This window comes from Lysobacter rhizosphaerae (assembly GCF_054779795.1).
Genome location: NZ_BAAGXO010000001.1, coordinates 341,157 through 793,165, shown reverse-complemented (window position 1 = coordinate 793,165; position 452,009 = coordinate 341,157). Strand labels below are relative to the sequence as shown.

Here is a 452,009-nt window from a genome sequence, read left to right as displayed (position 1 = left end):
TCTGGTAGAAGTCGTCGCCGTAGTAGCCCTGCTCCTGCGGCACGACGCCTTCGACGTTCACGACCTGCAGGCTTTCGCGCTCGATCTGCAGCAGCGAACTGGCGCGATAGATCGGCGTGGCCAGCAGGGTCAGGACCACGACCACGGCGACCACGGCGGCCATCACGCCCGCTACCAGCCAGCGGTTGTCGCGCAGGATGTTCCAGTACTGGAGGAGGTCGATTTCGTCGGCGTCGCGCTCGTTTTGCGGCGCGGCGGGCAGGCTCATGCCCGAATGGGTCTGGATGTTCATCAATTGTTGTTGGTGTAGAAGACCCACGCCGTCAGGATCGGCGCGATCTGGATGAAACGCTTGAGCCAGACTTCGCCTTCCGATTCGTCGACGACGACAATGTCGTCACCGAGGATCTCGGGGTCCGGGCTGCGGCCTTCGCGGATCGCCTCGAGGTCGAAACGCGCGACCATTTGCTTGTCGCCGGCACGACGGAAGACGACCACGTTGTTCTCATTGGCGGTGTCGGAGAGACCTTCGGAGAGCGAGACGGCCTGCAGCAGCGACAGGCGCGAGGTCATCGGGAAGATGCCGGTCTTCTTGACCGCACCATTGATGGTCACGCGCTGGCTGGCGAATTCCTTGACGAAGACGTTGACCTGCGGGTCCTGCAGGTAGTGCGCGCGATAGCCGCTTGCGATGTCCTGTTCGAGCTCGCCCACGGTGCGGCCGGCGGCCTTGATCGCGCCCACCAGCGGCAGGGAGATCTGGCCCGCGTTGTTGACGCGCACTTCGCGATCCAGATCCTTGATCTGGAACACGGTGATGGTGAGGAGATCGCGCGAGCCGATGTGGTACTCGCTGGCGTCGACTGCGACTGCGTTGTCGACCTGCGGGAACGACGAAGGGAGAACACTACCCTTGCTCGCGCATCCGGACAGGAACAACAGCAGGCAAGCGACTACCGCCGCTCGGACAAAATTCAACAAAACGGAATCCCCAGAAACCCTTGATTCGAAACGCATTATGCAGATGCTGCGGCCCCGGCACAAAGACTAAAGAAGGCTCAGCGTCCACGCAGAGTGCGCAGCAGCCGCGTCAGGATCTGCCCTTCTGCGGCCCTTTTGGGCGGAGCGAAGCCAACTGTGGCGTGGAGGGCCAATGGCAGCTGTTCAGGTGGCTGGTTTTCCACGACTCCCTGCGGGCGGGTATGCACCATGTGCCCGGATTCCTCGCGTCCCACCAGGGCGGCGGCGGCTTCGCGTGCCTCCGCCAGCAGCGGCGGACGGCGCTCCGGGTGGTGGGCGTCGGTGGCGAGCACCATGCAATGCCCGTCACCGACGAAACGCTCGCCCCAGTAACGCACCCGCCGGCCAAACCGCCCCGTCAGTGCGCCCGCGGTGACCTGCATCCAGGCGCCGCGCTGGCTGAGCCGTGTGAACAGGTCGTAGTGCGTCTCCACCCAGGTCAGCCGTTCAGGATGGGTGATCACCGGCACGTAGCCCGCGGTCATCACCTCGAAAACGAGGTCCTCGAAGCGCGGCGGCGCGACATGGTGCGGCGGTTCCAGCAGCAGATAGCGCGAACCGGCAAGCGTCGGAATGCGGCCGTTGCGGATCCCCGCGACCAGGTCGGGATCGACGTGGACGTCGGCCCCCTCCAGCAGGCGCAGGGCGATGCCGCGCTGGTCCAGTTCGGCCTGGAAGGCCGCAATGGCGTTCCTGATCGCGGTGGCATTGTTGTCGTAGACGCCCGGATAGATGTGCGGCGTGCACGCGATCGTGGTGATGCCGTCCGCGGCCGCGATGCGCGCCATCTGCAGGGCCATGTCCAGGTCGACCGCGCCGTCGTCGATACCGGGCAGGATGTGGCAGTGCAGGTCGAGCATGGCGATTCCGGGATTTGGCCGCCGCGAGTGTAACCACCCGCATGGCTGGCATCCGCCATTGGAGTTGCTGTATAGTGCGCGGCCCCGGCAGGGCTATAGCAACTGCATGGGCACTGTATTCGGGCGGTTAGCTCAGCGGTAGAGCATTGCCTTCACACGGCAAGGGTCGCAGGTTCGAACCCTGCACCGCCCACCACATTGGTACTGCCAGGCCTCGCCTGCAGGTACGCGGAAGGCCGGCGCAAGCCGGCTTTTTTGTTTCCGGAGCCCGCAATGGACGACACCCGCCTGTACCACAACCCGCGTTGTTCCAAGTCGCGCGGCGCGCTGGACCTGATACATGAACGCGGCATCGAGCCGCGCGTGATCGCTTACCTGGATACGCCGCCGACCCGCGACGAGCTGCGCGAATTGCTGCGGCTGCTTGCCCTGCCCGCGCGCGCCCTGCTGCGTACCGGCGAAGACGAATATGCGGCGCTCGGACTCGCCGATGCTTCGCTACCGGATGACGCACTGATCGACGCGATGGTGGCGCACCCACGCCTGATCGAACGGCCGATCTTCGTGCACGCTGGCCGCGCCGTGATCGGGCGTCCGCCGGAACAGGTGCTGACGCTGCTCTGAGGATTCCTGTCCTGCCGGCTCCAAGACTGACTGTCCAGACCGTCTACCAGGCCTTGCTGTCGCGCATGCGCCGCACGCGATCAGGCGGGGCGAACGAATCGCTGCGCGCCTCTGCCCAGAAGTCCCGGAATACCGCGTGGTCCGGCAGCTTGCGCAACAGGTCGCCGGGTTCGAGGAACCGGTAGATCGCCGCCAGCGACCGCACTTCGATCTGCGATAGGCGCCGCAGGATGTGCTCGGGCCCGACTTGGCCCGGATGCTCCAGCCCCGCGGCCGCCAGCAGGTCGCGCAGCGCCTTCAATGTGTTCTGGTGGAAGTGGGCCACCCGCGTCGCCTTGTCCGGTACGTCCAGGTGGCGCCAGCGCGACGGATCCTGCGTGGCCACGCCGGTGGGACAGCGATCGGTGTGGCAACTCTGCGACTGGATGCAGCCCAGCGCGAACATGAAGCCGCGCGCGGCGTTGCACCAGTCCGCGCCCATCGCCATGGTGCGGGCGATGTCGAAGGCGCTGGTGATGCGGCCCGCGGCGCCGACGCGCAGACTGCCGCGCAGGTCCAGGCCGACCAGCGTGTTGTGCACGAGCATCAACGCTTCATGCATCGGCACGCCGACGTGGTCGACGAACTCCGCCGGTGCGGCGCCCGTGCCGCCTTCGGCACCGTCGACGACGATGAAGTCCGGGAGAATCCCGGTCTCGTGCATCGCCTTGGCGATCCCGAACCATTCCCACGGATGCCCGATCGCCAGCTTGAATCCGGTCGGCTTGCCGCCGCTGGCGTCGCGCAGCCGCGCCACGAACTGGAGCAGCTCGATCGGCGTGCGGAATGCGCTGTGCTGCGCGGGCGACACGCAATCGACGCCCATCGGCACGCCGCGCGTGGCCGAGATCTCCGCGCTCACCTTCGCTGCCGGCAGCACGCCGCCGTGGCCTGGCTTGGCGCCCTGCGACAGCTTGATCTCGATCATCTTGACCTGCGGGTCACGTGCGTTGGCGATGAATTTCTCGAGGTCGAATCCGGCCTTCTCGTCGCGGCAACCGAAATAGCCCGAGCCGATCTCCCACACCAGGTCGCCGCCGTTCTCGCGGTGGTAGGGCGAGATCGAACCCTCGCCCGTGTCGTGGTAGAAGCCGCCCAGCTTCGCGCCCTGGTTCAATGCGCGGATCGCGTTGGCCGACAACGCACCGAAACTCATGGCGGAGATGTTGAACACGCTGGCCGAATACGGCTGCGCGCTGTTCTCGCCGATCATGAGGCGGAAGTTGTGCGACTCCGGATGCGCGGGTACCAGCGAATGGTTGATCCATTCGTAGTCGGGGCCGTACACATCCTGCAACGTGCCGAACGGGCGCGTGTCGTTGATCGCCTTCGAGCGCTGGTAGACCAGTGCGCGCTGGTCCCGCGAGAACGGTGTCTCCGCGGTATCGGACTCGATGAAGTACTGGCGCATCTCCGGCCCGATGGACTCCAGCCCGAAACGAAAATGCGCGAGGATCGGATAGTTGCGGCGTAGGGTGCTGCGCTTCTGCATCACGTCCGAAGTGCCCAGGGCGGAAAGCAGGCCGAACGCCACCACCGCCACCCACCAACCACCGCCCAGCCAGGCAGCCAGGCCCAGCGCGACGGCGAAGAGCAGCAGGCAGGCGTAATAGGTGGCGTGGCGCATGGCTCCTCCCGGTTGGTACCCGGCCGCCGCGGCCGGTCGCTAGAGCCTGGCGTCGACGCTGTCGCGCGGATACAGGCTCTTGATGTCGTACAGCAGCGCGTTGCTGCGCCCGTATAGACGTACGCCCTGGGCACCGAGTTCCCGGTACTGGTCGTGCGCCACGGCGAGGATGATCGCGTCGTAGCTGCCGGCCTGCGGGTCGGTAGACAACACGTCCACGCCGTATTCGTCCTTGGCGATGGCAGCATCCACCCACGGATCGTGGATGTCCACATTCGCCCGGTATTCGCGGAAGCGCTGGACCAGCTCGACCACGCGCGTATTGCGCAGGTCGGCGCAGTTCTCCTTGAACGCCAGGCCCAGGATCAGGATGCGCGATCCGGCTACCGGGATATCGCGCTGGATCATCAGCTTGATGACTTCATTGGCGACGTGCTCGCCCATCGCATCATTGATGCGGCGGCAGGCGAGCAGGATGTCGGGGTAGTAGCCCGCCGTCTGCGCCTTCTGGATCAGGTAGTACGGATCGACGCCGATGCAGTGCCCGCCCACGAGCCCCGGGCGGAACGGCAGGAAATTCCACTTCGTGCCCGCCGCTTCCAGCACTTCGGTGGTGTCGATGCCCAGCCGCTGGAAGATCAGCGCGAATTCGTTGACCAGGGCGATATTGGCGTCGCGCTGGGTGTTCTCGATGACCTTCGCGGCTTCGGCCACGCGCAGGCTCGAGGCCTTGTGGGTGCCGGCCGTGATGATGCTGCGGTAGAGCGCATCGACGAAATCGGCGGCCTCCGGCGTCGAGCCAGAGGTCACCTTGGGGATGTCGACCAGGCGGCGGCGACGATCACCGGGATTGATGCGCTCCGGGCTGTAGCCCACGAAGAAGCCCACATTGAGGCGCAGCCCGGACGCGGCTTCGAGCGCGGGCACGCAGATCTCCTCCGTGGCGCCCGGATATACGGTGGACTCGTAGATCACGGTGTCGCCGTGCGACAGCACCGCGCCGATGGCGCGGCTGGCCGCGATGAGCGGCGCGAAGTCCGGGCGCTTGTGGACGTCCACCGGCGTGGGAACGGTGACGACGTAGACGTTGCATGCAGGCAGGTCGGCCGGATCGGCACTGAAGCGCAGCCTCGACGCCGAGGCAATCTCCCCGGCGCTGCTTTCGTGGTTGTCGTCCCTGCCCTCGCTCAGGCTGGCGACACGCTGCGCGTCGATGTCGTAACCCAGGGTGTCGTACTGCATGCCGAATTCGATGGCGAGTGGAAGGCCGACATAACCCAAGCCGACCACGGCGATGCGCGCGTTGCGGGGATCCAGCATTCGTCCTGTCCTTGCTCGACCGTCGTGCGGCCATGAACGCTATGGTGCCTGGGGCGGGACTCGAACCCGCATGGGGTTGCCCCCGGCGGATTTTAAGTCCGCTGCGTATACCGGTTTCGCCACCCAGGCATGGAGCAAGCTTACCTGCACAAAAAAGCCTGGCATACGCCAGGCTTCGTTGGCTCGAGCCAGCCGGCTCGCGAATCGGTGGCCTACAAAGGACGCCATCCCGGTTGCCACCCGATCTGCTGCACGGTTTATACCCGAACTTGCACTCCCACGGAAAGCCAGCAGCAGGCCTCACATCTGCACGTCGTAGAACACCATCACGCGCAGGTCGCTCAGGTCGGTGTTGTTGTCCTGGTCCACCTTGGCATAGCGCAGGCGCAGCATCAGGCCCTTGAGCACGCCTTCGGGCGGCGACCATTGCACGTTGAAGTCGGTTTCGTCGCGCGAGAACTGCCCCGGGTCATCGGGGTCGCTGCCGGAGACATACAAGGCGTACATGCTCAGCCCCGGGACCATCTTGGGCGTATAGCCCACGCGTGCCATCCATGCATCCTCGCCGTCCCGGTTGAAATCCTCGACCTGCACGCTGGTGTAACCCGGGTAGCCGCTCCACGGCGCCTGCATGTTCGCGTCGCCACCGGCGCTGGTATAGGCCGCCGTAATCAACGCCCCGCCGAAGGCCAGCTCCGTCTTCGCGCCCCACTGATGGGCCGAGAAGCCGGTTGCCTGGAGCAGTTCGTCACCCACGCTCTGCTGGTCGGTGTACTGGAACGCCATGCGCAGCTTCAGGCTCTCACCGATCGGGAATCCGTACTTCGCTTCCGTGTAGAAGATGTTGATGATGTCGTTGCTGTAGTAATCGATGGCACCGACCGAAAGCTCGCCGAGCTTGTAGTTGGCGCCCACCGCGTAGACGCCGCGGTCGACGTCGTCGGGCGCGCCGGCATCGTCCGACATCGAGACGAACTTGTCGGAATTGCGTTCCTTGATCTTGTCGACGTAGCCGGCGCCCCAGCGCCATTGCGACTCGTCGGTCCCATTGCCGTGCTGACCCTGCACGAGCGCGGCGAGGAACGTATTGGGTGTCATCCGGCTGTCGTTGCGGTTGATGTACGGCGTGTCCATTCCCCGCGCACCCACCGTCGCGCGGATGTCATCGGTAAGCTTGAACTCACCGTACAGCTCACCGAGTACCGTGTAGCCGTCCTGGCCGGGCTGCAGCAACAGCGTCCCGTCCTTGTCGTCGGGGCCATGCAGCTTCTGCGAGGTGTACAGCGTCGCGCCCAGGGAGAATATCTCGCGGAAGTAACCGGTCTTGAAACCGGCGGATCCGCCGATCGCCCAGGCCTCGCTCTGCGAATCGTCGTACTTGTCGCGATCCAGGTAGTACGTGCGCAACTGGATGTTCCAGTCGGTATCCGCCCATGCCTTGCGGCGGGTTTCGCGCACCCATTCGTCGTGCGAGCGCGGACCGAAGCTTTCGTCCAGGTGCGTCTGGCCCTGCTCGGTCGAGGTCTGCTCCTCTTCCACCGGTGCTGAGCTCGCGGGCCCGGGCTGCGCGGCCTGGGCAGTCGGGGTCGCTTGGGCGACCTGCATGGCCTGCTGCGGACTCTGCGCCGTCTGTGCGGTACGGACCGCCTGCGGAGTATTTCCGGTTTGCGCGGGCTGCGCCGCCCATGTGGCCTGCGGAGCCGGTGCCGCAGGCGCGGCCGTCGCAAGCGCTGGCCACGCCGTTGCATCGTCCGGTGCCGGCTTGGACGCGGGTTGCTGCGCCCGCGCCGGCATCGAAGCAAGGTACGCGAGGCAGGCCAGCGTCAATGCCAGCGGGATACCAACCCTGCGTCGCGAATCGTTGAGCATGGGAACGTCCATGGAAACTCCTCGCAATGAAGGAACTACTGCGACAACACCATCGCGAAGTAGCCGAACACTGTGTAGAGCACGCCGGATACCGCGTAACCGACCGGGAATCCCACCCAAGGCACACTGCTGTCGATCTCCTTGGAGGCCTCGCGGGCCGGGCCGGAATGCGAGCGGGAGCCTGCCACGCCGCCCATCAGCACCGCCGGGTTGATCTTGAAGATGTGCAGGCCGATGGCCCAGGTGACGAAGGGCGGGATCGTGCTGGCGACGAAACCGGCGACGAAAATCTTCACCGCGACGTCGCCGGTCAGCTGCTCGAGCAGCGTGGCACCTGCATTGATGCCGACGATCGCGATGAACGTGACCAGGCCAAGGTCCTCGAGGATGTTGCGCGCGGCGTTCGGCGTGCTGCCGAAGAAGCGCAGGCGCGACACCACCGACGACACCAGGATGCCCGACAGCAGCAGGCCACCGGCATTGCCCAGGCCCACGGAGAAGTCGCCCACGGGCACGTTGATCTTGCCGATCAGCAGGCCGATCACCATGCCCGCCGACAGCGTCAACAGGTCGGTCGAGGTACTCGGTCGGGCGATCTTGCCCAGCACTTCGCCGGCCTTGTCGACCGCGCCGCGCAGACCGGTTACGTACAGCACGTCGAAGCGCTTGAGCGTGACTTCGGTGCCCAGTGGCAGCGGTTCGCCGGAACGTTCGATGCGACTCAGGCCGATCTGCCCACCGACGTCGGTAGCGCCCAGTGCCTTCAGTGGCTTTTCCTCGAAATCCTTGTTGGTCAGCAGGATCTCGGCCTGGTCGAGTGGAATGTTCAGCACCTTCGCATTCGCCACTTCCTCGCCGATCAGGCCGAGGTTCGCGGTCAGGTCCTCGAGGCGCCCCCCCAGGGCAACAAAGTCACCCTGCTTCAGCACCAGATCGGGCGACGCGCCCAGCGCTTCGTCCCCGCGCACTACATTGGCGATGCGGTACTGCGGATGCGCCTGTCGGAACTGCGCGATGCTCTTGCCTGCAGTCGTCGGGTTATCGATGCGATACGAACGCAGGCCACCCGCGCGGTAGCCGGTCAGCGCCGTGTCGTCGACGTTCTGCACGCCGTGCGCCGCTTCGTATTCCTTCGCAGCCTTGCGCGCATCGATGCCCCACCAGCGTGGCAGGTACTTGCAGATCAGGATGATGCCGACCGTGCCCCAGATATAGGTCACGCCATAACCGAGCGCGATCATGCCCGACACCTGTTCGGCGGTGGTTCCGACCGGAAGCTTGTACGCGCCCTGCTCCACGGCCATTTCCGCGGTCCCGATCGCTGCCGACATCGTCTGCGACCCTGCGAGGATGCCGCCGGCCGCGCCCGCCGGGAGCGAGAACACTTTCGACATGATCACGACAAGGGCCAGGCCCAGGACCGCGCATACCACCGCGAGGATGGTGAACTTGATGCCGTCCTTCTTCAGGCTGTTGAAGAACGCGGGCCCCACCCGCAGCCCGACGCCATACATGAACAGGTAGTAGAAGAGCGACTTGGCAAAGTTGTCCAGCTGCAGCTTGACGCCGTAGGTCGATGCCCAAGTGGCCAATGCGGCGCCGACAACGACTGCCGCCGCCACCATGCCCAATCCATACCCCTTGACCGCGAACTTGCCGACCCAGACCGCCATGCCGACCGTGAAGAACAACAGGATGTAGGGGTTTTCCTGCAGGAACTGAAAGAACGCTTGCATGGCAGCCTCCGTATGGCGACGGTGCGTGTTCGGTTCAGTGGGTCGACGATGCCTTGCTCTCGGCCAGGGTCGATGGCTTGAGGCACTTGATGCCGTGCGCCGAGTGGTAGCCGTGGATTTCCTTGACGTCGAGCTTGCGCATGTACGTGATGGTGTCCGCGGTGATCACCTGGCCGGGCACCATGATCGGGAAGCCCGGCGGGTACGGGATCACGAAGTTGGCCGACACCATTTCCGGTCCGTCGGTGAGGCGCTTGTCTACCTCCGCGCTGTGGAGCTTGACGAACTCGCAGTTGTTCTCGTCGTAGGCCATGAAGAACGCCGGGCGCATGTGGCCCTCGTTGCTGCCCGACTTCGGATTGTCGCGGAAGGAGTCGTTGAAGCGGCTGAAGTTCGGCAGGTCCGGCACGTCGGTCATCAGCGACTTGACCCGCGCATCGAAGACGGCCTTGCCGTTGGCATCCTCTTGCGACAGCCGCGATTCGATTTCGCGGGACAGGTCGGCGAGCGCCTTGATCAGCAGGGCTGCATCGCTGTGCGTGTTGTTGATATTGGTCTGCACCAGAATGCTGTTGCGCGATGTCTTGTTGATCTGGATGTCGAAGCGTTCGGCCAGAATTCCCTTGAACTGCGTGCCGTCGAAGCCCGCCGCGCCACACACCAGGGTGAGACGCGTGGGATCCAGCGCGAACTCGTCGTTGTTCCAGGCCTCGACGATCTCGTCCCAGTTCCCCTCGCTGCCGCCGTAGTCCTTGATGCCGGACTCGCGGAATTCCGCCGGGATCATGTCCTCCGGCGTGGCGACGTGGAAGTACTTGGAGATCAGCGGATGCGTGTTGATCGCCCGGCGGATGCGGAGCGCCAGATCGGTCATCTGCAACGTCAATTCATAGCCCTCGAGTTCCATCTGGCGGCGCGCCAGGTCGAGGGATGCGATGAGCTGCAGGTTCGGCGAGGTCGAGGTATGCGCGAAGAACGCTTCCTCGAACGGGCCTTCGACGTGGTGGAAGTCCTCGTCCCACACCAGCATCATCGAACCCTGGCGGAACGCAGACATCGACTTGTGGGTCGAATTGGTCTGGTAGACGCGGATGCGCACCTTGTCGGGATCGGGCATCAGGCGCTTGTCGAGCAGCGAGGCGTCCTTGCCGTCGAGCTTTCCGTCGTTGTTCTCGGCCTTCCACTTGGCGTATTCCTCGCGATATTTCTTGCTGCGGTAGCGGCGCGTGAGTGCCGCCGCGGCGCCCATGGCCGTGCGGCGCCGATGCAGGGCGCTGAACCGTGCAAAGCCGAACCACGCCTCGTCCCACAGGAACACCAGGTCGGGCTTGATGGCGAGGCATTCCTCCATCACCCGGCGCGGGTTGTACATGTGCCCGTCGAAGGTGCAGTTGGTCATGTCGATCACCTTGACGCGATCGAGCTTGCCCTCGGCCTGGCACTGCAGGAGCGCGTGCTTGATCGTGCGCAGCGGCACCGCGCCATACATCGAGTACTGGGTCAGCGGAAACGCTTCCACGTAGTACGGCTGGGCGCCACTCAGAACGAATCCATAATGGTGCGATTTGTGGCAGTTGCGGTCGACGATCACGATGTCGCCCGGCTTGCACACTGCCTGCACGACGATCTTGTTGGAGGTGGACGTGCCGTTGGTGCCGAAGTACGCACGCTTGGCGCCGAACGCCCGCGCCGCGGCTTCCTGCGCACGTTTGATGGTACCGGTCGGCTCCAGCAGGCTGTCGAGCCCGCCGGTCGTCGCCGACGATTCCGCGAACAGGATATTGGTGCCGTAGAACTGCCCCATGTCGCGGATCCAGTTCGACGAGAACACCGACTTGCCGCGGGCGATCGGCAGCGCGTGGAAGGTACCGATGGGGCGCAGCGCGTATTTCTTCAGGTTGTCGAAGTACGGGGTTTCGTAGCGGTCCTTGACGCCGTCCAGCAGCGACAGGTGGATCTCCATCGGCTCTTCGACGTGGTGGAACAGGCGGCGGATCGGCGCCGCCTCTTCACTGCCGGCGAGCTTCTCGGGCGCGCGGTCGGAAAGCAGGTAGATGTCGAGTTCGGGCCGCACGTCCTTGAGGGCGCTGGCGAGCGTCGTGGCGAGCTTGCCCGGCTCGACACTGTTGCGGTCGACATCGATGTGGCGGTCGAGGAAGGCCTCCAGATCGGGAATGTCATGCGCCGTCTCGTAGCCGAAGCCGTCGATGATCACCACCGCCTGCAGCGTGGTGTTGAGCATGGCGGCCAGCGCGGCGTCCTCGAAGCTGGCGACGTGCACGGGCGAATACACGAACTGGTCGTCACTGCGGCGCATGCGCCGCATGTCGTCGGTGGATCGCTGCCAACCCGAAGGATCGCCGGGCGTGACGAAAAGGACTTCGAAATAGGGGCGGGCCAGCGGACCGCCGTCGGTGTCGGGTGGCAATACGTCGAGCAGGCTCGCCTCGGTGTCCGCGCCCGCCTGCCAGGCCGATTCATGCTGCCGGTAATCGCCCGACAACAGGGCGCCCGAGACCTTCTGCACCAGGCGGGAAAACGTGGCGGCATCCCCGCCCTCATGCGCGGCGCGGATCGCATCGAGCAGGCGCTGCCCCGGGTAGGCCCAGCAGTACTCGAAACGGCTGATCGCGCGAAGCAGGCGGCCGGTCTTTCCATGCAGTTCCGACGACCGCGACCCGGCGCCGGCAGCACCGGCCCATGCGCGTGCCATGGCATTCAGATGGCGCCAGAGCCCGGCGCGTGCCGACGCAGCGGCGAAGACGGAGGACAGTTCCATCCCCTTGGATTCAGTGGCGTCGTTCATGGTGCTCCTCGCTGTCGGTTGCACGGTCGTGTTGAGAGGGTGTCGCCGTCCCTCGCCCTGCAAGCCATGTGCCCAAGTGGCGGTGGCACTGGCAGGACGGGCGCAGCCCGCCTCGTGTCGTCCACGACGACGACTTCCGGCGATAGCGCGGCATCCGTTGGACGCTAATCCCGTCCCTATGGCCCGACAATTGGCCCTTAGCCCTACGCACGCACTGGATGAACGCGCGCCACCGTGCACAGGCGTCGTCTTCGACGCCGCGTGGCTTCAATAATTTTCCGGACCTCCCAGGGGGCCGCGGAACTCAAGCCCGGGAGAGACATGTCCTCCCGCATCAAGGTCACGACAAGGAACGCCACGACCACGCTGACCATCAACGGCCGGGAGGCGAACTTGCAGGACCTGGGCAGGCCTCGCAGCTCCTACTTTCTTTCGACAAACGGTGGCCAAGCATCAAATCCAGGACAACTATCTGGGATGTGTGCGATGGCAATCGGCCCTCAGGTCGTTCGCGGCATGAACCTTCGCTCCGTGCGCGCGCTCCCCTTCGCCTTCGCATGCGCCGTGGCCTTGACGCCCATCCCGTCCCTCGCAGGCGGTCCACTGCTGATCGACCACATGGTCGAGTTCGACGACTCGGGCATCTGGAATCGCAATATCCAGAAGGCAGTCGCGACAGGGGCGGCGCTGACCGTGTTGGGCGGCGCCCTGTTTGTCGATAGCGACTCGCGACTGGGGCACACGTTCGACCAGGCCATGGATTCGATGGTGCTCACCGCGGGCACGACCACCGTCATGAAATATGTGTTCTCGCGCGAGCGGCCCCGGGAGAATTCCGACCCCAGCGACTTCTTCGATGGCCCCCCGCACCAGAGCTTCCCAAGCGGCGAAGTCGCCGAACTCAGCGCCGTCGTCACCCCCTTCATCGCCGAGTACCACCAGGACCACCCGAGCGTGTACCTGTTGTCTGTCTTGCCGGTCTACGACGCGATAGCGCGGGTGAAGGTCCACGGCCATTGGCAGAGTGACGTCGTCGTTGGCGCGGCCGTGGGTGCGGCCTTCGGCGTGTACGCTCACGGCAGGAAGACGCCACTGATAATGGGCGTCCTGCCAGACCGGGGCTTCATGATCGGATACAGCAAGCAGTTTTGATGCCGGGCTCCATCGCCCCCTGCCGGACAACAAAAAGACGCGCGTGAAACGCCCCCTGGCGGGGCGGATGCCGTGACGGCCGCTGCGGTACGCCCGCCCGCTATGCGCATCGACGCCCCAAAAAAAGAACCCGCCGAGCGGCGGGTTCTCACCGGTTACACATCGCGCCGCCCTCACGGGGACGACGCGACGTATGCCGGGTTTCTCAGGGCATGTAGACGGCCGCCCAGGTGTCGGCCACGGCCTGCTGCTGCACCGAGCCGGCACCGTACAGGTCGGCGGCGGCGTTGAGGGTGGCGACGCGCGCACCGGCATAGTCGGTGTTCGAGGTCATGTACACCGTCAGGGCGCGGTACCAGATCTGCTGGGCGGCGTCGCGGCCGATGCCGGCGAGCGTGGTGTTGCCGTTGCAGACCAGGCTGGCCCGGAGTCAGGTTGGCCGGGGTGCCCGCGCCGTAGCCGGCCGGCACCACTGCGCCTTCGGCGAGCAGGTAGAAGAAGTGGTTCGCCACGCCCGAGGAGTAGTGCACGTCCATGGCCTTGAAGTTGCCCAAGGTGATTCCGTTCGACGGGGTGGTGGCGCTCGGGTAGCAGTCCGGCGAGGTGCCATCCAGGTTCGGCTTGAACATCGTGCGGATGAACTTGTTCCAGGCCGGCGTGGCGAAGATCTGTTCGCCGATCACGTAGTTCGGCGGCTGGTTCGCATTGTTGGCGTAGTACTCGATCATCGTGCCGAAGATGTCCGAGTTGGCTTCGTTCAGGCCGCCCGACTCGCTGTTGTAGATCAGCTTGGCGGTGGCCGCGGTCACGCCATGGCTCACTTCGTGGCCGACGATGTCGATCGCCACCAGCGGACGCACGGTGGTGCCGTTGCCGTCGCCGAAGGACATGCAGAAGCAGTCGTCGCTCCAGAACGCGTTGACGTAGTTCAGCGAGTAGTGGACCGCGCCGTACGCGCCGACGCCGTCACCGCGGATGCCGTTGCGGCCGAAGTTGTCCTTGTAGTAATCCCAGGTCTTGGCGAAGCCGTAGGCCGCATCGACGCCGGTGCTGACGCGATCGCTGAGGGCGGCGTTGCCCCACTTGTTGTCGGCATCGACCATCAACGTGCCAGCGCCGCGGTAGCCGTTGCCCATGTCGGTGATGTGGGTGTCGCCGCGGGTCGAGTCCTTCAATTCATAGATGCGACGGGTCGCGTTCCACTGCGTATTCAGCGGAACCGTGCCCGCGAACAGCGAATAGCCCGGACCGGTAGCCGGCGTGACGACCGGCGGCGTCGACGGCGTGCCGGTCTGTGAGCCGGTGCCGGGCAGGATGCCGGTCTTCACGGCGTCTTCCTTGGCCAGGATCGCGCCGTCGAGGGCGTCGACGTAGTAGTGCATGCGCTGCGGCGTGCCGTCGTTCGCGGTGCCGGTGTACAGCACGTCATAGGCCAGCTTCGGCGTGGCGCGTCCGGCGAAGACCACCAGGCTGGCGCTCGGCACGGCCTCGAAACGGGTGCCGAACTGCACGCCTGCGGCGGTGATGGCGGCGTCGGCCGACAGGGCCGGGGTGACGCCAACGTTGATCGGCGCAGCCAGCGTCACGCTGGTGCCCTGCACCACGCCGGCGCGGGAGTGCACGACCATGTCGCCGCCGATCACGGGCAGGCCACGGTAGGTGCGGTCCATGCGCACGTGCTCGGTGCCGTTGGCGTCGACGATCACGCTGCGCGCGGTGAAGCCGTCGGCAGCGGACAGGCGGGTCGCCGTCGGGTTCATGCGGATGGCGGTCAGGGCGCGGTCGACCGCGGCCCCGTTGATGGCCGCGACCGACTGGCCGGCGGTACCCATGAGAACGGCCACTGACAGGGCCTTTGCGAGAGAAGACATGATTTTCTTTCCTGATATGTGTTGGATGATGTAGATGACGCGCGGGCCGGGGCCTTAAAGATCGATACCGAAGCCGGCGCCGATCGACTGGTCGTCGCTGCTGAAGGCGCCGCCCAGGCTGAACGACGCACGCTCGCCGATCTGCTTGGAGTAGCCCACCGACAACGCGCTCTCGCCGTTCTGCCAGCCAGCGCCGACGCCGATGCGGCCGCGCGGACTACGGCTGTTGGCCGTGTTGATCGCCATGTTCATCATTGCCGCGCTCATCGCACCTTCGCGGTCGATGCGCTGGTCCTGCTTGTCCAGGCGCGAACCGATCTGGGTGAACTGGTCGTTCATCAACTGCAGCTTGGTGTCGGTGTAGCTGTTGGCGCGGGTCAGCGTCTGCGTGGCGGTGGTGTCGGTGTAGGCATGGGCCGACGCCAGCGTTGCAGCATCACCGGCCTGCATCTGGCCGACGTTGGCGGCATCCGTTGCGGCAGTGCCGGCGGCGACGTTGGTCACGCGACGCTGCTGCGTGGCGCTGCCCATCGACACGGTGTTGGCCTGGTCGGCCACCGAGCCCTGGCCGATCGCCACGGAACCCGCGGCGCTGACCGTGGCACCCTGGCCAATGGCGGTACCGCTGGCGGCGCTGACGTGGGTGTCGGCACCAATCGCGACCGCATTGGTCGCGGCAGCGTCGATCACGCTGTTGCTGCCGAGCGCGGTGCTGCCGTCGGCGTGCACGGAAGCGCCGGTGCCGTAGGCGGTGTCACGGACGTCTTCCGCGTGGCTGCCGCTACCGATGGCCAGGCCATTGCCGTCGCCCATCGGCAGACCGTAGCCCGGGCTGCTCTCCATCCAGCTCATGCGCGTGCTCAGGCTGCTCAACGACGAGTCGAACGCAGCGAAGGCGTCGCCGACGCTGTAGTAGCTGCCGCCCTGGATGCTGTAGGTGGGCGAAGCGAGCAGGCCGTTGCCGTTGATCGCGGCGCCGCCACCGAGCGCGGCAGCGACGCTGTCGAGCTGGGCGAACGTGTCCGCGCCGATCGTGGCCAGCCTGGTGTTGAGCTGGCCGAGGTTGATCGCGTCGGTGTCTTCCGTACCGGCAGCGACGTTGGTGATCTGGCGTTCGGCACCAGCGGCGCCGACCGAGACCGTGTTGGCGCGATCGTTGTACGAACCGGCGCCGAGTGCGACGGCATTGTCGACGCCGAAGTCGACCTTCGCGCCCGAACCGATCGCGGTGCTGGCCACGCCACGTGCCTTGGCATTGGCGCCGAGCGAGGTCGCATCGTCCGCCGAGGCCGAGGCCGAGAAGCCGACCGCCGTGCCGTTCAGGATCTCGACGATGTTGCCCGGGCGGCCACCCGCGCCGGTCCAGTCGAAGTCGCCGCCTGCGAACGCCCAGGTGCCCAGCGCCGTCGTGCCTTGGCCGAAGGCCAGCGCCGAACCGAACGCCGCGCTGTAGGAGCCACGCGCTTCAGCAAGGGCGCCGACTGCGGTGCTCTCGTAACCGTAGGCATAGGCGCCGCCGCCAAGGGCGGTGGCGAAACCGTTGGTCGCCTGCGCGCCGGTGCCGACAGCCGACGACCAGAAACCGGTCGCCTGCGATTCCGCGCCCGATGCGATCGAACGGCCGCCGGTGGCGTAGGCGGCATCGCTGCCGTCGAGGGTGCCTTCGGCAACGAAGTATTCGCTGACGCCGGCCATGGACGCTGCGAGCGAGTCGAGCTGCGACTTGTTCACCGCGTCGGTCGATTCGGTACCGGCGGCGACGTTGGTGATCTGGCGTTCGGCGCCGGCCGAGCCGACAGAGATCGTGTTGTCGCGGTCGGCGACCGAGAACGAACCCAGCGCGACGCTGTCCCTGCCGATGGCATTGCTGTTCATGCCGATCGCCGAGGCGCCTTCGCCCGAGGCGGTGGCGTAGTAGCCGGTCGCATTGCTGCCCAGGCCGGTCGCCATGCTGTACGCACCGAGTGCGGTGCTGTAGTCGCCGACCGAGGCCGACGTGTCGCCGAGTGCGACGCTGGAGACACCACCCGCGGTCGCCAGCGAGCCGACGGCCGTGCTGAAGTCACCGACAGCGAGGCTGTAGGAGCCCGTCGCGACGCTGTTGTGGCCACGCGCCTGCGCATATGCACCTTCGGCGGTGCTCATCGTGCCGAGGGCCGTGGCATAGGCGCCGGTGGCGCTGGCGAAATCGCCCGCCGTCCACGCATAGGCACCGGTGGCGTTGCTGAAGGCGCCGAACGCGTTGGAGTAGGTGCCGATCGCGGTGCTGGCGAAGCTGTAGGCGTTGGCAAACGCGCCGACGCCGGTGCTCCAGTCGGCTGCGGCGGTCGACATCTCGCCGATCGCAACGCCATGCTTGCCGCTGCCCCAGGCATTGGTGCCCATGGCGATGGCTTCTTCGCCGATGCCGGCCGCGTAGGCACCGATCGCGATCGCGTCGAAGCCGTTGGCGAACGACTCATTGCCGAACGAGATCGACCAGGCGCCGGTGGCGTACGCACCGGTGCCCATGGCGATTGCGTAGTTGTTCAGCGCGCGGGCATACGAACCCACGGCGAGGGCGTTCTGTGCCATCGCGTGCGAATCCAAGCCCATGGCGATCGCGTACAGGCCCGTGGCTTCCGTGACCGTGCCGATGGCCTGGCTCAGCATCCCCGTCGCTTTTGCCTGGGCACCGATGGCGGTGCTGTAGCCGCCGCTGGCGTTCGTCGACTTGCCGACGGCCGTGCTCCAGAGGCCGGCCGCTGAGGCGCGGGCACCGAGGGCCGTGGAGTAGGCACCGGCGGCATTGGCGCGGTCACCGACGGCAGTGGCGTTGGCGGCGGTCGCCTTCGAGGATCGGCCGAGGGCGGTGGTGGCGGTGGCGCTGGCAGTGGCGAAGTTGCCGAAGGCCGAGCTGCTGTTGCCGGTGGCGTTGGTGTAAGCGCCGAACGCGTTGCTGTAGGCGCCCTGGGCATTCGCCAGATAGCCCACCGCGTTGGAGTTCACGCCGATGCCCTTGGCGCCGTTGCCGAAGGCCGAGCTGTTGTTGCCGCTGGCGACGGCGTTGTTGCCGACCGCGGTGGCGTTCGTACCGCTCGCATTGGCGTTGTTGCCGAACGCGGAAGTGTTGGTGTTGGTGGCCTTGGCATTGACGCCGACAGCGGAGCTGTTGGCGCCGCTGGCGTTGGCGAGGTTGCCGATGGCGGTAGCGAACGCGCCGGTCGCGGTGGCGCCGGTGCACTGGGTCTGGCCCGGTGTGACGGTGTCGCAATCAGTTGCCATTGCGATCGACGGCGCCAGGCCCATGGCCAGCAGCAAGGAAGCGGTAAGGGTCGCGCGGACCGGAGTTTTGTTGCGAGCGTGACGACAAGCGGTATTCACGAAAAAAATCCCCAAGGAACTAGATGAATCGGCGACGGCCGAACCTGCGTTGGGGCCAATGCTCCAACGGGGGCCGACATTGCAAGCAACCCGGGTGCCTGACACTCCCCGAACAGGGGGGTGCCTCGCGAGGCGGAACGCGCGCCAATGACGCCCCCCACTAACGGGTACACGCACGTGCGTACCTTGCTTCTCGCTTCTTCCCTCGCCCTGGCCGCCGCCTTCGCTGGCGCTGCGTCCGCGAAGTCACCCACGCACTCGGTGCCGACTCCAGCCACGGTCGCGCAGGCCGACAGTGCACAGCGCTCGCCCGCCGCCAACGACGCGGTGCAGGTCGTCGACGCCTTCATGGCCGCGCTGGTCGATGGACGGATCGAGGCCGCGCGTCAAATGGTGACGCCCGATGCCGTGGTGCTGGCGAATGGTCACGTGCTCGGTGACCGCGACGGTTACATCAACGGCGCTTGGAAGGTCACGCACATTCATTGGTCGGGGCGACACGCCGGCTGAGACAGGTTCACGGCTTCGCGTCGACGATGGGCGGCGCGAAGTGGAGCGCCGCCCGTCATGCCAACCGCATTCGAGTGAAACCGCCATGTCGTTCCAGATCAATCGTGGCCGCAAAGCGCCACCTCACCAAGCGCCGGATCGCCCCCTTGGCGGCCCGCCGCGTCGGGCGAAGTCGGTGCTCGGGCGTTCGGGTAAGCTTCAAGTCCGTGGTGTCGACCGCACCCGAGGAGCCGTCATGTCCGTCTCCGAGATCACCCTCAAGATCACGCCGCCGCGGCTTCAGCGCACCGCGATCGAGCGCGCGCGGTTGATGGGGTTCTGGGACGACGTGCACGAGCGCACCGCCATCCAGCTCTTCGCGCCCGCGGGATTCGGCAAGACCACGGTGATGCTGCAATGGCGGCGTCGCTGGCTGGAAAGCGGCGCCATCGTGGCTTGGGTGACCTGCGACAACGCGGACGATCCATCCCGCTTCGTCGCGGCCCTGGTGCATTCGGTGTACAACGCGAGCGGTCGGATCTGTGCCCTCTCCTCGCAAAGCGACCTCGATGCGCTGACCGACCTGCTGGCGGAAATCGCCCAGCGCGGCGCGCGGACGGTCATCGTCATCGACGAGGCCCGGCACCTGCCCAAGGCCACGGTGCGCACCTGCATCCAATACCTGCTGTCGAACGCGCCGGCCAACCTCAGCGTGGTGATCGGCTCGCGCGTCACGCTGCCGCTGCATGTCGCCGACCTGGCGGCAAGGGGCAACTTCGCGATGCTGACCGCCGACGACTTGCGGCTGCGCTTAGATGAGTCGATCGAGATCCTCGAGAAAAGCCTCGGTTCCAAGTTGACGCTGGACGAGCGCGCGCTGGTGCACGAAGCCACCGAAGGTTGGCCCGTCGCCCTGCAGCTTTCGATCGCAACGGCCGAGCGCGACGACGACCCAGGCTCTGCCGTGCGTTCGCTGTCCGCGCGGCGCGGCCACTTGCGGGAATACTTCCACGAGTCGTTGTTGTCGCGGATGCCAGTGCAGACGGTCGCGCTGTTGACGCGCATGGCGATCCTCGACCAGTTCTCCGAGGAACTTTGCGAATTGGTGAGCGGCCAGCCCGACGGCGCCGCGCAACTGCAGATCATCAGCCAGACGCCGATGGTGATCGTCGGCGAAGACACCGGCTGGATCAGCCTGCACCCGATGGCGCGCGACTTCCTGCTCGGCCGCTTCGAGCAGTTGCCAAAGCGCGAACAATCAGAACTGCACACCCGTGTGTCGCACTGGTATGCCCAGCGCGAGCGATACCATGAAGCTGCACGGCACGCGCTGGCGGCAGGCAACTGCGCAGACCTATGCCGCGCGATCGCTGTGGATGCTGGGCGCGCAGGGCCAGACCGCCGAGGCGCGGGACTGGCTGGAGCGGATTCCCCCGGCCATGCTCGCGCGCGATTCCGAATTGAAACTGGCGGCCGCGTTCGTACTCGCGGCGACCGACCGCAACACCGAAGCCCTGACGATCGCACGCGAGGTCATCGACGATCCGGCCACGTCGCCGGAGTCCCGTGTCGTGGCCGCGCGGGTGGAGGCTGTCACCACCATCTATGCCGACCATCTCGGCCTGCTCCCGGAGTTGCTGACGCGGTGGCTGCCGATACTGCCCGATCACGACGAGCCTCTCTACGCCGTTTCAAGCCTTAACACGCGTGCGCTCGTGGCCCTGCATGCCGGCGACACCGGCACGTTGCGCGAACTAGTGGACCAGGCTGCACGTCACGGCGGAACGGGCTCGTTACGGCTGGCGGCTGGACTCGGGACCGCGCTGCGCGGAATCAGTCACCTGTGGGACGGCGAACCCGAGCAGGCAGCCGCCACTTTGCGCCGTGTCGTCGCGCAATCGGAACAGGAGAGCGGACGTCGCAGCTTGATCGCATCGCTGCAGGCCTCCGTGCTGGCTGCCGCGCTGTTGCGCGTCGGGCACCCGGGCGAGGCGCTGTCGCTGCTCGCGAACCGGCTCGACGTGATCGAGCTGTCGGGCGCACCCGACAACATCCTGCTGGCCTACCAGACGCTTGCGCGCATCGCGCTCGGCGAAGGCGACGAACGGCGCGCGCTGCAGGTTCTGGGAGGGATGGAAGCGCTGGCCAAGCGTCGGCAACTGCCGCGCATCCGCGTCCACAGCCTCGCAGACCGCATCCGCATCCATGCGCTGCACAACAACCGGCAAACCATCGCCACGCTGACCAAGGCGCTCGACCAAGCGGTGGCCGAGATGCAGTGCGACGAACTTCGTCCGCTGCTGCCTGAATGCCAGCTCGTCGCCGCGATCGCCAAGGCCGATGCCGCGCTGGCGCGTCACGACGTGGACGAGGCGGAAATCCATCTGGATGCCGGCGACGCGCTGGCGAACTCGCTGGGTCGCCACGGCGACGCGCGCTCGATCATGGTGCTGCGCTCAGTCGCCGCATGGAAATGCGGCAAAGAATCCGCCGAGCCGCTGCTGAAGGAAGCCATCCACCTCGCCACCCTGGCCGGCGATGCCTGGCTGCTCGCTCACGCACACCCGCTGGCGCTGGACATGGCCAAGGCCTGGAAAGCGGACACCGCCGAAAGCAAGCGAGCGCGCACGCCGAAGCCCGCGATGCCGCCGCAGCCCGGCGTGGAGCGACCGCTGCTGGTGCGCAATGGCGTGCTGACGTCGAAGGAATCCGAGGTGCTCGGCTTGCTGGCGAGGGGGATGTCGAACAGGGAGATCGCGAGCGTCCTCGATGTCGGCGGCGAGACCGTGAAATGGCACCTCAAGAACCTGTTCCAGAAGCTCTCCGCCGAGACCCGCAAGCACGCGGTGGATCGGGCGCGCCTGCTGGGACTGCTGCAGGAGCGATAGGCGCCAGGCCAGACGACGCTTAAGCCGGACAATTGCCGGACAACAAAAAGACGCGCCATGAAACGAAAACGCCCCGCGAGAAGGATTCTTCAAGCGGGGCGCACGTTTGCATCTGGAGGCCGAGGTCGGAATTGAACCGGCGTACGCGGATTTGCAGTCCGCTGCATAACCACTCTGCCACCCGGCCGGATGACTGGAAACACGCTGCGGATTCTGTCACACCGCAGGTGTTTCGCAAAACCGGGATCCTGGAATCCGCGATGTTGCCGAAGCGAAAAAAACGAAGCCCCGCGAACGGGGCTTCGTAACAAACTGGAGCGGGAAACGAGACTCGAACTCGCGACCCCGACCTTGGCAAGGTCGTGCTCTACCAACTGAGCTATTCCCGCAGAGGAACCGACATTTTAGGCATGGGAACGAAAGTGTCAACACCTGAATGCACATTTGTCATGCATCCGTTCGGCCGGACGGGAATCCTTCAGCCTGAGCCGGCGTCTTCCCGCAGGATCGGCCACGCCGCGCGCAGGTAGGCCAGCCCGGACCACAGGGTCAGCAGCGCCGCAACGGCCAGCATCCAGTCGCCGATGACGAAGGGAATGCTCGGCGGGTCGCCCAGCTTGTCGGGCACGAAATACAGCAGGATGGCGAGCGCGACCATCTGCACGATGGTCTTGATCTTGCCGATCGAGGCGACTTTCACCTTGGCGCGCTGGCCAAGCTCCGCCATCCATTCGCGCAGCGCGGATACCGCGATTTCGCGGCCGATGATGACCGCCGCCCACAGCGCCATCCATGGGGTTGGATGCTTCTGCACGATCAGCAACAGCGCGACGGCGACCATCAATTTGTCGGCCACCGGGTCGAGGAAGGCGCCAAACGCGGAGGACTGGTTGTACGCCCGCGCGATCCAGCCATCCAGCCAATCGGTCACCGAGGCCAGCACGAACACGAAAGCCGCGGCGAAATTGGTCCACTTGTAGGGAAGGTAGAACACCAGGACCAGCACCGGAATCAATACGATCCGCAGCAGGGTCAGCATGGTGGGTACGGTCAACTTCATTCGCCCTTCGTCTCCGCGGTCTCTAGTCCGTGCAGGGAAGCATAAATGCGCGCGGCCAGGGCCGCATTCACCCCCTCCACCCGCGCGATTTCCTCGACTCCCGCGGCCTTGAGACCGCCCAGGCCGCCAAAATGCTTGAGCAGCGAGGAGCGGCGGCGCGGGCCGATGCCCGGAATGTCCTCGAGCCGGCTGGTGCTGCGCGCCTTCTGGCGGCGGCCACGGTGGCCAGTGATGGCGAAACGGTGCGCTTCGTCACGAACCTGCTGGACCAGCTGCAGCGCCGGCGATTCCGCGCCCGGATGCATGATGCGCCCGTCCGGCAGCAGCAGTTCCTCGTCCCCCGGCCGCCGGGCGGGCCCCTTGGCCACGCCCACCAGCGCCACGCCCTCGACGCCGAGGTCGTCCAGGGCGGCCCGCGCCTGCGCCACCTGCCCCGCCCCGCCGTCGATCAGCAGCACATCAGGCATCACGCCCTGCTCTTCCACCGCGCGGCGGAAACGGCGATCGATCGCCTGGTGCATGGCGGCGTAGTCGTCGCCAGGCTCGATGCCGGCGATGTTGTAACGCCGGTACTGGCCGCGGACCGGGCCTTCGCTGTCGAAGACGACGCACGAGGCCACCGTCGCCTCGCCCATCGTGTGGCTGATGTCGAAGCATTCGATCCGCGCGGCAAGTGCGGGCAGGCCGAGCAGGTCACGCAGCGCTTCTGCACGTATGCGCTGGGCGGCATGGCTCGTACGTTCGCTCGCCAGCGACAACTCGGCATTGCGCCGCGCCAGGTCGACATAGCCCGCGCGCTCACCGCGCACGCTGGTCTTGATCTGCACCTTGCGGTCGCCGGTGAGGGTGAGCGCCTGCTCGATCAACTCGCGATCGGGAATGTCGCGGTCGAGCACGATCTCGCGCGGCGGCGCCTGCTCGGCGTAGTACTGCGAAACGAAAGCGGCGAGCACTTCGGCCGCATCGGTGCTGCCGCCCGTCTTGGGGTAGAAGGCGCGCGTGCCGAGGTTGCGACCGTCGCGGAAGGCAAGCAGCAGTACGCAGGCAGCGGCGTCCTGCATCGCCACGGCGAGCACGTCGAGTTCGGCCGCGCGGCCATCGACGTACTGACGGGCCTGGAGGCTGCGGATCGACTGCATCAGGTCGCGCAGGCGCGCGGCTTCCTCGAAATCGAGGCGTCCACTGGCCGCTTCCATCGCCTTGCCGAGCTCGTCGCTCAGTTCATCGCTGCGGCCGTCGAGGAACAGGCAGGCGCGCCGCACGCTTTCGGCGTAGTCGTCGGCGGGCACCAGCCCCACGCAGGGCGCGCTGCAGCGTCCGATCTGGTGCTGCAGGCAGGGACGCGAACGATTGCGGAAAACGCTGTCCTCGCAGCTGCGCAGGCGGAACAGCTTGTGCATCAGGTTGAGCGTCTCGCGCACGGCGCCGACGCTGGCATACGGACCGAAATAGCGACCCGGCACGGCGCGCGGACCGCGATGCAGGGCGATGCGCGGCCAGCTTTCATTGGTCAGCAGGACGTACGGATAACTCTTGTCGTCGCGCAGCTGCACGTTGTAGCGCGGCTTTAGCGACTTGATCAGCTGGTTTTCCAGCAGCAGCGCTTCGGTCTCCGTGCGCGTGACGGTGACCTCCATGCGCGCGACCTGCGCCAGCATGGTGGCGATGCGTGGCGACTTCGGCGTTGCGTTGAAGTAGCTGGCGACGCGATTCTTCAACGCGCTCGCCTTGCCGACGTACAGGACCGCGTCGTCGGCGGCGATCATGCGGTAAACGCCCGGTGCGGTGTTCAGGCCCTTGACGAAGGCCTTGCCGTCAAAGGCTGGCGCATTGGAGGTCATCGAATCTGCATGCATCGGCTGCTCTAACTGGGGCCGATTATGCGGGAGTGCAAGCGCCGGCTACGCAATGCGGTGGCCAAGGCGGGCGAGGACGCCCCGTGCGGCATGGTCGAGCAATCCCCAGACCGCCTCGAACTCGGCCGCGCCTCCGTAATAGGGATCGGGCACGTCGGTTTCCGTGGCCACGCCGGCCCAGTCGAGCAACAGTGCACAGCGTGAATGGGCGTCCATCGGGCCGAGGGCGCGGACGTCGCGCAGGTTGCTCCGGTCCGCGCACAGCAGCCAGTCGTGGCGCGCGAAGTCGTCGCGGCAGATCTGGCGGGCCCGCAGGCCGGAAATATCGACGCCGTGCCGCGCGGCCGTCGAAATCGCGCGTGGATCCGGGGGCTGGCCGACCAGCCAGTCGCCCGTCCCTACCGAGTCGACGATCACCCGCCCCGCCAGCGTCGACGCTGCGATGCGTGCACGCAGCACGCCTTCCGCCATCGGCGAGCGGCAGATGTTGCCCAGGCACACGACCAGCAGACGCACCGGGGCCAGCGACTCAGGCATGGCCGGCGATGCGCGCTTCGGCGCGGGCAAGGTCGTCGGGCGTGTCGACGCCCGGGGGAAACGGTGCCGGTGTCGTTGCCACGGCGATGCGATACCCCGCTTCGAGCACTCGCAGTTGTTCCAGCGATTCGACCTGCTCCAGGCGGCCCGGCGGCATCGCGGCAAAGCGCTGCAGGAAGCCGGCGCGATAGGCGTAGATGCCAATGTGGCGCAGCCAATGGCCACCTTCCGGCAGCCGGGTGCGATCACGCGCGAAGGCATCGCGCGGCCACGGCAAGGGCGCGCGACTGAAATACAGCGCGTCGCCGTTGGCGGCCTGCACGAGTTTCACGGCATTGGGATCGAACAGCGTCTCCGCATCGGTCACCGGCGCGGCCAGCGTGGCCATTTCGGCGCCGCTGTCGCGCAGCAGGTCGGCAACGGCGCGAATGCCCTCCGCGGGAGCGAAGGGTTCGTCGCCCTGCAGGTTCACGACGATGGTGTCGTCGCTCCAGCCGGCGATGCGCGCGCACTCGGCAAGACGGTCCGTTCCCGACGGATGCGCAGTCGACGTCATCGCGACGCGTACGCCGCTCACGTTCAAGGCATCGGCGATGCGCTGGTCATCTGCGGCAACCCAGACTTCGCGTGCGCCTGCCGCCAGCGCACGGCGCGCGACATGCAGCACCAGCGGCTCGCCGGCGAGCAGGCGCAAGGGCTTGCCCGGCAGGCGCGTGGCCGCGTGGCGGGCCGGAATGGCGACAACGAAGTCGGATGCTGCATTCATCTGGGTTACTCGCCCTGTCGTGGTCGCTCCGCAAGGCGGTGCGATGGCAAACACTACCCTTTCGTCGCCCGCACCTTGTCGAGCAACGCGACCCAGAACGCCTCGGGCAACTCGGCGCGCACGGGTACGCTGAAATAGTCGTCGCGGGCCAGGTCCGCGCATTTCACCGCGTCTTTCTCGGTCATCAGCACCGGCAGGCGGCTGCCGAACTCGAAATCCGCCGTGCTGTAGCGATGGTGGTCGGCGAATGCGTGCGGGACCACCGCGATGCCGAAGCCGCGCAGCATGGTGAAGAAACGCTCCGGGTCGCCGATGCCCGCCACCGCGTGCACGCGCTGCCCAGCGAACGACGTCAGCGGACGCGAACGACCACCGGTCAATGGCACGGCCTGCTCGGCCAGCAACCGCATCGGCCATTCGCCGAATCCGGCGCCGACTTTGCCGTTGACCTGGCCGGCGTTGCCGCCCAGGTTCACCACGCGGAAGTCGCACCGTTCCGCCCGCTCCACCGGTTCGCGCAGCGGGCCCGCGGGCAGCCGCTGTGCGTTGCCATAGCGGAGGCGGCCATCGATGACCTCGATCTCGATGTCGCGCGCCAGGCGGTAATGCTGGAGGCCGTCGTCGCAGACCACGACGTCGCATCCGGCTTTCGCCAGCGTCGAGGCCGCGGCCACGCGATCGCGGTCGACGCGGAGCTTCGCGCCGGTGTGATGCGCGATGAGCGCGGGCTCGTCGCCGACCTTGGCGGGGCTGCTTTCACGATCGACCCAGCGCGGCTGCGACGGCTCTTCGCGGCCGTAACCGCGGCTGGCCACGCCCGGCTTGAAGCCTTCCGCCTGCAGGCGCTGTACGAGGGCGATGGTCAGCGGTGTCTTGCCGGTACCTCCAACGCTGATGTTGCCGACGACGATCACCGGCACGTCGCTGCGACGACTGCGCAGGAAGCCCTTCTCGTAAAGGCGGCGGCGCAGGCCGGTGACGCCGGCATACACGGCCGACAAGAAGCGCGAGCCCCACGGAACGCGCGCTTCGCCATACCAGTAGCCGGGCCGCTGGCCGCTGCGCATGCTATTCGCCCTCGCGGAACTGCATGCGATGCAGGTGCGCGTACAGGCCGCCCTGCGCCAGCAACTCCGCGTGCGTACCGCGTTCGACGATGTGGCCCTGGTCCATCACCAGCACCTGGTCGGCGTGTTCGATGGTCGACAGGCGGTGCGCGATCACCAGCGTGGTGCGGTTGGGCATCAGGTGGTTGAGCGCGTCCTGGACGAGGCGTTCGGATTCGGTGTCGAGCGCGGCCGTGGCTTCGTCGAGGATCAGGATCGGCGCGTCCTTCAGCATCGCGCGCGCGATCGCCACGCGCTGGCGCTGGCCACCGGAGAGCTTGTTGCCCTTGGCGCCGATGTGGGTCGCCAGCCCCTCCGGCAACTGCTCGACGAATTCCATCGCATTGGCGCCGCGCACCGCGCGGTCGAGATCGTCGCCACTGGCATCCTGCAGTTCGCCGTAAGCGACGTTCTCCGCGACCGTGCCGCCGAACAGCATGACCTGCTGTCCGACCATCGCGATCTGCCGGCGCAGGTCGGCCAGGCGATAGTCGTGCAACGGCTGGCCGTCGAGCAGGATGCGGCCCGACTCGGGTTCGTAGAACCGCGGAATCAGCTTGATCAGCGACGACTTGCCGCTGCCCGAACGCCCCACGATCGCCGTGACCGTACCCGGCGCCGCAGTGAAGCTGACGCCCGCGAGCGCCGGGCGCGACTGGCCGGGATAGCGCGCCTGGACATCGCGGAATTCGAGCAGGCCGTTGGCGCGCTCGATGGGCCGCGAGCCGGCGTCGGGTTCGTCTGGAGCATCCAGGACGGAGAACAACCGCTCCGCCGAGGCGATGCCACGCTGGAGCAATCCCTGGACGTTGGTGAGCTGTTTCAGCGCAGGAATGATCGCCAGCATCGAGATCATCAGCTGGACGAAGCCGCCCGCGCTCAGGCGTCCGGCCGCAGCCTCGCGCCCGGCGAAGAACAACAGCAGCGCAAGCCCGACCGCGCCGGTCAGCTGCACGACCGCGGAGGAAATGCTGCGCGTGGCTTCGATCTTCAGGCTGAGCTTGAGGTGGTGGTTGGCCTGGTCCGAATAGCGCTTCAGCTCGGCCTGCTGCGCGCCGTAAACCTTCACTTCCTGCTGGTTGGAAAGCGCCTGGTCCGCGGACAGCAGCAGTTGCGCGCCGCTTTCCTGGACCCGGTGGCCAAAGCGGCGATAACGCCGCCCGACCTTGTCCATCATCCAGGCGATCACCGGCGCCAGCACCAGCACGGCCAGGGTCACACGCCAGCTGGCATACAGCATCACGGCGAGCATGTAGATGACCTGCAGCGACTGCTGCAACATCACCTTGGCGGAGTCGATGGCGGCCTGCGCGACTTGGTCGCTGTCGGAGCCAAGGCGCATCAGCATCGAAGGCACCGGCTCGGTGTCGAAGCGCAGGCCCGGAAGCCGCAGGTATTTGCCCAGCGCATTGATGCGCATGTCGCGCGAAATGCCGCGGCCCGCCTTCGCCATGTACAGATCGGTGACGTAGCCGGCAATGCCTCGGACGACGAAGATGCCGACGATCGCCAGCGGCAGCAGCAGGCTGAATTCCTGGTTCTTGGCGACGAACGTCTCGTCCACCATCGGCTTGGTCAGCAGGCCGAAGGCACCCGCCGCCGCGCCCTCGAGCATCAGGCCGATGAACGCGATGAGCAGAACCGCCCTGTATGGACGGGCCAGTCCCAGCAATCGCCGATAGATCGCCCACGGCGAGGTGGAGCTGGTCACTGCTTCTTCCCTGGTGCGCGCGTTTCGGGTGCGGTGGCGATCATGACCTGGCGGAAGCCGAGCTGGCCCAGCGCGTCATAGGCGGTGACGACGGCCTGGTGCGGCGTGCGTGCGTCGGCGCGCAACAACACCTTGCGCTCGCGGTCGGTTCCGGCGACTTCGGCCAGGGTGGCCTTCAGTGATTCGACGTCGTCGCGCAGAACTTCGCGGTCGTCGACGAAGTAGCGGCCGTCGGCGTTCACCAGCACGCTCAACGCGCGCGTGGTGTCGGTCGCGGCTTCACCGCTCGCCTTGGGCAGCTGCAGCTTGAGCACCGAGCGTGCGTCGAAGGTAGTGGTGACGACGAAGAAGATGATCAGGGTCAGGATGACGTCGATCAGCGGGATCAGGTTGATCTCCGGTTCGTCGTCCTTGCGGTGGTCGCGGATTCTCATTGGGGTAGTCGGCGGCAGCTCAGGGCGTGCTCACCGGCGGCGTGATCCCGTGCGCGCCAGGCGCCACGCGCGCGGAGGCCGGACGCAGGTCGATGGTGTCGAGCAGCTGGATCGCCTCGTGTTCCATGTCGACGATGTATTCGGCGATACGGCCACGGAACCAGCGGTGCGCGATCAAGGCGGGAATCGCCACGATCATGCCGGTCGCGGTGCATACCAGCGCTTTGCCGATGCCGCCGGCGAGCTGGTTCACGTCACCGATGCCGTGGTCGAGGATGCCCAGGAACATCTGGATCATGCCGATCACCGTGCCGAACAGGCCCAGCAGCGGACCCGCGGCGGAAATCGTGCCCAGCGTGTTGAGGTAGCGCTCCATGCGATGCACGAGGTGGCGGCCGACGTCTTCGATCCGTTCGCGGATCTGGTCGCGGGGCCGGTTGCGGACGTCCAGCGCGGCCGCCAGCAATGCACCCAGCGGCGAGGTCGCCCGCAGCGATTCGATATGGGCCGGATCGAGCTTGCCGCCTGCCGCCCAGGTCCGCACTTCCTTGCCCAGTCCCGGCGGCAGCACCGCGCGGCGCCGCAGCGTCCACGCGCGCTCGACGACGATCGTCAGCGCCAGCACCGACAACAGAATCAGCGGAATCATCGGCCAACCGCCGGCCTTGACCAGTTCCAGCACTCGCAAACCCCCGGCCCATGGCCGTTTCATGTCAGTCCGGCCGATAGCATACGGAGCGGATCGGGCGGTGGCGATATTTCGGGGCGAAACCCGGGCAATCAAGGCATCGGCCGCATTCGTCAAGGCCGTCGGGCGGAATCCCACCATCGCGGCTGTGCGCCGCGTCGCGTTTCCACGTGAAGGTCCCGGGCGCGCAACCGCACGCGCAGGGCCCCGCCCGCGGAGGTATCGAAGGTCTGCGCGCCCCCTTGCTGCCAGCGCCGCAGCACTTCGGGACGGGGATGGCCGAAGCGATTGCCGTGACCCGACGAAACCAGGGCGAAGCGCGGGTGCGTGGCCGCGACAAAGGCCGGATCGGAGGACCCGGCGCTGCCATGGTGGGCGACCAGCACCACATCCGACTGCAAGTCGCCTGCATCCAGGCGGACGAGATCGCGCTCGATCACCTCGCCGATGTCGCCGGTGAGCAATGCGCTGCCCTGGGCGCTTTCGATGCGCAGCACGCAACTGGATTCGTTGTCCAGGTAGGGAAAGTCCGGCGGCGGATGCAGGAAGCGGAATTCGACGCCATCCCATTTCCAATGCTGCTCGGCAACGCAGGCCGCGGTGGCGAACGGCAAGGGGACGCCTTCCGGCGCGGATACGTCGGTTACGGGGAATTCGTCGCGCACGGCCTGGAAGCCACCGGCGTGATCGTTGTCGCCGTGGCTGATGACAGCGCGATCGAGATGCCGCACTCCCAGTGCATGCAATGCCGGAACGACCGCGCGATCGCCCGCATCGAAGCCGTCGCGTACGGCCGGACCCATGTCGTACAGCAAGGCATGCCGATGGGTGCGCACCAATACCGAGAGCCCCTGCCCCACGTCGATCACGATCAGCTCGGCCTCACCGGGCACGGGAATGTCGCGCTCCGGCCACAGCAGCGGTAGCCACAGCAACAACGCCAGCCACTTGCCGGGTGTGCCGCGGGGCAGCAACAGCCAGAACGCGCCCGCAAGGGCCAGGGGCAGCGCGAACCAGCGCGCTTCGGGCAACCACCACAACGACAGGCCGCAATGCGCCAGCCATTCGAATACCGGCCAGCTGAGGTCGAAGCACCACGCAGCAGCACGCCATGCCCACCCACCCGCTCCCGGATGCAGGGTTTCCAGAAACAGACCGATCAAGGACAGCGGCACGACCACCAGGCTCCACCACGGCACCGCGATCAGGTTGGCGAATGGCGCGGCCAGCGATGCCTGCCCAAACAGCACCGCACTCGGCGGCAACAGTCCCAGCGTCGCCACGCCCTGGGCGGAGAGGAATTCCCGGACCAGGTTGTCGCCACCGTGCGGCAGGCACCACAACAGCCATGCCACGCCCAGGAAGCTGAGCCAGAAGCCCGCACCGAGCACCGCGAGCGGATCGACCAACACCATCGCGATCGCCGCGAGCGCCAGCGCTTGCGGCGCGCGCGACGGCCGCCGCCATCCCCGCGCTGCCGCAACGACAACGATCATCAGCACGGTGCGCAGCGTTGGCAGCGCAAACCCGGCTACGGCGGCGTAGACCGTCGCTCCCGCTACCGCAGCCAGTGCCGCCATGACCGGGGCGGGCCAGCGCCGTGCCAGTGCGGGCCAGAGCCACCACGCACCCCGTGCGATCAGCGCGAAGAAGCCCGCCACCAGTCCGACATGGAAACCGGAAATCGCGATCAGGTGGGTCAGGCCATTGGCGCGCAACGCCTCCCAATCCCCATCGTCCAATGCGCGCGTGTCGCCGAGGGCCAGCGCCTGCACGAAACGCGAGCTTGGCGTGCGCACCTGCAGTGCGATGCGCGCCGACATCGATTCGCGCCATGCGTCCAGGCCGCGCGCCGCCGACAGCCGCCGTGCCATTTCCGGCGCGTACACATAGCCCGTGGCGGTGAGGCGTTGCGCCATCGCGTACTTTTCGGCATCGGCGCCGCCCGGATTGCGCAGGCCGCGCGGTGCGCGTACCCGCACCGGCAGCGACCATCGCTGACCCGCCTTCAGCTGGAAGCGCGGGTGCGGCGCGTCATGCCGATGCTCGTCGTCGTACCACGCCAGGCGCAGGGTGCGGCCACGCAGTTCGGACAGGACGGTGTCATCCGCATCGACTTCGAAGAGAAAACGCGTGCGCCTGGGTTCATGCTGCGGCAGGTCGAGGATGCGGCCATGCACGATCGTTTCATGCTTTTCCAGCGTCGCCGGCAGCTGCACATCCAGCGCATGGGCGGCATGCAGGCCCGTCAACGCGAAGCCGCAGAGGAACGCACCAAGGGCGCGACGCCTGCTGGCGTTTACACAACGCTCCACGCCATGCCATGGAAACCGGAATCGCGGCCAGCCGATCCAGCCTGACGACCCGGCAATCAAGAGGACCAGCGACAGTCCCCAGGGCGCCAACCAGGGCAGCCATAGGCAGGTCATCACCCCGGCCAGCAAAGCCAGGGCGACGGGGACTCCCAGAAGGGGGATTCCCAGGAGCGGGGTGGTGGGTGGCGTCCTTGCCACGATGGCCATGTAGCTAGATCTCTTCGCGTCGCAATTCGCGGAGCTTGCCTTCGTGCAGTTCCAGCACGCGGTCCATGCGCCGCGCCAGTGCCCGCGCGTGCGTCACCAGCACGAGGCTGGTGTGGTGCTCGCGGTTGAGTGCCAGCATCAATTCGAACACGGTGGCAGCCGTCTTTTCATCGAGGTTGCCGGTGGGTTCGTCACCGAGTACGCAGGCCGGACGGTTGACCAGGGCACGCGCCACGGCGGCGCGCTGGCGTTCGCCGCCAGAAAGCTCCCCGGGCTTGTGCTCCAGGCGGTGGCCCAGGCCGACGGACTCCAGCAATGCGCGGGCGCGCTGCGAAGCGTCCTGTACACCGGTCCCGTTGAGCAGCACCGGCAACATCACGTTTTCCAGCGCGGTGAATTCAGGCAGCAGGTGGTGGAACTGATAGACGAAGCCAAGCGCCCTGTTGCGGAGTGCACCGCGGGCCGCATCGGACAATGCGCTCATCTTCTGGCCACCGACATAGACCTCGCCGGCGGTGGGCGTGTCGAGCCCGCCCAGCAGGTGCAGCAGCGTGCTCTTGCCTGCGCCGGAGGCGCCCAGGATCGCAACGGTCTCGCCCTTCGCCACCGACAGCGACAGGCCATCGAACACCGGCGTGCGCAGCTTGCCTTCCGCATAGGTCTTGCCGAGTTGCTCGGCGTGGATCACCGCGTCATTCATAGCGCAGCGCCTCCGCCGGGGCCGTACGTGCCGCCCGCCAGGCCGGGTACACCGTTGCCAGGAAAGCCATGGTCAACGCCGCAACCGCCGTCAGCACGACATCGCTGACCTGCAGGTCGGTGGGAAGCCCGGTGATGTAGTAGACGTCTTCGGGCATGAGTTGCACGCCGAACACCTGTTCGATACCGCGCAGGATATGTTCGAGGTTGAGCGTCAGCAGGATGCCGCCGATCACGCCGATGGTTGTTCCGATCACGCCGATCAGCGTGCCCTGCACCATGAATACCTTCATGACCCCGCGCGGCGTCAGGCCAAGGGTGCGCAGGATGGCGATGTCGGCCTGCTTGTCGGTCACCAGCATCACCTGCGAATTGACCAGGTTGAACGCGCCCATGCCGATGATGAAAGCCAGGAGGATGGCCATGATGGTCTTTTCCATCTTCAGGGCACGGAACAGGTTGGCGTTCTCGCTGCTCCAGTCGCTCACGCTGTACGGACCACCCAGTTCCAGCGCCAGGTCGCGCGCGACGTCGAAGGCCTTGTCCATGTCGTGCAATTTGAGGCGCACGCCGGTGACGCCTTCGCCCATGCGCAGCACGCGCTGCAGGTCCTTCATGCTGACAACGGCAAGCCCTTTGTCGAACTCGTTGTAGCCCGCCTCGAAGATGCCGCTGACGATGAAGCGTTTCTGGGTGGCGATCGCCCCCATCGGCGTGCTGCGGAAATCCGACGTGGTGACGATCACGTTGTCGCCCACGCCCACGCCCAGCCACAACGCAAGCTCACGGCCCAGCACGATGTTGAATGAGCCGGGCACCAGCTGGTCGAGCTTGCCTTCGACCATCTTGTCGGCCAGCACCGATACCTTGCCCTCTTCCGCCGGCAGGATGCCGCGGATCAGCGCGGGCTGGTTGCGCGCGCCGGAGATCAGCGCTTCCTTCTCGACATAGGGCGCGGCGCCCGCCACGCGCTTGTCGACCATGGCGACCTTCACCGCGCGCGGCCAATCCTGCACGGGCTCGCCATAGCCAACGACCGTAGCGTGCGCGGTCATCTGCAGCATCCGGTCGCGGATCTCGCGCTGGAATCCACCCATCACCGCCATCGTGGTGATGAGGATGGCGACACCCAGCGCGATGCCGACGATCGATGCGAAGGATATGAAGGAGATGAAACCATTGCGGCGTTTGGCGCGCAGGTAGCGCAGGCCGATGGCGACGGGAACGGGTTTGAACATGCCGGATTGAATCGAGGCCGTGGCGCGAAGCGGCTATGGTGCCACCGAACGCGGTGAACGCGCCGGCACCCGGTCGGCCATGGCCAGCCGCAGTTCACGCCGCGCGGCGGCATTAAGGTTGTCCGGCCAACCCTGCAACCGGTGGCGCCCGCCAGCGGCACCGCGCCAGCGCAGGAAGGCCAATGGACCGCGCCACTGCACCTGCAGGTCGATCATCGCCTCGCCATCGAGCGTCGCGTCGGCCTCGCCCGGGAGAATCACCAGGTTGGCGGCAGGCCGGAGCAGTTCGCGCATCGCCAGCCGGGCGCCATGCACGATCGATGCAATGGCCAACGGAAGGGAAACCGGCCAGGGCAGCTCCGAGGCGATCGCGGCTACCGTGGCGAGGATGCCCAGCGCAAGGCACGCGGCGGCGAAGGCGCGCGAGGGGTGCCACTCAAGGCGGCAAGGCGCGGATGCGTTCGACCAGGGTCTGGATGTCGACATCGTCGGCGGTCTCGTGGCCCATGAACCAATGCCACAACCTATCGTCTTCGGTTTCCAGCAGCCGTAGGAAAACACCGCGCTCGGCCGCGGGACTTTGCCGCCATTCGCGGTCTAGGTACCGGCCCAGCAGCTGGTCGAGCTCGCGCATGCCGCGTCGGCAACGCCAGCGCAGGCGACGCAATTCGGCTTCGTCGGCGTCGCTCATGCGCGCAGCAACCCGTAACCCAGCACGCCCCACAGCGTCCACATGACCATGCCGCCCGTGACGTAGACGTAGAAGCGGTGCATGACCTTGTTGTAGGTGCACTGGATCCAGCTGTGCACCACGCGCAGGGCGACGAACAGCCAGGCCAGTACCAGCACCGCCGTGGTCGAGAGCTGTGCCTGCGCCGCAACCACCAGCGCGAGGTAGAACAGTACGGGCAACTCGAACAGGTTGCGGAAGTTGTCGGCGGCGCGGCTGTCGGTCAGTTTCGCCGCCGCCTGCGCGGACGTGGCCACCGCCTGCGGGTGGATGCGTTCGCGCTTCATCTGCGCAATGCGGGTGGCATACATGCGCCACCAGACGACAAAGGTCAGCACCGCCATCGCCACGGCCGGCAGGAAGATCGCGTTGTCGCCCATCCGACTCTCCTCAAGCAAAAGGCGTGCATCGCACGCCTTCTGATCTGCTGTGCGGAATTCGCTCAGACTCGCCGAGCGAGCATCAGCTTCTTGATCTCGGCGATCGCCAACGCCGGATTCAGGCCCTTCGGGCAGGTCCGCGCGCAGTTCATGATCGTGTGGCAGCGATACAGCTTGAACGGATCTTCGAGATCGTCCAGGCGCGCACCGGTGTCCTCGTCACGCGAATCGACGATCCAGCGGTATGCCTGGAGGAGGATCGCAGGGCCGAGGTAGCGTTCGCCGTTCCACCAGTAGCTGGGGCACGACGTGGAGCAGCATGCGCACAGGATGCATTCGTACAGACCGTCGAGCTTCTTGCGGTCGGCCGGAGACTGCAGGCGCTCGCGGTCCGACGGCGTGGGGCTCTGGGTGCGCAGCCACGGCTTGATCGACGCGTATTGCGCGTAGAAGTGCGTCATGTCCGGGACGAGATCCTTCACCACCGGCATGTGCGGCAGCGGATAGATCGGCACGTCGCCCTTGCTGCTGCAGTCGGCGATCGCCTTGGTGCAGGCCAAGGTGTTGGTGCCATCGATGTTCATCGCGCACGAACCGCAGATGCCTTCGCGGCAGGAGCGGCGGAAGGTCAGCGTCGGATCGATCTCGTTCTTGATCTTGATCAGTGCGTCGAGAACCATCGGACCGCACGTCGCCATGTCCACCTCGTAGGTGTCCACGCGCGGATTCATGCCATCGTCCGGATTCCAGCGATAGACCTTGAACGTGCGCGGCTGCTTGGCGCCGGGCGACGCCCAGTGGCGACCGTTCTGGATCTGCGAGTTCTTGGGTAGGGAAAATTCAGCCACGGTGCTCGCTCCGGATCAGTAGACGCGCTTCTTCGGCGGCACCACGGCGACGTCATCGGTCAGCGTGTACATGTGCACCGGGCGGTAGTCGATCTTGGTGTTGCCGGCTTCGTCGACCGAGCACAGGGTGTGCTTCTGCCAGTTGGCATCGTCGCGGTCTGGGAAGTCCTCGCGAGCGTGCGCGCCGCGGGATTCCTTGCGGTTCTCCGCGGACACGATCGTCACCAGTGCCTGGTCGAGCAGGTTCGACAGTTCGAACGTCTCGATCAGATCCGAGTTCCAGATCAGGGAACGGTCGCTGATCTTGACGTCGGCGAAGGACGCATGGATCTCGCGCATCTTCCGCACGCCATCGGCCAGCGTTTCGCCGGTGCGGAACACGGCCGCATCGGCCTGCATCGTGCGCTGCATCTTGTCGCGGATGACCGACGTCGGCGTGTCGCCGGTGGCGTTGCGCAGCTTGTCCAGGCGCGCGAGCGAGGCATCGCAGGCGTCAGCGGCGAGCTTGGCCTGGTCGCCGTTGGGCTTGATCGTCTCGGCGGCGCGGTTGGCGACTGCGCGGCCGAAAACGACCAGGTCGAGCAGCGAGTTCGACCCCAGGCGGTTGGCGCCATGCACCGACACGCAGGCGGCTTCGCCGATCGCGTACAGGCCCGGCACCACGGCGTCGGGATTGCCATCGCGCAGTTGCACCACTTCGCCGTGGTAATTGGTCGGAATGCCGCCCATGTTGTAGTGCACGGTCGGCAGCACCGGAATCGGCTGCTTCTCCACGTCGACACCGGCGAAGATGCGCGCCGATTCGGCGATGCCCGGCAGCTTTTCGTGGATGACTTCCGGGCCAAGGTGGGTCAGGTCGAGCAGGATGTGGTCCTTGTGCTCGCCGACGCCGCGGCCTTCGCGGATCTCGATGGTCATCGCGCGACTGACCATGTCGCGTGGGGCGAGGTCCTTCACGCTCGGTGCGTAGCGCTCCATGAAGCGCTCACCGTTGCTGTTGCGCAGGATGCCGCCTTCGCCACGCACGCCCTCGGTGATCAGGCAGCCTGCGCCGTAGATACCGGTCGGATGGAACTGCACGAATTCCATGTCCTGCATGCCCAGGCCGGCACGCAGCGCCATGCCGCCGCCGTCGCCGGTGCAGGTGTGCGCGGAAGTCGCGCTGAAGTAGGCGCGGCCGTAGCCGCCGGTGGCCAGCACCGTGCCCTGCGCGCGGAACAGGTGCAGCATGCCTTCGGCCATGTCCAGGGCGAGCACGCCGCGACAGGCGCCGTGCTGGTCCATGATCAGGTCGAGGGCGAAGTATTCGATGAAGAACTGCGCGTCGTGCGCGAGCGACTGCTGGTACAGCGTGTGCAGGATCGCGTGGCCGGTGCGGTCCGCCGCCGCGCAGGTGCGCTGCGCCGGCGGGCCTTCGCCGAAGCGCGTGGTCATGCCGCCGAACGGACGCTGGTAGATCTTGCCGTCGTCGGTACGCGAGAACGGCACGCCGTAGTGCTCGAGCTCGATGATGGCCGGAATCGCTTCCTTGCACATGTATTCGATCGCGTCCTGGTCGCCCAGCCAGTCCGAACCCTTCACGGTGTCGAAGAAGTGGTAGCGCCAGTCGTCCTCGCCCATGTTGGCGAGCGCCGCGGCCACGCCGCCCTGCGCCGCCACGGTGTGCGAGCGGGTGGGAAAGACCTTGGTGATGCACGCGGTCTTCAGGCCCTTCTGGGCGAGGCCGAAGGTGGCGCGCAGGCCCGCGCCACCGGCGCCGACCACGACCATGTCGAATTTGTGTTCCTGGATGTTGTACGCAGCCACGACTTACGCTCCCAGCGCGATGCGGATGACGGCGAGCACGCTGGCGAGTGCCGCGAGGACGCAGATGAAGATGTTGGCGAGGTGCAGGACGGTCGCCGACCACGGCGTATGCACGTAGTCCTCGATGATCACCTGCAGGCCGAGCTTGGCGTGCCAGAACGTGGCAATCAGGAAGGCGATCAGCAATACGGCGTTGCAGGGCCTGGCTACCGCGGCATGCACCGTGGCGTAGTCGTCGCCGACCAGCGAGATGATCAGGCCGACCACGTACAGCGACAGGAACACGAGCGCGACCGCGGTGATGCGCTGGAGCACGAAGTGATGCGTGCCGTCCTTCGCGGAACCCAGGCCGCGCGCATTCTTCAGCGGCGTGCGCAGGCGCTTGTTGGAGGCACTCATGCGCCACCCCGCTGCATCATCGCCAGCACCCAGATCAGCGCGGTCAGCAGCAGGCTGCCGAACACCGAGATCCAGCTGTTGCGCACGAACGTTGCAATCGCATAGCCGTAGCCCGCGTCCTGCACCAGATGGCGTATGCCATTGATCAGGTGGTAGGCCAGCGACCAGCTCCAGCCGAACAGGATCAGGAATCCCAACGGCGAACGCGCGAAGGCGCTGAAGTGGGCCCACTGCTCCGGACCCGCGGCGAGCGAGAGGAACGCGCAGACCATGAGCAGGCTGCCAAGGGCGAGGACCACACCGGTTGCACGGTGCAGGATGGAAGTCACCATCTGCACCTGCCAGCTGTAAACCTGGAGGTGGGGCGACAAGGGACGTTCGCGAACGCGTCGGTGTTCGGCCATGAGCGTGCGGTGTCTCTCGGCTGGGCGGCGGGGCCGCGGGGGAAGTGGAGTGAAGAGTCTGGAACTAGAAATCGATGCAGCGGCCGTTCTTTTCCCAATCGCCGTAGCGCGTCGGTTCGAGCCCCTCGCGTCCGCCCCATTCCCTTGGGGCCTGTTTCACTGTCGACTCGTCCGCTGCGGGCGTGGATCCTGCGTCGGCAGGTAGGTCCGTGACGTCCTCGGGCGGAGCTTCCTGGGGGGATTGGCCTATCATCTCAGCGTAAAAGCTTAATTCCCGCCCCCATGCATGACAACCCGCAGGCTGCCGCCAGCCTGGCCTTTGCCCTTCCCGACCACCGTGTGATCGCGCTTTCCGGGCGCGATGCAGCCGTGTTTGCGCAGGCGCAATTCATGAACGACCTCAAGACCCTGGCGCCCGGCCGCTGGCACTGGAGCGGCTGGCTGACGCCGAAAGGGCGCGTGATTGCGCTGTTTGCGCTGCTCAAGCTCGACGAGGAAACCCTCTGGCTGCTGCTGCCCGACGCCGATCCGGTGACGCTCGCGGCTGCGCTGCAGCGCTTCGTGTTCCGCAGCAAGGTAGGGATCGCGGTGCGTGACGACCTGCGCGTGGAAGGGGCATTCGCTCCGCCTGCGCAGGCGCGTGGCGACGAGATCGCGGGCGACGCCGGCGCGGGCGTGGAACTCGATTTCGGCGCCGATGCCGGTGCCCGGACCTTGCGCATCCTGTCGGTTTCAACGGCCTTGCAAGATCCGGCGCTTGGCGGACGCTGGGCCGCCTTCGACCTCAAGCACGGCCTGCCGCGCCTGCCCGCATCGCAGACGGACCATTGGACGCCGCAACAACTTTCACTGGACCGCATCAATGCCTTCAGCGTGAAGAAGGGATGCTATCCGGGCCAGGAGATCGTGGCGCGCACGCATTTCCTCGGCAAGGTGAAGCGCGGCCTGGCATTGCTCGAGGCGGACTCGGCGCTGCACGCAGGCGAAGACCTGCGGGCCGCGGGCGCGCCGCTCGGCCATGTGGTCGCGTGCGCGGACGATGGCAAGCGCCATCTCGCCCTGGCGGTGGCGCCGCTGGAGCGCGCAGCCGCGCCGTTGCAGGTGGGCGAAACCGACGTATGGGAGTCGCCGCTGGGCGAAGGCCTGGCGCGCTGATCACGGGGCGGCTGTTCGACCACCGCGCCGCGACCGCCCCTCTTGCCCATCACCCAGCGGGGGGAGCCCCGCCCTACCCGGTCAGAGCCTGTCGGCAGCGGCGACGATATCGTCGTCGCCCGGGATCACCAGGAAGGCGGCACCGGCCAATGGCGTGTAGGTGTCCTTGCCCACGACGCGCTGGAACGGACGCGCGCCATAGCCCCCTTCGGCGATGGCGGTGATCACGCCCTCGCCGACGCTGGCGCTATGGCGTCCCTCGTCGACGATGACGATCCGCTTGGCGTTCTTCGCCTGCTCGACGATGTAGGCCTCGTTGAGCGGCACCAGCCAGCGCAGGTCGACGATACGCACCTTCCAGCCATGCTTTGCCTCGATCGTGCGCGCGGCGCGCAGGCTCATCGGCACGCCGTTGCCGTAGCTGAAGATGACGAGGTCGTCATTGCCTTCACCGTAGACGCGGCCCTCGCCCAGCGGCATCGCTTCGTCCGGCTTGGGATAGGTGGTCAGCCACTGGCCATCGCCGGCTTCGTACAGATCCTTGGCCATGTAGAGCGCGATCGGTTCGAGGAACACGCTGACGCGGCCGTCGACCTTGGCCAACGCAGTCAGGGTGCGCAGCATGGTCGCCGCATCGTCGCCGCGCGACGGGCAACCGACCACGAGGCCCGGGATGTCGCGCAGCGCCGTGATCGAATTGTCGTTGTGGAAGTGCCCACCGAAGCCCCGCTGGTAACCCAGGCCGGCGATGCGCACCACCATCGGGTTGGCGTACTGGTTGTTCGAGAAGAACTGCAGCGATGCCGCTTCGCCGCGGATCTGGTCGCAGGCGTTGTGGAAGTACGCGAGGTACTGGATTTCCGGGATCGGCAGCAGGCCGACGTTGGCGAAACCCTGCGCCATGCCCAGGATCATCGTTTCGTCGAGCAGCGTGTTGAATACGCGGCGCGGGCCGAACGCCTTCTGCAGCCCCTTGGTCACGGTGTACACGCCGCCCTTCTGCGCCACGTCCTCGCCGAACAGCAGCGTTTCCGGGTACTTGGCGAAGATGTCGTGCAATGCGTTGTTGATCTGGATGGCGAGGTGGCGCGGCGCCTGGTTCTCCGGCAGCTTGGCTTCGCTGCCGAACACTTCGAGGCGACGCTGCGCGTAATCGGCGCGCGTGGCTTCCTTCTGCACGGCCGCCGGGGTGTACGGCGCGAGCGGTGCGATCACGTCTTCCAGCTTGTCGAGCTTGGGGCGGCGGTCGGCTTCTTCCGCGGCCGCGAAGCACTTCCTGCGCGTGGCTTCGTACAGGGCCAGCACTTCGTCCTTCGACATCAGGCCGGACTGCAACGCGATTTCGGCCGAACGCAGCAGCGGATCGCCTGCCTCGACGGCGCACAGCTCTTCGATCGAACGCCATTCGATCTCGAAGTCGGTGCCGGCGTGGCCCATGATCCGGTTGGTCTTGAGGTGCAGGAAGGTCGGCCGGCGCGTGCGGCGGCAATGCTCGACGGCCTTCTGCACGTCGCCGTAACCTGTTGCGAGATCGAGGCCATCGGCGAAGAAGTAATCGAGGCCATCCATCTGCTGGAAACGGTTGGCGATCCAGCCCGACGGCGTCTTCACCGAAATGCCGATGCCGTTGTCCTCGCAAACGAACAGCACGGGAGCCGGCAGCTTCTGGTAGGCGGTCCAGGCGGCGGCGTTGAACGCGGTCTGCGCGGTGGCGTGGTTGGCCGAAGCGTCGCCAAACGAGCAGATGGCGATGCTGTCGTCCGGAATCGGCAACGAGTGGCCAAGGCGCCTGCCGGCCTCGATGGCGACCGCGGTGCCCAGCGCCTTGGGCAGGTGCGAGGCGATGGTCGAAGTCTGCGGCAGGACCCACAACGGCTTGCTGCCCCACACCTTGTGGCGGCCGCCCGAAGCCGGATCGTCCTTGCTCGCCGCGAACGACAGCGCCGAATCCATGATCGGATCCAGGCCCGGCAGCTTGCGGAAGCGCTCGGCCATGAAGCCGCCGGAACGGTAGTGCAGGAATGCCGGATCGGTGTGGCGGGTCAGCCGCGCGACCATCGCATTGCCTTCGTGGCCACTGGAACCGATGGTGTAGAAGACCTTGTTCTGCACGCGCAGCACACGTGCCATCAGGTCGAGGTGGCGGCTGATCAGCTGCGACTCGAACAGCTCGCGGAAGCCCTGCGCGTCCAGGGCGCTGCCATCGAGGATCGCCTCGTGCGCCGCCGGCCTGGCGTCGCTGGTGCCGCTCCAGCCGTTCACGAACTCGCTGAAATTGACGTCGCAGATCTCGGCCCGGTTGAGGCCTTTCATGCGAGCAGGAATCGGATTGGGAATGGCGGTGAACATGGACATCAAAGGCTCCGCTTCTCGCGCGCGAGAAGGCTCAAGGGGGAATCAGTTGGACTGCGCGATCAGCGCCGCGGCGGCGGCGTCGGGCCCGGGCATGGGCACGAAGCCGGGCGTCTGCGCGATGCGCGCCAGCCAGTCGCGGATCGCGGGATAGTTTTCGAGGCTCACGCCGCCATGGTCGGCAACGCAGGTGTAGGCGAAGAGTGCGATATCCGCGATGCCGTAATCGTCGCCGGTGAACCACGCATGCGCCGACAGGTGGCGTTCCATGACCGCAAGTGCCTGGTGGCTGCGCTCACGCAGGCGCGGCAGGTCGGCGCGGCGCGGCGAATCGATCGGCGTCCAGCCACAGATGAAACGGGCGACGGCGATGTAGGGCTCGTGGCTGTACTGTTCGAAGAACATCCAGCTCAGCGCCTGCGCCTTCTGCCACGGGTCCACCGGCAGGAACGAAGTGCCCTCGGCGATCCAGTGCAGGATGGCATTGGACTCGGTCAGCACGCGCCCGTCGTCGAGTTCGATGAAGGGCACCTTGCCGTTGGGGTTCTTCGCCAGCATTTCAGGCGTGCGCGTGGAACCGTCGTCGCTGCGCTTCTCGACCCAGCGGTAATCGCGACCTGCCTGCTCCAGCAGCAGCCGGACCTTGTGGCAATTGCCCGACGGCGCGAAACCGTAGACGGTGATCATGCGGCGGTCTCCTTGCGGCGCGCGGCCCATTCCTCGCGGGTCTGGCCCCAGATGTCGATGGCATGCGCATCCAGCGGCGCCGGCAGCTTGCCCGGTCCGCGATTCCGCGAGCCCAATCGTTGTGCGACGGCCTGCGACGCGGTGTTGGTCGGAGCGATGGAATGGATTACGTCGCTCCAGCCGAGCACATCGAACGCCCAGTCCATGGCGGCCACGCAGGCTTCGGTCGCATAGCCCCTGCCGCGCGCGTCGGGATGGAAGGAATAGCCGACTTCGGTTCCGGGCCAGCCATCCGGTTGCCATGGACCCGCCTGGCCCATCCAGCGGCCGCTCGCCTTTTCGATCACCGAGAACATGGCGAAGCCCTGCAGCATCCACGCCCCCGGCATCTGCAGGAAGCGGCGCCAGGCGTCGTGGCGCAGCAGCGGGCCGCCGATGTGGTGCGAGCTTTCGTCCCCCAGCATCTCGGCGTATCGCTCGAAGTCGTCGATCCTCGGCACGCGCAGGACCAGGCGTGGGGTTTCAAGCTGGACATCGGGAGCAGCCAAACCGGATCCTCCGTGCATCTTGGAAACTGCTTCACCGTCCCTGCCCAGGCAGGGACGGGTTCGCGGGATATCAGAACGCGTTGATGCCGGTCAGCTCGCGGCCGATCACCAGCTGGTGCACGGTCTCGGTGCCTTCATAGGTGATGACCGATTCCAGGTTCAGCGCATGGCGGATCGCCGCGTGCTCGGTGGTGATGCCTGCGCCGCCCAACAGGTCGCGGCATTCGCGCGCGATGTCGATGGCCATGCGGCAGTTGTTCCACTTCGCCAGCGACACCTGTGCAGGCTGCATCTTGCCGGCATCCTTGAGGCGACCCAGCTGCACGACGAGCAGCTGCGCCAGGGTGATGCGGCGGGCCATCTCGGCCATCTTGATCTGCGCGCTCTGCGTCGCCGCCACCGGTCGATCGAACAGGATGCGTTCCTTCGTGTAGGCCAGCACTTCCTCCAGGCACGCGATGGCGGCGCCGATCGGGCCCCAGGTAATGCCGTAGCGCGCCTGCGTGAGGCAACCCAGCGGACCCTTCAGTCCCTTCACGTTCGGCAGGCGATTGGCTTCCGGAACGCGCACGTTGTCGAAATACAGCGCGCTGGTGACCGAGGCGCGCAGGCTCATCTTGTGCTTGATTTCCTGGGCGGCGAAGCCGGCCATTCCCTTCTCGACCACGAAGCCCTGGATGCCCTCGTCGGTCTGCGCCCAGACGATGGCGATATCGGCGACGTTGCCGTTGGTGATCCACATCTTCGAGCCGTTGAGGATCCAGTCGCCGCCGTCCTTGCGGGCATTGGTCTTCATGTTGGCCGGGTCGGAACCACCATGCGGTTCGGTCAGGCCGAAGCAGCCGATGGTCTCGCCCCGCGCCATCGACGGCAGCCAGCGCATGCGCTGCTCTTCGCTGCCGTAGGCGTAGATCGGGTACATGCACAGCGACGACTGCACGCTGACGAAGCTGCGGATGCCGCTGTCGCCGCGTTCCAGTTCCTGGCAGATCAGGCCGTAGCTGACGGCGTTGAGGCCGGCGCAGCCGTACTTCTCGGGCAACGAGGAACCCAGCAGGCCCAGCTCGGCGATTTCCGGAATCAGTTCCCGCGGAAAGCGGCCCTGGTCGAAGGCGTCGCCGATGATCGGCAGCACGCGCTCGTTGGTGAATCGGGCAACGGTGTCCTGGACGGCCTGCTCTTCTTCGCTCAGGAGGGAACGGACGTCGTACAGATCGTTGGAAGGCAGGGCCATCGGGTGCTCGGGCGCGGGGGAAAGACGCCCATTGTATCGACCCATGTTGCGGCGCGGCACCCCAACGCCACGGATTCGGCAACGTCCCAAAACAGACGGGGCCGGATGTCCGGCCCCGTCGGGGTATTGCATGCGGCTGGTTTCAGCCTGGATGTTTCAACCCCGGCTGCTTCAGCCCTGGGTGTATCAGCCCTGGGTCTTGTCCGCGGTAGCGGCGGCGGTCTGGGTGACCACTTCGCCATTGACCACCGGCAGCTTGTCGCCGGGCTTCTCATCCATGCGGATGGTCTGCTCCGCGCCGTTGTAGCGGTAGGTCACGTCGTAGCCGACCACTTCGTTTTCGCTGCCCAGGCGGATCTGGCTACCCGGCTTGCTCTCGGTACGCATCGTGCCCTTGGTGCCGTCCGGGTTGCGGTAGGTCACGTTGTAGGCAACGGTCTTGCTCGAGGTGCTGGTGCTGGAAACCGTGTGGCACTGGTGCTCGGTGCGGCTGGTGACCTTGCCGCCCACGTGGTTCTTGTCGACGCGGTTGCCGATGTAACCGCCGGCGGCGGCGCCGGCCACGGTCGCGGCCTTGCGGCCGTTGCCGCTGCCCACCTGGTTGCCGACGAGGCCACCGATGATCGCGCCGGCCACGGTGCCGCCGACATTGCCATCACGTTCCGGGGCGCGTTCCTGCACGACCACGTCCTCGCAGACTTCGCGCGGGGTCGAAGTGGTGCTGGTCTCCTTGACCGGTTCGGTGCCGAGCACGGTCGCGTAGAGCGGCTTCTTCTCCGTCAGTTCCTTGACGTTGACGACATCCGCGTATTCAAGCTTGCTGCCTTCGATCGCACCGTTGGCCGCCAGGTCACCTTCGGTGCCGGCAGTCGCCTGCGGGTTGGCCGTGGCGAAATCGCTGGCCGCGGCATCGCCGTGGCCACGGAAACTGTTGTACGCCGCCACCGCGACGCCACCCACGAGCAGCGAAGCCAGTGCTACGGCGAGCATGTTCTTGTTCATTTGGAGCCTCCTGCTGCGGGAGTCAACCCGCGTGTGTTGTTGGACGGCTGCATTGCATCACCGGGAACCTGAACGAGCGCCCAGCCGGAGCAACGAAAACCTAACGAAAATGAACCAGTTGTTCACAGCGTGATAGCGTGCACACATCCTTCCCGGGTCGTTTCCCATGGCCAATCCCCTGCTTGCCCCGCTCCTCGGTTTCCTTGGCCGCCTGAGCTATCCGCGGCTGTTCGTGGTCACGGCCGTCCTGTTCGTGATCGACCTGGTCATTCCCGATTTCATACCGTTTGCGGACGAGATCCTGCTTGGCCTCGGCACCCTGTTGCTGGCGAATTTCAAGAATCGCAAGGCACCGGAATCTCCCGGCAAGAACGCCAAGAGCGTGATCGAAGGCGAATCACGCCGCTGATCGATGGTGCTGGTCGACAGCCACTGCCACCTGGATGCCGCGGAATTCGACGCGGATCGCCATGCGGTGATTGCCCGCGCCCAGGCCTCCGGAGTGACGCGGCAGATCGTTCCCGCGGTCGCTGCGGCCCACTGGCCGAAGCTGCGCGATGTCTGTTCGCGCAGCACCGGACTGTTCCCGGCTTACGGCCTGCATCCGATGTACCTGGACGTGCACCGGCCGGAGCACCTGGCGCAGTTGCGCGAATGGATCGAGCGCGAGCGGCCCGTCGCCGTCGGCGAATGTGGGCTGGATTACTTCGTCGAAGGACTCGACCGCGACACCCAGTCGCTTTACTTCGATGGCCAGCTGCGCCTCGCGCGCGATTTCGATCTTCCGGTCGTCGTGCATGCGCGCCGGGCAGTGGATGCGGTCATCGCCGCGATCCGCAAGACGGGCAAGCTGCGCGGGGTCGTGCACAGCTATTCCGGGAGCGTCGAACAGGCGCGGCAACTGTGGGATCTCGGCTTCCTGATCGGGCTTGGAGGTCCGGTCACCTACGACCGCGCCAATCGCCTGCGCCAACTTGCGCGCACCATGCCGCTGGAATTCCTGCTGCTCGAGACCGATGCGCCCGACCAGCCGGATGCCGGCATCCGTGGGCAACGCAACGAACCTGCGCGGTTGGCGAACGTGCTGGCGGTGATCGCGCAGTTGCGGCAACAGAGCCAAGCGGACATCGCCGCGATTACGACGGCCAACGCGGAGCGCCTGTTCGGGATCGGGCAGAACGCCTGATCAGCTGCTGGCGGTGTCGCGGCGCGGTTTCAGCAGGAGCTCGAGCGCCCGGCCGACGGCGGCGAATGCAAACGTGCCAGTGATGTGCGTCGCCGCACCCAGCCCCGCGCCGCAGTCCAGCTTCAAGGCCGCCTCGCCACTGACCTGCGGCCGCACGCCGCACACGCTGCCATCGGGTTGCGGGTATTGGACGTTCTCCAGCGAATAAATCGCGGAGACGCCGAAGTAGCGGTCGCGATTCTTCGGGAAGTTGAACTCGCTGCGCAACTTCTTGCGGATCAGCGCGAGCATCGCGTCGTGTTCGGTGCGTGACAGGTCGCGCACGCGCACGAGCGTGGGGTCGGTGCGACCACCCGCGGAGCCGCACACGATCAGGGGCAGCTTGCGCCGGCGGCACCATGCGATCAGCTCGACCTTGCTGCGGAAGCTGTCGCAGGCATCCAGTACCAGGTCGAAGCCGCGATCGAGCAGCGTCTCGATGTTGCTGGCCGTGAGGAAGTTGGGGATGGCTTCCACCTCGATGCCCGGGTTGATGGCGCGGCAACGCTCGGCCATCGCTTCGACCTTGTTGCGGCCGTACTGGCCCTGCAGCGCGGGCAACTGGCGGTTGGTGTTGGACACGCACAGGTCGTCGGCGTCGATCAGGCACAGGTGGCCGATACCGCTACGCGCCAGCGCTTCCACGGCCCACGACCCGACGCCGCCCATGCCGATCACGGCAATGCGGGCATGGGCGAAACGCCGCAGGGCGCCCCTGCCGTAGAGACGGTCGATGCCGCCGAAACGTTCTTGCCAGCGGGGATCCAGTGCTTGCGTGGTCATGCGCATAGTGTAAGCGGCGGCCGGTGGCGAATCCGGGTGTTGCCTTGTTATGGTGCGCGGCAAGTCGCCGCGGCACGCGGCACAACGAAGGAGTCACGCATGAGCGATCCCAACCCCGGTACGGCAGTCCGCAAGGGCCATGGCTCGAAGTACCTCTTCCTGTTCCTGCTCGGCCTGGTCGTGGGCGCCATCGGCGTGGTGATGGCGCTGCGCGCGTGGGATGCCCGCAAGGACCACTTCCCGGAAAGCCTCATGCATGTGCAGGACTGGCACATGGACCGGCTGGTCAAGGCGACGGAACAGAACCGCTGCGCCGCCACGGACACGCTGCCCCATCTCAAGGCACTGCGCATGACGGCCGACGACATTGAACTTGCGTTCCCCGGACTGGCCGACGACCAGCGCTTCACCGACGCGGCGAGCAAGTTGCGCGGCACGCTCGACGGTGCGCTCACTGCGCCACCGATGAACTGTGAAGGCGTGGCGAAACTGGCCAAGGACATCGGCGCCAACTGCAAGGCCTGCCACCAGGATTTCCGCTGACCCGGAAACCACCTCTCCCGCTGGGGGCTGAACGCACCAGCGGGCAGGGTCCAAAGTTGATGGCCGGTTCACGCGGCCCCGCCTAGGTTGGGGACACGTGGTCCTGGCGCATGCATCGCATGACATGAAGCAATGCGCCGCCACGGTATCCCCACCAAGGAGCGTCGCATGAATATCCGCAATCCCCTTCTGATCTGCGTTGCCGCGGCCTCGATGGCACTGGCCGGCTGCGCCACGTCACCTGGGTACAGCACGTCACCCGGGTACAGCAGCGGCGGCTACGGTGGTTCGAGCGCATCCTGCTATGACTGCGGCACCGTCACCCATATCGAACAGATCGGCCAACCCAGCAGCGGCGTGACCGGCGCGGTGCTCGGCGGCGTCGTCGGAGCTGCCGCGGGTCGCGAGATCGCCAACGACAAGAGCAAGGGCCAGCAGAATACGGCTACAGCGGCTGGCGCGGTCGTGGGTGCAGTCGCTGGCAGCGCAATCGAACGCAACGTCCACGGTGCGCACTACAACGTCTATGTCCGCATGGACGACGGCCGCACCGTGACGGTCACGCAGAACGACCTCAACGGCGTCCATGAGGGCTCGTATGTCCATGTCTACAACGGACACGCCACATTGCGTTGACACGTTGCTTTGATACGCAGCTCGCAAAGAAAAGGCCCGCAATCGCGGGCCTTTTACTGTGCATGTGCACAAAAGAAACCCGGCCGGGGCCGGGTTTCAAAAATCCTGTTACGCGGTCAGACCGCGCCGGGACAATTACATCGGTTCGACAGCGTCAGCCTGCAGGCCCTTCTGGCCCTGGACGACGGTGAACGTGACCTTCTGGCCTTCCTTCAGGCTCTTGAAGCCCTGGGACTGGATCGCGCGGAAGTGCACGAACACATCTTCGCCGTTTTCACGGCTGATGAAGCCAAAGCCCTTGGCATCGTTGAACCACTTGACGGTACCGGTTTCACGGTTCGACATTTTTACTTGCTCCCTGGAACGTTTGCTGGTTGTGACACGACTTGCGTCGTGTGCTGGTTCGCAAGGAGGAAGCGAGGTGCAACGATGTAGCGGATCGATGGATCAACCGCATCGGGCCACGGTTCACGGTGACCCTGGCAAACACAGCGCCCGCACCGTACCCCGGGATCGGTGAAAATGCAACGGCGCGCGCGGACCGGCAAGCACCCAAAAGACGACCAGATATCGGGGACAGGACGGGATGGAATTTCAGACTATTTATTACGTGCTTGCGGTGGTGATGATGCTGGTGGGCATCGCTGGCACCGTGCTTCCTGCCCTGCCCGGCCTGCCCCTGGTCTTCGCCGGAATGCTGCTCGCCGCCTGGGCGGGCGGGTTCGAGCAGGTCGGTGGCTGGACCATGGCGATACTGGCGGTGTTGACACTGTTCTCGCTGGGCATCGACTTCATGGCCACGGCCCTTGGCGCCAAGCGGGTCGGCGCCAGCAGGCCGGCCCTGGTCGGTGCGGTCCTGGGTACCTTCGCCGGCTTGCTCTTCGGAGTCGTGGGCGTCTTCATTGGCCCCTTCGTCGGGGCCCTGCTCGGTGAGCTGGTCTGGCTGCGCGGCGTGGGTGGCCGCGAACTCGGCCAGGCGACCAAGGTAGGCCTGGGGACATGGCTAGGAATCGTCGTCGGCACGGTGCTCAAGCTGGGCCTGGCCTTCGTGATGGTCGGACTGTTCGCCATCGCGTGGTTCGTATGAGCTTTGGGCAGCCGGGTGCCCCCGTCAAAGCTACCGCCCTGTTCCTGCTCTGCTCCACGTTTCCCGCATTCGCCCAGCAGGCACAACCGCCGACACCCAACCCGGAAGCCTGCGTCGCCATCGCGGCCGACCCCGACCGCCTGGCCTGCTATGACGCCGCGATGAAACGCCGCGCGTCCGACACCAGCGCGGCCGACCAGGCCGCCGTCGATGCCAAGGCGACGCGGCAGGTCATCGAGCAGTACGAACGCCTCGAACGCGAAAACCTGCCGGCGAAGGAACGCACGCGCCGCGTGGTCAGCGACCTGTTCCGCAAGGAGCACGACTCCGTCTTCGAGGAACGCATCGCCAACGCCGGCAAGGGCTCGCTGCTCGACACCCGCTGGGAGCTGGCCAAGGACTCGAAGCTGGGCGTCTTCAACTTCCGCGCCTACAAGCCGGTCTACCTGTTGCCCGCGTTCTGGACCAGCGACACCAACGAATTGCCTACTTCCTCCAACCCGTCCAAGGTGCCGCCGCAGCGGCAATCGCTGGATCCGGTCGAAGCCAAGTTCCAGCTCAGCTTCAAGACCAAGGTCGTGGAGAACCTGTTCGGGGACAACGGCGACCTGTGGGCGGCCTACACCCAGAGCTCGCGTTGGCAGGTCTACAACGCCGACGAATCGCGCCCGTTCCGCGAAACCGACTACGAACCCGAGGTGATGCTGGTGTTCCGCAACAGCTGGTCGCTCGGCGGCTGGCACGGGCGCCTGCTCGGTTTCGGCGTCAACCACCAGTCGAATGGCCGCGCCGACCCGATCTCGCGCAGCTGGAACCGCATCGTGGCCAACATCGGCCTGGATCGCGACAACTGGGCGGTGATGGTGCGCCCGTGGTGGCGCATCCCCGACGGCCGCAACGCCGACGAGAACCCCGGCATCGAGGATTACATCGGCCGCGGCGACGTCACCCTGGTGCATCGCTGGAACGACCACGAATTTGCGCTGATGGCGCGCCACTCCCTGCGCACCGGCGACAACGCACGCGGTGCGGCGCAATTCGACTGGGGCTTCCCGATCAACCGCACCCTGCGCGGCCATGTACAGGTGTTCGATGGCTATGGCGAAAGCCTGATCGACTACGACCACAAGGCCTTGTCCCTCGGCCTGGGCATTTCGCTGCTGGAGTGGTACTGAGCCCGGGGCCGCGTGCGCCGTTACGCCCGGGTTTCACACCGCATTGCGCAACGGCTCTCCAGAGTGCGCGAATGCCCTGGACTCGCAAGCGCATGCTCTGGACGATCGCAATCACAGCCCTGGCGACCTTGTTAGTGGTCGTGTTGTCGCTCAACTTCGTGGCCCCCGAGAAGAAGCTCGAGCGCAAGATCGAACACCGCTACGCCATCTCCGACCCGCAGTTCCGGCGCGAGATGGGCGTGTTGCTCGGCCCGGCGATCCTGCCGGGCAACCGCGTCACCGACCTTGAAAACGGCGACGAGATCTTCCCCGCGATGCTGGCCGCAATCCGCGGCGCGCAGAAGACGATCACGTTCGAGACCTACATCTACTGGGAGGGCCGCGTCGGCAAGGAATTCGCCGATGCCCTGTCCGAACGTGCACGCGCCGGCGTGGCGGTGAACGTCACCATCGACTGGGCCGGCAGCATCACCATGGACCAGAAACAGCTGCAGCAGATGCAGGACGCGGGCGTGCACGTCGAACGCTACCGCCCGCTGCACTGGTACAACCTGGGGCGCCTCAACAACCGCACCCATCGCAAACTGCTGGTGGTCGACGGCCGTGTGGGCTTCACCGGCGGCGTCGGCATCGGCGACCCGTGGCAGGGCAATGCCCAGGATGCCGATCACTGGCGCGATGTGCACTTCCGCATCGAAGGACCAGTGGTCGCGCAGTTCCAGTCCGCCTTCAACGACAACTGGATCAAGACCACCGGCCAGGTGCTCAACGGCGCCGGCTACTTCCCGCCCCTGGAAGCAGCCAATGGGGTCGATGCGCACATGTTCATCAGTTCGCCGGCGGGCGGCAGCGAGAGCATGCACCTGATGTACCTGATGGCGATCGCGGCGGCCGAGCACACGATCGACCTGGAGGCCGCCTATTTCATCCCGGACGAACTCATCACCAAGGCACTGATAGCCGCACGCCACCGCGGCGTGCGCATCCGCGTGCTGGTGCCGGGGAAGAACACCGACTCCGATGCTGCCCGCGTCGCGTCGAAGGAAGGCTGGGGACCGCTGCTGCTGGCCGGCATCGGGATCTGGGAATACGAGCCGACGATGTTCCACAACAAGATGCTGATCGTGGACGGCGAACTGGTGTCGGTGGGCTCCACCAACTTCGACCTGCGCTCGTTCCGGCTGAACGACGAAGCCAGCCTCAATGTCTACGACCGCGCCTTCGCGGCGCGGATGACCGAAGTATTCGAGAGCGACCTGAAGCCGACGCGGCGCTACACCTACCAGACCTGGCAGAAGCGGCCGCTCAAGGAAAAGCTCTTCGAGAAGTTCATCCTGCCGCTCAAGTCGCAGTTGTAGTGCCGGGTCACCCCGGCACTCTGCCGGCAGCTCAGGCCACGACCACCGGAATCTTGCCGATCTTCGCCTGCCATTCGCGCGGGCCGGTCTGATGCACCGACGTACCCTGCGAATCCACGGCCACGGTCACGGGCATGTCCTGCACTTCGAATTCGTAGATCGCCTCCATGCCCAGGTCGGCGAAACCGACGACCCTGGCCGCCTTGATCGCCTTCGACACCAGGTAGGCGGCGCCACCCACGGCCATCAGATAGGCCGACTGATGCTTCTTGATCGCCTCGATCGCGGCCGGGCCGCGCTCGGCCTTGCCGACCATGCCCATCAGTCCCGTCTGCGCCAGCACCTGTTCGGTGAACTTGTCCATGCGCGTGGCGGTGGTGGGACCGGCGGGGCCGACGACTTCGTCGCGCACCGGATCGACCGGGCCGACGTAGTAGATGAAGCGGCCCTTGAGATCGACCGGCAGCGGCTCGCCCTTGTTGAGCATGTCGACCATGCGCTTGTGCGCGGCGTCGCGGCCCGTGAGCAGCTTGCCGTTGAGCAGCAGTACCTCGCCCGGCTTCCAACTGGCGACGTCTTCCCTGGTCAGCGTGTCGAGGTCGACGCGACGGCCCTTCGACGCGTCGTAGGTGAGTTCCGGCCAGTCGGCGAGCGACGGCGGATCCAGCATCACCGGGCCGCTGCCGTCGAGGGTGAAGTGGGCATGGCGCGTGGCAGCGCAGTTCGGGATCAGCGCGACCGGCAGGTTCGCCGCATGCGTCGGGTAATCCTTGACCTTGATGTCGAGCACCGTGGTCAGGCCGCCCAGGCCCTGGGCACCGATGCCGAGCGCGTTGACCTTTTCGTACAGCTCCAGCCGCAGCTCTTCGGCGCGGTTGGATGCACCACGCTGCTGCAGGTCGGTGATGTCGATCGGCTCCATCAGCGCTTCCTTGGCCAGCAGCATCGCCTTCTCGGCGGTGCCGCCGATGCCGATGCCGAGCATGCCCGGCGGGCACCAGCCGGCGCCCATGGTCGGCACGGTCTTGAGCACCCAGTCGACGATGGAGTCGGACGGGTTGAGCATGGCGAACTTCGACTTCGCCTCGGAGCCGCCGCCCTTCGCAGCGACGATCACGTCGACGGTGTTGCCCGGCACGACCTTCACGTTCACCACGCCCGGCGTGTTGTCCTTCGTATTGGTGCGCTTGCCGGCGGGGTCGGCCAGCACCGAGGCGCGCAGCTTGTTGTCCGGGTGGTTGTACGCCCGGCGCACGCCTTCGTGGACCATGTCCTCGACGCCCATGGTGGCGTCGTCCCAGCGCACGTTCATGCCGATCTCGAGGAACACGGTGACGATGCCGGTGTCCTGGCAGATCGGGCGATGGCCCTCGGCGCACATGCGCGAGTTGATCAGGATCTGGGCGATCGCGTCCTTGGCGGCCGGCGATTCCTCGCGTTCATAGGCGGCGGCGAGGTTCCGGATGTAGTCGACCGGGTGGTAGTACGAGATGTACTGCAGGGCGTCGGCGATCGACTGGATCAGGTCCTCCTGCCGGATCGCGACGGGGGTGGAAGCGGACACGGACGAAGCGGAAATACGGCTCACGGCGGATGACGGGCTGGCTGCAGGGGGACGCAATTGTACCCACCCCGACCCCGTTGGCCGCCCCGGGGTTAGGAAACCGTTCTCCCGAGCAGGCAAGGAGCCAGTCCGGGATTCCTGAACGCCCTTGCCCCACGTCCTCCTGGAGATGCCCATGTCTTTCACGGCACGCCCCCTCGCCTGCATGGCCACCGCGGCCCTGGCGCTCGCCATCCCTGCGCAGGCCTTTGCGGTGGAACCGCTCGACACGTTCAGCGTCCGCCTCAGCGGCTACGTCACCACGTTCGACACTTCGATCCGGGCCGACGGCGAGACCGAGCGCGGCACCCCCGTCGACCTGCACCGCGACCTCGGGCTGGACAAGGACAACATCATCGCCAACATCGGCCTGACCTGGCGTCCGTGGGAGCACCACGAGTTCGGCCTGGGCTACTACACCCAGAGTGCCGACAAGACCCGCGTGACCCAGCGGGATATCGAGTTCAACGGCACCCTCTACCAGGCCCAGAGCACGGTTCGCGCCGAAAGCGACATCGACGCCTACGAGGCCTATTACGTGTGGTGGGCCGCTTCGCACGAGCGCTGGGCCTTGGGTCCGCGTTTCGGCCTGGTCTGGTACCGGCTGAAACTGGGCCTGTCGCTGGAAGTTGACGCCAATGGCAACCAGACCGGCGGGTCTATCCGCAACGACGTGTCCGCCGACCTGCCGGCGCCCACGATCGGCGGCAGCTGGCGCTGGGCGTTCCACGACGACTGGCGCATGTCGGCCGATGCCGGCTATTTCTCCGTGAACGTCAACGATGTCGACGGCGACGTCTACTTCGGGCGCCTCGGCATCGAATGGTTCCCATGGGAGCGCTCCGGCTTCCTGCTGGACTACACCATCAGCAAGATCAAGGTCGATGCCAGCAAGTCGGACTTCAACGGCAATGTCGACTTCAAGGACAGCGGCCTGCGCCTGGGCTACGTCTACCGCTTCTGACGTCCTATCGGTCCGTCGTTGGCAAGCAACGGCGGCCCTTGCCGCTTCCCCGGTGCTCCGTCGCAACGACGGCGCACGAGCGCGAGCACGCTTATGGGGCTCCGCGCCGGGTGCTGCCCGCGTTGAGCCCGGGCATCCTGACGAAACCATCACCTCGCACAAGCGCAGTCCCGACTACAAAGAACGCCCACTTCAGGCGAGGCGCGTGCCATGGCAAGCAATCCCGTCGGCTGGTTCGAAATCTATGTGCAGGACATGGCCAGGGCCAAGGCCTTCTATGAAGCCGTCTTCACCGCCCACCTGGAACGACTCGACTCCCCCGGCATCGAGATGTGGTCCTTCCCGATGCATTCCGGGCAGCCTGGCGCCGCGGGTTCGCTGGTGAAGATGGAGGGCTATCCATCCGGCGGCAACAACACCATCGTCTACTTCACCTGCACGGACTGCTCGGTGGAAGCGAAGCGCGCGTCGGCAAGCGGCGGCAAGATATTCAAGGACAAATTCTCCATCGGCCAGTACGGCTTCATCGCCCTGGTAACCGATACGGAAGGCAACATGATTGGTCTGCATTCCATGCAGTGAATGCGAATCCACTGGCGCGCAGGCGGCTGCGGCCGCAGTTGCGAAAGGGAGACTCCCATGTCGACAAGAGTGAATCTCGGGAAGGCGGCCCCCGAGTTGTACCAGGCCGTCGCCGGACTCGAAAAACTGGTTACGAAAGCCATCGCCTCGGCGGGGCTGGCGGAGGGATTCGCCCACCTCCTGCGTCTCCGCGCGTCCCAACTCAATCAATGCGCCTACTGCGTCCGGATGCATACCCGCGATGCCCTGGCCAACGGCGAATCCAGCGACCGGATCAGCCTTCTCCCGGCATGGCGGGAAAGTGCGTATTTCGACGCCAAGGAATCCGCGGCGCTGGAACTGATGGAGGCAATCACGATGATTGCGGACGGACAGGTGCGGGATTCCACGTACGAACTCGCCGCAGCCAGTCTTTCAAGCGAAGAGATCGCGGCTGTCGAGTGGCTTGGGGTTGTGATCAATGCCTGGAATCGAATCGCGATTTCCAGCCGGTATCCGGTCGCGCCTTAAAGGAGACGCGATGGCCTTGCGTGGTTGAGGCTCCGCTCGAAGCCATGCGCACCCGTCGCCTCCAGCGGATCGTCCTCACCAGTTTCGTGGTGACATTCGTGTGCGCGCGGATCGTGGTGTTCCTCATCATGACCCGCGACCTCCCGGACCTTTACCTCCACGTCGGCGGAACCCACGTACACCACCTGAACTTCGGCATCTTCCTGCTCTCCATCGTGGGCGCGGTGCTGCTGTTTTCCCCTCCCGACGGGAAATGGCGCGATGTCCTCGCGGCGACCTACGGCGTGGGATTGGCCCTCACCTTCGACGAGTTCGGCATGTGGTTGCACATGGGCGGCAGCTACTGGCAACGCGGCAGCTTCGATGCGATCACCGTCATCGCCGCGCTGCTCGCTCTCGCCGCCTACATGCCTCCGCCCAGGCGATGGAGCCGCCGCCGGCTGGCCTGGACAGTGTTGCTGCTCTGCCTGGTAGGCCTGTTCTTCTGGCGCCTGTCGGTCACGCTATCCCCGCTTGAGGGGCGCGCGCTGCCGAGGCTCGAACAGATCGAACGCCAAGCCCCGCGTTGAGGCTGCGTGCTTTCACCCGTTCGCCGCAACGCGCGGGCACAATCGGGCAATGGCCTCACCTGACTCGATTCCAGCGGGCGCGGGCGCTCCCCGCCCCGGGCAGCCCAGCCTGCGCGACCGCTTCAAAGCACTGCGCAACCTGCCACCGTTCCTCAGGCAGATCTGGGCGACCAGTCCGGGGCTGACGCTGGCAACGCTCGGACTGCGCGTGCTCCGCGCTTTCCTGCCCATCGCCACGCTGTACGTCGGCAAGCTGATCATCGATGAAGCGGTGCGCCTGGTGGCCGCGGGAGCCTCGTTCGAATCGTTCGCTGCCGCATGGCACGGCGGGCAACTGGATCACCTGCTGTGGTTGCTGGTCGTGGAGTTCGCCCTTGCGATCGCCTCCGACCTGCTGGGGCGGTTGATCAGTTACGGCGACGCCCTGCTGTCGGAGCTGTTCACCAACGCCACCAGCGTGCGCCTGATGGAACACGCGGCGACGCTGGACCTCGAGGACTTCGAGGATCCCGACCTGCAGGACAAGCTCGATCGCGCCCGCCGCCAGACCATGGGGCGCATGAACCTGATGAGCCAGCTGTTCGGCCAGGTACAGGACATGATCACCGTGGTCACCTTCGCCGCCGGGCTGCTGGTGTACGCGCCGTGGCTGATCGTGCTGCTGGCGGTGGCACTGGTGCCCGCGTTCGTCGGCGAGGCGCACTTCAATGCACTGGGTTACTCGCTGAACTTCGCGTGGACCCCGGAGCGGCGCCAGCTGGAATACATCCGCCAGATGGGCGCGAGCGTGGAGACGGCGAAGGAGGTGAAGATCTTCAACCTCAATCGCTTCTTCATCACCCGCTTCCGCGAGCTGTCCGACAAGTTCTTCCTCGCCAACCGCAAGCTCGCGCGGCGGCGCGCGTTCTGGGGCACGCTGCTGGCGGCGCTGGGCACGCTGGGCTACTACGCCGCGTATGCCTACATCGCATGGCGCACGGTGAAGGGGGATTTCAGCATCGGCGACCTCACCTTCCTGGCCGGCAGCTTCCGCCGCCTGCGACAGTTGCTGGAAGGCCTGCTGGTGGGGTTTTCACAAGTCGCGGGGCAGGCGCTCTACCTCGACGACCTGTTCTCGTTCTTCGAGATCAAGGCGGAGATCCATTCGCCGCGAAATCCGTTGCCCGTGCCGCAGCCGATCAGCCGGGGCTTCGTGTTCGAGAACGTCGGCTTCCGTTATCCCGACGCCGAACGCTGGGCGCTGCGTGCGCTGGATTTCGAGCTGCGCGCGGGCGAGGTACTGGCGCTGGTTGGCGAGAACGGCGCCGGCAAGACGACGCTGGTCAAGCTGCTGGCGCGCCTGTACGACCCCGACGAGGGCCGCATCCTGCTCGACGGCCGCGACCTGCGCGACTACGACCTCGACGGCCTGCGCGCGAACATCGGCGTGATCTTCCAGGACTTCGTGCGTTACCACCTCACCGCCGGCGAAAACATCGGCGTCGGCCAGATCGATGCGATGTACGACCGGGAGCGGATCCGCGAAGCCGCCCGGCGCGCGATGGCGGACCAGGTGATCGAACCCCTGCCCTACGGCTACGACCAGCTCGTCGGTCGCCGCTTCAAGACCGGCGTGGACCTGTCCGGGGGACAGTGGCAGAAGATCGCGATCGCACGCGCGTACATGCGCGACGCGCAGGTGATGATCCTCGACGAGCCGACCGCCGCGCTCGACGCACGCAGCGAATTCGAGGTGTTCCAGCGCTTCAAGGAACTGTCGAACGACCGCACCGCGATACTGATCTCGCATCGCTTCAGCAGCGTGCGCATGGCGGACCGGATCCTGGTACTCAACGAAGGCCGGCTGGAGGCCAGCGGCACGCATCCCGAACTGATCGCGCAAGGTGGACGTTATGCAGAGCTCTTTGAATTGCAGGCCGCGGGCTATCGCTAGCCATCCGCCGGGAAAGCTGCACTTGCGGGTGCTCGGCATCGCCCTCCCCGTCCTGCTCCTGCCGATGCTCGGCTGCCAGGCGCCCAACGCTTCGGCCGGTGCGGCCGAGATCACGAAGCCGTCCACGCAGGTCGTATCGAGCCGGCTGGGGGAAGTGCGCGTCACCACCATCGCCAGCGGTCTCGTGCATCCGTGGTCGGTGGCGCTGCTGCCGCAGGGCGGATTCCTGGTGACCGAACGTCCGGGCCGCATGCGACGCATCGGCGCCGATGGAGCCGTGTCCACGCCACTGGCGGGCGTGCCAGCCGTATTCGCAACAGGCCAGGGCGGCCTGCTCGATGTCGCGCTGGCACCCGATTTCGCCGCCAGCCGGCGCATTTATTTCACCTATGCCGAGCCCGGCGCGGGCGACACCGCCGGCACTGCAGCCGCGGTCGCCACGTTGGGCGCGCGTTCGCTCGAAGGCGTCAAGGTGATCTATCGGCAGGTGCCGAAGGTCGAAGGCTCCAACCATTTCGGGTCGCGCCTCGCCTTCGACATCACCCCTGCAGGAAGCAGCGGCGGCCACGTCTTCATCAGCCAGGGCGAGCGCCAACAGCGGATGCTCGCGCAACAACTCGGCGTGCTGCAGGGCAAGCTGGTGCGGCTGAACCTCGATGGCAGCGTGCCAAAGGACAACCCCTTCGTCGGACGCAAGGACGCGCGGCCGGAAATCTGGAGCTATGGCCACCGCAACATGCAAGGCCTGGCGATCGATCCGCGCACGGGAACGCTATGGGAAAGCGAGCACGGGCCGCGGGGCGGCGACGAGATCAATCTCCCGCGGGCCGGCAGGAACTATGGCTGGCCGATCATCACCAACGGCATCGACTACTCGGGATTTCCGATTTCCGAGGCGGTGGGCACGTCGGCACCGGGCATGGAACAGCCCTACCACGTGTGGGCGAAATCGCCGGCGCTGTCGGGCATGGCATTCCTGGTGAATCAACCCCGGTCGAAGTGGAACAACAGCCTGTTCCTCGGCGCATTGGCGGACGCCAGCCTGATCCGGCTCACGCTCGATGGCGACCGCGTGGTGGGCGAGGAACGCCTGCTCAAGGAGATGGGTGCACGCATCCGCGACGTGCGGGTGGGCCCGGATGGCGCCGTATATGTCCTGACCGACGAAGACGACGGGAAGCTGCTGCGCCTCGACCCGCCCAGGTGAACCCGTCTTTACATCCGGCCCGCTAGGCTGGTGCCGGTTCTGGGAGTCGATGCCCATGAGCGATACGTCGAGCGGGCTCGCGCGTACGGCGCGGATCCTGCGCTTCCTGCTCAAATACCGCGGCGCCGGTGTCTTCACCGGGCTCGACCTCGACTTCGTGCACGACGGCGACGCGCCGGAAATCACGGGCAAGCCGGAGGAATTCGTCGCCGACCTCGTAGCGCTCGGCCCGACCTTCATCAAGTTCGGCCAGGCCCTGTCGACGCGCCCCGACCTGGTGCCGCCGGCGTATCTCGCCGCACTGGAACGCACCCAGGACAACGTCGCGCCGGTGCAGATCGAACAGATCCGTGCGGTGCTCGAAGCCGAACTGGGGGTGCGTCCCAGCCATCTCTTCGAGACGTTCGACGACGTGCCGCTCGGCAGCGCCTCGCTCGCGCAGGTGCATCGCGCGACGCTGCGGGATGGCCGCGACGTCGCGGTCAAGGTGCAGCGGCCCGGCATCAGGAGGCTGATCCACACCGACCTCGATGCGCTGGCGACCATTGCGAGCCGCGCCGACCTGGCGACCAGCGTCGGACGCCGCGTGCACTTCGCCGACTGGGTACACGAGTTCCGCAAGGCGCTGCTTTCCGAACTGGATTACCACTCCGAGGCCGAGAATCTCAGCCGTTTCCGCCAGCACTTCCGCGACTACCCGGAACTGTTCGTGCCCGCGCCGTTGTGGGATTTCAGCACCCGGCACGTACTGACGATGGAACTGGTGACCGGATACAAGGTCACCGAGCTGAGTGGTCTGTTCCGTACCGAACATGACGTCGGCGACCTCGCCGAAGCGCTCTTGCGCGGCTACCTAGACCAGGTGCTGGTGCACGGCGACATCCACGCCGATCCGCACCCGGGCAACCTGCTGGTGATGGAAGACGGGCGGCTCGCCCTGTTCGACCTCGGCATGGTCGTGCACGTGCCGCCGCGGCAGCGCGACCGGCTGTTCCGCCTGCTGTTCGCGGCCGTCGACGGACGCGGCGAGGAAGTCGCACGCGAGGCGGTCGGGATGGGCATACGGCTGGAGGATTTCGAGGAGGACCGTTACCAGCGCGAAGTCGGCCAACTGGTGGCGCGCTACGCCGCGCACCCCAGCGCATCGGCCAGCGAGAGCCGGTTGCTGTTCGACATCGTGCGCATCAGCACCGCCTGCGGACTGCGCTCGCCGTCGGAACTCAGCCTGCTCGGCAAGACGCTGGCGCACCTGGAAACGGTTTGCCGCGCGCTGGATCCGCGCATGGACATGAAAGACGTGGTCGACGGCCATCTCGACCGCGTGATGGGCGAGCGCCTGCGCCGCTCGCTTGCGCCGCATCGCGTGGCCAGCGAGCTGATGGATCTGCAGACGCTCACGCGCGAGGCGCCGCGCAAGCTTTCGGACATGCTCTCGCTGCTCGCCGACAACCGCTTCCAGATCCGCGTCACCGGGCTGGAGGAGTCGCGGTTGATGGAGAACATGCAGAAGATCGCCAACCGCATCACCACCGGGCTCATCGTCGCGGCGTTGATCATCGCGGCCGCGATGATCATGCGGATCGAGACGGCGTACCGGCTCTTCGGCTACCCGGCGCTGGCCCTGGTGCTGTTCGTGGTGGCGGCGGCGCTGGGGATCAGCATCGTGGTGAGCGCCCTGCTTCGCGACCGCAGGGCCAGGCCGCGGGAGGAATCGGGGCCGCGTTGAGGAGCGAGTCATTGGCTCCTCCAGGGCATGGGGCGGCACCCGATTTCTGGTAATGCGGCGGGCCAGCTAAAATGCCCTCCCCCGCGTCGTACTTCCCCCCTCCATGTCCTCCGCTTTCGGCACCGAGACCGTGCTGGATGTCCGTCACTGGACGGACTCCTACTTCAGCTTCACCACCACCCGCGACGACGGCTTCCGTTTCGACAACGGCCAGTTCGTCATGATCGGGCTGCAGGTGCCGGCGGGAGACGGGCAGGACGGCGCCAGCAAGCCGCTGCTGCGCGCGTACTCGATCGCCAGCGCGAACTGGGAAGAGCAACTGGAGTTCTTCAGCATCAAGGTGCCCAACGGGCCGCTGACCTCGCGCCTGAAGGACATCCAGCCCGGCGACAACGTGCTGATCGGCCGCAAGCCCACCGGCACCCTGCTGATCTCCGACCTGCATCCGGGGCGCAACCTGTACCTGCTCGGCACGGGCACCGGATTCGCACCATGGCTGGCGGTGATCAAGGACCCGGAAACCTACGACCGGTTCGACAAGGTCATCCTCTGCCACGGCGTGCGCAACGTGCAGGACCTGGCGTACCGCGATTACATCGTCAACGAACTGCCGCGGCACGAGTTCCTCGGCGAGCAGATCAACGCCAAGCTGAAGTACTACCCGGCCGTGTCGCGCGAAGACTTCGCCTTCAATGGCCACGACCAGCGCGGGCGCCTCACCGACCTCATGGCCAGCGGCAGGATGATGGACCAGCTCGGCATCGAGCCGCTCGACGCGGAACACGACCGCGCCATGATCTGCGGCAGCCCGCAGATGCTCGCGGATTTCCGCGCGCTGCTGGATGGACGCGGTTTCACCGCCGCGCCGCGCATCGGCACGGCGGGGCAATACGTGTTCGAGCGTGCGTTCGTCGAGAAGTGAAGGCCTTCAGCTGCTGCGCAGCCAACGCTCGGCGGCGTCTTCGCTGTTGAACACCCGGGCGTCGTAGCCCGCGTCGCGCGCGTAGAGCTCGCAGAACTCGATTTCGTGCATGCCCATGGGTTTGACGTGGGCGATGCGGAAGCGCTTCAGGCCGGTGTCGGCCATCATCAGGACCAGCTCCAGCCAATGGGCTTCCGATAACGGTTCGCCTTGCAGTTCATCGACCACCAGCAAGCCCGCCCCTGTTGCGGCGCCAAGGTGGGCATGGATGGAACGCCAGCAGGCCACCGTATTGGCGAAGGTTTCCTCGCCGCGCACATGCACGCGCAGGCCCAGCGGGTGCGGTACCACCTCGACCTGCAGCGGTGCTGGCACTGGCATGGAGGTGCATCCCCGTGATCACGGCGCGTGACCGAGCTTACTCCCGCCCGATGCGCATGGGCATGGGACCTTAGGCCGCGGTCCCGATGCGCAGCGCGTCGCGGTAAGTCCGGCTGCAGGGGACGGCCGTGCCATCGCGCATGCCCACCCGCGCATCGCCGGTATCCAGTGGTTCGATCTCACCCACGCAGTCGAGGTTGACGATGTAGCTGCGGTGCACGCGCACGAAACGCCTGGGATCGAGTTGGGCCTCGATCGCGGCCATCGTCGTGCGCAACGGGTAGTCGCGTCCGCGCAGGTGCAGGTTCACGTAATTGCCCGAGGCCTGCAGCCACTCGACGTCGGCCGCGGCGATCAGGAATTCCTTGCCCAGCTTGCGCACCAGGAAACGCTCGGGGCGCTCGGGCTGCTCCACCAGCGGCGTGTCGTCGGGCGCGGTCAGCACGCTCGCTTCGCCCTGCAGGCGGCGCACCAGCAGGCGGTAGAGCTCGATCAGCACGACCAGGCCGGCGAAGTGGCGCACGTCCTTGAGGTATTCGTAGAAGAACTCGGTCAACCACGGACCGAAGTCGTAGTGGCCACCCTGCATCGCATAGACCAGCTTGCGCAGGCCGACCATGCCCGCCACGTGCAGGGCCGACCACGCCACGCTGCCCACCAGCATCCATGGCAGGTTGCGGCGCCAGGTGTCGAAATGCAGCGGAAAGCGGCGGGTGAACCACAACACCGCCGGGACCAGGGCCAGGGAGACGAGGTGGCTGGTCCATTCCCACACGGCCGGTTCCCAGCTGGCGAAGCCGAGGTGCAGGCGACGGATGTCCATCAGCACGGTCACGCTGTTGGCCAGAGCGCCCACCAGGTAACTGACGATCCAGAAGCCCCACTCCACCGGACGCCGCCAGGGCTGGTAGCGGTCCCACAGGGTGTCGGCGGAATGGGCGCTGGAAACAGGAGGCGGCGCGGGGGAATTCATGCCGCGCATTCTCGCCCAGCCCGGCGCGTAAGCGGTCCCGGTTCGTCCCATGGGTCCACGGTTCGTCCCCGCGGCCGTGCAATCAATCACTTGCGCGTGGCCAGGATGCCCACGCGGTCCCATGGTGATGGCCATTCCAGCCACGGACTGCCGCCATGCAACAGCGCCGCCACGACATCGATGCCCTGCGCGCCCTCGCGTTCGCCCTGCTCATCCTCTACCACTGGTGCATGTTGTACGTCGGCGGCGAGGACTGGGACTGGCACCTCAAGAGCACCTACCTCGGCGAATGGCTGCAGGTCCCGATGCTCTTCGTGAACCGCTGGCGGATGGACCTGATCTTCCTGATCTCCGGCCTGTCCGTGCATTTCCTGCTGCGCGACACGCGCCCCGGCCGTTTCCTCGCCCAGCGCAGCTGGCGGCTGCTGCTTCCTCTGACCTTCGGGTGCCTGGTGGTGGTGCCCGTGCAGCCGTATGTGCAGGGCATCGCCCACGGGGCAGTCCAACCCGGCTACCTGCACTTCCTCGCCGATTACTTCGGCGGGCGACAGTGGCCGCAGGACGCCTTCGACGGCTGGGAGCATGGCTTCACCTGGAACCACCTGTGGTACCTGATCTACCTGTGGTGCTACACGATGGTGTTCGCCGCCCTGCGCCCGATCCTGCGTCGCCTGCCCAACCCCTTCGCGCGCCTGCGCGGCGCCTGGCTGCTGGTGCTGCCCGCGCTGCCGCTCCTGTTGTGGACGCTGACCCTGCAACCGCTGTTCGATGAAACCGGCGACCTGATCCACGACTGGTACCGCCACGCCATCTATTTCACCGTCTTCCTGTACGGCTGGTGGCTCGGCGCGGACAACGGCGTCTGGGACGAACTGGTGCGCCTGCGCAGGCACGCGCTGGCCAGCGCGCTGGTCCTGGTGTCGGCCTACATGGCCATGGTGTTCGGCCTGCCCGACGACTTGCCGGAATGGGTCCTGGTGGTCGGACGCACCCTGCGCAACCTCTACATCTGGATGGCGCTGTGCGCGATCCTCGGTTGGGGCAAGGCGTATCTGAATCGCCCGTTCCGCTGGCTGCCTTGGGCGAACGAAGCCGTGTATCCCTGGTACGTGCTGCACCAGAGCCTGATCCTGCTGCTCGCCTACTGGTTGCTGCCCCTGCACCTCGGCCCGGTGCTGGAACCGCTGCTGGTGCTTGCCGGTACCGTCGCCGGCTGCGCGCTGCTGCACGAATTCGTGATCCGCCGCGTGCGCTGGCTGCGGCCTTGCTTCGGATTGAAGCCGGTAGTGCGGGCGGAGCCCGAGCGTGGCGCCGCTGGCCTGCTGGTATCGGGCCGGAACGCCTAGCTGGCCAGATGCGAACAGAGGGGATAGGCCTTCGCGCTATCCAGTGCGCCCCGCTCGTCAGTGCGCCCCGCTCGCCTGCTCCTGCAGATCGAACAGCCACCGTACCGCGCGCGGAAACTCGGCGCGCCATGCGGCTTCGTTGTGCTCGGCCTCGGGTGCGACGTGCACGGCCACCGCCACGGTTTCCGGTTGCGCACGCAGGAGGGTCGCCATTTTCTCCAGCATGGACACCGACTCCTCGCCTTCGCGGCCGCCGATGTACAGGTAGATGCGCGAACCAGCCGGGAGCGGCGTGCGCGACGCGATCGCGAAGGGCTCGTCGGAGGCCCAATACGACGGCGAGAACACGCCCGCCTTGGCGAACACCTGCGAGTAGCGATGCAGGGTGTAGTCCGCCGACAGCCCACCCAGCGAGCTGCCCAGGATCGCGGTGTGCTCACGGTCCGGCAGGGTGCGGTAGTTGGCGTCGATGAAGGGCTTGACCACATTGACGACATCGGCGACGAAGGCGCTGCCGAGATTGGGCAGGAAGCGCACGTTCGGGTACGGGATCAGCTCGTTGAAACGCAGTTCGCCGCCGTGGTCGATGCCGACGACGATCGCGGGGAAGTCATCATCCCGCGCCAGCTTGTCCATGGTTTCGTCGACGCCCCACTCGCCCGCGTAGCTGGTGGCGTCGTCGAACAGGTTCTGCCCGTCGAACATGTACAGCACCGGATAGCGCCGCGTGCCTTGCGCGTAGTCCGGCGGCAGGTACACGCGCAGCCGGCGGGCGTATCCGAGTTGCGGCATGCGCAGCGGCGGGACGAATACGCGCACGGTCGGGCCGGCGGTATGCGGGCGCGCGGGTTCGTCCGCGGCCGCGGGCAGGCACGCGAGCAGGAAGGCGAAGGCGAGTACGCGCGCCAGCATGGGCTTCTCCTGGTTGCACGACACCTTGCCGGATGAGGGCGCGCGCCGGCCTGTCCCATCCGTCATGGCTGCTTCCTTGGCGGCGGCTTCGTTGTAGCGCAGGGGCCTTGCTTTAGCTGGCCTGGCTGGCGCGCGCGTTCCACTCCTGTGCCGGGCGCGCACGCGAGAACAGGAAGCCCTGGCCCTGCTCGCAGCCGATCTCCAGCAGGCAATCGCGCTGGGAATCGGTTTCGATGCCTTCGGCGATGACTTCCATGCCAAGGGTATTAGCCAGTGCCAGCACCGCGCGCACCACCGCGGAACTGCCACCGCGATCGCCGGGGCGCAGCGCGCTGACGAAGGAGCGGTCGATCTTGAGCGCATGCAGCGGGAAACGGTGCAGGTAACTCAGCGACGAATAACCGGTTCCGAAATCGTCCAGGGCCGCGAGCACGCCGCCATTGCGAAGCGTGTCGAGCGTGGCGGACACCTGGTCCGGGTTTTCCAGCAGCGCGCCTTCGGTGACTTCCACCCGCAGGCGTTCGGGCGGTACGTTGTACGCCGACAACAGGTCGAGCAGTTCCTGCGCCAGTGCGGGTGAGCGGAAGTGCCGCGGCGCCACGTTGATGGTCACGTAGCCGCCCTTGCCGACCAGCGACACCACCTCGCGGCAGGTGCGTTCGAACATCCGCCAGTCGATCTGCTCCACGCTGCCGCTGTCCTCCGCGACGCGCAGGAAATCACCCGGGAGCAGCAGGTCGCGCCCGTGGCGGCGCCAGCGCAACAGCGCTTCATAGCCGAGTACCTGGCCGCCGCGCAGGTCCACGATGGGCTGGAAGTGCGGCTCGAATTCGTCGCGCAGGATCGCGCGGCGCAGGTCGACCTCCAGGTCGAGCAGCTGCAGCGCTTCCTGGTGCAGGCGCTCGTCGAAGATCTCGAAACGGTGCCGCCCGTGCGCCTTGGCGCGATACATGGCCACGTCGGCGTCGCGCAGGAGTTCCTCGGCCTTGCCATAGCGCGCATTGCCCAGGGTGATGCCGATGCTGGCCGAAGTGAACAACTCCTTGCCGTCGATATGCATCGGTTCGCCCAACGACTGTATGACGCGCTGCGCGGTATGGCAGGCATCCTCGGGCAGTTGCACGTCTTCGATCAGCAGGGCGAATTCGTCGCCACCGAGGCGCGCGACGACATCGGAATCGCGCACGCAGTCGGCCAAGCGCTTGCCGGCCTCCTTGAGCATCAGGTCGCCGGAGAGATGACCGACGCTGTCGTTGATGACCTTGAAGCGGTCGAGGTCGAGGAACAGCACGGCGAAACGATGGTCGGGATCGCGTTGCTGCCGCGACAGGGCACGCTCGAGCGCGCCGTACAGGAAGGTCCGGTTCGGCAATCCGGTCAGCGAATCGTGCAGGGTCTCGTGCACCAGTTGCTCTTCGGCACGCTCGCGTACCGCGATCTGCTCGCGCAACTCGCTGACGGCCGCGGCAAGCTGGCGCGTACGATCCTCGACCCGGCGCTCGAGCTCCCCCTGCACGCGCTTGCGCTCCAGCGCCGTCAGGATGTGCTGCGCCACGTAGCCCAGCAGCGCGCTGTCTTCCTCCGTGTATCGCAACGCCTGGTCATAGGTCTGCACGACGACCGCGCCGCGCACCTCGCCTTCCGCGATCATGGATACGCCGAGGAAGTCCTCCGCCGGCGTGCCCAGGCCGATGCCGCCGGGCACGTGCAGCATGGAGGCGACTTCACGCGCCGGCCCCATCGCCGTGCAACCCAGGCGGATCAGCCCCAGGGTCAGGCTGTTGCTCATCTTTTCCGCCGGAATCTCCTCATCCGGCCGGACCAGGCCGGGATCCTTCTCGTCGGCGTGATAGATGAACTGCAGGGTGTCGCGTTCGGCGTTGTAGAGCGCGATGTAGAAATTCTTGGCGTACATCAGTTCGCCGACCACGTCGTGGATGCGTGGCAGCATCTCGCTCATGTCCAGCTCGCTGCTGGCCAGGTCGGCGATGCTGTAGAGCGCCGCCTGCAACTTCTCGCCACGCTGGCGTTCGCGCACTTCCTCGGTCAGCTCGCGGGTGCGTTCCTCCACACGCCGTTCCAGTTCCTCATGGGCCTGCTTGCGCATCAGCGCCGTGAGGATGTGCTGGGCGACGAAGGCAAGGAGAGCACGATCCTCTTCGGTGTAGCGCGACGACTCGTCGTAGCTCTGCACCACGATCGCGCCCCGCACGGTGCCGTCCGCGATCATCGGGACGCCGAGCCAGTCGGCGCTGTCGGGGCCGTAGCGGTCGGAGTCCGGATAGTCCAGCTCGAACTCCGTCAGCAACAGGCGCGATGGCCCCATCGCCGGGCGGGCGTGGCGGATGATCGCGAGCGTGAGGCTGCTGCGCATCTCGGAGGCGGGAACCTCCTCCGTCGGATCGACCACCATGAAATCGTGTTCGTCGGCGAAGTAGATGAAGCGCATGCTGTCGCGCGCCGCATCGTAGAGCGTGATGAAGAAGTTCTCCGCGTACATCAGCTCGCCGACGACGCCATGCACGCGCGCGAGCATCTCGGGCATTTCCAGTTCGCTGCTCGCCAGGTCGGCGATGGCGAACAACGCGGTCTGCAGCTTCGCCGTCTTCTCGAGCCGCTCCGCGGCGAGGCGTTGTTCGGCCAGTTCCATGGCCGTGGCGAGGCGGGCAGCGAGGACGCCGCGGAACGCGCTCCAGTCCGACGATTCAAGCGGGACGTCCGCGGCCGGCCAGTCGGCCGTCAGCACTGCGTGCCTGTTGGCGTCGGCGATGCCCAGGTCCACGACGATCCGACGCCAGCCCGGCCGTGGTTCGGCTTTCTCGATATCTGTCGGGAGGCGATGACGGGAGGGCTCCGGCCTCGAGGCCCAGCCGCCGCCCGGCGCACCCGATTCAGTTGCCGCCCGCGGAACCCAGCTCAGGCAGGCATTGCAGGCTCCGAACACCGCTTCGACCTGGCGTTCGGCCACAGCCGCGATTTCCTCGAGGCTGGACACCGCGAACAAAGCGGACACGAAATCGGCCGCTGGTGCTCTCCCTGCCCCCCTGCTGCCAATCTCCCCGCCCGGTTCGAAATCCTGGGGGCGCGTGGACATAGGCGACGGAGTGTACGCCCGCCATCCGGGCGCGTCTTGCCGGCCGAGGTCGCGATCGGGCCGCTCAGGCAGATGAATAGGCCGGAGCGCGGCCCGGGCAAAGTTACGGCACCGCCGCCGGAAGGGGCGCGGTCAGGTTTCGCCGTAGCGCGGCCTTAGTCCAGCGGCACGCTCGAATCACGCCAGGGCTTTTTCGATGTCCTTGGCGATCGCTTTGGGCTCTTCGTTGGGTGCGTAGCGCTTGACCACTTCGCCATCCCGGCCGATCAGGAACTTGCTGAAATTCCACTTGATCGCATCGATGCCGAGAAAGCCGCTCTTCTCGTCCTTCAGCCATTTCCACAGCGGATGCGCAGCGTCGCCGTTCACGTCGATCTTTGAGAACAGCGGGAAGGTGACGTCGTAGTTGAGGGAGCAGAAATTCCTGATCTCGGCCTCGTCGCCCGGCTCCTGGTGGCCGAACTGGTCGCAGGGGAAACCCAGGACCACCAGCCCCTTGGGGCCGTAGTCACGCCACAGCTGCTCCAGGCCGGTGTACTGCGGCGTGAAGCCGCACTGCGAGGCGACGTTGACGATCAGCAGCGCCTTCCCGCGGTAATCCGCAAGCGGCTTGGGCTGGCCGTCGATATCGGTGGCTGAGAAGTCGTAGGCGGTGGTCATGACGGCGTCCCTGGATGTGTTGGCGCGAGCATAGCGCGCCACGGCGCCAGGCGATGACCAAAAGAAAACGCCGGGGTTGGGCCCCGGCGTCTTCGTTGCATCGCGTGCGTATCGATCAGAACGTGGCTTTGAACTCCGCGCCGATGACGCGCGGCTCGTTGATGAAGCCGGTCAGATTGTTGAAGTCGATGCCGCCGACGACCTGGACCTCGTCGGTGATGTTGCGTCCGTACACGGCGACGTCATACCTGCCGCTGTCCCAGGTGTAGCCCAGGCGCAGGCCGCCTTCGACCAGCGACTGGCCGGTGAACTCGACAGAGTCGTACAGGAAGAAATTCACTTCGCTGCGGTAGGTCCAGTCGGTGAAGACATAGAACTCGCCGCCGTTGTCCATCGGCAGGCCCCAGCGCAGGGTGAGGTTGTGCGACCACTTCGGCGCCTGCGGCAGCGAATTGCCGTCGATCAGGGCTTTACCGTCGGCGTCGAGCGGATCGGTGACGGTGCACGCAGCGCACACGGAGACCGCCAGATCGTTGTCCTTGATCTCGGTGTCGTTGTAGCTGCTGCCGAGGGTGAACAGCAGGGTATCGGTGAGATAGGCCTGGAAGTCCATCTCGAAGCCCTGTCCGACGGTCTTGTCCGCGTTGAGCAGGATGTTGGCATTGGACGAACCACCCACCGCGGTGAGCTGCTGGTCCTTGACCTCGTAGTAGAAGACGTCGGCGTTGAGGCGCGCGCGCTTGTCCCAGAAATCAGCCTTCACACCGGCCTCGAACGAGGTGGAGCTTTCGGGCTCGGCCACCGACTTGAAGTTGAAGGCGCTGGCGGCCTGGATGCTGCTGCCGCGGTAGCCGGTGGCGACGCGCGCATAGACGTTGACGTCGTCGTTGATCTCGTAGGTAGCCGACACGTCCCAGCTGAACTTCTGGTCGTCCGTCGAGGCCGACAGATCGCCATCGGGCTCGGCCGCGGCCAGGTCGGCGAGCGTGCAGCGCACCGGCGGCGGCAGGATGCCGAGCAACGGCCCGATGCACGGCGCGAAGCCGGTATTGAAGTAGTCCTCGACCTTCAGGTCCTTCTGGTCCCAGGTGTAGCGCATGCCGGCGCGCAGTTCGAGCTTGTCGGTGGCCTGCCAGGTCGCGGCACCGAACACGGCCCACGAGTCGTTGGTCTGGTTGATGCGCTCGTAGCCATCCTGCGCACCGCCGTTGAGCGAGTCGTAGCTGAAGCTTTCGACGTCGTAGTCTTCATTGAAGTAGAACAGGCCGGCCTGCCAGTTCCAGGCGGTACCGGTCTCGGACTCGATGCGGAACTCCTGCGTCCACTGCGAGTGGTCGGGGATGCCGTCGGCGGTTTCCGAGGCGAACGGGATGAAGCCTGGGCCGGAGTTGCCCGGACCCAGGAACGACGCGCCGAAGCCGCCGTCGATGTCGCCGCGGCTGTAGGTATCCAGCGTCTCGTAGCCGGTGATCGAGTAGAGCGTGTAGCCACCACCCAGCTTCCAGCTCAGGCGGGCATTGGCGCCGGAACTGTCGAGCTCGGAGTGGTTGTAGCCGTCCAGCGAGACCTTGTCTTCGTCGAAACCATCGACCAGGTCGTTGGTGCCCGGCTTGATGATGTTGGCGCGGAACAGCCGCGCCGTGCCGTTGAGGTGGCGCGCGTGCAGGTTGAGCAATGCCTCGAAGCTCTCGCCCTCGTACAGTGCCTGCAGGCGGGCGGCGGATTCGTCATAGCCCTCGAAACCATCGTTCGGGCCCGGGAAGGTGTTGTCCACCCAGTCGTCGCGGCGCTGGAACAGCACCGACGCGCGCCCCGACCACTGGTCGGTCAGGCCGCCGCCGACGGCGCCTTCGAGGTTCCACATGTTGTCGCTGCCGACGCCGACCTTGCCGTAGCCGCCGAAGTCCTGCGAGGGGCGGGTCGAATCGAACTTCACCACGCCGGCCGGGCTGTTGCGGCCGAACAGCGAACCCTGCGGGCCGCGCAGCACTTCGACCTGGTCGACGTCGAACACCGGGAAGCCCTTGAGGATCGGGTTCTCCTGGACGACATCGTCATAGACCAGCGAAACAGGCTGCGAAGTGTTGAGGCGGAAGTCGGTGTTGCCGTAACCGCGGATGTAGAAGCGCGGGAAGGCGCGGCCGAACGAGGACTCGATGTTGAGGCTGGGCACGCGGCCGGACAGGAAGCGCACGTCGGTGCCGCCCGAGACCAATGCGTCCAGCTTCTCGCCACTCACGGTGCTGACCGAGACCGGCACGTCCTGGATGTTCTCGACCTTGCGCTGTGCGGTGACCTGTATGGCGTCGAGGGTAGTGGCGGTCTTTTGCGCCGGAGGGGTGGCGTCCTGGGCGAGTGCGGCGTGCGCCGGAAGCAGCAGGGCGATGGCGGCAGCCAGGGCGTGGCGGGACAGCGGACGAGCGTGAAGCTTCGTAGGCATGGTCGATCTCGCGGCAGGACGGCACAGGGCCGCCGGGGTCGGGAAAAGCCAGATTTTTTGCACGATCTGGCGCTTGGGACAGCGGTCATCCCCTGATGACCGGCGCGGGCAAGCCCGCCACGACGCGTCGATTGGTGGACAAATGTTACAACAGGGTTAAGCCCCCCGTACGCCATGGGATGTGACGCCCGGAAACCCGGGCGTCACCCCAGGGTTCAAGGTGCGGCGGCCTTCACCGGCTGGGCGAACGGCCTGATGCCCATCGCATCGAAGATCTCGCTCGGGTAGTAGGCGGTATCCCCCTTCAGGACCAGCGCCACCTTGCGGATGTCGGAAATGTTCCGGGTGGGGTCGCCGTCGACCAGCACCAGGTCCGACAACTTGCCGGGCGTGATCGAACCGCGGTCGTTGAGGGTCCGCGAATACTTGGCGCCGTTCCAGGTCGCGATCTGCAGCACCTGCGCCGGGGTCATGCCGGCCCGCACGTACCACTCCAGTTCGCTCTGCACGGTGAAGCCGGGGATGCTGTCGGTGCCGGCCACGATCGGCACGCCCGCCTTGTACATGCGGCCGACGAACTCGACCATCTTCAGGTACGACTTGTTGTAGCGCGCCGCCGTGGCCTCGTCCGGGATCTTCATCTCGGCGACCTTCAGGCCGCGCTGGATGTCCGGCGGCATGTGGTCGGCGACCGGCGCATAGCTTTCCGCCACCTCGCCCGCACGCTGGCGGATGAACTCGAATGTCGACAGGGTCGGGTCGATCGCGATCTGCTTCTTCGCGAGCGTCGCGATGAAGTCCTGCACCGGCTTGCTGTCGAAATCCAGGTCGGCGACCTTCTCGGCCGGCAGGTAGAAGCGCTGCAGCGTGCGCGTATCGGTCTTGTCGTCGACGAGGAAGTTCAGCATCACCTGGTTAATGTGCTGGATTTCGTCGTAGCCCTGGTCCACCGCATCCTGGGCGCGCAGGAACGCGGGAATGTGCCCGCTGACGCGCATGCCCTTGCTGTGCGCGTACGCCGCGGTCTCGCGCAGGATGTCCTTCGGGAAGGAGTTGTAGATCTTGATCTGCGGGTAGCCGTGCGCGGCGTACCAGTCGACGGCCTTCTTGGCCTCGTCGAGGTTCTTGATCACGAAGCCGTTGCGCGCCGACATCCCGCTCTCGCCTTCGATGAAGCCGGCCGGGACGATGTGCGTGAACAGCAGGGTTCCGGCCTTCTCCTCGGCGATGATCTGCTGCAGCGTGGCGTTGTCGTTGCCCATGTCGCGCACGGTGGTGACGCCGGTGGCGATGTTCAGGCCGCCGTCCCAGCGGCCCAGGTGGCCATGCATGTCGAACATGCCAGGCAGCAGCACGCGCCCGCCCGCATCGATGACGTTGTCGGCCTTGCCCTTGCCCGCCTTGCCGACGGAAACGATGCGGCCGTCGCGTACCAGCACGTCGGAAGCGGCACCGAGCGTGGCGTGTTCGCTGTCGAAGACGCGCGCGTTGCGGATGAGCGTCGTGCCCTTGAGCGGATGCGCCAGGCGCTGCTGGAAGGCCAGCAGCGTTTCGGCTTCCGCCTGTTTCTGCCGGGTCTCGAGCGCGGCGGCGTTCGCCGCCCAGCCGTCCTCGATCAGCTGCACGAAACCGGGGAAGATGAAGGCGAACAGGCGCGGCGGCTCTCCTTGTGAGCCCTGGGTCGCCCAGGCAAAGGTCGGCGTCAGGCCGACGCCGGTGATGGCCAGCAGGTCCACCTTGCGCGTCTGGCTGCCGTTGGTGACTTCGGCTTCGGCGACCTTGCGCGTGCTCAGCGTGCCGCTGGGAATCAGCGGCAGCTTGCCATCGGGACGCTTGGCCAGTGCGGCGAAGGCCACCGAGAACCCGGCCGGCGTCCCGCCCAGCGGCGAATACAACGCGGTGCCGGCGACGTCCTGCTCGCCCTTGTCGGAGGTCGACTTCCACCACGTCTTGTTGCCGTCGCGTCCGAACGATTCATCCACCGGCGCGCCGAACGTGGTGGTGCCGGTCACGTGGTAGCGGGTGAACGTGCCATCCGCCGCGAGCTGGTATTCCTCCTTCAGCTCGGGACCGCGGCCGTTGTCCTTGAAAATGTAATCGACGTGGGTCACGCCATCGTCGCCGGTGGTCACGACCTGGTGGCCGGCTTCCTTGCCGTTGTCGACGAGGGCGACGTAGCGCAGCGTTTCGGCGGCATATGCGGGACTGGCGAGTATCATCGCCAGGGACAGGGCCAGTGCACGTTTCATTCCCGGTATTCCTTGTCAGGGTCGAGTGGAGCCCGCAGCATCGCCGCAAAACGGCACGCATGCCCAGGCCATAAGTTGGGACGCGACACAGCTTCACGCCATGTCGGCTGACGAACCATGGAAATCCCCCGGTCACCCTGCCTGGCGTGTCACGCCACGCCAGGCTGCAACCTGCGCCCCGCGTCGGATCGTACCCGGCATTACTTCCGATGAAACGCCGGGCGACTCACACTTAGACGGCTTGCGTGGCGCGTCCCGCGCGAACGCCATCCGCGGGCCCCACTTCTCGAGGGCGGGCCATGGCCCGCCCTCGCCGACACTTCAATGCCGCATCGGTGCCGATACTTCCCTCACCACTTCCGCCGTGGCCTTCGGTTTGCCGGCAAGGGCCAGGTCGGCGATCGCGACGATGCCGACCAGCTTCCCGCTGGCGTCGACCACCGGCACGCGGCGGATCTGGTCGGCTTCCATCAGATGGACACAATCGGCAAGACTGGTCTCGGTGCTGACTGTACGCACCGGCATGGTCATCGCGTCGGCGGCGGTGGCGCCGTTGCTGTCGCGTCCCTCGGCGACCACGCGCATGGCGATGTCGCGATCGGTGACCACGCCGATGGGCCGCTGTGACGCGTCCACCACGGGGATCTGGCCACAATCGTGGTCGCGCATCATCCGGGCCACGTCACGCAGCGGCGTGGTGGCCGTGCAGCAGGCCGGATTGGGTGTCATCACGGACACGACGGTCATGGCATATCTCCTCGGGCGCGGGACGCCAGCATGGAAGCGGCCCGGTTTTCACGGCGTGACAGGGCCATGAACAGCCCGTCGCCCCTGCCTTTTGTCATGGGCATCGCCGATGCCCCATCGGTTACCCTCCGGCTCCCGCTCCAATCCACTGAGACCCACCCGATGAAGCACCGTCTCGCGCTGGCCGTCGCCATCGCCCTGGCCTCGGCAGCCGCCCCGGCCCTTGCCCACAACACCAATCCAGCACCCAGCGCCGTGAACGAACAGGCCAATCCCTTCTTCAGCGAAAGCACGCTGCCGCTGCACTACCCGCAGTTCGACAAGATCAAGGACAGCGACTTCGCGCCGGCCTTCGATCGCGGCATGGCCGACCAGAAGAAGGAAATCGATGCGATCGCCAACAACAAGGCGAAGCCGACCTTCGACAACACGATCATCGCGATGGAGAAGTCGGGCCGCATCCTGACCCGCGCGGCGACCGTGTTCGGCAACCTCGTCGGCGCCGACACCAACGACACGCGCGACAAGCTCGATGCCGACTACTCGCCGAAGTTCGCCGCGCACCGCGACGCGATCTACCTCAACCCGAAGCTGTTCGCACGCGTCAAGGCGCTGTACGACACCCGCGCGACGCTCGGCCTCGACGCCGAAGGCGTGCGCCTGGTCGAGAAGTACTACACCGACTTCGTCCGCGCCGGCGCCAACCTCACCGCCGAGCAGCAGGCACGCCTGAAGCAGATCAACGGCGAGCTCGCCTCGCTGGGCACGCAGTTCGGCCAGAACGTGCTGAACGAAAAGAACGACCTCGCCGTGGTGGTCGACAACAAGGCAGACCTCGCTGGCCTGCCCGACGACCAGATCGCCGCTGCGGTCGAAGCCGCCAAGGCCCGCAAGCTCGAAGGCAAGTACGTGCTGCCGCTGATGAACTTCAGCCAGCAGCCGCAGGAAACCTACCTGCAGAACCGTGCCCTGCGCCAGAAGCTGCAGGAAGCCTCGCTCATCCGCAACGAACGCGGCAACAAGTACGACAACCGCGAGATCGTGTCGAAGGTCGTGAAGCTGCGCACCGAGCGCGCGCAGATGCTGGGTTATCCGACCTACGCCGCCTACGCGCTGGAAAACGAAACGGCTAAGAACCCGGAAGCGGTCAATGCCATGCTCGGCAAGCTCGCCCCGGCCGCCGTCGCCAACGCGCGCAAGGAAGCGGCCGACATGCAGGCCATCATCGACAAGGAAGGCGGCAAGTTCCAGCTGCAGTCGTGGGACTGGGCCTACTACGCCGAGAAGGTGCGCCAGGCCAAGTTCAACTTCGACGAATCGCAGCTCAAGCCCTACCTCGAACTCGACCGCGTGCAGCAGGACGGCGTGTTCTACGCCGCGGGCAAGCTGTACGGCCTGACCTTCAAGGAGCGCAAGGACCTGCCGGTCTACCACGACGACGTGCGCGTGTTCGACGTCTTCGACAAGGACGGCAAGCAGCTGGCGATCTTCATCTCCGACATGTACGCCCGTCCGTCCAAGCAGGGCGGCGCGTGGATGAACTCGTACGTCGACCAGTCCGCGATGACCGGCTTCCTGCCGGTGGTCGCCAACCACCTCAACATCCCCAAGCCGCCGGCCGGCCAGCCGACCCTGCTGACGTGGGATGAAGTGACCACGATGTTCCATGAGTTCGGCCATGCGCTGCACGGCATGTTCTCGAACGTGAAGTACCCGTACTTCTCGGGCACCAGCGTTCCGCGCGACTTCGTCGAATACCCGTCGCAGGTCAACGAGATGTGGGCCGACTGGCCGGAAGTGCTGGCCAACTACGCCAAGCACTACCAGACCGGCGCCCCGATGCCGAAGGAACTGCTGGACAAGGTGCTGGCGAGCGCCAAGTTCAACCAGGGCTTCACCACGACCGAGTACCTCGGCGCGGCGATGCTCGACCAGCGCTGGCACCAGGTGAAGTCGGCCAACGAGGTTCCCGCCGCCGACGGCGTGATGGGCTTCGAAGCCGAGGCCCTGAAGAAGGACGGCCTCGATTTCGGCCCGGTGCCCCCGCGTTACCGCACGCCGTACTTCAGCCACATCATGGGCGGCTACGCAGCCGGCTACTACGCCTACATCTGGTCGGAAGTGCTCGACGCCGACAGCGTGGAATGGATGAAGCAGAACGGCGGCCTGACCCGCGCCAACGGCGACCACTTCCGCGACACCCTGCTCTCGCGTGGCGGCAGCAAGGACGCGCTGGCGCTGTTCCATGACTTCACCGGCCGCGATCCGTACATCGAGCCGCTGCTGGTGCGCCGTGGCCTGGACGCCACGCCGGCGGCCGACGACACCCAGCCGGCGACGAAGGCCGGCAAGGCCGACAAGGGCAGCAAGGGTTCGAAGAAGTAATCCCTGCCAGTGGAAAATCGACAGGACGCCCGGAGAAATCCGGGCGTTCTGCGTTTCCGGGCAGCGCGGTACCAGTCGCCGGGGTACGGCCACGCCCGGTTCTCTGCGATAATTCCGCGCCTTACGGCCCCGTAGCTCAGCTGGATAGAGCGGTCCCCTCCTAAGGGACAGGTCGCACGTTCGAATCGTGTCGGGGCCGCCATTCATGGATCGCACATCCGTGTGCGCAACCCCGCACACGTGCGGACTCCCAAATGCTTTGGTTTCCCCCTCCTGGAGCTGCATCAATGACCCACCCCGTCCTGACCGCCCTCGGCCTGACCGACAACGAATCCGGCACCTACCTCGGCAGCGGCCAGTGGTCGGCCACGAAGGACGCGGGCGTCATCGAACCGGTCAACCCGACCACGGGCGAGGTGCTTGGCCGCGTGCAGGCCTCCTCCAGGGCCGACTACGACACGATCGTCGAGCGCGCCCAGGCCGTTTACAAAGTCTGGCGCACCACCCCGGCCCCGCGCCGCGGCGAAGCCATCCGCCTGTGCGCCGACGCGCTGCGCACGCACAAGGACGCGCTGGGCTCGCTGGTCGCGCTGGAGATGGGCAAGTCGAAGCCGGAAGGCGACGGCGAAGTGCAGGAAATGATCGACATCGGCGAATTCGCCGTCGGCCTGTCGCGCCAGCTGTACGGCCTGACCATGCACTCCGAGCGCCCGGGCCACCGCATGTACGAGCAGTGGCACCCGATCGGCATCGTCGGCGTGATCTCCGCCTTCAACTTCCCGGTCGCGGTGTGGGCATGGAACTCGTTCGTCGCCGCCATCTGCGGTGACATCACCGTGTGGAAGCCCTCGCCGAAGACCCCGCTCTCGGCCATCGCGGCGATGAAGATCTGCAACGAGGCGCTGAAGAAGGGCGGCTTCCCCGACATCTTCTTCCTGTTCAACGATGCCGGCAGCGACCTCGCGCAGCAGTTCGTCGACGACCGCCGCATCCCGCTGATCAGCTTCACCGGTTCGACCAAGGTCGGCCGCATGGTCGGCGAGCGCGTCGCCCAGCGCATGGGCCGTTCGCTGCTGGAACTTGGCGGCAACAACGCGATCATCGTCGACCAGAGCGCCGACCTGAAGCTGGCGATTCCGGCCATCGCGTTCGGCGCGGTCGGCACCGCCGGCCAGCGCTGCACCACCACGCGCCGCCTGTTCGTGCACGAGTCGATCCATGACGACGTGCTCGCCAAACTGGTCGCCGCCTACAAGCAGGTAGAGAAGAAGATCGGCGACCCGACCGACCCGGCCAACCTGATGGGCCCGCTCAACAGCAAGGATGGCGTCGACGCCTACCTCGACGCGATCGAGAAGGCCAAGGCCGCGGGCGGCAAGATCGAAACCGGCGGCGCCGCGATCGAGGGCAAGGGCAACTTCGTCCTGCCGACGATCGTCACCGGCCTCACCAACGACGCCCAGATCGTCCAGCACGAGACCTTTGCGCCGATCCTCTACGTGATGAAGTTCAAGACGATCGACGAGGCCATCGACATGCAGAACGCCGTGCCGCAGGGCCTGTCGTCGTCGATCTTCACCCAGAACCTCAAGGCCGCCGAAGCTTTCCTGGCCGCGTCGGGTTCGGATTGCGGCATCGCCAACGTCAACATCGGCACCAGCGGTGCGGAAATCGGCGGCGCCTTCGGCGGCGAGAAGGAAACCGGCGGTGGCCGGGAATCCGGCTCGGATGCGTGGAAGGCCTATATGCGTCGCCAGACCAACACGATCAACTACTCCGATGCGCTGCCGCTGGCGCAGGGCATCAAGTTCGATCTGTAACCCATGTACGGACTCGCGCGCCCCTTCCTGTTCGGTCTTGATGCCGAGACCGCACATGGCCTTGGCCTGTCGGCCATGGAAGCTGCCTACCGCAGCGGGCTCAACCCGCTGCTGGCGCGCAAGCCCGAACCGTTGCCGACCAAGGCCTTCGGCCTGACCTTCCCGAATCCGGTCGGCCTGGCCGCCGGCCTCGACAAGAACGGCGCGCACATCGATGCGCTGATGTCGCTGGGTTTCGGCTTCGTCGAGATCGGCACGGTCACGCCCAAGCCGCAGGCGGGCAATCCCAAGCCGCGCATGTTCCGCCTGCCGGGACATCGCGCGGTGATCAACCGCCTCGGCTTCAACAACGACGGCATCGAAGCGCTGGTGCGCAACGTCGAACGCGCCGAATGCCGCGGCCTGCTCGGCATCAACATCGGCAAGAACAAGGACACCCCCAACGAGGCGGCCGCGGGCGACTACATGTACTGCCTGTCGCGGGTGTTTCCACTGGCCGACTACGTCACCATCAACATCTCCTCGCCCAACACCGCCGGCCTGCGTGAGTTGCAGGAAGAACAGGCGCTGCGGCGCCTGATCGGCACGCTGCGCGAGGAACAGGAACGCCTGCAGGCCAAGCACGGCAAATGCGTGCCGATGCTGGTGAAGGTCGCGCCCGACCTGAGCGAAAGCGACGTCGACGCCGCAGCGCGCGTGCTCACCGACCTTGAAGTCGACGGTGTGATCGCCACCAACACCACCGTCCAGCGCCTCCTGGTCGAGGGCGCGCAGCACGCGGATGAAACCGGCGGTCTTTCCGGGCAGCCGCTGATGGGCCCGGCCACCACCGTGCTGCGCATGATGCGCACGCGCCTGCCCGAGTCGATCGACCTGATCGGCGTGGGCGGCATCATGAGCGGTGCCGATGCCGCGACCAAGCAGGCCGCGGGGGCGTCGCTGGTACAGCTGTACACGGGCCTGGTCTACCAGGGCCCGAAACTCGTGTACGAATGCGTCGAAGCGATGCGTCGCCGCAAGGAAGCGCCCAGCCGCGGCAACCTGCCGCCAGAAGTCTGAGAGCAACCGCACACTCCATGACCGACTACATCCGCATCGCCCGCGACGCGCCGCTGCAATCCCGCAATACCTTCGGCGTCGTAGCGACCGCGCCGGTGCTGGTGGAAGTCGCCGATTCGGCTGCCCTGCCCGCCCTGCTCGCCGACCGCGAATTCGGCGAACGCTTGTCGCTGGTGCTCGGTGGCGGCAGCAACCTGTTGTTCGCGGGCAATCCGGAAGGCGTGGTGCTGGCCCTGACCGGCAAGCGCGTGACCCATGTCGACGATGTCCCGACCGAAGCGGGCGTGCGCACCATCGTGCGCGCCGATGCCGGCGTGGAATGGCACGACTTCGTGATGCGCACGTTGCGCCACGGTTTTGCCGGACTGGAAAACCTCGCGCTGATTCCCGGCACTGTCGGCGCCGCCCCGATCCAGAACATCGGCGCCTACGGCGCGGAAGTGCGCGAGTTCATCCACGCGGTGGAAGCCTTCGAGCCGGCAACGGGCCAGGTGCAGCGCTTCGATGCGCCCGGATGCCGTTTTTCCTATCGCGACAGCCTGTTCAAGCAGCAGCCCGATCGCTACATCGTCACCGCGGTCGAATTCGCCCTGTCGCGGGTACCCGCGCTGAAACTCGACTACGCGGGGATCCGCGAGGAACTCGACAGCATGGGCGTCGCTTCCCCGCTGCCCAGGCATGTCGCGGACGCGGTCATCGCGATCCGCCGCCGCAAGCTGCCCGACCCCGCCGTGATCGGCAACGCGGGCAGCTTCTTCAAGAATCCGATCGTGGCCGTGGCGCAGGCCGACGTGCTCAAGTCCGAGCACGACGCGCTGCCGGTGTTCCGCGGCAACGACGACAGCACCCGCAAGCTGTCCGCCGCATGGCTGATCGACCAGTGCGGTTGGAAGGGGCATCGCGACGGCGATGCGGGGGTGGCCGCCACCCACGCCCTGGTCCTGGTCAACCATGGCCAGGCGACCGGCGCGCAATTGCTGACGCTTGCACGGCGCATTGCCGATTCGGTGCGCAGGCGCTTTGGCGTGGTCCTGGAGCCGGAACCGCGCGTCATCGGCGCGACCTGGTGACGGCGCGGTGGTGACTGCAACGGCAACGCCGCAACATCGTTTCCTCCGCGCCGCGGGCCTGATGCTCGTCAGCACCCTGTTCTTCGGCCTGATGGCGATCACCATACGCTTCGCCTCGCGCACGGTGTCGACCTACGAGATCGCGTTCTTCCGCAATGCCTTCGGGCTGCTGGCGCTGCTGCCGGTACTGCTGCACGGCGGTGCTTCGCTGCGTACGCGGCAACTGCCGCGTTACCTGCTGCGCAGCTCGATCGGGATCGGCTCGATGCTGTGCGCCTTCTGGGCCATCGGCCACCTGCCCCTGTCGCAGGCGATCGCGCTGTCGTATTCGACGCCGCTGTTCGTCACCATCGCGGCGGTGATCTGGTTGGGCGAGACCGTGCGCAAGCGGCGCTGGGCGGCGGTGATCATCGGCTTCATCGGTGTGCTCGTGATCGTGCGTCCGGGCACCAGCGGCTTCTCGCACGGCTCGCTGATCGCGGTGCTCGCCGCGGTACTCAGCGCGATCGTCGCGATCCAGATCAAGCAGCTTTCGCGCGTGGACCCCGCCGACACCATCGTCTTCTATACGTACGTGTTCTGGGTGCCGCTGTCGCTGATCCCTGCCGTGTTCGCATGGACCTGGCCGCATGGCATCGAGTGGGCCTGGCTGGCACTGATCGGGGTGTTCGGCACCGGCGGCCAGCTGCTGTGGACGCGGGCATTGCGCCTGGGCGATGTCTCCGCGCTGACGCCGATCAGTTTCATGCAGCTACCCGTGGTGGCGTTCGCGGGCTACCTGTTCTTCGACGAAGGCATCGATCACTGGACGATAGCGGGCGCGGCGATCATCTTCTGTGCGAACGCCTACATCGCCCATCGCGAGGCGAAACTGTCGCGGCAGCACGCGACCACGGCGCCGGTGGAAGCCGCAAAACCGGCGGAATGAGCGCTTGATTACTGGGCGGCCCTAACCCGGGCCGGCTGGCGCATCCCACGGATGGCGGGCGTGCTGGAACACGACCAGGAAGCAGGACACCGCCCATACCGAAGCCGCTGCCCAGCCGGCGAGGATGTCCGAGGGGTAATGCACGCCGAGATAGATGCGCGAGAACCCCACCAGCAGCGTGAAACCCATTGCCAGCGCCGTGACCGGCAAGCGCCATGGAGTGCGCCACACCAGCAGGACGCAGACCCACGCCAGGGTCATCGAGCCCATCGCATGGCCACTGGGAAAACTGTAGGTGCCCTCGGGCGCGATCGACTCCCACAGCGACGGCCGTTCCCGCGCGAACAACTGCTTCGTCGCCAGGTTCAACAGGGCCGAGCCGCCGAGCGCGAGTCCGGCAAACAGGCCTTCGCGTGCCCGTCCCCTGATCGCGAGGACCAGCACCAGCGCCACATCCGCGGGCACCACGCCCCATTGGTAACCCAGCGCGGAAGACAGCAGGAACACCCGATCCAGGCCGGCGTTGGCCATGCCGTGGGCGAAATGCAGGATGGGAGCGTCGAAGAAGAAGGCCTCGCCTTCGTGCAGTTCCTCGACCAGCCCGGCGAACCCCAACAACGGCACTAGTACGCCGATGAACAGCAACAGCAGGCGCAGCCAGTAACGTCGCAGGAACGCCACGCCGAAGCGCGCGTCCTGCTTGATTGTTCGTGCCGCGGGCTCAGCCGGGGCCGGCGGAACCATAGCGCCGTTCCACGTACCGGTCGATCAGTCCCACGAAGTCCTGGGCGATGTTCTCGCCGCGCAGCGTCACCGTCTTCTCGCCGTCTTCGAACACCGGCGCCGACGGCGCCTCGCCCGTGCCCGGCAGGGAAATGCCGATGTTGGCGTGGCGCGATTCACCCGGGCCGTTCACGACACAGCCCATTACCGCAAGGGTGAGGTTTTCCGCGCCGGGATGGGTGATCTTCCACTCCGGCATCTTCGCGCGCACATGCTCCTGCACCCGCTGCGCCAGTTCCTGGAAGAAGGTGCTGGTGGTACGGCCGCAACCGGGGCACGCGGTAACCATCGGCGTGAACGCGCGCAGGCCCATCGTCTGCAGCAGTTCCTGCGCCACGATCACTTCGGTGGTACGCGACTGGCCGGGTTCGGGCGTCAGCGAGATGCGGATGGTGTCGCCGATGCCTTCCTGCAGCAGGACGCCCAGTGCCGCGCTCGAGGCGACGATGCCCTTGCTGCCGATGCCGGCCTCGGTCAGGCCCAGGTGCAGGGCGAAATCGCTGCGGCGCGCGAGTTCGCGATAGACCGCGATCAGTTCCTGCACGCCACTGACTTTCGCGCTGAGCACGATGCGTTCGGCCGGCAGGCCCAGCTCCACTGCGCGCGCCGCTGAATCCAGCGCCGAGCGGATCAGCGCTTCGCGCAGCACTTCGGCGGCATCCAGCGGTTCGGCGAGCTTGTGGTTCTCGTCCATCAGCTGCGTGGCCAGGGCCTGGTCGAGCGAGCCCCAGTTGGCGCCGATGCGTACCGGCTTGCCGTATCTGATCGCGAACTCGATCAGCGTGGCGAACTGCGTGTCCTTCTTCTTGCCGAAGCCGACGTTGCCGGGATTGATGCGGTACTTGGCCAGCGCCTCGGCGCAGGCCGGCTCGCCGGTCAGCAGCTGGTGACCGTTGTAGTGGAAGTCGCCGATGATCGGGACGCTCAACCCCATCATCGCCAGCTTGTCGACGATGCGCGGCACGGCGGCGGCGGCTTCGGGCGTGTTGACGGTGATGCGCACGAGCTCGGAGCCCGCGCGCCACAGCTCGGCGACCTGCCTCGTGGTCGAGGCGACGTCGGCGGTGTCGGTGTTGGTCATCGACTGCACCACGACCGGCGCGTTGCCGCCCACCTGGACGCCACCGACGGTGACGGCGCGGGTATTGCGGCGCGGCTGGGGGCCGAAACTCATGCCCGCGCAGGGCGGCGTGGCTGGGGCGAGGTCGAAGGCGGAATTCATGCCGCCATTGTAGCGTCGGCGTGACCCGGCGCCCGGGCTGCGGTACGGTGGGCGGCCCGCTTTTCGGCCGTTTGTTGACCTGATTCATGAACCTCGACGACGCCAGCAACGTCCTCACCCCGTCCCAGCTCAACACCCTGGCGCGCGACCTGCTGGAAGGCAGCTTCCCGCTGATCTGGGTAGAGGGCGAGCTCGGCAACGTCTCGCGGCCCTCTTCCGGCCACCTGTATTTCGTGCTGAAGGATGAACGCGCGCAGGTCCGCTGCGCGATGTTCAAGCCGAAGAGCTCGTGGCTGAAGTTCGTTCCGCGCGAGGGCGTGCACGTCCTCGCGCGCGGCCGGCTGACGCTGTACGAGGCCCGCGGCGAGTACCAGTTGGTGCTCGACCACATGGAGGAAGCCGGCGAAGGCGCGCTGCGCCGTGCGTTCGAGGAGATGAAGGCGAAGCTGGCCGCCGAAGGCCTCTTCGACAGCGATCGCAAACGCCCCCTGCCCCATTTCGCACGCCGCATCGGCGTGATCACGTCGCCGAGCGGTGCCGCCGTGCGCGACGTGCTCAGCGTGCTGGCGCGGCGATTTCCACTGGTGGAAGCCGAGGTGCTGCCGGTACAGGTGCAAGGCGCCGCCGCTGCCGCCCAGCTCGTCTCGATGCTGCAGCGCGCCGCGGCCTCGGGCCGCTACGACGTGCTGCTGCTCACGCGCGGGGGTGGCTCGCTCGAGGATCTGTGGTCGTTCAACGACGAGCGACTGGCGCGTGCCATTGCCGCGGCCCCCGTACCCGTCGTCTCGGCGGTCGGCCACGAGACCGACTTCAGCCTCTCCGACTTCGCCGCGGACCTGCGCGCGCCGACGCCATCGGTGGCGGCGGAGCTGCTGGTACCCAGCCGCGACGACCTTGCCCGCCGCCTGCGCGCGCTCGACGCCCGCCTCCACAACCTGCAGGCGCAGCGATTGCGCGCCGCGATGCAGCGCGCGGACCGCGCCGCCCTGCGCCTCAATGCCTTGCGACCGCGGGCGCGCCTCGACGCGCTCTGCCGGCGCCAGGAGGAAGCACTGCGCCGTCTCGCGACCGCGTGGCAGCGCCGACTCGAACGCGAGCGCGCCCGCGTGCGCCACGCGGATGCCGTACTGCGTGCCGCGCATCCGCAGCGGCGCATCGTGCGCTTGCGCGAACGACTGGCGGCGGTGTCGTCGCGACCGCAGGCCGTAATCGTGCGTCGCCTTGGCAACGAGATGCTGCGGCTTCGCGGACTCGCCCGCTCGCTGGAAGCCGTGAGTCCGCTGGCCACCGTGGCGCGCGGCTACACGATCCTCCGCCATCCCGACGGCCGCGTCGTGCGCAGCGTGCTCGATGCCGCGCCGGGCGATCGCCTCGATGCGCGCCTGGCCGATGGCACGCTGCCGCTGCAGGTAGTGAAAACAACGTAGCGTCGTCCACGCCAACGCGCGCATAACGAGCCGCCCCGGGGACATGGTTTAGGCTTCGCCGGACTGGTTCGCGGACAGGAGGTTCCCATGCTCGCCAAGCACTATCCCAACTATCTCGCCAACCAGCCGGTGACTGCCAAGCAGGAGCTGGACGTCCTCGACAAATACACCGGCAAGCGCGCCACGCGCGTGGCCCTCGCGGATGCGGCGACCGTGCGCAAGGCGATAGTCGCTGCGTACAAGGCACGCGAAGCGATGGCGGCGTTCCCTCCGGATGCCCGCCGCGACGTGCTGGAGCACTGCGTCCGCCGTTTCAACGAACGCTTCGAGGAGCTGGCGCAGGCGCTGTGCATCGAAGCCGGCAAACCGATCCGGGACGCGCGTGGCGAGGTCACCCGCCTGATCGACACCTTCCGCATAGCCGCCAACGAAGCCACGCGCAGCCATGGCGAGCTGCTGGAACTGCAGATCTCGCCACGCGCACGCGGCTATCGCGGCATGGTGAAGCGGGTGCCGATCGGCGTGTGCAGCTTCATCACGCCGTTCAACTTCCCGCTCAACCTGGTCGCGCACAAGGTCGCGCCGGCGATCGCGGCCGGCTGCCCCTTCGTGCTCAAGCCCGCGGACAAGACCCCGGTCGGCGCGCTGATCATCGGTGAGATCCTCGCCGAGACCCACCTGCCCAAAGGGGCCTTCTCGATCGTCGTCTGCACCACGGACAACGCCGCGGCCCTGGTCGAGGACGAACGCATCGCCCTGCTGAGCTTCACCGGTGGCCTGGTCGGCTGGGACCTCAGGGCGCGTGCTGGCCGCAAGAAGGTCACGCTCGAACTGGGTGGCAATGCGGCCTGCATCATCGACGCCGATCCGGGCGCGCCACTCGATCAGGTGGTCGAACGCCTGGTCTTCGGCGCTTACTACCAGTCCGGGCAGAGCTGTATCAGCGTGCAGCGGATCTACGCGCATGCGGCCATCTACGAGAAGCTGCGGCGCAAGCTGAAGGCGGCCGTCACCCGGCTGCCCATGGGCGACCCCCACGACGAGAAAACGTTCATCGGCCCGATGGTCAACGACGAGGCGGCGCAGCGCGTGGAAAGCTGGATCGCCGCCGCGCGCAAGGGTGGCGCCAAGGTCCTCGCCGGTGGCCCGCGCAAGCGCAACATGCTGCCGGCCGCACTGCTGGAAAAAGTCCCGCACGACAGCGAGCTGTATCGCAAGGAGGCCTTCGGTCCGGTCGCGATGATCGAGCCCTTCGATGATTTCGACGACGCGCTGGATCGCGTCAACGACAGCGACTTCGGCCTGCAGGCCGGCGTGTTCACCGGCAACCTGGCGCATGCGATGCGGGCCTGGGATCGCCTGGAAGTCGGCGGCGTCATCGTCGGCGACGTGCCGAGCTTCCGCGTCGACAACATGCCCTATGGCGGCGTGAAGCATTCGGGCCTCGGCCGCGAAGGCGTGCGCTATGCGATCGAGGACATGACCGAGCAGCGCCTGCTGGTGATCCGCTGAACCCTCCCGACGATTTTTTTCTTCGGGGGCTAACCCCGTCCACGAAAGCCATGCGTTTCCATCGGCAACCCAGCCGTGGAGATGCACCATGCAACGTTCGCCCCAGCCGCACCGCTTGACCCTGGCCCTTGGCTTCGCCCTGGCCCTGGGCGCATGCAGCACCACCCGCCCCAGCCTGGGCAATGCCGAGGAGGCCGACGCCGCGGCAGCGGCGGAACCGGCGGCAATCGCCGCAGACGCCGCTGCAGAAGCAGCAGATGGCGCGGCGCAGTACCGCCGCGAACGCAGCGCCCGCGAGGCCGAACGCAAGGTCGCCATGGCGCCGCCCCCTGCGCCACCGCCGCCCGCAGCGAAATCGCTGGATCGCATCAGCGTCACGGGTTCGCGGGTGCAGGCAAACCAGGTGGCACCCGCCGCCGTCATGGCGCTGCAGCCGATGGCGTCGCCAATGCAGCCGGCCAACACCGAGAAGTACGCACACAACGCCGACAACCCGGTGCACCGCACGTCCGAGGAACCCGTTTCCACCTTCTCCATCGACGTCGACACGGGCAGCTACAGCAACGTGCGCCGCATGCTGACCGAAGGCGTCCGCCCGCCCACCGATTCGGTGCGCGCGGAGGAGTTCGTCAACTACTTCGACTACAACCACCCGGCGCCTGCCTCGCGTGAAGTTCCGTTCCGGGTCACCACCGAACTCGCACCGGCCCCATGGAACAGCAAGCGCCAGCTGCTGATGATCGGCATCAAGGGCTACGACGTGCCGAAGGCGGAGATACCGCCGGCCAACCTGGTGTTCCTCATCGATACCTCGGGCTCGATGCAGGATGCCGACAAGCTGCCGCTGGTGAAGGACGCGTTGCGCCAGCTGGTGAAGCAATTGCGGCCGCAGGACCGCGTGTCGATGGTCGTGTACGCCGGATCGGCGGGCCTCGTGCTGCCTCCGACCTCGGGCGCACACCGCGACGACATCCTCGGGGCCCTGGATCGGCTCGAAGCCGGCGGCAGCACCAACGGTGGCGACGGCATCCGCCTTGCGTATTCCATGGCGAAACAGGCCTACATCAAGGACGGCGTCAATCGCGTCATCCTCGCCACCGACGGCGACTTCAACGTCGGCACGGTCGACGACAACGCGCTGGAGACCCTGGTCGCGGATCAGCGCAAGAGCGGCATCGCCCTGACCACGCTCGGCTTCGGCCAGGGCAACTACAACGATGAACTCGCCGAGAAACTGGCCGATGTCGGCGACGGCAACCACGCCTACATCGACACGCCGATGGAAGCGCGCAAGGTACTGGTGCAGGAAATGGGTTCCACCCTGCTGACGATCGCCAAGGACGTGAAGATCCAGATCGAGTTCAATCCGGCGGTGGCGGCCGAGTACCGGTTGATCGGTTACGAGAACCGCGTCCTCAACCGCGAGGACTTCGCCAACGACAAGGTCGATGCCGGCGACATCGGCGCCGGGCATGAAGTGACGGCGCTGTACGAGATCACGCCGGCAGGTTCCGGCGCGGACCGCCTGCCGCCGCTGCGCTACGGCCAGGGGGACAAGTCCGCCAACGCCGGCGATGCGAAGGAACTCGCCCACCTGCGGCTCCGCTACAAGCGCCCTGGCGAGGACACCAGCCGCCTGATCCAGACCCCGATCCTGCGTTCACAGCTGGCGGCCACGCCAAGCGAGTCGCTGCGCTTCGCCACCGCGGTTGCCGCCTTCGCCGATGCGCTGCGTGGCGGCAAGCAGATAGGACAATGGAGCTGGAATGACATCGCCGCGATGGCGAAGCGTTCGCTCGGAAGCGACCCCTGGGGTCAGCGCAAGGAATTCGTCGAACTGGTCGAACAGGCGGGCAAGCTGACGTCTGCGGACGGAGTCGCCGTGCAGGTAAGCGAATAGCCCTCCCCCGAAACGAGACGGCTCCGTCATGTGACGGAGCCGTTTTCGCCTCGATGCCGCTTCGTGTTTCCGGTCAGCGCAACGACGCCATCGGCAACAACTGCTCGGTCGGATGGCCGAACAGGTAGCCCTGTCCATGCTGGCAGCCGAGTTCACGCAGGATGATGCGCTGCGCTTCGCTTTCCACGCCTTCGGCGATGGTATGGATGCCGAGCGAACCGGCGAGCGCCTGGATGGCGCGCACCACGGCCATGCTTTCAGGCCGCGTGTCGCCCACGAGGCCGGCGACGAAACTGCGGTCGATCTTCAGGCACTCCAGCGGGAAGCGGTGCAGGTACGACAACGCCGAGAAGCCGGTGCCGAAGTCGTCCAGCTGCACCAGCACGCCATTGCTGCGCAGCGTGCGCAGCATGCGCAGCGCCCTCGCCGTGTCATCCAGCAGCGCGCCCTCGGTGATCTCGATGCGCAGGCGGTGCGGGTTGGCGCCGGCTTCGTCGAGCAGGCGCAGCAGGCGGTCGGCGAAGTCCGGCGACAGGAAATGCCGCGGTGACACATTGACCGAGATATAGCCGAAATCCTCGCGCGCGAGCCGCTTGGCCACCTGCGCATACATCAGCCAGTCGACCTCCTCGATCAGGCCGCTGTCCTCGCCGAGTCCGATGAACTCGCCCGGCGCCAGCAGGCCGCGCCGCTCGTGGCGCCAGCGCAGCAGGGCTTCGTGGCCGATCACGCGACGGTCGCTCAGGCGCACGATCGGCTGGTAATAGGCGACGAAGTCGTCGCTGTTGATCGCCCGGCGCAGGTCGGCCTCGAGGTCGAGGATGCGCATGGCTTCCTCGCGCATGACCTCGTCGAACACCGCACAGCTGTTGCGGCCATTGGCCTTGGCCCGGTACATGGCGGCGTCGGCGTCGCGCAGCAGTTCGGCGCCGTTCTGGTAACGCGCATGCCAGGCGGCAATGCCGACGCTGGCCGAGGGGAACACCTCTCGCCCGGCCACCCAGCACGGTTCGCCCAGCGCGACCAGCACGCGGCGGGCGAGGTCCTCCGCTACCTGCAGGTGATCGATATCGTTGATGAGGATGGCGAATTCATCGCCACCCAGGCGCGCGACGGTATCGCCGCCGCGTACCGTCGCGACGATGCGGCGGCCAGCTTCGATCAGCAGCTCGTCACCCGCGGAATGGCCGACGCTGTCATTGACCAGCTTGAAGCGGTCGAGATCGAGGAACAGCACCGCGAAGTGCCGTGCCGGGGAATGTCCCTGCGCCGACTCCGCCTGCGCACGCGCGATCGCGGCGGCCAGGCGCTCCAGCAACTGGCTGCGATTGGGCAGCCCGGTCAGTGCGTCGTGGCGCGCCTGGTAGGTGAGCTGCTGTTCGGCGCGCAGGCGTTCGCCGATCTGCGAAAGGAGTTCGGTGTTGGCCTCGGCCAGCTCGCGGGTGCGCGAGGTGACGCGCTGCTCGAGCTCGCCGTGGGCGACCATCAGCCGGTCCTGCGCCTGCTTGCGCATGAGGCCGATGCCGATATGGTGCGCGACGAAGGTCAGCAGTTCCTGGTCGCGGTTGGTGAAGCTGATCGCCGGCGAATAGCTCTGCACCGCGATCACGCCCACCACGACGTCGTCGCGGAACAAAGGCACGCCCAGCCAGCAATGCGACAGCGTGCCCAGCGTGCGCACCTTGCCCGCGCGTTGCAGCTCCTCGATCAGCGGACGATCGGCGAGCAGCGCATGGCCTTCGCGAATGACGTATTCAGTCAGGCCGGCGGCGAACTGGCGCGTCTGGCGCACGGCGTCGCGCTCGTCGATCGAATACGGGAACTCGATCAGTTCGCCGCCTTCGGCAACCAGCGCGATGTAGAAATTGCGCGCATACAGCAGCTCGCCGACCACGTCGTGGACCTGCGCATAGAAGCGTTCCAGCGTTTCCGAGGTGATCGACAGCTCCGCGATGCGGAACAGCGCGCGCTGCAGGCGCTCGCCGCGCTGGCGCTCGACGATCTCCGCCTGCAGGTCGCGATTGCTGTGCTGCAGAGCGCGCGTGCGATCCTCGACGCGCCGCTCCAGGTCGTCACGGGCCTGGCGCCGGTCCAGCGCAGTGAGGATGTGTTGCGCGACGTAGCTCAGCAGTGCGCGCTCTTCGTCCTTGTAGAGATCGGGACGGTCGTAGCTCTGCACCACGATCGCACCGCTGACGCGATCGGCGCGACGCATCGGAACGCCGAGCCAGTCGTCCGCATCGGGGCCATGGACGGCGTCGCGGGCAACACCCAACTGCTCGCGCAGCACATCGGAGGGACCGCGCAACGCTTCGCCATGCCGCAACAGCGCCAGGGTCAGGCTGTTGGGCATGTCGATGGCGGGGATTTCGAGCGACGGATCGGCGACGTAGGGATCCTGCCGGTCGGCGAAATAGAGGAAGCGAAGCGAATCGCGGGCATCGTCGTACAGCACGATGTAGAAATTTTCCGCGTACATCAGGCCGGCGACGATCGCGTGGACCCGGCGCAGCATGTCCGCCATCTCGAGATCCGAACCGGCCAGGTCGGCGATTTCGTACAGCGCCTGCTGCAGGCGTTCGGATTTCTCCAGCAGTTCGGCGCGCGCCTGCGCCTCGGTGGCGGATAGCTGCGCGGCGACCAGCATCGTCGCCATCGCCAGCCATCCGCGCCGGACAGGCTGCGGCGTGGTCTCGGGAACGTGAGCCACGATGGCCGCGCGCAGGGAGCCCTCACCCTCCCACGACTGGGCGAGGGTCTGGGCATCCTCATGGGTGTGGCCCGTGGCCATCAGCTGGTCGGCGGCATCGTGCAATCGCGCCGGCACGTCCCCGGACACGGAAAGGCCCAGGGCGCCTGCGCCGTCGCGCCAGCGCACCAGCACCTGCGAACCCGCGGGCAGCCCCTGCTGGAGCACGCCCGCCAACGCCTGTGCGTCGCCGCACTCGGCTGGTTCCGCCGGCTTGACCTTCGTCGCCCGCAATCGCTGCACTAGCCCCCCGGCCATCCCCTGACAACGTACGCAGCATAACCCCAGCAGGCACCACTGGAAGTGCAACCCCGGCCATCGGTCCCGGGCGTTATTCCTGACATGGAGCTTGCCCTCGCACCGCCGCTGATCCCTTCAACCCCGAATCCCCCGGCAAATACCCCCGCCCTTGGCCCCTCGCCCCGGCCGGCGACGACGGCCACCCGCTTCACGCCATTCGCGCCAGCCCGTAACCTGACCGCGATGAATCCCGGCGCGGACGCCAATGACGACCTGTTGATGCTGGCCTGGGTGGGCGGCGACGCGGCGGCGTTCGAGATCCTGTATGCGCGCCATCGCGGCCCGCTCTACCGCTTCCTGCTGCGCCAGGTGCGCAACCAGGCGCTGGCGGACGAGTTCTTCCAGGACGTGTGGCAGCGCGTGATCGCCGCGCGGGCCGGCTGGAAGCCGGATGCCGCGTTCGCCACCTGGCTGTTCAGGATCGCCCACAACAGACTCAACGATCATTGGCGGGCGGCCAAGCACAGGCCTCCGGCACCGGAAGACTCCGACGAGCGCGCTGCTCGGGTGCCCGACCCGACCACGCCCGAGCGCGAACTGTCCGAATTCGAACAGCGCCGCCGCCTGCAGCTGGCGATGGAGGAACTGCCGGACGAGCAGCGCGAGGTCCTGGTCCTGCGGCTCGAACAGGAATTGAGCCTGGACGAAATCGGCGCCATCACCGGCGTCGGCAGGGAAACCGTGAAGTCGCGGCTTCGCTACGCCATGGACAAGCTGCGCCAGAGATTGAACGAATGACCACCGCCCACGACCACCACGAACCGCTGGACGCCGAGGAAAGAGACCTCGCCGCGCGGCTCGCGCGCACCGGTCCGCTCGATGGGCCGCCGCCTGCGCTGGACGCGAAGATCCTCGCGGCCGCGCACGCCGCCGCGGCCACGCGTACGCGCGGTCGCCGCCATCTGGCGTGGCTCGGCGTGCCGCCGGCGCTGGTTACCGGCATGGGCGTGGCCGCCGCAGCGGTGCTGGCGCTCGGCCTGGTCTGGCAGCTGCGACCGCAGTACAGCGGCGTCACCGCACATGGCGATGCTGGCGAAGAGGAAGTGATCCTGGTTGCCGAACCCGCCGCCACCGCGCCGGCCGCAAGCACCAAGGCGCCGCCCGCCGAGAAATCGCTTGCGGGCGCCGCCCCGCAACGGTCACGGCGCGCGGCACCGGCAACACTGGAATCCGTCCCGCAGCCCCGCGAAGACACCGCCAAAGCCGTCGCGGCGTCCGCTGCAGCGGCTGATGCTGCAGCGGCTGAAGAAGCGGCCGCCCAGGCCATGGCATTCGCCGAGGAAAGGCGCGAAGCCGACAGCGCTGCCCGCGCTGCCGCCGAGTCCGGTTTCGTCGCGGAACCGCCTGCAGCCCCTGCGCCCGCTGCGGCCGCGCCCGCGGTTGAGCGGAAGACTCGCGCCACTTATACGACCGCCGAGCGGCGCGAACAGGCAGCAAACGCCGCCCCCGCCGCTGCGGCTGCGGCACCACCGCCACCCGCACCAGTCGCCGCCGCCGCGGATGCCGAACCCCAGACACTGGACCGCATCGAAGTCACCGGATCGCGCATCAAGCAGAACGGGGACATCGATTGGGCCGGGATTCCCGTCAGCGACGACTCCCGCCTTGCCGCGCCGGAATGGCTCGAACGCATCCGCGCGCGCCGCGATGACGGCGACACCGACAATGCGCGCGCCAGCCTGCGCCTGTTCCAGCGCAAACATCCCCGTGTCCACCTGCCCGACGATCTGCGCGCGCTGCTGGCCGAAACCCGGCGATGAGCGACACGCTCGCGGCACGGGCGATGCACACGCTGGAGGTGAAGCACAGCCGCTTCATCGTCCACGCCGCGCCGGTGGCCGCCCCGGATGTCGCACTGGCCTTCCTCGCCGAAGTCGCCGATCCGGCCGCGACGCACAACTGCTGGGCCTACCGGATCGGCGCGCAGTACCGCTTCAGCGATGACGGCGAACCGGCGGGAACCGCGGGAAGGCCGATCCTCGCCGCGATCGAGGGCCAGGGTTACGACCAGGTCATGGCGGTCGTGACGCGCTGGTACGGCGGCATCAAGCTGGGCGCGGGCGGACTGGTCCGCGCCTATGGCGGCTCGGCGGCCGAATGCCTGCGGCTCGCATCGCGACAGGCGCTGATTGCCTATTGCGAGCTGGTGATTACCTACCCCTTCGAGGTGACGGGCGCGGTGCACGCGGCGCTGGGGCAATTCGGTGCCGAAAAACTGGCTGAGGATTTCCTTGCCGAAGGCGCCAGCTTGCGCCTGCGCCTTCCGGCCGATCGCATCGACGCCTTGAAAATCCAGTTGCGGGACGCCACCCGTGACCGGGTGCGATTCGGTTCCGCCTGAAGTTTCGCTCCTGACCACCCTTGCCAGCACACTGACGCCTCGGGCCTTGCCCTGACGTTGTGCGCAGCGCCCATCCGCCCCGAGCAGATACCTCCATGCCCGATCCCGTGATCAAAGCCCCTGTTGGCAGCCTGCGCGGCCTGTGGCCGTTCGTGCGGCGCCACTCCGGACTGTTCGTGGCATGGCTGGTTGCGCTGGCCTGCTCCAGCGCCGCCACCCTGGCCTTGCCCGCCGCGTCCCGGGTGATGATCGACCAGGGTTTCGCCAGCGGTGGCGGTGCGGCGATCGATCGCGCCTTCCTGCTGCTGTTCTCGGTCGCGCTCGTGCTGGCCTTTGCGACGGCCGCGCGCTTTTTCTTCGTCTCGTTACTGGGCGAACGTGTCGTCGCCGACCTGCGCGCGAGCCTGTATTCCCACCTGCTGTCGCTGGATGCCGGATTCCACGACCGCAACCGCAGTGGTGAACTGGTCTCACGCCTCACCGCCGACGCCGAGCTGCTGCGCAGCACCGTGGGTTCGACCATGTCGGTGGCACTGCGCAGCGTCGTCACGGTGATCGGTTCCATCGTGATGCTGTTCGTGACCAGCCCACTACTGGCGGCATGGGCCCTGATAGGCATCCCGCTGACGGTCCTGCCGATCGTGGTCGGCGGTCGCCGCCTGCGCAAGATTTCCCGCGCGAGCCAGGACCGCATCGCCGACGCCAATGCGCTCGCCTCGGAAACCCTCGGTGCGGTGCGCACCGTGCAGGCGCATGCGCGCGAGCCGTACGAACGCGGCCGCTTCAGCACCGCCCTCAAGACCGCGGTCAACACCGCACGCAAGCGCATCGGCGCCCAGGCCATCGTCACGGCAGTAGCCATCACGCTGGTGTTCGGCGCGATCACATTCGTCCTGTGGCTGGGTGCGCATGACGTCGTGGCCGGCCGCATGAAGGCCGGCGTGCTGCTGCAATTCGTGTTCTATGCCGTGATCGGTGGCGGCTCGATCGGTGCGCTGGCGGAAGTCTGGAACGAGATGCAGCGCGCCGCGGCCGGCATGGGACGCATCAGCGAACTGCTGCAGGAAGTCCCCGCGATCACCGCGCCCCAATCGCCGAACATCCTGCCATCGCCGGTGCACGGCGAGCTCACCTTCGACCACGTCACCTTCCACTATCCGCAGCGGCCCGAACACGCCGCGCTCACCGCTTTCAACCTGCGCGTGCGGCCGGGCGAAACCGTCGCCCTGGTGGGGCCGTCGGGAGCAGGCAAGAGCACGGTGTTCTCGTTGCTGCTGCGCTTCCACGATCCGGATTCGGGCACGGTGCGGGTCGACGACACCGACATCCGCACCCTCGATCCTGCCGTCCTGCGCGAAGCCATCGCGCTGGTGCCGCAGCAGCCGACCATCTTCGCCACCACCGCGCGCGACAACATCCGCTACGGCCGCCTCGAAGCCGACGCCGCGCAGATCGACACGGCCGTCCAAAATGCGCACGCCAGCGACTTCATCAATGCACTGCCAGAGGGGCTCGACACCGAACTGGGCGAGCGCGGGGCGCGCCTGTCCGGTGGCCAGCAACAGCGCATCGCGATCGCGCGGGCCCTGCTGAAGGACGCACCGATCCTGCTGCTGGACGAGGCCACCAGCGCACTCGATGCGCAGAGCGAGCGCGCCGTGCAGCAGGCGCTGGAAGCCCTGATGCAGGGCCGCACCACCATCGTGATCGCGCACCGCCTCGCCACCGTGCTCAAGGCCGATCGCATCGTCGTGATGGACCACGGCCGCGTCGTCGCCGAAGGCACCCACGAGCAGTTGCTCGCGCAAGGCGGCCTGTACGCGGAACTGGCGAAGCTGCAGTTTCTCGACTGATCGCGGGCCGAAGCACTCCCGGTGCTTCGATGCCGTCGTCAGTCGGGCAATGCACGCGCCATCAGTGAAGTGAATCCGGCATCGCCCGGCAGCGTGCCCAACACCAGACCATGATTTCCGGCCAGCCGGCTGCGGCAGAAGGCGTCGGCCACGGGGCTGCCCGCGCGCAGCAATACGGACGCCTGCAATGACAATGCCAGGCGCTCGACGAGGAAGCGTGCACCGGCTTCGGCATCGGCGAGATCGGACAGGGCGTGGCGCAGGGACGCAATCTGCGCGTCGAGCGCCGCGTGCATGCCGCTGGCGGCTTCGAGTTCATCCATGAGGGCCGTGCGCGTTTCGGGCTCCCGCGAGCATGCCCGCAGCACGTCCAGGCATTGGATGTTGCCGCTGCCTTCCCAGATCGAGTTGAGCGGAGCCTGCCGATACAGCCGTGGCAGCAGCGACTCCTCGACGTATCCCGCGCCGCCAAGGCATTCCTGGGCCTCGTTGACGAACGCGGGCGTGCGCTTGCAGATCCAGAACTTGCCGATCGCGGTCGCGATGCGGGCGAAGGCGGCTTCGCCCGTGTCCGTGGGCGCACGGTCCACCGCGCGCGCGACGCGTAACGATAGCGCCAGCGCCGCTTCGGCTTCGATCGCCAGGTCGGCCAGCACGTTCTGCATCAGTGCATGCTCGGCCAGGCGCTTGCCGAAGGCACGGCGATGCCGTGCGTGGTGCAGGGCCTGGGCCAGCGCCATGCGCATCAGCGCGGACGAACCCAGCATGCAGTCCAGCCGGGTCAGCATCACCATCTCGATGATGGTCGCGATGCCTCGTCCCTCGTCGCCGACGCGATGCGCCCATGCGCCGTCGAATTCGACCTCGGACGAAGCGTTGGACCAGTCACCGAGCTTGTCCTTCAAGCGCATCAGCCGGAAAGCATTCCTGGCGCCATCCGGCCGCCAGCGCGGCATCAGGAAACAGGTGAGCCCGCCCGGCGCCTGCGCCAGGACGAGGAAGCCGTCCGACATCGGCGCGGAGAAAAACCACTTGTGCCCCACCAGCGTGTATTCGTCCGTCCCTGGCAGCGGAACGGCGCGCGTCGTGTTGGTGCGCACATCGCTGCCGCCCTGTTTCTCGGTCATGCCCATGCCGAGCGTGACGCCCTGCTTGTTGGCGATGGGTACGTCGCGCGGATCGTAGTGCGGCGCGCAGGCCTTGTCGGCCCACTCCTTCAATGCCGCCTCGCGCCGCAGCACGGGCACGGCCGCATGGGTCATCGTCAGCGGGCAACTGGAACCGGGTTCCACTTGCCCGTGCAGGTAGCTCAGGGCGGCGCGCGCAACGTGGCGGCCCGGTTGCACGCGCTGCCACGACAGGCCGGCGACACCGTGCTCGATCGCCGCCGCCATGACAGCGTGGTAGTTGGGGTGGAATTCAACGACGTCGAGGCGATGTCCGAAACGGTCGTGGGTACGCAGGCGCGGGCGGTCGCGGTGCGCGTCGAAGCTCAGCCGCAGCAGTTCGCCACCGGCCAACTGGCCGTACGCACGCAGGCGGTCCGCGAACGCCGCGGCGCCCTCGCGTTCGACGCCTTCGCGCAGGGCGGCGTCATCGGCCCACAGGTCGCGGGCGGCGAATTCCGGTGGCTGGTTGTCGACGTCGTGTGTGTCGAAGGGCGATGCGGTCACAAGCCTCTCCTCCGGCGGAGGTCTGGAATGTAGCGCAGCACGGGGGCCCGGCGCCGCAACCTTCGGCGCAAAGAAAAGGCCCCGCCGAAGCGGGGCCTGGAAAGTCGTGTTCCCGGCCCTACTGGACCCGGACACCGGTCCTGGTCAGACCGGTGCGACTTCGGACGCCTGCGCGCCCTTCGGGCCCTGGGTCAGCTGGTAGCTGACGCGCTGGCCTTCCTGCAGGCTGCGGAAGCCCTTGGCATTGATGGCGGAAAAATGCACGAAAACATCGGCGCTGCCGTCTTCGGGTGAGATGAAGCCAAATCCCTTGGCGTCGTTGAACCACTTCACGGTACCGTACTGCATGTCCTTGTTGACCTCTGCTGGATGCGATGACGAGCGCCGGCCCTGGCGGCGCACAGCGAGTATGCCAACTTGCTGAACGAAGGCAACCGGGTCCGCATGCGGGCGATGCCGCCTGCGGGTGGCGCGATCAGGTGGCCAGCATGGCGCGAAGCAGCGCGGGAAGGCCCGCCGACGCGGCAGCAACGTTGTCGAGCACGTCCTGCAGCGTGATCACTTCGTCCGGGTCCGGCCCCGCACCCGCCGCCCAGTTGGCGACGATGGCGAGGCAGGCATAGTCCAGGCCCATCTCGCGTGCCAGCCCGGCTTCCGGCATCCCGGTCATGCCGACCAGGTCGCAACCATCGCGACGCATGCGCGCGATCTCGGCGCGAGTCTCCAGGCGCGGCCCCTGCGTCGCGCCGTAGCAGCCGCCGTCGGCGAGCGCTACGTTCGCTCCGGCCGCGGCCGCAAGCACCGCATGTCGCAGCGAACGCGTGTACGGTTCGCCGAAATCGACATGCAGCACTTCGGTGCCGGGTTCCTCGCAGATCGTGGAGATCCGCCCCCACGTGTAATCGATCAGCTGGTCCGGACAGGCCAGCACGCGCGGGCCGAAGCGCTCGGTGATGCCGCCGACCGTGTTGAGCGCCAGCACGCGTTGCGCGCCCAGCGCCTTCAATGCCGCGAGGTTGGCGCGGTAGTTGATCTTGTGCGGCGGCAGCGAATGGCCTTCGCCATGGCGCGCGAGGAAGGCGACGCGATGGCCGTCCAGCATGCCCACGCGAACCGGTCCGGACAGCGCGCCGTAGTGCGTGACCGGCTGGTGCGCTTCCGCATCCTGGAGTTCGGCGAGCTTGTACAGCCCGGTGCCGCCGATGATGGCCAGCTCGATGGCGTCCATGATCACTCCTTCAACGCATAGATGGCGGGCAAACCGCGGCCCTGCTCGTGGTAATCCATGCCGTAGCCGTAGACGTAGCGGTCCGGCACTTCCACGCCCACATAGTCCGCGGACAACCCCGGTACGCAGCGATCGTGCTTCTTGACTGCCAGTGCGGCGATGCGCACCTCGGCCGCACCCTGCTGGTTGCACCAGTCGCGGATCGCGGCCAGCGTGTGGCCTTCGTCGACGATGTCATCGACCAGCAGCACGCGGCGGCCCTGCAACGGCGTCGCCGGGCGATGCTTCCAGGTGAGCTCGCCGCCCGAGGTCGTACCGCGATAGCGCGTGGCGTGCAGATATTCGAATTCGACATCCTGGCCGCAGGCGCCCAGCTCCAATACGAGTTGCCCCGCGAACGGCAAGCCGCCGTGCATCACGGTGACGTACACCGGCACGCTACCGGCGTAGTCGTGGTGGATGCGTGCGGCCATGTCTGCGATCGCCCGCTCCAGCGTCGCGCGGTCGTGGACCAGGTCGCTGTTGGCGAGCGCGGTCTGGAGATCGGCCATTACGCCAGTCCTTCCTGGCGGTTGCGTGCTTCACCGTAGCGCGCGTCTGCGATCAGCCCGTCCCAGCCCATCGCGCCGCGCCCGATCAGGCCGATGAGCGCCATGGTGTTGAGCTTGCGGTCCTGGATGGCGTCGAGCGATTCCTCGACCAGTTCGGGGTGGCAGACGAGGACCACGTCGCAACCGGCATCCAGGTGCAGGTCCACGCGTTGCTTGACGCCGCCGGCGGAGAACGCCGCGGCCATGCCGATGTCGTCGCTGAAGACGACGCCATGGAAACCGAGCCCCCCGGACGCACGATCCTTGCGCAGGATGTCCTCGATCCAGCGCTTCGAGTAACCCGCCGGCTCCGGCGCCACCGCCGGATACACGACGTGGGCCATCATGACCGCATCGGCCTTGGCCTCGATGCCGGCGATGAAGGGAACGAGGTCGAGCGCGCGGATTTCCTCGAACGTACGCGGATCGACGGCGGCGTCGAAATGCGTGTCTTCCAGCACCGAACCGTGGCCGGGGAAATGCTTTAGCGTCGCGCCCATGCCGGCGGCGTGCATGCCACGCACGTAGGCGCGGGTGAACTCGGCGACGATGGCCGGGTCCTCCGAGAACGCGCGGTTGCCGATCGCGCGGTTACCACGGCCGAGGTCGACGACCGGGGCGAAGCTGAGGTCGACGCCGGTCGCGCGCACTTCGCTGGCCATCAACCAGGCGTGCTCCTCGGCGAGCTTCAACGCGGCCTGCGGATCCTGCGCGTAATGCTTGCCGAAGCCTTCCAGCGGTGGCAGCACGCTGTAGCCCTCGCGGAAACGCTGCACACGACCGCCTTCCTGGTCGACGCAGACCAGCTGGGGACGTGGTGCCGCCTCGCGGATGGCCTGGGAGAGCTCCGCCACTTGTGCCTTCGACGCGAAGTTGCGACTGAACAGGATCACGCCGGCGCAGGCATCGTGCTGCAGCCAGTCGCGCTCCTGCGCGGTGAGTTCCTTGCCGGCAACGCCAATAATCAACATGTCAAAATCCAGTGAAAACTAAAGATGCGATGGTGACGAGCGAAGGGGTTCCTGCACGGCACAAACTCCTCCTCTCCGCTTGCGGAAGAGGCCCGGGTGAGGGTGGCTCAGCCCGCGGGAATCAGTCCACCGTGCCCGCGCGCTCCGCCTCGCTCCATTGCGAATACGGCCGCGAGGCCAGGGCCAGATTGTAGTAGCGCTTGCTGTCGGTCACTTCACGCCCGATCCAGGCGGGCTTTTCGAAGCTTTCCTCGGCGGAGGCGAGTTCGATCTCCGCGACCACCAGGCCGGCGTTGTCGCCCAGGAACTCGTCGACCTCCCACAGGTGCCCGCCGAAATCGACGTAATGGCGGCGCTTGTCGACCAGTCCGCCGACGCTCAGCGCGAGCAGGCCGCGGGCGTCCTCGACCGGAATCGCGTAATCGAACTCCTGGCGGGTGTGGCCAAGCTCGCGCGACTTCAGGTTGAGGTAGGCCTCGTCGCCCTGGATGCGCACGCGCACCGAGGCCTTCATCGCGCCGGTGTCCATGGCCGCGATGTCGTTGAGGTAGCCCTGCGCCATCGGCACGACCTTGTGCGCGGCCGTGCGCCAGGCGTCGCCGGTGACGAGGAATTTGCGTTCGATTTCGATGGCCATGGTTTCGTCACGTCTTAAAGGCAATCCCATTGCCTGAATTTGACACGCGCTGCGGCGCGCTTGAATAGAACCACACGCCCATTAACCCGCGGCGCGTTCGAACATCGCGATCGATTCGACATGAGCCGTATGCGGGAACATGTCCATCACCCCCGCCGCGCGCAGTTTCCAGCCCTTCTCGTTGACGAGGTAACCGGCATCGCGTGCCAGCGAACCCGGATGGCAGCTCACGTACACGATGCGCTTGAACTGCTTGAGCTTCAGCTGGGTCAGGACGAAGTCGGCGCCCGAGCGCGGCGGATCCAGCAGCAACCGGTCGAAGCCGTCGCGCATCCAGGTGTGGTCGCTGAGGTCCTTGCCGAGGTCGGCCGCGTGGAAATCGGCGTTCGCGATGGCGTTGTGCGCGGCGTTTTCACGCGCGCGGCGAACGAGTCCGGCTTCGCCTTCCACGCCCACGACCTCGCGCACGCGCCGCGCCAGTGGCAGGGTGAAGTTGCCGAGGCCACAGAACAGGTCGAGCACCCGGTCTTCCGGTTGCGGATCGAGCAGGTCGATCGCGGACTGGATCATCTTGCCATTGAGGCCCGCGTTGACCTGGATGAAGTCGAGCGGGCGAAACACGAACTCGATGTTCCACTGCGGCAGCATGAAGGCGAGCTTCGGCTCCGCCGGCCACAGCGGATGCACGCTGTCGACACCGCCGGGCTGCAGGAAGATCGCGAAACCATGCGCTTGGCCGAATGCAACCAGCGCGGCCTGGTCGGATTCCGACAACGGCGCCAGGTGGCGGATGGTGAGCGCGATGCCGCTGAAATCATCGGCCGGATCGCCGGCGATGAATTCGATCTGCGGGATGTCGCGACGCGCCTGCAGGCCATCGACCAGCGCCGAGAGCGCCGACACCTTGCTGCCGATCTCGGGAATGACGGTATGGCATTCGGACAGGTCGGCGACGAAGCGCGGATCCTGTTCGCGAAAGCCGACCAGGGTCTTGTCTTTCTTCTCCACGCGCCGCACCGAGAAGCGACCCTTGCGGCGATAGCCCCACGCCGCGTCGGTCAGCGGCGGCAGGACACGCTCCGGCGTGACGTGGCCGATGCGTTCCAGGTTCTCCAGCAGCACGCGCTGCTTGGCCAGGATCTGTTTGTCCTCGTCGAGGTGTTGCAGCGCGCAACCGCCACAGGTGCCGAAATGCGGGCAGCGTGGCTGCACCCGGTCCTGCGAGGCGCGGAGCACTTCCAGCGTCGTGGCCTCGTCGAAATGGCGCGAACGAGAAGTCTGCTTCGCCACCACCCGCTCACCCGGCAGTGCCCCGGCGATGAAGGTCACCTTGCCCCCCTCCCCCTCGCGGCGGGCCACGCCGCGGCCATCGTGGCTCATGCCGGTGATGTCAACTTCAAAGGGGGTCTGGTCGATGCGGGCCACGGGGGAATTCGATACTGCAGGGCCGCGTATTGTCGCAGAGGCGGCCGGCCCGCGACGGCCCCAAAGCGCCCTTCGAATGATGCCGCGCCGGCGGCTGGGAAAAATGCCGCGCTGCGCTTTAGACACACAGAAACGCAGAAAAGCCCGCCAAAGCGGGCTTTTCCTGGCATTACGGTAGCGCCGGACAGGACGTCACTTCTGCTTCCACGCCCCCCCACTCTGGTACCACCAGCCCGCGCGTGCACTGGAAATCCATTGCTTGGCGAAGACGTCGCGGATCTGCGCTTCCCACTCGGGATGGCCATTGGCGACGGCGACTTCGCGGTACACCGCCTTGCGGTCGCGATTGTCGTCGGCGACGGCCTGGTTCACCGCGACGCGATCCTTGAGTGCCAGCTTGGCGGCGTCGCGCACGACGATGGAGCCGTCTTCGGCGAAGCCCAGGGCCCCGGCATCGAAGCCCCCGCGCAACTGCGAGTCGAAGCGTTCGGCCATGCGTGTCTGGATCGCCTGGATCGCGGGGGTCTTGATGGTGATGTCCGGTTGCGACTGCGCATGGGCGCTGCCAATGCCGACCAGGCTCCACGGGTCGATGCGCGCGAACAGGCTGCGTTGCGCCGCCGGCGCCTGGAACGCCATGCCACCGCCGTCCGACGGCTTGGGCGGCACGTTCTTGGCTTCGTCCCCGATCACTTTCTCGACGAATTCCTTCGCCGCTTCCTTGGCCTCGGCGGCCGGGAAGTACACGTTGATCGTGACGCAGGCCGTAAGCAGCACGGCGGCGGCCGGAATTCCCATCAGACGACGCATGTCGTTTCTCCAGTGATGAATCAAAGTTTTGCGTTCGTTCGCCAGCAACAGGTTATTCGACCACCGGCTTCACGTCGCCCTTGCCAATGGCGCCCAGGCGCTCGACCAGCGTCGGCCAGTCGACCCGGCGATTGAATCCGACCACGGTCAGCCGCGGCAGTCCGGAGCCTTGGACGATAATAAATCCCTGCCCGGCTGAACCCAGTCCGTCCATGCCGCAGACGTCGTCCGCGAGCCGGCACGAGATCCCGATGCGCGAATAGCCGAAGTCGTCGAACAAGCCGATCAGCTGCGACTGCAGGCTGGTGGCGAAGGACGCATCGCCCACGCTCGACAGGTCCTGCACCGCCCGCTGGCTGATGCGCTGCTTCACGCCCGGTTTGCGCTGCGTGCGCAGCGTCGCATCGAAGGCCACGGGTTGCCAGTCGACCATGCGCAGCGCATTGAGGCTGCCGTCGAGGCGGCCGGTGATGCTGCCGAAACCGAAGACGCCGGTCAGTGCTTCCAGGTCGAGGTCATCCAGCGCAATGTCGGCCGACAGCGTCGGCGCGACGCCGAAGGGCCGTTCCATCGACAGCGACGACACGGCGACGTCGCCGTCGAACACCTGCATGCGCAGGCCACCGTCGAAATCGAGCCGTTCCGCAGCGTAATGCGCCTGCGGGATTTCGCCGCTGAGTTCGCCGGCGAATGCCGGCCAGTCCAGTGCCTTCGCCAGCTGCCCGACATCCAGTTCCCGCAGGGTGAGGCCAAAACGGATGTCGAGTCCCTGCCCGTCCGCGGGCGGTCGCAGGGTGAAATGATCGAAGCGCAGCTGGCCGCCCAGCATCGGCACCGCGACAGCTTCCTGGACGCGCAGTTTGCCGTCATCGCTCACGAACGGCAGGCGTGCCGCACCGAAGGCGAGTCCATAGAGCTGCCCGCCCTGCCACTGCAAAGCCGATTGCACGGGCGCGCCTGACGAAAACGCAAGATCGCCTTCCAGGCGGGTGAAGCCGAAGCGCTGCGCGGGGTCGATGACCGTCGTGTCATGGAGCGTGAGAGTGAAATCGCGCACCGCTCCCGCAGCGAGGTGCAGGCTCGCATCCGTCGCGCCGCTGAACTGCAGTTGCGACAGGCCGGCCATGCCGAGCCAACCGCTGAGATAGGCGTCGCGCAGGGGGGCGAGGTCGGCGCTGTGCAGTTGCAGGTCGAGGGCATCGAGGTCGCCCGCGGGCGTGAATGCCGCGCTGCCTTGCGCCTCGAGGATGCCGCGATCACCCCAGGAAAACGCAGGCAAACGCCAGCCCTGCCCGTCCTGCTTCGCTGCATCCATGCGCAGGTCGACGGCATGCTGATCCAGGGAAACGTAGGCGTTGCCGAAGAGCAGTTCGCCGCCGTGCAGTCGCCCCGCGACGACGGCGCGATCGCGATCGCCGAAGGACAGTTCCAGCGCCAGCTCCGCGCCGAGGTTTTCGGCGGCGATGGTTCCATCGGGCGTGTCGAAGGCCGCGCCCGCCACTTTCAGGGGACCTGTGACCCGGACCGGCTGGCTGGGCGGCGACGCGATGGCAAGCTGGCCGTCGAGAGTGCCTCCCGTGATGCGGCCTTCGGCCCACGCACTCGCCAGCAGGGCCTGCGCCCAGGCCAATGGAACACGGACCAGGTCGATATCGGTCCGATCGGGCGACGCCACGTCACGATGCAGCGACAACATCCCGGCGCCGCGCGACAGCCGCGCATCGGTACTGGCGGCGCCGAGATTCAATGACAGGTGCACGGGTGCGCCATCGCCGTGCAAGGTCCCGTCGCAGCGCCAGCCCCCTTGCCCGTCGCGCTGCAATGGGCATTGCCAGTCGAGATCGCGAAAGTGATAGCCGAGGTCGGGGGCGTCCACGCGCGCGGCCCGAAGCCGAAGCGCGCCCTGTGGTGCGGAAGCCGGCCAGTCGAGGCGGACCCGTACGTCCTGCAGCATCGCCACGGGCGTCGTCACCTTCGATATGCGCGCGCCCAGCGATCGTGCATGCGCCGGTGTCGCCGCGAGTGCGGCGATCCAGAGGCAACACACCAGGCGTACCATCCGACACGACATTCGGGAAGGATACCGACAGCAGTGCAAAACGCATGACAGCCAGCCTGCCCCGCATCCTGCTAGTCGAGGACGACCCCGTCAGTCGCGCCTTCCTTGGCGCAGCCGCCCACGCGCTGCCGGCCGTGGTCGATGCCGCCGACAGCATGGCGGCCGCGATGGCGCTGGCCGCTGCCAGCCGATACGACCTGTGGCTGATCGATGCCAACCTGCCGGATGGCCATGGTGCGGAACTGCTTTCGCGATTGCGTGCCCGCGAGGCACGGACACCGGCGGTCGCCCACACCGCCGCCCACGACGCCGAGGTGGCAACTGGATTGCTGGAAGCCGGCTTCCAGCGCGTGTTCGTGAAACCGCTACCGGCGAAGTCGGTGCAGAAAGGCCTTCGGGAAGTGCTCGGACTCGAGGCGGAGCCTCAGCCAGCGGGCGAAATACCCGGCATGACACCCGGCATGGACGCATTGCCGCTTTGGGATGACGAAACCGCGGCGCGCGCACTGAATGGGAGCCGCGAACATATCGCGACACTACGCATGCTCTTCATCGCGGAATTACCGGGCGTTACCGAACGTGTGCGAAATGCATTCCACAACGAGGATATCCGGGGGCTCCACGACGAACTGCATCGGCTCCGCGCCAGTTGTGGTTTCGTCGGAGCGACGCGGCTCCGGCAAGCAGTGCAGACCCTCGGGAGCGACGACCGCTCGCAGGCTGGGCTGCAGGCATTCACGACGGCGGCGCAGGCGCTGATGGATGCGCCGCCCGGTGACAGTGCGGATTGAAAGGGCACGTCTGAAACGGCACGTCTGAAACGGCAGGTCGCCGCCGGCTTCCGGTCAATCTCCCGCCGACATGCGGGCGAGCTCGCCCAGCATCTCCCACGACTTCAGGCCGCGTGGCCCCAAGTGGAAAGCGAGCACCTCGCGCATCGGCCGGCGCAGGCTCGCGAGGTCTTCATCGGAGGGCAACACGTCTTCGGCCAGCGCAAGCAGCGCACGTCCGGTTGCGGCGTTGCGTCGATCACCGTGGCCACGGTCGGCCAGCAGGCGACGCGGGCCGAACTCCGGATCCAGCCGGTAGCGCGCGGCAGGATCGATCGGCACGCCCTCGCCATCCAGGCCCCAGTCGAAGCCGAAGCCAATGGCATCGAGCAGGTCGCGTTCGTAGCGGCGCAGTGTCCACGCAAGGGGATCGGACTCACCCAGGCGCTGACGCGTTGCCGCATAGGCAATGAACAGGTCCGGCTGCGGATCTCCTCGCGAAGCCAGGCGCATGGTGAGTTCGTTGAGATAGAAGCCGGCAAGCATCGCATCGCCGAGCAGCCGCGGTGCCGCATCCAGCGCTTCGGCGGCAGAGAGCGTAGCCAGTTCACCACGTTGTACCGCATCGAAACGGATGTACTGCAGCGGCTGCAGCGCGGCCCGCAACACCTGGCGCTTGGCTCCTTGCACGCCGCGCGCGACCAGTCCGAGCCGCCCATGTTCGGCGCTCAGGACTTCGACCAGCAGGCTGCTCTCACGCCACGGGCGCGTATGCAGGACGAAAGCAGGTTCGGCGGTGAGCCGCATCGATCCGGGTGAACCGGTCAGTCGTGGTAGCCGAACGCGCGCAAAGCCGCCTCATCGTCGGACCAGCCTTCGCGGACGCGCACCCAGGTTTCGAGGAACACCTTGGAGCCGAACAGGCGTTCCATCTGCAGGCGCGACTTCATGCCGATCTCGCGCAGGCGTTCGCCGCCCTTGCCGATCACGATCAGCTTCTGGCCGTCGCGTTCGACCCAGATCACGGCACCGATGCGCAGCAGCACGCCCTTGGGCGAGGGCTCCTCGACGAAGCGCTCGATTTCCACCGTGGTGGCGTAGGGCAATTCCTCGCCGAGCTGGCGCATCAGTTGCTCGCGCACCAGTTCTCCGGCGAGGAAGCGCTGGCTCTTGTCGGTTATTTCGTCTTCGGCGTAGAGCGGCGGCTGCTCGGGCAACTGGGAAAGCACAGTCTTCGTCAAAGCTTCCAGGCCGCTGCGCTTGAGCGCGGACACCGGATGCACGCCGGCGAAGTCGCGACCGTCGCTGACCTTGGCCAGGTAAGGCAGCAATTTGGTCTTGTCGGTGATGCGATCGACCTGGTTCACGACCAGGATCACCGGGAGGCCGGCGTTCTTGAGGGCATCGTAGGCGAGCGTGTCCTCGTCATCCCACTGCCCGGCCCGGACTACCAGGAGCGCGACATCCACGCCCTCCAGCGCACCGCGCGCCGCGCGGTTCATCAGGCGGTTCATGGCCCGCTTCTGCTCGCGATGGATGCCTGGGGTGTCGACGAGCAGCAACTGGCCCTCGGGGAAGGTGGCGATGCCGAGCAGGCGGTGGCGGGTGGTCTGCGGGCGCGGCGAGACGATGCTGACCTTGGCGCCCACCAGGGCGTTGACCAGGGTGGATTTGCCGACGTTGGGACGGCCGATGACGGCCACGTGGCCGGCGCGATGCGTGGGGGAATTCATGCGGGGATTGTCCGCTCCGGTGCGCTGGAGGGCAAACCGCGGCGTCAAAGCCAGGCAGGCGTGGGGGAAATCAGGACGCGCCCAAGGCCTGCAATGCGGCTTCTGCGGCCATCTGCTCGGCGGCCCGGCGTGAGCCACCCTCGCCTTCGGTGACCAGGACCGGCTGCTGCAGCGTGCAGGTGATGCGGAAAGTCTTGGCGTGGTCGTCGCCGCTTTCCGAGAGCAAGGCATAGACCGGCAACGGCTTCTGCTTGCCCTGCAGCCATTCCTGCAGGCGCGTCTTCGCGTCCTTGCCGACCTTGTGCGGCGGTGGCAGGGCTTCCATCGCCGACTGGAACCATGGCAACACGACGGCGCGGCAGGTTTCAAATCCGGCGTCGAGATAGATCGCGGCGACCAGGGCTTCCAAAGCGTCCGCGAGGATCGAGTCACGGCGATGCCCGCCCGACTTCATCTCCCCGGGACCGAGGATCAGCTTGGCGCCGAGATCCAATTGCCTGGCAATCGGCGCCAGCGCGGATTCGCGGACCAGCTCGGCGCGTGCGCGCGTCAATGCCCCTTCATCGGCCTGCGGCCAGTGCTGGTAGAGGGATTCGGCGACGATCAGGTTGACCAGGGCGTCGCCGAGGAACTCGAGGCGCTCGTTGTGGGGAGCGCCTGCACTTCTGTGGGTCAGGGCCTGGGTGAGCAGGTTGCCCGCTAGGAAGCTATAGCCGATTTGCAGGCTCAATCAGTCGCCCACAACCTTGCGACTGAGTTCCTTTTCAGCATGGAACTTGCCAACTACATCCAAGTTGGCGATCACGGGCCGACGAACTTCGTAATCAACAACCATTAGCCAACCGGCTTCCTTGCGAGTCAGCGTGACATCGCTCGTCTTCACGTTCTCGGCGTAATTGATGTACATGCGCCGATAGAAAAGGTCCTTGATTGCCGGCGCGTCCATCTGGGTGATACCGGGCTCATTGGCCAAACTGGCCATGGCCTTCTTCACGCCATAGAACTCCGTGTACATCGGGATCAGTTTCATTCCCACATATGCAAATAGGCCGACGACAGCCAGCACTATGATGAACCCGATCAGGGTAATGCCGCTCTGTGTACGTTTCATCCGCGTTCTCCCCAGTTATTCGAAAGCGTCACTATTCGAAAGCCTCAACGGATGCTGGTACCAATCCGCTGGTACTCGAGACCGCCGTCCCAGCTCATCCAGATCAGGAATGCCTTGCCGCGAAGCTGACCTTCCGGCAGGACGCCCCAGTATCGGCTGTCGTCGCTGTTCTTGCGGTTGTCCCCCATCACGAAATAATGCCCCTGCGGCACTTCCCAATCGCCCTCCCCTGGATCCATGAACGGCGAAGCCGTGGATTCCAGGACGGAGTGCGGCCGCCCGGGAAGATTCTCACGCAATTCGAGGGAGCCCGTCATCTCGGCGCCCCGCCCCCTGCCGGTGTAGGTCCCGATCTCCGTGTAGGGGATCGGATGGCCATTCACCAGGACCTGGTTGTCGTGGTATCCGATGCGGTCCCCCGGCAGGCCGATCACGCGCTTGATGAAGTCGACGCCCTTGTTGGGATCGTCCGGCGAGCGCCCCGGGAAGTGGAACACGACGACGTCGCCGCGCTGGGGCTCGCCCACGTCGAGGAATTTCTTGTTGGTGATGGGCAGGCGCAGCCCATACGCGAACTTGTTGACCAGGATGAAGTCACCGGTCAGCAGCGTCGGCATCATCGAATTCGACGGGATGCGAAAGGGCTCGGCCACGAAACTGCGCAGTATCAGCACGATCGCCAGTACCGGGAAGAACGCCTTGGAGTAGTCGATGACTACCGGCTCCTCCCCTTCGTCCAGCAGTCCGGCGCCTGCGATGCGGCGCCTGGCCAGGAACAGCTTGTCCACCAGCCACACCACGCCGGTGAACGTCGTCAGGATGACCAGAATGATCTCAAACCACTTCATGCTTGCTCCTCGGAGCCGAAATCTTCGATTTGGAACGCCGGAACCGGGAACGCCCTGACAACCCAAACCGCCACGGCATGCCCGTCCAGAATGACCGCCTTGGGCACCTGAGGTTCCCCGACCCGCCTTTCGACCTTACTTGTTGTCCACCTGCAAAACCGCCAGGAAGGCTTCCTGCGGAATCTCCACGCGGCCTACCTGCTTCATTCGCTTCTTGCCCTCTTTCTGCTTCTCGAGGAGCTTCTTCTTGCGGCTGATGTCGCCACCGTAGCATTTCGCCAGCACGTTCTTGCGCATGGCCTTGACGGTGCTGCGGGCGATGATCTGCGAGCCGACCGCGGCCTGGATCGCGACGTCGAACATTTGCCGCGGGATCAGCTCGCGCATCTTCTCGGAGATCTCGCGGCCGCGGCGGTCGGCGTGGGCGCGGTGGGTGATGATGCTCAGCGCATCGACCTTGTCGCCGTTGATGAGCGTGTCCACGCGCACGAACGGGCCGGCCTGGAAGCGCAGGAAGTGGTAGTCCAGCGAGGCGTAGCCGCGCGACACTGACTTCAGGCGGTCGAAGAAGTCCAGCACGACCTCGGCCATCGGCAGCTCGTAGCTGATCTGGACCTGGTTGCCCATGTAGGTGATGCCGATCTGGCTGCCGCGCTTTTCCTCGCACAGGGTGATCACGTTGCCGACATAGTCCGGCGGCGTGAGGATGTTGGCGCGGATGATCGGCTCGCGGATCTCCTCGATCAGGTTGACCTGGGGCAGCTTGGCCGGGTTGTCCAGCGGCATCACCGCACCGTCGGTCTTGAGCACTTCGTAGATCACCGTCGGCGCGGTGCTGATGAGATTGAGGTCGTATTCGCGCTCCAGGCGCTCCTGCACGATCTCCATGTGCAGCATGCCGAGGAAGCCGCAACGGAAGCCGAAGCCCATGGCCTCGGAGCTTTCCGGCTCGAAGCGCAGCGCGGCGTCGTTGAGGCGCAGCTTTTCCAGCGCCTCGCGCAGCGCCGGGTAATCCTCGGCATCGACCGGAAACAGGCCGGCGAACACGCGCGGCTGCATTTCCTGGAAGCCCGGCAGCGGCTTCGATGCCGGATCGCTGGCCAGGGTCAGTGTGTCTCCGACCGGAGCGCCGTGCACGTCCTTGATCGAGGCGTTGATCCAGCCCACCTCGCCGGCGCCGAGCTTGGTCAGCACCTTGCGCTTGGGGGTGAACACGCCGACCTGGTCGACCTGGTGCGTGCGTCCGGTCGACATCACCAGGATCTTGCTGCCCGGGGTGATCTCGCCCTGCATGACGCGGACCAGCGACACCACGCCGAGGTAGTTGTCGAACCAGGAGTCGATGATCAGCGCCTGCAGCTTGTCCGTATCGCGCGGCTTCGGCGGCGGGATGCGCTTGACGATGGCTTCGAGCACGTCCTGCACGTTGAGGCCGGTCTTCGCGCTGATCGCCACCGCGTCCTCGGCGTCTATGCCGATGACGGCTTCGATTTCGGCCTTGGCACGGTCGACGTCGGCGGTGGGCAGGTCGATCTTGTTCAGGACCGGAACCACTTCCAGGCCCTGCTCGACCGCGGTGTAGCAGTTGGCGACGGACTGGGCTTCCACGCCCTGTGCCGCGTCCACCACCAGCAGCGCGCCCTCGCAGGCGGCGAGCGAACGGCTGACCTCGTAGCTGAAGTCGACGTGGCCGGGGGTGTCAATGAAGTTGAGCTGGTAGGTCTTGCCGTCCTTCGCCTTGTACGGCAGCGACACGGACTGGGCCTTGATGGTGATGCCGCGCTCGCGCTCGATCGGATTGGAGTCGAGCACCTGCGCTTCCATCTCGCGGGCTTCGAGGCCGCCGCAGAGTTGGATGATGCGGTCGGCCAGCGTCGACTTGCCGTGGTCGACGTGGGCGATGATGGAGAAATTGCGGATCAGTTGCATGCGGGCGGCTTGAAGCCGTCTCGAGAAAATTAACGCGCGATTATCGCATACGCGGCTGCGCCCGCCTTCTGGGCGGGCGGAGCCTGCGGTCGCGATTGGGCATTCAGCCCGCCGCTTCGCCCTCGCCCGCGGTCACGGCGATGAACTGGGTCGCGTTGCCGCGGCGAACCAGCAGCATCACCGTCTGGCCGTCCCTCACGCCCGAGAGGGCGCGATCGAGCGATGCTGAGGTGCCCACGCTGGTACGGCCGACCGACAGGATCACATCGCCTGGTTGCAGGCCGGCTTCGGCGGCGGCATCGCCCACGCGGGACAAACGCACGCCTTCGTTCGATTGCAGCCCCAACTGTTGCCGTTCCGCATTGCTCAGGTCCTTGCCCACCAGCCCCAGGGCATTCTTCCCGCCAGGCGTGGCGGGCGCAGGAGTGCCGCCCTCCGGACCCGACTCGTCGACGGAACCGTCCGCCAGGGCCTCGTTCAGCGCATCCAGCGTCACGCTGATCTCGCGAGGCTTGCCATCCCGAAGGATGCTCAGCCGCACCTTCGAGCCGGGCGACAAACCGCCGATCAGCGGCGGCAGGTCGCTGGAGACGCTCACCGGCCGACCATTCACCGCCCGGATGACGTCCATCCGTTCGATGCCGGCGCGGCTGGCGGCGCTGCCCGGCAGGACCACCGACACCAGCGCCCCGCCGGCATCCGGCAGGCCCAGGCCACGCGCCTCATCGGCCGAGATTGCCTGCACCTGCACGCCGAGCTGGCCGCGGCTGACCTTGCCGGTCTTCTTGATCTGGTCCGCGGCGCTCATCGCCACGTCGATCGGGATCGCGAAACTCACGCCCATGTAGCCGCCGGAATTGCTGAAGATCTGCGAGTTGATACCCACCACCTCACCGGAGGTATTCAGCAGCGGACCACCGGAATTGCCGCGGTTGATAGCCACGTCGGTCTGGATGAAGGGCACATAGCGCTGGTCGGCGTACGGATTGGCGCGGCCTACGGCGCTGACGATGCCCGCGGTAACGGACTGGTCGAGCCCGAACGGCGAGCCGATCGCCACCACCCACTGCCCCGGCTTGAGATGCGCAGAATCGCCGATCCGCAGTGCCGGCAGGCTTTTCGCATCGATCTTCAGCAGCGCCACATCCGACTGCTGGTCGCTGCCGACGACCCTGGCCTTGAATTCGCGGCGGTCGGAGAGCGTCACCGTCACCGTATCCGCGCCATCGACCACATGGTGGTTGGTCAGCACATAACCGTCGTTGGAGATGAGAAACCCGGTGCCCATCGAAACGCCGTGGGGCCCCTGCGGCATCTGCGGGCCGTCCGGGCCTTCGAACATGCCCGGCGGCAGCATGCGGCGGAAGAATTCGGGAATCTGCTCTTCGTCCGGCGTCTGCTGGGTGCGGGCGACCCGGCGCGATCCGGCTTCCGCGCTGACATTCACCACTGCCGGTCCGACTTGCTGGACCAGGTTGGTGAAGTCCGGCAAGCCGGTGACGATCGGGGCCGCGGGCACGAGCTGTGCGGTGGTCGCCCCCTGCAGGGAGGCGCCGGAGGGTTGCGCGGTACAGGCGGTCGGCAGGGTGGCGGCGATGACGCCGAGCACGGCCAGGGAGCGGAGCGGTCGGTTCATGGGCATGTGCTTGGGGAAGTTATTGGATATCGGCGATAGGGCCGGAGGTTGGTCCGGGTTGGTGAAATCGCTGGTGAAGTCGCGTTCCGGGGCGGCATCGGGCGGTCAGCGTTGCGGCTCGGCTACAGTTTCGGGCGCGGTCGCCTCAGGAGGCAGGCGTGGCTCGAACGGGTAGAGAGACGGCGTAGCCGCACTGGTACCGAAGCCAACCGTAACCGCGCCTGCAGTGTTGTCAGCAGGCAACACCGCGCGTGGCCACGGTCGCGTGACGATGTCATCGACCGGCGGATGGAAGGGCCGCGCCGTTTCCGACGTCGTCGCCACGGCCGCGGCGCGCGCGTCGGAAGGAGACTTCAACGGTGCAACCGTGGTTGGGGGCGTCGATCGCGCAGTCTCCGAACGGACCGGACGGCGCGGCGTCGATCGCGGCACGTCGGCCACGGCAACCGTGGCGGCAGGAGCCGGCGATGTCGTTACTGCCGCGGTGACCAGCTTCGACTCAACTGCTCCCGACTCGACTGCCCTCGACTCGACCGACTGCGCCACTGGCGCCTGATTGGGCGGCGAAACCACACCAGCCGCGACCTGCCGGTCGCCTGCCGGCGATGGGGACCGCGAGAACGGTCCGACCACCAACACCGCCGCCACCGCCATCGATGCCGCCAATGCGGCACTTCCGCCGATCCAGCGGCGGCGTGAAGCGGCGGAAGATGCGGCTTCCATCGCATGCGCCGACGCGGGGGACGAGGCCACACCGACCGCCCCTTCCGCGGCCAGCATGCGCATCACGCCGGAAGCAAAATCAGGTGGGGCCACGGACGTCGCTTCGCCACGCAGGGCATCGCCAATCAATTGCCAGCGGCCGCAGGCCTCGCGCCAGCCGGCGTCATGATCGAGACGTCGCAGTGCAAACCGGATCGCATCGCCTGGCAGCTCGCCGTCGAACAGCGCGCTTAGCGCCTCGCGGTCTTCGCGCGGGTGCAGGGGATGGTGGTTGGAGTTGGAATGAGAGTTGGAACCGGTAGTCATCGGTGCGCACGCTCCCGCAGGTTGGCGTCGTGGTCCAGCAAGGGTCTCAATTGATTGTCGATCGCCTCACGCGCGCGGAAGATCCGCGAACGCACGGTGCCGATCGGGCAATCCATCCTGGCCGCAATCTCCTCGTAGCTCAGTCCATCGACTTCGCGCAGGTTGATGGCCATGCGCAATTCCTCGGGCAAGGCTTCGACCGCACGCATCACCGTAAGTTCGATTTCCTGGCGCAGGAGTTCGTGCTCCGGCGTAGCGGTCTCGCGCAGGCGCGTGCCACTGTCGTATTGCTCGGCATCCGCCGCGTCGACGTCGTCCGTGGGCGGCCTGCGGTTCTGCGCGACGAGATGGTTCTTGGCAGTGTTCACGGCGATCCGGTGCAGCCACGTATAGAACTGGGAGTCGCCCCGGAAATTGGGCAGCGCGCGATATGCGCGGATGAAGGCTTCCTGCGCCACGTCCTGGCATTCGCTCCAGTCGGCGATGTAGCGCCCGATCAGGGCCACGATCCGATGCTGGTATTTGCGCACCAAGGCATCGAACGCGGTGCTGTCACCACGCTGCACGCGCCGGACCAGCTCCTGGTCCAGGTCGGATTCCGGGGTCAATTGTTCGGCCATCACCGCGCCGGCACTCCTGTCAGCTCGGCGGGGCCGAACCGTGGGACAGCCCTTCCGGGCAAAAGTTCATTCATTCGCTCATTTATTGGGGCGCGGACCATACGCCGCAAGCGCCATCTGTCATGGTCCGACCATACGGTTTGACGCCGTCGAAACAAGCTCTGGATCATAGGACCATGAACCGGCCGCGACGGCCGACACCCGGTGCGGACGCACCCCCCACTATTTGGAAGGATGGTCCCGCATGATCGCTGGCCTCGACGGTCTTCGCTTGCAGCACTGGAAACTGGAACAGCGCGACGACGGCGTCATGGTGCTGTCATTCGACCGCGCCGGCAGCTCGGTCAACACCTTCGCGCAGGCAGTGCTGATCGAGCTCGACAGCGTGCTCGAGCGCCTCGCGCTGGATCCCCCGAAAGGCATGGTGATCCGCTCGGCCAAGGCCAGTGGCTTCATCGCCGGCGCCGACATCAAGGAATTCGCGGAATTCGACGCAAAAGGCAACGTCAACGACGCCATCCGCCGCGGCCAGCAGGTTTTCCAGCGCATCGCCGAACTCCCCTTCCCCACCGTGGCGGCGATCCACGGCTTCTGCATGGGCGGCGGCACTGAAATGTCGCTGGCCTGCCGCTATCGCGTCGCCAGCAGCGACGCCTCCACCCGCATCGGCCTGCCGGAAGTGAAGCTGGGCATCTTCCCCGGCTGGGGCGGCAGCGTCCGACTGCCGCGGCTGGTCGGCGCGCCGGCGGCGTTCGACATGATGCTGACGGGCCGCTCGCTGTCCGCGTCGGCGGCGCGCGCGATTGGCCTCGTCGACAAGGTCGTCGATCCGGCCTCGCTGGTGGAGGAAGCCGCAAGGCTCGCGCTTCGCGGTACCCAGCGTCCGTTCAAGCAGCGCTTCATGGCATGGGCCACGAACACGTGGCCGGCGCGCCAGGTGCTCGCTCCGATGCTGGCCAGACAGGTCGCGCGCAAGGCACGCAAGGAGCATTACCCGGCGCCCTACGCATTGATCAGCAGCTGGCAGCGCGCTGGCGGCGGCGTGCAATCGCTGCTGTCGGCCGAACGCAAGGCCGTGGTGAAACTGTCCTCGACACCCACCGCGCGCAACCTGATCCGCGTCTTCTTCCTGCAGGAACGCCTCAAGTCCAGCGGCGGCAAGGATCATGGGATCAAGCATGTGCACGTAGTGGGCGCCGGCGTGATGGGCGGCGATATCGCGGCGTGGTCGGCCTATCGTGGCTTCGACGTAACGCTGAGCGATCGCGAGCAACGCTTCATCGATGGCGCGCTCACTCGTTCCGCCGAGCTGTTCGCGAAGAAGGTGAAGGACGAAGGCAAGCGCGCCGCCGTATCCGCGCGCCTCAAGGGCGACCTCGCCGGCGATGGCGTGGCGCAAGCCGACCTGGTCATCGAAGCGATCATCGAAAAGCCCGAAGCCAAGCGTGATCTCTACGCCGCCGTGGAGCCGCGCATGAAAGCCGGTGCCCTGCTCACCACCAACACCTCTTCGATTCCGTTGACTGAACTGCGCGGACACATCGCGCGGCCGGCGCAGTTCGCCGGCCTGCATTACTTCAACCCGGTCGCGCTGATGCCGCTGGTCGAGATCATCCATCACGACGCGATGGCGCCCGAAACCGGGCAGCGCCTCGCCGCATTCTGCAAGGCGATCGACAAGCTGCCGGTACCGGTTGCGGGCACTCCGGGGTTCCTCGTCAATCGCGTGCTGTTCCCATACATGCTGGAAGCAGCGACGGCATTCGCCGAGGGCATTCCAGGCGCGGCGATCGACAAGGCCGCGACCAGGTTCGGCATGCCGATGGGGCCGATCGAACTGATCGACACCGTGGGCCTCGACGTCGCCGCCGGCGTGGGCGCGGAGCTCGCACCCTTCCTCGGCCTGCCGATTCCCGTCGCGCTATCCGCGCCGCCGGAAGCCGGCAAGCGTGGCAAGAAGGATGGCCAGGGCCTCTACAAATGGGTCGATGGCAAGGCGCAGAAGCCGGAACTGCCGAAGGACTACAAGGCGCCGGAAGACCTCGAAGACCGCCTGATCCTGCCCCTGCTCAACGAAGCCGTGGCCTGCCTGCACGACGGCGTCGTCACCGATGCCGACCTGCTCGACGCGGGCGTGATCTTCGGTACCGGTTTTGCCCCGTTCCGTGGTGGCCCGATCCAGTACATCCGCCAAACCGGACCGACCGTGCTGCTACGGAAGCTCAACGCACTGCAGGCGACCTACGGGGAACGCTTCGCTCCTCGTGAGGGCTGGTCGAATCCGGCGCTGGCGGAGCGCGCCTGATGCCCGTGCGGCCCGTGGGGCTCAACACCCCATGGGCACGCTGAATTCGATCGTGGTCAGCAGGCTCCACTCATTGCCGTCGCGCCGTTCGATCCGAACGCGCACCATGCTGATGGCGACGTAAGACGGGAACTCGCCCACCCGCGGAGCCTGCTCCACCAGACCCAGCCATTGCTGGTTCCTTTCCTGGCCGAAGTCGTATGGGCCAAGCGCATCCCGCACGGCTTGGCGCAATTCCTCGCGCGTGGCGTGCGGGAAGCAGGTGTCGTCGCCATCGTGCGGAACGGGCAGTCGAAAGCCGTCGGTTCCTACCGGCTGGGCCGGACGCCATTCCGACCGGCAGTGCTTCCAGTCGAGCAGGTCGATGTGCGGACCTTCGCCATCGATGCCCATGCTGGTTTCGAATTGAACGCTGACGCGGTAACGGCTCGCGTCGCCATCGGCTTGAAGCACGCGCAGGATGCGGCCACCGGTTTCCTCGCCCAATTCCAGCGTTGCGTCAATGCGCTTGGGGATGGGCCCGGATTTCGGCACCCAGACCTCCAGCAATTCGCCTGCAGGTACGCCAGGATCCAGGACGATTGCCTGCAATGGCATCGCGCCACCCGAAACCGCACTGCCTGCCAGCATGCATAGCGGCAACCAGAGAAAGTGGCGCGTTTTCATGGTCGCATCCTGCGAGCGATGGGCTACATCGTGTGCGTCGGCCGCTCCGCCGTAAGCGTGCCAGCCAGCAGGGCCTCTATCTTGCCCTTCACGGCTTCGCCTTCGGCGCTTTCCGCGAACTGCACGCCGATGCCTGCAGGCCGGTTGCCCTGTGCGCCCGGTGGCGTGACCCAGACCACCTTGCCCGCGACGGGCAGGCGCTCGTTGGATTCCGGCAGGGTCAGCAGAAGAAAGACTTCATCGCCGAGGAAGTAGCGCTTGATCGTGGTGACGAAAATCCCGCCATGCTTCAGGAATGGCATGTAGGCGCTATAGAGCGCCGCCTTGTCCTTGATCGCGTGCGACAGGATGCCTTGGCGTGCGCCACCTGCTGTCATTCCACTCATTTCCGGTTTCCTCCCGTACCCTCGCCGGCCGCGCCGCCATCGCGCCAGGCGAGCAACAATTCGACCACGGCCAGATCGGCGCGGACCGTCGTTCGCAGCAGGTCGCGAACGCGATTGGCGCGGTCAAACCACAGGGCCAGCCTGCTCGCTCGGGCCGGATCGGTCAAGCGGCCGGCGTCGGCCAGGACCAGGTCCGCGGCATGGCGCAGGCGCAATTCGAGATCGCCATCGGCCGCCCAGCGCTGCGCCGTGTCGGCGACGGCAGCTTCGCCGCGCGCCAGCTTGGCCAGGTCGGTGGCGACTTCGCGCCGGACGGCAAGCCCATTGCCCTGCAGCCATTCGTGCGCGAGCCCGGGGTGGCCACGGGCAGCATCAAGCGCTTCGCGCGCAGTCGCCTCCGCATGGCCGCGGGTGCGCAACCACGCGAGCGACTCCTCCTGCGGCGGCAGGCGGAATTCCAGCTTCTGGCAACGGCTGCGGATCGTCGCCGACAGGCGCGCCGGGTGCGCGGTGACAAGCCACAGATAGCGACCCGGAACGGGCTCCTCCAACGTCTTCAACAAGGCATTGCTGGCGGAATGATTGATGGCCTCGGCCGGATCGATGATCACGACCTGTGCGCCACCGTACTGCGGCGTGAGCGAGAGGCGTTCGGACAGTTCGCGGATCTGTTCGATGACGATTTCGGTGCGAAGCCGCGTGCCTTCCTTGTTCGGGATGAAGGAAATCAGCTGGTAATCCGGATGGGTGCCGGCCTCGAGCAGATGACAGCCGCGGCACTGGCCACAGGGCTCGCCATCCCCACCAGGCTGGTTGCACAACAGGCGACTCGCCATCCGCTGCGCCACGTCGCGCTTGCCCAGTTGCGCGGGCCCGGCGAACAGCAGGGCATGTCCAAGGCGCCCGGCTGCGAGCGATGCCGACGCCTGTGCGTATATGCGCTGCTGCCAGGGCGCGAACGCATTTGGCGAAGAAGATTTCGGCGAAGACGCGCTCATGTTTCCGCCAGCTCGCGCAGGCACGCGACGGCCTGGCCGGCCACCACGTCGACCGGCCGGGTAGCATCGATTACGCGGAAGCGTTGCGGCTCGGCCCGTGCACGCGCGAGGAACCCTTCGCGCACGTGCTCGAAGAACTGATCCTGTTCGCGTTCGATGCGGTCCGGACCACTGCCGCCCGGAGCAAGGTCGCGTCCGCGCGTGCGTTCGCGCCCATGCGCGACTCCGATGTCCAGCAACAGCGTCATCGCGGGTGCGATGCCGACCACGCGGCGTTCCAGTTCGGCGATGAATCCCGCGTCCAGCCCCCGTCCGGCGCCCTGGTAGGCGTAACTCGAATCGGTGAAGCGGTCGCTGATCACCCAGGCACCGCGCTGCAGCGCGGGCAGGATCACCTCGCGCACATGTTGCGCGCGCGCAGCGAACATCAACAGCAGCTCCGTCTCCACCGCCGGGGGCTCGTGATGCGTATCCAGCAGCAGGCCGCGGATCTGCTCGGCGAGCGGCGTGCCACCAGGCTCGCGCGTGGAAACCACTTCGTATCCGCGCGCCAGCAGGAATTCGCGCAAGGCGGCCAGCACGGTCGACTTGCCTGCACCTTCGCCGCCTTCAAGCGTGACGAAGCGGGCGTGGGTCTGCAGTGTCATTGCTTCTCCGCCGCGGATGGGGAACCTTGCTGCGCACGATAGTTTTTCAGGTAGCGGCCGACATTCGCTTCGTGTTCCGCCAGCGTGCGTGCGAAGAGGTGGCGGCCGCTGCCGTCGCCGATGGCCACGAAGAACAGGGCATCCCCGCTTGCAGGATTCGCGACCGCCTGGAGCGCATCGATGCCCGGCATCGCAATCGGCGTGGGCGGCAACCCGGCGCGGGTGTAGGTGTTGTACGGAGTATCGGTCAGCAGGTCGGCCTTGCGGATATTGCCGTTGTAGCGCGAGCCCATGCCATAGATCACGGTCGGGTCGGTCTGCAGGCGCATGCCGATCCTGAGGCGGCGCGCGAACAACCCGGCGATCTGCGGGCGTTCGGACGCGATGCCTGTTTCCTTCTCAACGATCGAGGCCAGCGTGAGCATCTCGTCCGGCGTCTTCAGGACGGTGTCTTCGCCCCGCTGTTCCCACGCGGACGCCAGGGCCTTGTCCATCGCATCGTGAGCACGGCGCAGTACCTCGAGGTCGCTGTCGCCGGTCGTATAGAGATAGGTTTCCGGCAGGAAGCGGCCTTCCGGATGCTGGCCCGGATGGCCCAGCCGCGTCATCAACGCAACGTCGTCGAGTTGCGTCGTTTCGTGTCGCAAGGGCTCGGCACGGGAAAGCGCTGCGCGCAGTTCGCGCATGTTCCAGCCCTCGACGATCGTGAAGCGGCGCTGGGCCACCTTGCCATCGCGCATGGCGATCAGCAGTTCACGCGGCGTGGTCGTCGGGTCCAGCGGATACTCGCCGACCTGCAATTTGCCTGCGGCCTGCAACTGGCGCGCGAGTACGCGCCATTCGATCGATTCGCCGGTTTCGATACCGGCTGCGCGCAGCTTGCGCAGCACGAGGGCCAGCGAATCCCCGGGTTCGACGACCACGGAGGCGCCCGCCTCGATGCCCGCCATGGGGCGATACGCGAAGCTGGTGTAACGCTGCCAGGCCCAGAAACAGGTACCGGCGGCGACCAACATGATGAGGAACAAAAATCCGCCGAAACGGCGCTTGGGCTTGCGACTCACATCGTCTCCGGGTCATTCACAGGAGTTTTCTCACGCAGCAAAGCCCGGATGGGCCGCGGCGAGCCGGTCCCGGAGCGCGACGACCTGCGGATGCAGGGGCCACGCGCGCCCTCCCAACTTCGCCACCGGCAGGATACCGCGCACTGCATTGCACAGGAAAACAGCGTCCGCCGTTTCGACCTCGGTCACATCGAGGCGGCATTCCGTAGCGCCGGTCGCGCCCATTGCCCAGGCACGGCAGATGCCGGCGACGCCGCACCGGTCGACGGGCGGGGTCAGCCAGCGGCCGTCACGCAGGACGAAGAGATTGGCCGCCGTGGCGCTGACGACGTCGCCTTCGGCGCTCCGCATCAGGCCTTCGACGGCGTAGGGCTCGATGGTGGCGGGATTGTTCCATTCCGCTCGCGCCAGAACCTGCTCGAGGCGATTGCAATGCTTGATGCCGGCAAGTCTCGGCTGCAGGGACAGCCGCGTTTCGCACCAGCGGACGGCGATGCCCGAGTCGGGCGAATCCGGCGGCAGGGAATGCTTGGAAACAATCCAGGTCGCAGGCGCATCGATGTCCGGTGCATAGCCACGCCCTCCACTGCCGCGGGTGACGATCAGCTTGAGAATCGCATCTTCGCCAGCCAGCAGATCGACGGCCTCCCTCAGGACCATGCTCGCCTGTGGCAACACGATCTGCAGGCGTTCGGCACCGCTCCGCAGTCGCGCCCAGTGCGCGTCCCACCAGGGCACGTCCCCCCGGTGCGCGCGCATCGTCTCGAACAAACCATCACCGTAGGCAACACCGCGGTCATTGGCCGCGATCGCATCGAAGCGCGTATCGCCCACGAAGATGCGTGCGTTCACCCCGTGGCTCCCAGCGCGCGCAACATGCCGCGTGCCTTGGCGCGTGTCTCTTCCAGCTCGCGCTGCGGATCGGAGTCGGCCACGATGCCTGCCCCGGTACGGAACCGCACCGTCGCCCCTTCCACTTCCGCGCTACGAATGAGGATGTTGAGGTCCAGGTCGCCGTCGCGATTCAACCAGCCCATCGCTCCGGTGTAGGCACCCCGGCCCTCGCCCTCCAGCTCGGCGATGACCTGCATGCAGCGCACTTTCGGGCAGCCCGTGATCGTTCCACCCGGAAACACGGCGCGGATCACTTCACCGGGCGAGGTCCCGCTGCGAAGACGCCCACGCACGTTGCTCACGATATGGTGCACGTGCGCGTAGCTCTCGACCGTCATCAGCTCGTCGACCTCGACACTGCCCGCCACGCAGACGCGGCCCAGGTCGTTGCGTTCCAGGTCTATCAGCATCACGTGTTCCGCGCGCTCCTTCGGATGACCGACCAGCTCGCGAATGCGTTCGGCATCGTCGTCGCCGGCAAAGCGCGCGCGCGTCCCCGCGATCGGACGGGTTTCCACCAGGTCTCCACGCACGGAGACAAGCCGCTCCGGCGACGAACTCACCACCGCCCACTCCCCCTGCGTAAAAACACCGGCGAATGGCGCGGGATTGTTTTCGCGGAGGCGTTGGAACAAGGCCGACGGGTCCAGCGGCCGATCGAAGCACGCTCGCCAGCCACGCGAGAGATTGGCCTGGAATACATCGCCAGCCGCAAGGTACTCCAACACCCTCTGCACGCCATCGACGTATCGCCGCGGCTCGTCTTCCTCGATCGTGCCCGGGACTTCCCACGCAGGCAGCGCCGCCACCGAGTGCGTGGCGCCGACGTCGGCCGCGATGGCATCGAGCATGGCTGCATGCGCGGGTTCGGCCACCACGACGCATTCGCCAGTCGCATGGTCACGCAATACCGCGGCAGGGCATCGCAGGGCCAATGCGACCGGCAATGTCCCGGGCGCGGGTGGCAGGCGCAGGACCGGCTCCACCTGCGCGGCCAGTTCGTAACTCAACAGCAGGGCCCAACCGCCGCGGAACGGCCAGCGCGGTTCGTCGCGCGGAATGCGTTGCGATTGCCACGCGGCATCCAGTGCCGCAAGGAAGTCGCCGGCCACTGCGCGATCGTCCCCGTCGCGGGTCACGCCATCACGGTCCAGGCGCAGGGACTCGCCACTGGTGGCCAGCAGCAGGTCCCAACGCCCCTGCGCGGTACCGTGTGCACTGGATTCGAGCAGCAACGGATAACGCGAGGGCGCGAGGCGATGCAGCGCCAGCAGGTCGAGCGAGGACGGCAGGGATCGGGTCAACAGCATGGGTGTATTAGACCGCGTTTCGTTCCACGGGACCCGGAAAAAACAATCCCCGCCGAAGCGGGGATCGTCGAGGCGCATGGCGGCCAGGCAGGCATCAGAGGCGCTTGAACACCAGCGAACCGTTGGTGCCGCCGAAGCCGAAACCGTTCGACACCGCGACATCGACCTTGGCCTGGCGCGCCGTATGCGGCACGTAGTCCAGGTCGCAGCCTTCGCCCGGATTGTCGAGGTTGATCGTCGGCGGAATGATGCCGGCGTGCAGCGCCATCACGGTAAAGATGGCCTCGACACCACCGGCGGCACCGAGCAGGTGGCCGGTCATCGACTTGGTCGAGGACACCATCGTCTTGTAGGCGTAGTCGCCCATCGCACGCTTGATCGACAGCGTTTCGGCCAGGTCGCCGAGCGGTGTCGAGGTGCCGTGCGCATTGACGTAACCGATCTGCTCGGCCGTCACCCCGGCGTCCTTCATCGCCGCGACCATGCAGCGCGCGGGACCTTCTCCGTTCTCGCTGGGCGCGGTCATGTGGAAGGCGTCGGACGACGCGCCGAAGCCGGCAAGCTCGCAGTAGATGCGCGCGCCGCGGGCCTTGGCATATTCGTATTCCTCGAGGATCAGGATGCCGGCGCCGTCGCCGAGCACGAAGCCGTCGCGGTCCCTGTCCCACGGACGCGAGGCCCGGGTCGGGTCGTCGTTGCGGGTGGACATCGCCTTCATCGAGCAGAAACCGCCGACCGAAGTCGGCGAGGAGCCGCGCTCGGCACCACCGGCGATCATCACGTCGGCGTCGCCGTACTGGATCATGCGCATCGCCATGCCGATCGAATGGTTCGACGTGGCGCAGGCGGAGACAGCGGAGAAATTGGGGCCCTTGGCACCGGTGATCAGCGACACCTGGCCGGGCAGCATGTTGATGATGGTGCTGGGAACGTAGAACGGCGAAATCTTGCGGACACCGCCTTCGTGGTACTTGATCGTCTGCTCCTCGATACCGAGCAGGCCGCCGATGCCGGAACCGATCAGCGCACCGGTGCGCTCGGCGTTGGAATCGTCGATCTTGAAACCCGCATCATCCAGCGCCATCAGCGAAGCGGCGACGCCGTAATGGATGAATTCATCCATCTTCCTGGCGTCCTTCGGATTGACCCACTTGGTGACGTCGAAGTCCTTCACCAGGCCGCCGATGCGGGTGGTGAACGACGAGGGATCGAAGTGGGTGATCGGGCCGATGCCGGAACGGCCGTTGACGATGCCGTCCCACGTCGTCGCCAGGTCGTTGCCCAGCGGCGAAACGGTGCCCATACCGGTGATTACTACACGCCTCTTCATGTAACGCTCCGAACGCTGCGCCGGGTCGGGCCGGCAGGATTGCGGATTACTGGCAATGGATCGCGAAACCCGTTGCGCAAAAACGCGGGGCCGCAGAACGCGGCCCCGGTTGGTTTTCATGGTTCGCCGTACCGACAAACCATCGGAGCCGGCCTGGCCGGACTCCGCGACACATCAGGCCTTGACGTGCGCCTTGATGTAGTCGATGGCCTGCTGCACCGAGGTGATCTTTTCGGCTTCCTCGTCCGGGATCTCGCACTCGAACTCTTCTTCGAGGGCCATCACCAGCTCGACGGTGTCGAGCGAGTCCGCGCCGAGGTCGTCGACGAACGAAGCGTTGTTGGTGACTTCTTCTTCCTTCACGCCGAGTTGTTCGACGACGATCTTCTTGACGCGCTCTTCGATGCTGCTCATTGGGTCTCACTCCTCCCGGGATCGGGAAATTCGATGGAATAGTCTAAATGAATCACGGGCGTTCGCGAAGCACGCGAAAACCCTTTTACTTCAATCGGTTACGGTTATATGGGCAACCGGTCGAAGCCAGCCGTTAAGGCATGTACATGCCGCCGTTCACGTGCAGGGTCTCGCCCGTGATGTAGGCGGCCGCGGGACCTGCAAGGAAGGCGACCGCGCGGGCGATGTCGGCCGGCTCGCCGAGGCGCCCCAGCGCGATCTGGTTCATCAGCGCCTGCTTGGCGTCTTCGGGCAGGTCCTTGGTCATGTCGGTGGCGATGTAGCCGGGGGCCACGACATTCACGGTGACGCCGCGCGAGCCGATTTCCTTCGCCAGCGACTTGCTGAAGGCGATGATGCCGGCCTTCGCCGCGGCGTAGTTGGTCTGCCCGGCGTTGCCGGTGACACCGACGACCGAGGCGATGTTGATGATCCGGCCCTTGCGCGCCTTCATCATCGAGCGCATCACCGCCTTCGAGGTGCGGTAGACGCTGGTGAGGTTGGTATCGAGGATGGCTTGCCAGTCCTCGTCCTTCATCCGCATCAGCAGGTTGTCGCGGGTGATGCCAGCGTTGTTGACGAGAATCGAGATCGCGCCGATGTCCTTGGCCACGCCCTCGATCAATGCATCGACGGATCCGGCATTGGCGACGTCGAGCACGCGGCCGTGGCCGCCGCTCGCGGCGAGGCGGCCGGCGATGGCCTGGGCGCCGGACTCCGAGGTCGCGGTGCCGATGACGGTCGCGCCCTGCGCGGCAAGCTCATCGGCAATCGCGGCGCCAATGCCCCGGCTCGCGCCCGTCACCAGTGCCACTTCGCCACTCAGCGGTAGATTGCTCATGCCTTCCACTCCGTCAATGCGGATTCGAATTCCGCGTTCGTGCCGATGGCACGTGCGTCCAATGATTTATCGATGCGCTTGATGAGGCCGGCAAGCACCTTGCCGGGGCCGCATTCGGCGACGCGCACAATGCCGCGCGCGGACAGCGCCTGCACGCAACCGGTCCACTGCACCGGCAGGTACAACTGGCGCACGAGTGCGCCGCGGATCGACTCGACCCCATCGTGCACTTCGGCATCGACGTTCTGCACCACCGGCAGCCTGGGAGCGTGCCAATGGAGATCGTTCATCGCCTCGGCGAGGCGGTTGGCGGCTTCGCGCATCAGCGGCGTATGCGACGGCACGCTCACGGCGAGCTTCACGGCCTTGCGCACACCGCGTTCACCGAGCATGGCCAGGGCCTTGTCGACCGCGGCGGCGTGGCCACCGATCACGATCTGGCCCGGTGAATTGAAGTTTGCGGGGACGACGATTTCTTCGCCGGAGGCGGCCTTGCACACCTCAAGCACGAGTTCATCCTCGGCGCCGAGCACGGCGGCCATCGCGCCGGTTCCGGCCGGTGCGGCGTCCTGCATCAACTGGCCGCGCAGGCGCACCAGGCGCGCGCCTTCGCGCAGCGACAGCGTCCCGGCGGCGACCAGCGCGGTGTACTCACCCAGGCTGTGGCCCGCAAGCACAGACGGCTGCGCGCCGCCCTGCTTCTGCCATGCGCGCCAGGCGGCTACGCCGGCAGCGAGCAACGCGGGCTGGGTGAACTCGGTACGGTTCAGCTGCTCGTCGGGACCGTCCTGCGACAGCGTCCACAGGTCGACGCCGGCCCCTTCGCTGGCTTCAGCGAAGGCCTCACGAACGACGGCATGGGTGGCAGCGAGTTCGCCGAGCATGCCCAGCGACTGCGAGCCCTGCCCGGGGAACACGAATGCGAGTTGCGAAGGCTCCGTCACGGCGGTTCCCTTCAAAAAAGAGGCGGCATCATACGGGCGAACCCGTCCATCCGTCTGTACCAGTGCGTATGCGGCAGCGGTCGCGGAAGTCTACTCCGCGACGCAGTGCTCAGTAGCGCAGCAGTGCCGAGCCCCAGGTGAAGCCGCCGCCGAAGGCTTCCAGCAGCAGCAGTTGGCCGCGCTGGACCTTGCCCGAGCGTACCGCTTCGTCCAGCGCCAGCGGCACAGAGCCGGAGGAGGTGTTGCCATGCTTGTCGACGGTGACGACCACGCGCTCCATCGGCATGTCCAGGCGCTTGGCCGTGGCTTCGATGATGCGCAGATTGGCCTGGTGCGGAATCAGCCAGTCAATGTCGTGGCGATCGAGGCCGTTGGCTTCCAGCGTTTCCTCGACCACGGAATCCAGCGCCTTCACGGCGTGCTTGAACACGTCGTTGCCGCTCATGTGGATGCGGACGCCGGCGTTGTCCTCGCCCGGCTTGAAGCCGACCGAAACGCCGACCGGATTCCACAGCAGTTCCTTCTTGCCGCCATCGGCGTGCATGTGGGTGCTGAGGATGCCGGTTTCGGTGTCGGCCTTGAGCACGACCGCGCCCGCGCCGTCGCCGAACAACACGCAGGTAGTGCGATCGCTCCAGTCGACCATGCGGGTCAGGGTTTCCGCACCGATCACCAGCGCGGTCTTTGCCGCGCCGGAACGGATGAACTTGTCGGCCACCGTCAGCGCATAGACGAACCCCGAGCAGGCGGCATTGACGTCGAACGCCGGGCAGCCGTCCGCGCCGATGCGATGCTGGATCAGGCAGGCGGTGGACGGGAAGATCAGGTCCGGCGTGGTGGTGCCGACGACAATGAGGTCCAGTTCCTTCGCATCGACGCCGGCGGCTGCCAGTGCGCGCATAGCGGCGTGGTAACCCAGGTCGCTGGTGGTTTCGCCTTCGGCGGCAATGTGGCGTTCACGGATGCCGGTACGCGCCGCGATCCATTCGTCGGTGGTATCGACGAACTTCGCCAGGTCGTCATTGGTGAGCACCTTTTCCGGCAGGTAGCTGCCGGTACCGGCGATGCGCGCGAACACTTGCTGGGTCATGCCTTTCTCAATTCGTGGGGCTGCGGGGGTGCTCGTCGCGCGGACCGCTGGAACCCAGCGACGTCCGGCAGGACGTGAACTGCAAATGCTACTCCGCCTGCGCAGGCGCCGTGCAAATCACGCAAACGCGAACGGGCGCCTAAGCGCCCGCTTCGCCCCGCGGCGTTGTACGGCCAAAAAACCGTTCTAACGGCGGGAATTACTCCGGCGCGAAGACGCCGGAACAATCACTCTTCGTCCGCAACCTTCGACTTGGTGTCGATGACCTTCTTGCCGCGGTAGTAACCGTCGGCGGTCACGTGGTGGCGCAGGTGGGTTTCGCCCGTGGTCGGGTCGGTAGCCAGCTGCTTGGCCGAAAGCGCATCGTGCGCACGACGCATGCCACGCTTGGACGGGGTGACGCGGGATTTCTGAACTGCCATGGTCTTGCTCCAGAAAAAAGCTGTGAAAACTTGCCTTGAATAATCACTTGTCCGGCTTCTTCAGCGCGGAGAGTGCTGCGAACGGGTTTGCGCGTTCCTGTTCAACCTGCGTGGCTGGCCAGTCGCGCTCCACCGCCTCGCTGCCGGGCTTCACCGGCACCACCGGCACGGCGAGGATCAATTCGTCCTCGACCAGCTCGGCTGTCCGCAGCTCGCCGTCGTCGGGCACCAGCAGCGGTTCGTAACCCTCGGGCAGCGCAGCCTCGTCCGCTTCATCGCGAATGAGTCCGAGCCGTTGCACGATCCTCACCGGCAGGAGGAACCGATCCATGCTGCGCTGGCAGACCAGCGGCAACTCGGCGTCGATTCGCAACTCGACGTAAGGCACCTGCAGCGAATCGCGGTCGAATTCGAGCGCGAAACGCACCTCGCCTTTGGTATCGAGCAGGCTGTCCTCCAGCCGTGTCAGCGCCGACAGCGGCAGGCGTCCTTCGACCCCGCGCCGCGCCGCCACCATCCTCCAGGCGTCCAGAATTTCGGGGACCCGATCCGATGGCGTGCCAGCTGACATAAGACGCGGGAGTTTAGAGATCGCGACGCCCTCGTGTCAAACCGCAAGTCCTTGTGGCGCCGGGGTTTTGCGACCTGGCGCCGGCTTCGTTGTCTAAACGGGGGCCGGCGGTTCAGACTGCGGGTCCTTCTTCCAGCCGCCGACACCGTGACCCCATCCGCCCTGATCTGGATCCTGCTCGCAGCAGGCATCGCGACCTTGTTGGCGGTCCTGTTCCGCCAGCGGGCCCCACAGCGCCGGGCCCGCGCGGTCCAGGAATTGCTGGATGCGGCCGATGCGCTGGAATCCCGGCTCCGCATGGCGCGGGCCGAAATCGCGGCCGTAGCGGGTGAACAGGGCCCGGACCCGGTCGGCGACGCCATGCGCGAGATGCTCCGCCAGCGCCTGTGGCTGCGCGACCATGGCCGCGATGCCAGCCTTGCCCAGCTCGCCGATGTCCGGGCCTCGATAGACCTGGCCCGCGACCGCATCGATACCCAACTGGCCAAGATCGCCCGGGCCCGCGCGCCTCAGGCCTGACCGTGGCGCGCCTGGTCCTGGCCTCCACGTCGCCCTATCGGCGGGAACTGCTTTCGCGGTTGCGGCTGCCCTTCGAGACCGTCCGTCCCGAAGTGGATGAATCCCCGCTCCACGGCGAGACTCCGCTGGCCCTCGCCGAGCGCCTGGCGCGGGCCAAGGCCGCCGTGATCGCCCGCCGCGAGCCGGGGGCATTCGTGATCGGTTCGGACCAGGTCGCCGAGCTTGAAGGACAGCCGCTGGGCAAAGCCGGCGACCGCACCGGGGCGATCGCGCAACTCGGCGCGATGTCAGGCCGCGAAGTCCTGTTCCGCACCGCGGTCTGCATCCAGCGCGAAGGCGATCCGCCGAGGATGGCGACAGACACGACCACGGTGCGCTTCCGCCCGCTCTCGTTCGCCGAAATCGAACGCTATGTCGATGCGGAAGCAGCGTTCGATTGCGCCGGCAGCTTCAAGGCCGAGGGCCTGGGCATCACGCTGTTCGACGCCATCGATTCGTCCGATCCAACCGCCCTGATCGGACTGCCTCTCATCATCACGGCGCGGCTGTTGCGCGAATCGGGATTTGTCCTTCCCTAGGCCACGACCTGCGCGGCGCCGTCAGCGTGCGATGTCCACCGGTTGCTCGGACCAGTCCTCGACGCTGCCGTCGCGGCCATGCAGGCGCAGTCCCAGCCAATGGCGCCCGGGCTTCACGCCCGTCGCACTGCGCAGGTCGACCTGAGCGCTGAAGCCGACATCCGGATGCCGCGGATCGTTGGTTTCCGGCCATGACGTCGACAGCCCCTCGTACGGCTCTCCGTACTTGGCAACTGCAACCGGCCGTCCATCGAGCAGCACCTCGACCTTTTCCAGGCCCACGCCGTCCTTGAATGCCCATCCCCTCATGTCGAACCGGAGCCCCACCGAAGCGCCCCCTACCGGCGCATCGATCCACGCCATGGCGGGCGTCGTGCACTCGCCGCCGCGCTTGGCATCCAGCGCGAACAACGCAAAACGCTGGCGGCCGTGATCGATGTTGAGCACCTGCGGCGGCGGCAAGGGACCGACCATGCCGCACAAGGCGTGGTAGCGATGGAGCAGGTCCTTGTAGGACACCTCGGTGATGCCCACGACCAGCAGGATCGGCCCCTTCGACCAGTCGACGGCCGATTCATTCTCAAGACCCCACAGGCGCAGTTGCGGCGCACGACCGTGGTTGTGGTTGCTTGGATGATCGAGCACCGGGATATCCGGCTCGCCGAGCGCAAAGCCGAGCTCGGCCCCCACCTTGAAGCTGTCGGCGACGACGCGCGTGCCGGGAGGCAACTGCTCGAGGCGGCGGCGCGTGACGTCTGCCAGCTCGTCCCAACCCGCGAAATTCGCCTGGTAGAACTTCTCGGCTGCACTGCGTGCACGCACCTGTGGCATCGACAGTGCCGCGTAGAACGCCAGCATCGCGACCAGCCCGAGACCGGCCAGCAGCCATGTCGCGATCCGCAGCCACCTCGGCCAGCGCGCCAGGAGCGCGGGCAGCAGCGGCAGCAATGCCAGATAGCCCGGCAGCGGCCAATGGAAACTCACGCGCTCGGTGTCCGCGAAGAAACCCAGGATGAAAAACCCGAGCACGACCAGCCCGCCCAGATAGGCGAAATAACGTGTCGACGGCAGGCTGCCGAAGCGTCCGCGCCAGCCGGCCAGCAGCAGCGCCGCGAAGAGCAACGGTGTCACCAGCAGGGCCTGGATGCCGATGAACTGGATCCCGTCCGCATGAAAGGCCCAGGGATGGCGATCGACCAGCTGGAAGCGCAGGCCTGCATCGGCGTTGTCGATATTCCACGCCAGCAACGGTATCCATGCCGATGCTCCCAGGGCGACCGCGGTCCACACCCGCACGTCGCGCAGCGCACGGCGCCCCTCGGGAAGCAACAACAGGGCGACGAAGCCGACCCCGATCACGGCGATGAAGCGGTAGTGGCTCAATGCACCCAGGGTGAGACCGAGCGCAAGCTCCAACGCTGCGGCCGCACCGACTTCGCGCAGCAACTTCGCGCCGGCATCGACGCACAACAAGGTAGCCAGCGCCATCATCGCGTCGGGCAACGCCAGCAGACCCAGCGTGCCGGCCAGTGGCAACAGCAGCGCGAAGCAACCCGCCTGCCAGCCGTAGCGCTCGCCGAATTCGCGTGTCGTGAGCCGCACCATCAGCAGCGGAACCAGCGCGGCCAGGAACAGGAACGGGGCACGCAAGGCGAAGGCATGCTCGCCTCCCAGCACCACGCCGAGCCGCGTGAGCCAGGCCGTCAATCCGGGCAGGTCGGAATAGGCCGCAGCAAGGTGCTGCCCCTCCTGCCAGTAGAAGGCCTCGTCGACGAACAACGGCAGCCGTGCGGCCACGGCCAGCTTGAGCAGCAGGACGGCGGACCACAACAGCCAGAAACCGAGTCGTACCGGGCCGGAGTCCTGCCCGGCATGCATCCCTTCGTCGCGCATGGATGGAGAACAACCCCGCTACACTGCCAAGACTGGTGAGGAGGACGAAATGGCGGCATCCCCGACCGCAGCGACCATGCTACCCGATGCGTTGCGCATGACCCTTGAACGCGCGCAGGCCCAGGTCAATGCGCTGGTGCTTGGCAAGGCACATGAAGTCCGCCTTGCCTTCGTGGCACTCCTGGCCGGCGGCCATCTGCTGATCGAGGACCTGCCTGGCCTGGGCAAGACCACGCTCGCTCGTGCGATGGCCACGACACTGGGGCTCGACTTCCAGCGCGTGCAGTTCACCTCGGACCTGTTGCCGGCCGATGTCGTAGGTGTTTCGGTATTCGACCCGCAAGCGCGCAGCTTCCAGTTCCACTCGGGACCTGTGTTCGCGCAGGTACTGCTGGCGGATGAAATCAACCGGGCGCCGCCGCGGACGCAGAGCGCCCTGCTGGAAGCGATGGCGGAGCACCAGGTGACGGTGGACGGCACCACGCACTCGTTGCCGGACCCCTTCTTCGTCATCGCCACGCAGAACCCGGTCGACCTGGCCGGCACCTATCCGCTGCCCGATTCCCAACTGGATCGCTTCCTGCTTCGGCTGACCCTGGGATATCCGGGCGAAGCGGCCGAACGGGACCTGCTCGCCGGCGTGGATCGCCGCGACCTGATTGCACAGACGATGCCCCTGCTGGACACCGCGGACGTACGGGCGGCCCGGCGGGCCGTACTGGGAGTGCATGCGAGCGATGCCCTGATCAACTACGTACAGGCCCTGCTCGCGCGCAGCCGCAAGCACCCGGGCGTGCGTGTCGGCCTTTCGCCCCGCGCCGGACTGGCGCTGCTGCGTGCCGCGCGCGCGTACGCGCTGTTGCTGGGGCGTTCGCATGTGCTGCCCGAAGACGTGCAGGCGTTGTTTGGTGCGGTTGCAGCGCATCGCCTGGTAGCGGACGCGCAGGCCGGCAGCGATGCGTCGCTGGCCAAGGCGATCCTGCATGCGGTGCCCGTGGACTGAGGCGCGCGTGCCGTGATGCTCCCCGCTGTCGGCTGACACGATGCCTGCGATTGCCGCCAACCCTGAAGCCCTGGCCACGCTCTGGCGGCGCGTTCGCACCATCGCCCTGAGCCTGACCCGGCCGCGCGCACCGGAAACACTGCCCGTCACCATCGACCGGCGTCGTGTCTATGTGCTTCCCACGCGCTTCGGGCTGTTCTACAGCACGTTGCTCCTGGGCATGGCGGCAGGCGCGCTGAACTACAACAACAATCCCGCCCTGATGCTGTGCCTGTTGCTTGGCGGCGCCGCCCTGGCCAGCCTGATCGCCGCGCAGTTGCAGCTCACCGGACTGAACATCACCACGATCGATGGCGAACCGGTGGCGGCGGGACAAACGCTGCTGCTGCGCGTGCATGTGCAGGCCGATCCGTCGCGCATGCGCCGTGGCTTGCGCGTCGACGATGACGACCTGCTCGATACCTCTGTCCTGAACCTCGACCAGGGGCATGGCGAAGCCGAAGTCGCGCTGCCTACCGAGCAGCGCGGCTGGCTCGATGTTCCCCGCCTCCGCGTGTTCACCACGCGTCCGCTGGGATTGGCGCGGGCGTGGACGTACGTCTGGAGCGACGCGCCCCTGCTCGTATACGCCGCGCCCGAGCCCAACGGCCCGCCCCTGCCGAGCGGGTCCGGCCAGCAGGCACAGACCCGCCTGCATCCCGCCGGGGACGATGTGCACCACCTGCGCAATTACCGGCCCGGCGATGCGCGCCGCACCATCGCGTGGAAGCCTTCCGCGCGCCGCGACACCCTGCTGGTGCGCGAGTACGAGCAGCCGTTGGGCGCGGACGTCGTGCTCGACTGGCGCCAACTGGCCAATCTCGATTTCGAAGCGCGCATCTCGCGCCTGGCACGGTGGGTCGATGAGGCCGAACGCGATGGCCGTCGCTACCGCCTGTGCCTGCCCGGCCAGCCCGACATCGGCCCCGATCACGGCATCGTGCATCGCCATGCCTGTCAGCGCGCGCTCGCCCTCCTCCCCCTGGGCGGAGGGTACGGGCGATGAGCGCGACGATGGGCCACGCACTGGTGCTCGATCGCACCAGCCGCCATTGGGCCCTGCTCGCGGCGGTCGCCTGTGTGGTCCCGCTGTTGCTGCAGCTTCCCGCCAACCTTGCATGGCCCATTGCCGCAGCCGGTGTCGCGACGACCGCACTGGCCTGGTGGAAGCCGCTGCCGGCTGGATTGCGCCTGTTGCTGACCCTGCTCGTGGTTGGCGCCGTGCTGGGGGTTGCCGGCCTGCGCTTCGGCCGCGACACCGGCTGCGCCCTGCTTGCCGCGATGCTCGCGATCAAGCCCTCGGAAACCGCGAAGCTGCGTGATGCGCGCAGCCTGATCGGGTTTGCGCTGTTCGCGCCGTTCGCCACCTTCCTGCTCGACGAGGGGCCGTTGTCGCTCGCCCTGGCCCTCGCTGCCACCGTGGGGGCCCTGGCGGCGCTGCAACGCCTGGCCGACGTCGAATCCGGCGATGCACGTTTCAACGTGCCGCTGCGAACCCGGCTGCGCAGCGTCCTGCAGTTGCTGTTGATCGGCCTGCCGCTGGCGCTGGCCACGTTCTGGTTGTTCCCGCGCCTGGCTTCACCGATGTGGGGCGTGCCGGGTCGCGCGATGGCCAAGCCGGGTTTGTCCGACTCGATGCGGCCCAACGACAACGACTGGCTGGACCTGATGTCCGACGACACGCCCGTCCTGCGCGCGCGCTTCTTCGGTGCGACACCCCGCCAGGACCAGATGTATTGGCGCGGACCCACGTTGTGGCGTTTCGACGGGGAGGAGTGGACACAGCCTGCGTGGACACGCGGGCTGCACGCACCGCGCGTGCAGGCCTCGCCCCGGCAATGGGACTACGAACTGGAAGTCGAGCCCACCGACCGCCGGCAGCTGGTAGCACTCGATCTGCCCCTGGCGGCACCGGGGGGCAGCGCGCTGATTGGCGACTATTCGCTGCGCACGGAACGTCCCCTGAGCTCGCTCACGCGCTGGCGCATGCAATCGGCCGCCCCCCTGTGGAACGAGTCGCAGCTGAAACCAGCGCTACGGCAGGCCGCACTGGAACTCCCCTCCGGATTCAACCCGCGCACCCTCGCCCTCGCCCGCCAATGGCGCCGGGACGCCGGCAGCGATGACGCTGCGATCGTGCGGCGTGCCCTGGCGTGGATCCATGACGAATTCGCCTACACGCTGGACACGCCGCCCTGGGGTCATGACGCCATCGACCAATTCCTGTTCGACGGCAAGGCGGGTTACTGCCAGCACTTCAGCTCGGCCTTCGTGGTGCTGATGCGCGGCGCCGGCATTCCGGCGCGCGTGGTGACGGGGTATGCGGGCGGCTATCGCAACCCGATCGGCGGCTACTGGATCGTGCGGCGTTCAGATGCCCATGCCTGGACCGAGGTATGGATGCCCGAACGTGGCTGGGTCCGGATCGATCCGACAGCCGCAGTTGCCCCCGAGCGGGTTTACGACACACTCGCCGATCGCGCACCCGGTACCGACAGTGTGCTCGGCGACTTCGGGGGATCGCTGTGGAACGCCCGCGACTGGCTGCGGCGCGGCTGGAACGATCTGGTCCTCGGTTTCGACGCCAATCGCCAGTCGCGGATGTTCGCGCCACTCGGACTGGACCGGATCAACGGGCGGCAGCTCGCCATGGTGTTTGGGGCCGTTGCCACCCTGGCCCTGATGTGGATGGTCTGGCTCAGCGCCCGAGGCCAGCGCGAGCCCGACCCGGTGCTGCGTGCCTGGCATCGGTTGGGCCAACGTTACGGGCGGTTCGGGCTGGCGCGCGAATCGCACGAAACCGCCGCCCACTGGGTGGATCGCGTCGCCCGTGCGCACCCCGGGCTCGCGAGCGGACTGCACGAAATCAGCCACCGTTTCGCCATTTGGCGCTACGCTGAGCCCCAGCCCGGGACGCACGACCCCCGTGCCGCCAAGGACCTGGTCCGAGCGCTGCGCAGCCATCGGCCCAAGCATTCGAATCCCTGACCCGTCCAACGGAGAAAGGCTATGAAGGCAAGCGTCGTCCTCACCATGCTCGGTACGGCATTACTCGCCGCTTGCGCCTCGCAGCCAGCGCCGCTGCAGGGCAGCTTCAACGAGATCACTCCGCAGCAGGCCGCTGCCACGGATTCGACGGGCGCGGTGGTCCGGTGGGGCGGCCGCATCGTCGGTGTCGAACCGCAACCCAACCGCACCTGCTTCGAGATGATGTCCACGCGACTGTCGTCCAACGGTCGGCCGTACTGGGCTGCCGATGACGTCGGCGGCCGCTTCATCGCCTGCCGCATCGGCTTCTACGACCCTGCGCTGTTCGAGAAGAACCGCGAAGTGACCTTCACCGGCCGCATCGGCGGCTACGACACCCGCCGCATCCTGGGTTATGACTACCGCTTCCCGCGCGTGGATGCCGAGGTGATCTACCTGTGGCCGGCGCGTGAGTATGTCGACCTGGTCAACACGCGCCCGCCGCCGTGGCCGTGGTGGGGTTACTGGTGAAGCAACATCGCTCGGACATGGGCGCCCGGCCTCGAACCGGGCGTCATGTTTCGGGAGCAGGCAACGCCCGGCCATTGCCGGGCGTTGTCATCTCGGCGTGCCGAAGCGGCCCAGCGGCGCGCCCGCCAGCAGGTGCAGATGGACCTGGAACACGGTCTGCCCGCCATGGCCGTTGCAGTTGATGACCACGCGGTAGCCGTCATCGGCGAAGCCCTGCTGCTTGGCGTAATTCGCCGCGGCCACGTGCAGGCGCCCTATCACTTCCGCCTGCGAGGCCTGCACGTCATTCAACGTGGCGATATCGACCTTGGGCACGAACAGCACGTGTACAGGAGCTTGCGGCGCGATGTCGCGGAACGCGATCTGGTGCTCGTCTTCGTAAACGATGTCTGCCGGGATCTCGCGCCGGATGATCTTGTGGAAGAGAGTGTCTGCCATCGCTTCTTCTCCTGAAATCAGGGCATTTCGCTGCGACTGCCGAACGCGTGCGACAGCGTGCCACGGTCCACGTATTCCAGTTCGCCGCCAAGCGGCACGCCGTGCGCGAGCCGGCTCGGTCGAACCTTGTGCTGGCGTGCCAGTTGCGCCAGGTAATGTGCGGTGGCCTCGCCTTCCACGGTGGGATTGGTGGCGATGATCAACTCCTGCACCTCACCCTCGGCCAGGCGCGAGGCAAGGCGGTCGAGGCCGAGTTCACGCGGACCAATCCCGTCCAGCGGCGACAACCGCCCCTGCAGGACGAAATACAGGCCTCGATAGCCCGTTGCCTGCTCGATGGCAAGCCGGTCGGCCGGCGATTCGACCGCACACAACAGATAGGCATCCCGCGAAGCGCTGGTGCAGGTGGCGCACACTTCGGTCTCGCTGAAGTCGCGGCAGCGGGCACAGTGGCCGACCTTCTCGACGGCCGCGGACAGCGCCTGCGCCAGCCGCGCGCCGCCGTCCCGGTCGCGCTCGAGCACGTGGTAGGCCATGCGTTGGGCCGACTTCGGCCCGACACCAGGCAGCACGCGCAGGGCTTCGATCAGTTGTTCGAGCAACACACTCACGAAGTCACGCTCACGGAAACACGCTCATGAAGTCACGGCACCGCGTCAGAACGGAAGCTTCATTCCCGGCGGCAACTGCATGCCGGCGGTGGCAGCCGACATCTTCGCCTGCGATTCCTCGTCGATCTTGTTCGAGGCATCGTTGAACGCCGCGGCGATCAGATCCTCGACCATTTCCTGGTCCGACAGCACGCTCGGATCGATGCGCACCTTGCGGCACTCCTTGCGGCCGGTGAGCGTCACCGTGACCATGCCGCCGCCGGCCGAACCAGTGACCTCGATCTTTGCGATCTCTTCCTGCGCACGCTGCAGGTTTTCCTGCATGCGCTGGGCCTGCTGCATCATTTGGGCGATGTTGCCACGCATAGTCTTGTTCTCTTGATTGGTGCGCCGCGTCGTGCGACGTCGGCATGGGGAAGGAAATTAATTCTCGTCGAAAGGACGGATCGAGTCCGGCACCAGCTTCGCGCCGTGCTGGGATATCAACCGCTGGACGTCCTGATCGTTCATGAAAGCGGCTTCTGCCGCCGTCTGGCGCTCATCGCGCGCGCGCTCGTTGCGTTCCCGCAACGACTCTCCCTGCGCGGGAGCATTCTCGAAGCGGATTTCCGGCGCGGCACCCAGTACCGGCGCCAATGCATTGGCCACCATCGCAGTCAATGCACTGGACTTGAGGTGCTCGTCCGAAGCCGGCAAGGCCAGGCGCAGCAGGGTGCCGTTGTAGCCGATGAAGACCGAATGCTCGGCGAGCAGACGGGCAGGACCGCGCAGGCCGCTGTTGGCGACCAGGGCGTGCCAGGCATCCGCATCCGCCAAGGCGGCGCCGGATGCGGCGGACTCTGACGCTGGCACAGCCATGCGTGGCGCCGGCACGTCGACGGGTGCCGGCGCCGGCGCCGGCGTTGGCGCGGGCACCGGTTCCGGCATGGCAGCCGGCGCGGCGACGGGTTCGCGCGGCGCAGGCGCGTGCGCTGCGATGTCGCGAGCCAATGCCTCGCGTGCGGCATTCGCCGCCGAGCGGCTCGTATCGGGTGCAGCCATCGCGGGCGCGCGCGGCGGCGCGGTTTCGCCACGGGTCGGTGTAGTCACGGACGGACCACGTGCGCCCTCGCCTTCCGCGGGACGGAACGCGAGCATGCGCAGCACGCTCATCTCGAAACCGGCGCGCGGGCTCGGAGCCAACGGCAGGTCACGACGGCCGTTGAGGGCCATCTGGTACCAGAGCTGCACGACCTCGGGACGCAACGCGGCAGCCAGCGCATCGATATCGACGCCCTCGCCGTCCACCGGGGCCTCCGGCACGAGCTGGCGCACCTGCACGCGATGCAGTGCATCGGCGAGCGCATCCAGCACCCCGCTCCAGTCGGGCGAGAATTCGGCCAGCACGCCCACTTCCGCCAACAAGGCGGGGCCATCGCCGCGGGCGAGCGCCGCCAGCAGCGCACCGACGCGCATGCGATCGACGGTGCCCAGCATCGTCGCCACCGCCGCGTCGTCGAGCTTGCCGCCCGTGTAGGCAATCGCCTGGTCCAGCAGCGAAAGGCCATCGCGCAGACTACCGTCCGCCGCCTTGGCGAGCTGGCGGATCGCAGCAGCGTCGGCCGGAATGCCTTCGGCCTCAAGGATGCGCGTGATCTGCCCGGTGATCTGCTGTTCGTCCAGGCGCTTCAGGTTGAATTGCAGGCAGCGCGACAACACCGTGACCAGCAATTTCTCGGGATCGGTCGTCGCGAACAGGAACTTCACGTGCTCCGGCGGCTCTTCCAGCGTCTTCAGCAGCGCGTTGAACGCCGCCTTCGACAGCATGTGCACTTCGTCGATCAGGTAGACCTTGTAGCGACCGCGCGATGGCAGGTACTGCGCGTTCTCGATCAGCTCGCGGACGTTGTCGACACCGGTATTGCTCGCCGCGTCGATTTCCAGCAGGTCGATGTAGCGGCCGGCATCGATGGCCCGGCAGGTCTCGCATTCGCCGCAGGGATCGGCCGAGGTGCCGCGTTCGCAGTTCAATGACTTGGCGAAGATGCGCGCAATCGTGGTCTTGCCCACGCCGCGCGTGCCTGTGAACAGGAAGGCATGGTGGACACGGCCCGAATCCAGCGCATTGGTGAGCGCGCGGACCACGTGCTCCTGCCCGACCAGTTCGGCAAAACGCTTGGGGCGCCACTTCCGGGCGAGGACGAGATAGGACATGTCGCCATTCTGCCGCGCCGCGAAGAACTTTGCCCGCTCCGCTGCCGCCCGCGAGAAACCCGCGCCGCGAAAAACTCTGTCCGTCTGGAGGTTGGAACGCGCCGCGGCGCGCGGGGGACCGCGCCGCGAAAAACTCTGCCCCGCCTGGAGGCTGGAACGCGCCGCAGCGCGCGGGGGACTGTGACCGCAGGCTTTTTATGGAACGCGCCGCAAAAAACCTTGCCCGCTCGGACACCGAAATGCGCCGCACCGCGCAAGGAGACTGCCCGCAGGCAGTCCCGTGGCTTGTTCGAAACCCGCCCGAAAGCTAGAATCTCGGACCCTGACGTCGGCCGGATGCCGTATTCAGGGCAGCGGTGCCAGGTGCGGAGAGGTGTCCGAGTGGTTGAAGGAGCACGCCTGGAAAGTGTGTAAGCGTCTAAACCGCGCTTCGGGGGTTCGAATCCCCCTCTCTCCGCCAGCCGCATCACAACAAGGTCGCGTGCAATGCGTGGCTTTGATCAAGCAATCCCAGCAAGTCTCTATGGTGGCCCCGTCGGCCCCTCGCGACGCTAGGTCGAAAACCCCGCCAGGGCCGGAAGGCAGCAACGGTATCGATCGACGCGGGTGCCGAGGCCAGCCGGCGGGGTCATCGCCCGTTTTGGGCTCCGCCCGAAAACGGCCCAGGATTCGCTTCGCAAATCCCGGGTCCCGCTATGTGCTTCCAATCCCCGCGGCTTCGCCGCGCCCCCTTACCAAGGGGGCTGTCCACCAGAACGATTTCCGCTCTGGGCTGGTCGCGGCTCGGACGCTGCGCGTGGAAATCCTAGGATTGCTTTGTAAATCCGGGTCCCGCTATGTGCTTCCGATCCCCGCGGCTTCGCCGCGCCCCCTTACCAAGGGGGCTGTCCACCAGAGCGATTTCCACTCTGGGCTTGTCGCGGCTCGGACGCTGCGCACGGAAATCCAAGATTCGCTTCGCAAATCCCGGTTCCTTATCAAGGGGGCTCTTCAACAGCGGGATTTTCGCCTCGGTCGTTACGGCTCGGGGTGCAGCCAGCCGGCGTCGCCTTCGCGGTAGCGTTCGTGCTTCCAGATCGGCACGCGCGCCTTCACCTCGTCGATGACGTAGCGACACGCGGCGAATGCCGCATCGCGGTGCGCGGCGCTCACGCCAACCCAGACGGCCAGTTCGCCGATCGCCAGGTCGCCCACGCGGTGCACGCAACGGGCGTCGATGATGTCGAATTTCTCCAGGGCCTCGCCCAGCACCTTCTCGCCTTCGCTTTCGGCGAGCGCGGCATAGGCTTCGTAGCGAAGGCCGTGCACGATGCGGTCCGCATTGTGATTGCGCACCCAGCCCTCGAAGCTGGCGTAGCCGCCGACGCGCTCATCCAGCAGGTTGGCGCGCAGGGTGGTGGTATCGAACGGCGTATCGGCAAGGGTGAAGCGTTTCATTTGCGGGCTCTGATTCGGAACATAGACCAAGCGCACTTCCTCACCCACCGCTCACCGGCGGAATGAAAGCGACTTCAGTGCCATCGCGTGGCGCCTCGTCCCATGCCGCAAAGTCGCCATCGACCGCCACGCGCAACTGGCGCGCCGGAAACGGCAAGGCGTGCCGCGCCTGCAGCTCGTTGTAGAGCGCACGCAGGTCGGGCGCTGCACTATCCACGACCTCGCAGGCGACACCCGACGCGTCGCGCAGTGCAGCGAAGTACAGGATCGTCATCCTGGCCATCACGCCTTCCCGAAATCGTGGCGGCCGCCGCTCTTGCGCAGCAGTTTCGCCGGCCCGACGAGGATGCGATGCGATAGCGCCTTGCACATGTCGTAGACCGTCAACGCGGCGATGCTTGCACCGGTCAGCGCTTCCATTTCGACGCCCGTGCGGTGGGTCGTGCGGACCACGCATTCGATGTTCAGGTCGCGCTCGCCGCTCCATTCCACGCTGATACGGCAGCCATCGATCGGCAGGGGATGACAGAACGGTATCAATTCGTGTGTGCGCTTCACGGCCATGGTCCCGGCAATGATCGCCGTCTCGACGACGCTGCCCTTGGCGCTTTTCATGCCGCTGCCACGCAGCAGTACCGCGACATCACCCGGGAAGCGTACCCGGCACGTGGCCGCAGCCTCGCGCGCCGTCAGCGGCTTGGCGGAGACATCCACCATCGCGGGGCGACCAGCGGGATCGACATGGGTAAGAACGCGGGCGGTTTTTTTCACCCGGTCATTCTGCGCTGATCGCGTGGCGGGCGGTAGCCGAGCTCAGCCGCCAACCAGGTACATCTCGACATGCTTGCGCGGTGCTTTTGCCTGACCCCGCAGTTCGCTGTACCGGTCCCTGCGCCGCGACCACTGCCCTTCCAGATGGCGGGCCAGCGCGTCGGCCCCTTGGGGAAGTACTGCTCGCAGATCGTGTCCGGTTCCCGCGAACAGGCAGGTGTACAGCTGTCCGTCGGCGGAAACGCGCGCCCGATGGCAGTCCCCGCAGAACGGCTCGCTGACGGAACTGACGAAACCCACCTCGCCCACGCCATCGGCGAAGCCGTATCGGGAAGCGACTTCGCCACGGTACTGCGCATCCAGCGGCCGCAGCGGCCATTGCGCGTGGATGCGGTCGCGCAGCTCGGCCGACGGCACCACGCGCTCGCGCCGCCAGCCGTTGCAGGTGCCCACGTCCATGTATTCGATGAAGCGGATGATGTGGCCATGCGCGCGCGCGAACGCCACCAGCGGCAGCACTTCACTCTCGTTGATGTCGCGCTGCACCACGCAGTTGAGCTTTACGGGCGCAAATCCGGCCGCCGTTGCGGCGTCGATGCCCCTGAGCACGTCCGCGACTTCACCGCGGCCACCCGACAGGTTGCGGAATAGCATCGGGTCCAGCGCGTCGAGGCTGACCGTTACGCGGTGCAATCCGGCCTCGCGCAGCGCACGTGCCTGCGGCGCCAGCAGCGAGCCGTTGGTGGTCAGTGCGATGTCGGTGAGTCCATCGATGGCGGCCAGCCGTGCAACCAGTTCGGGCAGGCGCTTGCGCAGCAATGGCTCGCCCCCGGTGAGGCGCAGTTTGCTCACCCCGGCCTGGACGAAGCCACGCACCAGTGTTTCGATCTCGTCGAACGACAGCCGCGACGCCGCATCGAAGCCGTAGTCCTCCGGCACCCGCTCCGCCGGCATGCAATACGGACAACGGAAATTGCAGGCTTCGATCACGGACAGGCGCAGATCGCGCAGCGGACGACCCAGCGCGTCGTGGACGCCGGTCGGGACGACGATGGCGGCTTCCCCTTTCACGGCTGCGCCCTGGGCGCGCTCGGATCGGCCAGGCCGATCACGTCGTCCGCTTTCGCCACGCGATGGCCGCGCGCGGCCAGGACTTCGCCTTCCTCGCGGCTGGCGTAGTGATAGAGCACGCAGCGCGAAAGCAACTCGGCAGGGTATTCGCGTTCGAGATCGTCGATGCCGCTGTGCGAGGGATTGCCATGCAGCGCGCAGTCGTGGGCGACCAGTTCGCCAGCGTTGGCGTACTTGGCCAGCTGCTCGGGAATCGGCCGCGTATCGCCCGTCCACACGACGCTGCCCTGGAGGCGCAGGCCGAAGGAAGTCTCGGGCCAGTGATGGCGCGTGGCGAACACCTCCAGCCGCACGCCGTCGTGCCAGAACGAAGCCCCGACCGGGATCACCTGGAAGGCGTCCCAGAAGTTCGCCCCGCCTTCGGCAAGAGGGTTGGGATAGTCGCCCACGCGCTGGTGCAGCAGGGGCACGAGTGCGGCGGGGACATAGAGGCGCACCCTGCCGCGCCTGGTTTCATCGAAGTAGCTGGAAACGAACAGGCGCTCGAAACCGGCAATGTGATCGAGGTGGGTGTGGGTGATGAACAACGCGCGCGGCGCTTCGCCGTACTGCGCGAGGTAGTGGCTCAGGCCTTCGTTGCCGCAATCGATCGTGAGCCACGGCGCGCCGTCGCGCTCGATCGTGGCCATCGCCGATCCCAACTGAACCGCTGACGCGTTGCCGACTCCCTGCAGTCGCAGACTCCAGCCCATCAAGTGCCTCGTGCCCAGACGCGGTCGTAGGCCGCGCGCAAACGGGCGAAATCCCGCTCTACTTCCTCGATGGGGCGCGCGCCGCGCAGTTTCAACAGCGAACGCTTCAGGCGCGCCAGGTTGCCTTCGCGCCAGCCGGTGGCGGGAATGCGCTGCTCGCCACGGTCGAGATCGATCACCCAACCGCGGCCGGTCGGGTCGAACAGCAGGTTGTGGGCGTTGAGGTCGGCGTGGTCCAGGCCGGCGCGATGGATACGGGCGATCAAGCGGCCGGCCTCTTCCCATGGCGCGCCGTCGCCAGCGACGACGGCACGGTCAGCCAGCGTGCGCACATCATCGATGCGCTCGATCAGGATGGCCGCACTGTAGAAATGGCCCTCGCGCCGGTAATACGCGGCGATCGGCCTCGGCACCGGCACGCCTTTGGCGGCCATCGCCCGGGTAAGGCGGAATTCGGCGAAGCTGCGGGTGCGGTTGGCACCTTGCCACCAGTAACGGTCACGGCTGAAATTGGCAGCCAGCCCGCCGCGCAGGTAGCAACGCAGGACACTCGAACCGAACGGCGCATCCACGAACCACGCGCCGCCACGGCCACCACTCGCAACCGGTCGGGCCTGTTCGCCCCAGAATGCCGGCAGGAACCATTCCGGCTTGGCTTGTCGCACGCGCGTGTTGTCGAACAGAATCGCGCCGTAGCCGCGCTCGTCGCGGAACGGCATCAATCCTTCGGCAGCGTCATAACCCGTCATCCCACCGAGTCTAGCAAGACCCATGCCGCAAGCACCCCTGTCGATCTGCCTGCTGCGCTTGTCCGCACTGGGCGATGTCACCCACGTCGTGCCGCTGGTGCGCACCCTGCAGGCTGCGTGGCCGCAGATCGCATTGACCTGGGTCATCGGCAAGGGCGAGCACCGGCTGCTGGAGGGACTGCCCGGTGTCGACTTCGTCGAGTACGACAAGAAGACCGGCTTCGCGGGCATGCGCGCCCTGCGCAGCCGGCTGCGCGAACGCACGGGCGGCCGCGGTTACGAGGTGCTGCTGCAGATGCAGGTGGCAGCGCGCGCCAACCTGCTGTCGGCCTTCGTTCCAGCCGAGCTCCGCGTTGGATATGACCGTTCCCGTTCCAAGGACCTCCACGGCCTCTTCATCAACGAGCGCATTCCCGACCGCCCCGGTCTCCATGTCCTGGATGCTATCGGCAGCTTCTGCGAACCGCTTGGACTCAAGCAGACGCAGGTGCGCTGGGACCTGCCGGTACCGGATGCCGCGCGCGAATGGGCGCATGCCCAGTGGATCGAGGACGGCTCACAGACGCTGCTGATCTCGCCCTGCTCCAGCCACAAACTGCGCAACTGGCAAGCAGACCGCTACGCCGCCGTCGCCGATCACGCCGCCGCGCGCGGCTGGCGCATCGTGCTTTGCGGTGGCCGCAGCCAGCTGGAGCGCGAAACCACAGATGCGATCCTTGCCGCCATGAAGGCCCCCGCCCTGGACCTGGTCGGCAAGGACACGCTCAAGCAGCTCCCTGCCCTGCTTGAACGGGCCGACCTGGTGATGACGCCGGATTCGGGCCCGATGCACATCGCCAACGCGATGGGGGCAAAAGTGCTGGGGCTGCATGCAGCGAGCAATCCCGCACGCAGCGGGCCCTATTCCGATCGTCGCTATTGCGTGGACCGCTACGACGACGCGGCCCGCAAGTACCTCGGCCGACCAGCATCGGAACTGAAGTGGGGCACCAAGATCGAGCACGACGGCGTCATGGAACTGGCGACCGTCAATGATGCGATCGCCGCATTCGAACGCTATGTCACGGACTACACGGACTGAAGGAGATCCAATGAACCTGGAAACGCTGATCGACAAGGACGCCATAGGCGACGTGATCCACGCGCTGTTCATCGGCACCGACAACCGCGACTGGGCGACGGTGCGCGCGGCACTGGCGCCGCGACTGCATGTCGACATGACCTCGCTGGTCGGCGGCGAGCCGTTCGAAGTCACCGGCCCTGAAATGGCAGCGACGTGGGAAACCGGCTTGCAGCCGATCCAGGCCGTGCATCACCAGGTCGGCAACCTGCGCATCTCGGTGGACGGCGATGCCGCGGAAGCCTACTGCTACGGCACGGCCACCCACTACCGGCCGACAGCCAGCGGCCGCAACCTGCGCACGTTCATCGGCAGCTATGACTTCCGCCTGGCGCGGATGGACGGCACATGGCGGATCACGCTGTTCCGTTTCAATCTGCGGGTGCTCGATGGCAACCTGCAGCTGGAAACGGACAGCTGAAAAGGCTTACGGCGCGGCGCCCGTCCTGTAGTCCTGGTAGGACTTCTCCTCGACATAGGCCGAGCCCAGTGCGAGGTTGATGTCCTTCTTGATGCGCGCGCGTTCGTCGTTCTCGAAGTAGACGCTGCGGGCGAGGCGGATGAATTCGGCATCGAATTCCTGCGCCTTTTCCTTGATGCGGATGTCGTCCTCGATCACCCACAGGCGCTCGTTCACGGCCTTGAGCGCTGCGCGCAGTTCCACGATGTCCTTGCCCGCGGCCGGGTGCCCCATCCAGGTCTGTTCCAGCGCCGAGAGCTCGTTGCGCACGTTGGCCAGCTTGGCCTCGTCGCTCATGCGCTCGGACTTGATCTGCAGGATGGCGATCTTGTCGAGCAGCTCACCAAAGGACACCGGAACCAGGATTTCGGACATGGGGGGAACCGTTTTGGGCCGGGCGCTTGCCGCGGCGGGAGGAGGAAGGGCGAGCAGACGACCCGACCTGCGAAGCGGACAGTTTAACTTCCCCGCCCGGAAACTTGCCGGGACTGGGCCCGGCACGTATCATTCGCGGCCCACTTCCGGAGAGGTGGCAGAGTGGTTGAATGTACCTGACTCGAAATCAGGCGTACGTTTATAGCGTACCGAGGGTTCGAATCCCTCCCTCTCCGCCAGATCGAGCAAAACGCCCCTTTCGAGGGGCGTTTTGCTTTTCGGCCGGGCGCGGCCGGCGCTTGCCTTTACGGCCGCTCCACCACGATTATCGCGTTCACCCTTCCGAAAGCCCTCCTCGCCCCGGTTTCCCAATGATCGAATTCGGACACCTGACGCATGTCGGCCTGCGTCGGGAACTCAACGAGGACACCTATTACGGGGACAGTGAACTGGGCCTGTGGCTGGTCGCTGACGGAATGGGTGGGCACGAATATGGCGAGGTCGCCAGCGCATTGGCCCGCGAGACCATCGTTCGTGAGATCCGCGATGGCACGCCGCTTGCCACCGCGATCCGCATCGCCGACGAGGAAATCATCCGCATCTCCCGGCGTCGCCACGACGCATTGCCCATGGGCACCACCGTCGTGGCCGCCCGCGTCAGCGGCGGCCGCTTCGAAGTGGCCTGGGTGGGCGACAGCCGCGTCTACCTGTGGCGCGACAACCAGCTGGTGCAGCTCTCCCAGGACCACAGCTACGTACAGGAGCTGATCGCCAACGGGGCGATCACCCATGAGCAGGCACGCAGCCACCCTCACCGCAACGTGGTGACGCAGGCGCTGGGCGTGACCGACCCGCGCAGCCTGAACGTCGAGACCATGACCGGCGAACTGCGCCCCGGCATGCAGCTGCTGCTATGCAGCGATGGCCTGACCGAGGAAGTGGAAGACCGCAACATCGCCAAGGTGCTCTCGCACAGCGATTGCAGCGCACAGGAATGCGTGGATGAACTGGTCGCGGCGGCGCTCGACGGCGGTGGCTCGGACAACGTGACCGTGGTGCTGGTCCGCAATCACTGAGCAGAGCTTCAGGCGGGAATGGCGGCCAGCTCGTCCAGGGCCGCCGCAGCCGATTGAGCCTCGTCGGCCCACGTATCCCACAACACCTTCCCCGCCTTCTTGCGCAACTGCGCGAGCCGGGCCTCGTGCGCCGCGGCGTCCGCCGTGTCCACGACGACGCGCGGACGCGGGACACGCAGGTCGACTTCGAACGCGACGGCCGCAGCGCCGGCCGCGGCCTCCGCCCCGGCTTCGAAACCGATTTCGCCCTGGCCGGACGTCAGCCCGATGAAGACCTCCGCCAGCAACTGCGCATCGAGCAGCGCGCCGTGCAGCTGGCGATGGGTATTGTCGACGTCGAACCGCTTGCACAGTGCATCCAGCGAGTTGCGCTGGCCGGGGAAGCGCTGGCGCGCGAGCAGCAGCGTGTCCTCGATGGTACAGCGGTCGGCGAGCGCACCGTACTGCGGGCCCAGCAGGCGCAGTTCGTTGTCGAGGAAGCCGACGTCGAAGGCCGCGTTGTGGATCACCAGTTCGGCGCCTTCGATAAAGGCGAGGAATTCATCGGCGACGGCGGCGAACAACGGCTTGTCGGCAAGGAACTCCAGCGTCAAACCGGTGACTTCCTGCGCGCCGGCTTCGAACTCGCGCTCGGGATTGAGGTAACAGTGGAAGGTGCGGCCAGTCGGGCGGCGCTCCACCATCTCGACGCAGCCGATTTCCACGACGCGGTTGCCGCTGGCCCAGCTCAGGCCGGTGGTTTCTGTGTCGAGGATGATCTGGCGCATCGGGCACTCTTGGCAGTTGCAGGTCGGAAGCTTAAGGCCTGGCGGCCAGCTGGAACGACGGGGTACAAAACGACGGGTTACAAATTCACAATCGCCTAAACGGCGACACCCTGCTTGAAACGCAGGGCTTGGTTGCGCGCCAGGACATCGACGCGCTCGTTGTCGGGATCGCCCGAGTGCCCCTTCACCCACTTCCATTCGATGCGGTGGCGGCCGGTGGCAGCGTGCAGGCGCTCCCATAGTTCCCGGTTCTTCACTGGGTCCCCGCCCGCGGTCTTCCAGCCGCGCCGCACCCAGCCCGGCATCCATTCCGTGATGCCCTGGCGCACGTACTGCGAATCCGTAAACAGGGTGACTTCGCAACCTTCGGACAGCGCTTCGAGCCCCGAAATCGCGGCCATCAATTCCATCCGGTTGTTGGTGGTCGCCGCTTCGCCGCCGACGACCTCGCGCTCGTGGCGGCCATAGCGCAGCAGCGCAGCCCAGCCGCCGGGTCCGGGGTTGCCGAGGCAGGCGCCATCGGTATGGACCTCGACCGACTTTCGTTGTGTTTGTGTCATTTACGGATTATCGCTGCCTGACGTCGCAGTTGTTCGGATCGCAGTTCTTCAAAACGCCATGACACGCGAGAGTGCGCGGCACCCTGCAGGCGGAAGCTGTGCTTGGGCGCCAGCGGCGTCAACGCATGGACGCGCTTGTTCACGCTCAGGGCGATGCCGGCGCGCAGCCAGTCGTTCATGCCGACGCCAACGTCGCCCCGATCCATGCGCCAACGAGGGCCCAGCCACTGCAGGTTCACCGAATCCAGTGCGAAACCGGCCCGTCGCAGCGAAGCCTGCCAACTACCGGTCACGCGGGCGTGCAGCCCGGTACGGCCCCAGCGTGCGCGGTACGGGCTCCAGGCGTTGAGCGTCGCCAGCCACAACGTGCCACCGGGAGCGAGGATGCGCTCGCATTCGCCCAGTAACTCATCGATGTCGAAGCCGTCGTCCACCGTGTGCTGCAGCAGGACGGCACCGAAACTCTCGTTGGCCAGTGGCAGCGGCAGGCTGCAGCGGAGTGCTCCCGTGAAGCGGAAGTCATCGAAATGCTCGCCATCCCGCCGCAGCAGCACGCCACGCCCGCCCGGCGCGTCCGGCGGCACGGCGCCCGGGACGCCCAGCCAGCACCAGGGCAGCGCGGGAATGCCGGCCAGCACCCGCGCCATGGCCGCGGCCTCGACCGCCAGCAGCCCCTGCCCGGCAGCACTGCCGAACCAGGCCAGCGGGCCTTCGGATTGACGGGTTGCGGCGAGCGGAGGCATGGTCGGATTGTGAGGGATCGCCGCACGGGATGGGTGCTCAACGGAGCCAAGCATGCAACTGCGTCCGCTGCCCGCGTTTGCCGACAACTACATCTGGACCCTGGCGGACGAGGCCGGACGGGCGCTGATCGTCGACCCCGGCGAGGCCGGACCGGTGCTGGCGGCCGCCGGGGAGGGTTTGCAGCCCATCGCCATACTGCTCACCCACCACCATCCGGACCACATCGGCGGCACGGGCGATCTCCTGCAAAAGTGGCCCGATCTGGCGGTCATTGCCCCGGATGACCCGCGCATCGGCCATGCCACCCGCCGCGTCGGCGAAGGCCATGGCGTCGAAATCGAGGGCTGGCGGTTCACGGTCATGGAAATCCCCGGCCATACCCTCAGCCATATCGCCTTCCATGGCGAAGGACTCGTGTTCTGTGGCGACACCTTGTTCAGTCTGGGCTGCGGCCGCCTGTTCGAGGGGACCCCCGCGCAAATGCTGGCCTCGCTCACAAAACTGGCAAATCTTCCCGGGGAGACCCTGGTCTGTTGCGGGCATGAGTACACGGTTAACAACGGCCGCTTCGCCAGCGTGGTAGAACCCGGCAACCTGGCGCTGCGGCGTCGTACCGAGGAAGCCCGGACCATGCGGGACCGTGGACTGCCTACCCTGCCCAGCACGCTGGCCAATGAACTGGCCACCAATCCGTTCCTGCGGATCGACGCCCCCGAAGTACGCCGCACCATCGAGGCGCGGCTTGGCCGTGGCCCGGCCGGCAGCGTCGAAGCCTTCGCCGAACTGCGGCGCTGGAAGGACGGGTTCACGTCATGACGGCCCGCGCCGCGGGACTAGCGCTGGCCCTGCTGCTGGCGGTGCCGGCATGCGCAAGCGCTGCCGACGCCGTCCTCACCGAGGCCGGGACCCGCAACGGCCGCGAGATCTACCAGCGCTTCCGGGAGGGCCTGGCCGACCCGGAGTGCAAGGACGAAGCCAGTGCACGCTGGCAGGCTCACTTCGCCCGTGCCCCCGGGCAACTGGCCGCGGGCAACGATGACGTGCTGCCACTGTTCGGCTACGTGGTGGATTCCGTCCGGGCGTCGCACCTGCCGACCGAATTCGCGCTGATTCCCTTTGTCGAAAGTGGCTACAAGCCAGGCGCACGCAGCCCGCAAGGGCCGGCGGGGCTGTGGCAGATGATCGCGGTGACAGCGCGCGACCATAAGGTGTCGATCCGGGCCGGTTACGACGGCCGATTGTCGCCGGTGGACTCCACCACGGCTGCGGTGCGCTACCTGAAAACCTTGTACGGAATGTTCGCCGGCGACTGGCGGCTGGCAGTGATGGCATACAACGCCGGCGAATATCGGGTGATGGGCGCCCTCAAGCGCGGCGGCCAGGTCGCACGCAACGCCACGCCGGAAACGCTCCCCGGCCTGTCGCCCATCACTCACGCGTATGTCCGCAAGCTGCACGCGCTGTCCTGCCTGCTCGAGCAGGCCGACGATCGCGAGGAATGGCTGCAGGCGCTCGATCGGCCCGTGCCGCGCCTGCAGTCCGTGACGGTGGCGGAGGGCGTCACCGACATCGCTGGCTGGGCCCGGCGCAGCGGGCAGGATGCCGCGCAACTGCAACGGCTCAATCCCGCCTTTACCGGCGGGCGGATCACTCGGGCCAACGGCAAGCCCGCGCACCTGCTGGCCGTGGCCGCTGCCGGGCCGGAGTCTTCCGCTTCGGGCGCGCTCGACGTCACCGCTTCCACGCCCATGGCAATGGCGGCTTCCGAGCCGCCTGCGCCCGGCACTGCTCTCGCGGACGTCGCCGTCCCCATAGCAGCGGCGGATAGCCCGCCATCCCAGGCCATGCCGACCGATACTCCCGCCCCTCCCGGGCCGCAGAGCACCGCGCGCCGCCACACCGTCCTGCGCGGCGAGAACGCCTCGAAGATCGCGGCGCGCTACGGACTGCGGACGGGCGTCCTGCTCGAGCGCAACGGGCTCGACGCCAGCAGCGTCCTGCGCCCCGGAACGGTGTTGCTGATCGATGCCGGCGCCACTGCCGGCGATGTGCCGAAGACGGCCGCCGCCACGCCCTGAAAACGCTGCCCTGAAACCGGTTGGGCCATGCCCAGCCTGAAACTCCGCGCCACCCGACTCCAGGGCTCCCTCCCGCCCGGCAGCAACAACCGGCTTCCACCCCTCCGCTACACTAGAGCCTTTGCTCAGCCGCCCCACGCGGCCAAACACGAGGACGAGTCATGGGTTTCCTGCAAGGCAAGCGCGCACTGATCACCGGCATCGCCAGCGAACGTTCCATCGCCAGCGGCATTGCCGAAGCCATGCATCGCGAAGGCGCGCAGCTGGCTTTCACGTATCAGACCGACAAGCTCAAATCCCGCGTCGAGAAGGCGGCCGAGGAGTACGGCAGCAACATCGTGATTCCGCTGGACGTAACCAGCGACCAGCAGATCGCCGACTGCTTCGCCGAACTGGGCAAGCACTGGACCGATGGCTTCGACATCCTCGTCCACGCCATCGCCTATGCGCCGCGTGAAGCGATCGCCGGGCAGTTCCTGGATGGCCTGACCCGCGAAAACTTCGCGATCGCCCATGACATCTCCGCCTACTCGCTCGCCGCGATCGCCAAGGCCGCGCGCCCGCAGATGCAGGGTCGCAATGGCTCGATCCTGACCCTCAGCTACCTCGGCGCGGAACGCGCGCTGGCCGGTTACAACGTGATGGGCGTGGCGAAGGCCAGCCTGGAAGCGACCGTGCGCTACCTTGCCTACAACCTCGGCCCGGAAGGCACGCGCGTCAACGCGATTTCGGCCGGCCCGATCAAGACGCTGGCGGCGGCAGGCATTGCCGGTTTCCGCAAGATCCTCGGCCATGTCGAGGAAAATGCGCCACTGCGCCGTACCGTCACCATCGAACAGGTCGGCAACGTCGCCGCATTCCTGTGTTCGGACCTGGCCGCAGGCGTGACCGGCGAAGTCACCTATGTCGACTCCGGTTACAACATCCTCGGCATGACCGGCCTCGACGTCGAGTAACGTCGCAATGACACGGAGCATGCGCCATGGGGCGCATGCTCTTTCGATGAACGCTCCCGGCTTCCTCGCCAGATCGATGATCGTGGCAATTGCATGCATGGCCGGTGCATGCAACCGCCCCACGCCAGACGTCGTCATGACGCAAGCCACCTTTGGCCTGTATCGAACCGAACAAGCCGGCCAGGCCATGTTCGAACCGACACGGGTGGTGCCGCTCACCGCCGGCCAGCAATATGGCTGGCTCATCCGTCTCCGGACGGACAGGTCCCGCATCCGATGGCGTGAGGAACTCACGCTTCCCTCTCCCCCGCGGACCTGGGGCAAGGAGAAGATCGGTACCCGCGTGCTTGCCGCGAGCAACCGATCCATCGTCACCGAGCGGGAAGTCCGCGCCGACAGCGGCTACATCTTCAACGCATGGAAGGTCGAACCGGGCGATCCCCCAGGGCACTACTCGATCACGGTATCCATCGAGGATGGTCCGTCGCGCAAGTTCGTGTTCGAGCTGAAGTAACCGATCGATCGGCACGGAAGCCGGTCCATGGACCGGCTTGTCACGCGACCTGCGATCCCGTCAGGGCAGCAGCGTTCCCTGATCCGCGATCGAGAGCCACTTATTGCCGTCATGGGTATAGGTGACGCTCGTGAGCGCATGTTGGCGGAAGCCGATGCGGGGAATGGCGTACACGGTGTCGTACAGGATGACCGCCGAGTGGCAGCCATCAACGACGCGATACAACTCGGTCCAGCTCCAGACCGCTTCGCGGTTGGCGAAATGCGAAGCCAGGGCCTGCTCGATGGCATCGATTCCGATGCGCTTGGCACCGCTGGCGAATACGGTGACGGCACGTTCATCGTGGCCGGCCAGCCACGTTTCCAGGTCGTAATCCCGGAACGACTCCATATCCACGCGTTGGGCAAGTTCGAACTGGCGGGCACAACCGGCCGCGTCCTGCGCGAAAGCCGGCGAAATGCTGATCGGTGCCGCAACCATCACGGCCAGCATCGCCAACACGCGACTACCACGGAATGACTTTGTCTTCATGGTGTTCTCCTTCGGGACGATTCCCGTCGCGACCATAAAGTGCGAGCGACCGCGGGTTAGAGGCCACTCCCGTGGGAATTCATTGGGCCAATTTGGCCGCCCGCGTCCGCGATGTGCAGGAGCTGCGAAAAAAGAAAAAGCCCGGCAAGGCCGGGCTTTTTCGTTCCGCGAAGGCTGCGTCGCGGTTACGTCGATCAGAGGTTCTGCTCGACGATCTTCACTTTCATGCCCTTGCGCAGCGACAGCACTAGCGCCTGCAGTTCCTCTTCGGCGGCTACGCGCGCCAGCTGGTCGCGCGTGCGGTCGCGTTGGGCCGGCGGCATGGCAGCGATGTCGCCAGGCTTGACGCGGTCGACGGTGAACAACACCACATTCCCGCCCTGCAACGTCATCTTGCCCGGCGTGACCTTGCCTTCTGCCGGGACGGCCGCGGCGAAGATGGCCTCGGACACTGCGGGATCCGGCACGGGCATGCCACGTTGTACGCCCGGGATCACGTTCGGCGGCGGCAGATTCTTCGACGCGGCGACCTGCGCCAGCGCCTCGCCACCGCGCAGGCGGGCCAACAGGGCGCCGGCTTCCTGTTCCGCTGCCTTGCGCGAGCGATCGGCATGCACGGCCGCGATCACCGCATCGCGAACCTGTGCGAGCGGCTGGGCGCGTTCGGGCGTATGCGCGGTGACACGCAGCAGCACGCTGTGGTTGGGACCGATCTCGATCGGATCGCTGACGGTGCCGTCCTGGATGCGCGTTTCGTCGAACGCCTGGCGCTTTACCGCCGTGGTGGCAAGGATTCCCTCATTGGAGTTGCGGGCGACCGGTCCCAGCGTGCGCACGGGCAGCTTCAGCTCGCTCGCGGCCGGGCCCAGCGACGACGGGTTCTTCAGGACCAGGTCGACGAGCTTGCCGCTGACGTCGTTGAACGCACGCTCGCGCGCGGCCTCGCTTTCCGTGCGCAGCAACTGTTCGCGCACCACTTCGAAGTCCTGCTGCTGCGCGCTCTTGACCTCGCGCAGCTGGATGATGTGCCAACCGAAGCTGGTTTTTACCGGCTCGCTGATCTCACCCGGCTTGAGCGCGAACATGACCTTGTCGAATTCCGGGACCATCACGCCCTTGGCGTTCCAACCCAGGTCGCCACCGCTGTCCTTCGAGCCCGGGTCGTCGCTGTTGGCGCGTGCAAGCGCTGCGAAATCCGCGCCTGGAGCCTTGGCCTGCGCGTAGATCTGCTTCGCCTTGGCTTCAGCGGCCTTCTGGGCCGCGGCGTCGGCCTTCTCATCGACCTGGATCAGGATATGCGAGGCCAGTCGCTGCTCCTGTTCGACAAACTGCTTCTTTTCCTGCTCGAAGCGCGCGCGCAAGGCCGCATCATCAGGCGCAGCCACCGGCAGCTCTGCTGCATTGACCTCGACATACTCCAGCGACACCGTTTCCGGCGCACGGTACGCGGCAGCATGCGTGTCGTACCACGTCTTGATCTCCGCATCGCTCACCGGGGCGGTATCCGCGGCGGGAGGCGGCAACAGCAGCACGCTGGCGTCGCGGGTTTCGTACATCAACTGGAGCAGCCTGTCCGTTTCCGCCGGGGTATAGAAGCTGCTCTTGTCGATCGCGACATTCACGAGCGACTGCTCAAGGCCCTCGCGCACCAGGCGCTCGAACTGCTTTTCGGTCTGCGGCGGAATCTGGGAGGACAGTGCCAGGCGGTAGCGGTCGTAGTTGAACTTGCCATCGACCTGGAACGCCGGGATGCCCATTACTTCCTTCTGCACCATCGCGTCGCTGACGGTGACGCCGGCCGAGCGCGCAGCGAGCTTCTGCACACTCAGGTTGATCATCTGGTCGAGGATCCGGCGCTTGTTTTCAGCGCTCTCGAACTCCCTGGCATCGAATGCCTCGCCCTGTTGCGCACGCAGCTGCTGGCGCGCGCGCTCGAACTGGCTGCGGAATTCTTCGCGGGTGACGTCCTCATGGTCCCACAGTGCCGACGCGGGCCACCAGGACGGCGCCGACGCCCACCACGACGGCGGCGCTTCGACGCGCGCGGCAAAGTCTTCGTTGCGCTGGACCTGGTACTGGCTGATGCCGAAGGGAACCAGCAACAGGGCAATGAACCCGAGGATCACGGTGGCGATCCAGCCCGAGGTTTTTTCGCGAATGGCTTGCAACATGGGATAACCAACAAGGGCGATAACGTAGCCGCGCAGTGTAGAGCCGGTCTTGACCCGCCGTCGAGCGCCATGGATTTCGCCCAGGCAATCCGTCCCTGCGGTGGCGAATGCATGAGGAACCGCCCCGCCAGGCGCCATCCCGCATTTGCGGGACGCAAAAAGCAGAACGCCCGCATTTCTGCGGGCGTTCCGGGATAAATGGCGGAGTGGACGGGACTCGAACCCGCGACCTCCGGCGTGACAGGCCAGCATTCTAACCGACTGAACTACCACTCCGCGCTGAGCCGAAAATAATACAGATCAGAACCGAACTGCGCAACACCCGATCTGAAATTCTCGAACCTGGTGGGTGCTGAGGGTTTCGAACCCCCGACCCTCTCCGTGTAAAGGAGACGCTCTACCGCTGAGCTAAGCACCCGGGCCGCGAATCATAGCGCAGCGCGGGCGATGCGACGATCACGGCCGACAAGGCGAGCATGGGAAGCGGGATTGCCGCCAACAAAAAGCCCGGCGAGTGCCGGGCTTCGTGCAGGCAACGCCGAGGCGTTGATCAGTTGACCGCGTCCTTCAGTGCCTTGCCGGCCTTGAACGACGGGTTCTTCGACTTCGCGATCTTGATCGTTTCGCCAGTCTTCGGATTGCGGCCTTCGCGTGCGGCGCGCTCGCGCACCTGGAAGGTGCCGAAGCCGACGAGGGTGACCGCGTCGCCCTTCTTCAGCGCCTTGGTGATGACACTGATGGCGGCGTCGACAGCCTTGGCGGCATCGGCCTTGGAAAGTTCGGCAGCGTCAGCGACGGCGCTAACAAATTCGCCCTTATTCATTCGTATGGACTCCCTGTGCGGCAGATCGCCGCGATGTACTGATAACCGGACAGCCGATTGTGTAAATCGGCTACCGATCGAGTGGGCCGCATGATTGCGCTGGCTCAGCAGCAACGCGGCTGGCGTCGTTATACCAGCGCGGTTGCGGGGGCCGCAAGCTGAGAGCAAGCAATGGTGCGGGCTTCAGGGCGATTGGGATGCGGGGCCAGGCGTCGACATCAATGCTTGACGTCCACCTGCGCCGCCGACTGCACGCCATCCGGCACCGGCAGTTCGCCCGGCGGAATCGCGGGCGTCGGGGTCACCGGCCGCTCCAGCGCGACATCGAGCACTTCGTCGATCCACTTCGCGGTGACGATCTTCATGCCCTGCGTCACGGCCTTGGGCAGGTCGGCCAGATCCTTCTTGTTCTCGTCCGGAATGATCACCGTGCGAATGCCGCCGCGCAGGGCCGCCAGCAGCTTTTCCTTCAAGCCACCGATCGCGAGCACCTTGCCACGCAGGGTAATTTCGCCGGTCATCGCGACATCTGCCTTGACCGGGTTCTTCGTCAGCATGGACACGAGGGCCGTGGCCATCGCGATGCCCGCACTCGGCCCGTCCTTCGGCGTCGCGCCTTCGGGAACATGGACATGAATGTCATGCTTCTGCAGGAAGTCCAGGTCGATGCCCAGGCGATCGGTCCGCGCGCGCACGACCGACAAGGCGGCCGAAGCGGACTCCTTCATCACTTCGCCGAGCTGGCCGGTGAGCAGCAGTTGCCCCTTGCCGGGCACCAGGGTCGACTCGACCTGCAGCAGATCGCCGCCCACTTCGGTCCACGCCAGGCCTGTTACCAGGCCGATTTCGCTCTGTTCCTCGATGCGGCCGAAGTCGAAGCGGCGCACGCCCAGGTACTTGTCGAGGTTCTTCGAGGTCACGGTGACGGGCTTGGCCTTGGCGCCCGCCTTCTTTGCCTTGGCGGGGCCGGCAAGCGCGATCTCCTTCACCGTCTTGCGGCAGATCTTGGAGATCTCGCGTTCCAGATTACGCACGCCGGATTCGCGCGTGTAATAGCGCACGATGTCCTGCACGGCGTCTTCCGCGATCTTGATTTCTTCCGGCTTCAGGCCGTTCGCCTTGATCTGCTTGGGCAGCAGGTAGCGCATGGCGATGTTGAGCTTCTCCTCCTCGGTGTAACCCGGGATGCGGATCACTTCCATGCGGTCGAGCAACGGACCTGGAATGTTCAGCGAATTGGACGTCGCCACGAACATCACTTCGGACAGGTCGAGGTCGACTTCGAGGTAATGGTCGTTGAAGGCGGTGTTCTGCTCGGGATCGAGCACTTCCAGCAATGCCGAGGACGGATCGCCGCGGAAGTCCATCGACATCTTGTCGATCTCGTCCAGCACGAACAGCGGATTCTTGCTGCCGATCTTGTTGAGGTTCTGCACGATGCGGCCCGGCATCGAGCCTACGTAGGTGCGGCGGTGGCCGCGGATTTCAGCTTCATCGCGCACGCCGCCCAGCGACATGCGCACGAACTTGCGGTTGGTCGCCTTTGCGATCGACTGGCCCAGCGAGGTCTTGCCCACGCCCGGCGGGCCGACGAGGCACAGGATCGCGCCCTTCATCTTCGCCACGCGCGACTGCACGGCAAGGTATTCGAGGATGCGTTCCTTGACCTTTTCCAGGCCGAAGTGGTCGGCATCGAGCACATCCTGCGCGGCCTTGAGGTCCTTGCGGATCTTGGTGCGCTTTTTCCACGGCACGCCGAGCAGCCATTCCAGGTAGTTGCGCACGACGGCCGCCTCCGCGGACATCGGCGACATCTGCTTGAGCTTGTTGAGTTCGTTGCGCGCCTTGGCTTCGACCGGCTTGGGCATCCCGGCTTCGGCGATCTTGCGGGTCAGTTCGTCGATGTCATTGGGCGCGTCGTCGATCTCGCCGAGCTCCTTCTGGATCGCCTTCATCTGCTCGTTGAGGTAGTACTCGCGCTGGCTCTTTTCCATCTGCGACTTCACGCGGCCGCGGATGCGCTTCTCCAGCTGCTGCACGTCGATTTCACCGTCGACGAGGCCGACGAGTTGTTCCAGGCGCGCACCGACGGAGTGGCTTTCCAGGAGCTTCTGCTTGTCGCTGAGCCGAACGCCCAGGTGCGCGGCGATCGTGTCGGCAAGGCGACCCGGCTCGTCGATGCCCGCCAGCGTCTGCATGAGTTCCGGCGGCAGCTTGCGGTTGGTCTTCACGTACTGCTCGAACAGCCCCATCAACGAACGGGTAATCGCATCGAGTTCGCGCTCGTCCCGGTCCATCACGGGATCAACGACCTGCGCATTGCCGGCGAGCGCGCCATTGCTCTCGCCGACCTGGTCGACGATTACGCGCGATACGCCCTCCACCAGCACCTTGATCGTGCCGTCCGGGAGCTTGAGCAGTTGCAGCACCTGGGCCAGCGTGCCGGTTTCGTACAGGTCCTTGCCCGACGGGTCGTCGGTCTCGGCGGAGCGCTGGGCCACCAGCAGGATCCGCTTGTCGGACTCCATCGCCAGGTCGAGCGCGCGGATCGACTTGTCGCGGCCGACGAAGAGCGGAATCACCATGTGCGGAAAGACCACGACGTCCCGCAGCGGCAGCACCGGCAAGTTCATCGTTTCGCGGTCGGAAGAGACAGTCATGGCAACTCCAAGGAGATCAGGCGGACGCATTGGGTGCGACCCGGGAGGCCAGGCCGCAGCGCTTCGCACGGTTATGGGGCTGACGGCCAAAGGATGCAAGCGACCGTGTTCACTGATTGTCTTTTTGCCTGACAACCCACGAAAAATCAGCAGCTTGGCGCGCCTACCCGGCACCTCCTGCACGGGCGGCCGCGGCCCGTATTCATGCAGAACGGCCCCCGATTGCGTGCCTTGCGCAGGGCCCTCGCCCGCAGGCAGCCGGCCGGTTCTTCACTTGCGTGATGGCTGCGGTGGCTTGGGCCAGGTTCCCATGGGGATTGTCCCAATCCCGCTACGTCGGGGGACACCCATGGACGGGCCACCGCGTGCAATCTGGAAGGCGGAAAAGAACAAGGGCGGCCTCGGCCGCCCTTGTGATCACTACTCAGCCGATGCGAGCTTTGGCGCTGCCGGCGGTGTCTGATAGATCAGATAAGGGTCGGACTTGTGTTCGACCACCGACTCATCGACGACCACCTTGCTGACATTCTCCAGCGACGGCAGGTCGTACATCGTGTCGAGCAGGACGCTCTCGACGATCGTGCGCAGGCCGCGGGCGCCGGTCTTGCGCTTGAGCGCCTTCTTGGCGATCGCAGTGAGCGCGTCCGGGCGGAACTCAAGTTCCACGCCTTCCATGTCGAACAGCTTCTTGAACTGTTTGGTGATGGCGTTCTTCGGCTCCGTCAGGATCGTCACCAGCGCGGCTTCGTCCAGCTCCTCCAGCGTCGCCACAACCGGCAGGCGGCCGACGAATTCGGGAATCAGGCCGAACTTGATCAGGTCTTCCGGCTCGACATCCGCCAGCACCTTGCTGGCATCGGTCTTGCGCGTGGTGCTCTTGACCTTGGCGCCGAAGCCGATGCCGCCTGCTTCGGTCGAACGCTGCTGGATGATCTTGTCCAGACCGGCGAACGCACCGCCGACGACGAACAGGATGTTGCGGGTGTCGACCTGCAGGAATTCCTGCTGCGGATGCTTGCGCCCGCCCTGCGGCGGCACGCTCGCGACAGTGCCTTCGATCAGCTTCAGCAGTGCCTGCTGCACGCCTTCGCCCGACACGTCGCGCGTGATCGAGGGGTTGTCGCTCTTGCGCGAGATCTTGTCGATCTCATCGATGTAAACGATGCCCTGCTGCGCTTTCTCGACGTCGTAGTCGCACTTCTGCAGGAGCTTCTGGATGATGTTCTCCACGTCCTCGCCGACATAGCCGGCTTCGGTCAACGTGGTGGCATCGGCCATCGTGAACGGGACGTTGAGCAGGCGCGCCAGCGTCTCGGCCAGCAGCGTCTTGCCCGAACCGGTCGGGCCGACCAGCAGGATGTTCGACTTCGCCAACTCGACGTCGTCGTTCTTCTGCCGGCTCTCGATCCGCTTGTAGTGGTTGTAGACAGCGACCGCGAGCGTCTTCTTCGCGCGCGACTGTCCGATCACGTACTGGTCGAGGACCTCGAGGATCTCGCGGGGCTTGGGCAGGTGGCTGCGGGCCGACTGCGCCTTTTCCTCGAGCTCCTCGCGGATGATGTCATTGCACAGCTCTACGCACTCGTCGCAGATGAAGACGCTGGGGCCTGCGATCAGCTTGCGTACTTCGTGCTGGCTCTTACCGCAGAAGGAGCAATAAAGGATCTTGTTGCTGTCTCCACGGCCTTGTCTTTCGTCGCTCATGCCCCTGCCTTGCGTGTTGCTGGCTGCCGGTCGACCGGCCACCCGAGAATACCACAGCGATCCGGGCCGCCTGCAGCCCGGATTTCATGCTGATTTGTGAGTGAAATCAATAATTTGCCGATTGAGGCGCCAGCGGAAGGTCCCGCCGGCTCAACCCGCCTGGATCGAGTCTTCAGGACGGCGCTCGAGCACCTGGTCAACCAGACCGTACTCGCGGGCGGCCTCGGCACTCTTGAAGTTGTCGCGCTCGGTGTCGCGGGCGATCGTTTCCAGCGCCTGGCCGGTGTGCTTGGAGAGCACTTCGTTCAGCCTCTGGCGCAGGGTCAGGATCTCGCGGGCATGGATGTCGATGTCCGACGCCTGTCCCTGGAAGCCACCCAGCGGCTGGTGGATCATCACGCGTGAATTCGGCAGCGCATAGCGCTTGCCCTTGGCGCCCGAGGCCAGCAGCAGCGCGCCCATCGAGGCGGCCTGGCCAACGCAGATCGTGCTCACGTCCGGCTTGATGTACTGCATGGTGTCGTAGATCGCCATGCCGGCCGTGACGATGCCACCCGGCGAGTTGATGTAGAGGCTGATGTCCTTTTCAGGGTTTTCGGCCTCGAGGAACAGCATCTGGGCCACGATCACGTTGGCAACGTGGTCGTCGATCCCGCCGACCAGGAAGATCACCCGCTCCTTCAACAGGCGCGAATAGATGTCGTACGCGCGCTCGCCCCGGCTGGTCTGTTCGACCACCATCGGAACGAGGTTCAGGGCTCGGGTTCTGTTGTCCATCTGGGGCGGTACCTGGTGGTCTGCGATGTCAGCAAGTTGGGGCCTGCGCGGCTCCAGCGCAAGTGGGTCCGGCCGGCATGATTCATGACCGCGGCGGAAGCAGGGTCGCATTCCGGACCCCGAAAACGACGCGGGCGCGACCGGAGCCGCGCCCGACACCGGACCGCCGCTTGGGCGGTCTTCCTTGCGATTTATTGGCGGATGGCGTCGCTGAAGGACATCGCCTGCTCGGTGTGCTGGGCGCGCTCGGCGATCCAGTCGATCACCTGCTCCTCCATCACACGGGCCTGCAGGCCGGACATCAGCTGGGCATCGTTGCGGTACAGCTCGATCACCTGCTGCGGCTCCTCGTAGGTCGAAGCGATCAGCTTGAGGGTCTCGGTCACGCGGCGCGGGTCGAGGCGCAGGTCATTGCGACGCGCGATTTCGCCCACGAGCAGGCCAACGAGGACGCGCTTGCGGGCCGGATCCATGAAGCCGAGGTAGGCGTCCGCCGGCACTTCCGGGATGTACTGGCCCTGGCGGCGGGCCTGCTCGACGGCCTGGAAGGCCATGTTGCGGGCCTCGGCTTCCACCAGGCGCGGCGGCATTTCGACGTGCGCATAGGCGGCGATCAGCTGTTCGCCGACCTCGCGACGCAGGCGGTTCATCAGCGCGCCCTTCAGTTCGCGCTCGAGGTTGCTGCGGATGTCGGCGCGGAACTGGTCCGGATCGCCGCTCTTGATGCCGAAGCTCTTGATGAAGCCGGCGTCGACCTCCGGCTGCACGGGTTCGGAAACCTTGGTCGCCGTCAGGTGCACCTTGACGTTGCGGCCGGCGAACTGCGGAACCCGCCAGTCGGCCGGGAAGTCGACGTCGACGGTCTTCTCTTCACCCACCTTCATGCCGGCCAGCGCGGATTCGATCGCAGCAAACATGTTGCCCGACCCGAGCACGGCTGCGCCGCGCTCAATGCCTTCCGCCGGAACGCGCTCATCGCCCACCTGCGACCAGGTTTCGATCTCGACCGCGTCGCCTTCCTGTGCGGCGCGCTCGACCGGATTCCAGGTGCGACGCTGCAGGCGCAGGTTTTCGATCATCGCCTCGAGGTCGGTCTCGGCGACTTCGGCGGTGTGGCGGGTCACATTGAGCTTGGCGACATCGATGTCGCCGAAATCCGGCACCACCTCGAACGTGGCGACGTAGGCGAGCTCGTCGCCTTCCTTCGGCTCGATGCGGGGGTTGCCGGCGATCTGCAGCGCGTGCTCGCGCACGGCATTGCCAAACCCTTCACGCAGCAGTGCATCCAGGGCCTCGGCACGGACCTGCTGGCCGAAGCGCTGTTGGATCACCTTCGCAGGCACCTTGCCCGGGCGGAAGCCCTTGATCTTGGCGCCCCGCGCGATCTCGCGCAGGCGGCCGTCGACCACGGTCTCCAGGCGGTCTGCCGGAAGACTGAAGGTGACACGGCGTTCGAGATTGCCCAGGGTTTCGACCGAAGCTTGCATTGCTGACGACTCCTGCTGCCACGCGGTCGCTTCCGCGGGCGGCGTTTTGAAGGCTGGATTGGCGGTTTGGCTGTCGGCACGACGCGAAATCGGCCAGCCAGCGGAACTTGCTAGTTTCGCCGATTATCGGGCTGGGTGCCAGTTGCGCGGGGGCGCCGCGACAGACGTGCCGCAGGGCCCAGAAACTGGAGCGCGCCGCGGCGCGTGGGAAAACAAGGCGCCGGCGGGCTTCCAGACCGCCGGCTGGCAGACCAAGCGCCGGCGATTCACTTTCGTCACTCGCGACGGCTCGATCACCTTGCCTGGGCCGCCTTCTGCTGAGGCGGCGTGGTGCGAAAGGCGGGACTCGAACCCGCACGCCTTGCGGCACTGGAACCTAAATCCAGGGCGTCTACCAATTCCGCCACTTTCGCGTGGATCGCATTCTAGGCCGAGCGACTGCCGGCAAAGCAAAACGCCCGGTTTTTGGCCGGGCGTTTCGTGTTTGGTGGGCCGTCAAGGATTCGAACCTTGGACCGCGCCGCCTGAAACACGCCCAGCGACACCACTGACCGCGCCGCCGCGCGCCATGCCACGGGGCTACGACAAAAACAAAAACGCCCGGTTTTACCCGGGCGTTTCGTGTTTGGTGGGCCGTCAAGGATTCGAACCTTGGACCGCGCCGCCTGAAACACGCCCAGCGACACCACCGACCACGCCGCCGCGCGCCATGCCACGGGGCTACGACAAAAACAAAAACGCCCGGTTTTACCCGGGCGTTTCGTGTTTGGTGGGCCGTCAAGGATTCGAACCTTGGACCTATTGATTAAGAGTCAACTGCTCTACCAACTGAGCTAACGGCCCCGAACAACGGGAGCGAAATTGTAAGCAAACAACTTCAACTTCGCAAACTGGGGTGGCTGAGGGGACTCGAACCCCCGACAACTGGAATCACAATCCAGTACTCTAACCAACTGAGCTACAGCCACCATAAAGCTTGTTTTTACGGCATTTTTGGCGCGCCCGGCGGGACTCGAACCCACAACCACCGGCTTAGAAGGCCGGTGCTCTATCCGGTTGAGCTACGGGCGCCAGATTCGCATCTTAGCTGACCCGCGATTTCGAACCTTATGGATTCGAACCTCATGGAGACGGATGGTCGGGGCAGAGGGATTCGAACCCACGACATCCAGCTCCCAAAGCTGGCGCTCTACCAGGCTGAGCTATACCCCGAAGCCGGTACTTTCGTGCGCACCAACGCCGCGAAAGGCCCAACATTCTGGTGGCAGGCGCCCTGAGTGTCAATGAGACATCCAACCTGCTCGCCAGCTGGTGTGCGGGCGTTCGTCCGTGAGTTGGGGGACGGCCGCCCCCTCCTCCGGGTATCGAAACGCCGCACGGGGCCGGCGGAAGTCAGATACGACTGGCGATCGCCTTGGCAAAGCTCGTGGTGGAACCGTCGCCACCCAGGTCAGGGGTGAGCGAGTCCTTGGCTTCCAGCGTGGCAATGATCGCGGCACGCAACCGTTCGGCTTTGTCGGTCATGCCCAGATGGTCGAGCATCTGCGCCGCCCCCAGCAAAAGCGCGCAGGGATTCGCGATGCCTTTGCCGGCGATGTCAGGCGCGGAGCCGTGCACGGCCTCGAAGATCGCCGCGTCGGTGCCGATGTTCGCCCCCGGCGCGAGTCCCAGGCCGCCGACCAGGCCCGCACACAGGTCGGAAATGATGTCGCCGAACAGATTGGTGGTGACGATGATGTCGAACTGCTCGGGCTTCATCACCAGCTGCATGCAGGTGTTGTCGACGATCATCTCGTTGCACTGGATGTCGGGATATTCCGCCGCCACCACGCGCGCGGTGCGGAGGAACAGCCCTGACGTCGACTTCAGGATATTGGCCTTGTGCACCACGGTGACCTTCTTGCGGCCGGTCTTGCGCGCGAGTTCGAAGGCGTAGCGCACGATGCGCTCGGAGCCGCGACGGGTGACTTTCTGCGTCAGCACGGCGGTTTCGCCGTCTTCGGACAATGCCTGTCCTTCACCGATATAGGCGCCTTCGGTGTTCTCGCGCACGGTGACCAGGTCCACGCCAGAGGGAAAGCGCGACTTCGTGTTCGGGAACGACTTGGCCGGGCGCACGTTGGCGTAGAGGTCGAAACGCTTGCGGAGCTCGACGTTGATCGAGGAAAAGCCCTCACCCACCGGCGTGGTCAGCGGCGACTTCAGCGCAATGCGGTTCTTGCGGATCGAATCCATGGTGGCGGCCGGCAGCAGCTCGCCGTGCTTCTCCAGCGCAACCAGGCCGGCGTCTGCGAATTCGTACTGCAGGCCGACGTTCATCGCGTCGAGCACGCCCAGGGTGGCGTCCATGATTTCCGGGCCGATGCCGTCGCCGCGGATGACAGTGATCGTCGTCATTTTTCAATATTCCAGACAGGCCGACGCCACGCGCACAGGCGTGGCGCCAGGAAGGGCTTTAGAACTGGAAATTATGCCGCGCCGTGGGGGCCTTTGACAGTCCCACGGGGCCTAACGCGCCGCAGCGCGCCGGGAAAAGCGGCTATCGGGCCGGGATTTTGCGCCATCTGGCAACCCGGCCCGCTGGCTTCAGCCGTGATCGTGCGCAGCGGGCGCGCCGGTGTTTCCGCCTTCGAGTTGGTCGAGGAAATCGACCGCACGACGCAGGTGGGGAATGACGATCGAACCGCCGACCACCAGCCCGACCGAGAACGTTTCGAACATCTCGTCGCGGGAGACTCCGGCCTCCTTGCACTGCGCGACGTGATAACTGATGCAGTCATCGCAGCGCAGGACCAGCGACGCCACCAGCCCCAGGAGCTCCTTCGTTTTCACATCCAGCGCACCGGCCTGGTACGTCTGGGTGTCCAGGGCGAAGAAGCGCCGGACGACCTGGTTGGGCTCGGCGAGGATGCGTTCGTTCATCCGCTTGCGGAACGCGGTGAATTCGGCGACGCGCCCCTCTCCGGACCCATCGTTCCCGCTGCCTGCGCCGGTCATGCCGCACCTGCCAGCAGGGGTTCCAGACCGCCGGCACGATGCAGCGCGATCATGTCGTCGTACCCGCCCACGTGGGTCTCGCCGACGAATATCTGTGGCACGCTGGTACGCCGCGTCGTCGCGATCATCTTTTCGCGCTCCGCGGGATCGGTATCGACACGGATTTCAGTCCACGCGCGGCCCTTGCTCTTGAGGAAATTCTTCGCAGCTACGCAATAGGGGCATACCGCCGTGGTGTAGATCAGAATACTGGGGGCGTCACTCAAGACCGTCTCCTGGAAACTTACGTATGGATAGATGGTCGAAATATGGGCCTGGAGCCCCACGTTTTCCACCCTGTGAACGGAACAGAGTGACGTGCGTACCAAAGGTCCCGGACGGGCCTATTAACTGACGATTCACACCGCCACCCCGACCTGCCCGCATCCTGCCCCGACCGGTCGCCCCGAGGATTCCCGCTTGCGACGTACTACCCTGCTCTCCGCTGCCGTGGTTTTCGCGCTCGCCAGCGCGTTCGCCAGCGCGCAGGAATCGCGCCTGCCCGACATTGGATCTTCCGCCGGCGAGTTGCTGACGCCGCACAGGCAGCGCGAGTACGGGAGCATGATGCTGGCGCAGCTCCGTCACTACGACTACACGCTGGAAGACCCGTTGATCGCCAGCTGGCTGGACACCCTGGGCTCGCGGCTCGCGGCCAACAGCGACAGGCCGCAACAACCCTTCACGTTTTTCATGCTGCGCGAGCGCCAGATCAACGCCTTCGCGACGCTGGGCGGCTATGTCGGGGTGAATTCCGGACTGGTGCTGGCGGCCGAACGCGAAGATGAAGTCGCCGCCGTGCTGTCGCATGAAATCGCGCATGTCACCCAACAGCACGTGCTACGTGCGGTCGAGCGCGCCCAGCGCGACCAGCTGCCGATCCTGCTGGCAATGCTCGGCGCTGTGGTTGCGGCGCAGGCCGCGGGAGGGACTTCGGCCGATAATGCCGTGCAGGCCGCGGTCGTCTCCGGCCTGGGCCTGATGCAGCAACGACAGATCGACTACACGCGTTCCAACGAATCGGAAGCCGACCGCATCGGCATCCAGACCCTTGCCCGCAGCCATTACGACACCGGTGCAATGGCGGGCTTTTTCGGAACACTCAACTCGCGTTCGCGCGCCAACCGCGCCGGCTACTACGGCGAGACCCCGAGCTATCTGATGAGCCACCCGGTCACCACGACGCGCATCAGCGAGGCCAAGGCGCTGGCAGAACAGATCGCCCGTGCACCGGCGCATTTCGAAGCCGATATCGCCAGCGACAACCCGCTGTTGCCAAGCGGGCTGAAGATCGGCTCCTCAACGGCCGGTGGTGGCACCGGCCAGTTCGACTATGCGCGCGAACGCCTGCGTGTCCTGAGCGCCGACAGCCCCAGCGATGCGATCCGCGAATACGACCGCCTCGCCAAGGGCAAGCCACTGAACGATGCCCAGCGTTATGGCCTGGCCGTGGCCAAGCTGCGCGCCAACCAGGGTGCCGGCGCGGCCGCCATGCTGGCCGAACTGCTGGAAAAGCATCCCGGCGATCTCTGGTTGTCGCTGGCGCTGGGCGAAGCCGAGGCCCGTTCGGGCAAGGCGGACGCCGCCGACGCCCGCTTCGAGGCCATCCTGAAGTCGATGCCTCAGAACCGGCCTGCGGCGCTCACCTATGCGCGCACGCTGGCCGAACGCAACTCGCCGGCGGCAGGCAAGCGCGCACAAGCGATCCTGCGCCCGCTGCTGGGGCAGTCTGGCGAGGATCCCGAATTCCAGCAGGTGTTCGCCCGGGCCAGCGAAATCGCCGGCGACCCCGTCCGGGCCGGCGAGGCCTACGCGGAATCGGCCTATCTGAATGGCCGCGCCGAACAGGCCCTCGTCCAGCTCAACACGCTCCGGCGTCGCCAGGACCTGGACTATTACGCCCGCGCCCGCATCGACGCCCGCATCGCCGCGATCACACCGACGGTGCTGGAATTGAAGCGCCAGGGCATCCGCGATGAGGATCTGCAACGGCACTAGCTTGTGCCGGCGGCGCAAGGCCTGACGGTGTCACGGAGTCGTCACAAAACGGTAGTGTACTGGCGCGGCTTCAGCTTCCCCGCCCTTCCCCCGACCGGTGCCCCGTGCAGAAGCGCATTCTTATCGTTGAAGACGAACCCGCCATCCGCGACATGGTGTCCTTCGCCCTGCGCAAGGGCGAATACGACCCTGTCCACGCCGGCGACGCCCGCGAGGCGCAGGCGGCCATCGCCGACCGCGTCCCCGACCTGATCCTGCTGGACTGGATGCTGCCCGGCACCAGCGGCCTCGAGCTCGCCCGCCGCTGGCGCAAGGAACAGCTGACCCGCGAGATACCGATCATCATGCTCACCGCGCGCGGCGAGGAGAACGACCGCGTCGGCGGCCTGGAGGCCGGCGTCGACGACTACGTGGTCAAGCCCTTCTCTGCCCGCGAACTGCTCGCTCGCATCCGCGCCGTGCTGCGCCGCTCGCGCGAGGACGACGAAGACGGCAGCGTGGGAGTCGGCCCCCTGCGCATCGACGGCGCCGCGCACCGTGTATTCGCCCATACCGATGGCAGCGAACAAGCGGTGCAGATCGGCCCCACCGAATACCGCCTGTTGCACTTCTTCATGACCCACCCCGAGCGGGTCTACTCGCGCACCCAGTTGCTCGACCATGTATGGGGCGGCAGCGTGTACGTGGAAGAACGCACCGTCGACGTGCACATCCGGCGCCTGCGCAAGACGCTCGAGCCGCACCTGCTCGACGGCATGGTGCAGACCGTGCGCGGAGCGGGCTATCGCTTTTCCGCCGCGGTGGAGGCGTAGCCGGGGAACCCATCGCCGCAAGCCCGCCCTGCCTCGGCCCGGCGCATATCGCGTGCCGCCCTCGCGATGTGCCGCCCACGCGATCAGGCGCAAAATGCGATAGGCGCGCCACATGCATGCGCGCCTTTACCCGACAATCGCCCTAACCCTGCCCGGAATCCGCCAGAACATGCCACCCCGCATCCGCTCCGCCTGGTTCCGCACCCTGGGTCAGCTCGCCCTGATCCTGGCGGCGGCAACGCTGGTGGGCGTGCTGATCCGGCACCCGTGGCAGGTGCTCACCGTAGCCGCGCTCGGCGTGGTGGCGTGGCACTACTGGCGACTGCGCAAGCTCCTCATCCGGCTCACTGCCCGCCAGCGCTACACACCGCCGCTGGGCGAGGGCACATGGAACGAGCTCGACCGCCTGCTCCATCGTGGCCAGCAGGAAATGCGCGGCCGCAAGCGGCGCCTGATCGAAATGCTTCGTGCATACCGGGCCGCGGCCGCCGCGTTGCCCGACGCCATCGTCGTAGTCGAACGCAACAGCCAGCGCATCCAGTGGTTCAACGAAGCCGCCCACGGCCTGCTCCACCTGCAGCACCCCCAGGACATCAATACCCCCGTGGCCCATCGCCTGCAGCCGTTGCAGATATCGCGCTGGCTCGCCTCGGGGCGCAACGCCGAGCCACTGGAAGTCGCTTCGCCATGGAATCCCACGATCACGCTCAGCCTGCGCCTGATCCCGTATTCCGAAAACCTGTGGCTGCTGGTGGCGCGCGACGTCACCCGGCTGTTGCAGCTGGAGCAGATGCGCCGCGACTTCGTCGCCAACGTCTCGCATGAGCTGCGCACGCCGCTTACGGTGGTGCATGGCTACCTGGACATGCTCGATCCTGCCGAGCATCCCGACTGGGCGCCGATGCTCGCCGAAATGCAGCGCCAGTCGCAGCGGATGACCCAACTGGTGGAAGACCTGCTCACGCTGTCGCGCCTGGAGTCCGCCGACCACCTTCCCGCCGAGGAACCGGTCGCGATGTCCACCATGCTCAGTACGCTGCGGCGTGAAGCGATGGCCCTGAGCCAGGGCCGGCACGAGGTCAGCGTGGAAGACAGCGCCGGCGTCGACCTGTTTGGTTCCGGCAAGGAACTGCACAGCGCATTCTCCAATCTCGTCGGCAACGCGATCCGGTACACCCCCGCCGGCGGACACATCACCATCCGCTTCCGCAAGGATCGGCCCGAGCGGCTCAACAGTGGTGCAATGGCCAGGGACACGGGGGTCGTGCTGGAGGTGGTGGATACCGGCTACGGCATTCCCGCGCCGCACCTGCCGCGCATCACCGAACGCTTCTATCGGGTTTCGACCAGCCGCTCGCGCGAGAGCGGCGGAACCGGCCTGGGCCTGTCGATCGTCAAGCACGTGCTCAACCTGCACCAGGCGCGACTGGAGATCACCAGCGAAGTCGGTCTTGGCAGTACCTTCTCATGTCATTTCGGCGCCGAGCGCGTGCGCCCCCGCGAACCCCTGGATATAGCCTTGCCATGAAACACGCCACCGAGCTTCTGAACAACGCGGCCAACGCCAGCGCCTACGAAGCCGGCCACGAAACCGATCGCCTGCGTGACCCCGCGCTGTACTTCAACCGCGAACTGTCGCAGCTCGACTTCAACTTCCGGGTGCTCGCACAGGCGCAGGACGCGAACTTCCCGCTGCTCGAACGCCTGCGCTACCTGTGCATCTCATGCACCAACCTCGACGAATTCTTCGAGATCCGGGCAGGCACCCTGCGCCACGCACACGATCTCGGCCTGGCGCCGGGCGCCGACGGCCTCGCACCGGCGGCCGTGCTCGCGCGCATCCACGATCGCGCCGCCGACCTCGTCGCCGCGCAATACGAATGCTGGAACCAGGTGCTGCGCCCGGCGCTGTCGGAAGCCGGCGTGCGCGTGCTGCACCGCGACGCCTGGACCGAAACGCAGACCCAATGGCTGCGTACCCATTTCCGCGAAGAGATCATGCCAGTGCTGTCGCCACTCGGCCTCGATCCCGCGCACCCGTTTCCGAAGATCCTCAACAAGTCGCTGAACATCGTCGTCGTGCTCAAGGGCCGCGATGCGTTCGGCCGCGCCGGACATCTCGCGATCGTGCGTGCGCCGCGGTCGCTGCCGCGCATCATCCAGTTGCCCGAGGAGGTTTCCGGCGGACCGCATGATTTCGTCTTCCTGTCCGCCGTGCTGTCGGCCTTCGTCGATGAGCTTTTCCCCGGCATGAAGGTCGAAGGCGCCTACCAGTTCCGCGTTACCCGCAATTCCGAACTGGTGGTCGACGAGGAAGAAGTCGACAACATCGCGCTGGCGCTGCGCGACGAACTCGCCGGCCGTGGCTACCTGCGCGCGGTCCGCCTGGAGATCGCCGAGCAGTGCCCCAAGCCGATCGTGCGCACGCTGCTGGAGAATTTCGACCTGCCCGAGAATGCCGTGTACCGCATCAACGGCCCGGTCAACCTCAACCGCGTGATCCAGGTGTACGACCTGGTGCAGCGGCCGGAACTGAAGTTCCCGCCGTTCCAGCCGCGGGTACTGGGCGGGCTGGACTCGATGTTCGACATCGTCGGCGAGCGCGACGTATTGCTGCACCATCCTTTCGATTCGTTCGCACCGGTCCTCGAGCTGATCAAGCAGGCGGCCGAAGACCCGAACGTGCTCGCGATCAAGCAGACGCTGTACCGCACCGGCAAGGATTCGCCGATCGTCGACCATCTCGTGCAGGCTGCGCGCAACGGCAAGGACGTCACGGTTGTCGTCGAGCTGCGCGCGCGCTTCGACGAGGAGGCCAACCTCGGCCTCGCTGACCGCTTGCAGGATGCCGGCGTGCAGGTCGTTTACGGCGTGGTCGGCTACAAGACACACGCGAAGATGCTGCTGATCGTGCGCCGCGAGGGTCGCAAGCTGCGCCGCTACGTGCACATGGGCACCGGCAATTACCACAGCGGCACCGCGCGTGTGTACACGGACTTCGGCCTGCTCACCGCCGACCCGGACATCGGCAGCGACGTACACCAGATCTTCCAGCAGATCTCCGGCCTCGCGCCCGCGGTCAAGCTCAAGCGCCTGCTGCAATCCCCCTTCACCCTGCACGCGGGCGTGCTCAAGCGCATTGATCGCGAGACCCGGCACGCGAAAGCGGGCAGCCCTGCCCGCATCGTCGCCAAGATGAATGCCTTGAACGAACCGCAGGTCGTACGCGCGCTCTACCAGGCCTCGCAGGCCGGTGTGCAGATCGACCTCATCGTACGCGGCGCGTGCACCTTGCGACCCGGCGTGCCGGGCGTGTCCGACAATATCCGGGTGCGTTCGATCGTTGGGCGCTTCCTGGAGCACCACCGCGTCTACTGGTTCGCCAACGACGGCACCCCGGACCTGTTCTGCTCCAGTGCCGACTGGCTCGAACGCAACCTGCTGCGTCGCGTCGAAACCGCTTTCCCGCTGCTCGATCCCGAGCTGCGCCAGCGTGTTTTCGACGAGGCGCTGGCCAACTACCTTGCCGACAACGTCAACGCATGGCAGCTGCATGCCGACGGCAGCTACGAGCGTCTGCAACCGGACGGCAAGCCGCCGCATTCGGCGCAGGCGGTATTGCTGGACAAAATCAGCGGCTGACGGCAGCCTGCGCACCAGTCCAGCTCCCCTCGCCGGTCACTGCTGGCGGCCGCTCTCGTTCCGGGGTCTTACATGAACATGGGATCATGTACGCATGAATGACCTCTATCCGAGTGCGCGGCTTCCCCTCGAAGACGGCGACTTGCTTGCGGCCGTCGACCTTGGTTCCAACAGCTTCCACATGGTGGTCGCGCGCTATCTGCTCGGACAGCTGCGCACCGTCGATCGCCTGCGGGAAACCGTGCGCCTCGCGGAGGGCCTCGATGGCAAGGGCGGCCTCAGCACCGCGGTGCGGCAGCGGGCAATCGACTGCCTCGCACGTTTCGGACAGCGCGTGCAGGACATCCCGCCGCAGCGGATCCGCGCCATCGCCACCAACACGGTGCGCAGCCTCGCGCAACCGCAGACCTTCCTCGTGCCGGCGGAAGCCGCCCTGGGCCACGCGATCGAAGTCGTGTCCGGCCGCGAAGAGGCGCGACTGGTGTACCTGGGTGTCGCCCATGCGCAGCCGTCGAAGCCGGGCGAGTTGCGGCTGGTCATCGACATCGGCGGTGGCTCGACCGAATGCATCATCGGCGCCGGCTTCGAGGCCATCGAACGCGAAAGCCTGCAGCTGGGCTGCGTCGCCAGCACGCGCCGCTTCTTCCCCGGCGGCAAGCTCTCCAAGAAGAAATGGCGCGAGGCGCTGACCGAAGCGACCGCGCAGTTCCAGCAGTTCACCGGGACGTATCGCGCCCTCGGCTGGCATGAGGTCACCGGCTCCTCGGGCACCAACAAGGCCATCGGCGAGATCTGCGCGGCGATGAAGCTCACCAAGGGCGCCGTCACCGCCGAGGCCCTGCCGCAGGTGCGTGACCGCCTGCTGCAGGCCGACCACATCGACAAGATCGACTTGCCCGGCCTCTCATCCGAACGTCGCCCGGTGATCGCCGGCGGCGTGCTGGTGCTGGAAGCCGCGTTCGCGGCGCTGGACCTGCAGCGCATGCAGGTCAGCAAGGCGGCGATGCGCGAAGGCATCCTGTACGACATGATCGGACGTGGCGGCGAACACGATCCGCGCGACTCCTCGGTCGATGCCTTGATGGTGCGTTACGCGATCGACAAGAAGCAGGCCAAGCGCGTCGAGGATTCGCTGATGCTCTTGTTCGACCAGGTGGCGAAGGCCTGGTCGCTGGATGCCGATGACCGGCTCATGCTCGGGCGCGCCGCGCGCCTGCACGAGCTCGGCCTGGTGATCGCGCACAGCCAGTACCACGTGCATGGTGCCTATGTCGTCGAAAACTCGGACATCGCGGGCTTCTCGCAGCAGCAGCAGCGCTTCCTCGCCGCGCTGATCCGCACGCATCGCCGCAACATCCCCAAGTCCGCATTCGACGCCGTACCCGACCGCCTGCTGACCACTGCCCGGCGCAGCGCCGCGCTGTTGCGGCTTGCCGTGTTGCTGCATCGTTCGCACGAGAACGGCGAGATCCCGCGCCTCGACCTCAAGGCCGACGGCGCCCAGCTGATGCTTACCGTATCGAAGCGGTGGCTGGATGCACGGCCGCTGGTGAAGGCCGATCTGGACGGCGAGCCGGAGGACATGGCCGGGCTGGGCATCCAACTGCAGATCCAGGCGCTTTGACGAAGCCTCTCACTCGGTAGGCGGCGCCTCGGCATCCGGGGCCTCTACGACATAGCCCTTGGCTTGCAGCGCCGGTACAGACCCGTCGCTCTCAAGCAACTCCGCCATCGGCAACACGGCGAAACTCACGGGGTTGTCGGCGATCGCCGACTCCGCGGCCGACAGCCAGGCCCGGCGGGCCTGGCCTTCGGCATCGACGATCCCGCGCTTCTGCGCCGCGGGCGCCTGCATGAGCGCGTTCTGGCAAGTCTGGTACTGATCGCCGAGCGGCAGGGTGCGTAGCGCGTCGATATCGCCCACGGCCCAGGCGTTCGCCCGCTGCGCCATTCGCGCGACGTCGGTTTCCAGGTTCGCCAGCATCTTGTCGAAGCAGGCCTGGTCGCTGATGGACTCGGAGCGGAATTCCTTCAACGCCGCCTTTGGATCGGAGATCATCACCTTCACCTTCGGTTTGGTGAGCTTGATGTGGTTCGCCTTGATCGAATGCTCCACCACGGGCCAGACGATGCCACCGCCTAACCCCGCATCCTTGATGGCCGCCTGGTACAACTCGCTCGCGGCGAAGATCGGGCGCATCTTCTCGACGCTTCCATCGCGGCCGAGGTAGCGCTGCTTGAGCACCCGCCAGCGCGCATACGATTCGGCCGAGACCACTTCCTGCAGCTTCTTGTCGCCGGGGTTTTTGCGCACGCCGACCAGCGAAGGGAGCAGCGCCAGCTTGCCGAAGAAGCCGACATCGGTGTCCACCTGATAGCTCGGACCGGTTACAACCTCGCGCGCTTGCGCCAACACCTGCTCGACGTCGCGGGAAATCCATTCCATGCCCTTGGGCAACGGCGACACCGTGCCCAGCACATACATCACGTGCCCGTTGCGCGACACCTTCCACATGCCCGGACCGGGCAACTTGCCCGACACCATGACCGGTGCTTCATCGCGGATCGGCGGCGCGGCTTGCGACGCACCTTCCTGTGTCGCCAAGGCCGGAGTGACCCACAACGACGTCAACAACAGGCAAGCCAAGGCAGTAGAACGCATCCATTGCACTCCGTGATGGCCTTCGGGATCGAGGCGGTGAACTTAAAGACACCCGAACGCGGTGCGAGTTCGCCCCACCCTGTCCATGGTGGCCAAACGACAACGCCCGGCGCGGGCCGGGCGTTACGGTAAACGAATTGGTCGGGGTAGCCGGATTCGAACCGACGACCCTCTGCCCCCCAGGCAGATGCGCTACCAGGCTGCGCTATACCCCGAAAAGTCTTGCTGTTGCCGCGTTTGAGCGGGCGAAGAGTATAGCCGCTACGCCCTCGCCCGCGAAACCTTGAATTACAACCGCGCCGCGATGACCCTGCCGCGGCAGGACGCCCAAACGAGCCGCAGCGAGCGGGAAGCCATGAGCGCCGGCTAATAACTACCTGCGCAGCAGCTGCAGAACTTCTTCCAGCTCCATCCGCACCTGCCGGATGATCTGCGAGCTCAGTGCCGATTCTTCCTTCGCACCCTCGCCCTCGAGGCGCAGGCGTGCGCCGCCGATGGTATAGCCCTGTTCGTATAGCAGGCCGCGGATCTGGCGCACCATCAGCACTTCATGGCGCTGGTAGTAACGGCGGTTGCCGCGGCGCTTGACCGGGCTGAGCATCGGGAATTCGGTTTCCCAGTAACGCAGCACGTGCGGCTTCACTTCGCACAGCTCGCTGACCTCACCGATAGTGAAGTAGCGCTTGGCCGGGATCGGCGGGAGTTCGCGGTTGCTGCCGGGGTCAAGCATGCTCGGCTCCCGTGTAGGCCTCGACGCGTTCCTTCAACTTCTGGCCGGTACGGAAAGTGACCACCGTGCGGGCGGAAATCGGGATTTCCTCACCGGTCTTCGGATTCCGGCCGGGGCGCTGGTTCTTGCGGCGCAGGTCGAAGTTGCCGAAGCCGGACAGCTTGACCTGGCGACCCTGTTCCAGGGCCTCGCGCAGCGCGTCAAAGAACGCGTCGACGAATTCCTTGGCCTCGCGCTTGTTCAGCCCGACTTCGTCGAACAGACGTTCGGCCATCTCAGCCTTGGTCAATGCCATCGGTCACAACCCTCAACTACTGCCTGAACAACTGCGTTCAACTGCGTATCGCGGCTCCATGCGTCTGCTGCAGCGCGGCGATCACCGCCGCCACCACCGCGTCCACGTCGTGCTCAGTGAGGGTGCGCGATTCTTCCTGCAGAATCAAGCCCATAGCCAGACTCTTGAATCCGGTTTCCACGCCCTTGCCGGCATAGCGGTCGAACAGCACCAGATCCCGCAGGGATGGCCCCGCGGCCTGTCTCACGGTCGCCGAGACGGCCGCCCATGGCGTGGCTTCGGCGACGACAAACGCCAGGTCGCGGCGGACGGACGGGTAACGCGACAGGGCGCGGGCCTTGGGAATTGCGCGATCCAGCAATCCCGCCAGGTCCAGCTCAAAGGCGACCACGTCGGCGTCCAGGTCCAGCGTCCGTTGCAGGCGGGGATGCAACTGGCCTATCCAGCCCAGCCGGGTGCCATCCCGATAGACGTCAGCGGACCGGCCGGAATGGGCCCAGCCTGGCTGCGAGGGACGGTACTCGAGCTGCGCCCCCGCCATCGCGGCAAGACTGTCGAGATCGCCCTTGAGGTCATGGAAGCCGATCGGGTGCGATTTCGCGGCCCACTGCTCGCCGTCCACGGCGCCACAGACCGCCGCGGCGATGCGCTGGGTCTCGACCGGTGCATTCGCGCCATTGGCGGTGAAGACGTTGCCGAGCTCGAACAGGCGTACGCGTGATTGTTGGCGGGCGGCGTTGCGCGCCACGGCGGCGACCAGTCCCGGCAACAACGCGGTGCGCATGACACCGAGTTCGGCGCTGAGCGGATTCGCCAACGGCACGGCGCCGTCGGTGGCATTCCACTTCGCCAACAGATCGGCGTCGACGAAGGCGTAGTTCACCGCTTCCAAGTAATCGCGTGCGGCCAACTGCCGGCGCGCGGTACCTTCATCCACGCGGCTCTCAGACGGCGCGACGAGGCGCGAGGACCCGGCGGGCAGCGTCGTCGGGATCGCGTCGTAGCCGTGGATGCGCGCGATCTCTTCGATCAGGTCTTCTTCGATCGCGAGGTCGAAACGTCGGGTCGGGGTGGTGATGCTCCAGCCATCGGCCGTCGCCGCAACCGAGAGACCGAGGGCGCGCAGGATGCGCTCGACTTCCGCATCCGCGACTTCCAGGCCCAGCACGCGTGCGAGCCGGGCACGGCGCAGGGTGATCGTCTGCGGCTGCGGCAGGTGCTGCGGCAATGCCGCCTCGACCACCGGGCCCGGCATGCCGCCGGCCACGTCGAGAATGAGCTTCGTCGCGTACTCGATGGCAATGCGCGGCAATTCCGGATCGACGCCGCGTTCGAAGCGGTGGCCGGCATCGGTGTGCAGGCCCAGTTTGCGGCCGCGACCGATGATGGCATCGGGTGCGAAGTGCGCGGCTTCGAGGAAGACGTTCCTGGTGATGTCGGTGACGCGCGTGTCGAAGCCGCCCATTACACCGGCCAGCGCGACCACGCGGTCAGCGTCGGTGATGGCCAGGAATTCCGGATCGAGCACGGCATCCCGGCCGTCGAGCAGTTTCGCGCTCTCGCCCGCGCGCGCACGCCGGACGCCGACCGGGCCCTTGAGCAGGTCGCGGTCGAACGCGTGCATCGGCTGACCGAGCTCCAGCATCACGTACTGGGTCACGTCGACCAGCAGCGAGATCGGGCGGATCCCGCTGCGGCGCAGGCGTTCGGCCATCCACGCGGGCGTCGGTGCCGCCGCATTGAGGCCTTCGATCACACGGCCAACGTAGCGCGGCGCGTCGGCGCCCGCGTTGAGTTCCACTGCCATGGTCGCTTCGCCCTGCGCGGCCACCGGCCGGGCTTCGAACGGCGCCACTTCGCTGCCCTTCGCCGCGGCCACGTCGAAGGCGATGCCGCGCACGCTGAAGCAGTCGGCACGGTTCGGGGTCAGCTTGAGCTCGATCGTGGCATCGGGCAGGCCCAGGTAGTCGGCGAGCTTCGCGCCGACCGTTGCATCGGCCGGCAGTTCGAGCAGGCCGGAGGCATCCGGATCGACGCCGAGTTCCTTGGCCGAGCACAGCATGCCGAACGACTCGACGCCGCGCAGCTTCGCGGCCTTTATCGCCATGCCGCCCGGCAGGTTCGCGCCGACGGTGGCCAACGGTGCCTTCAGGCCGGCACGTGCGTTCGGCGCGCCGCAGACGATCTGCACGATGCCGTTGCCGGTATCGACCTGGCAGACCTGCAGGCGGTCGGCTTCCGGGTGCTTCTCGGCACTGACGATCTGCGCGACCACGACGCCATCGAGCGACTCGCCCAGCACCGTCATGTCTTCGACTTCCAGACCGATCGCGGTCAGTGTCGCGGCCAGCTCCTCGCGCGTGGCGGTGGTCGGTACGTGTTGGCGCAGCCAGTTCTCGGAAAACTTCATGTGTTCGTTACCCGTTGGATGGGCCTTGGCCCACCGTCATCGCTCGTGGAATGGCGGGCTCCCGCCTTACGAATGCTGGTTCAGGCGAATTGCTTGAGGAAGCGCACGTCGTTCTCGAAGAAGCTGCGCAGATCGTCGACGCCGTAACGCAGCATCGCGAAGCGCTCCACGCCCATGCCGAAGGCATAGCCGGTGTACTTCTCCGGATCGATGCCGACGTTGCGAAGCACGTTCGGATGGACCATGCCGCAGCCCAGCACTTCCAGCCAGCGCGTGGATCCGTCCGGCTGCTGCCAGGCGATGTCGACCTCGGCCGAGGGCTCGGTGAAGGGGAAATAGCTGGGACGGAAGCGCATTTCGAAATCGCGCTCGAAGAACGCACGCACGAATTCGGCCAGCGTGCCCTTGAGGTCGGCGAAGCTCGCGTGCTCGTCGACGAGCAGGCCTTCGCACTGGTGGAACATCGGCGTGTGGGTCTGGTCGCTGTCGCTCCGGTAGACCTTGCCGAGCGCGATCATGCGCAGCGGCGGTTTGTTGCCGAGCATGTAGCGCACCTGCACGCCGGAGGTGTGCGTGCGCAGCAGGCGGCCGTCGCCAAAGTAGAAGGTGTCGTGCATCGCGCGCGCCGGATGGTGCGGCGGGAAGTTCAGCGCCTCGAAGTTGTGCCAGTCATCCTCGATTTCCGGGCCATCGCTGAGCTCGAAACCGAGGCGGCCGAAGATGTCGGCGATGCGCTCGATCGTGCGGCTGACCGGATGCAGGCCGCCGCGGCCGGCGTCGAGGCCGGGCAGCGTGACGTCGATGGTTTCCGAGGCGAGGCGTGCATCGAGCACGGCATCTTCCAGCTTGACCTTGCGCTCGCCCAATGCCGCGGTGAGCACGTCGCGCGCCTGGTTGATCGCCTCACCGGCGGTCTTGCGTTGTTCCGGCGGCAGCGCGCCGAGCTGCTTGAGCTGGGCGGTCACGCTGCCGCTCTTGCCCAGCAGGGCGACACGCAGGGCCTCGATCGCATCGGGCGTTTCCGCCGTGGCGATGTCGCTCAGTGCTTGCTGTGTCAGCGATTCGATTCCACTCATTCGAACCTCGAACTTGAAGTCGTCATCCCGGCGAACGCCGGGATCCAGCTGTTGCTCTACCTCACCGCGATCCGGCCCTTCGCGAGCAGCTCAAAGCAAAAGCGAAAGCTGGATCCCGGCGTTCGCCGGGATGACGGCAAAAACAACAGTTCCAAAACGAAACATGGGGAAGGACTTGCGCCCTTCCCCATGCGTGTATTGCGTTGTGCGATTCCCACTGCCACGACGGGCTGCGGGATCGATCAACTTACGCTGCGAGTGCGCTCTTCGCCTTCTCTGCCAGCGCCGCAAAACCCTTCGCGTCGTGCACGGCGATGTCCGCCAGCACCTTGCGGTCCAGGGTGATGCCGGCCTTCAGCAGGCCGTTGATGAAACGGCTGTAGCTCATGCCGTTGATGCGGGCAGCCGCATTGATGCGGGTGATCCACAGCGAACGGAAATTGCGCTTCTTCTGCTTACGACCGATGTAGGCGTACTGCAGGGCCTTCGTCACCGCCTGCTTGGCGACGCGGAAGACCTTGCGGCGGGCGTTGTAGTAGCCCTTGGCCTGCTTCAGGATTTTCTTGTGACGGGCTCGTGCCGTTACACCACGCTTAACTCGTGCCATTTCTCATCTCCTCACAAATACGGAAGCATGCGGTCCAGACGGCCCGCGTCCTCGGCACGAACATGGTTCGTCTGCCGCAGGTTGCGCTTCCGCTTGGTCGCCTTCTTGGTGAGGATGTGGCTCTTGTTGGCGTGGCCAGCCTTGTACTTGCCGGAAGCGGTCTTCCGGAAACGCTTGGCCGCCGCCCGATTGGTCTTGATCTTGGGCATTGCGATGTCCTTTCGGATGTCTGTGACTGGCCTGGGCGGTGGCTGGCGCCACTCTTTCCTTCCTGCCCGTGCCGGCTTGTAAGTCGTTGATCCACAAAGGGATCACGACAGGTTCCGTAATACAACTGACTGCAAACCCGGCGAACCGGGCCGCGCATTATGCCGGGAGATGGTTTCCCTTGCAATTCCGGGGGTTACGGCGCCTCCGGTCGGATGCCCCGAAGGAAGCACCCTCGGTGAGGGGCTTTGCTCCCGCCTAAAAGCGAAGGGCGCCTCGCGGCGCCCCCCTCACCCTGCCCTCTCCCCGCAGGCGGGGAGAGGAGAAACCTCACCCTGCCCTCTCCCCGCAGGCGGGGAGAGGAGAAACCTCATCTGCCCTCTCCCCGCAGGCGGGGAGAGGAGAAAGGCTGGTGTCGGCCTGCGGCCGGTTATTTCTTCTTGGGGGCGATCATCATGACCATCTGCCGGCCTTCCAGGCGCGGGCGCGATTCGATCACGATCTCGTCGCCCAGGTCCGACTCGATGCGCGCGGCCATCTCGCGACCCAGTTCCTGGTGGCTCATTTCGCGGCCACGGAAGCGGATGTTGATCTTGACCTTGTCGCCTTCCTCGAGGAAGCGGCGGATGTTGCGCATCTTGATCTGGTAGTCACCTTCGTCGGTGACCGGCCGGAACTTGAGTTCCTTGATCTCGACCTGCTTGGTCTTCTTCTTGGCCTCGTTCGCCTTCTTCTGCATCTCGAACTTGAACTTGCCGAAATCCATGATCTTGCAGACCGGCGGATCAGCGTTGGGCTGGATCTCCACCAGGTCGAGGCCTTCATCCTCGGCCATGCGCAGGGCTTCGTCGCGCGTGAGCACGCCGATCATTTCGCCATCGCTACCGATCACGCGCACGCGCGGTACGCGGATTTCGCTGTTCTTTCGATTCGGCTTTTCGGGGGTACTGATGTTGCGATCTCCAAGAAGTCGCCCGTCGCTAGAGGGGCGGATGCCGGCCGTCCGAGCGACCGGGGTTCAAAACACTACTGGGCGCTCTCACTGCGCAAACGCGAAGCGAAATCAGCTACGGACATCGTGCCGAGATCTTCCCCTCCCCGCGTACGCACCGCGACCATGCCGTTTTCCTTTTCGCGGTCTCCGACCACCAGCAGGTACGGCACGCGCTGCAGCGTGTGCTCGCGGATCTTATAGCCGATCTTCTCGTTCCGCAAATCGGACTGGACCCGGAAGCCTTGATTTGCAAGGGTTTTCCGGACCTCTTCGACCCAGTCAGCCTGGGCGTCGGTGATATTCATGGCCACCGCCTGGATCGGCGCCAGCCAGGCCGGGAAATGGCCGGCGTGGTGCTCGATCAGGATGCCGATGAACCGCTCCATGGAGCCGACGATGGCCCGGTGCAGCATCACCGGATGCCGTTTCTGGCTGTGTTCGTCCACGTATTCGGCGCCCAGGCGGCCCGGCATCATGAAATCGACCTGCATGGTGCCCAGCTGCCAGGTCCGGCCGATGGCGTCCTTGAGGTGGTATTCGATCTTCGGGCCGTAGAAGGCGCCCTCGCCCGGCAACTCCTGCCATTCCACGCCGGCGGCCCTCAAGGCCGAGCGCAGGGCATTCTCGGCCTTGTCCCAGGTGGCGTCGTCGCCCAGGCGCGGGTCCGGGCGCAGGGCGATCTTGAGCTGGACGTCGCTGAAGCCGAAGTCCGCGTAGACCTGCATCGCCTGCTGGTGGAAGGCGGTCACCTCGGCCTCGATCTGGTCCTCGGTACAGAAGATGTGTCCGTCGTCCTGGGTGAAGCCGCGCACGCGCAGGATCCCGTGCAGCGCGCCCGAGGGCTCATTGCGATGGCAGGCGCCGAACTCGCCGTAGCGGATCGGCAGGTCGCGGTAGCTGTGCAGCCCCTGCTTGAACACCTGCACGTGGCCCGGGCAGTTCATCGGCTTGAGCGCGTAGGTGCGCTTCTCCGACTCGGTGAAGAACATGTTGTCCTTGTAGTTGTCCCAATGGCCCGAGGACTTCCACAGCGACACGTCGAGGATCTGCGGGCAGCGCACCTCGCCATAACCGGTCTCGCGATAGACGCGGCGCATGTGCTGCTCCACGACCTGCCACACCGACCAGCCCTTCGGGTGCCAGAAGATCAGGCCCGGCGCTTCTTCCTGCAGGTGGAACAGGTCCTGCTGCTTGGCGATCTTGCGGTGGTCGCGCTTCTCGGCTTCCTCCAGCTGGTGCAGGTACGCCTTGAGGTCCTTGTCGTTCAACCAGGCCGTGCCGTAGATGCGGCTGAGCATCTGGTTGTTGGAATCGCCGCGCCAGTAGGCGCCGGCGACCTTCATCAGCTTGAAGGCGCGCAGCTTGTCCGTGCCCGGCACGTGCGGGCCGCGGCACAGGTCGGTGAACTCGCCCTGGGAATACAGCGACAGGTCTTCGTTGGCCGGAATCGACTCGATGATCTCGGCCTTGTAGGCCTCGCCCATGCCCTTGAAGAAGGCGACGGCGTCGTCGCGCGACTTCACGCTGCGCGATACCGGCAGGGATTCCTTGACGATCTTCTGCATCTCCGCCTCGATCGCCGGCAGGTCTTCCGGCGTGAACGGGCGCTCGTAGGCGAAGTCGTAATAGAAGCCGTTGTCGATCACCGGGCCGATGGTGACCTGCGCGCCGGGGAACAGGCGCTGCACGGCCTGCGCCAGCAGGTGCGCGGTGGAATGGCGCAGCACTTCGAGCGCGTCGGGATGCTTGTCGGTGACGATCTCGAGGGAGGCGTCGTTGTCGATGCGGAAGCTGGTGTCGACCAGCCTGCCATCGACCTTGCCGGCCAGCGCGGCCTTGGCCAGGCCGGCACCGATCGAAGCGGCGACGTCGCCGACCGTCACGGGATTGTCGAATTCACGGCGGCTGCCGTCGGGGAGGGTAATGGCGATCATGGAGTTGCGTTGGACCTTTGCTGCCTTCTCCATACGGGGGAAGGCTGGGGTGGAGGCACTCGCGCAGGGCGCGGAAACGAAAACGGCGCCGCGAGGGCGCCGTGCGACGGGACCTCGGGGCGTTTCAGCGATGGGCGGTGGTAGTGCTCATGTCACACGCTAGACCGGCGGATTGCCGCGGGCCACCTGATCCTGTCTCGGGTCGGGCGCGGCAGGCGCCGCGCAGGTGGCAATGGTTGGGGACGGGGGTTGGCAAGTCAACCCGCGCGGTGCCTGCGGCCCCGCGCGCCCTCACACCCCAAGGGTGCTTCCTTCGGGGCGTCCGCCCTGCCCCCAGCAGCCTGTCGGCTGCTTCGACCTTCTCCCCGCGAGCGGGGAGAAGGGTCGGCTTTCACTCCGCGCGCGATGCCAGCTTCTTGCGCTCCGGCATCCGTTCCGGCCAGCCACCGGCCAACGCCTTGTACAGGGCCACCGCGCTGGTGACGCTGCGGGTACGGCCGTCGGCGAACGCATCCTGCGCCTGCAGTTGCGTGCGCTCGGCATCCAGCGCCTCGAACAGGTCGGTGGCGCCGGCTTCGTACCGCACGCGAGCCAGCTTGGCCGCCTTGGCGCTGTCCAGCGCGGCCTGCTCCAGGTGCTGGTCCTCGATCCGGGCACGCGCATGGCGCACCAGTGCGTCCTCGGTGTCTTCCAGCGCCAGCAGCACGGCCTGTTCGTAGCGCGCGAGATCGCCTTCGGCATCCGCGTCGGCGGCCTTGATGCGCGCACGCACGCGGCCGATGTCGAGGAAGGACCAGTCGATGCCGAGCGCGACCAGGCGCGTCTCGCTACCGCGTTCGAACAGCGCGCTGCTGTCGATGGCCTGCGAACCGATCAAGCCGCCGAGCGTGAAGCGCGGGAACAGGTCGGCGGTCGCCACGCCGATCCGTGCCGTCGCGGCGTGCAGGCGCTGTTCGGCGGCCGCGACATCGGGACGGTGGCGCAACAGCTCGCCCGGAGTACCCGGATCGAGCGCGCCGGGCAACGCCGGCAATGGCTGTTGCGTTTCCAGTTCGGCGATCAGCGCGTCGGGCGTGCGCCCGGTCAGCACCGCCAGACGATGCATGTTGACTGCGACCTGGGCTTCCAGCGCCGGTACGCGGGCCAGTGTCGACTCCAGCTGGGCCCGTGCGCGCGAAGTGTCGAACTCGGTGCCCCGCCCCGCGTTGAAGCGGGCCTCGACCAGGCGCAGGGTTTCCTGCTGGTTGTCGGCGTTCTCGCGCGCGACGCGCAGGCGTTCCTGCAGGCCCCGCAGTTCGACGTAGCTGCGCGCGACCTCGCCCACGATCGCGACCTGCATCGCCTGCAGGTCGGCGGCCGAGGCCTCGGCACCGGCACGCTGCGCCTCCACGCCCCGGCGCACGCGACCAAACAGATCCAGCTCCCACGACGCCTGGGCGTTGACGCTGTAACTCTCCACGTCACGATCCGCGCGTGCCACGCCCGGTGCCTGGTCGGCACTGGCACGGCCATCCGCGGCTTCCGCATGCGCGGTGACGGTCGGGAAGAAATCGAACTTCGCCCCGCGCAGCAACGCGTTCGCACGGTCGTAGTTGGCCAGCGCGATGCGCAGGTCGTGGTTGGCCGCCAGCGAGTCCTCGACCAGCCGCGTCAGCAGCGGGTCGTTGAAGTCGCGCCAGAATTCCGCATCGGCCACCAGCGGGAAACTGGCGGTGTCGGCCGGTGCGGCTGCCGTGGCCGCAGTGCCGTTGCCAGGGCCGGCCACGGATGTGGCCGCCTCGGCCTGCACGAAGTGCTCGGGCGTCGGCACGTCCGGCCGCACGTAATCGGGCCCGACCGCGCACGCCGCCAGCAGCGCCGCGGCGATGCCGAGCGTCAGTGCGCGGACGCTGGGGAGGGGGCTCACCATGGCAGCGTGTCCTCGAAGTAGACGAAGCCGCCGCTCTGGCCGGCATCGTCGAGCAGCGCCATGCGCACGCTGGTCCTGGCGCCATCGGCGACTTCCAGTTCGCCGCCGGCATTCATGTCGGTCTTGACCGAACCGGGGTGCACTGCGTTGACCTTGATCGCGGTGTCCTTCAGTTCGTGCGCCAGTTGCACGGTCCACGCGTTCACCGCGCTCTTGGAGACGTTGTAGGCCGGCACCTTGAAGTTGTAGATCGGCGAGGCGGGATCGGCATTGGCCGCGACCGAACCCAGGATGCTCGACACGTTGACGATGCGCGCGGACGGCGCGAGCTTGAGCAGTGGCAGGAACGCCTGCGTGGTGGCGACAACGCCGAACACATTGGTGTCGAAGGTCTCACGCCAGGTGTCGAGCGTCTGCTCAGACGGCTTGCGCTGCATGTCGTCGCGAAACACGCCGGCATTGTTGACGAGGATGTCGAGCTTGCCGTGCTTGCTCGCCACTTCCTCGGCGGCAACGGCAATACTGCTGGCAAGCGTGACATCGAGCGTGATCGCTTCGACCGACAGGCCTTCGGACTGGAGCTTCAGCGAGGCCTCGACCGCCTTGTTGCGATTGCGACCGGCCAGCAGCACGTGCACGCCCTTGCTCGCGAGCTGGCGGGCGGTTTCGAAGCCGATGCCACGGGTGGCGCCGGTGACCAGTGCGACCTTGGAAATATTCTTGGCAGACATGGGGATTCCTCGATGGATAGGGCGGGCCTTGGCCCGCCGTGGGGGTATTTCAGGAGGGTTCGAGCCCGGCCTACAGCACCGACGACGCAGTCACCGACTGGACGGCAAGCGACGGCGAATGGTCGTGGCGCACCAGCGGCCGGCCGGCGAGCTTGCGCAGCGCGACATAGAACACCGGGGTCAGGAACAGACCGAACAGCGTCACGCCCAACATGCCGGCAAACACGGTGATACCGGTGACCGAGCGGACTTCCGCACCGGCGCCATGCGAGAACACCAGCGGGATCGTGCCGGCGATGAACGCGATGGAGGTCATCACGATCGGACGCAGGCGCAGGCGGCAGGCTTCCAGCGCGGCTTCGACAATGCCCTTGCCCTGCAGCTCCAGTTCGCGGGCGAACTCGACGATCAGGATCGCGTTCTTGCACGCCAGGCCCATCAGCACCACCAGGCCGACTTGGACGAACACGTTGTTGTCGCCACCGGTGAGCTTCACGCCCAACAGCGCGGACAGCAGCGTCATCGGCACGATCAGGATCACTGCCAGCGGCAGGGTCCAGCTCTCGTACAACGCGGCCAGCACCAGGAACGCCAGCAGGATCGCGAGCGGGAACACGACCAGCGACGCGTTGCCCTGCGTGGCCTGCTGGTAGCTCAGGTCGCTCCAGTCGAAGCCCATGCCGTTCGGCAGCACCTTGCCGGCGATCTCGGTGACCTTCTCCATGGCTTCGCCGGAGGACATCAGGCGCGGGTCGTAGCCGCCGAGCAGGTCGGCCGCCGGATAACCGTTGAAGCGCAGCACCGGGTCGGGGCCGTAGGTCTGCTTGATGGTGACCATCGAACCGATCGGCACCATCTCGCCGTTGACGTTGCGCGTGCGCAGCTTGGTGATGTCCTCGACACGGCCGCGGTACTGGCCGTCGGCCTGCGCGATGACCTGCCAGGTACGGCCGAACATGTTGAAGTCGTTGACGTAGGCCGAACCCAGGTAAGTCTGCAGGGTGTCGAACAGTTCCGTCAGCGGCACGCCCTGCGCCTTTGCCTTCACGCGATCGACCTCGGCGTCGAGCTGCGGCACGTTGGCCTGGTAGCTCGAAATCGGAAAGCCCATGCCCGGCGTCTGCGCGGCGGTGCCCTGCACGGCCTGCACCGCACTCTGCAGCGCACCGTAGCCGAGGTTGGCCCGATCTTCGACGAACAGCGAGTAACCCTGGCCGTTGCCCAGGCCGAGGATCGGCGGCGGCATCAGTGAGAAGGCGAAGCCTTCCTGGATGCCGGCGAGCTTCGCATTGAGCTCGTCGTTGATCTGCTTGGCGGACTTGTGGCGCTCGCCAAAGGGCTTGAGCGGGAAGAACGCGACGCCGCTGTTCGGTGTGTTGGTGAACTGCAGCGGATTCAGGCCCGGGAAAGCGACTTCGTGGGCGACGCCGTCGATGCTCATCGCCGCCGCGGCAACCTTCTTCAGCGCGGCGTCGGTGCGTTCGATGGACGCGCCTTCCGGCAGGCGTACGCCGGCGATCAGGTACAGCTTGTCCTGGGTCGGGATGAACCCGGCCGGCACCCACTGGAAGACCGCGGCAGCGGCGAGCAGCAGCACGGCGTAAACGCCGAACACGCGCCCACGATGGCCGAGGATGCGGCCCACGCCGGTGCCGTACTGCGACGACTTGCGGTTGAAGAAGCGGTTGAACGGACGGAACACCCAACCGAACAGGCGTTCAATGAGGCGCGAGAGTGCGTCCTTCGGCGCATCGTGGCCGCGCAGCAGCATGGCCGCGAGCGCGGGCGAGAGCGTCAGCGAGTTGACCGCCGAGATCACCGTGGAGATCGCGATGGTCACCGCGAACTGCTTGTAGAACTGGCCGGTGACGCCCGAGAGGAACGCCATCGGCACGAACACCGCGCACAGCACCAGCGCGATCGCGATGATCGGACCGGACACTTCCTTCATCGCCAGGTGCGCGGCCTCGAGCGGCGTGGCGCCGTGTTCGATGTGGCGCTCGACGTTTTCCACCACCACGATCGCGTCGTCGACCACGATGCCGATCGCGAGCACGAGTCCGAACAGGGACAGCGTATTGATCGAGAAGCCAAGCAGGTAAAGGGCGGCAAACGTACCGACCACGGAAACCGGCACCGCGATCAGCGGAATGATCGAAGCGCGCCATGTCTGCAGGAACAGGATCACGACCAGCACGACCAGCAGCGTGGCTTCGAGCAGCGTGCTCACCACGGCCTTGATCGAGTCGCGTACGAAGATCGTGGTGTCGTAGACCGTGCGGTACTCCACGCCCGGCGGGAAGCTCTTCTGCAGTTCGTCCATCTTGGCGACGACCGAGTCGCGGATCTGCAGCGCGTTCGCGCCCGGCGACTGGAAGACGCCCATCGCCGCGGCGTTCTGGCCGTCGAGGCGTGCACGCAGGGTGTAATCGCCTGCGGCGAGTTCGACGCGCGCCACGTCGCCCAGGCGCACGACTTCGCCGTTCGCGCCGCTCTTCAGCACCACGTCGCGGAATTCCTCGACCGAGCGCAGGCGGCCCTGCGCGTTGATCGGCGTGAGGAAGTCGCTGCCATTGGGCATCGGTTCGGCGCCGAGCTGGCCGGCGGAGACCTGGATGTTCTGCTCGCGCACGGCGCGCAGGACGTCGCTGGCGGTCATGCCCTGCGACGCGATGCGGTCGGGATCGAGCCAGATGCGCATGGCGTAGTCGCCGCCGCCGAACTGGTGCGCTTCGCCGACGCCCGGGATTTTCGCGATTTCGTCCTTGACGTGCAGGCGCATGTAGTTGCGGAGGTACAGCGTGTCGTACTTGCCGTTCGTGGAGACAAGGTGCACGACCATCAGGAACACGGGCGACTGCTTCTGCGTCGTCACGCCCTGGCGCCGCACGTCCTCGGGCAGGCGGGCAAGCGCCTGCGCCACGCGGTTCTGCACGCGTACCGCGGCATCGTCGGCATCGGTACCCGGCTTGAACGTGACCGTCAGCTGCAGCACGCCGTCGGAACCGGCGACCGACTTCATGTACATCAGGTGCTCGACGCCGTTTATCGCTTCTTCAAGCGGTGTGGCGACTGTTTCGGCGATCACCTTCGGGTTGGCGCCCGGATACACGGTGCGCACCACGACCGAAGGCGGCACGACTTCCGGGTATTCGCTGATGGGCAGCAACGGGATGGCGATCAGCCCCGCGGCGAAGATGATGATCGACAGCACCGCGGCGAAGATCGGCCGGTCGATGAAGAATTTGGAGAAGTCCATGGTTTCGTCCTGGCCCCTTCCCCCGCCTGCGGGGGAAGGTTGGGATGGGGGCTCCCGCGCACGTGGGAGTCATCGAAAAAAGGCCTGCCGACCCTCCCCGCGCAGGGGGGAGGGGAGATCTTTGGCAAGATCCGCGGGGAGGATCGGCGGCCTGCAACGTTTGCCGGGGTTTTATCCGGCGGATTGGCGACAACTACATGGGCTACTTCGAACCGGCGGCTGCGCTCGCGACCAGCGACGGCGGCGGCGCACCCATCGCGATCTGCTTCGGCGACACCGGCATTCCGGGGAAGAACACCTTCTGCACGCCGTGCACGATCACCTTGTCCGCCGGGGTCAGCCCGGACTCGACGACGCGCAGCCCATCGATGCTGCGACCGAGCGTGACGTCCTTGCGCGTTGCCGCGTTCTTCGGCCCGAGCACGTAGACGTACTTGCGGTCCTGGTCGGTGAGCACGGCCTTGTCGTCGATGAGCAGCGCCTTGAACTCACCCGTGCCCTGGAGCTGCACGCGGGCAAACAGGCCCGGCGTGAACAGCCGGTCCGGGTTCTTCAGCACCGCGCGCGCGCGGATCGTGCCGGTGTGCGGATCGACCTGGTTGTCGACGAAGTCGACGGTGCCGGTGTGCGGATAGCCGGTTTCGCTGGCCAGGCCCACGCGGACCGGGTTCTGCGTGTCGCTGCGCTCACCCTTGCGTGCCAGTTCGGCGTAACGCAGGAAGCTCTGCTCGTCGCTTTCGAAGTAGACGTACACCGGATCCTGCGACACCACCGTGGTCAGCAGCGTGCCGTCGGCCTGGGCGAGGTTGCCCTCGGTCACCAGCGCGCGGCCGGCGCGGCCTTCGATCGGCGAACGCACCTGGGTGAACTGCAGGTCGAGCTGCGCGGAGGCAACGGCGGCTTCGGCGGCGCGCACGGCGGCATTGGTGCCGGACGTGGTGGCCTTGCGCGTCTCGAATTCCTCGCGGGAGATCGCCTGGGCTTCGATCAGGGTCTGCGCACGCGCGTCCTGCGCCTGCGCCAGGCGCGCCTCACTGCGGGCGCGTTCGAGATTCGCCTGGGCACGATCGAGCGCGGCGCGGTACGGGCGCGGGTCGATCACGAACAGCAGATCGCCCTTGTGGACCTCCTGCCCTTCCGCATACGCGACCTGCTGCACGTAACCGCTGACGCGCGGACGCAGCTCGACGGATTCCACCGCGGCAACGCGGCCGGTGAATTCGTCCCACTGGTGTACGGACTTCGACAGCACGTTGGCGACGCTGACTTCGGGCGGCGGCGGCATGCCGGCATTCGGCGCGGCCTCGCTGCTGCAACCGGCGATGGTCAGCGCAATGGTGACGCTGGCCGCCAGCGCCAGCCATGCCCAACCGGCCTTGGGACGCAATAGTCCTGACCGGGAAAGTGTCCTGCGGCTCATTTCATACGCTCCTGATTTTTTTTCACGGTGACTTTGGGGGAGGTGATCGTGTCGAGCAGATTGCGCACGTCCTGCAGACAGCGTGCTGGCAGCAGGGATGCGTCGCTATCCATTTCTTGCGGTGTTGCCTTCGGGCTCGAATTCCTTTGCGACGACTCATCCAACCCGCGGGTCGCGCCGTCGCCGGACTCTTCCCTTGCTGAGCTCGACGATCGGGGGACTTCGTTTTCGACAGGCAGCGTCTCGACAGGCAGCGCATCGCCGCTGATGCAGGCATCGCTGCGGTAATCGACGACGGCGTCCATGCAGCGCGTATCGTTGCGATGGCGCAGGAGCTCCAGGGCCTTGCGGCCGATGTGTTCCACGCACGGCCATTGCTCGCAGGCATGCTTTTCGTTGTCGTCGGTGCGCACCGGCGACTCGACTTCGAGCAGCTGCAGGCGCACCGAGAACTGCCGCGCCTCGCCATGCAGCACCCGCGCGAGCATGCGCACGGCAGCGGCGGCGATCGAACGGTGGCCGTAGCCGGCCCAGGGATAGCGACCGCCCGGCCCGCCGATCACGACGTAGCCGCAGTTGCGGCCGGACGCACCGAGCCAAGGCAGCAGGTGGCGCGCCGCGACCAGGTGCGGCAGCACGACGTCGTCGAAGGCGTGGCGAAGCTGGTCCGAAGATTGATCGAGCAGACGGCCACGCTCACCACCCGCTCCCAGGGCGGCGATCACGCCGGCGAAGGGACGGTCGAGGCGCTGCAGCTCCGCCACCAGCTCGGCGGCCCCTGCATCGTCGGAAACGGAGCCGGGCAGGATCTGCAGCGCGGCGCGCGGATGACGGCGGCGCAGCGCTTCCAGCGCCTGCGCGTCGCGGGCCACGGCGACTACGGGCCAGCCCGCATCGACGGCGGCCTTGACCGCGCCGCGACCGATCGTGCCGGTCGCGCCCAGGATCAGAACAGCTGGCTTCACTGTCCCGCTCCCGGGACATTTTGTACCGCATTCGGGACGATGGCATGTGCACGGGCGCGTTGCTGCAACCAGCTCGCGACCGGCAGCAGGACCATGGCCAGGGGCAGTCCAACCACCACGGCCAGCACGCCCCCCATCATCCAGGCCTCGGGCGCACCCGCGAAAATAGCCTGTTTCATCGCGATAACGGCCAGCCCGAGCACGCCCGCGAAGGCGGCCAGCATGGTCAGGACATAGGCGAATCGGGCACGGGGGGTGGTCAACATGACGGCGGTACCGGGGGAACTGGTGCGCAGATTAGTCCCGTAAATGGCACTTGATTAGCCGTCGATTAAGGGAATAATTGTCCCGGAATCGGTCCAATTGGTCCGCCCCTTACCGGAGTCGCCCCCCCATGACCCGCGATCTCAACGACACCCTGATCTTCGTCAAGGTCGTCGAACACGGCAGCTTCATCTCCGCGGCGCGTTCGCTGCGGCTTCCCAAGACCACCGTCAGCCGCAAGGTGCAGGAGCTGGAAACGCGCCTGGGCGCGCAGTTGCTGCACCGGACCACGCGCAAGCTCGGGCTCACCGAGGCCGGCAATATCTACTTCGAACATTGCCAGCGCATTGCACGCGAGCTGGACGAAGCCGAAAGCGCCGTCGGCCAGTTGCAGAGTGGTCCGCGCGGCTGGCTGCGCTTCACCGCGCCCTACTCGCTCGGCATCGACAAGATCGCGCCACTGCTGGGCGAATTCCACGCGCGCCACCCCGAGGTGCGCGTGGAGATGCTACTGAGCAACGAGCCCCTCGATCTGATCGACAAGGAAATCGACGTCGCCCTGCGCGTGGGCAACCTGCCCGATTCGAACCTCGTCGCACGCCGGCTCGCCGTATTCCGCACACAGGTGTTCGCCAGCGCGGAATACATCAAGCGCCACGGCGAGCCCTTGCACCCCGATGACCTGCAACACCATGCGACCCTGGCCATGAACAAGGCGCGGCGCCAAGGCAACGGCTTTGTGTGGACACTGGACGACGGCGAGCGAGCCGGCGATTACCGCATCGACCCCATCTTCGTCGCCAACGACTACGGCGCACTCAAGGGCGCCCTGCTCTGCGGGGAAGGCCTGATGCTGGCCGCGGACGTGATGATGAAGCCGCTGGCCGAACACGGCTTCGTGCAGCGCGTGCTTGCCGGCTGGACCGGCCCGGAATACGAGTTCAACGCGGTATTCCCGCGCGGCATGGTGCAGTCGCCGAAGGTGCGTGCGTTCGTCGACTTCCTGGTCGAACGCCTGAACTTCGACGCGAACTACATGGAAGAGCTCTGCCCCATCCTCCAGCGCCAGCAGGAACAGGCCCGGGCCACCGCCGAGGGCTCTGTGAGCAAGAAGAAGCGCGTCCCCACGCCAATCCCCGCAAGCAGCGAGGAAGGTTCGGAAGAAGATCTCGCCGTGGTGTGATCGCCGCGGCGACCGCCAACAGCAAGGCGGCGCGATCCCAAGGGTCGCGCCGTTGCGAGCGCGGATCGGCGACGGCTTCGATCCAAAAATTCCGCCCGTAGCGGTCTGCAGGCGTCGATCAGATCTGTTCGAAGTCAGGCAACGGCCAGGACCGGTCGAAGTAGGCCTCGGTCGGCTGGTAGAAGCGGAAATACGCGAACCAGTTCTTGCCGGGGACCGTGGGGATCCAGTTCTTCTCGAAGCCGGCCGGCGCCTTCGGCCCGACATAGATGTCCACAGAGCCGTCGTCGTTCTTGCGCAGGTCCATGCGCGAGGAGCGGTCGGCGATCTTCTGCTCGTTCAGGATGAGTGCGCGCGTATCGATGTCGTACACCGTGACCGACCAGAACAGCTTGATCGGTGCATTGGGCGGCACCCGCAGCCGGTACGACGTGCCGCCGTCCAGCCACTTGCCCGCCTTGTCCTTGTACGCGCTGAGGTATGCCGATGACGGACCGGGGCGCTTGGGCGCCATCGACGGGCCGGCGCCGACGGCTTCGTAGAACCAGGAGGCGCGTTCGTCGAGCAGGTTCCAGAATGCGGCGGGATCGTCGGCATCGAGCTGCAGTGCGAAGTCCCAGTTCGCATCGGGTCTGTATTTCACGCCCGCGAAGCGGCGGTCCGCCGTGTTGGCTTTTGCCATGGCCTCGCCGACCAGCGCGGCGTCGGTCAGGATCTTCGTCTGCCGCGCGTCCGGCTTGAAAGGCTTGCCCCTTTCCAGGCCAAGCGGCCGCAACATCGCGTGGAAGAAGATGTCGCGCGGCTCCAGCGGTTCACGCTGGATCACTTCGTCCAGCTGTTGCCAGTATTCCATCCCGCGTGGCGGCAGGCCGCTCCACGCCTGCGTGCCCGAGTCCAGGATCTCCACCTTCGGCGGATTGGCGCGTTGCGCATAGGGATATACCTGCAACTGCGACAAGGCCTGCTTCGCGCGCTCCGGATCGGTGTCGGTCAGCCGCACGCCGATAAAGATATTGAACGTCGGCGAATGACGCACGGCGTAGCCGGAAACGTCGTCCGGCACCTTCTGGCCCGGCCCCAGCAGGAGATACCTGGCGGGCGCTTCCGAATCCGGAACGTTGTTCTGCCAGGCGTCGGAAATGCCGCCCTGCACGCCGCTGGCGGGCATCTGCATCACCAACGGCCCGGAGGAAAGATCGGCGAACCCCAGGTAATACGGCGTCGTGGCGTTCGCGGTCAGGATGCCGCGCCTGGCCTCGTAGGAGAGGATCGAGACGATCTGTCCGTTCCTGGCGCCGAGCCCCTTCGTGATGCCGCGCTGCCACGACGCAAACGAGACCGCCGGAAGGGACCACAGGTAGGCCTGACAGGCGCGTTGGAAATCGCGCTCGTCGTAGAGCTTCGCGACGGTGGCGTCGGTCGGATAGCCATTGGCGAAGTCGTGGGTGAACTCGAGCTTTCCGATCCGCGTCTCGATCGCTTGCGGTCCGCTCGCTTGTGCGGCGACTGACTGGCTTGGCGCGGACGGCTGCGCAGTTTCCTGCCGTTGGCAAGCCACGGTAGCCAGTGCGAATACCAGCACGAAGGAAGAGGCTGCGATCAGCTTCATGACTCGCTCCCGTTGCCGTCAATGCATCCCGTGATGCGTCCTTACAAGCTCACCCGCAGTGGACATCGGATCCAGCGCAAGCTGAGCCGATATGCGCGCGCCAGAGTTACCTCGCCGTGAATGGCAGCCGCAGGCTAACGGGCGGTCAGATCTCTTCGATGTCCGGCAGTTTCCAGGTCTTGTCATACAGCGGCTTCTGAGGGCCATACAACCGGAACAGCACCTCGAAGCTTCCACCCGCCTTCGTCGGCACCCAGTTCCCTTCGCCTTCGGCCGGCACGTTTGGGCTGAAATACACATTCGCCGACCCATCCCCATTCTTCTTCAGGCCCGGCGTCTGGGACGAACGACTGGACCAGCGGAGGTCGCGGATCAGCGCATGCGTCGCCCGGTCGTAGACGGTGGCCGACCAGTACTGGGTGACCGGTGCGTTCGCGGGAACGGTCAACCGATAGGTCTTGCTTCCGTCGAAGAACCGCCCCTGCTTGTCCTTGAGGGTCATCAGGTAGAACTGGCCGGCGCCGAAATGCTTCGCGCTGAAGAAGGCATAGGAATACGTGACGCCGCGGGCGTCGATCGGATAGCTGTCCGGATCAGCGAAGTTGCTCTGCAGCCCCTTGGCCAGTTCCGGCTGCATGGGAACGGCCCATTGCGCGCCGTCGTAGTATGGCGGCGAAAACAAGGTCACGTAGTGGGATTCCATCCAGGATCTCGCCTCCTGTGCCGCTTCATCCAATGTCGCCAGCACCTGCGCGTCGGGTTTGTACGGCTTTCCCTTCTCGATGCCGACCGACCGCGCCAGGTCGATCATCGCCCTGTCCCGGGCCAGCCATGGCTCGGCTTGCACCATGCGATTGAGCGATTCGAAGAATCGCCTGTCATACGGAATCGTGGCATCGAACACGGAGCCGATGGCATCGACGAATGTCGTGCTCGGCGGATTCGCCGCCTGCGATAGCGGATACAGCTTGATGCGCCTCGCATAGGCCACGGCCTTGGCGACGTCCTCCTTGCTTCCGCTTTTCAGGATCGAGCGCAGCAGCGCGTAGCCCTGGTAGTTGCCCGAAGGCAGCGCGATGTAGCCGGCTGGAACCGGGTCTTTGTGGTCCGGCGGCAGGATCAGGTACTTGCCGCCCTTACCCTTGTCGACACCGGCTGGCCCCACGTCTTCCAGTGCCGTTTGCCAGCAATCCATGATCGATCCGGTGATCGACCCCTCATCCGCGGGTGGAATCTCGAGCACGACCGGTCCCACGTCCTTCGTGTTGAAGAAGGGCATGAGATAGATCGAATCAGGATTGGGCGTCAGCGTCTGGTTCTTCCAGTCGGGAAGGCCGGACCAGTACACGATCTGGTTGTCGTGCCCACCCAGCTTGGCCATCGCCTGGTACATGAGATCGAAATTGACCGCCGGCATCCCCCAGCTGACCACCTCGACAGCGCGACGCTGCACCGTGCGTTGCGTGATCTGTTGCGGGGTCAGAGCCGCAGTGGCCTTCGCATCGGATTGCGTAGTTGCAGCAGGCTTGTCGGACGTGGACGGCTGTGCTTCCTGCCGTTGGCAGGCCGCAGGCGCCAGTGCGAGGACCAGCGCGACTGAGGAGGTTGCGATCAGCTTCATGACTCGCTCCGTTGCTGTCAGTGCGTTCCCTATGCGACCCCGTCCAGGTCGCCGCCTCGAGATCGGGCAGCCGCCACTGCTTTTCCATGAACGCCTTCGTCGCGGCAAGCACTCAGATTCAACATGGCCGGCAACGCGGCGGCGACGATCGTTCGCAGTGCGGACATGACTTTTTCCCAGCAAGCGGGAGGCATCCTGATGCGCCACGACAGGTTCAGGAGGCGTGAAGATACGGCCCGCCTGAGCGGGCCGTAACAGGATGGTCGCGGAAACAGGAGTCACGAGCCGGATGCACCATCCTTCATCTTCTCGAGCACCTGGTCGAGGCTGAAGCTGGACGCCTTCTGCCGTGGCGGGAACTCCTTGAAGGTCCCGAGGAACTCCGCAACGAGTGCTTGCGCGGGCACGAGCATGTAGGCGCGACGGAACATGAAGTCCCAGTACGTGTTCGAAGTGATTTCCGCGCGTTCGTACGGATCCAACCGCAAGTTGAAGATATAGGGAATTCGCAGGGGGACGAAGGGGGTTTGCCAGACCCTCAGGGTGCCGGGGGTTGTCTGCTCCAGAAACAGCATCTTCCAGTTGTCGTAACGCAGCGCGGCGACGTCACCTTCGTCGGTGAAGTAGATGAAGCCCGGACGCGGGCTCTTCTTTTCCTTGCCCGTCAGGTACGGCAGCAGGTTGTAACCGTCGAGGTGGACCTTGTAGGTCTTGTTGCCCACCTTGTGGCCCTTCTTGAGCTTCTCCTTGATGTCCGTGTCGCCGGCAATCGCAAGGAGCGTGGGGAACCAGTCGAGGTGGCTGACGATTTCGTTCGACACGGATCCCGGCTTGATCTTGCCGGGGTAGCGCACCATGCAGGGAACGCGGTACGCGCCCTCCCAGCTCGAGTTCTTCTCGTTGCGGAAAGGCGTGTAGCCCCCATCCGGCCAGGTGTTCATGTGCGGCCCGTTGTCCGTGCTGTACTGCACGAACGTGTCGTCGGCGATACCGAGCTCGTCCAGCAAGGCAAGCATCTTGCCGATGCAATCGTCGTGGTACAGCATCGTGTCGTGGTACTCGGACTGCCAACGACCGGACTTTCCCTTCCAATCCGGATGCACGTGCGTGAATGCGTGCATGTGCGAGGTGTTGAACCAGACGAAGAACGGCTCGCCCGCCTTGTGCGCGGCCTTGATGAACTTCATTGCCGCTTCCATGAACTCGGTGTCGCAGGTCTCCATCCGCTTCTTCCTAAGCGGGCCGGTGTTCTCGATCTTCTGCCCGCCCTTGCCATCGGCCCAGCAGTGCAGCACGCCGCGCGGCCCGTACTTCTTCTTGAATTCGGGGAAGTCCTTCTCGCTCGGGTAGTCCTCGTGCTCGGGCTCTTCCTCGGCATTCAAATGGTAGAGGTTGCCGAAGAACTCATCGAAGCCATGCATGGTCGGCAGGTGCTCATCCAAGTCGCCCAGATGGTTCTTGCCGAACTGGCCGGTCCGGTAGCCGACCCCTTTGAGCGCCTCGGCGACGGTAATGTCTTCGGCCTGCAGGCCCAGCTTCGCACCCGGCAGTCCGACCTTGGTCATACCCGTCCGCAGGCCGCACTGGCCGGTGAGGAACGATGCGCGCCCCGCGGTGCAGCTCTGCTCGGCGTAGTAATCAGTGAAGATCATGCCTTCATTGGCGATCCGGTCGATGTTGGGCGTTTGATAGCCCATCATTCCTTTCGTGAAGCAACTCAGGTTTGCCTGGCCGATGTCGTCGCCCCACATCACGAGGATGTTCGGCTGCTTGGATTTACTTGCCATGCGTGCATCTCCTCTTCTCGAAAAAGTGGTTTCTGAATCGGCAGCGGCATGGGCAACTCGGCGCTGCGGCGGGAATGGGGCCATTGCTGGCCAGATTCTTGCTAGCTCGCGGTCGCCGACAGCACAGGTCCGCGGAGCGGAATTTTCAGGGGTGATGAAGCCCACTGTTACGTGAAATCGGCAATATTCACTGCATCGCGTTCGTCTCTTTTCCAGTGCGATTTTCGACACTGATGCCCGCGCGGCACAACCGCATTTCTATGGAGATTGCCTAAGTATTTGTACGGTGGTCGGCGCCGCTTTCGGTGCTGACCGGGCGTGCTAGCCTTTCGATGTCGCCAGGGTGCGAGTCATCCAATGAAAGACGACAGCTATTCGTTGCTTCGTGGCGGTCCGGCCTACCGCATGAGCCGCGCCGCGGGACTGCATCGCAAGGGCGTGCCGACAGCGGCAGTGATCGCCATGGGGCTGTTGCTGATCGTGCTGGCACCGATGGTCGCCGCTACCGCAGTCGATGGCACGCTGTTCGGCAATCGCGTGCGGATTCCCCTGCTGCTCGACTACACCATCGGCGCCCGCTTCCTTATTGCCATGCCGTTGCTGGTATTGGCGGCGCCTGCCGCCGACGCGCGCCTGTGGGGGGTGGTGAAACATTTGAGGAAGCTGGTACCGCACGAGCAACAAGAACGGTTCGAGGCAATATTGGACCGCGTCCGCCATTGGCGCGATGCCACGTGGCCGGAGTTGCTGCTGTTCGCGTTGGCAATCGCCGGAGCGCTGTTCACCACGCCGGTCCTCGACACCCATGAAGGAATTTCCAACTGGCGCTCGACCACGGCAGGCCTGAGCACGGCCGGCCTGTGGCAGACGTGGGTGGCGATTCCCGTGGTCCGCTTCATCGGCCTGTTGTGGCTGTGGCGACTGGTGCTCTGGGTTTACCTGTTGGCGCGACTTGCACGGATGCCACTGGACCTGCATGCCGCGCATCCCGACGGCTGTGGCGGCCTCGGGTTCCTTGGCTATGGACAGCAGGCCTTCGCGCCTTTGGCCTTTGTCGGCGGCGTACTTTTAGCGGGCAGCTTCGCCGATCAACTGCTGTATTTCGGCCAGACCTTGCCTGGACTGAAGTACCTGATGGGGGGTTACGTCGTGTTCGCGGTGGTGTTGCTGACCTCCCCCCTTTTTTTGATGTCGCCCCGCCTGCTCAGGCTGAAACACGGCAGCTTGTTGGCCTACAGCGTGCTCGGCACGGATTGCGCCGAGAATTTCGAGAAGAAGTGGCTCGGACGCGCGCCCGGCGGTGGCGCGCCGATACTCGAAGCCGGTGACCCGTCGGCCCTGGCCGATCTCACCGCAGTGCATGCCACGGCCAGCAGGATGTCCGCGGTGCCGTTCTCGCGCGATACGCCGATTGCATTCGCGATCGCCGCGGCGGCGCCCATGTTGCCGGTGGTACTGATCACGATGTCAGTCGATGACTTCCTGGGCAAGCTGTTTTCGATCATTGCCTGAGGTGGCCGGCAGAAGTTCGCGCGGCGGGAACAATGCTGGCGCTACATGACGTGCAGTCCGCGCAACCCGTCGAAGATCAGTTGCAGCGCCAACGCCACCTGCAGCACCGCCAGAACGGCCCCAAGAATGCCCAACGGAAGCGCCACCCTTCGCATGATCCAGTGGGCCGACAGCATTCCCAGCAGGTTGAGCAACATCATCGCCAGCACGACCCCCAGGATCAGCAAAGTGCGCTCAGAGTCCTTGCTCAGCGCCACCAGCACGATCACCGCGGCAATGCCGTAGGGCGTCAGCAGCATCGGGAACACGATATGCATCACCGACGGGGGCGCGTTTGGCGCGGTCGTGGACACCGGCGCCGGGGCTTCGTATTGCTGCATGACCAGCTGCAACGCGACCAGGAATAGGACCAGCCCGATGGTGATTTCGAGAATGAACGAATCGATCTTCCACTTGTCCATGAGCGAAGCGCCGATGAAGCCGCCAAGGACAACCGACACGGTGGCGATCAAGGTCGCCTTCACGGCAAGCGCGCGCATCTGCGCGGCGGGCATCCTGGCAGTCGCCTGGGCAAACGCGCCCAGCAGCTTGAGCGGCCCAAGCATGACGAACAGAAACGTGAATACCTCCGCCGTGCCAAATACGTAATGCGGCCGCGTGACGGGGCTTTCCACCGCGATGGCGGCCTGCATGAGGAGCAGCAATGACGTTTGCATGGGCCTACTCCGATGATCGACGGGAACAGGTCAGGTCTTGGCCGCGAACAGCCACAAGGCGGTGGTGGTTCCCAGCAGGATCAGCAGGAACGTGAACGCCATGACAGCCTTGTCGCGCGGCACGAACTGCGCGCGCTTGATGTCCTGGTTGACGCGCCAGTAGCGGTACAGCGCCCACAGGATCAACACCAGGCCGAGCACGACCATGCCCGAGCCCGCATTCTGCGCATCGCGCAGCATCGGGCCGGTCTGGTCAGAGGCCAGCGCGTGGTTCTGCCGTAGGTAGATGCTGAAGCGATTCAGGGTGATGCCGAAGCCGATCATCGAGATGGCCGTGCGCAGGTACGACAGGTGCGTTCGTTCGTTGGACAGATGCGAGCGCAGGTCCGACAAGCCGGTCCGATGTTCCGACAGGTCGGTGCGATGCTCCGACAACTGCGTGCGGTGGGTGGATAGCAAGGTAGACGCGGTGCCGCTGTCCTTGCCTTCGATGGATTTGACCAGGTCTTCAGGCAGTGGTTCGACCCGGCCCCTGCCAAACTTGTTGGTACTCATGGCGCCTCCGCTGGATTTTCGACGGCGGCACTGGTTTCCATCGCCGCCTCGAGGTCACGTTCCAGGAAATAGTTGAGGAAGGTGCGGATCACCGCGATCGCGGCGAGTTGGCCGATGTCGTCCCAACTGGGGGCGATCGCGGTGCGTACGATGTCCGCTGCCAGCATGAATTCCAGACCCAGCACCAGCCAGCGCGCCAGGGTCAGCCACGCCGCGCGCCGCGCTCCCTGCGTGGCGGTGTGCCTGAGCATCGGCACTAGGATCTGGTACAGCGATTCGATGCCGCCGAGCGCGATCATCAGCACCGACAGCGCTTCCAGCGCTAGCGCGACGTAGCTGGCCAGTTCGCGGAAATACACTTCCATGGTTCACTCCTGCGCGCCATTGCGGACGATGCAGCGGAAGCCAAGATGCGAGGTCGACGTGTCTACCGGCTGCGCCATCCGTGCCGCCGGGCGGTAGCGGCGACAGTAGTTCGGCGCGCACAGGTGCGAGCCGCCCTTCATCACCTTGCGTGCGATGCGCAGTGGTTGCTGCGGATCAAGGCTGCCTTCTTCCGTCGCACCACGCGGGTTACCGGGAATGCAGCAGGCCTTGGCTTTTTCGTCCGGATGCCGCGGGCTGTAGAAGTCGCCGGTCCATTCCCAGACGTTGCCGATCATGTCGACCAGCCCGTAGCAGTTGGGTGGATACGTCCCGACGGGCGAGGTGCCGACGTGGCCGTCTTCGGCGAGGTTCTGCCACGGAAATTCGCCTTGCCAGGTATTCGCCCGATGCACGCCATCCGGCGCCAGCTCCGCGCCCCAGGCGTATTCGCTGTCACCGCAATCGCCGCGCGCGGCGAACTCCCACTCCGCCTCCGTCGGCAGGGACTTTCCGGCCCAGCCCGCGTAGGCCTCGACATCGGCGTAGGCGACGTGCACGACCGGGTGGTCGTCGCGGCCGTCCAATGAACTTTCCGGACCCTGCGGATGCCGCCAGTCGGCGCCGGGAACGAACTGCCACCACTGGTAATGGTCGCGCAGATCGACGCGTTGCGGCGGCGGTACGAACACCACCGATGCGGCGCGCAGCATCTCCGGCAACGCGCCGGGGTATTGCGCCGGATCCGGCGGGACCTCGCAGAACGTCACGTAGCCGGTGGCTTCGACGAAGCGCCGGAACTGCGCATTGGTGACCGGCGCGACGTCCATCCAGAAGCCATCGACATGGACCCGGTGCGCCGGCGCTTCCTCCGGGTAGTGGTGGTCCGAGCCCATGCGATAGGTGCCATCCGGAATCCAGACCATGTCGGGATAGGGCGCTTCCAACGAAGGCGTGTCGACTTCGACGCTGGCATTCATGGCGAGGCCTCGGGAGGATGGATGATCTTCCAGTCGCGCTTCATGTCCACGACGACCCAATGCTTCGCCTGTGCCTCGACGAGTGCCTTGTCCAGGCGGCCGAAGTGGGAGTCGCGATCGTACGCCCACTCGCGTTCGGCGTCGGTGTGGTGGACCAGGAGCGCGAAGCGCGGCCCGTCGCCAGCCGTCGTCCACTCGAGCATCTGCAGGTCGCCGTCGGAGTTGCCGAACGCGGCGATCGGGCGGCGGCCGATGTGGGTCTGGATGCCGACCGGCTTGCCCGCCCCGTCGTCGACCAGGTTGATCTCCGGCAGCTTCACCAGCACCGGCTTGCCGTCGCGCAGTTCGAACTTGAGCTTGCCGCTGCTGCCGACGACCTGCTCGGGCGGAACTCCGTAGACACGCTCCGCCCACGGACGCATGAACTCGATGCCGCCGCCGGAGACGATGAAGGTCTTGAAGCCATTCGCGCGCAGGTAGGCCAACAGTTCGAGCATGGGTTGATAGACCATGCCGGTGTAAAGCCGGCCCGTCTTCGGGTGCTTCGCGCTGGCGATCCAGTCGCTCGCGGTCTCGTTGAACTCCTCGATGGTCATGCCGGTGTGCGTGGTGGCGATGAGGGCCATGAGCGACTTTTCGCCGCCGGCCATGAATGCCTTCATGTCGCCCGCGAGCAGGTGCTTGAACGGTTCCTGCTGCTTCCACTCCGGATGTTGCGGGGCGAGTGCCTTGACCCGGTCGAGCGCGAACTGGAGCTGGACGTACATCGGTTGTTCGCTCCACAGCGTGCCGTCGTTGTCGAACACGGCGATCCGCTCGGGCGGCGCGACGTAATCCGGGCCACCTTCCCGCGTCACCCTGGTGACGAAGTCGACGATGGCCTGCTTGCTCGCGCCGTCATTCCAACTCGGAAGTACCGCGGTCATGGGGTTCTCCGTGGCTGGTTTCGTGGCCCGCGCGCCCTCTCCCGCCGCGTCCGTGGCACCTTGCCGGGACGTGCAGGCGGCCACAGCGCCCAATATCAGCATCAGCAACAGGACGTAGCGCTGCGTGAAATGGCGTATGGACGGCATGGCGGGCAGTTGCATGGGGGCGGCTCCATCGACAGGACGTGCTCAATGGGGATAGAGCAGCGTGAGCGTGAAGCGCACGCCCCAGTCCGGACCGTCGCCCGGGGTTTCGAAGTAGTAGCGCACGCCACCCGCGAGGCTCAGGAGCTGGCTGCCAGCCTTCACCACCTTGGAGTAGCTGATATTCATCGGCACGTTCCAGGTATCGCCCTTCCAGTCGTAGCTCGATTCGAAGTTGAACGAGAGCGTGCGTCCACCCGGGAAACCCTTGGCCAGGAACGGCTGCAGGAACGTGCTGCTGACATCCGCGCGATCGCCCTCACCGGCCACCGACCAGATGTGGTTGGCCAGGACGCCATAGGTCCAGCCGGCCTTGGTCTGCTTCAGCACGAGCGCGCTGGGGCCGATGCCCCATTTTTCGGCGCCGAGCAGATCATCGGTAGCGGTCGGCAACAGGAACACCGGGCCCACGGCCCAGATCCAGCCACCTGCGGTTGGCTTCTTCGGCGAGAAGAAGAAGGTCGGAGTGATGTCGCCGAGACCAGACTGGCTGCCGGAATTGCCGAGCACATCGTCCTGGTAGATCACCGGCGCGATCACGCGCGTGATCAGGTTCCAGTCCTCCGAGATCGAAGTCGGAATGACCGGCTGGACGTTGAGGAAGTGCCTGGTGCCGTCCTCGGAGCCGATATTGAAGTCGACGTTGTACTGCAACGGCACGCTGATGAGCGAAGCGACCGGGTTGGACAGCTGCTTGGCGAGCTCGTCGGCATCCTGGGACCGGGCCACGGGCGCGGCCAGCATGAGTAGCGTCATCAGAAAGATGCGCTTCATGGCGCGGCTCCAGTGCGGTCCTTATGGCTTGCGGCCATGCGGTCACCTCTCGGCTCAGAACTGGATGCTGGCCGACAGCAGGAAGGGATCGCCCTGGAAGCGGTTCTTTACATCGAACTCGTGCAGCCAGCGCGCCGAGAACTCGACCTGCCCGCCCTGCCACTTCTTGGCATAGGTCACGATCGGCCCGAGGGCGAGCGAATGGCCCTTGAAGCCGTCGAGGCGGTCGGCGATCGCGGCATCGTCGTCCTGGAGCTGCTCGATCCAGCCGCCGGCCGCGCCAACGCCCCAACCGTTCGAAAAGCGCTTGACCAGCAGGGAATCGAGACGGAACACCGCACCGTTCTGGTAATCGGTGGCATCGTTCTTTGTGTAGAAATCGACGGCCGCCAGCGCACTGAATTCGAGCGAGTCCTTCTGGAACAACTGCGTGTAACCCACGGTCGGCGAATAGGTCCAGTTGTTGAGGCTGAGCTCGGCCAGCCGGCCTTCCTCATAGGAGCCGGTTGGCGCAAATATGTAGAGAGCGAGCGACAGGTGCTGGGTGGCGCTGAAATGACGGCTGGCGATCACCGGCACGAACGCCATGTCAAACAGGCCGGTGTCACTGTCGCTGACGCTGCCGCTGGTCGAACCGACGCGCAAATCCGCCTCGGCATCCATTTTCGCGAACGGCACGACGGCGACCGACGCGAAGTTCCACTTGCCCTCGCCTGTATTCCAGATGTAGATCCCGGTGATGGAAAAGAGCTGGGCGGTTACTTCGAGGCCGAGCGCACTGCCGCCGCCAGGGAGCGGCGACTCGCGCTGGGCGCCGACCGATCCCGAGTAGTAGGCGTAGGAAAGCCCCATGCTCCAGCCCGGGGTCGGAGGCACCACGCCTGCAAACGAGGTTCCCTGCAGACCGGTGATGGGACGCCCGATCGCACCCTCCGAGGCCAGGGCCGGGGCCACTGGCAGCGCACAGAGCGCCAGGGTCATGAGTGCACGTTTCATCATGGTGGCGATCCTCGGTTGGCGGCGGCGCAAGCGGCTGCCGCGTGCGACGGCATGCACTCCCGCTGGCACCGTGGCGAAGCGCGGATTCGCATCGCCACGGCGCTTTCCAATCACCCTCCCCCCGCCGCCTTGTGGATCTCGTGCACTGCGTTGTCGACGGTGAAGCTCGCCGCCTTCTGCCGCGGCGGGAAGTCCTTGAACGTCGCCATGAAGTCGGCTGCGAGTTTCTGCGCGGCCATCATCAGGTAGGCCTTGCTCATGTACCAGTCCCAGTAGGTGTTCGAAGTGATGTCCGCGCGTTCGTACGGATCGGTGCGCAGGTTGTAGAACTTGGGCGTGCGCAACCGGACGAACGGTTCGGCCCAGACCTGCAGCGTGCCGGGGCAGCGCTGTTCCAGGAACACGACCTTCCAGTTATCGAACCGCAACGCGATCATGTCGCCGTCGTCGCTGAAGTACATGAATCCCTTGCGCGGGCTCTTGTCGACTTCGCCCGTCAGGTAGGGCAGCAGGTTGTAGCCGTCGATGTGCACCTTGAACGACTTGTCGCCGGCCTTGTGGCCCTTCTTGAGCTTCTCGACGATGTCGGGCTCGCCCGCGGCGGCGAGGAACGTCGGCAGCCAGTCGTGGTGGTGGATGATCTCGTTGGACACCACGCCTGCCGGGATCTTGCCGGTCCAGCGGATCACTTCCGGGATGCGGAACGCGCCTTCCCAGTTGGTGTTCTTCTCGCTGCGGAATGGGGTCATGCCGCCGTCGGGCCAGGTGTTCATGTGCGGCCCGTTGTCGGTGCTGTAGATGACGATGGTGTCTTCGGCGAGGCCGAGTTCGTCGAGCGCGTCGATGATCGTGCCGACGTTCTTGTCGTGGTCGATCATGGTGTCGTGGTACGGCGACTGCCACCGGCCCGCCTGCCCGAGGCTCGAGGGCTTGGTGTGCGTGCGCAGGTGCATGTGGGTGAAGTTGACCCAGCAGAAGAACGGCTTGCCCGCCTTGTGCTGGCGCTTGATGAAATCCACCGCCGCGGCGGCGAAGTCGTCGTCGCAGGTTTCCATGCGCTTGCGCGTGAGTGGACCGGTGTCCTCGATCTTCTGCTTGCCGACGCGGCCCCAGCGCGGTTCCTCGGTCGGGTCGTCCTTGTCGGTGGCGAAGCTGCGCATCACGCCACGCGGCCCGAAGGTCTTCTTGAACTCAGGGAAATCCTTGACGTTCGGATAATCCGGATCCTCGGGATCCTCTTCCGCATTGAGGTGGTAGAGGTTGCCGAAGAACTCGTCGAAGCCATGCGCCGTGGGCAGGAACTTGTTGAGGTCGCCCAGGTGGTTCTTGCCGAACTGGCCGGTGGCGTAGCCCAGCGGTTTCAGCAACTCGGCGATCGTCGGATCCTCCGCCGCCAGACCGACCGGCGACCCCGGGATGCCGACCTTCGTCAGCCCGGTGCGATAACCGCTCTGGCCGGTGATGAACGAGGCGCGCCCCGCGGTGCAGGACTGCTCGCTGTAGGAATCGGTGAAGCGCATGCCTTCGCTGGCCAGGCGGTCGATGTTGGGCGTGCGATAGCCCATCAGCCCATCGCTGTAGCAGCTCAGGTTGCTGATCCCGATGTCGTCGCCCCAGATCACCAGGATATTGGGTTGCTTGGAAGTCGCGCCCCCCTGTTTTGCCGGGGCTTTCTTTGTTGCGGCTTGCGGGCTCATCTCGGACTCCTGTGCGGGGGAACGTACGGATTCGCGGAACCTTTGTTGCAGTCCACCTAGGCTACGGCGTGCCCCATCGCCTGCCATCGACAAAAGCGCGTAACACGCCTCGGTAAAGCTACGTAGGCAGATGAAAGGATTGGCGTGGCGTGGCCGCTCCTCCATTCATGCGGGCGTTGTGGCATCTGTCTTGCTTACGGCATCCGTTTGCGTGCGAATACGCCATTCAAACCTTGTCGCCGAGCACCCTGCGCTCGGACATCTCCGCGCAGCTGCGCGTCAGCTCGTCGAGCACGGCCGCCGGCCCCAGTTCAGCCGACAGGAACGTGCCGCCCTGCAGCGCCGTGCTGATCGCAGGCAACAACTCTTCGCCGGCGGAACTCTTGAGCACGTAGCCGCTGCATCCCGCCAGCATGCTTTCCCTCACCAGGTCGAGGTCGTTGTGGACCGTCAGCAGGATCACGCGGCTCCGCGGATTCGCGCGCAGGAGCATCCGTGCTGCGTCGATGCCGTCCATCTTCGGCATCGAGATGTCGGTCACCACTACGTCGGGCGAGAACTTGCGGACGGCATCCACCAGGGCCTGCCCATCCGCGACCACCGCCCTGACTTCGAAATCGTGCGCGAGCAGCTGGCGCAGTTGCTCAGCCACCGCCGGATGGTCTTCAGCCACTACCACGCTGCAACGACCCATTGGCCAGCCCGCCGCCGATTCCCGGACAGCTAGACCATATGGCTCGCGGGGCCGTGGCGACACCGAAAAGTTGCGCAGCGCGGGCTAAGGAAATCTACGCAGGCTCGATGAGCCCATTGCGCTCCGCGGCCCGGACCAGCTCGACTCCGTTGTGGACGCCGAAGGCCTGCATCATGGCGTACTTGTGCGTTTCGACCGTCCGCGTGGCGATCCCGAGTTCTGCCGCGATCTGCTTGGACCGGTAGCCCTTGGCCAGGCCATTGAGCACGTCGAGCTGCCGCCGCGTCAGGCGCGTGCTCTTGACGAGCCGGTTGCTCAGCAATCCATGCGAAAGCGATGTCGAGACATAGGTGGCACCCGAGGCAACCTCGCGTATCGCCCGCACCAGCTCCTCCCCCGCCGCGTGCTTGGGCACGTAACCGTTGGCACCGCAATGCAATGCCTCTTCCACGAAACCGATGGCATCGTGCATGGTCAGGATCAGGAATGGCGTCATGTTGCCAGCCGAGCGCAGGCTCCTGAGAGCCTCTAACCCACTTACCCCCGGCATGCTGATGTCTGCAACGATGACATCCGGGGACGATGCCTGCACTGAATCGAGCAGCTGTTGGCCTTCGCCGACGACGTCCACCGACGCGAAACATTCGAGCAGCAGGCGTTCCAGCCCCTCGGCCACGACGCGGTGGTCCTCGGCGAGCAATATCTTCAGCCCGCTGTATTCGTTTGGCATGGCAGCGGCACCTTTGCGAAAACCGTGGTCCCCTCACCGGGGCTGGAAATCAACCGGAACGTACCGCCGACCAGCCGGACCCGTTCCTCCATGCTGATCAGGCCGAGGTGGCGCTTGGCGGTAGGCGAATCGGGATCGAAGCCGAGCCCATCGTCGGCAATCGTCAATTCGGCCGAATCACCGCTGCGATGCAAGGTGAGTCGCATCGACCGGTGGTTCGCGTACTTCGATGCGTTGTGCAGTGCTTCCTGCGCCACCCGGTACAGGCACAGGCTGGCCTGGCCGGGGATCTGCAGCGTTTCATCCATGTCCAGCTCAAGACTCCTGCCGTTCGCCGAATGCTGCTCCAGGCACAGGGACCTGAGCGCACAGACCACTCCGGCATGCCGGATCACATCCGGGTGCAGGTCGTGGGACAGGCGCCGCACATCGCCGGACAGGCATGCGAGCTGATCCTTGAGCTTGCCGACGCCGGCGCGCATCTCACCCTCGCTCATCCGCTTGAGAGCGCTGGTGGCGATGCAGAGTGACGCCAGCTTCTGGCTGATGTCGTCATGGAGCTCGCGCGATATCCGGGCGCGCTCTGCTTCCTGTACGTCGATCAGTCGCCCCGCCAAGTCGAGTGCCTGCTCGTGCCCCGCCTCGCCTGCCCTCGACAGACGCTTGCGCTCGTCGGCGAAGGCGCCAATCACGTACGTAGCCGACACCACCAGCGACAGCCAGACCTGCAGGCTGAAAACGTCCGCCAGCGAACGCGCGATTGCGATGGGTGCGAAGAGACCGAGGATCACGAGTGCGAGCGAGGTGGCCAGGATGGACGCACAGGCTCCGGGCATGCCGAAACGGGCCGCCATCCAGAACAGGAAAGCCATGGGCACGACGGAAATGGGCAGGCGCAATTCGTACCAGCGGGAGAGCATCGACCAGAGAAACCACGACAGCAATGCGACTCCCAGCAGGGCCACTAGCCCCGCCAGCACTCGACGTCCCCCAGGCCGCCCCGGCGATGCATTCCCGGCAAGGACCATGATCGGCGGCGCCATCACCAGATACCCCAGCGCAATGGCGAAAGCCGCGACTATCCATGCCTCTGCGAAGTCCTGGTAGTGCCCATTCCAGCGAACCAGCGCCGCCGGCGTGGCGACGACCGCCGCGATGATCCATGCATGCCAGGCGAATCTCCGGAGATCAGCGAAGTCCAGGCCCGATGTTTCCCTGGTGCGTGTCCTCCACTGGTTTGCAAAATGCGCGGTTAGCAGGAAGGCGGCCAGCATTGCGAGGGCGGCGGCGGGCGCATTCCAACCATCCGGTAGTCCAACGCAGGCGATGGCAATCGATGCCAGAACCAGGCATTGGCCTTGCATGGATCTGGGAAGCACGACCAGTGCGCCGAATACCAGGCCACCGGGCAGCCACAACGGCGTCACATCGGGTCCGCGCCAGAAGGCGAGCGATGCATATTGGGTGAGGTAACACCCCACTCCCAGCAGCAGGAGCAGCGTCACATTCCAAAGCGAGGCGCCAGGGGAATGCGGTTGGGAATCCGCCTTCTCGAAATCAAGCATGTGCCTGCTCATGGCGTCCTTGTTTTATGGCGATGGGCCGCCGTCCTCCAGAGCGTTTGTGCGAGGTGCGCACAAGCCTGGATTCTTCTTTTCGTCACGTATTCATTACGTCCTGTTCACGCGCGCAGGTACAAAAAAACGGCATAAAGTCGCTTTGGAAGGGATGGGGACCGTGCCCGAACTCGTCTGTGCGACTTTCGACGAATTCGAAGCCCACCTCATCGGCTTCGATGGCCGCTATCACCTGACCGGACCCGAGCGCGGCGAATGGCGCTCGCAGGCGTTCCGCGTCGAACGCATCCTCGTGCAGCTCGTATCCGAAGGCGCCGCGTGCGCCTATGAGGGCGCGGTACCGCACGGATGGGCGACGCTGTTCGTGCCCCGCTCGCCTCCGCAATGGTACCGGATGCTGGCTCGTCAGATGGATGACCGGAGCGTGATCCATTTTGCCCCCGGACAGGAGTTCCGGGCGGCGGTGAGCGACGCCAATCAATGGCTGTCGCTCTCCGTTCCAGCCGAGTTGTTGCAGTCCGGGTTCGACAGCGACGCGTCGGTCAACAGGTGCCTCGATCTCGAGCCCGCGACGATTGCGGCCCTCATTGAACTGCTGGATCGGCTCGCCGCACTGGAGGCTGCAGATACGCTTCCAACGCCGCCGCTCTCCGGGATCCTGGAGGATCAGTTGCTGGCGATCTGGCGGTACGCGCTGGGTCGCGGGGCGCTCCCTGTCTCCGGCAAGGGGCGGCCTGCGGTTTCCCGCGAGGCGGTCTTCAGCAAGGCGGTATCGCTGATGAACCGGCGGGCGAGCCGCGAAGTACGAATCGACGACCTGTGCAGGGCCGCGGGTGTCTGCGAGCGCACCTTGCGTGCCGCCTTCAACGACCTGGTCGGCATGGGCCCGCATCAATATCTGCAGATCCACCGTTTGCACCGGATTCGCAGGGCCTTGACTGCCGCAAGTCCGGACAGGCACACGGTTGCGGGTATCGGCGCCCGGCACGGTTACTGGAACGGCAGCCGCCTCGCCCACGACTATCGCTCGCTGTTTGGTGAGCTTCCGTCGGAGACCCTGTTGCGTCGGATTCCGCAGTCGACGTAGCGGAACGGCGCGATCCCCCGATCGCGCCGTTGCTCAAGCTGGCCCGTCAATGCGTGCCGCGTTCACTCCTTGGGCAGCGGCGTGAACAGCAGGTCCTGGAAGTCCCAGCTGAAGTCGGCGATAGGCGAGATCGCCTTCATCGTGATGCGCTCGACCTTGCCTTCCGGATCGAGGCCGAAGTTGACGTAGGCCTGTTCGTATTCCGGGTTGTCCCACACCGTGCGGAAGGTGTCGAAGCGTTCGTGCTCGAGGCGACCGGTCAAGCCCGGGGACTGCAGGAAGTTCACCCGCAGCACGCCCTTCTCGTTGGTGATCGCGATCGGGCCGTACCACGGATCGGCGTAACGGCCGGCGTAATTCGCCAACGGCAACGTGGGCTTGCCCTGCGCGGCTGGCGCGGACTTCGCGCTGGTGGCGAGCGCCGTGATGCCGCCCTGCATGCGCTGTTCCAGGAACGTGTCGAACGCGGCGACCCAGTCGGTGTCCGGCGCGCCGAGTTCATGGTCGATCACCTCGAGCGCGATCCCACGCATCACCGAAACGTCTTCGGAGTTCATCTGGAAGGCAACGCCGAAGTTGCGGTCCGGGAACAGCGCGATGTACGTGTACACGCCGAAGATCGCGCCGCCATGCTCGATCACCTTTTCGCCGCGGTAGTCGCGTACGCTCCAGCCCAGCGCGTAGGACGAGAACTTCGGCGCGGCCTCGGCGAGCTTGCCCGGCCACTTGGGCGTCGGCGTGGGCACCACGGGCGTCCACATCTGCGCCGAGGATTCCTCGCTGAACACCTTTACCTGCTTGCCAGTCGATGCGTCTGTCCACGTGCCGTGGCCGAGCTGCACCTGCATCCAGTGGGCAAGGTCGTTCGCGCTGGACGACAGGCCGCCCGCGGGCGCGCCGTTGTCGCCGAGCGTCTTGCGCTCGTCGAGCACCTTCTGCTCGCCCATGCCGCGCACGCGGCCACCGGTGCGGGCGTGCGGCCACGCGCGGTTGGGGTTGGCGAAGCGCGCCGACTGCTCGGTCACCGAGCTGGTCATGCCCGCGGGCTTGAGCACGCGCTCGCGCACGAACGTCTCCCAGGTCTGGCCGGTCACTTCCTCGATCAGCTGGCCGGCGACCGAATACAGCACATTGTCGTACGCATAGCCGCTGCGGAAGCTGGTGGCCGGCTTGATGTAGCGCAGCGCGCGCACGGTGTCAGCGCGGCTGCGCGAGGAGGACGGCACGAACATCAGGTCGCCCGCGCCCAGGCCGAGGCCGCTGCGGTGCACGAGCAGGTCGCGCACCGTCATCTCGCTGGTTACCCACGGGTCGTACATGCGGAACCACGGAATGTGGTCGATGACCTTGTCGTCCCACTTGATCTTGCCGTCGTCGACGAGCACGGCGAGCGCGGCGGCGGTGATCGCCTTGCCGGTCGATCCGGTCGGGAAGATCGTGTCCGCGTCCACACGGTCGGGCGATCCGAGCTTGCGCACGCCATAGCCTTTCGTCATCGCGACTTTGCCGTCCTCGACGATGGCGATCGTCAGGCCCGGAACGCCGTGTGCGCGCATGGCGGCATCCACGCGCGTATCCAGGTCCGCGGGCGGCGCCGCGAACGCGGCACCCGCCAACAGCGTCGAGGCCAGAAGTACGAAGCGCGGCGCGAAGCGGCGTCCGGTCATGTTCATTCTCCTTGCAAGGAATGGGATTGCGCGGCCAGGGTCGCTTGCGGCGAACGGCGCCACAGCCACCACACACCGACCGTCAGCAACGGCAGCACGTAGACCACCAGGAACAGGTAGGCCAGGCCGCGGTAGCCCTTGGCGATCAGCGCTACCAGGCCGAAGTGGTCGGCGATGAAGATCGAGCCGACCAGCAGCGTCGCGGCGATCGCGAAGCGCCCGGCGCTCGACAGTTCGCGCGAACGGTGCGTGCGCCACGCGGCGGCGATGCGCTCGTTGGCGGCATGCACCGCGGCGGCGCCGCTCTCCAGCAGCGCACTGAAGATCATCGCCTGGAACAGCAGGTGGAAGACCGGCATGTCCAGCTTGCGCAGGATGTAGTCCGACGGCAACGCCTCGTTACCGATCTGCGGATACCACGCGATCATGCAGATGAAGAACAGCAGACCCGGCACCATCGCCAGCGGCCCGGCGAGCACGCCCGCCACCACGGCGTCGCGGCGCGAAGTGAAGTGCCGCGCCAGCGGCAGGATGATCACCGCACCGACAATGTTGTAGCCGGCATACGTGAGGCCGCCCGACAACCAGCCGTCGGTAGGCACCGGCGTGCGGAAGATCTCGGCGGCGCGGTCGCCGAAGCCGAGGAGCACGAACATCACGAACAGCACGTACACGCCGTACAGGAAGAACGACACCCACTTGAACAGCTGTTCAACCGAGTGGTTGCCGTAGGCGGTGAACGCGCCGATGCCCAGCATCAGCAGCAGCGTGCCGACGAGCGTGGGCCAGCCGAACATCGCCTGGCAGATCGCGCCCGCGGCCGCACCGAACACGGCGAGGATCAGCACCATGAACACCAGGTACGCGAGTTCGAAGACCACCGCGAACGGCCCCAACAGCGTGCCGAAGAAGCTGCGGTAGTCGAAGCACCGCGTCGCCTGGGCCAGCGCGAAGGTCAGCGCGCAGATCACGCTCCAGGACACCATCGCCACGAGGATCGCCAGGATGCCGCCCTGGGGGCCGCTGGGGATGAAGTATTCCGCCAGTTCGCGGCCGGTGGCGTAGCCGCCGCCGATCACCGCGGCCTTGAACGCCAGTCCCGGCAGGATCAGGCGCTGGAACCAGGTCGACGTCGTGCTCATGACATTCTCCGACTTACGCAAGGCACGCGTCGACCAGTTGGTCGAACGCCGCGCCGCCGCGCATCGGGTCGGCGACTGGAAGCCCGAGGCGCTCGCTTTCCGCGGCAATCAGGCGGTGCGCCGCGGCTCCGTCCAGCTTCGCGGTGTTGAGACTGACACCGGCGCAGCGGATGTTGGGCCGCGTGCGCGATCCCAGGCGCAATGCAAGCTCGATGGTTTCCTCGATGCCGGGCACTGCATAGGCGGGATGGCCGAGCACGCGTTCGCGTCCGGGCTCGTGGCACGCCACGATCACGTCGGGCTGGCTGCCATGCAGCAGCGCCAGCGAGACGCCGGCATAGGCCGGATGGAACAACGACCCCTGCCCTTCGATGACGTCCCAGTGGTCGGCGTCCGCATCGGGCGTGAGCATTTCGGCGGCACCAGCGGCGAAATCGGCGACGACCGCATCCATCGGGATGCCGCCGCCGGCGATGAGGATGCCGGTCTGGCCGGTCGCGCGGAACGTCGCATCCTTGCCGCGCGCGGTGAACGCACGCGCCAGCGCGAGCGCCGTGTATTTCTTGCCCAGTGCGCAGTCGGTGCCGAGCGTCAGCAGGCGCTTCCCCTGGCGCGGCCGACCCGATGCGACCGGGATTCCCATGGGCGGTTGTCGCACATCGATCAGGCGGCGCCCGAGACGATCGGCGGCCTCGCGCAACACATCGAAGTCACGCAGCCGCGCGTGCATGCCGCTGATGATGTCCAGGCCGGCTTCCATCGCCTCGACCAGGGCCGCCAGCCACGACGGCGGAATGAAGCCGCCCGCGTTTGCCACGCCGATCACCAGCGCGTTGGCGCCCGCGGCGCGCGCCTCGGCAGGAGTCAGGAATGGCAGGCCGGTACTGACCGTGGCGCCGCAGGCGTACTCGCCCACGCAGCGCTCGCCGGCCCAGTCGCGCAGGCCGAACGCGGTCTTTGCATAGCCGGGTTCGGTGGTGTCACCGAGGAACAACAGGTAAGGCTGCGGAAGCGATACGTCGTGGATCAAGCAATTCACCGGAGGTGGGCCGCGGTCCGGATGCCGCGGGCGGTGGGTCCGCCCGCGGTGCGCAACCGCGTGAGTACGGCAATGGAACGGATCGGTCAGAACGGGCCGGTCAGAACCGGTAGTCGACTTCGATGCCGAACGTGCGCGGCTGGATCGGTGCGGCGACGAGCTTGTTGACCTGCTTGGTCAGGGCATCGGCGATATCGCCGATGCTCTGGTAGCCGCGTTCGTCGGTGACATTCTTGACGTAGCCGCGCAGGGTCCAGTTCTCATTGCTGAAGTCGGCGTTCAGATCCAGCGACCAGTAGTCCTCGACCCGCAGCGGCTCGGTCCTCGTCGACAGCAGCAGGGTCGTCCTTGCGGCGTTGAAGATGTTCTGGACTTCGGTCGTGCCGTTTTCGCGCTCGTCGACGAAGCGCACGGCGCCGCCGAAGTGTGCGTTCCAGCCTCCGTCGAGCGGCAGGGTGTAGTCGGCGGTACCGGCCCAGCTCCACTCCGGCACATACGGCAGCGAGTCGCCCTTCAGGCCACTGGTTTGTTCCACCAGGAGCGCGCCCGACGGCACCGAGATCACCGGGAAGTTTTCGTCGAGCTGGGCATTGGTGTAGGCACCGTTGAAGCCCAGGTCGAGGCGATCGCTGGCATGCAGCAGCATGGACCACTCGACGCCCGCGGTGCTGGCCTTGCCGGCGTTGACCAGGCCGGAGATGTTGTTGACGACCGATGCGACCTGGATGTCCGACCAGTCGATGTAGAAGCCGGTCAGATCGAACACCACGTTGTCGAACAGCTGCGACTTCAGGCCGAGCTCATAGCTGGTCAGCGTCGACGAATCCACCTGCGAGGGCAGGCCCGGGACCAGCACGTTGGGGCCGCCCGGCTGGTAGCCGGTCGCCACGCGCGCATAGAGCATCGCGTCTTCGCTGAGCTTGAGCTGCGGGCTCACGCTCCAGGTGAACACGTCTTCGGACGAGCTGTTGGACGCGCTGCCGATCGGCGCCAGGATGCCCTCGGTGACGGTCTGCGAGAACTTCTGGTCGTTCTCCGCATAGCGGATGCCGGCATCGATCTTGAAGACATCATTGAACCGGTAGGAACCGTTGGCGAAGACCGCCGTTTCCTTGTAGTCGCTCGGAATCAGGATCGACGCCAGAACGAGGTTGCCGAACGGCGCCGGCAACGGCGAGCCGTCGCGCTGGTAGAGCTGGGCGAACTGGGTCTGGGTGGCGTCTTCCTTGGTGTAGAACACGCCGGCCATCCACTCGAACGCACCGTCGGCATGGGACACCAGGCGGAATTCCTGGGTGAACTTGTCCATGTCCAGGTTGATGTCGAAGTTGGAAGCGCCCGGTGCAGGCAGATGGAGCAGCAGGTTGGCGACCTGGCCGAACTGCACGGTCGCGTCCTGGCGGAACAGGCTGCTCGACTCGGAGTAGCCCGTGGCGGAGACGAAATCGGCCCAGCCCAGGTTCCAGTTCAAAGTCGCCGAGTAGAAGTCGACGTCCTTGGTGAACGGCTCGTCGACCCACACGCTGTTGGTGAGGTCGCCGAACTGCGGCTTCTGGCTCACCGGATCCAGCGCGACCTGGGCGTTGTTGTCGCTGTCGATGGTCTGGCGCATCGCGACCAGGTCCAGGCTGAAGCTGTCTTCCTGCCAGCGCAGCGCGGCGCGTGCGCTGGTCTGCTTGGCATCGTTGATGTCATCGCGGCCGTCGACGCTGTTGTCGATGTAGCCCGGCAGCTCGTTGACGGCATAGCTCATGCGCAGGCCGACGCGGTCGGTGACCAGCGGAATGTTGGCGCCGAAGCGTGCATCCCAGCCGAGATCGCCCGCCCCCTCGACGCTGGACAGACCTCCGCCCACGCGGAACTCGGTGCTGGACAGATCCGGTGCGACGGTGACGTACTTGATCAGGCCGCCCATCGTGCTGGCGCCATACAGCGTGCCCTGCGGTCCGCGCAGCACTTCGATGCGCTGGATGTCGTAGGGCAGCAGGTCGAGTGCGAAGAAGTTGGCGGCCTGGTACACGCCGCTCGAGCCCAGCGGGGTTTCGTCGAGGTAGGTGCCGACGGTGGCGCTGGACGACAAGGGCGACACACCGCGCAGCGACACCGTGGTCCGTCCCGGGCTGCCGTTGCTGTTGATGGCCAGGCCGGGCACCGAGGCCTGGAAGTCGCTGAGCTGGGTGGCGTGGGAATTCTCGATCTTCTCTTCGTTGATCACGCTGATCGACGAAGCTACTTCGCGGATGTTCTCGACGCGCTTGTTGGCGGTGACCACGACCTCATCCAGCGTCACGGCATTCGCCGCGGCCGCATCCCCCGCCTCGGCCGGGGCCTGTTGCGCAAGCGTCGGCCCGGCCATGCCCAGCGCCAAGGTCAACGAGATCGCGGTGGTCAACGAACGGCGCATCGGTGCGCGTTCGCGCGTGTGGTGCTTGTGCATTCCCCTCTCCCCAAAGGTTCGCCGTTGGACCGGCGTGTGTCAGCCAAGAACATCACCGGGCAGGTGCGGGAGTTGCCTCCCATGACTAGCCCGATGCGGTATCGGAATAACCGCGGTGGATCAGCGCCGCGGTCAGTGCATGAATCTCTATGGAGACGAGAACGTTGCCGTATCAGGCTCCATAAATCCTTATCAGGATATAAACATCCTGTTTGGAAAATTGTCAATCAGTGTGTGGCGAGTTCAGCCTGCCGTTGGTCGGAGCCGTGACCGTTGGCCGCTTCGGCACGGACAACGGCCGGATCGAGCAGGCGCAGCAGGCAACCGGCGAGCACCGCGACACCCGCCATCACGCCGAAGAACGCCGCATGCCCCATCGCGCTCCACAAGGTGCCGAGCGCACCGGCCAGCAGATTTCCGCCGAACGACGCGAAGTACCAGGCGGCGATCGTGGTCGCGGCGTGCCCTGCCGGCGCCAGCCGTGCGAACAGGCCGAGGCCGATCGGCAGGATGAAAAGCTCGCCGACCGTGAACAGAAGGAAGAAACCCGCGAGCCAGCTCCAGTGCGCATGCCCGGCCGCGCTCGCATCGACGCAGGCGAGCATCGCGAACGCCAACGCGACCACGAATGCGCCCGTCGCCATCTTCTTCGCAGGCGACGGTTCGCGGCCGCTGCCCGCCTGCTTCGTCCACCGCATGACGAGCAGTGGCGTGAGGAAGATCACCAGCAGCGGATTGAGCGCCTGGAACCACGTCATCGGAATCGTGAAGGCACCCGCCGCGCGATCCAGGCCGACGTCCGCCCACAGCGCGATCGTGTTGCCCGACTGTTCGTACGCGCCGCGGAACACCATGACGCACAGGCCGATCCCGAGCAGCGCGAGGACGCGCCTGCGCATGGCATCACGCGGCATGCGCTCGGATGGCGCGACGTCTTTCGGCTTGGGTCGTTCCGGCGGCAACCAGCGCGAACCAAACGTGTAGATCAGAAGGCCCAGCAACATGCCGACGCCCGCCGCACCGAAGCCCCAGTGCCAGCCGTACAGCTCACCGAGCGTGCCGCACACCAGCGGCGCGAGCAGGCCGCCGACGTTGATGCCCACGTAATAGAAGTTGTAAGCCGAGCCGCGACGCGGATCGTCCTTGGCGTACAGGTCGTCGATCTGGCTCGGCAGGCTGGGCAGGAACAAACCGTTGCCCAACGCGATCGCCGCGAGCGCGAAATAGAGCAGCGCTTCGGACGCCATCAGGAAATGCCCGATGGACATGATCGCAGCGCCGATGATGACCGCGCGCCTGCGTCCGAGCCATCGATCGGAGATGACGCCCCCGACGATCGGCGTGAAGTAGAACGTCGCCACGTACACGCCGTAGACCAGCGACGCATGCTGCTGGCCGAACAACAACTGCTTCGTCATGTAATAGACGAGCAGCGTGCGCATCCCGTAGTAGGAGAAGATCTCCCACATCTGCGTGAGGAACAGGATCGCCAGCCCCGGCGGCTGGTTGAACCAGTGCGAACGGGCGATGGCGCGCGGTGGCGAGAGCACGCTCACAGCACCGCGTCCGGGGCACCCCACACATTGTCCGGACAATCGACATGGCCGTCGGCGTAGACCACGCCGGGCGTGCGATCGCGCTCCAGGAACAGCGGGCCGTCGAGGTCGACGATGTCGCAGTGCTGGCCGAGGATGAAGGCCGGTGCCATCGCCAGGCTCGTGCCGACCATGTTGCCCACCATCACGCGCTTGCCCATTTCGCGCGCGCGCTTGGCCATCATCAGGCCTTCGGTGAGACCACCGCACTTGTCGAGCTTGATGTTGATCACGTCGAACCGGTGTGCGCGCTCCTCGAGTTCGGCGAGATCGAGGATGCTTTCGTCCGCGGCGATCGGCACGACGTGGTCGATGCCGTCGAGGTCTGCTTCGTGGTCGCGGCGGCAGGGTTGTTCGAGCAGCGACACGCCCTCGTCGACCAGCACGGGCAACAGCTGCGACAAGGTCTTCGGCACGTAGCCCTGGTTGGCGTCCACCCCGATCCAGGCCTCCGGACGCGCCTTGCGGACCGCACGGAGCCGGGCAATGTCGAGGTCGACTTCGCCGGTGAGCTTGAGCTTGATCGCGCGCGCATGCGTGTAGGCCAGCGCGCGCGTCGCCATCTTGTCCGGATCGTCGGCACCCACGGTGAACGTCGTCAGCAGCGGCCTCGGTCCCGCGATGCCAGCGAGTTGCCAGGCGGGCACGCCGGCCAGGCGCGCTTCGAGTTCCCACAGCGCGCAGTCGACGGCATTGCGCGCGCCGCCGGACGGCAGCAGGCCGCGCAATGCCTCGCGCGTCATGCCCGCCTCGAGGCGATCGCGCTGCTTTTCCAGCGTGCGCGCCATGTCCGACGGCTCGTCGTGCATGTAGTACACGCCAGCCGCTTCGCCGCGGCCGATGTAATGGCCCTGGCGCAGGGTGACGACGGTGACGGGCGAGGCCTCGAAGACATGGCCGGAGATGCGGAACGGAGCGGACAGGCGCAGCAGTTCGTTGCGCACCATGAGCGCAACGCGGTCGGTCTGGATCACGATGTTGTTTCCCGGAGATGTGCGCGGCGGCACGAGGGCCGCCGCGCATTGGACAGGTCAGTAGTTCGCGCTGAAGCCGAGCACGTGGCAGGCAACGCCGATCCACAGCAGCGCGAGGCAGGACGCGGCGAGCACGATGCTCCACAGCTTCGCCCACAGCGAGCGCTTGCTGCGCAGCACCGTCCACGCGTTCCACAGCGCGATGGCGGCGCCGATCGGCAGGAGGAGCGTCGTCAGGCTGCGCACCGCGATGACCATGGCGTCGGCCTTCGGCGACATCATCGCGAGGTCCGACATCATCGCGAAGATCATCGCGATCATCCCGCCCATCGACACGAGCACGGCAAGCGAGGCGATGCGGCTCCAGCGGTGCGCGCGCGCATCCTGGCCCGCCAGCGGATAACGCACGCCGTAGTGGCGGCGCACCAGCGCCGACACCGGCCAGGCGAGCACGGTCAGCAGCAGCACGGCGAGGCTGCCGAACAGCATCGGCAGGAACACGCCCGGGGTCTGCCACCACGCGGCGCGCTGGAACACCATGATCGCTGAGAACGGTTCGGCGGTGAAGCGCGTCACGTGTCCATCGATGACGTCGGCGGCGAGGCGGTCGCCGCTGTTGGTGTCCTGCCACACGAACGGGCTGATTTCGCGCCACTTCTTCGGCGCGCCGCTGTAACCGGCCAGCATGGGGCTGCTGATCGTGCCGTCGTCGTTTGCGGTGACCTTGGTCTGGCCGAGCATGTACACGAGGTTCATGAAGTTCGAATCCGCGCGGCGGCTGCTGTTGTAGCTGCCTGCGATCAGCTGGGCGTGCTGCTTCGCGGTGGCGGCATCGACGCCGCCGTCCTTGCGTTCCGGGCCAGGCAGGTAGCGGTTGACGAAGCCGGTGACCAGGCCGTCGCGGATCAGGCGTGCGCTGCCGTCCTTGCCGGAGCTGTTGGTCGAGACGTAGATGCCGATGCCGTCGTCGAGGAACAACTGCAGGTCGCTATGGAACCACTGCGTGTCGCCGCCGTGCGCGATCGCGCGGTGGCCGTTGGCGGTGGTTTCGTAGAAGCCGAGCATCATCTTGTTGAGCGGGCCGACCGAGGCCTGCGCGGTGCCGTGCATCTCGCGCGCGGTCTCTTCGCGCAGGATGCGCTGGTCGCCGAACGCGCCGTTCTGCAGGTGCGCGATCATGAAGTTGGCCATGTCGGCGCCGGTCGACGCCAGGCTGCCCGCGGGCGCGAGGTTGATGTACTCGTACGGCTGCTCCTTGCCGTCGGAGGCCGTCTTGTAGCCCTTCGACGTCATCGCCAGCAGGTTCTTCTGGATCGGCTGGCTGAAGGTGGAGTGCTGCATGCCCAGCGGCGCGAAGATGTGCTGCGCGATGTACTGGTCGAACGGCTGGCCCGACACGCGCTGGACGATGTAGCCCGCGAGCGCCGTGGCGTAGTTGGAGTACGCGGGCGTGGTGCCCGGCGCGTACACGCGTTCGGGGATCCAGTGCTTGAGGGTCGCGTCGAGCGGCAAGATCTCCTTCTCGTCGTTGGCGATGAGGCCGCGGATCACCTCTTCCATGCCCGTGGTGTGGGTCATGATGTTGCGCAAGGTGACCGGCTTGCCCTGGTACGCCGGGATCTTGAAGTCGATGTACTGGTTGACGTCCGCGTCGAGATTCAACTTGCCCTGTTCGACCAGCTGCATCACGGCGGTCCAGGTGAACAGCTTGGACGTCGAGCCCGGGCGGAACAGCGTGCGAGCCGGATCGACCGGCGTGCGCTTGGCCAGGTCGGAGAAGCCGTAACCCTTCTCCAGCAGGACCTTGCCGTCCTTCACCACGACGACGACCGAACCGGCGACGTCGGTCTGTTCCAGCGCGTACGGCATGAAGCCGTCCAGCCAGGCTTCGAGGTCCGGGGCGGTCAGGCGGTCGGTCGGACCGGGCATGGCGTCTGCCGGCGGCGGCGCGGCGGATGTCGCGGGCGCCTGCATGACCGGCGGCACGTTGGTGGCCGGCTCCTGCGCGGCGGCGGTGGCAGCCACGAGCCCCAGCGCAAGCAGCGCGGTGAACAGCTGACCTCGTTTGAACAGTTGCATCTTTTCCCTCTCCCCTCGGCGATGGCGATGGTCATCCGGCGCTAGTCGCGCCATGACCGTAGTAGAGAATAAAGATCCTGATCGGAAAATTGTCAACCCACTTTGGTCATGATGATCTAAAATTGCGACCAGGCTGTACCTTGAGACACCCCCAAGATGGGGGGGGGAACCACCGGGAACCCGCCCCTCCCCTGCAGGAGCAACGAATCCGCATGACCCAGCAGCACCCCACCATCGGCAGCCTGTTGCGCGCGCTGCGCGCCCGCAACGACTGGACCCTCAAGGAAATGAGCACGCGTTGCGGCATTCCGCTGTCGACGCTGTCCAAGGTCGAGCACGACCGCCTCAGCCTCACCTACGACAAGCTGCTGCAGATCAGCCAGCGACTGAACATCCGCATGTCGGAGCTCTTCGCCGAGGAGGACAGTTCACTCGAACCGGCGGTGACGGCGCGCCGCAGCATTGGCCGCGTGGCGGATTCGATCCGGGTCACCACGCCCAACTACGACTACTTCTACCTGTGCCCGGAATTGCGCCGGAAGCGGATGATCCCGGTGATCACGCGGGTGCGCGCCAAGAGCATCGGGGAATTCGGCGAACTCGTGCGCCACCCGGGCGAGGAATACATCCACGTGCTCGAGGGCCGCGCCGAAGTGCACACCGAGTTCTACGATCCGATCGTGCTCGAGGCCGGCGAATCGGTCTACATCGACTCCAACATGGGGCATGCGTACATCGCCGCCGAGGGCTGCGAAGAAGTCGTGCTGCTCGGGGTCTGCTCGAGTGCGGACGAACACCTGATGGAGTCGCTGCTCACGATCCATGGCGAGACTGGCAAGCCGGAAAAGGCGACCAGCGCCGGAAGGAAATAGCAGTCGTTCCCGCCTGGCGGGCCTCCAGGCAACGAAAAAGGCCACCTGCAGGAGGTGGCCTTGGAAGTCTTCGATCCATCCGACCAGCATTCATGCCGGATCAGATGGTGGGCGGTACAGGGTTCGAACCTGTGACCCCTACCATGTCAAGGTAGTGCTCTACCGCTGAGCTAACCGCCCTTTGCAGCTGAAACCCCGCTGCGAGGGGCGCGCAGTGTATCCCGGCGATGGCCTTCGCGGCAAGAGTTTCCGTTTTCACCCGCCTGCAGCTGCGGTGGTTTCCACGGTTGCGCGCCGCGACCCGCGGCCCGCCGGGGAATCACGCGGCAAAGCCCGCTTCGCGCAGGCGCCGCAGCTGGTCGCGAATGCCCGCGGCTTCCTCGAACTCGAGGTCGCGGGCGTGCTTGTACATCTGCTGTTCCAGCGTCTTGATTCGCGCTGCAAACTGGGCCGGGCTGAGCGCGGCGTATTCAGCGGCCTCCTCGGCCACCCTGCGCGCCCTGCCCCGGGCTTTGAGCGAGTCCGGATCGACGCGCGCGCCTTCCATCACATCCATCACCGCGCGCACGATGCTTTGCGGCGTGATCCCATGCGCGGCGTTGTATTCCACCTGCTTCTGGCGACGTCGATCGGTTTCCTCGATCGCCTTCTGCATCGAATTGGTGACGCGATCCGCATACAGGATGGCCTTGCCACGCAGGTTGCGCGCAGCGCGGCCGATGGTCTGGATCAGCGAGCCGGCCGAACGCAGGAAGCCCTCCTTGTCCGCGTCCAGGATCGCCACCAGCGAAACCTCGGGCATGTCGAGGCCCTCACGCAGGAGGTTGATGCCGACCAGCACATCGAACTTGCCCAGGCGCAGGTCGCGGATGATCTCCACCCGCTCCACGGTATCGATGTCGGAGTGCAGGTAGCGCACGCGCACGCCGTGTTCGCCGAGGTATTCGGTCAGGTTCTCGGCCATGCGCTTGGTGAGTGTGGTGATCAGCACGCGGTCGCCCATCGCCACGCGCTCGGTGATCTCGCCGAGCACATCGTCGACCTGGGTAGCGACCGGCCGGATCTCGACCTGTGGATCGATGAGGCCGGTCGGTCGGACCACCAGTTCGGTGATCTGTCCTTCGGAATGCTTCAATTCGTAAGGTCCGGGCGTTGCGGACACGAAGATCGCGCGCGGCGAACGCCCCTCCCACTCCTCGAACTTCAGCGGCCTGTTGTCGAGCGCAGAGGGCATGCGGAAGCCGAATTCGACTAGCGTTTCCTTGCGCGAGCGGTCGCCCTTGTACATCGCCCCGACCTGCGGAACGGTGACGTGCGATTCATCGACGACCAGCAGCGCATCCGGCGGCAGGTAGTCGAACAGGCACGGCGGCGGCTCGCCCGGCATGTGGCCGGTGAGGTGGCGGCTGTAGTTCTCGATGCCGTTGCAGTAGCCGACCTCGGCCAGCATCTCCAGGTCGAACTGGGTGCGCTGCGCAAGGCGCTGCGCTTCCACCAGCTTGTTCTGTGCGTAGAGCTGCTCGAGACGTTCGCGCAACTCGTCCTTGATGGCCGTGATCGCGTCCAGAACGGTGCGGCGCGAGGTCACGTAATGCGAACCCGGATAGATCGTGTAGCGCGGCAACTTGCGCAGGGTCTCGCCGGTCAGCGGATCGAACATGGTGAGGTTTTCGATCTCCCCGTCGAACAACTCGATGCGCAAGGCTTCCGAGTCGCTTTCCGCCGGGTGCACGTCGATCACTTCGCCGCGCACGCGGTAGGTCGCGCGCCGCAGTTCGGTGTCGTTGCGGGTGTACTGCATTTCGGTAAGGCGGCGGATGAGCTCGCGCTGCTCGATGCGCTCGCCGCGCACCATGTGCAGCACCATCTTGAAGTATTCGTTGGGGTCGCCCAAGCCGTAGATCGCGGACACCGTGCAGACGATCAGGGCGTCCTTGCGTTCCAGCAGCGCCTTGGTGGCGGACAGGCGCATCTGCTCGATGTGCTCGTTCACCGAACTGTCCTTCTCGATGTAGGTATCGGAGGACGGGACGTAGGCTTCCGGCTGGTAATAGTCGTAGTAGCTGACGAAGTACTCGACGGCGTTGTGCGGGAAAAACGACTTGAATTCACCGTACAACTGCGCGGCGAGCGTCTTGTTCGGAGCCATCACGATCGTCGGCTTCTGTATCTGCTGCACGACGTTGGCGATGGTGAAGGTCTTGCCCGAGCCGGTGACGCCCAGCAGGGTCTGGTGGGCCAGGCCGTTCTCGAACCCGGCCACCAGTTTGGTGATCGCCTGCGGCTGGTCGCCGGCGGGCTGGTAGGGCGTAACGAGCTGGAAGCCTGAGGGATGGATCAGTTCGTTCATGGGCCTGCGGGGAATAGGCAATCGCTGAGTGTAGCCAGTCCCGGTTATGAGGGCGGGTGCGGACTTTTCCTACCCTGAAGCCGGGCCTGCGCCGACAGCGCGGCATGAACGGCTCAGTCAGCATTGTGGGCATCTGTGACGGGAGTCCAGTAGATGCCGAGCGTGAAAGGATTCACCCTGATCGAGGCGCTGGTCGCCATGGCCGTCATCGCGATCCTGGTGGCGGTGGCGGTTCCCGCGTGGTCGCACGCGAAGGCGGCCGCCGATTCCGGCGCCGTGCGCGCGGGACTCGCGGCCAGCCTGCTGGATGCCGTTCGCCATTCCGCAATCTCCGGAAGCGAAGTCGTGATCTGCCCCACCCTGGCGGCGGGCCAATGCAGCAAGTCGACCAATTGGGACCACGGCTGGCTGGTCTTTGCCGACATCAATGGCAACCGGATTCCGGACCCGAACGAAACGCGCCTGGCAGAGGGCCGGCCGCTGCCTGACGAGGTGCACCTTCGCTCGACGGCGGGTCGTACCCGCCTGGTTTTTCAACCGAACGGAGGCAACGCGGGCTCCAACGTCACGTTCACGTTGTGCGACTCGCGCGGCCCCAAATTCGCGACAACGCTGGTCCTGTCGAATTCCGGCAATCTCCGGACGGGCCAACCCAGCGCCAGTGCGGCCTGGGATTGCGCATATGGTGGGTAAAATGGCGGTTCCGGGCTTGACCCTCGCCCACCCCACACCTAACATACGCGTCCCCGCCCGAATAGCTCAGCCGGTTAGAGCACTTGACTGTTAATCAGGGGGTCGTTGGTTCGAGTCCAACTTCGGGCGCCAGATTCAAAAGAAAGGCCTGCAGAGATGCAGGCCTTTTCTTTTTTGGTTCCCTGGCTGCAAGAAAGGCCTGCACTTCTGCAGGCCTTTCATGCTCAAGCCGCGTCAGGGACAGGCGGCAGCGAGGACCGTGAAGGTGTAGGTCGCGTTGTTGCCATTACCCTGCTGCTTGAACTTGCAGGTGAACGAATACGTATCCGTCTCCGCGCCGAAGAGGATCGTGCGGCTGTCACCATTCGTGACCGACGGGAAGGTGACCTGGGTCTTCTCTGCCTGCAGGCCAGGCGACGTTATCGTTCCGATCGTGTAAGCCGGGTCATTCAGCACCTGGTAGTTCTTGCAGATGCGGATGGGATCCGAGCTCGTGAGCGTGTAGGACCGGGTGTCCGGGTTGTTGTTCTTGTCTTCCGTGCAGGTGATCGAGCGCTGGGCAACCGGCATATCCGTGCCTACGCCGGCCTGGTACCCGTTGTAGCCGGACACGGTCACCGTCGCCGATGATCCAGCGGCTCCGAACCCACCGGACTTGAGGCAACGATATGGGTTCGTTGCAGTCGCCGAATTCACCGGGCACGTGGTTGCCTCGCCCGACAACTGGACACCCGGATCGTTAGCCGGAGCGCCGTCGTTCATCGTGACAAAGGCTGGCGACAGATTCACGAGCAAGGTCTCGCCCGTAGTCGGTGCGCCATTGGTCAAGGTGTACGTCTGCTTGCCCGGCGTCCAGGTAACCGCGGGCGGCGGCGGAACGGGGAACACATTCGCATCCTGCGGATCGATCGGCAGGATGCCCGCGAGGCCGGTATTGGAGATCTTGACGGTGGCATCCGCGGTCACCGTATTGGTGCCCGCAGGGGCAGTGGTCAAGCCCGTAACCCGCCCCTGGACGATGGTGCTGTCGTTGAAATTGGCGCCGCCATCGAGCACGGAAATGACCTGGGAATTGCTGGGCAGGTAGTGGCTCAGTTCCGTAAGGTTGATGGTGGTGAACGGAATGTGCGGCAGGACGCAATCCGCCTTGTCGGTCCTGGTGCAGTTGGTGACCTGCGCGCTGATCTTGGCTTGCGCCTCGGGCTCGATGTTGTCCAGCAGGATCGCATGCGTGTGCTGGTAACGTTGAGCGTTAGCCGTGATCGCAATCGATGCCGGATTTTTGGCGGGCGCCTGCGCATATCGCGCGTCCGCGGAAAGCCCATCGTCGGGTCCGACGAAGCGGTTGCGTAGGTAGTCCACCACAAACGTCTCGTAGTAGCCCGAATAGGTCGGATCCGGGCCTTGGTCGGTGACCGCAGGGCCCGTGCCGATATAGTCGAAATGCACGATGCGCGCGTCCGTGGCAACCCGCCAGAAGCCATCGACGCGAATTACGCGGCACGACTCGTCGTACTCGCCGCCGCTGGCAGGCTGGACCGCCGCACTCAGGTTGTTATTGCGATAGTGGTCGTGCGCGCCGGTACGGAACGGGTCGAACTTGACCGTGTCCCCGCTGACGTCATGATGGTCACGGCAACAATCCGTGCAGAGATCGCTCTGCGGGTTGCTGCTATCGGTGGAGCCACTGCCGACTGGGCCCGAAATCGGACGCAGGGAAGTGTTGGTCCGATCGACCATTTGCGGCGTCTTGTACTTGGTGCCGTCCCAATAAGTCGGGCGGAAGTTCTGCGTAAAGACCCCGCTCAATTGCCCTTGGTTGCCGTACTTGCAACGGCAACCCACAACGGTGGTCTCCACCCGCTGCTGCACCTGCGCTGTGCCACCGGCGAGCTGGTACGTCAGCACATTGAACTTGGTCTCGATCAGGCTGTTGTTCCGGCCGACGATGATGGGCTTGGGATTGGTGGCTGCGGTCTCACTGCCATTGCCGATGGCGATCGGAATCATGCCCGTCTCGGTCGGATCATCCTCGCGCACGACTGGGCGGACATTGCTTGAACTGCTCGGATCGGGCGGCGGAACCAGGGTGCTGCGCAGCGCAAGCGCACTGATATCCGAAGACATCGACACGGTGTGCGCGACGTTGGACGCGTCGTTCCACGTCGCCGTCAACTGCACGCGCTTGAACTGCGGATCGATTGCCGGGTCAGTAGGAGCCACGGCGGCGAAATTCGCACCGTCTACTGCCCCAGACCAGACGGTTACGCCCTGGTTCACCGAAAGCTGACTCAGTGAAGCTTCCTTGCCGGCGGCACACAGCCAGGGGCGCGTTGAGGCGGCGCAGTTCTCCGCGGTAGTAGTTGTAGCCGCGTCCGCCGCGACAGCGTCATAACCCATGCTTCGCAGTTGGTCCATGCGTGCCGACAGCATGGCCGTAACACGGCCACGGACCTTTGCCTCGGCTGAGTTCCTGGCAAGGCTGCCTTGCAGGGCAGCCAGCGCCATGAGACCCGTGGCAAGGACGACCACCGCGATCATTACCTCGATCAGCGAGAAGCCACGAACTTTCTTTGTAAGGTAAGAGCGGGACATTGTGCCGTCTCCTGTCAGTAAGAACGCAGGTCTGTCCACGCGCCCGGCAGCGTCGCGTAGCGACTTCCCGACGGGTCGGTCGCAAGACGGTTGAGGATGTCGCCGTTATAGACAACCGCAGAGGTACCGTTCGCCTTGTCCACTTGTCCCTGGACGACCACTGCACCGTAGACAGTCGCACCAGCATTCATGTCAAGGGTGGCCGTACCACCTGTAGCGGGATTGAGGGGGCCTGCCGTGTCGGTGCGCAGGAACACCATTCCATACACCCTCCCCTGGATGCGCGCGGACCCATCGATCACAAGGATCACCGGATGATCGGGAGACCCGACGATGGAACCCGTACCTATGTTGCAACCGGTCTGACACCACACCAGGCCGGACGCGTTTGAGTCGAGATAGCTCGCAGCGACGTTCTTATTGGATCCCGACATGATGCGCGTTGCCTGCGCGTCATTCGTGTCCATGATGATGTGCGCCGCGTTCGCGTACAGATAGGCCTCGTCGGGATAGAGCGATTCCTGCAGCGACGGATTCCAGTCGGGCGTATACGAAATGCGTGGCCGACGCGTTTCGCAGAAATAGTCGTTGTCGGTGTCCTGCCACGTCTTCACCGCAAAGACATAGTCGAACAGGTCGCAGGGAAATTCATTCATGTTCAGGCGGATGTCGCGGTTTGCCTGGTTGGGGTTACCGCCAGCCGTATTGCCGTCGACATCCAGGATATCGATCCCTTCGTCGATCTGATTTCCTGACTTGTCGTAAGACAACGATTTGTCGCCCTCACACTGGCAGGTGTCACAGACCAGAGTACGAACAGTCGTGCCTACCCATTGGGCATCGCCGTGCTTGTCCCCGTAGCGGAAGAACTCGTCGGCATAGCAGGTATTGGGGGTGCCATGCTTGACCACATCGCGACGGGTCCAGATGGATACCGGAACGCCAGGCCCCGCACTATTGGGGTTTGTCACGATCTGCAAAGTGCCCGTAATGTCTACTGATCCTGACGCCAGGATCGGTGGCACTTCGGCTCCGTTCTGGAGGATGGCGTAACGACCAATGGTCTGCGTCAGCGTGGTGCGTGCCGATTCACCCGGAATCGCGCCCACTGCCACGAACGTCGCGATCCGCTGTTTGGTCGCATTAGTGACATCCGTAGCGCATCGCACTGGCGTATTTGCAGGCTCGGTGGGCGCCGGGCGCGCAACCCGGCAAAGGACCGGCGCAACACCGTAGTTGACATTGAACCCACCAACGCTGGTCATCGTGTTGGTGAGCGGAAGCATATGGGCATCGATGGCATTGCCGAAGGCGGCGCCCGTCCCACCTATATACCGGTACATCGTCGCACGTCGAGGAGTGGTGCCATCGGGCTCGAACTGGGGCACGGCACCGCAGGGAAACTTCGTGTCGGTCCCGACGCACAACTCCCAGCGGGTTGGGTCGTCCAACCAGTCGCCATGTTGCCGCATCAGAAACTCAAAGCCCTCCGAGAGTCCCGCTTCGGCGACTTCATTGACCATTTTCGCACGCATGTCGTTGGCGGTGCTTCGCGTCTCGAACAGGCCGACCTTCAAGGCAAACATCGTCGCAATGCTGGCCAACAGCAGTACCACGATCGCAACAATCAGGACGGTGCCACGCTGGTTGCCGGGCGCGCGAATTTGCTTAACAGAGCTCATGTCAGGACTCCTACGCCGTCAACTGCCAACGGAACGAATGAACACGGTTTGAGAAAGACTTCTGCTGATTGACGTCACCTGCAAGTCACCCACCGACAGAGAGCCAGTCAGCGTGATGGTGACTTGGCGTCCGTTGATGGTGAAGCGCAGGTTGCTGATGTTGACCTGTGAAGAATTCAACGACTGCCCCGCAAGACCGCAGGTTGCAGCCGCCGCTGTAGCGGACTCCGCCAGCGAAACCTTCCCGTTGTCGAGGCGGATCACATGGAAACCGCCGCCCGAAGCATTGGCATATCCGTAGCTGATGCATTGACCCACCGTTCCATCGGCCGGGTTGGCAACGCCATCGAGGTAGAGCACCGCATACGGGTTCCCTTGCTTTGCGGCTGCCAAGGGATCCTGCACGCCCCGTGCACGCTTCAGGTCAGAGGCAATCACCGCTGCCGTGGCACGCAACTCCTGGGTGAGCCTCGTGGCTTGGACCGTCTGATTGTTGGAACGAATGATCGAAATGATCAGGGTAAGCACGGAGGCCATCACGATCAGGCCAAGTGCTACCGCTACCATCAGCTCAATAAGCGTGAAACCGCGCATGCGAGCACGGCGACCCTCATGTCGAGTCAGGGGCATGGAGACACTCCTACGATCGCCGGCTTGCCAGAAGGAACGCATACGCCCGCTTGACCTAGTGCATTGACGTTGAGCCGCAGGTCGTACTTGCCACTCGGCGACGTGAATGTCGCATTTGCACTGCCGAGCGGAGAAATGACCCCCAGCTTGCTGCTGAAGACAAACGATGTAGCGAGGCTGGCTGCTGTCACCGTCACGCGGCTATGGGTACCTTGTGCCACGGCCAGCGACTGACCACCGACCTGGCACGAAGCCACAGTTCTGCAATCACAGGGAATTGCTCCTTGCGCTGATTCCCCCCCCGTCGGTTCCAGCGCCGCATTGGCCCCTACGCACCAGTCTGCTGTTGTGCCGCCGAAAGCGATGCTTACATCCCGATCATTCTTTACCGCCTCGGCCCGCGCATTCGAGACGAGGCTGACAGCATCGTCGACCGCGCCGCGCAGGCGATATCTGTCGATGAAGTCTGCGAACGACGGGGCCGCCATGACAGCCAGAATCGCCAGCACGGCTATGGTTACCATCAATTCAATCAACGTGAAGCCGGACGCCTCGTTGTGTTTGTTCCCAGCCACGGGCGCCCCCTGGATTGACCAAGCTGGACTTTAGGAAGCCGGCGTCAGCCCCTGCAAGCTGCGACGGACGAGCGGCCGGTTTGGAGGGACAGGCGCCATCCAGCAGAGGCTCACCGCGGAAGCCGAGTGCTACTATTTTCCCGAACGAAGGGGGCACGCATGCGTAACGCGAAGGGTTTCACGCTTATCGAACTCATGATCGTGGTCGCAGTTATTGCGATCCTGGCCACTTTTGCGCTGCCGTCCTATCAGGAGTACGTCCGCAAAGGGCGGCGCGCGGAGGCGGTGCGCGCCATAGGTGTAGTACAGCTAGGCCTTGAGCGCTGGCGCGCGGAAAATCCCTCTTACGCAGGTTGCGGGGCAACCTGCACATCCACTACTCCCTACTACACGATTACCCCTTCCGCGCTCGGCCCGGGGGACTATACCCTCACCGCTGTTCCCGCGGGCGCGCAGCAAGGGGATCGCTGCGGAAATCTCGTGGCGATCCGCGCCACCAACAATGGCAAGCCGACGTGGAGCACGGCCTCCTGCAACTAGGCGTCGGTCACGCCACCACCCGGTAGCAGGGCCGGTACTCTCCGGCAATCTTCATCCGGCGCTGCTCGACGAACGCGCGCAGCAGCGCATCCAGCGACTGCATGATCTCGGTATCGCCGTGGATCTCGAAGGGGCCACGCTCCTCGATGCGTCGCATGCCGTCCTCCTTGACGTTGCCGGCAACGATTCCGGAGAACGCGCGGCGCAGGTCGGCAGCCAGCTCATGGGGTTTGCGCCCGTGGTGCAGATCGAGGGCGGCCATCGCCTCGTGCGTCGGAACGAAGGGGCGCTGGAACTCCTCCGGAATGGCGATCGACCAGTTGAAGAAGAACGAGTCCTTCTGGGCGATGCGGTGTTCCCGGACCTTGCGGACGCCCGCAGCCATGCGCTTGGCGACTTCGGCACTGTCGCCGGTGATGATCTGGTAGCGGCGCGTGGCTTCCTCGCCCAGGGTCAGGCGGATGAAGCGATCGATCTGCTCGAAGTAAGGCGCTGAGGCCGTCGGTCCGGTGAAGATCAGCGGCAATGGCAGGCTGGCGTTTTCTTCGCGCAGCAGGATGCCGAGCAGGTACAGGATTTCCTCCGCCGTCCCCACCCCGCCCGGGAAAACGATGATGCCGTGCCCCAGGCGCACGAATGCCTCGAGGCGCTTCTCGATGTCCGGCATGATCACCAGGTGGTTGACGATCGGGTTCGGCGATTCGGCGGCGATGATGCCGGGCTCGGTGATGCCGATGTAACGGGTGTTGCGCTTGCGCTGCTTGGCGTGCGCGATGGTCGCGCCCTTCATCGGGCCCTTCATCGCACCGGGGCCGCAGCCCGTGCAGATGTCGAGCCCGCGCAGGCCCAACTCGTATCCCACCTGCTTGGTGTAGACGTATTCCTCGCGCGAAATAGAATGGCCGCCCCAGCAGACCACGAGATTGGGATCCGCCGGACGCAACAGGCGCGCATTGCGCAGCAGGCCAAAAACGGAGTCGGTGATCCCGTCGCTGCTGTGCAGGTCGCGACCGCCCTCCTCCCCCAGTTCAATGGAGATGTAGGCGAGGTCGCGGACGGCCGCGAACAGCAGTTCGGCGACGCCGTGGATGATCTCGCCATCGACAAAGGCCATCGCGGGCGCATGGCGCAGGTCGATGCGGACGCCCCGGTCCTGTTGTTGCACCTCGATGTCGAAATCGGGGTAGAGCTCGCGCGCGGCGCGCGGATCGTCGGAGGCGCTGCCGCTGGTCAGCACGGCCAACGCGCACCGGCGCAGCAGGTCGTGCATGCCGCCGGCGGAGGCATCCCTGAGGCGGGCGACCTCGGAGCGCGAGAGCACGTCCAGCCCCCCGCGCGGATAGATGTGCGTGTTCACCGTCGGCAGGCTGGTGTCGATGGCTTCGAGGGTGGTCTTCATTTCTGGCTTCTTCGTGTCGTATTGCGGGGACTCTAGCGCAGCGGCGCCCACAAAAAAACGGCCGGGTTTCCCCGGCCGTTTTCGCTACTGCGTTTGCGATGCTCAGAACTTGTAACGCAGGGTCATCAACACCGACCAACGCTGCGACGGGGTGATGCTCTCGTTCGGCTGGAGCACGGCCGGCGAGTAGGAGCCGTCGGCACCGCGGTACGGGATGAGGTCGTAGACGTACTTGCCGTTCACGACACCAGCTTCGTTGGCCAGAACGCGTTCAAGCGGGAAGCTGGCGCGCTTCTCCACGCCCCAATCCTTGTTGAGCATGTTGAGGAAGTTGAAGATGTCGAAGCGGATTTCGCCCTTGTGGCCCTTCATGAAGCCGGGCACTTCCTGCGAGAAGGTCAGGTCCAGCTGGTTGACCCAAGGAGCACGGGCATCGTTGCGCGGGAAGATCTCGCCACCGTGACGCGCCAGTTCCGGATTCGACTTCAGGTATTCGAAGAACGAATTGACCAGGCCCGGCGAAGCGAGGGTGGCGGCGGTGAACTGCACATCACCCGGGCCGGCGGGGATATACGCCAGGTCGCGGAAGTACGAATCGCCGTTGACATCGTTACCGAAGATCCAGCTGTACGGCGCGCCGTTGTGGCCGTCGTAAAGCGCGCTGATGCTGGTCGCATACTCGCCGAAGAAAGCGTGCTGCCAGGTAGCCTGCGCAAGGATGCGGTTCGGGATCTCGTAGTTCGAGGTCGCGGTGTACTCGTCGTTCGGATTGATCCAGTCGCGGTTCTGGAAGCTGCTGTTGGCAACGCTCGAGGTACCCGGATTGACGTCCGTCGCGCGCGTGTGGGTGTAGGCCACCATTGCGCTCCAGTCGTTGGCGAACGGCTTGCGCAGCGACATGGTGAAGCTGTCGGACTTACCCTTGTTGGTGTTGGTCAGCAGGATCACCTGCTGGCCGAACGACGGGTTGGCGTTCCAGCGGTTGGTGTTGGCACCGCCCGGGGCATTGTTCGGGAACCTGGCGTAGCTCAGGCGGCCATCCGGCAGGACGCCGGTGGGCGCGCCCAGGTTGAGGTTCTGGTACATGATGCCGTTGTAGGTGTCGAGGTGCAGGTACTCGGCACTGGCGACCAGGCCACCCAACACCGGGAACTTGTGGTCAAGGCCCAACGACCACTTGGTGACGCTCGGCAGGTCGAAGTCCGGATCCACGACGCTGACGTTCATCTGCGACGTACCCAGGCCCGGCAGCGTGCGCACGCCGCCCGGGACATTCTGGTTGAACGGATCAGAGCTGAATGCCGGGTCGGTCGGGAGGCGGCGACGGTTCACGTCATAACCCGCAACCGACACGCCGTTGTTCGAGTACGGGTTGGCGACCCACACCGCCGGGGTGTTCGAGATGAACAGGCCCGCGCCACCACGCAGCTGGGTGTCGTCCTCCAGTGCATAGTTGAACGAGAAGCGCGGCTGCAGCTGCGAATTGCCGTCGATGGTGCCCGTGTTGGCATAGCCGAAGCCGCCCGTTGCCGCTGCGGTGTTCGAACCCACAGCGGTGTTCGCACGCAGGCCGCACACCGCCGGGTTGCCTTGCTGGCCCAGCGTGCCCGGATCGGCGGCGAAGCAGGGGTTGAGGGTCGGATCGGGGCTGACGTCCGGCACGTCATAGCGCAGGCCGTACTGCAGCGAGAGCTTGTCGTTGGCCTGCCAGGTGTCCTGCAGGAAGAAGCCGTACTGCTTCAGCTCGAACTCGGCCGCCACGTTGCCCAGCGTGTAGCCCGGGGCCGGGATGTTGAGGCGATAGCGGCGGTAGGTGCCGGAGATGAAATCGGCCACCGAGTTGAACTCGTAGGAGCCGTAGTAGTTCTGCAGGAACAGGTTGTAGTAATCGTCGCTCTGGTAGTCCAGGCCGCCCTTCAGGACGTGGTCGCCCACATACCAGGTGCCGGCGAAGTAACCATTCCACGTCTTGACCGCCAGGCGGTTCGCCTGCGTCGAGAACTCGGTACCGAAGGTCACGCCCGGGCCCGCATCCAGGCCGTTGGTGCGCACGGTCACTTCCGGCTGCGCGCCACCCACGAGCGGATCGCGGTTCTGGGTGAACTCGTTGTAGCCGACGGAGAACTCGGTCGAGAAGTTCGAGGTCCAGTCGTCGTACAGGCTCAGGGCGTAGCTGGTGTTCTTCTTGTCCAGCACGTACCAGTTGCTCGACAGCGGCAGCTTCGGGTTGGCACCCGTGGTCACGGCCGCCGTGATGATCGGCTCGACTTCCTTGGTCTCGCTGAGGCGCAGGCTGGCGCGGTGCGACTCGTTGATGTTCCAGTCGAACTTCAAAAGGCCGCGCTTGGCCTCGGTGTCGACGTTGGAAGCGGTGGTGTCGCCGGGATTCATGCCCTTCGCCTCGGCGGCGGCAATGATGGCGTCGACCTGCGCCTGCGTTACGCCCGGAACCTTGAGCGTAGCGTCCGAGTCGGACGTGCCGAACGGCGCGCCGGGGCTCTTCTTGGTGCTTTCTTCATAGCTTGCGAAGAAGAACAACGTGTCCTGGACGATCGGGCCACCCAGCGTGCCGCCGATGGTCGTGTCCTTGGTGAAGCCCGTCCACTTCGCGCCCGAAGCGTTCTCGCCGATCATGTCGTCGGCGTTCTGGTAGACGTAATAGACCGAGCCGTGGAAGTCGTTGGTACCGCTCTTGGTGACCGCATTGACCCATGCGCCCACGCCGCGGCGGGTAGCCACGTCGTAGTTGGCGGTGGAGATGTTGTAGCTCTCGATCGCGTCCTGCGAAATCGGCGTGCCCTTGGTCGGCAGACCGTTGTCGTTCAGGCCGAAGGGGTCGCCTGCCTGGATGGTGTCGACCGTGATGCTGTTGTAGCGGAAGTTCTGGCCGGCGGCGGAGAACGCGCCGCGATCGCGGTCGGTGACGACGACACGAGGATCGGCACGCACGACGTTCTGGATCGAACGGTCCGGAGCCGGCATGCGATCGAGGTCCTTGCGCGACAGGCTGGTCTCGTTGCCCTTCACGTCAGCGCCAAAGAAACCCGCGGTCGATGCACCCATGACGGTGACGGCGCCGAGGGTCGTGGCGGCTTCGTTCGTGAGCTGCAAGTCGACATCGGCCACCTGGTCGAGACCGAGGTAGACGCCGTCCTGGACGCTGCTGCCTTCGCCACCCTTATTGATGGTGACGGTGTACGGACCACCCACGCGCAGGCCGCGCGCGTTGTAGCGGCCGTCCGCATCGGTGATGGCATGGCTGACGGTGCCGGATTCGGTGTGCGTGATGGTGACTTCGGCGCCAGCGACGGGCCTGCCATCGGCGCCGATAACGCGGCCGCCCACACCAGCGGAGGTGCTCTGTGCGAATGCAGGAGCGGTTGCAAGAACGGCAAGCAGGCCGAGCGTGAGCTTCGACATGCGGACGCGATTCGAATGAGTCATTGTTTTGGATGCCTCGGAGATTCGGATATGAAAGAAGGTGGCAAACGGCAACGCGCCCGCATCCAGCCGGCACGCTGCAAACTGATTTAATGGAGCCCCTGACCCCGCCGGAACCGGTTGGGTTAACGCCAGTTTAACCCATACTGCGGCGGATACATGTCAAGTCCGTGACGCCGTCACGGAATCTCGCGCTCCGCTGAGCCGGGCTCAGGCGCCCGGCGCGATCTTCAGGTAGGTGCCCAGGCCGTCCAGGAACATCTGGACCGAGATGGCTACCAGCAGCATGCCCATGAGCCGCTCCACGGCCATCAGCACGCGGGTGCCCAACCACTTGTAGAGATAGGTGGCACTGAAAAGGATTGCCGCGGTCGCAGTCCACGCCAGCAAGAGCGCAAGGCTCCAATCGGCCAGGCGGCCCGGGTCATTGCTGCCCATCAGCATCACCGCGGCCATGCCGGAGGGACCGGCAACCAGGGGGATGGCCATGGGCACGATGAAGGGTTCGCCTCCGGGCAGTTCGCCCATCAACCCTTCCGGCGGCGGGAAGATCATGCGGATGCCGATCAGGAACAGCACGATGCCACCGGCGATCGACACTGACTCCTGGCGCAGGTGCATCAATTCCAGGGCGTACTTGCCGCCCCACAGGAACACCATCAGCACGCCCAGCGCGATCAGCAGTTCCCGCGCCAGTACGATCCGCTGGCGCCGCGCCGGCAGCCCGCGCAGCAGGCTGAGGAAGACGGGGATGTTGCCCAGCGGATCCAGGATCAGGAACAGCAGCAGGGCGGCTGAGGCGATCGTCATCGGAGTGCGGTCACGAGTCGGGCGTCCAGATCCGGCCGCGGTGACTGGCGCCTTCCGGCGACAGCAGGGTAACGCAGGCCTGCGCGTAGGCTTCCGGATCGCGACCGACGCGATCGGTCTCCTCGAGGTACGCCTTGGCCCGAAGCGGCGTGCGCATGGGGCCCGGCTGCAAGCCGGAAACCCGGATCCTTGAACTCTCCACTTCCGACTGCAGCATGCCGATCAGCCCGGCCATCGCATGCTGGGCCAGCCCATAACCACCCCAGAAGGCATTGCCGACCCGCGCGAGGTCATCCAGCACGAACACCACCGCCGCGTCGCCGGCCTTGGCCAGCAATGGCATGCAGGCCTGCGTCAGCCACCAGCGCGCGGTCAGGTTGACGTGGATGGCGCGTGCGAATGCAGCCGGGTCCGTCTGCTGGAGCGGAGTGAGCCCAGCAAAATTTGCCGCGCAGTGCAGGACACCATCGAGGCGGCCGAGTTCGCTTTCGATCTGTTGCGCCATGTGCGCGTAGTCGTCGGCCGAAGCGCCTTCCAGGTCCAGCGGATACAGCAAAGGCTCGGGCCCGACGGCGGCGACGGCGTCATACACGCGATTCAACTTGGGCACCTTGCGCCCCAGCAGCACTACCGTCGCACCCGCGCGCGCGCAAGCGACGCTGGCGACGCTGCCCAATCCGCCATGCGCGCCGGCGACCAGCACGACGCGGTCCTTCAATGCCGGTTCCGAAGCCGGCGCGGCGGCGGCACTCACTGTTGCTGGGCTTCGCTGATCATGCGGGCCAGCTCGCCCGACTCGAACAGCTCGAGGGTGATGTCGCAACCGCCGATCAGCTCGCCGTTGATGAAAAGCTGCGGGAAGGTCGGCCAGTTGGAATAGCGCGGCAGGTTGGCGCGCACTTCCGGGTCTTCGAGCACGTTGATGGTATGCAGCTGGCCGGCGCCGGCGGCCTTCAGCGCCTGCACGGTGCGGCTGGAGAACCCGCACATCGGGAACTGCGCGGTGCCCTTCATGAAGAGGACGATCGGATGGCCCTCTACTTCGGACTGGATCCGTTCGATGACAGACATGGACTACTCCTGGGATAAGGCGCTGCGCAGAAGCGGAAGGCGCGTCTCCGGCTCGTGAGGACCGGGCAGCTGAACGTGGGGATACAATGCGTATTGTAAAAGCTTTCGCCCCGCCGCCGCCCATCCGACGCGGCCGGCGCCCCCTTCCAGCCAGCAAGGAGCCAGCCATGGCCATCGAACTGCCCGCCCTTCCCTACGACCGCACCGCGCTCGAACCGCACATCTCGGCCGAGACGATCGACTACCACTACGGCAAGCACCACCAGGCCTATGTGACCAACCTCAACAACATGATCGCGGGCACCGAATTCGCCGACATGCCGTTGGAGGACATCATCCGCAAGTCGCAGGGCGGCATGTTCAACAACGCCGCGCAGGTGTGGAACCACACGTTCTACTGGAACTGCCTCAAGCCCAATGGTGGTGGCGAGCCCGCCGGCAAGCTGGCCGACGCCATCAGCAAGGCCTTCGGCGATTTCGCCAAGTTCAAGGAAGAGTTCACCAAGGTATCGGTCGGCACCTTCGGTTCGGGCTGGGGCTGGCTGGTGCAGCGCCCGGACGGTTCGCTGGCACTGGTCAGCACGTCCAACGCCGCCACGCCGCTGACCGGCGATGACACGCCGCTGTTGACCTGCGACGTGTGGGAGCACGCGTACTACATCGACTACCGCAATGCGCGCCCGAAGTACGTCGAGTCGTTCTGGAACCTGGTCAACTGGGACTTCGTGGCTTCGAACCTGCGTTGATCCGGGCGCCACGCATCGGGCATCGAACGGCCGGGCAATCCGGCCGTTCCTGTTTCTGACCTATATCGCCTGGCCTATATCGCCGCAGAATCTGACCTTTGGCACCTAGCCGGACCGGCGCGAACCAATAAGCTGCCGTGAACTGAACAAGGATCCGTCATGGCCGCACCCGCGCTTCCTGCCCTGCTTCCCTACGCCCTCACCGCCGGCATCGGCTGGATGTACTACGGGCGCATTCGCCGCCAGTTCGGCAGGCAACGGTGGCAGCCCCGCCGCACGCTGGCGCGGATCGCCCTGCTTGCGCTGGTGCTGGTGTCGCTGGTCCTTGCAGGCATCTTCGTTCCGCACGCGGGCTGGGCGGTCGCGACGGGGCTCGCATCGGGGCTGGCGCTGGGTTTCTACGGGGTGACGCTGACGCGGATCGAAGCGGCGGAGGGCATGCGCAGCTACGTGCCCAATCCATGGATCGGCGGTGCGTTGTCGGCGCTGCTGCTCGGTCGGCTCGCATGGCGCGTCCTGCATGGCGGCTTCATGACGCAGGCAGGCACGGGAGCCAGTCCGCTCACTCTCGCCTTCGCCGCGGCGCTGATCGGCTACTACCTCACCTACTCGATCGCACTGACCTTGCGGATGCAGCGACTGGCGTCGCCAGCCGGCTGATCGTGAGCCGATCCCGAGGGATCAGCCGTTGCGCAGCGCCGCGACCACCGGCGCCACCTGCGCTTCGCGTCCCAATGCCGCTCCGGTGCGCTGCAGCGTCACCGCCAGGTCGCTTGCGGAATCCGCGCGCAATGTCGCGTGGCCGACCTTGCGGCCCGCGCGCGGTTCCTTGCCGTAGTCATGCCAGTGGCCGCCGGCTTCGCGCAGCACGACACCGGCGTCGGGCATGGACCCGATCCAGTTGAGCATGCAGGCCAGGCCCACCATGCGTGTGTCGCCCAGCGGCAGGCCGAGCACGGCGCGCAGGTGGTTCTGGAACTGCGAGGTCTCGCTACCCTCGATCGTCCAGTGTCCGGAGTTGTGCACGCGCGGCGCGAGTTCGTTGGCGAGCAGTTCGCCATCGCGGCAGAACAGTTCCAATGCGAAGACACCGACGTAATCGAGGGCTTCGGCAAGCTTCTTCGCATGGTCGAAAGCGGTTTGCGCCATCGCCGCGTCGACTTTTGCCGGCGCCAGGCTGGCTGACAGCACGCCGTCGACGTGCCAGTTCTCGGTCAACGGCCAAGTGCGGAACTCGCCATCGCGGCCGCGCACGGCGACCACGCTCAGCTCGCGCTCGAAGGCGATGAAGCCTTCGAGGATCAGGCCGACCGTCGTCGCCTGCGCGCCAAGCGCGTCCCACGCAGCCACGGCATCGGCGGGTGTCTTGATGCGGAACTGCCCCTTGCCGTCGTAACCGAGGCGGCGCGTCTTGAGGATGCAGGGCGTACCCAGCTGCGCGATCGCGCGGTCGAGATCCTCGCGCGAGGCAATCGCGGCGAACTCCGGAACCGGGATGCCGAGTTCGCGGAACAACGTCTTCTCGGCAAGGCGGTCCTGCGCCACGGCGAGCGCGCGCGGTTGCGGGAATACCGGCACGCGCTCGGCCAGCCACTGCGCGGATTCGGCCGGTACGTTTTCGAAGTCGAACGTGGTGACGTCGACCCGGGACGCGAACTCGCCCAGCGCCTTCTCGTCGCGCCAGTCGCCGACGATCAACGGCGCGAATTGGCCGGCGCAGGCGTCGGCGACCGTGTCCATCACCAGGAAGCGCAGGCCCAGTGGCGCACCGGACAACGCCATCATGCGGGCAAGCTGACCGCCGCCCAGGATTCCTACCGTTGTCATCGTGTGCCGGTCACTTGCGCGGATCGTCGTTGGCGATCACGTCGTCGGTCTGCTTCGCGCGAAAAGCTTCGAGCGCGGAACCGATCTCGGGGAATTCCTTCGCCAGCATCGCCGCCGCGAACAAGCCCGCATTCGCGGCGCCCGCGTTGCCGATGGCGAACGTCGCCACCGGGATGCCGGCCGGCATCTGCACGATAGACAGCAGCGAGTCCATGCCGTTCAGCGCCTTGCTCTGGACCGGCACGCCCAGCACCGGCACCGCGGTCTTGGAGGCGAGCATGCCCGGCAAGTGCGCGGCGCCACCCGCTCCGGCGATGATCGCGCGCAGGCCGCGCTGCGCGGCGGTTTCGGCGTACGAGAAAAGCACATCCGGGGTCCGGTGCGCGGAGACCACGCGGATCTCGTGCGGAACTCCGAGTGCTTCGAGCCGGGCGGCTGCGTGCTGCATCGTCTCCCAATCGGAGCGCGAGCCCATGACGATGCCGACGAGCGGGGCTTCCCCAGTTGCTGCCATGACGGATCCAAGCCTCAAAAAGGTATTCTACCGGCCTTCCGCCGCGCCTTCATCGCCATGGATCGCAAACTGCTGGACCTGCTCGTCTGCCCTACCACCCGCCAGCCGCTGGCCCTGCTCGACGGCCGTGGCCTCCAGGCCGTGAATGCGGCTATCGCCGCGGGCGGTGTGTTCCGCGGCGATGGCAGTGCCCAGGCCGAGACGCTGCACGAAGCCCTGGTGACCCGCGATCGCAAGACGGTGTACCGCCTGGATGACGGCATCCCGGTACTGCTGGCCGAAGAGGCCATCGCCACTGCGCAGATCGAAGGCTTTCCGCAGGCATGAGCGGCGCCGCCGTGAAGGGTGATTTCCTGCCGCCGCCGGCCGAAGTCATCGAGGCCGATGTCGCGCGGGCCCTGGCCGAAGACCTGGGCAACGGGGACGTCACCGCGACCCTGCTGCCGGACGTTGCCGACAGCGCCTATCTGCTGTGCAAGGAAGACAGCATCGTCTGCGGTCGTCCCTGGTTCGATGCCTGCCATCGCGCGCTCGATCCCGACGTACGCATCGACTGGCGCGTAAGCGAGGGGGACCGGGCCGGCAAGGGCATGGTGCTGGCGACATTGCAGGGCCGTGCACGCTCCCTGGTCAGCGCCGAACGGGCATCGCTCAATTTCCTGCAGACGCTTTCGGGCACGGCCACCGTCACCGCCCACTACGTCGAGGCCGTGCACGGCACCGGCGCTCTCATCCTCGACACCCGCAAGACCATTCCTGGCCTGCGCCTGGCCCAGAAGTACGCGGTGCGCGTGGGCGGCGGCGCCAACCACCGCATGGGCCTGTACGACGCGGTGATGCTGAAGGAGAACCACGTGCGCGCGGCCGGCTCGATCACCGCGGCGATCCATGCCGCGCGTGCCATGCATCCGTCCTTGCCGTTGATCGTCGAAGTCGAATCGCTGGCGCAACTCGAGGAAGCACTGCGGGAAGGCTGCACGCGCATCCTGGTGGATGACTTCGACGCCGCGATGCGCCGCGAGGCCGTACGCATGGCCCACTCCGCGCCGTTCAACGGCGCCATTCCGCTCGAAGTCTCAGGCGGCGTGGACCTGCAGACACTGCGCGCCATCGCGGAAGATGGCGTGGATTGCATTTCCATCGGCGGGCTCACCAAGCATGTCCATGCGATCGACCTGTCGCTGAAGCTGGGGCCGCCCCCGGCGGGTTGACTCGCCGCCGGAGCGGGACATGCCGGCACGCATACGAAAAAGGGCAGGCCCGCGTGGACCTGCCCTTTTTTCATTCGTATGTGCGGCGCTCTAGCCGTTGCTCACCACGATGGTGATCACCGCCGCGGCGACCGCGATTACCAGCCCGATCCAGAGCCAGCTGCTTCCGCGCGGCGCGCCGTGCACCTTCGTCGCCTCGACGTGCACCGGTTCGTGGCCAGCCGCGCCGACCAGGCGGAAGCGCAGCTTGTCGAAGCCGATCTCGTCGCCCATGCGCGCCCTTTCCCTGATCACCCGGCGATCGTTGAGGGACGTGCCGTTGGTGGAGTTCAGATCCTCGATCGTCACGCCGTCCTCGCCCGGGATCAGCCGTGCATGCACGCGCGAGAGCCCCAGATCATTGATGTGGATATCGCACTCCGGCGAACGGCCGATCGTCACGGGCCCCTGCAATGGATAGCTGCGACCGAATGCACCACCGGTGACGCCACGCAGCACATACATGGGCACCACGTGCCGCACCGCAGTGACGCCCGGGTCGTCGTTGGCCGCGTGCGGATAGCCGCCGTCGCCACCACGCGGTGCGACGGCGTCGATCGGAGCCAGGCGCGCCAGGACATGGTCGAAGGTGACGCTGTCGCCGGGACGCAGGGCGATCAGGCCATCGACATGTCGCCCGTTCACGCTGACGGTGGTGCCCGAAGGCACCTCCAGCATCACGCCGGTCGCACTGACGTGCAGTTGGCAGTGCTGGGGCAATACGCCAGGCGTGTCCAGAACGATGTTCGATCCAGGATCGGAACCGATGCGGTTGACCCCGGGACCGAGCAGAACCTGCGGGTGTTCACCACCCGGAAAAACAAGCTTCATCGGTGCGCCGCCCTCCCGGCGAACGTAGACTTGTGGCGAGCATTCTGAGCCACTACCTTTGATTCATGCCGACTCTAATCCTCCTGATGATCGTGTCTGCGACCGTGTTCGCGTTCTGGAACGCGAGCCGCGCTGCTGCTGAACGCGCCGAAGCGCTGGGGCGTGACGCGTGTCGCATCGCTGGCGTGCAATGGCTGGACCACAGCGTCCATGCCATCGGCCTGCGCGTGTGCCGGCAGGAAAGCGGCTGGCTCGGTTTCGAGCGCACGTTCCGGTTCGACTACTCGCACACTGGCGAGGATCGGCACATCGGTCGCCTGGTGCTGCGCGGCGACCGGCTCGTTTCATTCAGCGGGCCGGTAATGCCGTCGGTGGCGCAGTTCCACTGAAACAGTTCCACTGAAGCTGCGCGGAAGGCGGATCGACCGGTTACTTGACGATGCGCAGATGCCCACTGCGGCGCGGCGTGGGCGTCGGCGGGTTGTCGTCGCCATCGTCCGGGGCACCCTCGTCATGCACGATGCTCAGTGGCGCGTGGGAGACTTCGTCCGCGTCGGTTTCCAACACGACATCGGTCTCGTCCGCCGCATCGGCCAGCGAGTCCTCCGGCAGGGCCATGCCCTGCCCGGTTTCACGCGCATAGATGGCCAGCACGGCCGACACCGGGACGGATACCGAGTGGCTCACGCCGCCGAACCGTGCGCTGAAACGGATCACGTCATTGCTCATCTGCAGCCCGGCGACGGCGCGCTCGGCGACATTCAGGACGATGCGGCCGTCCTTGACCGCATGCACGGGCACCTGCACGTGCGGGCGGGTGGCATCGACCAGGAGGTGGGGCGTCATGCCGTTGTCGGCGATCCACTCGTACAGCGCCCGCAGCAGGTACGGGCGGTGGCTGGTCATGATGGTGCTGTCTTCGGTCATGCGGGAAGTGTAGCGCCGCGTCAGCCTTCCAGAAATGCGAAAAGGCCCGGAGTTCCGGGCCTTGTCACAGTGCATCCGGTGGACCGCCGGCCTAGGCCGGCATCTCGCGCAGCTTGCGCTCGGCGTCGGTGAGACTCCGGGTAAAACCGGGATTGCGGAAGATCCGGTTGCCGTAGTCCTCGATCACCTTGCCGTCCTTCGGCAGCGGCACGCCCAGCGCCGGCAGGCGCCAGATGATCGGTGCCATCGCACAGTCGGCCAGGCTCATCTCGGGATTGAGGAAGAACTTGCTGGCCTTGAACAGCGGCACCGAGGCGGTGAGCAGTTCCTTGAGGCGCTTGCGTCCGGCTTCGGCCTGGACCTTGTTGCCGAGCTGGATCGCCTGCACCTGCGGGACCCAGTCGTGTTCCAGGCGCAGCATGGCCAGGCGCAGGCGCGCACGGGACAGCGGGTCCACGGGCATCAACGGCGGATGCGGGTAGCGCTCGTCGAGGTATTCGCTCACCACGCTGGCGGCGTACAGGACCAGGTCGCGTTCGACCAGGGTCGGCACCGAGTGGTACGGGTTGAGGTCGACCAGGTCTTCCGGCGGATTCTGCGGATCGACCGGAATCAGATCGTAGGTGACGCCCTTGGCTGCCAGTACCAATCGCACGCGATGGCACAGCACGCAGTCGGTGGAAGAAAACAGAGTCAAGGCATTACGCATACGTGGACTTGCCGCCATCATCGATTGCTCCTGCGTTCGGTCTGGCCCGGCCATCCGCCGGTCTCAGGTCGCCGCCCACCCCCTGCGTGCGGTCGCCTAGGCTCCCGAGACTAGCGTTACTGCCTGAAAAAGTCGCCCCCCGGGACCCCAGATGCAAAACGCCCGGCTTGAAGCCGGGCGTCTTGGGAAGCGGTCAGTGCACGTCCTTCCAGTATTCGTGCTTCAGCAGGTAGGCCAGGAGGGTAAAGGCGGCCAGGAACAGCACCACCCACACGCCGAGCTTCTCCCGCTTGAGGACGGCCGGCTCACCGGCGTACTCGAGGAAGGTCGTGATATCGCGGACCGACTGGTCGAACTGCTCCGGGGTCTGCGTACCCGCCGTGGCGACCTTGAGGCCGTGGACCGGGCGCTCGCCCGTGGCCTTGTCCGGCTCGCCGTACTCGGCGTGCTGCAGGCCCTGCATCTGCCACAGCGGATTCGGCATCGACGCGTTGGGGAACAGCTTGTTGTTCCAACCCAGCGGGCGGGTCTCGTCGAGGTAGAAGGACTTCAGGTAGGTATAGATCCAGTCGCTGCCGCGGACGCGCGCGATCAGGCTGAGGTCCGGCGGCATCTTGCCGAACCACTGCTGGGCGTCGGCCTCGGTCAGGGTGACCTGGACCTGGTCGCCGATCTTGCCGCCGCTGAGGTTGAGGTTCTGCATCACCTGTTCTTCGCTCAGCCCGAGGTCCTCGCCGAGGCGCGAGTAACGCAGGTACTTGAGCGAATGGCAGCCCGAGCAGTAGTTCATGTACAGCTGGGCGCCACGCTGCAGCGACGCGCGGTCGCCGAGGTCGGTACCCGAGTGCAGCAGGTTGCCGCCCTCGTTGGCGAAGGCCGAGACCGAAACCAGCAGGCCTGCCGCGAGGCCGGCCAGGGTGCGGACGAGATTCATCTTAGTCATGCGTCGTCACCCGTTCCGGCACCGGCTTGGTCTTGTCGAGTTTGGTCCACACCGGCATGGTGATGAAGAAGGCGTAGTACAGGAAGGTCAGCACGCGGCCGATGATGGTTTCGACCGGGTCGGTACCCGGACCGGCGCCGATCTTCATCAGCCACAGGAAGCAGATGGCAAAGCCCAGCAGCATCGCCCACGACAGCTTGCCGCGATAGCGGAACGAGGTGACCCGGCTGCGATCCAGCCACGGCACCAGGAACAGCAGCACGATGGCACCGAACATCACCAGCACGCCCCACAGCTTGATGCCGAAGAACGACGGCACCACGCGCAACATCGCGTAGTACGGGGTGAAGTACCACACCGGCTTGATGTGCTCCGGCGTCACCAGCGGATTGGCCGCGGTGAAGTTGTCGTGCTCGAGGAACCAGCCGCCGAAGGTCGGGGCGAAGAAGATGATGAAGGCCGCCAGGATCAGGAAGAAGGCGACGCCGAAGGTGTCCTTCACCGTGTAGTACGGGTGGAAGGGAATCCCGTCGGCCGGCTTGTTGGCGTCCCAGCGGTTGCCCTTCGGGCCCTTCTTGATGTCGACGCCGTCCGGGTTGTTGGAACCGACTTCGTGCAGCGCGCCCAGGTGCAGCACGACGAGCAGCAGCAGCACCAGCGGCAGCGCGATGACGTGCAGCGCGAAGAAGCGGTTGAGCGTCGCGTCGGACGGGATGTAGTCACCCATGATCCATTCGGTCAGGCCCGTGCCGATCTTCGGGATCGCGCCGAACAGCGAAATGATCACCTTGGCCCCCCAGAACGACATCTGGCCCCACGGCAGCACGTAGCCCATGAAGGCCTCGGCCATCAGCACGAGGTAGATCACCATGCCGAGGATCCAGACCATTTCGCGCGGCTTCCTGTACGAGCCGTACATCAGGCCGCGGAACATGTGCAGGTAGACGACGATGAAGAACAACGAGGCGCCGGTACTGTGCATGTAGCGGATCAGCCAGCCCCACGACACGTCGCGCATGATGTACTCGACCGAAGCGAACGCTTCCGCGGCGCTGGGCTTGAAGTGCATCGTGAGGAAGATGCCGGTGACGATCTGGTTGACCAGCACCAGCAGTGCGAGCGAACCGAAGTAGTACCAGATGTTGAAGTTCTTCGGCGCGTAGTACTCGGTCATGTGCTTGCGGTACATCGGCATGAGAGCCGGCGCCCGGTCGTTGACCCAGTTCGCGACGTTGTTGACGGTGCGCGTAATGATGCTCATGGCTTACGCAGCTCCTGCGGTGCTTTTGCCAGCGGGATCCACGCCGATCACGATCGTGTTGTCGTTTTCGAAGTGGTACGGCGGAACCGGAAGGTTCGCCGGCGCCGGCATGCCCTTGAAGACGCGGCCCGCGGAGTCGTAGCGCGACTTGTGGCACGGGCAGAAGTAACCACCCTTCCATTCGGGATCGAACGGCTCCGGCTTGATCTCCGGCTTGAACTCGGGAGCGCAGCCCAGGTGGGTGCACACACCGATCAACACCATCAGGTCAGGACGGATCGAACGCGTCGCGTTCTTCGCATAGGCGGGCTGCTGGTCGGTGTTGTCCGACTTCGGGTCGAGCAGCAGGCCATCGAGCGACGGCAGCACATCGAGCATCTTCTTGGAGCGGCGCGCCACGTAGACGGGCTGGCCGCGCCAGGCGAGCGTCAGCTGCTGGCCTTCCTGCAACGCAGTGATGTCCTGGGTCACAGGAGCGCCGGCCTGCTTGGCACGCTCGCTGGGACTCCATGACTTGATGAACGGTACCGCCGCAAATCCGACCCCAACCGCGCCGACCACCGCAGTAGTCGTGGTCAGGAAACGGCGGCGGCCCTGGTTGACGGGGTGGTCCCCTTGGTTGGCCATCCGGCACTCCGCAAAGCTTGTGAACGAGTCACCGCAGGCCCTCGCCAATGGCGACGGCTTACGGCGTAAAAAGACGGCGAAGTGTAACGGAACGGTGAATGGCCCGACAATCCGGCGAAACCGGAGCCGTCGCGGGATCTGGAATGCCGGGCAGGTTTTCCGCCCGGCGGCTGCTTCAGCGCGAACCGGCGCCCGCGCCCGTGGCGGCCACGGTGGTCTTGCCACCGGCGCCGCGGTAGCGATCGGCGAGCACCGCCACGCGCTGCACATAGCGCTGGGTCTCGGCATAGGGCGGAACGCCCTTGTACTTGTCGACCGCCCCTTCGCCGGCGTTGTAACCGGCGGCGGCGAGCTTCACGTCGCCGTTGAAGCGCTTGAGCAGCCAACCGAGGTACTGGACGCCACCGCGGATGTTCTGCGCCGGGTCGAAGGCATTGCTGACGCCGAAGCGGCGGGCCGTCGCCGGCATGAGCTGCATCAGCCCTTGAGCCCCCACCCTGGAAAGCGCGCCGGGGTTATAGGACGACTCGGCGTGGATGATGGCCCGCACGATGGCCTCCTCCACCCCGAACTGCGCCGCCGAGCTGGCGATTTCGGCGTTGTACGCCGTGGTGTTGAGCCGGATATTGCCGAAATTGACGCCTGGCAGCGCACCGCAGGCGTAGCAGTTCTCGATCTGGAAGATCGGGAAGTCGACCCGGGTCACCTTGACGTTGGCCACCCCTTTCGGCCGGCGGTTGCTGTAGTTGCGCACGCCGTTGGCGTCGATATACGAGTAGGTCAGGGACGAGCCCATGCGCACGAAACGCGCCTTCATGCTCGCGTCACCGACAGGCTTGGGGGTGACGGTCGCCGGCGAGCCAGTCACGGTCATGGCGGGAGTCGCCGTCCCTACTCCGGCCCCTGCGCCGGTCGCAACTGCCGGCGCGGTAGCCGCCGCGCGACTGTGCTTTTCCGGCTGGTAGCTGATGACGGTGCACTTGGCGCCGGCCACGCGTTTGCTGGCGTAGGCACGGGTGCCGTCCGGGCTGTCGCAGCGATAAAGGTTGCCCGCCCACGCAGGCGTCGACGCCAGCGCAGCCACTGCCACCAGAATTCCCCGGAGCCCCCTCATGCGGCGGACTATCCCCTCGTTGAAAGGTCTTTACAAGCCGTTGATTTATATGAACGCGACGCCTATCGCGTTTCGGCCAGCGGGGGCGTGGACCCGCACATCGGTGGCTGTCCTACAATGCGCGCCCGGCGCGGAGTAACCGCCGCCCTCCCGGATTCAACTCTAATGACCGATCGCACCGCCACCGCCGAGGCCGTTCCGGCCTCCTCGCCCCTGCCGCCGAAGGGCAAGCTCTTCATCGAGACCCACGGCTGCCAGATGAACGAGTACGACTCGGCCAAGATGGCCGACGTCCTTGCCGCCAGCGACGGCCTCGAACTGACGACCAATGTCGAGGAAGCCGACGTCATCCTGATCAACACCTGCTCGATCCGCGAGAAGGCCCAGGAAAAGGTGTTCAGCCAGCTCGGCCGCTGGAAGTCGCTCAAACAGGGTGGCAAAGCGGTGGTGATCGGGGTCGGCGGCTGTGTGGCCTCGCAGGAAGGCGACGCCATCATCAAGCGTGCCCCCTACGTCGACCTGGTCTTCGGCCCGCAGACCCTGCACCGCCTGCCCGAGCTCATCCAGGCCAGGCGCGACACCGGCCGGCCGCAGGTCGACATCAGCTTCCCCGAGATCGAGAAGTTCGATCGCCTGCCCGAGCCGCGCGCTGAGGGCCCGAGCGCCTTCGTCTCGATCATGGAAGGCTGCAGCAAGTACTGCTCGTTCTGCGTGGTCCCCTATACCCGCGGCGAGGAGATCAGCCGTCCGTTCGAGGACGTGCTGGTCGAAGTCGCCGACCTTGCCGCGCAGGGCGTGCGCGAGATCAACCTGCTCGGCCAGAACGTCAACGCCTACCGCGGCCCCTACGGGGACGGCGAGATCGCGGACCTCGCCCTGCTGATCCGTGCCATTGCCGAGATCGACGGCATCGGCCGCATCCGCTTCACTACCTCGCACCCGCTGGAATTCTCGGATTCGCTGGTCGAGGCTTATCGCGATGTGCCCAAGCTCGCGAATTACCTGCACCTGCCGGTGCAGGCCGGCAGCGACCGCGTCCTCGCGGCGATGAAGCGCGGCTACACCGCGCTGGAGTTCAAGCAGAAGATCCGCAAGCTGCGCGCGGTGCGACCGGACATCTCGGTCTCGTCCGACTTCATCGTCGGCTTCCCCGGCGAGAGCGACGCCGACTTCGAGAAGACCATGAAGCTGATCGAGGATGTCGGTTTCGACCAGTCGTTCTCGTTCATCTACTCGCGCCGCCCCGGCACGCCCGCCGCCGATCTCGAAGACACCGTCGGCAGCGAGGAAAAGCACGCCCGCCTCTCGCGCCTGCAGGCCACGATCAATGCGAAGGCGCGTGAGATCAGCGACGCCATGGTCGGCAGCGTGCAGAGCGTGCTGGTCGAAGGCCCGTCGAAAAAGGATCCGAACGAACTCACCGGCAAGACCGAGAACATGCGTTCGGTGAACTTCCCGGGCAATCCGCGCCTGGTCGGGCAGTTCGTCGACGTGGTGATCACCGGAGCGATGAGCAATTCGTTGCGCGGGCGCCTCGCGACCGCAGATTGATTGCCCCAGGCCGCTGGCTTGCCGCCACCGGCCTTGCACTCTGATTTCCTCAGTCGAGGCGCTTGGTGAAGCGCAGGATGGACGTGGTCATCATCACGGTGATGAACGCAATCAGCGCCAGCACCTCCGGCCAGAGTTCGAAGATGCTCGCCCCGCGCAGCATCACGCCGCGGATCAGCCGCAGGAAGTGGGTCAGCGGCAACACTTCGGCCAGGTACTGGATGATCTTCGGCATGCCCGAAAACGGAAACATGAAACCCGACAGCAGGATCGACGGCAGGAAGACGAAGAACGTCATCTGCATCGCCTGGAACTGGGACTGCGCCTTCGTCGAGATCATCAGGCCCAGCGAGAGATTGGCCAGGATCAGCAGGATCGTGGCGGCGTAGACGTCGAGCACACTGCCCCGCACCGGGACGTCGAACAGCCAGGCACCGAGCAGCAGCACCAGCGTCGTCTGGATCAGGCCGATACCCGCGAACGGCAACACCTTGCCGATCATCAGTTCGCTGCTGCTGACGGGCGTCGCGATCAGCAACTCCATGTTGCCGCGTTCGCGCTCGCGCACGATGGCGACCGCGGTGAACAGCACCATTGTCATCGTCAGGATGATGCCGATCAGTCCGGGCACGATGTTGATCGCCGAGCGCCGCTCCGGGTTGTAGAAGCCGACGACGCTGATCTGCGAAGGCTTCGGCTTCACGTACGCCGCGCTGTCCAGCGGCGTCTGCGCCAGCTGCACGGCCGCGGCCTGCACCGCGGTGTCGCTGCCATCGACCAGCACCTGCACGGCTTCACGCCCATCGATGCGGCGGCGCTCGAAATCCGGCGGAACCACCACACCGACGCTGATCTCGCCCCGCCGCAGCATCGTCATGAGTTCCTGCGGGCTGCTCGCGTCGCGTACCGGGTTGATGACTCCGGTGTTCTGCATGTCCATGACGAGCGCGCGCGACCCCGCGGTGGCGGCCTGGTCGGAAATCGCGGTATCCAGGTCGCGCAGGGTGAAGTTGATGGCGTAGCCGAACAGCACCAGCTGCATCACCGGAATGCCGACGATCATCGCCAGCGTGATCCGGTCGCGGCGCATCTGCCGCAGTTCCTTCAGCATGATCGCGAAGAGGCGGCGGGGGCTCATGCGGCCTCCTTTGTCTTGGCGGAGCCGCGGGTGGCGGCGACGAAGACGTCTTCGAGATTAGGCTCGGAAGGTTCGACCGTGGCGACCACACCGGCCCCACGCAGCACCTCGGCGATGCGCCCGGCGGCATCGCCGTTCTCGCCCGTGAGCACCCGCAGCGTGTTGCCGATCTGCGCCGCGCTGATGACACCGGGCGTCGCGATCAGCGCCCGCTGCGCGCTACGCGGATGGTCCGCGAGCACTGCCAGCGTGCGGCCTGCAATGGCGCTGGTGAGCTCGGCGGGCGAGCCGTCCGCGACCAGCACGCCGCGGTCGAGGATCGCCAGGCGGTGACAGCGTTCGGCTTCGTCCATGTAATGCGTGGAGACGAGGATCGTCGTGCCGGCGTCGGCGAGCTCGAAGAGTTTCTCCCAGAAGTCGCGGCGCGATTCGGGGTCGACGGCGCTGGTGGGCTCGTCGAGGAACAGCAGTTCCGGCTTGTGGATCACCGCGCCCGCGAGCGCGAGGCGCTGCTTCTGGCCGCCGCTCATTGTGCCGGCGAGTTGCTTCTGGCGATCCTGGAAGTGATAGAGCTCGACCAGCTCATCGATGCGTTGCCTGGCTTTCGCTCGTGGAATGTCCTGCACGGCGGCAAGGAATTCCAGGTTCTCGCGCACGCTGAGGTCGTCGAACAGCGAGAACTTCTGCGTCATGTAGCCGATGCGGAGCCGCAATGCTTCCGCCTGTTTCGGCAAGTGCAGTCCGAGCACCTCGATGTCGCCCTCGGTCGGTGTCATCAGGCCGCAGAGCATGCGGATGGTGGTGGTCTTGCCGGAGCCGTTGGGGCCGAGGAAACCGTAGACGTTCGCCTTGGGTACGCTCAGGTCGACGTGGTCGACCGCCACTAGATCCTTGAAGCGCTTGGTCAGGCCGCGCGCGCGGATGACAAGGTCATCGGCCGGCTGCGCGTTCATTTGCCGAACTCCACGCGCACCGGCAGGCCCGGTGGGAGTGCGGCCTCCTTCGCATTGATCGCAACTTCCGCGACATAACTCAGGCGCGCGGCGTCCCTACCTATCAATGCGTAGTACGGCGTGAACGTCGGCTCGGTGCGGATCAGGCGCACGGTGCCGGCAAGCCCGTCCTTGTGCCCGTTGACGAACACGCGTGCCGCGTCGCCCACCTGGACGTGGGTGCGGATGGGTTCGGGCACGTACACGCGTGCATAGGGCGCGCCGACGAGCAGGATCGCGAGCGGCTGGCCCACGGCGGCCTGGTCGCCAAGCTTGAACGGCAGGCTGTCGACCAGCGCGTCGCGCGGCGCGACGAGGGAGAGCTTGTCGAGCGTCACCTGTTGCGCCGTGGCCTCCGCTTCGGATGCGGCGAGCGCCGCCTGGCCACGCGCGATCTGCTCGCGCCGCGTACCCTTTTCAAGTTCGAGGAGCGAAGCCTGCATCGCGCGTACGGATGCGGCCGTGTTTTCGGCACTGGCGCGCGCCCTGTCGACTTCGGCGGCGGCGATCAGCTGCTGGCGTCCAAGCGGGCGCACGCGTGCATAGAAATCGCTCGCCTCGCGCGCCTGCGCCTGTGCGGCCGCGAGCTGGGCACGCGCCTGCGCGATCGTCTCCGAACGCGGGCCCGCCTCGAGCTCTTCCAGCGATGCACGCTGCGCCGCGGCCTGCGCACGCGACGCTTCGGTCGCAGAGCGCGTGCGGTCGAGTTCGAGGCGCAGGATCGGCTGGCCAGCCTTCACGCGCTGCCCTTCGCGCACGTCGATTGCCGCGATGCGTTCGGCGGCGGGCGCGGGGAGCGTGATGCGGTCGTACTCGAGGGTGCCCAGGGCCTGGGGCGTGTCGTCTCGACAGGCCGACAAGAGCGCGGCGGCGGTGAAGACGACCAACAGCTGCGTGCGGGGGGAACGCATGGCATGGGTTCTCGTGGGAATCGTGCGGGCGTGCATTGCGCTCATGGGATCGCGCTTATTGGAATCAGGAGGCGCCGATGCCGTGGTCCAGCAACGCAATCGCGTGATCGCGCATGGTCGAGGCATCGATGTCGTCGGCGGCGAACAACCGGCGCCAGATCGGCGCGCCGGCGGCGGGGAACAGGGTCAGGCCGATCAGCGAGGTGACGAGCAATCGCGGATCCAGGTCCGGACTGAGCTCGCCGGCTTCCTGCGCGGCGGCGAAGCGCGCGGCGAGCAGTTGCGGCATCTGCGGCGCGACGGTGGTGAAGAGCACTTCGCGCAGCGCGCCGCCCTCGCACAGCACCTCGCGCACCCATAACGGCGGCAGCCAGGGATGGCGCTCGACGGTCGCGCACATGCCGCGGACGAAGCCTGCGATCAGCCCGGAGATGTCGTCGCCCGCCTGCATCGTGGACTCGCGGACTTCGTCGAACGCCGGCATCACGCGTTCGGCGATGACGGCCTGTTGCAGCTGCGTCTTGTCGCCGAAGTAGTAGTGCAGCAGCGCGGGGGTTACCGCGCCTTCGCTGGCGATCGCACGCAGCGAGGTGCCGGCGATGCCTTCACGGGCGAAACAGGCGACCGCTGCGTCGAGCAGCCGGGCCCGCAGGTCGGGGCCGTCGCCCATCGGGCGACCCGGGGTGCGCTTGGGTTTTCCAGGCCCCCGGGTGGCCCGGGCCCTGCTGGAAACCTTGGTTTTATTGGGGTGCGCCTCAGTCATGGTCCAAATAATTAATTCAATGATCAATTATTTGCAAGAGTGGTCCGACGGACGGCCCCTGCCCCGACCGGGACATGCCTCACGGGGCGGAATCGCCCCCTGCCCATTCGCTCTTACGGCGCGCGGCCCCGCTTATTTCCCGCCAGCGCGATAGACCGGCCGGCCATCGACATAGGTGGCCTGCACGGTCAGGTTGCGCAGTTGCGCAGGCTCGATCGCCAGCGGGTCCTCGGCCACGATCACGAAGTCGGCGCGCTTGCCGACTTCGAGGCTGCCGACGTCGTCCTCCGCGAATCCCGCGTACGCGGCATCCAGGGTGAAGCCGCGCAGCGCCTCGTACGCCGTCAGTTTTTCCTCGGGGCGCCAGCCGCCGGCTGGCTTGCCATCGCCATCGGCCCGCGTGGTGGCGGCATACAGGCCAAGGCGCGGATCCACCGACTCGATCGGGAAGTCGGAACCCAGCGCCAGGCGGGTTCCGCTGTCGCGCAGCAACCGCCACGCGTAGGCCCCGACGATGCGCTGCGGACCAATGCGCTGCTCGGCCCATGGCATGTCGCTGGTGGCATGCGTGGGCTGCATCGAAGCGATCACGTGCAACTGGGCGAGGCGCGGAAGGTCGTCGAGGGCAAGCACCTGGGCGTGTTCGATGCGCCAGCGATGGTCGCTCGTCGTGGCCTCGTCGCCGAGCACGCGTGCATAGGCATCGAGCACCTCGCGATTGCCGCGGTCGCCGATGGCATGCGTAGCCACCTGCACGCCGCAACGCTTCGCCTTTTCCGCGATCTTCGCCAACGCATCGGGCGGGGTAAGCAACAGGCCGCGGTTGCCGTGGTCGTCGCTGTAGTCCTGGAGCAAGGCCGCGCCGCGACTGCCCAGCGCGCCGTCCATGTAGAGCTTGACTGTGCGCATCTTCAATCGCCCGGCGGGATGCGCGTACAGGCCATCGCTGCAGAGCCTGGCCAGTGCCGCACCGTCGGCATCGGCCATCGCGGTGATGCGAAGCGGCAGCCTTCCGGCATCCGCGAGCCGGGTGTAGCGCTGCAATTGGGCTAACGGAATCCCGGCGTCGTGCACCCCGGTCAGCCCGTGCGAGACCGCTTCCTGCATGCCCAGTTCGAGCGCGCGCGTTGCGGTGGCCTCGTCCAGCGGCGGCATTGCGGTATCGACCAGATCCTGCGCGTTGTCGATGAAGACGCCGGTGGCGCGTCCTTGCGCATCGCGCACGATGCGGCCGCCGTCCGGCTGCCACTCGCCGGCGAGGTCCCGCTTCAGCAGGCGCATCGCGGCGCTGTTGGCCCAGGCGGCGTGGCCATCGATGCGGCGCAACCACACCGGCCGGTCCGGGAAGGCCGCGTCGAGCTCGACGGCCGTCGGGAACTCCTTTTCCGGCCAGTCGTTCTGGTCCCAGCCGCGGCCCAGCAGCCAGGCCTGCGGCGGCAGCTCGCGCGCGAAAGCGCGCAGCCGCTGCAGGATGTCCTGCTTGTCCCGGGTACCCCGGAGGTCTACCTGCAGCTTCGTCAGCCCGAGCCCCTCCACGTGGCCATGGGCATCGATCAGGCCCGGGATCACGGTCGCATTGCCGGCCTCGATGCGCTTGGCACCGGGATAGCGCGCCAGCAATTCCGCCGTGCCGCCCAATGCCAGGATGCGACCATCACCGTCGTAGGCCATCGCCTGAGCGTGAGGCTGCTCGTGATCCATCGTGTGGATTCGCGCGGCGCTCACCACGGTGACCTGTAGCGTGCCCGCAACGGCAACATGCGACGCGAACAACAGCGCCAGCAAGATTCGGATATCACGCATCGACCAGCCCCCTTTCCACCCCAGGCGTCGACTTTGCGAAAAAGCCCCCACAGGCGCAAGCTTTCGCTGCTGCCTCCGAGAGTGCCTTTCGAAGACCCCCAGATGCCTTCCCGCACCGTTTCCGAATTCGCCCTCGAGCCCGCCGAGACCGAGCGCCTGGCCAACCTCAGCGGCCCATTCGACAGCCACCTGCGCATGATCGAGCTGCGCCTCGGCGTGGAGATCGCCAACCGCGGAAACGTGTTCCGCGTCGACGGCTCCGAAACGGCTGTCAACAAGACGGAACGGTTGCTGCGCCAGCTGTGGAACGAGGCCGCCGACACCACGCTCACCGAGCCCGACATCCACCTGCAGCTCACCGAATACGAGGCGGACGATATCGCCGCCAGCGACATCGAGCCGCAGGAAGTCACCATCCGCGTAAAGCGCGGCACCCTGCGCGCCCGCGGCGCCAACCAGGCGAAATACCTGCACGCGATCGCCACGCACGACATCAACTTCGGTATCGGTCCGGCCGGCACCGGCAAGACGTTCCTGGCCGTGGCAATGGCGGTGGAGGCACTGAACGAGGCCCGCGTGCAACGCCTGGTGCTGGTGCGCCCGGCGGTGGAGGCCGGCGAGAAGCTGGGCTTCCTGCCGGGCGACCTGACCCAGAAGGTCGACCCTTACCTGCGCCCGCTCTACGATGCCCTGTACGAGATGCTTGGCGTGGAAAAAGTGGTCAAGCTGCTGGAAAGGAACGTCATCGAGATTGCTCCGCTCGCCTACATGCGCGGACGCACGCTTAACGACGCGTATGTGATCCTCGACGAAGCGCAGAACACCACGATCGAGCAGATGAAGATGTTCCTGACCCGCATCGGCTTCGGCAGCACGGCCGTGGTGACCGGCGACATGACCCAGATCGACCTGCCCAAGCACCAGAAGTCCGGGCTGAAGGATGCGCTGGAAGTGTTGCGCAACGTCAACGGGATCAGCTTCACCTTCTTCGAGTCGCGCGATGTCGTGCGCCACCCCCTGGTGGCGCGCATCGTCAATGCCTACGACGCCCGCGATTCGGCGGACGCACAGACCGGGCCGGCTCCCTGAGCATGGTCTTCTTCAGCATGGTCTTCTCCCATCACCATCGACAGGACTACAACGCATGACCGTCGGCCCGGTTCGTCTTGATGTCAGTGTCAGCTATGCGGTTCCGCGCGTCGGCGTCCCCTCGGCGGTGAGCTTCCGGAAATGGGTGGCCGCGGCGCTCGAGAACCGCATCCGCGAAGCGGACCTCGCCATACGCATCGTCGGCGCCAAGGAAGCGCGTGCCCTCAACCGGCATTACCGCGGCAAGGATTACGCGACCAACGTCCTGAGCTTCCCCGCCGAACTGCCGGATGGACTGCCCAAGGGCGTGAAGCTGCCGCTGCTCGGCGACCTCGTGATCTGCGCCCCCGTGGTGGCGCGCGAGGCCAAGGAACAGAAGAAACACCTGGTCGAGCACTACGCGCACTTGACCGTGCACGGTGCCCTGCACCTGCTCGGCTGGGACCATGAGAACGAAGCCGACGCGATCTGCATGGAACAGCTGGAACGGGAGATCCTGGCGGGAATGGGGATCGAGGACCCCTACGTCCTCGCCTGACACGCCGCCGTCATAGCCGGGCGTCGCAGGACCGCCGCGCTCAGGTGTGCGCCCTCGCCCCGTTGTGCTTGCGTCCTGCCCCGTCGTGCCGTGCGCGGGTGCGCGCCGCTTTCCGCGCCGCTTGCGAACGGCCTTCCGCACCCTTGGTGCGTACCTCCTTCTTCGCCGCCACCGAGCGCTCGCTGGCCGTGCGCTTGCGCGCCGCCTTCTTCGCCTGCCGTGACAACGCCAACGTGCTCGCCGCCGCGTGCCCTTCGCGCTTGAGCGCCTGGGTCGTCGCGCGCGAGCGGGTCTTCGACGGGGCTGCGGCGGCCCTTGTCGCGGCCTTTGTCGCGGCCTTTGTCGCGGCCTTTGTCGCGGCCTTTGTCGCGGCCTTTGTCGCGGACTTTGTGGCGGCCTTTCGCGCGGTCGTCTTGCGGGCGCCGGTCTTCGCGGCGGCCTTCTTCACGGTGGCTTTCCTGGCCACTGTCCGGCCCGTGGCGGTCTTGCTCACGGTCTTGCGCGCGGCCTTCCGGGTGGTCGCCTTGCGCGCGCGAGGCGCCCCCGCCTCGGCATCCTGTCGCACCTTGCGCAGGGTTCCTTCGGAGGCCGCGCCCTTCTTCGGCGCTGGCAGTTCCACGCCAGCGCGACGCGCCTTCGACAGGCCGATCGCGATCGCCTGTTTGGCCGAACGCGCACCGTGCTTGCCCTCGCGGATGTGGTCGATTTCCTCGCGGACGAATTCGCCGGCCTGCGTGCTCGCCGCCTTGCCTTCGCGCTTGTCCTTGCTGGCGCGTTTCAGGGTGCGTTTCCCAGGCATTTCGCAGTCCTCCGCGGGGGCCCGCGGCGATTATCCGTTCGGCCCCGGGATGCCATGGTGAAACCCTTGTCCCCCTTCCGCGCTAGACTTCCACGGTCCGCCCACCCCCCGGGCGTTGCCGAAACACCATGTCCGAGGACGACAGTAGTACCCCGCAGGAGCACCCCGAGCGCCGGCGCGGCTGGCTGGAACGCATCAGCACGATGCTCTCCGGCGAGCCCAGCACGCGCGAAGGCCTGGTAGAGCTTCTCCGCGATGCCCAGGCCGATGGCCTGATAGCCGCCGACACCCTGCGCATGATGGAAGGCGCGATCGCCGTATCCGACCTGACCGTCGGCGACGTGATGATCCCGCGCGCGCAGATGGTCGCCCTGCCCGCGGATGAGCCGCTGCTCGAACTCATGAAGCGCGTGGTCGAGTCCGGCCACTCGCGTTTCCCCGTCCACGGCGATGAGAAGGACGAGATTCTCGGCATCCTGCTGGCCAAGGACCTGCTGCGCGGGGTCGTCGCCGACAACGGCCCGGGCAGCATCCACTCCCTGCTGCGTCCGGCCGTGCTGATTCCCGAATCCAAGCGCCTCAACGTGCTGCTGCGCGAGTTCCGCCAGTCGCGCAACCACATGGCGATCGTGATCGACGAGCACGGCGGCGTCGCCGGACTGGTCACCATCGAGGACGTACTCGAGCAGATCGTCGGCGACATCGACGACGAGCACGACGAAGCCGAGGACCCGCAGGCGCTGATGCGCGCCCAGGCCGATGGCCTGTTCGTGGTCGACGCACTGACGCCGATCGCGGACTTCAACGAGCGCTTCGACGCCGACTTCGACGACGACGAGTACGACACCATCGGTGGCCTGATCACGGCGGCCATTGGGCATCTGCCGGAAGCCGGCGAGGAACTCTCGATGGGCCGCTTCGTGTTCCGGGTCGCCACGGCAGACGCGCGCCGCGTGCATGCGTTCCACGTGGACGTGCTCGGCAATGCGTGACGCACATGGGTCCCTTCCCGTCGCGAGGGGAAGGGCGGGTTCCCTGAAGCGCTGGCTGCTGCCGGGCCTGCTCTGGCTGGTGTCGCTGGGCGCGTTCGCGCAGGGAGCTCCGGCGCCCTCCCCCATGGAAGCAGCGCCCCCGGCAACGGCGGAGGCCGCGCCACGCATCGGCATCATGGTCATGCAGCCGGGGGAGATCTTCTGGGAGCGTTTCGGTCACGATTCGGTGCTGGTGGCCGATCCGCGGACCGGCGAAGCGATCTCGTACAACTTCGGCTTCTTCGATCCGACCGAACCCGACTTCATCTCCCGCTTCGTCCGCGGCGACATGCGCTACCGCCTCGCGGCCGTGCCCTACACGGATGACCTGATCCTGTATCGCGAGGAAGGCCGCGGCGTCAGCGTGCAATGGCTCGACCTCGATGACGCGCAGGCGCGCGAGATAACCACTGCGCTCGCCGAGAACGCGAAGCCGGAAAACGCGTTCTATCGCTACGACTACTTCAAGGACAACTGCTCCACGCGCGTGCGCGATGCCGTCGACCACGCACTGGCCGGCGGCTTGCTCAAGCAGGTCCAGGGCCGCTCGCAGGGCCTGACCTGGCGCGACGAGGCGCTGCGCCTGGCCTCCCCGGCACCGTGGATGTGGCTGGGATTCGACGTCGGCCTCGGGCCCGCCGCGGACCAGCCGATGACGTTGTGGGAACAGGCGTTCGTGCCGCGCCGGCTGTCCGACATCCTGCTGGACGCCAGGAACAATTCGGGCCAGCCACTGGTGCGCGACCGCCAGGACATCCTCCCCCATCGCATCGCCCCCGAACCCGTGGCCCGCGCGACGCGCTGGTGGTTGTGGGGCCTGTGGGGCCTCGCGATCGGCGTCGTCGTCGCATGGGCGGGAAAGCGTGGTTCGCGCGCGTTGGGCGCGGCGCTGCTGACCTTCTGGCTGGTTTCGGGTGCGATCGGCGCGCTGATGTTGTTCCTGTGGTTCGGCACCGCGCATGTCATGGGATGGGCCAACCACAATCTCTTCCTGCTCAATCCGCTGGCCTGGCTCGCATTGCCGGGCGCCTGGGGACTGGTGCGCGGGCGCATGCCGGGTCGCTGGACGGCGGGCATCACCCTGCTGATGGCGCTGTCCGCCGTGGCCGGCCTGCTCTTGCATTGGGTGAGCGCGCAACCACAAGCCAACCTGCATTGGATCGCCCTGCTGCTGCCGCTGCATGCCGCGACTGCCTGGACGTTCTCCCTTCGCAACCCCCGGTGAACCTGGCGCGCGCGCGTGTTGCGCCTGGTCGGGCGAAGGGGGCACGATGCCGCGCATGAAGGACCCCACGCTCCCCCAGTGCGTCATCAACTGCGTCGCCTACGACCGTGACGGCCAGCGCCGCGACGTCAGCCTCGACGCGATCAGCGACGTGCTGGCGGTCGACGACGGCAGCTTCGTCTGGGTCGGCCTCTACGAGCCGGACGAGAGCGTCCTCGACAAGCTGCAGGAGGAATTCGGCCTGCATGACCTCGCGGTGGAGGATGCGCACAACGCGCACCAGCGCCCGAAGATCGAGGCCTACGGCAATTCGCTGTTCATTGCGATCCATACCGCGCAGAAGGTGGACAGCCACATCCGCTTCGGCGAAACGCACCTCTTCGTCGGGCCGCGCTACCTGGTGACCGTACGGCACGGCGCGTCGAGCAGCTACGCGCCCGCACGCGCACGCATGGAACGCGAGCCGGAGATGATGAAGCATGGCCCCGGAGCCGCGTTGTATGCAGTCCTGGACATGGTAGTCGACAACTACACGCCGATCATCGACGAGTTCAACCAGGAACTGAACGAACTCGAGCAGGACGTTTTCGCCGATGCTTTCCGCAAGGATACGGTGCACAAGCTGTACGACCTCAAGCGCGAACTCACCCGCCTGCGGTTGGCGGCTTCGCCGCTGCAGGACATCCTGGGCCAGCTGATGCGTGCACGCACCACGCTGATCGACGAGGAGATCCAGCTCTATTTCCGCGACGTGCACGACCACACCGTGCGCCTCAACGAAAGCACCGACACGCTGCGCGAAATGCTCACCGCGGCGATGACGGTGAACCTGTCGCTGGTCACCGTGCAGCAGGGCGAAACCGTCAAGCGCCTGGGCGCCTGGGCGGCGCTGCTGGCCGCGCCGACCCTGATCGCAAGCTGGTACGGCATGAACTTCACCCACATGCCGGAGCTGGCCGGGCGCCACAGCTACTGGATCCTGATCGGCGTGAACGTGGTGATCTGCGCGGTGCTGTACGGGATGTTCAAGCGCGCGAAGTGGCTGTAACCACGCGCTGATCCGGGCAGCCGTGCCGGCCGCGCCGCGGAAATCCCACCGCCATCATTGATTTCCCCCGGAACTCGGGCGACGCTTCGGGCTTCCCCGGAGGGTCGTCAATGCAACGCTTTTCCTGGCTCATCTGGGCCGCGCTTACCGTCGTGGCCGTTGCCAGCGTGGGCACGCTGGCCCTGCACCGCGGCGAAACCATCAGCGCCATGTGGCTGGTGGCCGCGGCCATGTCCGTGTTTGCCATCGCCTATCGCTTCTATGGCCGCTACATCGCGAACGTCGCACTGGGCGTCGACGCGACGCGTGCAACGCCCGCTTGGCGGCGCAACGATGGCCTGGACTATGTCCCCACCGAACGCAGCGTGCTGTTCGGCCACCACTTTGCCGCCATCGCCGGCGCGGGCCCCCTGGTGGGCCCGGTACTGGCGGCACAGATGGGCTACCTGCCGGGCACGCTGTGGATCCTCGCCGGCGTGGTCTTTGCCGGTGCGGTGCAGGACATGCTGGTCCTGTTTTTCTCCACGCGCCGCGATGGCCGCTCGCTCGGCGAGATGATCCGCGCGGAGATGGGCGGCGCCGCGGGCGTCACCGCGATGATCGGCATCCTCTTCATCATGGTGATCCTGCTCGCCGTGCTCGCGCTGGTCGTGGTGAAGGCGCTGGCGCAGAGCCCGTGGGGCACGTTCACGGTGGCGATGACTATCCCGATCGCGGTGCTGATGGGCGTGTACCTGCGCTACTTCCGGCCCGGCCGCATCCTCGAAGTGTCGGTGATCGGCCTGGCGCTGCTGCTGCTGGCGATCTGGATCGGTGGCCTGGTCGCGGCCGATCCACAATGGTCGGCGGTATTCCGCCTGGAGGCGACCACGCTGGCCTGGCTGCTGATCGGCTACGGTTTCATCGCCGCCGTGCTGCCGGTATGGCTGCTGCTCGCGCCACGCGACTACCTCAGCACTTTCCTCAAGATCGGCACCATCGGCCTGCTGGCAATCGCGATCTTCATCGCCACGCCCGACCTGCAGATGCCGGCGCTCTCGCGTTTCATCGACGGCACCGGCCCGGTCTTCAGCGGAAAGCTCTTTCCGTTTCTCTTCATCACCATCGCCTGCGGCGCGGTATCCGGCTTCCACTCGCTGATCAGTTCCGGCACGACGCCCAAGATGCTCGCCAGCGAATCGCACATCCTGCCGATCGGTTACGGCGGCATGCTGATGGAGGCCTTCGTCGCGGTGATGGCGCTCGTCGCGGCCTGCGTGCTGCAGCCGGGCGTCTATTTCGCGATGAATGCGCCGGCGTCGCTGATTGGTTCGACCGTCGACTCCGCCGCAGCAGCGATTTCCAACTGGGGCTTCGTCATCACGCCCGACGTGCTCGCGGCCACCGCGAAGGAAATCGGCGAGGAAACCCTGCTCTCGCGCACCGGCGGCGCCCCGACGCTGGCGGTCGGCATGGCGCAGATCCTCCACGGCATCTCTGGCGGCACCGGGATGATGGCGTTCTGGTACCACTACGCGATCCTGTTCGAGGCCTTGTTCATCCTGACCACCCTCGATGCCGGTACGCGCGTCGCGCGCTTCATGCTCCAGGACATGCTGGGCATGGCGCACCCATCGCTGGCGCGCACCGAGAACTGGGGGGCGAACGTCCTGTGCACGGGGATCGCGGTCGCGGGCTGGGGCTGGTTCCTGTACCAGGGCGTCGTCGATCCACTCGGGGGCATCAACACACTGTGGCCGTTGTTCGGCATCGCCAACCAGATGCTGGCAGGGATCGCGCTGGTGTTCTGCTGCGTGATCATGGTGAAGATGAAGCGCGGGAAGTACCTGTGGATCCCGCTGTTGCCGACCGCATGGCTGCTGCTGTGCACGCTCACCGCCAGCTGGCAGAAGATCTTCCACGATGATCCCAAGATCGGGTTCCTGGCCAGTGCGCGCAGGTTCACCGACGCGATTGCGCGTGGCGAAGTAGTGGCTCCGGCGAAGTCGATCGAAGAGATGCGGCGCCTGGTGTTCAACTACCAGGTCGATGTGGTGCTGTGCGCCGTGTTCATCGTGGTCGTGCTGTCGACCGTGTTCTTCGGCGCACGGGCCGCGCTGGCGGCGCGACGGGCCCACGCGCCCACCACGCGCGAAAGCGACTACGTGGCGCTCGACAGCGTGCTGGCCAAGCCGACGGCATGATCACCGTCCTGCGAACGCTGCTGCGGGACATCTGGTCGAACGCCGCGCGAACGGCGCGGCTCGCGATCGGCATTCCGGACTACGGGGCGTATATCGAGCACATGCGCAGCCATCATCCGCAGCTCGCACCGATGGGGCGCGACGCGTTCTTCCGGGAGCGCATGGCGGCGCGGTACGGCAAGGGGCGGTCGCGCTGCTGCTGAGTCGCGGTTAGCGGACGGTGTCCCAGCCGGTGCGCTTGCGCCGGTCCTTGCCGCTGCGGCGATCGTCCTTGGTCGGTTCGAACCGGATCATTTCGCGCCGGTCCTCGCCCTGCCTGCGATCGCCACCCTTGCGGCGTTCCGGCCCCCGGTACGGCTCCGGCGGCTTGCGGAAATCGTCGGTCATTTCTGTCCCCTGCGACTGTCCCCGGCAGCGAGCATACGCCCAATCCGGACAGCCAGAACAACGGGCTGGCCCCCGGAATCCGGCCATCCGACGCATCACCGATGCAGCCCATCCCGCCAACGGAATGGCCACTGAAGTGCGGGGCGGTCTGGATGGAAACACGGCAGGCCGGGCCGCAACACGTCGTCACGATGCCGTCACCAGCTCGCGCAATCGCTCAGTCTCCTGCCCAGCCAAAAAGAAAGGGCGGAGCCGCAGCTCCGCCCTTCTTCATCCAGGCCAATGCAAGCGCTTACTGACCGATGTGCTGCTTCAACCAGCCATTGACCGTGTCATGCCATTGAATGGAGTTCTGCGGCTTCAGCACCCAATGGTTCTCATCGGGGAAGTAGAGGAACTTCGACTCCACGCCCTTGCGCTGCAGCGCCGTGAACAGCGCGATGCCCTGCTCTGCCGGGATGCGGAAATCCTGCTGGCCATGGATGACCAGCATCGGCACGCGGAAGTCGGCGACGTGGTTGGCCGGGTTGAACTTCTGGTAACCCTGCGGATTCTCGAACGGTGTGCCGCCGTTTTCCCATTCGCTGAACCACAGCTCCTCGGTCGCGTAGCCCATGGCGTTGTTCTCGAACACACCGTCGTGGCTCACCAGGCACTTCCACGGCTGGTTCCAGTTGCCCGCGATCCAGTTGACCATGAAGCCGCCGTAGCTCGCGCCCAGCGCACAGGCCTTGTCGCCATCGAGGAAGGCGAACTGCTGCTGCGCCGCGGCCCAACCCTTCTGGAGGTCTTCCAGCGGGCGATCGCCCCAGTGCTGGCTGATCGCATCGGTGAAGGCCTGGCCGTAGCCGGTGGAGCCGTGGAAGTCGATCATCACCACCGCGTAGCCCTGGCCCGCGTAGGTCTGCGGATTCCAGCGGTAGCTCCAGCCGTTACCGAAGCTGCCCTGCGGACCGCCATGGATGAGGAAGGCGACCGGATACTTCTTGCCCTTCTTGTAGTTCCACGGCTTGACCACGTAACCGTGCACCGTCTCGTTGTTCCAGCCCGCGAACTTGAACTGCTCGTAGTCGCCGAAGCGGACATCCGGCAGCATCTGGCCGGCGCTCTGCGTGATCGGGCGCTGCGGCGCGTGGCCATCCGCGCTGGTGGTGAAGATCTGGTCGCCACTCTTCAGCGACGAACGCGTGAACGCGAGCGTCGGGCCAGCCAGTGCGAACGAGGTGACGGAGCCATCGGCGCCGAACACGCTGCTCACTTCGCCATTGGCGATCGACACGGCGAACAGCGGCTCCTGTCCGAGTTCCTGCGCGGTCGTGTAGATGCTCTTGCCATCCGTCGACAAGGTGATGCCATTGGCCGATGCGTCCCAACGCGGCGCGATCTCGCGCGTCGAGCCGGAGGCCAGGTCCATCGCCATCAACGCGAAGCGATCCGCTTCGAAGCCGGGGCGCTTCATGGCGCGGTAGTACAGCGTCTTGCCATCCGCGCTGAACACCGGCGTGGTGTCCCAGGCCGGATTGGCGGCCGTGAGGTTTTTCGCCGCGCCACCGCCGTCGGCATTGACCAGGTACAGGTCGAAGTTGGTCGAATGGGGCTCGTCCTGGTCGGACTTGCGCGCGCTCAGCACGAGCTGCTTGCCGTCGGGCGACCACTCGTATTCGCTCTGGTCGCCGAAAGGCCTGGACGGCACATCGCCGATCACGTCGGCGCCCACCAGCGTTCCCGTGTTCGCCATCGTCGTGCCATCGCCGAGGCCGGTGACGAAGAGGCGGTTGAGGCGCCCGTCATTCCATGCATCCCAATGGCGGATGAAGATGCGGTCGAACAGGACGCCCGAATTCTTCTGCTTGCCACGCTCCTCCATGCGCTTGGGGCTGCACGCGAGGTCACTGCCGCAGTCCGCGAACGCCTCGACGCTGAAGGCCAGGCGCTTGCCATCCGGCGAGAGCTTGTAGCTGCCGATGTCGCTGGGGAAATCGGTGAGGCGGACCGGCTCGCCGCCGCGCGTGGGGATCGCGTACAGCTGCATGGATCCCGACTTCGCGCTGAGGAAATATACGGTGCTGCCGTCGCTCGAGAACGACGCCGAGTTCACGTTCCAGCCATCCGGCGTCAGGCGCTTGGGCGGCGCGGCATCGCGCGCGAACAGGTCTTCGATCCACAGCGCCGTCGACGACTTGTTGGCGGACACGTCCACCACGCGCTTGGCGAACACCAGCGTGCGGCCATTGGGCGACAGCGTGGGAGCGGATACGCGGTCGAGCGCGGCGAGGTCACGGACCTCGAAACCGCGCGCGGCGGCGGCATCGAACGAAGGCAGGGCCGCCGCAAGGAGCAGGGGCAGGACGGCATGACGCAGATTCATCGGAACTCCGGGCGGGACAACGAAGGTCCCGATGTTAGGCGGCCGGCCCCTGTCGTCGCAAAGGCCGGCCGTCACATGCCCGGGAACTGCAAACTCCGGTCAGGCGTTCGCCGTGCGACGCGCCACGCCTTCGATCCAGCGGTACAGGACCAGCATCGCCACGACGAACGCGATACCGCCGATCCATACGGCAGCGTTCGCGAACTCCGGACCCACCAGCGCCAGCGGCGCATCCATGCCCGAGAACGCCACGATCGCCGCGATCACCACGCCGATCAGGCCTTCGCCGACGATCATGCCCGAGGCCAGCAGCACGCCGAGTTGCTTTGCCGATTCCGGCTTGGCCGTGCGTTCGGCACGCTTGTCGTAGAACGCACCGGCCAGCGCACCCACCACCACCATCAGCGTCGCCGAGGTCGGCAGATAGATGCCCAGGCCCACGGCCAGGGGCGACAGGTGCGCGGACTTGGTCGTGCGCCGCAGCACCTCGTCCAGCACGATCAGCACCACGCCGATTCCGGCGCCGATTTCGATCAGGCTCCAGTCGATGTTGTTCTGGATCACGCCCTGCGCCAGCGCGGAGATCAGACCGGCCTGCGGCGCGGCCAGCGCCTTGGAGGGATCGGCGCCCGGCGTACCGGCGAAACCGTAGGCATGGTTCAGCAGGTCGAGGATCGGCGGAATGATCGCGGCGCCCGCGATCACGCCGACCACCAGGGCCCACTGCTGCTTGGACGGCGTCGCGTCCACCAATTGGCCGGTCTTGAGGTCCTGCAGGTTGTTGTTGGCGATCGCGGCGACGGTGAACACCACCGACGTCACCAGCAGGGCGAATGCGACCAGTCCCTTTTCATTGCCCGGCGCCATCAGCGGCTTGATGCCGAACACCAGCAGCAGCGCCGCGCCGATGACCACCAGGATGCCGATGCCCGACAGCGGGCTGTTCGACGATCCGATCAGGCCCGCCATGTAGCCGCACACCGCGGACACCAGGAAGCCCATCACCACGCAGTAGATAAGGCCGCCGACGATCAGCGTCCACATGTGCGCGCCCAGGCCGCTCTGGATGCTCAGGTGACCGAGCAGCCATGCGATCGGCAGGAAGCAGGCGACCATGATGATGCCGACCAGACCGATCGGAATGTCGTGCTCGGTGCGTGGCAGCGAGTCGAGCTGACCGGCCTTGCGCACGCGCGAAGCCGCCATCGCGGAGCTCAGGCCACTGGCGACAGGCTTCACCAGCTTGGCCAGCGTCCAGATGGCCGCAACACCTATCGTGCCGGCACCGACGAAGCGCACCTGATGGCTCCACGTCGCCTGCGCCACGTCCGCCGCCGCACCCGCCGCGGCCGCGAGGGCCGAGTAATGCGGCACGCCCCATGCCCACGCGATGACCGCGCCCAGCAGCATCGCGACGCCGACCCACAGCCCCACCAGGTGGCCCACGGCGAACAGCGCCATCGAGAGGTTGAAGTCGAAGCCCGTCACCGACCCCTTCTCGCCACCGAAGCGGAAGTACTGCGCGACGTCGCTGGCAAACACGCGGGTCGCGACGATGACGGCAAAGGTCGCCGCCACGATCGAACCCCAGATCACCGCCATCAGGCCGACACGGCTTTCCTCGATGCCCGCGGCGGTCGCGTCTTCACCCGGACTGCCGACCTTCAGCACTTCGGCGCAGGCGACGCCCTCGGGATACGGCAGCTCCGAGTTCGTCACCAGCGCGCGCCGCAGCGGGATGGAATACATCACGCCGAGGATGCCGCCCAGTGCGCAGATCAGGAAGGAAATCCAGTAGGGAAACCCCGTCCACCAGCCAATCATCACCAGGCCCGGCAGGACGAAGATGATCGAGGACAGCGTGCCCGCCGCGGAAGCGACGGTCTGCACGATGTTGTTTTCCTGGATGGTGGAATCGCGGAAGTTGCGCAGCAACGCCATCGAGATGACGGCGGCAGGAATCGAGGTGGCGAAGGTCAGGCCGGCTTTCAGGCCGAAGAACACGTTCGCCGCGGTGAACGCCACGGTGATGATCACGCCCAGGACCAGGGCGCGGATGGTCAGTTCGGTACGCGGCTCGGCCATGGATTTGGCTGGGCTGTTCAAGGACGGTCTCCCCCTTCGTATAGACGCCCCAGTATCGCAGACCACTCGACCGGCGGGGACGGCCGGCGTTGGCGGGCTGGCTATACTCGGCCCACTTTGCGCATGGAGGCGCGTTGCAATCGGGGTTCTTCTTGTCCGCACTCTCTGCTCCCGCCGCCCTGCCGCTCGCGACGGACGCCAGCGATGACTTCCTCGGTCATCCCAAGGGCGTCTACGTCTGCTTCTTCACCGAGATGTGGGAGCGCTTCTCCTTCTACGGAATGAAGGCGCTGCTGCTGCTGTACCTGCTGCAGCACCACAAGTTCGGCGACCGCGCGGGGCTGGACGTCCTGGGCGCGTACGGCGGCCTGGTGTATTGCGTGCCGGTCATAGGCGGCCTGCTGGCAGACCGCTTCCTGGGCATGCGCAAGGCCGTGATCTTCGGCGGCCTGTTGCTGGTGGCCGGGCATGCCGGCATGGCGATCGAGGGCCACGCGGCAACGGTGGTCAACGGCGTGGTGACGCGCGACGACGCCGCACTGCGGATGTTCTACCTGTCGCTGTCGCTGATCATCATGGGCGTCGGCTTCCTCAAGCCCAATGTCTCGACGATAGTTGGGCGCCTGTACGAAGAGAACGATCCACGCCGCGACTCCGGCTTCTCGCTGTTCGTGGCCGGCATCAACCTCGGCGCGTTGTTCGCATCGATCGTATGCGGTTACCTCGGCCAGCAATACGGGTGGAAGTACGGTTTCGGCGCAGCGGGCATCGGCATGCTGCTCGGACTCGGCCAGTTCCTGTGGGGCCGCAAGTACCTGCGTGGCGTGGCGGAACCGCCGAAGCCGCTGAGCCGCGGACGTGAGCTGACCATCTACGCCTGCGCCCTCCTCGGCCTGCTGCCCGTCGCATGGCTGATGCATGCGGTCACCGCGATCCAGCTGGGCCCCTCGACCATCCGCTGGACGTACTACATCGTCGTCATGGCATTGGCCGGCATCCTCTGGACCATGTGGCATGGCTGGCGCAGGACCGACGGGGCCAACTTGCCGCTGACGCGATATGCGCCGTCGCTGCTGGGCTTCTCGCTGCTCGGCCTCGCCGTGATCTGGCTGTCGCAACGCTTTGGCGTGCTCGATTTCTTCATCGAGGAAGCCACGCTGGCACTGGTGCTGATGTCGGTCGTGTTCCTGGTCGTCGGCTTCTGGTACGTCGGCTTCGTGACGCGCGGCTGCTCGAAGGTCGAGGCCCAGCGCATGGGCGCGATGATGGTGCTGATCTTCGCCGCGCTGGTCTTCTACACCCTGTACGAGCAGACCTACGGCTCGTGGGTGACCTTCAATGACCGCCTGATGGGCAAGGACCTCATCCCCTCGATGGTGGTGCGTGAAGGCGCGCCGTGGCCCTGGTCGATCGTCGCGCTGGTGCTGGCGCCGTTGTCGTTCATGGTGGCGTCGACGATTTCCGAACGGAACCCCGGGTCGGCCACTCCGAAAGTGGCCTTCCTCCTCGCCGTCGCCGCGATGCTCGTGACCTTGCTGCACGATGCCCTGGTGCTGCCGCAGAACGCGGGCTCGCTCACCTACCTGGGCTCGTTGTTCATCGTGCTGCTGGCGCCGTTGTTCGCGGTGATCTGGGCATGGCTGGACAAGCGCGGCCTCGACCCCACCAAGCCCACGAAATCGGCGTTGGGATTGTTGTTCGGTGGCCTCAGCTTCCTGCCGCTGGTCTGGGCCGCGCAGCAGGCCGGCGCGACCGGCGAAATGGCCAGCGTGTGGTGGCTGGTGCTCGCCTACCTGCTGCTGGAACTGGGTGAGATGTGCCTCTACCCGGTCGGCCTGTCGGCGGTGACGCAGCTGTCGGTGCCGCGCGTGGTGAGCCTGATGATGGGCACCTGGTTCCTGGCCACCGCATTCTCGGAAACGCTCGCCGCGTTGTTCGGCAAGCTGGCGGCGATCGAAGTGCCCGAAGGCGAAACCATGAACATCGCGCAGGCCGCGGCGAAGTATGCCGACCTCTTCACCCTGCTGATGTGGCTGGGCATCGGCTGCGCCGCTGTAGCGTTGCTGGCGTCGCCGCTGCTGCGGCGGATGATGCACGGGGTCAAGTGAGCCCTGCATGCGTGATACGAACGGCGCCATTGGGCGCCGTTTTCGTTTTCTCTCAAGCTCGTCCCTTGAGCAACGCCGGAGCGCTGGATATCCGCCGTCAACTAGATAGCCCTGAAACGACGACGGCGCCCGAGGGCGCCGTCGTGAATTGCTGAGGCCGTATTACTTGGCGCTGTCCGTTCCCGGGCCAGTCGTCATTGCGAGGCCGCCGCCCAGATGGCGCGACAGGAACGCGAGCAGGCGCGTGTAGAACTCCTTCTGGTGCTCCGGCTTGTAGAAGCCGTGGCCCTCGGTGTCGTAGTAGAGCGTCTCCACCGGAACACCGGCCTTGCGCAGCGCCGCTTCCATCATTTTCGAGTGTTCGATCGGAACATTCTCATCTTCACCACCGGCCGCGAGGAACACCGGCACCTTGATGCGGTCGGCCATGCGGTTGGGTGACAGCGAGGCCAGCTGCTCGTTCTTTCCCATCCAGTCCGATGCCCAGTTGCCCGCGCGTGCGCTACGACCATGCAGATCGTTCTTGCGCTTGGGCAGGTCGTAAACACCGACGTAGCCAGCGGCACACTTGTACAGGCCCTGCTCCTTGGCGACACCCATGAGGGCGGCGTAACCACCGTAACTGGCGCCGTACAGGCAGATGCGGTTCTTGTCGGCGATGCCTTGTTCGATCGCCCATTTGGTGGCGTCGGTAAGGTCGTCCTGCATCGCCCCGCCCCATTCGCGGGCACCCGCATGCAGGAAGGCTCGCCCGTAACCGCTGGAACCTCGATAGTTGAGTTGGAGCACCGCGTAACCGGCCGCCGACAGCATCTGCGCCTCGTCGTTGAATTCCCATTCGTCGTTGACGCCGAAGGGACCCCCGTGCGGCATCACCACCAGGGGAAGTCCTTTGCCGGAGCTGCCCTTGGGTGTGGTCAGGTAACCGTGCAGCGTCAGCCCGTCGCGCGCCGCCAGCTTGACCGGCTGCATCTGCGCCTGCTGCTCCGGGTCGAGCCACTCCCGCCGAGCCACGACATGCGCGGCCTTCTTGGCCACGGTGTCGAACAGGTAGAAGTCACCCGGATTGCGATCGTTGGAAACACTCACCAGGGCAAGACTGCCATCGGCGGTCTGCGACGTGATTACGACGTCATCGCCCGGAAAGGCGGCTTCCAGGCCACGTTGCAGGCGAGCCTCGGGCGATTTGTCGTCCAGGAACGCCGTGCGTGGCTTGCCATCCATGAAGTAGAGGCCAACCGGAGTGCGCGTTCCGTTGCGGTAAATCACCCCATTCGGATCGACGTCGTCATCGCGCAGGACTTCGGTGCGCTTTCGCGTTTCCACGTCCATGGCCACCAGCGCATCCGGACCGTCTGCCTGCTCCACGAGCAGGTAAGCGGTCTTGTCGTCGGCAGAAAATCCGACCGGATACTCGGCCCCTTTCGTATCCGACTCGTAGCTCAGCATCTCCCATTCCGCGCCATCTCCGGTGCGGTAGTAGAGGCGGCTGACGTTGTCCGAACTGGAGCCGTTGACGAAGCGGATCACGCCTTTGTTATCGGTCTGGAACCGCGCGTCCTGCACCGGAGTCTTCGCCACAACCGTCAGGCGCCCCGTATACACGTCCAGGCGCTGTGCGCTGGACCATGGATCCGCCGACCCGTACGGTTGGGTCGAGACCAGGACCGACTTGTCGTCGGCCGGGAGGCTGTCCACCAGATAGCCCCAGATACTCTGGTTGTCCTTCTTCGGCTTGATCGAGGTGCCCAGTCCACCATCGTTGACGCGATAGCCGATCAGCATTTCCGGCTTGCTGCCGTTGGCCCCGATCGCGAACAGTTCGCCGGTCAATTGCGGGCTGTCGAGAAGGCCGAATTTCTTGGCCACGCTGATGACCAGGCGGTCTTTGTTGACCCAGCGGAAGTCCGCGACGTAATTGTCGACGGGCAACTTGAAGCTACCGGTCACCTTGAGGGTCGCGCGATCGATCACGACCAGGATCGAGCGATCTTCCTGCGGAACCGTGGCCGCGTAGTACTCGCCGCCTGGCGAGATCTTGAGCTGGTCGAACGTATCCCTTTTTACGTAAGCGCCCACGTCTACCGCCGCCATCGCCGGCATGACGGCGCCCCCGGCCATCAAGGCCAGGCCAAGTACCAATCGCTTCATTTCACCCTCCCTTTGCGTCCATTCTCGCGTCCGCGCATGTCACCGCGGACCCCCATTTGAAGCCTAGCATCGCCTTGAACTAACAGTCATCCGCGGAGAGCGTCCGCGCAAGCGCGACACGCCACGCCGGCAAGGAAAGACCGTATTCGCGACGCAACAGTGAGGCATCCATCACGGAATACGCCGGGCGGCGCGCACGGGTCGGATATTCGGCAGTCGTGATCGGCACGACGTTCGGCACACGGCCGATCAATCCGCGTGCATGCGCCTCCGCGAAGATCGCTTCGGCAAAGCCGTGCCAGGTGGTTTCGCCATCGGCGACCAGATGGCGGACGCCGGATTGTCGGATGCCCTGTCGCAGGACCTCGGCGGTCGCATCGGCGATCAGCCATGCGGGCGTGGGGCAGCCATGCTGGTCGGCGACCACGCGCAGTTCCTCGCGCTCCGCGCCGACGCGCAGCATGGTGCGCAGGAAGTTGCCACCGCGGGTCGCGTAGACCCAGGCAGTACGCAATATCAGGTGCTGCGCACCGCTGGCCTGCACGCCCTGCTCGCCCGCGAGCTTGCTTGCGCCGTACACGCCCAGGGGCGCGGTCGGGTGGTCCTCGCGGTAGGGCGCGTGGCCGCTCCCGTCGAAAACATAATCCGTCGAGTAGTGGACGAAGGCCGCGCCGCGCTCGGCGCACAGGCGCGCCAGCTCCGTCGGAGCTTCAGCGTTGGCTCGGTACGCGAGCGCGGGTTCGTCCTCCGCGCGATCCACCGCCGTATGCGCGGTCGCGTTGACAATCAGGTCCGGTGCGACGCGGTCGACAAGCGGCGCGAAGGTTTCGAGCGCCTGGATGTCCAGCGCCTCGCACCGTCCGCCGTCGGGCAACTCCCCGCTCCGGGTCGTCACCGTGACCTCGCCCAGCGGCGAGAGGCTGCGCTGCAGTTCGTACCCAACCTGGCCATTGCCGCCAAGCAGCAGGATTTTCACGCCGCTCAGCCCGTATAGACCGGCAATCGCTCTGCCGCCACGTCCGCGAGCAAGGGCGCGCGCAAATCCTTGTCCGACAGTTGCGGGTCGCTCACCGGCCAGTCGATGGCCAGCGCCGGATCGTCCCAGCGGATTCCCGCATCGGCCTTGGCGTCATAGGTAGCGGTACACAGGTAGGTGAACACCGCACGCTCGCTCAGGACCACGAACCCATGGGCAAAGCCTTCCGGAATCCAGAAATGGCGCTTGTTCTCGGCATTGAGCACGACGGCCGCCCACTTCCCGAACGTCGGTGAGCCGCGGCGGATGTCAACGGCGACATCCCACACTTCGCCCTCGCTGACCGACACATATTTGCCCTGCGGGTTCGGCCACTGGTAGTGCAGGCCCCGCAACACGCCCTGGCTGGAAGACGAGACGTTGACCTGCACGACCTTCAATTCCAGGCCGTGCGCCGCCAGCTTGTCGCTGTTGAACGACTCGAAGAAATAGCCGCGCGCATCGCCGAATACCTGCGGCTCGACCACCACGCAGCCCGGCAGGTCGGTTTCGATGACCTTCAAGCGACCGGCCCGTGTTCGAGCATGCTCAGCAGATACTGGCCGTAGCCGTTCTTGGCCAGCGGCCTGGCGAGCTCGCGCAGCTGCGCGCCGTCGATCCACTCGTTGAAGTAGGCGATTTCCTCCGGGCAGCACACGCGCAGCCCCTGCCGCTTCTCGATCGTCTCGATGTAGCTCGAAGCCTCGACCAGGGATTCATGCGTGCCGGTGTCGAGCCAGGCAAAGCCGCGCCCCATGCGCTCCAGTTGCAGCGAGCCGTCCTCGAGGTAGCAACGGTTGAGATCGGTGATTTCCAGCTCGCCACGCGCGGACGGCTTGAGACCGGCGGCAAAATCCGCGGCACGGCCGTCATAGAAGTACAGGCCGGTGACCGCATAACTGGACTTGGGCTGTGCCGGCTTTTCCTCGAGGCCCACGACCCTACCCGACGCGTCGAATTCGGCCACGCCATAGCGTTCCGGGTCTTTTACCCAGTATCCGAACACGGTCGCGCCATGGTCGCGCGCCGTCGCGCTCTTCAACAGCTGGGTCAGCCCATGTCCGTAGAAGATGTTGTCCCCGAGAACGAGGCAACTCGGTTGCCCGGCGACGAAGTCGCGACCGATCAGGTACGCCTGCGCCAGGCCATCGGGACTGGGCTGCACGGCGTACTCGATCTTCATGCCCCACTGGGAGCCATCGCCGAGCAGGTGCTTGAACAATGCCTGTTCGTGCGGCGTGTTGATGATCAGCACTTCGCGGATGCCCGCCAGCATGAGCACGCTGAGCGGGTAGTAGATCATTGGCTTGTCGAAGACTGGCAGCAGCTGCTTGCTGATGGCCTGGGTGATCGGATAGAGACGCGTGCCGGAACCTCCGGCGAGGATGATGCCTTTGCGTTGGGTCATGAAATCCACTTCAGTCAATGCACTTCGTTGTGCCGGCATCGCGACGGTCAGGCCGCCGCACCGATGCGTTCCAGGCGATAGCTTCCGTCCAGCACGCGCTGCACCCAGGGCTGGTTGTCCAGGTACCACTCGACCGTGCGGGCCATGCCCTGCTCGAAGGTCACCGTCGGAGCCCAACCGAGTTCGTCCTGCAGTTTGGACGCATCGATGGCATAGCGGCGGTCGTGGCCCGGACGATCCTTGACGTAGGTGATCAGCGATTCCCGTGCGCGGCCGTCGGCCAGGGGACGGGACTGGTCGAGCAGCGCGCAGATCGTTTTCACCACCACGATGTTCTGGCGCTCGGCGTCGCCGCCGACGTTGTAGGTTTCACCCACGCGCCCGGCTTCGAGTACGCGCCGGATGGCGGCGCAGTGGTCGCCCACGTAGAGCCAGTCGCGCACGTTGAGGCCGTCGCCGTAGACCGGCAGCGGTTCGCCAGCGAGCGCCTTGGCGATCACCAGCGGGATGAGCTTCTCCGGGAACTGATAGGGACCGTAGTTGTTGGAACAGTTGGTCGTCAGGACCGGCAGGCCGTAGGTATGGTGGAAGGCGCGCACCAGGTGGTCGGACGCGGCCTTCGATGCGGAATACGGGGAATTCGGCGCATACGGCGTGGTTTCCGTGAACTTGCCGGTGTCGCCCAGCGAACCGTAGACCTCGTCGGTGGAGACATGCAGGAAGCGGAAGGCATCGCGTGCCGGCGCATCGAGCGATTTCCAGTAATCGCGGGTTTTTTCCAGCAGGGACAGCGTGCCCAGGACGTTGGTCTGCACGAAAGCGGCAGGTCCGTCGATGGAGCGATCGACGTGGCTTTCGGCCGCGAAGTTGATCACGGCGTCGGGACGATGCTCACGCAGCAGGCGTTCGACCAGTGCCGCATCGCCGATGTCTCCCTTGACGAAAACGTGGCCCGGGTGGTCGTCTAGCGATGAAAGCGTGTCCAGGTTGCCGGCATACGTCAGTACGTCGAGGTTGATGATGCGAACCCCGCGTTGCACCGCTTCCAGGACGAAATTACCACCAATGAAACCGGCGCCGCCGGTCACAAGCCATGTTGCCACTCGAAACTCCCTTTGTTTGGAACAATCCGCCTATCTGTGCTGCGTCCGCATGACGGCGGACGCCTCGCCCGCATCAGAACGGAATGTCGTCATCCGCGAAATCCGTACCAAAATCATTCGACTTGGCAGGCGCCGCCTCGCGGCGCGGCGCGCCACCCTGCGGCTGGGCCGGACGCGACTGGCGGGATTCGCCACCGCCACCGAACTCACGCTTCGGTGCGCCGCCTTCGGCACGGCCACCGAGCATCTGCATCTCGTCGGCAATGATGTCGGTGGTGTACTTCTCGACGCCATCCTGGCCGGTGTATTTGTCGTATCGGATCGACCCTTCCACGTAGACCTGGCTGCCCTTGCGAAGATACTCGGCGGCGATCTCGCCGAGCTTGCCGAAGAAGGTCACCCGGTGCCATTCGGTGCGTTCCTGGGTATTGCCCTCGCGATCCTTGCGGACGCTGGTGGTGGCCAGGCTGGCCTTGGTGACCGCCATGCCGCCCTGCGTGTACTTGGTCTCCGGATCGTTGCCCAGATTGCCGACCAGGATGACCTTGTTGATGCCACGTGCCATGGGGTTGCGGTCCTTTCAGAAGGAGATTCCGCCAGGAATCCCGGGTAGAGGAGATGAATGTCCCGTCGCGGCGGCCCGGGGACCCCGGGCGGCAGCGGACAAGTGCAATGACAGTATATCCGGCGCCCTGAGGTCGTCAGGACATGCCGCACGTCTCGGTCGGAAACCCCTGATTTTGCTGGAACCCGATGGCCGGACCCGCCGGCGGCGGCGATCAGCGCGCATGCAGGCGGGGCCGGCGTACTACGCCAGCCCCACCCATGGTTCCGCGTCGGCCCCTGACTTAGTAGCCGGCGGAGGCCGCGACGGGCTCGTCCGGATCGCCGGCCAGAGCGGCGACGGCGGCCAGTTGCTGGCGTGACCGCCAGGTGGAAGCGGTTTCCCCGTGCCAGGCCTTGAACTGGCGGGCGAAACTGCAGGGGTCGTGGAAGCCGCAGGCTTCGGCCAACTCGGTGATCGAGAGCTGGCTGTTGAGCAGCAGGTCGCGGGCGCGCTGCATGCGAAGGCGCATCGATGCCTTCTGCAGCGTCTCCTGGTAGACCGCGTGGAAGGTCTTGGACAGCCACCAGCTGGAGAAGCGGGTCAGTTCCATCAGGTCCTCGATCCGCAGCATCCGCTGGGGATTGCCCTCGAGATACAGGCGGGCCTTCTGGATGCGGGAGAAGATCCGCGTCTTGCGATGGAACGACCGGCCCGGGCAGCGCTCGATCATGTCCGCGAAGTGGTCCTGGGCCCCCTGCCAGTGCTTGAGCAGCGGCTTCAGGCCGCGCATCACCGCCGCGGCGCCGGCGTCGTTCGGCAGCGAGGCGCACTGGCGCCACAGGCGCAAGGCCACGCGCCGCTCATGCAGCGGGACCTCGCCACGGCCGGCGAGCAAGCCGCGATCGGTGGAATCCAGCGCCCCATGCATCACGTCGGGCGTGAGCATCAGCGCGATCGTCAAACCGCGTTCGTCGGACTGGACTTCGGGCATGGAACCGCGCTCCAGCGCGATCCACTGGCCCGCCCGCAGGACGAAGCTGCCTTCCGCAGCGGTGACCTGCGCAGTGCCACGCAGCTGCAGCCAGAAGGAGAACATCGGCGCTGGTGCGCGCGCCCGCTCTGAACGGGCGACGGTGGCGAGCCGGAGCGGCATCGCCGCGATTACCGCCCTGTAGGGGGCCGGTATTCGCGCGTCGTGCGCGGTCACGAAGGTGTCAGGCATGTCAGGCTCCTGATGATCGCTGGCGATACGCATGGATGGAACTGGCGATGTTTGTTGTAGCGCGACATCCACTGAGATGCGCGAGGTATTCGTTGAGTTGCCCGTGGAGCGCGACCAGCGCCGTGAAAATCGACGAAACCGCCTTTTGTGGCGACGAAATTGCCGTCGAGCCCGTCTGGGCGGCCTCATCGGATCGGGCTGGATCGCGGTGCCGGCCACCGCTTCCGGCGACCGGGCCAGACACCCCCGCTTTGACTCCGTGGGCGCGGCGCGCGCAGGCTTGTATCGCGGGTCCATGCCGGGTACACCACCCGGCCTGCGCGACCGCGTGGAAACGATCGTATCCAAGGGCACACGGGCGGCAATGACCAATTCACGCAATTTCCTGCAGACCATGCCCGTTCTGCGCAGGCTCGACCCGCTCGACCGCACGGTTTTTGCGCTCACGCTGGCGGTGTGGGCGATGCATTACGTCATGCGCACCATGCTCGCCCTGATGCCCGGCGACATGATGGTGGAAACCGGCAGCCTGATGGCGCGTACCGTCGCCAGTTCCATCGGCATCGCCCTGTGCCTCGCGATCCATGTCCTGCTCAGGAAAGTCGACAGCGAACGGCCCTGGCGGCTGCTGGGCTACGCCCTTGCCCTGAGTTTTCCCGCTTGCCTGGTGCTCACCGGGGTGGGCGAGTACGTCTTCCGATACTTCACCGACTACTACACGATGTATCCGGATCGCTGGATGAACCGCTGGGAGTTGAGCGAGACCTACAAGGCCTACCAGTGGAACTTCTTCGCGTGGTGCGCGCTGTATGCGGCCGCGCGCAACGTCGCCGAGGTGCGCCGCCGCGACCAGCAACTGGCCGACGCCCACAGCGCCGCGCAGCAGGCGCAACTGCTCGCGCTGCGCCTGCAGATCAACCCGCATTTCCTCTTCAACACCCTGAACACCCTGGCCGGGCTGATCGTGCTCGGGCGCAATGCCGAGTCGGAGAAGATGGTGCTGAGCCTGTCGCGCTTCCTGCGCTACACGCTCGCGCGTACGCCCTCGCAGCTCACCACGCTGGCGGACGAGATCGGCATGCTCCGGCAATACCTCGAAATCGAGGCCGCGCGTTTTTCCGATCGCCTGAAAGTGACCTGGGACATCCCCGCGGATTGCACCCGCGCGATGGTGCCCAGCCTGGTCCTGCTGCCGCTGGTGGAGAACGCGCTCAAGTACGGCCTGGGCGGCTCCGAGCGGCCGGTCGAGATCCTCATCCGCGCGCGCCGCGAGGATGGCCATCTGGTCCTTGGCGTCGAAGACGATGGCGGCAGCACCCATGGCAATGCCGGCGGTGGCCTCGGCATCGGCCTGTCCAATGCCCGCCAGCGGCTCGCGGCCCTCTACGGCGATGACGCGCACCTGGATAGCGGTCCGCTCGAACACGGCTGGCGCAGCGTGATCCGCGTTCCCTGGCAGGCGGACCAGGTGCTGGAAAGCGCTGCGTGATCCGCATCCTCCTTGCCGACGACGAACCCATAGCGCTCGATCGCCTCGAGCTGGCCGTCGCCGGCATTCCCGATGCGGAGCTCGTCGCGAAGGCGCGCAACGGCAAGGAAGCGCTGACCCTCATCCGCGAACTCAAGCCCGACATCGCGGTGCTCGACATCCAGATGCCGGTGAAGGATGGCTTCGCTGCCATCGCCGAGCTCAAGCCGGGCGAGCACCTGCCCGAGATCATCTTCGTCACCGCGTACCAGGAACATGCCGTGCGCGCGTTCGAAGTGCACGCCGTCGACTACCTGCTCAAGCCGGTCTCCTTCGAGCGCTTCCGTGAAGCCGTGCGCCTGGCGCGGGCACGGCTGGAGGCGCGCGCTGCCGAAGTGCGCTTCGACGAACTGCAACACCTGATCGCCAGCCTGCAAGCCGCGGGCAACCCGGAAAACGCGTCTAACTTTGAGCGCGAATTCTGGGTGCGCACGCGCGACGGCATCGTCCGCGTTCCCGTGGAAACAATCGACGCGATCACGGCCGAAGGCGATTACGTGCTGCTGCATGCCGGTGGCCGGTCGCACCTGCTGAAGGACACGATCAGTTCGCTGGCCACGCGCCTCGATCCGGCCATCCACCTGCGCGTGCATCGCTCGACGATCGTCAACCTCAAGCAGGTCACCAGCCTGCACCGGCGTGGGCCCAAGGGCATGTCGCTGACACTGGCCTCCGGGGCCGATCACGCGATCGGGCCGAATTACGTCGAAACCGTCCTCAAGGTCGTCAACGCACGCCGCTGGCGCTGACCGCGCAAGTCCGGGCGCGGGCTGCCCGCATGCGTGCCCGTATAAATACGTGCCCGTATAATCGCGGCCCATGTCTGCCGATTCCTCCCTGCACCCCGCGACGTCGTCGCTGCCCGACCTGGCCACCATCCAGGCCCTCGCCCGCGACGACATGGCTGCGGTCGATGCCCTGATCCGCCATCGCCTTGCGTCCGACGTCGTGCTGATCAACCAGGTCGCCGAGTACATCGTCGGTGCCGGCGGCAAGCGCCTGCGCCCGATGCTGCTGCTGCTCGCCGCGGGCGCCCTCGGACACCGCGGCCCGGACGCGCACCAGCTCGCCGCGGTGGTCGAGTTCATCCACACGGCCACCCTGCTGCACGACGACGTCGTCGACGAATCCGACCTGCGCCGCGGCCGCAAGACTGCCAACGCGGTGTGGGGCAACGCCGCCAGCGTGCTGGTCGGCGACTTCCTGTACTCGCGCAGCTTCCAGCTGATGGTCGAACTCGACCGCATGGAAGTCATGCGCATCCTCGCCGACACCACCAACCGGATTGCCGAGGGCGAGGTGTTGCAACTGCTGCACGTGCGCAACCCCGACACGGACGAAACCGCCTACCTGCGCGTGATCGAACGCAAGACCGCGGTGCTGTTCGCCGCGGCGACCCGTCTGGGCGCGCTGCTGTCGGGCGCGGATGCGGCGACCTGCGATGCGCTGCACGACTACGGCCTCAACCTGGGCTACGCCTTCCAGATCGCCGACGACGTGCTCGATTACGCCTCCGACGCGGAGACGCTGGGCAAGAACCTGGGCGACGACCTCGCCGAGGGCAAGGCCACGCTGCCACTGATTCACGCCATGCTGCACAGCGAAGCCGCGACGCGCGAACGCCTGCGCCACGCCGTCGAACACGGCGATACCGGGGCCTTGCCGGAAGTGCTGCAGGCGATCCACGCGACCGGCGGCCTCGATTACAGCCGCCAGCGCGCCTTCGAATACGCAGGTGCCGCCGAACGCGCGCTCGACGGCTTCGCTGACAACGACTACACCGCCGCCCTGCGCGGACTGGCCCGCTACGCGGTCAACCGCGATTACTGATCGCGGCAGCGTTACTTCGCGGAAAAGCGCTCGCGGAAGAAGGCGTGGAGCATCTCGAACGCGCGCCGTGACGAGCGTTCGTCGTAGCGGCAGTTGTCCGCCGGGTCCGTCGGCTGGTCTTCCGGCTGCGTGAAGCAGTGGCGCGCACCGCTGAAGTTCACGAACTGCCAATCGGCGCCGGCCGCATCCATTTCCTTCTCGAAGGCGGCGATCTGGGTGTCCGGCACCGACGCGTCGTCGGCGCCGTTGAGCACCAGCACGGACGCCTTGATGTCACCTTTCTTCGCCGGCCGGTAGCTGTCCACGTCGCCATGGATGCTGACCACGCCGGCGATGTCGGCGCCGCTGCGCGCGAGCTCCAGTGCCACCGAACCGCCGAAGCAGAAGCCGAAGGCACCGATCCGCGACGGGTCCAGCGGGGCCTTGCCCGCCTGCGCCTTCAACGCCGCCACGGCCGCGGCCGCGCGCCTGCGCAGAGTCACTCCACCATCGGCGACGGCTTTCATCACCTGCGCTTTCGCCTCCGTCTTGTCCCACGGCAGCACGCCCTTGCCGTAGACATCGGCCACCAGCACGACGTAATCGCGGCCGGCGACTCCCGCGGCGCGGGCTATGTTTGCCTGCGACATGCCCATCCAGTTCGGCACCATCACCAGTCCGGGCCGTGTGGTCGTGCTGGCATCGTCGTAAACCAGCATGCCGCTGAAACTGTCGTTGCCTACCGTCCATTCGACGGGGCGTGTCTGCATCGCGGCGAATGCCGGGGCGAATACCGGGGCAATTCCCATGACAAGGGCAAGGGTGGCCATCAGCTTGCGCATCGCGTCATCTCCTGGGGTCCGTCGCAGGTAGCGGATGGCGCAGCCTGTGCTGCGGGCCGGCACCACCGTGTAGCCCGGCAATCTTGCCATCGTGGCGCGGGTGGGCACCCCGCGCATGTTGGCCGTTCGGACGTGCGACGCGGCTGCTGCGTCAGCCGATGCCCAATCCCGGAATCGCGCTGATACCGTCGGGATCGAAACCCGCGAGTTCGGCGAAATGGCGGCCGCGTGCGACATAGTCGCGGTAGGCACCGAAGCTGGGCGCACCCGGCGACAGCAGCACCACCCCGTCACCCGCGAGCGCGGCCCTGGCCTGGTGCATGGCATCGGCGAGATCGGCAGCGGCGCTCAGCGCGAAGCCGCCTTCGCCTGCGACTGCTGCAAGCAGGTCATGGATGCGCGGGCCGTTCTGGCCCATCGTGATGATGGCCAGCGGCGCGGAATGGCGCATCGCCGCGGCGAACTCTTCCCAGGGCAGGCCGCGGTCGTGGCCGCCCACGAGCAGCGCCACGCGCCGGCCGCGGAATACGTCCAGGGCCGCCAGGCTGGCGTGCGGCGTGGTGCTGATCGAGTCGTTGACGTAGGTGATCCCATCCCGCGTACCGATGGTCTGCAGGCGATGCGGCAGCGGCTTGAAGCTGGCGGCGTGCGGGGCGAGCGCGACGGCGTCCAGTCCCAGCGCTTCGATCGCGGTCAATACCGCACACAGATTGCCGCGGTTGTGGCGGCCGGGCAGCGGCAGCGCGAGGGTGTCCATCACGAACTCGTCGCCGCGATACAGCGCGTCTTCACGCAGGTGCCAGCCATCGCCGCGGCCGAACCAGCGGATCGCGCTGTCGGGCAGCTGCAGGGCCGAAAGGATCGGATCGCTGGCGTTGAGCACCGCGATGCGCGGCTTCGCCTCGGTCAACAGGCGCAGCTTGTCGGCGATGTAGCGCTCGTGCGAGCCGTGCCAGTCGAGGTGCTCGGGAAAGATGTTGAGCGCAATGGCGACACCGGGCCGCACGCCGCTCGCGGCGACGTCGCCGGTCTGGTAGCTCGACAGTTCGATCGCCCAGTAATCGGGCGCGGCTTCCGGCTCGATCACCTCCAGCAGCGGCAGGCCGATATTGCCGGCCAGCGCGGTCGCATGGCCGCCGGCGCGTAGCAGGTGCGCCAGCAGCGAGGTCGTCGTGCTCTTGCCCTTGGTCCCGGTCACGCACACCGCGTTGTCGGCGAAGCCGGCGGCGTCTGCATGCTCGCCGAACCAGAGCGCCGTGCCGCCGAGGAAACGCGTGCCCTGCCCCGCCGCCGCGACGGCTTCGGGCCGGTAGGGGCTGATGCCGGGCGACTTCACCACGACATCGAACGCACCCAGCGCATCCGCGTCGGTTTCGACGGACAGGAACGCATCGCCCAGGGCGCGCGCATCCGTCGCCTCGTCGGCATTGCAGACCAGCGTCAACGGCAGTTGCGGAAGCCGCGAACGGATCGCGCGATAGGCGGCGCGGCCTTCACGGCCCCAGCCCCACAACGCGACCTTGCGTCCCTCAAGCTGCGAGATGCGCACGCAGGCGGTTCCACAGCGCGGCGGGAATACGCTGCTCTTCGTCGATCACCAGCAGCGGCTCGATGCGCAGTTCCGCGTCATCGAGTTGCGGGCGGATTTCGCGCGCGAAACGCTCGACCAGCGCATCTTCGCGCCATTCGGGCCGCACGCTCAGCGCGGCCATCGCAGCGCGCGATTCGCGGCCCTCGCCGACGCATTCGAACGGCTTGTGGTCCTGGTATTCGAGCAGCGCGTCGTAGCCGGCGGTCTGCGCCGGATCGTCGAGCAGGTTGCGGCCGAAGATGCCGACCAGGCGCGGCTTGGGCATGAACGGCGCCAGCGCCAGGAACACGAAATGGCACTTCGGGCAAACGCCACACCAGCGGTTGGCCGGGCGCTCGCCGAGGATGTGGAAGTTGCGGTTGCAGCTGCTGAAGTGCGCGTCGTAGCGGTCGGTCCTGGCGAACTGGCGCGCGACGGCCAGCTCGCTGAGCGGACGCAGCAGCGAGTAGTAATGCAGGTCGCTGGCGATCTCGCGCTGCACGTAGTCGCCGAAGGCCGACTCGCAGGCCCAGCCCTTCGACCACTGGTGGTTCACCTCGCCCGTGCCCTCGATCATGCTGCCGTAGCTGGCCGAGCGTTCGTTCGAGAACACCACCTGGTCGACGCCGAGCAGGACCGCGGCGAACACCATGATCGCGGAGTTCAGCACGGTGACCGGGATGTGTCCGTTCCACGCGCCTTCGCGGTTGTAGTCGAACAGTTGCGGCGCCAGCGCGCGGCCGAGATTGAGCGTGGGCAGGCCGGTGCGCTCGGCGCAGGCCTTGATCAGCTGCGAGCCGCCGATCCAGGTGACGGTCTGCTCGACGCCGAGCGTGCGCAGGGCCTCGATGCTGACCAGCGAATCCTTGCCGCCGCCGATCGCGACCAGCGCATGCTCGCGCAGGCCGAGCGCGGGCGCCGCGGCGCGCGGCTTGGCTTCGCTCGGGAAACGGATCTTGCCGTGCAGGTTCAGGCCGTTGCGGTAGGCGAATTCGCCCAGGCCGTTGACGTAGATCAGTTCCAGCATCGCCGCGGTATCGGCATCGATGGCGTACGAATCGATGTGGATCTCCGGCGGCACCGCCGCCTTGTAGTAGCTCACGCCAGCGATCAGGTGCAGCAGCTGCAGCGCGCTCTGCGCGGCGGCCGCACGCTTGCCTTCGAGCACGAACGGCGCACCGGGCACGGTGATCGTTTCGATCAGCTCGGGGCCATCGTCGAAGGCGTACACCAGCTGTGCGACGCCCGTGGCCGCATCGAACGTGCAGCGCACGAAGCGGAAGGCCTTGATCGCGTCGCGTTGGAATTTCCAGTCAGTCATTTCAGAACCATCGTAGGGCGGGCCGCGGCCCGCCGTTGAAACATCATCATCGCCGTGGCGGACCAGCCCGCCTTACAGCACGTCCTCGGCCGGCAGCGCCCGCAGGTTGTAGGTATTGGCCATCGCCATGCCGTAGGCACCGGCGTCGGCAACCAGCAGCACGTCGCCTTCGCTGGTCGCTGCGGGCAACAACCGGCTGCGGCCGAGCACGTCGCCGCTTTCGCAGATCGGTCCGACCACGTCGAACGCGACCATCGCCGGGTCCGTCAACCGCGTCAGGTTGTGGATGCCGTGGTACGCCTCGTACATCGCCGGCCGCATCAACGCGTTCATGCCTGCATCGCAGCCGACACGGCGAACCCCGTCCTTCTCCACGACCTGGGTCACGCCCAGCAGCAGCACGCCCGCTTCGGCGACCAGGTAGCGGCCCGGCTCGATCACGAGGCCGTAGCGCGGATACGCCGCCTTGATTTCGTCCAGGCCCTCGCGCCATGCCACCAGGTCGAAATGCTGCGCGTCCGGCGTGTACGGGATCGGCAGGCCGCCCCCGATATCGACAGTCTCGATGGTGCCCACGTTGTCGGCGAGGCCCACCAGGTGCGCGTAAACCTCGCGCCAGTGCCGCGGATCGTCGATGCCGCTGCCCAGGTGCGCGTGCAGTCCGCTGATGCGGATGCCGAGCTTGCGCGCCTCGGCCAGGAAGGCGTCGAAGCGCGCGACCGGCAAGCCGAACTTCGCCGCGACGCCGCCCGTCTTCACCTTCTCGTGGTGGCCCTCGCCATGACCGAGGTCGAGGCGCAACCAGATCGTGCGGCCGCGGAAGACTTCCGGCCAGCGCTGCAGCGCCTCCACGTTGTCCAGCGTCACGGTCACGCCGCGTGCGAACGCTGCCTCGTATTCCCGGCGCGGCGCGAAGCTCGGGGTGAACAGCACGCGCTGCGGCGACAGCTCCGGCAGTACGGCAAAGACGTGGTCGAGCTCGGCCTGCGACACGCATTCCAGGCCGAAGCCTTCGTTCGCGAGTGCGTGCAGGACGGCCGCATTCGGATTGGCCTTGATCGCGTAGAAGCAGCGGTCGATGGCCGATACCGACAGCAGGCCCCGCGCGCGTTCGCGCACCGTGGCGAGGTCGTAGATGTAGCGCGGGGTGCCGGCCTGCGCGTGTTGCAACAGCTGTTCGCGCGCGCCTGCCCACCACGCCGGTGCGCGCTCGACCTTGCCGTGCGCGATCTCGCGCCAGCTGGGGCCGAATACGCTGTCATCGAGCACCGGCATCGCGCCGCCACGCACGAGTTCGGCGTGCAGCTGCGGCAGCATGCCGTCGGCATCGGCCTCGTCGATGACGAAGGTGAGGTTGAGGTCGTTGGACGATTGCGAGATCAGGTGCACGCGTTCACGGCCGAACGTCGCCCAGACGTCGGACAGCTTGTGCAGCAGCGAACGCATGCCGCGACCGACCAGGGTGATCGCCGCGCACGGCGCGATCACCTTGACCCGGCAGATCTCGGCCAGGTCGGCGCTGAGCGCCTCCAGCACGTTGGAGGTGACCAGGTTCTCGCTGGGATCGAGCGAGACGGTGACATTGGTTTCGGACGAGCCGATCAGGTCGACGGAAAGACCATGGCGCTTGAAGCGCTCGAACACGTCGGCAAGGAAGCCGACCTGCTGCCACATGCCGATGCTTTCCATCGAGACCAGGACGATGCCGTTGCGACGACTGATGGCCTTCACGCCCGGCACGGTCGCGGCCGAGGCGTCGATGCGCGTGCCCGGCAGGTCGAAGCGCTCCGTGTCGAGGATCGCCATCGGCACGCCCGCGTCGCGGCACGGCGCGATCGAGCGCGGATGCAGCACCTTGGCGCCGGTGGTCGCGATTTCCTGCGCCTCCGCGTAGTCCAGGCGGGTGAGCAGGCGGGCATCGGGCACGTCGCGCGGATTCGCGGTGAACATGCCCGGCACATCGGTCCAGATCTCGACCCGCCTGGCCTTTAGCAGCGCGCCGAAGTACGCGGCGGACGTGTCCGAACCGCCACGACCCAGGATCGCGGTGCCGCCATCGCCATGGCGCGCGATGAAGCCCTGCGTGAGCAGCATCGGTGCCTGCTGCCGGGAGAACCGTTCGATGAAACCGGCCTCGCCGTTGTGGCGGCAATTCACCGACAGCCGCTGCGCCCAGGGGCTGGCATTGGGCAGCGACACGGCATCGAGCCACTGGCGCGCGTCGCACCAGCCGAAATCGTGGCCCTGGGTGCGCAGGTACGCCGCCCCCAGCGTGGAGGAGAGCAGTTCGCCCTGGGCGAGCACTTCGGCCTGCCAGTCGAGCGTGCGTTCGACTGCTCGCGGATCGGTGCCAAGGGCCTGCAGCACGGACAGGCGTTCGCCGAGCACCGCCTCGGCATCAAGGTCGAGTTCAGTGCAGAACGCGCGATGGCGCTCGACCAGCGCGGCGATTCGGCCGGCGATGTCGTCGCCATTCGAGATCGCCTGCAACTCGTTGGTCACCCCCGACAATGCCGACACCACCACCAGCACGCGCGCGCCGTCCTCGGCCATGCGTTTCGAGGCGAGGCGTCCAATGGTGTCCCAACGGTTGCGGCGCGATACGGAGGTTCCGCCGAACTTGAGTACTACCCAGGGAGTCGCTCCCGCTGTCACTGATGTGCGTCCTTATGAAGGTGATGAGGAAAGGAAATGTCCGCGCGGGGGCGCCGGCCCCCTAGAATCGCGTCTTTCGGGCCCACTCCGGAAGATCCATCCGCGCCGCGAGGCGCGGACCGGCAGGTTCAGCGGTACGAGACTTCAAGAACCGGCAATTCTAGTCGAACCCGCCAGTTCATTCCCCCACCCGGGATACCACCCGGACTGCGTTCCACGAGCCCTTCCTGATGAAACGTCGTTATCTGCAACTGGATGTCTTTGCCTGCAACCCCGGCGACGGCAACCCGCTCGCCGTCGTCCTCGATGCCGACGGCCTGGACGATGCCGCCATGCAGGCCATCGCCAAGTGGACGCGCCTGCCGGAAACGACATTCGTGTTCCCGCCGACCCAGCCGGGCGCCAGCTACCGCATCCGCATGTTCAGCCCGCGCCGCGAAGTCCCGTTCGCGGGGCACCCGAGCGTCGGCACAGCGCACGCCGTGATGGAGGCCAGATTGGCGGCACCCCGCGATGGCCTGCTATGGCAGGAAGGCATCGCCGGGGTATTGCCGTTGCGTGTCGTCGGCGAAGGACGCACGCGCACGATCGCGGTGCGCACGCCGAAGGCGCGGGTCGTGGAAATCGCCGCCCCGGGCGATCCGCGCCTCGCCGCCGCCCTCGCCGGCCTGCCCCTGGGCACCCTGCCGCCGGCATTGATGGATGGTGGCCGGCGCTGGTGGCTGGCCGAACTCGCCGACGAGGCCGCGCTGCGCGCCGCCTCGCCCAGCTGGGACGCCATCGCCGAACTCGCGCAGGCCACCGAAAGCATGGGCCTGTTCGTCTATGCCCGCAGCGCCGATCCGGTGCATTACTACGCCGTACGCGCCTTCGTCGGCGCGCCGGCGCGGTTCGAGGATGCCGCGTCCGGCGCCGCCAACGCAACGCTGGCGGCGTGGCTGGCGGCGCGGGGCGCCCTGCCCAGCGCCGACGGCCGCTACCGCGTGAGCCAGGGCCGCGAAGTCGGCCACGACGCGATCATCGACCTGCAGGTGGATGCCGACGGCGAAGTCTGGTCCGGTGGTCGCGTCTGCGACGTGGTGACCGGGGAAATCGATTGGCCCGCGTGATTCGCGAGCCACGTCAGACATTGATTGCCCGTGGCGTATCGCTTTTGCTCGTCATCCCGGCGAAAGCCGGGATCCAGCCGTTGCTGTTGCTTCGGAAAGCTGGATCCCGGCTTTCGCCGGGATGACGAACGAAGGGCGCTGAAACTGCCGACAACCCCGAGCCCCATTCATGACCCAACTCACCAACAAAGTCGTCTGGATCACCGGCGCCTCCAGCGGCATCGGCGAAGCGTTGGCGAAACTGGCGGCCCAGCGCGGCGCGAAGCTGGTGCTCTCGTCGCGGCGCGAAACCGAGCTCGAACGCGTGCGGCAGTCATGCCCGCGGCCGCACGACGTTGCCGTGCTGCCAGTCGACCTGGCCAACCTCGATGACGCGCAGGCCCTCGCCGCGCGCGCCGCCAGCTACTTCGGCCCCATCGACGTGCTGGTGAACAACGCCGGCATTTCCCAGCGCACGGCCATGCTGGATACCGACATGGCGGCCTACCGCCAGCTGATCGAGATCGACCTGTTCGCGCCGATGGCGCTGACCAAGGCACTGGCGCCCGGATGGGTGGAACGGGGCAACGGCCATGTCGTGGTCGTGAGTTCCGTATTCGGCTACATCGCGATGGCACGGCGCACCGGTTATGCGGCCGCCAAGCACGCCCTGCACGGTTTCTTCGACAGCGCCCGCATCGAACTGGGCCATCGTGGCGTGAAGTTCACCCTGGCCTGCCCGGGCTTCGTGCGTACCAACGTGTCGGTCAACGCGCTCGGGCCAGGCGGGCTGCCGTATGGCAAATCCGACCACGACATCGACGGCGGCATGGATCCGCTGGTGTGTGCGGAGAAGATCTGGCGCGCCGTGGAAGCCGACCGCTATGAGGTCACCATTGCCGGTGTCGAGCGTGTCGCCGTGCTGTTCAAGCGCTTCCTGCCGCTACGCTGGTACACCGCGTTCGCGCGGCGGCTCCGGGTCAACTGACCAGAAGTCCACTGATCAGAAGTCCACTGATCAGAAGTCCACTGATCAGAATCGGAAGGGGCCCGTGGGCCCCTTCTTGTCTCCCCAACCCTTACTCCGGTCGCACGTCGACGCGTACGCGGATGCGATCGCCCGGATGGTAGTGGGTGCGGGTGGTGTACTGCTGGCCGGCGTATTCGTAGGTCACGTCGTACGCGTCGACCGAGCCATCGTTGCTGTTGTAGTAACCGTTGCCGTCGTGAACCGGTACCGGGTCGCACACGGTCACCGTGCCCGTTCGATCCGGCACGCGCTGGCGCTGGCGCTGCTCATAGATCTGCCGGCCGGCCATGCCGCCCACCATCGAACCGATCGCAGAGGTCGCGTAGCGCGCACTGCCGCCGCCGACCTGGCTGCCAATCGCGGCACCGACGATGCCGCCGAGCACGGTCGCCATGGTCGCGCCGGTCTGCGTGCCGGCATTGCGATGGTAATTGCCGTACTGGTCGTAGTAGCCGTCGTTCCCGTAACCGTTGTTGTAGCCGCCGTTGCTGTAGCCACCGTTGTTGTAGCTACCGTTGTTGTAGCTACCGTTGTTGTAGCTACCGTTGTTGTAGCTACCGTTGTTGTAGCTACCGTTGTTGTAGCCGCCGTTGTAGGAATCGTCACCTTGGACGACGGTATTGCGCTGGTAGCACCGTTGCGAGTTCGACGTGGCATAGCCCGAGCCGTTGCCCGAATCGAACACGGGATCGACGCGGAGCACGCGGGCATAGTCGTAACGGACATTCGCGGCCTGCGCGTTGTACGGCGCAGCACTGTAGGTCTGTGCGGAAGCGAGGCCGGTGGTGGCCGCCAGGCACAGGGCCAGGGTGGAAACGAACAGGCGCTTCATGTGGGCACTCCGGACGCCGGGATGGCGTGCGCGGATCGTGGGTCTGCCGCGGTCAATACAGGCTGAATCCAGCCAACTTCCGCAAGCGGGTTTACCTGGCCGACAGCCAGGTGCAGACCTGCAAGGCCAGCGCCGGGGCACCACGACCCAGCAACGGTCCTACATGGCTTTCCGAAGGGGCCTGCAGCAATTCGGCATTCCATGCCGCCGCCAGCCCGCGGGTCAGCCCGGGTGGCACGTCTTCGTCCTGCGTCGACGCGATGCAGAGCACGGGGCACGCGGGCCGTGTCGCTTCGATACCCGCATGGGCTGCGCGCACTACCGCACCCGATTCGTCGCGCCAGCGACGGAAAGCAAACAGCACCGTCGCAGCGTCGGAATCGGGCAGCGCGCGCCGCGTGGAAGCCAGTCGCGCATCGCGACGCCAGGGCACGACGTCGGGCCAATCACGCGCAGGCAGCCCGGCCGACCACGGCGACGGCGGCAACGGATTCACCAGCACCAGCGCATCGGCTTCGTCGGCGCACGCCATCGCCAGCAGTCCCCCAAGGCTGGCGCCGATCAGGGCACGTGGCCGCGGCAACGCGGCGAGAGCGGAGCGCGCCTGCGACAGGTAGTCGTCGAAGGTCGTGCGGGCCAGTCCGCCCGCGGCCGGCTGCAGATCCGGCGTGACGGCTTCGATCCCCGAAGCCGCCAGTACGCCGCGCCAAGCATTCCATTCCCAGCCGCCACCACCTGCCCCATGCAGCAGGAGCGCCTGCCCGATCGAAGACCGCCCGATCGAAGACAGCATGGATCGCGGGTCAGCCCAACGTGGCCGACAACGTCACCGGCACCGACAGCGCACGCGAGACCACGCAGCCGGCCTTGGCGGCTTCGGCGGCCTGCTGGAACTGCTCTGCGCTCATCCCGGGCACCTTGGCGTTCACGACGAGATTGACGCCAGTGATGGTTGGGCCCGGGTCCATGCCCGGATCCATGGACGCCTCGGCGCGGGTCTGGATCCGTTCCGGCGTGAAGCCGGACTTACCCAATACCGCGGACAGCGCCATGCTGAAGCAACCCGCGTGCGCCGCCGCCAGGAGCTCCTCGGGGTTGGTCCCCTTCTCGTCGCCGAAGCGGGTCTTGAACGAATAATTCTGGTCGGCGAACAGGCCGCTCTGCGGCGTGCTCATGCTGCCCTTGCCAGCTTGCAGGTCACCTTGCCAGACCGCGTCCGCGTAACGCTTGAAAGCCATGTCGATGCTCCGGGGGAAAAGGGCGGCCAGCGTAGCGCCGGGTTCGTTAGGTTTGTGATGCGGCTTTCACCGCCGGCCCCGGCCTCGCCCGCGCTTGACCGGCCGCACGACCTGCGGGATGGTTGCTTCCCGGCTACCCGCCGGACCCGCCATGACCGCCCTCGCCGAGTGCACGCTCGGAACGGCAGCGCTTCCGACGCGGACAGCCATGACGGCCGATTTCCTGGGCGCATGCCCTACCCAACCACGGGAGAAACGGCCTCATGTCGTACAGCACACAAGACATCCGCAACGTGGCCCTGGCGGGCCACCCCGCCGCCGGCAAGACGACGCTCTTCGAAGCCCTGCTGCAGGCCGGCGGCGCGATCCAGACAGCAGGCACGATCGAGCGCGGCAGCACCATCTCCGACTTCGACCCGATCGAGAAACAGCGCGGCCATTCCCTCGACGTCGGCATCGCCAGCACGGACCATGGCGGCATCCACGTCAACCTGATCGACACTCCCGGCTACCCCGACTTCCGCGGCCCCGCGCTCTCCGCGCTGGCGGCGGTGGAAACCGTCGCGATAGTCGTCGACGCCGACAGCGGCATCGAGTACGGCACGCGCCGCATGATGGAATACGCCAAGGCGCGCAACCTCTGCCGCGTGCTGGTGGTGAACAAGATCGACCACGCCGACGCCGACAGTGCGCGCGTGCTGACCGAACTGCGCGAGACCTTCGGCAACGAATGCCTGCCGCTCAACCTTCCCGCCGATGGCGGCAAGTCCGTGATCGACTGCTACGGCAACAGCAGCGGCAGCAGCGACCTTGGCGCTGTCGCCGACTGGCACCAGAAAATCATCGACCAGGTCGTCGAGATCAACGAGAACGTGATGGAGCACTACCTCGACCTCGGCGAAGGCGGGCTGTCGGGCGAGGAACTTCACGACGCCTTCGAGGAATGCCTGCGCGAAGGCCATCTGGTGCCGGTCCTGTTCTGCTCGGCGCGCAGTGGCGTGGGGATCAAGGAACTGCTGGATGTCGCCGAGCAGCTGTTTCCCAATCCGGCCGAGGCGAATCCGCCGCCGTTCCACAAGCTCAACGGACAGGACACGATACCTATCGAGGCCCTGCCCGACGCGTCCAGGCACGTCATCGCCGACGTCTTCAAGATCGTCAACGACCCTTTCGTCGGCAAGCTCGGCATCTTCCGCGTCTATCAGGGCACGGTGAAGAAGGACACCCAGTTGTTCGTCGACGACAGCAAGAAGCCGTTCAAGGTCGGCCATCTGTTCAAGCTCAGGGGCAAGGAACATATCGAGATCGACCAGGCCGTGCCCGGCGACATCGCGGCCGTGGCGAAGGTGGAGGAGCTGCATTTCGACGCGGTGCTGCACGACAGCCACGACGAGGACCAGATCCACCTGGCGCCCCTGGATTTTCCCAAGCCGATGTTCGGCCTCGCCGTGGACGCCGCGCACAAGGGCCAGGAGCAGAAGCTGTCGACGGCGCTGCATAAGCTGGCCGAGGAAGATCCCTGTTTCACCGTGGAGCACGAGGCCGAAACCAACGAGACCGTGATCCGCGGCCTCTCCGACCTGCACCTGCGCGTCAACATCGACCGCCTGAAGGACAAGCATGGCGTTGAAGTGACATCGCGCCCGCCGCGCATCGCCTATCGCGAAACCGTTGCCGGCAAGGCCGAGGGCCACCATCGCCACAAGAAACAGACCGGCGGGGCCGGCCAGTTCGGCGAAGTCTTCCTGCGGATCGAGCCGCTACCACGCGGTGGAGGCTTCGAGTTCGTCGACGAGGTGAAGGGCGGCACCATCCCGGGCCAGTTCATGCCGGCCGTGGAGAAAGGCGTGCGCCAGGTGCTGCATCACGGCGCAGTCGCGGGCTATCCGATGCAGGACGTGCGCGTGATCGTGTACGACGGCAAGCACCACAGCGTCGACAGCAAGGAAGTCGCCTTCGTGGCGGCGGGCAAGAAGGCCTTCCTCGATGCGATCAGCAAAGCGCGGCCGCAGGTCCTGGAACCCATCGTCGACCTGGAGGTCAACGCGCCCGAGCAGCACATGGGCGACATCAGCGGCGGCCTCGCCAGCAAGCGCGCGCGCATCAATGGCACCGATTCCGCGCGTGGCAACGAAATCATCGTTCGCGCCCAGGTGCCGCTGTCCGAACTGGAGGGCTATGCAGCCGAACTGAAGTCGGTGACCGCGGGCCGCGGCCGCTACTCGCTCGACTTCAGCCACTACGAGCCGGTGCCACCGCAGGTGCAGCAGAAGCTCATCGAGACCTACAAGCCGAAGACCGAAGAGGATTGAGCCTCGAGACAACGCTCGCACCCGGCCCGCTTCGCGCAGAAGTCCCGGGTGCGCTCCATTCATGGTTGTGCACGAGTGAACGGCCGGACCTGCCGCGTTTCCTGACTATGTGAACGACGCGGCCGATAGTGCGACCTCCGTCGCCAACCCGGCACCGTCCCCGCAACACCGCCCCGGCCTGTGACCCGCATCGCAGACCGTCGTCGATTTCAGTCGTTTCATCCACCCTGCAAGTTACAGGGGGATGACCCATGAACGCTGGAAAACCCACCCGGTCTGGCGACCGACTGGAACGTTTGGCCCGCAGCATGCTCGGTGTCGCATTGCTCGCTGCCGTCACCTGGGCCGTGACCGGAAACCTGTCCGGCCACTTCTGATCCGATCGCACGGATCGCGTGCCGGCCTCGACCGGCACTGTCACGCTGACTGGTCACGCCCGCGCCGCGGGCTCCCTCGCCGCCATGCCTGTTGGCGCTTTGCGCACAGATTCCCGGCGTGATCCAGAGTCGAACGCGACCGCCGGGTCCGGGATAATCGCCGGATGCACTTGTTCGACGCACCCACCCTGCTCGCCTACCTCGCCACCGCCGTGGTGCTGGTGATCATTCCCGGCCCCGGCACCGCTTGGATCGTCGCGCAGACGGTCGCGGGCGGCACCGCACGCGGCCTGCGCGCGGGACTGGGGCTGGAGACCGCCACCCTGATCCATGCGCTCGCGGCGGGCTTGGGTTTGTCGGCCGTGCTGGCGACATCGGCACTCGCATTCGAGATGCTGAAGTACGCCGGCGCGCTCTATCTGGTATGGCTCGGGATCAAGGCCTGGCGCGGTGGCCGCGAAGCAACCGCGGATGATCCCCACCCGGCTCCCGCCGAACCCCAGCCTTCGGGCGACCTCAGTGGCGTGTACTGGCGCTCCGTCGTAACCGGGGTACTCAACCCCAAGGTCGCGCTGTTCTTCCTCGCATTCCTGCCGCAGTTCGTGCACCCCGAGCGCGGATTGGCCTGGCTGCAGTTCCTCGTGCTGGGCGCCCTGCTGTCGATCATCGGCTTCACCAACAGCGCCGTATTGAGCACCATGATCGGGCGCTTCGGCCGCAGCCTGCGCGGCGATGGCGCATTCGCCCGCTGGCGACAGCGCGTGCTCGGCAGCTTCTTCATCGCCCTGGGCCTGCGCCTCGCGCTGCAGCAGCGCGGCTGACACGGCCGCCCTGCGACTCACTCCAAGCGGCAGCAGGGGTGATGCCGCGGCCGCGGCCGATAGAGGCAACCCACGGCCTTGAGGCGAGCCCGCCGCGAACCCTCCTCCGAGCGCAGCTCCCCGAAAGCTTTGGACAACAGCTAACGACTCGCCGCCACATCGCGTTAGCATCGCGCCGTCGCCAGTCCCCCGCCTGCCGGCTTCCTCGCGTTCCAAACCCGCCCGCAACTCCCAAGGGGGACTTCATGGACAAGCGTTTCTGGATTTCCGGCGTGGTGATGACCATCGCCACGGCGCTGCTCGGCTTCGTCGTCCACGGCCTGTTGCTGGCGGACGACTACAACACGCTGGTGGGAACGGTGATGCGCTCCCCGGAGGAAGCCAACGGCATGATGCATTGGATGTTGCTGGCCGACGCCTGCATCGGCTTCGCCATGACCTGGATCTACCGCCAGGGCATCGGCCCGAGTGCGACGCTGGGCCAGGGCGTGCGTTTCGGCATCGCCGTCGCCTTCCTTACCGTGATCCCGCAGTTCCTGATCTATTGGGTGGTGACGAAGATGCCTGCCGGAATCGTCCACAAGCAGCTGATCTTCGACAGTGTGCGCATGGTGGCGCTCGGCGTGCTCGTCGCCTACCTCAACCCACGCCGCACCGGTTGAGCCAGCCGGCCCCCACGCGATTCACTCTGGATGCAAAGCCGCGCGGGTATCGTCCGGCCATTCGCCCCTACGACGGTACGACCGATGGACCTGCGCCGCCGCTTTTTCATTGCTGCCTCCACCACGGCCCTCGCCTGCGCGCTGGTCGCGCTGGCCGGCTGTTCCACGCTCGAAGCGGTCAGCGCCCTGCTGGGCGACCGCGTCAATTTCACCCAGCCGCAATTGCAGCAGGCGCTCAATCGCAACTTCCCCAAGCACTACGATCGGCTCGGCGGACTGGTATCGATGACGCTGCTGAATCCACGCCTGTCGATCCCGCAAGGCAGTAACCGCCTGCAACTGGATTTCGATCTCGGCATCGGCGCGCTCGGCAGCGACAGCACGCGTCCCAGCGGCCATTTCGCGCTGAGCAGCGCGCTGCGTTATGACTCCGGCACCCGCGGCCTGCATCTGCAGGAGCCGACGATCGAACAGGTCGACGTGCCGGCGCTCGGTGGCATGATGAACACTTCCGCTCGCGGCCTGCTCAACACCTGGCTTGCCGAATACGCGCGCGATGAACCCGTCTATCGCTTCGACAACAGCCTGCTCGACCGCCTCGGCTCACGCCGCATCGGCCGCACCGACATCGAGAACGGCCAAGTCGTGGTGCACCTCGGCGACAACTGACAAGAGATGATTTTTCGCATGCGCATTTCCTTCCTCCTCACCCTCTCCCTGCTCGCGCTGCTGGCCACTGCCTGCGGCAAGGATGCTGCGCAGCACTCGGCGGCCGATGGCGCCCCCGACAAGCAGCTGCCGACACCCACGGGCGCATCCGGGGGCGTCACCGGCATGCCCGCCCGGCCGGGTCCCGGTCCGGTCGGTCCGCCGGTAGCGGAACAACCGGAAGTGCCGGTGGACGAAAACGGCAACCCGTTGCTGCCCGAAGCCGTGCCCGGTGATGCCCAGACCACGGCCGAACCCACGCCCGAAGACGCCGTCGCCGTGATCCGCGACTACTACGATGCGATCAACAGCGGCGATTTCGTCCGCGCGTATGGGTTGTGGTCGGATAGTGGCCGCTCCAGCGGACAGTCGGCGCCGCAATTCGCCGCGGGTTTTGCCGACATCACCGGCGTCTCGGTGGAAATGCAGTCGCCGGGCGCCGTCGATGCCGCGGCCGGCTCGCGCTACATCGAGGTTCCCGTGGCCATCACCACCACTCGCCGCGATGGCAGCCAGCACCACTTGACTGGCACGTACACGCTGCGCCGCGCGGTGGTGGACGGCGCGACCCCGGAACAACGGCAGTGGCGCATCGGCTCGGCGGACCTGCGCGAAACGCAATAAGCGGCGCGTGCGCCGACGCGACCATGGATGCCACGCCCCGCATCGTGCTCGACACGAACGTATGCCTGGACCTGTTCGTGTTCGATGACCCGCGCTGCCGGCGCCTGCGCGATGCACTGCACGCCGGCGATGTCATCGCCGTGACCAGTGCGTCCTGCCGCGAGGAGTGGCTGCGCGTGCTGTGTTATCCGCAACTGGCCCTCGACGAGGCCGCGCGCGAAGCCGCCGCGGCCTGCTTCGATGCCCTGATGCAACGCTGTCCACCGTGCCCGGATGACGAGGAAGGCGCGGCGCAGCCACTGCGCTGCAGCGATCCCGACGACCAGAAATTCCTCGACCTGGCGCTGCATGCCGGTGCCCGCTGGCTGCTGAGCCGCGATGACCACCTGCTCGCTCTCGCGCGGCGGGCGCGGCGCGAAGGTCTGTTCGAGATCCTCGCGCCGCAGGAGTGGGGCTCAATCCACGCCGGCTAGGACACCCCGGCTAGGCGCAGGCGCGCTACAGCTCGAAGCGGTACGACAGCTTCACCAGCAACTGTTCGCTGTCGCGCAGGGCAAACGCGTCCTGGAACTGGTCGCGCGCGTTGAAACCGCTGAAGGGCTCCAACTCGGTCAGCGAACCGCCGCGCACATAAGCGATATAGAGGTAGGAAAGCGGCGCCAGTTCGTAGCGGTAGCGGATCTGGAAGCCGAGGTTGCTCACCCCGACATCGGGGATCGTCTCCGCAGATTCCACCGGCTCGCCGTTGTCAGCCACGCGGTAAGCCTGCCTCGCCTTCGCGTCCAGTCCGATCGCTTCCAGCCGCACGCGCAGTTCGTGCTTGTCGTTGATCAGCCATACGCTGCCGGCGTTGAGCAGGATCATGTCCTCGTTGTAGCTGCCGATCAGGTTGTCGCCGTGCCACAGCAGCCAGTCGTTGTTGTGCTCGAAGAACCAGGCGGTGAAGAAGCTGAGGCGATCGTTGACGTGGTAGGTCGGCTCAAGGTCGAGCTGGAGCGAACCCTTGCCCGGCGTATCCAGTCCTTCCGAGGCCCAGCGCATGTTGCCGTAGAAGCTCCAGTGGCCACTGCCCTGGCGCGGACGGTTGCGCTCGTAGAACAGGAAGTACTTCGCCGGCATGTTGATGACATCATTGTCATTGCTGCGCAGGAAGCGGTCATCGTGGCCGGATGTCCACGTCACGATCTCGAAGTAGTCGTTGCCGCCGTCGCGCAGCTGGCCGCTGCGGTTGATCGACGCGGCATCGCCAATGTGCACGCCGTGGTCGTTGACGCGACGGGACGCCGCCCAGTGCCAGTCGGCCGCGCTGTACTGCGAGGTCTCCGGGAAGTCGGTGAATCGCTTGCCCAGGTCGTAGCGCGCGTAGTTGAAGTTGTTGCGCTCGAGGAAACCGAAGTCGTTGAGCTGCAGCTTGTCGCCGAGGTGCACCATGTACAGCTGCTGGCGCCAGCCTTCGCCCATGTCCCAGTCGATGCGCATCTGCCCGCCGGTATTGCTGCCGGACTGGTTTTCATCCGGCCTGTTGTAGGCGTCCTGCCCCATGCCATCGACGTCCGACCCCACCAGCGTGGTGCGGATGGACCACTGCGGATTGGGCGTCCAGCGGTGGTCGACCTCGTAGACGCTGGCCTCGCGGCCGATGCATGCGCCGGTGTCCACGTCCTGGCCATAACAAGGCCGCTCCACGCGGGTGACCATCGCGCCGATGCCCTGCGTGGCACCGTCGCGGGAGGTGCGCACGGCATAGAAATCGCGTCCTGCCTCGTCCGCTTCGGTGGCGGCGAACACGCCGTAGTTCATCGCGCCCAGGCTGCCGTTGAGTTTCGCCGCGGCCGTCACGTCGCCGGCACCACTGCCGTCGTCGGCATCCGCGCCAACGCGACGGGTATAGATCAGCCGGTTGGCGTTGTTGAGCCCACCGAATGGCACGTCGAAGTAGCTCTGGTTCTCGGTGAAGAAGGGGCGCTTGTCGCTGAAGAAGGTCTCGTTCGCGCTGAAGTTGACGACCAGCTGGTCGCTCTCGACCTGGCCGAAGTCGGGGTTGAGCGTCGCACTGAGCTGGAAGCGGCCGTTGGGCTTCCAGAAGATGTCGGCGCCGGTGTCGAAGTCGGAGTTCGTTGCGACGTTGTCGTAAACGCCCGACACATACGGGGTGATCGCCAGCAGCGACTGGCTGTACGCCGGCACCTCGACCTTGTTCAACGCCGTGAGGAAGCGCGATTCCTGGAAGCTGACCGCCGGCCAGGAGGCGCGTTCGCCGGTGGCGCCGATGACGCGATCAAGCGAGATGCCGAGCGTGCGGGTGCCGTTCTTCACGTCGCGCATCGTCGCGACGTGCCACGGGATCAGCATCTCCGCCGACCAGCCGGCTTCGTCCTCGCTGGTGGCGTGGCGCCAGTCGCCATCCCAGTCCGGGTTGAACTGGTTCTCGTTGGTGATGGTGGTATCGATGATGCTGTTGGACAGCAACACGGTGAAGTTGTAACCGGTGCGGCCGTCGCCGTCGAAGTCGACATAGAGATTGACGCGGTCGGCCTGCGCGCCCTGGTCGCGTTGCGCCTCCTGGCGCGTGCGCGCGATATCGGGCGACTGCAAGTTGCGGAACCCGATGGCCAGGCCGTCCTCGGTGGCGAGGATCCAGGCCTCGGTCGGCTGCGACGCCGGCGCCCGCGACAGCGGCTGGGTCTGGCGGAAATCGGTGATGTGCTGCGCGCCCTGCCATTCGGCTGGATCGATGCGGCCGTCGATCACGACGGCGGCGAAGGCGGGCGGCGCGGCGAGCGCGGCCAGGATGGCGATGGTCAGCGTTGCACGCATGGAAGGTCCGGTTATGGGGGATTGCGGCCCGCTTCCAGCGCGCCGGTCCGCGGGCGCCGCTGTGCGCGGCCCACGACAGGTGGGCAGGGTATTGCCGACCGTGGCGGTTACCGCATGGCGGAAGTCATGCCAACCAATTGCCTAATCCCTGCATCGCGGCATCACCATTCAGCTTCGCGGTTGCCGGACGGGGCGGTGGTCAGCTGGCGAGGGACGTGCTCCCGCCCCGGAAATCCCCGCGCGGACCGCAAAAAAGAAGCGCCGGGACTGGCCCGGCGCCGGCAAGCGGGAAGGACCCGATCAGTCCTTCTTTCCCTTGCTCTTTTTCTTCTTGTCCTTTTTCTTCTTTTTCTTGGACTTGTCTTTCTTTGGCTGAAGCATCGTGCCGGTGCACTCGGGCGACCCGCAGCGGCATTCCCAGATCTTCTTCAGCTCCTTGGTGTGCTTTTCTTCCAGGCGGATGCCGTAGTTGTACGACAGCTCCTCGCCCGGCGCGATGTCACGCATGGCCTCGATGAACACCTTGTCCTTGCGGCGGTCGTCGCCGTCGTCCTCTTCCAGCACGGCCTCGCAGTTGGGCGAACAGCTGTGGTTGATCCAGCGCGCCGAATTGCCCTCGAAGTTCGCGTCGATCACGTACTCGTCGTTGAGGGTGAACAGGAAGGTATGGCCGGTGTCGACGTCGCCGGACTCGCCTTCATCGACTTCGTCGTGGGTACGGCGACGGCCCTTGTATTCGATCAGGCGCTCGCCTTTCTCGATCGGGGCGACGGCGAACATGCCGTTGCCATGGATGGTGGAACGGCGAGTGGCGATCTTGCGAGGCATGCAGGGTCCGGAGGCGAGTGAAGTGCAGCGGGCGGCGATTGTCGCTTGAAAGCGGTGACGCCGTCATGGCGCCGCCGGGACGGCGCGGAGCGGCTGCGCGATGCCCCCGGCCCGCGGCGCGGGTGGTCGAGGAACCGGCGGCTCGACCCCGTCGACCCAAATCAGTACAATTCCAGTACGAATTAACCCCCGGCCCCGTTCAGGCCTTCCGCCATGCTCCGCGTCACCAAGCTCACCGACTACGCCACGGTCGTCATGACCGTCCTGGCTGGCCACCACGGCAGCGCCCCGGAAGCCGTGCTCAGCGCATCGGAGCTGGCCGAGCGCGCCGGACTGGAAACACCGACCGTGGCCAAGGTCCTCAAGCCTCTGGCGCAGGCCGGCCTGGTCGCCGCCACGCGCGGCGCGAACGGCGGCTATCGGCTCGCGCGGTCGGCGGAAGCGATTGGCCTGCTCGAAATCGTGATTGCGCTGGAAGGGCCGCTCGGCATGACCGAATGCAGCGTGCACGCCGGCAACTGCGGCATCGAGCAGTCCTGCGGCGTGCGCGCCAACTGGAACCGCATCAACGACGTGGTGATCGACGCCCTGCGCGGCATCACCCTCGCGCAGATGCTGGCGCCACTGCCACGCCGCGAACCCGAAGCCGGCCCAAATCCCGCGAAGCGCATCGACCTGCGCCTCGCCAACGCATAAGCAGTCCGTAGGCAGCCATGGCCACCGAAACCCTCCCCACCAGCATCGTCGAAAGCCCGACCGAGACCAATCGCGAAATCCGCGAGCAGCTCGGCCGCAAGTACGAAGCCGGCTTCGTCACCGCCATCGAATCCGAATCGTTGCCGCCGGGCCTGGACGAGGACGTCATCCGCGCCATCTCCGAACGCAAGAACGAGCCGGACTGGATGACGCAGTGGCGCCTGGCGGCCTACCGCCACTGGCTGACCATGCCGATGCCGCACTGGGCCAAGCTCAATATCGCCCCGATCGATTTCCAGGCGATCAGCTACTACTCCGCGCCCAAGGGTCCGAAGTACGCCTCGCTGGACGAGGTTCCGCAGGAACTCCTCGACACCTACGAGAAGCTCGGCGTGCCGCTGCACGAGCGCGCCAAGCTGGCCGGCGTCGCCGTCGATGCCGTTTTCGACTCGGTCTCGGTCGGCACCACCTTCCGCAAGGAACTGGCCGAAAAGGGCGTGATCTTCTGCTCGATGTCGGAAGCGGTCCGCGAATACCCCGAGCTGGTGCAGAAGTACCTCGGCACGGTCGTGCCGACCCACGACAACTACTTCGCCGCACTGAATTCCGCCGTGTTTTCCGACGGCTCGTTCGTGTTCATCCCCAAGGGCGTGCGCTGCCCGATGGAGCTGAGCACCTACTTCCGCATCAACGCCAGCGAGACCGGCCAGTTCGAGCGCACCCTGATCGTGTGCGAGGAAAAGGCCTACGTGTCGTACCTCGAAGGCTGCACCGCGCCGATGCGCGACGAGAACCAGCTGCACGCGGCGGTCGTCGAGCTGGTGGCGCTGGAAGACGCCGAGATCAAGTACTCGACCGTGCAGAACTGGTACCCCGGCGACGAGAACGGCGTCGGCGGCATCTACAACTTCGTGACCAAGCGTGGCGAATGCCGCGGCGCGCGCTCGAAGATCAGCTGGACGCAGGTCGAGACCGGTTCGGCGATCACCTGGAAATATCCGTCGTGCGTGCTGCTCGGCGACGATTCCGTCGGCGAGTTCCATTCGGTCGCGCTGACGCACCACCGCCAGCAGGCCGACACCGGCACCAAGATGATCCACATCGGCAAGCGCACCAAGTCGAAGATCGTCAGCAAGGGCATCAGCGCCGGCCACGGCCAGAATTCCTACCGCGGCCTGGTCCGCGTGGAGAAAAACGCCGAGGGCGCGCGCAACCATACCCAGTGCGATTCGCTGCTGATCGGCAAGAAGTGCGGGGCGCACACCTTCCCGTACATCGAAGTGAAGCACCCGTCCGCGACGGTCGAACACGAAGCCACGACCTCGAAGATCAGCGACGACCAGCTGTTCTATTGCCGCTCGCGCGGCATCAGCGAGGAAGACGCCGTGTCGATGATCGTCGATGGCTTCTGCAAGTCGGTGTTCCGCGAATTGCCGATGGAATTCGCGGTGGAAGCCAAGAAGCTGCTGGAAGTAAGCCTCGAAGGCGCAGTTGGGTAACGAAACCTTTCTTCCCCCGCTTGCGGGGGAAGTTGCCCGAAGGGCGGATGGGGGCAAGGCCGACCACGCCCCCACCCCAGCCCTCCCCCGCAAGCGGGGGAGGGAGTAAATCAAAGAATCGGAATGAACATGCTGAAGATCGAAAACCTCCACGTCCGCGTCGCCGGCAAGGACATCCTCAAGGGCCTCTCGCTCGAAGTGCAGCCGGGCCAGGTGCACGCGATCATGGGCCCCAACGGCGCCGGCAAGTCCACGCTCGGCAATGTCATCGCCGGGCGCGAAGGCTATGAAGTCGTCGCCGGTTCGGTGACCTTCGAAGGCCGCGACCTGCTGGCGCTGGAGCCGGAAGAGCGTGCCGCCAGCGGCGTGTTCCTCGCCTTCCAGTACCCGGTCGAGATCCCGGGCGTGAACAACACCTACTTCCTGCGCACGGCCGTCAACGCGCAGCGCAAGGCGCGTGGCGAGAGCGAACTGGACTCGATGCAGTTCCTGAAGAAGGTGCGCGAGAAACTGGCGGTCCTCCACCTCAAGGACGACCTGCTGCAGCGCGCGGTCAACGAGGGCTTCAGCGGTGGCGAGAAGAAGCGCAACGAGATCTTCCAGCTCGCCCTGCTCGAACCCAAGCTCGCGATCCTCGACGAAACCGACAGTGGCCTCGACATCGACGCGCTGAAGAACGTCGCCGAAGGCGTCAACGCACTGCGTTCGCCCGACCGCGCCTTCCTGGTCGTCACCCACTACCAGCGCCTGCTCGACTACATCAGGCCCGACGTGGTCCACGTGCTGGCGGACGGCCGCATCGTCGAAACCGGCGGCCCGGAACTCGCGCTGCAGCTGGAAGCACACGGCTACGCCTGGGTGAAGGACCGCGTGGCACCGGGACATGCCTCATCCGGAGCCGCGGCCTGACATGAGCGCCCTGCTCGACTCCTTCGCTTCCGCCTTCGACGCCCTGCCCGGCCGCGATGCCGCCGGCCTTGGCGCATCGCGCCGCGATGCGCTGGCCGCCGCATTGCGCGACGGCATGCCCGGCACCCGCAGCGAACGCTGGAAGTACACCCCGCTGCGCGCGTTCGAACGCCGCACGTTCGCCGCCGCCGACGCGCAGCCGGCCATTCTCGATGAGGCGTTGCTGGCAGATATCCCCACGCCACGACTGGTCTTCGTCAACGGCCGCTACGATCCCGCGCACAGTGATGCGACCGGACTGCCTCCGGGCGTCGCGCTGAAGCCGCTGTCGCAGCTCCTGGCACAGGGCGGCGAGCGTGAAGTGAACTTCCTCGCCCGCCGCTTCGAGCGCCCGGACGAGGTCTTCGCCCGCCTCAACGCCGCCCTGGCCGACGAGGGCGTGGTCCTGCGCGCGGAAGCAGGCGTGCGCTCGGCGCTGCCGATCCACCTCGTGTTCGTGGGCACCGCTGCCGGACGCGATCTCGCCTCGCATTCGCGGCATTTGTTCGAACTGCGCCGCGATGCCGAACTGACGCTGGTCGAGCATCACCTGGCCGGTGCCGCCAATACCCACCTCGCCAACAGCATTGCCCACGTCCACCTCGCCGCAGGTGCGCGCCTCACCCATGTGCGCGTGCAGGACGAAGCCTCGGGCGCGTCGTTGATCAGCCGCACCGACGCGGTGCTGGCGCGCGACGCGATCTATCGCCGCCTCGACCTCGAACTCGGCGGGGCTCTGGCGCGCCACGAACTCAATGCCTCGCTGCAGGGCGAAGGCGCGCAGGTCATCTCCAATGGCGTGCTGCTGGCCGATGGCAAGCGCCACCTCGACACCCGACTGGGCATCGACCATGTCGCACGCGACACGCGCTGCGACCTGCTGTGGCGCGGACTCGGTTCCGGGCGTTCGAAGGCAGCCTTCCACGGCGGCATCACCATCCGCGAAGGCGCGGACGGCAGTGTCGCCGCCCTGTCGAACAAGAACCTGCTGCTCTCCACGGGCGCGGAGATCGATACGCAGCCCGTGCTCGAGATTCACGCCGACGAGGTGCAGGCCGCGCACGGAGCGGCGGTGGGCCAGCTCGACGCCACCTCCATGTTCTACCTGCGCAGCCGCGGCATTCCCGAGCCGCAGGCACGCGCCCTGCTCACCGCCGCGTTCTGCCTTGAAACCCTCAACGTGATCGAAGATGCGCCGCTGCGTGAATCTTTGACGGCGAAGCTCGACGCCGCGCTGGCCCGCCTGGACTCCGCACAATTGGGCCCCACGCAATCGGAGCCGGCATGAACGCGCCGCTCGCCGCCGCCACACCCATCGACTGGGCCGGCGTCCGCGCCGACTTCCCGCTGCTTACGCGCGAGGTGCAGGGCAAGCCGCTGGTCTACCTCGACTCGGCGAACACCGGCCAGAAGCCGGCAAGCGTGATCGAGGCGGTCGACGACTTCTACCGCCACCACAACGCCAACGTCAGCCGCGCCGTGCACACGCTCGGCACCGAGGCGACCGATGCCTACGAAGGCGCGCGCCGCAAGCTGGCGGCATTCTTCAACGTCCGCGCCGACGAGCTGGTGTTGTGCAGTGGCACCACCTTCGCCCTCAACCTGGTCGCTTACTCCTGGGCCCTGCCCAACCTGCGTGCCGGCGACGCGATCGTGCTCACCCGCATGGAGCACCACGCCAACATCGTGCCGTGGCAGCTCGTGGCCGAACGCACCGGCGCGAAGATCAAGGTCGCGGAAATCAACGCCGCCGGCCAACTCGACCTCGACGCGCTTTACGCGCTGCTGACGCCGGAGGTGAAGATCCTCTCGCTGACGCACGTCTCCAACGTGCTCGGCACGGTCAACCCGGTGCGCGAGATCTGCCGTGAAGCCCGCCGGCGCGGCATCGTCACCGCGGTGGACGGCTCGCAGGCGGCGCCGCACCGTCCTGTCGACATTGCATCGATCGGTTGCGACTTCTACGCCTTCACCGGCCACAAGATGTGCGGCCCGACCGGCACGGGCGCGCTATGGGCGCGCCGCGAGCACCTGGCCGCCATGCCGCCCTTCATCGGCGGCGGCGAGATGATCAAGGAAGTGCGCTTCGAAGGCACGGTCTATAACGACGCGCCGCACAAGTTCGAAGCCGGCACGCCGAACATCGCCGGTTTCATCGGGCTGGGCGCGGCGGTCGATTACCTGTCGGCCCTCGGCATGGCCAACACTGAAGCGCGCGAGCAGGAGCTGCTGCTACACGCGACCGAGGAACTGGACAAGGTCGAGGGCCTGCGCATATTCGGTCGCGCGGCCGAGAAAGCCGCGGTCATCAGTTTCCTGGTCGACGGCGCCCACGCCCACGACCTGGCCACCCTGCTCGACCTGGAAGGCGTGGCGATCCGGTCCGGCCACCACTGCGCACACCCGCTGATGCACCACTTCGGCGTGCCGGCCACGTGTCGCGCGTCATTCGCGTTCTACAACACGCATGGGGAAGTGGAGGCGTTCGTGGCGGCCCTGCGCAAGGTCCGCAAGCTATTGGCATGAGCTGGCAGCGCGCGCGGTGAAGCCGCGTTGCGCTACGCTTTGCCACCACGACAGCTCAACCCGGGCCTCCCATGTCCGACAACCCCGAGTCCCTCGCGCTCCTGCGCGAGATACGCAACAACCAGCGCGAGGCGCTGGCACTGCAGCGCGAGCACCTCCAGGCCTACCAGCGCCAGCTCGATCGCGTCGAACGGATCAACGATCGCGCCGAGGCGATCCAGGGTCGCGCCGGCAAGGCCATCAAGGCCATCGTGTGGATCGCAATCCCGCTGGTGTTCCTCCTGCTGCTGTTGATGTTCCTTCCCTACTTCTCCCGCCTGGTCGCATGAGCCACGAAAGCGCATTGAAATTCCGCAGTGCCACCCACGCCGACACCACCGCCCTGGTGGCGCTGGTCGAATCCGCCTATCGCGGTGACGTGAGCAAGCAGGGCTGGACCACCGAGGCCGACATGCTCGAAGGCCGCCGCACCGGCACCGATGACATCGAGTCGTGCATCAGCCGTCCCGACAGCCGCATCCTCATTGCCGAGCGGACGTCGCAGGACGGCAGCCATGAACTCCTTGCGTGCGCGCACGTGGCCATCGAAGACGGCGCCGGCTACTTCGGCATGTTCTCGGTACGTCCCAACCTGCAGGGCGGCGGGATCGGCAAGGCGATGCTCGCCGAAGCCGAACGCGTCGCCCGCGAGGAATGGAAGCTCCCGGCCATGCGGATGACGGTGATCGACATCCGCGACGAGCTCATCGCCTTCTACGAGCGCCGAGGCTACCGGCGTACGGGCACCAAGAAGCCGTTTCCCTATGGCGACGAGCGCTTCGGCGTGCCCAAGCGCGCCGACCTCCGTTTCGAGGTCCTGGAAAAGGCGCTGTGATCCTCGCCATCGTCGCGATGGCCGTTGCTGCCAAGGAATAGATCAATGGGCGATTGGGTATTCGTCTGCGCCACGTCGCAGTTGCTTCCCGGCGAAACTGTCGTCGCGTGGGACGGCGACACCCCCATCCTCGTGGTGAACTACGACGGCGACTTCTACGCGATGGAAGACAAGTGCTCGCATGAGGATTTCGAGCTGTCGGCTGGCCACTTCGATGGCGACGAAGCCACGATCGAATGCGCCCTGCACGGCGCGAAGTTCGACGTGCGCGATGGTCGCCCTCTCTGCGCTCCCGCCTATGAGCCGGTGACGAAGTTTCCCGTCAAAGTCGACGATACGGGCGTGTGGACGCGCGACGACCGGGATTGACCTCCTCGCAAACGCGAATCGTTTGCATCTGATAACCATTCTCATTAAGATGGCGCCCGCCGCGGCATGAAGCCGCCGACTTTTTTGTCACGGGACCCATGAAAACCAAGAAGATCCCTGCTGCCGCACCGCTGGCAGCCGCCCTTGCCCTCGCCCTTTCCGCGCTCGCCCTTTCCGCCCCCGCCCTGGCCGAGACCGCTACCGATGACGCCGGTGGTCGCCATGAGCGTGCCACCGACCTCGACACCATCGAAGTCATCGGCAAGGTCGACTACAGCTATGTGCAGAAGCGCAGCACGACCGCGACCAGGACCGATACCGAACTGCAGGACGTGCCGCAATCGATCACGGTTGTGACCCAGGACATGATCCGCGACCAGGCCATGCAGAACCTCGCGGACGTCGTCCGCTATGTGCCTGGCGTGACCATGGCGCAGGGCGAAGGCAACCGCGACACCCCGGTGCTGCGCGGCAACAGCACCACCGGCGACATGTTCATCGACGGCATGCGCGACGATACGCAGTACTTCCGCGACCTCTACAACATCGAACGCGTCGAGGCGCTGAAGGGCCCCAACGCCATGATCTTCGGCCGCGGCGGCAGCGGCGGCGTGATCAACCGCGTCACCAAGCAGGCCGACTGGAACACCGTGCGCAATCTCAACCTGCAAGTCGGCTCCTGGGACAAGCGGCGCCTCAGCGGCGACTTCGGCCAGGCCATCAGCGACGGAGCAGCATTCCGCATCACCGGCATGGTCGAGGACTCGGAAAGCTATCGGGACGGCTACAACGCCGAGCGTTGGGGCATCAACCCGACTTTCGCGTTCGACGTCGGCGACAACACCACGATCACCCTGGGCTACGAGCACTTCGAGGATGATCGCGTCGCCGACCGCGGCGTGCCCTCCTCGCCTACTCTCTTCAACGGGCGCCGCCTGCCGGTGGAGACGGATCGCTCCACGTTCTTCGGCGATCCGGACCGCAGCGACACCTGGGTCGATGTCGACGCCGTGAGCGGCTTGGTCGAGCACGACTTCGGCAACGGCCTGACGCTGCGCAACCGCACCCGTATTGCCGATTACGACAAGTTCTACCAGAACGTCTACGCCGGCGGCCCGGTCTCTGCGGACGGCTCGCTGGCCGATATCCGCGCTTACAACAACGCGACCCAGCGCAAGAACGTCTTCAACCAGACCGATTTCGTGTGGTCGCTCGATGGCGCCATCAAGCAGACCGTGCTGTTCGGTGCCGAACTGGGCCGCCAGGAAACCGACAACCTGCGCAACACCGGCTTCTTCGGCGCGCCGGGTTCCACCGTGACCTCGGTGCTGGTGCCGTTCGAGAACCCGCGCTACACCGGGCCATTGGAGTTCCGTCCGAATTTGACCGACGCGAACAACCATAGCGTTGCCAAGGTCGCCGCCGTTTACGTGCAGGACCAGATCGAGTTCTCGCCGCAATGGCAAGCGATCGCCGGTCTGCGCTACGACCGCTTCGACATGGATTTCCATGACCTCAGGGCTTCGACTGCCCCGGAGAATCGTCATCTCACGTCCACCGACAACCTGCTGTCGCCGCGCGTCGGCCTGGTCTACAAGCCGGTCGAGCCGCTCTCCTTGTACGCGAGCTACGGCATCGCCTACCTGCCGCGCGCGGGCGACCAGCTGTCATCGCTGAGCCCGACCAACAAGGCGTTCGATCCGGAAGAGTTCCGCAACTATGAAGTCGGCGCCAAGTGGGAAGTCGTCCAGGGCTTGGCCCTGACCGCCGCCGCCTACCGCCTGGAGCGCACCAACGTGATCGCCCCGGACCCGTCGAATCCCGCGCAGTCGATCCTGATCGACGGTCAACGCGTGAAGGGTGTCGAGCTGGGCCTGGCCGGAAACATCACCGAGGCGTGGAGCGTGATGGGTGGCTACGCCTGGCAGGAAGGCGATATTCCCAACAGCATCGCCAAGCCTGCACAACTGCCGGAGCAGACCGCTTCGCTATGGAACCGCTACGACTTGAGCGACCGCTGGGGCGTGGGCCTGGGCGCGGTCTATCGCGGCGAGTTCTTCGCGTCGACCAGCAATGAGGTCGTGATCAAGGGCTACACCCGCTACGACGCCGCCGTGTTCTTCGACGTCAGCAAGAATCTCGGCCTGCAGTTGAATCTCGAAAACATTTTCGACAAGAAGTATTTTGTTTCGGCGAACAACGACAACAACATCACACCGGGTTCGCCGCGTGCGGCCTACCTGAGCGTCAACTTCGCGTTCTGATCCATTCTTCAATCAGTGCATCACGTCAGGAGCCCGCACGTCGCGCGGGCTCCTGCCTTTTGATGCGCAGCACGACGGAAACCTTCGCATGAACGCCACCACGAGCACGGCCGACCTGGCCCGCCGCCGCAGCAACACCACCCATCGCTGGATCCGCCAGATACACCTATGGATCGGCGCCTGGGGCGCGCTCGCCGCGATCATCTACGGCTTCACCGGACTCGTCATGAACCACCGCTTCGGCGACAGCGCGTGGGCACAGGGCGACAGCGAAGAAACCGGTCGCCTGGAGCTGCAGATCCCTACCGCGGCTCGCACGAGCCCCGAGGAACTGTCGCTGTGGCTGCGGCAGACGCAGGCACTGGACGCGCAGGTGATCCGCAAGGGCTCGCCGGGTGCGAAGGACGGCAAGCAGCCGTCGAAGTGGAACTTGAGCGGCGGCACCGCGAGCGAATCGTGGGCGCTGGAATACACACCGGGGAAGGACAGCGCCGAACTCAAGCGCAGCTCGCATACGCTGCTCGCCGCGATCAACCGCCTGCACAAGGGCGTGGGCGGTGGCTGGGCCTGGAGCCTGCTCGCCGACAGCTTCGCCATCGGCATGTTGCTGCTGGGTCTGTCGGGCATCTGGATGTGGGCGCGCGGTCGCACGCCGAAGCAGATGGTCGCGAGCGTGCTGGGCTTGTCGATCGTCGTACTGGCATTCGTATTGGGGCCGGCGCTGCTCTGAGCCCCGCCTCGTCACCAGGCCACGGCTCCTTGGGCGTCATTGCGGCTGACGCGTACCAGCAGCAGCTCGCCACCGCCTTCGATCACGTGTCGCAGGCGTTCCGAGCCGGCCTGCAGGATCGCGGTATCGCCCCTTTCCAGCGGCGGCAGGCCGGAGTCGTCGGCGAAACGCGCGCGGCCGGCGAGCAGGTGCACTGCCCACGTCGCGCCCGGCTCGGCAAAGATCACCATCGGCCCCACCAGCGGCCGGTGCCACAACTCGGCCTGCACGCGATCACGCCGCCACATGAGGTTGAAGTCATGCGTGGGCCCGTCGACGAGTTCGCCCGTGACACCGCGTTCGCCGGCAAAGCAAAGCTTGCCGTGGGGCGGCTGCAGCTCGTGTACTTCGCCATCGTCGAAGCGCAGGCGCATGCCGTTGCCCGATAGCAGGACAAGCTCCCGGTCGATACCGGGGAAGGACGAGAACGCGGAATCGCGTTCGATTTCGGCAATCGACAGGCGCCAGTCCCATTCGCCGGACCCGGGCGACCTGTAGATTTCACGAGTCCAGCCCAGCTGGTTGCGCCACCGTTCGCGGCGGTACTCGTTTGCCGGAATGACCCAGGAACGGGCGGTCTGTGCGGATTCGGCCATGGCCCAAGTCTAACGTGGCGACGCTGCGCCTCGGCGACCGCGCCATGCCCTTCGAACGCTGCCGTGAAGGTTCGCCCGGCCGCACGAATCCATTCGTGGCCGGGCGACACTTCCCTGTCCAGACTGGGGGGTCTGCTTCCTCCGGGCCTCCTGCCCGCGAATACCTGGGTCAGCGCTTGCCTGGATCAGCGCTTGGGCACGACCGGGCGGGCAACCGCTGGCGCCGGCTTGCGCGCGGCGGCTGGCGCCCCGCCGGCAACGACAATGCGATCGCGATTCTTTTCGACGGTCTTCAGGCCCACGCCCTTCACCAGCGTCAACTGCTCGGCGCTCTTGAAAGCGCCGTTGGCCTTGCGGTAGGCGACGATGGCCTCGGCCTTGCTCGGGCCGATGTTGAGCAGTACGCGGTCGATGGTGGCCGCATCGGCGGTGTTGATGTTGACCTTCTCCGCCTCCGCGGCGAGGGCGCTGCCGGCCATCAGCAGCGAGAGCGTGAGGGTCTGCAGCAGGGCGACGAACTTGTTCATGGCGTGGCTCCTTGAGGTTGGGTATCGCTTCCGTTCCGGCGATCGGCCGGTGAGGACAGTCTCCGGGTCCGCCAGGGAGCGGCCCATCGGGGGACAGTCCCGTTCCGGGTAGGAAAACCCCACGCTCCGGGCCGGTAAAATCCGGACCTGCGCTAAACTCCCCGTCCTCCGCAATCTCAATTCCAGGGCTTTCCAGAGCCCGCAAGCCGGGAACTTCCATGGATAGCCGCAAGATCGAGCAGTTCGTGTCCGCCAAGTGGGACGACGAAATTGTTCCGCAACTCGTCGAATACATCCGCATCCCCAACAAGTCGCCGATGTTCGATGCGGACTGGGTGAAGCACGGCTACATGGATGCGGCGGTCGCACTGATGGAGAAGTGGGCGCGCGCGCAGACCGTTGCCGGCATGCAACTGGAAGTCGTGCGCCTGGAAGGCCGCACCCCGCTGATCTTCATCGACATCCCGGCGGCCAACGGCGGCAGCAACGACGACTGCGTGATCCTCTACGGCCATCTCGACAAGCAGCCGGAGATGACCGGTTGGGACGACGACCTCGGCCCGTGGAAGCCGGTGATCAAGGGCGATCGCCTGTACGGTCGCGGCGGCGCGGACGACGGCTATGCGATCTTCGGTTCACTCACCGCGATCATGGCGTTGCAGGAACAGGGCATCGCCCATTCCCGCTGCGTCGTGTTGATCGAAGCGTGCGAGGAGTCCGGCAGCTACGACTTGCCCGCCTATGTCGACCACCTCGCCGATCGCATCGGCAAGCCCTCGCTCGTCGTGTGCCTGGACTCCGGCTGCGGCAACTACGAACAACTGTGGTGCACCACGTCGCTGCGCGGCCTGGCCGGCGGCAACTTCACGGTGAAGGTGCTGGAAGAAGGGGTGCACTCGGGCGACGCCTCCGGCATCGTGCCGTCGAGCTTCCGCCTGATCCGCCAGCTGCTGTCGCGCATCGAAGACGAAAAGACCGGGCGCATCCTGCTCGAAGGCCTGCACGTGGAAGTGCCGGCCGAACGCCTCGCGCAGGCGAAGGAAGCCGCGCGTGTGCTCGATACCGCGATCTTCGACAAATTCCCGCTGGTCAAAGGCCTGAAGCCGATGTTCAACGAGGGCGCCGCCGATGACCTGAGCGAACTCGTGCTCAACCGCACCTGGCGGCCCGCCCTGTCGGTGACCGGCGTGGACGGCATGCCGCCGCTGTCGTCCGCCGGCAACGTGCTGCGTCCCTTCACTGCGGTGAAGCTGTCGCTGCGCCTGCCCCCAACGCTGGAAGGCAAGAAGGCAGGCGACCTGCTCAAGCAGACGCTGGAAGCCAATCCGCCCAACGGTGCGCAGGTCACGATGGAACTGGAAAAGGCCAGCACCGGCTGGAACGCGCCGGCCATGTCGCCGTGGCTGTCCAAGGCGATCGACACGGCGAGCCAGGAGTTCTTCGGCGCACCGGCGATGTACATGGGCGAAGGCGGCACGATTCCGTTCATGGGCATGCTCGGTGAGAAGTTCCCGGGCGCGCAGTTCATGATCACCGGCGTGCTCGGCCCGCACTCGAATGCACATGGCCCGAACGAATTCCTGCACATCCCGATGGGCAAGCGCGTCACCGCATCGGTGTCGCGAGTGATCGCCGATCACCACCTGGCCAGCCAGCGCGGCGAAACCCGGGGCGTGGCGGCGGTGGCTGGTGGCGAACACCATGGAGACCACGGCTGCTGCTGATCCTGGTGGCACGTTGCGAAAAAGCCCGGCCCTGGCCGGGCTTTTTTGTTGGCCGCAGTCCACCGGCTGCCCTGTCCAGGCCTACGCTGCACCGCAGCGTGCCCACCCCCAAGCGGCTGTTAGGATGGCCGCGCCCCACACCAACCAACGATTCAACAGGAGCACATCCATGTTCGAAGGCGTCATTGGTTACATCATCGGCGGCGCAGTCATTGGCATCCTCGCCCGCTTCCTGAAGCCCGGCGCGGACCCGATGGGCTGGATCCTCACCATCCTGCTCGGCATCGCAGGCGCCTACGCCGGCAGCCAGCTGGCCGCCATGCTCAACCTGACCAGCACGCTGATGGTCTGGGCTTGTGCGATTGGCGCAGCGATCATCCTGCTCTTCCTCTACGAAGCCATCCGCAGGAAGACCCCCAGGGCCGCATGACCACAGCCGCATGGATGCAAAACAGAACCCCGGCAACTGCCGGGGTTTTGTTTTGGGCGTCGCCAAACCGCAGGATCATCCCAGCAGGCGCGCGATCACCTGTTCTGCCAGGGTTTCCGGCGTTTCGTGCACGGTATCGAGCACGAGCTCGGCATGCTCGGGCGCCTCGTACGGCGAATCGATGCCGGTGAAGTTGGGGATCCGTCCCGCCCGCGCCTTCGCGTAGAGTCCTTTCACGTCGCGCTGTTCGGCAACCGCCAGCGGCGTGTCGACGAACACTTCGACGAACTCGCCAGCGTCGAACATCTCGCGCGCCATGCGGCGTTCGGCGCGGAACGGGGAAATGAAGCTCACCAGCACGATCAGGCCGGCGTCGACCATGAGTCTGGCCACCTCGGCGACGCGGCGGATGTTCTCGACGCGGTCCTCGTCGGTGAAGCCCAGGTCCTTGTTGAGCCCATGGCGCACGTTGTCGCCGTCGAGGATGTAGCAATGGTGCCCCATCGCATGCAGGCGCTTCTCGACCAGGTTCGCGACCGTCGACTTGCCCGACCCCGACAGGCCGGTGAACCACGCGCAGCGCGGCACCTGCGCCTTGCTGCGCGCACGCGCGGCCTTGTCGACGTCGACGTGTTGCCAGTGGATGTTGCCGGCGCGGCGCAGGGCGAAATCGATCGTGCCGGCGGCGACGGTGGCATTGGTCTGGCGATCGATCAGAATGAAGCCGCCGAGCTCGCGGTTGTCGGCATAAGCCTCGAACGCGATCGCGTGGTCGAGATAGAGGTTGCAGTAACCCACCTCGTTGAGCTCCAGGTGCTTGGCGGCCAGCTGGTCCTGTGTGTTGACGTCGACCTTGTGCTTGATCTCGGTGACGCTGGCGCTGACCGTGCGCGTGCCGATCTTGAGCCAGTACGGACGACCCGGCAGCAGGCTGTGTTCGCCCATCCACAACAGGTGCGCGGCGAACTGGTCGGAGACCTGTGGCGGCTGGTTTCCGGCCGCGATCACGTCGCCGCGACTGATGTCGAGTTCGTCGGCCAGCGTGAGCGTGATCGATTGCCCGGCAATGGCGGATTCGACATCGCCCTGGGCGCCGAGCACGCGCGCCACCTTCGAGCGCCGGCCCGAGGGCAACGCCACGATCTCATCGCCCGGCCGGACCATGCCCGCCGCAACCGTGCCGGCGAAACCGCGGAAGTCCTGGTTGGGCCGGTTGACCCACTGCACCGGCAGGCGGAAGCCGATGGCGCCGCCATGCGCGGCGACCTCGACGGTTTCGAGGTACTCGAGCAGGCTCGTGCCGCGATACCACGGCGTGTTCGGCGAACGCTGCAGCAGGTTGTCCCCCTGCAAGGCCGACAGCGGAATCGAGGTGACATGGGCGATGCCCAGTTGCGCGGCCAGTTCGCGGTAACCCGCCACGATCTCGTCGAAGACGGACTGGTCGTACCCGACCAGGTCCATCTTGTTGACCGCCAGCACCACGTGGCGGATGCCGAGCAGCGAAACGATGTAGCTGTGGCGCCGCGTCTGCGTCAGCAGGCCCTTGCGTGCGTCGACCAGCACCACGGCCACGTCGGCCGTGGAGGCACCGGTGGCCATGTTGCGGGTGTACTGCTCGTGGCCGGGACAATCGGCGACGATGAACTTGCGCTTGTCCGTGCTGAAGAAGCGGTAGGCGACGTCGATGGTGATGCCCTGCTCGCGCTCGGCGGCAAGGCCATCCATCAGCAGCGCATAGTCGATGTTGTCGCCCTGCGTGCCGTGGCGGCGGCTGTCCTTGTCGAGCGCGGCGAGCTGGTCCTCGAACAGGCCCTTGCTCTCGTACAGCAGGCGGCCGATCAGCGTGCTCTTGCCATCGTCGACGCTGCCGCAGGTGATGAAGCGCAGCAGGCCCTTGGTTTCGTGCTGGTGCAGGTAGGCGGCGACGGCGGCCGCGGCCCCGCCCTGGCCAGCATGTACGGTTGCGGCGGCCATCAGAAGTAGCCCTCCTGCTTCTTCTTCTCCATCGACGCCGACGGGTCGTGATCGATCACCCGACCCTGCCGCTCCGAGGTGGTCGCGACCAGCATCTCGGCAATGATCTTTTCCAGAGTGTCGGCGTCGGACTCGATCGCGCCGGTGAGCGGGTAGCAGCCGAGCGTGCGGAAACGCACTCGTCGGGTCACCGGCGTTTCGCCAGCGCGCAGCGGCAGGCGTTCGTCGTCCACCAGGATCAACGCGCCATCGCGTTCGACCACCGGGCGTTGCGCGGCGAAGTACAACGACGGCACCGGAATCTTCTCGCGGTAGATGTAGAGCCAGACGTCCAGTTCGGTCCAGTTGGATATGGGGAAGACGCGGACCGATTCGCCCTTGTGGATGCGCGTGTTGTACAGGCTCCACAACTCGGGACGCTGGTTCTTCGGATCCCAGCGGTGCTGTTCGTTGCGGAAGGAGAAGATGCGTTCCTTGGCGCGCGACTTCTCCTCGTCGCGACGTGCCCCGCCGATGGCGGCATCGAAGCCGAACTTGTCCAGCGCCTGTTTCAGCGCCTGCGTCTTCATCACGTCGGTATGCACGGTGGCGCCGTGGCTGATCGGGCCTATGCCCTGCGCCACGCCCTCGGGATTGGTGTGCACGTGCAGGGTGTTGCCGGTTTCCGCAGCGCGGCGATCGCGGAAGGCGATCATCTCGCGGAACTTCCAGCCGGTATCGACATGCAACAACGGAATCGGCGGCCGGCCAGGCGCAAAGGCCTTGCCGAGCAGGTGCAGCAGCACCGAGCTGTCCTTGCCGACCGAATACATCATCACCGGGTTGCGGAACCCGGCCGCGACCTCACGCAGGATATGGATGCTCTCGGCTTCGAGGCGGTCGAGGTGGCTGAGGGTGGGCAGAGGCAGGACGGGAGGGCTCACGGACGGCAGGGGCATTGGCTGGAAGTAGCGCTCAAGTGAGCCAATCGTGACTCAAAACGGGGCGGCGTGCCCGGCTGGAGCCGGGCCCGATTCGGGACGGCAGTATCGGCGCCGCGCCGCGCGTCCGAAATGCGGGCTCGGCATAAGCGCATAGCTGCAAGTCCTTTCCTGCAGCGCGCCCGCATACCTAGCCTTGCGGCATCGACTTGCATAGAGCCGCATGATGTCCGCCGCACCCGCCGCCTTCAGCAGCATCCCCGCGTTCCCCTCCGTGCTTTCGCCTGAGCAGGCCGCGTTGCTCGAGCAGCTGACCGGAGGATTGGATGGCGCCGGGCTGTGGTGGTTGTCCGGCTATGCGGCCGGACTTGCGCGCACGCAGGTCCTGCCAGCGACGCGGCAGACGGCATTGGCCGTGCCCACGACGCAGGTCGCGGCGCAGCTGACCATCGTGTACGGCAGCCAGACCGGCAACGCGCGGCGCATCGCCGAGAAACTTGCGCTGCAGGTCGAAGCCGCGGGGCTGGGCGCACGCCTGGTTCGCGCCGACGCCTATCCGACGCGCGAGCTGAAGAACGAGCGCCACCTCGTCATCGTGATCAGCACGCAGGGCGACGGCGACCCACCGGACGACGCGCGCGGTTTCTTCGACCACATCACCGGCAAGCGCGCGCCGCAGCTGCCTGGACTCCAGTACGCGGTACTGGCGCTGGGCGATTCCAGCTATCCGCAGTTCTGCGCGATCGGCCGCCGCCTCGACGAGCGCCTGTCCGAACTCGGCGCGAAGCGCTGGTTCGCGCGTGGCGAGGCCGATCTCGACATCGATAGCGTCTCCACGCCATGGCTCGCGAACGCGCTGGCCGCGGCCAGGGAGGCATTGAAACCGCAGGCGCCCTTGGCCACGGTCACGCCACTGCGTCCGCAGGCCACCGCGGCGAGCCTGTACACCCGCGACAACCCCTACCCGGCCGAACTGCTGGTCAACCAGCGCATAAGCGGCCGCGGCAGTGACAAAGACATCCGCCATATCGAGTTGTCGCTGGAAGGTGCGGGCCTGCATTACGAAGCCGGCGATGCGCTCGGCATCTGGCCGGTGAATCCACCGCCACTGGTCGACGCGGTACTGGCGGTGCTTGCGCTCGACGGCGACCAGACCGTCAGCCACGGCGGGCAGACGCTGCCATTGCGCGAATGGTTGTCCGGCAAGCGCGAACTCACCCGCCTGTCGCGGCCGTTCGTGGCAGCCCATGCAGCGCATGCAGGGAGCGACGAGCTCAACGCCCTGCTCCGCCCGGACCGTGCCGCTGATTTCGCGCGACTGCTGGCCCGACAGCAGATCATCGACCTGTTGCGTGGTTATCCGGGCGCATGGAGCGCCGAGGAACTCGTCGCCGCCCTGCGTCCACTGGTACCACGCCTGTATTCAATCGCGTCGAGTGCAAAGGCCGTGGGCGAGGAAGCGCACCTGACCGTCGCCCATGTCGAATACGACGTCGACGGCAGTGGGGCCGCTGACAGCCGGCGCTGGGGCGCGGCCTCCAACTTCCTCGCCCGCGCAGCCGAAGGCGAAAAACTCCCCGTTTTCATCGAATCCAACGAGCGCTTCCGTTTGCCGAAGGATGGTACGCGCGACGTCATCCTGGTCGGTCCTGGCACTGGCGTCGCGCCGTTCCGCGGCTTCGTGCAGGAGCGCGCAGTCGCTGGCGCGAGCGGCCGCAACTGGCTGTTCTTCGGCAACCCGCATGCACGCAGCGACTTCCTCTACCAGCTGGAATGGCAGGAGGCGCTCAGGCGCGGCGAACTGCATCGCCTCGACCTCGCCTTCTCGCGCGACCAGCCGCACAAGGTCTATGTGCAGGACCGCCTGCGCGAACGCGGACGCGATGTCTTCGACTGGCTGCAGGGCGGCGCGCACCTGTACGTCTGCGGTGATGCCACGCGCATGGCCAGGGACGTGCACGCCGCACTGGTCGAGATCATCGCCACGCACGGCGGCAAGTCGGCCGAAGACGCCTCCGATTACCTCAACGACCTGCAGGCGCAAGGGCGCTATGCACGGGACGTGTACTGAGAAGGCGAAAACAGACATGAGCACGCATTCCGTCGAAGACATCAAGAAGGCCAGCGCTCGCCTGCGCGGCACGCTGCTGGAATCGCTCGCCAACCCGGTCACCGGCGCGCTTGCCGACGACGACCAGACCTTGATCAAGTACCACGGCAGCTACCAGCAGGACGATCGCGACATCCGCGAGGAACGCCGCCTGCAGAAGCTGGAACCCGCCCACAGCTTCATGATCCGCACCCGCACGCCCGGCGGCGTGGTGACGCCGGAACAATGGCTCAAGCTCGACCGCATCGCCACGACCCATGCCGAACGCGGGCTGCGCATCACCACGCGGCAGGCGTTCCAGTTCCACGGCGTGATCAAGCGCGAACTCAAGGCGACGATGCAGGCGATCAACGCCACATTGATCGACACCCTGGCGGCCTGCGGCGACGTGAACCGCAACATCGCCGTGGCGGCCAACCCGCACGAATCCGCGCCGCACGCCTTCGTGCATGCGCAAGCCGCGGCGCTGTCGAACCACTTGCTGCCCAATACCCGCGCCTATTACGAGATCTGGCTCGACGAGCAGCGCGTCGCCGGCAGCGGCGAGGAAGAGGAGCGCATCTACGGCGAGACCTACCTGCCGCGCAAGTTCAAGATCGGCTTCGCGATTCCGCCGTACAACGACGTTGACGTATTCGCGCAGGATCTCGGCTTCATCGCCATCATCGAAGACGGGGCCGTCGCCGGCTACAACGTGACCGTCGGCGGCGGCATGGGCGCGACGCATGGCGATGCGGAAACCTATCCGCGCCTGGCCAACGTGATCGGCTTCATCACTCCCGACCAGCTCGATGCCATCGCTGAAGCCGTGATCACCACGCAGCGCGATTGGGGCAACCGCCAGGTGCGCAAGCGGGCGCGGCTGAAGTACACGATCGACGATCGCGGGCTGGATTCATTCAAGGCTGAAGTGGAGCATCGCGCCGGTTTCTCCCTCCCCCCAGCGCGGCGCTTCGACTTCGTCCACAACGGCGATCGCTTCGGCTGGCTGCAGGGCGACAACGGTTTGTGGCATCTGACGCTGCGCATCGTCGCGGGGCGCATCTGGGATCGCGAACAACCGCATCTGACCGGGCTGCGCGAAGTGGCCAGGACGCTGCTGCAGGTCGAGGGTAGCGAGCCCGCGCCCGCGGCCTCAGGATCGGCGGCCTCAAAACCGGCGGCCTCAAAACCGGAATTCCGGATGACGGCGAACCAGAACCTGGTGATCGCCAACATTCCGGCGGATCAGCGTTGGCACATCGATTCGATCGTCGCCTCGCATGGCCTGGGCGAACACGCGCGCGCCACACCGGTGCGCCTCAACGCGATCGCCTGCGTCGCCCTGCCGACCTGCGGTCTTGCGATGGCGGAAGCCGAACGCTACCTGCCGGATTTCCTGACCCGCTTCGAAGCGCTGCTGGAAACGCACGGCCTGCGCGACACCCCGATCAACCTGCGCATCAGCGGCTGCCCCAACGGCTGCTCGCGTCCCTACCTGGGTGAGATCGCGCTCGTTGGCAAGGCCCCGGGGCGCTACAACCTGATGCTCGGCGCGGACCACCGCGGCGAGCGTCTCAACACGCTGTATCGCGAAAACATCGACGAGGTGGCGATCCTCGCCGCGCTCGACCCGCTGCTCGCGCAATACGCCTCCGGCCGCGAGAGCGGCGAATACTTCGGCGACTTCCTCGTCCGCACGGGTGTCGTCGCCAGCAAGTCACTGCCACTGGAGCTGGTCGCATGAGCCCGCCCGATCCCATCACCGCCGCCGAGTCGCCGCGCGCACTGGAACAACTCAACCTCTGGCTGGCCGCACAGCCGGCGCAGGAGCGCGTGGCCTGGGGCCTGGCGAATCTCGCCGGCGGCCACGCCCTGTCGTCGAGCTTCGGTGCGCAGGCGGCAGTGTCGCTGCACATGGTGTCGCGGCAGAAGCCGGACATCCCGGTGATCCTGATCGACACGGGCTACCTGTTTCCCGAAACCTATCGCTTCGTCGACGAACTGACCGAACGCCTTGCGCTCGACCTCAAGGTCTATCGCCCGCAGATCGGCATCGCATGGATGGAAGCGCGCTTGGGCAAGCTGTGGGAACAGGGTCTGGATGGGCTGGATCGCTACAACCGTCTGCGCAAGGTCGAACCGATGCAGCGCGCGTTGCGCGAGCTGGGGGCGCGGACGTGGATCTCCGGCATCCGTCGCTCGCAGTCGCGCAGCCGCGCGGACACGCCGTTCCTGCAATTGCACGACGGACGCTGGAAGCTGCATCCGCTGGCGGACTGGAGCGACCGCGATGTATGGAATTACCTGCAGCGGCACGACCTGCCCTACCACCCGCTGTGGCACGAAGGCTATGTCTCGATCGGCGACGTGCATACGACGCGACGGCTGGAAGCCGGGATGAGCGAGGAGGACACGCGGTTCTTCGGACTCAAGCGCGAATGCGGGCTGCATGACGATTGGGGCAATAGCCGGGCGGCGTGATTTTTGTTCCCTCTCCCCGCTTGCTGTTCCCTCTCCCCGCTTGCGGGGAGAGGGTGGCGCAGCCGGGTGAGGGGCAAGCCGGAGCCCGCAGAGGCTCTGCTACCAAGGGTTATCGAGTGTGCATCGGCATGCACTCGACGCGTCATCACAGTGGAAGGACAACCGGCGCCGGCCCCCTCATCCGGTGCTTCGCACCACCTTCTCCCGCAAGCGGGAGAAGGAGAATCGCAGTGGATGGGCAACCGGCGCCGTCACGCCCCTCATCCGGTGCTTCGCACCACCTTCTCCCGCAAGCGGGAGAAGGAATTGCGCACCACCTGCTCCCCGCGAGCGGGGAGAAGGAATCACGCGACCTGCTTGAGTGCCTCGCTCAGTTCCGACCAGCTCGGCGGTTGCGGCCAGTCGGGTTCTTGATTGCCGGCGAGGACGCGTTGCAGGTCACGCTGGTCGATCTGCGGTGCCAGCGCATGCAGCAGTTCAATCGTGTAGTCGCGCAACACGCGCTCGCGTGGCAGCACGGCCCAGGCGATGCATTCGGGGATCGCCGCAGGCGCCGGCAAGGCGACCAGGTCGGTGTCCTCGCGTTCGTTCACCGCCATCTCGGCCAGCAGGCCCACGCCGAGACCGGCGCGCACGTAGGTCTTGATCAGGTCGGCATCGCTCGCGGTCATCGCCAGTTGCGGCTCCAGGCCGGTTTCGGCGAACGCGCGGCGCAGCGACGACTCCGGGCGCACCGACGACTCGTAACTGACCAGCGGCTGCGTAGCCAGTTGGGCCAGCGTCGGCACGGTGTGATTGCGCGCGAAGGCGTGCGCACGCTGCACCAGCACCACGCGCTTCCAGCGGAACAACGGCACGGCGATGCCGCCGGCGGGCGCTTCGCCCGCGGTGCTGATCAGCGCGAAATCGGATTCGCCGCGCGCGAGCAGTTCCAGCACCTCGCCTTCCGAACTCGGCAGCAGGTGCACGCTGACGCGCGGATAGGCCTGCTTGAGTTGCGAGATCGCGGGCGGCAGCACGAAGCGCGCCTGCGTATGCGTGGTGGCGAGAACGAGGCGACCGTGGCCGTCGCGGCGCTGGTTGGCGGCGTAGGAACGGATGTTGGCGGCTTCGGCGAGCAGGCGGCGCGCATGCGCGAGCACCTGGACGCCGGCGGGGGTGATGCTTTCGAGGCTGCGGCCCTTGCGTGCGAACAGCAGGAAACCGAGTTCGTCCTCGAGCTGCTTGAGCTGCTTGGACAGGCCGGGCTGCGTGGCGTGCACGCGTTCGGCGGCTTGGGTGATGTTGAGGCCGGAATCGGCGATGGCAGCGAAATAGCGGAGTTGCGTGAGGGTCATGGCGGCGTCGACGGTCGATCAGGTTGCGGGGCGGAGGTTCCGGCCGGGATTACGGAGGCAGACGAGCGGCGCCAGGTACACATCGGGGTAGATTTCATTTTCGTATCTCTTTATGCGGATGGATGGATAAACATTAGCCGGTACCTGGACCCACTGTCCAGCGCCGGTCATGCCCTGGGGGCATGAAGCCACAGCCGGGGGTCATTTCCGCGGCCTCCCCCACAACGCTAGGTTGCGGAAACCGCCCCGATAGCCCCCGCCTGCCATGCCTGCGCCTCCCCTCTTCCCGCTGTTCACCAGACTGGCCGGCCGCGCCGTGCTGGTGGTCGGCGGTGGCGCCGTGGCCCGGCGCAAGGTCCTGTCCCTGTTGCCGACCGGGGCGCGAGTACGGGTCGGCGCGGTGCAGCTGGAGCCGCAGCTGGCGCAGTGGGCTGCCGAAGGACGGATTGAAAGTGTCCTTGGCGAATTCGACCCGGCCTGGCTCGATGGCGCGTGGCTGGTCGTGGCCGCGACCGACGATGCGGCGGTCAACCAGGCGGTCGCCGATGCTGCCGAGGCCCGCCGGATCTGGGCCAACGTGGTCGACGACGCGGAACTGTCCACCGTCCACCTCCCCGCCCGGGTCGAGCGCGGCCCGGTGCAGATCGCGATTTCCAGTGGCGGCGGCGCGCCGATGCTGGCGCGACACCTGCGCGAGCAACTGGAGCGCCAACTAGACGAATCGGTCGGCGCGTTCGCGGAGCTGCTCATCCGCGCACGCGCCCGCATCCGCTCGCGCCTGCCCGACCTGCCCGCGCGCCGCCGCTTCTTCGATCGTGTGCTGCAGGGGCCGATCCCGGGCCTGCTGCGGCGAGGCGAACATGCCAGGGCGCAACGTGAACTGATCGCCGCGCTCGAACACCGGCACGCGCCGGAACACGGCAGCGTCGCGCTGGTCGGCGCGGGGCCGGGCGATCCGGGCCTGCTGACGTTGCGTGCCCTGCGCGTATTGAACGAAGCCGACGTGATCCTGCACGACCGCCTCGTCAGCACCGACGTACTCGCCCTCGCCCGCCGCGACGCGGAGTTCATCGAAGTCGGCAAGCAGGTCGGCGGCGACCATCACGCCACGCAGGAGCGCATCCACCGCTTGCTGCTCGAACACGCGCGCCGCGGCAAGCGCGTCGTGCGCCTCAAGGGCGGCGATCCCTTCGTGTTCGGCCGCGGCGGCGAGGAACTGGAGGTGCTGCGCGAACACGGCATCGATTTCGAGGTCGTGCCCGGCATCACCGCCGCGATCGCCTGCGGCGCCTATGCCGGCATTCCGCTGACCCATCGCGAACACGCGCAGTCGGTCCGCTTCATCACCGCGCACACCAGGGACGGCGACGACGCATTCGACTGGGTCGCGCTCGCCCGGGAGAAGCAGACACTCGCCTTCTACATGGGCGTGTCCGGGCTCGGGCAGATCCGCGATCGCCTCATCGCCCACGGGCGCGCGCCGTCCACGCCGTTCGCGATCATCGAAAACGGCACGCGACCCGAGCAACGCGTGGTGCTGGGCACGCTGGCCGATCTGCCGGAGCTGGCACGTTTGCACTCCGTGGGCGCGCCGGCACTGCTGGTCATCGGTGAAGTCGCCGCGCTGGCCACGACGCTGCACTGGTTCGGTAGCGAACCCTTAACAGGCGCAGGCGCAGCATTCGGTTTCGCTCATGCGGCCTGATGCCTCCTGCACGGAACGACCGCTGCCTTCCGCGTCCACACTCCTTTCCCGAATACGCAGATCCCCATGACCATCTACAACAGCATCCTCGACACCATCGGCTCCACGCCCATCGTGAAGCTGCACCGCATCGCCCCGAAGCACGTCACGCTCTACGCCAAGAACGAAGCATTCAACCCCGGTGGTTCCGTGAAGGATCGCCTCGCACTCGCCATCGTGCTCGATGCCGAGCAGAGAGGCACGCTCAAGCCGGGCCAGACGATCATCGAAGCGACTTCCGGCAACACCGGCGTCGCCCTGGCGATGGTGGCCGCGGCGCGCGGCTATCCGTTCGTGGCGGTGATGACGGAAACCTTCTCGATCGAACGCCGCAAGCTGATGCGCGCCTTCGGTGCAAAAGTGATCCTCACCCCCGCCGCGGAACGCGGCAGCGGCATGGTGCGCCGGGCCCAGGAACTGGCGGACAAGCACGGCTGGTTCCTCGCACGCCAGTTCGAGAACGAGGCCAACCCGGCCTACCACCGCAGCACCACCGGCCCGGAAATCCTGCGCGACTTCGCCGGCCAGCGCCTCGACTATTTCGTCAGCGGCTGGGGCACCGGCGGCACGATCACCGGGGCGGGCGAAGTGCTGAAGCTGGCGCGCCCGGGCATCAAGGTGATCGCCAGCGAACCCGCCGGCGCCGCCCTGCTGTCGGGCAAGGAATGGCAGCCGCACAAGATCCAGGGCTGGACGCCGGACTTCCTGCCCGCGGTCCTCAGCCGCACGATCGCCGACGAGATCCTGCCGGTCGACGACGTCCTGGCGCGCGATACCGCGCGCCGCCTCGCCGTGGAGGAAGGCGTCTTCGTCGGCATCTCCGCTGGCGCCACGGTTGCTGCGGCATTGCAGGTCGCGGAACGGGCACCGGAAGGTTCGGTCCTGCTGGCGATGCTGCCCGACACGGGCGAGCGCTATCTCTCCACCTTCCTGTTCGAAGGCGTGAACGAGGGCTCGGACGACGAATGGCTGGCGTCGCTGGAAGGCAGGACAGCCGCGGCCTGAGCCGCCATTGCAGCGGCGCCTGCGGAGCAGTCCGGCAGGCGTGACGGCGTAGCCCTGGCACCGGGGCTACGCTGCCGTGGTCACACTTTCCCTCGCACTGCGGGGCGTTGAACCGGTCTCCTCGCGGAGCGGGTCGCGCGGCGCTGTACTCTTTGCGTCCGATCCACGCGACGCACCGCATGACCGCCACCGACTCCATCGACCGCGAAATCGCCCGACTCGCCTGGGCGCGCGCCGCCACGCGCGACGCAGGCCTGCAGTTGCAGCGCGCATCCGTCGACGCCGGCTTCCGCAGCTACTGGCGCACCACGACGTCGGATGCAGGCACGCAGGTCGCCAGCCTGATCGTCATGGATTCGCCACCCGGGCTCGAGGACGTGCGGCCATGGCTGCGCATCCGGGACCTGCTCGAAGCCGGCGGGGTGCGCGTGCCGCGCGTGCTGGTCCAGGACATCGACGCCGGCTTCCTGCTGCTGGAGGACCTCGGCGGCCCGACGCTCGCGCAGGTGATCACCGAGGCCAATGCCGACGCCCACTTCGATGCGGCGATCGGTCAGCTGTTGAAGCTGCAGGCGATCGCGCCGCCGCAAGGCATGGGCGAATTCGGCGAGGCGCTGTTGCAACGCGACGCGGGATTATTCGAGGAATGGTTCCTGCGCCGCCACCTTGGCATCGAACTCGATTGCGGTGAAGCCGAGCAGCTGCAACTGGTGCAGCGCCGCCTGATGGACAACGCCCTGGCGCAGCCGCGCGTGCTCACCCACCGCGACTTCATGCCGCGCAATCTCATGCCGGTGGCCGACGGACCGGCCGTGCTCGACTTCCAGGACTGCGTGGCCGGACCGATCGCCTACGACCCGGTCAGCCTGTTCAAGGATGCGTTCCTCAGCTGGCCACTCGGCCGCGTCGATGGCTGGCTCACGCGCTACCACGCGCGCGCGCTCGAGGCCGGGTTGCCGGTGCCGCCGCTTGAACACTTCCTGCGCGATGCCGACTGGCTCGGCGTGCAGCGTCACCTCAAGATCCTCGGCATCTTCTCGCGATTGCATTACCGCGACGGCAAGTCGAAGTACCTGCCCGATGCGCCGCGCTTCATCGCCTATCTCGACGAAGTACTGCCGCGCTACGCCGAACTGGCGCCGTTGCGCGAACTGCTCGACACGCACATCCGCCCCGCCATGGAGCGCGCCGCCGCATGAAAGCACTGATCTTCGCCGCCGGCCTCGGCGAGCGCATGCGGCCATTGACCAACCACACGCCCAAGCCGCTGCTGGTCGCCGGCGGCAAGTCGTTGATCGCCTGGCACCTGGAAAAACTCGCGGCGATCGGTGTGCGCGATGTCGTCATCAACACCAGCTGGCTGGCGGAGCAGTTCCCCGCCACGCTGGGCAACGGCGAACGCTGGGACCTGCGCCTGCACTATTCCTACGAGGGGCCGACCCCGCTCGAAACCGGCGGCGGCATGTTGCATGCCCTGCCGTTGCTGGGCGAACAACCTTTCCTGCTGGTCAATGGCGACGTGTGGACGGACTATGACTTTGGCAAGCTGCCGCGCGAGCCAGCCGGTTTGGCGCACCTGGTGATGGTCGATCGGCCGCCACAGGCCGCACACGGCGATTTCGTTCTCGACCCCGACGGGCTGGTGCGCAGCGATGGCGAGCAGCGTCTTACCTACGCCGGTCTGGGCATCTACCGCCCACAGCTGCTCGATCACTGGCGCGCGCTCAGCAGCGACGCCGGTGTCGACGAGGTGCCGCCGCGGTTTCGCCTGGCGCCGATCCTGCGCGCGCACATGGGCAAAGGCCACGTCCATGGTGAACACCACCGCGGCCGCTGGACAGACGTCGGCACGCCGCAGCGCCTGGCGCAGCTGGACGCGGCACTTGCTTCATCGGTCGACTGACCCACCTACCTTCCCTGCAACGGAGTGCCTCATGAAATACCTGCCGCTCGTCCTCGCCTGCCTGCTGTCATGCCCGGCCTTCGTCGAGGCCGCACCGGAACCCGCAGACGCGACGTCTGCCGTCGCTGCCGACGAAGCCGCAACCACACAGATCCGTGCCGTGATCGAAGCTTTCCGCACCGCGATCATCAACCGCGACCAGCCTGCGTTCGAGCGCCTGTTCCTGCACGAGCACATCACCTGGCAACCGGTGACCAGCGACGCAGCGCTGCAGCGCATCCGGCAAAAAGCACCCACGGCACAGAAGCTCAAGGTCGACGCCAACCGGACGCCGTATTCCTTCATCGCAGGAATCGTCGCGAGCAAGAACAGCTCCGAGGAAACCTTGGACAACGCGAAGATCGATACGGACGGCGACCTCGCCTCCGTGGTGTTCGATTACGCCTTCCTCAGCAATGGGAAGGAAACCAATCACGGCAAGGAAGCCTGGCATCTGCTGCGGACGCAGGACGGCTGGAAGATCGCGTCGGTGGTCTGGTCGGTGAACCTGAAACCGGCGCCAGCGAACTGACCGCGCCAAAATGACGCTCGGCGATTACAGGTCGAGCGTCTGGCGCAGGAACGGCACCGTGAGGCGGCGTTGCGCCGCCAGCGATGCGCGATCGAGCTTGTCGAGCAACGCCGTCAGGCCGCCCAGATCACGCCCGACACGCTTGAGCAGCCAGTCCAGCGCCGCCTCTTCCAGCACCAGTCCACGACGCTGGGCACGTTGCTGCAGCACTTCACGGCGGCCGTCGTCGTCCAGCGGCGCGAGCGAGATGCGCGTGCACTGGCCGAGGCGCGAACGCAGATCGGGCAGTGTCAGGCCGATGGCATCGGGAATGTCGCGCGCCGCGTATGCCAGCGCCACGCCGGCGGCGCGTGCGCGGTTGTGCGCGTCGAACAATGCGATCTCGTCTTCGCGGTTCCCGGCGATGGCTTCGAGGCCATCCAGCGCGATCAGGTCGTTGCCTTCCAGCGCCTGCAGTGCGTCGCGAAGGCGTCCCACCGCCGCGACCATCGGGAAATAGGCCGCGCGGCGGCCTGCGGCTTCCGCCGCCGCGCAGGTCGCGAGCAGGAGGTGGGTCTTACCCACGCCCGCGGTACCACTGATGTACAGCGAATCGCGTGCGGCCGCTGCGGCTCCCCCACCCGCCAGCGCGTGCAGTTGTTCGAGCGTGCCCGCGGGGGCGCGCACGAACGCCTCGAATCTCTGGTCGGGCGGATAACGCAGCGCCAGCGGCAGTTGCGGCACGCCTTGCACGGTGCGGATCACTTCGGCTCGCGCTCCACGGGCTCGGGCACCTGCGTGGTGAGCGAGGTATCGATCATCACCATGGGCGGCTGTTCGCCGGCATACAGCTTGCTGCGCGTGTAGCGCTGCTCGGCGTAGCGCAACAGCACGTTGACCACCGCCGCCACCGGCAACGCCAGCAGCATGCCGAGGAAACCGAACAGCTGCCCGCCTGCCAGCACGGCGAAGATCACCGCGGCCGGATGCAGGCCAATGCGGTCGCCGACCAGCTTGGGCGTGAGCCAATAGCTTTCGATCACCTGCCCGATGCCGAACACCACCAGTACGCCGACGATGTGTTCCCAGTCGCCGTACTGCACCAGTGCGGCGATGCAGCCCAGGATGATGCCGCTCGCCGGGCCGAGGTAAGGCACGAAGGTGAGCAGGCCGGCGATGATGCCGATCAGGATGCCGAGGTCGAGGCCCACGCCCCACAGTCCCAGCCCGTACATCACGCCGAGGATGACCATCACCAGGAACTGCCCGCGCAGGAACGCGCCGAGCACGCCACTGGATTCGCGCGCGAGCCGCGAGACGGTTTCGAGATGATCGCGCGGAACCAGCGCGCCGACGCGTGCCACCAGCAGGTCCCAGTCGCGCAGGAAGAAGAACGTCAGCACCGGCAGCAGGGCGATGTTGGCGAACAGGCCAAGGATCGCGAAGCCCGAACGCGACACGTAGCCCAGCACCGTCGTGGCGACGCCGCCGGCACGTTCCCAGTTCGAGCGAACGAGTTCGATCAGGTGGTTGAAGTCCAGCCAGTTCGATATCTCCACCCGGGTGCGCGCTTCCAGCCACGGAATGGCGACCTGCAGCAGCCAGTCCTGGTAGCTCGGGAGCGAGGCGACCAGGGTGGCGATCTGGCGTTGGATCAGCGGCACCAGCAACACCAGCACCAGGACCACCACCAGGGTCATGGCGGAGAAGACCAGGATCACCGCCGTGTTGCGCGACCGGCCGTTGCGCTCAAGCCGGTCGACCAGCGGATCGCCCAGCCAGCCGAGCATCGCCGCGAGCACGAACGGCGTCAGCACCGGCGTCAGCAGCCATAACAGCCACATGGCACCCACCGCGATGGCGGTCCATTGCAATCGCCGCAGGAACTTGGCGATTTCGTGCAGGGAGGCGTGCGAGTCCATCAACGCAACCGGTATACGGGCAGGTCGCCGTCGGTCGACTCGATGACGCCGTCGCGATCGGCCATGCGCTTGAAACCGGACAGGCCCGAGGTGAGCTCGAGCGAGAAAGTCACGCCGTCGGGCGCGGCGCGCTGCGGCGTGATCTTGCCGACGATGGCGAGCTTGTCGAGGTAACCGGCCAGGCGCATGTAATCGTCGCTGCTGTCGATGCCGGCAAAGGTGACAGCATAGGTTCCCGGCGGCCCGGCGGTGCCGCGCTTGGCGTAGCGCTTGGTGAGCGCATCGGCCGCGCCGTCGGCGCCAGTGGCGATCACGCGGCGTGCGTCGGTGTCGCTGGTGCTCCAGCTCGACAGTACCTTGCCGTTGTCGACGAAGGTCCAGTCGCCCTTCCAGCCTTCAGCGTCGCGGTACACCTTGCCGATCAACTGCATCGGCGGCGAATAGCGGAGCGAGGCGCGCGCGACCGCGGCGCTGTCGCCGCGCCAGATCGCGCCCACGGTGGCCTGTTCGGCGGCGTTGCCCGTGGGCAGGCCCAGGGCATAACCGCGGTCTTTCGCGCGATTGAGCGCACTGCGTGCGGCGTTGGCCTGCTGCAGGCCGACCAGGCGCGGGCCCTTGCCGTCGTCGATGCCGAGCCACAGGACCGGCTTCGGCCGCGGCATCGGCCAGACCGGCAGGCCCAGGGTTTCAATGAGGCCGTCGACCTCTTCCTGGTCGAACCGCACGATCAGGGTCGTGCCGAAAGTGGGGGCTCCGGTGGGACCCACGCCCTCGTCCTGGCGGTAGTCGTAGCCTTTCACGTAGTCCTTGGCGCGACGCAGTTCCTGTCCCACCCCCGGCTGCCCGGACACGCTGCGGCTGCCCGACAGCCTGGCGAGCACCGTCGACAGCGCACGAGCAAACCCCGTGGTGCGCTCGCCCTCGCCCTGCCCGTTGACGCTCACTTCGGCCTCGTACGGCCCCTGCGCGCCGGCACGATCACCCTCGACGCGCTGCGCCGTGGCGGCGAAGCTCGCCAGCAGCAGTGCCGCCAGCCAGAACCCTCGAAATGCGCGAACCATTACTGTCCTTGGTCGAAGAACCAGCGGAAATGGTGCCCCACGGGCCGTGGCACGTCCATTCGGGCCCGTCACGGCTGGTAAAATTGCCGCTCTTCCGTCCCGCGATCCCCCCTGTGACCAATCCCACGCCGCCCGCATCCACCCCGATGACCTACCGCGATGCCGGCGTCGACATCGACGCAGGCAACGAAGTCGTCGAACGCATCAAGCCCGCGATCCGGCGGACCCTGCGCCCGGAAGTCCTCGGCGGCGGCATCGGCGGCTTCGGCGGCCTGTTCGACCTCTCGGGCAAGTATCGCGAGCCGGTCATGGTGTCCGGCACCGACGGCGTCGGCACCAAGCTGATCCTCGCCAAGCAGCTCAACCGCCACGACACCATCGGCATCGACCTCGTGGCCATGTGCGTGAACGACGTGCTGGTGCAGGGCGCCGAGCCACTGTTCTTCCTCGACTACTTCGCCACCGGCAAGCTCGACGTGGCCACCACGGTCGACGTGGTCGGCGGCATCGCCAAGGGCTGCGAGATCGCCGGTTGCGCACTGATCGGTGGCGAGACCGCGGAGATGCCCGACATGTATCCGCCGGGCGAATATGACCTGGCCGGCTTCACCGTCGGCGCGGTCGAGAAGGCGAAGCTCATCGATGGCAGCCGCGTGCGCGAGGGCGACGTGCTTGTCGGCATCGCCTCGAGCGGCCCGCATTCCAATGGTTATTCCCTGATCCGCAAGATCCTCGCCCGCGCCGGCGCCACGCCGGACAACGGCGGTCTGGACGTCGACGTGGGTGGCGTGAAGCTGGCCGACGCGCTGATGGAGCCCACCCGCATCTATGTGAAGCCGGTACTGGAGCTGCTGGCCAGGCACGACATCCACGCAATGGCCCACGTCACCGGCGGCGCGCTGGTGGAAAAGATCATCCGCGTGGTGCCCCCGTCGCTCGCGCTGGAAATCAACACATCGTCATGGCCGCTGCCACCGGTGTTCGACTGGCTGCAGCGCGAAGGCAACGTGCCGCGCGAGGAGATGTGGCGCACTTTCAACTGCGGCATCGGCTTCGTGTTGATGGTGGCCCCGGACGCAGTGGCCGCGATCAACGCCGACCTGGATCGCCTTGGCCTGCCGCACTGGCAGATCGGCCAGGTCACGACTGCAGGCAGCGGCGAGCGGCTGCGCATCTCCTGATGGCTGCGGGGCCGCGTTCCGTTCCGCCGGACGCGTGCCCGCTTCACGTCAACGACAACCTTCCCGCGAGCCGCATGCCTTGAGCACGACCTACCTGAACCCGTCTCAGGACCAGCAACACCTAGACCTGCTGGGAATATTCCACTACGTGGTCGCGGGAATCAGTGCGCTGTTCTCGCTGATCCCGGTGATCCATCTCGCGATGGGGCTGGCGATGGTGACCGGGCATTTCCCGCACAAGCCGGGCGAGCCGGACCCCGCCATGTTCGGCTGGATATTCGTCGCGATCGGCGCTGCCTTCATCCTTTTCGGGCTGACCTTCAGCGCGCTGCTCGCCTACGCCGGGCGATGCCTGCGCCAACGGCGCCGCTACACGTTCTGCCTGGTGATGGCCGCGATCAGCTGCGCGTTCATGCCATTCGGAACCGTGCTGGGCATCTTCACGCTGATCGTGCTGGCCAAGCCATCGGCCAAGTCGCTGTTCGCGCCGGCGTGATGCGCCTGGCCATCCTCGCTTCGGGCCGAGGCAGCAACCTGCTGGCCATCCTCGAGGCGATCGCGCGCGGCGAACTCGATGCCACGGTCGTCGGCGTGTTTTCCGACCGGCGCGCCGCCCCCGCGCTGGCGCACGCCCGCAATGCCGGGATCCGCGCGCAGTCGCTTGCACCGCGCGAGTTCGCCTCGCGCATCGATTTCGATGAACACCTGTTCAGCCTGGTCGACGCAGTTCAGCCCGATCTCATCGTCTGTGCCGGATATATGCGCCTGATCAGCGACCCCGCCGTCGCTGCCCGGACCGGTCGCATGATCAACATCCATCCCTCGCTGCTGCCCGAGTTCAAGGGCCTGCGCACGCACCAGCAGGCGCTCGATGCAGGCAAGAGCGTGCACGGCGCCAGCGTGCATTTCGTCACGCCGGAACTGGATGGCGGCCCGGTGATTACCCAGGCACGCGTACCGGTGGAAGCGGGCGACGACGCCGCGACCCTGGCCGAGCGGGTGCTGCAGCGCGAACATCCGCTGCTGGTGGCGACGCTGCGCGAACTGGCCGGGGGTCGCATTGCGTGGATCGACCATGGCGTGCATTTCAATGGTCATCCGCTCACGGCACCATTGCAGCTCGATGCCCGCAACCACCTGGTCCAGGAACCGACCGCATGATGTTTCACCGCAACGTCCTACTCGCCCTGGCCGTGCTGTGTTCGCCGGGACTGAGCGCGGCTGCCACCGCCGGCGCAGTGATGGATCCTCCGCGCCCGCTCGAGCCATTCATCGCGCAATACCAGGTGTTCAAGGGCGACCACGTCCTCGGCGATGCCGTGATGCAGGTCGTCAAGAACGACGACCGTCGCTGGCGCGTCGACCTCAACGTCCGCGGCACCCGGGGGCTGGCCGGCATCGCCGGCATCGCCGCGCAGCAGAGCACCGTCTTCGACGTGGCGGGCACTCGCTACCGGCCGCTCGCGCAGAGCACGCTGCGCAAGACCCTGTTCACGAAGCGGCAGACCGTGGGCGTCTACGATTGGCGCTCGCACCAGGCACGCTGGACCGGCGATGTGAAGGAATCCCGAAGCGCTCCGGTTACCCTGCAGGACGGCGACCAGAGTGGCTTGCTGATCAACCTGGCGGTCGTGCGCGATGCGCAGCCCGGCCGGTCGATGCAATACCGTTTCGTGGACGACGGGCGCGCGCGCGACCACCGCTACGACGTTTCCACCCAACTCGATGATGTGAAGGTCGGCGAGTTGAGCTATAGCGCGATGCGCGTGCAGCGCGTGCATTCCGGCAACGAAGAAACACTGATCTGGGTCGTGGACGGCGTACCGACTCCCGTCCGCATGCTGCAACGCGAGAACGGGCAGGACACGTACGACCTGCGCCTGGTGGAATACAAGGGAGCATAATGACGATGACGAATTTGAAGGCCTTGATCATGAAACCGCTGCTGGTGGCTGCAACCCTTTACGCCTCCAGCGCGATGGCGACCGCTGGCGAAGTGAAGCCATTCACCGCCGACTACGCGGCCAATTACATGGGTATCCAGGGCATCGGCCACATGGTGCTGGCGCAGGCGGGCGGCAATCGCTGGCGCTATAGCCTCGACATCGGTGGTTCGATGGCCAACCTCAACCAGACCACCGTATTCGAGGACAGCAACGGCAAATGGCGGCCGGTTTCCAACACCGATACCTCCGCATTGCTGGTGAAGCGCAAGCAGACGAACGCCGTCTACGACTGGACGCGCGGCGAGGCGCGCTGGACGGGCGATGTGAAACCCGAACGCGCCGGCCCCGTGAAGCTGCAGAGCGGCGATCTCGACGCGATGCTGATCAACCTGGCCATCGCCCGCGATGTGCCGGCAGGCAAGCCCCTGCAATACCGCATGGTCGACGACGGCCGCGTCAAGCAGCTGAACTACCAGGTGTTGGGCAAGGAGACCATCACCATCGCCGGCAAGGCGCGCACTGCCACCAAGGTGACGCGCGTCGACGGCGACAAGCAGGAAGTGCTGTGGGTCGTGGACGGCATGCCGGTGCCCGCGCGCATCCTGCGCCGCAGGGATGGCCAGGACGAAATGGACCTGCGCCTGCAGGCATTGCATTGATCACGTAGTGGTTTTCCCGCGCCGGGTGATGCGGCGCCGACCGAAAGAAAAGACCCCGCAGCGCGGGGTCTTTTTTGTTTCCGCCGAAGGGCAACGCCTCAGCTGATGCGCCGGATCCTCGCACCGAGCCCGGACAATTTCTCCTCGATGTTCTCGTACCCACGGTCCAGGTGGTAGATGCGGTCGATGACCGTTTCGCCATCGGCGACCAGGCCGGCGAGGATCAGGGAAGCCGAAGCGCGCAGGTCGGTCGCCATCACCGGGGCACCGCTGAGCTGCTGCACGCCGCGGATCACTGCGGTGTGGCCGTCGACGCGGATGTCCGCGCCGAGGCGCAGCAGTTCGTTGACGTGCATGAAGCGGTTTTCGAAGATCGTCTCGTTGATCACGCCGACGCCTTCGGCAATGCAGTTCATCGCCATGAACTGTGCCTGCATGTCGGTCGGGAAAGCCGGATGCGGCGCGGTGGTGAGGTTCACTGCCTTCGGGCGCCGGCCGCGCATGTCGAGGGTGATGCGATCACCGTCGACGGTGATCTCGGCACCGGCTTCCGTAAGTTTGTCGAGCACGGCATCGAGCGTATCCGGCCGCGTCTTGCGTGCGGTCACGCGGCCGCCGGTCATGGCGGCGGCGACCAGGAACGTGCCGGTTTCGATGCGATCGGCCACCACGGCATGCTTGCCGCCGTGCAGGCGTTCGACGCCCTCGACCACTATCCGGCCGGTACCGGCGCCCTCGATCTTCGCGCCCATCGCCTTCAGGCATTCGGCGAGATCGACGATCTCCGGCTCCATCGCCGCGTTTTCGAGCACGCTCGTGCCTTCGGCGAGGGTCGCCGCCATCAGCACGTTCTCGGTCGCACCCACGCTGACCATGTCGAACACGTGCCGCGCGCCCCTCAGGCGCTTCGCGCTGGCCTTGATGAAACCGTGGTCCACGCTGATGTCCGCGCCCAGCGCCTGCAGCCCCTTGATGTGCAGGTCGACCGGGCGTGAGCCGATCGCGCAGCCACCGGGCAGCGAGACTTCGGCGTCGCCGTACTTGGCCAGCAGCGGGCCCAGCACCAGCACCGACGCACGCATGGTCTTGACCAGCTCGTAGGGGGCGACATGGCTGTTGACGCTGCGCGGGTCGACGATGACCCCGCTTTCGCTGCCCTTGCCGATGGTGCCCTGGTCGATGGTGATGCCCGCTCCGAGCCCCGCGAGCAGCTTGGCCGTGGTCACCACGTCGTGCAGGTGCGGGACGTTGCTGATTTCAACCGGTTCGTCCGCCAGCAGGGTGGCGCACAGGATCGGGAGCACGGCGTTCTTGGCGCCGGAGATCTGGACCTCGCCGTTCAACGGCTGGCCGCCTTCCACCAGGATCTTCTGCATCTCAGGCGGCCTCGTCCGGCGTGACCGTCTTCAGGGCGAGCGCGTGGATCTCACCGCCCATGCGTTCGCCGAGGGTCGCGTACACCATGCGGTGGCGGGCCAGCGGCAGCTTGCCGCGGAAAGCTTCGGACACAACGGTGGCTTCGAAGTGCACCCCGTCGTCGCCGCGCACGTCAGCGCGGGCGCCCGGGAGGCCCTGTTCGATCAGATGGCGGATGGTATCGGCGTTCAATTGGGTGTGTTCCAGCTTGCGGGGGCGCCGGGCGGGCATCGCACGGCGCTTTGCGCATAAAATGAACGGATTAGCCTAACGGAAAGCCCCCCGGGCTTAAATGGCAATGTCCGAAATGGCGACTTCGCCCGCACGTCCCCTGCCCGATTCCGCCACCGCCGGCCTGGCCGATAGCGGCCGCCGCGTCTTTGCCATCGAGGCCCAAGCCCTGGCAGCCGTGGCTGCCCGCCTGGATGGCGAGTTCAGCGCCGCCTGCCGCCTGATGCTGGAGACCCGGGGCCGCGTGGTCTGCACCGGCATGGGCAAATCCGGCCACATCGCCCGCAAGATCGCGGCGACGCTGGCCTCGACCGGCACCCCGGCCTTCTACGTGCATCCCGGTGAAGCCGCACACGGCGACCTGGGCATGATCACCGACGCCGACGTGGTGCTCGCGCTGTCGTACTCGGGGGAAAGCGACGAGATCCTGCTGCTGCTCCCGGTCCTGCGCCGGCAGGGCAACAAGCTGATCGCGATGACCGGGCGGCCGCAGTCCTCCATGGCACGCGAAGCCGATGTGCACCTGGATGTCAGCGTGCCGGCCGAGGCCTGCCCGCTCGCCCTTGCCCCGACATCGAGCACCACCGCCTCGCTGGCGATGGGCGATGCGCTGGCCGTGGCACTGCTGGATGCGCGCGGCTTCACCGCCGACGACTTTGCCCGCTCGCACCCCGCCGGCGCATTGGGCCGCCGACTGCTGCTGCACATCTCCGACGTGATGCACGCCGGAGACGATGTGCCGCGCGTCCATGCCGATGCCACGTTGAGCGAAGCGTTGGTCGAGATGAGCCGCAAGCGCCTGGGGATGACGGCGATCGTGGATTCCGAAGGCAAACTGCTGGGGCTTTTCACCGACGGCGACCTGCGCCGCACCCTCGACGATGCGGACATCGACATGCGCAGCACGCGCATTGCCGAGGTGATGACGCGTGCGCCCAAGACCATCGGCTCCGATGCTTTGGCCGTCGAAGCCGCGCAACTGATGGAAGCCCACAAGATTGGTGGCCTGCTGGTGATCGACGCCGATCGCCGCGTGGTCGGTGCGCTGAACATTCATGACCTGTTGCGGGCAAGGGTGGTCTAAAGCCCTGCACGGCGGCCGGCACCTGCAACCCGCATTGCCGCCCACACTGTTTGTTCCACCCAATCCCAACCAGACTCCATGCCCTACAGCCACCTCAACGACTACCCCGCCGACATCCGCCAGCGCGCCGCGCGCGTGCGGCTTGCGTGCTTCGACGTGGACGGCACGTTGACCGACGGCAGGCTGTTCTTCGACAGCAAGGGCGGCGAACTGAAGGCCTTCCATGTGCATGACGGCCAAGGCCTGGTGCTGTTGCGCAAGTCGGGAATAGCGGTTGCCTTCGTCACCGCGCGCACCAGCGTCATCGCCGAGCAGCGCGCCGCTGAACTCGGCCTCGAAGCGCACACCGCGGTGAAGGACAAGCTCGCCTGCGTGCAGGAGATCGCGGCGCGGCTGGGCATCGGGCTGGACGAAGTCGCCTTCATGGGCGACGACCTCCCGGACCTGCGCGTGATGGCGCAGGTCGGCTTCTCGGTTGCGCCTTCGGATGCACACGCCTGGGTACGCGAGCGCGCGCATTGGCGCACCAGCGCCCTCGCCGGCCACGGCGCCGCGCGCGAGTTCTGCGACCTCGTACTCGCCGCTCAGGGTCACGCAGAAGCGTTGCTCGCCGAAGTCACCCGGTTGCAGGGCGAACGCATCGAGGGCACCGCATGAACTGGCGCGCCGTCGTCACGATCCTGCTGCTGCTGGGTGCGCTCGCCAGCGGCTGGTCGGTCTGGAACCAGCGCAGCAAGGATGCCGCCATCACTAGCGCGGCCGCGCGCGCCGACTACGTGCTGATCGATTTCGAACTCACGGCCCTGAACGCGGAGGGCAAGGAGTCCTTCACCCTGCGGGCACCGCGCCTGGCGCGCGATCCGGAGAAGAAGACGCTGGACATCGCCACGCCGCTATTCCTGATTCCGCCGGGCCAGGGCGCGGGAAATGATGCCTGGGAAGTGCGCGCGAAGGACGGCTGGGTCAGCGCCGACGGCGACGAAGTGCGTCTTCAGGGCGACGTGAAGGGGGTCAGCTCCGGCGCGAGTGGCCCGAGCACCAAGATCGCCTCGCGCGAACTGACGGTATACCCCGATGCCCGGCGTGCCAGCGCCCAGGGTCAGGTCGTGGTCACCCGGCCGGGCTCTATACTGACCGGCCGTGGCCTGCAGCTGGATCTGGCCAGCAAGCAATACTCGTTCAAGTCCGAGGTCCACCATCGCTATGTCCCGACCGCTCGTTAAGCCCCTCGCCGCCGCAATCCTTGCAGGCGCGAGCACCCTGTTCCTGCTGACGCCGGGTGCGTGGGCCAAATCGTCGGACCGCAACCAGGCCATGGACATCGAGGCCGGCGCATCCGCCGGCGGGCTGGACGATCGCCAGCCGACCGTGCTGTCGCAGGGCGTCAACATCACCCAGGGCTCGCTGAAGATCCAGGCGGATACCGCGACCGTCACCACCCGCGGCGGCGACCCGGTGCGGGCCGTCCTTACCGGCGGCCCGGTCAAGCTCAGCCAGCAGCTGGATGACGGCACTCCCATGAATGCCACGGCGGGACGCGTGGACTATGACCTCGTCAGCGACGTCGTGGTCTTCACCGACAAGGTCAACATCCAACAGCCACGCGGCAGCCTCTCCGGCCCGCGCGTGGTCTACAACATGAAGACGGGCATGGTGAACAGCAGTTCCGACAGTACCGGCCGGGTAAAGATGACGATCCAGCCACGCAACCCGCAGCCGGCCCCGGCTCCCACCAAGCCGGCTCCCACCAAGCCCGCCCCCCAGAAGCCGGGGAGCAACTGATGTTGGCTGCCAAGGGCCTGCGCAAGGCCTATCGTTCCCGCGAGGTCGTCCGCGATTTCGCCCTCACCCTGGATGCCGGTGAAGTCGTGGGGCTGCTCGGCCCCAACGGCGCCGGCAAGACCACGTGCTTCTACATGATCGTCGGCCTGGTGCCTGCTGATGCCGGGCAGATCGTGCTCGATGGCAAGGACATCACCGCCGATCCGATGTACGCCCGCGCCAAGCACGGTGTCGGTTACCTGCCGCAGGAACCATCGGTCTTCCGCAAGCTCAGTGTCGCCGACAACATCCGGCTCGTACTCGAACTGCGCGAGGACCTGGACAAGGCCGGCATCGAGAAGGAACTGGCCAACCTGATGGATGAACTCCAGATCGGCCACGTCGCGGACCAGATCGGCGCAAGCCTCTCCGGTGGCGAACGCCGCCGCGTCGAGATCGCGCGCGCGCTCGCCGCGAAGCCGCGGCTGATGCTGCTCGACGAACCTTTCGCCGGCGTCGATCCGATTTCCGTCGGCGAGATCCAGCGCATCGTCCGCCACCTCAAGAACCGCGGCATCGGCGTACTCATCACCGACCACAACGTCCGCGAGACACTTGGCATCTGCGACCGCGCGTACATCCTCAACGAGGGCGCCGTGCTTGCGCAGGGTTCGCCCGACGCGCTGCTGTCGAATCCCGACGTGCGCCGCGTCTATCTGGGTGACACTTTCCGGCTGTGATCCCGGTTCCGGAACAGTAGTCCTTCGCCATCGCGCTGAACGGGCGGCATCGACGCACCGCGCATCGCCGTGCATGATGACGTCGATCCCCCATGACGGACCGGCCGTCGGCCCCGCCAGAATCCGTTCACACTTCCTATGAAGCCCCGCCTACAGGCAACGCTGGGACAACAACTGGTGATGACGCCGCAACTGCGGCAGGCCATCCGCCTGTTGCAATTGTCCGCGGCCGAACTGGAAACCGAGATCGCCGAGGCGGTTGAAACCAATCCGTTGCTGGACTGGACCGAAACCAGCATCGCCGTCACCGATGGCGAAACCGCGCCAGACGGCACCACCGGCACCAAGAGCGACGAGGGCTACGAAACCGAAACCCTCGCGCCAGCCGAGGCCGACTGGGGACCGGGCGATGGCGAAACCTGGTACGAACGCACAGGCCCGGCCGACGCCGACGAAGATATTCCCGGCGCTGAACAGGTGGCCGAGGGCGAAACCCTGCAGGACCACCTGCTATGGCAACTTCACCTCAGCCCGCTTTCGCCGCGCGACCGCATCATTGCCGTCACCCTCATCGAGGCGATCGAAGACGACGGCTACCTGCGCGAGCCGCTGGAAAACATCGCCGACACACTGGGCGCCGATTTCCATCCGCAGCACGACGAAATCCTCACCGTGTTGCACCAGGTGCAGCGCTTCGATCCAGCCGGCGTCGGTGCGCGCACACTGGGCGAGTGCCTGCGCCTGCAGTTGTCCGTGCTGCCCGAGAACGCGCCCGGCAGGACACTGGCGCACACGCTCGCCAATGGTCCCCTCGAACGCCTGCCGAAGGTGGGAATGGCCGGCATCGCGGCCGAACTCAAGCTGGATATCGGCGAAGTCGAATCGGCGGTGCAACTGCTGCGCTCGCTCGATCCCAAGCCGGGGCTGCAGGTCGGCAGCATCAGCAATGACACCTACGTCGCACCCGACGTGGTGATCTGGCGCCAGCACGGCCTGTGGCGCGTGGCGCTGGCCGAAAGCATGCGTCCGCGCATCAGCATCCATCGCGGTTACGAGGGCATGATCCGCCACGCCAGCGCCGCGGATGCCCATTACCTGCGCGGCCATCTGCAGGAAGCACGCTGGCTCCTCAAGAGCCTGGAAGCGCGTGGCGAAACCCTGCTCAAGGTAATGCGTTGCCTCCTGCACCAGCAGGCAGCCTTCCTCGAGTTCGGCGACAGCGCGCTGCGGCCGCTGACGCTGCGTGAGGTCGCCGCCGAAATCGGCCTGCATGAGTCCACCGTTTCACGCGCCGTGGCCCGCAAGTACGCGCGCACGCCGCGCGGAACCATTCCGCTGCGCTCGTTCTTCGCCTCCGGGATCGACACCGGGACGGGCGGTGAAGCGTCCAGTACCGCCATTCAGGCCATGATTCGTCAATTGATCGATGCGGAGAACCCGCGCAAGCCGCTCTCGGACGCGCGCCTGGCCGAAACACTGAAGGCCACCGGCGTTCCCGTGGCCCGACGAACGGTCGCGAAGTACCGGGAAGCGATGAGCATCCCCTCTTCGCAGGATCGCGTGCGTATCTGAGACCCGCTGCGCGGGCTCCCGGAACCCTGCAGAACCGGCCGTAAGCGTGACCGCGTAACGGTTTTTTCCGACCTCTTTTCCCCCTCCATTACGTCGCATTGCCATTCGCGCAAAACAGGCGTTGAATGGGGTCACCGTAGCCAGTGACCATAAGGAGGTAACGATGCGTATCGAAACCCACGGCCAGCAGATTGAAGTCACCGGCGCGCTGCGAGACTACGTTGACAGCAAGCTGGCGCGACTGAAACGCCACTTCGACCAACCCTTCGACGTACGCACCATGCTCAGTCTCGACAAACCCGATCACAAGGCCGAGGCTACCGTTACCGTTTCCGGACGCGTGCTGCATGCCGATGCCGCCGCCGTCGACATGTATGCCGCCATCGACCTGCTCGCCGACAAGCTCGACCGGCTGCTCATGAAGCACAAGGAAAAAATAGTCGACCATCATCGCGGTGAAAGCCTCGCCCGTAGCGGCGACTTCGCCTGAGCCACCCGGCGGAGCGGCACACTCGCCTGGTCGACTCCGCCAGATTCCACGCCGGGGGCGGATTCCGCGGAATCCGCCCCCGCTTGCTTTTACGCCCGGGCAGCCGCACGGTCGCGTTCCGCCAGTTACCATTGCCCGGGGTGAGACGCGGAGCGGCGGCATGAACCTGAGCATCAGCGCAGCGCAGCTTTTCGAACAGCAACGCGACAAGCTGGGATTGCGCTGGCTGGCGGGCAAGCGCACGGGCGGGCAACGCGTGCTCGAGGCCGTCGATACCGTCGCGCGCCGTCCTTCGCTGGCCGGCTACCTCAACATCATCTATCCCAACAAGGTGCAGATCCTCGGCAGCGAGGAACTGGCCTGGCTGGATGCGCTTGATTCGCGCCAGCGCTGGGACACGATCGTCAAGATCATCGACTTCCGCCCGCTGGCCCTGGTCATCAGCAAGGACCAGTCCTGCCCGGAAGACCTGCGCCGCCTCGCCGAGGAGAGCGACACGCCACTGTGGGTGTCGCCGCGGCGCGGACACGAACTGTTCAACCACCTGCAGTACCACCTCGCGCGCAAGCTCGCACCGCGGGTAACGCTGCATGGCGTGTTCATGGAGATCTACTCGATCGGCGTGCTCATCACCGGCGAATCCGGTTCCGGCAAGAGCGAGCTCGCGCTGGAACTGGTGACGCGCGGCCACCGCCTGGTCGCCGACGATGCCCCCGAATTCACCCAGATCGCGCCCGACGTCCTCGACGGCGCCTGCCCGGAACTGCTGCAGGACCTGCTGGAAGTGCGCGGCCTGGGCGTACTCAACGTGCGGCAGATGTTCGGCGACACCTCGGTCAAGAAGAACAAATACCTGCGCCTGATCGTGCACCTCACCAAGCCGGCGCTGGAACCGCAGCCCGGTGGGCTGGAGCGACTGACCGGCGACCTGGGCTCGCGTCGCGTGCTCGATCTCGACGTGCCGATCATCACCCTGCCGGTCATGCCGGGCCGCAACCTCGCGGTCCTGACCGAAGCCGCCACGCGCACGCACATCCTGCGTGCGAAGGGCGTGGACCCGGCGGCGGCCTTCATGGCGCGGCACAGCCATTTCCTCGAACGCGCGGAATGACCGTGCGCCTACCTCCACGCGACGCGACCACAACGTGAATACCACGCCACCATCCACCCTCGTCATCGTCAGCGGCATGTCCGGCTCGGGAAAGTCGGTCGCGCTCAATACCTTCGAGGACCTGGGCTTCTACTGCGTCGACAACCTGCCCGCCGAGCTGCTGCCGCAATTCGTGCAGAGCGTGACCAGCGACAGCAATTCGCCGGAGAAGCTGGCCGTCGGCATCGACGTGCGCAATCGCCGGGACCTCACCAACCTTCCGACCTGGCTGTCGGCCGTGGGGGCGATGGGCATGGACCCCAAGCTGGTCTTCTTCGACGCCAGCGACGAGGTCCTGCTCAAACGCTATGCCGATACCCGGCGCCGCCATCCATTGAGCCAGCTTGGCCTGTCGTTGCTCGATGCGATCGCGCTCGAGCGCCAGGTATTGCGACCGCTGCGGCAAGTCGCCGATGCGGTGGTCGATACCAGCAGCATGAACGTGCACAAGCTGCGCCGGCACGTCGTCACGGAGTTCGCCATCGGCGGCACCACCGCGGTTTCCCTGCTGTTCGAATCCTTCGCCTACCGCCGCGGCGTGCCCAGCGACGCCGACTTCGTCTTCGACGCGCGCGCGCTCCCGAACCCGCACTGGGACGCCACCCTGCGTCCGCTGTCCGGCCGCGATGCGGGCGTCCGCGACTACCTGGACGCCGAGGCGGACGTGGCGAAATTCGTCGAACAGGTTTCGGCCTTCCTCGACACCTGGCTGCCCAAGCTGCAATCGGAGGGCACGCGCAGCTACGTCACCGTCGCCTTCGGCTGCACCGGCGGCCGCCATCGCTCGGTCTACCTGGCCGAACGGCTGGCGGAGCATGCGCGGCAGAACGGCTGGGAGGAAGTCGCCGTCCACCACCGCGAACTGGACTGAATCGCCGGCCGGCATCCCAGTGCGGGTTCGGGCGCGACGCTTCCGGTGCTTCCGGACGGTAACCCGGCTCTGTTAAGTTGCAGGGCATGTCCGTCGGCATTCTCCTCATCACCCACGAAGGTATCGGCTCGGCCATCCTGGCCGTGGCGACGCGCCTGCTACGCACGCTGCCCCTGCGCACCGAGGTGCTGGAGGTGCCGTTCGAAGGCGACCCGGACGAATTGCTCCCGCTGGCCAGTGCGGCCCTGCGCCGCGTCGACGGCGGCCAGGGCGTCCTGGTCCTGACCGACCTCTATGGCGCCACGCCGAGCAATCTCGCGGCCAAGGTCGCGCGACTGGGCACGCCGGTGCGCCGCGTGTCCGCGCTGAGCCTGCCGATGCTGCTGCGCGTCATGAACTACGCCGAGGAGGACCTCGACGAACTGCCCATGGTCGCTGGCGCCGGCGCGCGCAATGGCGTGATCGTTGACGAGGCCTAGGCGATGATCGAACGCGAACTCACCGTCAGCAATCGCCTCGGCCTGCACGCGCGCGCCACCGCCAAGCTCGTGCAACTGCTGTCCGCCTACCGCAGCACCACCACCCTCACCGCCAAGGGCCGCGAAGTGAACGCCAAGAGCATCATGGGAGTGATGCTGCTCGCCGCCGGCCAGGGCACGCAGGTGAAGCTGCGCGTGGAAGGCGAAGACGAGGACGCCACGGCCGAAGCGGTGTGTGCGCTGTTCGAGCGCCGCTTCGACGAAGACAGTTGAGGAACCGCACGCGATGCGGCAGGAGTTCAAAGGCATTGGAGCATCGCGCGGCAGCGCCCTGGGTCGCGCCCGCGTGCGCCTGCCGCATGTGCTCGAAGTCGCCGAGGAACATATTCCCGAGGCCAAGGTCGAAGCCGAACGCGCCCGCCTGCAGCGCGCAATCGACACCGTCCGCGCGGAAATGCACGCGCTGCGCCAGCGCCTGCATGGCGCGCTCGCGCATGAGATCGGCGAGTTCCTCGACCTGCACGCCCTGCTGCTGGACGACCCCGAGTTGCTGCAGGGCCTCGACAGCCTGATCCGCACCGGCCGCTACACCGCCGACTACGCCCTGCGCCTGCAACGCGACCGCATCGCTGCCGTCTTCGCCGGCATGGACGATGCCTACCTGCGCAGCCGCATCGATGACATCGACCAGGTCGTCGGCCGCATCCACGCTGCCCTGCACAACCGCAAGGAGGGCGCCGAAGGCGTTGCCGGCGAGATCCTCATCACCGACAACGTCGCCCCCGCCGAACTCGCGCAGCTGCAGGCGCAGGGCGTGGTTGCGGTCATCACCGCCGCAGGCAGCACGCTGTCGCACAGCGCCATCCTCGCCCGCAGCCTGCATCTGCCACTCATCGTCGGCGTGCCCGGCGCCCTGCTCAGGATCAACGACGGCGACGCGCTGGTCGTCGATGGCGGCAGCGGCCTGGTGGTGGTCGAGCCCGGCCCGGCCGACCTGCGCTCGCATCGCACGCGCGAGCGCGAGTACATCCGCGAGCGCAAGGAACTGCATCGCCTGCGCCGCGAGCCCACGCGCACCATCGACGCGGTGGACATCAACCTCTACGCGAATGCCGAATCGCGCGAGGACGTCGCCGAAGCGCACGCACTGGGCGCCACCGGCATCGGCCTGTATCGCACCGAATTCCTGTTCCTGCAGCGCAACGAACTGCCGGACGAGGAAGAACAGTTCCGCGCCTACCGCGATGTCGTGCTTGGCATGAGCGGACGACCGGTCACGATCCGCACGCTGGACCTGGGCGCGGACAAGGCCGACCGCACCGGCCTGGCCTTGCGCGACGAACCCAATCCCGCGCTTGGCCTGCGTGGCGTGCGGCTCTCGCTGGCGCGCAGGCCACTGCTGGAAACGCAGCTGCGGGCATTGTTGCGCGCCTCGGGTTACGGGCCGTTGCGCGTGCTGGTACCGATGGTGACCTCGCGCGAGGAAATCCGCGAAGTACGCTCCCAGCTCAAGCGCATCGCCCGCGAGCTGCGCATCCAGGGCCACGAGATCGCCGAGCATGTGCCGCTGGGCGCGATGATCGAGGTACCCGCGGCCGCACTCGCGCTGCCCAGCTTCATCGGCAGCGTCGACTTCCTGTCGATCGGCACCAACGACCTCGTGCAGTACCTGCTCGCGGCCGATCGCAACAACGAAGCACTGGCGCATCTCTATACCCCCCTGCACCCCGCCGTATTGCGCCTGCTGCGCGACGTGATCCGGCTCTCCCGCCTGCGCCAGAAGCCCATCGCCGTGTGCGGGGAAATGGCCGGGGATCCGCTCTATGCGCCGGTGTTGCTGGCGCTCGGCCTCACTGAATTCAGCCTGCACCCGAACACACTGCTGGAAGTCCGCCGGGTGATCCGCGAGTGCGACCTCGCCGCCCTGCGCAAGCACCTGCCCCTGTTGATGCGCGCACGCGATCGCGTCGGCATCGAGGCCTGGGTGAAATCCCATTGCCCGGACCAGTAACCGCCTATTTCGGGATTGGACGCTTCGACGGGGTGGGCAGCATCGGCCTGCGCCGTCATAATGTCGGCATGAACGCATAACGCCCGGTCGCATCCCCGTGGATGCGGCTTATGCCTACGGGAGCGCCGCATGGCCGAAGCCGTCCGCCACGACAAGACCGCGCGCCAGTTGCGTCTGCTCTCGGACGCGCTCGATTCCGGCCGCCTCGGTCCCGTGCGCCGGCTGGTCAACACGCTGTCGCCGGCCGAGATCGGCAACCTGCTGGAATCGCTGCCGCCGGCCAAGCGCACGGTGGTGTGGGGACTGGTCGATGCCGAAGACGACGGCGAGGTGCTGGTCCACGTCGGCGACGAGGTGCGCGAAAGCCTGCTCGCGGAAATGGACCCCGACGAGATCGTGGCCGCCGTCGAGGACCTCGACATCGACGATCTTGCCGACCTCGTCGAGGACCTGCCCGACACCGTCATCGATGAAGTGCTCAAGTCGATGGACCGCGAGAACCGCGAGCGCCTGGAACAGGTGCTGTCCTACGACGAGGACACTGCCGGCCGCCTGATGAACCCGGATGTGGTGACGGTGCGTGCCGACACCACCGTCGACGTCGTGCTGCGCTACCTGCGCCTGCGCGGCGAACTGCCCGAGCACACCGACCACCTCTACGTCGTCAGCCGCCGCCACCAGTACCTCGGCCGCATCGCGTTGCAGGCCCTGCTCACGCACGAGCCCAATACGCCGATCAACCAGCTCGTCGACGACGAGCAGCCTGCGATCGGCGTGGAAGAATCCGCCGACGAAGTCGCGCGCCAGTTCTCCGACCACGACTGGATTTCCGCGCCGGTCGTCGACGACAACAACATCCTGCTCGGCCGCATCACCATCGATGACGTCGTCGACATCATCCGCAGCCAGGCCGAGCACCAGGCCCTGGGCGCCGCCGGCCTGGACGAGGACGAGGACCTGTTCTCGCCCGTCCCACGCGCGACCAAGCGTCGCCTGGTGTGGCTGGGCATCAACCTGGGCACGGCGTTCCTCGCTGCGAGCGTGGTCGGCCAGTTCCAGAACACCATCTCGCATATCGTCGCCCTGGCGGTATTGATGCCCATCGTCGCCGGCATGGGCGGCAACGCTGGTACACAGGTACTGGCCTTGGTGATCCGCGGTCTTGCCCTCGGCCAGGTCGGCGCCGCCAACGTGCGCGTGCTGATCTGGAAGGAAATCCGCGTCGCCCTGCTCAACGGTCTCGCCCTGGGGCTCGTCCTGGGCGTCATCGTGTTCCTGTGGTTCCACGAATTGCCGCTCGCCCTGGTCATTGCAAGCGCATTGACCATCAATCTGCTTTCCGCCGCGCTCGCCGGCGTGCTGGTACCCATGACGCTCAAGCGCATGGGCTTCGATCCCGCGCTCGCGGGCGGCGTGATCCTCACCACCGTCACCGACGTGATGGGGTTCCTCGCGTTCCTGGGGTTGGCGACGATCATCCTATTGCGCTGATTCGGGGAAGATCGATGTTCGCGCTGCTGCTGGTCTGCGCATTTGCCGGCTTCGTCGGAGGGGCCATCCATGCCGGGCAGTTGCCCGTCATGGCCGGCTTCGCAATCGCGCTCCTGAGCGCGTCCGCTTACCTCGCCTACGCGTTCGACAAGCATGCGGCCGAGCGTGGCCGTTGGCGGACGCCCGAAAGCACGCTGCATGCACTTGAGCTGCTGGGAGGCTGGCCCGGCGCCCTCATCGCCCAGCGCGTAATGCGCCACAAGACGCGCAAGACAAGCTACCGCATTGGCTTCTGGATGGCGGTCGCCGCGAACTGCGCGGCATTGGGCCTGTGGATCGCCCGGGCCTGAAGCAAGCGCTTGGCCCTCCGGAACCTACGCCAAGGCTTGCTGCCGGGCAAACTCTTCAAGGCAGAAACCGCGGCCTTCACCGTCATTCATCCCCCAATCCCAAGCCGCACTACGTAGCTGGGGAAAGAACACCCTGGGCGGATGCGGAGCAGAAAAGTCCGGACTTGCCGAAGCCAGGAATTGGCAGAAGGCGTCCAGGACATGGACTTCCGGACAACGTTCTTCGATCCAGAGGAATTGCCCCATCTGGTTCACTTCAAGGAAGACGTGCGAGCCGTCCGGCCGGACGATGAGGTCGATCGCGCCAAAGACCAGGTTCATCGAGCGCATCAGCTCTACAAGCTTTCTCTCTATCGGATGCGGCAGCGAGACGGGCGATATTCGGATGGTCTTCTGGTTGACTCTCCAGTCAATGTCCTCGCCGTTCGGATCAGGGGAATCTATCCTGACCGCCTGCACGTAAGAGCCCATGACGTTTACGCGGACTTCGTACGCTTTCGGGATGGCGCGTTGAAGGATTACCGGCGCCGCGCGCAAGAGTCGGTCTTCAGGGAGATCGGACTCGCTGACAAACGAAGTGGCGCCAAGGTGCGTCGCCCCATCCTCGCGCCATATGGCAGGCCCAAGCGCCTTGCCTATTACCGGCCCATCCGCCCTTCTGAGGAATTCACGAATGCTATCCGGGTCATTCGTTATGAGCGTCTCAGGGGACTCCAGTCCAATTCTTGCTGCCACGGACAACTGAAGCAGTTTGGATTTCTCAGCCGCCAGGTGGGAACGATAGTCGTTGATGGCGAATATCGATCGCGAAGACAGGTCGTACCCCAGGCTTTCGATCAACCGGTTCGAATGATCCGCGGCGATCTTTTCATCCTTGGGATCGAGACCTACCAAAGGCTGGATCTGGCCCCTGCGGCGAGCCCAGAAAACAAATGGCCGGCTGTCCGACGAAAGCGGCAACCCATCGACCAGGAGATGCGCGTGTCCCGTGGCCGATGTCCTGAAGTCGATCGTGCTGTCGTATGGGTACGAGCTCGGATAGATCGGGAACAGTTCGATTCCGTATTCGAGCAGGCCCAGCTTTACAGCCGAAGTGTGTATATCGAATGGAATGCTCAGAGCGACAACATCGTGCCGTGTTCTTTTCATTGCGTCACCGGCAGCCGGATGGATTTGCCTGAGCGCACTCGCACGTAGCAGAGGTAATCGCTCATGGATGGGAGATCCGCCTCCTGTCGTTTGGCATCGACCGCCTGCACGTTCTCCAACGGCCGAATCTCGAGATCCTGGCCGACACTGTGGAACTGCGTTCCGTATACCTGTGGCTTGCCTTCAGCCACCAAGGTCCGGTCCAACAGATAGGCATAGACCTGACCGGGTATCTTCTTTGCCTTGAACAGGGTTTCCAGTTGAGGCACCAGGGCGCTTTGGAACGCGTGATCCCCATCCGCGTGGAGGACAAGCGTGTATGCCGCCCATACCCCGTCATCGCCCACCTGGTCTGACATAGGAAACCCCCGGCTTCCTACGATCACCTTTATCGCCAGCAGGTTCTCCGCACGAACATCGCTCAGACGTCGCACGACCTCAGGGTCGGGAACGTCCTTGTCGACCTCCTGGCGGTAGGCGGCGCCCGCGGCCTCGTCCCTCGCATACATCTCCAGCAGGTTCCGACGCAGGGCCTGATTGGATACACCGGGAGCATCCGCGATTGGAGCGGTTGAATCTGGATGCGGGTGCGAAGCCTGGTATCGCGCCATGCCCGGGCACACTGATTCCAGCTCCTGATGTGCGTTCTCCGTTGCAACGGCTTGTACACAGCTCGACGCCAAAGCAAAAACCGCGAGCATCACGGCAACCTTCACAGGGCTGTTCATGCCGGAGACCCCACCAAATCAATGATTCGCAAGAACCCCCGACACCTGTCGCAGGTGCCGGGAGTGTTTACCGAACGGGTACGGCACAAAGACTTCAACCAACGAGGTCGCAGGCACTGAAGTCATCCCAACTGCTCCCGCTCCAGGTGTCGCCTCTACCGCCATCTTTGAAATGGTTGGTGGGTAGCTGGGAATCCATCTGGGCAGCCTCGCTGGCGATTCCGCCGCTTACCGAGCTGTTCTCTGCATCAGTCAATTCGCGCGTCAGTACACGACCCAGGACGCGACCCATCGTCTTGTCTTGTTTCACTCTCCACCTCCTTGGAAATTCCATACGCAACGGCGGGACAAGCCGAAGCCTGTCCACCATCTACCTTCTGGATCCCTTCAATCGTCAAGGCGTGCATCACGCACGTCAGACAGGAAGGGGGTTGGTGCGATCAGCTCGTCATGAGCTGAATCGCGATGCGAGCCTTGCACACAAGTACTCGCCCGGATAAAGGAATCCGAGAACTCGGTGTTCGCAAAATACGAACAACTTCAACCAACACCCCATCAGCCGCTCTCGATCGCGCGATCAGCCTGCCAACAACGCCTCGAGTGCCGCCATTCGCACCGCCACGCCATTGCCAACCTGGCGCAGGATCAGCGACTGCGGCCCGTCGGCCACGTCGTCGGTGATCTCGACCCCACGGTTCATCGGCCCCGGATGCATGACGACCGCATCCGGTGCCGCGCGACGCAGGCGGGATGCCGTCAACCCATAATCGCGGTGGTAGTCATCGAGCGAGGCGATCAGGCCGTCCTCCATGCGCTCGCGCTGGATGCGCAGCATCATCACCGCATCGACGCCTTCCAGGGCGGCGTCGAAATCCTGCGTGACCACGCAGCCCTGCAGCGTGCCGTCATCCGGCAGCAGCGACGCCGGCCCGCACACCCGGATTTCGCCCGCACCCAGGGCGCGCAGTGCATGCAGGTCCGAGCGCGCCACGCGCGAGTGCTTGACGTCGCCAACGATCAGGACCTTGAGCTTTGCGAAATCCTTCCCCTTGGCCTGCCGCAGCGTGAGCATGTCGAGCAGCCCCTGCGTGGGATGCGCGCTACGGCCATCGCCGGCGTTGAGCAGCGCGACGCCGGGCTTCGCGGCGGCGGCGAGCGCAGCCACGGCGCCATCGACCTTGTGGCGGACCACGAACCCGCGCACGCCCATCGCCTCGATGGTCCTGAAGGTATCCAGGTCGGTTTCGCCCTTCGTCGCCGAGGACGTCGATGCGTCGAAGTTGAGCACGTACGCGCCCAGCCGTTGTGCGGCGAGCTGGAAGCTCAGGCGCGTGCGCGTGGAGGGCTCGAAGAACAAGGTGCAGACCGCAACGCCGGCCAGTGCCTCGCGTGCGTCGGCGCCATCGGCAAAGGCCTGCGCGCGATCCAGCAGGGTCTCGAGTCCGGCGCGCGGCAGGTTGTCCAGCGTGAGCAGATGCTTCATTGCCTGGTCTTCAGAGGTGGGAAGGGATGCGATTGCCGTTCAACCGGCAGGAACGTCGGTGGCGTCCTGCGGTGATGCCAGCCAGCGTTCGACAATGACCGCGGCCGCCACGGCGTCCAGCGCTTCGGCATCGCGGCGACGCTTGCGCCCTTCCGCCCGGTCGCTGGCGAAGCGCTGCGCGGCCTCGATCGAACTGGCGCGCTCGTCCACGAGCACCACCGGCAGCCGGAAGCGCTCGACCAGCTCGCGGGCGAAGGCATGCGCGCGCGTGCGCGCGGGTTGGTCGCCGCCTTCGAGCGTCATCGGATCGCCGACGATGAACCCGTCCGGACGCCATTCCCTGCGCAGCCGCTCGATCGAAGCCCAGTCGGGACCATGGCCATGCACGTCGATCACGGCCAGTGCACGCGCGCCCGATCCGAACGCGCTGCCGACCGCTACCCCGATGCGACGCGCACCGACGTCGAAGCCGAGCACGGTGCCGTCGCTACGAATGCTCATGCGTGCCCGGCGTAGTCCGCCAGGTGTGCGAAGTCGACGCCGATGCGTCCGGCCGCGGCCTGCCAACGCGCCTCGAGCGGCAGATCGAACAGGAGCTCGGCGTCGGCCGGCGCCGTGAGCCAGTCGTTCTCGGTCAGTTCGTGCTCCAGCTGGCCCGACCCCCACCCCGCGCAACCCAGCGCGACGATGGCGTTGTCCGGGCCTTCGCCGCGCGCCATCGCCTCGAGGATGTCGCGGGATGTGGTGAGGAACAGCCTGTCGGTGATTGCCAGCGTGGAATCCCAGCGCGGGCCGCCGTCATGCAGGACGAAGCCGCGTTCCGGATGCACCGGTCCACCGGCCAGCACGGGTTGCGCGCGGAGCGTTTCGGTGCCGCCTTCGAGGCCCATCTGCCCCAGCACTTCACCCAGGGTGTACTCGGATGGGCGGTTGACCACGATGCCCATCGCGCCGTCGTCGTCGTGCTGGCAGATCAGCGCGACGCTGCGCGAGAAGTTGGTTTCCGCAAGCGCAGGCAACGCGATCAGCAGCTGGTTCGTCAGGGGCTCGGGCATCACGGGCATGGCTGCATTCTAGCGCGCACGCCCCTTCGCGCCAGATGACGGAAGCACAACGGCAGGGCGTAGGATGGCGGCTTCCCCGACCGATCCGCGACTCGCCATGACCGCACCGAATCTTCGTCCGCTCGCCCTGGGCTGCCTCGCCGCGCTGGCCGGCCTTTCACTGGGCGCCTGCAAGCCGCATGCCGCGCAGGAAACCGCCCCGACGGCCGCGCAATCCGCTCCCGCGGCCGCTGCCTCCTACGCGCAGGCGCATGCCGGCGACTATGCGGTGGTGCCGCTGAAGGCCGACCTCTCGCACCTCGACGAGAACACCCGGCGCATGATCGCCAAGCTGGTGCAGGCCGCCGACGTCATGAACGACCTGGCCTGGAAACAGACCTGGAACGGTGACCGCGCCGCACTGCTCGCGCAGGCGCCCGACGATGCCACGCGCGAACTGGTGAACATCAACTTCGGCCCATGGGACCGCCTCAACGAAGACACCCCGTTCATCGCCAACATCAAGCCGCGCCCGCCGGGCGGCCCGTTCTATCCGCTCGACATGACCAAGGACGAATTCGAAGCCGCCGCCCTCGCGGACAAGAAATCCAACTACACCCTGCTCCGCCGCGATTCCGCGGGCAAGCTGATCACCGTCCCGTACCACGTCGAATACAAGGCCGAGCTCGAGCGCACCGCCGCGCTGCTGCGCGAAGCCGCGGAACTCAGCGGCGACAAGAGCTTCGCCGATTACCTGCGCATGCGCGCGGACGCATTGCTCAGCGACGATTTCCGTCCAAGCGACATGGCATGGATGGAGATGAAGACCAACCCGGTGGACATCGTCATCGGTCCGATCGAAACCTACGAGGACCAGCTGTTCGGCTACAAGGCCGCGTATGAAGGCCTGGTCCTGGTGAAGGATGCCGAATGGAGCAGGAAGCTCGCCCGCTACGCCGGCTTCCTGCCCGAACTGCAGAAGGGATTGCCGGTCGAAGCCAGGTACAAGGCCGAGAAGCCCGGGTCCAAGGCCGACCTCAATGCGTACGAAGCGGTGTATTACGCCGGCGATGCCAATGTCGGCGCCAAGACCATCGCGATCAATCTGCCCAATGACGAGGAAGTGCAGCTCGCCAAGGGCACGCGCCGGCTGCAGCTCGAAAACGTGATGCAGGCGAAATTCGACGCCATCCTCATGCCGATCGCGAAGCAGCTGATCGCCCAGGACCAGTTGCAGCACGTGACCTTCGATGCATTCTTCGAGGACACGATGTTCCATGAAGTCGCGCACGGCCTGGGCATCAAGAAGACCCTCGATGGCAAGGGCACGGTCGACGAGGCGTTGAAGGAATATTCCTCCAGCTTCGAGGAAGGCAAGGCCGACATCCTCGGCCTGTACATGATCGACGCGCTCAGCGCGAAGGGCGAGATGGACAAGGCCAAGATCATGGACAGCTACGTGACCTTCCTCGCCGGCATCCTGCGCTCGGTGCGCTTCGGCGCGGCCGACGCGCACGGCAAGGCCAACATGCTGCGCTTCAACTATTTCGCCGACGCCGGGGCGTTCAGCCGCGATGCCAATGGCCGTTACCGGGTCGACTTCGACAAGATGCGCGCGGCGATGAATTCGCTCAGCGCCAAGCTGCTCACGGTGCAGGGCGACGGCGACTACGCCGAAGCCAAGCGCATGACCGACACGCTGGGAGTGGTCAAGCCGGAACTCGCGGCCGACCTCGCCCGCTTGAAGGACGCGAAGATCCCGGTGGACATCCGTTTCGAACAGGGCCTGGACGTACTGGGGCTGACGCAGTACGCCACGCCTGCCACTCAGTGACATGTCGGGCTATTGCGATTTCGCACCGGGCCATGCGCTGCATGGCCCCTATCACGACACCGAGTACGGGTTTCCCAGCCGCGATGAAGCGGTGTTGTTCGAACGCCTGGTCCTCGAGATCAACCAGGCCGGCCTGAGCTGGGAAACCATCCTGAAAAAGCGCGATGGTTTCCGTCGCGCCTATCACGGGTTCGACGTGGACAAAGTCGCGGCTTACGGTGAGCGCGATCGCGAACGCCTGCTGGCCGACGCCGGCATCATCCGCAACCGGCTCAAGGTGGACGCCGCGATCCACAATGCGCAGGTGATCCAGGGCCTGCGCGCCGGGCACGGCAGCTTCGCCGGCTGGCTCGATGCGCAGCTGGTGGATGCCGGCAGGGCACGCGACAAGACTGGCTGGGTGAAGCTGTTCAAGAAGACGTTCCGCTTCACCGGCGGCGAGATCACCAACGAGTTCCTGATGAGCCTGGGTTATCTGCCGGGCACGCATCGCGAAGACTGCCCGGTATTCGCGGTGATCGCGGCGCTGGATCCACCGTGGCGGCGAGCGCTCGGGATGTCCTGAGCATGATGTCCTGAACATGGCGGCCTGCTTCGACGCAGCTGTCACCGCGGGCATGCTTCGATGTCCGCTCCCATCAAGGGAGGACAGAAGCATGATTCGCAAGCTTCCCTCTGGCGGGTACCGCCTGTACTCGCGCAGGAAGGACCCTCGCACCGGCAAGCGGAGGAACCTGGGGACTTTCCAGACCCGCGACGCCGCCGAAAAACACGAACGCGAAGTGCAGTACTTCAAACGGCACTGAGGCGCCGGATTGCGACTCAGAAGCGACGGGCGATGTATTCACCCAGCCTTCGTTCAAGTTGCGACGGATCGTCCAGGAACGCGCAGACGAGGGCGAAGAGCTCGAAACGCTGCCAGTCGAACACGGCGTGGTCACGGACCATGGCCGCGGTATGCACGCCTTCGCTGCGGATGTTGGCGCCGGAAGCGGCCAGTTCCCCGCAGCGTCCCGCCGCGAGTTCGGCGCCGATGTGCCGGTGGTGGGACGACGCGCCGGTCGCCGAAGTCACCAGGTCGCCCAGGCCGGCGAGCGTGTAGGCGGTTTCCCGGCGACCTCCCTGGTGTTCCACGATGTCGGCCAGTTCATGGGTTGCCGCCGCGATCAGGAAACCGCGCATGTTGTCGCCCATGCCCAGTGCGTCCGCGGCGCCCACCAGGGGCACATAGACGTTCTTGAGAACGGCCGACCAGGCGGCCCCGGGAACATCCTCGTGCACTTGAAGGCGCAGGGACGTACCGGCAAACAGCGCCTTGAGGCCTGCGCCCACTTCCGGCCGGTGGCTTGCGGCGACAGCGAACCCACTACGGCCCGCCTGGAGTTCGCGCGCCAGCATCGGGCCGTAAAACAGACCCCACCCGATCCGCGATCCGAAGTGCTGCGTGAACACCTGCGCCGCAGTGCGCCCCTGCTCGTCCAATCCCTTGGCGATGGACACGCAGAGCGCATCGGGCTGCAGGCACGGCACAAGCCGCCCCGCCAACTCGTCATGTGGCTGGGTCGGCAGGGCAAATACCACCACCTGGCGATCGCGCGCGGCCTCCTCCAGCGGCTGGGTCTCCTCGCCGGTCGTCAGGTCGCGGTCCCAGGCCAGCACCTCATGCCGTTGCGAAAGCAACATTTCCAACGCCTGGCCCATGGCGCCATGGCCGAGGATCAGGATCCGCTTGGCTGTGCTTGGCATGGCGTGTTTCCTTGGTGGATGGCCGGGTCACGCAGATACGCGGGACACGCCAGCCACTCACGTGCTCCCGCGATGCTTGCCAATTCAAACCCCGTATCAACGCTGCAAGCCAGCGCCTGTTCCTACACCCTGAAACGAAAGAAGCCGGGTTTCCCCGGCCTCTTCGTGAGCATGACGCGTGGCTTCAGCGGACTTCCGCGACTTCCACCCCATCCAGCCCCTGCGACAGCGTCCTGGCATCGCCGCCCTGGGCGAGCTTGATGCGCAGGCGCACTTCGTTCTGCGAATCGGCGTAACGCAGCGCGTCCTCGTACGAGATTTCGCCCGCCTGGTACAGCTCGAACAGGCTCTGGTCGAAGGTCCTCATGCCCAGCTGCACGGACTCCTTCATCACTTCCTTCAGCTTGTGGATCTCGCCTTCGCGGATGTAGTCCTGCACCAGCGGGGTGCCGAGCATGATTTCCATGGCGACGCGGCGGCCCTTGCCATCCGGTGTCGGGATCAGCTGCTGCGCGACCACGCCCTTGAGGTTCAGCGACAGGTCCATCAACAGCTGGCCGCGGCGGTCTTCAGGGAAGAAGTTGATGATGCGGTCCATCGCCTGGTTGGCGTTGTTGGCGTGCAGGGTGCACAGCACCAGGTGGCCCGTTTCGGCGAAGGCGATCGCGTGGTCCATGCCCTCGCGGGTACGCACCTCGCCGATCATGATCACGTCGGGCGCCTGGCGCAGGGTGTTCTTCAGCGCCGCATCCCAGCTGTCGGTATCGATGCCCACTTCGCGCTGGGTGATGATGCAGCCTTCGTGCTTGTGCACGAATTCGATCGGATCCTCGATCGTGATGATGTGGCCGGTCGAATTCATGTTGCGGTAGCCGATCATCGCGGCGAGCGAGGTCGACTTACCGGTACCGGTCGCACCCACGAAGATGATGATGCCGCGCTTGGTCATCGCCAGCGTCTTGATGATCGGCGGCAGGTTCAGCTCTTCGACGGTCGGGATCTTGGTTTCGATGCGGCGCAGGACCATGCCGACCTGGTTGCGCTGGTAGAAGCACGACACACGGAAGCGGCCGACGCCGGTGACGCCGATGGCGAAGTTGCACTCGTGCGTCTTTTCGAACTCCTCGCGCTGCTGCGGCGTCATCACGTTGAGGACGAGGTCGCGGCTCTGCTGCGGCGTCAGCGGATTCTGCGAGATCGGCGAGATCTTGCCGTGGACCTTCATCGACGGCGGCATGCCGGCGGTGATGAACAGGTCCGACGCCTTCTGGTGCGCCATCAGCTTGAGGAAAGAGGTGAAGTCGATGGTGCTCATGCGTTTGCCTCCGGGAGGCTCTGGTACTCAATGCGTTGGGGACGCTGCTCGTCGCAATCCCTGCCCCCACCCAACCCTTCCCGCATCCGCCGGGAAGGGATGAAACGAAACATCAGTCGAACAACCGCTTGTCCTTGGCGTACATGCGGGCCTGCGGCTTCAGGATCAGGCCGCGCTTGACGAGGTCCTGGAGGTGCTGGTCGAGGGTCATCATTCCGTACTGCTGGCCGGTCTGGATCGCCGAGTACATCTGCGCGACCTTGTCCTCGCGGATCAGGTTACGGATGGCCGGGATGCCGACCATGATTTCCCACGCCGCGGTACGGCCGCCGCCGACCTTCTTCAGCAGCGCCTGCGAGATCACCGCGCGCAGCGATTCGGACAGCATCGAGCGGACCATCGGCTTTTCGCCGGCGGGGAACACGTCGATGATGCGGTCGATGGTCTTGGCGGCCGAGCTGGTATGCACGGTCGCGAACACCAGGTGGCCGGTTTCCGCGGCGGTCAGCGCCAGGCGGATGGTTTCCAGGTCGCGCAACTCGCCGACCAGGATGTAGTCGGGGTCTTCACGCAGGGCCGAACGCAGGGCCTCGTTGAAGCCGTGGGTGTCGCGGTGCACCTCGCGCTGGTTGATCAGGCACTTCTGCGAGGTGTGGACGAATTCGATCGGATCCTCGACCGAGAGGATGTGCGCGTATTCGCTCTTGTTGATGTGGTCGAGCATCGCCGCCAGCGTGGTCGACTTGCCCGAGCCGGTCGGACCGGTCACCAGGATCAGGCCCTGCGGCTGGTCGATCAGTTCCTTGAAGATGCGCGGACAACCCAGGTCGTCCAGCGTCAGCACTTCCGAGGGAATGGTACGGAACACCGCACCGGCGCCGCGGTTCTGGTTGAACGCGTTGACGCGGAAACGGGCCAGGCCCGGGATCTCGAACGAGAAGTCGACTTCCAGGAATTCTTCGTAGTCGCGCCGCTGCTTGTCCGACATGATGTCGTAGACAAGCGCGTGGACCTGCTTGTGGTCGAGGGCCGGGATGTTGATGCGGCGGACGTCACCGTCCACGCGGATCATCGGCGGCAGACCCGCCGACAGGTGCAAGTCCGAAGCTTTGTTCTTGACCGAAAACGCCAACAGTTCGGCGATATCCATGCGTGCTCCCCTTGCACTGCCAACGGAATGAGTTGTAACGACGTACCCGCAGAATGCTGGAACGGCATACCCCTGCGAGGCAGTATAGCCCCCTCCCCCCGCCGTAAAACCAGCCCCTTTTTCGGCCCCAGAAGCGAGAACTGCGAACGTGCTCACGCACGCCCTGCAAGACACCCTACACCGGGTAGAAAACGCGGCCAGCGCCGCCGGACGGCCATCGCCACGGCTGTTGGCGGTCAGCAAGACCCAGCCCGCGGACGCGATCGCGGGGCTTGCCGGCCTGGGGCAGCGCGCTTTTGGCGAGAACTACGTCCAGGAGGCGGTCGCCAAGCAGGCCCGCTTGCAGGGTCTCGGGCTCGAATGGCACCTGATCGGCCACCTCCAGTCGAACAAGGCGAAAGAAGCCGCCGCCCGCTTCGACTGGGTGCAGGCCGTGGATCGTGAACGGCTCGCGCTGGCGCTCAACGCCCACCGCGCCCCTGAACAGGCACCGCTGAACGTGCTGGTCCAGGTGAATATCGACGACGAGGCGAGCAAGCACGGCTGCCCTCCCGAAGACGTGATGGCACTGGCAGATGTCATCGCCGCCCAGCCACGCCTGCGGCTGCGGGGCGTCATGGTGATCCCCGCGCCGCATCCGGACGTCGACGCACGGCGTCCGGCCTTCCGCCGCGCGCGGGAGCTGTTCGAAGCCCTCGCGGCCGTGCATCCGCAGGTGGATACGCTGTCGATGGGGATGAGCGACGATCTGGAAGTCGCCATCGCGGAAGGCTCGACCATGGTGCGCGTCGGTACCGCACTCTTCGGCGCGCGGCCTCGCAAGGCGTGAACAACCACGGCCTGTGCCGTGCCGCGTGACCATCCGGGCTACGATGCGGCTCCCCCGACTGAATCATTCACCCCACCGATGAATCCGCTTCCCTTCGCATCCGGCACCGTGGCTTTCATCGGTGGCGGCAACATGGCCCGCAGCCTGATCGGTGGCCTGGTCGCGCGCGGCGTTCCGGCCACGTCGATCCGGGTGGCGGAACCGATGGCCGAGCTGCGCGATTCGCTGGCACGCGATTTCGGCATCCATGCCTTCACCGACAACGCCATCGCCGCGGCCAATGCGACGACGTGGGTGCTGGCAGTGAAACCGCAGGTGATGCGCCAGGTGTGCGAGGCGCTCGCCCCCGCCGCGCAGGCCAGCCGGCCACTGGTGGTATCGATCGCCGCCGGCATCACCGCGGCACAGATGGAACGCTGGCTGGGCGGCGGTGTCGCGGTGGTGCGGACGATGCCGAACACGCCCGCCCTGCTCGGCGCCGGCGTGACCGGCATGTTCGCCAACGATCGCGTCGATGCATCGCAGCGGACACAAGCCGCCGACCTGCTTGAAGCGACGGGCAAGACCGTGTGGATCGAGGACGAGCCGCGCATGGACGCCGTGACCGCGGTATCCGGCAGCGGCCCCGCCTATGTCTTCCTGCTCGCCGAGGCCATGCAGGCGGCGGGTGAAGCCGAAGGCCTGTCCGGCGAGGCCGCGCGCACGCTGGTCCAGCAGACCATCCTCGGTGCCGCGCGCATGCTGATCGAGAACGATGAGATGCCCTCGGAGCTGCGCCGCCGCGTGACTTCGCCGGGCGGCACCACCCAGGCCGCGCTCGAGAATTTCGAAGCCGGCGGTTTCCGCGAACTCGTCGCCCGTGCCATCCACGCCGCGACCGAACGCGGCCGCCAGCTTTCCGCCGCCAACGACTGACCCGCGAGGACCGCCATGCGCCACCGTTTCGTACTAGCGCTCTCGCTCGCCATCGCGATGGCCGGTTGCGGCGGCAACGCCCCGGCGCCCGCGACTCCCGCCCAGCCGGCGCAGCCGGAAGCCGTCAGCAAAATTGGCGATGTCACCATCCGCGCCACCACCCTGCAGACGGCCGCACTGACGCCCGAAGTGGCCAGCCGTTACGGCATCAGCCGCGGCGATCGGACCGTGATGCTGTTGGTCGGCGTGCGCCAGGGTCCTGAGATGCAGGAAACCGCGCTGCCCGCGACCATCACCGCCACCGTGACCAACCTCAGTGGCCAGCGCCAGCAGATCGCGCTGCGCGAACTGCGCAGCGGCGACCTGCTCGATTACGTGGGAACGACGGAAACGAGCCTGCCGGACACGTTGCGCTTCGACCTCACGATCGTTCGCGAAGGTGGCGCGAGCTCGACGATGCAGTTCACCCGCGAGTTCTATCCGCGCTGAGCGGCACTCCACGCGCACGACGCGCACGTCGCGCGCACGTCGCTTTCAGCGGGCCGCGGCCCACGCCCGGATGATGCGGGCCATCTCGGTGACGCCTTCGGTCAGGGCGGCCGGGCCGGGCTGGAGGATCACCGGCGACTTGATCTCGTGCAGTTCGCCATCGCGCACCGCGGGAATGGCGTTCCATCCGGGACGCGCGGCGACCTTTTCCGGGCGGAACTTCTTGCCGCACCACGAGCCCAGGATGATGTCGGGCGCGCGCCGCACCACTTCATCGCCGTTCTCCAGGATGCGCTGCTTCGCCAGCGATTCGGCGGCGCGTTCGGGAAAGATGTCGTCGCCGCCGGCGATGCGGACCAGCTCGGCGACCCAGCGGATGCCGGTAATCATCGGCTCGTCCCATTCCTCGAAATAGACCTTGGGCCGGCGCGGCAGCGTGGCGGCTTCGCGCTCGATCGCCGCGAGGCCCGCTTGCAGGCTTTCGGCGTAGGCATTCGCCCTGTCGCCGGCCCCGACGAGTGCGCCGAGGCGGCGGATGTAGTCGAGGATCCCGTCGACGCCGCGATGGTTGCTGATCCACACCTCGACGCCGTGCTTGATCAGTTCGGCGGCGATGTCGGCCTGGATGTCGGAAAAACCCACCACGAAGTCCGGCTGCAGCTTCAGGATCTCGCCGATCTTCGCCGAGGTGAAAGCGCTGACCTTCGGCTTCTCCCTGCGTGCGATCGCCGGGCGCACCGTGAAGCCGCTGATGCCGACGATGCGATGCTGCTCGCCCAGCGCGTACAACACCTCGGTGGGCTCCTCGGTGAGGCAGACGATGCGTTGCGGCCCCATGCTCATTGCCCGAAACCGGTCACGGATACAGCATCCGCTTCGCCCACTCGCCCGCGCGGTTGCGCTCGTAGAGCCAGCGTTCGTGCAGGCGGAAATCGGCGCCGAACCAGAATTCGATCTTCTCCGGCTTCACCCGCAGGCCGCCCCAGCGTGGCGGCCGCGGAATATCGCGGTCCTCGAACTCCACCTCGAGCCGGGCCAGCCGCTGTTCGAAGGTGTCACGCGAATCGAGCGTCTCCGACTGCTTCGAAGCCCATGCCCCCAGCTGGCTGCCGCGCGGACGGCTGGCGAAGTAGGTGTCGGCTTCGGCGTCGCCCACGATTTCCACCGTCCCTTCCACGCGCACCTGGATGCCATTGCGCACGCGCGGCCAGTAGAACAGCAGCGCGGCATGCGGATTGGCCTGCAGCTCGCGGCCCTTGCGGCCGTCGAGATGGGTGTAGAAGACGAAACCGCGCGGATCGTGGGCCTTGAGCAGGACGGTGCGCGCCGAAGGCCGGGCGTCGAGCGCGGCGGTGGCGACGATCATGGCGGTGCGGTCGGGTTCGCCCGCGGCCGCCGCCTCGTCAAAGAGGCGGTCAAAGGTGGCCAGGGCTTCGGCGTAGAGGTCGGTGGCGGTCATCCCGCCATTGTATGCGCGGGTCGCGGCGCCCACCCCCGGGGTCATTGCACGATGAAGGTCACGCGCAGGTTGACGCGCCATTCGGTCACGTTGCCGGCCTCGTCGGTGACGACCTTGATCTCGTTGACCCAGGCGCCCTGGATGTTCTTCACCGACTCGGCGCATTTCTTCAGGCCCGCCTTCACGGCGTCCTCCATGCTGGTCTTCGACGCGGCGTTGAGCTCGATGATCTTGGCGACCGACATGGCGGTTCTCCCTGGATGACCGGCGCGGCGCCGGAATGAGTGGGAGCTGCGACGCTACGCCGCGCTCCGTTAAGCGCGCGGCTAGAATCGCGGCATGGACCCCGCCAGCAACCTGATCCTCGTCGGCCCGATGGGCGCGGGGAAAACCTGCGTCGGCGAACGCCTCGCCCTGCAGTGCGGGCTGCGCCTGCTCGACCTCGACCACGAGATCGAGCGCGATGCCGGAGCGAGCGTGGTGCAGATCTTCGAGCACGAAGGCGAAGCCGGTTTCCGCGCACGCGAAAGCGCGATGCTGGCCGAACTGCTGCGCGGCGATGGCATCGTATTGGCTACCGGCGGCGGCGCCGTGCTCGACGCCGACAACCGCGCGCTGCTGCGCGGACGCGGCTTCGTCGTGCATCTGCACGCAAGCGTCGAGCAGCAGCTGCAGCGCCTCGCGTTCGACGACACCCGCCCGCTGCTCGCGCGTCCCGATCGTGAGGACGTGCTGCATGATCTCGCCGCCGCCCGCGCGCCGTGGTACGCGGAAGTGGCGGACCTCGTATTCGACACCGCCGGTCTCGACACCGACGCCGCCGCCACGCAACTGGCCGCGTTGCTGGAGCAGCGCTGGCATCGCATCGGAGCCAACGCATGACCGGGCCGCATCCCCATTCCCACAGGCAGGTCGAAGTCTCGGGCGACGCGCCCTACACGATCACCATTGGTCCGGGCCTGCTCGCGGCCGGGTACGCGGACAATGCGCGGCGGCTGGGCCAGGTCCTGCGCGGGCGCCATGCGCTGGTCGTCAGCGACAGCAACGTCGCGCCGCTGTATGCCGATGGCGTCGAGGCGTTGTTGCGCGCGGCGAAGCCCCAGCTCGTGCTCTCGCGCTGGGTCATGCCGGCGGGTGAACAGGAGAAGACCCTCGCCCGCTTCGGCGAATGCCTCGATGCCCTCGCCGCGCTGGGGGCGACGCGTGACGCCACCGTGGTAGCGCTGGGCGGCGGGGTGGTCGGCGACCTCGCCGGCTTCGCCGCGGCCTGCTGGATGCGCGGCATCGACTGCGTGCAGCTGCCGACCACGCTGCTGGCGATGGTCGACTCCGCGGTCGGCGGCAAGACCGCGGTGGACCTGCCGCACGGCAAGAACCTGGTCGGCGCCTTCCATCCGCCGCGCACGGTGATCACCGACACCACCGTGCTGCGCACCCTGCCCGATCGCGAATTGCGCGCGGGCCTGGCCGAAGTCGTGAAGTACGGCGCCATCTTCGACGCGCACTTCCTTGGCTGGCTTGACGCCCATGCCGAGGCCCTGCTGGCGCGCGATGACACCGCGCTGGCCGAGGTCATCGCCCGCTGCTGCGAATTCAAGGCCGATGTCGCGGCGCAAGATCCCTACGAGCACGGCCACCGTGCCCTGCTCAACTTCGGCCACACCTTTGGCCACGCCATCGAGGCCGAGCAGGGTTACGGCGCCGGCCGCGACGCGCTCCTCCATGGCGAAGCCGTGGCGGTGGGCATGGTGCTGGCGGCCCGGCTGTCGACCCTGCTCGGCCTCGCCCCGGCATCCGATGGCGACCGCCTGCAGGCGCTGCTGCAGCGCTTCGGCCTGCCCACCGCGGTGCCCGATGGACTGGAGGCCGGGGCCCTGATCGCCCGCATGCGCCTGGACAAGAAGGCGGACGCCCATGGGCTGCGCTTCATCCTCCTGGACAGCGCAGGGGCCGCGCGCGTGGTCGCGGGCGTCGCCGAGAGCAGCGTGCGCGCCGTCCTGGAAGCCAGCTGAAGCCAGCAACCGGCAGGAAGGCCGCGCCCAGCCCTTACAATGCGCGTCCCATGCGCCTGCTCCTGCAACAACGCCCCCAGGGCCACGAAGCCCCGCGCTTCGTGCAACTGATGCTGCAGCCCGACCTGTTCGGCGGCTGGGAACTGCTGCGCGAAACCGGCCAGATCGGGGGCCGCAGCACGGTCCGGCGCGAAGTCTTCCTCGACCAGACCGCCGCCCTCGCCGCGCTGGAGCATGCGCGCGACCAGCAGATCAAGCGTGGCTTCCAGTTGATGTTCGCCCAAGGCATGGAAGCGCCGAAGAACTCGTGATCGTGGCAGTTCCCGCCACGTCCCCCCACCAGGACGACCCCCACTCGTGCCCGCACCCCTGAAAAACGATCGTTTCCTCCGCGCCCTGCGCCGTGAGCCCGTCGACTGCACCCCGGTCTGGCTGATGCGCCAGGCCGGCCGCTACCTGCCCGAGTACCGCGCCACGCGCGCCAAGGCCGGCAGCTTCCTGGCGATGGCCAAGAACCCGGAACTCGCCTGCGAAGTCACGCTGCAGCCGCTGCGCCGCTTCCCGCTCGACGCCGCGATCCTGTTCTCCGACATCCTCACCGTGCCCGACGCCATGGGCTTGGGCCTGTACTTCGTCGAGGGCGAAGGCCCGAAGTTCGAGCGCCCGATCCGCACGGCCGCCGACATCGCGCGCCTAGGCGTGCCGGACATGGAAACCGACCTGGGCTACGTGATGGATGCGGTACGCACCATCCGCCGCGAACTGGATGGCTCGGTGCCGCTGATCGGCTTCTCGGGATCGCCGTGGACCTTGGCCTGCTACATGGTCGAAGGCGGCGGCAGCGACAACTACTCCAAGGTGAAATCGCTGGCGCTCAATGACCCGGCCGCGATGCACAAGCTGCTCGACGTCACCACCGACGCCGTCATCGCCTATCTGTCCGCGCAGCACCAGGCGGGTGCACAGGCGCTGCAGGTGTTCGATACCTGGGGCGGCGTGCTGTCGCCGGCGATGTACCGCGAATTCTCGCTGCGCTACCTGCAGCGCATCGCCGCCGAACTGCCGCGTGGCGAAGGCGCCGGACGCGCGCCCCTGATCCTGTTCGGCAAGGGCAACGCGCCGTACGTCGAAGACCTGGCCAGCAGCGGCGCCGAAGCGGTCGGCGTCGACTGGACCATCGAACTCGGCGACGCCGCCCGCCGCGCCGGCAGCAAGGTCGCGATCCAGGGCAACCTCGATCCGGTCACGCTGTACGCCGACCCCGACGCGATCCGTCGCGAAGCCAGCCGCGCCCTCGACAGCTACCGCGATGGCAACGGCGGTTCACGCGAGGGCCACGTGTTCAACCTCGGCCACGGCATGTCGCCCGACATGAAGCCCGAACACGTCGGCGTCCTGGTCGACGCAGTGCACCAGCTCAGCATGCGTTGATCCTGGTCGGCCGCGTGCGCGACCGGTTCATGTCTGCGCTCGTTATCGCGGGACGGGACCGCGCGCCGAGGATCGGAGTCCGCCGGCAAAAAAGAAATGGCCGCTCACGCGGCCATTTCCCCCCTGTCACTGGCGCATGCAGCCACGCCAGAAACGCTGCGCATGAGAGCCTGGCGCCCGTTCCTCGGGCTGGCCGTCATGGCAGCTGCTCCAACATATCCGAATACTAGATATCCGTAAACAGGATATAGCTTTCTTGTGGTCCCACATCCGACCACGCCCGTGCCTGCCAAATCGCTCTACAGGAAAGAGAACGCCGCCCTCGCCCGCCTCATCCGCGAAATGCGCATTGCCGCCGACCTCACCCAGGTCGCATGTGCGGAAGCACTCGGGCGACCGCAGTCTTTTGTAAGCAATGTCGAGAGTGGCGAGCGGCGCCTGGATTTGTTGCAGCTGCGCGAGTATTGCGCCGTATGCGGAGTGTCGCTCACGACCTTCATCAAAAGATTCGAGGCATCGCTTTAGGTCCGTCTGGGACCGACCCCAACAACCACCTCATGCATCCACCGCCTGGCCGATTTCGGCATCCATGTCGTGCAACGCCTGTCCGCGCACGGGTGGGTCGATGCCCTCCAGCAGGGTGGCGAGCATCTTCAGTGTCATGGGCTTGCGGATGAAATGGTCGAAGCCGGCGTCTATCGCTTCGGGTTGGGCATCGGCATCGGCACGCGCGGTGACTGCGATGAGCGGCGGCTGGAAACCTTGTATGCGCAGTTGTCGCGCAAGCGCCAGGCCGTCCATGCCAGGGAGGTCGAGGTCGAGCAGGGCGGCGTCGAACGGCGTGGTCGCCACGGCCACCAGCGCGGACAGTCCATTGGGCACATGGACGACATGATGGCCCTGCAGGCGCAGCAGGCCGGTCAGTACGTCGGCCACGGTCGGATCATCCTCCACGAGCAGTAACGACAGACTGCGCTGCGTGGGCGCTTCGGAAACCTCCGCCTCGTCGCGGGCAGCGAAGACGGGCGATGCCGGCATCGGCAGGCGCACGCTGAAGCGGGTGCCTTCCCCGGGCGCGCTGTCGATCCCGATGCTGCCCTCCATCGCTGCGGCGAGTTCCTGGCTTATCGCAAGCCCCAGGCCGCTGCCGCCGTAACGCGCACTGGTGCGCGCACCTTCGGCCTGCTCGAAGCGGCGGAACAGCCGCGATTTCTGTTCGGGATTGAGGCCGGGACCGGTGTCGGCGACTTCGAAGCACACGCCTTCCGGCGTCGGCGCCACGCCGAGCGAAACGCTGCCGCGCTCGGTGAACTTCACTGCGTTGCCGAGCAGGTTGAGCAGGATCTGGCGCACGCGGGCAGCATCGCCGCGCACGTGCCGCGGCGTGTCGTCGCCGATGCTCAGCGCGAAGGCGAGCCCGCGCTGCTTGGCCAGGGGAGCGACCAGGGCGGCGAGGTCCTCCATCAAGGCATGCAGGTCGAAAGACTCGTCGGCGAGCTCGAGCTTGCCAGATTCGATCCGCGCCAGGTCCAGCGCGTCGTTGACCAGTCGCAGCAGGTGCTCGCCCGCGCCGCGGATCGCGCCGACATAACCGCGTTGCTGCGGGTTGAGCGCCGTGCCCAGGAGCAGTTCGCTCATGCCCAGCACGCCGGTCATCGGCGTGCGCACCTCGTGGCCGAGCGTGGCGAGGAAGCGGGTCTTGGCCAGCGACGCCTGCTCGGCCAGGTCCTGCTTCTGCCTGGCGAGCTGCCAGGCATGCCGGCGCTTGAGGCGCTGGCGGTAAGCACTCGCCAGCATCCACGCCAGCGCCGCGGCCGCGAGCGCGAACGTGCCGGTCGCCCACCACGTCTGCCACCACGGCGGCTGCACGTCGAGCACGAGCTCCTGCACTGGCGACCACACGTTGTCCGCCGCGCGGGCCTGCACGTGCAGGCGATAGCGGCCGGGCTTGAGGCGCGAGAACACGCGTTCGCCGGACGGACCGGTCTCGACCCAGTCGCTGTCGTGGCCGTCCAGGCGGAAGCGATAGCCGTGGTTGCGCGCATCGTTGAACGAGAGCAGTCGCGCCACGATGCGAACGTCGCGTGCGTCATGCGCGATCGTGATGGTGCCGTGCGGAGCGAAGGCCACCTTGCCATCACCGCTCAGCGCATCGACGGATTCGATCACCAGCCGCGGTGGCACACTCGTGTCCTTCATCGCGGAGGGATCGAAGATCACCAGCCCGTCGGTCGCGCCGGCGAGGATGCGTCCGTCGCCCGGGCGCACCACCGGTGCGTCTTCGAACTCCTGCCCCGGCAAGCCGTCGCGCACGCCGAAGACGCGGACGGAGCGATTGGCAGGATCCACACGGATCAGGCCGCGCACGCTGGTCAACCAAAGCCGGTCGGCGATGTCGATGGCGATGCCGGCGGGTTCGAGCGCGGGGAATCCGTTGCGCGTGTCGATGCCGGATTCCAGCGTGAGCGCGGCGCCATTCCAGCGATAGGCCTCGACCGCACCGAAGCGGGCGAGCCACACGCGATGCTTGTCGGCGCTCGCGAAACCGAAGACGCGTTGCGACGGCGCGCCCGGCACCGGCTCGAAGCGCCGCGCCCCCGCATTCCACATCAACAACCCCTTCGAGCCGGCGAGCCACAACGCACCATCCGGGCCAGTTCCAATCTGTTCGATGAAGAGGTCGGACGGCAGGCCGTCCTTGCCGGAGGGCATCGAACGCTGGACGCGGCCTTCCTCGTCGCGCACCTGCACGCCGTGTTCGGTCGCCAGCCACAGCAGGCCATCGGCGGTCTGCGCGAAGCGCGCCTCGCCGAACAGCGCCGCATCGGCACCGTCGCCGCGGCGCCAGCGCGTGACGGCGCCACTGGCCGGATCCACGCGCGCCAGGCCTTCCGAGTAGCTCGCCCACACCTGCCCGCGCCGGTCCTCGAACACGTTGGCGAGCACGTAGCCCGCGCCGACATCGCGCGCGACGTGCGTCAATGCCCCCGTCTCGGGATTCAGCCGGTCGAGCACACCGCCCGAGCCCACCAGCCACATGTCGCCCGTGGCCGAAGGCGCGATGCCGCGCACGTGCGCGTTGGCGATCGAGCCCGGCACGCCGTCGCGGCGCGACAACACCGCGAAGCGGCGCCAGTTTGCCGGCAGGTACCACAGGCCATTGGTGTAGCTGACGAACCACAGCCCACCTTCGCGATCCTGGTGCGCACCGACCCACGAGGGCCGGACGGCTCCATTCGCAGAGCCGTACAGCGGCACCGGCTCGATGCCGCGTTCGCCATTGATGCCCAGGCCGGCGGGAACGTCGTACCAGTACTGGCCGCTGCGATCGTGACTGAGGACATGCAGCACCTTGCCGTCGCCCGCCAGCTGCGCGAACGGCGCTTTGGAATAGCGGCCATCGGGCCGGCGCACGCTGACGCCTTCGGGCGTGCCGATCCACAGCGTGCCGTCGCGCTCGATGGTGAGGCCGTTCACCACCGATGAATTCAAGGCGGACTCGGGCACGCGCTCGAAGTCGCGCCCGGTCCAGCGCGCGACGCCGCCCTGCGTGCCGACCCACAGCGTGCCGTCGGGCGCGACCACGAGTTGGCCAACGCCGGCGTGCGGGAGGCTGCGCGGGTCGCCCGCTCGCGGCATGAAGCGGACGACCGCCTTGCCATCGGCGGCGATGCGGTAGAGGCCGCCATCGGCGGTGCCGAACCAGGTCGCGCCATCCGGCGTGGATGCCACCGACCAGACATCGTCGCTCGCCATCGCCGGCGTGTTGCCGCGGCTGTAGTAACGGAAGTGCCGGCGTTCTGCATCGAGGACGCCGAGGCCGGCCTGGTGCGTGCCGAACCACACCCGGTTGCGTGCATCCACGTTCACCGACCAGACGAAGTTGTCGTGCAGCCCCTGCTCGACACGCCAGGTGCGGAAGTCGACGCCGTCGTGGCGAACCAGACCGTCGCTGGTCGCTATCCACAGATAACCGGCGCGGTCTTCGGCGATGCCATTGATCCGGTTCGATGGCAGGCCGTCCGCCACGGTGAACTGGCGCAGGCGCGGTGTCTCCGGCAGGCCCGCGTGCGCGCCTGCCGCCATGCCTGCGATGAACAGCACCAACGCCCACTTCCCTGTCACTCCAGCGGCGCGCAATACGACACGCGCTGCCAGCCCCTTCCAGGCCATTGCCATGCGTCATCCCCCCGGATTCCCCGTCGCTAGGCTCGTCCATGCCGCGGCCGACTTCAAGTCACCCGCCGGGCTTCACCCATTCAGTCAGCGCGTTCAGTCAGCGCGGCCTAGAATCGGCCGCCTCCCCCTCGAGGGCTCCGCCATGGCGTGTCGCCTGTCCTGCCTGCTCGCATGCGCGCTCCTGTCCGCCGCCGGCGCGGCCCAGGCCGAAACCGCGACCTATTCGCTCGATCCCGTCCACACGCGCGTGGTCTTCCTGGTGGAGCACGCCGGTTTCTCGCATGCGATGGGCTCGATTTCCGGCAGTTCCGGCACGCTCCGTTTCGATCGCGACGACTGGCGCAGTGCGCAGGTCGACGTTACGGTACCGCTCACTCGCCTGGACCTGGGCGATGCGAAATGGAACGCGTCGGTGCTGGGCACCAACCTGCTCGACGGCAAGCACCATCCCGAGGCGCATTTCGTTTCCAACCAGGTCGAGGGCATCGATGCCGACCACGCGATGGTCTGCGGTGATCTCACCCTGCGTGGTGTCACCCAGCCCGTGTGCATGGACGTGACCTTCAACGCGCTCAAGCGGCATCCACTGCCACCGTTCCACCGCACCGCCGGGTTTTCCGCGACAGCGGTCCTGAGCCGCAAGGCCTTCGGGATGACGGCGTGGCCAACGGTGATCGGCGACGAGGTCAAGCTGTTGATCGAAGCCGAGGCCGCTCGCGGCCAAGGCGAAGGCAGGGAAGCTCCGGCCGCCGCCGAACCCGCCCCGGCCGAGGAATGCCAGCCCGACCGCGAATCCGAAACCGCTCCACCTGCCTCTACCGACTGCCAGCCCTCCCCGCAGCCCGCCTCCCCGCAGCCTGAGCCGGACCAGCCGCCACCGCCACCACAACGAGACCATCCATGACCTGGAAGAACACCGCCGAACGCTGGGGCCCCGTCAGCCAGCTGCTGCACTGGCTGATCGTGCTGCTGATCCTGGGTCTGGGCACCGTCGGCCTGGTGATGACGGAGATGCGCAACAGCCCGGACAAGATCCAGGTCTACCTGCTGCACAAATCCTTCGGCCTCACGGTGCTGGCGCTGATCGCGCTGCGACTGCTGTGGCGCCTGTACGCAGGCGCGCCCAAGCCGGTGCCGGGTACGCCGCATTGGCAGGAACGCATCGCATCGCTCACCCACGCCGCGATGTACGCGCTGGTGGTCGCCATACCGATCAGCGGCTGGGTGCTGAATTCGGCCGCCGGCTTCCCATTGCGCTGGTTCGGACTCTTCAACCTGCCGGCGATAGCAGGCAAGAGCAAAGCGCTGCACGAAGTCTCCGTGGAAGTGCATGAGTGGCTGTTCTGGACACTGATCGCCGTTGCAGTCATGCATGCGGCCGCCGCGATCTACCACCACGTCTTCCAGCACGATGCCACCCTGGCGCGCATGCTGCCGCGCGGCTGGCTGCGCGTACCCCATGCCACTCCCACTCCCCCCATCGCCCAGGAGCGCCGCGATGTCGTTTAAGTTCGTTTTCCTTGCCGGTCTGATGGTCGCGGCCTCACCCGTGGTCGCGGCTGACTACGTGCAGGCGCCGGGCTCGGTGCTGGCCTTCGCCGGCACCTACGAGGGCGAGGCCTTCACCGGCCGCTTCCCGGGTTTTGTCACCCGGTTCTCGTTCGATCCCGCGCAATTGGCGAATGCCAAGCTCGACGTCACCATCCCGCTCGCCACCGCCAGCACCGGCAACAGCGACTACGACGGCGAGATGCGCGGCAGTTCGTTCTTCAACGCGGCGAAGTTCCCGCAGGCGCGCTACACCGCGACCAGCTTCCGCGCGCTCGGCGGCAACAATTTCGTCGCCAACGGCACCCTGAACCTGCGCGGCGTCAGCAAGCCCGTCGCCCTGACGTTCACATGGACGCCGGGCGCGCAGCCGGTCCTGTCCGGCAAGGCCGTGGTGAACCGGCTGGATTTCGGCGTGGGCCAGGGCGACTGGGCCGAGACCGATCTCGTCCCTAATTCGATCGCGGTCAGCACCAAGGTGATTTTCACTCCGGCGAAGTGACTTCCTGAACGACGGGGACGGCAGGCCCGGCCTTGCGCCGGGCGTTCAGCATTTGCCTTTCAATTCCGGGCCAGCCATTCCCGCAACTGGCCCTCGTCGAACGGCCATTCCAGTTCGGTTTCGCTCGCCTCGTCCCGCAAAACGGGCACCCGCGTGCCGTAGCGCTCCTCGAGCAGGGCGTCGCCGTCGATGAACACACTCTCGAACTCCGGGGCCTGCGCCTGCGCCAACACGTCCAGGGCGAGATCGCACAGGTGGCAGTCGTCGCGCTGGAACAGGACCAACGAGCGCTTCTTCAACGAAAACCCCTCAATACGCCAGAGAATTGCGCGGGCGGGCCGCGCGGCGGGCATAGAATAGGCCGATTCGCGCGGGCACTCGCGCGTGCACCATCAATCTGGAACCACCATGGCTGTCAGCACCTTCGACCTGTTCAAAATCGGCGTGGGCCCGAGCTCCTCGCACACCGTCGGCCCGATGCGGGCGGCCTGCCGCTTCGCGCAGAAATGGCTGGAGGAAAACGGCAACCTTGAAAGGACCGCGCGCGTGCGCGCCGAGGTTTTCGGCTCGCTCGCCCTGACCGGCCGCGGCCACGGTACCGACAAGGCCGTGCTGATGGGCCTGGAAGGCCACATGCCGAACGAGATCGATCCCGATGTCATCCCCGATGCGCTCGCCCGCATCCGTGGCGAGAAGAAGATCCGCCTGCTCGGCAAACACGAGATCGCCTTCGACGAGAAGAACGATCTCATCATGAACAAGCGGCAGAAGCTGCCTTTCCACACCAATGGCATGCGCTTCATCGCCTACGACGCCGCGGGCGAGGTACTGGCCACGCGCGACTACTACTCGGTCGGCGGCGGCTTCGTCGTCAACCAGGACGAGGCGGCGGAAGACCGCATCGTCGCCGACACCACCGAGCTGCCCTACCCGTTCCACAGCGGCGCCGAACTGCTGCAGCAGTGCGAGGCCCACGGGCAGACCATCGCCGCGCTGATGTTCGCCAACGAACATGCCTGGCGTTCCGGCCCCGAGATCCGCCAGGGCCTGCGCGACCTCTGGACCGCGATGCAGGCCTGCGTGGCGCGCGGCATCCGTTCGGAAGGCACCCTGCCTGGTGGCCTGCACGTCACGCGCCGCGCCCCCGCGTTGCATGCCGAACTCTCCGGCAAGCCCGAGGCCGCGATGCGCGATCCGCTGACCGTGCTCGACTGGGTAAATCTGTATGCGCTCGCGGTGAACGAGGAGAACGCCGCCGGCGGCCGCGTCGTCACCGCGCCCACCAACGGCGCCGCCGGGATCATTCCCGCCGTGCTGCACTACTACGACCGCTTCTGCCCGGGCGCGAACGAACAGGGCGTGTTCGACTTCCTGCTCACCGCGTCCGCGGTCGGCATCCTCTACAAGGAAAACGCATCGATCAGCGGCGCCGAAGTCGGCTGCCAGGGCGAAGTGGGCGTGGCCTGCTCGATGGCGGCGGCCGGCCTCACCGCCGCGCTGGGCGGCACCCCGGGACAGATCGAGAACGCCGCGGAAATCGGCATGGAGCACAACCTCGGCCTCACCTGCGACCCCATCGGCGGGCTGGTGCAGATCCCCTGCATCGAGCGCAACGCGATGGGCTCGGTGAAGGCGATCAACGCCTCGCGCATGGCGATGCGCGGGGACGGCAAGCACAAGGTCTCGCTCGACAAGGTCATCAAGACCATGCGCGATACCGGCCGCGACATGCAGGACAAGTACAAGGAAACCTCGCGTGGCGGACTCGCGGTCAACGTGATCGAATGCTGAAGCACGTTTCATCCCGCCCCGGCTTGGCCCCCGCTCCCGTGGCGAGGCCGTCCGGATTGCGCAGTGGGGCGAGCCACGCGCCAGGATTTGACCTGTAGACTGGGGCCATGCAGGGAAACGCTCGAAAGTTCCGCCACTTCGTTATGTGGACCGCGCTCTACTTTGCCTGCGCGGTACTGGCCTCGCGTTTCCTGCGCAATTCCGACGGCGTCGCCCTGCTGTGGCCGAGTGCGGGCATCGGCTACGCCGTCGCCGTGCGTTACGGCCTGCGCTGGACCGCGGTCGTCGCCGTGGGCTCGCTGCTGTATGCGCTCCAGCTGGAACAGCCCACTCCGCTTTACGTGGCGCTGATCGTCGCCGGGAAAACCGCATCGACTGCCCTCGCGGCCTGGTACGTGCTGCGGAGCCGGGTCCTGCACCTGCGCACGGACGACGGCATGCGCCTGCTCGGGGGCGGCGTGATCCAGAGCGTGCTCAGCGCCGCTTTTGGCCTGTTTGCCATGCAGCAGGCCGGCCAGATGGACTACGCCAGCACGCCGGACGCCTTCATCCGCTGGGCACTGGGCGACATGCTGGGCATCGCCGTCGTCGCCCCCACCCTGCTGTTGGCCACGACCACGCGCAATCCGCTGCATCGGCTTTCGCCCTTCCACGAACCCGCATCCCGCCGCGAACGCATGTTCTGGCTCGCGCTGCTGGCCACGAGCTTCATCGCCATCCCGGCGCTCGGTGGCCGCGGCATCTACGTACTCGGCATGATCAGCGTGTCGCTGGTGCTGCTGTTGTGGTCCGCGCTGCGTTTCGCGCCGGTGTGGACGGCGGTGGCAACCGGGGTGACCGTCACATATTTCAGCGTTTCCGCCGGACTGGGAGTGGGTGGATTCACCGCACCGAAGTCGCTGGTCGAGACCGCGGTCCTGCTGTTACTGCTGTGCCTGGTGGCGGTGATTCCGGTGATGATGGCGCTCGCCGGGCTGGAGCAGCGCACGACCTCTTACGCGCTCTACCAGCGCGCCACCCGCGACACCCTGACCGGCCTGCTCAACCGCACGGCCTTCGAAGAGGAAGCCCGCCGCCTCCTGTCCGCCACGGACGCGCCGGCCACCCTGCTCTACCTCGACCTCGACAATCTCAAGATCATCAACGACAGCACCAGCCATGTCGCCGGCGACGACATGATCCACGCCATCGGCGGCGCGATCGGTGCGGTGGTTGGCGATGCGGCCGTCGTGGCCCGCACCGGCGGCGACGAGTTCGCGATCCTGCTGCCGCGAGGCGAGGCCGGCGCGATAGTCGAGGCCCGCCGCCTGCTCACTGAAATCGAGGCGATGCGGGTGCCGTGGGCGGACCAGGTGCTCACCACCACCGCGAGCATCGGCCTGGTGTCGGCGACCGCGCAGGACCGCGACTACGACATGCTCTTCTCGCATGCCGATGCCGCCTGCTTCGCCGCCAAGGAACTGGGCGGCAACCGGTTCCACGTGTCGTATCCGAGCAGCGACGAGGCGCAGGCACACAGCGCGGTGATGCGGTCCGCGCTGCGGATCCGCGAGGTGCTCGAACGCGAGCAGTTCCTGCTCTACGTGCAGCCCATCGTGCCGACGCACAACACCCGGTCCGGCGGCGTCCATTTCGAGGTGCTGCTGCGCTGGCAGGAGCCCGATGGCCGCATCCACGTGCCGGCCGAATTCATCTCCGCCGCCGAACGCTTCCGCATGGGGCCGCGCATCGACCGCTACGTCATCGATGCGACGCTGCGCTGGCTGGAGCGCAATCCGCAGGCGGCAAAAAGCGTGACCAGCTGCGGCATCAACCTCAGCGGCGCCACGCTGACCGACGAGCACTTCGCCGACTACCTCGCGATGCGCCTGCGCCGCAGCAGCTTCCCGGCGCAGAACCTGTGCCTGGAAATCACCGAAACCAGCGTCGTCCGCGATCGCCAGCGCGCGCAGCGCTTCATCGGCCAGATGCGCGACCTCGGCTGCCGCTTCGCGCTGGACGACTTCGGCACCGGCTTCTGCTCGTTCGGCTACCTCAGCGATCTGGATGTCGACTACATCAAGATCGACGGCAGCTTCATCCGCGGCCTCGAAGCCTCGCCACTGTCGCAGGCGGTCGTGCGTTCGATCGGCGACATCGCCCACGTGATCGGCAAGAGCACAATCGCCGAACAGGTCGAGACCGAAGCGGAGCACCGCATCCTGCAGGAGATGCAGGTCGACTACGCACAGGGCTACCTGTTCGGACGGCCGCAATCGATCGAGTCGTTCTTCGCGGCAAAATCGGCCGTGGCCTGAACCACTCGAAAGGGCTGCAGAACGCTTTGGCACGCCACGTTCTTTTCATCTGCAGCCAGAACCGGTTGCGCAGTCCGACGGCCGAACAGGTATTCGCCGACTGGCCGGGCATCGAGACGTCCTCGGCCGGGCTCAACCACGATGCGGAAAATCCGGTGACGCCGGAGCTGCTGCACTGGGCCGACATCATCTTCGTGATGGAACGGGCGCATCGCTCCAAGCTGTCGTCGCGGTTCAAGCCGCATCTGGGCAATGCGCGCGTGGTCTGCCTGGACATCCCGGACGACTACGAGTTCATGGATCCCGACCTTGTGCGCCTGCTAAAGGCCAAGGTGCCGCGCCACCTGCCGTCCACCTGAGCGCAGATTCGACCGCAAAAAAAGAGAGGCGGGTTTCCCCGCCTCCGTGATAGTCGTTGCGGGCTAGATATACATGCCCAGGACGAACACCTCGCTGAAGTCGCTGCGCCCGACAACACTGAGGAAATAAGTCCCCTCGCGCGGATGGTCGATCGTTACCGTCTCGATGTTGGCCAGCAGCACCGATTCGTGATCGCAGTGCAGTGGCGTCGGCACGCATGCGTGGCTCACGAACAGGGCGACGCCGCCCTGCCCCTGGGCGCGCAGGGTCAACCTGCGCGCCCGCGGGGGAACGTCGATCCGGAACAGCAGCGCGTCCCCGGCGGCGCCAGCCTGGTCCACGACTGCAACGCAGTTCGTGAGCAGCTTTCCCGGGCTCATGGATTCCGCTTCCATCTGCGCGTGCCCATCCGGTTCGCGTGCCGTCAGTAAAGGCCCAGCACCGACACATTGGCGAAAGCCGTTTCGCCCGTGACGAGCAGGTAGTAGGTCCCGGCCGCCGGACTGGTGATCACCACCGTTTCGGCGTTGCCGGCCTTGGCCGACTTGCGGTCGTAGCTGGCCGTCGACGGCATCCGGTCGCGTGCCACGTAGATCGACACATCGCCGCTGCCGCCATAAGTGCGCAGGTTCAGGCTGGTCTTTCCGGCTGGCACGATGATCCGGTACGTCAACGCATCACCGGCAGTGCCGGACTGCGCGCTGACGGCGACGCGGTTGGTCAGCAGCATGCTCGTATCGGCGGGAATGTCCTGCATGGCGGCCTGCACGGCGGCGCCGGCGTCGACGATGCCCGAACCGATCGATTGACTGAACGGTGGCGTCACGCCGAAGGGACGCGCCGTGGCACGCAGCACGGTCTTGACCTGGGCCGGCGTCAGCGCCGGCTTGCCGGCGGCGTTGGCGGCGCTCTGCATCAAGGCAACGACACCGGCCACGTGCGGGCTCGCCATCGACGTACCCTGCATGCCGACATATAGATCGCCGCCGGGACTGGCGACCGGCGCCTGCGTGCCCGTGTTGCCGAGTGACCAGATGACGCCGTAGTCCGGGGCGACGCCGGTGTAATCGCCACCCGGTGCCGCCAGCGCAACGGTGCCGCCGTAGTTGGAATAACTCGCACGCGCGCCGGTCTGGCCGGTGGCGCCCACCGTGATGACACCCTTGCAGCTGGCCGGCGAGAACTGGGCCGCGTCGGTGTTGCTGTTGCCGGCCGCGACCACGACGGTCACGCCGCGGCTGTTCGCACCGTCAATGGCGGCTTGCGTCACCGGATCGGTGCTGCAGGCGCCATAACCGCCCAGGCTCATGTTGATGACTTCCGCCGGCGTGGCGTTGGCAGGCACGCCAGCGACAGTACCGCCGGATGCCCAGGTGATCGCATCGGCGATGTCGGAGGTGTAGCCGCCACCGTGACCAAGCACGCGCACCGGCTGCACCTTGGCGTTGAACGCGACGCCGGCCATGCCGAGGTTGTTGTTGGTCACCGCACCCACCGTGCCGGCTACATGCGTGCCGTGGAACGAGCTGTCGTCCGAACCCACCCAGTCGCCCGGATCATGCGCATCGGCATCACGTCCGTCGCCATCGCCGGCGACATCGGTGTCGATGATGAAGTCGTAACCGGGAACGATGTTGGCGTTGAGATCGGCGTGATCGAGATAGCCCGTATCGAGCACCGCCACGACGACGCCTTCGCCGGCCGTGGTGTCCCACGCGGTCGGTGCCTGGATGCCGGCGGTGGGATGGAAGTAATGCCACTGGTAGCCGTAGTGCGGATCATTGGGCATGAACGACAACCGCTGCCTGAGATAATCCGGTTGCGCGAACTCGACCATCGGGTCGGCGCGCAGCTCGACCAGCAACGCGTCCGCTTCGGCCTGGGTCAAATGGCGCGACAGGCGCACGAGGTCCGCGCCGATGGCGAGCTTGCGGACATGCTGCAGGCCCAGCGCGGTGCGCGTGCCATTGGCCTGGATCGCCAGGCCCGCGACGCCCGCGCGCATCGCCGCGGCATTCACTGTGTTCAACAGCGTGCCGGTGCTGCGTGAGGCTGCCGCGCCGGTCCTGTACTTGACGATGAAGCGATCGAAGCTGCCCTGCTTCACGAGTTTGCCCGGCAGGACAATGCGTCCGGAACGCGGCGCCGTCGATGCGGCGCTCGTGGCACCGGTCATCGTCTGTGCGCCCAGCGATGACACAGTCGATGCAGTGGGATTGGCGTGCCCCGCCGCCAGGGCGGACAGGGCGGTGAGGACGGCTGCGGTCAACGCGCCGGCGCCAAGAATACGGGTGCTGTTCTTCATTGCTCTCTCCGAGGAAATTGAGGTCGACGAAGGGCGGCTGGGGCTGCTTCCGAGTCAGGCACCGGCGCCATGCGTCGTGAACTGTTGTGTTTCGAATGGGTGATCTTTCGTATTGCAGGAAGTCGGCCCGCCAATCCGATATGCGCGGGGGCCCCCGCGCATGTCGGGTCGTGGAAGTGCTGGGCTAGAACACTTCGCTTACCAACCAAAGCCGAGGCCAGCGCCGATCGAGGTGTCATCGCTGCTGCTGGCGCCGCCGAACGTCAACGTGGCGCGATCGGAGATCGCCCGCTGGTAACCGATCGAGATCGCGGTGGCACCGTTCTGGAAACCGACGCCGACACCGACGCGGTTCTGGGTACGGATACCGGCCGCGCTGGTGGCCATGTTCAGCATCGCCGCGCTCATCGCGCCCTGCTGGTCGATGCGGTGGTCCTGGCTGTCGAGGCGATTCCACACGTCGCCGGTCAACTGGGTGAACTGATCGCTCAACGCGTTGATGCGGCTGTCGGTGTAGGTGTTGGCGCGCGTCAGCGTCTGCGTGGCCGTGGTGTCGGTATAGGTGTTGGCCGACGCCAGCGTCGCCGCATTCCCTGCCTGCATCTGCTGCACATTCACTGCATCGGTGGCGTTGGTACCCGCGGCGACGTTGGTGACCTTGCGTTCGTTGCCGACGCTGCCGACCGAAACCGTGTTGGCCTCGTTCGCCACGGAGCCCTGGCCGATCGCCACCGCGCTGTCGGCGGTAACCGAGGAGCCCTGGCCGATGGCGGTGCCGTTGGCCGCGGTCACGTTGCTATCGGCGCCGACCGCCACCGCGTTGGTAGCCGCGGCGTCGATGTTGCTGTTGTTGCCGAGCGCCGTGCCGTTGGCGGCGCCGACGGTCGAACCGTTGCCGACCGCCGTGTCGTTGACGTCGTTGGCGTGACTGCCGTTGCCGATCGCCAGACCGTTGCCGGTGCCGCCGGGCAGACCGGCACCGCGTTCCAGCGACGACAGGCGGTTGTCGATCCCGCTCAGCACCCCGTCGATGGCCGCAAACGCATTGCCGACATTGCCGTAGCTGGCGCCCTGGATCGCGTAGCTGGGCGCCATGAGCATGCCATTGGCGTCGAACATCGCACCGCCACCGAACATCGCCGCCATCGACGACAGCTGACCGAAGTTGGCCGCATCCATCGCGTTCGTGCCGGCCTTGACGTTACCGATCGTGGTGCCGCCGGCGCCCGACAGCGTCAGCGTGTCCTTGGCCACACCGTCATAGCTGACCGCGTTGGCGATCGTTCCGGCGAAGTTGCCGATCTGCGTCTCCAGCGTATCGACGCGACCTTCAACCACGGTGACACGGTTGTTGGTGTCGAACAGCTGGCTGCCGTTGACGGCTTCGCTGCTGGTCGCGCTGAGTTCGCCTGCCGCCACGTTCGCGATCACCGTGCCGGTTGCACCGGCCAGGGTCACGCGGCCCTTGCCGGCATCGTCGTAACCGACCGCGTTCGATGCGACGGCACCGACCGCCGCTGCGACTGTGTCGAGCTGGCCCTTGTTCACCGCATCGGTGGCTTCAGTACCGGCCGCAACATTGGTGATCTGGCGATCGATCGCTGCGTGCACGGCGCCCGCAGCATCGGTCCAGTCCGCCACCGCGCCAACCGAGATCGTGTTGGCACGATCGGCGTACGACCCCTGGCCCAGTGCGACGCTGTTGCTGGCGGAATCCGACGTCCAGGCATTGGCGCCGAGCACCAGTGCGTTGTCCGCCTGGGCGAAGCTGTTGAAACCAAGCGCCGTGGCCGAACCGCCGACCGCCCACGCCTCCGAGCCCACCGCGGTGGTGTAGTCGCCGACGAGCGAACTGTAGGAACCGGCATAGGCACCGGCACCCAGCGCGGTGCTGTTCTTGCCCGCGGCGCCAGCCGAGGCAAACGAACCGTCCGAAAAACCGCCCAGCGCCGTGCTGTATTGGCCCGTGGCCATCGCGTTCTGGCCGACGGCGGTGCCCGACGTAGCGATGAAGGTGTTTTCGCCGGTGGTCTCGTCGTAGAACCAGTAACCCGAACTCGCACCCGCACCGATCGCCACGCCGCCATCGCCGGCCTGCGTGCCCGCACCCACTGCGGTGGAATCCCAGCCGATTGCGGCCGAACCCGAGCCCACGGCCGTGCTTTCCCATGCCGAAGCCGTTGCAAACGCGCCGATCGCGGTCGAGAACGGGCTGTCGGCCAAGGCCGAGCCGCCGATTGCCGCGGAGAAGAAGCCGTTCGACTCGGCGCCGTTGCCGATGGAGACGCCGCTGGAACCGTTCGCGATGCTGTTGGCGCCCAGCGCGACGCTGCCGCCGCCATTGGCCTGCGCGCTGTCGCCACCGGCGAAGCTGGACGCACCAAGCGCCATCGCATTGGTACCGAACGCGCTGCTGTCAGCACCCTCCGCGACCGCGCCATAGCCGCTGGCGCTGCTGAATTCGCCAATGGCATTGGCGCCGGTGCCGAACGCCGACGAACCCTCGCCGAGCGCGAGGCTGCTGCCACCGACCGCGGTCGAATAATCGCCGTCGGCATTGCTCTGGAATCCGGACGCGATGCTCTCCACGCCGTTGGCAACGGCGTTGGCGCCGGCAGCGAGCGAATGTTCGCCCGCGGCGATCGCGTCATCGCTGCCGTCGGCGACGCCATCGGCGGCCAAGTAGTGGCCGTCGGCGGCGACCGCATCAAGCTGCGCCTTGTTCACGGCATCGTTGGCTTCGGTGCCGTCCGCCACGTTGGTGATCTGGCGCGTCATGCCCCAGCTGTTGCCCACCGACACCGTGTTGTCGCGATCGGCGTAGGAATCGGCACCGATCGCCACCGAGTTGTTGCCCCATACGATCGCGCGGGCGCCGATGGCGACGGCGTTGTCGTTGTTGGCATAGGCGAACTGGCCAAGCGCCGTCGACGTCAGGCCGTTGGCCTGGGAACCACTGCCCACGGCGGTCGCGCCGGCAGCCTGCGCCGTCGCCCCGGCACCGAGCGCAAGGCTGTTGACGCCCCAGGCCGCGGTGTTCTGCTCGATGCAAAAGAAGCCTTCGCAGGCCATCGTGCCGCCGATCGCAATGGCGCCATCGGCACCCGCGGTGGTCCACAGACCGCCCATGGCGATCGAGTTCTTGCCGTAGGCGTACACATCGTTGCCGATGGCGATGGCGTGGTCGGCGAGCGTGTCGACGTAGCTGCCGGTACCAAGCGCGATGCCGCCGATGGATAGCGACATGGAGTTCGCGCCCATTGCCAGTGCGAAGTCGTTGTCCGCAAAGGCGTTGTCACCGAAGGCGCTGGAGCCGAAACCGGCGGCATAACTCAACGTACCCGCAGCGGTGGCGTAGTCGCCGGCAAAGCTGGCCGCACCGATGCTGACGCTGTCGGTGCCCTGCGCGAGGCTTTCCGCGCCGAGCGCGACCGACGCGTTGCCGAGGGCCTGGCTGGCCTCGCCGAGTGCGGTCGAATAATCGGCGCTGGCGACGCTGCCATAGCCTGTGGCGGTGCTGAACTCGCCCAGTGCGTTGGCGCCATCGCCAACCGCCGTCGATCCCGTGCCCAGCGCCAGGCTGCTGCTGCCCAGCGCGGTCGCGTAGTCGCCCTCGGCATCGCTCTGGTAGCCGAAGGCGCTGCTGTCGGCGCCATTGGCAATGCTCGAGTCGCCGGCCGCAGTACTGTTTTCACCGGCGGCGACACTCATCGCACCAACCGCGGTGGCGTTCACACCGGCGGCGATGCTGTCCGAGCCGACTGCGGTAGTGGCATCGGCGACCGCCTGGCTGCCGCGACCGGCGGCAAGCGCCCCGTCGCCGGCCGCGATCGGGTCATCGCTGCCATCGCCGGCACCGTCCGCGAGGAAATAGCCGCTGCCCGTCAAGGCGTTGATGCCCGCATTGGCCTGCTCGAACAGCGCGCAATCGATCGGCCGCGCCGTGTCCTGGCCTGCGACGCGCACCGTGCAGGCGTCGCCGTTGCGCTCGATGGTGACTTCTTGGGCGAGGACCGGGGGCCCCAGCGCGAGGCTGCACATCAGCACCGTGCCCGTGACGGCGCCACGCAGGCGGCGACGGCCGTCACGCTTGCCCTGGGTCGAGGCCAGTTCCGAGGTGACCACCCACGCCTGCCTGGCATGACTCCACACCCGGCCATGAATCTTGTTCATCAAACTCTCTCCGCCTTGGATCACTTTTTTGAGAACAAACGACGCCCGTCGGCCCAAAACGCCCGTTGAAAAACGGCCGTTGCCGCTGCATCGCATGCAGTTGATTCGCCCCCGCCCTGGGCATGTGGTTCGACTGCCGCGTTCGTTGGCAAATGCAACGTAGCGGCAGCGCTGGCGAACCTAAGGCGGCGTGGCGCGGGTTGTCACGCTTGGTTTCTCACCCAATACTCACGGAAATCTCACCGCCGCCTTCACACCTTCCGCGGCCCACGCGCCGCAGGTAGCCTGCTCCGTGCGCGCCACGTGGGCGCTCGCAGCCGAGGACGCAAACCGCATGTGGAAGCGCATCCGCGACTGGCTGGCAAGCGCGCCGATCGAGGATCCGGTCGACCGCCGCAACGCGCCGGTGATGCAGTTGCTCCTGCTGTTCTACGGCCTGCTGCTGCCGGTGAACTGGGCCTGGCGCCTGGGCAGCGGCGGCGAGATCAACGAGGCGAGGATGCTGATCTTCGCGATCGACATGCTCATCGCCGCCATGGCGTGGGTGAGCATCGCGATGATCCGGCGCGGTCGCTTCCGGCCGGCGATCATGCTGTTCCTCGCACTTCAGCTCGTCTCGCTGGAGATCGTGTTCTTCATGACCGGCGTGCTGTCGCAGGCGATCGATCCGGCGCCGACCATGTTGACCCTGGTGATCAGCGGCCTCGTGCTGGGCCGGCGCGCGCTGTGGATCGCATTCGGACTGTTGATGGTAGTGTTCGCCACCGGCTTCACGGTCGAGGTGAACCAGGCGGTGAAGGCCGGCATCCCGATCGGCGCGGCGCTGGTCAACGTGCCGGCGGTGCTGATCAGTTACGGGCTCATCACCATCATCCTCGACCGCTCGATCAAGGCCTTGCGCGAGAGCCTCGCCGAAGCGAACGAACACCGTGTCCAGCTCCAGCACGAGATGCTCGAACGCGAGCGCACGCAATCGCAACTGATCCATGCGCAGAAGATGGAAGCCAGCGGCCGCCTCGCCAGCGGGATCGCGCACGACTTCAGCAACCTGCTCGACGTGATCCTGGGCTTCGCGCGGCAACGCCACCAGGCCGACGAACTCGGCTCGGGCAACGAGCGCGCGAACGCGATGCACGATTCACTGGAGGGCGTGGAAGTGGCGGCGCGGCGTGGCGTCACCATCACCCGCAAACTCCTGACCTTCAGTCGCCGCGACGTGCTCCGGATCGAAGTGTTCGATGCCGCCCAGGCACTGCTCGAGCTGCGGCCCCTGCTGCGCCAGTTGTTCCCGCCCTCGGTGCGGGTCGAGCTGGAAACCGGCGATGCGTCCGTTCCGGTACGGCTGGACCGCAGCGAATTCGAACTGATGCTGCTCAACATCGCGGCCAACGCCCGCGATGCGATGCCTGGCGGTGGCACCTTCACGTGCAGCACCGCGGCGACATCCGACATGGCGCAGATCGTGTTGAGCGACACCGGCCACGGCATGGACGAGCAGGTCCGCGCACGGATCTTCGAGCCGTTTTTCAGCACCAAGCAGGCCGGCGACGGCACCGGCCTGGGGCTGGCGGTCACCCGCGACCTGGTGAAAGCCGTGGGCGGCGAAATCGAAGTGGAAAGTGCCCCGGGCCAGGGCACGCGATTCCGCATCCGCCTGCCACTGGCCGGCGCGATGCCGGGCTGATCAGAGCGCGGTGCTCAGTACGTAACCCTCGCCATGCACGGCGTTGAGTGGCAAGGGCTCGCCACAGGTGTCCTGCACCTTGCGGCGCAGGCGATAGATGAGCGAATCGAGCCGATGCGTGTCGAACTCGAACACGTTGTCGGTCAGCGCGGCGATCAGGTGGTCGCGCGTCACCAGTTGCCCCGGCGCCGCCAGCAGGCGTTCGACGACGCGGCGCTCGGCTCGGGTCAATGCGGCGCTGCTGCCGGCGGGCGACACCAGGCACCAGCCATCCGCATCGAGATGCCATTGCCGCGATGGGTTGCGTGGCGTCCCCCGGACGCGCCGGCCAAGGCTGTGCAGGGTCGCAGCCAGCAGGTCGATCTCCACCGGCTTGGGCAGGTAGGCATCCGCGCCTTCGGTGAGACCGCGCACGCGGTCGTGCGTCTGCGTCCGCCCGGTGAGCATCACGATGCCGATGGCCGGATGCGACTCGCGCAGCATGCGCGCCACGGTGAAGCCGTCAGCGTCCGGCAATCCCACGTCCAGCACGACGATGTCGTACGGCGTGGTCAGCAGCCGGTCCAGCAGGAATGCGCCGGTCTCCATGCCCTCAACGGAAAACCCGTAGTTGGCGAGACCGGGAAGCAGGATGCGTTCGCGCAGCAGCGCGTCGTCTTCGAGCAGCGCGATGTGCAGGGGTTCCGCGGGGGCGGCCATGGCGCGGTTCAGTCCAGACGCTGGAAGTCTGGAATCCTACCGGACCTCGCCGCGGCCCGGCGCCAATCTCGCGCGATTCGTGGCCGCTGTCAGCGCAGCACTCGCAGCGCGTCGTCGAGCAGTCCCGCAGCGGTGACGTCGGCACCTGCGCCCGGGCCCTGGATGACCAGCGGCTGGGTGCGGTAACGGTCGGACCAGATCGCGACCTTGTTGTCGGTGCCGGCGCCTCCGGCCAGCGGATGATCGCCGGGCAGCGATTCCAGGCCCACGCGTGCCCTGGCCTCGCCCTTGGCGTTGCGTTCGAGCCGGGCGATGAAGCGCAGCTTTTCGCCATTCTTGTACGCCGCGGCGAAGCGCTGGCGCAGTGATGCGTCCAGTGCCGGCAAGGCGGCGTCGACGGCGTCCTTCGACAGCACGGCGAGTTCCGGCGGCACCAGCGACGTGACGTCCACGTCCTGCGATTCCAGCTCGACGCCTGCCGCGCGCGCGAGGATCACGATCTTGCGGCGCACGTCTTCGCCGGAAAGGTCGTCGCGCGGATCGGGCTCGGTGTAGCCGGCATCGCGCGCCTGCCGCACCAGCGCGGAAAATGGCCGCATGCCGTCGTAATGATTGAACAGCCAGGCCAGCGAGCCCGACAGCACGCCGGCGATGGACTGGATGCGGTCGCCGCCTTCCTGCAGTTCGCGCAGTGAACGCAATAGCGGCAGGCCCGCCCCGACGGTCGCGCTGTCGCCGTAGCGTGCATTGCGTTCTGCGCAGGCCGCGCGGATCTCGCGCCAGCGCTGGAGCGAGGTGCCCTGGCCCAGCTTGCAGGCCGTGACGACGTGGATGCCTTGTTTGAGCCAGGCCGCGTGGCGTGCGGCCACGGCTTCGCTGGCGGTGGCGTCGATCACGATGCGTGGCCCGGACAGGCCCAGCGCCATGGCAACGGCATCGAGTGACGAAGGCGCCGAAGCCAGGGGACGCACGTTTGATATCGCCGGGAACGGGACGCCGGCATCCGCAACGGAAGCAGCGCCGAGCGCGATTCCCGCCTGCCACGGGCACACGCCCGCAGTATCGGCGACGGCAATGCGTGAGTTCGCCACGTGCACCAGGTGCAGTCGTTCACCCAGCGCGGTGCCGGACCACGACGCCAACCGCGCCAGCACCGCCCGGCCCACGGTACCGGTGCCGAGCAGGGCGACGCGTGCGCCAGCGTTGGCGTGCACGCGCACGCCGGCTTGCGGCGTCCTGCGCGCGACGTCGACGACTGCGCTCATTTCGCCACGCGTTTGGCGCCGGTGCCCAGCGCGCCGGCGCGATCCAGTGCGGCGGCGATGTCGGCGACGAGGTCGTCCGCATGCTCGATCCCCACCGACAGACGCAACAGGCCATCCCCGATGCCGGCCGCCGCGCGCGCTTCGGCCGCCATCGCCGCGTGCGTCATCGTCGTCGGATGCGCGATCAGGCTTTCCACGCCGCCCAGCGATTCGGCCAGGGTGAAACACTGCAGGCCGTCGAGGAATGCGCGTACGGCTTCGCTGCCGCCTTCGAGTTCGACGCTGAGCATGGCGCCGAAGCCATGTTGCTGCTTGGCCGCGACGGAATGGCCGGCGTGGCCTTGCAGGCCGGGATAATGCAGCGCGGCGACGGCGGGATGGCCGTCGAGCAGTTCCACCAGCGCCCGCGTGTTTTCCTCGTGCACGCGCAGGCGTGCATCCAGCGTGCGCAGGCCGCGCAGGGTCAGGAAGCTGTCGAAGGGCGAGCCGGTGAGCCCCAGCGCATTCGCCCACCACGCGATCTGGTCGTGCTGCTCAGCGTCCTTCGACACCACGGCGCCACCGACCACGTCGCTGTGGCCGTTGATGTACTTGGTGGTCGAGTGCAGGACGAAATCGGCACCGAAGGCGATGGGCTGCTGCAGCGCCGGAGACAGGAAGGTGTTGTCGACCACGGCCAGTGCACCGGCCTTGTGCGCGGCTTCGATGACGAAGCGCAGGTCGGTGATGCGCAGCAGCGGATTCGACGGCGTTTCGATCCAGACCACCCTGGGTGGCTCGCGCAAGGCTTCGGCCAGCGAGCGCGGATCGGTGAGATCGGCGGTGATGAGTTCGAACGCGCCCTTCTTCGCCAACGCGTTGAACAGGCGCCAGCTGCCACCGTAGCAATCGTGCGGCACCACCAGGCGATCGCCGGGCTGCAGCAGTGCATGCAGCAGCAGGGTGATCGCGCCCATGCCGGTCGCGGTGATCACGCCACCGGCGCCCCCTTCGAGTTCCGCCAGCGCCTCGCCGAGCAGGTCGCGGGTCGGATTGCCACTGCGGGTGTAGTCGTACTGCCGCTTCTGATCGAAGCCGGCGAAGCTGAAATTGGACGACAGCACGATGGGCGGCGTCACGGCGCCAAACGCGGTGTCGCGGTCGATGCCGGCGCGCACGGCGCTGGTACAGCGGTGGTGGCGTGGGGAAGTGCGGAAGGGAATGCTCATGCGGCGGCCTCGATGGCAATGGGAGAGTGGGACGTCGCAGCGGGCTGCAGCGCGTGGCTCAATACCGCAGCGATCGCGGCCTCCTCCTTGAGGAAGGCATCGTGGCCAAACAGCGAGCGCAGGACCTGGACACGCGTGGGACCGCGCACGCGCTGCGCGAGATCCAGGCTGTCGGCAATGGGAACGAGGCGATCCTCCTGGACCGCGACGACGGTCACCGGCACGTCGATGCATTCAGGGGCGACGGATTGCAGGTCGATCGATTCGGAGAGGCGCTGGAACGCGAGCGGAGGCGTGCGTGCCGTGTACTGGGCGCCGCAGTGGTCGAGGTAGTCCTCCGCGGCGACGCGTACGCGACCGTCGACGACCTGCGCCGCGTCGAAGCGCTCGGCGAATTCCTCCGGCGTGCGATAGCTGAGGATCGCCAGCTGCCGCGCCAGGGCCAGGCCGTGGCTTTCGTCGCATTGCAGCGCGCCCAGCGCGACCGCGCGGCGTTGCAGCGCGCGCCACGCGCTGGAGAACGGATGGGCGCGGTGGGCGCCGCTGATGGCGACGACCTGGTTGAGGCGTGCGCCATGGCGCGCCGCGAACTGCAGGGCCACCATCGCGCCATAGGAACAGCCGACGAAGGCTTCGAGGCGCTGGATGCGCAGCGCATCCAGCACGCAGGCGATGGCATCGGCCTGGTCGGCCGGATCGATCACCGCATCGAGGCTGCCGTCGCTGCCCAGCCAGTCGAAGGCGACAAGCCGGTGCCGGCGGGGATCCAGCGCGCGCCCGACCCCGGCCTGCGCTTCCCACCACCCTGCATCGGCGAAGGCCTCGCTGCTACCGACATGCCGGTTTGCGGAAATGCCGCCCGCGACGAACACGGCGGGCAGCGCCGCATCGCCGCAGACCTCGTAACGCAGGGTGACGATGTGCGTGCCGGCGTGGCGCAGGGCGAGGGACACCACGACCTCGCCCCGCTGTGCAGGAATGGCATCCGGCGCATGGCAGATGAAGGAAGCGGTGGAGTGCGTGGTTTTTTCGAGGTTGCTGGCGAAGCTCATGTCGGCGATTCCGGTCCAAGTAAGGACCACCGAGTCGTCAGCTGCGGCCCTCGCCTGCTGCAGGCGAAGCCACAACCATCTTCCGGAGCCTCGCGATGGCGCGGGTTCCGCAGGAGTTGGCACCTTCCCGCTCCGTCACCGCGATGCGGTGGAAGCGGTAGGTTGCCCCGGCGTCAAAGGGCCTGTCCCTCAGCCGGTCTCGATGGATGCCGCCAGACTGCCAGCGCCTCGCCATCAAGTCAATCGCTTCATGCGAATAAAGCGATATATATTTCCAATCGTCATGACGCCAGAGGCATCGGGGCGAGGCAGACGATTTCCGACACGGTTGCCACGCGCGGCCGGCCACGATGGAACAACCGTCCCCGATCGGCCCGGATTTCGACACAATGCCGCGTCCCGTTATCCCTCCCATCGCCTGCCGCGGCGCCCGCCGCATACACTTCACCCCATGAATCCACGTCTCCTGATTGCGGCCGGCCTCGCCGCCCTGCTGAGTGCCTGCGTTACCACGCCTCGCGAAACCGCTCCTCCTGCCACTGCCGCCGCTCCGAACCCGGTCACCGTCGTCGAGGCCTACACCTCCGACGAGACCCCCGCCGAGGAACTCGACTCGCTCGCCACCTGGCCTGCCGAGGACGGCAAGACCTGGTTGATCGCCACCGGCAAGTCGAGCCACCGCCTGGTGGTGTTCGACGCGGACACCGGCGTGGAACTGCGCACCGTCGGCGAGGAAGGCCCGGGGCCGGGCCAGTTCAAGCGCCCGAACGGGATCGCGGTGCAGGGCGATTACCTGTTCGTGGTCGAGCGCGACAACCATCGCGTGCAACTGCTGTCGCTGCCCGACTTCAAGACGATCGGCACCTTCGGCGAGAAGGAACTGCGCAGCCCGTACGGCATCTGGCTGACCGAGAAGGAACCCGGCGAGCTGGACGTCTACATCACCGACAGTTTCATGTACGGCAAGAAGTTCGACGTGGTGCCGCCGTTCGAGGAACTGAACCAGCGCGTGCGCCGCTACCGCGTGGTCTTCGACCAGGACGGCGCCATGCGTGCCCAGTACGCGGGCTCCTTCGGCGATACCCATGAAGAAAGCGCGTTGCGCATGGTCGAATCCATCGCTGGCGATCCGGAGAACGACCGGATGCTGGTCGCCGACGAGGACCGCCGCCATCTCTCGACGCTGCGCGAATACACCTTCAGTGGCCACTACACCGGCCGCAGCCTGCCGCAGGACGCGTTCGGCGCCGAAGCCGAGGGTGTCGCGCTATGGACCTGCCCCGATGGCAGCGGCTACTGGATCGCCGTCGACCAGCTCGCGCCGCTCACGATCTTCCATCTCTTCGACCGCGTGACGCTCAAGCCGGTAGGCAGTTTCCAGGGCGCGAAAACGGCGCGGACCGATGGCGTGACCCTGCATGCCGCGGCCACGGCGGCGTTTCCCGGTGGTGCGCTGTTTGCGCAGAGCGACGACAAGGCCGTTGCTGCCTTCGACCTGCGCGATGTGGCACGATCGTTGGGCCTGAAACAGGGTTGCACCGAGTAGGCGAGCGGCGATGGCAGTTGCGCGATCCATGACCGTGTTGGCCATCGCCACGTTGTTGGCCGGCCTGGGCATGGGCGCGCACGCCGCCAAGGTCTACAAGTGGACCGACAAGAACGGCGTCACCCATTACGGCGACAACGCGCCCGACGGCGCGAGCCCGGCGGTGAAGGCCGGCTCGGTCAAGGTCATCCCGGTCGTCGCCGAGCCGCGTGCGGTCGCGCGCCTGCGCCTGGAAACCAGCAACGGCCGCTACCTCGCCTTCGCCGACAACAACCTCGCGGGCCCGATCGAAGTGCTGCTTCAGGCGCGGGGCGGTGGCCTCGAAAGCGACCCGCCGCTGCCGGCGCGCGCCACGGTGCCCGCCCGCGGCACGACGCTGGTGGCCGTGCTCGACGGCTCCCGTGGCGGCGAACTGATGATGGACAGCCTGCCCGGCGATCCCAGCGCGCGGCCACGCGATGTCGAATACCTGCTGCCGCTGCGGCAACGCGACTTCCGCATCGACCAGGGCTTCGGCGGCAGCTTCAGCCACGACGACCCCCAGAACCGCTACGCCGTCGATTTCGCCGCGGACATCGGCACGCCGGTGCTGGCTGCACGCGACGGCGTGGTGATGCAGGTCGAGAACGATTTCGCCAAGGCCGGCCTGAGCCGGGAGAAATACGGCGGCCGCGCCAACTTCATCCGCATCCTGCACGACGACGGCACGATGGCCCTGTACGCGCACCTGCGCGAGGAAGGCGCCCTGGTGCGGGTGGGCCAGCGTGTCCGCGCCGGCCAGATGATCGGTCTGTCCGGAAATACCGGCTTCACCACCGGGCCGCACCTGCATTTCGTGGTTCAGGTGAACCGCGGGATGAAGCTGGAATCGCTGCCTTTCCACATGCGCGGGCCGGACGGGCCGCTGCGGATCGCCGGCGGTAGCAGCCCGCGATAAGACTTCGGCGCCGGGATGCGTCCCGCGGCTGGCCCAGGTGAACTACGGGAGTGGCCCGGCCCGGGATCGGCCCCGGCTTCCCCTATAATCCCCACCCTTCCCCGCTCCACGACGCGCCGCCCGGCGCGCCGACGCCATGTCCGACGTTTCCCTCGAAGCCCTGCGCCGCCGCACGTTCGCGATCATTTCGCACCCCGACGCCGGCAAGACCACGCTCACCGAAAAACTGCTGCTGTTCGGCGGCGCGATCCAGATGGCCGGCTCGGTCAAGGGCCGCAAGGCCGCGCGCCACGCGACGTCCGACTGGATGGCGCTGGAAAAGGAGCGCGGCATCTCGGTGACGTCCTCGGTGATGCAGTTCCCGTACGAGGGCCGCATCGTCAACCTGCTCGACACCCCCGGCCACGCCGACTTCGGCGAGGACACGTATCGCGTGCTCACCGCGGTCGACTCCGCCCTGATGGTGATCGACGTCGCCAAGGGCGTCGAGGAACGCACGATCAAGCTGATGGAGGTGTGCCGCCTGCGCGACACGCCGATCATGACCTTCATCAACAAGCTCGATCGCGAGGGCAAGAGTCCGGTCGATCTGCTGGATGAGGTCGAGAGCGTGCTCGGCATCCAGTGCGCGCCGGTGACCTGGCCGATCGGCATGGGCCAGCGCCTCAAGGGCGTGGTCCACCTGATCACCGGCGAAGTCCACCTCTACGAGCAGGGCCGCAACTTCACCCGCCAGGATTCGACGATCTTCGCGTCGCTGGACGATCCGGCGCTGGAAGCACGCATCGGCACGCCGATGCTGCAGGAGGTGCGCGACGAACTGGAACTGGTGCAGGGCGCCTCGCATCCGTTCGACCCGGCCGCCTACCTGTCCGGCAAGCAGACGCCGGTGTTCTTCGGTTCGGCGGTCAACAACTTCGGCGTGCAGCTGCTGCTCGATTTCTTCATCGAACACGCGCCCTCGCCCAAGCCGCGCGGCACGACCAGCCGCGAAGTCGCGCCGTACGAACAACATCTGTCCGGCTTCGTGTTCAAGATCCAGGCGAACATGGACCCGCAGCACCGCGACCGCGTCGCGTTCATGCGTATCTGTTCGGGCAAGTTCAGCGCCGGCATGAAGGCCTTCCAGCCGCGCACCGGCAAGGAAGTGAAGCTGGCGAACGCGCTGACCTTCATGGCATCGGATCGCGAGATCGCCGAGAGCGCATGGCCCGGCGACGTCATCGGCATCCACAATCACGGCACGATCTCGATCGGCGACAGCTTCAGCGAAGGCGAAATGCTGTCGTTCACCGGCATTCCCAACTTCGCTCCCGAACTGTTCCGCCGCGCGCGCCTGCGCGATCCGCTCAAGCTCAAGCAGCTGCAGAAGGGACTCGCCCAGCTGTCGGAGGAAGGCGCCACCCAGTTCTTCCGCCCGCTGATGTCGAACGACCTGATCCTGGGCGCGGTCGGCATGCTCCAGTTCGACGTGGTCGCGTACCGATTGAAGGACGAATACGGCGTCGACGCCAGCTTCGAGCAGGTCAATGTCGCCACCGCACGCTGGATCAAGTGCGCGGATGCGAAGAAGCTGGAGGAGTTCCGCGACAAGAACGCGATGAACCTCTCCATCGACGCGGCCGGTGAGCTTGTCTACCTCGCCCCGACCCGGGTCAACCTGCAACTGGCGCAGGAGCGGGCGCCGGGTGTGCAGTTCCTCGCCACCCGCGAGCATGCGCACGCGGTATCGCTGGACTGAGCGGCGACGTTTCGTTTTTGCACTGCAAAGGAAAACGCCCGGCCATGCCGGGCGTTTTTATTTCTGCGCTGTCGCCAACGCCAACCATGCCGGTTCGGGCTGGTCCGGATCGTAGTACTCGAAGATCAGGTGGATGCGGTCGCTGGTACCGGCGTTCTCCACGGCATGCACGGCCATGTTGCTGACCTCGACGGCCTCGCCCTCGGCAAAGTGGTAGCCGACGTTGTCGATGAAGAAGGTCACCTTGTCGTTGGTCAGCAAGGGCACGTGGATCTTGTGCGGCCACTTGGCCGCCGGATTGGCGTCGCGGTGCGGTTTGATGACGCCCCCGGGCGCCATGCGCGCCAGCATCACGCGCGGAAAGACGCCCCGCGCATAGCCGTAGGGCTCGACCGCCTTGGCCAGCACCGGCTCGAGCAATCCACGCCATTGCGCCCACAGCGGACGGTCGTAGGAATCGCGCCAGTCGCGGAAATTGCTGACGAAGCGAAAGACGATATGCCGGGTCTTGTCGAGCGCTTCGAAGCGGTTCGGCTTGTCCGCGTTCTCGGCATCCCACACCGCATCCGGAATCGCCAGCACGGCTTCGCGCAGACGGGTGATGTCCACCGGCCCCAGCTTGCGCATGGACGTGGTCTTGCGCGGGTTGGGCTGCATGGCGGCGGCAGGAGCAGGGACGTTCATGGCGATGTTCAGAACTGGTAGTCGAAGAGTTCGAGGTCGCGGCGATACAGCTCGGCCACGCCGTCGATCAGTTGCTGGTCATAGTAGTCGCGGTAACTGCCGCGGCGGGAGCTGTTGACCTGTTCCAGCGACCGCGACGGGATGCCGATCCGCGCGCAGAGGCTGTCGTACGACGCCTGCATATCCTCCACCCGGCCCACCATGTCCGCCAGCATCCGGCCGTCCCGGTCGGTGACGAAAGTGTGCTGCGGCACGAACAGGATGTGCTGCATCGGCCGCGCCTCGAACAGGATATGGCGCATCACCGCCTGCGGTTTTTGATTGAACGCGTCATTGGCCCGCGTCATGAACGCGCAGTAGGAAACGAAGCGGTCGAACGGATTGCGCACGAAGGCGAACTTCAGGTAGCTGGCGAAGGCTTCCTCGCCGACGAACGGCCGGATCTGGTCCAGCGTGATGTGGCCATGCTTGATCGAGGCCAGCTCCTCGAACGGGAAACGCTTGTTGACGAACAGGCCGACCTGCTCGAGGTCTTCGTCGCTCATGTGCTCGCGCAGTGCCTGCCGCACGGAATGGGTTCCGGTCTTGGGAATGGCGGCAAAAATGAAGCGATGCTGATGGGAAATGATCATTTGCGAACGGCAACCGATGGACGGGGAATCATAGGCCACCCGCCGCCCGCCTGCGGCCCTGAGTATTTGCTCCAGCGATGAACCGGATGCTCCAGCCATGACCCAGTCCAGTCCCCTGGCCGACGCCCGCGAGGAACTCGCCAACGCCCTCACCCATGGCCTTGGCGCCGCCGCGGCGCTGGCGGGTGGCGCGGTGCTCGTCGCCCTGGCCGCCCGCCATGGCGACGGCTGGCAACTGGTGGGCGCCTCCGTGTTCGGCCTGAGCCTGCTGCTGCTCTACATCGCCTCGACCCTCTACCACGCGATCCAGCACCCGGTGTTGAAGGCGCGGATGAAGGTGGTCGACCATTGCGCGATCTACCTGCTGATCGCGGGCACCTACACACCCTTCACCCTGATCGGCCTGCGCGGCGAAGTCGGCTGGTGGCTGTTCGGGGCCATCTGGACACTTGCGCTCGCCGGCGTCGTCTTCAAGCTGTTCTTCACCGGGCGCTTCAAGCTGTTGTCGACCCTGATCTACATCGCGATGGGCTGGCTCGTGCTGGCGGCGATCGTGCCCGTGTTCCGCGCACTCGACGCCTGGACGTTCGGCTGGCTGATTGCCGGCGGTGCCTGCTACACGCTGGGCACGGTTTTCTACCACCGCCCGACCATGCGCTACTCGCACGCCGTGTGGCACATGTTCGTCGTTGCTGGCAGCGTGTGCCATTACGTTTCGGTGATGGCGCAGGTGGCGCCACGCGCCTGATCGCGTCGCAACGCTGAATCGACCACAACGTGTTCACCCACGCTTGACCGCAACTTGCCGAAGGTAGTGCCGGTTCCCATGGAGCATCGGCATGCCGCGGCTCAGACACTTGTCGCTCGGACACATGTCGCCATCGCTGGCAGTCCATCCCGCGGCGGCTAGAAACAGTGGCTTCGCGCCATGAAGCCACCCGACCAATGACATGGACGCGCCGCGTCTGCCTGAACCGGCCCAAGCGTTTGCCGCGCTGCGACGTCATCCCTGGCTGACCCTGCTGGGCCTCGCCCTCGCCGGCCTGGCGGTACTGATCTGGCTGTGGGACTGGAACTGGTTCAAGGGCGCCGTCGAGCGCCAGGTCGAGGCGCGCACCGGGCGCGATTTCGAAATCGGCGGCGACCTCGACGTCGACCTGGACTGGACCGAACCGACGGTTCGTGCCGATGCCGTGCGCTTCGCCAATGCAAGCTGGTCCAGGCAACCGGTGATGGCGTCGGCCGACCGGGTCGAGTTCACCATCCGGCTGTGGCCGCTGCTGCGGCGCCGGTTCCTCGTCCCCGACCTGCGCTTGCGCCGCCCCGTGCTGCACCTGGAAACCGGGCCGCAAGGTATCGGCAACTGGGAGTTCGGCGAACCCGGCGGCCCCAGCCCGCAGTTCTCGCGGCTGTGGATCGACAGCGGCAAGCTCACTTTCATCGACGCGGCGAGCAGGACGGACATCGCCACCGACGTGACCAGCAAGCTCACGCCGGGCGCCGTCGCGTCGTCGGTGGCGCTCGACGGCGGCGGCCACTGGAAAGGCAGCCAATTCCGCGTGAACGGCACCGCCGAATCGCCCCTGGAGCTGCGCGAGCGCCAACGTCCGTATCGCATCGACCTGCGCGCCAGCGCGGGAGACACCCACGCGCACGCGCGCGGCTCCCTGGTCGACCCGGTGCTGCTGCGCGACTTCGATCTGCAACTTGCGCTGGACGGCCAGGACATGGCCGATCTGTACCCTTTGCTCGGCATCGTTTCGCCCAACACGCCGCCCTACAAGCTCGATGGCCGGCTGACGCGGGAAATCAGTGCCGGGAAACACACCTGGCACTACGACAACTTCCACGGGGTCGTCGGCGACACCGACCTCGCCGGCGACGCGAGCCTGACGGTCGGTGGCGCACGTCCCTTCCTGCGCGCCAACCTGGCCTCGAAGCGGCTCGACTTCGACGACCTCGCCGGCTTCGTCAACAAGGCCCCGGACACCGGCGACGGCGAATCGACCAACGCGCAACTCGCGGCGCAAGCCGCGAGCGACGATGCACGACCGCGCCTGCTTCCGGACCGCCCGTACGAACTCGAAAAGCTGCGCGCGATGGACGCCGAAATCCACTACACGGCACATCGCATCGACGCACCCAGATTGCCGCTCGACAACATGGATACCCACCTGCGGCTGGACAACGGCGTGTTGCAACTGCAACCGCTGAACTTCGGTGTGGCAGGGGGGCAGGTGCGCTCGGTGGTGCGCATGGATGCGCGCGGAAATCCCATCCGCACGCGCGCCCGGATCGACGCGCGCGGATTGAACCTGCGCGAACTCATCCCGGACGTGAAGCTGGCGCAGGACGCGATCGGCCGCATCGGTGGCCTCGTGACGCTGACGGGTAACGGCAACTCGATCGCCCTCATGCTCGGAAGCAGCGACGGCGATGTCGCCATCGGCATGGGACACGGCCAGATCAGCAACCTGCTGATGGAACTGGCCGGCATAGATATCGCCGAGGCCCTGAAATTCCTCGTCGAGGGCGACCGCAAGGTGCCCATCCGCTGCGCCTTCGGTGATTTCAGCGTCAGCAACGGCGTCATGACAACGCGCGCGATGGCCTTCGACACCACCGACACGATCATCGTCGGCGAAGGTACCGTGAGCCTGCGCGACGAAACGCTGCATCTGAAACTGCGGCCGCGACCGAAGGATCGCAGCCTGCTCGCGTTGCGGTCGCCGTTATGGATCGACGGCACGTTCAAGGATCCCGGGTTCCATCCGGATTACGGACGCGTCGGGCTGCGCAGCGCCTTTGCGCTGGTGCTGGGCAACATCGTCCCGCCGGCTGCGCTGCTGGCGACACTGGAGCTGGGACCCGGCAAGGATGCGGCGTGTGGAGGGCACTACGCCAGGTGATGCGCGCTCCGCCCGGCTTCGCTCAACTGGCGATATAGCGCTGCAGCTGGTCCAGTTCCAACTGCTGGTCCTCGATGACCGCCTTCACCAGGTCCCCAATCGAAACCACGCCGACGACTTCGCCACCCCGGATCACCGGCAGGTGGCGGATGCGCTGGTTGGTGACGACCTGCATGCAGTACTCGGCCGTGTCGTCCGGGCGCACGGTGAGGACGTCGGCGGTCATGATGGTGCGTACGGGCGTGTCGCTGGACGAGCGCCCCTGCAGCACGATCTTCCGCGCATAGTCGCGTTCCGACAGGATGCCCACCAGTCGCGTCCCTTCCATCACCAGCACCGCGCCGATGCGTTTTTCCGCCATCAGCCGGATCGCATCGATCACCGGCGCATCAGGCGCGATCGCGTAGATCTCCGGGGTTTTCGCTTCGAGCAGCTGCCGCACGGTACGCATGGCCCTCTCCTTCGATGCCGACTGACGAGGCAGAGAATACTCCTGCCGCCGGCCTCCAGGAATCGACCAGGTAGAGCGGCCGTTGCTTGGCTTCGTCGTACAGGCGGCCCAGGTATTCACCGATAAGACCGAGGGCGATCAGCTGCACGCCCCCGAGGAAGAGGATGACGGCCATCATCGTCGGCCAGCCGGCGACGGGGTCGCCCCAGAACATGGCCTTGAGCACGACCCAGAGCGCGTACAGGAAGGCCACGACCGCGGTCAGCAGGCCCAGGTATGTCGCCAGCCGGAGCGGTGCCGTGGAGAAGCTCGTGATGCCCTCGAGCGCGAAATTCCAAAGGCGCCACAGGTTGAATTTGCTGGTGCCGGCGGTGCGCGCTTCGCGGTGGTAAGGAATCGCGGTGGAATTGAAACCCACCCATCCGAACAACCCCTTCATGAAGCGGTGGCGCTCGCGCAACTGCCGCAACGCCGCCAGCGAACGCGGCGAAAGCAGGCGGAAGTCGCCGGTATCGGCAGGGATCGGCGTATGCGAGAGCCGGCCGATCACGCGATAGAAGGCGTGCGCGGTGCCGCGCTTGAGCCAGCTTTCGCCCTCACGCTCCAAGCGCGTGCCGTGTACGTCGTCATAGCCCTCGCGCCACTTGGCGACGAACTGCGGGATCAGCTCGGGCGGGTCCTGCCCGTCGGCATCGAGGATCAACGCGGCACCGGCGCCGACATGGTCCAGCCCCGCGGTCAACGCCGCCTCCTTGCCGAAGTTGCGGGACAGGCGGAGCAGGCCGACGCCCGGATCGTTGGCGGCGATCTGTTGCAGCACGGCCCAGGTGGCGTCGTGGCTGCCGTCGTCCACATAAAGTACGCGGCCGTCGACATCGGGCATCCCATCCAGCGCGGCGCGCACGCGGGGATGCAACAGCGGCAAGGCCTGGGCCTCGTTGAAGGCCGCAACGACGACGGTGAGCAGGTCACGGGGCATGCCGGAATGGTAACGGGCCCGGCGCCGCCCGTCGCGATTCAGTCGATTCGCTGCAGGAATTCCGGGCCGCCCATGTAGCGCATCTGCCGCTGGATGGCGCTGCTGCGCCGCTGCACGTAGGGACCCGGGCGCGCCAGGCTGTACCGGCGTGGATTCGGCAGCACCGCGGCCATGCTCGCGGCTTCGGCCGGCGTGAGGGTGTTCGCATCCTTGCGGAAATAGGTGCGCGCCGCGGCCTGCGCGCCGTACACGCCGTCTCCGAGTTCCACCGTGTTGGCATAGACCTCGATGATGCGGGCCTTGGGCCAAAGCGCCTCGATCAGCACCGTGTACCAGACCTCCAACCCCTTGCGCGCCCAACGCGTGACGCCCTGCCCCTTCCACAGGAACAGGTTCTTCGCTGTCTGCTGGCTGATGGTGCTCGCGCCACGGATCCGCTTGACCGGCTTGTTGCGCTTGCGCGCACGTTCCTCGGCGCGCTCGTTGTGGGCGCGGGCCTTTTCGATCGCCTTGAAGTCGAAGCCGTTGTGCGTCGCGAAGTTCTGGTCTTCCGACGCGATCATCGCCAGCGGCACGTTGCGCGAGATCTCGTCGAGATCGCGCCAGTCGTAGGCGATGCGGAAGCCGAATTCGCCCGAGCCCCAGGCCTCGACCTCCCTGGCGGCCATGAATGCCGTGAACGGAGGATCGATGAAACGCAGCAGCAACACCTGCAGGACCGTGACGGCCACGAACATCACCGGCAGCTTCCACAGCCAGCCCCGCCAGCGCTTTCGCACGGCCCGTGCCGTCACTTCGTTCCCCTCTTGACCTGCGTCTTGCACCCGGCTGCCCTCATCCCCATCTTGCGGTCATCCCCGCAAACCCTGGTGCGCATTATCGTGGATGACGCGCGCCTTACCGCATGAGCCCCCCAATGACGACCCCCACAGATCGTGACCAGCTGAGCCGTTTCCTGATCGAAGGCGCCGGGGTGCGCGGCGTGCGCGTGCACCTGCAGGACACCTGGCAGCAGATCCGCACGCGCGCCGCCAGCCTGGACCATGAAATCCCGGCGGCCGCGGCGGAACTGCTGGGTGAAGCCGCCGCCGCGGCCGCGCTCTTCACCGGGCATGCCAAGGTCGACGGCCGGCTCTCGGTGCAGCTGCGGGGCCATGGCGCCTTGCGCACCCTGTTCGCCGAATGCACCGCCGCCGGCACGCTGCGCGGCATCGCGCAACTGGCCGACGAGGGCACCGTGTCCCGCGACCTCCGCGACCTGGGGCCCGACGCGTTGCTCGCCATCACCATCGAAAACCCTTCGCGCGATGGTCGCGAGCCCATGCGCTACCAGGGACTGGTCGCACTCGAATCCGATTCGCTCGCCGGCGCCTTTGAGGACTATTTCCGTCGCTCGGAGCAGTTGCCGACACGCCTCCTGCTGGCGGCGGACGAGACCGCTGCCGCAGGGCTGATGCTGCAGAAGTTGCCCGGCGACGCCGGCGACGACGACGGCTGGGCACGGGCCGGCGCGTTGTTCGAGACCCTGACCCCCCAGGAGTTGCTGGACTGGACCGATACCCAACTGGTGACCCGGTTGTTCCACGAGGACGGCGTCCAGTTGCTGGGCTCCAGGCCGCTGACCTTTGCCTGCTCCTGCTCAAGGGAACGGGTGGAGGCAATGCTGACCTCGCTGGGTGCGGAGGAGGCCCACGCGGCGTTGGCCGACGGGGAGGCGCTCGTGCGTTGTGAGTTTTGCGGCCAGTCGTATCGGTTCAGTGGGGAGCAGATCACCGGACTTTTCGAGACCGGGTTGGAGGTTCAACCTGCCCCCGAACGGACCCAATAGGGGGCTTGCGACGCAACGCACAGATTGTTAAATAAGCATAAAGTAGCTATAGTCATAGGCCATAACGCGGGGAACTTCACCGACCGATTCCGGTCGTAACCACGCCATGAAAGCGCGCCTGTTCCAGCTGCCACTAGCCCTGCTGCTCGCCCTTGGCGTGGCTTCGGGCGTGCATGCGCAGGCCACGGGGCGCACCGATGCGACCCTGCTCCCGGTGTGGAACACCAATGGCAAGCTCGAAGCCGTCCTCCAGCTCGAACCCAGCACGATCCCGGTTGCCGGCGCCCGCTGGCGCGTGGGCGGCAATACCCTGGATGCCGCTTTCGGCGTCGCTGCCGGCGATACGCTGGGCTTGGTATGCGATCGCAAGAACGGGTTGACCTCGGCGATAAGCAGCCTCGCCAACCACTGCATGCTTGCCACCCTCGACGGCGATGGTGATGGCAGCGGCGACCGGCAGTTCAGTGGCGGAGCCAGTCTGAGCCACGGTAACAGCCGCGTGGGCCTGATCCTGGGCACTGGACGCGACACCCTGCCCGCCTGGCTCAGCCCCAGCTACAAGACCGGCAAGCTCGACCAGAACAGCCTTACCCTCTACGGCCAGAAGAACGTCGGCCGCGAGGCAACCGTCTCCATTGGCGGCACCCTGGCCCGGGCCCGCCTGATCCCTGCGGACGACATCCCGTCCGAAGTAGCCGACCGCTGGACCAGCAAGACCTTCACGGTCGGCGCCGGGGTGGGCAATTTTGGCGCCAACATCATCGGCCGCGTCGTGGACACCCCCGGGGTCCCGGGCCAATGGGGCGGCCTTGGAGTGGGACTCACCTGGCGGACGCCCTGGAGCGGCCAGCTCACCGTGGGCGCCGAGAACATCGTGACCCGCGGCAAGAACCCCTTCGCTCCCAGTGGCAGCGACAAGGACGAGGGAACCGTTCCCTACGTCCGCTACGAGCAGGACCTCTAGTCCGCTCCCCGGCCGCCCCCTCTCGGCGGCCCCTCTTTTTGCCTTTGGAACCCGCCCGGAGCCATTCGCGGGAACCGTTCTCTGCGTCCTCTACGAGCAGGACCTCTAGTCCGCTCTCCGCCGCCCCTCTTCCGGCGGCCCTCTCCCTCGTTTTTGCCTTTGGAACCCGTCCGGGGACCATTCGTCGGCGCTTATTAACGACACTTTAATTTTTCCGAGCAGCCGTCTACTATCCGGACGGCCTTGCCGGATTAGGTGTCTTCCTTGACTCCGCCGGGGAGGTTCCCATGGGAAACAAACCAAGACCGACTTGGAGAGAGAGAGAAATGACCCTTAAGACCAACAAGCTCCGCGACGCGATTTCGTTCGCTATCGCTGTGGGCGCCATCGCCGGAACCGGCTCTGCGTTCGCGCAGGAAGCCGCTCCGCCGGAAAAGAAGGAAGCCACCACCCTCGATCGCATCGAAGTGACTGGCTCGCGCATCAAGCGCACCGACATCGAGACCTCGCAGCCGGTGTTCTCGCTGAGCCGCGATGAAATCACCGCACAGGGCCTGACCTCGGTCGGTGACGTGATCCAGAACATCACGGCCAACGGTTCGACCCTCAACAGCACCTTCAACAACGGCGGCAACGGTGAAACCCGCGTCAGCCTGCGTAACCTCGGTTCGAACCGCACCCTGGTGCTGGTCAACGGCCGTCGTTGGGTCGGTGGTACCGGCCTGGGTGGCGCGGTCGACCTGAACACCATTCCGACCGCCGCGGTCGAGCGCATCGAAGTCCTGAAGGACGGCGCCTCGACGATTTACGGCTCCGACGCCATCGCCGGCGTGGTCAACGTGATCCTGCGCCAGAACTTCGAAGGCGCCGAAGCCAACGCTTACATCGGCCAGTTCGACAAGGGCGACGGCACCAAGCAGGCCTACGACTTCACCATCGGTTCGGCCTCCGACCGCTTCACCGCGATGATGGGCTTCGGCTGGGTCAAGGAAGAGCCGGTCATGGCTGGCGACCGCGACATCTCCAAGGAGCCGGTCGTCGGCACGGGCAACGCTTTCGGCAGCGGCACCTCGCCGGGCGGCCGTTTCTCGCTGTGCCCGGGCGGCTTCAACAGCGCCACCAACCTTTGCAATGGCCCGCAGCGGAACTTCAATGGCGGCGCCGGCACCTTCACCTACGACGGCGGTCCGGACAGCGCGCCGCGTCCGTACGTCCCGGGCGTTGATGCGTACAACTTCGCCCCTGAGAACTACCTGCTGACCCCGCAGGAACGCCGCTCGGTGTTCGGCAATGCCTCGGTGGACATCACCGACGACATCCGCTTCAAGACCACCATCACCTATAACGAGCGCACGTCCGAGCAGCTGCTCGCCGCCATGCCGGTCGTTCTGGGTACCGCTCCGGGCGCCACTCCGCTGAGCCGTGCGGTCTTCATCAGCAAGGACAGCATCTACAACCCGTTCGGTCAGGACGTCTCGCGCATCAACCGCCGCTTCGTCGAAACCGGCGGCCGTTCGTTCAACCAGGACGTGCGTACGTTCGCGGTGGACGCCGGCTTCGAAGGCACGCTGAACTTCGGCGAGAAGTACTTCGACTGGGAAGCTGGTTACTTCCGCGGTGAGAACCAGGCCAACAACACCACCCAAGGCCTGATGAACGTCATCGCGCTGAAGCAGGCGCTCGGCCCGTCGTTCCGCGACGCTGCCGGCGTGGCTCACTGCGGTACCGCCACCGCCATCGTCGCCGGCTGCGTGCCGCTCGACCTGCTCGGCGGCGTTGGCAGCATCACCCCGGAAATGCTCGACTTCGTGTCGTTCACCGCGCACGACGAGTACAACTACCTGCAGAAGACCTACTACGCCAACGTCAGCGGCGAAGTGTTCGACATGCCGGCCGGCGCGCTGGGCTTCTCGTTCGGCCTCGAGCACCGCAGCGAATCCGGTTACGACTCGCCGGACGCGCTGATCGCTTCGGGCAACACCACCGGCAACGTGCGTACCCCCACCAAGGGCGGCTACTCGCTTGACGAGGCCTACCTCGAACTGGCCATCCCGGTGCTGGCCGACATGCCGTTCGCCAAGTTGCTCGACTTCAGCGTCGCCACCCGTTACTCGGACTACAGCAACTTCGGCAACACGCTGAACAGCAAGTTCGGTTTCCGCTGGAAGCCGATCGATGACCTGATGGTCCGCGGCAACTGGACCGAAGGCTTCCGCGCTCCGTCGATCGGCGAACTGTTCGCCGGCCAGGCCGACTCGTTCCCGACCCTGTCGGACCCCTGCAACGTCGCCAACTTCCAGAACCAGATCCCGGCGGCCAAGGCCCGGTGTATTGCCGAAGGCGTGCCGAACGGCGGTTACGTGCAGGACAGCTCGCAGATCCGCATCACCGTCGGCGGCAATCCTGACCTGCAGCCGGAAACGGCCGAGTCCACCACCTTCGGCGTGGTCTACAGCCCGAGCTTCGCGGAAGGCCTGGACATCTCGCTCGACTGGTGGAAGATCAAGCTGGAAGACCAGATCACCACGATCGGCGGCGCCAACATCATCCAGCAGTGCTTGGACTCCGGTGGTACGGGCCCGACTTGCGCGCTCTATTCGCGTAATCCGGCCGGCGACATCAACACCCTGCTGAACACCACGACCAACATCGGCGGCGCCAAGCTCGAAGGCTACGACATGACGGTCAGCTACCGCCTGCCGGAAACGGCGTGGGGTACCTTCAGCTTCGTGTGGGATACCACCTACCTGTCCAGCTTCGAGCAGGACATCGACGGCGACGGTCGCTTCGGTGAAGACCAGCAGAAGCTGCCGGCCATCGGCCAGCCGTTCAACTTCAACGAAGGCGGCAACCAGGTCGGCGAGTTCGCCCAGAACTCCAACTCGTGGCGCATCCGTTCCAACCTGGCCACGCGCTGGGAAATGGGCGACTTCGGCGCGAATTGGAACATTCGTTACTTCTCGGCCCAGAACGAGGGCTGCCAGAACTTCGAAGACTACGGCTACGCCTTCCTGTGCTCGGATCCTGACCGCTTCATCGGCCTGCCGAGCGACGACAACGGCAATGGCGTGTGGGACGGCGAGGCCGGTGGCGATTCCATCGTCGCTACGCCTGCTGCCGAGAACCACATCGGTGCGACGACCTACCACGACGTGAGCGCCTACTGGAACGCGCCGTGGAACGCGAAGATCACCGTGGGCGTCAACAACGTGTTCGACAAGGATCCGCCGATTGCGCTGAATGCCTTCGCGAACTCGTTCGACCCGCAGTACGAAGTCCCGGGCCGCTTCTACTACATGCGTTACGCGCAGAAGTTCTGATCCAGCCCAGTTGTATGTTTGCCACTACGGCCCCGAAAGGGGCCGTAGTTTTTTGCGCAGTACACTAGCCGCGTTGCGCGGGAGCGCCGCGCCCCAGGAATCGCCACGCATGCCACTTGAGATCAACCCGGTATTCGCCGTGCCGCTCGGCCAGGAAACCCTGCCCGATGCGCAATCCATCAATGCGGAACTGAAGGCCTTGCTGCTCGCACGCGAGTCGGAAGGGGACCGCTACGCCAACCCCAATCCTTCGCTGAAGCAGCACCAGGGCGTATTCGAGAGCGACTTCAACCTGTTCTCATGGCCGGAGCCCTGCGTGCAGCGCTTGCGCCAGTTCTGCTGGTCGGCACTGGGCAAGCTGATCCAGGACCTCAACGGCTACAGCGCCGAGGATATGCAGCGCCTGCAGATCTTCTCGCACACCTGGTTCCACGTGACCCGGAACGGCGGATTCACCATCATGCACACCCACCCGATGGCCTCCTGGTCGGGCGTCTACTGTGTGGCCGCCGGGGAGACGCCCGCGGACCGGCCTGAATCCGGGATCCTGCGCTTCCACAATCCGCACCACTACAGCAACTACTTCCTCGACCCCGGCAATGCGCGGCTGCGCGCCCCGTACCACCATGGCACCTGGAGCGTCCGTTTCGAGGGGGGGCAGCTGGTGCTGTTCCCGTCATGGCTGCAGCATGAGGTCATGCCGTTCTTCGGCAACGATGAACGCATCACCGTCGCATTCAACTGTTGGTTCGGCATGAAATGACAGCTAGCGAGGGCCGACCGGGCCCTCGTCAGCGATAAGGCGCCAGGCCTTCGATCAACGGCTGCAATTGCTGCTCGTAGGGACTCCAGGCGGCCTTGCGGTTCTTGATGATGCCGCCGCGCATCTGCGGACTGCTCGCTGTGGCCACCGCGCCGGCTCCTTCCAGCGTCGTCGCAGCTGCGTCCCACGGCAGGCCGCAGAACTCGAGCACCCCACGCATCAAGCCCTCGGGATCCTCGACCAACGCGTCGTAGTGGACGTCGAGGATCCGGCCCGGCATCACCTTGTGCCAGTGGGCCATCAGCTGCCGGTACTGGCCATACCACTCCGCCAACTCCCGCTGGTCGTACGAGAACGTGTTCACGTCCGAAAACATCGTGCGCAGGTTGGAGAAGCACGTATCCAACGGGTCGCGAACCATGTGCAGGATCCGCGCCTGAGGCAGGGCCTTGGCGATGAAGCCAAGGTTGAGGAAGTTCGACGGCAGTTTTTCTGTCAGGTAAGGCTTGCCCTTGGCGCGCCATGCCGTCGCTTCATCGAAACGGCGCCCCACCAGGCCGTAATCGACGTTGGCCGCGCGCCGGACCAATTCGGCATCGACCACACCCTTGTTGCGGTAATCCGCCGCATAACGCATCTGCGTCGTGAACGAATATGTCTCGCCGCCGTCCGCCACCATTGGATGGCCGCCCAGCAATTGCTCGAGCAGCGTGCTGCCGGAGCGATGCATGCCGACGATGAAGACCGGCACGAAGGTGGCCTCGGGCTGCGCGACGGGTTGCACGAACTGTTCGTCGGCCAACGCCATCAGGCCGTCATACATGCGGCGGGCATCGGTGCGGTCGTGCGGCGTCAGCTGGCGCTTGCAGCGGCAGCCGTGCTGCAGCGCCTGCCAGGAATCGTCAAAGCGACCCAGGTCATGGAGTTCGTTGTGCAGGGCGAACGCCAGGTATGAATCGCTTTCGCTGCCGCGCTGCACCCTGGGAATCAGGGCGCGCATGCGTTCGACATGATTGGCGTCTTCCGTCTGCTTGCGCAGGCGCGACAGCACCCAATGGGCCTGGGCGAACCCGGGCGCCTTGGCGATGCTCAGCTCCAGCTCCCGTTCGGAGGCTTCCATGTCGCCGAAGAACATCTGTACGACTCCGCGGAAATAGCGGGTCTGCGGGTTGTTCGGCTCGCGAATGATCGCGAGATCGAGCATCTCCATCGCCAGGTCGTTGGCGCCTATCGTGCTGACCATCATGGCCAGGTCCGTCAGCCAGGTGGCCGAGCGGCGTTCACGCCAGCGCGAGTGCTCCACGCATTCGAGCAGCGCGACGGGCTCGTTGTACATGCGCAACGCTCGCACCAGGGTGAGTACGGCCTCATCGCTGCCGGGGCGTCTGGCCAACGCGCGCAAGGTGTAGTCGAGGCCGTCACGGTAACGGCCGAGCGAGAGCGCCATCCTCGATGCGCGCAGCATCGCCATCGCATGGCCCGGATCACGCGCCAGCACGTTGTCGTATTGCGCCAGTGCGGCGGCCCACTGCCCTTGGCGGGCGTAGGTTTCAGCCTTGTTCCAAAGCGCGGGCACCGTTTCTGCGTTCATCATGCCCCGCCGTTCGCGACGCGCTCGAACTTGATGGCGAAGGTGTAGCGCGGCGCATAGCAGATGCGGTTCGGCGGCCTTCCGACGTGCTTGATCGCGCCGTCAAAGATGACCAGCCGTCCCGGCTGGGGACGCACTGCGCAGGCGATCTCGTCCTGCGCGTCGTAGAACATCGTCTCGCCGCCCCACTCGAGGTCCCAGCGTTCGCACAAGTACCACAGCGCGGTCAGGTCATGCTGGTCCGGCAGGCAGTCCGTATGCGTGAACAGCATGTCGCCGTAGCTCGCGACGTTGGTGTAGGCGCGATACGGTCTATATCCAACCCCGGGCCCCGCGAAGCCATCCACGGCGAGGCGGGTAACTTCAAAAATCGGCTGGCGCATGAGCGCTTCGAGCTTGATTTCCGTGGCCCAGTGCTTGTGCTCGGCCGTCTCCGGTCGCGCGACTTCCGTGCGGGTGAACATCGCACGCGCCAGCCCCTGGACGTACTCGCCCACATTGGGCAGCAGCCCGTCGAACACCCGCAGCGGGCGGCCATCGATCAACAGCTCGCGACTGCTCGCGGGCGCGGCGGGGTTCGAGGTCATGGCTCGTCAGCTGGCGAGCGAACGGGCAATGCGCTGCTGCTCGTCGTGCAGTGCCTGCGGCATCCGCGGACCGTACTCGCCGAGGTATTCGCCGATGCTCTCGAACTCGGCACGCCAGCCGGCGTGGTCGAATCCGAACAGCTTGGCCTTCGCTTCATCGCTCAGGGCGATGCCATCGACATTGACATCATCGAGGCTCGGCAAGTGGCCGATCGGCGTTTCGACCGCGCCAGCTTCGCCCTTCACGCGCTTGATCATCCATTCCAGCACGCGCAGGTTGTCGCCGAAGCCCGGCCACAGGAACTTGCCGTCGTCGCCCTTGCGGAACCAGTTGACGTGGAAGATCTTCGGCAGCTTCGCGCCATCCTGGTCGAACGACAGCCAGTGGCCGAAATAGTCGGCGAAGTTGTAACCGCAGAAGGGCTTCATCGCCATCGGGTCGCGGCGCATCACGCCAACGGCACCGGTGGCCGCGGCGGTGGTTTCGGAACCCATCGCGGCACCGACCAGCACGCCGTGCGTCCAGTCGCGTGCTTCGAATACGAGCGGCACCAGCGATGCGCGACGGCCACCGAAGACGATCGCGCTGATCGGCACGCCCTGCGCGTCTTCCGCGTGCGGCGAGTACGACGGGCACTGCTTCGCGCTCACGGTGAAACGCGAATTCGGATGAGCCGCCGGAGCGCCCTTGCTGAAATCGTAGTCATTTCCGCGCCAATCAATGACAGGCTTGCCCTGGCTCAAGCCCTCCCACCAGGGCTGGTTGTCGGCAGTGGTGGCGACGTTGGTGAAGATCGTGTCGTGCGCGATGGTCTTCAGCGCATTCGGATTGGAGTTGATCGAGGTACCCGGGGCGACACCGAAGAAGCCCGCCTCCGGATTGATCGCATAGAGGCGACCGTCGGAACCCGGGCGCATCCAGCAGATGTCGTCGCCGACGGTCCATACCTTCCAGCCGTCCTTGCGGTAGCCCTCCGGCGGGATGAGCATGGCGAGGTTGGTCTTGCCGCACGCGGACGGGAATGCCGCGGCGATGTAATGGGTTTCACCCTGCGGGCTTTCCAGGCCGAGGATCAGCATGTGCTCGGCGAGCCAGCCTTCGGCCTTGGCCTGATGCGAGGCGATGCGCAGCGCATGGCACTTCTTGCCCAGCAGTGCGTTGCCGCCGTAGCCGGAACCGAATGACTTGATCGCCAGTTCTTCGGGGAAGTGCATGATGTAGCGGCGGTTCGGGTCGAGCTCGCCAATCGAATGCAGGCCCTTGACGAACGAGCCTTCGCGCTCGATGCGCGCGAGGGCCGGCGCGCCCATGCGGGTCATGATGCGCATGTTGGCGACGACGTAGGGAGAGTCGGTGATCTCGACGCCGCAACGCGACAACGGCGAGTCGATCGGGCCCATGCAGTACGGAATGACGTACATGGTGCGGCCCTTCATGCAACCGGCGAACAGCGCATCCATCTTGGCGTGGCCATCGGCCGGCGACATCCAGTGGTTGTTGGGACCGGCATCGTCCTGCTGCGGCGTGCAGACGAAGGTCAGGTGCTCGACGCGGGCGACGTCGTCGGGATGGGAGCGATGCAGCCAGCTGCGCGGGTGGGTTTCGGGGTTCAGCGGGATCAAGGTGCCGTCGGCTTCCATCCGCGCGATGAGCGCGGCGTTCTCGGCGTCGCTGCCGTCGCACCAGTGGATCGCATCGGGTTGGGTCAGAGACGCTACTTGTGCAACCCAGTCGTTGAGCGCGGCAAGTTTGCTTCGTCCGGCATTTTCAGCCGGAGCGTTCTGCGACACATTGTTCATCGATGAAACCTTCTACGGATTGGGAATCAGGGTCACGGCCATGTGCTCGACATAGGCCTCGAATTCGTCATGCTGCATCCGCGTCTGGTGCAGCTGCAGATTGAGCTGCAGGAAACCGACGTAGGCGGAGTACAGCAGCTGGGCGCGATGGCGCGCGTCGGTGCGCACAAGACCCGCCTGGCGGAACGAGGCGGTCAGGTAATCCAGGCGACGTTCGGAAACACGACCGATCACCGGCTGCACCGCCGGGTGGTCCATCGCCTTGATCAGTTCGGAATAGACGACGTGCGACTTGTATTCGTGCGCCACCAGGTTGAAGAGCGCACGCAGGCGGGCACGCGGGTCGTTGATGGGTTCGAGCTCGCCGAACAACAACTCCTGTTCCATCTTCTCCCAACGCTCCAGCGCAGCGACCAGGAGGGCTTCGCGCGACGGGAAGTGCCAGTAGAAACTGCCCTTGGTGACACCCAGCCGGCGGGCGAGCGGTTCGACGGCGACGGCGGCCACCCCCTGCTCGGCAATGAGGTCCAAGGCGGCCGACGCCCAGTCATCGGCACTGAGGCGGCCGGTGCGTTCCTTGGCGGCGTCGGGCTTGGTGGTGGTAGTCATGGCGGCAAGTTTAACCATACGGTGGCGACTGTGATAGTACGCACAGTCCCGAAACGGGGATGGTGGCGCGGTTGACAGTGCTCGCACGCCCGAAACATACTCGGCCGTATGTTACGCGTTTCATGCCACTGTTTGAATCCGCGCCCGCGCGGCAGGCAGATCCAGGCACCCGGCGCGGAACGGACTACCCTTACCTCAGCCCGTCAACGCCACGTCGCGTCGGAGCCCACATGAGCATCGCCCTTCCCTTCCTCGCCCTGCTGGTCGTCGGCGCCGTTGCCGCCTACCACCGCCTGCGCCTCGTCGTCTGGGCCGCGGCCACGCTGACCGCCCTGATCGGCTGCCTGATGCTGGGAGCGAACATCACCGCGACCATCATCGCCACGGTCTTGGCCGCCCTGGTAGCGGTGCCCCTGCTGGTACCGCAGATCCGCCTGCCCTTCATCACCCAGCCATTACTTGGCTTCTACACCAGGATCCTGCCCCCGCTGTCGGAAACCGAGCGCGTCGCCCTGGAAGCCGGCACGGTCGGCTGGGAAGGCCAGCTGTTCTCGGGCAAGCCCGACTGGGACGTGCTGTTCGACCAGCCCAAGCCCGAGCTTCGCCCGGATGAGCAGGCCTTCCTCGACGGTCCGGTCGAAGAGGTCTGCCGCATGACCAACGACTGGCAGATCACCCACGTCAACGCGGACCTGACCCCGGAGATCTGGGATTACATCAAGCGCAACAAGTTCTTCGGCATGATCGTGCCCAAGGAATACGGCGGCCTGGGCTTCACCGCACTGGGCAACCACAAGGTGATCCAGAAGCTGGCCACCGTCTCGACCGTGCTCAGTTCCACCGTCGGCGTGCCCAACTCGCTGGGCCCGGCCGAGCTGCTGTTGCACTACGGCAGCAAGGAACAGAAGGATTACTACCTGCCGCGCCTGGCTGATGGCCGCGAAGTACCGTGCTTCGGCCTCACCGGCCCGTGGGCGGGTTCGGATGCGACGTCGATCCCCGACTTCGGCATCGTCACCATGGGCGAGTGGAACGGGGCGCGCGTGGTCGGCGTGAAGCTCACCTTCGACAAGCGCTACATCACCCTCGCCCCGGTCGCGACCCTGATCGGCCTGGCGTTCCGCATGTACGACCCGGACGGACTGATCGGCGACAAGCGCGACATCGGCATCACCCTGGCGTTGTTGCCGCGCGACACGCCCGGCGTGGAAGTCGGCCGCCGCCACTTCCCGCTCAACTCGCCGTTCCAGAACGGCCCGATCCATGGCAAGGAAGTCTTCATCCCGCTCAGCCAGCTGATCGGCGGCGAGGGATTTGCCGGCAAGGGCTGGCAGATGCTGGTCGAATGCCTGTCGATCGGCCGCTCCATCACCCTGCCCTCCACCGCCAGCGGCGGCGCCAAGTTCGGCGCCGTCGTCACCGGAGCGTATGCGCGCATCCGCAAGCAGTTCGGCCTCTCCGTCGGTCGCTTCGAAGGCGTGGAGGAGGCCCTCGCCCGCATCGGCGGCAAGGCCTACGCGATCAGCGCGCTGTCGGAAGCCGCGGCCGCCGCCGTCACGCGCGGTGAGTTGCCGGCGGTGCCGTCGACGATCGCCAAGTACCACTGCACCGAGATGGCGCGTGAAGTCGCCACCGACGTGATGGATATCCACGGCGGCAAGGGCATCATCCTCGGCCCGAGGAACTACGCGGGCCGCAACTGGCAGGCGTTGCCGATCATGATCACGGTGGAGGGCGCGAACATCATGACGCGCTCGCTGATGATCTTCGGCCAGGGCGCGATCCTCTGCCATCCGTGGGTGCTCAAGGAAATGAAGGCCGCGGGCCTGTCGGATCCGGAAGAGCGCCTGACCGAGTTCGACGCGAACCTGTTCGGCCATGTCGGCTTCGCCTTCTCCAATGCCGTGCGCAGCTGGTGGTACGGCTTCACCGGTGCGCGCATCGGCAAGGCCCCGGGCGACAAGTACACCCGCCGCTACTACCGCAAGCTCAACCGCTATTCGGCGGCGCTGGCCTTGGCAGCGGACACGTCGATGCTGCTGCTCGGCGGCAAGCTGAAGTTCAAGGAATCGCTGTCGGGCCGCCTGGGTGACGTGCTGAGCCAGCTCTACATCGCCAGCGCCATGCTAAAGCGCTACGAAGACCAGGGCCGTCCGGTGTCCGACCAACCGCTGCTGGCGTGGGCTTTCCACGATGCGGTCAACAAGATCGAAACCGCATTTTCCGCCGCGCTGCGCAATTTCCCGGTGCGGCCGGTCAGCTACGTGCTGTGGGCGCTGATCTTCCCGTGGGGTCGCCGTGCGCAGGCACCGAGCGACCGCCTCGGCCACAAGATCGCCTCGCTGCTGATGTCGCCCAACGAGGCGCGCGATCGCCTTGCCACCGGCACCTTCCTGACGCCATGCGCCAACAATCCGGCCGGCCGCATCAACAGCTACCTGCAGAAGGTGATCCTGGCCGAGCCGGTGGAGCGCAAGTTCCTCAAGGCATTGAAGAACAGCGACATCGAGGCGCTGGATTTCGCCTCCCAGCTCGACGAAGGCGTGCGCGAAGGCTGGATTACCGCCGACGAGCGCAAGCAACTGGAAGAACTGCGCGAGATGACGATCGATGCGATCAGCGTCGACGACTTCGACGCAGAGGAACTGCGCTCCGCCGGCTATCGTCGCGAGAATTACGACAGCCGCGCCGCGGCCTGATCCAGCCATCCAGTCAATCGCACAGGACGGCGGGCCAGGCCCGCCGTCTTCCTTTTCCGGAGCACAACGCATGGCTGCTTCCGTGCTTTCGATGTACCGCCGCCTCAGCCGCTGGCCCGGCGGGCGCTGGCTCTTCTCGCGTGCGGTGTGCTGGCGCGCCCCCTACTTCGCGACGATCGCGCCGCGCTTCATGGCACTGGAACCGGGGCGCTGCGAAGTCGAGATTCCCGACCGGCGCCGCGTCCACAACCATCTCGGCACCGTGCACGCGATCGCCCTGTGCAACCTGGCCGAACTGAGTGCCGGCGTGATGACCGAGGCGTCGCTGCCGGCTTCGATGCGCTGGATACCCAAGGGCATGACGGTCGAATACCTCAAGAAGGCGCGTGGCACCCTGCACGCCGTCGCCGCGCCGGAGCTTGCCTTCAAGGACGCGGCGAGCGGCTACGACCTGCCGGTGCTTGTGTCGGTACGCGATGCGGCCGGGGAAGAAGTATTCCGCGCCCGGATCATGATGTGGCTGTCGCCGAAATCACACCGCCAGGACAGCGCCCATCGCCAGTAACGCCGGCATCGACTGGATGAAGAAGATGCGTCTGTTGACCGTCGCCGCGCCGTAAAGCCCAGCGATGATCACGCAGGCGAGAAAGAACAGTTCGAACTCGCGCGACCCCGTAACCGCGCCGTAAACCAATCCCGCTGCAAGGAAACCGTTATAGAGCCCCTGGTTCGCGGCCAGCACTCTGGATTGCTCGGCTTTTTCCGCGGATTGCCGGAACACCTTCAGGCCCAGCGGCTTGGTCCACAGGAACATCTCGAGCACAAGGAAGTACAGGTGCAACAGGGCGACCAGCAGCACCAGCAGGACGGCGACGGTGGACATCGGTTTCCCCTTCGATGGAAAGCGGCACTGTTGCGAAGCCGCAGCGTAACCCAGGCCGGGGCCGGGGCACCGGTACTCAAGTGCACTGGCACTCAAATACGCCGGCACTCAAGTGCGCGCTGGCGCCCGCGAGTCCCGCCCGCCAAACATCGCCTGCCGCGACAGCCGCACGCCAATCGCAGCCGCGGTGAACGCCGCCAGCGCACTCAACGTGGCGAACCCGCCAGCAGCGACACCGAGCGAACGCAGGCCATTCATCCCCAGTGCGATGGCCATGTCGCCAAACCGCCACACGGCGGTATCGACGGTGTTCTGCCCCTTGTAGCGCTCGTTGCGCGGCACGCGGGTAAACAGGCTGTGGCGCGCGGGCTCGGCCATGCCGTAGGCGAGGCCGCGGCTGATGATGAGCGCGAGGGCCACCGCCGGGAATCCGCCGACGATCGGCGCATGCGGATCGGGCGAGAAGATCACCAGGCACAGCGCGATCACGCTGATACCGGCCCAAAGGGTGATGAGCACGCCCGGGCCCTTGCGCGGCAGCAACCAGCGGGTGACCAGCAACTGCAGCACCACGGTCAGGATGTTCGCCGTCAGGTCCACGTTGGCGGCGAAGCGCGTGCGCGCGACCGCATCGCTGAAGGTCGCTCCCGAGTAGTCGGACACGAGCGCGTAGTTGACCGTGCCGATGCCGTCCGCGAGCAGCAGCAGGAACGCCATGCTGCGCATGAACGGCTGCGTGAAGACCTGCTTGAGTCCGTCGAGCATGCCGCCGCCGATGGCGGTTTCGTGGGAGGCATCGTGGCGCCGGGCGCCATGCACGCGGGCCCATTGCCCCAGCAATATCGCGCAGACCACCGCGGCCGCCAGCAGCGTCGCCGATACTGCCAGCAGCGGCGCGACCCCGATCACGTCGACCAGCGACTTCGTCAGCAGCGGTCCGGTGATCGCACCGGCCGTGCCCGCGACGGCGATGATGGGAAACAGACGGCGCGATTGCTCTTCGCTCCAGATGTCGGCCATGAAGCTCCAGAACACCGACACCACGAACAGGTTGAACACGCTTACCCAGACGAAGAACGCGGTGCCGAGGGCGCGCGGACTGAGCAATCCCTGGTGGGTAAACAGCGGAATGAAGCCGATCAGGCACGCGATGAAGAACAGGTACACCACCGGCACGACGATTCGTCGCGGGTATCGCGACACCAGGGCGCCGAATACCGGCGCCAGCGCCAGGGTCGCGAAGAAGGTCCCCGCGTAGAACCATGGCAGCTGCGTCGATCCCACTGCGGCTGACAACTGCTCGCGCACCGGCCGCATCACGTAGTAGGCGGTCAGCACGCAGAAGAAATAGACGAAAGACAGCGCGACCGCGCGCCATTCCCCCGTGTGGATGCGCCGCCCGGCGTTACCGGCGGCGTCGATGGTCGCCATGCAACCGCTCCGCGAAAACTGGCGCCACGGTAGCCCAAGCCCGCCCCTCCCGCTACAGCGCGCCAACGCGATCCGCCTGCACATCCGGCAGCCCGCCCCTTGCCAGAGCAAATGCTCTAGGCTCGGGGAATAGCGTCGGCGCGGTCATCAAGTGGTAACGCAACCGGGATCAGCACGTTGTACGACTACATCATCATCGGCGCCGGCTCTGCCGGTTGCGTGTTGGCAAACCGGCTTTCCGAGGACCCTGCCTGCAAAGTCCTGCTGTTGGAAGCGGGCCCGCGCGACTGGCATCCCTTCATCCACATGCCCGCCGGACTGGCCAAGCTGGTCGGCAAGAAGGGCGTGAACTGGAATTACGACACCGCTCCCGAGCCGCAGCTCAACAACCGGCCCATGTGGTGGCCACGCGGCAAGGTGCTCGGCGGCTCCAGCTCGATCAATGCGATGTGCTACATCCGCGGCGTTCCCGGCGACTACGACGACTGGGTCGCGCAGGGAGCAACGGGCTGGGGCTGGAAACAGGTATTGCCGTTCTTCAAGCGCAGCGAACACAACGAGCGCGGTGGCGATGCCCTGCACGGCGACCAGGGTCCTTTGTACGTTTCCGACCTGCGATACACCAACCCGCTGTCGCAGGCCTTCATCGAAGCCGGCCAGCAAGCGGGTTACGCGCGCAACCGCGACTTCAACGGCCCGCACCAACAGGGGTTCGGCCTCTACCAGGTGACGCAGAAGGATGGCGCACGCTGCTCGGCGGCCGTGGCCTACCTGCATCCGATACGCGAACGCCACAACCTCACCGTCGTCACCGGCGCCCAGGCCAGCCGCATCACGTTCGACCCGGCTTCGACAGGCGCGCAGCGCGCGAACGGTGTCACCTATTCGGCCGGCGGCAAGGCGTTCCACCAGGTCGCCACGCGCGAAGTGCTGCTGAGCGGTGGGGCGATCAATTCACCCCAGCTGTTGATGCTGTCCGGCATCGGTCCAGCCCATCACCTGCGCCGGCACGGCATCGATGTCGTATTCGACGCGCCGCAAGTGGGCGAAAACCTGCAGGACCACCTCGATATCTGCACGCTGCAGCATTCGACCCAGCGCGTGACCTACGACCGCGTCAGCGACGCGAAGATCGCCTTCGACTACTACCTGCGCGGCCACAGCGGCCCTGGCAGCAGCAATATCGCCGAAGCCGGCGCCTTCGTGCGTTCGCGATTCGCACCGGACGATCGCGCCGACATCCAGTTCCATTTCGTTCCGGCGATGCTCGACGACCACGGCCGCCACCGCCTCGCTGGCGATGGCTATACCGCGCATGCCTGTTTCCTGCGGCCGCGCAGCCGCGGCCGCATCCTGCTGGCCAGCGCCAATGCCGGCGACAAGGCGCGGATCGAGGCCAATTACCTGAGCGACGCGGAAGGCTTCGACCTGAAGATGATGGTCGAGTGCGCGAAGATCACCCGCGACGTGTTCGCACAGAAGGCGTTCGATGCGTACCGGGGCGCGCCGATCCATCCCGCGCGCAACGACCTGTCGGATGCAGAGCTCGTCGAATTCATCCGCGCCAAGGCCGAAACCGTCTACCACCCCGTCGGCACCTGCCGCATGGGCAGCGACGACGCGTCCGTCGTCGACCCGCAATTGCGCGTGCGCGGCGTCGAGGGTCTGCGGGTGATCGATGCGTCGGTGATGCCGACGCTGATCGGCGGCAACACCAATGCCCCGACCATGATGATCGCCGAGCGCGCCGCGGACCTGATCAGCGGACGGATGGCCTGAAGCCCGACCCTGCCGCCCGCCGGCTCATGGCTGGCCCAACAACGGCGGCAGCGGGCAATGCAATACGCTGCAGATCGTGCGCAGGAGTTCGGCTTCGGCGATATCGATGCGTCCGTCGTGGCTGATGGTGGCGGTGATCCCTTCGACCAGCGCCTCCTTCGCGAACGGCTCCAGCGCATCCAGCGGCACCCACACGTCATCAAGCGCCAGCACGCCATCGGTGCGTGGCACGTAGGGCAAGGGCTGGTCGGGAAGCACGCGCAGCATGCCGGCCAGGAAAGCCTGGCGGGCGCTTTCCGCATCGGTGTTGCCGCATTGCGCCACCACGGTCAGGAGCGTGGTGACCTCGCGGTGCACGCCGCTCAGTTTGCGACGGCCGAAGCGCGCGTAGCGGGACGGGTCCAGGGACTCGCGCACGTGCACGGTGAGGAGCCGCGCCAGGCAATACTCGAACAGGGAGACATTGCCATCGGCATAGACCATCGCATTGACGGTATCCAGGAACACGTCGAGTTCCGGTCGCGGCCGCCGGCGCAGCACCGGAAATGCCAGCGAGGCCAGCGGCAAGCGCAGCACCGCATGCAGCGATGCCACCGCGTCCTGCTGTAGCGTGCGTGCCTCCACGGCTATGGTCTTGCCCATGCGCGCGGCGATCTCGTCGCTCTGCTTGTCCGCCACGGCGGGCTGCGTGTCGAGCAGCAATGCGAGCAGCAACGGAACCACCCTGTCGCGCTGCCCCGCCAGCGCACGCAGCTCCTCGGGAAGATGCGCGGCAATCACGTCCGCAGCGCGGTAATCGTCCGCGCCAGGTTGCGCCACCTGCGCCACGACGCCCGCAGGCGTCACCGCCTGCTCCGTTGCCGACGCGGGCAATGACGGCACGGCGCGGTCACCGGCGAAACCCAACTGCACGTCCTCGTCCAGGCCGTTGGGTGGCAATGCGTGCCATTGCAGGCGCAGCCGCGCGAGCTGGTCGCTGGTGAAGCCGGGTTCCAACACCCGGATGCGCTCGAGCAGTGGCGGATGCGTGGCGAACCAGCTGCGCAGGCCCACGCCATCGCCGAAGAGCATGTGGCTGATTTCCTCGGCATCGCCGCGATGGCTGAGCTTGCTGCCTTCGTCGATTCCGCCAATTTTTTTCAGTGCGCCCGCCAGGCCGCTTGTCTGCCGCGTGAACTGCACCGCGGATGCATCGGCGAGGCGTTCGCGCGAGCGGCTCACCCCGGCCTTGATCAGGCGGCCGAAGAACAGGCCGATGTAGCCGACGATCATCGCGATCAGCGCTGCGACGAGGATCGCGCCGGCGCTCTTGTCGCGCCCCCGTCCCAGTTCGAGCACCTTGCGGCCGATGATCGCGAGCATGAGGATGCCGAACAGCACTCCCATCAGGCGGATGTTCAGGCGCATATCGCCGTTGAGGACGTGGCTGAACTCATGCGCGATCACGCCCTGCAATTCGTCGCGGTTGAGGCGCTCCAGGGCGCCGCGCGTCACCGCCACCACCGCATCGGACGGCGCATAACCCGCGGCGAAGGCGTTGATCGCGGCTTCGTGCTCCAGCACGTAGAGCTTGGGCATCGGCACGCCCGAGGCGATCGCGATCTCCTCGACGACATTGCGCAGGCGGCGCAGGTGGAAGTCGCTGCTGTGCTCGGGTACCGCCACGCCGCCCATCTGCAGCGCCACGGATTCGCCGCCACCGCGCAGCGTCGCGATGCGATAGAGCGATCCAAGGCCGATGACCCCCAGCGTCAGCAGCGAGGTGAAGACCAGCATCGCGCCGTTTTCACCCGGCAGGGGATCCGCGCTGGCGAACACCAGCCACACGGCGAGATCCACCGCTGTCACTATCCCGGCCACGGCCAGCGCGAACAGCAGTACCAGCCATGATGCGTTGCGCCGCGCCGCGGCCTGGTGTTCGAAGAAGTTCATCTCGCGCCGGCAGGGTCCCACCCGTGATCAGGAGTCGCGGCAATGGGCACGGCGCCCCTGCCGACGGATCGGGAATCCCCGGCTCAGAACTGGACCTTCGGCGCCGCCCTCACCTCGGCCTGCTGTCCGGCCGGGATCTCCAGCAGCGCCGCGGGCGCGAAATTGAACATGCCGGCAATGACACTCGAGGGGAACACCTCGCGCCGGTTGTTGTAGCCCATGACGCTGTCGTTGAAGGCCTGCCGGGCGAACGCGACCTTGTTTTCAGTGGAGGTCAGCTCCTCGGTGAGCTGCATCATGTTCTGGTTGGCCTTGAGGTCCGGATACGCCTCGGCCACGGCCAGCAGGCGGCCGAGCGCGCCGTTGAGCTGTTCCTGGGTCGCGGCCAACTGCCCCATCGCGGCGGGGTCGCCGGGGCTGGCCTTGGCGGCGGCCAGGCCGGAGATGGCGGCGCCGCGGGCGGCGATGACCGCTTCCAGGGTCTCTCGTTCGTGTCTTAAGTATCCCTTGGCGGTTTCCACCAGGTTGGGGATGAGGTCGAACCGGCGCTGGAGCTGCACGTCGATCTGGGCGAAGGCGTTCTTGAATCCATTCCGCGCCGTGATCAGGCCGTTGTAGATGCCCACCACCCAGAACGCGAACACGATCACCAAAGCCAACAAAATCAGCAAGCTGAACATGTTTGTTGCCCCCATCCCTTGAATTTTGGAGCTGTTTTGGAGTTATGATCCGGCGCGATTTACAGCATACGCAGGCGCTGCGAGCGATGAAAGAACCATCCAGCCGCCGGTCCCGCAGGATGTGGCAAGCCGGATTGATCCTCTCGTGCCTGATGACCCAGGCCCTGGGATCTGCCGCCCAGACGCCGCTGCGGTGGGAAGGCCGTGCCGCCTCGTCGGCGCCGGCCTCGCGCTCCGGTTATATCGATCGCGCCGCCGTACAGAACGTTCGCCCCCTGGGTTCGGATTTCAACGTCGCCCAGTTCGAGGCCATGGCGGAGCAGCTCGTCGCCAACCAGCGCGTGCCTGGACTGGCGATGGCCATCGTCCACAACGGCCAGGTCCTCAGTGCCCGCGGATACGGCATCACCGACACGCGCGCGCCGCTGCCGGTCGACGCCCACACCGTTTTCCGCCTGGCCTCGTTATCCAAGGCTTTCGCGGGCACCCTCACCGGCCTGCTGGTCAATGACGGCACCCTGCGCTGGGATACCCGCCTGACCCAATACGACCCGAACTTCCGCCTGGCCGATCCGTCGGCCGCGCAGAAGATCACGGTCGCCGACCTGCTGAGCCACCGCGTCGGCCTGCGCCACAACGCCTATGACCGTGACCTGGAAGCCAACGTCGACTACGCGACGCTGACCCAGAAGCTTGCCTATGCGCCGATGGAATGCGCACCCGGTACCTGCTACGGCTACCAGAACATCGCCTTCAGCCTGATCGGTGACGTCATCCAGGGCGCCACCGGCGTGCCGTATGGCCAGGCCGTGCAGAACCGCATTCTCCGCCCCCTCGGCATGAACGACGCCAGCGTGGGCCTGGAGGGGATTCTCGCCAGCCCCAACTGGGCCCGCCCGCATGTCCGCACCCGCGGTGGCTGGCTGTCGCTGACGCCGAAGCCGAGCTACTACCACGTGTCCCCGGCCGCGGGGGTCAACGCCAGCGCGTCCGACATGGCGCAATGGTTGCTGGCACACACCGGCCATCGCGCGGACGTACTGTCCGCGCCGCTGCTGGCCACCCTGCACCAGCCACTGGTGGCCACGCCCAGCGAACTGCGTGGATCGTCCTGGCGGCGCGAACGCCTGAGTTCGGCTAGCTATGCCCTGGGTTGGCGCGTCTACAACTACGCCGGCAACAACCTGGTCTTCCACGGCGGGGCCGTGCAGGGCTACCGCGGCGTGGTGGCGATGCTTCCCGATCGGGACCTGGGCATCGCGATCCTGTGGAACAGCGAAAGCTCGCTGCCCACCGGCATGCTGCCGACCATGCTCGATCGTGCGATCGGCCTGAGCGAACGCCCATGGATCGATATCGAGTTCGATGATCCGACGCTGTTCGCGGGTACCGGCAAACCGTCCACCCGGGGCGAAGAGCCGGATGACGCCGGCACCACCACCACCAAGACGACCGCGGCGCCGAAGTAAGCGGACTACCCGATCCCGGTGCTTTCACCCTGGCGGCGGATCGGCAACGATCCGCCGCTTTTGCTTCTGCGCAGCTGTACGCCAGCCCGCGGCATTGTGATCACTCGCCACGGGTGAAATGCGCAACACGCATCTGCATCCGATGGCTCCACTTGCCGTCATCCTCCTTGCTCGAACGCGCGGGACAGATCACTCCCTCCGCTTCCCGGGAATGAACGTCGATGCCGCCCACGGGGCGTCTGCATTGCCCGTATGCAAGGGATGGGGCAAGCTAGCGGCCGTTTGTATAGGACCTGGATGCCCGCGTGCGCCCGAGCTTTCGCCTGCTCCCGTTGTCTCTCTGCATCGCGCTGGCGCTGCCCACCCAAGCCAGGGAGCGGGATGAGAACTGGGGTCTGTGCCCGGTGGTCGATGCCCTGCCCGGCTTCGACGAGCCGCCCAAGGGGTCGTCGGAAACGCGCGCGCAGCAGCCCACCGACATCGAAGGCGACCAGCTCCAGGACATCGAGAACACGAGCACGCTGATCCAGGGCAATGTCTCGCTCAGCCACGGCGACCAGACCCTGCACACCGACAGGCTGACGTTCAATCGCGAGACCGGCGATTACGCCGCCGAAGGCAGCGTGCGCTATCAGGATTCGGGCATGCGCGTGGTCGCCGAGCGCGCCACCGGCAACCAGGATAAGGACACGCACCGGATCGAGGACGTGCAGTACCAGCTGACCCGTCGCCGTGGCAACGGCGGCGCCGAGGCCATCGAGATGCACGGCGCGGACGGTTCGCTGATCGGGTCCACCTATTCGACCTGCGAGCCCGCGCAGCGCGTGTGGGAGCTGCGCGCCCGGCGCATCGACATCAATACCGAAGAAGGCATGGGCGTTGCGCACAATGCGACCCTGCGCATCGGCAAGGTGCCAGTGCTGCACGTACCGTGGCTGATGTTCCCGGTCGATGAGCGCCGCCGCACCGGCCTGTTGTACCCCTCGATCGCGTTTTCCGGCCGCAATGGCTTCGACTGGCGCCAGCCGATCTACCTGAACCTCGCGCCGAACTACGATGCCACGCTCAACCCGCGTTACATGAGCAAGCGCGGCGTCGTGCTTGGCGGCGAATTCCGCTGGTTGTATCCGCAGGGCAGCGGCCGGCTGTCGGGCAATTACATGTACCACGACAACCTGCCCGACGACGAACCGGACCGGTACCTCAACGACGTCAACGGCAACCCGATCCCCGGCGCGACCCTTCCGGAAGACGACCGCGGCAATTTCGCGTTCAACGCCGTCCATCGCCTCGGGGACTACTGGTTTGCCCGCGCCGACCTCGGGTGGGTCAGCGACACCCACTATTTCGAGGACTTCAGCAACAGTCTTTATGGAATTTCGTCGTCCTTCGTGACCAGCACCGCCGGCGTCTACGGCCGCGGTCGCTGGTGGGACGCCGGCGCGATGGTCGATCGCCACCAGTTGGCCGACTACACGCTCACCGAACGCAGCCTGCCCTTCGACCGCCTCCCGCGCGGCTACGCGCACTGGGCGCAACCCTTTGGTGACTGGTTCGAGGCAGGCGTGGATTCCGAAATCGTCCGCTTCGAGCACGACGATGTGACCCTGGTCGGACCCGATACCAATATTCCGGGCGGCAGCCGCTTCGACTTCAAGCCTTATGTCAGCTTCCCGCTGCAGGGCAACAGCTGGTTCCTGCGCCCCAAGCTGGCGTGGCGCTACACCGGTTACCAGTTGGACGGCACCCCCGCCGAGCGCGCCGACGAATTCATATCGCGCTACGGCCTGACCCCCACGCCGGAACTGATCGCGCAACTGACCGAGCAATTCCGCGACGACAAGCCGACGCGCAACGTACCCATCACCAGCGTCGACGCTGGCCTTTTCTTCGATCGCGAGACCACCATCCGCGGCGATCGCTACCTGCACACGCTGGAACCACGCCTCTTCTACCTGCACGTGCCGTTCGAGGACCAGAGCGAGCTGCCGATCTTCGACACCTCGCCGCTGACCTTCAGTTGGGGCCAGCTGTTCCGCGACAACCGCTACGGCGGCGCGGACCGCCAGTCCGATGCGAACCAGCTCACCGCCGCCATCACCACCCGCCTGATCGGTGAGGACGACGGTCGCGAGCGGCTGTCGGTGAGCCTCGGCCAGATCAAGTACTTCGATCCCTCCCGGGTCGTCATGCCCGGCGAGCCGGCGGTGCAGCAAGGTAAGTCCGCCTGGGTGGCGGAAGCCACCATCGCGCCCAGTGACCGCTGGAACATCTCCGCCGCCTACCAGGGGGACCCGAAGTACAACGGCGGCAACCTGGCCAGCCTGCGGGCGCGCTACCTGATCGGCGACAGGGGCATCGTCAACATCGGCTACCGCTACCGCCGCGACACGATCACGCGTGCCGATCTGGTAGAGCAGGCCGACTTCTCGTTCCTGTACCCGGTCAGCCAGAACTGGAGCGTGGCGGGCCGTTACTACTACTCGCTGCTGGACAAGAAGACGCTGGAGCAACTCTTCGGCGTGCAGTGGGACAGCTGCTGCCTGGCCGTGCGCGTGCTCTCCCGTCGCTATCTGCGCAACCGCACCGGCGACCTGAACAACAGCCTGCAGGTGGAGTTCGAACTCAAGGGCCTGGGCTCCGCCGGCCAGGACACGAGGCGTATCATGCGCCGTGCTATCCTCGGATACGACCGCGACGACCTCTATCTCGTCCCGCCCTCGTCGGTGAACAGCACCGACAGCGACCAGGTTCCAGACCCCATTCCATGAAGAAACTGTTTGCGTGCCTTCTCGCAGCCGTCGTCCTGACCGGCACTTCCGCCTTCGCCCAGCAGCAGGCGACCGCCTCCCAGCCCCTCGATCGCATTGCCGCCGTGGTCGACGAGGACGTGGTCCTGCGCAGTGAGCTCGATCGCGCCATCAACAACATCAACCGCCAGTACGCCGGCCGCGAGAACCAGCTGCCGCCGCGTGATGTGCTCGAGCGGCAGGTGCTCGAGCGCCTGGTATTGATGAAGCTGCAGCTCGCCCGCGCCGAACAGACCGGCGTGCGCGTCACCGACCAGGAAGTCGACAGCGCCATCGCCGGCATCGCGCAGCAGAACAAGCTGAGCATGGACCAGTTGCGCCAGCAGGCCGTGGCGGATGGCGGAACCTTCGAGGATTTCCGCAACTCCATCCGAGACGAGCTGATCGTGCAGCGCCTGCGCCAGCGATTCGCGCAGAGCCGCATTTCCGTAAGCGAGGCCGAAATCGAGGCCGCCCTGGCCGCGCAGAAGAACGCCGGCGCCCAGTACCACCTTGCCCACATCCTCGTCGCCCTGCCCGAGGGCGCGACGCCCGAGCAGATCAGCACAGCGAAGAGCAAGATCGAAGGCGTCCAGGGCCTGCTCGACCGGGGCGAGATGGATTTTTCCGCCGCTGCGGTGCGTTACTCCAACAGTCCCAACGCACTGGAAGGCGGCGACCTCGGCTGGCGTTCGATGGACGAGATCCCGGCCGCATTCGCCTCGCTCATCAAGAACATGAAACCCGGTGACGTCAGCGCCCCGTTGCGCGGCGCCAGCGGCTTCCAGTTGCTCAAGCTGGTGGAAGTGCGCGACGCAGGCCAGGCTGCCAGCGCCAACATGATCACGCAGGTGCATGCACGCCACATCCTGATCCGCACCGACGACACCACGTCCCAGGCCGCAGCGAAGGCCAAGATCGACACCATCGCGGCGCGCCTCAAGGGCGGCGCGGACTTCGCCCAGGTAGCGCGCGAGGAGTCCCAGGACCTCAGCACGCAGGCCAAGGGTGGCGATCTGGGCTGGTTCGTGCCGGAGCAGTTCGGCACCGAGTTCGGCGTGCAGGTGTCATCGTTGAGCGACGGCCAGGTGTCCGCACCGTTCACCTCCGACGCCGGCTGGCATATCGTCCAGCGGATCGCGACCCGCCAGACCGATACCGCCGAACAGAACCGCCGCGCGCAGGTCAGCGACACCATCGGCCGCCGCAAGCTCGAGGACGAGTGGAACCGCGCCCTGCAGGAAATGCGCGGGGAAGCCTACTTCCTTGACATGCGCAACGGCCTGCCGGCTGACGAACCGGCCCCGGCCCCGGCCAAGGGCACCAAGCCGGCCAAGCCGCCGAAAGGCTGAGCATGCGTCCCATCCGGCTCGCGCTGGTCCCGGGTGAACCGGCTGGCGTCGGGCCGGAGCTATGCGTGCGGCTTGCCCAGCTGCCGCGCGACTACGAGTTGATCGTCTTCGCCGATCCACGCAGCCTGCGTGCCGCGGCAGACGCGCTGTCGCTTCCCATCGCCCTCGTCGCCCCCGGACATACGGAGGGCGTGGCAGGCGAACTCGCAGTGGTCGAGGTCGCCAATGCGACTGTCCCCGCCTTCGGCACCCCCGACCCAGGCAACGCCGCGGCCGTGATCGGCGCGCTGCGACTGGCAGCGGAGGGCTGCCTGCGGGGCGACTTCGATGGCCTGGTCACCGGACCGGTGCACAAGGCCGCGATCAACGAAGGCGGCATCGCCTACACCGGCACGACCGAACTGCTCGCCCGGCAGGCGGGGCGCGATGTGGTGATGATGCTGGCCAACGACATCGTCCGTGTCGCGCTCGTCACCACCCACCTGCCACTGCGTGCCGTGCCCGACGCCGTCACGCCGCAGGCGGTGGAGCGCACGCTGCGCATTACCCACGCGGCTCTGCGTAGGGATTTCGGCATCATCGATCCCGTCATCGCCGTGCTTGGCCTCAACCCGCACGCGGGCGAAGCGGGCCACCTGGGTGGCGAGGAAATCGAGATCATCGAGCCCGTGCTCGCCGCGCTGCGCGGCGAGGGCATGCAGCTCGTGGGTCCGCTGCCGGCCGATACCGCGTTCCTGCCGTCGAAACTGCACGGGTTCGATGCCGTGGTCGCGATGTACCACGACCAGGGATTGCCCGTGCTCAAGTACAGCGGTTTCGAACACGCGGTGAACCTGACCCTGGGCCTGCCCTATCCACGCGTGGCCGTCGACCACGGCACGGCGCTCGACCTGGCCGGCCGTGGCCTCGCCGACCCTTCCAGCCTGATCGCCGCCGCCCACACCTGTGCGCGCATCGCCGCCCTGCGCTCGCGCCGCGCCGCCCCCCAGTGAACGTCACGCAAAAACGCTAACGATGCCGCGGCGGCGGCTGGCCAAGGCAAACAACGGCGATAATCCCGGAATGACCCGACCCAGCGCCGGCCCCCAGTGAACGTCACGCGAAGACGCTAACGATGCCGCGCCGGCGGCTGGCCAAGGCAAACAACGGCGATAATCCCTGCATGACCCGACCCGCCGCTTTCACCGAGCCTGCCAAGAAACACCTTGGCCAGCACTTCCTGCATGAGCGCGGGATCATCAGCAAGATCGTGCAGGCCGTGGACCCGCAACCGGGCGACCGCCTGGTGGAGATCGGCCCCGGCCAGGGCGCAATCACTTTCCCGCTGCTCGACAGGCACGGTGAACTCACTGTCATCGAGTTCGACCGCGACCTGATCTTCCCCCTGACCGAAGCGGCGCGTGCCCACGGCACGCTCGAGGTGATCCATCGCGACGTGCTGGCGGTCGACTTCACCGCGCTGTCGCACAACGGCGGTCCCATCCGCCTGGTCGGCAACCTGCCCTACAACCTTTCAACGCCGATCCTGTTCCATGCACTCGACCATGCGCCAGCGATCCGCGACATGCACTTCATGCTGCAGAAGGAAGTGGTCGATCGCATGGCCGCAGGCCCGGGCAGCAAGGTCTATGGCCGCCTGAGCGTGATGCTGCAGGCGTACTGCAACGTGACCCCGCTGTTCAACGTGCCGCCGGGGGCGTTTCGTCCGCCGCCGAAGGTCGATTCCGCCGTGGTCCGGATGGTGCCGCGCGATCCGGCCACGATTGGCGTCCGCGACCACGCGAGATTCGCCGAGGTGGTACGCGATGCCTTCGGCCAGCGCCGCAAGACGCTGCGCAATGCGCTGTCGCAGCAGTGCGATGCCGCCGCGATCGAAGCCGCCGGCGTGCGGCCGGATGCGCGTGCGGAGCAGATCGAGGTTGCGGACTTCGTGAGGCTGGCGAATTCCTTGTCGGTCTAGGCAGGCGCTTCGCCACACGACAAATCGGCCATTGCCTGCCCGCGTCAGCGGCGCGCGCGGCATCGGCATCGCGACGATGTGCAACCTACCGCGGGCGGGCGTCGCGCACTACACTGCGACCATGGAAAGCCTTTACGCCATCGACATCGATGTCGCCACCCGCTATCTCGACGACCAGTCCGAGCCCGAGCAGGATCGCTACGTCTTCGCCTACACCATCCGCATCCGCAACAGTGGCCAGGTGCCCGCGCGCCTGCTGACGCGCCACTGGATCATCACCGACGCCAACGGCAAGACCGAAGAGGTCGAGGGCGAGGGCGTCGTCGGCGAGCAGCCCTACCTGCGTCCCGGCGAGAATTTCGAATACACCTCGGGCGCCGTGCTGGAAACCGCCCTCGGCACGATGCGTGGCGGCTACCAGATGCTGGCCGATGACGGTACGCGGTTCGAAGCGCCGATCCCCGCCTTCACGCTGGCCGTTCCGCGGACGCTGCACTGACATGGTGGCGTTCGAATGAGTGTCTGGGCGATTGGCGACCTGCAGGGATGCTATGACGCGACACAGCGCCTGCTGGAAAAACTGGCGTTCGATCCCGCGCGCGATCGCCTGTGGTTCTGCGGCGACCTCGTCAACCGCGGCGGACAGTCGGTGGAAACCCTGCGCCTGGTGCATTCGCTGCGCGCCAACAGCGTCGTGGTGCTCGGCAACCATGATCTCTCGCTGCTCGCCATCAGCGAGCGCCGCGAGGACGAGCAGCGCAAGGTCAACCCGGATCTGCAGGGCGTGCTGTTCGCGCCCGACGCCAACGAACTGATCGGCTGGCTGCGCACGCAGAAGCTGCTGCATGTCGACCGTTCATTGGGCTGGATGATGGTGCACGCCGGCCTCGCGCCGAAATGGACCACGACCATGGCCGAACGCCACGCGCGAGAAGTCGAGGAGCGCCTGCACGGCGACCAGGCCGCGCGCCTGCTCAAGAACATGTACGGCGACAAGCCGGCATGGCACCCCAAGCTCGCCGGCGTCGACCGCCATCGCGCGATCATCAATGTCTTCACCCGCCTGCGTTATTGCACGCCACGCGGCCGCATCGGCTTCGAGGACAAAGGCTCGCCAGGCACCCAGCAGCCGGGCTTCTATCCCTGGTACGAAGTGCCGGGGCGCGTCGAGCGGGACCTGAAGATCGTGTGCGGGCACTGGTCGACGCTCGGGCTGTTCATCGGCCATGGCGTGCATGCGATCGATACCGGCGCAGTGTGGGGTGGCAAGCTGACCGCATTGCAGCTGGATACCGACGAACTGCGGGTGGTGCAGGTGCCTGGGCGCGATGTGCCGGCAAGCCCCCCGCGCCCGCGCACCCCGCAACGACGGCCGCAGGCGCCGCGCGGCGGCGCCTAGGAAGCGACGACTCGTTCGTAGTCGACGAAGTCGAAATCGAAGGCGTGCTTCGCATCCGCCGCGTGCGCCTCGCGCGCGGTGACGCGCCAGGCCGCGGCATCGAAGCCTGGAAAGAACGCATCGGCTCCGGCAACCACCGTGTCGACGTGGGTGAGGTGCATCCGCGTCGCCAGCGGCAGGCATAGCGCGTAGACCTCACCGCCACCGATCACGCACAACTCGCCGGCTCCGGCCTCGCTGGCGACGCGGCCTGCATCGTCCAGCGATGCGACCGCCTGCATGCCCTCGAAGGGAACCTGTCCCGAACGGGTCAGCACCAGGTTCAGGCGTCCCGGCAGCGCGCGTCCCAACGACTGTGCGGTCTTGCGCCCCATCAGCACGGGTTTGCCGAGAGTGAGCGCCTTGAAACGCTTCAGGTCATCGGGCAGGCGCCACGGCAGGTCGTTGTCGCGACCGATGGCGTTGTGGCGATCCAGCGCCGCGACGAGCACGAACTGCATGCGTCAGACCGCCACCGGCGCCTTGATCGCCGGTGCGGGATCGTAGTTCTCGATGCGGATGTCGTCGTAGCTGAAACCGAAGATGTCCTGCACCCCGGGATTCAGCATGAGCTGGGGCAGCGCACGCGGCGCGCGTGACAACTGTTCGCGCGCCTGTTCGAAATGGTTCGAATACAGGTGTGCGTCGCCGAGCGTATGCACGAAGTCGCCCACGCCCAGGCCGCACACCTGCGCCACCATGTGCGTGAGCAGCGCGTAGCTGGCGATGTTGAACGGCACGCCGAGGAAGATGTCGCCGCTGCGCTGGTACAGCTGGCAGCTGAGCTTTCCGTCGGCCACGTAGAACTGGAACATCGTGTGGCATGGCATCAGTGCCATGCGCGGCAGGTCCGCGACATTCCACGCGGAGACGATCAACCGGCGCGAGTCGGGATTGCGCCTGATCTCGTCGACGACCCATTGGATCTGGTCGATCTCCTGGCCATCGGGCCCCGCCCAGCGGCGCCACTGCTTGCCGTAGACCGGACCGAGCTCGCCCGCGGCATCGGCCCACTCGTCCCAGATCGAGACCTTGTTGTCCTTCAGGTAGGCGACGTTGGTCTCGCCCTGCAGGAACCACAACAGCTCATGCACGATCGAGCGCAGGTGCAGCTTCTTGGTCGTGACCAGCGGAAAGCCTTCGTTGAGGTCGAACCGCATCTGCCAGCCGAACACGCTGCGCGTGCCGGTGCCGGTGCGGTCCGATTTTTCCGTACCGTGTTCGAGGACGTGGCGAAGGAGCTCCAGGTACTGCTTCATCGAACAGGTCTCCTCAGTGCGACAGCGCCGGCTGCAGCGTCGGCGAGCGCCGCGAGAGCCACAGGAAGAACAGGCCCAGCGCGACCAGCGGCAGGCTCAACACCTGCCCCATGGTCAGCCAGCCGAAGGCGAGGTAACCGTGATCGCCGATCTGCGCATCCGGAACGCGCACGAACTCGACGGCGAAACGGAACACACCGTACAACAGGGCGAACACGCCGGACACCGCGTAGCGCGGACGCGGCTTGCGCGAGTACCACCACAGCACCATGAACATGACCAGCCCCTCGAGGCCGGCCTGGTACAGCTGCGACGGATGGCGTGCGAACTGATCGAGCGCACCACTGGCGAACTGCGCCTGGATCTGCTCCATCGACATGTGCTGCAGTTCCGGCGCGGACGGGAACACCACGCCCCAGCCGGCCTCGGTGGGTTTGCCCCACAGCTCGCCGTTGATGTAGTTGCCCAGGCGCCCGAAACCGAGTCCCGGCGGCACCAGCGGCGCAATGAAGTCGACGGTGTCGAAAAGGTGCAGCTTCTGCCTGCGCGACCACCACCACGCGGCGGCGACGACACCCATCAGGCCGCCATGGAAGCTCATGCCGCCCTCCCAGATCTTCAGCACCTGCAATGGCTGGTCGAGATAGGTCGGCAGGTCGTAGAACAGGATGTACCCGAGCCGTCCGCCGAGCACCACGCCAAGGGCGCAATAGAAAATGAGGTCGCCGTAGGCCTGCTCGTTGACCCCCGGGAGGCGCCCGGCGCGCACGCGCCGCTGGCCCAGCCACCAGGCGGCGACGAAGGCGAGCAGGTACATGATTCCGTACCAGTGGATCTGCGGATGCACGCTGCCAAGCAGGGGCAGGTTCCAGGTGCCGAGGTCGAGGGCGATCGGGTCGATCTGGTGCAGTACGGTCATTCCGGAACGGGCTCCGCGGGGATGTGGCTATTGTGCCGCGCCGCGAGTTGGATCGGGGGGCGAAACACTCAAACGCGCCGCAGCGCGAGGGGAGCCCAACGCTCCGGTCGTTCCGCGACCGTGGCCGCGCCAGCCGCGGTCCTACAGCAGGTGCGGCGCATCCGGCAGCTCGTTCTCGTCGACGTAGTCGGCCCCGCGCGGGAAATGTGCCTCGACCAGGACGGACAACGCCTCGATGCCACGCAGGACCGCGGCTTCGGGTTCGCCCGCCCTCAGCCGTTCCTCGATGAGCTGGCAGGCACCGCGCCATTGCTCCGCGCTCACCAGGCCCGCGAAACCGCGGTCGGCGACGATCTCGATGCGATGGTCGGCCAGCAACAGGTACAGCAGCACGCCGTTGTTGGCGCGGGTATCCCACACGCGCAACTGGGCGAAGACTTCATGCGCACGGTCGCGCGCCTGCACGCCCGCGAGCACCGCGCGCGGATGCAGCGCGCTCTCGACCGCGAAGCGGACCTCGCCGGTATGGCGCGCCTCGCTCGCCGCGATCGCGGCCGCAATGCGCTCCAGCGCGTCGGCTGCGAACAGGCGCCGAGTTGGCGTGGCGAACAGATGCCTGAGCAATCGCATCGCGGGCTCCTACCAGCTGCCGGAGGCGCCACCGCCCCCGCTCATGCCGCCGCCACCGGACCAGCCACCGCCGCCTCCGCCGAATCCTCCCCCACCGCCACCGAATCCACCGCCGCCCCAGCCCCCGCCGCCACCGAAACCACCCCAGCCGCCGTGATTGGCATAACTGCCGCGTGGCAGCCCGGCCAGGCCGACGAAGAAACCGATCAGGGCGCCGATGCCGCCCACCAGCACGGACGAGAGCAGCCATGCCACCCCGCCCGCCGCGACCGCGCCGAGGAGGCCGCGCACGACGGAGGGCACAGGACTGAGGAAGGCGCGCGCGATCTGCGCCACGATGAACGCCGCGAACAGCGCAAACAGGAATCCACCACCGCGACGGCCGCGGGGCCGAGGCTGCTCGACCATGGGTGGCGGTAACGCCTCGCCATCGATCAGCTTCACCAGCTCGGCGGTGGCATCGGTCAGGCCGCCATTGAAATCGCCGGCGCGGAATTTCGGCGTCATGTATTCGGTGATGACGCGGATCGCAATCGCGTCCGGAATCGCACCTTCCAGCCCATAGCCGACTTCGATGCGGGCGCGGTGATCATCCTTGGCGACGACCAGCAGCAGGCCATCGTTCGTCCCCGTGCGCCCGAGTTTGTACTGGTCATAGGCACGCGTGGCGTACTGCGCGATGTCCTCGGGTTGCGTGGTCGGGATGACTAGCACCTGCAGCTGGCTGCCCTTGCGCTGCTGCAATGCGAGCGCCTGCGCCTCGAGTCGCTGTTTCGTCGCCGCATCCAGGGTCGCCGTCGTGTCGATGACCGGCCCGGTGAGCGGTGGAATGGCCGCAAGCTGCTGTGCCTGCGCCAGGGCGCAGGCGAACAGCAACACGGTCAGCGCAACCAGGCGCCGCAGCATGGGGATTACGCCCGTCGGCTCAGCCGCCCGACGGTGCCGGCTGTTGCTGCGGCTGCTGTTGCGGCGGCTGCTGCGGTTGCGGCGCCGGAGCCGGCTGCGCGGGCTGGCCGAAATCGACCTTGGGCGCTTCCTGGACCTGCTGCTCGTTCTCGACGGTGAAGTTCGGCTTGGTCTTGTAGCCGAACATCATCGCGGTGAGGTTCTGCGGGAAGGAGCGGATGAAGGTGTTGTAGTCCTGCACCGCGGTGATGTAACGCTGGCGTTCCACCGCGATGCGGTTCTCGGTACCTTCCAGCTGCGCCTGCAGCTGCAGGAAGTTCTGGTCGGCCTTGAGTTGCGGGTAGTTCTCGCTGACCACCAGCAGGCGGCTGAGCGCGCTCTGCAGCTCGCCCTGGGCCTGCTGGAACTTCTGCAAGGACGCCGGATCGTCCGCATTGACGTTGATGCTGCCGACCTTCGAACGCGCCTCGGTCACCTGCGTGAAGACCTGCTGCTCATGGGTGGCGTAACCGCGCACCGTGGCGACCAGGTTCGGCACCAGGTCGGCGCGGCGCTTGTAGACGTTGATCACCTGCGACCAGGCAGCCTTCACCGCCTCGTCCTTCTGCTGGATGCTGTTGTAGCCGCAGCCGCTGAGCATGCCGGCGAGCGTGAGCAGGCATAGCATCATGAGGAACTTGCGCATGGGGGTTTCCTGGTTGGGGTGGGACGCTGCGCATTGCAGCATCGGCCGGAATTAAGGTGGCGTGATGATGCCCGATTCCCCCACGGGCGGCACCGGCAGGTCAGTCCTCGACCAGCCGCCGCTGCGAGTTGCGCTTCGCCCAGAGGTTCAGGCACTCCACCAGCGCGGAGAAGCCCATCGCCCCGTAGATGTAGCCCTTCGGGATGTGCATGTCGAAGCCTTCCAGGATCAGGTAGACGCCGACCAGCACGATGAAGGCCAGCGCCAGCATCTTGATGGTGGGGTTGCGTTCGATGAAGTGACCCAGCGGCGTCGCCGCCAGCAGCATCACCGCGACCGCGAGCAGGATGGCCGCGACCATCACCGGGGTCTTGTTGGCCATGCCGACCGCCGCGATGACCGAGTCGAGCGAGAACACGATGTCGATCACCGCGATCTGCGCAATGACGCCCATGAACGAGATCGCCGGCTTGCTGTGGACGTCCTCGGATTCTTCCTCGCCAATGATCAGGTCCTTGACCTCGGACGCCCCCTTCACCACCAGGAACACGCCGCCCAGGATCAGCACCAGGTCGCGGACCGAGATGCCCAGGCCGAAGAGATTGAACAGCTCCGTGGTCAATCCGGCCAGCCACGCCAACGTCAGCAGCAGGCCGATACGGGTGATGCAGGCGACCGCGATGCCGAACTTGCGCGCCTTCTCGCGCTGCACCAGCGGCAGCTTGCTCACCGCGATCGAGATGAATACCAGGTTGTCGATGCCCAGCACGATCTCGATCGCGCTCAGGGTGATCAGGGTGATCCAGGTTTGCGGGTCGGTGAGCAGTTCAATCACGTGCAAATTCTCGGCAAGGCGGGCTTCGGCCCGCCGTCAGGCAAGTCGGAAACGGATTACAGGACACGCGGCAACAGGATGGCGCCCCATACCAGCAGCACGTTCATCATCAGCACGAAGACCGCAGCCGAGCCCATGTCCTTGGCGCGCCCGGCGAGCTCGTGGAACTCCGGGCCATAGCGTTCGATCACGGCTTCGATCGCCGAATTGAGCAGTTCGATGCTCAGCACCAGCAATATGGAACCGATGAGCAGGATGCGCTCCACCGGCGTCTGGCCCAGCCACCACCCGATCGGCGCCAGCACCACGAACAGATAGACCTCGAGCCGGAACGAGGACTCGTGCAGCCATGCCGCGTGCAGCCCCTGCATCGACCATTTGGCGGCCTTGAGGATGCGTGAGGGATGGCGGGGAAGATGACCGAAGGCGTCAGCCATGGCGGCGCTCCGGGACGGTTGCGGATGGGAAAAAGGGCATGTCGCGCGATGCTCTGGGCGGCCGCGAACGGGGCCGGGGAGGCGGCAGTAAAGCCGCCATCAAGTACCCGGATTCTGCCACAAGGCCCCCAGTCCCGCCCCTGCCGGCCTTTGCAGCATGGGCCCGGTGCCGCGCCGACACCGGCGGGCCGCAAGAGCCAACGCTCCGGGTGCGGCCCGGGATGTTTCCCACCCGCGGTGAATCACTTCTCGTCGCGGAAGATCGCGGTGCCACGCGATCCATCCGGCTTGATCCAGGCCCGGTACATGCCGGTGGTGTTGAACGGCATCGCGATGTTGCCGTCGCGGTCCAGCGCGATCGCGCCGCCGTCGCCGCCATTCGCCGGCACGATCTTGTTGACCACTTCCTCCGCGGCCACCGCCAGCGCGTCGCCGCGATAAGCCACGCGCGCGCAGATGTCATGGGCGACCGCATTGCGGATGTAGAACTCGCCCCAGCCCGTGCCCGACACGCCGCAGCGGTCGTCGGCCCACGTGCCCGCCCCGATCACCGGCGAATCGCCGATGCGGCCCCAGCGCTTGTTGGTCATGCCGCCGGTGCTGGTCGCCGCGGCGATATGGCCCTGTGCGTCCAGCGCGACCGCGCCGACGGTACCGAAGTATTTACCCTTCTCGACCAGGGCCGCACCGGACTTCTCCTTCGCCTGCTCCGCTTCCAGCTGCTTGCGGCGGCGTTCGGTATCGAACCAGGAATTCGGTACCCGTTCGATCTCCGGACGGCTGTCGGCGAATTTCTCCGCACCCGCGCCTGCCATCATCACGTGGGGGCTGTGCTCCATCACCGCGCGCGCGAGTCGGATGGGATTGCGCACGGTGCTGATGCCGGCGACCGCGCCCGCGCGGCGGGTGTGGCCTTCCATGATCGACGCATCGAGCTCGTGCTTGCCTTCGGCATTGAACACCGCGCCCTTGCCGGCATTGAACTGCGGCGCTTCCTCCATCACCACGATGGCGGCTTCCACGGCATCGAGCGCGCTGCCGCCTTTCGCCAGCACGGCGTTGCCGGCATCGAGTGCGCGATCGAGCGCGGCACGCACTTCGCGTTCCTCGGCTGCACTCAATGCGCTGCGTTCGATCACACCGGCGCCGCCGTGGATCACCAGTGCGGTCCGGGGCTTGTCTGCGGCCTGGGCGGTCATGGTGGCGAGTACGAGGAACAGGACGGGAAGGAAGCGCATGGCGAGGCCTTGGAGTTCATGACACGCCAAGCATAGTGCAGCTCGCCCGCGGTTCGCGTGCGGGGAGTCACTGCTGGCGCAGCGCCTCGATCGGATCGAGCTGCGAAGCCTTGCGCGCCGGGTAGTAGCCGAAGAACAGGCCGGTAGCGATCGAGAACCCGGCCGCAAGCGCGATCACCTGCCCGTTCAGCGCCACCGGCAGCGAACCGAAGCGCCCCACCAGCAAGGCGCCGACGACGCCCAGCGCGATGCCGATGACGCCACCGATCAGCGAAATCAGCATCGCCTCGGCCAGGAACTGCCGGCGGATGTCCGACGGTCCCGCGCCCACCGCCATGCGCAGACCGATTTCGCGGATGCGCTCGGTCACCGACACCAGCATGATGTTCATGATGCCGATGCCGCCGACGATCAGCGAGATCGTCGCCACCGCGCCCAGCAACAGCGACATCAGCCGTGTGGTCTGCGTGCGGGTGGCCACCACTTCGGCGATGTTGCGTACGCTGAAATCATCCTCGTCGCCGGGCTGGATCCGGTGCCGCTGGCGCAGCAATGCTTCGACTTCGTCCTGGACGTACGAAACATCATCGGCGCGCGTGACGCCCAGCGCGATCTGCTGCACCGCGCCCGGCGGTATCGCCGTTGCGCCGGCCAGCCGGCGGCGCGCGGTTTCCAGCGGCACCAGCACGATGTCGTCCTGGTCCTGGCCGAAACCGCCCTGCCCCTTCGGCTTGAGGATGCCGGCGACGGTGAACGGCACGCGGCCGATGCGCACCGTCTGCCCGACCGCATCCTCATCGCCAAACAGCTCGCGCCGTACCGTCTCACCGAGGATCACGGCCTTGCCACCGTTGTAGTCGCGGGCCTCGAAGGCATTGCCATCCCGCACTTCCCAGCCATTGATGGCGAAGAAATCCGGTTGCACGCCCTGCCACTGCGTCGACCAGTTGTTTTCCGCGTACACGATCTGGGTGCCGCCACGGAGCATTGCAGCGACGTACTGGACTTCGGGGATCTCGTCGCGGATCGCTTCCGCATCGGCTTCATCGAGGGTGTAACGGCTGCCCGCGGCGATGCGCGCGCCACCGCCGCCGAACCCGCCCGCGCCGCCGATATCGAGACGGTTGGAGCCGAGCCCCGAAACCAGCTTGTCGATCTCGGCCTGCGTGCCCTGCCCCACCGATACCATCACGATCACCGCGGCAATGCCGATGATCACGCCGAGCGAGGTAAGTGCGCTGCGCAACCAGTTGCCGCGCAGGGCGAAGACGGCGGTACGCAGGATTTCCAGGAAGTTCATGGCAATTCTCCAGAGTGCTCGGTGCCGTCCGTGGCGCAACCATCCGGTGCTCCAACCTCCTGCCCGGCCATCCCTGGCCGGGCGCTCATCCCCGCAGCCGATGCCGATAGGGCATCGGCTCAGTGCTCAGGTGCCGTCCGTGGCGCAACCGTCCGGTGCTCCAACCTCCTGCCCGGCCATCCATGGCCGGGCGCTCATCAGCGCAGCCGATGCCGATAGGGCATCGGCTTTACGCGCTGATGAGCCCATCCCTCATTACGAAGATGCGATCGCAATGCTTCGCCACATCCGGATCGTGGGTGATCAGCACGACGGTGTGGTCTTCCTGCTGCAGGCGTTTGAACAACGCAAGGATTTCCTCGCCGGTCTTGCTGTCCAACGCGCCGGTCGGCTCGTCGGCGAGCAGGATCGGCGGGCGGTTGATCAGCGCCCGCGCGATGGCGACACGTTGCTGCTGTCCGCCGGAAAGCTCGCTCGGGCGATGCCCGGCGCGTTCGCCGAGGCCCACGGCCTCCAACGCATCACGGGCACGCTGCAGCCGCTCCTCGCGATGGATGTTGGCGTAGCCCATGGGCATCGCCACGTTCTCCAGTGCATTCATGCGCGGCAGCAGGTTGAAACCCTGGAAAACGAAGCCGATCTTCTCCAGCCGCAACGCAGCGCGTTCTTCGGCGTCGAGAGTGGCGACATCGATGCCGGCGCACAGGTAGGTACCACTCGACGGCGTGTCCAGGCAGCCCAACAGGTTCATGAGCGTCGACTTGCCCGAACCCGAGGGCCCCATGATGGCCACGAATTCGCCGCTACCGATGCGCAGGTCCACGTCGCGCAGCGCGGTCACTTCGGCTTCCGTGCCGGGCGAATACACCTTGCCCAATCCGCGGGTTTCGATCACGGCCACGCGCGAGTTCATTTCGCGGCGCGCCCGCTGCCGACGATCACTTCGTCGCCTTCATGGATGTCGCCGGACACCTCGGTGTAACTGCCATCGGAAGCCCCGACGCGCACCATCACCGCCTGCGGCCTGCCGCCGGCCAGTTTGTACAGCGGCGCGCGACGCGAACCAAGCAGTGCGGCGGTCTCCCTGTCCCACACGGCTTTCTGGCTGTCGTCGAGCGTGGCCTTGAACGCGGCGAACTGCTGGTTGAAACGCTCGGCCATGCGTTGGCGCATCGCACCGGCGTTGCCGCCATCGTTGCCTCCGCGGTTGTTGCCTCCGCCGCCGCCCGGTCCACGGCCGAAAAGGGTCGCGCCCGGATTCTGCGCCGCGGGCGCTGCGATCCGCGCTGCCGCCCGCTGCCTGATCGCGGCCATCGCTTCGTCGAAGGCGGCCTGTTGGCCGGCATTGAGCTTCAGCGCATGGGCAATGCGTTCGAAATCCTGCCCGAAGTTGCCGCGCGTGCCGCCCTGTTGCGCGGCCGCGCCCGTGCCGTTGTCGTCCGGCTTGTAACGCAGCGCGGCATTGCCGACGCGCAGGACGTTGTCGCGGTGGCTGACTTCGATCTCCGCGTTGGCGGTCATGCCCGGCAGCAGCGACTGGTCGCTGTTGCCGACGGTCACCACCACCGGGTAGGTGATGACATTGGCCGTATTGGTCGCGGCCAGCCGCACCTGCTTGACCTTGCCGCGGAAACGCCGCTCCGGGAACGCATCGACGGTGAAGCCGACTTCCAGGCCCGGCTTGACCTGGCCGATGTCGGCTTCATCGACCGCCAGCAGGATTTCCATCTGCGACAGGTCTTCGGCGATCTGGAACAGCACCGGCGCCTGCAGGCTCGCCGCCACGGTCTGTCCCGGTTCCACCGAACGCGACAGCACCACGCCATCCACCGGTGCGCGGATCACCGTGCGCTGCAGGTTGAGGCGCGTGCTCTGCGTGGACGCAGTCTGCTGCCTGATCTGCGCCTGCGCCGAAGCCACCTGCGCGCGTGCCTGGTCGCGGGCGGCGCGGGCGAGGTCGAGGTCGCCGCGCGCGATCAGCTGCTGCTGCGCGAGCTCAGCCTTGCGGTTGTAGTCGGCCTCGGCATTGCGCACGGTTGCCTGCGCCGTCGCCAGGTCGGCACGCGCACTGTTGATCTGCGCGTTGCCCTGTGCGATCTGCGCCTCGAAGGTGCTCGGATCGATGCGCGCGATCACCTGCCCCTTGGTCACGTGATCGTTGTAGTCGACGAGCACGTCGGTGACCTGCCCGGAAATCTGGCTGCCGACATCGACTTTCGAGGTGGCATTGAGCGCGCCCGTGGCGGAAATGGTGACGCGGATGTCACCGCGATCGACCTTCACCGTGCGGTATGCCGAAGCGGCTTCCTCGCTGCTCCTGTGGCGCCAGGTGTAAACGCCAGCGATCACGATGGCGAAGACTGCGATCACTATCGCGATGCGGCGCGACCAGCCGGATGTCTTGCGTGCAGGGGAAGGCGTGCGGGCTGCGCTCATGGGGGAGGAAAAAAGGAAGTCGTTGGATATAACGCGCGAAAGGGCGTGGCGTTTACAAGTCCAGCCCCGCACGACGGCGACGGAGCGCAGCGGACAGATCAGGCAAAGCGGATGATCGCCGTGGTGCCCTTGCCCGGCTGGCTTTCCAGGCTCACTGGCCAGTCGAAGCGATCGCCGAGGCGGCGCACGATCGACAATCCCATACCGCGTCCTTCCTCGCGCGCATGGTCGGCGCGATAGAACGGGTCGAAGGCCTTCATGAGTGCCTCGGGTGTCATGCCGATGCCGGTATCGCGAACCTCGATGCGCTCGGGCGCCAGGTGCAATTCGATGCGACCGGAATCGGTGAAGCGCACGGCGTTGCCGAGCAGGTTGCCGATCATCACCGCCAACACGTGCGGCGGCGCGAACAGCCTGGGCGTGCCCTCGTCGATCACGGCCAGTTCGATCGGTCGTCCCACCAGCAAGGGCTGGACCCGCGCGACCTCGTGCGCCACGACTTCGCGCACGTCGAATTCCTCGCTCAACGGCTCCACCTCCGCTTCGCGCGCGAGGATGAGGAAAGCATCGATCACTGCCTCCATGTCGCGTCCCGCCCGCTGCACGCGCGCGAGGGAACGTAATTGCCGGTCGCTGGCGTCGGGATCGGCCAGCATCAGGTCGGTGGCGACCCGGATGACGGTGAGCGGCGTGCGCAATTCATGGCTGGCATCGCGGGTGAAATCGCGTTCGCGCTGCACGAAGTCGGTGACGCGGTCGCCGAGGCCGGCCAATGCGCTGGCGAGCTGGTGCACCTCGCTGCCCGAATCCGGCGGCAGCCGGCTGGCGCGGACCGCACTGGTATCGGGCGCGCGTGGATCCCACCACGCCACCACGTCGGCAAGCCAGCTGACCGGCACCACCATGCGTTTGGTGGTCCGGTACGTCATCCATGCCATCAAGTACGAAAGGCCCAGCGCGAACAGCAGCGTGACGAGCACGGTCACCAGGATGGCGGTGTCGATCAGGGTGGTGTCGATCGACAATACGAAGCGGCCCTGCGGCCGTTCGTCGACGTAGACGAAACGGCTCAGCGCCACCTGTTTCAGCCCCGGGGGAAAGCCGCGCATCGCTGGCGGCAACGCATCGGGAGCAGATCCGGCCGGAATGAAATAGCTGTCGAACGCCCGGCTGCGCGGCAGGGCTTCGCTGCTTTGCGCGGCGACCTCCGTCCAGAACCGGGTGGCCTCTCGATGCGCCGCCCAGTTCACCACGGACTGCCGCACCGCGAGGCCGATCGCCAGCAGGAACAGGCACAGCACCACGCTGGCGACCAGCGCCTGCGCTATGAAGGCCAGTTTGATCCTTCGCGGCAACCCCTGCGGCATGAGCGTACCGATCAGTCGGGCGGCTGCGATATGTCGGCCACCCGGTAGCCGGCGCTCTGCACTGTGTGCAGCAGCTGCTTGTCGAACGGCTTGTCGATGGTCTTGCGCAGGTTGTAGAGGTGGCTGCGCAGGGTGTCCGAATCGGGCAAGCCGTTGCCCCAGATCTCACGCTCGATTTCCTGGCGGCTGACCACGCGGGGCGACTCGCGCATCAGGATGGTGAGCAGGCGCAGGCCGATGGGCGAGAGCTGGAGTTCGGTCCCGCCTCGCGTCACCCGCAGGCTGGCAGGGTCGAGCACGAGGTCGGCGACCTTCAGCACTTCGCCCCCCACCTGGCGACGCTCGCGGCGGATCAGGGCGCGCAGGCGCGCTTCGAGTTCCTGGATGGCAAAGGGCTTGGTGAGATAGTCGTCGGCACCGACCGACAGGCCATTGAGCTTCTCGTCCAGGGTGTCGCGGGCCGTGAGCATCAGCACCGGGGTCGATTTGCGGGCTTCCTCGCGCAGCTTCTTGCACACCTCGATGCCGTCCATGCGCGGCAGCATCAGGTCGAGCACGATCACGTCGTAGCTGTTCTCGGTGGAGAGGCGGTAGCCGTCCAGGCCATCGGCGGCAAAATCCACCTCGAACCCGCGGCCCTCGAGGTACTCACCGACCATCTCGGAGATGTTCCGGTTGTCCTCGACTATCAGGACCAGGCCGCCATCGCGTGTTGATTGCATGACCAGGAGCTCCAGTTCGACTTCAGGTTTGTGAAGTTGCCCTTCCTAGGGTAGACGCACCGTGAAGGCGGCCACAGATGTGGTCTCATTCACCTTTACGACCTGTTAAAAACCGGCCTTCCTGATGCTTGATCGCTTCTATCCCGCCCTGCTGCTGCTCGGCTCCAACCTGTTCATGACCTTCGCGTGGTACGGACACCTGCGCTACAAATCCGCCCCCTTGGCGCTGGCGATCCTCGCCAGTTGGGGGATCGCCCTGTTCGAATACTGCCTGATGGTGCCTGCCAACCGGTTCGGCAGCGCGATGTATTCGGCGCCACAGCTCAAGGGCATGCAGGAGGTGATCACGCTGCTCGTGTTCGCCGGCTTCTCCACCTGGTACCTGGGCCAACCATTGAAGTGGAACCACTGGGCCGGCTTCGGCCTGATCGTGGTTGCGGCGTGGCTGATCTTCCGTGATTAACCGCGTGCGGCCCGGTCAGAACCTGGCCCGCGTCAGAACCTGATGCGTCCGGTCAGGATGTCCTTGAACATCACCCAGTCACCCACGAAGGAATAGAACGGGTGCTTGAAGGTAGCGGGCCGGTTCTTCTCGAAGAAGAAGTGACCGACCCAGGCGAAGCCGTAGCCGCACACCAGGGCGCCCAGCACGAACCAGCCGTTGCGGTTCCACAGCGCGAGCGCCAGAAGCACCAGCACGCCACAACTGCCGACGAAATGCAGGCGGCGGCAGGTGCGATTGACGTGCTCGCCCAGGTAGAAGGGATAGAAATCGCGGAAGCTCGAGAACTGGCCCATCAGTTGCCCCTGTAGGTTGCCCACGCCGCTATTTTTCACCGGCCTTGGCGCGGTTCCAGTACCGATCCTGGGCTTCCAGCGGCAACGCGGCAAGCGCGTTGCCATCGGCGTCGGCCATTGCCTCCATCGCCCGGAAGCGGCGTTCGAACTTGAGGTTGGCGCGCCGCATCGCGGCGCCGACGTCCACCCTGGCATGGCGCGCGATGTTCGCCGCGACGAACAGCAGGTCGCCGATTTCCTCCTCCAGGCGATTGCGTGCGGCGGTATCGCCCGGATCGTCGGCGACGGCGCTGAATTCGACGCGCACTTCCTCGATTTCCTCGTGCAGCTTGGCGATCACCGGCGTGATGTCGGGCCAGTCGAAGCCGACGGTCGCGGCGCGCTTCTGCAGCTTCGCCGCGCGCTGCCATTCCGGCAGCCCGCGCGCGATGCCGGCGAGCGCGGAAGTGTCTTCGTGCCCGGAGGATTCGCGTTCGCGGCGCTTCTGCTCTTCCCAGGCAACCGTCTGGGCCTCTGCATCCTCGACGCTGGCATCGGCAAAGACATGCGGATGGCGGCGGATCATCTTGTCGCTGATCGCGGCGACGACATCGCCGAAGGCAAAGCTGCCCTCCTCCTCCGCCATGCGTGCGTGGAAGACGACCTGCAGCAGCAGGTCGCCGAGCTCGTCCTTCAGCGCATGCCGATCCTCGCGATCGATCGCATCGGCGACCTCATAGGCTTCCTCGATCGTGTAGGGCGCAATGCTGGCGAAGGTCTGCTCCACGTCCCAAGGGCAGCCACCCTGTGGGTCGCGCAGCCGCGCCATGATCGCGAGCAGGGTGTGGATGTCGTGGTGGTCGTGCGGCAGTTCGTTCATCGGTTGCGTCATGCGATCCACTTGCGCCACGGCAGCGCGGTGTCACCCAGGGCGATGAAGTCGCCATTGAGGATCCGTTCGCGCTGGTTGTAGCGGAACGGCCGTCCCTGCGGATCGAACAGCGCGCCCCCTGCCCCTTCCAGTACGCACTGGCCCGCGGCGGTATCCCATTCGCTGGTCGGCCCGAAGCGCGGATAGACGTCGAGCCCGCCATCGGCGATGCGGCAGAACTTCAGCGACGAGCCCAGTCCCAACGGCTCGACGTCGCCCATGCGATCGATGAAGGCCTGCGTGCGCTCATCACGATGGGAACGACTGGCGGCGACCCGCAGCGGCGACTTGGCCGGCGCGCGCACGCGCAAGGTGGCATCGCGGCCCTGCTCGCGGCGGAACGCTCCCAGCGTTGCGCCGCCATGCCACAGCTGGCCGGTCACCGGCGCCTGCACCACGCCGAAGGTGGCCACGCCGTCTTCGATCAGGGCGATGTTGACGGTGAATTCACCATTGCGCTTGACGAACTCGCGGGTGCCGTCGAGCGGATCGACCAGCCACAACCGCGTCCACTGCCGACGCTGCGCCGCGCTGACTTCGTCGGCGGATTCTTCCGACAGCACCGGTATGTCCGGCGTGATGCGGGCCAGTCCGTCGACGATGCAGCGGTGTGCAGCGAGGTCCGCCGCCGTCAGCGGTGAATTGTCGTCCTTGTGCTCGACCGCGAATTCGCTGTCGTAGATGCCCAGGATCGCCGCCGCCGCGTCCTGCGCCAGCCGGATCACCTCTTCCCGCACTTTTGCGTCGATCACGCCTGCATCCCCAGCCACTCACGGGCGATGAACAGGGCCGCGATGCTGCGTCCCTCGGAAAAATCCTCGCGCAGGATCAGTTCGTGCAGGGCATTGAGTTTCCACGGGATCACTTCGAGCTCCTCCGGTTCGTCACCCGGCAGGCGCTCGGGATACAGGTCTCGTGCCACCACCAGTTGCGCGGTGTGGCTCATGTAGGTAGGCGCGAGGGTGATGTCGCGCAGCAGGGTGAGCGATCGCGCGCCGTAACCGGCTTCCTCCTTCAACTCGCGGTCGGCGGCCTGCAGGGCGGTTTCGCCCGCGTCGATGCGGCCCTTGACCAGGCCCAGCTCGTAGCGGTGCATGCCGGCGGCGTATTCGCGCACCAGCAGCACGGTGTCGGCGTCCAGCATGGGCACGACGATCACGGCGCCGTGGCCGCGGCCGTGCAGGCGCTCGTAGTTGCGTCGTTCACCATTGGCGAATTCGAGCTCGAGGCGCTCCAGGCGGTACGGGCCCGCGTCGTGCTCGGTGATGCCGTGGATGATGGGCAGGGGCCGCGTCACGGCTCGGCTCCGGGCCTTCGCCGGGCGGCCGCGCGGAAGGCTGCAATAATGGCGGGATGCAGGACATTACTCACGATGCCGCGATGATAGCGGACGCCGATGCATGGCGTTCGCGCGACCTGGCGGTGCTCTGGCACCCGTGCACGCAGATGCGCGAGCACCCGGACACACTGCCGCTGCTGCCGATCGCCCGCGGCGAAGGCCCGTGGCTGATCGGCCGCGACGGTCGCCGCTACCTCGATGCCATCAGCAGCTGGTGGACCAACCTGTTCGGCCATGCCGAGCCACGTATCGCGGCGGCGATCGCGCGCCAGGCGTCCACTTTGGAACATGTGATCCTGGCCGGCTGTTCGCATGCGCCGGCCGTGGAACTGGCCGAGCGGCTGCTGGCGATCGCGCCGCGCGAAGCCGGTCGTGCGCCGCTGTCGAAGGTGTTCTATGCCGACAACGGCTCGGCCGGTGTCGAAGTGGCCCTGAAGATGGCCTTCCACTGGTTCCGCAATCGCGGCGAACCGGGGCGCACCAAGTTCGTCGCACTGGAGAATGGCTACCACGGCGAAACCATCGGCGCGCTTGCCGTCGGCGACATTCCGCTTTACCGGCGCGTTTACGCCCCCTTGCTGGCGGAGGCGCTGTTCGCGCCTTCCCCGGACGCCTACCTGTGCGAACCCGGGGAATCCCCCGCGCAACGCGCCGCCCGCGCGGCGGACGCGCTGCGCGAACTGCTTGAACGGCATGCGGGCGAGATCTGCGCCCTCATCCTCGAACCACGCGTGCAATGCGCCGGCGGGATGCGCATGCACGACCCGTCCTACCTGAAGCTGGTGCGCGAACTCTGCGATGCCCACGGCGTGTTCCTGATCGCGGACGAGATCGCGGTGGGATTCGGACGCACGGGCACTCTGTTCGCCTGCGAGCAGGTCGGCATCCAGCCCGACCTGCTATGCCTGTCGAAAGGCCTTACCGGCGGCGCGATGCCGCTTGCCGCGGTATTGGCGACGCAGTCCATCTACGACGGCTTCCTCGACGATTCGCGCGAACGTGCATTCCTGCATTCGCACAGCTACACCGGCAATCCGCTGGCATGCGCCGCGGCCCTGGCGTCGCTGGATATCTTCGGCAGCGACGACGTCCTGGCGCGGAACCGCGCCACGGCGGAACGGATGCGGGACCTCGCGCAGCCGTTGGCCGCGCACGCGCATGTCGCGGACGTGCGCCAGGCCGGGATGATCGTCGCCTTCGAGCTGACGAAGAAGGGCGACAAGCGCGCGCCTTTCGACCCGGCGGCGCGCGTGGGCCTGCGCGCCTATCGCGCTGCACTGGCGCGCGGCGTACTGCTGCGCCCGCTGGGCGACATCCTGTACTGGATGCCGCCCTACTGCATCGACGACGATGCCCTGCGCCTGCTGGCCGACGTGACGCGACACGCCATCGATGAAGCGACCGCGGAGGCGACCTGATGCGCCTGACGCGAGTGCATGTCGACACGCCGCTTTCGGCCGGGCTGGAACTGGCGCTACCCGAAAACGCCGCTGCCCACCTGTCGCGCGTGCTGCGGCTTGTCGTCGGCGACGAATGCGTGCTTTTCAACGGTGACGGCATCGATTACGACGCGCGCATCACCGCAGTGGGCAAGCGCGAACTGCGTGTCGCGGTCGCCTCCGGCCGTGAAGTGGACAACGAGTCGCCCCTGGCCATCACGCTGCTGCAAGGCATTGCGCGCGGGGAGAAGATGGACCTGATCCTGCAGAAGGCGACGGAGCTTGGCGTGAATGCCATCGCGCCACTGTGGTCGCAGCGCAGCGAAGTGAAACTTGACGAGGCGCGCGCCGAAAAGCGCCTGGCCCATTGGCGCGGGGTGGTGACCTCGGCCTGCGAGCAATGCGGCCGCGCGCGCGTGCCCGGCGTAGCGGCGCCGGTGTCGCTGTCCGTGGCACTGGGCGCCTTGCCCGCGGGCGGACTGCGCCTGATCCTCGATCCGGAGGGTGAACTGGCACTGGGCACGCTCACGGTCGGTGATGAAGCGAGGATCGTCCTTGCAGTCGGACCGGAAGGCGGCTGGTCTCCCGCGGACCGCGAGCAGTTGCGCGACGCCGGCTTCCAAGGACTGAAGCTGGGTCCGCGCATCCTGCGCACCGAAACCGCAGGACTCGCAGCGATTGCGGCCCTGCAGTCGCGCCTGGGCGACCTGGCCTGACGCAACCAACCCCGAGGTCGCTCAGATCTTGAAGTAGAGCTTCCGTGCGTCGAGCCAGCGCACGACGACCCACCAGATCGCAACGAAAGACAGCGCATAAGCCAGGGACGGCACGTATGGCCCGAAGCGTGGGGTCATCCAGTCGGCGAAGCCGTGCTGGTAGGCGGGAGCAAGCCAGCCGAGCGCGGCGAGCGCATACAGGAGGAAGGCGGAGCCGGCGTAGGCCGCAATCGCGTTCACGCCGAAGGCGCGGCCCCACTCCGGCAAGCCACGTCGATCAACCAGCCAGTGGCACAGCGCCAGGAGCAGGCACGCGGCGCCGCCGGTCCACAACGCATACGACGGGGTCCACAGGTTCTTGTTGAGTGGCAGCGCCAGTGACCACACCTGCCCTGCAGTCAGCGCGATCGCGCCCGCCGCCCATAGCCATCGCACGCGGCCGTCGCGCAACCAGGAGCCGGCGCGTACGCCGAACAGAGTGGTAGCCAGTGCGCCGAGGGTGCTTACCAGGCCTTCGGGATCGTGCCCGCGGCCGCTGACCGGCTCGATCTGGTAGACGTGCACGCCGAGCAGCGCGTGATCGAGGCGGCTGGCGATGTTGTCGAACGGCGCATAGCTCCCGCCACCGGCGAGCAGCATCGAATAGCCGACGAGCAACGCGACGAGGATCACCCACTGCAGGCGCGGTCGCAGGTACAGCGCGAGCAGGCCGGCGGCACCAAAGCACAGCCCGATCCGCTGCAGCACACCCATCACCCGGAAATGCGGCAGGTCGAATGCCCAAAGGGCGCACAGGTGCAGCAACAACCCGAGCCCGAAGATGCGTGCGGCGCGCGCGAGTACCGTCTTCGCCAGTACCGACCGCGGTTCGCCGCGCTCAAGCCGTGGCGTCACCGCGAGCGCGATCGAAACGCCGACGATGAACAGGAACAGCGGAAAGATCAGGTCGGTCGGCGTGATCCCGTGCCACTCTGAATGCAGCAGGGGGGCATACACGTGGCCCCAATCACCCGGGTTGTTCACCAGCAGCATGGCGGCGACGGTGATGCCGCGCAGCGCATCGACCGATGCCCAGCGGGTAGGAGCGGAACGAGTTGGCGAGGAACCGGTGTCCACGCGGGATGTCGCCTCGGGCGACACAGCCGCGTGCATCGTCCTCAAGCGGCCTGGGCCTGCGCGATCGCGTTGCCGATCAGGACCTCGATGGCTTCCAGGTCGGGAATGTAGGCTTCGTCCTCGTTGAGCCAGACCCGGGCGTGGACGCCCGCCGGCAGGTGCTGGTCCGCGTCGAACTGGAGTCGATCCGGCGACACCGTCACCAGTCGCGGGAAGCCCTGCGTCAGCACCGCGAAATAGGGCGCCTTGGGATCACCGCTGAGCGCCTTGAGCACGACGACCTTGCTGCCGAGCCCGCCTGCTTCCGGCGCGATATCGGCCATGCGCGAGAAAGCGACCAGCGGCACTTCCCAGCCGCGCCAGCGGATGCGGCCCAACAGCCATTCCGGCGCACCTTCGACCGGCGTCGGCGGTGCGAAGGAAAGCACTTCGGCAATGGTCGCGTTGGGCAGGAGCAGGCGTGCACGGGCGACGGCGATCAATACGCCGCGGATGTCGGTCTGCGGGTTGGCCTGCGCCTGGGGCGCGTTGTGCTGGGAGGTCTTCATCGACGTCTTTGGAATTCTTCAGTGGCAGTTCGTCAGAGCCAACGCTGTGCGAGTCGGCGGGCAAGTTCCTGCGGCTTGCCCGACTGGCCACCGCGCGATGCAAGTGCCGCAGGCGCCGCAACGTCGTAGCAGCCATCCAGCGCCTGGCTGGCAATGAGCGCACCGTTGGCTGCAAGTTTCATCACGGCGTCGACCTGCGCCGGGTCGGAACCGCTGAGCATCAGCACAGCGCTGTCGTTCGCGGGCAGCCCGGTGAGCAGTTCGCCGGGCGCATCGTTGAAGGCGAGGCCCTGTTCGTAATCGTGCACGCCCAGGCTCGGCGGCAGGATGTAGATAGTCGCGGGCTGCACGGTGTCGCCGCTGACGGCCAGCTTCACGGGCAGCGAAGTGGCGCGCTGCATCTGCGCGACCAGCTTGTCGTAGTGGCCACCGTCGAGGCGCTGCTGGATCAGCACAGCCCGCGGGAACCCTTCCGGCAATGCGCCCAGCAGCTGGCGCACCGCATCCGGGCCACCGATGCCCGCCAATACCAGCACCGCGCCATGCGCCGGGGCCACGGTGCGATCGTGCACCAGCTCCATCGCGCCAACGCGGCTGTGCAGGTCGGCCATGTCGTCACGGAAACGGCTGGCGTCCGAGGCCTGGTCCGGCGCCATTTCCAGGCCTTCGAACATGATCTCGGTCGGCGTGTCATCGACAAGTTCGAGTTCGAACTTTGCGATCACCGTCGGCGTGGATCCGGCGTCATCTTCGAGGCCAAGGGGCGGATAGTCCGTGCCTGGCTCGTCCGTGCCCGGCAGGTCTGCGCTCGACTGGGCTGTGCCCAACTGAGCCTCGACCGGCTCGATCGCCAGGTGTGTATCGGAGGAACCGCTGTCATCCAGGTCGGAGAGGGTGAGCTCCCATTTGGCGGGCGCCGCCGCGACAGGCTCGGGCGATTCTGCGACAGACGCTGCCGCCTCCGCGACAGGCGCGGGCGATTCCGGCAAGACCTCCGCTACGGAAGTGGCGCGGCCGGGCGGCAACACCGTGTCCGACAGGCCCAGCTTGGCGCGCAAATGGCGCACCCAGCGTGCGGCGTCCCAACCTACGCGGCCAACAGCGAGTTCGGCCTCTTCGAACAGGATCTCGATCTGCGGGTTGGAGAGCACACCATCGAAGCGGTCGAGCGCCTCGTCCGCCATCGCCGGGTCGAGCATGACCAGGGCGGCTTCGGGCTGCGCTGCAAGCACGGCGGCCTGATCGCCGGTGGCCGGATCGGCCTCCAGGACGATGTTCGCGCCGGCCTGGTCCAGCGCCTCGCGCATGCGGTCGCGGGCCGCACCGGGGCGGGCCAACAACACGACGCGGCGGGCGTTGTCATTCATGGCCGCGCTTGACCCCCAGC

Annotated in this window: 410 protein-coding genes, 17 tRNA genes, 1 other RNA gene, 6 pseudogenes and 1 riboswitch (2 of these 435 cut by a window edge); of the genes and pseudogenes, 170 read left to right on the top strand and 264 right to left on the bottom strand. The window is 66.3% G+C overall.

The window, feature by feature from the left end; translation table 11 throughout:
• The 3 genes and pseudogenes from ACYVGE_RS03705 to ACYVGE_RS03695 form a co-directional block, all read right to left on the bottom strand.
• Nucleotides 1-268, bottom strand: a pseudogene (locus tag ACYVGE_RS03705) (GumC family protein) (its annotated part extends 1,079 nt beyond the left edge of the window); the annotation flags it as partial.
• Between the two features lie 23 nt (nt 269-291).
• Complete coding sequence (locus tag ACYVGE_RS03700; RefSeq protein ID WP_460727120.1) at nt 292-978, bottom strand: polysaccharide biosynthesis/export family protein; 687 nt, start codon at nt 976-978, stop codon at nt 292-294.
• Nucleotides 979-1,058: 80 nt separating this feature from the next.
• A complete protein-coding gene (locus tag ACYVGE_RS03695; RefSeq protein WP_460727118.1) occupies nt 1,059-1,880 on the bottom strand; it encodes a tyrosine-protein phosphatase in 822 nt (273 codons plus the stop codon).
• Between the two features lie 121 nt (nt 1,881-2,001).
• On the opposite strand from ACYVGE_RS03695, the gene ACYVGE_RS03690 reads away from it, so the two are divergent.
• Nucleotides 2,002-2,076 (top strand) — tRNA-Val (locus ACYVGE_RS03690).
• 77 nt (nt 2,077-2,153) lie between these two features.
• Nucleotides 2,154-2,504 carry an arsenate reductase (glutaredoxin) gene (gene arsC, locus ACYVGE_RS03685; RefSeq protein WP_460727116.1) on the top strand — a complete coding sequence of 117 codons (351 nt, stop codon included), beginning with the start codon at nt 2,154-2,156 and terminating at the stop codon, nt 2,502-2,504.
• Between the two features lie 43 nt (nt 2,505-2,547).
• Here the strand turns inward: arsC and ACYVGE_RS03680 are convergent, their stop codons facing one another.
• The 6 genes from ACYVGE_RS03680 to ACYVGE_RS03655 all read right to left on the bottom strand — a co-directional run bounded on the left by ACYVGE_RS03680 (nt 2,548) and on the right by ACYVGE_RS03655 (nt 11,901).
• Complete coding sequence (locus tag ACYVGE_RS03680; protein WP_460727114.1) at nt 2,548-4,170, bottom strand: FMN-binding glutamate synthase family protein; 1,623 nt, start codon at nt 4,168-4,170, stop codon at nt 2,548-2,550.
• Nucleotides 4,171-4,209: 39 nt separating this feature from the next.
• Entirely contained in the window at nt 4,210-5,490 is a 1,281-nt protein-coding gene (locus ACYVGE_RS03675) for a nucleotide sugar dehydrogenase (RefSeq protein WP_460727112.1), read from the bottom strand.
• Nucleotides 5,491-5,532: 42 nt separating this feature from the next.
• Nucleotides 5,533-5,619, bottom strand: a tRNA-Leu gene (locus ACYVGE_RS03670).
• Between the two features lie 171 nt (nt 5,620-5,790).
• On the bottom strand, nt 5,791-7,371 hold the full coding sequence (locus tag ACYVGE_RS03665) for an OprD family outer membrane porin (protein ID WP_460727111.1): 1,581 nt from the start codon (nt 7,369-7,371) through the stop codon (nt 5,791-5,793).
• A 23-nt stretch (nt 7,372-7,394) separates the two neighbouring features.
• Complete coding sequence (locus ACYVGE_RS03660) at nt 7,395-9,095, bottom strand: aspartate:alanine exchanger family transporter (protein WP_460727109.1); 1,701 nt, start codon at nt 9,093-9,095, stop codon at nt 7,395-7,397.
• A gap of 34 nt (nt 9,096-9,129) precedes the next feature.
• On the bottom strand, nt 9,130-11,901 hold the full coding sequence (locus tag ACYVGE_RS03655; RefSeq protein WP_460727107.1) for an aminotransferase class I/II-fold pyridoxal phosphate-dependent enzyme: 2,772 nt from the start codon (nt 11,899-11,901) through the stop codon (nt 9,130-9,132).
• A gap of 516 nt (nt 11,902-12,417) precedes the next feature.
• On the opposite strand from ACYVGE_RS03655, the gene ACYVGE_RS03650 reads away from it, so the two are divergent.
• Nucleotides 12,418-13,053 (top strand): phosphatase PAP2 family protein, encoded by a 636-nt coding sequence (locus ACYVGE_RS03650; protein ID WP_460727105.1) that lies wholly within the window; start codon nt 12,418-12,420, stop codon nt 13,051-13,053.
• Nucleotides 13,054-13,258: 205 nt separating this feature from the next.
• Here the strand turns inward: ACYVGE_RS03650 and ACYVGE_RS03645 are convergent.
• Both ACYVGE_RS03645 and ACYVGE_RS03640 read right to left on the bottom strand, forming a co-directional pair.
• Nucleotides 13,259-14,924, bottom strand: a pseudogene (locus tag ACYVGE_RS03645) (M4 family metallopeptidase).
• A 54-nt stretch (nt 14,925-14,978) separates the two neighbouring features.
• Nucleotides 14,979-18,188, bottom strand: a complete 3,210-nt coding sequence (locus ACYVGE_RS03640; protein ID WP_460727103.1) for a hypothetical protein — start codon at nt 18,186-18,188, stop codon at nt 14,979-14,981.
• 276 nt (nt 18,189-18,464) lie between these two features.
• Between ACYVGE_RS03640 and ACYVGE_RS03635 the strand changes: the two genes are divergently transcribed.
• The 3 genes from ACYVGE_RS03635 (at nt 18,465) to ACYVGE_RS03625 (ending at nt 21,664) form a co-directional block, all read left to right on the top strand.
• Nucleotides 18,465-18,797 carry a hypothetical protein gene (locus tag ACYVGE_RS03635; RefSeq protein WP_460727101.1) on the top strand — a complete coding sequence of 111 codons (333 nt, stop codon included), beginning with the start codon at nt 18,465-18,467 and terminating at the stop codon, nt 18,795-18,797.
• Nucleotides 18,798-19,032: 235 nt separating this feature from the next.
• Complete coding sequence (locus tag ACYVGE_RS03630) at nt 19,033-20,478, top strand: AAA family ATPase (RefSeq protein WP_460727099.1); 1,446 nt, start codon at nt 19,033-19,035, stop codon at nt 20,476-20,478.
• 430 nt (nt 20,479-20,908) lie between these two features.
• Complete coding sequence (locus tag ACYVGE_RS03625) at nt 20,909-21,664, top strand: helix-turn-helix domain-containing protein (RefSeq protein WP_460727306.1); 756 nt, start codon at nt 20,909-20,911, stop codon at nt 21,662-21,664.
• 113 nt (nt 21,665-21,777) lie between these two features.
• Here the strand turns inward: ACYVGE_RS03625 and ACYVGE_RS03620 are convergent.
• From ACYVGE_RS03620 to ACYVGE_RS03520, 21 genes are all read right to left on the bottom strand, one after another.
• Nucleotides 21,778-21,851, bottom strand: a tRNA-Cys gene (locus ACYVGE_RS03620).
• A gap of 126 nt (nt 21,852-21,977) precedes the next feature.
• Nucleotides 21,978-22,053 (bottom strand) — tRNA-Gly (locus ACYVGE_RS03615).
• Nucleotides 22,054-22,142: 89 nt separating this feature from the next.
• Entirely contained in the window at nt 22,143-22,724 is a 582-nt protein-coding gene (gene pgsA / locus ACYVGE_RS03610) for a CDP-diacylglycerol--glycerol-3-phosphate 3-phosphatidyltransferase (RefSeq protein WP_460727097.1), read from the bottom strand.
• Nucleotides 22,721-24,565, bottom strand: a complete 1,845-nt coding sequence (gene uvrC / locus ACYVGE_RS03605) for an excinuclease ABC subunit UvrC (protein ID WP_460727304.1) — start codon at nt 24,563-24,565, stop codon at nt 22,721-22,723. Before uvrC ends, pgsA begins: the two co-directional genes overlap by 4 nt.
• A 60-nt stretch (nt 24,566-24,625) precedes the next feature.
• The gene (locus tag ACYVGE_RS03600) at nt 24,626-25,096 is read right to left on the bottom strand and encodes a low molecular weight protein-tyrosine-phosphatase (protein ID WP_460727302.1); all 471 of its coding nucleotides are present in this window, start codon (nt 25,094-25,096) and stop codon (nt 24,626-24,628) included.
• Nucleotides 25,097-25,109: 13 nt separating this feature from the next.
• A complete protein-coding gene (gene kdsB, locus ACYVGE_RS03595) occupies nt 25,110-25,883 on the bottom strand; it encodes a 3-deoxy-manno-octulosonate cytidylyltransferase (RefSeq protein WP_460727095.1) in 774 nt (257 codons plus the stop codon).
• Nucleotides 25,884-25,936: 53 nt separating this feature from the next.
• On the bottom strand, nt 25,937-26,950 hold the full coding sequence (gene lpxK / locus ACYVGE_RS03590; protein ID WP_460727093.1) for a tetraacyldisaccharide 4'-kinase: 1,014 nt from the start codon (nt 26,948-26,950) through the stop codon (nt 25,937-25,939).
• 1 nt (nt 26,951) lies between these two features.
• A complete protein-coding gene (msbA, locus tag ACYVGE_RS03585) occupies nt 26,952-28,700 on the bottom strand; it encodes a lipid A export permease/ATP-binding protein MsbA (RefSeq protein WP_460727091.1) in 1,749 nt (582 codons plus the stop codon).
• A complete protein-coding gene (locus tag ACYVGE_RS03580; protein WP_460727089.1) occupies nt 28,697-29,134 on the bottom strand; it encodes an ExbD/TolR family protein in 438 nt (145 codons plus the stop codon). Before ACYVGE_RS03580 ends, msbA begins: the two co-directional genes overlap by 4 nt.
• Nucleotides 29,135-29,153: 19 nt before the next feature.
• Nucleotides 29,154-29,816 carry a MotA/TolQ/ExbB proton channel family protein gene (locus ACYVGE_RS03575; RefSeq protein WP_310053816.1) on the bottom strand — a complete coding sequence of 221 codons (663 nt, stop codon included), beginning with the start codon at nt 29,814-29,816 and terminating at the stop codon, nt 29,154-29,156.
• A 119-nt stretch (nt 29,817-29,935) separates the two neighbouring features.
• The gene (locus ACYVGE_RS03570; protein ID WP_460727087.1) at nt 29,936-32,251 is read right to left on the bottom strand and encodes a DNA internalization-related competence protein ComEC/Rec2; all 2,316 of its coding nucleotides are present in this window, start codon (nt 32,249-32,251) and stop codon (nt 29,936-29,938) included.
• Nucleotides 32,252-32,348: 97 nt separating this feature from the next.
• Nucleotides 32,349-33,044 (bottom strand): lipoprotein-releasing ABC transporter ATP-binding protein LolD, encoded by a 696-nt coding sequence (gene lolD, locus ACYVGE_RS03565; RefSeq protein WP_460727085.1) that lies wholly within the window; start codon nt 33,042-33,044, stop codon nt 32,349-32,351.
• Nucleotides 33,037-34,281, bottom strand: a complete 1,245-nt coding sequence (locus tag ACYVGE_RS03560; protein WP_460727083.1) for a lipoprotein-releasing ABC transporter permease subunit — start codon at nt 34,279-34,281, stop codon at nt 33,037-33,039. Before ACYVGE_RS03560 ends, lolD begins: the two co-directional genes overlap by 8 nt.
• A gap of 33 nt (nt 34,282-34,314) precedes the next feature.
• Nucleotides 34,315-34,767, bottom strand: coding sequence for a hypothetical protein (locus ACYVGE_RS03555; protein ID WP_460727081.1), 453 nt, complete (start codon nt 34,765-34,767; stop codon nt 34,315-34,317).
• The gene (locus tag ACYVGE_RS03550) at nt 34,718-34,972 is read right to left on the bottom strand and encodes an FAD assembly factor SdhE (RefSeq protein ID WP_460727079.1); all 255 of its coding nucleotides are present in this window, start codon (nt 34,970-34,972) and stop codon (nt 34,718-34,720) included. The genes ACYVGE_RS03555 and ACYVGE_RS03550 overlap by 50 nt, the downstream gene beginning before the upstream one ends.
• A complete protein-coding gene (locus ACYVGE_RS03545; protein ID WP_460727077.1) occupies nt 34,969-35,391 on the bottom strand; it encodes an MAPEG family protein in 423 nt (140 codons plus the stop codon). Before ACYVGE_RS03545 ends, ACYVGE_RS03550 begins: the two co-directional genes overlap by 4 nt.
• Before the next feature lie 62 nt (nt 35,392-35,453).
• Complete coding sequence (locus tag ACYVGE_RS03540; RefSeq protein WP_310051993.1) at nt 35,454-36,239, bottom strand: succinate dehydrogenase iron-sulfur subunit; 786 nt, start codon at nt 36,237-36,239, stop codon at nt 35,454-35,456.
• Between the two features lie 15 nt (nt 36,240-36,254).
• Nucleotides 36,255-38,045, bottom strand: a complete 1,791-nt coding sequence (gene sdhA, locus ACYVGE_RS03535; RefSeq protein WP_460727074.1) for a succinate dehydrogenase flavoprotein subunit — start codon at nt 38,043-38,045, stop codon at nt 36,255-36,257.
• 3 nt (nt 38,046-38,048) lie between these two features.
• A complete protein-coding gene (gene sdhD, locus ACYVGE_RS03530) occupies nt 38,049-38,444 on the bottom strand; it encodes a succinate dehydrogenase, hydrophobic membrane anchor protein (RefSeq protein ID WP_460727072.1) in 396 nt (131 codons plus the stop codon).
• Entirely contained in the window at nt 38,441-38,848 is a 408-nt protein-coding gene (gene sdhC / locus ACYVGE_RS03525; RefSeq protein ID WP_460727070.1) for a succinate dehydrogenase, cytochrome b556 subunit, read from the bottom strand. Before sdhC ends, sdhD begins: the two co-directional genes overlap by 4 nt.
• Before the next feature lie 64 nt (nt 38,849-38,912).
• Nucleotides 38,913-39,101, bottom strand: a complete 189-nt coding sequence (locus ACYVGE_RS03520; protein ID WP_460727068.1) for a DUF1674 domain-containing protein — start codon at nt 39,099-39,101, stop codon at nt 38,913-38,915.
• 29 nt (nt 39,102-39,130) lie between these two features.
• Between ACYVGE_RS03520 and ygfZ the strand changes: the two genes are divergently transcribed.
• Nucleotides 39,131-40,003, top strand: a complete 873-nt coding sequence (ygfZ, locus tag ACYVGE_RS03515) for a CAF17-like 4Fe-4S cluster assembly/insertion protein YgfZ (RefSeq protein ID WP_460727066.1) — start codon at nt 39,131-39,133, stop codon at nt 40,001-40,003.
• An 81-nt stretch (nt 40,004-40,084) separates the two neighbouring features.
• On the opposite strand, the gene ACYVGE_RS03510 is transcribed toward ygfZ, so the two are convergent.
• The 5 genes from ACYVGE_RS03510 to ACYVGE_RS03490 form a co-directional block, all read right to left on the bottom strand.
• On the bottom strand, nt 40,085-42,358 hold the full coding sequence (locus ACYVGE_RS03510) for a thiamine pyrophosphate-dependent enzyme (protein WP_460727064.1): 2,274 nt from the start codon (nt 42,356-42,358) through the stop codon (nt 40,085-40,087).
• Nucleotides 42,359-42,400: 42 nt separating this feature from the next.
• Entirely contained in the window at nt 42,401-43,072 is a 672-nt protein-coding gene (locus ACYVGE_RS03505; RefSeq protein WP_460727062.1) for a glutathione S-transferase family protein, read from the bottom strand.
• Nucleotides 43,039-43,590 carry a GNAT family N-acetyltransferase gene (locus tag ACYVGE_RS03500; protein ID WP_460727060.1) on the bottom strand — a complete coding sequence of 184 codons (552 nt, stop codon included), beginning with the start codon at nt 43,588-43,590 and terminating at the stop codon, nt 43,039-43,041. Before ACYVGE_RS03500 ends, ACYVGE_RS03505 begins: the two co-directional genes overlap by 34 nt.
• Nucleotides 43,591-43,660: 70 nt before the next feature.
• On the bottom strand, nt 43,661-44,824 hold the full coding sequence (locus ACYVGE_RS03495) for an acyl-CoA dehydrogenase family protein (protein WP_460727058.1): 1,164 nt from the start codon (nt 44,822-44,824) through the stop codon (nt 43,661-43,663).
• A 186-nt stretch (nt 44,825-45,010) separates the two neighbouring features.
• A complete protein-coding gene (locus ACYVGE_RS03490; protein WP_460727056.1) occupies nt 45,011-45,826 on the bottom strand; it encodes a glycine zipper 2TM domain-containing protein in 816 nt (271 codons plus the stop codon).
• Nucleotides 45,827-45,992: 166 nt separating this feature from the next.
• Here ACYVGE_RS03490 and ACYVGE_RS03485 point away from each other — a divergent pair, with 166 nt between their 5' ends.
• Entirely contained in the window at nt 45,993-46,235 is a 243-nt protein-coding gene (locus ACYVGE_RS03485; protein WP_460727054.1) for a DUF6116 family protein, read from the top strand.
• A gap of 3 nt (nt 46,236-46,238) precedes the next feature.
• Nucleotides 46,239-47,012 carry a TatD family hydrolase gene (locus tag ACYVGE_RS03480; protein WP_460727052.1) on the top strand — a complete coding sequence of 258 codons (774 nt, stop codon included), beginning with the start codon at nt 46,239-46,241 and terminating at the stop codon, nt 47,010-47,012.
• Here the strand turns inward: ACYVGE_RS03480 and tcdA are convergent, their stop codons facing one another.
• The gene (gene tcdA, locus ACYVGE_RS03475; RefSeq protein WP_460727050.1) at nt 47,013-47,834 is read right to left on the bottom strand and encodes a tRNA cyclic N6-threonylcarbamoyladenosine(37) synthase TcdA; all 822 of its coding nucleotides are present in this window, start codon (nt 47,832-47,834) and stop codon (nt 47,013-47,015) included.
• A gap of 99 nt (nt 47,835-47,933) precedes the next feature.
• Here tcdA and ACYVGE_RS03470 point away from each other — a divergent pair, with 99 nt between their 5' ends.
• Both ACYVGE_RS03470 and ACYVGE_RS03465 read left to right on the top strand, forming a co-directional pair.
• Nucleotides 47,934-48,377, top strand: coding sequence for a hypothetical protein (locus ACYVGE_RS03470; protein WP_460727048.1), 444 nt, complete (start codon nt 47,934-47,936; stop codon nt 48,375-48,377).
• A 174-nt stretch (nt 48,378-48,551) separates the two neighbouring features.
• Entirely contained in the window at nt 48,552-49,013 is a 462-nt protein-coding gene (locus ACYVGE_RS03465; protein ID WP_460727299.1) for a glycine zipper 2TM domain-containing protein, read from the top strand.
• Between the two features lie 135 nt (nt 49,014-49,148).
• On the opposite strand, the gene ACYVGE_RS03460 is transcribed toward ACYVGE_RS03465, so the two are convergent.
• On the bottom strand, nt 49,149-49,358 hold the full coding sequence (locus tag ACYVGE_RS03460) for a cold-shock protein (protein WP_310051957.1): 210 nt from the start codon (nt 49,356-49,358) through the stop codon (nt 49,149-49,151).
• A 241-nt stretch (nt 49,359-49,599) separates the two neighbouring features.
• Between ACYVGE_RS03460 and ACYVGE_RS03455 the strand changes: the two genes are divergently transcribed.
• From ACYVGE_RS03455 to ACYVGE_RS03445, 3 genes are all read left to right on the top strand, one after another.
• Nucleotides 49,600-50,100: a DUF456 domain-containing protein gene (locus tag ACYVGE_RS03455; RefSeq protein ID WP_460727046.1), complete on the top strand. Its 501-nt coding sequence runs from the start codon at nt 49,600-49,602 to the stop codon at nt 50,098-50,100.
• Nucleotides 50,097-51,275 (top strand): phospholipase A, encoded by a 1,179-nt coding sequence (locus ACYVGE_RS03450; RefSeq protein WP_460727044.1) that lies wholly within the window; start codon nt 50,097-50,099, stop codon nt 51,273-51,275. The genes ACYVGE_RS03455 and ACYVGE_RS03450 overlap by 4 nt, the downstream gene beginning before the upstream one ends.
• 92 nt (nt 51,276-51,367) lie before the next feature.
• Nucleotides 51,368-52,633, top strand: a complete 1,266-nt coding sequence (locus ACYVGE_RS03445) for a phospholipase D-like domain-containing protein (protein ID WP_460727297.1) — start codon at nt 51,368-51,370, stop codon at nt 52,631-52,633.
• A 31-nt stretch (nt 52,634-52,664) separates the two neighbouring features.
• Here the strand turns inward: ACYVGE_RS03445 and ACYVGE_RS03440 are convergent, their stop codons facing one another.
• Nucleotides 52,665-54,197 (bottom strand): fumarate hydratase, encoded by a 1,533-nt coding sequence (locus ACYVGE_RS03440; protein ID WP_460727042.1) that lies wholly within the window; start codon nt 54,195-54,197, stop codon nt 52,665-52,667.
• Nucleotides 54,198-54,372: 175 nt separating this feature from the next.
• Between ACYVGE_RS03440 and ACYVGE_RS03435 the strand changes: the two genes are divergently transcribed.
• The 8 genes from ACYVGE_RS03435 to ACYVGE_RS03400 all read left to right on the top strand — a co-directional run bounded on the left by ACYVGE_RS03435 (nt 54,373) and on the right by ACYVGE_RS03400 (nt 62,649).
• Nucleotides 54,373-55,200 (top strand): hypothetical protein, encoded by an 828-nt coding sequence (locus ACYVGE_RS03435; protein WP_460727040.1) that lies wholly within the window; start codon nt 54,373-54,375, stop codon nt 55,198-55,200.
• Nucleotides 55,201-55,410: 210 nt separating this feature from the next.
• Nucleotides 55,411-55,782 (top strand): VOC family protein, encoded by a 372-nt coding sequence (locus tag ACYVGE_RS03430; protein ID WP_460727038.1) that lies wholly within the window; start codon nt 55,411-55,413, stop codon nt 55,780-55,782.
• A gap of 57 nt (nt 55,783-55,839) precedes the next feature.
• Nucleotides 55,840-56,292, top strand: a complete 453-nt coding sequence (locus ACYVGE_RS03425) for a carboxymuconolactone decarboxylase family protein (protein ID WP_460727036.1) — start codon at nt 55,840-55,842, stop codon at nt 56,290-56,292.
• A gap of 44 nt (nt 56,293-56,336) precedes the next feature.
• Nucleotides 56,337-56,861, top strand: coding sequence for a hypothetical protein (locus ACYVGE_RS03420; protein WP_460727034.1), 525 nt, complete (start codon nt 56,337-56,339; stop codon nt 56,859-56,861).
• Nucleotides 56,862-56,910: 49 nt separating this feature from the next.
• On the top strand, nt 56,911-58,794 hold the full coding sequence (locus ACYVGE_RS03415) for an ABC transporter ATP-binding protein (protein ID WP_460727032.1): 1,884 nt from the start codon (nt 56,911-56,913) through the stop codon (nt 58,792-58,794).
• Between the two features lie 28 nt (nt 58,795-58,822).
• The gene (locus tag ACYVGE_RS03410) at nt 58,823-60,001 is read left to right on the top strand and encodes a PQQ-dependent sugar dehydrogenase (protein WP_460727295.1); all 1,179 of its coding nucleotides are present in this window, start codon (nt 58,823-58,825) and stop codon (nt 59,999-60,001) included.
• A gap of 55 nt (nt 60,002-60,056) precedes the next feature.
• Nucleotides 60,057-61,727 carry an ABC1 kinase family protein gene (locus ACYVGE_RS03405; protein WP_460727030.1) on the top strand — a complete coding sequence of 557 codons (1,671 nt, stop codon included), beginning with the start codon at nt 60,057-60,059 and terminating at the stop codon, nt 61,725-61,727.
• Between the two features lie 103 nt (nt 61,728-61,830).
• Entirely contained in the window at nt 61,831-62,649 is an 819-nt protein-coding gene (locus tag ACYVGE_RS03400; protein WP_460727028.1) for a ferredoxin--NADP reductase, read from the top strand.
• Between the two features lie 6 nt (nt 62,650-62,655).
• On the opposite strand, the gene ACYVGE_RS03395 is transcribed toward ACYVGE_RS03400, so the two are convergent.
• Both ACYVGE_RS03395 and ACYVGE_RS03390 read right to left on the bottom strand, forming a co-directional pair.
• Nucleotides 62,656-63,030: a hypothetical protein gene (locus ACYVGE_RS03395; RefSeq protein WP_460727026.1), complete on the bottom strand. Its 375-nt coding sequence runs from the start codon at nt 63,028-63,030 to the stop codon at nt 62,656-62,658.
• 70 nt (nt 63,031-63,100) lie between these two features.
• A complete protein-coding gene (locus ACYVGE_RS03390; protein ID WP_460727024.1) occupies nt 63,101-64,003 on the bottom strand; it encodes a LytTR family DNA-binding domain-containing protein in 903 nt (300 codons plus the stop codon).
• Between the two features lie 155 nt (nt 64,004-64,158).
• Here ACYVGE_RS03390 and ACYVGE_RS03385 point away from each other — a divergent pair, with 155 nt between their 5' ends.
• Complete coding sequence (locus tag ACYVGE_RS03385) at nt 64,159-65,349, top strand: acyltransferase family protein (RefSeq protein WP_460727022.1); 1,191 nt, start codon at nt 64,159-64,161, stop codon at nt 65,347-65,349.
• A 57-nt stretch (nt 65,350-65,406) separates the two neighbouring features.
• Here ACYVGE_RS03385 and ACYVGE_RS03380 read toward each other — a convergent pair whose 3' ends face one another.
• The 6 genes from ACYVGE_RS03380 to ACYVGE_RS03355 form a co-directional block, all read right to left on the bottom strand.
• Nucleotides 65,407-66,327 carry an alpha/beta hydrolase gene (locus ACYVGE_RS03380; RefSeq protein ID WP_460727020.1) on the bottom strand — a complete coding sequence of 307 codons (921 nt, stop codon included), beginning with the start codon at nt 66,325-66,327 and terminating at the stop codon, nt 65,407-65,409.
• Nucleotides 66,328-66,373: 46 nt separating this feature from the next.
• A complete protein-coding gene (locus ACYVGE_RS03375; RefSeq protein ID WP_460727018.1) occupies nt 66,374-69,274 on the bottom strand; it encodes a bifunctional diguanylate cyclase/phosphodiesterase in 2,901 nt (966 codons plus the stop codon).
• 258 nt (nt 69,275-69,532) lie between these two features.
• Nucleotides 69,533-70,015, bottom strand: a complete 483-nt coding sequence (locus ACYVGE_RS03370; RefSeq protein WP_460727016.1) for a glutathione peroxidase — start codon at nt 70,013-70,015, stop codon at nt 69,533-69,535.
• 115 nt (nt 70,016-70,130) lie between these two features.
• Entirely contained in the window at nt 70,131-72,455 is a 2,325-nt protein-coding gene (locus tag ACYVGE_RS03365) for a TonB-dependent receptor (RefSeq protein WP_460727014.1), read from the bottom strand.
• 215 nt (nt 72,456-72,670) lie between these two features.
• Entirely contained in the window at nt 72,671-74,704 is a 2,034-nt protein-coding gene (locus ACYVGE_RS03360; RefSeq protein WP_460727012.1) for an amidohydrolase family protein, read from the bottom strand.
• Nucleotides 74,705-75,025: 321 nt separating this feature from the next.
• Nucleotides 75,026-75,451: a CBS domain-containing protein gene (locus ACYVGE_RS03355; RefSeq protein ID WP_460727010.1), complete on the bottom strand. Its 426-nt coding sequence runs from the start codon at nt 75,449-75,451 to the stop codon at nt 75,026-75,028.
• A 162-nt stretch (nt 75,452-75,613) separates the two neighbouring features.
• Between ACYVGE_RS03355 and ACYVGE_RS03350 the strand changes: the two genes are divergently transcribed.
• From ACYVGE_RS03350 to ACYVGE_RS03325, 6 genes are all read left to right on the top strand, one after another.
• On the top strand, nt 75,614-77,836 hold the full coding sequence (locus ACYVGE_RS03350) for a M3 family metallopeptidase (protein ID WP_460727008.1): 2,223 nt from the start codon (nt 75,614-75,616) through the stop codon (nt 77,834-77,836).
• Nucleotides 77,837-77,961: 125 nt separating this feature from the next.
• Nucleotides 77,962-78,038: transfer RNA gene (locus ACYVGE_RS03345), tRNA-Arg, on the top strand.
• Between the two features lie 85 nt (nt 78,039-78,123).
• Complete coding sequence (gene amaB / locus ACYVGE_RS03340) at nt 78,124-79,656, top strand: L-piperidine-6-carboxylate dehydrogenase (RefSeq protein ID WP_460727006.1); 1,533 nt, start codon at nt 78,124-78,126, stop codon at nt 79,654-79,656.
• A 3-nt stretch (nt 79,657-79,659) separates the two neighbouring features.
• A complete protein-coding gene (locus ACYVGE_RS03335) occupies nt 79,660-80,715 on the top strand; it encodes a quinone-dependent dihydroorotate dehydrogenase (RefSeq protein WP_460727004.1) in 1,056 nt (351 codons plus the stop codon).
• A gap of 17 nt (nt 80,716-80,732) precedes the next feature.
• Nucleotides 80,733-81,785, top strand: coding sequence for a UDP-N-acetylmuramate dehydrogenase (murB, locus tag ACYVGE_RS03330; RefSeq protein ID WP_460727002.1), 1,053 nt, complete (start codon nt 80,733-80,735; stop codon nt 81,783-81,785).
• A gap of 61 nt (nt 81,786-81,846) precedes the next feature.
• The gene (locus ACYVGE_RS03325) at nt 81,847-82,713 is read left to right on the top strand and encodes a DMT family transporter (protein ID WP_460727000.1); all 867 of its coding nucleotides are present in this window, start codon (nt 81,847-81,849) and stop codon (nt 82,711-82,713) included.
• A gap of 21 nt (nt 82,714-82,734) precedes the next feature.
• On the opposite strand, the gene ACYVGE_RS03320 is transcribed toward ACYVGE_RS03325, so the two are convergent.
• Both ACYVGE_RS03320 and ispG read right to left on the bottom strand, forming a co-directional pair.
• Nucleotides 82,735-83,457, bottom strand: coding sequence for a phosphatase PAP2 family protein (locus tag ACYVGE_RS03320; RefSeq protein ID WP_460726998.1), 723 nt, complete (start codon nt 83,455-83,457; stop codon nt 82,735-82,737).
• A complete protein-coding gene (ispG, locus tag ACYVGE_RS03315) occupies nt 83,435-84,670 on the bottom strand; it encodes a flavodoxin-dependent (E)-4-hydroxy-3-methylbut-2-enyl-diphosphate synthase (RefSeq protein WP_460727293.1) in 1,236 nt (411 codons plus the stop codon). Before ispG ends, ACYVGE_RS03320 begins: the two co-directional genes overlap by 23 nt.
• Before the next feature lie 134 nt (nt 84,671-84,804).
• Here ispG and xseA point away from each other — a divergent pair, with 134 nt between their 5' ends.
• The 3 genes from xseA to ACYVGE_RS03300 all read left to right on the top strand — a co-directional run bounded on the left by xseA (nt 84,805) and on the right by ACYVGE_RS03300 (nt 89,557).
• The gene (xseA, locus tag ACYVGE_RS03310) at nt 84,805-86,145 is read left to right on the top strand and encodes an exodeoxyribonuclease VII large subunit (protein ID WP_460726996.1); all 1,341 of its coding nucleotides are present in this window, start codon (nt 84,805-84,807) and stop codon (nt 86,143-86,145) included.
• A gap of 87 nt (nt 86,146-86,232) precedes the next feature.
• Complete coding sequence (locus tag ACYVGE_RS03305) at nt 86,233-87,657, top strand: aldehyde dehydrogenase family protein (protein WP_460726994.1); 1,425 nt, start codon at nt 86,233-86,235, stop codon at nt 87,655-87,657.
• Nucleotides 87,658-87,745: 88 nt separating this feature from the next.
• The gene (locus ACYVGE_RS03300; protein ID WP_460726992.1) at nt 87,746-89,557 is read left to right on the top strand and encodes a vWA domain-containing protein; all 1,812 of its coding nucleotides are present in this window, start codon (nt 87,746-87,748) and stop codon (nt 89,555-89,557) included.
• A 73-nt stretch (nt 89,558-89,630) separates the two neighbouring features.
• On the opposite strand, the gene ACYVGE_RS03295 is transcribed toward ACYVGE_RS03300, so the two are convergent.
• Entirely contained in the window at nt 89,631-92,564 is a 2,934-nt protein-coding gene (locus ACYVGE_RS03295; RefSeq protein WP_460726990.1) for a bifunctional diguanylate cyclase/phosphodiesterase, read from the bottom strand.
• Between the two features lie 225 nt (nt 92,565-92,789).
• Between ACYVGE_RS03295 and ACYVGE_RS03290 the strand changes: the two genes are divergently transcribed.
• From ACYVGE_RS03290 to ACYVGE_RS03275, 4 genes are all read left to right on the top strand, one after another.
• Nucleotides 92,790-93,344: an RNA polymerase sigma factor gene (locus ACYVGE_RS03290; protein ID WP_460726988.1), complete on the top strand. Its 555-nt coding sequence runs from the start codon at nt 92,790-92,792 to the stop codon at nt 93,342-93,344.
• Entirely contained in the window at nt 93,341-94,366 is a 1,026-nt protein-coding gene (locus ACYVGE_RS03285) for a hypothetical protein (RefSeq protein ID WP_460726986.1), read from the top strand. The genes ACYVGE_RS03290 and ACYVGE_RS03285 overlap by 4 nt, the downstream gene beginning before the upstream one ends.
• A complete protein-coding gene (locus ACYVGE_RS03280) occupies nt 94,363-94,947 on the top strand; it encodes an IMPACT family protein (protein ID WP_460726984.1) in 585 nt (194 codons plus the stop codon). The genes ACYVGE_RS03285 and ACYVGE_RS03280 overlap by 4 nt, the downstream gene beginning before the upstream one ends.
• A gap of 95 nt (nt 94,948-95,042) precedes the next feature.
• Nucleotides 95,043-96,800, top strand: coding sequence for an ABC transporter transmembrane domain-containing protein (locus tag ACYVGE_RS03275; protein ID WP_460726982.1), 1,758 nt, complete (start codon nt 95,043-95,045; stop codon nt 96,798-96,800).
• A 38-nt stretch (nt 96,801-96,838) separates the two neighbouring features.
• On the opposite strand, the gene ACYVGE_RS03270 is transcribed toward ACYVGE_RS03275, so the two are convergent.
• From ACYVGE_RS03270 to ACYVGE_RS03230, 9 genes are all read right to left on the bottom strand, one after another.
• Nucleotides 96,839-98,473, bottom strand: a complete 1,635-nt coding sequence (locus tag ACYVGE_RS03270) for an acyl-CoA dehydrogenase family protein (protein ID WP_460726980.1) — start codon at nt 98,471-98,473, stop codon at nt 96,839-96,841.
• A gap of 144 nt (nt 98,474-98,617) precedes the next feature.
• The gene (locus ACYVGE_RS03265) at nt 98,618-98,821 is read right to left on the bottom strand and encodes a cold-shock protein (RefSeq protein WP_056133187.1); all 204 of its coding nucleotides are present in this window, start codon (nt 98,819-98,821) and stop codon (nt 98,618-98,620) included.
• A 127-nt stretch (nt 98,822-98,948) separates the two neighbouring features.
• Nucleotides 98,949-99,701 (bottom strand): S-methyl-5'-thioinosine phosphorylase, encoded by a 753-nt coding sequence (locus ACYVGE_RS03260; RefSeq protein ID WP_460726978.1) that lies wholly within the window; start codon nt 99,699-99,701, stop codon nt 98,949-98,951.
• Between the two features lie 2 nt (nt 99,702-99,703).
• Nucleotides 99,704-100,252 (bottom strand): hypoxanthine-guanine phosphoribosyltransferase, encoded by a 549-nt coding sequence (locus tag ACYVGE_RS03255; RefSeq protein ID WP_460726976.1) that lies wholly within the window; start codon nt 100,250-100,252, stop codon nt 99,704-99,706.
• Nucleotides 100,252-101,262, bottom strand: a complete 1,011-nt coding sequence (gene nagZ, locus ACYVGE_RS03250; protein ID WP_460726974.1) for a beta-N-acetylhexosaminidase — start codon at nt 101,260-101,262, stop codon at nt 100,252-100,254. Before nagZ ends, ACYVGE_RS03255 begins: the two co-directional genes overlap by 1 nt.
• Nucleotides 101,263-101,383: 121 nt before the next feature.
• Nucleotides 101,384-101,899 (bottom strand): CYTH domain-containing protein, encoded by a 516-nt coding sequence (locus tag ACYVGE_RS03245; RefSeq protein WP_460726972.1) that lies wholly within the window; start codon nt 101,897-101,899, stop codon nt 101,384-101,386.
• Between the two features lie 81 nt (nt 101,900-101,980).
• Nucleotides 101,981-103,324, bottom strand: a complete 1,344-nt coding sequence (gene rlmD, locus ACYVGE_RS03240; RefSeq protein WP_460726970.1) for a 23S rRNA (uracil(1939)-C(5))-methyltransferase RlmD — start codon at nt 103,322-103,324, stop codon at nt 101,981-101,983.
• A gap of 192 nt (nt 103,325-103,516) precedes the next feature.
• A complete protein-coding gene (locus ACYVGE_RS03235; RefSeq protein ID WP_460726968.1) occupies nt 103,517-104,134 on the bottom strand; it encodes a DUF1318 domain-containing protein in 618 nt (205 codons plus the stop codon).
• Between the two features lie 52 nt (nt 104,135-104,186).
• Nucleotides 104,187-106,106: a translocation/assembly module TamB domain-containing protein gene (locus ACYVGE_RS03230; protein ID WP_460726966.1), complete on the bottom strand. Its 1,920-nt coding sequence runs from the start codon at nt 106,104-106,106 to the stop codon at nt 104,187-104,189.
• 26 nt (nt 106,107-106,132) lie between these two features.
• Here ACYVGE_RS03230 and ACYVGE_RS03225 point away from each other — a divergent pair, with 26 nt between their 5' ends.
• Nucleotides 106,133-106,984, top strand: a complete 852-nt coding sequence (locus ACYVGE_RS03225; protein ID WP_460726964.1) for an Hpt domain-containing protein — start codon at nt 106,133-106,135, stop codon at nt 106,982-106,984.
• A 54-nt stretch (nt 106,985-107,038) separates the two neighbouring features.
• Here the strand turns inward: ACYVGE_RS03225 and recO are convergent, their stop codons facing one another.
• From recO to rpoE, 9 genes are all read right to left on the bottom strand, one after another.
• Complete coding sequence (gene recO / locus ACYVGE_RS03220) at nt 107,039-107,770, bottom strand: DNA repair protein RecO (protein ID WP_460726962.1); 732 nt, start codon at nt 107,768-107,770, stop codon at nt 107,039-107,041.
• Nucleotides 107,771-107,787: 17 nt separating this feature from the next.
• A complete protein-coding gene (gene era, locus ACYVGE_RS03215) occupies nt 107,788-108,696 on the bottom strand; it encodes a GTPase Era (RefSeq protein ID WP_457095800.1) in 909 nt (302 codons plus the stop codon).
• A gap of 70 nt (nt 108,697-108,766) precedes the next feature.
• Complete coding sequence (gene rnc, locus ACYVGE_RS03210) at nt 108,767-109,426, bottom strand: ribonuclease III (protein WP_460726959.1); 660 nt, start codon at nt 109,424-109,426, stop codon at nt 108,767-108,769.
• Nucleotides 109,427-109,807: a DUF4845 domain-containing protein gene (locus tag ACYVGE_RS03205; RefSeq protein ID WP_460726956.1), complete on the bottom strand. Its 381-nt coding sequence runs from the start codon at nt 109,805-109,807 to the stop codon at nt 109,427-109,429.
• A gap of 44 nt (nt 109,808-109,851) precedes the next feature.
• On the bottom strand, nt 109,852-110,655 hold the full coding sequence (gene lepB / locus ACYVGE_RS03200; protein ID WP_460726954.1) for a signal peptidase I: 804 nt from the start codon (nt 110,653-110,655) through the stop codon (nt 109,852-109,854).
• 135 nt (nt 110,656-110,790) lie between these two features.
• Complete coding sequence (gene lepA, locus ACYVGE_RS03195) at nt 110,791-112,584, bottom strand: translation elongation factor 4 (protein ID WP_457095796.1); 1,794 nt, start codon at nt 112,582-112,584, stop codon at nt 110,791-110,793.
• A gap of 103 nt (nt 112,585-112,687) precedes the next feature.
• Nucleotides 112,688-114,220: a DegQ family serine endoprotease gene (locus ACYVGE_RS03190; protein WP_460726952.1), complete on the bottom strand. Its 1,533-nt coding sequence runs from the start codon at nt 114,218-114,220 to the stop codon at nt 112,688-112,690.
• A gap of 105 nt (nt 114,221-114,325) precedes the next feature.
• Entirely contained in the window at nt 114,326-115,249 is a 924-nt protein-coding gene (locus ACYVGE_RS03185) for a sigma-E factor negative regulatory protein (RefSeq protein WP_460726950.1), read from the bottom strand.
• Nucleotides 115,246-115,869, bottom strand: a complete 624-nt coding sequence (gene rpoE, locus ACYVGE_RS03180) for an RNA polymerase sigma factor RpoE (RefSeq protein ID WP_310051829.1) — start codon at nt 115,867-115,869, stop codon at nt 115,246-115,248. Before rpoE ends, ACYVGE_RS03185 begins: the two co-directional genes overlap by 4 nt.
• Nucleotides 115,870-116,113: 244 nt before the next feature.
• Here rpoE and ACYVGE_RS03175 point away from each other — a divergent pair, with 244 nt between their 5' ends.
• Nucleotides 116,114-118,174 carry a 3-hydroxyacyl-CoA dehydrogenase NAD-binding domain-containing protein gene (locus ACYVGE_RS03175; protein WP_460726947.1) on the top strand — a complete coding sequence of 687 codons (2,061 nt, stop codon included), beginning with the start codon at nt 116,114-116,116 and terminating at the stop codon, nt 118,172-118,174.
• A 21-nt stretch (nt 118,175-118,195) separates the two neighbouring features.
• On the opposite strand, the gene ACYVGE_RS03170 is transcribed toward ACYVGE_RS03175, so the two are convergent.
• From ACYVGE_RS03170 to ACYVGE_RS03105, 14 genes are all read right to left on the bottom strand, one after another.
• On the bottom strand, nt 118,196-118,840 hold the full coding sequence (locus ACYVGE_RS03170; RefSeq protein ID WP_460726945.1) for a hypothetical protein: 645 nt from the start codon (nt 118,838-118,840) through the stop codon (nt 118,196-118,198).
• 23 nt (nt 118,841-118,863) lie between these two features.
• Nucleotides 118,864-119,217, bottom strand: a complete 354-nt coding sequence (locus ACYVGE_RS03165; protein WP_457096149.1) for a PilZ domain-containing protein — start codon at nt 119,215-119,217, stop codon at nt 118,864-118,866.
• Between the two features lie 5 nt (nt 119,218-119,222).
• On the bottom strand, nt 119,223-120,224 hold the full coding sequence (locus ACYVGE_RS03160) for a DNA polymerase III subunit delta' (RefSeq protein WP_460726943.1): 1,002 nt from the start codon (nt 120,222-120,224) through the stop codon (nt 119,223-119,225).
• Entirely contained in the window at nt 120,221-120,871 is a 651-nt protein-coding gene (gene tmk, locus ACYVGE_RS03155; RefSeq protein WP_460726941.1) for a dTMP kinase, read from the bottom strand. Before tmk ends, ACYVGE_RS03160 begins: the two co-directional genes overlap by 4 nt.
• Nucleotides 120,868-121,887 carry an endolytic transglycosylase MltG gene (gene mltG / locus ACYVGE_RS03150; RefSeq protein ID WP_460727291.1) on the bottom strand — a complete coding sequence of 340 codons (1,020 nt, stop codon included), beginning with the start codon at nt 121,885-121,887 and terminating at the stop codon, nt 120,868-120,870. The genes tmk and mltG overlap by 4 nt, the downstream gene beginning before the upstream one ends.
• Before the next feature lie 78 nt (nt 121,888-121,965).
• On the bottom strand, nt 121,966-122,769 hold the full coding sequence (gene pabC, locus ACYVGE_RS03145) for an aminodeoxychorismate lyase (RefSeq protein ID WP_460726939.1): 804 nt from the start codon (nt 122,767-122,769) through the stop codon (nt 121,966-121,968).
• Nucleotides 122,770-122,783: 14 nt separating this feature from the next.
• Nucleotides 122,784-124,139: an aminodeoxychorismate synthase component I gene (locus tag ACYVGE_RS03140; protein WP_460726937.1), complete on the bottom strand. Its 1,356-nt coding sequence runs from the start codon at nt 124,137-124,139 to the stop codon at nt 122,784-122,786.
• Nucleotides 124,140-124,233: 94 nt separating this feature from the next.
• Nucleotides 124,234-125,469 carry a beta-ketoacyl-ACP synthase II gene (gene fabF / locus ACYVGE_RS03135; RefSeq protein WP_460726935.1) on the bottom strand — a complete coding sequence of 412 codons (1,236 nt, stop codon included), beginning with the start codon at nt 125,467-125,469 and terminating at the stop codon, nt 124,234-124,236.
• A gap of 174 nt (nt 125,470-125,643) precedes the next feature.
• Entirely contained in the window at nt 125,644-125,883 is a 240-nt protein-coding gene (acpP, locus tag ACYVGE_RS03130; protein ID WP_200613703.1) for an acyl carrier protein, read from the bottom strand.
• A gap of 133 nt (nt 125,884-126,016) precedes the next feature.
• A complete protein-coding gene (gene fabG / locus ACYVGE_RS03125; protein WP_460726932.1) occupies nt 126,017-126,763 on the bottom strand; it encodes a 3-oxoacyl-ACP reductase FabG in 747 nt (248 codons plus the stop codon).
• Nucleotides 126,760-127,707 (bottom strand): ACP S-malonyltransferase, encoded by a 948-nt coding sequence (gene fabD, locus ACYVGE_RS03120; RefSeq protein WP_460726930.1) that lies wholly within the window; start codon nt 127,705-127,707, stop codon nt 126,760-126,762. The genes fabG and fabD overlap by 4 nt, the downstream gene beginning before the upstream one ends.
• 109 nt (nt 127,708-127,816) lie before the next feature.
• Nucleotides 127,817-128,797, bottom strand: a complete 981-nt coding sequence (locus ACYVGE_RS03115) for a beta-ketoacyl-ACP synthase III (RefSeq protein ID WP_460726928.1) — start codon at nt 128,795-128,797, stop codon at nt 127,817-127,819.
• 227 nt (nt 128,798-129,024) lie between these two features.
• Entirely contained in the window at nt 129,025-129,219 is a 195-nt protein-coding gene (rpmF, locus tag ACYVGE_RS03110) for a 50S ribosomal protein L32 (RefSeq protein ID WP_310051803.1), read from the bottom strand.
• Nucleotides 129,220-129,262: 43 nt separating this feature from the next.
• On the bottom strand, nt 129,263-129,790 hold the full coding sequence (locus tag ACYVGE_RS03105; RefSeq protein WP_457095784.1) for a YceD family protein: 528 nt from the start codon (nt 129,788-129,790) through the stop codon (nt 129,263-129,265).
• A gap of 147 nt (nt 129,791-129,937) precedes the next feature.
• Between ACYVGE_RS03105 and ACYVGE_RS03100 the strand changes: the two genes are divergently transcribed.
• Both ACYVGE_RS03100 and ACYVGE_RS03095 read left to right on the top strand, forming a co-directional pair.
• On the top strand, nt 129,938-130,309 hold the full coding sequence (locus ACYVGE_RS03100; protein WP_457095783.1) for a hypothetical protein: 372 nt from the start codon (nt 129,938-129,940) through the stop codon (nt 130,307-130,309).
• Between the two features lie 2 nt (nt 130,310-130,311).
• Nucleotides 130,312-130,887: a Maf family protein gene (locus ACYVGE_RS03095; RefSeq protein ID WP_460726925.1), complete on the top strand. Its 576-nt coding sequence runs from the start codon at nt 130,312-130,314 to the stop codon at nt 130,885-130,887.
• Between the two features lie 21 nt (nt 130,888-130,908).
• Here the strand turns inward: ACYVGE_RS03095 and ACYVGE_RS03090 are convergent, their stop codons facing one another.
• Nucleotides 130,909-132,780 carry an ArnT family glycosyltransferase gene (locus tag ACYVGE_RS03090; protein ID WP_460726923.1) on the bottom strand — a complete coding sequence of 624 codons (1,872 nt, stop codon included), beginning with the start codon at nt 132,778-132,780 and terminating at the stop codon, nt 130,909-130,911.
• 49 nt (nt 132,781-132,829) lie between these two features.
• Between ACYVGE_RS03090 and ACYVGE_RS03085 the strand changes: the two genes are divergently transcribed.
• The 4 genes from ACYVGE_RS03085 to ACYVGE_RS03070 are packed head-to-tail and all read left to right on the top strand — an operon-like array spanning nt 132,830 to nt 137,320.
• Nucleotides 132,830-133,783: an AAA family ATPase gene (locus ACYVGE_RS03085; RefSeq protein WP_460726921.1), complete on the top strand. Its 954-nt coding sequence runs from the start codon at nt 132,830-132,832 to the stop codon at nt 133,781-133,783.
• A 40-nt stretch (nt 133,784-133,823) separates the two neighbouring features.
• Entirely contained in the window at nt 133,824-134,828 is a 1,005-nt protein-coding gene (locus ACYVGE_RS03080) for a DUF58 domain-containing protein (protein WP_460726919.1), read from the top strand.
• Nucleotides 134,825-136,810 carry a transglutaminase TgpA family protein gene (locus ACYVGE_RS03075; protein WP_460726917.1) on the top strand — a complete coding sequence of 662 codons (1,986 nt, stop codon included), beginning with the start codon at nt 134,825-134,827 and terminating at the stop codon, nt 136,808-136,810. Before ACYVGE_RS03080 ends, ACYVGE_RS03075 begins: the two co-directional genes overlap by 4 nt.
• Before the next feature lie 21 nt (nt 136,811-136,831).
• Nucleotides 136,832-137,320, top strand: coding sequence for a Slp family lipoprotein (locus ACYVGE_RS03070; RefSeq protein WP_460726915.1), 489 nt, complete (start codon nt 136,832-136,834; stop codon nt 137,318-137,320).
• A gap of 87 nt (nt 137,321-137,407) precedes the next feature.
• Here ACYVGE_RS03070 and ACYVGE_RS03065 read toward each other — a convergent pair whose 3' ends face one another.
• Genes ACYVGE_RS03065 through dnaX form a run of 4 tightly spaced genes read right to left on the bottom strand, consistent with a single transcriptional unit; the run spans nt 137,408 to nt 140,562 of the window.
• Nucleotides 137,408-137,758: a histidine triad nucleotide-binding protein gene (locus tag ACYVGE_RS03065; RefSeq protein ID WP_460726913.1), complete on the bottom strand. Its 351-nt coding sequence runs from the start codon at nt 137,756-137,758 to the stop codon at nt 137,408-137,410.
• A 17-nt stretch (nt 137,759-137,775) separates the two neighbouring features.
• Nucleotides 137,776-138,369 (bottom strand): recombination mediator RecR, encoded by a 594-nt coding sequence (gene recR, locus ACYVGE_RS03060; RefSeq protein ID WP_460726911.1) that lies wholly within the window; start codon nt 138,367-138,369, stop codon nt 137,776-137,778.
• Between the two features lie 45 nt (nt 138,370-138,414).
• Complete coding sequence (locus ACYVGE_RS03055) at nt 138,415-138,735, bottom strand: YbaB/EbfC family nucleoid-associated protein (protein ID WP_310051781.1); 321 nt, start codon at nt 138,733-138,735, stop codon at nt 138,415-138,417.
• Nucleotides 138,736-138,792: 57 nt separating this feature from the next.
• A complete protein-coding gene (gene dnaX, locus ACYVGE_RS03050) occupies nt 138,793-140,562 on the bottom strand; it encodes a DNA polymerase III subunit gamma/tau (protein WP_460726909.1) in 1,770 nt (589 codons plus the stop codon).
• A 367-nt stretch (nt 140,563-140,929) separates the two neighbouring features.
• On the opposite strand from dnaX, the gene ACYVGE_RS03045 reads away from it, so the two are divergent.
• Both ACYVGE_RS03045 and ffs read left to right on the top strand, forming a co-directional pair.
• Nucleotides 140,930-141,022 (top strand) — tRNA-Ser (locus tag ACYVGE_RS03045).
• A gap of 72 nt (nt 141,023-141,094) precedes the next feature.
• Nucleotides 141,095-141,191, top strand: an RNA gene (gene ffs, locus ACYVGE_RS03040) — signal recognition particle sRNA small type.
• Nucleotides 141,192-141,579: 388 nt separating this feature from the next.
• On the opposite strand, the gene ACYVGE_RS03035 is transcribed toward ffs, so the two are convergent.
• The 6 genes from ACYVGE_RS03035 to ACYVGE_RS03010 are packed head-to-tail and all read right to left on the bottom strand — an operon-like array spanning nt 141,580 to nt 145,342.
• Entirely contained in the window at nt 141,580-141,999 is a 420-nt protein-coding gene (locus ACYVGE_RS03035) for a molybdenum cofactor biosynthesis protein MoaE (protein WP_310051775.1), read from the bottom strand.
• A 40-nt stretch (nt 142,000-142,039) separates the two neighbouring features.
• Entirely contained in the window at nt 142,040-142,282 is a 243-nt protein-coding gene (locus ACYVGE_RS03030; protein WP_460726906.1) for a MoaD/ThiS family protein, read from the bottom strand.
• Nucleotides 142,282-142,770, bottom strand: a complete 489-nt coding sequence (moaC, locus tag ACYVGE_RS03025; RefSeq protein WP_460726905.1) for a cyclic pyranopterin monophosphate synthase MoaC — start codon at nt 142,768-142,770, stop codon at nt 142,282-142,284. Before moaC ends, ACYVGE_RS03030 begins: the two co-directional genes overlap by 1 nt.
• A 42-nt stretch (nt 142,771-142,812) precedes the next feature.
• Nucleotides 142,813-143,841 carry a GTP 3',8-cyclase MoaA gene (moaA, locus tag ACYVGE_RS03020; protein ID WP_460726903.1) on the bottom strand — a complete coding sequence of 343 codons (1,029 nt, stop codon included), beginning with the start codon at nt 143,839-143,841 and terminating at the stop codon, nt 142,813-142,815.
• The gene (locus ACYVGE_RS03015; protein WP_460726901.1) at nt 143,838-144,593 is read right to left on the bottom strand and encodes an MBL fold metallo-hydrolase; all 756 of its coding nucleotides are present in this window, start codon (nt 144,591-144,593) and stop codon (nt 143,838-143,840) included. Before ACYVGE_RS03015 ends, moaA begins: the two co-directional genes overlap by 4 nt.
• Entirely contained in the window at nt 144,593-145,342 is a 750-nt protein-coding gene (locus ACYVGE_RS03010; protein ID WP_460726899.1) for a 3-deoxy-D-manno-octulosonic acid kinase, read from the bottom strand. The genes ACYVGE_RS03015 and ACYVGE_RS03010 overlap by 1 nt, the downstream gene beginning before the upstream one ends.
• A gap of 22 nt (nt 145,343-145,364) precedes the next feature.
• Here ACYVGE_RS03010 and ACYVGE_RS03005 point away from each other — a divergent pair, with 22 nt between their 5' ends.
• Together ACYVGE_RS03005 and ACYVGE_RS03000 are read left to right on the top strand one after the other, a co-directional pair.
• Nucleotides 145,365-146,423 (top strand): glycosyltransferase family 9 protein, encoded by a 1,059-nt coding sequence (locus tag ACYVGE_RS03005; protein ID WP_460726897.1) that lies wholly within the window; start codon nt 145,365-145,367, stop codon nt 146,421-146,423.
• Nucleotides 146,424-146,433: 10 nt separating this feature from the next.
• On the top strand, nt 146,434-146,883 hold the full coding sequence (locus ACYVGE_RS03000) for a nuclear transport factor 2 family protein (RefSeq protein WP_460726895.1): 450 nt from the start codon (nt 146,434-146,436) through the stop codon (nt 146,881-146,883).
• A 6-nt stretch (nt 146,884-146,889) separates the two neighbouring features.
• Here the strand turns inward: ACYVGE_RS03000 and ACYVGE_RS02995 are convergent, their stop codons facing one another.
• Nucleotides 146,890-147,297 carry a DUF6165 family protein gene (locus tag ACYVGE_RS02995; RefSeq protein ID WP_460726892.1) on the bottom strand — a complete coding sequence of 136 codons (408 nt, stop codon included), beginning with the start codon at nt 147,295-147,297 and terminating at the stop codon, nt 146,890-146,892.
• Between the two features lie 148 nt (nt 147,298-147,445).
• Here ACYVGE_RS02995 and ACYVGE_RS02990 point away from each other — a divergent pair.
• Together ACYVGE_RS02990 and ACYVGE_RS02985 are read left to right on the top strand one after the other, a co-directional pair.
• Nucleotides 147,446-147,536 (top strand) — tRNA-Ser (locus ACYVGE_RS02990).
• 132 nt (nt 147,537-147,668) lie between these two features.
• The gene (locus ACYVGE_RS02985; protein ID WP_310051754.1) at nt 147,669-148,373 is read left to right on the top strand and encodes a PP2C family protein-serine/threonine phosphatase; all 705 of its coding nucleotides are present in this window, start codon (nt 147,669-147,671) and stop codon (nt 148,371-148,373) included.
• Nucleotides 148,374-148,381: 8 nt separating this feature from the next.
• On the opposite strand, the gene dnaQ is transcribed toward ACYVGE_RS02985, so the two are convergent.
• From dnaQ to ACYVGE_RS02970, 3 genes are all read right to left on the bottom strand, one after another.
• Nucleotides 148,382-149,140: a DNA polymerase III subunit epsilon gene (gene dnaQ, locus ACYVGE_RS02980; protein WP_460726890.1), complete on the bottom strand. Its 759-nt coding sequence runs from the start codon at nt 149,138-149,140 to the stop codon at nt 148,382-148,384.
• A gap of 95 nt (nt 149,141-149,235) precedes the next feature.
• On the bottom strand, nt 149,236-149,700 hold the full coding sequence (rnhA, locus tag ACYVGE_RS02975; RefSeq protein ID WP_460726888.1) for a ribonuclease HI: 465 nt from the start codon (nt 149,698-149,700) through the stop codon (nt 149,236-149,238).
• Entirely contained in the window at nt 149,697-150,443 is a 747-nt protein-coding gene (locus tag ACYVGE_RS02970; protein WP_310051746.1) for a methyltransferase domain-containing protein, read from the bottom strand. Before ACYVGE_RS02970 ends, rnhA begins: the two co-directional genes overlap by 4 nt.
• A 52-nt stretch (nt 150,444-150,495) precedes the next feature.
• On the opposite strand from ACYVGE_RS02970, the gene gloB reads away from it, so the two are divergent.
• The 4 genes from gloB to ACYVGE_RS02950 all read left to right on the top strand — a co-directional run bounded on the left by gloB (nt 150,496) and on the right by ACYVGE_RS02950 (nt 153,992).
• Nucleotides 150,496-151,260: a hydroxyacylglutathione hydrolase gene (gene gloB, locus ACYVGE_RS02965; protein ID WP_460726885.1), complete on the top strand. Its 765-nt coding sequence runs from the start codon at nt 150,496-150,498 to the stop codon at nt 151,258-151,260.
• On the top strand, nt 151,257-152,522 hold the full coding sequence (locus ACYVGE_RS02960) for a lytic transglycosylase domain-containing protein (RefSeq protein ID WP_460726883.1): 1,266 nt from the start codon (nt 151,257-151,259) through the stop codon (nt 152,520-152,522). The genes gloB and ACYVGE_RS02960 overlap by 4 nt, the downstream gene beginning before the upstream one ends.
• A 161-nt stretch (nt 152,523-152,683) precedes the next feature.
• Nucleotides 152,684-153,478 carry an enoyl-ACP reductase FabI gene (locus ACYVGE_RS02955; protein ID WP_457095762.1) on the top strand — a complete coding sequence of 265 codons (795 nt, stop codon included), beginning with the start codon at nt 152,684-152,686 and terminating at the stop codon, nt 153,476-153,478.
• A 136-nt stretch (nt 153,479-153,614) separates the two neighbouring features.
• Complete coding sequence (locus ACYVGE_RS02950) at nt 153,615-153,992, top strand: hypothetical protein (protein WP_460726881.1); 378 nt, start codon at nt 153,615-153,617, stop codon at nt 153,990-153,992.
• A gap of 60 nt (nt 153,993-154,052) precedes the next feature.
• Here the strand turns inward: ACYVGE_RS02950 and ACYVGE_RS02945 are convergent, their stop codons facing one another.
• The 17 genes from ACYVGE_RS02945 to grxC form a co-directional block, all read right to left on the bottom strand.
• Nucleotides 154,053-154,523 carry a hypothetical protein gene (locus ACYVGE_RS02945; protein WP_460726879.1) on the bottom strand — a complete coding sequence of 157 codons (471 nt, stop codon included), beginning with the start codon at nt 154,521-154,523 and terminating at the stop codon, nt 154,053-154,055.
• 194 nt (nt 154,524-154,717) lie between these two features.
• Complete coding sequence (locus ACYVGE_RS02940; protein WP_460726877.1) at nt 154,718-156,694, bottom strand: peptidylprolyl isomerase; 1,977 nt, start codon at nt 156,692-156,694, stop codon at nt 154,718-154,720.
• Nucleotides 156,695-156,893: 199 nt separating this feature from the next.
• Nucleotides 156,894-156,970: transfer RNA gene (locus ACYVGE_RS02935), tRNA-Asp, on the bottom strand.
• Between the two features lie 67 nt (nt 156,971-157,037).
• Nucleotides 157,038-157,112, bottom strand: a tRNA-Val gene (locus ACYVGE_RS02930).
• Nucleotides 157,113-157,244: 132 nt separating this feature from the next.
• The gene (locus ACYVGE_RS02925; RefSeq protein WP_187712483.1) at nt 157,245-157,517 is read right to left on the bottom strand and encodes an HU family DNA-binding protein; all 273 of its coding nucleotides are present in this window, start codon (nt 157,515-157,517) and stop codon (nt 157,245-157,247) included.
• A gap of 218 nt (nt 157,518-157,735) precedes the next feature.
• Nucleotides 157,736-160,177, bottom strand: coding sequence for an endopeptidase La (lon, locus tag ACYVGE_RS02920; protein WP_460726875.1), 2,442 nt, complete (start codon nt 160,175-160,177; stop codon nt 157,736-157,738).
• A gap of 420 nt (nt 160,178-160,597) precedes the next feature.
• The gene (clpX, locus tag ACYVGE_RS02915; RefSeq protein WP_460726873.1) at nt 160,598-161,881 is read right to left on the bottom strand and encodes an ATP-dependent Clp protease ATP-binding subunit ClpX; all 1,284 of its coding nucleotides are present in this window, start codon (nt 161,879-161,881) and stop codon (nt 160,598-160,600) included.
• Between the two features lie 150 nt (nt 161,882-162,031).
• Nucleotides 162,032-162,658 (bottom strand): ATP-dependent Clp endopeptidase proteolytic subunit ClpP, encoded by a 627-nt coding sequence (gene clpP / locus ACYVGE_RS02910; RefSeq protein ID WP_457095757.1) that lies wholly within the window; start codon nt 162,656-162,658, stop codon nt 162,032-162,034.
• A gap of 191 nt (nt 162,659-162,849) precedes the next feature.
• A complete protein-coding gene (tig, locus tag ACYVGE_RS02905) occupies nt 162,850-164,145 on the bottom strand; it encodes a trigger factor (RefSeq protein ID WP_460726872.1) in 1,296 nt (431 codons plus the stop codon).
• A 328-nt stretch (nt 164,146-164,473) separates the two neighbouring features.
• Nucleotides 164,474-164,558, bottom strand: a tRNA-Leu gene (locus ACYVGE_RS02900).
• 354 nt (nt 164,559-164,912) lie between these two features.
• Nucleotides 164,913-164,988, bottom strand: a tRNA-Lys gene (locus ACYVGE_RS02895).
• Nucleotides 164,989-165,036: 48 nt separating this feature from the next.
• Nucleotides 165,037-165,113, bottom strand: a tRNA-His gene (locus tag ACYVGE_RS02890).
• 26 nt (nt 165,114-165,139) lie between these two features.
• Nucleotides 165,140-165,216 (bottom strand) — tRNA-Arg (locus tag ACYVGE_RS02885).
• A 64-nt stretch (nt 165,217-165,280) separates the two neighbouring features.
• Nucleotides 165,281-165,357, bottom strand: a tRNA-Pro gene (locus ACYVGE_RS02880).
• Nucleotides 165,358-165,537: 180 nt separating this feature from the next.
• Nucleotides 165,538-166,542: an isocitrate dehydrogenase gene (locus tag ACYVGE_RS02875; protein ID WP_457095755.1), complete on the bottom strand. Its 1,005-nt coding sequence runs from the start codon at nt 166,540-166,542 to the stop codon at nt 165,538-165,540.
• 189 nt (nt 166,543-166,731) lie between these two features.
• A complete protein-coding gene (locus tag ACYVGE_RS02870; protein WP_460726871.1) occupies nt 166,732-167,142 on the bottom strand; it encodes a carboxymuconolactone decarboxylase family protein in 411 nt (136 codons plus the stop codon).
• Nucleotides 167,139-167,408: a glutaredoxin 3 gene (grxC, locus tag ACYVGE_RS02865; protein ID WP_460726870.1), complete on the bottom strand. Its 270-nt coding sequence runs from the start codon at nt 167,406-167,408 to the stop codon at nt 167,139-167,141. The genes ACYVGE_RS02870 and grxC overlap by 4 nt, the downstream gene beginning before the upstream one ends.
• 193 nt (nt 167,409-167,601) lie before the next feature.
• Between grxC and ACYVGE_RS02860 the strand changes: the two genes are divergently transcribed.
• From ACYVGE_RS02860 to ppx, 5 genes are all read left to right on the top strand, one after another.
• Nucleotides 167,602-169,179: a M48 family metalloprotease gene (locus ACYVGE_RS02860; protein WP_460726869.1), complete on the top strand. Its 1,578-nt coding sequence runs from the start codon at nt 167,602-167,604 to the stop codon at nt 169,177-169,179.
• A 104-nt stretch (nt 169,180-169,283) separates the two neighbouring features.
• On the top strand, nt 169,284-169,991 hold the full coding sequence (phoB, locus tag ACYVGE_RS02855; protein ID WP_460726868.1) for a phosphate regulon transcriptional regulator PhoB: 708 nt from the start codon (nt 169,284-169,286) through the stop codon (nt 169,989-169,991).
• 169 nt (nt 169,992-170,160) lie between these two features.
• Nucleotides 170,161-171,519 (top strand): phosphate regulon sensor histidine kinase PhoR, encoded by a 1,359-nt coding sequence (phoR, locus tag ACYVGE_RS02850; protein WP_460726867.1) that lies wholly within the window; start codon nt 170,161-170,163, stop codon nt 171,517-171,519.
• Nucleotides 171,516-173,633, top strand: a complete 2,118-nt coding sequence (ppk1, locus tag ACYVGE_RS02845; RefSeq protein WP_460726865.1) for a polyphosphate kinase 1 — start codon at nt 171,516-171,518, stop codon at nt 173,631-173,633. The genes phoR and ppk1 overlap by 4 nt, the downstream gene beginning before the upstream one ends.
• 94 nt (nt 173,634-173,727) lie before the next feature.
• Nucleotides 173,728-175,257: an exopolyphosphatase gene (gene ppx, locus ACYVGE_RS02840; RefSeq protein ID WP_460726863.1), complete on the top strand. Its 1,530-nt coding sequence runs from the start codon at nt 173,728-173,730 to the stop codon at nt 175,255-175,257.
• Between the two features lie 9 nt (nt 175,258-175,266).
• Here ppx and ACYVGE_RS02835 read toward each other — a convergent pair whose 3' ends face one another.
• The 16 genes from ACYVGE_RS02835 to ACYVGE_RS02760 form a co-directional block, all read right to left on the bottom strand.
• Nucleotides 175,267-176,295 (bottom strand): TraB/GumN family protein, encoded by a 1,029-nt coding sequence (locus ACYVGE_RS02835; RefSeq protein ID WP_460726861.1) that lies wholly within the window; start codon nt 176,293-176,295, stop codon nt 175,267-175,269.
• Nucleotides 176,296-176,433: 138 nt separating this feature from the next.
• Nucleotides 176,434-176,510, bottom strand: a tRNA-Pro gene (locus tag ACYVGE_RS02830).
• A gap of 158 nt (nt 176,511-176,668) precedes the next feature.
• Entirely contained in the window at nt 176,669-177,025 is a 357-nt protein-coding gene (locus tag ACYVGE_RS02825) for a MerR family transcriptional regulator (protein WP_310051699.1), read from the bottom strand.
• Entirely contained in the window at nt 177,018-177,320 is a 303-nt protein-coding gene (locus ACYVGE_RS02820) for an integration host factor subunit alpha (RefSeq protein ID WP_310051697.1), read from the bottom strand. Before ACYVGE_RS02820 ends, ACYVGE_RS02825 begins: the two co-directional genes overlap by 8 nt.
• A gap of 37 nt (nt 177,321-177,357) precedes the next feature.
• Nucleotides 177,358-179,730 (bottom strand): phenylalanine--tRNA ligase subunit beta, encoded by a 2,373-nt coding sequence (pheT, locus tag ACYVGE_RS02815; protein ID WP_460726858.1) that lies wholly within the window; start codon nt 179,728-179,730, stop codon nt 177,358-177,360.
• An 80-nt stretch (nt 179,731-179,810) separates the two neighbouring features.
• Nucleotides 179,811-180,806 carry a phenylalanine--tRNA ligase subunit alpha gene (gene pheS / locus ACYVGE_RS02810; RefSeq protein WP_460726856.1) on the bottom strand — a complete coding sequence of 332 codons (996 nt, stop codon included), beginning with the start codon at nt 180,804-180,806 and terminating at the stop codon, nt 179,811-179,813.
• Between the two features lie 247 nt (nt 180,807-181,053).
• Entirely contained in the window at nt 181,054-181,413 is a 360-nt protein-coding gene (gene rplT, locus ACYVGE_RS02805; RefSeq protein WP_207525558.1) for a 50S ribosomal protein L20, read from the bottom strand.
• Between the two features lie 11 nt (nt 181,414-181,424).
• Complete coding sequence (rpmI, locus tag ACYVGE_RS02800; protein WP_056132915.1) at nt 181,425-181,622, bottom strand: 50S ribosomal protein L35; 198 nt, start codon at nt 181,620-181,622, stop codon at nt 181,425-181,427.
• 428 nt (nt 181,623-182,050) lie between these two features.
• Nucleotides 182,051-182,572 (bottom strand): translation initiation factor IF-3, encoded by a 522-nt coding sequence (gene infC, locus ACYVGE_RS02795; RefSeq protein WP_345784488.1) that lies wholly within the window; start codon nt 182,570-182,572, stop codon nt 182,051-182,053.
• A gap of 74 nt (nt 182,573-182,646) precedes the next feature.
• A complete protein-coding gene (gene thrS / locus ACYVGE_RS02790; RefSeq protein WP_460726854.1) occupies nt 182,647-184,548 on the bottom strand; it encodes a threonine--tRNA ligase in 1,902 nt (633 codons plus the stop codon).
• Between the two features lie 391 nt (nt 184,549-184,939).
• Nucleotides 184,940-186,457, bottom strand: a complete 1,518-nt coding sequence (locus ACYVGE_RS02785; protein WP_460726852.1) for an efflux transporter outer membrane subunit — start codon at nt 186,455-186,457, stop codon at nt 184,940-184,942.
• Entirely contained in the window at nt 186,451-187,188 is a 738-nt protein-coding gene (locus tag ACYVGE_RS02780; RefSeq protein WP_460726850.1) for an SDR family oxidoreductase, read from the bottom strand. Before ACYVGE_RS02780 ends, ACYVGE_RS02785 begins: the two co-directional genes overlap by 7 nt.
• A 70-nt stretch (nt 187,189-187,258) precedes the next feature.
• Nucleotides 187,259-190,447, bottom strand: coding sequence for an efflux RND transporter permease subunit (locus tag ACYVGE_RS02775; protein ID WP_460726848.1), 3,189 nt, complete (start codon nt 190,445-190,447; stop codon nt 187,259-187,261).
• 202 nt (nt 190,448-190,649) lie between these two features.
• Nucleotides 190,650-191,867: an efflux RND transporter periplasmic adaptor subunit gene (locus ACYVGE_RS02770; protein ID WP_460726846.1), complete on the bottom strand. Its 1,218-nt coding sequence runs from the start codon at nt 191,865-191,867 to the stop codon at nt 190,650-190,652.
• The gene (locus ACYVGE_RS02765; RefSeq protein ID WP_460726844.1) at nt 191,864-192,832 is read right to left on the bottom strand and encodes an SDR family NAD(P)-dependent oxidoreductase; all 969 of its coding nucleotides are present in this window, start codon (nt 192,830-192,832) and stop codon (nt 191,864-191,866) included. Before ACYVGE_RS02765 ends, ACYVGE_RS02770 begins: the two co-directional genes overlap by 4 nt.
• On the bottom strand, nt 192,829-193,098 hold the full coding sequence (locus tag ACYVGE_RS02760) for a hypothetical protein (RefSeq protein ID WP_460726842.1): 270 nt from the start codon (nt 193,096-193,098) through the stop codon (nt 192,829-192,831). Before ACYVGE_RS02760 ends, ACYVGE_RS02765 begins: the two co-directional genes overlap by 4 nt.
• 128 nt (nt 193,099-193,226) lie before the next feature.
• On the opposite strand from ACYVGE_RS02760, the gene ACYVGE_RS02755 reads away from it, so the two are divergent.
• The gene (locus ACYVGE_RS02755; protein WP_460726840.1) at nt 193,227-194,279 is read left to right on the top strand and encodes a LysR family transcriptional regulator; all 1,053 of its coding nucleotides are present in this window, start codon (nt 193,227-193,229) and stop codon (nt 194,277-194,279) included.
• A gap of 118 nt (nt 194,280-194,397) precedes the next feature.
• On the opposite strand, the gene ACYVGE_RS02750 is transcribed toward ACYVGE_RS02755, so the two are convergent.
• The 3 genes from ACYVGE_RS02750 to ACYVGE_RS02740 all read right to left on the bottom strand — a co-directional run bounded on the left by ACYVGE_RS02750 (nt 194,398) and on the right by ACYVGE_RS02740 (nt 199,296).
• Nucleotides 194,398-195,888, bottom strand: a complete 1,491-nt coding sequence (locus tag ACYVGE_RS02750; protein ID WP_460726838.1) for a DUF1254 domain-containing protein — start codon at nt 195,886-195,888, stop codon at nt 194,398-194,400.
• A gap of 145 nt (nt 195,889-196,033) precedes the next feature.
• Complete coding sequence (locus ACYVGE_RS02745) at nt 196,034-197,791, bottom strand: DUF1254 domain-containing protein (protein WP_460726836.1); 1,758 nt, start codon at nt 197,789-197,791, stop codon at nt 196,034-196,036.
• On the bottom strand, nt 197,788-199,296 hold the full coding sequence (locus ACYVGE_RS02740; protein ID WP_460726834.1) for an arylsulfatase: 1,509 nt from the start codon (nt 199,294-199,296) through the stop codon (nt 197,788-197,790). The genes ACYVGE_RS02745 and ACYVGE_RS02740 overlap by 4 nt, the downstream gene beginning before the upstream one ends.
• Before the next feature lie 357 nt (nt 199,297-199,653).
• Between ACYVGE_RS02740 and ACYVGE_RS02735 the strand changes: the two genes are divergently transcribed.
• On the top strand, nt 199,654-200,808 hold the full coding sequence (locus tag ACYVGE_RS02735) for a hypothetical protein (RefSeq protein WP_460726832.1): 1,155 nt from the start codon (nt 199,654-199,656) through the stop codon (nt 200,806-200,808).
• Between the two features lie 41 nt (nt 200,809-200,849).
• On the opposite strand, the gene ACYVGE_RS02730 is transcribed toward ACYVGE_RS02735, so the two are convergent.
• The 11 genes from ACYVGE_RS02730 to ACYVGE_RS02680 all read right to left on the bottom strand — a co-directional run bounded on the left by ACYVGE_RS02730 (nt 200,850) and on the right by ACYVGE_RS02680 (nt 211,011).
• The gene (locus tag ACYVGE_RS02730) at nt 200,850-201,500 is read right to left on the bottom strand and encodes a MarC family protein (RefSeq protein WP_460726830.1); all 651 of its coding nucleotides are present in this window, start codon (nt 201,498-201,500) and stop codon (nt 200,850-200,852) included.
• Between the two features lie 54 nt (nt 201,501-201,554).
• The gene (locus ACYVGE_RS02725) at nt 201,555-202,079 is read right to left on the bottom strand and encodes a YidH family protein (RefSeq protein ID WP_460726828.1); all 525 of its coding nucleotides are present in this window, start codon (nt 202,077-202,079) and stop codon (nt 201,555-201,557) included.
• A complete protein-coding gene (locus ACYVGE_RS02720; protein WP_460726826.1) occupies nt 202,076-202,444 on the bottom strand; it encodes a DUF1622 domain-containing protein in 369 nt (122 codons plus the stop codon). The genes ACYVGE_RS02725 and ACYVGE_RS02720 overlap by 4 nt, the downstream gene beginning before the upstream one ends.
• 3 nt (nt 202,445-202,447) lie before the next feature.
• Nucleotides 202,448-203,422 (bottom strand): formylglycine-generating enzyme family protein, encoded by a 975-nt coding sequence (locus tag ACYVGE_RS02715; protein ID WP_460726824.1) that lies wholly within the window; start codon nt 203,420-203,422, stop codon nt 202,448-202,450.
• Entirely contained in the window at nt 203,419-204,348 is a 930-nt protein-coding gene (locus ACYVGE_RS02710; RefSeq protein WP_460726822.1) for an HAD family hydrolase, read from the bottom strand. Before ACYVGE_RS02710 ends, ACYVGE_RS02715 begins: the two co-directional genes overlap by 4 nt.
• A 189-nt stretch (nt 204,349-204,537) precedes the next feature.
• Nucleotides 204,538-205,326 carry a transporter family protein gene (locus ACYVGE_RS02705; protein ID WP_460726820.1) on the bottom strand — a complete coding sequence of 263 codons (789 nt, stop codon included), beginning with the start codon at nt 205,324-205,326 and terminating at the stop codon, nt 204,538-204,540.
• A 54-nt stretch (nt 205,327-205,380) separates the two neighbouring features.
• Nucleotides 205,381-206,322: a SphA family protein gene (locus ACYVGE_RS02700; protein WP_460726818.1), complete on the bottom strand. Its 942-nt coding sequence runs from the start codon at nt 206,320-206,322 to the stop codon at nt 205,381-205,383.
• Nucleotides 206,323-206,435: 113 nt separating this feature from the next.
• Nucleotides 206,436-208,022 (bottom strand): arylsulfatase, encoded by a 1,587-nt coding sequence (locus ACYVGE_RS02695; RefSeq protein WP_460726816.1) that lies wholly within the window; start codon nt 208,020-208,022, stop codon nt 206,436-206,438.
• A gap of 226 nt (nt 208,023-208,248) precedes the next feature.
• Nucleotides 208,249-208,695, bottom strand: a complete 447-nt coding sequence (locus ACYVGE_RS02690) for a response regulator (RefSeq protein WP_460726814.1) — start codon at nt 208,693-208,695, stop codon at nt 208,249-208,251.
• Between the two features lie 115 nt (nt 208,696-208,810).
• Nucleotides 208,811-209,446, bottom strand: a complete 636-nt coding sequence (locus tag ACYVGE_RS02685; RefSeq protein WP_460726812.1) for a response regulator — start codon at nt 209,444-209,446, stop codon at nt 208,811-208,813.
• Nucleotides 209,422-211,011, bottom strand: a complete 1,590-nt coding sequence (locus tag ACYVGE_RS02680; protein WP_460726810.1) for a sensor histidine kinase — start codon at nt 211,009-211,011, stop codon at nt 209,422-209,424. Before ACYVGE_RS02680 ends, ACYVGE_RS02685 begins: the two co-directional genes overlap by 25 nt.
• Here ACYVGE_RS02680 and ACYVGE_RS02675 point away from each other — a divergent pair.
• A complete protein-coding gene (locus tag ACYVGE_RS02675) occupies nt 211,010-212,110 on the top strand; it encodes a helix-turn-helix domain-containing protein (RefSeq protein ID WP_460726808.1) in 1,101 nt (366 codons plus the stop codon). The genes ACYVGE_RS02680 and ACYVGE_RS02675 overlap by 2 nt on opposite strands.
• A 62-nt stretch (nt 212,111-212,172) precedes the next feature.
• On the opposite strand, the gene ACYVGE_RS02670 is transcribed toward ACYVGE_RS02675, so the two are convergent.
• From ACYVGE_RS02670 to ACYVGE_RS02640, 7 genes are all read right to left on the bottom strand, one after another.
• Nucleotides 212,173-213,777, bottom strand: a complete 1,605-nt coding sequence (locus ACYVGE_RS02670) for a serine hydrolase (protein WP_460726806.1) — start codon at nt 213,775-213,777, stop codon at nt 212,173-212,175.
• 2 nt (nt 213,778-213,779) lie between these two features.
• Entirely contained in the window at nt 213,780-214,919 is a 1,140-nt protein-coding gene (locus ACYVGE_RS02665; RefSeq protein ID WP_460726804.1) for a YkvI family membrane protein, read from the bottom strand.
• Nucleotides 214,920-214,932: 13 nt separating this feature from the next.
• Nucleotides 214,933-215,949, bottom strand: a complete 1,017-nt coding sequence (locus tag ACYVGE_RS02660) for a DUF1611 domain-containing protein (RefSeq protein WP_460726802.1) — start codon at nt 215,947-215,949, stop codon at nt 214,933-214,935.
• Nucleotides 215,950-216,058: 109 nt separating this feature from the next.
• On the bottom strand, nt 216,059-218,395 hold the full coding sequence (locus ACYVGE_RS02655; protein WP_460726800.1) for a TonB-dependent receptor: 2,337 nt from the start codon (nt 218,393-218,395) through the stop codon (nt 216,059-216,061).
• A gap of 227 nt (nt 218,396-218,622) precedes the next feature.
• Nucleotides 218,623-219,951, bottom strand: a complete 1,329-nt coding sequence (locus tag ACYVGE_RS02650) for a peptide MFS transporter (RefSeq protein ID WP_460726798.1) — start codon at nt 219,949-219,951, stop codon at nt 218,623-218,625.
• Nucleotides 219,948-220,964, bottom strand: coding sequence for a dipeptide epimerase (locus tag ACYVGE_RS02645; protein WP_460726796.1), 1,017 nt, complete (start codon nt 220,962-220,964; stop codon nt 219,948-219,950). The genes ACYVGE_RS02650 and ACYVGE_RS02645 overlap by 4 nt, the downstream gene beginning before the upstream one ends.
• Nucleotides 220,965-221,021: 57 nt before the next feature.
• Entirely contained in the window at nt 221,022-223,043 is a 2,022-nt protein-coding gene (locus tag ACYVGE_RS02640; protein WP_460726794.1) for a serine hydrolase domain-containing protein, read from the bottom strand.
• A gap of 212 nt (nt 223,044-223,255) precedes the next feature.
• Here ACYVGE_RS02640 and ACYVGE_RS02635 point away from each other — a divergent pair, with 212 nt between their 5' ends.
• Entirely contained in the window at nt 223,256-223,915 is a 660-nt protein-coding gene (locus ACYVGE_RS02635; RefSeq protein WP_460726792.1) for a helix-turn-helix domain-containing protein, read from the top strand.
• A 105-nt stretch (nt 223,916-224,020) separates the two neighbouring features.
• Here ACYVGE_RS02635 and ACYVGE_RS02630 read toward each other — a convergent pair.
• Nucleotides 224,021-224,095, bottom strand: a tRNA-Val gene (locus ACYVGE_RS02630).
• 139 nt (nt 224,096-224,234) lie between these two features.
• A complete protein-coding gene (uvrB, locus tag ACYVGE_RS02625) occupies nt 224,235-226,265 on the bottom strand; it encodes an excinuclease ABC subunit UvrB (RefSeq protein WP_460726790.1) in 2,031 nt (676 codons plus the stop codon).
• A gap of 153 nt (nt 226,266-226,418) precedes the next feature.
• On the opposite strand from uvrB, the gene ACYVGE_RS02620 reads away from it, so the two are divergent.
• Both ACYVGE_RS02620 and ACYVGE_RS02615 read left to right on the top strand, forming a co-directional pair.
• The gene (locus tag ACYVGE_RS02620; protein WP_460726788.1) at nt 226,419-226,958 is read left to right on the top strand and encodes a GspH/FimT family pseudopilin; all 540 of its coding nucleotides are present in this window, start codon (nt 226,419-226,421) and stop codon (nt 226,956-226,958) included.
• Nucleotides 226,959-227,013: 55 nt separating this feature from the next.
• A tRNA-Asn gene (locus ACYVGE_RS02615) sits at nt 227,014-227,090 on the top strand.
• A gap of 102 nt (nt 227,091-227,192) precedes the next feature.
• On the opposite strand, the gene ACYVGE_RS02610 is transcribed toward ACYVGE_RS02615, so the two are convergent.
• From ACYVGE_RS02610 to ACYVGE_RS02595, 4 genes are read right to left on the bottom strand one after another with little or no spacing between them, the layout of a single operon-like run.
• Complete coding sequence (locus ACYVGE_RS02610; RefSeq protein ID WP_460726786.1) at nt 227,193-229,553, bottom strand: type IV pilus modification PilV family protein; 2,361 nt, start codon at nt 229,551-229,553, stop codon at nt 227,193-227,195.
• A 14-nt stretch (nt 229,554-229,567) separates the two neighbouring features.
• Nucleotides 229,568-231,235: a pilus assembly PilX family protein gene (locus ACYVGE_RS02605; protein ID WP_460726784.1), complete on the bottom strand. Its 1,668-nt coding sequence runs from the start codon at nt 231,233-231,235 to the stop codon at nt 229,568-229,570.
• An 18-nt stretch (nt 231,236-231,253) separates the two neighbouring features.
• Nucleotides 231,254-231,865 (bottom strand): PulJ/GspJ family protein, encoded by a 612-nt coding sequence (locus tag ACYVGE_RS02600; protein ID WP_460726782.1) that lies wholly within the window; start codon nt 231,863-231,865, stop codon nt 231,254-231,256.
• Complete coding sequence (locus ACYVGE_RS02595) at nt 231,856-232,440, bottom strand: GspH/FimT family pseudopilin (RefSeq protein WP_460726780.1); 585 nt, start codon at nt 232,438-232,440, stop codon at nt 231,856-231,858. Before ACYVGE_RS02595 ends, ACYVGE_RS02600 begins: the two co-directional genes overlap by 10 nt.
• Nucleotides 232,441-232,599: 159 nt before the next feature.
• On the opposite strand from ACYVGE_RS02595, the gene ACYVGE_RS02590 reads away from it, so the two are divergent.
• Nucleotides 232,600-232,980: a type IV pilin protein gene (locus ACYVGE_RS02590; RefSeq protein WP_460726778.1), complete on the top strand. Its 381-nt coding sequence runs from the start codon at nt 232,600-232,602 to the stop codon at nt 232,978-232,980.
• 7 nt (nt 232,981-232,987) lie between these two features.
• On the opposite strand, the gene ppnN is transcribed toward ACYVGE_RS02590, so the two are convergent.
• The 5 genes from ppnN to grxD form a co-directional block, all read right to left on the bottom strand.
• Nucleotides 232,988-234,379 carry a nucleotide 5'-monophosphate nucleosidase PpnN gene (gene ppnN / locus ACYVGE_RS02585; RefSeq protein WP_457095708.1) on the bottom strand — a complete coding sequence of 464 codons (1,392 nt, stop codon included), beginning with the start codon at nt 234,377-234,379 and terminating at the stop codon, nt 232,988-232,990.
• A 102-nt stretch (nt 234,380-234,481) separates the two neighbouring features.
• Entirely contained in the window at nt 234,482-237,799 is a 3,318-nt protein-coding gene (locus ACYVGE_RS02580) for a TonB-dependent receptor (protein ID WP_460726776.1), read from the bottom strand.
• Nucleotides 237,800-238,030: 231 nt separating this feature from the next.
• On the bottom strand, nt 238,031-238,630 hold the full coding sequence (locus ACYVGE_RS02575) for a MarC family protein (RefSeq protein ID WP_460726775.1): 600 nt from the start codon (nt 238,628-238,630) through the stop codon (nt 238,031-238,033).
• Nucleotides 238,631-238,640: 10 nt separating this feature from the next.
• Nucleotides 238,641-239,384 (bottom strand): SDR family NAD(P)-dependent oxidoreductase, encoded by a 744-nt coding sequence (locus tag ACYVGE_RS02570; protein ID WP_460726773.1) that lies wholly within the window; start codon nt 239,382-239,384, stop codon nt 238,641-238,643.
• Nucleotides 239,381-239,701: a Grx4 family monothiol glutaredoxin gene (gene grxD / locus ACYVGE_RS02565; protein ID WP_460726772.1), complete on the bottom strand. Its 321-nt coding sequence runs from the start codon at nt 239,699-239,701 to the stop codon at nt 239,381-239,383. Before grxD ends, ACYVGE_RS02570 begins: the two co-directional genes overlap by 4 nt.
• Nucleotides 239,702-239,868: 167 nt before the next feature.
• Between grxD and sodB the strand changes: the two genes are divergently transcribed.
• Together sodB and ACYVGE_RS02555 are read left to right on the top strand one after the other, a co-directional pair.
• Nucleotides 239,869-240,447 (top strand): superoxide dismutase [Fe], encoded by a 579-nt coding sequence (gene sodB / locus ACYVGE_RS02560; protein WP_460726770.1) that lies wholly within the window; start codon nt 239,869-239,871, stop codon nt 240,445-240,447.
• A gap of 159 nt (nt 240,448-240,606) precedes the next feature.
• Entirely contained in the window at nt 240,607-241,107 is a 501-nt protein-coding gene (locus tag ACYVGE_RS02555; RefSeq protein WP_460726768.1) for a hypothetical protein, read from the top strand.
• A 21-nt stretch (nt 241,108-241,128) separates the two neighbouring features.
• Here ACYVGE_RS02555 and ACYVGE_RS02550 read toward each other — a convergent pair whose 3' ends face one another.
• Together ACYVGE_RS02550 and purE are read right to left on the bottom strand one after the other, a co-directional pair.
• Nucleotides 241,129-242,274, bottom strand: coding sequence for a 5-(carboxyamino)imidazole ribonucleotide synthase (locus ACYVGE_RS02550; RefSeq protein WP_460726766.1), 1,146 nt, complete (start codon nt 242,272-242,274; stop codon nt 241,129-241,131).
• A gap of 10 nt (nt 242,275-242,284) precedes the next feature.
• Nucleotides 242,285-242,788, bottom strand: a complete 504-nt coding sequence (gene purE / locus ACYVGE_RS02545) for a 5-(carboxyamino)imidazole ribonucleotide mutase (RefSeq protein ID WP_460726764.1) — start codon at nt 242,786-242,788, stop codon at nt 242,285-242,287.
• 57 nt (nt 242,789-242,845) lie between these two features.
• Here purE and ACYVGE_RS02540 point away from each other — a divergent pair, with 57 nt between their 5' ends.
• Together ACYVGE_RS02540 and nadC are read left to right on the top strand one after the other, a co-directional pair.
• Nucleotides 242,846-243,115: a Trm112 family protein gene (locus ACYVGE_RS02540; protein WP_460726762.1), complete on the top strand. Its 270-nt coding sequence runs from the start codon at nt 242,846-242,848 to the stop codon at nt 243,113-243,115.
• Nucleotides 243,112-243,999, top strand: coding sequence for a carboxylating nicotinate-nucleotide diphosphorylase (gene nadC / locus ACYVGE_RS02535; protein WP_460726760.1), 888 nt, complete (start codon nt 243,112-243,114; stop codon nt 243,997-243,999). The genes ACYVGE_RS02540 and nadC overlap by 4 nt, the downstream gene beginning before the upstream one ends.
• A 90-nt stretch (nt 244,000-244,089) precedes the next feature.
• On the opposite strand, the gene ACYVGE_RS02530 is transcribed toward nadC, so the two are convergent.
• Entirely contained in the window at nt 244,090-244,869 is a 780-nt protein-coding gene (locus ACYVGE_RS02530; protein ID WP_460726758.1) for an FHA domain-containing protein, read from the bottom strand.
• 65 nt (nt 244,870-244,934) lie between these two features.
• Here ACYVGE_RS02530 and ACYVGE_RS02525 point away from each other — a divergent pair, with 65 nt between their 5' ends.
• Nucleotides 244,935-245,258: a DUF3301 domain-containing protein gene (locus ACYVGE_RS02525; RefSeq protein ID WP_457095697.1), complete on the top strand. Its 324-nt coding sequence runs from the start codon at nt 244,935-244,937 to the stop codon at nt 245,256-245,258.
• 40 nt (nt 245,259-245,298) lie between these two features.
• Here ACYVGE_RS02525 and ACYVGE_RS02520 read toward each other — a convergent pair whose 3' ends face one another.
• From ACYVGE_RS02520 to ACYVGE_RS02495, 6 genes are all read right to left on the bottom strand, one after another.
• On the bottom strand, nt 245,299-245,796 hold the full coding sequence (locus tag ACYVGE_RS02520; protein WP_460726756.1) for a ClpXP protease specificity-enhancing factor: 498 nt from the start codon (nt 245,794-245,796) through the stop codon (nt 245,299-245,301).
• A 91-nt stretch (nt 245,797-245,887) separates the two neighbouring features.
• The gene (locus tag ACYVGE_RS02515) at nt 245,888-246,523 is read right to left on the bottom strand and encodes a glutathione S-transferase N-terminal domain-containing protein (protein ID WP_310053803.1); all 636 of its coding nucleotides are present in this window, start codon (nt 246,521-246,523) and stop codon (nt 245,888-245,890) included.
• 175 nt (nt 246,524-246,698) lie between these two features.
• On the bottom strand, nt 246,699-247,448 hold the full coding sequence (locus ACYVGE_RS02510; RefSeq protein ID WP_457095695.1) for a cytochrome c1: 750 nt from the start codon (nt 247,446-247,448) through the stop codon (nt 246,699-246,701).
• A complete protein-coding gene (locus ACYVGE_RS02505; protein WP_460726753.1) occupies nt 247,441-248,709 on the bottom strand; it encodes a cytochrome b in 1,269 nt (422 codons plus the stop codon). Before ACYVGE_RS02505 ends, ACYVGE_RS02510 begins: the two co-directional genes overlap by 8 nt.
• A gap of 3 nt (nt 248,710-248,712) precedes the next feature.
• A complete protein-coding gene (petA, locus tag ACYVGE_RS02500) occupies nt 248,713-249,336 on the bottom strand; it encodes a ubiquinol-cytochrome c reductase iron-sulfur subunit (protein ID WP_460726751.1) in 624 nt (207 codons plus the stop codon).
• A 175-nt stretch (nt 249,337-249,511) separates the two neighbouring features.
• Nucleotides 249,512-250,450, bottom strand: a complete 939-nt coding sequence (locus ACYVGE_RS02495) for a lytic transglycosylase domain-containing protein (RefSeq protein WP_460726749.1) — start codon at nt 250,448-250,450, stop codon at nt 249,512-249,514.
• Nucleotides 250,451-250,615: 165 nt separating this feature from the next.
• On the opposite strand from ACYVGE_RS02495, the gene miaB reads away from it, so the two are divergent.
• A complete protein-coding gene (gene miaB, locus ACYVGE_RS02490) occupies nt 250,616-252,001 on the top strand; it encodes a tRNA (N6-isopentenyl adenosine(37)-C2)-methylthiotransferase MiaB (protein WP_460726747.1) in 1,386 nt (461 codons plus the stop codon).
• Between the two features lie 49 nt (nt 252,002-252,050).
• Here miaB and ACYVGE_RS02485 read toward each other — a convergent pair whose 3' ends face one another.
• From ACYVGE_RS02485 to ACYVGE_RS02465, 5 genes are all read right to left on the bottom strand, one after another.
• A complete protein-coding gene (locus ACYVGE_RS02485; RefSeq protein WP_460726745.1) occupies nt 252,051-253,139 on the bottom strand; it encodes an ABC transporter permease in 1,089 nt (362 codons plus the stop codon).
• On the bottom strand, nt 253,136-254,062 hold the full coding sequence (locus ACYVGE_RS02480; RefSeq protein WP_460727288.1) for an ABC transporter ATP-binding protein: 927 nt from the start codon (nt 254,060-254,062) through the stop codon (nt 253,136-253,138). Before ACYVGE_RS02480 ends, ACYVGE_RS02485 begins: the two co-directional genes overlap by 4 nt.
• Nucleotides 254,063-254,088: 26 nt before the next feature.
• Nucleotides 254,089-255,042 carry an HlyD family secretion protein gene (locus ACYVGE_RS02475; RefSeq protein WP_460726743.1) on the bottom strand — a complete coding sequence of 318 codons (954 nt, stop codon included), beginning with the start codon at nt 255,040-255,042 and terminating at the stop codon, nt 254,089-254,091.
• 64 nt (nt 255,043-255,106) lie between these two features.
• Nucleotides 255,107-255,712 carry a TetR/AcrR family transcriptional regulator gene (locus ACYVGE_RS02470; protein ID WP_460726741.1) on the bottom strand — a complete coding sequence of 202 codons (606 nt, stop codon included), beginning with the start codon at nt 255,710-255,712 and terminating at the stop codon, nt 255,107-255,109.
• A 225-nt stretch (nt 255,713-255,937) separates the two neighbouring features.
• Nucleotides 255,938-257,608 (bottom strand): amidohydrolase, encoded by a 1,671-nt coding sequence (locus tag ACYVGE_RS02465; protein ID WP_460726739.1) that lies wholly within the window; start codon nt 257,606-257,608, stop codon nt 255,938-255,940.
• Nucleotides 257,609-257,710: 102 nt separating this feature from the next.
• Here ACYVGE_RS02465 and ACYVGE_RS02460 point away from each other — a divergent pair, with 102 nt between their 5' ends.
• Complete coding sequence (locus ACYVGE_RS02460) at nt 257,711-258,697, top strand: PhoH family protein (protein ID WP_460726737.1); 987 nt, start codon at nt 257,711-257,713, stop codon at nt 258,695-258,697.
• 55 nt (nt 258,698-258,752) lie between these two features.
• The gene (gene ybeY, locus ACYVGE_RS02455; RefSeq protein ID WP_310051544.1) at nt 258,753-259,235 is read left to right on the top strand and encodes an rRNA maturation RNase YbeY; all 483 of its coding nucleotides are present in this window, start codon (nt 258,753-258,755) and stop codon (nt 259,233-259,235) included.
• 40 nt (nt 259,236-259,275) lie between these two features.
• Here ybeY and ACYVGE_RS02450 read toward each other — a convergent pair whose 3' ends face one another.
• Nucleotides 259,276-260,034, bottom strand: a complete 759-nt coding sequence (locus ACYVGE_RS02450) for a DUF6496 domain-containing protein (protein WP_460726735.1) — start codon at nt 260,032-260,034, stop codon at nt 259,276-259,278.
• A gap of 128 nt (nt 260,035-260,162) precedes the next feature.
• Between ACYVGE_RS02450 and ACYVGE_RS02445 the strand changes: the two genes are divergently transcribed.
• The 5 genes from ACYVGE_RS02445 to ACYVGE_RS02425 all read left to right on the top strand — a co-directional run bounded on the left by ACYVGE_RS02445 (nt 260,163) and on the right by ACYVGE_RS02425 (nt 265,724).
• On the top strand, nt 260,163-261,026 hold the full coding sequence (locus ACYVGE_RS02445) for an HlyC/CorC family transporter (RefSeq protein ID WP_460726733.1): 864 nt from the start codon (nt 260,163-260,165) through the stop codon (nt 261,024-261,026).
• Nucleotides 261,019-262,290, top strand: coding sequence for a lipoprotein N-acyltransferase Lnb domain-containing protein (locus ACYVGE_RS02440; protein WP_460726731.1), 1,272 nt, complete (start codon nt 261,019-261,021; stop codon nt 262,288-262,290). Before ACYVGE_RS02445 ends, ACYVGE_RS02440 begins: the two co-directional genes overlap by 8 nt.
• Nucleotides 262,291-262,345: 55 nt before the next feature.
• Nucleotides 262,346-263,338 (top strand): magnesium/cobalt transporter CorA, encoded by a 993-nt coding sequence (gene corA, locus ACYVGE_RS02435; RefSeq protein ID WP_460726729.1) that lies wholly within the window; start codon nt 262,346-262,348, stop codon nt 263,336-263,338.
• Nucleotides 263,339-263,448: 110 nt separating this feature from the next.
• Nucleotides 263,449-265,521: a carbon starvation CstA family protein gene (locus ACYVGE_RS02430; protein WP_460726727.1), complete on the top strand. Its 2,073-nt coding sequence runs from the start codon at nt 263,449-263,451 to the stop codon at nt 265,519-265,521.
• Nucleotides 265,518-265,724: a YbdD/YjiX family protein gene (locus ACYVGE_RS02425; protein ID WP_460726725.1), complete on the top strand. Its 207-nt coding sequence runs from the start codon at nt 265,518-265,520 to the stop codon at nt 265,722-265,724. Before ACYVGE_RS02430 ends, ACYVGE_RS02425 begins: the two co-directional genes overlap by 4 nt.
• 7 nt (nt 265,725-265,731) lie before the next feature.
• On the opposite strand, the gene ACYVGE_RS02420 is transcribed toward ACYVGE_RS02425, so the two are convergent.
• The 3 genes from ACYVGE_RS02420 to ACYVGE_RS02410 all read right to left on the bottom strand — a co-directional run bounded on the left by ACYVGE_RS02420 (nt 265,732) and on the right by ACYVGE_RS02410 (nt 270,361).
• Nucleotides 265,732-265,908: a hypothetical protein gene (locus ACYVGE_RS02420; RefSeq protein ID WP_310051529.1), complete on the bottom strand. Its 177-nt coding sequence runs from the start codon at nt 265,906-265,908 to the stop codon at nt 265,732-265,734.
• A 292-nt stretch (nt 265,909-266,200) separates the two neighbouring features.
• Nucleotides 266,201-268,276, bottom strand: a complete 2,076-nt coding sequence (locus tag ACYVGE_RS02415) for a S9 family peptidase (RefSeq protein WP_460726723.1) — start codon at nt 268,274-268,276, stop codon at nt 266,201-266,203.
• Between the two features lie 99 nt (nt 268,277-268,375).
• Nucleotides 268,376-270,361, bottom strand: coding sequence for an OPT family oligopeptide transporter (locus ACYVGE_RS02410; protein ID WP_460727287.1), 1,986 nt, complete (start codon nt 270,359-270,361; stop codon nt 268,376-268,378).
• 179 nt (nt 270,362-270,540) lie between these two features.
• Here ACYVGE_RS02410 and ACYVGE_RS02405 point away from each other — a divergent pair, with 179 nt between their 5' ends.
• On the top strand, nt 270,541-272,469 hold the full coding sequence (locus ACYVGE_RS02405) for a peptide MFS transporter (RefSeq protein WP_460727285.1): 1,929 nt from the start codon (nt 270,541-270,543) through the stop codon (nt 272,467-272,469).
• 162 nt (nt 272,470-272,631) lie between these two features.
• On the opposite strand, the gene ACYVGE_RS02400 is transcribed toward ACYVGE_RS02405, so the two are convergent.
• The 7 genes from ACYVGE_RS02400 to ACYVGE_RS02370 form a co-directional block, all read right to left on the bottom strand.
• Nucleotides 272,632-274,620, bottom strand: a complete 1,989-nt coding sequence (locus tag ACYVGE_RS02400; RefSeq protein WP_460726721.1) for a prolyl oligopeptidase family serine peptidase — start codon at nt 274,618-274,620, stop codon at nt 272,632-272,634.
• Nucleotides 274,621-274,699: 79 nt separating this feature from the next.
• A complete protein-coding gene (gene rfbD, locus ACYVGE_RS02395; protein ID WP_460726719.1) occupies nt 274,700-275,596 on the bottom strand; it encodes a dTDP-4-dehydrorhamnose reductase in 897 nt (298 codons plus the stop codon).
• 5 nt (nt 275,597-275,601) lie between these two features.
• Nucleotides 275,602-276,159 carry a dTDP-4-dehydrorhamnose 3,5-epimerase gene (gene rfbC / locus ACYVGE_RS02390; protein WP_460726717.1) on the bottom strand — a complete coding sequence of 186 codons (558 nt, stop codon included), beginning with the start codon at nt 276,157-276,159 and terminating at the stop codon, nt 275,602-275,604.
• The gene (gene rfbA, locus ACYVGE_RS02385) at nt 276,156-277,043 is read right to left on the bottom strand and encodes a glucose-1-phosphate thymidylyltransferase RfbA (protein ID WP_460726715.1); all 888 of its coding nucleotides are present in this window, start codon (nt 277,041-277,043) and stop codon (nt 276,156-276,158) included. The genes rfbC and rfbA overlap by 4 nt, the downstream gene beginning before the upstream one ends.
• Nucleotides 277,044-277,090: 47 nt before the next feature.
• Entirely contained in the window at nt 277,091-278,146 is a 1,056-nt protein-coding gene (rfbB, locus tag ACYVGE_RS02380) for a dTDP-glucose 4,6-dehydratase (protein ID WP_460726713.1), read from the bottom strand.
• A gap of 73 nt (nt 278,147-278,219) precedes the next feature.
• Nucleotides 278,220-278,711, bottom strand: coding sequence for a single-stranded DNA-binding protein (locus ACYVGE_RS02375; protein WP_310051508.1), 492 nt, complete (start codon nt 278,709-278,711; stop codon nt 278,220-278,222).
• Between the two features lie 283 nt (nt 278,712-278,994).
• Nucleotides 278,995-279,915: a helix-turn-helix transcriptional regulator gene (locus ACYVGE_RS02370; protein ID WP_460726710.1), complete on the bottom strand. Its 921-nt coding sequence runs from the start codon at nt 279,913-279,915 to the stop codon at nt 278,995-278,997.
• Between the two features lie 364 nt (nt 279,916-280,279).
• On the opposite strand from ACYVGE_RS02370, the gene ACYVGE_RS02365 reads away from it, so the two are divergent.
• From ACYVGE_RS02365 to ACYVGE_RS02355, 3 genes are all read left to right on the top strand, one after another.
• Nucleotides 280,280-281,404, top strand: coding sequence for a sensor histidine kinase (locus tag ACYVGE_RS02365; protein WP_460726708.1), 1,125 nt, complete (start codon nt 280,280-280,282; stop codon nt 281,402-281,404).
• Nucleotides 281,401-282,192 carry a LytR/AlgR family response regulator transcription factor gene (locus tag ACYVGE_RS02360; RefSeq protein ID WP_460726706.1) on the top strand — a complete coding sequence of 264 codons (792 nt, stop codon included), beginning with the start codon at nt 281,401-281,403 and terminating at the stop codon, nt 282,190-282,192. Before ACYVGE_RS02365 ends, ACYVGE_RS02360 begins: the two co-directional genes overlap by 4 nt.
• Nucleotides 282,193-282,262: 70 nt before the next feature.
• Nucleotides 282,263-283,273: a polyprenyl synthetase family protein gene (locus ACYVGE_RS02355; protein ID WP_460726704.1), complete on the top strand. Its 1,011-nt coding sequence runs from the start codon at nt 282,263-282,265 to the stop codon at nt 283,271-283,273.
• A gap of 11 nt (nt 283,274-283,284) precedes the next feature.
• Here ACYVGE_RS02355 and ACYVGE_RS02350 read toward each other — a convergent pair whose 3' ends face one another.
• The 4 genes from ACYVGE_RS02350 to ACYVGE_RS02335 form a co-directional block, all read right to left on the bottom strand.
• A complete protein-coding gene (locus tag ACYVGE_RS02350) occupies nt 283,285-284,094 on the bottom strand; it encodes a dienelactone hydrolase family protein (RefSeq protein WP_460726702.1) in 810 nt (269 codons plus the stop codon).
• A 151-nt stretch (nt 284,095-284,245) separates the two neighbouring features.
• Nucleotides 284,246-285,643 carry a UDP-N-acetylmuramoyl-L-alanine--D-glutamate ligase gene (gene murD / locus ACYVGE_RS02345; RefSeq protein ID WP_460726700.1) on the bottom strand — a complete coding sequence of 466 codons (1,398 nt, stop codon included), beginning with the start codon at nt 285,641-285,643 and terminating at the stop codon, nt 284,246-284,248.
• Nucleotides 285,624-286,985, bottom strand: coding sequence for a UDP-N-acetyl-alpha-D-muramoyl-L-alanyl-L-glutamate epimerase (murL, locus tag ACYVGE_RS02340; protein WP_460726698.1), 1,362 nt, complete (start codon nt 286,983-286,985; stop codon nt 285,624-285,626). Before murL ends, murD begins: the two co-directional genes overlap by 20 nt.
• Nucleotides 286,986-287,057: 72 nt before the next feature.
• A complete protein-coding gene (locus tag ACYVGE_RS02335) occupies nt 287,058-289,640 on the bottom strand; it encodes a bifunctional aspartate kinase/diaminopimelate decarboxylase (RefSeq protein WP_460726696.1) in 2,583 nt (860 codons plus the stop codon).
• Between the two features lie 227 nt (nt 289,641-289,867).
• Between ACYVGE_RS02335 and ACYVGE_RS02330 the strand changes: the two genes are divergently transcribed.
• Together ACYVGE_RS02330 and ACYVGE_RS02325 are read left to right on the top strand one after the other, a co-directional pair.
• A complete protein-coding gene (locus ACYVGE_RS02330; protein ID WP_460727283.1) occupies nt 289,868-290,749 on the top strand; it encodes a PhzF family phenazine biosynthesis protein in 882 nt (293 codons plus the stop codon).
• 169 nt (nt 290,750-290,918) lie between these two features.
• Nucleotides 290,919-291,716: an SDR family oxidoreductase gene (locus ACYVGE_RS02325; RefSeq protein WP_460726694.1), complete on the top strand. Its 798-nt coding sequence runs from the start codon at nt 290,919-290,921 to the stop codon at nt 291,714-291,716.
• A 91-nt stretch (nt 291,717-291,807) separates the two neighbouring features.
• Here ACYVGE_RS02325 and ACYVGE_RS02320 read toward each other — a convergent pair whose 3' ends face one another.
• The 3 genes from ACYVGE_RS02320 to ACYVGE_RS02310 all read right to left on the bottom strand — a co-directional run bounded on the left by ACYVGE_RS02320 (nt 291,808) and on the right by ACYVGE_RS02310 (nt 293,828).
• Nucleotides 291,808-292,590 (bottom strand): glycine zipper 2TM domain-containing protein, encoded by a 783-nt coding sequence (locus ACYVGE_RS02320; RefSeq protein ID WP_460726692.1) that lies wholly within the window; start codon nt 292,588-292,590, stop codon nt 291,808-291,810.
• A 91-nt stretch (nt 292,591-292,681) separates the two neighbouring features.
• Nucleotides 292,682-293,383: an alpha/beta fold hydrolase gene (locus ACYVGE_RS02315; protein WP_460726690.1), complete on the bottom strand. Its 702-nt coding sequence runs from the start codon at nt 293,381-293,383 to the stop codon at nt 292,682-292,684.
• Nucleotides 293,384-293,393: 10 nt separating this feature from the next.
• Nucleotides 293,394-293,828, bottom strand: a complete 435-nt coding sequence (locus ACYVGE_RS02310) for an OsmC family protein (protein WP_460726688.1) — start codon at nt 293,826-293,828, stop codon at nt 293,394-293,396.
• A 263-nt stretch (nt 293,829-294,091) separates the two neighbouring features.
• On the opposite strand from ACYVGE_RS02310, the gene fusA reads away from it, so the two are divergent.
• From fusA to ACYVGE_RS02280, 6 genes are all read left to right on the top strand, one after another.
• On the top strand, nt 294,092-296,140 hold the full coding sequence (gene fusA / locus ACYVGE_RS02305) for an elongation factor G (protein ID WP_460726686.1): 2,049 nt from the start codon (nt 294,092-294,094) through the stop codon (nt 296,138-296,140).
• A gap of 541 nt (nt 296,141-296,681) precedes the next feature.
• A complete protein-coding gene (locus ACYVGE_RS02300; RefSeq protein ID WP_460726684.1) occupies nt 296,682-297,338 on the top strand; it encodes a LysE family translocator in 657 nt (218 codons plus the stop codon).
• Nucleotides 297,339-297,583: 245 nt separating this feature from the next.
• A complete protein-coding gene (locus ACYVGE_RS02295) occupies nt 297,584-298,000 on the top strand; it encodes a hypothetical protein (RefSeq protein WP_460726682.1) in 417 nt (138 codons plus the stop codon).
• An 84-nt stretch (nt 298,001-298,084) separates the two neighbouring features.
• On the top strand, nt 298,085-298,669 hold the full coding sequence (locus ACYVGE_RS02290; RefSeq protein WP_460726680.1) for a DUF1439 domain-containing protein: 585 nt from the start codon (nt 298,085-298,087) through the stop codon (nt 298,667-298,669).
• A gap of 18 nt (nt 298,670-298,687) precedes the next feature.
• Nucleotides 298,688-299,332 carry a Cif family virulence factor gene (locus ACYVGE_RS02285; RefSeq protein WP_460726678.1) on the top strand — a complete coding sequence of 215 codons (645 nt, stop codon included), beginning with the start codon at nt 298,688-298,690 and terminating at the stop codon, nt 299,330-299,332.
• A 23-nt stretch (nt 299,333-299,355) separates the two neighbouring features.
• Entirely contained in the window at nt 299,356-299,805 is a 450-nt protein-coding gene (locus ACYVGE_RS02280) for a PIN domain-containing protein (RefSeq protein WP_460726676.1), read from the top strand.
• Nucleotides 299,806-299,830: 25 nt separating this feature from the next.
• Here ACYVGE_RS02280 and ACYVGE_RS02275 read toward each other — a convergent pair whose 3' ends face one another.
• Both ACYVGE_RS02275 and ACYVGE_RS02270 read right to left on the bottom strand, forming a co-directional pair.
• Nucleotides 299,831-302,149 (bottom strand): DUF5916 domain-containing protein, encoded by a 2,319-nt coding sequence (locus tag ACYVGE_RS02275; RefSeq protein WP_460726674.1) that lies wholly within the window; start codon nt 302,147-302,149, stop codon nt 299,831-299,833.
• A gap of 363 nt (nt 302,150-302,512) precedes the next feature.
• Nucleotides 302,513-302,977, bottom strand: a pseudogene (locus ACYVGE_RS02270) (SET domain-containing protein); the annotation flags it as partial.
• A 213-nt stretch (nt 302,978-303,190) separates the two neighbouring features.
• On the opposite strand from ACYVGE_RS02270, the gene ACYVGE_RS02265 reads away from it, so the two are divergent.
• The 10 genes from ACYVGE_RS02265 (at nt 303,191) to ACYVGE_RS02220 (ending at nt 312,883) form a co-directional block, all read left to right on the top strand.
• On the top strand, nt 303,191-303,673 hold the full coding sequence (locus ACYVGE_RS02265) for an SUF system Fe-S cluster assembly regulator (RefSeq protein WP_460726672.1): 483 nt from the start codon (nt 303,191-303,193) through the stop codon (nt 303,671-303,673).
• Between the two features lie 17 nt (nt 303,674-303,690).
• The gene (sufB, locus tag ACYVGE_RS02260; RefSeq protein ID WP_460726670.1) at nt 303,691-305,172 is read left to right on the top strand and encodes a Fe-S cluster assembly protein SufB; all 1,482 of its coding nucleotides are present in this window, start codon (nt 303,691-303,693) and stop codon (nt 305,170-305,172) included.
• Nucleotides 305,173-305,301: 129 nt separating this feature from the next.
• Nucleotides 305,302-306,081, top strand: coding sequence for a Fe-S cluster assembly ATPase SufC (gene sufC, locus ACYVGE_RS02255; RefSeq protein ID WP_460726668.1), 780 nt, complete (start codon nt 305,302-305,304; stop codon nt 306,079-306,081).
• A gap of 1 nt (nt 306,082) precedes the next feature.
• On the top strand, nt 306,083-307,408 hold the full coding sequence (gene sufD, locus ACYVGE_RS02250) for a Fe-S cluster assembly protein SufD (RefSeq protein WP_460726666.1): 1,326 nt from the start codon (nt 306,083-306,085) through the stop codon (nt 307,406-307,408).
• A complete protein-coding gene (locus ACYVGE_RS02245; RefSeq protein WP_460726664.1) occupies nt 307,405-308,646 on the top strand; it encodes a cysteine desulfurase in 1,242 nt (413 codons plus the stop codon). The genes sufD and ACYVGE_RS02245 overlap by 4 nt, the downstream gene beginning before the upstream one ends.
• A 71-nt stretch (nt 308,647-308,717) precedes the next feature.
• Nucleotides 308,718-308,975, top strand: a complete 258-nt coding sequence (locus ACYVGE_RS02240; protein WP_460726662.1) for a hypothetical protein — start codon at nt 308,718-308,720, stop codon at nt 308,973-308,975.
• Complete coding sequence (locus ACYVGE_RS02235) at nt 308,972-309,520, top strand: GNAT family N-acetyltransferase (protein ID WP_460726660.1); 549 nt, start codon at nt 308,972-308,974, stop codon at nt 309,518-309,520. The genes ACYVGE_RS02240 and ACYVGE_RS02235 overlap by 4 nt, the downstream gene beginning before the upstream one ends.
• 45 nt (nt 309,521-309,565) lie before the next feature.
• A complete protein-coding gene (locus tag ACYVGE_RS02230; protein WP_310051444.1) occupies nt 309,566-309,889 on the top strand; it encodes a non-heme iron oxygenase ferredoxin subunit in 324 nt (107 codons plus the stop codon).
• Nucleotides 309,890-309,987: 98 nt separating this feature from the next.
• The gene (locus ACYVGE_RS02225; RefSeq protein ID WP_460726657.1) at nt 309,988-312,153 is read left to right on the top strand and encodes a TonB-dependent receptor; all 2,166 of its coding nucleotides are present in this window, start codon (nt 309,988-309,990) and stop codon (nt 312,151-312,153) included.
• A gap of 88 nt (nt 312,154-312,241) precedes the next feature.
• Nucleotides 312,242-312,883, top strand: a complete 642-nt coding sequence (locus ACYVGE_RS02220) for a PepSY-associated TM helix domain-containing protein (RefSeq protein WP_460726655.1) — start codon at nt 312,242-312,244, stop codon at nt 312,881-312,883.
• A gap of 11 nt (nt 312,884-312,894) precedes the next feature.
• On the opposite strand, the gene ACYVGE_RS02215 is transcribed toward ACYVGE_RS02220, so the two are convergent.
• Together ACYVGE_RS02215 and ACYVGE_RS02210 are read right to left on the bottom strand one after the other, a co-directional pair.
• Nucleotides 312,895-313,518, bottom strand: coding sequence for a HutD/Ves family protein (locus ACYVGE_RS02215; RefSeq protein WP_460726653.1), 624 nt, complete (start codon nt 313,516-313,518; stop codon nt 312,895-312,897).
• 185 nt (nt 313,519-313,703) lie between these two features.
• Entirely contained in the window at nt 313,704-314,045 is a 342-nt protein-coding gene (locus ACYVGE_RS02210) for a ComEA family DNA-binding protein (protein WP_460726651.1), read from the bottom strand.
• Nucleotides 314,046-314,263: 218 nt separating this feature from the next.
• On the opposite strand from ACYVGE_RS02210, the gene ACYVGE_RS02205 reads away from it, so the two are divergent.
• Nucleotides 314,264-315,769 (top strand): M20 family metallopeptidase, encoded by a 1,506-nt coding sequence (locus ACYVGE_RS02205; protein ID WP_310051433.1) that lies wholly within the window; start codon nt 314,264-314,266, stop codon nt 315,767-315,769.
• A 169-nt stretch (nt 315,770-315,938) separates the two neighbouring features.
• On the top strand, nt 315,939-316,199 hold the full coding sequence (locus tag ACYVGE_RS02200; protein WP_457095644.1) for a GlsB/YeaQ/YmgE family stress response membrane protein: 261 nt from the start codon (nt 315,939-315,941) through the stop codon (nt 316,197-316,199).
• A gap of 75 nt (nt 316,200-316,274) precedes the next feature.
• Here the strand turns inward: ACYVGE_RS02200 and cysN are convergent, their stop codons facing one another.
• Both cysN and cysD read right to left on the bottom strand, forming a co-directional pair.
• Nucleotides 316,275-318,176, bottom strand: a complete 1,902-nt coding sequence (gene cysN / locus ACYVGE_RS02195) for a sulfate adenylyltransferase subunit CysN (RefSeq protein WP_460726649.1) — start codon at nt 318,174-318,176, stop codon at nt 316,275-316,277.
• Nucleotides 318,176-319,084 (bottom strand): sulfate adenylyltransferase subunit CysD, encoded by a 909-nt coding sequence (cysD, locus tag ACYVGE_RS02190; protein ID WP_460727281.1) that lies wholly within the window; start codon nt 319,082-319,084, stop codon nt 318,176-318,178. Before cysD ends, cysN begins: the two co-directional genes overlap by 1 nt.
• Nucleotides 319,085-319,319: 235 nt before the next feature.
• On the opposite strand from cysD, the gene ACYVGE_RS02185 reads away from it, so the two are divergent.
• From ACYVGE_RS02185 to ACYVGE_RS02175, 3 genes are read left to right on the top strand one after another with little or no spacing between them, the layout of a single operon-like run.
• On the top strand, nt 319,320-321,167 hold the full coding sequence (locus ACYVGE_RS02185) for an assimilatory sulfite reductase (NADPH) flavoprotein subunit (RefSeq protein ID WP_460726647.1): 1,848 nt from the start codon (nt 319,320-319,322) through the stop codon (nt 321,165-321,167).
• Between the two features lie 16 nt (nt 321,168-321,183).
• The gene (locus ACYVGE_RS02180; protein ID WP_460726645.1) at nt 321,184-322,932 is read left to right on the top strand and encodes an NADPH-dependent assimilatory sulfite reductase hemoprotein subunit; all 1,749 of its coding nucleotides are present in this window, start codon (nt 321,184-321,186) and stop codon (nt 322,930-322,932) included.
• Nucleotides 322,929-323,669, top strand: a complete 741-nt coding sequence (locus ACYVGE_RS02175; RefSeq protein ID WP_460726643.1) for a phosphoadenylyl-sulfate reductase — start codon at nt 322,929-322,931, stop codon at nt 323,667-323,669. Before ACYVGE_RS02180 ends, ACYVGE_RS02175 begins: the two co-directional genes overlap by 4 nt.
• Nucleotides 323,670-324,013: 344 nt before the next feature.
• On the opposite strand, the gene ACYVGE_RS02170 is transcribed toward ACYVGE_RS02175, so the two are convergent.
• Nucleotides 324,014-325,006 (bottom strand): LysR family transcriptional regulator, encoded by a 993-nt coding sequence (locus ACYVGE_RS02170; RefSeq protein WP_460726641.1) that lies wholly within the window; start codon nt 325,004-325,006, stop codon nt 324,014-324,016.
• A gap of 265 nt (nt 325,007-325,271) precedes the next feature.
• On the opposite strand from ACYVGE_RS02170, the gene cysG reads away from it, so the two are divergent.
• From cysG to ACYVGE_RS02145, 5 genes are all read left to right on the top strand, one after another.
• A complete protein-coding gene (gene cysG, locus ACYVGE_RS02165; RefSeq protein WP_460726639.1) occupies nt 325,272-326,711 on the top strand; it encodes a siroheme synthase CysG in 1,440 nt (479 codons plus the stop codon).
• 66 nt (nt 326,712-326,777) lie between these two features.
• Nucleotides 326,778-327,755 (top strand): cysteine synthase A, encoded by a 978-nt coding sequence (cysK, locus tag ACYVGE_RS02160; RefSeq protein WP_460726637.1) that lies wholly within the window; start codon nt 326,778-326,780, stop codon nt 327,753-327,755.
• A 179-nt stretch (nt 327,756-327,934) separates the two neighbouring features.
• The gene (locus tag ACYVGE_RS02155) at nt 327,935-328,954 is read left to right on the top strand and encodes an aminoglycoside phosphotransferase family protein (protein WP_460726635.1); all 1,020 of its coding nucleotides are present in this window, start codon (nt 327,935-327,937) and stop codon (nt 328,952-328,954) included.
• Nucleotides 328,951-329,658 carry an N-acetylmuramate alpha-1-phosphate uridylyltransferase MurU gene (gene murU / locus ACYVGE_RS02150; protein WP_460726633.1) on the top strand — a complete coding sequence of 236 codons (708 nt, stop codon included), beginning with the start codon at nt 328,951-328,953 and terminating at the stop codon, nt 329,656-329,658. Before ACYVGE_RS02155 ends, murU begins: the two co-directional genes overlap by 4 nt.
• 31 nt (nt 329,659-329,689) lie before the next feature.
• Nucleotides 329,690-330,229: a Cif family virulence factor gene (locus ACYVGE_RS02145; protein WP_460726631.1), complete on the top strand. Its 540-nt coding sequence runs from the start codon at nt 329,690-329,692 to the stop codon at nt 330,227-330,229.
• Between the two features lie 24 nt (nt 330,230-330,253).
• On the opposite strand, the gene hda is transcribed toward ACYVGE_RS02145, so the two are convergent.
• Genes hda through ACYVGE_RS02130 form a run of 3 tightly spaced genes read right to left on the bottom strand, consistent with a single transcriptional unit; the run spans nt 330,254 to nt 333,191 of the window.
• A complete protein-coding gene (gene hda, locus ACYVGE_RS02140; protein WP_460727279.1) occupies nt 330,254-330,970 on the bottom strand; it encodes a DnaA regulatory inactivator Hda in 717 nt (238 codons plus the stop codon).
• On the bottom strand, nt 330,970-332,130 hold the full coding sequence (locus ACYVGE_RS02135) for an AI-2E family transporter (protein ID WP_460726629.1): 1,161 nt from the start codon (nt 332,128-332,130) through the stop codon (nt 330,970-330,972). The genes hda and ACYVGE_RS02135 overlap by 1 nt, the downstream gene beginning before the upstream one ends.
• Nucleotides 332,130-333,191 carry a DUF2066 domain-containing protein gene (locus tag ACYVGE_RS02130; RefSeq protein WP_460726627.1) on the bottom strand — a complete coding sequence of 354 codons (1,062 nt, stop codon included), beginning with the start codon at nt 333,189-333,191 and terminating at the stop codon, nt 332,130-332,132. Before ACYVGE_RS02130 ends, ACYVGE_RS02135 begins: the two co-directional genes overlap by 1 nt.
• A 113-nt stretch (nt 333,192-333,304) precedes the next feature.
• Here ACYVGE_RS02130 and purM point away from each other — a divergent pair, with 113 nt between their 5' ends.
• The 5 genes from purM to ACYVGE_RS02105 all read left to right on the top strand — a co-directional run bounded on the left by purM (nt 333,305) and on the right by ACYVGE_RS02105 (nt 336,977).
• Nucleotides 333,305-334,372 carry a phosphoribosylformylglycinamidine cyclo-ligase gene (gene purM, locus ACYVGE_RS02125; protein WP_460726625.1) on the top strand — a complete coding sequence of 356 codons (1,068 nt, stop codon included), beginning with the start codon at nt 333,305-333,307 and terminating at the stop codon, nt 334,370-334,372.
• A gap of 79 nt (nt 334,373-334,451) precedes the next feature.
• On the top strand, nt 334,452-334,868 hold the full coding sequence (locus tag ACYVGE_RS02120; RefSeq protein WP_460726623.1) for a hypothetical protein: 417 nt from the start codon (nt 334,452-334,454) through the stop codon (nt 334,866-334,868).
• Nucleotides 334,868-335,533: a phosphoribosylglycinamide formyltransferase gene (gene purN, locus ACYVGE_RS02115; RefSeq protein ID WP_460726621.1), complete on the top strand. Its 666-nt coding sequence runs from the start codon at nt 334,868-334,870 to the stop codon at nt 335,531-335,533. Before ACYVGE_RS02120 ends, purN begins: the two co-directional genes overlap by 1 nt.
• Nucleotides 335,530-336,276: a DUF3108 domain-containing protein gene (locus tag ACYVGE_RS02110; RefSeq protein WP_460726619.1), complete on the top strand. Its 747-nt coding sequence runs from the start codon at nt 335,530-335,532 to the stop codon at nt 336,274-336,276. Before purN ends, ACYVGE_RS02110 begins: the two co-directional genes overlap by 4 nt.
• A 29-nt stretch (nt 336,277-336,305) precedes the next feature.
• Nucleotides 336,306-336,977 carry a DUF3108 domain-containing protein gene (locus ACYVGE_RS02105; RefSeq protein ID WP_460727277.1) on the top strand — a complete coding sequence of 224 codons (672 nt, stop codon included), beginning with the start codon at nt 336,306-336,308 and terminating at the stop codon, nt 336,975-336,977.
• A 98-nt stretch (nt 336,978-337,075) separates the two neighbouring features.
• On the opposite strand, the gene murA is transcribed toward ACYVGE_RS02105, so the two are convergent.
• The gene (gene murA / locus ACYVGE_RS02100) at nt 337,076-338,353 is read right to left on the bottom strand and encodes a UDP-N-acetylglucosamine 1-carboxyvinyltransferase (RefSeq protein WP_457095626.1); all 1,278 of its coding nucleotides are present in this window, start codon (nt 338,351-338,353) and stop codon (nt 337,076-337,078) included.
• Between the two features lies 1 nt (nt 338,354).
• The gene (locus ACYVGE_RS02095) at nt 338,355-338,585 is read right to left on the bottom strand and encodes a BolA family protein (RefSeq protein ID WP_457095625.1); all 231 of its coding nucleotides are present in this window, start codon (nt 338,583-338,585) and stop codon (nt 338,355-338,357) included.
• Nucleotides 338,586-338,700: 115 nt separating this feature from the next.
• Between ACYVGE_RS02095 and ACYVGE_RS02090 the strand changes: the two genes are divergently transcribed.
• From ACYVGE_RS02090 to ACYVGE_RS02025, 14 genes are all read left to right on the top strand, one after another.
• Nucleotides 338,701-339,708, top strand: a complete 1,008-nt coding sequence (locus ACYVGE_RS02090; protein WP_460727275.1) for a KpsF/GutQ family sugar-phosphate isomerase — start codon at nt 338,701-338,703, stop codon at nt 339,706-339,708.
• Nucleotides 339,709-339,786: 78 nt separating this feature from the next.
• On the top strand, nt 339,787-340,365 hold the full coding sequence (locus tag ACYVGE_RS02085; RefSeq protein ID WP_460726616.1) for a KdsC family phosphatase: 579 nt from the start codon (nt 339,787-339,789) through the stop codon (nt 340,363-340,365).
• Nucleotides 340,362-340,931 (top strand): LPS export ABC transporter periplasmic protein LptC, encoded by a 570-nt coding sequence (gene lptC / locus ACYVGE_RS02080; RefSeq protein WP_460726614.1) that lies wholly within the window; start codon nt 340,362-340,364, stop codon nt 340,929-340,931. Before ACYVGE_RS02085 ends, lptC begins: the two co-directional genes overlap by 4 nt.
• Nucleotides 340,912-341,490 (top strand): lipopolysaccharide transport periplasmic protein LptA, encoded by a 579-nt coding sequence (gene lptA, locus ACYVGE_RS02075; RefSeq protein ID WP_460726612.1) that lies wholly within the window; start codon nt 340,912-340,914, stop codon nt 341,488-341,490. Before lptC ends, lptA begins: the two co-directional genes overlap by 20 nt.
• Nucleotides 341,490-342,209 (top strand): LPS export ABC transporter ATP-binding protein, encoded by a 720-nt coding sequence (lptB, locus tag ACYVGE_RS02070; RefSeq protein WP_460726610.1) that lies wholly within the window; start codon nt 341,490-341,492, stop codon nt 342,207-342,209. Before lptA ends, lptB begins: the two co-directional genes overlap by 1 nt.
• 138 nt (nt 342,210-342,347) lie before the next feature.
• A complete protein-coding gene (locus ACYVGE_RS02065) occupies nt 342,348-343,781 on the top strand; it encodes an RNA polymerase factor sigma-54 (RefSeq protein ID WP_460726608.1) in 1,434 nt (477 codons plus the stop codon).
• A 163-nt stretch (nt 343,782-343,944) separates the two neighbouring features.
• Nucleotides 343,945-344,271 (top strand): ribosome hibernation-promoting factor, HPF/YfiA family, encoded by a 327-nt coding sequence (gene hpf, locus ACYVGE_RS02060; protein ID WP_310051367.1) that lies wholly within the window; start codon nt 343,945-343,947, stop codon nt 344,269-344,271.
• Nucleotides 344,272-344,431: 160 nt separating this feature from the next.
• Nucleotides 344,432-345,382, top strand: coding sequence for an HPr(Ser) kinase/phosphatase (hprK, locus tag ACYVGE_RS02055; protein WP_310051365.1), 951 nt, complete (start codon nt 344,432-344,434; stop codon nt 345,380-345,382).
• 34 nt (nt 345,383-345,416) lie between these two features.
• The gene (rapZ, locus tag ACYVGE_RS02050) at nt 345,417-346,292 is read left to right on the top strand and encodes an RNase adapter RapZ (RefSeq protein ID WP_460726605.1); all 876 of its coding nucleotides are present in this window, start codon (nt 345,417-345,419) and stop codon (nt 346,290-346,292) included.
• 86 nt (nt 346,293-346,378) lie between these two features.
• The gene (locus ACYVGE_RS02045) at nt 346,379-346,771 is read left to right on the top strand and encodes a PTS sugar transporter subunit IIA (RefSeq protein ID WP_460726603.1); all 393 of its coding nucleotides are present in this window, start codon (nt 346,379-346,381) and stop codon (nt 346,769-346,771) included.
• A gap of 3 nt (nt 346,772-346,774) precedes the next feature.
• A complete protein-coding gene (locus tag ACYVGE_RS02040) occupies nt 346,775-347,044 on the top strand; it encodes an HPr family phosphocarrier protein (RefSeq protein ID WP_310051358.1) in 270 nt (89 codons plus the stop codon).
• 13 nt (nt 347,045-347,057) lie between these two features.
• A complete protein-coding gene (gene ptsP / locus ACYVGE_RS02035) occupies nt 347,058-348,782 on the top strand; it encodes a phosphoenolpyruvate--protein phosphotransferase (protein WP_460726600.1) in 1,725 nt (574 codons plus the stop codon).
• A gap of 129 nt (nt 348,783-348,911) precedes the next feature.
• A complete protein-coding gene (mgtE, locus tag ACYVGE_RS02030) occupies nt 348,912-350,273 on the top strand; it encodes a magnesium transporter (protein WP_460726598.1) in 1,362 nt (453 codons plus the stop codon).
• 14 nt (nt 350,274-350,287) lie between these two features.
• The gene (locus tag ACYVGE_RS02025) at nt 350,288-350,623 is read left to right on the top strand and encodes a DUF1294 domain-containing protein (protein ID WP_460726596.1); all 336 of its coding nucleotides are present in this window, start codon (nt 350,288-350,290) and stop codon (nt 350,621-350,623) included.
• Nucleotides 350,624-350,647: 24 nt separating this feature from the next.
• On the opposite strand, the gene ACYVGE_RS02020 is transcribed toward ACYVGE_RS02025, so the two are convergent.
• From ACYVGE_RS02020 to ACYVGE_RS01995, 6 genes are all read right to left on the bottom strand, one after another.
• Nucleotides 350,648-351,772, bottom strand: a complete 1,125-nt coding sequence (locus ACYVGE_RS02020; protein WP_460726594.1) for a hypothetical protein — start codon at nt 351,770-351,772, stop codon at nt 350,648-350,650.
• Entirely contained in the window at nt 351,769-352,500 is a 732-nt protein-coding gene (locus tag ACYVGE_RS02015; RefSeq protein ID WP_460726592.1) for a DUF6624 domain-containing protein, read from the bottom strand. Before ACYVGE_RS02015 ends, ACYVGE_RS02020 begins: the two co-directional genes overlap by 4 nt.
• A 94-nt stretch (nt 352,501-352,594) precedes the next feature.
• Nucleotides 352,595-352,810, bottom strand: a complete 216-nt coding sequence (locus ACYVGE_RS02010) for a hypothetical protein (RefSeq protein ID WP_460726590.1) — start codon at nt 352,808-352,810, stop codon at nt 352,595-352,597.
• Between the two features lie 267 nt (nt 352,811-353,077).
• Nucleotides 353,078-353,983: an aspartate carbamoyltransferase catalytic subunit gene (locus ACYVGE_RS02005; RefSeq protein ID WP_460726588.1), complete on the bottom strand. Its 906-nt coding sequence runs from the start codon at nt 353,981-353,983 to the stop codon at nt 353,078-353,080.
• 39 nt (nt 353,984-354,022) lie between these two features.
• Nucleotides 354,023-354,484, bottom strand: coding sequence for a Holliday junction resolvase RuvX (gene ruvX / locus ACYVGE_RS02000; protein ID WP_460726586.1), 462 nt, complete (start codon nt 354,482-354,484; stop codon nt 354,023-354,025).
• Nucleotides 354,481-355,047 (bottom strand): YqgE/AlgH family protein, encoded by a 567-nt coding sequence (locus ACYVGE_RS01995; RefSeq protein ID WP_460726584.1) that lies wholly within the window; start codon nt 355,045-355,047, stop codon nt 354,481-354,483. The genes ruvX and ACYVGE_RS01995 overlap by 4 nt, the downstream gene beginning before the upstream one ends.
• A 97-nt stretch (nt 355,048-355,144) precedes the next feature.
• On the opposite strand from ACYVGE_RS01995, the gene ACYVGE_RS01990 reads away from it, so the two are divergent.
• From ACYVGE_RS01990 to ACYVGE_RS01980, 3 genes are all read left to right on the top strand, one after another.
• A complete protein-coding gene (locus ACYVGE_RS01990; protein WP_460726582.1) occupies nt 355,145-356,860 on the top strand; it encodes a dipeptidyl-peptidase 3 family protein in 1,716 nt (571 codons plus the stop codon).
• Between the two features lies 1 nt (nt 356,861).
• A complete protein-coding gene (locus ACYVGE_RS01985) occupies nt 356,862-357,425 on the top strand; it encodes a DNA-3-methyladenine glycosylase I (RefSeq protein WP_460726580.1) in 564 nt (187 codons plus the stop codon).
• Nucleotides 357,426-357,516: 91 nt separating this feature from the next.
• Complete coding sequence (locus tag ACYVGE_RS01980; protein ID WP_460726578.1) at nt 357,517-357,666, top strand: hypothetical protein; 150 nt, start codon at nt 357,517-357,519, stop codon at nt 357,664-357,666.
• A gap of 16 nt (nt 357,667-357,682) precedes the next feature.
• On the opposite strand, the gene ACYVGE_RS01975 is transcribed toward ACYVGE_RS01980, so the two are convergent.
• The 3 genes from ACYVGE_RS01975 to ACYVGE_RS01965 form a co-directional block, all read right to left on the bottom strand.
• Nucleotides 357,683-358,606: a hypothetical protein gene (locus ACYVGE_RS01975; RefSeq protein WP_460726576.1), complete on the bottom strand. Its 924-nt coding sequence runs from the start codon at nt 358,604-358,606 to the stop codon at nt 357,683-357,685.
• 184 nt (nt 358,607-358,790) lie between these two features.
• Nucleotides 358,791-359,921, bottom strand: coding sequence for a PilT/PilU family type 4a pilus ATPase (locus tag ACYVGE_RS01970; protein WP_460726574.1), 1,131 nt, complete (start codon nt 359,919-359,921; stop codon nt 358,791-358,793).
• Nucleotides 359,922-360,033: 112 nt separating this feature from the next.
• The gene (locus ACYVGE_RS01965) at nt 360,034-361,071 is read right to left on the bottom strand and encodes a type IV pilus twitching motility protein PilT (protein ID WP_460726572.1); all 1,038 of its coding nucleotides are present in this window, start codon (nt 361,069-361,071) and stop codon (nt 360,034-360,036) included.
• 148 nt (nt 361,072-361,219) lie between these two features.
• Here ACYVGE_RS01965 and ACYVGE_RS01960 point away from each other — a divergent pair, with 148 nt between their 5' ends.
• The 3 genes from ACYVGE_RS01960 (at nt 361,220) to ACYVGE_RS01950 (ending at nt 363,304) form a co-directional block, all read left to right on the top strand.
• Complete coding sequence (locus ACYVGE_RS01960; RefSeq protein ID WP_460726570.1) at nt 361,220-361,900, top strand: YggS family pyridoxal phosphate-dependent enzyme; 681 nt, start codon at nt 361,220-361,222, stop codon at nt 361,898-361,900.
• A gap of 78 nt (nt 361,901-361,978) precedes the next feature.
• Nucleotides 361,979-362,815, top strand: a complete 837-nt coding sequence (gene proC, locus ACYVGE_RS01955; RefSeq protein ID WP_460726568.1) for a pyrroline-5-carboxylate reductase — start codon at nt 361,979-361,981, stop codon at nt 362,813-362,815.
• A gap of 15 nt (nt 362,816-362,830) precedes the next feature.
• Nucleotides 362,831-363,304 carry a DUF4426 domain-containing protein gene (locus ACYVGE_RS01950; protein ID WP_460726566.1) on the top strand — a complete coding sequence of 158 codons (474 nt, stop codon included), beginning with the start codon at nt 362,831-362,833 and terminating at the stop codon, nt 363,302-363,304.
• A 45-nt stretch (nt 363,305-363,349) separates the two neighbouring features.
• Here ACYVGE_RS01950 and ACYVGE_RS01945 read toward each other — a convergent pair whose 3' ends face one another.
• From ACYVGE_RS01945 to ACYVGE_RS01935, 3 genes are read right to left on the bottom strand one after another with little or no spacing between them, the layout of a single operon-like run.
• Entirely contained in the window at nt 363,350-364,141 is a 792-nt protein-coding gene (locus tag ACYVGE_RS01945) for a cobalamin-binding protein (RefSeq protein ID WP_460727273.1), read from the bottom strand.
• A gap of 19 nt (nt 364,142-364,160) precedes the next feature.
• On the bottom strand, nt 364,161-364,763 hold the full coding sequence (pdxH, locus tag ACYVGE_RS01940; protein WP_460726564.1) for a pyridoxamine 5'-phosphate oxidase: 603 nt from the start codon (nt 364,761-364,763) through the stop codon (nt 364,161-364,163).
• A 41-nt stretch (nt 364,764-364,804) separates the two neighbouring features.
• Entirely contained in the window at nt 364,805-365,008 is a 204-nt protein-coding gene (locus ACYVGE_RS01935) for a dodecin family protein (RefSeq protein WP_310051324.1), read from the bottom strand.
• A 94-nt stretch (nt 365,009-365,102) separates the two neighbouring features.
• Here ACYVGE_RS01935 and ACYVGE_RS01930 point away from each other — a divergent pair, with 94 nt between their 5' ends.
• The 5 genes from ACYVGE_RS01930 (at nt 365,103) to ACYVGE_RS01910 (ending at nt 368,731) form a co-directional block, all read left to right on the top strand.
• Nucleotides 365,103-365,645, top strand: coding sequence for a shikimate kinase (locus ACYVGE_RS01930; RefSeq protein WP_460726562.1), 543 nt, complete (start codon nt 365,103-365,105; stop codon nt 365,643-365,645).
• Nucleotides 365,642-366,775 (top strand): 3-dehydroquinate synthase, encoded by a 1,134-nt coding sequence (gene aroB / locus ACYVGE_RS01925; protein ID WP_460726560.1) that lies wholly within the window; start codon nt 365,642-365,644, stop codon nt 366,773-366,775. The genes ACYVGE_RS01930 and aroB overlap by 4 nt, the downstream gene beginning before the upstream one ends.
• Nucleotides 366,776-366,825: 50 nt before the next feature.
• On the top strand, nt 366,826-367,086 hold the full coding sequence (locus ACYVGE_RS01920) for a WGR domain-containing protein (RefSeq protein ID WP_460726558.1): 261 nt from the start codon (nt 366,826-366,828) through the stop codon (nt 367,084-367,086).
• A gap of 46 nt (nt 367,087-367,132) precedes the next feature.
• The gene (gene hemE / locus ACYVGE_RS01915) at nt 367,133-368,206 is read left to right on the top strand and encodes a uroporphyrinogen decarboxylase (RefSeq protein WP_460726556.1); all 1,074 of its coding nucleotides are present in this window, start codon (nt 367,133-367,135) and stop codon (nt 368,204-368,206) included.
• 282 nt (nt 368,207-368,488) lie between these two features.
• Nucleotides 368,489-368,731, top strand: coding sequence for a helix-turn-helix domain-containing protein (locus ACYVGE_RS01910; RefSeq protein WP_460726554.1), 243 nt, complete (start codon nt 368,489-368,491; stop codon nt 368,729-368,731).
• 30 nt (nt 368,732-368,761) lie between these two features.
• Here the strand turns inward: ACYVGE_RS01910 and ACYVGE_RS01905 are convergent, their stop codons facing one another.
• Nucleotides 368,762-372,385: an ATP-binding protein gene (locus ACYVGE_RS01905; RefSeq protein ID WP_460726552.1), complete on the bottom strand. Its 3,624-nt coding sequence runs from the start codon at nt 372,383-372,385 to the stop codon at nt 368,762-368,764.
• A 142-nt stretch (nt 372,386-372,527) separates the two neighbouring features.
• Here ACYVGE_RS01905 and ACYVGE_RS01900 point away from each other — a divergent pair, with 142 nt between their 5' ends.
• Genes ACYVGE_RS01900 through ACYVGE_RS01890 form a run of 3 tightly spaced genes read left to right on the top strand, consistent with a single transcriptional unit; the run spans nt 372,528 to nt 374,435 of the window.
• Nucleotides 372,528-373,289, top strand: a complete 762-nt coding sequence (locus ACYVGE_RS01900; protein WP_460726550.1) for a YceI family protein — start codon at nt 372,528-372,530, stop codon at nt 373,287-373,289.
• Nucleotides 373,286-373,894, top strand: a complete 609-nt coding sequence (locus ACYVGE_RS01895; protein ID WP_460726548.1) for a cytochrome b — start codon at nt 373,286-373,288, stop codon at nt 373,892-373,894. Before ACYVGE_RS01900 ends, ACYVGE_RS01895 begins: the two co-directional genes overlap by 4 nt.
• Entirely contained in the window at nt 373,884-374,435 is a 552-nt protein-coding gene (locus tag ACYVGE_RS01890; RefSeq protein ID WP_460726546.1) for a YceI family protein, read from the top strand. The genes ACYVGE_RS01895 and ACYVGE_RS01890 overlap by 11 nt, the downstream gene beginning before the upstream one ends.
• Nucleotides 374,436-374,494: 59 nt before the next feature.
• On the opposite strand, the gene ACYVGE_RS01885 is transcribed toward ACYVGE_RS01890, so the two are convergent.
• Nucleotides 374,495-374,734, bottom strand: a complete 240-nt coding sequence (locus ACYVGE_RS01885; RefSeq protein WP_460726544.1) for a glutaredoxin family protein — start codon at nt 374,732-374,734, stop codon at nt 374,495-374,497.
• A 109-nt stretch (nt 374,735-374,843) separates the two neighbouring features.
• Between ACYVGE_RS01885 and ACYVGE_RS01880 the strand changes: the two genes are divergently transcribed.
• The 3 genes from ACYVGE_RS01880 to ACYVGE_RS01870 all read left to right on the top strand — a co-directional run bounded on the left by ACYVGE_RS01880 (nt 374,844) and on the right by ACYVGE_RS01870 (nt 378,882).
• Nucleotides 374,844-376,226: an L-serine ammonia-lyase gene (locus tag ACYVGE_RS01880; protein WP_460726542.1), complete on the top strand. Its 1,383-nt coding sequence runs from the start codon at nt 374,844-374,846 to the stop codon at nt 376,224-376,226.
• Nucleotides 376,227-376,333: 107 nt separating this feature from the next.
• On the top strand, nt 376,334-378,523 hold the full coding sequence (locus ACYVGE_RS01875) for a putative bifunctional diguanylate cyclase/phosphodiesterase (RefSeq protein ID WP_460726540.1): 2,190 nt from the start codon (nt 376,334-376,336) through the stop codon (nt 378,521-378,523).
• A 26-nt stretch (nt 378,524-378,549) separates the two neighbouring features.
• Nucleotides 378,550-378,882, top strand: a complete 333-nt coding sequence (locus ACYVGE_RS01870; protein ID WP_460726538.1) for a low molecular weight protein tyrosine phosphatase family protein — start codon at nt 378,550-378,552, stop codon at nt 378,880-378,882.
• Between the two features lie 63 nt (nt 378,883-378,945).
• Here ACYVGE_RS01870 and ACYVGE_RS01865 read toward each other — a convergent pair whose 3' ends face one another.
• The 4 genes and pseudogenes from ACYVGE_RS01865 to ACYVGE_RS01850 all read right to left on the bottom strand — a co-directional run.
• Nucleotides 378,946-379,263 (bottom strand): hypothetical protein, encoded by a 318-nt coding sequence (locus ACYVGE_RS01865; protein WP_460726536.1) that lies wholly within the window; start codon nt 379,261-379,263, stop codon nt 378,946-378,948.
• A gap of 44 nt (nt 379,264-379,307) precedes the next feature.
• Complete coding sequence (locus tag ACYVGE_RS01860; RefSeq protein ID WP_460727271.1) at nt 379,308-381,059, bottom strand: S8 family peptidase; 1,752 nt, start codon at nt 381,057-381,059, stop codon at nt 379,308-379,310.
• Nucleotides 381,060-381,386: 327 nt separating this feature from the next.
• Nucleotides 381,387-382,139, bottom strand: a pseudogene (locus tag ACYVGE_RS01855) (YadA family autotransporter adhesin); the annotation flags it as partial.
• A 165-nt stretch (nt 382,140-382,304) separates the two neighbouring features.
• Nucleotides 382,305-385,361: pseudogene (locus ACYVGE_RS01850) on the bottom strand (ESPR-type extended signal peptide-containing protein); the annotation flags it as partial.
• 334 nt (nt 385,362-385,695) lie between these two features.
• Between ACYVGE_RS01850 and ACYVGE_RS01845 the strand changes: the two are divergent.
• Complete coding sequence (locus tag ACYVGE_RS01845) at nt 385,696-387,045, top strand: sensor histidine kinase (protein ID WP_460726534.1); 1,350 nt, start codon at nt 385,696-385,698, stop codon at nt 387,043-387,045.
• Here the strand turns inward: ACYVGE_RS01845 and ACYVGE_RS01840 are convergent, their stop codons facing one another.
• The 4 genes from ACYVGE_RS01840 to metX all read right to left on the bottom strand — a co-directional run bounded on the left by ACYVGE_RS01840 (nt 387,046) and on the right by metX (nt 391,269).
• Nucleotides 387,046-387,744: a response regulator transcription factor gene (locus ACYVGE_RS01840; protein WP_460726532.1), complete on the bottom strand. Its 699-nt coding sequence runs from the start codon at nt 387,742-387,744 to the stop codon at nt 387,046-387,048.
• 89 nt (nt 387,745-387,833) lie between these two features.
• Nucleotides 387,834-389,009 carry a homoserine dehydrogenase family protein gene (locus ACYVGE_RS01835; protein WP_460726530.1) on the bottom strand — a complete coding sequence of 392 codons (1,176 nt, stop codon included), beginning with the start codon at nt 389,007-389,009 and terminating at the stop codon, nt 387,834-387,836.
• Nucleotides 389,006-390,217 carry an O-succinylhomoserine (thiol)-lyase gene (locus ACYVGE_RS01830; RefSeq protein WP_460726528.1) on the bottom strand — a complete coding sequence of 404 codons (1,212 nt, stop codon included), beginning with the start codon at nt 390,215-390,217 and terminating at the stop codon, nt 389,006-389,008. Before ACYVGE_RS01830 ends, ACYVGE_RS01835 begins: the two co-directional genes overlap by 4 nt.
• Nucleotides 390,214-391,269, bottom strand: coding sequence for a homoserine O-succinyltransferase MetX (gene metX / locus ACYVGE_RS01825; RefSeq protein ID WP_460726527.1), 1,056 nt, complete (start codon nt 391,267-391,269; stop codon nt 390,214-390,216). Before metX ends, ACYVGE_RS01830 begins: the two co-directional genes overlap by 4 nt.
• Before the next feature lie 72 nt (nt 391,270-391,341).
• Nucleotides 391,342-391,478, bottom strand: a riboswitch (SAM riboswitch).
• 242 nt (nt 391,479-391,720) lie between these two features.
• Here metX and ACYVGE_RS01820 point away from each other — a divergent pair.
• From ACYVGE_RS01820 to ACYVGE_RS01810, 3 genes are all read left to right on the top strand, one after another.
• Nucleotides 391,721-392,815 (top strand): NHL repeat-containing protein, encoded by a 1,095-nt coding sequence (locus ACYVGE_RS01820; protein WP_460726525.1) that lies wholly within the window; start codon nt 391,721-391,723, stop codon nt 392,813-392,815.
• 28 nt (nt 392,816-392,843) lie between these two features.
• Entirely contained in the window at nt 392,844-393,752 is a 909-nt protein-coding gene (locus ACYVGE_RS01815; RefSeq protein WP_460726523.1) for a peptidoglycan DD-metalloendopeptidase family protein, read from the top strand.
• A gap of 136 nt (nt 393,753-393,888) precedes the next feature.
• The gene (locus tag ACYVGE_RS01810) at nt 393,889-395,493 is read left to right on the top strand and encodes a peptide chain release factor 3 (protein ID WP_310051288.1); all 1,605 of its coding nucleotides are present in this window, start codon (nt 393,889-393,891) and stop codon (nt 395,491-395,493) included.
• Nucleotides 395,494-395,550: 57 nt separating this feature from the next.
• Here ACYVGE_RS01810 and ACYVGE_RS01805 read toward each other — a convergent pair whose 3' ends face one another.
• The gene (locus tag ACYVGE_RS01805) at nt 395,551-396,177 is read right to left on the bottom strand and encodes an aspartyl/asparaginyl beta-hydroxylase domain-containing protein (protein WP_460726521.1); all 627 of its coding nucleotides are present in this window, start codon (nt 396,175-396,177) and stop codon (nt 395,551-395,553) included.
• An 8-nt stretch (nt 396,178-396,185) separates the two neighbouring features.
• A complete protein-coding gene (locus ACYVGE_RS01800; protein ID WP_460726519.1) occupies nt 396,186-396,809 on the bottom strand; it encodes a sulfotransferase family 2 domain-containing protein in 624 nt (207 codons plus the stop codon).
• Nucleotides 396,810-396,906: 97 nt separating this feature from the next.
• Between ACYVGE_RS01800 and trhA the strand changes: the two genes are divergently transcribed.
• Nucleotides 396,907-397,557, top strand: coding sequence for a PAQR family membrane homeostasis protein TrhA (gene trhA, locus ACYVGE_RS01795; protein ID WP_460726517.1), 651 nt, complete (start codon nt 396,907-396,909; stop codon nt 397,555-397,557).
• 202 nt (nt 397,558-397,759) lie between these two features.
• A complete protein-coding gene (locus ACYVGE_RS01790) occupies nt 397,760-399,718 on the top strand; it encodes an AsmA family protein (RefSeq protein ID WP_460726516.1) in 1,959 nt (652 codons plus the stop codon).
• 22 nt (nt 399,719-399,740) lie between these two features.
• Here the strand turns inward: ACYVGE_RS01790 and ACYVGE_RS01785 are convergent, their stop codons facing one another.
• The 3 genes from ACYVGE_RS01785 to mtgA are packed head-to-tail and all read right to left on the bottom strand — an operon-like array spanning nt 399,741 to nt 401,927.
• Nucleotides 399,741-400,169, bottom strand: a complete 429-nt coding sequence (locus ACYVGE_RS01785; RefSeq protein ID WP_460726514.1) for a CBS domain-containing protein — start codon at nt 400,167-400,169, stop codon at nt 399,741-399,743.
• Entirely contained in the window at nt 400,108-401,148 is a 1,041-nt protein-coding gene (locus tag ACYVGE_RS01780; protein ID WP_460726512.1) for a glycosyltransferase family 2 protein, read from the bottom strand. Before ACYVGE_RS01780 ends, ACYVGE_RS01785 begins: the two co-directional genes overlap by 62 nt.
• A gap of 38 nt (nt 401,149-401,186) precedes the next feature.
• Nucleotides 401,187-401,927, bottom strand: coding sequence for a monofunctional biosynthetic peptidoglycan transglycosylase (gene mtgA, locus ACYVGE_RS01775; protein WP_460726510.1), 741 nt, complete (start codon nt 401,925-401,927; stop codon nt 401,187-401,189).
• A gap of 137 nt (nt 401,928-402,064) precedes the next feature.
• Here mtgA and hslO point away from each other — a divergent pair, with 137 nt between their 5' ends.
• From hslO to ACYVGE_RS01755, 4 genes are all read left to right on the top strand, one after another.
• A complete protein-coding gene (gene hslO, locus ACYVGE_RS01770) occupies nt 402,065-402,976 on the top strand; it encodes an Hsp33 family molecular chaperone HslO (RefSeq protein ID WP_460726508.1) in 912 nt (303 codons plus the stop codon).
• A gap of 142 nt (nt 402,977-403,118) precedes the next feature.
• Nucleotides 403,119-403,940 carry an XOO1806 family protein gene (locus ACYVGE_RS01765; protein WP_460727269.1) on the top strand — a complete coding sequence of 274 codons (822 nt, stop codon included), beginning with the start codon at nt 403,119-403,121 and terminating at the stop codon, nt 403,938-403,940.
• A 326-nt stretch (nt 403,941-404,266) separates the two neighbouring features.
• Complete coding sequence (locus ACYVGE_RS01760) at nt 404,267-407,260, top strand: TonB-dependent receptor domain-containing protein (RefSeq protein WP_460726506.1); 2,994 nt, start codon at nt 404,267-404,269, stop codon at nt 407,258-407,260.
• Nucleotides 407,261-407,369: 109 nt separating this feature from the next.
• On the top strand, nt 407,370-408,023 hold the full coding sequence (locus ACYVGE_RS01755; protein ID WP_460726504.1) for a TIGR02466 family protein: 654 nt from the start codon (nt 407,370-407,372) through the stop codon (nt 408,021-408,023).
• Between the two features lie 28 nt (nt 408,024-408,051).
• Here ACYVGE_RS01755 and ACYVGE_RS01750 read toward each other — a convergent pair whose 3' ends face one another.
• From ACYVGE_RS01750 to ACYVGE_RS01735, 4 genes are read right to left on the bottom strand one after another with little or no spacing between them, the layout of a single operon-like run.
• Nucleotides 408,052-409,614 carry a tetratricopeptide repeat-containing sulfotransferase family protein gene (locus ACYVGE_RS01750; protein WP_460726502.1) on the bottom strand — a complete coding sequence of 521 codons (1,563 nt, stop codon included), beginning with the start codon at nt 409,612-409,614 and terminating at the stop codon, nt 408,052-408,054.
• Nucleotides 409,614-410,201, bottom strand: a complete 588-nt coding sequence (locus ACYVGE_RS01745; protein WP_460726500.1) for a 2OG-Fe(II) oxygenase — start codon at nt 410,199-410,201, stop codon at nt 409,614-409,616. The genes ACYVGE_RS01750 and ACYVGE_RS01745 overlap by 1 nt, the downstream gene beginning before the upstream one ends.
• A 6-nt stretch (nt 410,202-410,207) precedes the next feature.
• Nucleotides 410,208-412,001, bottom strand: coding sequence for a phosphoenolpyruvate carboxykinase (GTP) (locus tag ACYVGE_RS01740; protein WP_460726498.1), 1,794 nt, complete (start codon nt 411,999-412,001; stop codon nt 410,208-410,210).
• Nucleotides 412,002-412,013: 12 nt separating this feature from the next.
• Entirely contained in the window at nt 412,014-412,610 is a 597-nt protein-coding gene (locus ACYVGE_RS01735; protein ID WP_457095575.1) for a TetR/AcrR family transcriptional regulator, read from the bottom strand.
• A gap of 230 nt (nt 412,611-412,840) precedes the next feature.
• On the opposite strand from ACYVGE_RS01735, the gene ACYVGE_RS01730 reads away from it, so the two are divergent.
• Nucleotides 412,841-415,309, top strand: coding sequence for an acyl-CoA dehydrogenase (locus ACYVGE_RS01730; protein ID WP_460726496.1), 2,469 nt, complete (start codon nt 412,841-412,843; stop codon nt 415,307-415,309).
• 70 nt (nt 415,310-415,379) lie between these two features.
• Nucleotides 415,380-415,874 (top strand): hotdog fold domain-containing protein, encoded by a 495-nt coding sequence (locus ACYVGE_RS01725; RefSeq protein ID WP_460726494.1) that lies wholly within the window; start codon nt 415,380-415,382, stop codon nt 415,872-415,874.
• On the opposite strand, the gene ACYVGE_RS01720 is transcribed toward ACYVGE_RS01725, so the two are convergent.
• Nucleotides 415,842-416,192, bottom strand: a complete 351-nt coding sequence (locus tag ACYVGE_RS01720; RefSeq protein ID WP_460726492.1) for a DUF1304 domain-containing protein — start codon at nt 416,190-416,192, stop codon at nt 415,842-415,844. The two genes, ACYVGE_RS01725 and ACYVGE_RS01720, sit on opposite strands and share 33 nt — an antisense overlap.
• Before the next feature lie 108 nt (nt 416,193-416,300).
• Entirely contained in the window at nt 416,301-417,623 is a 1,323-nt protein-coding gene (locus ACYVGE_RS01715; protein WP_460726490.1) for an NTP/NDP exchange transporter, read from the bottom strand.
• A gap of 177 nt (nt 417,624-417,800) precedes the next feature.
• Here ACYVGE_RS01715 and ACYVGE_RS01710 point away from each other — a divergent pair, with 177 nt between their 5' ends.
• The gene (locus ACYVGE_RS01710; protein WP_460726488.1) at nt 417,801-419,402 is read left to right on the top strand and encodes a GMC family oxidoreductase; all 1,602 of its coding nucleotides are present in this window, start codon (nt 417,801-417,803) and stop codon (nt 419,400-419,402) included.
• Between the two features lie 24 nt (nt 419,403-419,426).
• On the opposite strand, the gene ACYVGE_RS01705 is transcribed toward ACYVGE_RS01710, so the two are convergent.
• Nucleotides 419,427-421,334, bottom strand: coding sequence for a M48 family metallopeptidase (locus ACYVGE_RS01705; protein WP_460726486.1), 1,908 nt, complete (start codon nt 421,332-421,334; stop codon nt 419,427-419,429).
• Nucleotides 421,335-421,417: 83 nt separating this feature from the next.
• Entirely contained in the window at nt 421,418-422,014 is a 597-nt protein-coding gene (locus ACYVGE_RS01700; protein WP_460726484.1) for a LemA family protein, read from the bottom strand.
• A gap of 86 nt (nt 422,015-422,100) precedes the next feature.
• Between ACYVGE_RS01700 and ACYVGE_RS01695 the strand changes: the two genes are divergently transcribed.
• From ACYVGE_RS01695 to ACYVGE_RS01665, 7 genes are all read left to right on the top strand, one after another.
• The gene (locus tag ACYVGE_RS01695) at nt 422,101-423,483 is read left to right on the top strand and encodes a serine hydrolase domain-containing protein (RefSeq protein WP_460726482.1); all 1,383 of its coding nucleotides are present in this window, start codon (nt 422,101-422,103) and stop codon (nt 423,481-423,483) included.
• Nucleotides 423,484-423,788: 305 nt separating this feature from the next.
• Nucleotides 423,789-426,254: an LPS assembly protein LptD gene (gene lptD / locus ACYVGE_RS01690; RefSeq protein WP_460726480.1), complete on the top strand. Its 2,466-nt coding sequence runs from the start codon at nt 423,789-423,791 to the stop codon at nt 426,252-426,254.
• The gene (locus ACYVGE_RS01685) at nt 426,251-427,624 is read left to right on the top strand and encodes a peptidylprolyl isomerase (protein WP_460726478.1); all 1,374 of its coding nucleotides are present in this window, start codon (nt 426,251-426,253) and stop codon (nt 427,622-427,624) included. The genes lptD and ACYVGE_RS01685 overlap by 4 nt, the downstream gene beginning before the upstream one ends.
• Nucleotides 427,625-427,626: 2 nt before the next feature.
• The gene (pdxA, locus tag ACYVGE_RS01680; protein ID WP_460726476.1) at nt 427,627-428,616 is read left to right on the top strand and encodes a 4-hydroxythreonine-4-phosphate dehydrogenase PdxA; all 990 of its coding nucleotides are present in this window, start codon (nt 427,627-427,629) and stop codon (nt 428,614-428,616) included.
• Between the two features lie 170 nt (nt 428,617-428,786).
• A complete protein-coding gene (gene rsmA / locus ACYVGE_RS01675) occupies nt 428,787-429,584 on the top strand; it encodes a 16S rRNA (adenine(1518)-N(6)/adenine(1519)-N(6))-dimethyltransferase RsmA (protein WP_460726474.1) in 798 nt (265 codons plus the stop codon).
• Between the two features lie 121 nt (nt 429,585-429,705).
• Nucleotides 429,706-430,083: a Co2+/Mg2+ efflux protein ApaG gene (gene apaG / locus ACYVGE_RS01670; protein WP_310051221.1), complete on the top strand. Its 378-nt coding sequence runs from the start codon at nt 429,706-429,708 to the stop codon at nt 430,081-430,083.
• Nucleotides 430,084-430,098: 15 nt separating this feature from the next.
• Complete coding sequence (locus ACYVGE_RS01665) at nt 430,099-430,983, top strand: symmetrical bis(5'-nucleosyl)-tetraphosphatase (RefSeq protein ID WP_460726472.1); 885 nt, start codon at nt 430,099-430,101, stop codon at nt 430,981-430,983.
• Here ACYVGE_RS01665 and ACYVGE_RS01660 read toward each other — a convergent pair.
• The 14 genes from ACYVGE_RS01660 to ACYVGE_RS01595 form a co-directional block, all read right to left on the bottom strand.
• The gene (locus ACYVGE_RS01660; protein WP_460726470.1) at nt 430,980-431,483 is read right to left on the bottom strand and encodes a dihydrofolate reductase; all 504 of its coding nucleotides are present in this window, start codon (nt 431,481-431,483) and stop codon (nt 430,980-430,982) included. The two genes, ACYVGE_RS01665 and ACYVGE_RS01660, sit on opposite strands and share 4 nt — an antisense overlap.
• A gap of 3 nt (nt 431,484-431,486) precedes the next feature.
• Entirely contained in the window at nt 431,487-432,281 is a 795-nt protein-coding gene (locus ACYVGE_RS01655; protein WP_460726468.1) for a thymidylate synthase, read from the bottom strand.
• Nucleotides 432,282-432,294: 13 nt separating this feature from the next.
• Complete coding sequence (gene lgt, locus ACYVGE_RS01650; RefSeq protein WP_460726466.1) at nt 432,295-433,200, bottom strand: prolipoprotein diacylglyceryl transferase; 906 nt, start codon at nt 433,198-433,200, stop codon at nt 432,295-432,297.
• A gap of 141 nt (nt 433,201-433,341) precedes the next feature.
• Nucleotides 433,342-433,830 (bottom strand): TPM domain-containing protein, encoded by a 489-nt coding sequence (locus ACYVGE_RS01645; protein WP_460726464.1) that lies wholly within the window; start codon nt 433,828-433,830, stop codon nt 433,342-433,344.
• A gap of 9 nt (nt 433,831-433,839) precedes the next feature.
• Nucleotides 433,840-434,733 carry a TPM domain-containing protein gene (locus ACYVGE_RS01640; RefSeq protein ID WP_460727267.1) on the bottom strand — a complete coding sequence of 298 codons (894 nt, stop codon included), beginning with the start codon at nt 434,731-434,733 and terminating at the stop codon, nt 433,840-433,842.
• Nucleotides 434,734-434,755: 22 nt separating this feature from the next.
• Nucleotides 434,756-435,421, bottom strand: coding sequence for a LemA family protein (locus tag ACYVGE_RS01635; RefSeq protein WP_460726462.1), 666 nt, complete (start codon nt 435,419-435,421; stop codon nt 434,756-434,758).
• 100 nt (nt 435,422-435,521) lie between these two features.
• Nucleotides 435,522-436,256 carry a TerC family protein gene (locus ACYVGE_RS01630; protein ID WP_310051201.1) on the bottom strand — a complete coding sequence of 245 codons (735 nt, stop codon included), beginning with the start codon at nt 436,254-436,256 and terminating at the stop codon, nt 435,522-435,524.
• A 56-nt stretch (nt 436,257-436,312) separates the two neighbouring features.
• Complete coding sequence (locus ACYVGE_RS01625; RefSeq protein WP_310051199.1) at nt 436,313-436,693, bottom strand: diacylglycerol kinase; 381 nt, start codon at nt 436,691-436,693, stop codon at nt 436,313-436,315.
• A 242-nt stretch (nt 436,694-436,935) separates the two neighbouring features.
• On the bottom strand, nt 436,936-437,931 hold the full coding sequence (locus ACYVGE_RS01620) for an isoaspartyl peptidase/L-asparaginase family protein (protein WP_460726459.1): 996 nt from the start codon (nt 437,929-437,931) through the stop codon (nt 436,936-436,938).
• A 67-nt stretch (nt 437,932-437,998) separates the two neighbouring features.
• A complete protein-coding gene (locus tag ACYVGE_RS01615; RefSeq protein WP_460726457.1) occupies nt 437,999-439,231 on the bottom strand; it encodes an ABC transporter permease in 1,233 nt (410 codons plus the stop codon).
• A gap of 229 nt (nt 439,232-439,460) precedes the next feature.
• Entirely contained in the window at nt 439,461-440,132 is a 672-nt protein-coding gene (locus ACYVGE_RS01610) for an ABC transporter ATP-binding protein (protein ID WP_460726455.1), read from the bottom strand.
• Between the two features lie 8 nt (nt 440,133-440,140).
• Complete coding sequence (locus ACYVGE_RS01605; protein ID WP_460726453.1) at nt 440,141-441,667, bottom strand: efflux RND transporter periplasmic adaptor subunit; 1,527 nt, start codon at nt 441,665-441,667, stop codon at nt 440,141-440,143.
• A 98-nt stretch (nt 441,668-441,765) separates the two neighbouring features.
• The gene (locus ACYVGE_RS01600) at nt 441,766-443,034 is read right to left on the bottom strand and encodes a sensor histidine kinase (protein WP_460726451.1); all 1,269 of its coding nucleotides are present in this window, start codon (nt 443,032-443,034) and stop codon (nt 441,766-441,768) included.
• Nucleotides 443,035-443,045: 11 nt separating this feature from the next.
• On the bottom strand, nt 443,046-443,756 hold the full coding sequence (locus tag ACYVGE_RS01595; protein ID WP_056134602.1) for a response regulator transcription factor: 711 nt from the start codon (nt 443,754-443,756) through the stop codon (nt 443,046-443,048).
• A gap of 124 nt (nt 443,757-443,880) precedes the next feature.
• Between ACYVGE_RS01595 and ACYVGE_RS01590 the strand changes: the two genes are divergently transcribed.
• On the top strand, nt 443,881-444,219 hold the full coding sequence (locus ACYVGE_RS01590) for a DMT family protein (protein ID WP_457095550.1): 339 nt from the start codon (nt 443,881-443,883) through the stop codon (nt 444,217-444,219).
• 32 nt (nt 444,220-444,251) lie between these two features.
• On the opposite strand, the gene ACYVGE_RS01585 is transcribed toward ACYVGE_RS01590, so the two are convergent.
• The 4 genes from ACYVGE_RS01585 to nudE are packed head-to-tail and all read right to left on the bottom strand — an operon-like array spanning nt 444,252 to nt 446,761.
• Complete coding sequence (locus tag ACYVGE_RS01585; protein ID WP_460726449.1) at nt 444,252-444,554, bottom strand: Mpo1-like protein; 303 nt, start codon at nt 444,552-444,554, stop codon at nt 444,252-444,254.
• A gap of 28 nt (nt 444,555-444,582) precedes the next feature.
• Entirely contained in the window at nt 444,583-445,425 is an 843-nt protein-coding gene (mazG, locus tag ACYVGE_RS01580) for a nucleoside triphosphate pyrophosphohydrolase (protein ID WP_460726447.1), read from the bottom strand.
• The gene (gene cysQ / locus ACYVGE_RS01575) at nt 445,422-446,216 is read right to left on the bottom strand and encodes a 3'(2'),5'-bisphosphate nucleotidase CysQ (protein WP_460726445.1); all 795 of its coding nucleotides are present in this window, start codon (nt 446,214-446,216) and stop codon (nt 445,422-445,424) included. Before cysQ ends, mazG begins: the two co-directional genes overlap by 4 nt.
• Complete coding sequence (gene nudE, locus ACYVGE_RS01570; protein ID WP_457095546.1) at nt 446,213-446,761, bottom strand: ADP compounds hydrolase NudE; 549 nt, start codon at nt 446,759-446,761, stop codon at nt 446,213-446,215. Before nudE ends, cysQ begins: the two co-directional genes overlap by 4 nt.
• A 56-nt stretch (nt 446,762-446,817) precedes the next feature.
• Here nudE and bioA point away from each other — a divergent pair, with 56 nt between their 5' ends.
• Both bioA and ACYVGE_RS01560 read left to right on the top strand, forming a co-directional pair.
• Nucleotides 446,818-448,221 (top strand): adenosylmethionine--8-amino-7-oxononanoate transaminase, encoded by a 1,404-nt coding sequence (bioA, locus tag ACYVGE_RS01565; protein WP_460726442.1) that lies wholly within the window; start codon nt 446,818-446,820, stop codon nt 448,219-448,221.
• Nucleotides 448,221-448,958 carry a 16S rRNA (uracil(1498)-N(3))-methyltransferase gene (locus ACYVGE_RS01560; protein ID WP_460726440.1) on the top strand — a complete coding sequence of 246 codons (738 nt, stop codon included), beginning with the start codon at nt 448,221-448,223 and terminating at the stop codon, nt 448,956-448,958. The genes bioA and ACYVGE_RS01560 overlap by 1 nt, the downstream gene beginning before the upstream one ends.
• A gap of 21 nt (nt 448,959-448,979) precedes the next feature.
• Here the strand turns inward: ACYVGE_RS01560 and ACYVGE_RS01555 are convergent, their stop codons facing one another.
• From ACYVGE_RS01555 to ACYVGE_RS01540, 4 genes and pseudogenes are all read right to left on the bottom strand, one after another.
• The gene (locus ACYVGE_RS01555) at nt 448,980-450,110 is read right to left on the bottom strand and encodes an acyltransferase family protein (protein ID WP_460727265.1); all 1,131 of its coding nucleotides are present in this window, start codon (nt 450,108-450,110) and stop codon (nt 448,980-448,982) included.
• A gap of 5 nt (nt 450,111-450,115) precedes the next feature.
• Nucleotides 450,116-450,622, bottom strand: coding sequence for a chemotaxis protein CheW (locus ACYVGE_RS01550; RefSeq protein WP_460726438.1), 507 nt, complete (start codon nt 450,620-450,622; stop codon nt 450,116-450,118).
• 32 nt (nt 450,623-450,654) lie between these two features.
• Nucleotides 450,655-451,989, bottom strand: a complete 1,335-nt coding sequence (locus ACYVGE_RS01545; protein ID WP_460726436.1) for a chemotaxis protein CheB — start codon at nt 451,987-451,989, stop codon at nt 450,655-450,657.
• Nucleotides 451,982-452,009 (bottom strand): annotated as a pseudogene (locus tag ACYVGE_RS01540) (response regulator); its annotated part runs 2,273 nt beyond the window's last position; the annotation flags it as partial. The gene ACYVGE_RS01545 and the pseudogene ACYVGE_RS01540, both read right to left, overlap by 8 nt.

Bases quoted from the DNA above. Each gene is read 5' to 3' on its own strand.
- ACYVGE_RS03695 (WP_460727118.1), bottom strand. From the start codon at position 1,880: ATGCTCGACCTGCACTGCCACATCCTGCCCGGTATCGACGACGGCGCG.
- arsC (WP_460727116.1), top strand. From the start codon at position 2,154: ATGGACGACACCCGCCTGTACCACAACCCGCGTTGTTCCAAGTCGCGC.
- ACYVGE_RS03680 (WP_460727114.1), bottom strand. From the start codon at position 4,170: ATGCGCCACGCCACCTATTACGCCTGCCTGCTGCTCTTCGCCGTCGCG.
- ACYVGE_RS03675 (WP_460727112.1), bottom strand. From the start codon at position 5,490: ATGCTGGATCCCCGCAACGCGCGCATCGCCGTGGTCGGCTTGGGTTAT.
- ACYVGE_RS03665 (WP_460727111.1), bottom strand. From the start codon at position 7,371: ATGGACGTTCCCATGCTCAACGATTCGCGACGCAGGGTTGGTATCCCG.
- ACYVGE_RS03660 (WP_460727109.1), bottom strand. From the start codon at position 9,095: ATGCAAGCGTTCTTTCAGTTCCTGCAGGAAAACCCCTACATCCTGTTG.
- ACYVGE_RS03655 (WP_460727107.1), bottom strand. From the start codon at position 11,901: ATGAACGACGCCACTGAATCCAAGGGGATGGAACTGTCCTCCGTCTTC.
- ACYVGE_RS03650 (WP_460727105.1), top strand. From the start codon at position 12,418: ATGAACCTTCGCTCCGTGCGCGCGCTCCCCTTCGCCTTCGCATGCGCC.
- ACYVGE_RS03640 (WP_460727103.1), bottom strand. From the start codon at position 18,188: ATGGCAACTGATTGCGACACCGTCACACCGGGCCAGACCCAGTGCACC.
- ACYVGE_RS03630 (WP_460727099.1), top strand. From the start codon at position 19,033: ATGTCCGTCTCCGAGATCACCCTCAAGATCACGCCGCCGCGGCTTCAG.
- ACYVGE_RS03625 (WP_460727306.1), top strand. From the start codon at position 20,909: ATGGAAGCGCTGGCCAAGCGTCGGCAACTGCCGCGCATCCGCGTCCAC.
- pgsA (WP_460727097.1), bottom strand. From the start codon at position 22,724: ATGAAGTTGACCGTACCCACCATGCTGACCCTGCTGCGGATCGTATTG.
- uvrC (WP_460727304.1), bottom strand. From the start codon at position 24,565: ATGACCTCCAATGCGCCAGCCTTTGACGGCAAGGCCTTCGTCAAGGGC.
- kdsB (WP_460727095.1), bottom strand. From the start codon at position 25,883: ATGAATGCAGCATCCGACTTCGTTGTCGCCATTCCGGCCCGCCACGCG.
- lpxK (WP_460727093.1), bottom strand. From the start codon at position 26,950: ATGCGCAGCGGCCAGCGGCCCGGCTACTGGTATGGCGAAGCGCGCGTT.
- ACYVGE_RS03580 (WP_460727089.1), bottom strand. From the start codon at position 29,134: ATGAGAATCCGCGACCACCGCAAGGACGACGAACCGGAGATCAACCTG.
- ACYVGE_RS03570 (WP_460727087.1), bottom strand. From the start codon at position 32,251: ATGACCTGCCTATGGCTGCCCTGGTTGGCGCCCTGGGGACTGTCGCTG.
- lolD (WP_460727085.1), bottom strand. From the start codon at position 33,044: ATGAATGACGCGGTGATCCACGCCGAGCAACTCGGCAAGACCTATGCG.
- ACYVGE_RS03560 (WP_460727083.1), bottom strand. From the start codon at position 34,281: ATGTTCAAACCCGTTCCCGTCGCCATCGGCCTGCGCTACCTGCGCGCC.
- ACYVGE_RS03555 (WP_460727081.1), bottom strand. From the start codon at position 34,767: ATGTCGACATCCAGACCCTGGTCGAACGCATCCGCGCCTTGCCGCCTT.
- ACYVGE_RS03550 (WP_460727079.1), bottom strand. From the start codon at position 34,972: ATGAGCGACGCCGACGAAGCCGAATTGCGTCGCCTGCGCTGGCGTTGC.
- ACYVGE_RS03545 (WP_460727077.1), bottom strand. From the start codon at position 35,391: ATGGGCGACAACGCGATCTTCCTGCCGGCCGTGGCGATGGCGGTGCTG.
- sdhD (WP_460727072.1), bottom strand. From the start codon at position 38,444: ATGAGTGCCTCCAACAAGCGCCTGCGCACGCCGCTGAAGAATGCGCGC.
- sdhC (WP_460727070.1), bottom strand. From the start codon at position 38,848: ATGGCCGAACACCGACGCGTTCGCGAACGTCCCTTGTCGCCCCACCTC.
- ACYVGE_RS03520 (WP_460727068.1), bottom strand. From the start codon at position 39,101: ATGATAGGCCAATCCCCCCAGGAAGCTCCGCCCGAGGACGTCACGGAC.
- ygfZ (WP_460727066.1), top strand. From the start codon at position 39,131: ATGCATGACAACCCGCAGGCTGCCGCCAGCCTGGCCTTTGCCCTTCCC.
- ACYVGE_RS03510 (WP_460727064.1), bottom strand. From the start codon at position 42,358: ATGTCCATGTTCACCGCCATTCCCAATCCGATTCCTGCTCGCATGAAA.
- ACYVGE_RS03505 (WP_460727062.1), bottom strand. From the start codon at position 43,072: ATGGGCCGCGCGCCGCAAGGAGACCGCCGCATGATCACCGTCTACGGT.
- ACYVGE_RS03495 (WP_460727058.1), bottom strand. From the start codon at position 44,824: ATGGCCCTGCCTTCCAACGATCTGTACGACGTCCGTTCCCTCCTGAGC.
- ACYVGE_RS03490 (WP_460727056.1), bottom strand. From the start codon at position 45,826: ATGAACAAGAACATGCTCGCCGTAGCACTGGCTTCGCTGCTCGTGGGT.
- ACYVGE_RS03485 (WP_460727054.1), top strand. From the start codon at position 45,993: ATGGCCAATCCCCTGCTTGCCCCGCTCCTCGGTTTCCTTGGCCGCCTG.
- ACYVGE_RS03480 (WP_460727052.1), top strand. From the start codon at position 46,239: ATGGTGCTGGTCGACAGCCACTGCCACCTGGATGCCGCGGAATTCGAC.
- tcdA (WP_460727050.1), bottom strand. From the start codon at position 47,834: ATGACCACGCAAGCACTGGATCCCCGCTGGCAAGAACGTTTCGGCGGC.
- ACYVGE_RS03470 (WP_460727048.1), top strand. From the start codon at position 47,934: ATGAGCGATCCCAACCCCGGTACGGCAGTCCGCAAGGGCCATGGCTCG.
- ACYVGE_RS03460 (WP_310051957.1), bottom strand. From the start codon at position 49,358: ATGTCGAACCGTGAAACCGGTACCGTCAAGTGGTTCAACGATGCCAAG.
- ACYVGE_RS03455 (WP_460727046.1), top strand. From the start codon at position 49,600: ATGGAATTTCAGACTATTTATTACGTGCTTGCGGTGGTGATGATGCTG.
- ACYVGE_RS03450 (WP_460727044.1), top strand. From the start codon at position 50,097: ATGAGCTTTGGGCAGCCGGGTGCCCCCGTCAAAGCTACCGCCCTGTTC.
- ACYVGE_RS03445 (WP_460727297.1), top strand. From the start codon at position 51,368: ATGCTCTGGACGATCGCAATCACAGCCCTGGCGACCTTGTTAGTGGTC.
- ACYVGE_RS03435 (WP_460727040.1), top strand. From the start codon at position 54,373: ATGTCTTTCACGGCACGCCCCCTCGCCTGCATGGCCACCGCGGCCCTG.
- ACYVGE_RS03430 (WP_460727038.1), top strand. From the start codon at position 55,411: ATGGCAAGCAATCCCGTCGGCTGGTTCGAAATCTATGTGCAGGACATG.
- ACYVGE_RS03425 (WP_460727036.1), top strand. From the start codon at position 55,840: ATGTCGACAAGAGTGAATCTCGGGAAGGCGGCCCCCGAGTTGTACCAG.
- ACYVGE_RS03420 (WP_460727034.1), top strand. From the start codon at position 56,337: ATGCGCACCCGTCGCCTCCAGCGGATCGTCCTCACCAGTTTCGTGGTG.
- ACYVGE_RS03415 (WP_460727032.1), top strand. From the start codon at position 56,911: ATGGCCTCACCTGACTCGATTCCAGCGGGCGCGGGCGCTCCCCGCCCC.
- ACYVGE_RS03405 (WP_460727030.1), top strand. From the start codon at position 60,057: ATGAGCGATACGTCGAGCGGGCTCGCGCGTACGGCGCGGATCCTGCGC.
- ACYVGE_RS03400 (WP_460727028.1), top strand. From the start codon at position 61,831: ATGTCCTCCGCTTTCGGCACCGAGACCGTGCTGGATGTCCGTCACTGG.
- ACYVGE_RS03395 (WP_460727026.1), bottom strand. From the start codon at position 63,030: ATGCCAGTGCCAGCACCGCTGCAGGTCGAGGTGGTACCGCACCCGCTG.
- ACYVGE_RS03390 (WP_460727024.1), bottom strand. From the start codon at position 64,003: ATGAATTCCCCCGCGCCGCCTCCTGTTTCCAGCGCCCATTCCGCCGAC.
- ACYVGE_RS03385 (WP_460727022.1), top strand. From the start codon at position 64,159: ATGCAACAGCGCCGCCACGACATCGATGCCCTGCGCGCCCTCGCGTTC.
- ACYVGE_RS03380 (WP_460727020.1), bottom strand. From the start codon at position 66,327: ATGACGGATGGGACAGGCCGGCGCGCGCCCTCATCCGGCAAGGTGTCG.
- ACYVGE_RS03370 (WP_460727016.1), bottom strand. From the start codon at position 70,015: ATGACCACCGCCTACGACTTCTCAGCCACCGATATCGACGGCCAGCCC.
- ACYVGE_RS03365 (WP_460727014.1), bottom strand. From the start codon at position 72,455: ATGCCTACGAAGCTTCACGCTCGTCCGCTGTCCCGCCACGCCCTGGCT.
- ACYVGE_RS03360 (WP_460727012.1), bottom strand. From the start codon at position 74,704: ATGAAACGTGCACTGGCCCTGTCCCTGGCGATGATACTCGCCAGTCCC.
- ACYVGE_RS03355 (WP_460727010.1), bottom strand. From the start codon at position 75,451: ATGACCGTCGTGTCCGTGATGACACCCAATCCGGCCTGCTGCACGGCC.
- ACYVGE_RS03350 (WP_460727008.1), top strand. From the start codon at position 75,614: ATGAAGCACCGTCTCGCGCTGGCCGTCGCCATCGCCCTGGCCTCGGCA.
- amaB (WP_460727006.1), top strand. From the start codon at position 78,124: ATGACCCACCCCGTCCTGACCGCCCTCGGCCTGACCGACAACGAATCC.
- ACYVGE_RS03335 (WP_460727004.1), top strand. From the start codon at position 79,660: ATGTACGGACTCGCGCGCCCCTTCCTGTTCGGTCTTGATGCCGAGACC.
- murB (WP_460727002.1), top strand. From the start codon at position 80,733: ATGACCGACTACATCCGCATCGCCCGCGACGCGCCGCTGCAATCCCGC.
- ACYVGE_RS03325 (WP_460727000.1), top strand. From the start codon at position 81,847: ATGCTCGTCAGCACCCTGTTCTTCGGCCTGATGGCGATCACCATACGC.
- ACYVGE_RS03320 (WP_460726998.1), bottom strand. From the start codon at position 83,457: ATGGTTCCGCCGGCCCCGGCTGAGCCCGCGGCACGAACAATCAAGCAG.
- ispG (WP_460727293.1), bottom strand. From the start codon at position 84,670: ATGAGTTTCGGCCCCCAGCCGCGCCGCAATACCCGCGCCGTCACCGTC.
- xseA (WP_460726996.1), top strand. From the start codon at position 84,805: ATGAACCTCGACGACGCCAGCAACGTCCTCACCCCGTCCCAGCTCAAC.
- ACYVGE_RS03305 (WP_460726994.1), top strand. From the start codon at position 86,233: ATGCTCGCCAAGCACTATCCCAACTATCTCGCCAACCAGCCGGTGACT.
- ACYVGE_RS03300 (WP_460726992.1), top strand. From the start codon at position 87,746: ATGCAACGTTCGCCCCAGCCGCACCGCTTGACCCTGGCCCTTGGCTTC.
- ACYVGE_RS03295 (WP_460726990.1), bottom strand. From the start codon at position 92,564: ATGGCCGGGGGGCTAGTGCAGCGATTGCGGGCGACGAAGGTCAAGCCG.
- ACYVGE_RS03290 (WP_460726988.1), top strand. From the start codon at position 92,790: ATGAATCCCGGCGCGGACGCCAATGACGACCTGTTGATGCTGGCCTGG.
- ACYVGE_RS03285 (WP_460726986.1), top strand. From the start codon at position 93,341: ATGACCACCGCCCACGACCACCACGAACCGCTGGACGCCGAGGAAAGA.
- ACYVGE_RS03280 (WP_460726984.1), top strand. From the start codon at position 94,363: ATGAGCGACACGCTCGCGGCACGGGCGATGCACACGCTGGAGGTGAAG.
- ACYVGE_RS03275 (WP_460726982.1), top strand. From the start codon at position 95,043: ATGCCCGATCCCGTGATCAAAGCCCCTGTTGGCAGCCTGCGCGGCCTG.
- ACYVGE_RS03265 (WP_056133187.1), bottom strand. From the start codon at position 98,821: ATGCAGTACGGTACCGTGAAGTGGTTCAACGACGCCAAGGGATTTGGC.
- ACYVGE_RS03260 (WP_460726978.1), bottom strand. From the start codon at position 99,701: ATGGACGCCATCGAGCTGGCCATCATCGGCGGCACCGGGCTGTACAAG.
- ACYVGE_RS03255 (WP_460726976.1), bottom strand. From the start codon at position 100,252: ATGGCCGATCTCCAGACCGCGCTCGCCAACAGCGACCTGGTCCACGAC.
- nagZ (WP_460726974.1), bottom strand. From the start codon at position 101,262: ATGTTGATTATTGGCGTTGCCGGCAAGGAACTCACCGCGCAGGAGCGC.
- ACYVGE_RS03245 (WP_460726972.1), bottom strand. From the start codon at position 101,899: ATGGCCATCGAAATCGAACGCAAATTCCTCGTCACCGGCGACGCCTGG.
- ACYVGE_RS03235 (WP_460726968.1), bottom strand. From the start codon at position 104,134: ATGCGTCGTCTGATGGGAATTCCGGCCGCCGCCGTGCTGCTTACGGCC.
- recO (WP_460726962.1), bottom strand. From the start codon at position 107,770: ATGCGGCTCACCGCCGAACCTGCTTTCGTCCTGCATACGCGCCCGTGG.
- era (WP_457095800.1), bottom strand. From the start codon at position 108,696: ATGAATTCCCCCACGCATCGCGCCGGCCACGTGGCCGTCATCGGCCGT.
- ACYVGE_RS03205 (WP_460726956.1), bottom strand. From the start codon at position 109,807: ATGAAACGTACACAGAGCGGCATTACCCTGATCGGGTTCATCATAGTG.
- lepB (WP_460726954.1), bottom strand. From the start codon at position 110,655: ATGAAGTGGTTTGAGATCATTCTGGTCATCCTGACGACGTTCACCGGC.
- lepA (WP_457095796.1), bottom strand. From the start codon at position 112,584: ATGCAACTGATCCGCAATTTCTCCATCATCGCCCACGTCGACCACGGC.
- ACYVGE_RS03190 (WP_460726952.1), bottom strand. From the start codon at position 114,220: ATGAACCGACCGCTCCGCTCCCTGGCCGTGCTCGGCGTCATCGCCGCC.
- ACYVGE_RS03185 (WP_460726950.1), bottom strand. From the start codon at position 115,249: ATGACTACCGGTTCCAACTCTCATTCCAACTCCAACCACCATCCCCTG.
- rpoE (WP_310051829.1), bottom strand. From the start codon at position 115,869: ATGGCCGAACAATTGACCCCGGAATCCGACCTGGACCAGGAGCTGGTC.
- ACYVGE_RS03175 (WP_460726947.1), top strand. From the start codon at position 116,114: ATGATCGCTGGCCTCGACGGTCTTCGCTTGCAGCACTGGAAACTGGAA.
- ACYVGE_RS03170 (WP_460726945.1), bottom strand. From the start codon at position 118,840: ATGAAAACGCGCCACTTTCTCTGGTTGCCGCTATGCATGCTGGCAGGC.
- ACYVGE_RS03165 (WP_457096149.1), bottom strand. From the start codon at position 119,217: ATGACAGCAGGTGGCGCACGCCAAGGCATCCTGTCGCACGCGATCAAG.
- ACYVGE_RS03160 (WP_460726943.1), bottom strand. From the start codon at position 120,224: ATGAGCGCGTCTTCGCCGAAATCTTCTTCGCCAAATGCGTTCGCGCCC.
- tmk (WP_460726941.1), bottom strand. From the start codon at position 120,871: ATGACACTGCAGACCCACGCCCGCTTCGTCACGCTTGAAGGCGGCGAA.
- mltG (WP_460727291.1), bottom strand. From the start codon at position 121,887: ATGTTGGTCGCCGCCGGTACCTGTTTCTGGGCCTGGCAGCGTTACACC.
- ACYVGE_RS03140 (WP_460726937.1), bottom strand. From the start codon at position 124,139: ATGCTGTTGACCCGATCCCTGCCGTCCTCGCTCGACCTGCTGGCGCTG.
- fabF (WP_460726935.1), bottom strand. From the start codon at position 125,469: ATGAAGAGGCGTGTAGTAATCACCGGTATGGGCACCGTTTCGCCGCTG.
- acpP (WP_200613703.1), bottom strand. From the start codon at position 125,883: ATGAGCAGCATCGAAGAGCGCGTCAAGAAGATCGTCGTCGAACAACTC.
- fabG (WP_460726932.1), bottom strand. From the start codon at position 126,763: ATGAGCAATCTACCGCTGAGTGGCGAAGTGGCACTGGTGACGGGCGCG.
- ACYVGE_RS03115 (WP_460726928.1), bottom strand. From the start codon at position 128,797: ATGACCCAGCAAGTGTTCGCGCGCATCGCCGGTACCGGCAGCTACCTG.
- rpmF (WP_310051803.1), bottom strand. From the start codon at position 129,219: ATGGCAGTTCAGAAATCCCGCGTCACCCCGTCCAAGCGTGGCATGCGT.
- ACYVGE_RS03105 (WP_457095784.1), bottom strand. From the start codon at position 129,790: ATGTCAGCTGGCACGCCATCGGATCGGGTCCCCGAAATTCTGGACGCC.
- ACYVGE_RS03090 (WP_460726923.1), bottom strand. From the start codon at position 132,780: ATGCGCGACGAAGGGATGCATGCCGGGCAGGACTCCGGCCCGGTACGA.
- ACYVGE_RS03085 (WP_460726921.1), top strand. From the start codon at position 132,830: ATGGCGGCATCCCCGACCGCAGCGACCATGCTACCCGATGCGTTGCGC.
- ACYVGE_RS03080 (WP_460726919.1), top strand. From the start codon at position 133,824: ATGCCTGCGATTGCCGCCAACCCTGAAGCCCTGGCCACGCTCTGGCGG.
- ACYVGE_RS03075 (WP_460726917.1), top strand. From the start codon at position 134,825: ATGAGCGCGACGATGGGCCACGCACTGGTGCTCGATCGCACCAGCCGC.
- ACYVGE_RS03070 (WP_460726915.1), top strand. From the start codon at position 136,832: ATGAAGGCAAGCGTCGTCCTCACCATGCTCGGTACGGCATTACTCGCC.
- ACYVGE_RS03065 (WP_460726913.1), bottom strand. From the start codon at position 137,758: ATGGCAGACACTCTCTTCCACAAGATCATCCGGCGCGAGATCCCGGCA.
- ACYVGE_RS03055 (WP_310051781.1), bottom strand. From the start codon at position 138,735: ATGCGTGGCAACATCGCCCAAATGATGCAGCAGGCCCAGCGCATGCAG.
- dnaX (WP_460726909.1), bottom strand. From the start codon at position 140,562: ATGTCCTATCTCGTCCTCGCCCGGAAGTGGCGCCCCAAGCGTTTTGCC.
- ACYVGE_RS03035 (WP_310051775.1), bottom strand. From the start codon at position 141,999: ATGAAACGCTTCACCCTTGCCGATACGCCGTTCGATACCACCACCCTG.
- ACYVGE_RS03030 (WP_460726906.1), bottom strand. From the start codon at position 142,282: ATGGCCAGGATGACGATCCTGTACTTCGCTGCACTGCGCGACGCGTCG.
- ACYVGE_RS03015 (WP_460726901.1), bottom strand. From the start codon at position 144,593: ATGGGCTGGAGTCTGCGACTGCAGGGAGTCGGCAACGCGTCAGCGGTT.
- ACYVGE_RS03010 (WP_460726899.1), bottom strand. From the start codon at position 145,342: ATGACGGGTTATGACGCTGCCGAAGGATTGATGCCGTTCCGCGACGAG.
- ACYVGE_RS03005 (WP_460726897.1), top strand. From the start codon at position 145,365: ATGCCGCAAGCACCCCTGTCGATCTGCCTGCTGCGCTTGTCCGCACTG.
- ACYVGE_RS03000 (WP_460726895.1), top strand. From the start codon at position 146,434: ATGAACCTGGAAACGCTGATCGACAAGGACGCCATAGGCGACGTGATC.
- ACYVGE_RS02995 (WP_460726892.1), bottom strand. From the start codon at position 147,297: ATGTCCGAAATCCTGGTTCCGGTGTCCTTTGGTGAGCTGCTCGACAAG.
- ACYVGE_RS02985 (WP_310051754.1), top strand. From the start codon at position 147,669: ATGATCGAATTCGGACACCTGACGCATGTCGGCCTGCGTCGGGAACTC.
- dnaQ (WP_460726890.1), bottom strand. From the start codon at position 149,140: ATGCGCCAGATCATCCTCGACACAGAAACCACCGGCCTGAGCTGGGCC.
- rnhA (WP_460726888.1), bottom strand. From the start codon at position 149,700: ATGACACAAACACAACGAAAGTCGGTCGAGGTCCATACCGATGGCGCC.
- ACYVGE_RS02970 (WP_310051746.1), bottom strand. From the start codon at position 150,443: ATGCCTCCGCTCGCCGCAACCCGTCAATCCGAAGGCCCGCTGGCCTGG.
- gloB (WP_460726885.1), top strand. From the start codon at position 150,496: ATGCAACTGCGTCCGCTGCCCGCGTTTGCCGACAACTACATCTGGACC.
- ACYVGE_RS02960 (WP_460726883.1), top strand. From the start codon at position 151,257: ATGACGGCCCGCGCCGCGGGACTAGCGCTGGCCCTGCTGCTGGCGGTG.
- ACYVGE_RS02955 (WP_457095762.1), top strand. From the start codon at position 152,684: ATGGGTTTCCTGCAAGGCAAGCGCGCACTGATCACCGGCATCGCCAGC.
- ACYVGE_RS02950 (WP_460726881.1), top strand. From the start codon at position 153,615: ATGACGCAAGCCACCTTTGGCCTGTATCGAACCGAACAAGCCGGCCAG.
- ACYVGE_RS02945 (WP_460726879.1), bottom strand. From the start codon at position 154,523: ATGAAGACAAAGTCATTCCGTGGTAGTCGCGTGTTGGCGATGCTGGCC.
- ACYVGE_RS02940 (WP_460726877.1), bottom strand. From the start codon at position 156,694: ATGTTGCAAGCCATTCGCGAAAAAACCTCGGGCTGGATCGCCACCGTG.
- ACYVGE_RS02925 (WP_187712483.1), bottom strand. From the start codon at position 157,517: ATGAATAAGGGCGAATTTGTTAGCGCCGTCGCTGACGCTGCCGAACTT.
- lon (WP_460726875.1), bottom strand. From the start codon at position 160,177: ATGACTGTCTCTTCCGACCGCGAAACGATGAACTTGCCGGTGCTGCCG.
- clpX (WP_460726873.1), bottom strand. From the start codon at position 161,881: ATGAGCGACGAAAGACAAGGCCGTGGAGACAGCAACAAGATCCTTTAT.
- clpP (WP_457095757.1), bottom strand. From the start codon at position 162,658: ATGGACAACAGAACCCGAGCCCTGAACCTCGTTCCGATGGTGGTCGAA.
- tig (WP_460726872.1), bottom strand. From the start codon at position 164,145: ATGCAAGCTTCGGTCGAAACCCTGGGCAATCTCGAACGCCGTGTCACC.
- ACYVGE_RS02875 (WP_457095755.1), bottom strand. From the start codon at position 166,542: ATGACGACGATCACTGTCATCCGCGGCGACGGCATCGGCCCGGAAATC.
- ACYVGE_RS02870 (WP_460726871.1), bottom strand. From the start codon at position 167,142: ATGACCGGCGCAGGCAGCGGGAACGATGGGTCCGGAGAGGGGCGCGTC.
- phoR (WP_460726867.1), top strand. From the start codon at position 170,161: ATGCCACCCCGCATCCGCTCCGCCTGGTTCCGCACCCTGGGTCAGCTC.
- ppk1 (WP_460726865.1), top strand. From the start codon at position 171,516: ATGAAACACGCCACCGAGCTTCTGAACAACGCGGCCAACGCCAGCGCC.
- ppx (WP_460726863.1), top strand. From the start codon at position 173,728: ATGAATGACCTCTATCCGAGTGCGCGGCTTCCCCTCGAAGACGGCGAC.
- ACYVGE_RS02835 (WP_460726861.1), bottom strand. From the start codon at position 176,295: ATGCGTTCTACTGCCTTGGCTTGCCTGTTGTTGACGTCGTTGTGGGTC.
- ACYVGE_RS02825 (WP_310051699.1), bottom strand. From the start codon at position 177,025: ATGCTTGACCCCGGCAGCAACCGCGAACTCCCGCCGATCCCGGCCAAG.
- ACYVGE_RS02820 (WP_310051697.1), bottom strand. From the start codon at position 177,320: ATGGCATTGACCAAGGCTGAGATGGCCGAACGTCTGTTCGACGAAGTC.
- pheT (WP_460726858.1), bottom strand. From the start codon at position 179,730: ATGAAGTTTTCCGAGAACTGGCTGCGCCAACACGTACCGACCACCGCC.
- pheS (WP_460726856.1), bottom strand. From the start codon at position 180,806: ATGAGTGGAATCGAATCGCTGACACAGCAAGCACTGAGCGACATCGCC.
- rplT (WP_207525558.1), bottom strand. From the start codon at position 181,413: ATGGCACGAGTTAAGCGTGGTGTAACGGCACGAGCCCGTCACAAGAAA.
- rpmI (WP_056132915.1), bottom strand. From the start codon at position 181,622: ATGCCCAAGATCAAGACCAATCGGGCGGCGGCCAAGCGTTTCCGGAAG.
- thrS (WP_460726854.1), bottom strand. From the start codon at position 184,548: ATGATCGCCATTACCCTCCCCGACGGCAGCCGCCGTGAATTCGACAAT.
- ACYVGE_RS02785 (WP_460726852.1), bottom strand. From the start codon at position 186,457: ATGGTGAGCCCCCTCCCCAGCGTCCGCGCACTGACGCTCGGCATCGCC.
- ACYVGE_RS02780 (WP_460726850.1), bottom strand. From the start codon at position 187,188: ATGTCTGCCAAGAATATTTCCAAGGTCGCACTGGTCACCGGCGCCACC.
- ACYVGE_RS02775 (WP_460726848.1), bottom strand. From the start codon at position 190,447: ATGGACTTCTCCAAATTCTTCATCGACCGGCCGATCTTCGCCGCGGTG.
- ACYVGE_RS02770 (WP_460726846.1), bottom strand. From the start codon at position 191,867: ATGAGCCGCAGGACACTTTCCCGGTCAGGACTATTGCGTCCCAAGGCC.
- ACYVGE_RS02760 (WP_460726842.1), bottom strand. From the start codon at position 193,098: ATGTTGACCACCCCCCGTGCCCGATTCGCCTATGTCCTGACCATGCTG.
- ACYVGE_RS02755 (WP_460726840.1), top strand. From the start codon at position 193,227: ATGACCCGCGATCTCAACGACACCCTGATCTTCGTCAAGGTCGTCGAA.
- ACYVGE_RS02750 (WP_460726838.1), bottom strand. From the start codon at position 195,888: ATGAAGCTGATCGCAGCCTCTTCCTTCGTGCTGGTATTCGCACTGGCT.
- ACYVGE_RS02740 (WP_460726834.1), bottom strand. From the start codon at position 199,296: ATGGCAAGTAAATCCAAGCAGCCGAACATCCTCGTGATGTGGGGCGAC.
- ACYVGE_RS02735 (WP_460726832.1), top strand. From the start codon at position 199,654: ATGAAAGACGACAGCTATTCGTTGCTTCGTGGCGGTCCGGCCTACCGC.
- ACYVGE_RS02730 (WP_460726830.1), bottom strand. From the start codon at position 201,500: ATGCAGGCCGCCATCGCGGTGGAAAGCCCCGTCACGCGGCCGCATTAC.
- ACYVGE_RS02725 (WP_460726828.1), bottom strand. From the start codon at position 202,079: ATGAGTACCAACAAGTTTGGCAGGGGCCGGGTCGAACCACTGCCTGAA.
- ACYVGE_RS02720 (WP_460726826.1), bottom strand. From the start codon at position 202,444: ATGGAAGTGTATTTCCGCGAACTGGCCAGCTACGTCGCGCTAGCGCTG.
- ACYVGE_RS02715 (WP_460726824.1), bottom strand. From the start codon at position 203,422: ATGAATGCCAGCGTCGAAGTCGACACGCCTTCGTTGGAAGCGCCCTAT.
- ACYVGE_RS02710 (WP_460726822.1), bottom strand. From the start codon at position 204,348: ATGACCGCGGTACTTCCGAGTTGGAATGACGGCGCGAGCAAGCAGGCC.
- ACYVGE_RS02705 (WP_460726820.1), bottom strand. From the start codon at position 205,326: ATGAAGCGCATCTTTCTGATGACGCTACTCATGCTGGCCGCGCCCGTG.
- ACYVGE_RS02700 (WP_460726818.1), bottom strand. From the start codon at position 206,322: ATGAAACGTGCACTCATGACCCTGGCGCTCTGTGCGCTGCCAGTGGCC.
- ACYVGE_RS02695 (WP_460726816.1), bottom strand. From the start codon at position 208,022: ATGAGCCCGCAAGCCGCAACAAAGAAAGCCCCGGCAAAACAGGGGGGC.
- ACYVGE_RS02685 (WP_460726812.1), bottom strand. From the start codon at position 209,446: ATGCCAAACGAATACAGCGGGCTGAAGATATTGCTCGCCGAGGACCAC.
- ACYVGE_RS02675 (WP_460726808.1), top strand. From the start codon at position 211,010: ATGTGCCTGCTCATGGCGTCCTTGTTTTATGGCGATGGGCCGCCGTCC.
- ACYVGE_RS02680 (WP_460726810.1), bottom strand. From the start codon at position 211,011: ATGCTTGATTTCGAGAAGGCGGATTCCCAACCGCATTCCCCTGGCGCC.
- ACYVGE_RS02670 (WP_460726806.1), bottom strand. From the start codon at position 213,777: ATGACCGGACGCCGCTTCGCGCCGCGCTTCGTACTTCTGGCCTCGACG.
- ACYVGE_RS02665 (WP_460726804.1), bottom strand. From the start codon at position 214,919: ATGAGCACGACGTCGACCTGGTTCCAGCGCCTGATCCTGCCGGGACTG.
- ACYVGE_RS02655 (WP_460726800.1), bottom strand. From the start codon at position 218,395: ATGCACAAGCACCACACGCGCGAACGCGCACCGATGCGCCGTTCGTTG.
- ACYVGE_RS02640 (WP_460726794.1), bottom strand. From the start codon at position 223,043: ATGCAACTGTTCAAACGAGGTCAGCTGTTCACCGCGCTGCTTGCGCTG.
- ACYVGE_RS02635 (WP_460726792.1), top strand. From the start codon at position 223,256: ATGACCCAGCAGCACCCCACCATCGGCAGCCTGTTGCGCGCGCTGCGC.
- uvrB (WP_460726790.1), bottom strand. From the start codon at position 226,265: ATGAACGAACTGATCCATCCCTCAGGCTTCCAGCTCGTTACGCCCTAC.
- ACYVGE_RS02620 (WP_460726788.1), top strand. From the start codon at position 226,419: ATGCCGAGCGTGAAAGGATTCACCCTGATCGAGGCGCTGGTCGCCATG.
- ACYVGE_RS02610 (WP_460726786.1), bottom strand. From the start codon at position 229,553: ATGTCCCGCTCTTACCTTACAAAGAAAGTTCGTGGCTTCTCGCTGATC.
- ACYVGE_RS02605 (WP_460726784.1), bottom strand. From the start codon at position 231,235: ATGAGCTCTGTTAAGCAAATTCGCGCGCCCGGCAACCAGCGTGGCACC.
- ACYVGE_RS02600 (WP_460726782.1), bottom strand. From the start codon at position 231,865: ATGCCCCTGACTCGACATGAGGGTCGCCGTGCTCGCATGCGCGGTTTC.
- ACYVGE_RS02590 (WP_460726778.1), top strand. From the start codon at position 232,600: ATGCGTAACGCGAAGGGTTTCACGCTTATCGAACTCATGATCGTGGTC.
- ppnN (WP_457095708.1), bottom strand. From the start codon at position 234,379: ATGAAGACCACCCTCGAAGCCATCGACACCAGCCTGCCGACGGTGAAC.
- ACYVGE_RS02580 (WP_460726776.1), bottom strand. From the start codon at position 237,799: ATGTCGAAGCTCACGCTCGGCCTGCTTGCCGTTCTTGCAACCGCTCCT.
- ACYVGE_RS02575 (WP_460726775.1), bottom strand. From the start codon at position 238,630: ATGACGATCGCCTCAGCCGCCCTGCTGCTGTTCCTGATCCTGGATCCG.
- grxD (WP_460726772.1), bottom strand. From the start codon at position 239,701: ATGTCTGTCATCGAACGGATCCAGTCCGAAGTAGAGGGCCATCCGATC.
- sodB (WP_460726770.1), top strand. From the start codon at position 239,869: ATGGCCATCGAACTGCCCGCCCTTCCCTACGACCGCACCGCGCTCGAA.
- ACYVGE_RS02555 (WP_460726768.1), top strand. From the start codon at position 240,607: ATGGCCGCACCCGCGCTTCCTGCCCTGCTTCCCTACGCCCTCACCGCC.
- ACYVGE_RS02550 (WP_460726766.1), bottom strand. From the start codon at position 242,274: ATGACAACGGTAGGAATCCTGGGCGGCGGTCAGCTTGCCCGCATGATG.
- purE (WP_460726764.1), bottom strand. From the start codon at position 242,788: ATGGCAGCAACTGGGGAAGCCCCGCTCGTCGGCATCGTCATGGGCTCG.
- ACYVGE_RS02540 (WP_460726762.1), top strand. From the start codon at position 242,846: ATGGATCGCAAACTGCTGGACCTGCTCGTCTGCCCTACCACCCGCCAG.
- nadC (WP_460726760.1), top strand. From the start codon at position 243,112: ATGAGCGGCGCCGCCGTGAAGGGTGATTTCCTGCCGCCGCCGGCCGAA.
- ACYVGE_RS02530 (WP_460726758.1), bottom strand. From the start codon at position 244,869: ATGAAGCTTGTTTTTCCGGGTGGTGAACACCCGCAGGTTCTGCTCGGT.
- ACYVGE_RS02525 (WP_457095697.1), top strand. From the start codon at position 244,935: ATGCCGACTCTAATCCTCCTGATGATCGTGTCTGCGACCGTGTTCGCG.
- ACYVGE_RS02520 (WP_460726756.1), bottom strand. From the start codon at position 245,796: ATGACCGAAGACAGCACCATCATGACCAGCCACCGCCCGTACCTGCTG.
- ACYVGE_RS02515 (WP_310053803.1), bottom strand. From the start codon at position 246,523: ATGGCGGCAAGTCCACGTATGCGTAATGCCTTGACTCTGTTTTCTTCC.
- ACYVGE_RS02510 (WP_457095695.1), bottom strand. From the start codon at position 247,448: ATGACTAAGATGAATCTCGTCCGCACCCTGGCCGGCCTCGCGGCAGGC.
- ACYVGE_RS02505 (WP_460726753.1), bottom strand. From the start codon at position 248,709: ATGAGCATCATTACGCGCACCGTCAACAACGTCGCGAACTGGGTCAAC.
- petA (WP_460726751.1), bottom strand. From the start codon at position 249,336: ATGGCCAACCAAGGGGACCACCCCGTCAACCAGGGCCGCCGCCGTTTC.
- ACYVGE_RS02495 (WP_460726749.1), bottom strand. From the start codon at position 250,450: ATGAGGGGGCTCCGGGGAATTCTGGTGGCAGTGGCTGCGCTGGCGTCG.
- miaB (WP_460726747.1), top strand. From the start codon at position 250,616: ATGACCGATCGCACCGCCACCGCCGAGGCCGTTCCGGCCTCCTCGCCC.
- ACYVGE_RS02485 (WP_460726745.1), bottom strand. From the start codon at position 253,139: ATGAGCCCCCGCCGCCTCTTCGCGATCATGCTGAAGGAACTGCGGCAG.
- ACYVGE_RS02475 (WP_460726743.1), bottom strand. From the start codon at position 255,042: ATGCGTTCCCCCCGCACGCAGCTGTTGGTCGTCTTCACCGCCGCCGCG.
- ACYVGE_RS02470 (WP_460726741.1), bottom strand. From the start codon at position 255,712: ATGGGCGACGGCCCCGACCTGCGGGCCCGGCTGCTCGACGCAGCGGTC.
- ACYVGE_RS02465 (WP_460726739.1), bottom strand. From the start codon at position 257,608: ATGCGTGATATCCGAATCTTGCTGGCGCTGTTGTTCGCGTCGCATGTT.
- ACYVGE_RS02460 (WP_460726737.1), top strand. From the start codon at position 257,711: ATGCCTTCCCGCACCGTTTCCGAATTCGCCCTCGAGCCCGCCGAGACC.
- ybeY (WP_310051544.1), top strand. From the start codon at position 258,753: ATGACCGTCGGCCCGGTTCGTCTTGATGTCAGTGTCAGCTATGCGGTT.
- ACYVGE_RS02450 (WP_460726735.1), bottom strand. From the start codon at position 260,034: ATGCCTGGGAAACGCACCCTGAAACGCGCCAGCAAGGACAAGCGCGAA.
- ACYVGE_RS02445 (WP_460726733.1), top strand. From the start codon at position 260,163: ATGTCCGAGGACGACAGTAGTACCCCGCAGGAGCACCCCGAGCGCCGG.
- ACYVGE_RS02440 (WP_460726731.1), top strand. From the start codon at position 261,019: ATGCGTGACGCACATGGGTCCCTTCCCGTCGCGAGGGGAAGGGCGGGT.
- corA (WP_460726729.1), top strand. From the start codon at position 262,346: ATGAAGGACCCCACGCTCCCCCAGTGCGTCATCAACTGCGTCGCCTAC.
- ACYVGE_RS02430 (WP_460726727.1), top strand. From the start codon at position 263,449: ATGCAACGCTTTTCCTGGCTCATCTGGGCCGCGCTTACCGTCGTGGCC.
- ACYVGE_RS02425 (WP_460726725.1), top strand. From the start codon at position 265,518: ATGATCACCGTCCTGCGAACGCTGCTGCGGGACATCTGGTCGAACGCC.
- ACYVGE_RS02420 (WP_310051529.1), bottom strand. From the start codon at position 265,908: ATGACCGACGATTTCCGCAAGCCGCCGGAGCCGTACCGGGGGCCGGAA.
- ACYVGE_RS02415 (WP_460726723.1), bottom strand. From the start codon at position 268,276: ATGAATCTGCGTCATGCCGTCCTGCCCCTGCTCCTTGCGGCGGCCCTG.
- ACYVGE_RS02410 (WP_460727287.1), bottom strand. From the start codon at position 270,361: ATGGCCGAGCCGCGTACCGAACTGACCATCCGCGCCCTGGTCCTGGGC.
- ACYVGE_RS02400 (WP_460726721.1), bottom strand. From the start codon at position 274,620: ATGAAGCGATTGGTACTTGGCCTGGCCTTGATGGCCGGGGGCGCCGTC.
- rfbA (WP_460726715.1), bottom strand. From the start codon at position 277,043: ATGACCCAACGCAAAGGCATCATCCTCGCCGGAGGTTCCGGCACGCGT.
- ACYVGE_RS02375 (WP_310051508.1), bottom strand. From the start codon at position 278,711: ATGGCACGTGGCATCAACAAGGTCATCCTGGTCGGCAATCTGGGCAAC.
- ACYVGE_RS02370 (WP_460726710.1), bottom strand. From the start codon at position 279,915: ATGCCTGACACCTTCGTGACCGCGCACGACGCGCGAATACCGGCCCCC.
- ACYVGE_RS02365 (WP_460726708.1), top strand. From the start codon at position 280,280: ATGACCAATTCACGCAATTTCCTGCAGACCATGCCCGTTCTGCGCAGG.
- ACYVGE_RS02355 (WP_460726704.1), top strand. From the start codon at position 282,263: ATGTCTGCCGATTCCTCCCTGCACCCCGCGACGTCGTCGCTGCCCGAC.
- ACYVGE_RS02350 (WP_460726702.1), bottom strand. From the start codon at position 284,094: ATGCGCAAGCTGATGGCCACCCTTGCCCTTGTCATGGGAATTGCCCCG.
- murL (WP_460726698.1), bottom strand. From the start codon at position 286,985: ATGACTGACTGGAAATTCCAACGCGACGCGATCAAGGCCTTCCGCTTC.
- ACYVGE_RS02325 (WP_460726694.1), top strand. From the start codon at position 290,919: ATGACCCAACTCACCAACAAAGTCGTCTGGATCACCGGCGCCTCCAGC.
- ACYVGE_RS02320 (WP_460726692.1), bottom strand. From the start codon at position 292,590: ATGAAGCGCCTGTTCGTTTCCACCCTGGCCCTGTGCCTGGCGGCCACC.
- ACYVGE_RS02315 (WP_460726690.1), bottom strand. From the start codon at position 293,383: ATGCTGTCTTCGATCGGGCGGTCTTCGATCGGGCAGGCGCTCCTGCTG.
- ACYVGE_RS02310 (WP_460726688.1), bottom strand. From the start codon at position 293,828: ATGGCTTTCAAGCGTTACGCGGACGCGGTCTGGCAAGGTGACCTGCAA.
- fusA (WP_460726686.1), top strand. From the start codon at position 294,092: ATGTCGTACAGCACACAAGACATCCGCAACGTGGCCCTGGCGGGCCAC.
- ACYVGE_RS02300 (WP_460726684.1), top strand. From the start codon at position 296,682: ATGCACTTGTTCGACGCACCCACCCTGCTCGCCTACCTCGCCACCGCC.
- ACYVGE_RS02295 (WP_460726682.1), top strand. From the start codon at position 297,584: ATGGACAAGCGTTTCTGGATTTCCGGCGTGGTGATGACCATCGCCACG.
- ACYVGE_RS02290 (WP_460726680.1), top strand. From the start codon at position 298,085: ATGGACCTGCGCCGCCGCTTTTTCATTGCTGCCTCCACCACGGCCCTC.
- ACYVGE_RS02285 (WP_460726678.1), top strand. From the start codon at position 298,688: ATGCGCATTTCCTTCCTCCTCACCCTCTCCCTGCTCGCGCTGCTGGCC.
- ACYVGE_RS02280 (WP_460726676.1), top strand. From the start codon at position 299,356: ATGGATGCCACGCCCCGCATCGTGCTCGACACGAACGTATGCCTGGAC.
- ACYVGE_RS02275 (WP_460726674.1), bottom strand. From the start codon at position 302,149: ATGCGTGCAACGCTGACCATCGCCATCCTGGCCGCGCTCGCCGCGCCG.
- ACYVGE_RS02265 (WP_460726672.1), top strand. From the start codon at position 303,191: ATGCTCCGCGTCACCAAGCTCACCGACTACGCCACGGTCGTCATGACC.
- sufB (WP_460726670.1), top strand. From the start codon at position 303,691: ATGGCCACCGAAACCCTCCCCACCAGCATCGTCGAAAGCCCGACCGAG.
- sufC (WP_460726668.1), top strand. From the start codon at position 305,302: ATGCTGAAGATCGAAAACCTCCACGTCCGCGTCGCCGGCAAGGACATC.
- sufD (WP_460726666.1), top strand. From the start codon at position 306,083: ATGAGCGCCCTGCTCGACTCCTTCGCTTCCGCCTTCGACGCCCTGCCC.
- ACYVGE_RS02245 (WP_460726664.1), top strand. From the start codon at position 307,405: ATGAACGCGCCGCTCGCCGCCGCCACACCCATCGACTGGGCCGGCGTC.
- ACYVGE_RS02240 (WP_460726662.1), top strand. From the start codon at position 308,718: ATGTCCGACAACCCCGAGTCCCTCGCGCTCCTGCGCGAGATACGCAAC.
- ACYVGE_RS02235 (WP_460726660.1), top strand. From the start codon at position 308,972: ATGAGCCACGAAAGCGCATTGAAATTCCGCAGTGCCACCCACGCCGAC.
- ACYVGE_RS02230 (WP_310051444.1), top strand. From the start codon at position 309,566: ATGGGCGATTGGGTATTCGTCTGCGCCACGTCGCAGTTGCTTCCCGGC.
- ACYVGE_RS02225 (WP_460726657.1), top strand. From the start codon at position 309,988: ATGAAAACCAAGAAGATCCCTGCTGCCGCACCGCTGGCAGCCGCCCTT.
- ACYVGE_RS02220 (WP_460726655.1), top strand. From the start codon at position 312,242: ATGAACGCCACCACGAGCACGGCCGACCTGGCCCGCCGCCGCAGCAAC.
- ACYVGE_RS02215 (WP_460726653.1), bottom strand. From the start codon at position 313,518: ATGGCCGAATCCGCACAGACCGCCCGTTCCTGGGTCATTCCGGCAAAC.
- ACYVGE_RS02210 (WP_460726651.1), bottom strand. From the start codon at position 314,045: ATGAACAAGTTCGTCGCCCTGCTGCAGACCCTCACGCTCTCGCTGCTG.
- ACYVGE_RS02205 (WP_310051433.1), top strand. From the start codon at position 314,264: ATGGATAGCCGCAAGATCGAGCAGTTCGTGTCCGCCAAGTGGGACGAC.
- ACYVGE_RS02200 (WP_457095644.1), top strand. From the start codon at position 315,939: ATGTTCGAAGGCGTCATTGGTTACATCATCGGCGGCGCAGTCATTGGC.
- cysN (WP_460726649.1), bottom strand. From the start codon at position 318,176: ATGGCCGCCGCAACCGTACATGCTGGCCAGGGCGGGGCCGCGGCCGCC.
- ACYVGE_RS02185 (WP_460726647.1), top strand. From the start codon at position 319,320: ATGATGTCCGCCGCACCCGCCGCCTTCAGCAGCATCCCCGCGTTCCCC.
- ACYVGE_RS02180 (WP_460726645.1), top strand. From the start codon at position 321,184: ATGAGCACGCATTCCGTCGAAGACATCAAGAAGGCCAGCGCTCGCCTG.
- ACYVGE_RS02175 (WP_460726643.1), top strand. From the start codon at position 322,929: ATGAGCCCGCCCGATCCCATCACCGCCGCCGAGTCGCCGCGCGCACTG.
- ACYVGE_RS02170 (WP_460726641.1), bottom strand. From the start codon at position 325,006: ATGACCCTCACGCAACTCCGCTATTTCGCTGCCATCGCCGATTCCGGC.
- cysG (WP_460726639.1), top strand. From the start codon at position 325,272: ATGCCTGCGCCTCCCCTCTTCCCGCTGTTCACCAGACTGGCCGGCCGC.
- cysK (WP_460726637.1), top strand. From the start codon at position 326,778: ATGACCATCTACAACAGCATCCTCGACACCATCGGCTCCACGCCCATC.
- ACYVGE_RS02155 (WP_460726635.1), top strand. From the start codon at position 327,935: ATGACCGCCACCGACTCCATCGACCGCGAAATCGCCCGACTCGCCTGG.
- murU (WP_460726633.1), top strand. From the start codon at position 328,951: ATGAAAGCACTGATCTTCGCCGCCGGCCTCGGCGAGCGCATGCGGCCA.
- ACYVGE_RS02145 (WP_460726631.1), top strand. From the start codon at position 329,690: ATGAAATACCTGCCGCTCGTCCTCGCCTGCCTGCTGTCATGCCCGGCC.
- ACYVGE_RS02135 (WP_460726629.1), bottom strand. From the start codon at position 332,130: ATGGACTCGCACGCCTCCCTGCACGAAATCGCCAAGTTCCTGCGGCGA.
- ACYVGE_RS02130 (WP_460726627.1), bottom strand. From the start codon at position 333,191: ATGGTTCGCGCATTTCGAGGGTTCTGGCTGGCGGCACTGCTGCTGGCG.
- purN (WP_460726621.1), top strand. From the start codon at position 334,868: ATGCGCCTGGCCATCCTCGCTTCGGGCCGAGGCAGCAACCTGCTGGCC.
- ACYVGE_RS02110 (WP_460726619.1), top strand. From the start codon at position 335,530: ATGATGTTTCACCGCAACGTCCTACTCGCCCTGGCCGTGCTGTGTTCG.
- ACYVGE_RS02105 (WP_460727277.1), top strand. From the start codon at position 336,306: ATGAAACCGCTGCTGGTGGCTGCAACCCTTTACGCCTCCAGCGCGATG.
- murA (WP_457095626.1), bottom strand. From the start codon at position 338,353: ATGCAGAAGATCCTGGTGGAAGGCGGCCAGCCGTTGAACGGCGAGGTC.
- ACYVGE_RS02090 (WP_460727275.1), top strand. From the start codon at position 338,701: ATGGCGACTTCGCCCGCACGTCCCCTGCCCGATTCCGCCACCGCCGGC.
- ACYVGE_RS02085 (WP_460726616.1), top strand. From the start codon at position 339,787: ATGCCCTACAGCCACCTCAACGACTACCCCGCCGACATCCGCCAGCGC.
- lptC (WP_460726614.1), top strand. From the start codon at position 340,362: ATGAACTGGCGCGCCGTCGTCACGATCCTGCTGCTGCTGGGTGCGCTC.
- lptA (WP_460726612.1), top strand. From the start codon at position 340,912: ATGTCCCGACCGCTCGTTAAGCCCCTCGCCGCCGCAATCCTTGCAGGC.
- lptB (WP_460726610.1), top strand. From the start codon at position 341,490: ATGTTGGCTGCCAAGGGCCTGCGCAAGGCCTATCGTTCCCGCGAGGTC.
- ACYVGE_RS02065 (WP_460726608.1), top strand. From the start codon at position 342,348: ATGAAGCCCCGCCTACAGGCAACGCTGGGACAACAACTGGTGATGACG.
- hpf (WP_310051367.1), top strand. From the start codon at position 343,945: ATGCGTATCGAAACCCACGGCCAGCAGATTGAAGTCACCGGCGCGCTG.
- hprK (WP_310051365.1), top strand. From the start codon at position 344,432: ATGAACCTGAGCATCAGCGCAGCGCAGCTTTTCGAACAGCAACGCGAC.
- ACYVGE_RS02045 (WP_460726603.1), top strand. From the start codon at position 346,379: ATGTCCGTCGGCATTCTCCTCATCACCCACGAAGGTATCGGCTCGGCC.
- ACYVGE_RS02040 (WP_310051358.1), top strand. From the start codon at position 346,775: ATGATCGAACGCGAACTCACCGTCAGCAATCGCCTCGGCCTGCACGCG.
- ptsP (WP_460726600.1), top strand. From the start codon at position 347,058: ATGCGGCAGGAGTTCAAAGGCATTGGAGCATCGCGCGGCAGCGCCCTG.
- mgtE (WP_460726598.1), top strand. From the start codon at position 348,912: ATGGCCGAAGCCGTCCGCCACGACAAGACCGCGCGCCAGTTGCGTCTG.
- ACYVGE_RS02025 (WP_460726596.1), top strand. From the start codon at position 350,288: ATGTTCGCGCTGCTGCTGGTCTGCGCATTTGCCGGCTTCGTCGGAGGG.
- ACYVGE_RS02020 (WP_460726594.1), bottom strand. From the start codon at position 351,772: ATGAAAAGAACACGGCACGATGTTGTCGCTCTGAGCATTCCATTCGAT.
- ACYVGE_RS02015 (WP_460726592.1), bottom strand. From the start codon at position 352,500: ATGAACAGCCCTGTGAAGGTTGCCGTGATGCTCGCGGTTTTTGCTTTG.
- ACYVGE_RS02005 (WP_460726588.1), bottom strand. From the start codon at position 353,983: ATGAAGCATCTGCTCACGCTGGACAACCTGCCGCGCGCCGGACTCGAG.
- ruvX (WP_460726586.1), bottom strand. From the start codon at position 354,484: ATGAGCATTCGTAGCGACGGCACCGTGCTCGGCTTCGACGTCGGTGCG.
- ACYVGE_RS01995 (WP_460726584.1), bottom strand. From the start codon at position 355,047: ATGCCCGTGATGCCCGAGCCCCTGACGAACCAGCTGCTGATCGCGTTG.
- ACYVGE_RS01990 (WP_460726582.1), top strand. From the start codon at position 355,145: ATGACCGCACCGAATCTTCGTCCGCTCGCCCTGGGCTGCCTCGCCGCG.
- ACYVGE_RS01985 (WP_460726580.1), top strand. From the start codon at position 356,862: ATGTCGGGCTATTGCGATTTCGCACCGGGCCATGCGCTGCATGGCCCC.
- ACYVGE_RS01980 (WP_460726578.1), top strand. From the start codon at position 357,517: ATGATTCGCAAGCTTCCCTCTGGCGGGTACCGCCTGTACTCGCGCAGG.
- ACYVGE_RS01975 (WP_460726576.1), bottom strand. From the start codon at position 358,606: ATGCCAAGCACAGCCAAGCGGATCCTGATCCTCGGCCATGGCGCCATG.
- ACYVGE_RS01970 (WP_460726574.1), bottom strand. From the start codon at position 359,921: ATGAGCACCATCGACTTCACCTCTTTCCTCAAGCTGATGGCGCACCAG.
- ACYVGE_RS01965 (WP_460726572.1), bottom strand. From the start codon at position 361,071: ATGGATATCGCCGAACTGTTGGCGTTTTCGGTCAAGAACAAAGCTTCG.
- proC (WP_460726568.1), top strand. From the start codon at position 361,979: ATGAATCCGCTTCCCTTCGCATCCGGCACCGTGGCTTTCATCGGTGGC.
- ACYVGE_RS01950 (WP_460726566.1), top strand. From the start codon at position 362,831: ATGCGCCACCGTTTCGTACTAGCGCTCTCGCTCGCCATCGCGATGGCC.
- ACYVGE_RS01945 (WP_460727273.1), bottom strand. From the start codon at position 364,141: ATGGGGCCGCAACGCATCGTCTGCCTCACCGAGGAGCCCACCGAGGTG.
- pdxH (WP_460726564.1), bottom strand. From the start codon at position 364,763: ATGACCGCCACCGACCTCTACGCCGAAGCCCTGGCCACCTTTGACCGC.
- ACYVGE_RS01935 (WP_310051324.1), bottom strand. From the start codon at position 365,008: ATGTCGGTCGCCAAGATCATCGAGCTCAACGCCGCGTCGAAGACCAGC.
- ACYVGE_RS01930 (WP_460726562.1), top strand. From the start codon at position 365,103: ATGGACCCCGCCAGCAACCTGATCCTCGTCGGCCCGATGGGCGCGGGG.
- aroB (WP_460726560.1), top strand. From the start codon at position 365,642: ATGACCGGGCCGCATCCCCATTCCCACAGGCAGGTCGAAGTCTCGGGC.
- ACYVGE_RS01920 (WP_460726558.1), top strand. From the start codon at position 366,826: ATGCGCCTGCTCCTGCAACAACGCCCCCAGGGCCACGAAGCCCCGCGC.
- ACYVGE_RS01905 (WP_460726552.1), bottom strand. From the start codon at position 372,385: ATGGCAATGGCCTGGAAGGGGCTGGCAGCGCGTGTCGTATTGCGCGCC.
- ACYVGE_RS01900 (WP_460726550.1), top strand. From the start codon at position 372,528: ATGGCGTGTCGCCTGTCCTGCCTGCTCGCATGCGCGCTCCTGTCCGCC.
- ACYVGE_RS01895 (WP_460726548.1), top strand. From the start codon at position 373,286: ATGACCTGGAAGAACACCGCCGAACGCTGGGGCCCCGTCAGCCAGCTG.
- ACYVGE_RS01890 (WP_460726546.1), top strand. From the start codon at position 373,884: ATGTCGTTTAAGTTCGTTTTCCTTGCCGGTCTGATGGTCGCGGCCTCA.
- ACYVGE_RS01880 (WP_460726542.1), top strand. From the start codon at position 374,844: ATGGCTGTCAGCACCTTCGACCTGTTCAAAATCGGCGTGGGCCCGAGC.
- ACYVGE_RS01875 (WP_460726540.1), top strand. From the start codon at position 376,334: ATGCAGGGAAACGCTCGAAAGTTCCGCCACTTCGTTATGTGGACCGCG.
- ACYVGE_RS01865 (WP_460726536.1), bottom strand. From the start codon at position 379,263: ATGAGCCCGGGAAAGCTGCTCACGAACTGCGTTGCAGTCGTGGACCAG.
- ACYVGE_RS01860 (WP_460727271.1), bottom strand. From the start codon at position 381,059: ATGACCGGTGCCACGAGCGCCGCATCGACGGCGCCGCGTTCCGGACGC.
- ACYVGE_RS01845 (WP_460726534.1), top strand. From the start codon at position 385,696: ATGTGGAAGCGCATCCGCGACTGGCTGGCAAGCGCGCCGATCGAGGAT.
- ACYVGE_RS01840 (WP_460726532.1), bottom strand. From the start codon at position 387,744: ATGGCCGCCCCCGCGGAACCCCTGCACATCGCGCTGCTCGAAGACGAC.
- ACYVGE_RS01835 (WP_460726530.1), bottom strand. From the start codon at position 389,009: ATGAGCGCAGTCGTCGACGTCGCGCGCAGGACGCCGCAAGCCGGCGTG.
- ACYVGE_RS01830 (WP_460726528.1), bottom strand. From the start codon at position 390,217: ATGAGCATTCCCTTCCGCACTTCCCCACGCCACCACCGCTGTACCAGC.
- metX (WP_460726527.1), bottom strand. From the start codon at position 391,269: ATGAGCTTCGCCAGCAACCTCGAAAAAACCACGCACTCCACCGCTTCC.
- ACYVGE_RS01820 (WP_460726525.1), top strand. From the start codon at position 391,721: ATGAATCCACGTCTCCTGATTGCGGCCGGCCTCGCCGCCCTGCTGAGT.
- ACYVGE_RS01815 (WP_460726523.1), top strand. From the start codon at position 392,844: ATGACCGTGTTGGCCATCGCCACGTTGTTGGCCGGCCTGGGCATGGGC.
- ACYVGE_RS01810 (WP_310051288.1), top strand. From the start codon at position 393,889: ATGTCCGACGTTTCCCTCGAAGCCCTGCGCCGCCGCACGTTCGCGATC.
- ACYVGE_RS01805 (WP_460726521.1), bottom strand. From the start codon at position 396,177: ATGAACGTCCCTGCTCCTGCCGCCGCCATGCAGCCCAACCCGCGCAAG.
- ACYVGE_RS01800 (WP_460726519.1), bottom strand. From the start codon at position 396,809: ATGATCATTTCCCATCAGCATCGCTTCATTTTTGCCGCCATTCCCAAG.
- trhA (WP_460726517.1), top strand. From the start codon at position 396,907: ATGACCCAGTCCAGTCCCCTGGCCGACGCCCGCGAGGAACTCGCCAAC.
- ACYVGE_RS01790 (WP_460726516.1), top strand. From the start codon at position 397,760: ATGGACGCGCCGCGTCTGCCTGAACCGGCCCAAGCGTTTGCCGCGCTG.
- ACYVGE_RS01785 (WP_460726514.1), bottom strand. From the start codon at position 400,169: ATGCGTACCGTGCGGCAGCTGCTCGAAGCGAAAACCCCGGAGATCTAC.
- ACYVGE_RS01780 (WP_460726512.1), bottom strand. From the start codon at position 401,148: ATGCCCCGTGACCTGCTCACCGTCGTCGTTGCGGCCTTCAACGAGGCC.
- hslO (WP_460726508.1), top strand. From the start codon at position 402,065: ATGACGACCCCCACAGATCGTGACCAGCTGAGCCGTTTCCTGATCGAA.
- ACYVGE_RS01760 (WP_460726506.1), top strand. From the start codon at position 404,267: ATGACCCTTAAGACCAACAAGCTCCGCGACGCGATTTCGTTCGCTATC.
- ACYVGE_RS01755 (WP_460726504.1), top strand. From the start codon at position 407,370: ATGCCACTTGAGATCAACCCGGTATTCGCCGTGCCGCTCGGCCAGGAA.
- ACYVGE_RS01750 (WP_460726502.1), bottom strand. From the start codon at position 409,614: ATGAACGCAGAAACGGTGCCCGCGCTTTGGAACAAGGCTGAAACCTAC.
- ACYVGE_RS01745 (WP_460726500.1), bottom strand. From the start codon at position 410,201: ATGACCTCGAACCCCGCCGCGCCCGCGAGCAGTCGCGAGCTGTTGATC.
- ACYVGE_RS01740 (WP_460726498.1), bottom strand. From the start codon at position 412,001: ATGAACAATGTGTCGCAGAACGCTCCGGCTGAAAATGCCGGACGAAGC.
- ACYVGE_RS01735 (WP_457095575.1), bottom strand. From the start codon at position 412,610: ATGACTACCACCACCAAGCCCGACGCCGCCAAGGAACGCACCGGCCGC.
- ACYVGE_RS01730 (WP_460726496.1), top strand. From the start codon at position 412,841: ATGAGCATCGCCCTTCCCTTCCTCGCCCTGCTGGTCGTCGGCGCCGTT.
- ACYVGE_RS01725 (WP_460726494.1), top strand. From the start codon at position 415,380: ATGGCTGCTTCCGTGCTTTCGATGTACCGCCGCCTCAGCCGCTGGCCC.
- ACYVGE_RS01720 (WP_460726492.1), bottom strand. From the start codon at position 416,192: ATGTCCACCGTCGCCGTCCTGCTGGTGCTGCTGGTCGCCCTGTTGCAC.
- ACYVGE_RS01715 (WP_460726490.1), bottom strand. From the start codon at position 417,623: ATGGCGACCATCGACGCCGCCGGTAACGCCGGGCGGCGCATCCACACG.
- ACYVGE_RS01705 (WP_460726486.1), bottom strand. From the start codon at position 421,334: ATGAACTTCTTCGAACACCAGGCCGCGGCGCGGCGCAACGCATCATGG.
- ACYVGE_RS01700 (WP_460726484.1), bottom strand. From the start codon at position 422,014: ATGTTCAGCTTGCTGATTTTGTTGGCTTTGGTGATCGTGTTCGCGTTC.
- ACYVGE_RS01695 (WP_460726482.1), top strand. From the start codon at position 422,101: ATGAAAGAACCATCCAGCCGCCGGTCCCGCAGGATGTGGCAAGCCGGA.
- ACYVGE_RS01685 (WP_460726478.1), top strand. From the start codon at position 426,251: ATGAAGAAACTGTTTGCGTGCCTTCTCGCAGCCGTCGTCCTGACCGGC.
- pdxA (WP_460726476.1), top strand. From the start codon at position 427,627: ATGCGTCCCATCCGGCTCGCGCTGGTCCCGGGTGAACCGGCTGGCGTC.
- rsmA (WP_460726474.1), top strand. From the start codon at position 428,787: ATGACCCGACCCGCCGCTTTCACCGAGCCTGCCAAGAAACACCTTGGC.
- apaG (WP_310051221.1), top strand. From the start codon at position 429,706: ATGGAAAGCCTTTACGCCATCGACATCGATGTCGCCACCCGCTATCTC.
- ACYVGE_RS01665 (WP_460726472.1), top strand. From the start codon at position 430,099: ATGAGTGTCTGGGCGATTGGCGACCTGCAGGGATGCTATGACGCGACA.
- ACYVGE_RS01660 (WP_460726470.1), bottom strand. From the start codon at position 431,483: ATGCAGTTCGTGCTCGTCGCGGCGCTGGATCGCCACAACGCCATCGGT.
- ACYVGE_RS01655 (WP_460726468.1), bottom strand. From the start codon at position 432,281: ATGAAGCAGTACCTGGAGCTCCTTCGCCACGTCCTCGAACACGGTACG.
- lgt (WP_460726466.1), bottom strand. From the start codon at position 433,200: ATGACCGTACTGCACCAGATCGACCCGATCGCCCTCGACCTCGGCACC.
- ACYVGE_RS01645 (WP_460726464.1), bottom strand. From the start codon at position 433,830: ATGCGATTGCTCAGGCATCTGTTCGCCACGCCAACTCGGCGCCTGTTC.
- ACYVGE_RS01635 (WP_460726462.1), bottom strand. From the start codon at position 435,421: ATGCGCAAGTTCCTCATGATGCTATGCCTGCTCACGCTCGCCGGCATG.
- ACYVGE_RS01625 (WP_310051199.1), bottom strand. From the start codon at position 436,693: ATGGCTGACGCCTTCGGTCATCTTCCCCGCCATCCCTCACGCATCCTC.
- ACYVGE_RS01620 (WP_460726459.1), bottom strand. From the start codon at position 437,931: ATGCGCTTCCTTCCCGTCCTGTTCCTCGTACTCGCCACCATGACCGCC.
- ACYVGE_RS01615 (WP_460726457.1), bottom strand. From the start codon at position 439,231: ATGAACTTCCTGGAAATCCTGCGTACCGCCGTCTTCGCCCTGCGCGGC.
- ACYVGE_RS01605 (WP_460726453.1), bottom strand. From the start codon at position 441,667: ATGAGCGCAGCCCGCACGCCTTCCCCTGCACGCAAGACATCCGGCTGG.
- ACYVGE_RS01600 (WP_460726451.1), bottom strand. From the start codon at position 443,034: ATGCCGCAGGGGTTGCCGCGAAGGATCAAACTGGCCTTCATAGCGCAG.
- ACYVGE_RS01595 (WP_056134602.1), bottom strand. From the start codon at position 443,756: ATGCAATCAACACGCGATGGCGGCCTGGTCCTGATAGTCGAGGACAAC.
- ACYVGE_RS01590 (WP_457095550.1), top strand. From the start codon at position 443,881: ATGCTTGATCGCTTCTATCCCGCCCTGCTGCTGCTCGGCTCCAACCTG.
- ACYVGE_RS01585 (WP_460726449.1), bottom strand. From the start codon at position 444,554: ATGGGCCAGTTCTCGAGCTTCCGCGATTTCTATCCCTTCTACCTGGGC.
- mazG (WP_460726447.1), bottom strand. From the start codon at position 445,425: ATGACGCAACCGATGAACGAACTGCCGCACGACCACCACGACATCCAC.
- bioA (WP_460726442.1), top strand. From the start codon at position 446,818: ATGCAGGACATTACTCACGATGCCGCGATGATAGCGGACGCCGATGCA.
- ACYVGE_RS01560 (WP_460726440.1), top strand. From the start codon at position 448,221: ATGCGCCTGACGCGAGTGCATGTCGACACGCCGCTTTCGGCCGGGCTG.
- ACYVGE_RS01555 (WP_460727265.1), bottom strand. From the start codon at position 450,110: ATGCACGCGGCTGTGTCGCCCGAGGCGACATCCCGCGTGGACACCGGT.
- ACYVGE_RS01550 (WP_460726438.1), bottom strand. From the start codon at position 450,622: ATGAAGACCTCCCAGCACAACGCGCCCCAGGCGCAGGCCAACCCGCAG.
- ACYVGE_RS01545 (WP_460726436.1), bottom strand. From the start codon at position 451,989: ATGAATGACAACGCCCGCCGCGTCGTGTTGTTGGCCCGCCCCGGTGCG.